The following is a 461,373-nucleotide window of genomic DNA, read 5'->3' on the forward strand; positions in this document are numbered from 1 at the left end:
TATCTTCGACATCATCACCAAATTCGTAATCGACAAGCTCGGATTTTGCATCACCGATATTTTTTACAGTCAATTCATAAGTTAAGACATCTCCAACCTTGACACTTTCTCCATCAATTTTCTTTCCTGTGCTATCAAAGACATGTTTTTCTGCCTCTGCTTTTCCTTTGTAGCCCGGGACAATCGTTTTAACTTCGTTTGATGTGACTGTATTGACATTAGCAGCACCAACTGTTGCAGTATTAGGAATAGTAGTCATAATCGTATCTGATTCCCAAGGAAAGTTTTTTGGTACGACTGCCCTAACTTCCACTGTTATCTGAACAGCATTTGATTCATCATCTTCTGTGTGCATCACTTCACCCGGAATTTGACTATCAATCGAATGAATACTCAAACCCGTTGATGAGAATAACGGACTTTCGCCTGCTACATCTGAAACAAGTGAGCCATTAACTTTTGTTGTATTAGGGACATATTCCAAGTTCTCTGGTAAAACATCTTTCACACGGGTATCAAGCGTTGGAATTGTACCAATATTTTTCACTTTAAATTGATAGGTGAAGGTATCGTTATTCTCTACTTTTGGCGGTGCTGATTTTTCAATCGTTAATTCAGGAGAAATATTTTTAGGTATGACAAGCGAAGCATAATCCCCCTGTGCTTGGTCTTCTTGTCCAATAAATGATTGTTTGTCCTTCGTACGAATCGTTCCTACCCCGGTCTTCAAATCAATAATTGTTTGAATACCAGGATCTGTATACGTTCCACCCGGTTTATAGCCTTTGTTTATCAAACGACCATCTGGCAAGAATGCTAGCGCACCACTACTAAAGGTCCAATCATCACCATTGCTTTTACTTATTGTTTCGGCAGCGGTTATTACTCCTGTATTTTTATCTGCCCGATATAATTTTTGATCCTCTCCGTTAAATGCCCAAAGATAGCCTGCATCATCAATGACAATGTCCGCTAAATTATCTGGATTTGTGGCAACTTGTAAAGGTATAGAATGATCTAGGGTCAAACTATGATCTGGATTAATCGTATAAAACTCAAATACTGTGCCACGCAAGACGATATATTGATTTTCTTTGACATCAATCGTTCCTGCAAGAATGTCAATCACTGGCAGGTCATTTTGTAAAATTGTTGCCTCACCATTCCAATCAATGAACACAAAGTGCTGCACTTTTGCCCCATTAACAACTTGAACAAGTGTAGCAAAAAAACCATCATCATACACGGAAAGAGCATTCAGCCAACCATATAAGGGTTGTCCTCCCACTGTAAGCGTACTACGATACACCTGAGTTGTTGCATCGTTCGCGTCTATCTCATATCCTTCTAAATATGTTAATTTATGGGCATCATCTGCCGGTATTTCAGAAAAATTAACAGAGTAGAATCCATTTGGGATATAAGGAATGGGTGTTCCCACTTTTTGAACTATCTTCGGTATTGGTGTAGCTGATGGTTTTTCTTCTTTTAGTTGAACTTCTTGCGCTTCCTTCTCAATTTCCTGAGCTTTTGATTGATCAGTTTCAGAAGAAGTTTCTTTTGTCTGTGCTTCCCTTGAAATTAAGTTTAAACTTGCACCTGTATCACTTGTAATGCTACCTTGCTTCAAATGTTTGACTGAAAATTTGAAATCTACTCGTTTTTTATCACTCTCCCCCTCATTTTTTATGCTTTGCCAATCAATAGAGCATTCTCCACCTTGGATAATGACTCCTTCTGGAACATTTTCTTCCATTGCAAGCCCATCTGGAAGATAAAGTACTGTTTTTCCTTCTTGCTGAAGTGAAGCAACCGAAAACTCTAAAGTTTCGTTCTGAATCTCCACTTCTTCTATTTTTTTCTCAGTCTTATATTGTGTAAAATAAACTAGCTCCTGATTCACTGCCACAGCATTCACCTGCCCAAACGGTAAAATCACTTGCAGCAACAAGATAATTAGCATAAAATAGGACTTTGCAACGTTCTTCATTTTATTCCCCCCTTTTTACCTTTATTACAGTCATTTCATATACTTTCAATGATAGAAAGTCATGTGCTATCATTTCCCCAAATGACACACTTCAGTTTATTTTGCTTGATGCTTTTTTTATCTAACTTTTTAAAATTAGACAATATCGTCGCTCATCTCTGTTATTCCCTTAAAATACACTTGAAACGACCTTACTCTTTAATAGTAATTTAATAAATAGTAATTTGATATTTTATAAACCTTTTACGTTATTTTTTCAAACTAAAAACATAATCCCACCCCCTTTGGAACAGTCTTTACGAAAAAGTATAACTTAGTAATAAGTAGTAAATCTTTAGAAATTATTTGATTATAACATCATATTTAGTACCTCCCAACTAAAAATTAACACAATTTTATATATTTGTCAAGATGTTATGCTTAAAATAACCAAAGTGTTTTATATTAAAGACATTTGATATTTTATCTGCGAATTTCTCTTGATTGACCGTTGAAATTCCTAAAATAATAACAAAAAAATACCCCGCTACATTTAACAAAGGTATTTAAAGATTATTACCCAAAAAATTTGGGATGAGCATCTATGATATTTTTAATTCATAAAATAACTATCTTTCTAATTCTGCTATTACATCACTAATCCACTCCCCCCGATTGATTCACCGGATCAAACGTCGTCCAAGAAGTCGCCATAAAGATTTTTTCTGCTTGTGTTTTCTTGCTACTTAGATAAGCTCTAGCTTATTTGAGTTCCTTCCTACCTAGTAAGGCTTCATTTTTCATCAAGGTCAGCACTTCAAGAACATTCGTTCAATAAGGGTAGGGATAAAACAATTTACCAATATCATCAGTCATCAGTCATCAGTCCGTCAGTTTCCAAACGATAAATGCCTCTGTGCGCTAAAATGCATTCTAATCCTAAATCAAGTTTTTCCTGTAACTCTATCAATCTGAACTCCATTTTCCGTAAACCTGTAAAAGTATCGATTCTTACTTTTTGATTGAGTAATTGATTGACAATTTCAGAACGATTAAGTAAATCTTGAGTGACTACCTCAGATAAATCTTCTGTGCGCAATCGTTGCTTTAAACTCAATGCTGTATCCATACCAACACGCACCTTCTTTCTATTAGTGTCAAGCTAATATTTCTTTTACATAAGTAAGCAAAGGTATCAACACTTCTTTATCAATGAAATCAACCTTTTGACCATAGGTCTCAAGTATCGCTTTACCCTCAGCAGATATCTCCGAATCAGATTTTTTCTCAACCGTCTTTTTGAGCAATGTCATCAAACTGCGATGGAGGAAACTGAGTTTTGGATAGTCAATCCCGCCACGAAAATGATAAACTTGATCAGGTTGATATGCTTGATTTTGGAATGCTTTCGCCATAATTTCTGCATAATCCATGAGCTTGGGGTCAGCAAGTCCAACTGTGAACACTACAAGATGCTTGAACTTGCTTTTTGAAACCAAGTCTATGCCAAGTAAGCCACCCGCATATAAACCACCTCCATAAATAATCATGTCATATTGACTTAAGTCAGATACAGATACTTTTTTTCTATTCAATAAATCAGCATCAAGTGCTTGGGCGATCCACTCAGCATATTTTTGGGTCGTACCATAATGTGATTGATAGATAACTGCGATATTATTCATTGATCAGTATATCTCCTAACTGAAGAATTTTTACATTGGGGTAATTAAGCAGTATGACAATGGCTTTTTTACTGACGCGATCCATTTTTAAATAAGAAAAATGCGTTCCCGTTGCGCCAGCTTTTTCAATAAACCGACCAACTAAGTCCCAGCCTATGCCCATTGATTTTTTGCTAGAGACATTTGGCGCTAATTTAGCATGCGTTAGGCGAATAAAATCTGATGTTGCACTCAAATGATATTGTGCAAATGTCAACAAATCGCTAGCACTGCTATTTAAGCCACCTGCTGCCAATCCAAGATTATTGACACCAGATTGCCACGCCCAAGGTTCATACTGATGATTCTTTTTATCAAAACAAGCGACAAGAGGAGCATTTACGAAATTTGTCTCGGTCAAGTCATGCTCAGATAACCATTTTAGCATCACTTCAGAATAATTTTCATTTGCCAACCTAGAAATCAGCAACCCGACAACTGTATAACCAAAATTTGAGTAAACATATCTGTATTTTTTCTTGCTATCAAATTTAAAATTAGCAAGTGCTCTAAGTACCGCATCTTCATGCAACGCACAAAAGTAGGGATTCTTCTCTCTTGTACCAGTTGAAAGCCCAATTTTTAAATAGTGCATCCAGCTAAAGGGCATCGCCAGACCAAATCCAGCTGTATGCGTGACCACTTGTCTAATCGTCGGATAGTCTCTATTCGGAAGATGGTTGATGATTTGATTGATAGGTGTATCTATGGGAATACGATGGTTGATTAATAGCTCTGCTAATACAGTGCCGCTCACTACTTTTGATATTGAGCCAATTTGATAACGACAAGTTTCCCCCAAGACTACTTCGCCATTTTCATCGTAAGTTTTTATTTCTGGGATGCCATTTGTGAGCTTACCGACCGTCAGCCTTACCCCTTCGTGACCAGTTACAATTTGCTTTAGTAAGTGTTCTGAGTTCAACTTGTCACCTCTGATTTATCTTTTTAAATTTGTCATGACGCTACTGGTCCAGTATTTAACAGGTAGATTAATATGACATCAATCAGTTATATTTTCTATGTTTTCATTGTATAATTGATTGTGTTTTTTATCCCTTTATTATATACTTAATTTGATAAACTCACAAGGAGATAGTTGAACTGATGAACAATAAAGAGATCTTACGAATCGCAATGAAGCAATCAGCTATTGATTTAAGTTGTGAGCCAGATGATTTTCGGTCAACCCAAAATAAAGTGGTGCTATCATCTGAAAATAATGATGCTCGAAAAGATTTGATACTGCCTTTTTTCTGTCATTTGATTTCATATGGTGATAACATCGTTGCTTCAGTGGCTGCTACCATTGCCGATGTCGTCGAAACTTATATCAATCAATTTGAAGTCGGTCATTGTTTTGAAACACCAAATTTATACGTTCTAAATAAAGCACTCGAAAAGCACGGGATGCAAGTCTGTTTTATGGCGGAATATTTTCTCCCAGACCTTGACTGCTTAAAGCAACTGCCGTGCCAATATGACCTCAAAGTTTTGCAGCCTGATGACTTCTCTTCCTTGTATGTATCTGAGTGGCGCAATGCCTTGTGTAAAAATCGTAAAGAATTAGATGTTTTAGCTGTTGGTGCATTTGATAATGGTAAACTAGTAGGATTAGCAGGATGTTCAGCCGATTGTGAAACCATGTGGCAAATTGGCGTTGATGTCCTGCCAGACTATCGACAACAGGGGATTGCTGCTGCTTTGACAAGCACTTTGGCTCTGGAAATTATAAAGTTAGGAAAAGTGCCTTTTTATTGTTGCGCTTGGTCAAATATTCGCTCAGTAAGAAACGCTATTAAGAGCGGTTTTAGACCAGCATGGGTCGAATTGACGGCGGAAAGCATTGTGTTTATTGATGATTTGAATAAATAAAATAACCTAAATATCAAAAATCCCACCAAGAATTTTTCTCGGTGGAATTTTTGATGGGAACTATTTAGATTTTAACAAATTTATACCATTTTACGACTTCAAAACGTTGTTAAATCGGCGTAAACACTCCAATTCGATTTACTCTGTTATTCCCACTCAACAGTAGCAGGTGGCTTAGCGGTAATATCATAGACGACGCGATTGACGCCTTTGACTTCATTGGTGATACGACGTGAAACCTCAGCAAGGACTTGCCAATCAATCTCAGCGAAATCAGCAGTCATGCCGTCAATAGATGTGATCGCCCGAATAGCGATAACGGTATCATAGCTACGGAAGTCACCTGTTACACCAACTGAGCTAACGCCTGTATCGACAGTGAAGTATTGCCAGATTTTCTCGTTGAGCCCTGCTTTAGCGATTTCTTCACGGAGAATCAAGTCTGAATCACGTACTTTTTCAAGACGTGGTTCTGTAATTTCACCCATGATACGAATGGCAAGACCTGGACCTGGGAAAGGTTGGCGCCATACTAAATCATGTGGCATGCCAAGGACTTCACCAAGCTCGCGAACTTCATCTTTAAAGAGTTTGTTCAAGGGCTCAATCAGTTCAAACTGCATATCCTCAGGCAATCCACCAACATTATGATGGCTCTTAATCGTTTGTGCTGTGTCCGTCCCTGATTCAATGACGTCAGTGTAAAGTGTGCCTTGGGCAAGGAAGTCAACACCGTCAAGTTTTGAGGCTTCATCGTCAAAGACTTCGATAAATTCATTACCGATGATTTTACGTTTTTTCTCAGGATCAGCAACACCGGCTAGTTTGCTCATGAAGCGTGCTTTGCTGTCTACTTTGATGATATTGAGGCCGAATTTGCCGCCTAAATCGTTCATGACTTGTTCTGCTTCGCCTTTACGGAGTAAGCCATGGTCAACAAAGATAGACGTCAGTTGGTCACCAATAGCACGTTGCAAAAGGACACCTACAACTGATGAATCGACACCGCCAGAAAGACCGAGCAAGACTTTTTTATCGCCGACTTTTTCACGAATTTCTTTGATTTGTTGGTCAACGAAACCTGCCATTGACCAGTCGCCTGATGCCTTAGCGATTTTTTTAACGAAGTTTTCAATGATGTCATGACCATATTCGCTGAGAGTTGTTTCAGCATGGAATTGTACACCATAAAGCCCTTTTGCATCATTGGCAATCGCAGCAATCGGTGTTTTTTCGGTATGGGCTGCAACTTTAAAGCCTTCTGGTAGGACTGTGACATTATCAGAATGGCTCATCAAAACGGTTTGTTCAGCGGGTGTGCCTGCAAGCAATTGAGATGTGGCATCGAGGTTGATTTTAGTTGGACCAAATTCCCCATTGCCTGGGTTCGCTTCTACTTTTCCCCCTAGTTTTTGGGTCATGAGCTGCATACCATAACAGATGCCCAGAACGGGAACGCCAAGCTCGAAAACGCCGGGGTCAATATCAAACGCGTCATCCTCATAAACTGAGTTAGGGCCACCTGAAATGATAATGGCTTTAGGATTGTAGGCTTTAATCTCGTCGAGGGTCATTTTATGGCTTTTCAGCTCGGAAAAGACGCCAAATTCACGAATGCGACGGGTAATCAGCTGATTGTACTGGCTACCGTAGTCGAGGACGATGATTTTCTGCATCTCTTGCATATCAGTGGTTGTCAAAGTAGAACTCCTTCTCTTATGTTGGATAAATTAGATTATCTCTATTTTACCAAAAAAATGACATTTGTTAGTCTTCTCTTAATTTTTCTAGTGTCGCTTGGAATAATTTCGGTGGCTCAAGTTCAAATTCTAGCCATTCATGCGTTGTTGGATGTTCAAATCCTAGCATTTGCGCATGTAGAAACTGACCTTGATTCGGTTTGAGCGCATTTTTCGGCCCGTACAAGGGATCGCCTGCGACGGGATGCCCGATATAGGCCATATGCACCCGAATTTGGTGGGTACGACCCGTCTCAAGTGTTAAGCTGACCAAGGTAAAATCACCAAAACGTTCTAACACTTCAAAATGGGTCAAGGCAGGCTTACCACCCGCAATCACAGCTTGCTTTTTCCGATCCTTAGCATTGCGACCTATCGGCGCTTCAATCACACCACGGTCATTCAACAAATTCCCATGGATAATGGCAAGATAACGACGTTTCGAGGTATGTGCTTTGAGTTGTGCGGCTAGAAATTCATGCGCTTGGTCATTTTTAGCAACCATTAACAGACCACTGGTATCCTTATCGATACGGTGGACAATGCCGGGTCTGATGACACCATTGATGCTTGACAAGTTGGTCATGTGGTACATCAAGGCGTTGACGAGTGTACCTGTTTGATGACCTGCTGAGGGATGGACGACCATGCCTTGGGGTTTGTTAATCACGGCGACAGCATCATCTTCATAGACGATATCAAGCGGGATGTTTTCTGCCTCGTAGGACAGCACTTCTGGCTCAGGAATTTCAAAGGACACGATGTCATTTTCTAATACTTTGTACTTGGCTTTTTTGACTTGACCATTGACCAAAACAGCATCTGCTTTAATCAAGTCGTTGGCCTGAGTTCGTGAGACGTCTGAGTTATCTGAGATGGCCTTGTCAAGTCGCAATCCTGCGGACTGGGCTTTAATTTTTATTTCCAATTTATCTTAACCTTCATCTTTTTCTATCAAAATACCAATAAAGAGCACCACGAATCCTACCGACAGCAAAATATCTGCCACATTGAAAATAGGAAAGTTGATAAAGTCGAGCTGAAACATATCAACGACATAGCCTTGGCGCACTCGGTCAATAAAGTTGCCCAAAGCACCTGAAATAATCAGCGTTAGCCCAATAGCATACCAATTTTTTGACAGATTTTTGAGCCAAAACCAGATGGCGACTACCAAGACAAGCACAGTTGTCAAGACAAAGAACCATTGCTGACCTTCTAAAATCGACCAAGCCGCGCCATCATTTTGCAGATGTGTCAGTGATAAAAGACCTTTAAGCATAGGCTTTTGTTCAGATAATTTGATATTTTTGACAGTCGCCATTTTGACCACTTGGTCAAGAATAATACCTAATACAATCACAATTGGTAAACTTATTTTTTTCAACTTCATCGTTCTATTATAACAAAAAAAGCAAGCCTCTGCTTGCTAAATTTTCTGATTACAGCGTTGTCCTCATTTATTTCAAGTTTGCCGATTTAACGCCACCTTCAATCGCCTCATCAAAGATGAAAGAACCATTTGAGGTGCGGTCGAGTAGATTTAAATCTGGTAGATTAATTTCAAACAATTTATCGGTTTGGGATTGGACTTGTAAAATTTGTAAGTCTTGATCCGTTTCAGCAAATAAATCGCCACCGTAGACGTTTTTAACGGTTCCTGAATCAAAAACTTTATGCGGTGATTTTTTAAGCTCCCGGAGTATTTGCAAGCCACGACCCGCACGGCTTTTAGCAGGAATTTCAATGAAATTCACACGTTTCAAAGAGCCACGCTGGGTCAAGACATAGAATGAATCGGTCTCAGCAAAATAGCTTGCGACAACAAAATCACCATCTTTTAAGTTAATGGATTTAACACCAGCTGCTTTTGCCCCCACAACTGGCACATCTTGCGACGGAAATCTCAAGGCGTAGCCGTTGTAAGTGACTAACATCACATCTGCTTGTCGATCAAAGTCTACTGAAACAACTTGATCATCAGCTTGTTTAAATTTGGCATACTGGGCTGATTTAGAGCGGTAAGTGCGCCATGGTTTGAAATCAGTCAGTGCAACTTTTTTGATTAAACCAAATTTCGTTGCGACCATTAATTCGCGCGTTTCCAAGTCGAAATCATCTAAAATTTGGACAAATAGAATTTCTTCCTCTTGAGAAAAATTGTTGACCAAAGAAGAGCTGTGTGTGCCAATATCTTTCCACTTAATATCATCCAGCTCATGAATCGGTCGATAGATGACATTGCCAAAAGTCGTAAATAACAACAAATGCTGAGTCGTCAGCGCTGCTTGATGGAAAATCAGGCAATCATCTTCACGTTTGCCAATTTCTGCCAGTTTAGAGGCTGAAAAACTACGTGGCGTTGTCCGTTTGACATAGCCAGAACGCGTCACGCTGACAATCGTTTCTTCTTTAACGATGAGTGAGGCCGCCTCCACTTCAATCGCGACCACTTCGTCCACTAAGATACTTTTACGGGGTTGCCCAAATTTCTTCTTAACTTCACGAAGTTCACGTTTCATGACATTAAACATTGTTTTTTCATCATTGATGATAGCTGACAAGGTTGTGATGCGTTCTTTGAGCTCCGCCTCTTCATTTTGTAGCGTCACCACATCGGTATTTGTCAAACGATAAAGCTGTAAGGTCACAATAGCCTCAGCCTGTGCTTCACTAAATTCATAGGAAGCCATCAAGTTTTCTCTGGCATCCGCTTTATTATCGCTGGCACGAATGAGGGCAATGACTTCATCCAAAATGCTCAGAACACGAATCAGACCTTCCACGATATGGAGACGTTTTTCAGCTTTGTCTCGATCATAAATCGACCGTGAGCGAATGACATCTCGTTTATGGCTGATATAGCTTGACAAGATTGGGACAATCCCGACTTGACGCGGTGTGGCATTGTCAATCGCCACCATATTGAAGTTGTAATTGACCTGCAAATCGGTATATTTGAGCAGATAATTCAAAATCAGCTCAGCATCGGCATCTTTTCTCAGCTCAATCGCAATTCGCAAGCCATCACGGTCAGATTCATCACGGACTTCCGCAATGCCTGCGACTTTCGCATTGACACGGACATCATCGATTTTCTTGACCAAGGTTGCTTTGTTGAGTTCATAAGGAATTTCAGTGACGACAATTTCCTTTTTCCCGCCCTTGAGCTCTTCAATCTTGGTTTGAGACCGAACGACGACTTTACCTTTACCCGTTTCGTAGGCTTTTTTTATCTCAGACTTGCCTTGAATCATCGCACCCGTCGGAAAGTCTGGGCCTGGTAGAAAATCCATCAGTTTATCAACAGTGGCAGTCGGATGGTCAATCATATAGACTGTGGCATCAATGACTTCACTTAAATTATGCGTCGGAATGTCCGTCGCGTACCCCGCTGAAATTCCTGTTGACCCATTAACCAAAAGATTGGGAAAGCTGGCGGGTAAAACAGTCGGCTCTTTTTCGGTATCATCAAAATTCCAGGCAAAGGGTACGGTGTTTTTGTCGATATCTTGTAGGAGGTAGGCGGAAATTTCAGATAGGCGGGCCTCGGTATAACGCATGGCTGCGGGTGGATCACCATCCATGGAGCCGTTATTACCATGCATTTCGACGAGGACTTGCCCCATCTTCCAGTCCTGAGAGAGGCGAACCATGGCATCATAAATCGAACTATCGCCGTGGGGATGATAGTTACCCATGATATTGCCGACGGACTTGGCAGATTTCCGGTAACCTTTGTCAAAGGTATTGCCATCTTTATTCATCGAATAGAGAATCCGCCGTTGAACGGGTTTTAAGCCATCGCGAATATCAGGCAGCGCCCGCTCCTGAATGATGTATTTTGAATAGCGACCAAATCGGTCGCCCATAATCTCCTCTAGAGAGAGTTTTTGTACATTGCTCATAGTGTCTTCTTTTTCTTTTTATATGATTTCTGAGAATTTTTCGATGTCGTCTTTGGTGCCGACGACATAAAGGACATCGCCCAAACCGATTTTAGTATTGTGTTTACCGATTGTAGCGGTGCCGTCTGCCTTCTTAACAAAGGCGACATTGACATGGTGATCTTGCGTGAGGTTGGCTTGAAAGAGGGTCAGACCGTTAAATTTGATATTTCTGACGACAATCTTCGCAAAGGAATAATCATCCGACAAATCGAGGTATTCCGAAATATCTGGGTGTGCTAAATTATCGGCAACGCGATTCCCAGCATCTTTTTCTGGCTGAATAATCTTATCTGCTCCAATTTTCGTCAAGACTTTGATTTGTACATCGGTCGTGGCTTTAACGACGACGTTTTTAGCGCCTGCCTCAATCACAATCATCGTCGTCAAAATACTGGCTTGCACATTTCTGCCAATGCCAACAACCACACCGTCAAACTTATCAATTTCGACATTTTTAAGCACACGCTCATCCGTCGCATCCGCAATCATGACGTGCGTGGCAATATCTTTATACTCATCAATTTTTTTGGCATCCGTATCAATCGCCACCACTTCGTGACCATTCTTGACGAGACTTTTCACCACACTAGAGCCAAAGCGCCCCAGACCAATCACACAAAAACTTTTCATCTCATCTTCTTTCTTTTAGGCTAGTTCAGTCAAGCCTTAACCGACGACAATTTCTTCTTCTGGATAACGAATCAATTCTTCATCTACTTTAGCATGGCTACTGAGGGCATAAATCACGGTCATAATCCCAATTCGCCCAATAAACATTAGTACCATGATCAAGAGTTTACCAATCGCAGTCAAATCAGGGGTCAAGCCTAAAGATAGGCCAACCGTCGCTAGTGCCGAGATAACTTCGAAAAAGACATATTCAATCCCATTATTTAGTGGCAAATTTTCTGTGATCAGTAAAACAAATGAAAACATAAAGATAATCGCCAGATAAATGAAAATGATTTCGTAGACACGACGAATTGTCCGGCGTGGAATTTGTCTTTCGTGGTAAATCGTTTTGAAACGATTGCTAAAAATGTAGCGGATGTTCATCACTAGCACACCAAACGTCGTCGTCTTGACGCCACCAGCAGTCGAACCCGACGTGCCACCAATAAACATCAGCACCATGGTCAAGACCAGACTGGCATAGCTTGTCGCATTATAGTTACTAAAGGTAAAACCACCAGAACGCGGAGTGATACTCAGGAAAAAATTCTGTGCCAAAAATGTCAGTGGATGACCATTAAAACTTTTGATATTGAGCAGACTGTATAAAACTGTGCCCGCAACGACTAAAATTGCCGTCATTGTCAAAGCCAAGCGAGAATGGAGGGTGATTTTCTTCACCTCCCAAAAACTAATCAAGTCAAACCAGACGATAAAGCCAAAGGAGCCCGATAAAATCAGAAAACTCATAATCATCAGGACATAGGGATTATCTCTAAACTGAAAGAGGGATGTCTCAAATAAGTCAAAGCCAGCGTTAGAATGAGCCGAAACCGCATGGAAAACGCTAAACCAAATCCCTTTTCCCCAGCCAAATTTAGGAATGAAATCCACACTCAGCAACACCGCACCGATAAGTTGTGTCACCAAGGACAGCTTGACAATGGCCTTGACTAACTTATCACCGTTGTTAATACTCGTGAAATTATAGGCATCACGAATCAGCATTTTAGATTTGAATGAGGGATGCTGCCCTGTCATGTTCAACAAAAGCACTAAGAAACTCATAAATCCCAGACCACCTACTTCAACCATGATCAGAATAATCACTTGACCAAAAGTATTCCAGTGGTCGGCAGTATTGACAACGGCCAAGCCCGTCACACAAGTCGCTGAAACAGCCATAAACAAGCTGTCCAAATAAGAGGTTGCTTGCCCATTTTGGTCCGAAATAGGCAAGGCTAGAAAAATCGAGCCAATCAGAATCACAGATAAAAATCCGAAGATAATCATCTGTGGCGGTTTCATTTGTTTGATAAATTGGGGCATAGGCATCTTATTGCATCACTTCACTTTTCTCTTCAAGCGTAAATTCAACATTATTTTCAATCCATTTACGGCGTGGCTCGACTTTATCGCCCATGAGCACCGACACACGCTTTTCAGCCTGCGCCACATCATCCAAAGTCACCTGAATCAAGGTTCTACTGTCAGGATTCATGGTCGTTTCCCAAAGCTGGTCAGCATTCATCTCGCCCAGTCCTTTGTATCGCTGTAAAATCGCGCCTTTCCCAAAATGCTTGCGCACTTCGTTTAATTCACTATCAGTCCAGGCATACTCAAGTTTTTCGGATTTCCCTTTCCCTTGACTCATTTTATAAAGCGGTGGCAGGGCAATGTAGACATGACCATTTTCAACGAGTGGTTTCATGTAGCGATAAAAGAAAGTCAGTAACAAGGTTTGAATATGGGCACCGTCGGTATCGGCATCGGTCATGATGATGATTTTATCGTAGTTAATATCCGAAATATCAAAATCAGCGCCAACTCCCGCACCAATCGTGTAAATCATGGTATTAATTTCTTCATTTTTGAGAATGTCTGCCATTTTGGCTTTCTCAGTATTGATGACCTTACCTCGAAGTGGTAAAATCGCCTGAAACTTACGGTCACGGCCTTGTTTAGCAGAACCGCCAGCGGAATCTCCTTCGACTAAATACAATTCGTTTTTAGCAGGATTTTTACCCTGAGCTGGCGTCAACTTGCCTGATAAAAGCCCCTTATCTTTCTTGCCTTTTTTACCCGTTCTCGCATCATCACGCGCTTTTCGAGCAGCCTCACGCGCATCACGCGCCTTAATCGCTTTGCGGATTAGGTTTTGTGATAATTCCGCATTCTCCATCAGGAAAAAGGCTAATTTATCACTGACGATGTTATCAACGATTGGGCGGGCTTTGGGACTACCTAATTTATCCTTGGTTTGCCCTTCAAACTGGAGATGTTCTTCGGGTACAAGGACAGATAGAATCGCTGTTAAGCCTTCTCGGTAATCAGAGCCCTCTAGGTTCTTATCCTTTTCTTTAAGCAAGCCAACTTTTCTAGCATACTCGTTCATCGATTTGGTAATGGCTTGTTTGAGTCCTGCTTCGTGCGTCCCACCATCTTTTGTTTTAACGTTATTGACGAAACTGAGAATGTTGTCAGAATAGCCGTCATTGTACTGAATGGCCACTTCAACTTGGAAATTCTCAGCTTCCCCTGCAAAATACATGACAGGTGTTAAGGTATCCTTATCTTCATTGAGGTAAGCGACAAAATCTTGCACACCATTTTCATAGTGGAAACTTGCTGATTCAGGTTGACCATCAATCTCATTACGTTCGTCTGTCAAGGTCAATGTGACATTTGGCAAAAGAAAAGCAGATTCATTGAGGCGGTCAAAAATGGTACTGTATTTAAAGTCTGTCGTTGAAAAAATCGTCGCATCTGGCATAAAGTGGACTTTTGTACCCGTTTTAGATTTGGGTGCTTTACCGATTTTTTCGAGCGTTGTAACCGGTTTGCCACCATTTTCAAAACGTTGGCGGTAGACCACACCATCACGCGTGATTTCAACTTCAAGATAACTTGAGAGAGCATTCACGACAGATGAACCAACACCATGAAGACCGCCTGACGTTTTATAGCCACCTTGCCCAAACTTACCACCCGCGTGGAGGACGGTGAAGATAACTTCAACGGTTGGAATCCCAGTTGCGTGCGTCCCAACTGGCATCCCACGACCGCTATCAGAGACGGTCAGTGAGCCGTCTTGATGGATTGTCACCTTAATGTCATCACCGAAACCAGATAAAGCTTCATCAACAGCATTGTCGACAATTTCCCAGACCAAATGGTGGAGACCAATCCCATCGGTTGACCCAATATACATTCCTGGGCGCTTACGAACTGCATCAAGACCCTCCAAAACCTGAATGGCATCATCATTGTAATTATTAATATCTATTGTCAATTTACTTTTCCTTTGGACATACAGTCTAGATTTTTCAAATCAAACGGTGTTCAGACCTTTTAAGTCTATCATCTGAATGATTTGAAAAATGCTCTATACTATAGAATACCTTATTTTCTTGATTTTGGCAAAAAACTTCTGATTTAAGTATACACGACAATTCATTTTGTCAAAAAAACACCTCTTTTGAGATGTTTTCAATTGTTAAATCAACAAATTGTAGTATAAAAAGAACTTAGTCATAAATCAAAGTCTTAATACCTCGGCAAGCCATTTGTCAATAAACAATAATATGGACTATCGGAAGTATAGTTCCACTTTTCTAAAATATATTCAAAAAATATAAGTATAGTTCCTGTTTCTGTAAAGATACTAGAACAAATCTAAAAAGAGATTTTGAGTCTCTTTTTTATGATACAGATTCTAAAGCATATTTCTATTCACGTATTGAATGAAATTTTAAAAAACAACAAGCAAAAAACGCTATCAACCGACAGCGTTTTTTTGATTTAAAATAGATTACTTAATCTTCTCTTCTTCATAATCGCCATTACTACACACGACCTGTTTACCACCACCACGGACTTTCTTCTCAACCAAGAATTGACCACATTTTGGACAATCTCGACCGATGGGTTTATCCCATGAGGTAAATTCACAGTCTGGATAGCGGGCACAGCCGTAAAAAATCCGATTGCGTTTAGACTTACGTTCAATGACTTGACCTTCGTGACAAGTCGGGCAAACAACACCAATTTCCTTGACGATCGCCATGGTATTGCGACAGTCTGGGAAATTACTGCAGGCGTAGAACTTGCCGTATTTGCCAAGTTTAATCACCATCGGATGGCCACAAACATCGCAATCAAAACCGGCAGGCTCATCTTTTATCTGGATTTTTTCAATCTCGGTTTCAGCTTTTTCAAGCTCAACGGCGAAAGGTTGATAGAACTCATCGACGACCTCCACCCATTGGCGCATGCCGTGTTCGACATCATCCAATGACTGCTCCATATCGACTGTAAATTCAGTGTTGACGATATTGGGGAAGAATTCGACGACCATGTTATTGACGATTTCACCGAGTTCTGTCGGTTCAAAGCGCTTAGCTGAGAGTTTGACATAGTAACGGCGCTGAATCGTTTCAAGCGTTGGCGCATAGGTTGACGGGCGACCGACACCGATTTCTTCCAATGTTTTGATTAGCGTGGCTTCACTGAAACGTGCTGGTGGCTGCGTGAAATGCTGCTCAGGCTTGATATTGTCTTTCTTAACAACATCACCCTCAGCCATTTCCGGCAGCATCTTGTTCTTATCCGCATCATTGTAAACCGCCATATAACCGTCAAATTTGACTTGTGAGCCATTTGCCGTAAACATGACCCCATTTTGCGAAAGATTGACTTTCACCGTATCAAAAACAGCAGGCGTCATTTGGCTGGCAACGAAACGATTCCAAATCAGGCGATAGAGCTTGAGCTGATCTTTATCGAGATATTTGGCAATGGTCTCAGGCGTATTTAAAACGTTGGACGGCCGAATGGCCTCATGGGCATCCTGAGCACCCGCGACATTTTTAACTTTACTGCCGTGTTTACTATATTTTTCGCCAAAGGTATCGACGATATAACTGGCTGCTGCCGCTTGTGCAACTGGTGAAATACGTGTCGAGTCGGTCCGCATATAGGTAATCAACCCCTGATGACCGTTAGGACCTAAGGTAATTCCCTCATACAATTGTTGCGCAACAGACATGGTCTTACGCGCTCTGAAATTGATTTTGTTGGCTGAATCTTGTTGGAGAGAAGATGTCGTATAGGGCAGTGGTGCATTGCGACGACGTTCTTTCTTGTCAACTTTATTGACAGTAAATTCGTCTGTCGTCAGGCGTTCCATAACTTCTAAGACATCAGAATTTTTGTGTAGTTTCTTCTTCTTATCGTCAAGACCATAGAAACTACCTGGAAATTTCTTAGTCCCTTTTTTGAAATTGCCTTCAATTGACCAGTATTCTTCTGGAATAAAGGCATTAATTTCATTTTCACGGTCAATGATTAGTTTTAAGGCGATGGATTGGACACGACCTGCCGACAAGCCTTTTTTAATCTTCTTCCAAAGAATTGGCGAGATGGAATAGCCGACTAAACGGTCTAAAATTCGACGGGCTTGTTGGGCATCTACCAAGTCCAAATCAATCGAACGTGGTTCTTTAAAAGCATCTTTGACCGCATCCTTGGTAATCTCATTAAAGACGACACGATTTTTATCCTTAACATCAAGCCCTAAAATATGCGCCAAATGCCAAGCAATCGCTTCTCCCTCTCTATCCGGGTCACTTGCAAGATAGACAGCTTTAGCATTTTTAGCTTCTTTTTTAAGGGAATTAATCAAAGGACCTTTGCCTCGAATATTGATATATTGAGGTTCGTAGTCGTGTTCAATATCAACAGACATGGTTGATTTCTTCAAATCACGGATATGCCCGACAGACGCCACAACTTTGTAATTGCGACCGAGATATTTTTCAATCGTCTTTGCCTTAGCAGGTGATTCGACAATGACCAAATTCTTTTTAATTTTTGTTGCTGCTCTTTTCTTAGTTGTTTTTTTAGCCGTCGTTTTTTTAACGGCTGGTTTCTTTGTTGTCGCTGTTACCATGTGGCTAGCCAACTTTCTATCAGATTACTCCACCTATCATAACGGCTTTTTTTCTGATTGTCAAGACAAATCTGTTTTTCTTATAGGAAAAACGTGATTTTTTTGCTACAAGAAATAGGCCTTTTGAGATAAAATGTAACACTTAGGTATTACTGATTGACCTATTTCTTTTTTAGTGTTACAATGGTGTTACCAAGAAAGGAGCTACCATTATGGCAACTATTACAATTAAAGTCCAAGACAGTGAAAAACAATTTTTCCAAGCGATGGCCAAGTTTGAGGGGTTATCATTGTCCGAAAGCATCAAACGCACAATGCTTGAAAAATACGAGAATGAATATGATTTAAAGCTTGCAGAAACTTCTGTTGCTGAATTTCAAGAATACATCGTAACAGGCAAACCAGTCCAATCTTGGGAAGACTTACAAGCGGAATTGGGGCTTGATGATGACCTATGATTTTGTCCCATCCCCTAAATTTAATCGTCAATTTCGTAAACTAGATAAATTTACCCAAAAACGTATTCAAAACTATATCAATCAGGCCATCTTAAAAGCTGATGACCCACACGACTATGGCAAACAACTTGTCGGCGATTTAGCGGGACTTTGGCGTTATCGCATTGGAGACTATCGGTTAATCGTCATGATTAAAGATAATGAGCTGATGATTCTTGCCTTGCAGATTAGTCATAGACGAGATGTTTATAGATAGAAAAACTATCTATTTCAATCAAAAAACTTTCATGTTCAATAGCGAAGATGAAAGTTTTTTACTTTGATATGATATTAGTTATTACCTGCCAAAAAATCAGCAGCTGCGCCAATCAAATTAGCATCGTTTTGAAACTCACAAACGGCGATTTTCGGCATGATGGTTGCAATTTCGACCTTGTCATAAACGACTTGCAGGGCTGCTTGAAGTTTTGGAATCAGGAAATCTGCCTGAGAAATGCCGCCACCAATCAAAACGATTTCTGGGTCAAGCGCATACTGTAAATTAAAGATAGCACGTGCTAGACTGTCAAATAAGGTGTCAACGCGTTCTTGAGCGTCTTTATCCCCCTTCTCCGCCAAGGCAAAGACTTCTTGTCCATTAAAGTCTGTCCCATGCGTTTCATTGTAATCTTTAGCCATGCGGACAGGGCTAGAGTTCGTTGATAAAGTTTTGTCCTTCATCAACATGAAACCAAATTCACCGCCCATGAGATGGGCACCGTGTCGGATTTTTTTATCGAGGACGACCGCACCACCGATGCCAGTTCCGATGACAAAGAAAAGTAAATCTTGATAGTCTTTTCCTGCACCGTAGGAAACTTCCGCAAGCGCTGCACAATTGGCGTCGTTTTCCACTGAAACTGGTAAACCAAACAGGTCTTCAAAGGCTGTTTTGATTGGAAAATGATGGATATAAGGAATGGCTGATGCGCCATAAATCACACCGTCAGTTTTACTCACAGCACCTGGACAGCTGATGGCAATCCCTGTTAGCTCAACTTGTTTAGAGATTTCATCTTTAATCGCTGTAAAGGTCTGGTAAAACGCCTCTAAGGTTGCAGGTGTGTCCTTCGTCCCTTTGTGTGCTAATTTTCCCTTGTCAAAACTGGCATACTTGATGGTTGTGCCACCGACGTCGATTGTTAAAAGTGCCATTTGTTTATTTCTCCATTTCTGATTCATGTAATTCAAGGCTTGAGCTATCTGCTAAGTCTTTAAAGAAGTAAGCTGATTTTTTAAGTGTTTTAATTTGTCTGCGAATATCGACTGAAATCAAACCGTAGCGATTGCGATAGGAATTGCGCCAGCTGAAACAGTCAATCGGCGTCCACAAATGATAGCCAAAGCAGTTACTGCCTTCGGCAATGGCTTTGTGGACATAATAAAGGTGTTCTTTGATGAATTGAATCCGATAATCATCCTTGATTTGATTGCTTTCAGAATCATAATAACGGTCTTCGCGACTGACGCCCATACCATTTTCAGAGACAAACCAAGGGATATTGCCATAGTTTTCTTGGATATTTTTGGCAATGTCATAGAGCGCTCGTGGATAGATTTCCCAACCTTTATCAACATTCATCCGAACACCACGTTTCTCGTATTCTTCGAAATATTTATTAGGCAACCAATCCACAGCTAGGGAATCAGACGAATATTTCGGCGCACGCGCACGATTGGGGTGATAGAAATTGACACCCAAATAATCAATGGTATTTTCCTTAATAATGGCTAATTCTTCTGGCGTCGACTCCCAAAGGACATTGTCTTTCCTCAAAATGTCAACGAGTTCGGCTGGGAATTCTCCCTTGACAGAAGCATCCATAAAGAGACGATTTTGCCACAAATCAGCAAAATGTGCTGCTCCTTGATCTGCCTCAGACTCACTGGCTGGATAATTAGGGGTCAAATTCAAAATCACACCGATTTTACCCTCAGGATTTTTGTTGTGCTTGCGAAAAGCCGCAATTACTTTTGCCGATGCTAGTTGCAAATTATAAGCCACTTGTACCGCTTTTTTCCCATCAACCAAATCTGGATAATGGAATTGGTAGAGATAACCACCTTCAACGACGACCATGGGTTCGTTGTGCGTGAACCAATCTGTTACACGATCACTGAAAAGCTCAAAACATTTTTCAGCAAATTGGACAAACAAATCAACGACATCTTTCGATTCCCAACCACCATATGTGTGAATCAAGTCAACAGGCACATCAAAATGGTGCAGGTTCATGATTGGTCGAATGCCTTGTTTAATAAATTCATCAATCACATCGTTGTAAAATCTAACCGCATCAGGATTGAGCGTACCCGTTTCCAAATCATCAATCAGACGCGTCCATTGAATAGAAGTTCTGACAGAATTTAGACCTGCTGCTTTCATCAAGGCGATATCGTTTTTATAGTCGTTGTAGAAATTTGACGCTGTATCAGGGCCAATACCATGCCAATATTTATCAGGGGTCATTTCAAACTCATAGTCAAAAATATTAGCGTGGGGTTTGTTAAAACGCCCTTCAGTTTGAGGACCAGATGTTGCGGCACCCCACCAAAAGTTTTGGGGGAAATTTAAAGTTGTCATGTTTAATCTACTTTCTATATAGTTTTATTGTAACAAAATTGCATCGATTTCTACAAGTTCTGCTGTCGAAAATGTGAGATTATCAATTTTAAATCACGCCGATTTCTTTCAGATATTTAATATTTGCTTCACCATCAACTCGCCCGAAAATTGTAAACGGGACGACCTCAATAATTTTGTCTGGATAGGCTTTTTTGGCATCCGCTTCAACATATCTGGTCTGTGGTCCGATAAGTATGGCATCGGCATTAGCACCCTCTGTCTCAATTTCAGCAACAGGATAGGCTGAAACGGTTCCTGAAATCCCTTGTTGATGTAAGGCTTCTTCCGTTTTCAAAGCCCAAAGTGAGGTTGAAAAACCACCTGCACAGAAAATTTTAATGACAAGTGCTTTGCCTGCTGAATTTATCGGATTTACCGCTACTTTTTCAGTCACTTCTTCTGCTATAATCGGCGCACTTTCTGGTACCGTTTGCTTTTTCTTTCCAAATAGACCCATTATTCCACTTCCTTACTTAAGATAAACTCAAAGGGTGACACTGGATAGCCAACTTCGTTAAAAAGGCTCAATTCTGGCGCATTTTGCCAACCATATCGGACGACTTTCGCGTCTGGTTTCAAGTTGATGATGAGCTGGTTTCCCTTAACTTTGGCAGATGTTTCTCTATCATCTATGCTGATAACAACTGGATAGTTTTTTAGTACTACCGTCTCTGCATTTTTGATAGTCAAAATCAGATGTTCTGCACCATGTTCAGAAATAAAGGCGTAAGGTGAGTTATCGTAATATTTGTTGTTGATAATCTCACCAATTCGCTTACCGACTTCTGACTTGTCGGTCGGATGAACGTCATCCTTGTCGCCTGTGTCAGCAGTCACGATGAGATGACTATGAGCATCTGCAAGTGCTATTTCGAGCTGAGCTTGCCGAATACCTGCCCAACTTTTAAGTGGCGTCTCATCAAAAATAGGAAGCTGCACGATATAGAATGGTAAATCTGGACTTTTCAAATCGCGTCGCCAGGTTTTCAGTAAAATCGGGAGTGTTTCCGCATACATATCTGGATAACGGCTATCTTCCTCGCCTTGATACCAAAGCACCGCCTTAAATGTATAGGGGGTAATTCCCTCAAACATGGTATGGTAAACGCCACTTGGTCGCGTGAAAATCTGCGGTGTTGACGGCGGTGGCCATGGACTACCACCAATCACTTCCTTAATTTCGCCCAAGGTCAATTCTGGATGTTCGCGCACCCACTTCTCTCGTAAGGCATAGTAGGTTTCCGCAGTCTCACGGTAGTCACTTGCTAGACGATCAAAATCTGCTGCTGTTTTGCCAAGGAGGGCTGCTTGATAAGGTTCAACCACATATTTTTGTGCCAATGGCGAGGCTTTCAAACTCTCCTCATCAAGCCAAGTTGTGACACTAGTGCCTCCTTTATTACAGGCAACTAGACCAACTGGCACATCTGGATGATTTTTTGCCCATTCAATCGCAGCATAATAACCAACTGCCGATAGCTCAGCAAGGCTTTCACGATTGACAGGTAACCAGCCTTGCCACTTGGCATCATCAGGTTTTGTCACACCATTTTCATCGAGATAGTCAACCTGTGGGACAATGACATAAGAGATATCATATTGACCAAAGTCCTTAGCGTCATGAACTGTTTCAAAATGCTTTTCTTGCGACATTTTGAATTCAATATTGGACTGTCCGCCTAGTAAGAAAACTTCACCGAACTTGACATCTGAGATGATGAGTGTGTCCTCTTTTTCAGTGATCACTTCTAATTCGCCACTGATACCATAGGCATGAGCTGGTAATTCAAACAAGAACTTACCCGTTTCGTCAGCCTGTGTTTGATATTGTTCATCACCAAAAGATAAACTGACAGAAATATTGCTTTGGGTAGTCCCACTAATCAAGACTGGCTCTTCTGCCTGTAAAACAACACCTTTGGTGATTAAAGGATTTAATCTTAACACAATAATTTTCCTTTCTGCGATTTTACTCTGTAAAATCTTGAAACTTGACCTACGCTGGCGCTCCGTCCAAGCGGGGGCATTCGCGAGCTTTGTCCGCTCAAAGACTTTCTGCGATTTTACTCTGTAAAATCTTGAAACTTGACCTACATTGGTGCCTCGTCCAAGCTGGGTCATTCATAATTCCTTATACTGTTTCGCTCATTTGTTGTGCTTCTTCCAATGCAACTTGTTTTTCATAACTCTTCATAAATGGCATAAAGATGATGAAATTAATGGCTAATAAAATCAACCATAAGGCACCTGCTTTCCAATCCATTGTCGATAGAATGGCATAAAGTGGTGCTGGCAAGGTCCAAGGAATAGAGACTGTCGTTTTAGCAATCAAACCAATATCTGTCAAGATATAGGCTGCTGCAACATTGATGAATACACAGATCAAACTAGGCAGCAAAGTCATAACATTCAAAACAGTTGGCACACCAAAGACCAGAGGTTCATTGATATTGAACATGGTTGAGGGAATTGCCATGCGCCCTAGTGACCGTAAACGTTTATGTTGATTGACAAAATTCAGATGTAGGATAATCGCCACATAGCAAATCGCAATCCCGAAGATAAAGGTGAAGTTCCCTGCGACGACATTGGGAACATCAGTGCCATTTTGATAGGCCTCTAGATTGGCAATCAGATTTCCTGTGAAAATCGGTGTCGTCACAAAACTCACCATGTTATCGCCATGAATACCGAAGAACCAGAAAATCACTGTCAATTCACAAATCAGCAGCATTGACGGCAATGAAGACGTTGCTGAAATCAGCGGTTGAAAGATGAAGAAAACGAGTTCAGTCAAGCCGTGATCAATCGTGTTTTTGAATAAGACATCAATCCCGACAAATATCACAGTATTGACCACCAAAGGAATCAAAATTTCAAAGGGTGCTGCAACCATTGGCGGGATGCCTTCCGGCATCTTAATTTTGACATTTTTCTTAATCAAGAAACGGTTGACTTCAACAACTAAGATGCCGATAATAACCGCTGAAAACATAGACGCAGAGCCTAGTTTTGATAATTCAAGAAATTTTGATTCATTGATTACTTCTGGTACTGCTGCGACCAAAAGAAAGACAAAGAGGGCTGTTAAAGCATTGGGAAGGGCGGGCATTTGATGTTTTTGCGCCAAACGATAGGAAACACCGGACACGACATAAACAGAGATGAGTCCGATACTCAAATCAAACGGTAGCGATAACAAGGCATTATTGGCATCGGCAAAATGTTTCCAAGCAATCATAAACTGAAAGAAAATATTAGTCGGGTGCATGGTTGCTAAATCAACAGGTGGATTAGCAATCATTAAGGCAATCCCGCCGACAATCGTGAACGGAATTAAAATTGTCAAGCCATCACGCAACGCTGAGAGATGGGTTTGATTGGAAATTTTGTTGGCAACTGGTACGACTTTTTCTTCCATTAAGTTTTGAAATTTATCAAAAATGCCGTGATGTGTCTTTTCTGACATCTGCAACTCCTCTGTATTCTATTTAATATTTTTATCAATCTAGATGTTGAATCTTGAACTTAAACTACGCCTTAAGTTCAAGCTTTTGTTTCTCTAATTTATCCGCCATTCGAACAAATGGAATATAGAGGAGCGTTGCAACCGTGAGACAAATGGCTTGGACAATCGCGCCTTTGAAAGAACCTGTATATAAAATTCCTGAAATAATCGGCGGCATGGTCCATGGTGCATTCATCGAAATCACATCAATAAAGCCAATTTTAGTAAAGAAGACGCCGATAAAGAAACAAAGTGGCTGTGAAATGACCATGGGAATCAAGTAAACTGGATTTAAAACGAGTGGCAAACCAAAGACAATCGGCTCAGAAATATTGAAGATTGCAGGCATGAGCGCAATTTTAGAAACCTGCTTTGAAGTATCACTTCGACTAACCAGAATAAGTGCAAGAACGGGGGCTAAAGCAATTGTTCCAGCAGAAACCGTTGAAAAATTCATAAACATGGTTGAGTAGAGATGATGCGCTTCACCTGCCATATTTTGCACATCATTAATATTCCAAGTCATGCCAAAGATGGCACCCCAGATAGAGGATGGGTGAATCCCGAACCAGAAGAATAGTAACCATGTAAATTGTGAAATAAAGGCAAAGGCTGGGGTACCTGAAATCATTTCAGCAGGTTTTTGGAGCAATGATAATAAAAGCTCAGGTAATGTTAAATCAAAGAAGCCTGTGCTAATTCCTGTTAAAACACCGAAGAACAATAGTGTCACAGTTCCTGGTAACAAGCTCTCAAAACTAGAGGCAACCATTGGTGGCACTGATTCTGGCAATTTGATTTTAAAATTCGTTCGTAACAGTTTATTGTATAAAAAGACTGCCACACCACCAACCAGAAGGGCTGAAAAGACGCCTTGTGTCCCAAAGAAAGCTGGATTAACCACATTTGCTAAGTCAACGGTTGTATCACCATTGACATAGCTCCAGTTCCATGGTAAACAGATAAAGAAGGCAGCGACTGCATAAAGAATACTCGTCAAATGCTCTGAATTATCTGAAAAGAAATTGCGGGATAGCACAAATGAAAAGACAATGACTAGCATGAGGGCAAAAACACTCAAGGTACCTTGCGAGATGAAATTGATGATGGTTTGAATATTAGAAAGACTTTTTGCAAAGCCACTAGCAAGCCATGCTTTCTCGCTACCTGCAATCAAAGAGCCTATATGTAGCCCAGATTTTGAGAAAATGAGCCCATTAGCTGGATCCAAAAATACTGAATTAATCATGATTGCAAAACCGGCAATCATCGTTGTAACAGATACGAGTACAAAGGAATCCCGCAGTGTTAATAAGAAACGATTTCCTGATATTTTAGCCACAATATCAGAAAATACAGTCGAAAAACTTTTTTTGTCACGCATGATGTAACCTCCGTTAATTTTTAGCAAGATGAAATAATTTTAAAAGTTAAGTTTTTCTAACGATTTGACAGCGCTTTCAAATCATTAGAGATACTCCCTTTAAAATTGTTGTTCTAGTTCAAAGCAAGATTTGGATGTCATTCAATCTTCTTGATAATTATTGACATCAGACCTTAAAATTAAATTCTCCTTTTGGCATTTGAAAATCATGTGAAATTAAGATAAAATATTTTCGAAAATTGTGTTGACATGTCCTTAAGTTCATTTTATCAAAAAAAATTTCAATGTTCAACACTTTTTAGAAATAAATTTTATTAAATTTCTAAAACCAGAAAAAATTTCAAAGAAAAAAAGCAGAGAACTGTTTCTCCACTCTTATGTTTTGCTACTTAGCACGCCTTTGATCCAGCTCATTTTTAACATAATAAGCGATACTTTCGGACAGGACAAAAAATAAAATACGATTATCCACTTGATAAAGTGAACCATTTTCCGAAATCTGCGCTTGGCCATTGGGTAAAATCAGTTCGATAGTGGCAAGTTCAGCTGCTTGACTTTCAGGATTTAGCGTGATTACAACGGTTTTAGCCCCAACTCGATTGGCGTTTTCAATGATTTCACGATAATAGTCATCAATCCCACTCACCGTGTAAATAATCAGCAGATAAGAGGCATCTAACACCTCTTTTAAATAATAAATTTGCGTTTGCGATGTGACTGCTTCAATAAAAAGGCCTTGGGTATAAAGTGAATAGACCAACTGTTCAGCGGGCAAACCTGAGTTCCCAATACCGATAGCCTTGACCTGTGGAGTATCTAAAATCAAGTTCGCCACCTGCCGCAAATCAGAATCATAAGCTCGCTTGCGACTGCGCTCAAGCGACGCCATATAAGTTTCTAAAACCTTGGTAAACAGCGTATCACTTTCTGAAACTTCCTTAGTTGCATCTGCCGTTTCTTCTTGTGCTTCCAAAGCTAAGATAAATTCCTTGAAACCCCGATAGCCTAGCTTTTTCACATAACGAATCATGGCTGCTGGGGACACATTTATCTTGTCCGTCACTTGCTGAATGGTGTGGGTTAAAAATAATTCAGGTTGCTTGATGACTGCTGTTGTGATGATTTTATCCGTTGGTGTCAAACCACTATAATTTAAACTCAAACGTTCTTTATAATTCATGATATATCTTTCTCTTTATATTTATCTAAATCCTAACATTTTAAGCTGTAATTTGCAATCTTCACACCACTCATCATTTCAAAATAATCGCCGCAATCATGGGGCTAACAATCACGTACATAATCCCTGTCACGCCGATAGATAGACCTGCCATGGCGCCTTCAATTTGCCCTAACTGCATGGCTGCACCTGTTCCAATGGCATGCCCCGTGCCTCCCAGCGCCACACCTTTCGCCACCCGATCCTTAATCCCAAATAAATCAAGCAACACAGGCCCGATAACTGAGGTTAAAATCCCAGTCGCCACAACAACAACAAGGGTAATCGTTATCATCCCCCCCATTTTACTGGTAATCCCGATGGCCATGGCGGTGGTGACAGATTTAGGAAAGAGACTAATGGCAAGGAAAAACTTCATGCCAAAGGCTTTGGCGAGGAGTGCTGTTAAGGTCGTATTGACGATAGCACCGATGGCAACACCTGCGATAATGCTGCGCGCATGGAATTTCATGAGTTTAAAAGCTTGGAATAGCGGTATGCCTAAAGCCACAGTTGAGGGTACAATCAAGGTATTGAGGTAAGAGCCGCCGACATAGTAATCCCTATAAGAAATGCCAGTAGCTTTTAGAAAAATAATAATCATGATAACCGCTAATAATAATGGTGTCGTTGCTGGGTTTGTCCATTTTTTATGGATTTGCGCCGCGATAAAATAAGCTAAAATAGACAGGGTCAGACCAAATAATGGATTGGCGACAACTTCTTTCATTTTTTATAATCCCCCTCAAAACGATGTTTGACAAACTGTGTCACAAAGCCAATAACGGCGATATTGACAACAATCGCAAGCACTGTAATCACAATAATCTGCCACCAATACTTGGAAATGGCATCCCAGTGGCTCATGATGCCGACACCTGCTGGCAAAAATAAAATGGTCATATTTTCAATCATGAATTGACCGGCATCATATATTTGACGAAGTCTGATGACTCGAAATTTAAGGGCTAAAAATAATAAAATCATCCCAATAATCGAACCTGGAATCGGAAGATTAAGACCCGTGGATAAAATTTCTCCAATCATCGAAAATAAGAGGATATACATGAACTGAAAATAAATTTTCATTGTAGCAATGCGACCTTTCTGGTAGATAAACTTATTATAGCGTTTTTTTCTGAAAATTACAGGAAAAATCTTGATTTTCTCACAAATAAAAAATCTGACTAGTTTCAGATTTTTTACAATATCTACAAATCAAAGATTGGCAATAATCGCTTGCGTAAAGTCAGCTGTTGTCAACTGTCCGCCTAAATCGCGCGTCGTCTGACCACTTGCGATAGCTTTGGCCAGTGCCGACTTGACAAGCGTCGCAGCTTCTCCCCAGCCCATAAACTCAAGCATCATCACACTTGATAAAATCAAACTTGAGGGATTAGCAAGCCCAAGACCTGCAATATCTGGCGCTGTGCCATGCGTCGCCTCAAAAATCGCGTGGCCCGTGATAAAGTTGATATTGGCACCTGGTGAAATGCCGATGCCGCCAACTTGTGCCGCTAAGGCATCCGAAATATAGTCGCCATTCAGATTAAGCGTAGCGACCACTTGATAGTCTGACGGATTGAGCAAGATTTGTTGCAGGAAATTATCCGCAATGGCATCATCGACATAGATTTTACCGTCAGCTAAAGCTTGATTTTTCGCAGCTTTAGCTGCCTCAATCCCATCTTGCGCCTTAATTTGGTTAAAGGCATCCACCGTGAAAGTCGGATACTCACTTGCGACTTCATAGCCCCATTTCTTAAAGCCACCCTCGGTAAATTTCATGATATTGCCTTTATGAACAAGCGTCAAGCGTGTCTTGCCATTGGCAATTGCATGGTCGAAGGCTGCTCGAACCAAGCGTTTTGTCCCATCTGGCGACACAGGTTTGATGCCAATGGCGGAAGTCTTGTCAAAACGGATTTTATTGATGCCAAAGTCAGCCTTTAAAATCTCAATTAAACGACGGGCGTCTGCACTTTCACTTTCAAACTCAATCCCAGCGTAAATATCCTCTGTATTCTCACGAAAAATCGTCATATTCACATTTTCAGGACGCTTAACAGGCGAGTCAACACCCGTGAAATAAGCCACTGGGCGAACATTGGCAAAGAGATCAAAATTTTGACGCAAGGTCACATTCAAACTACGGAAACCACCGCCAATTGGTGTCATCAAGGGGCCTTTGATGGCAATGAGGTTGTCTGTCAGGCTCGCCAGTGTCGCTTCGGGTAAATAATCCCCCGTTGTCTCAAAAGCTCTTTCACCCGCCAGCAATTCCTGCCAAATAATTTTTTTCTCGCCAGCATAAGTCTTTTCGACTGCTCTATCCACCACTTCAATCATGGCAGGGGAAATATCAATCCCCACACCATCGCCAGTTATATAAGGAATTTCAGGATGATTGGGAACGTTTAACTTCCCGTCAATCATTTCAATCTTTGTCATCTAACACCTTTTTCTTAATTACCATTTGCAAGATACCACCATTTTCATAGTATTCTAAATCAGCTTGCGAGTCAAAACGTAATTTTGCTTGGAATGTTTTGTCGTCTGCCTGAACTGTAATCAGTTGACCGATTTCTGGTTTTTCAGGGAAATCAAAGCTATAGCTTTCAAAACCTGTCAAACCAAGACTATCTGCGGTTTCACCAGCTAAAAATTGCAGTGGAATCAAGCCCATCATGGCGAGATTACTGCGGTGAATCCGCTCAAAACTTTCAGCAATGACGACTTTAACCCCTAAAAGATTCGTCCCTTTAGCTGCCCAGTCACGAGATGACCCCATCCCATAGTCTTTACCAGCTAACACGACAAGCGATGTCCCGTCTGCCTTGTATTTCATGGCTGCATCGTAAATCGGTAGCACGTCTTCACCGTATTTGGTCACGCCACCTTCAATGCCGGGTGTCAATTGATTTTTAATGCGAATATTAGCAAATGTCCCACGTGTCATGACTTTATCATTCCCACGTCGGCTACCATAGGAGTTAAAATCACGCGGTTCAACGCCTGCTGCAGCGAGAAATTCTCCTGCTGGTGATTTCATGGCAATGTTACCAGCAGGGCTGATGTGGTCTGTTGTGACAGAATCGCCAAATTTTGCCAAAACACGTAAATTCGTGAGTGGGGCATGACTAGCATTGTCAGCTAAACTTAAACCGTCAAAATAGGGCGGATTGGCCACATAAGTTGAGTGGTCATCCCAATCATAAGTTTCAGATTTTGATGATGTGATGTCATTCCAGGCGTCATTGGCATCAAAAACATGGGCATAGTAGGTTTCATAGAGCTCACGTGTGACATATTTATCCACTTCTGCCTTAACGGTTTCATAGTCGGGCATAATATCTTTGAGGTAAACAGCCTGACCATCTTGGTCCGCGCCTAGCGGCTCCGTCGTCAAGTCTTTTTTGACATTGCCCGCAATGGCGTAAGCCACAACGAGGGGTGGACTAGCCAAGTAGTTGGCTTTGACAAGAGGGTGGATGCGGCCCTCAAAGTTTCGGTTGCCGGACAGCACCGATGTCACGAGCACGTCTTGGTCGATAATCGCTTCAGATACGTCGTCAGCAAGGGGGCCTGAGTTTCCGATGCAGGTCGTACAGCCATAGCCAACGACATCAAAACCGAGGCTGGCGAGAGGGGCTAGTAAACCGGCATTTTCGAGGTAGGCGGTCACGACTTTGGAGCCAGGCGCCAGTGATGTTTTGACTGTTTGCGGGACGGTCAAGCCTTTCGCCACGGCATTTTTGGCTAAAAGTCCCGCCATCATCATCACATAGGGATTACTGGTGTTGGTACAAGAGGTAATGGCGGCAATCGCGATGTCGCCTTCTTGCATGAGGGTGTCAGCTTTAGGTGGGGTAGTCGCAAGGTCTTTTGAAAAGGTCTTAAATTCAGAGGCCATTTGTCCTAAAGCAATCAAGTCTTGCGGACGTTTAGGGCCGGATAGATAGGTTTCAATCGTTGCCAAGTCAACTTCGATGACTTGGTTGTAAGCCGCTTCTTTTGTGGCATCGTAAAACAAATGATTAGCTTTGGCGTAGGTTTCAACTAGGGTCACTAATTTTTCATCTCGATTAGTATTGGTTAAATAATTCAGCGTTTCATCGTCAATCGGGAAGAAGCCACAGGTTGCCCCGTATTCTGGTGCCATATTGGCAACCGTGGCACGGTCTGCAAGGGTTAAACTAGCAAGACCTGGTCCAAAATACTCAACAAATTTACCCACAACATTTTGGTCGCGGAGAATTTTCGTCATCGTCAAGGCTAAGTCGGTGGCTGTTGCAAGGGGATTAAGCTTGCCGACAAAGCGCACGCCAATCACTTCAGGCATCGGGAAATAAGAGGCTTCGCCCAAAATAGCAGCCTCAGCTTCAATCCCACCGACACCCCAACCCAGAACGCCAAGCCCATTAATCATAGTCGTGTGGCTATCTGTTCCGAAAACCGTATCTGGCAGTAAGACGCCGTCCTTTACACTGACAACGTCTGACAGATATTCGATATTGACTTGGTGAATAATCCCTGTTGCAGGTGGGACAACTCGGAAGTTTTCAAAAGACTCTGTCGCCCATTTGAGAAATTCATAACGCTCGCCGTTGCGTTCAAACTCTCGTTTGGCATTAAATTGTAGCGCTTGCTCTGAACCCGAACAATCCACTTGGAGGGAATGGTCAATGACCAAATCAACAGAGACTTCCGGATTAATCAACTCAGGCTGACCGCCTAATTTTTTAACTGAATCGCGCATGGCAGCGAGATCCACAACTGCTGGTACACCCGTAAAATCTTGCAGGATGACACGGCTAGGCTTGAAAGGAATTTCACCCGAATCTAATGTTTGACCATCATAGCGCTGTAACTTTTCCAAATGTTCTGAGGTAAATTTGACACCATCAAAATTTCGGAGAATGCCCTCTGTTAAAATCCGCAAAGAATAAGGCAGCAACTCAATCTTTTCAATAGCAGCTTGAATATCAAAATAGCTGTAATCAGTCCCATTAACTGTCAACGTTTTCTTATAATTTTTCGATGTCATGCGTTCCTATCCTCTAATTTTATATAGTTTTTCGTCTTTAGTACACTTTCATAAGCCGGTCGGATAATTTTATTCATATTCAGCATTTCTTCCATACGGTGGGCACTCCAACCGACAATCCGCGCGATGGCAAATAAAGGCGTGAAAAGCTCCTCAGGGAGACCTAACATTTTGTAGACAAAGCCACTATAAAAGTCGACATTGGCCGATACGCCCTTATAGATATTCCGTTCTTGAGCGATAACTTGCGGTGCAAGTTGTTCAATTTTTTTATAAAAATCATATTCGTCATGCAAGCCTTTTTCTTCGGCAAGCTCTTGGACGTAAGATTTGAGGACTTCTGCCCGCGGATCAGAAATGGAATAAATGGCATGCCCCATCCCGTAAATCAAGCCCTGTTTATCAAAGGCTTCTTTGTTCAAAATTTTACGTAAATACTCAGAAATTTCTGCTTCATCACATGGATTATCAAGATGATGCCAAATGTCATCCAACATTTTCGAGACTTGGATATTAGCACCACCATGTTTCGCCCCTTTAAGGCTGGATAAAGAAGCGACGACTGAGGCATACGTATCCGTGCCAGAGCTGGTCACAACGTGCGTCGTGAAGGTCGAGTTATTTCCACCGCCATGCTCCATGTGCAAAATCAAAGCTAAATCCAAAACTTTGGCTTCGATGTCTGTAAACTGCTTATCTGGGCGCAAGAGACGCAAAATATTTTGCGCTGTCGTCAAGTTTTCATCTGGATAGTGGATATAGAGACTTTCACCATTTTCGTAATGATTGTAAGCCTGATAGGCATAGATTGCCAGTAATGGAAAATTAGCAATCAAGCAAAGCGATTGGTCTAAGACATTTTCCAGCGTCATGTCACTCGCCTGAGCATCAAAAGTCGCCAAAGTCAAAATACTTCGGCTAATCGAATTCATGATGTCACAAGATGTCGCTTCCAAAATAATGTCCCGCACAAAGTCTTCTGGCAACTGCCGTTTTGCTGCCAGTAACTGGGTAAATGCTGTCAGTTCGTCAGATGTCGGTAGTTCACCAAAAAGGAGCAGGTAGGTAATCTCTTCAAAACCAAATCTGTTTTCCGCTTTGAGATGCGATGAAATATCTTTAATATTGATGGCACGATATTCCAAAATGCCAGGCATGGGATCGCCATTGGCATCAAAAGAGTGGATGGCTGAAATATTCGTCAGACCAGCTAAAACACCTTTACCATTGAGATCACGGAGACCTTTTTTGACATCAAATTTTTGATAAAATTCAAATGGAATAATCGAATTTTTTTTAATCTTTTCTGTATAGTTACTCATAGTAGGAATCAACCTTTCGAATGAATCTTCTGAAAATTTTGATATTGCCTTATTATAATTCATTTTAAACAGTTTGACAAGTTTTTGCCAGCATTTTATTTCGCTTTTTATTATAATTGTTCGTATTTTATTTCTGCTGCTAATCAGGTATCAAAAAACTTCATCAGAGTGTCTGACGAAGTTGATTGGCTAATGCTTTAATTTTTCTGAGGCGATGATTGACGCCTGATTTGCCTAAAGGTATCGCTAATTTTTGCCCTAGCTCAACAATCGTTGCATCGGGATGCGCAATCCTAGCCACTGCAATCTCTCGTAGATTATCCGGTAATTTGTCCTGACTTTGTAAGAATTTAATGTCCTCAATCGCTGATTGGGCTGCGTTGACTGTTTTACCGATATTGGCAGCCTCAAAATTAGTCTGACGATTAGCGGTGTTGCGCATGTCGCGGACGATTTTGGCGTCTTCATACTTAAACCGTGCGGCGTTGGCGCCAATTAGGCTGAGAAAATCGATAATCATCTCAGAATTTGACAAATAAGTCATGACACGCGTTTTTCGAGCGATAAGCTTGCTTTTGATGCCAAAATTTTCTAGTAAATACTGCAAGTCTGACGCATGTTCCTCGTAATAAGAGGCGATTTCCAGATGATACTTACCATTTTCAGGATTGGTCACACTGCCACTGCTCAAGAAAGCGCCACGCAGATAACCGATGGCTTTTTTTTCATCGAATTTAACACTGTCGGGAACGCCATGATCCAGCAAGAGACTGTCAGCTAACTCGAAACGATCTAAAACTTCTGACACCTTATCTTTGACCATCAAAGTATAAACCCGATTTTTAGACAGGGTCGTTTTTTGATGTGTCTTGATTTCGGATTTGATGCCGTATTCATCTGATAAAGTCGCATAAATAAAACGTGCTGTTGTCGCATTTTCAGTCGTGACAGAGAGGCTCAAACCATTTGAAATGCCCAGCACGCCATTCATCCGAATCAGCGCAATGATAACGCCATCTGTAACTCGCAGCTGGGTCAATTCTTTCTTAACATCCGATGAAAAACTCATTGACTGCGACGCTCACTGATGCGCATGATTTCTTCTGTGACGGCATCGCCATTATGAAAGGCACCGCCATCTACTAATTTCAGAAAATTCGCCGAAATCACGCGCACTTCTTCTGCCTGTAAGCCACCAAAATCATGCGTCACTTGAACCAGATATTCATCGAATTTATTGGTATTCATGTAGGCGTCTGGAACGGTCTCAACATTAACCAAAACGGTGTCAATGAAGGGCACGCCAACGTGTTCATGTAAAATTCTAACGTGATCAGCGTCAGTAAAATTCTCTGTTTCGCCACGCTGGGTCATGATATTACAGACATAGACGACTTGCGCTAGCGTTCTCACCAGTGCCTCACGAATTTCAGGAATAACCACATTCGGCAAGATAGACGTGAAAAGACTACCAGGTCCCATGACAATCATATCTGCCGCCATAATGGCATTGACCACATGGCGTGATGCGGTTGGCTGTTCGTCATTACAAGTATTGGTCACATAGACATGGTCGATTGTTCCGGGATAATCTGCAATCCGGCTTTCGCCAACGATTTCTGTTTTATCTTTAAAAACGGCGTGTAAGGTCAGAGCTGATTCGCTTGACGGCAGGATACGACCTTGAACATGGAAAAATTTAGATAAAATTTTAAGGGCATTATAGGTCGAGCCTTGCATCTCAGAAACGCCCGCAATCACGAGATTACCAATCGGGTGACCACTAAGTGGCCCGTCAGTATCTTTAAAACGATACTGAAAAATTTGCCCGTAAACGCTTGGCATATCGCTCATAGCGACTAGGACATTACGCAAATCACCTGGCGGGGCAATGTCTAGCGTGCCTCTGAGTTTACCAGAACTGCCGCCGTCATCAGCCACTGTCACAATCGCCGTCAACTCAACATCTTCTTTTCGTAAAGAGTCTAAAATGACTGGAATGCCTGTTCCGCCGCCGATGACAACAATTTTTTTCTTTCTCATGAGCGGTTCACCGTCTCCTTTCTTCTGTCTTTGTCGCGATGGCTGAGATTGACCAACCAGTCTTTGCTTGCTAATTCATCTGAAATACGTTTGGCAAAGGCGACACTTCGGTGTTGACCGCCCGTACAGCCTATCGCAATCACTAAAACAGATTTACCTTCTTTTTCATAGCCAGGGATAATCGGATTGAGCATGGTCATCAAGTTGGTGTAAAACTCCTCAGATTCTGGCGCATCCATAACATAATGGTAAACAGCATCGTCAAGTCCTGTTTGATTCCGCAATTCTGGGACATAGTGCGGATTGGGTAAAAATCTCACATCAAATACTAGGTCGGCATCCAATGGCAACCCGTATTTGAAACCAAAACTCATGACTTCAATTCTAAACGGTGCTTTGGTATTTTCTGTGGCAAATTGTTGGGTCATTTGCGAGCGTAGATTTCGGGGCGTTAATTCTGTTGTATCAATCACATTTTGGGAGAATGATTTGAGCGGCAATAACAATTCACGTTCACGCATGATGCCGTCCAAGACACGACCGTCTTCTGAAAGCGGGTGACTGCGCCGTGTTTCTTTATAGCGCGCCACCAATTCCTCGTCAGAACTGTCTAAAAAGAGCAGCCTAAAATCGACCTGTGGATTATCTGATAGGTCATTGACAATGTCAGATAAGGCGTCAAAAAAGCTACGGCTCCGCATGTCCACTACCATTGCTACCTTATCAATATCACCACTTTCAGAAGTCGTCAATAAACTGATAAATTTCTCAATCAAATTAGCTGGCATATTGTCAATCGTAAAGTAGCCCATGTCTTCAAAAGACTGAATGGCGACCGTTTTACCGGCACCGCTCATGCCTGTGATAATCACTAAATTAATTTTTTGCATTTGAAAAACTCCTTTTCGTTTTAAGCCATAAAACACACCAAAATGCTAGATAAATCACGCCGAAAATCATGAAACATAGCATGAAATAGGTTTCAGGTAAGATATTAATAATTGGATCCGTTGCGGGATCAAACAGCCAAGTGCTATCTCGGAAAAAGATTTGATGAAAACTAATGAAAATCGACTCAAATCCACCAAATAAAGCGACAACTGCGAGCAAAATCGGTATCAGTAAACAAATTTTTATCCCTTGATAAAACTGGCTATAACGCTTTTTCTTGATAAAGTTGATAGCTGGTACAAGCAAAACCACTGTAACAAGCAAGGCTAATAGAAAAAGTAGCTTAACATCAGCAAAGTGTTTCAGTCCAGCTTGCGAACTCTTAAAATCAGGCATGTCTAAATTTTTAACCATTGGATTGAGTAAGTAGCTCATCAATCGATTAAAATTATAGCTAATCGTTTTTGGACTGAGATAGGTCAGCTCTGGTAATTTAAAGATAGTGATTAAGCTGTGAAATAAAGGAATAGCAGCCAAAATCGTTAAACTGGCACTTACTGCGATTGACCAAATCATCGTGAGCAAAAAGTAAACTTTAGCTTTCATAAGGGTCACTCATATCATCCACTCATCAAGCGTTGCGACAACGTGTGTCGGTGCAATCGGCAAGTTAGGGACTTCTTCTGGTCTTGTAAAGCCAGTCGTCACGAGCAAGGTGTCAAGGTCATTATCAATACCGGCACGAATATCGGTCAGGTAATTATCCCCAACCATCAGCAACTCACGACGGGCAATGCCAATCCGCTCAACTGCTTTGTTCATGATAATGGCGTTTGGTTTACCGATAAAAATCGGTTTGACCCGTGTCGCAACTTCCAGTAATTTATTGAGACTACCCGCACCAGGTAAAAGACCACGTTCTGTTGGAATGTTTAAATCAGGATTGGTCCCGATAAACATGGCACCTTTGGCAATGGCAAGCGTAGCTAAGGTCAATTTTTCATAAGTCAAATCATTATCCAGTCCGACGACTACATAGGCAGGATTTTCAGTATCCCGTTGGTAGCTGGCGTAGATTGCCGACTTCAGACCAGACTCGCCAATCACATAGGCTGTCTTGCCTTTCGCCATATCATCCATATAGGCTAAGGTTGCCAAAGTCGCTGTATAAATCGTTGCCTCAGACGTCGTGATGCCAAATTTTTCTGCTAACCGTGCCTGGACTTGCGCCGGTGTTTTCGTCGTATTATTGGTCACAAATAAATGGGGCATATTCTTTTCTTGTAGGCGTTTGACAAATCGCGTGCCTGCCTCAATCCGGTCTTCGCCAAGATAAATCGTGCCATCTAAATCAATCAAATAACCTTTATAGTTAGTCATCTTATTTTTCTCTCCAAGTCATCTCAGCCTGAGCATGCTTGCCTTCCGATGCAATATCGTGAAAGGACTGCAGTCCCACTAAGTCCACACGTGATGTCACGGTTGCGCCATAAAGCACTTCCTTGCTGTATTTCAAGTGAATTTTCGACGGCACATGGCTGCTCAAAAAATCATAGCCCAAGACATCCGTCATCCAATCAAAATACTTACTATTATTGACATGGTCATTTTGGTCAATGTCATTGAACCGCACATGATAGTCCTTTTCGAGGGTCGTAGCAGACAAAGCCGTGTACTTGTGACCACGGATAATCTTCGCTATTTTCTCAGACTGATAAGGGGCGACAATCTCATTTTCGACATGAACGACCTTTCGGCTCTCAATGTCAATCAAGACAAAAGTTGAATGTATCGTTAGAAGTTCATCCCCATTTTCAGCATAAAAAACAAAATCTCGGTAGCAGAAAAATTTATTATAAGATCTAGCAAAGGTTGCAATCGTCATCACTTCGCTAAATCTCGGCAGACGATGAATGGTTACCTCGTACTCAACGACCACCCAACCGTAGTGATAGGTCTCTTTTAACCAGTCATCACTGACCCCAAGACTATGCGATTGTTCACCAGAAACTTGCAAGGCAATATTGAAAAGGCTCGGCAGTTTCATATTGCCATTGGCATCACTTTCATAATAGGGCACAGTATATTTTTTCGTGTAAGTTAGCATACCTTTATTTTACCAAAAAAACGCCCAAAATGGCGTTTTGTGAGTAGTTTATCTTTAACTATCTTTAAGTGAATTACGCTCAATTTATTTGACCAGTTGCCCATGATTAAAGAGCTTATTATAATCTTCAATATTTGCGACGCGATTAAAGTCTAAGCTACCATTAAACCCGTTCAGCCGACCTTTATCAGTGTACTGATGCAAGTCATAAGGGATGGTCGTATTAGGCGATGCATCCCAATAGCCCGTATTCCCGCCGTAATGCGCCAACCAGACACTGCTAAAAGGTGTCACATCTAATTGATTGGCTGTGACAAACCAATCTTGGGTGTAAATGCCGATATTTTTCGCGCCGAGCTTAGCCAATTCGTCTCGAAAAGCTTCAATCCCCTGATTGAAATTTTGCTTCATCGTCACTTCTTCGACATCTAACCACCAATAAGTAGGTTTATATTTCTCAGCACGTTCATAAAATTTCTTGGCTTCTTGTCGCATTTCTGCGTTAGATGTACCATTGACAAAAGCATAAACCGCAACGGGGACATTGCGCTTTTGAAACTCTTGAATGTGGGTATCCATGGCCTTGTCTTTGCCATTTTGATCCGCCGCATTATTTTTTTTCTTCATACTAATGCCATGCTGCACACGCACAATGACACCATTGATTTGTTGCGACAAGGTATCGTAATCCATCTCTGACGGCAATTGCCAACCAGAAATATCAATGATGGGTTTGTTGAGGTTGATCCCGTGGTCAAGTGAAACCTTGGTCACCGTATCATTTTTAGTAGTATCATCTTTAGCCGTATCATTTTTTGTGATATTTAGCTTAACAAAAAACGTGGCGAGGGCAAGTGACAAAATGATGGCCAGCAAAAAACCTGGCGGTTTTAAATGTTTTCGCATCATATTCATTGTTCCATTATATCAAAATTTTCTACTCATCGTCTAGTATAAACGCCTCAAATACACTATTGCCAAGCATTAGCCCCTGCCGGGTCATGAAAATATAGTCTCCTGATTGTTCAAGCAGTTGCTTTTCTATCAAATTTGCGACGATTTGACCATAAATCACCTCGAAATCTTGATTAAATTTTTCAGAAAACTGTTTGGTATTCACGCCCGATTTCTTCCGTAGCCCCAAAAACAATTCTTCTGCCATTTGCTCTTTCTGCGTGAGCTTTTCTTCGACAGCTTGTTTGTCCGCATGTTCCAGATAATGGTGAATCGGCACATGGTTCTTATAGCGAACACCATTGACATAACCGCTCGCCCCAGCGCCAAAACCATAGTACTCAGCGTTATCCCAGTACATGAGATTATGCGCGCTTTCGTAGCCGGTTTTCCCGAAATTCGAAATCTCATAATGGTCATAGCCCGCAGCCTCAAGGCTATCGATAATGTAGTTATACATCTCGAAATCGGTATCTTCACTCGGCAAATCAAGGCGACCACGACGCATTTTATTCATGAAAATGGTGTGGTTTTCAAGAATCAGTGAATATAAGGCAACATGAGGAAGATTTAAACTCAGAATATGTTTGATGTCTTGTTTAACATCAGCCATGGTCTGACCGGGTAGGGCGTAAATCAGATCGATTGTAATATTGTTAAAGCCTGCTGCTCGAAGTTTTGCCACATTGTCAAAAACATCTTGCGCACTGTGACTGCGACCAATTTTTTTGAGCAGTTTATCATTAAACGTCTGCACGCCTAGCGACACTCGGTTGACCTGATTTTTTTTGAGGACGGCAATTTTCTCATCTGACAAATCGCCAGGATTAGCCTCCACGGTAAATTCTTGGAGTTTGCTTAAATCAAGATGCTGTGTCAAGCCAGATAGCAGTCTGTCAAGTTGCTCAGCAGATAGCGCCGTTGGCGTCCCACCACCGATATAGAGTGTGTTGAGTTCCCTGATATTTTCAGCCGCAACCTCCGCTAAAAGTGCTGTGATATAGGCGTCGACGGGTTGATTTTTGATATAAACCTTGGCAAAATCACAATAGTAACAAATTTGCGTACAAAAGGGAATGTGGACATAGGCTGAGGTGGGTTGGTAAGGCGCTTTTTTCATTGATATTCTTTCATTTCTTCTTGGTATAGAACAAGTCTCAAAGTTCATTATGCGTTTTTTGAGAAAGCATGTCAAGTTTGAGACACTTGTCAGAGTTTTTTGCTCTAGCTCATACAATTTTTGGTTATAGCTCATACAATTTTTTGCTACAGCTCATACAAATTTTTGTTGTAGCTAATACAATTTTTTGCTACTGCTCCTACAAATTTTTGCTACTGCTCCTACAATTTTTTGCTACTGCTCCTACAATTTTTTGCTACTGCTCCTGTAATTATTTTTTACTGCTCCTGTAAAACTTTTTTACTACTCGTGTAAGCTGATGTTGATGTGCGACCGATGGTGACTAGGCTCAAAAAACAAGCCACTTCATCAGTGACTTGCTTGAAAGAGAGAAGCGTTGTTAATCAATTAAGAGAGACAAAGCAGGACGGACAGTGACAGGGTACTGTACATTAGCGTCATTCATGGCACCATTATTGACAGATCCCGCGCTCTGAGCGGAGCGTCCGGGTGAGCGGAGCAAAATGTAACTAGGTTTACTACTGAAATTTAATAGGGATACATTGCTATCTGCTTCGCTATCTGCTTCTGGCACTCCCATATGCCTATGAATATCACCATAACTCAAAGCAAAAGCTTGTTGATTGCCTGACGCATCTAGCGTCGTCGCAAAACGATTGTCTTGATGCCAGTTACTACAAAACCAAGTTATTGGACCATTATTAAAATCAAATGGACCGTTATTAGAATTAAATATAATACCAGTAGAAAATGCCGTATAATCTGGGTTGTCCAAGGCAACTTTTTGCACCCTATCCACTAAAGCAGGATTGCTCGCGATGTTTGTAGCATACCAAGTATCGATGACTTGACCAACACCACCGTTAGTTCGACTAAGGTCATAGCCGTTTGTCCCACTAGTATCAAAGTAATCCACCCCACTACCGTGAAATTTATGTTGACCAATATCTTCAATTTTGATGACAAGCGCCTGCAAACCATTACTTGCGTCATCATCCATATCCTCATCTAGGATTTGGAACCAAGCGTTTGCGAACCAAACCGCATCCCCTGGAGTACCGAGTTTACCATCAGCGTATGAGGCGACAGCAACATCAGTATTCACTAGACCAGCTTCTGTGATGGGCAAGCCCCATTTCGCATAGAGTGTGATATTTTCTGTCATCGGTGTCTCAAAATCAAATGGCGTTGTTAAGTCTGGCTCTGTGTACCAACCTTTGAAGATAAAATCATGTTGGCGCTGGACCATACGGCACGGATGAGACATTAGGGATGGCATCATCTTTTGTTGGAGCAACTGGTTCTGAAACTGTTTGCCCATGATTGACTGTTGCTGAAGCTACCGCTTCGCCACCAGTGCTGTCAAATGTGACTTGATAGGTTTTAGGTGTCGTTTTGCCATAGAAGACTTTATCGCCTGTCGCCCCTTTCGCGATACTTGTGATGACATCACCCGTGTAAGTATCATTGTCATACCAACCTGAGAAATCTTCAGCCTCATATGTTGGCGTTTTTAAATCAGTCGCTTGCTCACCCGCAACGTAACCATATACCAGAGATAAGTTGGTGACTTTGACACCATTGATGTAGTAGGTAATGGTAAAATTATTCGTGACTTCTGAACCACCGTTATCCCCACCTGTATCGCCAGTGTTAGCGTTGTCTTCTTCAAAATCACCTTCGCCCGCTAAGTGGAAAACATAGGTCGTACCCGCTAACTCAACCGCATGGTTGCGCACTTCATCGCGATGATGGTAGGTTTCTGCTGCATAGACCGTTGCTACACCGCCTAAGCCTACCAGTAAAAGTAAAATGGCGAATAGACTTTTAGCACCTTGGAAACGTCTGAAGCCGATGGTTGCAATACTTGCTAATAGGAACAGACCAACGAGGATGACTAGCGGTCTTGCCATATCGCCTGTTGTCGGTAAGGCAGTTGTTGCGTTATTGCCTGTTGTGGGTAGCGGCGTAGTCGCTACTGTACCAGCTGCTTTTCGGCTGACTTGATACGTTTTAGACTCGCCCGCTTTCAAAGTGCCGACCTTAAACGTGACTTTTTTCATGTCCTTATCGTGGAAAATCGTAGGTAAATCAGCTTCAAACGTGACATTGGTGCCCGTTTTCCCACTGATGTTTTTAATCGTCAAGTCGGCAATTTCTGCACCTGACTTGCTCTCTTTGTTTTCGACGACGGTCAGTTCAAAATGCTCTGTACCTCCCGTATCTGCCGCGTGCGCAATACTTGGAAAACTCAGGACGAATACTGTCCCGAGCATCAAGATTAGGGCACTTAATTTTTTAAGTCTTGTTTTCATATTGTCTCCCCTCCTATTATTAACATTTTCTCATTCAAAAACCGTCCCCTGGCTGAGGTAGACTAAAAGTCTATCCCAGCCAGGGGACGGTGATTAACTATCATCAAAAAAATGGCACACTGAACTAAGGCATACTTCTACCGCTGTCTGTCTGTCTGTCTGTCTGTCTGTCTGTCTGTCTGTCTGCTTATCATAGCCCAGCTCCTCTCGACTGTCAAGTTTTTGCTGTAATATTTAAAGTTAAATACTTAACTTCTTTTTATTATTTAAAACCCATTTATCTTACTTTTATTTTACCATAATTTACTGCCTTATCAAACTAAAAAGTCGATAAAAAGCAAAAAACAAGCTTTTTAGCTTGCTCCTTAAAACTCACGTGAAATCTTTTCATCACTATCCATTTGGGCAATCAAGGCTTCTACGCCATCAAATTTGATCATGCCTCGGATTAGTTTTAGAAAATAAACTATCACCCTTTCGCCATAGATTTCATCATGAAAATCAAAAATATTGACTTCAAGTGTTTTGTTTTTCCCACCAAAAGTATCATTATAGCCGATAGATGCCATGCCACGATAGCGCGTGCCAGAAACTTCAATATCCACCACATAAACGCCGATTGCCGGTAAATATTGATAATGTTTCGACTCGACATTAGCTGTCGGAAAACCAATCGTCCGACCTCTAGCCTCGCCATGAACAACTAAGCCTGTGACTTCATAATCATAGCCTAAAAGGCGATTGGCAAGGCTGACATCACCAGCAAGAATGGCTTGACGCACTCTCGTCGATGAAATCTTTTCTCCATCATCTGAGACTTGGGCGATTTGATGGCTTTCATAGCTTGATAGCTGACTTAAATCGCCGTGGTCAGATCCGAATTGATAATCAAAACCGACGACAATCGCTGCCACATTTAATTTTTTGACATATTTTTGGACAAAATCATGGCTGGTCAATTTGGCAAAATGGCTGGTAAAATCAGTCAAATAAAGAAAATCAACCCCATTTGCTTCAAAAAGCGCCAAACGTTGCTCTGGTGAGGTCAGATGCTTGAGCAAGTCTTCGTTAAATTTTTCAAAAACCAGAATAGGACTTTCAGGAAAGGTCAGCACTGAAATACTGGCATTTTTTTCAACCGCCAACTCACGCGCCTTATCAAATAAGGCTTGATGGCCGCGATGCAAGCCGTCAAAATAGCCTAAAACGAGAATGGTTGGCGCTGGATCAAGATTTTTTTCACTAAATTGTTTAACTTTCATTTGATGACCTTCTTAGGTTTATAGAGTTGACCGTTGCGTTGTTCTAAAATCGCAATGAGTTGCCCCTTGTGCATGCCTGCAACAGTCTGATTTTGAGCTGAAATCATAACGAAACGACCAAAACCAATTTCTGAAACTTGCGTCTCTGTCAGCTCGACTTTTTCCAAATCGGAAACACCATATTCGATTGGCAAGAAAGCTTCGTCTAAGCGATTTTCAGATTTGAGTTGCTCAATTTCTGATAGTTTAAAGGCTTTATCAATCGTCAAGCCTGCTGATGCCGTTCGCTGTAAGTAAGACATATGACTGGCAAAGCCGAGTTTTGCCCCCAAATCAACAGCCAGCGTTCTGACATAGGTCCCCTTGCTACAAACAACACGGAAGTCAAATCGCACAAGACCATTTGCCGCATCAAAAATCGGCTCGGACGTTCTCACAAACTCAGCAATCGTGACCGTGCGTTCTGGTCGCTCAACAGTTTCGCCCGCCCGCGCATACTCATAGAGCTTGCGCCCGTTGACTTTGACCGCCGAATACATGGGCGGCATCTGCGTGATTTCCCCGACAAAGTCGGTCATGGCGGCATCGATTTCTGTGGTCGTTGGCATAGCTAAAACGGGAGTGGCTGCGACCACTGCACCACTGGCATCCTCTGTTTCCGTCGAAAAACCTAGGGTCACTTGCCCCTCGTAGACCTTACCAGCCTCGGTCATGTACTCAATCACGCGCGTCGCCTTGCCCACCGCAATCGGTAAAACACCGGTCACGTCAGGATCCAAAGTCCCACCATGACCGATTTTTTTCGTCTGCAAAATCTTGCGCAACTTGAAAACGACATCATGACTGGTCATGCCCGCTTCTTTATAAATATTTAAAATGCCGTTCACTGTCATTTTGTTTCCTTGTTTAGAGTGGCAAATTTCTCTGCCATGGTTGGATTTTTCTTGGTCAATTTCTTGACTGAGACATCTTCTAGCTTATTGTTAGCCAGACGGAGTTGATTTTCACTGGTTAGCAGTGCTTTTTTGACTTCTTCCATGCGTTTGATAGATTTGTCAATCTCATCAATCGCTTTGGCAAAATTTTTGCTGGCTGAATTGTAATTTTTAGCAAAACCAGTTTTAAAAACATCTAAATCCGCTTCAAAGGTCGTGATATCAATGTTTTGTTCTTTAATTAAAGCAATTTCCTGTTTGTAAGCCAGCGAATTCATGGCAGCATTTCGGAGCAAGCCAATCAGTTGGATAAAGAAATTCGGACGAACGACATACATTTTAGGATAGTCATGCGACACATCAACGATGCCTGTATTGAAATAGTCACTATCCGCTTCGAGCATGGTCACTAAAACGGCATATTCACAGTTTTTCTCCTTACGGTCTTTATCCAATTCCTTATAAAAATCACGGTTTTTGTGCTTGGTCGCTGTTTCGTCGCCCTCATTTTTCATCTCAAACATAATCGAGATGATTTCATTGCCAAATTCATCAGTTTCACGATAAATAAAATCGCCCTTACTGCCTGTTCTAGCATCATTATCTTTTTCAAAATAAGCCTTGGGAAACATGGTCGCACGGACTTTATTGAATTCATTTTCAGCAAAATTTTCGAGACTTTCGCCAATCGCTTTGGTCGATTGCTGCGCCTTGAAGTTCTTGTAGAAATCGACTTCATCGTTTTTAGCTTTGAGTAAAATTTCGTACTCATTTTTGATGGCGTTGACATTTAACTCTTGCTCTTTTTCTGCTAAAACTAGCTGATTTTTAACTGCATCACGTTCTCTAGCAAGCTCAGCTAATACTTTTTCTTTTTCCGAAACTGTTTGTTGTAAAGTGAGTTCTTTTTGCGCTTCAAGCGTTGCTAACTGTGATTTAAGGTCTGACAACTCCGTCTGCAAGGCAGATTTGGTCTTTTCTTCGACTAATTTCAGCTCAGCAGACTGGGCATCTGAGATACTTTTCTTCTCTAACTCAGCTTTCTCGAGCTTGTTTTTCAGCTCTGATACTGTAGCTTCAGCTTGAACTGCTAACAGTTCTTTTTCTTTTTCCAGCTGGGCATGGATTTCCTGTTCAAATTCCTGTGTCCGAACCTGTGCTAAGATATCCGCAAAACCTGACGCATCAACTGTAAAGACTTCCCCACAATGCGGGCATTTGATTTGATTCATTTGTTCTCCAATATAAATTTTTTTCAGAAATAACTAGCTGATTATCTAGTCAAAGTATACCCCAAAATTTAAATTAACAAACTAATCAATTTCTCTTCGTTATAAATCGAAATAATCTCAGAAAAATTTGGTAAATAACTTTTTAATTCTACAAAATCTATATAATTTCCAAAATCGCCTAACATATCACTAACTTCTTTAAATAACTCTAGATATGTTGAAGATTTTTCTTCATCAGAAACTTGTAAAGGAAATCTTTCAAGAAGTTTTTCTAAAGTATTTTTATAATCTTCAAAACGTTCTTGATAGTATTCCTTCTCACTATAAATAGCATATATCTTATCATCTAAAAATATGATATTTATTTTTTTAATCAGGGTTCTGATAAATAATTCTATATTTGGAATATCAACACCTAAGACTCCTCTAGCTTTTAAAAATTCAAATAATTCATAAAATAAATTACTGAATTCATGACCAGTATAAATATTATTTATATCCAATTTATAAGAAGACGCTCTATAATGTGTTAATTTTTCAAACATTTCTTTACTAATATCTTCTTTTTTAAAATAACTTTTAGTATTTTCTATATTTATTTTATCTTTGTTGCATGAAGAAATATAAAATCTATCATTAGTAAGGCTATCATCACCGAATATATTTTTTCTATATATTCTATAAGCACCTTGAATTTTCATGATGATCTCTTCAATTATAAAATTATATGTTTCAGATACACTATACCAAAATTCATCATATTTTAAATACTCAGTAAACTCAGGAGCATTCCATATCACCTCAACCACTGACTCATTATTATACCCCAACTTATAATTTCCTTCTACATAAAATAATGTTTGATGAGGAAAATTATTCTGACTGGCTAATGCTAAAATATTATTGAATTTTTCAAATTTATAACCTTTATCATAATCTCCATTTTCAATTAAATGCTCTTCCTTAAATTCAAGCATCTCTTCCCATAACTCTTTTTCAATAGTCATCAATTTTATTTGAGTAGGATTATGGCCTATAGGTTTTAACCCAATCGAATTATATCGTTGTGAAAATTTCATTATTCTTTCAACGTACTTTTCAATAAATACATCAATAACTTTATTTAATTCTTCAAGTTCATTTTCATAAAGATATACGGTAGTATTCCCGAACTCAATATGAAACTCATGATAATCTGGAAGTGGTATACGAATATACTGTCTGTGATTTTTTTCATGTTCAAAACTTATCGATGTTTTTCTACCAAAATAGAACAATCTCAAAATATCTTTATGATTCAACTGAATAGAACTCTTAGATAATTTTTGAAATCTAGCAAAAATTATCTGATATGCCCCAAATCCGTTAGATTTTGGCGTCCAAAAAAATCCTGACAAGCGAACATTTCTATAACTTATGGTGATAGACTCCGCAGTCTCTAAAATTTCTGGTTTTTTACTGTTAGAAAACCAATCTTTTTCTGAAAATGTATTTAGATATTCTAAAGCCTTTACAAATTCACCATTAAATAATTGTTCATCAAAAGAAGACATTGATTTTAAAATATCAGGTGGTAATGCCTCTCCTTTTTTAAAGCTATTTTTTAACGGAACTCTGATACCTAAAGTCTGTTTAGTTTGAATCTTAGATAAGTTATTTCTTATTTGCTCTGTCGGATCTATATAATATATTTCCTCAGTAGTTTTATCAATGATAAATAAAAAAGTTATATACTTTCTTTTAAGCCAGAAACTCAAATTAGACGTTTCCATTGTCTGTATGTATTCCTCTTTAGTTTTATCAATTTTTTTATGCGCCTTAGCTTGTCCAAAAAACATTTTTTCTGTGATTTTTCCAGTCGAATCAGTGAGTGAGCATATACAATCATCTCCAAAGTCAGATTGAACTCTGTTGACTATGGCATACTCCTCAAGTCTTGCTTGTAACAATGACTCTCCTATTGCCCCAGTCTTCTGCGGCTTGCTCCGTTTAGGTGATTTTTCACTTAAAATTAAATTTTCCATTTATAATACTCTACTCTTACTTCTCAACTTTCTCAATCGGTGCCATCTGCGCTAGCAGGCGTTTCAAGCCAACTTCTGGGAAGGCGATTTTCAACTCCATATTTGAGCCAGTGCCTGACACATCTAAGACCGTACCATCGCCCCATTTTTTGTGGTGGGCGGTGTCGCCAATGTGCCAGTCTCCGACTGGTTTAGCAGTCGCGCCTTGTTTTACTGAGACTGAGCCAGTTGAAGATACTGCAGATTTTCTGCCTTTAATCGCATCTGCCAAGCTCATACCTGACCCGAATTGACTTCTTGACGCTGTGTTAGAAGATTTATAAGTCGCATTAAAGCTCGTGTTGGCTTTTCTGGCCTGACCTGTATAAGTCAATAAATCATCGTCGATTTCCTTTAAAAAACGCGAGGGTTGATTATAACTTGACCGGCCAAAGAGCATGCGTGAGTTGGCATTCGTCAAATATAGGACTTCTTCTGCTCGTGTAATCCCGACATAAGCAAGCCTACGTTCTTCCTCTAATTCGTCTTCATCTTCGGCTTGCCGACTGAGTGGAAAGATGCCTTCCTCCATGCCGACGAGGAAAACGACCGGAAACTCTAGACCTTTAGCAGCATGCAAGGTCATGAGGGTGACTTGGGACGTTTCATCATAGCTATCAGTATCCGCGACAAGGCTGAGGTCGTTGAGGAAACGGCTGAGTTTATCAAGACCTGTTTCGCCCTCGACGGCATTTTCTGATTCTTTATCGTCGAAACTTTTGGTAACGGTCAGGAATTCTTCGATATTTTCCAGACGATTTTGCGCCTCAAGACTGGTCGTTTGCATTTCTAGCGCTTTTTTATAAGTGGTTTTATCTAGGACTTTTTCGACTAACTCAGTAATGGTAAACTGGTCGACATCATCGGCGAGATTAAGTAAAACATGCGCCAGATTAAAGAGTTCTGATGCCGCCTTACCTTTGAGGGAACTGAGTGTGACATCGCGCGCCGCCTCTAAGAGCGAAACATTTTGCTGATCCGCAAAATCACGAAGGGTCTCGAGCGCTTTAGGTCCAACACCGCGTTTCGGTTCATTGACGATGCGTTCAAAAGAAAGATTATCACGGACATTGGCAATGACGTTCAGGTAGGCGACAACATCTCTGATTTCTTTACGTGAGTAGAATTTCGTACCGCCGACCATGGTATAGGGAATGTTAGATTTGAGGAGGGCTTCCTCGATGGCACGCGACTGGGCGTTAGTGCGGTACAGCACGGCAAAATCTGAATAGTTCCGACTGTTTTCTTGCAGTTCATAATTAATTTGACCCGCAACAAAATTGGCCTCCTCACGCTCATCACCTGAGCGGTGATAAATGATATTTTCACCATCTGCGTTTTGCGTCCAAAGGTCTTTAGGCCGACGTTTCTTATTGTGATTGATGACTTCGTTGGCGGCTTGGAGAATGGTTTTTGTCGACCGATAATTTTCTTCTAACAAGACGACTTTGGCCTCGGGGTAGTCCTTTTCAAAATCTAAAATATTCTGCATATCAGCGCCACGCCACCCATAAATCGATTGGTCTGCGTCCCCTACGACGCATAAGTTTTTAAACCGTTTCGCGAGGAGCTGCACTAATTGATACTGGGCATGGTTGGTATCTTGGTACTCATCAACATGGATGTATTGGAATTTCCCTTGATAATAGGCGAGAACTTCAGGATTTTTGTCGAAAAGCAAAATCGTGTTCATGATGAGGTCATCAAAGTCCATAGACTCGCTACGTTTGAGTTCGGTTTCATAACGTTTATAGGCCTTGGCGACGATTTCTGAGTACAAATCACTGGCATTTTTGGCATAGCTTTCAGCTGTGACCATGTCATTTTTACTGTTAGAAATCGTGCCTAAAATCGTGCGTTCTGTGAATTGTTTCGGGTCAACATTAAGCTCTTTTAAAATGCGTTTCATCAGGGTGCGTTGTTCACCGGGATCGACAATCGTAAAATTACGGTTGTAGCCAATATGATCCGCATCACGACGGAGAATCCGAACACACATACTGTGAAAGGTTGCAATCAGCGCATCTTGCGCCCGTGGATTGAGATTAATCGCGCGTTCCCGCATTTCCCGCGCGGCTTTATTGGTAAAGGTAATCGCCAAAATATTCCAAGGATTGATCATTTTTTCATCAATCAAATAAGCAATTCTGTGGGTCAAAACGCGTGTTTTGCCAGAACCAGCACCCGCCATAATCAAAAGTGGGCCTTCTGTTGCCTGTACTGCTTCAGCTTGGCGGTCGTTCATACCTTGTAATAATGGATTCATTTTACTCTCTTTTCCTGTTTGACTATCTCTTTAATTATAGCATAAATACGCGGTATTCGAGGTAATGTAGTGGCTTTGAAACATGTCAAAATTCCTCATTCTTAATGTTGATATGTTGTTTAGCATGGCTGAATTTAACTAAAAATGACCTTCCGTTTCTCGAAAGATCATTTTTTATCATTTTAAAAATTAGTAAACTGATTATACTTCATCTCAAAGGATTTGAGCACGCTTTTTTTAGCTGTATCAAAAGGAAATTCCTTGACATAATCAGCAAAAACGATGATACGTCTGACCGCTTCAATATCATCACAAGTCACAAGCGTTAATTCTTTCTTGCCCGGATGGTCATCAATCACTTCGACATGATCCGGTGTCATGACTTGCACATCCCGAATTTTGTACTGGTAAATTTTTTCCTTATCTGTGATGTAAATCACCATATCTTTTTTTGCCCGTTCAAGCGGTGTGAAGAGCAACTCAGGAGCACCCGTGACACCACTGACATGGTGACTTGCCAAGGCGTAATTTCCTTGTCCCATGACAGCATCTTCTTTTAGCGTGCCAGCACCGTACATCAGCTCAACATTACCAATCCCACGAAAAATTGGTAAGTTTATCCCCAAATCAGGAATGGCAATGCCGCCAATCACTGGCAATTTTTGCGCATTTAACTGATTTTTCATGACATCTTCAAAGGAAATCGGATTGACTTTTGAAAAGTCAAAGTCACCAATCCCTTTTTGATTATTTTTCTTCAATATATTTTTATCAATCTTCGTGACCTGATACTTGTTAGCATTCCAAGCCATCAACATGTTTCGAAAACCTTTATTGAAAATGAGTAATAGCCCCAGCATTAACAGCAAAATCAGGAAAATATTGACTAACCAGCGTCTCACTTTTTTCATGTAGTCTTCCTTTCTATATCTTATCAGTCATGCCTTATTTTAAATCAGCGATTTCGCCTAATCGATACTCAGATTTTTTATCGAGTTCAAAGCGATTTTTCAGATTTTGCGTGACATAGACTTTATTATCTTTATCGACAAATACGGCCTCGACATCTTTTTGTTTCGTAACAAATTCATAGCCTTTTTTAGTACCCAAGGCAAAAATCGTGGTGGATAGCGCATCCCCATCCACCCCTTTTTTACTGACAATGGTCACACTCTGAATATCACTGTCAAAAGGATAACCTGTTTTGGGATTTAAGAGATGCGGATAGATTTTGCCATCTGCTTCTAAATAACGTTCATAAATGCCAGAAGTTGACACAGATTCATCTTGCGCCTCTAAGAGCCCAACTTGTGCGGTTACCGCTTGATTAGGGTCTTTAATGCCAATCGTCCAAGGCTCATTTTCCCCCCGATACGACTGACCAATCAAGGACAGACTTGACGACCCTAAATCAACAATCGCCGTTGTCACACCGTGTGCTGTCAGATAATCCGTCATTCGATCAGACACATAGCCTTTGGTAATGGCACCCAAATCAATCTTAGCACCTTTTTGAGTAATATAAACAGTTTGTTTTTGGTCATCAAACTCTACTAAACGATAAGAAACGAGCGGCAAGGCTTGATCAATTTCAGCCTGACTGGGTTTCCTAGCATCGTCAAAGCCGATATGCCAGAGGCTACTGATAGCCCCAATCATCATGTCAAATCCAGTCTGCTTTTCAGAGTAAGCATAAGCTTCTTTAAGCAGTTTGTAAACTGATTTTGAGACCTTGACCGGTTTGATACCGGCTTGATCATTGATGGCATCTAGTTCACTGCCCGATTGGTTGACAGAAGTTTTTTGATCATAATCTTTGGCAATGGCAAGCGCTGCGGCAATATCTTTTTCATGTCCTTTATCGTAGGCTGTGATTTTAACGTAAGTACCCATGGTAAAAGTTTCTTTGACATAGGGTTTTGACCGCAAATCACGCTTGTGTGTCCCGCAGGCTGTCAAAATCAGACTAAGCCCTAAAAGCAGGGCAAGGAAGCCCAGACTTTTTTTATACTTCTTCACTTGTCACTTCCTCAGTACCATTTTCAGCGGTTTCGTCATTAAGCTGCTCAGGTTCTTTTTCGACTAGAGCAAAGGTCACGATGTGGGCTTCTTTGTCCAAACGCATGACTTTCACGCCTTGGGCGCTACGGCCAGTTTGGGAAATGTTGGCAACGTCGGTACGGATGACGACACCTGTATCTGTAATCAGCATGAGGTCTTCGTCGCCATTAACGGTCACGAGACCGGCTAATTTCCCTGTCCGCTCAGTGATGTTCATGACTTTAATCCCTTTACCGCCACGACCTTTAGTTGGATATTGTTCAGCAGCTGTCCGTTTGCCGAGACCATTTTCGCTAATCACGAGGACTTCTTGGCTATTGTCAATGGTACTAGAACCAACGACAAAGTCACCGTCACGGAGATTAACCCCTTTGACACCCGTCGCTGTTCGACCCATGTCACGGAGAATATTTTCTTTGAAACGAACAGAGTAGCCGTTATGTGTACCAATAATCAACTCTTCCTGACCAGTTGTGAGTAACACATTGACCAATTGGTCGTCTTCACGCAGGTTGAGGGCTTTCAAGCCATTAGTTCTGATGTTGGCAAAATGATTAGCATTCGTCCGTTTGACAATCCCACGCAGGGTTGTAAAGAGGAGGAAGCGTTCTTGATCAGATTTTTCAACATTGATAACAGTCTGAATCGTTTCGCCCTCATCCAATTTGAGGAGGTTGACGATTGGCAAGCCTTTGGCCTGACGACCGTACTCTGGAATTTCATAGGCTTTCATGCGATAGACGCGACCACGATTGGTAAAGAATAAGAGATGGTCATGCGTTGAGGTTGACACCATATGTTTGATGAAGTCTTCATCGGAGACGCCAGAGCCTTGAACACCACGACCGCCACGGTTTTGCGCACGGAATTCGTCTTGGTTGAGACGCTTGATATAGCCTTTATTTGACAGGGTAATCAAGACATCTTCTTCTTCGATTAAGTCTTCGTCTTCCACACTGAGGACTTCACCGACCAGCAATTCTGTCCGACGCGCATCCGCGAATTTGCGCTTAATCTCTTCCATTTCTTCCGTGATAATGGCAACAACACGCTCAGGTTTCGCCAGAATATCAATCAAATCAGCAATCAGAGCCAGTAAGTCATCATATTCTTTCTGAATTTTATCGCGTTCCAAACCTGTCAAACGACGCAAGCGCATGTCTAAAATGGCTTGTGATTGACGCTCTGACAGCTCAAAACGTGACATTAATTCAGCTTGGGCAATCGCATCTGTTTCAGACCCTCGAATAATCTTGATAATTTCATCAATATTATCCAGGGCAATTAACAAACCTTCTAAAATATGGGCACGTGCCTCAGCTTTTTCCTTGTCAAACTGAGTCCGACGGGTAATCACTTCTTTTTGGTGGGCGATGTAGTGCGTCAGAATTTCTTTGACTGACAAAATTTTCGGCGCACCATCAACGATGGCCAGCATATTAAAGCTGAAATTGGTCTGAACGCTGGTTAATTTATAGAGGTTATTCAGGATAACATTGGCTGACGCATCACGGCGGACTTCAATAATAAAGCGCACACCGTCACGGTTAGACTCATCACGAACTGCCGTAATGCCCTCAATCCGCTTTTCTTGCGCCAAACGCACGATATGCTCATGAAGTTTGGCTTTATTGACCATGTAAGGAAATTCGGTAATGACAATCCGTTCCTTACCAGATTTGGTGATTTCAATCTCTGACTTGGCACGTAGCGTAATGCTCCCTTTACCCGTTTCATAGGCGCGGTGAATCCCGCTACGTCCCATGACAAGCGCACCCGTTGGAAAGTCAGGACCAGGCATGACTTCCATGATGTCGCGCGTCGTTGCCTCAGGATTTGCCATGAGGAGTTTCACGGCATCAATCGCCTCACCAAGATTATGTGGTGGAATATTGGTCGCCATCCCGACAGCAATCCCTGTCGTTCCATTGACCAAAAGGTTAGGGAAACGCGCAGGGAGGACAACGGGCTCACGCTCTGTGCCGTCATAGTTATCGATAAAATCGACAGTTTTCTTATTAATATCGCGCAACATTTCGAGCGCAATCTTGCTCATCCGTGCTTCCGTATAACGCATGGCAGCGGCGCCGTCGCCGTCCATAGAACCGAAGTTCCCATGACCGTCGACGAGCATATGCCGATAACTCCACCATTGTGCCATCCGAACCATGGATTCATAAATCGCCGAATCGCCATGCGGGTGATATTTACCCATGACATCACCGGTGATACGGGCAGATTTTTTATGCGCTTTATCAGGGGTGACCCCCAGTTCATTCATGCCGTAGAGAATACGACGATGGACTGGTTTGAGACCGTCACGTACATCGGGTAATGCCCGTGCCACAATGACACTCATGGCATAGTCGATGAAACTTGTCTTCATTTCACTCGCCAGATTGACACTGACGACATTTTTGTCTTGCATTAATTTACAGCCTTTCAAATACCAAACATGTATTGTTTCCATTATATCAAAAATATAGGAAAAAAGCTAGGCACAACCTAGCTTTACAGTCTGTTGCTGGTTTTGAAAAAAGCAAATTTTGGTGTCTTTGTCAAGCCTGCTCACTTCGTTGCGACTTAAAATGTTAATTTGTCATCTTTTTTAATCAAAGTCCCAAACCCTTCACTGGTAAACAGTTCAAAAATCAAGGAGTTTTTCAGGCAACCATCTAATAAAACCGCCTCATTCAAGCCGTTTTGCATGGCATATTTAATAGCCTCCAGTTTTGGCATCATACCACCCGAAATCTTACCTGCCGCAATCAAATGATCAATTTCTGCCAGCGTCGTTTCGGGTAAAAATGATGCTTCATCCGGAAAATTTGAATACAAGCCACGCACATCAGACAAGAGAATAAAACGTTCCGCCTGCAATTCTCCCGCAATCCGGCTGGCTGCGGTATCGGCATTGACATTATAAATCTCGCCCGCCGTATCTACTCCTGCTGTCGCAATGACGGGAATGGTTGAGGTCTTAGCAATCCGTTCGATAATTTCAGTATTGATTCTCGTGATTTTTCCGACGAACCCGAGGTCTTCAGACAGTTGCTCAACTTCAATCATCCGCCCATCAATGCCAGAGATGCCAATCGCTTCGCCCCCTAGCCGTTGAATATCCCGAACCAGACTTTTATTGACCATGCCCGACAAGGCTGTCAGCGCAAGCTCAGCGGTCTCCTCATCGGTGTAGCGCAAGCCATTGATGAACTTAGACTCTTTGCCGTACTTGTCCAGCAACTCATTGATGGCAGGCCCACCGCCATGCACGAGAACGACGTTAATCCCCAGCGTTTTCAGGAGCAAAATATCGCTCAGTACCGATTTTTTAATGGCGTCGTCGGTCATAGCATTGCCGCCGTACTTGATGACGACCGTCTGCCCCTGATACTTGAGCATGAAAGGCAGCGCCGCCGTCAGCGTTTCAGGTACATTCATAAGATTCCCTCCAATATCGCCACCCCGTCCGCCAACTGCGCTTTTGTCATGACTAATGGTGGCAGAAGTCTGACAATGTCTTTGCCTGCCGACAAGACGAGGAGACCTTGCGCTCTAGCGTCTGACAAGACCTGTTGCACTTGCGCAACGTCAGTGAGTTGGATCCCGATCATCAGACCCAGATTTCGGATGGCTTTAACGGATGATTTGCCTGCTAATTTTTCGTCAAGTAGCGCTTTGAGAAAATCTGCTTTATCAGTCACGTCAGCTAAAAAAACATCGGAAGTCAGTTCAGTCAAGACAGCCCTAGCACTTGCCATCGCTAAAGGATTCCCACCAAAAGTTGAGCCATGTTTACCCGCACTGAAAAAATCTGCATAGCAATTTTTAACCAACATGGCGCCAACTGGTAAGCCATTGCCCAAACCTTTAGCGGTCGTGAAGATATCAGGTTGCAGTCCGAAATGTTCAAAGGCAAATAATTTGCCAGTCCGACCATTGCCAGTTTGGACTTCATCCACAATCAGCAGAATCCCCTGTTCTTGACAGCTTTTGAGTGCTGCCGAAAATTCTGCTGTGAGTGGGGTCACGCCACCTTCACCTTGCACGACTTCAAAAAGAATGGCACCCGTTTGAGGTGTGACAGAGGCTTTAAGACTGTCGACGTCGTTATAGATGGCTTTTGAAAAACCAGAAACTAAAGGTGCAAAACCGTTTTGAATTTTATCCTGCATGGTCGCTGACATGGCGCCGAAAGTCCGACCGTGAAAGCCGTCTTCAAAGGCTAAAATTTCGTTGCCCGGTTTGATTAAGCGTGCCAGTTTAAGCGCTGCTTCATTGGCTTCTGCGCCAGAGTTGGCGAAAAAAGCCTTGTAGTGACCCGCTTGGTCTAGCAAGTCTGCCACTTCTTCCTGCAAGGGATTATTGTAGAGGTTAGAGAGATGGGCGATTGCATCCACTTGCGCTTTAACAGCAGCTTTCCCCGCTTCAAAAGAATAACCTAAATTCATCACGCCAATCCCACTCGTGAAATCTAAGTATTTTTTGTCCCTCTCATCAAATAAATAAACGGTTTCACCATGCGTAAAGGTCAGGGGAATTCTTGTCCCGTAGTTTTGGAGTAAATGTGTCATAGGCTTTTTCTTTCTTAGGAATGGTAGAGGGCATTGATTTCAACGTATTGATAGGTCAAATCACAGCCCCAAGCTGTACCAGACGCTGTGCCATTGTTAAGTTCAGCATCAATGACAATCACTTTTTCTTTAAGTTTTTCAGAGAGTTCTGCTTGGTCAAAATCAACAGGTGTCGAATGGAGTAAGACCAAATCGCCTTGGATTTCCAACTCAATATCTGGCACATCAAAGGCTGCCACTTGCCCAATCGCTGAAATCACGCGCCCCCAGTTAGGGTCAGCACCAAAAATCGCTGTTTTAACAAGACTAGACCCCACAATCTGTTTAGCAATCATGCGCGCTGACAAGTCATCTGGTGCCCCCGTTACATTAACTTCGATCAGCTTGGTTGCCCCTTCACCATCTGCTGCGATTTTTTTTGCCAACTCTTGACAGACGATAGCTAGAACAGTTTTGAAAGCTTGGTAGTCTTCGGTGTCAGCTAGAATTTCAGGATTACCAGCCTGACCATTTGCCATGACTAGCACCGTATCATTGGTAGACGTATCGCCGTCTACCGTGATTTGGTTGAAAGTCGTCTCAATTATTTCTGACAGCATGTTTTGCAGTAAAGGCTGGGCGATTTTAGCATCGGTTGTGATAAAGCCAAGCATGGTCGCCATATTGGGATGAATCATGCCTGATCCCTTGCAGACGCCTGCGACCGTAACCGTTTTGCCCGCGATCTCAACTTCATAGGTCACTTCTTTTGTGACCAAATCAGTTGTCAAAATCGCCTCAGCAAAACCGTTGGTATGACCATTTTCAGCAGAAAGTTTGGAAATGCCCAGCGCGATTTTGTCCATAGGCAACTGTTTGCCGATGACGCCGGTCGAGCAAACCGCCACGTGACTTGGGTTGAGGTCAAATTTTTCCGCCACCAAACGTTGCGTCGTTTTAGCATTGCTGACGCCCTCATCTCCTGTCACAGCATTGGCAATAGCTGAATTGACAATGATGGCTTGCGCCACGCCACCTGCAACCACTGCTTTATCCAGCTCAATCGGTGCCGCAGCGACCTTATTTGTCGTGAAAACACCCGCAACAGCTGCCGGCACTTCTGATAGGATAAGTCCTAAATCTAGCTTTTGAAATTTCATCTCCGCGTGTGTGGCATCTGCCGTGAACCCCTTAGGTGAGGCGATATTCCCTTTGATTGCTTTAAATTTTGTCATGTTATAAAATCGGCACGAGGTCAAGCCCAGCTTTTTCGTCAAAACCGAAAAAGTGGTTCATATTTTGAATCGCTTGCCCTGCCGCTCCTTTCACGAGGTTGTCGATAACGGTCACGACCGTCAAGGTATTCGTCAGTTCATTATGGCCGAGGCCAATGTCGGTAAAATTTGTACCAACGACACTATGCAAATCAGGCAAGAGACCGTCAGTTAAGACTCTAACGAAGTATTTAGCGTCATAAGTCTGGTGATAAGCCGCCACCACATCTGTGAAAGTAACCCCCTCAGCTAATTTGGCATAGGTTGAAACAAAAATGCCACGATTGACCGGAATCAGAGACGTTGAAAATTGGATTGGTTTCGCATCGGTGTTCCAAGAGACTAATTTGTTAAAGATTTCTGGAATGTGTTGGTGCTGATTGAGTTTGTAAAGACTGACATTTTCGTTAGCAGTAACGTAGTGACTACTGTCGGTCAATTTCTTGCCTGCGCCTGACAAGCCTGATTTGGCATCAATAATGACACTGTCTAGCTGAATCAGATTGGCTTGATATAGCGGTGCTAGGCTTAATAGCGTTGCTGTCGCATAACAGCCAGGATTAGAGATATAAGCTTGCGTCGGTCTATCAAAATCAGCTAAGACATAATCCGCTTTTGATAATAAATTCTTATGGATGGCTGGTTTTTTGTACCATTTTTCATATTGCGCCGGAATTTTCAAACGGAAATCACCTGACAAATCGACGACTGGAAAGTCTGCCGCGATGAAATCTGTCGCTAACTCCGCCGCAATCCCAGCTGGTGTCGCAAAGAAAACCAAATCGGTTGTGGTCATGATTTCATCAGACGAGAAGGTCTTGATGGTCAAGTCTGCATATTTTGGAAAATGAAGCAGTTTTGGAAAAAGGTCTGTGAGTTTAGCACCGATATTTGACGTGCCGTAGACAGTAACAATTTCAGCTTCTGGGTGGCTATGGAGCAGCCTCAGCAGTTCTAATCCTGAGTATCCCGAGATACCAATGATGGCTATTTTTTTCATAAGCGTTATCCTTTAATTGAATATATATACAATAATAATGTATATTTTTTCATTTGTCAAGTTGAAAGTGGGTTATTTTGAAAATTTATGCATTTTCCCATAAATTTTGTATTGATATACAAAAAACGCATCACTGCGATTTTTCAATATTTCAGTAAACCTTACTCATCATCCATACTCAAAACACTCAAGAAGGCTTCTTGCGGCACTTCGACATTACCGATGGCTTTCATGCGTTTCTTACCTTTTTTCTGTTTCTCGAGGAGTTTACGTTTCCGAGAAATATCGCCACCGTAACATTTAGCGAGGACGTTTTTACGTAAGGCTTTAATGTCTGAGCGTGCGACAATTTTTTGACCAATGGCAGCTTGAATTGGGACTTCGAATTGTTGGCGTGGGATGATTTTCTTGAGCTTGTCCACGATAATTTTACCGCGTTCATAGGCAAATTCTTTATGGACAATAAAACTCAAGGCATCGACACGCTCGCCGTTAAGCATAATATCCATCTTAACAAGTGAACTCTTACGGTATTCCGAAATTTCATAGTCAAAGCTGGCATAGCCTTTAGTGCTTGACTTGAGCTTATCAAAAAAGTCAAATACAATTTCTGACAGCGGCATTTGATAAATCACATTAACACGATTTTCATCCAGATAATCCATGGTCACAAAATCACCACGTTTACGCTGGGCTAACTCCATCACGGCACCAACATAGTCTTGAGGCACCATAATTTGAGCCTTGACAAAGGGTTCTTCGATATTATCAACCCGAGTCGGATCAGGAAATTCAGACGGATTAGCCACTTCAAGCATTTCGCCATCGGTTGTATTGATATGATAAACCACGCTCGGGGCAGTCATGATTAGGTCAATGTTGAACTCACGTTCCAAACGTTCCTGAATGACATCCATGTGCAATAAGCCGAGGAAACCACAACGGAAACCAAAGCCGAGGGCTTGCGATGTCTCAGGCTCAAACTGGAGACTGGCGTCATTAAGCTGCAATTTATCCAAGGCTTCACGCAAATCATTGTATTTATTGGACTCAATCGGATAAATCCCCGCAAAAACCATGGGATTCAACTGTTTGTAGCCATGAAGCGGTTCTTCCGCTGGATTTTCAGCCAAGGTAATGGTATCACCGACACGTGTATCAGCGACGGTTTTAATAGCAGCAGCGATATACCCCACATCACCTGTCGCTAGGAACTCACGCCCAACGGTTTTCGGTGTGAAAATGCCAACTTCGGTGACATCAAAAGTTTTGCCATTGCTCATGAGCTGAATTTTGTCACCCGGTTTGACAATGCCGTCCATGACCCGAACTTGGAGAATGACACCGCGATAGGCATCATAAACTGAGTCAAAAATCAAGGCTTTCAAAGGATTGTCGACAGAGCCTTGTGGTGCAGGCACTTTTTCAACGACTTGCTCTAAAATTTCTTCAATCCCAATCCCAGCTTTAGCTGATGCCAAGACCGCTTCAGAGGCATCTAAACCTATCACGTCTTCGATTTCTGCGCGAACACGCTCGGGATCTGCTGCTGGCAAGTCGATTTTATTGATGACTGGCAAGATTTCAAGGTCATTGTCCAAGGCCAAATAAACATTGGCAAGGGTCTGAGCCTCAATCCCTTGCGCCGCATCCACGACTAAAATCGCACCCTCACAGGCTGCAAGGGAACGTGACACTTCATAGGTAAAATCGACGTGTCCGGGTGTGTCAATCAAATGAAAAGTATAGTCTTCCCCATTTTTAGCAGTGTATTTCAACTCAATGGCATTCAGTTTAATGGTAATGCCACGCTCGCGCTCCAGATCCATTGAATCTAAAAGTTGCGCCTGCATTTCACGCGCCGTTACCGTTTTGGTCTGCTCCAAAATACGGTCAGCCAGCGTTGACTTCCCGTGGTCAATATGGGCAATAATCGAGAAATTCCGAATATTTTTCTGCCGTGTTTTAATTTCATTTAAGTCTATCGTCATAAGCTTTATTTTACCATATTTTATGTTAATTAGAAACTGCTTTTCAAGTTACCATTCTCTTAAAATGTAAAAACAGTTTGACTTTTCTCTCTATTTTGATAAAATGTAAAAGAAGTTTGACAAAAAACTTCAAGCGAATATCCGTTCAGAGAAAGCCTTGGAGCGGGCATTGTACTCAATTTAAGCAAATACAGTAAAAATTTTCGGCTATTTTCTGTCACTTCTTCGTTGTCAAGTCTTGACATACACCTGTACGCCTACGCCTTGTCGCCTCGAATTGGCGAAAAATAGCTCAAAAATTTTGTTCACTTTCTTTACTTAACTGAGTATAATTCGCGAATGACCCCGCTTGGACAAAGCGCAGGTCAAGTTTCAAGATTTCATAATATGAAATCGCAGAAAGGAGAAACTTTGAAACAAAACCATATTTTGCAGTTAGATGCCAAGAATGCTTTTACTTATCAATTACCAATCAATCCAATGATTGATTTAGTTGACCAATATCTTTTTGAGGCCAAGCTATTAAATGACTACGATTGCCTATTGATAACTGAATTTGTTGATCAAGAATTACTTTATCGGCATCGACAAGCTATTTTACACTTTTTAAACAGTCAAAAAATTGTCATCTTCTGCGGTCAACTCTTCCGTGATTTTATACCGGGGGCGACACTTTTCATGCCTAAGGCTATCAAGGCTCATCAAGATTACAACCTGTACATCACGCCAGAATCAGAGATTTTTAAATCTGTTAAAGTCGATGAGCTCAACTATCGGCGTGGGGTTGCTGGCTTTAATGCTAGAGGCTACCATCGCCCCGCTGAAACTGCTGAGATACAGTTGACTTTTAAATCTGGAGAAGTCGTGACATATATAGATAGAACAACGACCCCAGGCACGATTTTAATGCACGCTGGTCGCAATTTATTTGGCTATCAAGGAGAAAATAAGTCGACAGACCAAATCAGCCAAAATACGTTGGCTTGGGTCAATCAAGAAATTTTAAAACTGAAAGGGGGGCTAAAATGAGAAAGATTGGTGTTTTGTATGCAGGTGCTTTTTTCCATTTTAGAGCATTCTCAGAAGGCAAATTTGCGCAATTTATTCATCAAATAATTTATCTGCCAGAACTGACACCCCAAGATTTAAAAGACTTAGATATTCTTTGGGTGCCGTCACAGTTGCCCCTGAACTTACTTGACCGTCATCAAGCCACGATCAGAGCCTTTGCGGCAAGCGGTGGCATCGTCGTTGCCATGGGACCTCAACCAAATGATTTGATTCCAAATACGGCATGGATTGACAGAGAAACTAATTTTTGGTGGTGGTTGGATTCTTCACAGTCCAGTGGTTTAAAGCTTGATACGCCTGATTATCCACTCTTTGACTACATCACTTTAGCTGATGCGACTTGGCATCAACATGGTTTCTTTAAACCACTCAATCAGGTGACCAGTCTGATTTCCAAAGAAAATGAAGGCACCATTTTTTATCTTGATAAAACGCCTGAGTTCGGTACATGGCTTGTCACTTGTCTTGATCCTGAGTACCATTTTGGCAGTTATTTCATGCCCGCCACAGAGAAATTTTTAGAAGGTTTCTTGCCTTGGCTGGCTTATGGAGAGATATAAATGACCTATGTTTGGATTAATCCTGTCGTAGAAAAGCTCTATGACCCGAAAGCATTGACACAAGTCCTTGACACGCTAGGCATGACGCGTTTTATCAACCAAGAAAATCATGTCCAAGATGTCAAAAATCACTATCAAGAAGCGGTTAATCAGGCAACAAGTTGTGTCATCGATCAGCGATGTCCCTTAGCAGTTCAGCATGTTCAAAGTCATTATCCCAATCGTTCGCTTACCTACCCTCAAATTCAGCCGATTTTGATTCATGCTGCCTTAGAAGCTAGGAAAAATTGCCCGTCAACCGCCCTCCTTTACATTACAACACCTTGCCAATCCTTAGCCGAATTAGGCGATAGCCTAGCCCTAGACAATACAATCTTCCTAACTTGGCGTGCCTTTGTCCAGAAATTTAAAGTTCAGCTCGCCGCCAAAAAATTAACCGCAAGTCCTATTCCACCCGGTTTCTTTGAGCTTAAAACGGGGCAAAAAATAGCCAATCTTTGCAATAAAAATCAGATTGACTTTTTCTTTCAGCAGCATCAAGAAGAGACAACAACACTCGCTGAAATGCTCTATTGTCAAGACGGCTGTCATAACGGAGATGGGGTCACGGATGTCTAAAAAAATCATACCCTCGCTACTGCTACCAGCTATCCTCTTGCTATTCTGGCAACTTGCCACCATGAACCATTGGGTAAGCGCCTATATCCTGCCTTCCCCTGCGAAAGTACTTGACACGTTTACCCTGATGCTGAAAAATGGTAGCTTACTTGTTGATACCGCCATTAGTATGAAACGGGTCTTGATTGGCTTTAGCCTCTCCTTTGGGCTTGCTTTCATTTTAGGTCTGTTTGCCAGTATCGCCCCTAAAACTCAAGTTTTCTATCACTATCTGATTGAGCTAATGCGGAATATACCGCCGATTAGTCTGATTCCACTTTTGATTTTATGGCTGGGAATTGGTGAGGCGTCAAAAATTATTATTATCATTCTTGCTTCCTTTTTTGCCATGTTTTCCAATATCAAAAAGGGCTTAGGGCAAGGCAATCAGCAGCTTTTAGAAGTTGGCAAAAGTCTAGGCTTGACGACAAGAGAAAATTTCTTTAAGATTCAACTCCCTAATGCTGTCCCTGATATTTTAATCGGGATGCAGATTGGGCTTGGTTATAGTTTTAGAGCCATTATCGGTGCTGAAATGATTGCGTCAAGCAGCGGACTTGGCTATCTGATTTTGGATGCCCAGCAAATGTCGCGCTCAGACAAGGTCATTGTGGGGATTTTAATCCTTGCCTGTATCGGCAGTTTGACCAATCTTTTCCTTACCAAGTTAATCAGGAAATTTACGAAAGGAGCCAACTTTGACGACAGCCATACAGCTTAAACATCTGGCAAAATCTTATCAGCTTGATGACCAGACGAAACATGTCTTAAAAGGTATTGACCTCACATTTCCGACAAATACGATTACTGTGATTTTAGGCATAAGTGGTTGCGGGAAAACAACACTCCTCAGAATTTTAGGCGGACTTGAAAAACAGACCGCTGGTGATATTGTCAAGGACGAGCAGATGAAAATTACGACCATTTTCCAAGAAGCCAGACTGATGCCTTGGCTACCTGTCTGGAAAAATATTGCGTTGGGGCTGAAAAAAGCCGTTTTGTCTGATGTCCAGTACCTCATTGACCTTGTGGGGCTTCAAGGCTATGAGCATGCCTATCCTCATCAGCTTTCTGGCGGCATGAAACAACGCGTCGCCATTGCGAGAGCTTATGCCTACAATCCTGACATGATTTTAATGGATGAACCCTTTGCCGCCTTGGACTACTTTACCAGAGAAAAGATGCAAAAACAGCTGATTCGCATTTATCGACTCAAGAAAAAAAGCATTGTTTTTGTCACACATAGCATTGATGAAGCCATGTTACTGGGGCAACATATTGTCATTCTCAGTCAAGGCAAAGTCAAAAAACAATATGACTTATCACACTTGCCCTATGAACGCGATATTTTACAAGATCATTGGATTCAATTGAAAAAAGATATTTTAACAACAATAGATAACGGAGAAAACGCATGAAATTTAAAACACTACTGACTTTAACCGCAACTTTTATCATCGGTTTAGGCGCTTTATCAGCCTGCACGACTAATAGCAGCAAGACAACAACAAAAGAAGACAAAAAAAGCTATGCCTTCAAGGCAATCAACGTCACTTATGTCAAATCACCATTAAATGTGCCTTCCATGGTTGAAAAAGATCAAAAAATGTTTGCTAAAGCCTACAAACCTTATGGTTTAGACGTTACTTACTCTGATTTAACAACAGGACCCGAGCAAACACAAGCACTGGTTTCAGGAGATGTGCAATTTTTAAACTGTGTCGGCTCAACTTCTGTTATTTTAGCTGCCGCAAATGGTGCGGATATTAAAATCATTTCGGCTTACAACCGCTCCCAAGAAGCCTATCAACTATTCGGCGCTAAGGGTACAAGCATCAAAAGTGCCGCCGATTTGAAAGGTAAAAAAGTTGCAGGGCCTAAAGGCACTGTGCTCCATGAATTACTGCTGACCTATCTTGCGTCAGCCAACCTCACTGAAAAAGATATCGACTTTGTTTCAATGGACATCCCCTCTACACAAGCCGCACTCCTAGCTGGTAAAATTGATGCCGCATTGCTAGCAGGTCCTACCGCCTATACAACTGAAAAAGAAGGCTATCCGATTATCACGACAGGTAAAGACTTGATTGACCCAGTCGCTCTGACAGCAACAAGTACTAAATTCTATAACGAAAATCCTGAATTGGTTAAAGCATTTGTCAAAACACAGCAAGAAATCTTAGAGTATATGGCAAACAATTATGATGAAACCATGGCAATTTCTGCCAAAGAAACTGGTTTAGAGCTTTCAGCCGTTGAATCGATGTATCCAATGTATGATTTCGACAGCACACTCAAAAAATCTGATGTCGCTTCTCTCAAGAAAACACAAGACTTCATGCTTGAAAATAAAATGATTGATCAAAAAATTGACATTGACAAACTTTTCATTTATCCTGTCAACTAAAAAAATAAGCTCTCAAAACTGAAAATGTTTTGAGAGCTATTTTTAGTTTTCGCCAAACCAAAGGGTGATTTCACGGGCTGCAGACTCCGGGCTGTCAGAGCCATGAACGATATTTTCGACAGAATCATCATCAGAACCATGGGCAAAGTCACCCCGAATCGTGCCAGGCAAGGCATCTGTCGGATTTGTCGCACCCATCATTTTGCGCCAAGAGCTAATGATATTTGACCCTCTCAAAACGCCAATGACCACAGGGCCTGATGTCATGTAAGACACAATATCAGGATAAAAAGGTCGGTCAACCAAATCAGCATAGTGCTGATCCAGGACTTCTTTTGTGACCTGACGCATTTCCAATTTTTCAATCGTAAACCCACGATGTTCGATGCGATTAATCACTGACCCGACTAATAACCTGCGAACCCCATCAGGCTTGATGATAAAAAAAGTATTTTCCATTTGAACTCTCCCCTTTTTAAATTAATTATTTTTATTCTCTTCTCTAGCCATATCTTTCAACTTATGAAGAAACCAATACTCAAAAAACAAGACTAGCACAATCAACATCGCCCAACCAATCAAGGCTAAAGCTACAATCAAGAGACTGGTCGCCCCTTTTCTGATATAGATTTTTGTCGGGTGATTATGATTAACATAAACAGGAATTTCCGTTCCGACTTTCCCAAAGTTTTTTAAAAAATTCGCTACTGGCGCAGCCTGATAGGCTTTACCTTCAAAGGTATAGGCGACCATCTTGCCACGCTTAGGCGTTTTAACAACCTGACCAATGACCATGGTTTTGACTTCCTTATGCTCCGTCAAGTAACGTTGAAAAGTCATCCCCCCGACAAATAGCAGCATCAGAGCGAAAAATGCCAAGACCACGCGTGAAATTTTTTGTATTATCTTATTCATCTAATCAAATATCCTATAGAAATCTTCTAATTTCATCTGTTCTTTTTCAGTCGCTGCCAAGTCTTGCACGATTTGACCGTCCTTCATGACAATCAAGCGATTGCCATATTTGAGCGCATCTTCCATATGATGCGTAATCATCAGCGCCGTCAAATCTTTGCTCGTGACTAAATCATCTGTCAACTGCATCAAAGCCACAGACGTCTTCGGATCTAACGCCGCCGTATGCTCATCCAACAAGAGTAAGTCTGGTGGCACAATCGTCGCCATCAAGAGACTCAGCGCCTGTCTTTGCCCACCAGAGAGATTGCCCGTCGGTGTGTCCAGATGCTTCTCCAGACCATTACCGATTTGCTCAGCCAGACTGGCAAAATCAGCCTTATAGGTCGTGATATTGCGCAAACCAAGGCTTCTTCGCTTCCCACGAAGGGCAGCAATCGCGATATTTTCCGCCACGGTCATCCGAGGTGCTGTGCCCATTTTCGGATCTTGAAAGACACGGGAAATCGCAGCAGCACGCTTTTCAGGACTGTGATTGGTCACATCGTTGCCCTTGATAAACACTGAACCTGAAGTCAGCATTAGCGTCCCTGAAATGGCATTAAATAAAGTAGATTTACCAGCCCCATTCCCACCTAAAATGGTAATGAAATCTTTGGCATAAATTTTCAAGGACACATCATCTAAAATGACCTTGCGTTCGTCACCAGTTTCAATGATTTTCGTTGCATGTTTGAGTTCAATAATTGGAATCTTGTCAGTTGGCATTGAGCTTTACCCCCTTGAAAAACTTGGCTTTAAAGGTCGGAATCATCAAGCAAATCGCTAAGACAATGGCACTGAAAAGTTTGAGATAATTGGTATTGAAACCAAGCTTAATCACCGCTAAAATCAAAAATTGGTAGAAAATAGAGCCAATCACAATGGCGAATAAACGTTCAAACAGTGAGACATTGCCAAAGAAAACTTCCCCAATAATGATACTGGCAAGCCCGATGACAATCACTCCAATCCCTTTTGACACGTCTGCATAGCCATCGTTTTGTGAAATCAAAGCACCCGATAGGGCAATGACACCATTGGACACGACTAAGCCTAGGACTTCCATCCGCCCAGTATGAATCCCAAAAGACTGCGCCATCTCGACATTATCACCTGTGGCGATGAAGGCCTGTCCGAGGTTGGTATTGAGAAAATAAAAGATGAGCGCTAGGACAAGAAGAACGGCAGACACGCTAATCCAAGTGCTTTTGAGTTTAGCGGCACCGAGCAAGCCGAGATTGGCTCGCCCCATAACCATGAGCATGATGGAGTTACAAGAGGTCATGACCAAGATGCCTGCTAAAAGCGTCGGAATCTTGCCTTTGGTGTAGAGCAAGCCAGTAATCAGCCCTGCCGCACAGCCTGCCAAAAAGGCGACAAAAGTTGCGACAAAGGGGTTGACGCCCTGGGTAATCAGCGTGACTGCCACGGCCCCGCCCAAGGGAAAGGAGCCTTCTGTCGTCATATCTGGAAAATTAAGAATGCGAAAGGTCATGAAAATCCCCAGACCTAAAATCGCCCATAATAAGCCTTGATTAATCGTTGATACTATCATAGTAAATCTAAAGCGTCATCTTAATTGCGATGGTGCTTTATTTTGTTCCCTTCTCTTCGGCTGCTTTGGCAGCTTTGACGACACTTTCAGGAATGGTAATGCCCAAAGTTTTAGCTGCTTTTTCATTGATAACTGGTTGGGTTGTATCGTAAAATTCGACTGGCAGTTCTGACACTTTTTTGCCTTTTAAGACCTGTCCTGCCATTTTCCCTGTTGCGACACCCAAATCATGTTGGTTAATCGTCACTGCTGCTAAACCGCCTTGTGCCACCATGGTATCAACTGATGGAAAGACGGGAATCTTCGCTGCGTTTGATAATTCGATAACGGTCGGGAAGGCTGAGGCAATCGTATTGTCTACTGGCACGTAAAGCGCATCAACATTTGACAGGGCAACGTTGACAGTTGTTGTGATGTCATTGGTTGATGACACGGCGTATTCTGAAACCTCATAGCCTTGTTTGGTCGCCACTTTTTTGAAATCAGCGACTTGAGATTTTGAGTTATCCTCAGATGAGCTATACAAGATACCGATTTTCTTAACGTTAGGCGTGACTTGTTTAATCAGTTCAATTTCTTTAGCGACTGGAAACTTATCTGACACACCTGTCACATTGCCCTCTGGTTTTTTCACGTTTTTGACCAGTTTGGCACCAACTGGATCAGAGACTGCCCCCATGATAACAGGTACATCTGTCGTCGCATTGGCAAGCCCTTGGGCAGATGGTGTCGCAATCCCAATCAGCACATCATTTTTTTGATCCACCAGTTGCCCCGCCATTGTTGTCACTTTTGACTGATCTGCTTGGGCATTGTAGAAATTAATCTTGGCATCTGCATAGCCTTCATCGGCTAAACCCTCCTTGATGCCACTATAAATTTGATCCAAAGCTGGATGGGTTACGAACTGTAAAACACCGACTGTAACATCTGATGATTTAACTTTATTTTGTTGCTTGAAAAATTTAGGAATCAAGATAGACCCTAAGCCTATTATGACGATAACAACGATTGCAACTAGCATTTTTTTATTTTTCATCTGGTAATCACTCCTTTATAAAAGATGGGGGCATGCTCAATTAGCCGAAAGTTTTTTAAGCTGGTCAATCAAACTTTGATCAAAAGCTGTTTTTGATGTAATCGGATAAATGGCTTGGGGCGTTTCACCCTCGAACTGCACAATATTAATGGCTGATTTATCAATATTGAGCTTATCAAGCGTTTTGTTATGATAGAGTTCTTGAACAATATAGATTGTTTTGGGGAGCCCTAAATTTTGATTTTGATTGATAAACTTGTCAAATTTTTGATTGAGCTTGGTATTTTTCGCATTTAAAATAATCAAGGTCGTTTTGGGTTGCGTTTTAAGCAACTGCTTGATATCGTCGTTTGGCACGGCATGAATTTGGTCCGTTACCGTGACTTTAGGAATAATCTGACCTTCCTCTCGTCTAACGTGGCGATGAATGCTAGGTGTCAGGATAATCAAGAACAGAACAACGACTGTGCACACAATCCAAATTCTATATTTTTTCTTCATGTTTTCATTATAACTGAAAAATGGGCATTTTACAAAAAATTCTGATAAAATAGGAGAAGAAACTATCTGACCTACACGCTTTGCTATTATATCGCCTATTTACTCTGACGTTTAACCTGTTCTGAGGGACGAAAAATATTTCCTTCTTTCAGAACAAGTCCCGCAATATTTTAACTGAGTTTCGGCTCCTTGAGACTAGGAAAAAAGATAAAAGTCCGCACGAACGCCATCCGTTTACGGCTTTTCCTATTTTTCATAGTCTCAATACAGTCGCCTCAACATCTAAAAGGAGTTACCATGTCTTTTGACGGTATTTTTTTACATCACATGACTCAGGAATTATCTGAGCAACTAACAGGTGGTCGCATTCAGAAAATTAATCAGGTTTTCGACCACGAATTGGTGCTGCAAGTGCGCAGCAATCAAAAATCTCATAAATTATTATTATCCGCCCACCCTACTTTTGGCCGTGTCCAGCTCACCGAAACTGTTTTTGAAAGCCCTAAAACGCCTTCGACCTTTACCATGATTTTACGGAAATATCTCAGTGGTGCTTTTATCGAAAAGATTTATCAGATTGACAATGACCGCCAAATTATCTTTGAGATTTCTTCTAAAAATGAAATTGGCGATAGCATGAAAATTGCTCTGATTGCTGAAATTATGGGGAAACACAGTAATCTCATTCTGATGGATCGAGAGTCGAATAAAATTTTGGAATCCATCAAACACGTTGGTTTTTCACAAAATCAATATCGGACGATTCTGCCTGGCTCGACTTATCTCGCACCGCCTAGCGATGGGAAAAGCAATCCTTTTACGGCATCTGATGAAAAATTATTTGACGCTTTACAGACTGGTGAAAATTTACAGCAAATTTTCCAAGGACTGGGCCGGGATAGCGCCACAGCTTTGACAGGTTTGAGTTTGAACAATTTCAAATCGTTTTTAACAACGGTCTCTCCTTCTATCTATCCCAACGATACCTTTTCTGCGATTCGCTTGTCTGACGATGCGCAAGTTTTTGAGACCTTGTCTGTCATGCTCGACCATTATTACCAAAATAAGGCTGAGCGAGATCGGGTGCGCCAAGTCGCAAGTGAGGTAATTCGCAAGGTGGCTGGGGAGCTGGATAAAAATCGTAAGAAACTGAAAAAACAAGAACGGGAGCTGAAAGCGACGGATAGTGCCGAAATTTTCCGCCAAAAAGGCGAGTTGTTGACGACTTTTCTGCATGAAGTGCCTAATAATAAACCGTCGGTTACTTTGGATAACTACTATACCAATGAGTCACTTGAGATTGCGCTCAATCCGGCTTTAACGCCCAATCAAAATGCTCAAAAATATTTCCATAAATATGCTAAGCTCAAGCAAGCTGTCAAATTTTTGGGCGAGCAGATTGCCAATACCAAACAGACGATTACCTATTTAGAGTCCGTTGAAAATGCGCTAGAACAAGCGACTGTGACTGAAATTTCCGATATTAAAGAAGAATTAATTCAGACTGGTTTTATCAAGCAAAAACATCGCAATAATAAGAAACAAAAATTACTACCGCCTGAAAAATATCAAGCATCTGATGGCACGATGATCCTAGTCGGGAAAAATAATTTGCAAAATGAACAAGTCAGCTTTAAATTGTCTCGAAAAGGCGATTTGTGGTTTCATGCCAAAGATATCCCTGGTTCTCATGTGATTATCACAGGCAATCCTGCGCCGTCTGATGAAACGATTACAGAGGCGGCTGAACTGGCAGCCTACTACTCCAAGGCTCGCCTATCCAATCTGGTGCAAGTGGATATGATTGATGTCAAAAAACTCCATAAGCCAACTGGTACACCGCCTGGTTTTGTGACTTATGTGGGGCAAAAAACCTTACGTGTGACAGCTGATGAAGCTAAAATTCGTGAGATGAAATGTGATTAGAATAGAAGCCTATCGTTGATTTAAATCAGCGGTAGGCTTCTATTTTTATGCTGTTCCTGTCTGCTGAGCCTCAGTTTTCTAATTTTTATCAAAATAACACTTTTGATTTAATTGGCACGCATTTTTAGAAAACGATTACAGAAAATTTCTTGAAAAAAATTGAACTTATTACCTGACAAAGTAAGTCTAAAGTGATATAATTTAACTGTTTGAAAAACTTGGAAATACCAAGCATTTGAAAGGAATTCATCTCATTATGACTGATGTAAAATTGCACAAAAAAGTTATCCTCGTAGGCGATGGTGCTGTAGGTTCTTCTTACGCATTCGCCCTTGTTAACCAAGGTATCGCGCAAGAACTTGGTATCGTTGATATCTTTAAAGAAAAAACTGAAGGCGATGCTGAAGATTTGAGCCATGCGCTTGCCTTTACGTCACCTAAAAACATCTACTCAGCAACTTACGCTGATGCGCATGATGCTGACCTTGTTGTCTTGACAGCTGGTGCGCCACAAAAACCAGGTGAAACGCGTCTTGACTTGGTTCAAAAGAACCTCCGTATCAACAAAGATGTTGTGACACAAATCGTTGCTTCAGGTTTCAACGGTATCTTCCTTGTTGCCGCTAACCCAGTTGACGTTTTGACTTACTCAACATGGAAATTCTCTGGTTTCCCTAAAGAACGCGTTATCGGTTCTGGTACATCTCTTGATTCAGCTCGTTTCCGCCAAGCGCTTGCTGAAAGAATTGGTATTGACGCACGTTCAGTCCATGCTTATATCATGGGCGAACACGGCGACTCTGAGTTTGCCGTTTGGTCTCACGCTAACGTTGCCGGTGTTAAACTTGAACAATGGTTGCAAGACAACCGCGACATCGACGAACAAGGTTTAGTTGACTTGTTCATCAACGTTCGTGATGCTGCCTACTCTATCATCAACAAAAAAGGGGCAACTTTCTACGGTATCGCTGCTGCCTTGGCACGTATCACAAAAGCGATTCTTGATGACGAAAATGCAGTCTTGCCGCTTTCAGTTTACCAAGCTGGTCAATATGGTATCGACGACGTCTTTATCGGTCAACCAGCTATCGTTGGGGCACACGGTATCGTTCGTCCAGTCAACATTCCTTTGAATGATGCTGAACAACAAAAAATGGAAGCTTCTGCTAAAGAATTGAAAGCAATCATTGATGAAGCTTTCTCTCAAGAAGAATTCAGCTCTGCAGTTAAATAATTAAATGATGACATCAACTCTTATCTTTCGCTTGTCGAGGGATAAGAGTTTTTTTTCTATATATTCCTTTATATCTCTTTAATCTATAGTGTTTAAATGAGCATTTGTCATCATATCTCTATTCTTTGCAATCTCTTTAAATTTAAACATGACAACCGTTTCCTATATCCCTAATATTTTCATTAATTCCATAATATTTTAACCTATATAGTTTAAAATCAAATAAACATGATATAATATAGCTATATAAAATACAATCACGGAGCTAACATGAGAACAAATACCAAATATATTGACATTTATACCCAGATTAAATACGATATTGAGTCCGGTAAATACCCAATCAATGAGAAATTACCGCAAGGTCGTATCCTTGCTGAGCAATTTAATGTCAGTGAATTAACGATTACCAAAGCCATTAATTTATTGGTGCAAGAGGGTTATATCGTGCGACGTCGAGGTTCTGGCAGTTTCGTCAAGAACTTTAAAAACTCAAGCATTACTAAGTTTTCGCCATTAACTGGGAGTACAGCGCTACATGGGGACAAGGTCACTTCGACAATTATCGGCTTTTCAACTGAAGCCCCTACCCAGTACATTGCAGACAAATTAGGTGTCGATAAAGAAAGTCTGGTTTACAAAATCATCCGCCTGCGGACAATTAAAAAAGTCCCTGCGATCATCGAATATACTTGGATGCCACTTGCGATTATTCCTGGGCTGACAACTAAAGAGCTGGAAACATCCATCTATGGTTATATTTCTAAAAAGCTCAATTTAACCATTAAAAGTGCCCATATTAAAGTCGCTGGTGTTCGACCGAGTGTGCTTGAAAAAGCCTATCTTAAGTTAAAAGATACGGATTTTTTGATGCAAACAGAACAAATTGGCTATTTAGATGATGGTCGAATTTTTGAATTTTCGATTGCTAGTCATATTCCAAGTGAATTTGACTTTGAAACTGTTTTAATCGCTAACGATCATGACTAAAATGACAAATCCCCCGTACAAGCCTTGGCTCATTACGAGGGATTTTTATTTATTTCGCCAACATTCGCTCAAGTGCCTTGAGGCTAGAGATTTGTGTGGCTTTGTCGACTGTGATTTGCTGAAGTGTTGAGCCTTGCTCAATTTCTTCTAGCGTCCATAAGAGATGGGCGAGGCGAATGCGGTTCATGGTGATACATGAAAAGGCTGAGGTGTTAATGGAAATAATCTCATGGTCAGGAAAATCTTGTATCATGCGATTAACCAAATTATTATCTGTCCCAATCGCCCACTTCGTCCCTTCTGGACTTGCTGCGACTTCATCAATGATTTTTTTAGTTGAGCCATAACTGTCTGCTGCCTGCACCACTTCAATCGGACATTCCGGATGGACAATGACTTTCAAATCTGGGATTTGACTGCGTAAGGTTGCAATTTGAGCCACCGTATATTGCTGATGCACACAGCAACGCCCTTGCCAGAGAATGACTTTCAAATCTTGAAGGTCGCCCGTTGCTTCAAGTCTATTTTGCTTAGGGTGCCAAACCGCCATTTGTGCCAATGGTATCCCGAGTTGAAAGGCAGTATTGCGCCCCAAATGTTGGTCGGGCAAGAAAAGGACGCGCTGGTGCTGGTCAAAAACACGTTTTAAAATGCTTTCTGCATTGCTTGAGGTCACGATGACACCACCGTGATTGCCAACAAAAGCTTTGACTGCGGCGGTTGAGTTGATATAAGTCACTGGTATCACAGGTTCAGCATAGGTCGTTTCCAGTACCTGCCAAGCTTCTTCCAACTGCTGCAAGTTCGCCATATCCGCCATGGAACAGCCAGCCATAGCGTCCGGTAAATAAACTTTCTGCTCATCAGTCGTCAGCATATCTGCCGTCTCAGCCATGAAATGCACGCCACAGAAAATAATGTGCTTGGCTGAACGATTAGCTGCCGCTTCTTTTGCCAACTGTAAGGAATCCCCCACATAGTCAGCAAAAGGAATAATTTCATTTTTTTGATAATGATGTGCCAAAATCAATAACTCTTGACCAAATTGGCGTTTTTTCTCATAAATTTTGCGAATCATTTCACCATCAGATAGGTGTAGATAGCGTTCAGGAATAATAGTTGTCTTATCAAATGTCGGTTTAGCGGTCTCAATACGTGGCATGATTTCTCCTCATCTTATTTTGTCTCAACTTGTTTCATTTTTTATCAGTTATGACTGATCAGCTTCTTTCCCATCATGACTATTAAAACTAATATCAAAAGCCACGACTGAGTGTGTGAGTGCACCCAAGGAAAGATAATCAGCCCCTGTGTGCGCATAGTCTGCTAGATTATCCAAGGTGATGCCACCAGAAATCTCAGTCAGGATTGTATCTGGTACCAGTTTCGTCCAAGCAGCCACTTGCTCTGGTGTCCGATTATCCAACATGATAATGTCAGCCTCGGCATCAATCGCCTCATATAACTGGTCTTCAGTTTCGATTTCAACTTCGATTTTGACCATTTGACCGATTTGCTGGCGGATTTTTTCAACTGCTTTTGAGATGCTACCCGCATAAGCGATATGGTTATCCTTGAGCATGACACCATCATAAAGTCCCACTCGATGATTAAAACCACCGCCAATTTTAACCGCTAATTTATCAAAGTAACGCAAGCCCGGCGCAGTTTTACGTGTATCACAAATTTTAATCGTTGGATCGTTTAGGATTTCAATCGCTTTGTGGGTAAGAGTCGCAATACCGCTCATCCGCTGGAGGAGATTTAAAATCACCCGTTCTCCAGTTAGCAGCGTTCGGATGTTGCCCGTTGCTCGCCCAATGATTTCATCTTTTTTAACGCTATCACCATCTGCAACCTCTGCTATAAATGTCGCATCCTGACCGAGTAAATCATAGACTTCTTGCACGACTTCAAGCCCGGCGATAATGCCATCAGATTTGGCAACAAAAACACCGCTGGATTGTTCATTTTGATCAAAAATTAAATCTGCTGATAAATCACCCGTGCCAATATCTTCTATCAAAAAAGCTTTAATTTTTTCCTGTGCTTGTAGATTCATGCGGTTCTTCTTCCTCCGGTAATAGATAGTGGGCACCTAGACTTTCAGGTCTAGCCAGTGCTGCTTTGGCAATCGTTTCCGCTACCAAACATAGGTTAGCTGTCTCGATTTGCTCGCGATCTGTGCAGGTTGGGTCTAAGTGCTGATAATTAAACGTCGATAACCAAGCTAAAAACTGGCGTATGCTCGCGGGTCTCCGAATGATACCTAACGTCTCAGATGTCCGCTTAACCAGGTCAGCTCGGCTTGGCAGAATCATACTAACTGAGTTTTGTCTGACTTTTAATTTTTGATGATTTTGAGAAGCTGACGCTCTATAAGCTAGGATGTCTTCAGCCACACTTTTGGCAAAACTCAAGCCCTCTAGTAGTGAATTACTTGCTAGGCGATTGGCACCATGGACACCTGTAAAGGCGACTTCTCCTACTGCATATAGCCGATTAAGTCCTGTCCGCCCTGAAAAATCTGTTTTGACGCCACCCATCAGAAAGTGCATGCCTGGTTTAATGGGAATGCGTTGACTTGTTGCAAAATCAAGGTTGTTTTGTTGTAAATAACTCGCAATGGCTGGAAATTGTTGTGAAAAATGCACAACGTCAGAAATATCCAGATAAATCTTGTGCCCAGCTTGTATCTGTTCGTTGACAATGCGACTGACCACGTCACGTGGGGCGAGGTCGAGTTGGTTTGAGCGACCCACCATAATCGGGCAATCATGCTCATCAACCAATCTAGCACCAGCCCCTCTGACCGCTTCGGAAATCAAAATCGGCTGCACTTTTTTACCGCCGTCTAAAAGACTGGGGTGAAATTGTAAAAATGCCATATCAGACAACTCGCATCCTGCACGCAGTGCCATGGCTAGACCGTCGCCAGTAATCGTCGCATGATTACTGGTATCTTGAAACAAATGGCCAATCCCGCCACTTGCTAAGACAAAATAGTCTGCAAAAATGGTCTGTTTTTGATGATTTTCGTCTAAATAATCTAACCCAACAACTCGCCCATCCTCTATCACAAAATCTAAAGCAAAAGTATGCGTCAGCCATTTGACTGAGGTCAGCTGATCATGGATAAAACTGGTCAACTGCCGACCTGTCTGATCCCCACCCGCGTGCAAAATTCGCTTATGCGAGTGTGCCCCCTCAAGACCCAAATCGAGCTGTCCTTCAGCAGTTCTGTCAAAACTCATCCCTTGGTCAATCAAATCTTGAATGACTTGTGGCCCTTCATGCACCATCTTCTCAACCGCTTTTGGCTGATTATGAAAGACACCAGCAGACAAGGTATCTGCCACATGCTCTGCTTCACTGTCCGGTTCTTGACCTTTTTCAGCCTGCTGCCCTTTCATGACAGCTGCGATACCACCTTGTGCTAGCATCGAATTACTGTCTTCCCGATTTCCCTTACAGATAATCGTGACAGCCGCTTGCCCTTTCAGATAATACGCAACTGTTGCCCCTGCAATCCCTGAGCCAATAATCACAACTTTTTTCATGCTCTCTTCTTTCAACTACTATCCATTCATTTCCAACATCCTCTTTAAGTTTGTAAATTTACAAACTTAATATATTGTTACTATTCTACCATAAAATGCGTCTGGTGAAATAGAAAACCTTGAAAAAGAGCAAAAAAAGAGCAACTATTCGCTCTTTTAATCTTGAATATTTAAATTTTGAGGAAACGACGCATTGAGATAATCGAACCAAGTGAGCCAATCGCCACACCGACAACGACCATTAAAATAATCAATTGTGGCACAAATGTCGTCGGATTCAGTAAGTAAAGACCTTGTTGCGACAATGTACCTTGTAACCCAACGTAAGCAATCCGGTAAACAATACCGATAAGCACACTCGGTAAAATCGCACCAAGCAAACCAACCCAGGCGCCTTCAAGGAAGAAAGGCCAACGGATATAACCGTTCTTAGCACCAACCAGACGCATGATTTGAATTTCTCTCTGACGAGACAAAATCGTAATCCGAATCGTATTAGAAATCAGGAAGACCGCAACAAACAACAATAGGCCTGCAGCCCCAAGTCCCCAAGTTCTCACGACTTTTGAGAGACCAAAAATTTTCTTAGTATTGGTCCCACCATAATCGGCACGCTCAACACCCTCAATTTTACTGATATTTTTAGAGACTGTTTCTACATTTTCAGGCTTATCCGCCTCAACGATGTAAACGTCATAAAGTGGATTACTATCCCCTTGAAACATTTTCCATGTATTCCCCAGCGATTTCGTAAGTTTATCCAACTCATTTGCCTTGCTCGAATACGTCACTTTCACGACATGTGGCACAGCTTTAATCGCAGTTTCAACTTTATGATAGTCTGGATTTGTCATCATTTTTGATTTATCATTCGGGTCAACAATTTCTTTATCCCCATCGTGCACATTGAGTTTCAAGAAAGTTGAAATCCGGACATTATTTTCCAAATCAGTGGCTAATTTTGTCGTATTGAGGATAACGGCTAGGAAAACGCCGACCAATACGAGGGTAATGGTAACAGATGAGACAGCCGCAACTGTCATCCAACCATTTCTGCGGAGATTTTTAATCGACTGCCACAGGTGTTTAAAAAATGTTCTAATCATCGTAGCCATATTCTCCTTCTAGTTGATCTCGGACAATTCGACCGTTTTCAATGGCAATCACGCGGTGACGTAAGGTATTAACGATTTGTGAATTATGCGTTGCCATCAAGATTGTTGTCCCTTGAATATTGATTTTTTCAAGGAGATTCATAATTTCCCATGAATTTTCAGGATCTAAGTTCCCAGTCGGTTCATCAGCAATCAAGACTTTGGGTGCATTGGCAATTGAGCGGGCAATCGCCACCCGTTGCTGCTCACCACCTGATAATTCATTTGGAAATGACCGGACTTTGTGTTTGAGACCAACGAGGTCTAACACTTCCATGACCCTTTTTTTGATTTCACGTGGACGTTTGCCAATAACTTCCATGGCATAGGCGATATTTTCATAGACTGTTTTATTTTGCAATAATTTATAGTCCTGGAAAACCACACCGATAGAGCGACGGAGCATGGGCACATCGCGTTTTTTAATTTTTTCCAGATTATAGCCAGCGACCCTGCCCTGACCTTTATCCAATTTCACTTCACGGTATAATAATCTGATGAAGGTTGATTTACCAGCGCCTGAAGGGCCTACGACGTAAGCAAATTCTCCGGCTTCAATATCCACTGAGATATTGCGCAGCGCAGTTGTCCCGTTATTATATTTTTTAGTTGCATTACTTAACTTGATAATACTACTCATATTTTTAGTTTCTTTCTGTTTTTTGTCAACATATCTCTATTATAACAAATGACGCAGCTCTAAAACATTACAGGCTTACAACATTTTCCATTTGAGGTAGGCGTCGATAAAGCCGTCCAAATCGCCATCCATGACGTTATCAATCTGGCTTGTCTCATAACCTGAGCGGGTATCTTTGACGAGTTGATATGGCATGAAGACGTAAGAACGAATTTGTGAGCCCCATGAAATATCGGCTTGGTCACCTTTTAATTCATCGACTTCTGCTTGTTTTTTATCGACTTCGAGTTGGTAGAGTTTCGATTTGAGCATCTTCATCGCCAAATCTCGGTTGCCGTATTGGGTTCTATCCATGGTAGATGAGACGACAATGCCTGTCGGTGTATGGGTTAAACGAACACCGGTCGAAACCTTGTTGACATTTTGCCCACCAGCACCACCAGAACGGAAGGTATCCATTTTAATGTCAGCATCGCGGACATCAACTTCAATCGAATCGTCCAACTCGGGCATGACATCTACTGAGGTAAAGGAGGTATGACGGCGGTTTTGCGAGTCAAACGGCGACACGCGCACCAAACGGTGAACCCCTTTTTCAGAACGTAAGAAACCATAAGCATTGTTACCCGTAAATTTCAAGGTTGCTGACTTGAGACCTGCGACATCACCATCCTGATAATCAACGACTTCCACTTTAAAGTTGTGCGCATTCCCCCAGCGTTCGTACATCCGCATGAGCATGCTGCCCCAGTCCTGAGACTCGGTGCCACCCGAACCTGGGTGGATTTCAAGGAGCGCATTCATGTGGTCGTAAGGTTGATTGAGCAGCATTTCAAGCTCATAAGCTTGCATCTTAGCGCCTAGTTTGTCAAGCTCAGTCTCGAGTTCTGCCTGCATGTCTTCGTCAGCATCTTCTTCTAGCATTTCTAGCATGACTTCCTGATCCTCAAGCATGGCTTGCATGTCCATGAAGGTGTCATATTTAGCTTTCAGCTGGTTAGATTGCTCGACAACTTTTTGTGCGGCAATGTTATCATCCCAAAAAGAAGGATCAGACATATCATTGTCAAGAAGCGCAATTTCTTCTTCTAGGCGATCCAAATCGAGGTTATCTCGAAACGATGCCATCTTCTCTTTATTTTGGGCAATTTGATTGCGAATTTCACTCATTTCCATATTTTACTATTTTACCACGTTTTCATCTATTTTTCAAAAATTACTTGTCTTTCGCCTTTGATCTTAGCTTATCTAGCGCCCACTGTGCCGCTTCTTGATGAACAGCATTGCTCGGATTGGCTGCGATTTCTTCTAATAGAGGAATAGCCGTTTTGTCATTAACATTGGCTAGCACGTAAATCGCATTGCGCTGTAGGACGTTTTTGCCTCGCCATGAGCCTGCTATCTCACTGAATTTCGCCTTGAACTCCTGATTCGTCAGCTGGATAAACGGTTGTAGCTCTGGATAAGCCAACTCCGGATTAATCGTCGTCTGAGCCTCATTCGTAATCCCTTTATTATAAGGACAGGCGATTTGACAAATATCACAGCCATAGAGCATGGTCTTCATTTTAACGCGAAATTCTTCATCAAGCGGTCCTTTTGTCTGGGTTTGAAAACTCAGACAACGCTTGGCGTTCATGGTCGAATCACCATTGAGTGCATCCGTCGGGCAAGACGTGATGCAATGGTTGCAGTCGCCACAGCCATAATCAACTGGACTGTCTGGTTCAAGCTCAAGGTTGGTGATGAGTTCGCCTAAGAACATATAGGAGCCAAATTCTTTAGAAATGACGAGCCCATTTTTACCGATGAAACCAATCCCCGCCCGTCTGGCAACGGCAGTATCAACTAAAGCGCCTGTATCGACCATGGCCTTGTGGTCAAAATCATCAGTCAGCTCAGCAATGCGCTCAGATAACCGTGCCATTTTTTCAGTTAAGATGGTATGATAATCGACACCCCAACTTGACGAGGAAAATTTGCCACGTTTATAGGTCGATTTTTCAGGTAATTGCGGGAGTTTATTGGGATAAGCCACAGCGATTGAAATAATCGTTTTAGCATTTTTAAGTAAAAGTTTAGGTTTAATCCGCTCATCTATATTTGGGTGTTCAAACCCAGAGTTTGTCCCGTTTTCCTGAGCCAGTCGTAAAGATTTTTCTAGATAATCAAAATCATCAGCAGTCGTGAAACCAATTTTTGAAATGCCAATTTCCTGAGAAATGGCAATAATCTGTTCTTTCAAATTCGTCATATTTTCATTATACCTTAAACGCTATCTTTATACAGTTATACAGCAAAAATTCATCAGCATGCACTGATGAATTTTTATATCAGCTAACAGTCAAACATTTATTGACGTTTTTTTCTCAAGATCATCATGCCAAATGTTGAAATAAACACAATTGCCCCAAGGATTGCCTCCGCAACACCACTTTTAGCACCCGTATCTGGCAACTCTTTTTTAACAGTTGATACTGCAGGTGTTTGAGCTGGTTGGCTAGGTTGTGACGTGATGGGCTTAGCTTTTGGCTTTTCAACCGCTGTGTAAACAACTGTTTTGACGATATCTTTTGTCTCACCAGTTATCTTGTCAATGGCTGCGATTTCTGCTTGGTCAGCTGTATAGCCTTTAAGTTCAGGCGATGTGACTTTTTTAAAGCTTGTGGCGTTGACTGCTGTCCAGTCGCCATACGTTTTAACGCCCGTCACTTGGTCAGTCGTGACTGTCCGCATGAACCGAAGTGGCATCGCTGTGGCATCTTTCGCAGCTTTACCCCCATTTTTGAATTGGTAATGAATGGTCTCATTCACATTTTTGTACTCAGTTTTAGCTTTATTTTTATGCGCTAAATGGACTTCATAATGTTTCACAATACCATCTTCATCATAAACGACACCAGTTTCAGGATAGGCATCAGAGACTAAGTCATAGCCTTGCGCCTTGAACTGTTTGATTGTATCGGCTGTTTGATAACTATCCGTCGTACCAAAAGCACCTGATAATTCTTGACCAGCTAATGTTTTATCCGCAGTATCATCAATATAAGCCACCTTGGCACTTTCTTGTTTAGCCTGATAGACGACTGTTTTGACGATGTCTTCAGTCTCTCCAGTGATTTGGTCAATGGCTGAAATTTCTGGTTGATCAGCTGTATAGCCTTTGAGTTCAGGAGAGGCAACGCTTGCAAAGCTTGTGTCAGTCACTGATGTCCAGTCGCCATACGTTTTATCGCCTGTGACTTGGTCAACTGTCTCTGTTCTCGTGAATGGGAGCGGTGTTGCAGTATAATCTTCTGCTACTTTATCCCCATTTTTATATTGGTAATGCACGGTTTCATTGACAACTTTAGCGCCTTTTTTAGCGACCATTTGGTGGGTCAAATGGACGTCATAGTGTTTAACCACGCCGTCTTGATCGTAGACAACGCCTGTTGCTGGGTACTGGTCAGAAACCAAATCATAGCCTTTAGCTTGATAGGCTTTAATCGTGTCAGCTGTCCTGTAAGCATCTGTTGCGCTGAATTTACCGACCAAGTGCTTCGTTTCGAGTGATTGATGCCTTGTATCATCAATATAGGTCACACTTGCGGCTTCTTGATTAGGCTTATAAACGACTGTTTTAACGATATCTTTAGTCTCTCCCGTCACTTGGTCAATGGCATCAATTTGACTGTAATCGGGTGTATAGCCAGTTAGAGTTGGTGAGATAACTTTCTCAAATGACGTACCACTGACGGCTGTCCATTCTCCATATGTTCGGTAACTTCTAACTTGATCCGTTACAACAGTGCGTTTAAATGGAATAGGGGTCGCAGTAAAATCTGCCGCAGCTTTTTTCCCATTTTCAAATTGATAATGCACCGTTTCATTGACCGCTTTAGTATCACTAGACGCGACTGAACGATGTGTTAAATGCACCTCATAGTGTTTGGTGATACCATCTTGATCGTAGACGACGCCAGTTGTTGGGTATTGGTCAGAGACTAAGTCATAACCTTCAGCTTTATACTGTTTGATTGTCTCCGCTGTCCGATAGTCATCCGTTGTCCCAAAATCACCTGATAAATCTTTAGTCGCAAGAAGTTGATGATTGGTGTCATCAATATAGCTAACCCTTGCTTTTTCTTGATTAGGGCTATAAACAACCGTTTTGACAATATCTGCAGTATCGCCACTGACGTTCGAGATAACATCAATCTGTGGCCTATCTGGTGTCACACCTTTAAGGCTAGGCGATACCACTGCCGCAAAGTTGTCGTCTCCGACTGCTGTCCAGCTACCATTAATATGGGCGCCTGTTACTTGGTCTGTAATGACGGGACGCGTAAAGTGGATGGGTGTTGCCGTATAGTCCGCTGCTGCTTTCTGACCATTCTTGAACTGATAATGCACCGTTTCATTCACAATTTTAGAGTCGTGATTGACAAGTGTTTTATGAAATAAATGGACGGTATAGTGTTTCACTACGCCATCTTGGTCATAAATCACACCCGCTTTTGGATAATCATCCGTCACCAAACCATAGCCCTTGGCGAGATAATTTTTAATCGTTTCAGCAGTTCGGTAAGGGTCTCTCGTCCCAAAGTCACCTGATAAGTCTTGTGTGGCTAACGTTTTTTGTCTTGTATTATCTATGTACGTGACAGTTGCTGCTTCTTGATTGGGGCTATAAACCACCGTTTTTTCGATGTCAGGCGTCTCTCCCGTTACTTTGTCAATGGCATCAATTTGACTGTGATCGGGTGTAAAACCTTTAATGCTAGGAGATGTGACCTTAGCAAATGTCGCACCATTGTCCGCTGTCCAGTTGCCATAAGTTTTATCGCCTGTCGTTTGATCCGTTGTGACGGTTCGAGTGAATGCAAGCGGTGTTGCGCTGTAGTCGTTTGCAGCTTGTTGACCATTTTTATATTGATAGTGAATGGTTTGATGCACGTCGTTATTTTCTTTAGTCGTTACTTTTTGATGGGTCAAATGCACGTCGTAACTTTGAGCTTGATCAGTAAAAGTCACGCCAGTTGCTGGATACTGATTTGACACGAGTTTGTACCCACTGTTTTGGTAGGTGGTAATCTCATCTGCTGTTGCATAAGCCGCTTTTTCTCCGGTAGCACCAGAGAATTTATTTTGTTTTAAAACTTGACCCGTTGTATCGTCTATATACCTAACTGTCAGAAGACCTTGATTGCGTGTATAAATATAATTGACCGTTTGCGTATTGGCTTGATATGTCCCTGCAGGTGTCACACCAGTGACTGCTTTAAAGGTATAACCTGGAATGTTAGCTTGATTGGTTGCATAAATCGTGTCAATATCGCCATGTGTGGTGACTGGCGTTTTGAGTTGAGTGCCATCTTCGTCTATGTAATTGGCAGTCACTGTGCCTTGAGCAATGGTGTATTGGAAATTCGAAATTTGCAATTGTTGGAGATTATAATTATCACCAGTGGAAGCAGAGATAGAAAATGACATCGATTGGTTATCGCCAATCAAATTGCTGACATTTTGTTGCCAAGTTTGACCATCATAAGTGATCGTCATGACTTTGACTGTCCCGTTATAGGACATTTTAAACGGTTTAAACTGATTATAACTTGGTTGGGCAATGGCCTGCGCGCTCTCCTCAATCGTTTGGGCCACACCACTTGTACCATCTACAAAAGCACCATAAGATTGACCACGTGAAAATTCATCAGGATCTGGATTGAAGGAAGTTTCGCTGTTAGAATTATAGTAAGTATCTAGTTTAAAGCCGAAAGCTCCTTGTACACCACCGATACCCGCTGCACCGCCATCTCGTCCCACGACATCTGTATCGCCTGGGTGAAATAGAAAACCGACACCATCTGCACCACCTCTTCGACTACTTTTATCGCCTAAATTAATCAAACCAGTAAAGGTAAAATCTTGCGACATATCGACTTTTGTCTTTAACGTCACATTACCAGATTGATGTCTTTGATTAGGTGTCAAGATTTGGACTTGATTCGATAGGTCATAATCATATCTCGCTGCTGACCCATTACGCTGGAAATAATTGAGAAAATCAGCACCGGAAACACTGACTGTTCTGCTTGTCGCAGAAGAGGGGGAAAACGTTGGTGATTTTTCCTCTTGAGTATCTGCAACAACATCTGTTGTCATCTCATGTGCCTCAACACCTAAGGTTGCGGCACTTAATACGATCGCAACGCCTGTTTTAATCTTCATTTTTTCCTCCTGTATCGTCTTTTCATAGTACTTTTTAACAGCATCATTTATTTAACAAATGTCATTATACTGCTATAATATTAAAATAGCTAACTTTTTTACCTAATCTCACGTGACATCTGTTGCACAACAAATATTAGAAAATCAAACAGATTTAATTAGAGTTTGGAGTTTTATAACACGATTATTTTAATTTAAAACTATATAAGCCGATTACTACTAGAAATGTGATTTTATAGATAACATTTTATCAAATAAAATGCTAAATCTATCATCAAATCTTAATGCTCCTTCTTACTTTTTAAAATATGTTACACTATAAGCATGACGACGAAAAAGTTAGCACTGCTCTCTGATTTACATTTAGATGTCAATCAATTTGATGCAACATACGAACACATTCTGATTCAAACCTTACGAGAGCAAAACATCACAGATGTCCATCTAGCGGGCGATATGTCTAATGACTTTGAGACCCTATCAAAGCCTTTTTTAGCACGCCTTTCGCAGGATTTTGCTGTTTCTTATAACCTCGGTAACCATGATATGTTGGGCATGGCAGAGTCCGACATCACGGCAGATGACTTTCAACTTCGGGCCATTGGTCAGAGAAAATTACTGAGTTTTGCCGGCTGGTATGACTATTCTTTTTGTCCTGAGATTAATCTCGAGCAACATCTCCGGACTAAAAATACCTTTTGGTTTGACCGAAAAATCATGCGGGATGCTGATGATATCACGATAACCAACCGTATCTTAGCTAAACTTGACACGGTTTTGACTGACATGACACCTGCTGATAAAGCTAGTCTAATCATTGCCATGCATTTTGTGCCTGAACACTCTTTTGTGATGACCCATCCGAAATTTGTTAAATTCAATGCTTTTTTAGGCTCTAATAAATTCCATTCCCTTTTCGTCAAACATGGTATCAGAGATGTTGTCTTTGGTCACAACCATCGGTCCTATGACCAAGTGATTGATGGCGTCCACTATCAAGCTAAGCCACTGGGCTATAAGAGAGAATGGCAGTTGGTCAGCGATTACTTCAAAGCCTATCCAGCCTATCAATCGCTCAACTCCTACAATCTCCATAAGCGTTATAACCTAGTCAAAAAAACAAAAGAATTCGACGCTTATCTCCTCACGCATTTTCCCGAGGAGGTCAAAAAGTCTTTGGTTGTTTTCGAGGTTTAAATCTGACAAATAACGAAAAAAATGGTATAATTTTTGTTGAGAACTTTGAATGTTAGAAAGTTGGTAGGATGATGAAAATCCCCAAAGAAGGCGACTTTATTACGATTCAAAGCTATAAACATGACGGAAGCTTGCATCGTACGTGGCGTGATACGATGGTGCTGAAGACTAACGAGAACTCGATTATTGGTGTGAATGACCATACGCTTGTGACGGAGAGCGACGGCAGACGCTGGGTGACCCGCGAGCCTGCTATCGTTTACTTCCACAAGAAGTTTTGGTTCAACATTATTGCCATGATTCGCGAAAATGGTGTGAGCTACTACTGTAACTTGGCCAGTCCTTACACGCTTGACAATGAAGCCCTGAAATATATCGACTATGACCTTGATGTCAAGGTCTTCGCTGACGGTGAGAAGAAATTGTTGGATGTCGAAGAATATGAGCGTCACAAACGTCAAATGCAGTACCCAGAAGATATTGATTACATCTTAAAAGAAAATGTCAAGATTTTAGTCGACTGGATTAATGCAGGTAAGGGACCATTTTCTAAGGAATACGTTGCCATTTGGTACGACCGTTATCACCAATTAAAATAAGACCTCAGGTAACTGATGTCTTATTTTTTTATATCAAAATATCTCCCGTTTGAACGCAAAAAAAGAACTTTCTTCCATTATCTTGGAAAAAAGTTCTTGATTTACTCCCAGTCAATGCTAGGCAGACAGTTTAGATTTCGGCTGAGTTCTTCTAATCATCAGGACTAGAATCAGACAGACCAAACCAATCAACATCAGACCTCCCGCCGCTTGTAACTCGCCCGTACTGGGCAGCAGTCCCGTCGGCGCTGCCACGCTTTTCTGTTGGACAGTATAGCGTGGTGCACTTGTTTTGGGTAAGTCTGGCGGCGTTACTGGATCTACCATTCCTAATTGACCTGAGACGGTTAATTCACTCTCCATGACATCACCTCCCTAATGATTGAGGTGTCATTGCTTAAAAGTTAACAACATCAAATTTCAAGCTTAAAGTGTAGTTTAATTTCAAAGCTGTTGCTGCTGTTGCTGTACCACTAAAGCCAAATGTCGCTTTGTTAGCATCTGCTACTGCTGTATCAGTCGCAGTGTAATGACCAAGATTATTTGCCAAAGTGATGAGTGCGTTTGTTGGTGTGTTAAGCGCCCCGTTTTCAACTAATTTTGTGCTGGCTGTTGTCACGTTGTTACCTGTCACATCCAAGTTCAAAGCAAAGTCAGCTGGCAATGTTGGGTTTGATGTTCCCGCTTTAAAGCTAGCAACGCTAACTGTGACCGGACGACCTGAGTTGTTTGTCAAGTCGTAAGTTGGTGATTTGATTGCGGCATCAGTTGCTTTGTTATAGAAAATCACGTCAGTTGGCAATGTCACGTTAATCCAGTCTTTGTCGCCTTCAGGAATTGTTGACCCTGGGTCTGTATTATCAGCACCGAGTGTCCCGCTAACCGCGATGTCTGCATCTGTTTTGGCAACAACATCTTGATCAGCTAGAACGGCTTGAGCGCCACCAGCAAGTACAGCAGTTGAAATAAGTAAAGTAGATAGTAATTTTTTCATGGTTTTCCTCCAATTATGAAATATAAAATAGTTATAAGCAACACGCTAACATCTAAACGTTAGCTAACAATAAAATTGACCCCAGCAGCAACCTCGCCCTTTTTAGACTTCGTTTTCGGATCATATAAACTGAAACGAGCGGTTGCTTTATAGGTTCCCTTAGCTAATGATTTCTCTAGCTCGACATCCCTCACCTCCTCTCCTGGCTCAATGGCACCAGACGTATAAATGACATCACCTGTTGCATCGTCCGTGATGACGACATTCACAGGATAGGCATTCGTCTTAGGATTTTTAATATTCAGTTTGCCTTTTTTAGTCTGCTCATCAATCTCTGCTTTCGAGCCGATGACCATGTTAAATTGACTGGCATCGACTTTTTGCTGTGCAGCTTTGGCAATCTCCTTATCAGACATTTTCTTGGCGTCCTTGCCCTCAGGCAAGAAATCACCACTGATAACAGAGACGTTTTCTTTGGGTTTATTCCAAAAGAAATGATAAACGCCATAGCTACACCCGATTAATAAAAGACAAAGCAATGGAATCAGAACTTTTTTTAACTTGTTCTTGTCATGATTCTCGTGGGTCATCTGTAACTCCTTAGGTTAAATATTTGATAGGACACGCCTACACTCCTGACACTATTTCAAGTTGCAAGAGTTTGGAGTGAAGAAACAGCACCTCCAGCGGAAGTAAAAACAAACTGCAATGAGGGGGGAGCATTCTTGTTTTTTGACCTAACATCTTACTGTGATGCTGTCTCGTCACTCCAAACTCCTATCACAAATTAAATAATCGTGAGTTGAGATAGGAATCGGCTAGCTTAAAATGGCGTACTATCAAATTTCAAGTTTAGAATATAGCCTAATTTCCGCATGTCTGTAGTTGTCGCTGAGCCACCAAAAGTGAACGTCGCAATGTTATCACTTGCTACTCCTTTGTCAACTGCCGGATCGACCTCATCATATTGATTGAAACAGTTTGCCAAGGTCATCAACTGATTCGATGATGTCTGCGGTAGACCATTCTCGACTAATTTGGCGCTGGCTGTCGTGACTTTTTTCCCTGTCGGATTGAGACTTAAAGCAAAGTCTGCTGGCATGGCTGGATTCGCCGCATTTGGTGTAAAGCCAGCAAGGCTTACTTTCATCGGCACACCCGAGTTATTTTTAATCGTATAAATCGGAGATTTAATCGTCACATCATCTGTTTTATTGTAAAAGATGGTACTTGTCGGTATCGTCACATTAATCGTCGCATCTAGTTCATAGACAACCGTACTTGTCAAGGTATGACCTGCTGTAGGATGAACATTATTGTAGTGGACACTCGTATTTTCTGTTACGGTAGGCAGATAGCCTGATAGACTAGGCACCTCAGGTGAGTCAAAGGTAATGGTACCATCTGACTCTACACGAGAGTAGCCCGTTTGACCTCCTGGCGCACCTGATAAATACCGAGGTTTGCTAGGATCGAGGGTGATATCACCATTAACCGCATAATTGGCAAAGTTAGTGGTAATCTTATCCCCTGTCATTTGATCCTCAAAATACTCATATTGCGCTGTCTCAGTCAATCTGTAATCCGGAGGTGCTTGACCTTGCCCACCTCTTACAGTATATTTGACGTCATGATGGACGGTTTTACTTTCTGATTTTTTTTGTGAATCATGAACAAATTCAATCAGATATTCCTGGTCAACGCTTGAGTCAAAATCAAATTTTTCAGCATTATCTGTAAAGTTAGTGCTTTTAAGGATATAGCCTTGCTGTCTATAATACTCAACCGTATAGGCTGTATCATAGGGCAGCAATGTCCCCCCTACCCCTTGGATGCCCTCCTCTCTAAGAATTGTTCCCGTCGTCGCATCTTTATAGACGATGTTCGCTGTTTGGATTTCTGCCTGATACGTGATGGTATGACGCTGTGGCACACTATCCGTTGTTGCTTTTAAGTTCGGCGTTTTATCGGTCGCTTCACTCGGAATACCTAGATTTACCTCAGCATCTGTTACGGGCACGTCATCAATGACTGCTCGATAACCTGGAATGGCATACTGTCCACCTAGCTCAGGGAAATCTGTATCAGTCGTTGTACGCTGTGTTTCTGTTTTTTGCGAGCCATCTGGCATATGAATCGTTAGGATCCGTTCTTGAACAGATGGCAAGGCGTAGAGATTGGCCTCTTGTGGCGTGCTATCCGTTGTTGATGTCCCATTTGATGTGTCATCCACTTGGGCAGTCCAGGTCACTTTCGATCCATCTGAACTCGTTGCAGGATTTGAAACATCAGAACCGACAACCGCATCTTTATCAACGATGTAATAACCGGATAAGGCATTGGTCGTCTGATTGATTGTTTCATTTGTTTTAGCCGTCCACTCATCTGTCCCGATATTTTTACCGGTCAACTGATTGATATGTTTAACTGTCCATTGTTGGGTGTCACGTTGGTAGACAACCGCACCAAGTGAAAACGTTGACTCCCCAACATAGGCTGTCGGATTTAAACTTGACAAGTAGGTGTAACCTGAAGGCATGCCTGGCTTATCAAAGTAATAAGGGGCTTCGTCATCTTCATTACCAATCCCTAATCTCCCTCCTCGGGGCATGAGGATTTTTGAATCTAAGGCTAGTTTATTGCCCGCCTCATCTATGAAACGCACCGTTCTATTGGTTGTCAGATAGGTTCCCGTTATACCGGTCACAACAGAACGACTCGTGTATTTAGAATCATTTTTGTTACCATTCCCAACGATACCTAGATAAACTGGTTTGTCTTTCGGAATACGGTACTGAATGGTTGCTGATTTCGTTTTGCTATCGTAGGCACCCACACCCCAATCCGTTGTCGATGAATTATGTTTGTAGGTGACCGATACAATACCAGTAGAGGCTGCATAGTTGATACTCACATCGACGACAACATTTTCCCAACCCGCATAAAGTCCAACATAATCATCATCCATATATTCAGAGGCGCCAAACGCTGACCCACCAGCAGTTATCCGACTGTAAGCCGTACCACTTGATAGGGTTGCAATCCAGCCACCGTCATTATGGAAACCAGAAAACAACATATAATGCCCTTTATAAGCTTGGCTCTCGTCCTTTAATGAACCAGATGACCCCGGCCAGTTCCCAACACCAGTTCCTAATTTGTCAATAATCTCAGAAGATGGAATATCTGAGATATAAAAGCCAGCTGCCGGAATCCGACCATCTGGGACTGTCACACTTCCTGAAATAGAAAAGTCTTTCGACGGGTCTAGTGGTTGGTTGAAGTTGGCGATGGCATTGGCAGCAGGTGCTGCGGGAATGACAAAAGTAGAGCCACTCCAATACGGGTTAATCCCCCCTGTACTCGATATTGTCGCATTATTAGGAAAATCTTTTACGACTGTTGCCGGTACGGTAAAGTCTGAAACAGAGGCATAAAAGTCTGTCGGTAGCACGACACCACGCAACAAAACTGACGCAGTATTTGACATCGCATGTGCAACGGTATCGCCTAGGCCTTCGTGAACATAATTTAAAATTTTTGGTGTGATGCCTGTGCCGACTACTAAGGTCGCTAAAACACCACTCGCATACAGCCATTTTTTGCCCGATTTCCATGACCGATAATTTGTTTGTTTAGTGTCATGTTTAGAATTTTTCACGACTCATATCTCCTTTCTAGTACTTACTCTTTAGTTTTCTGACGATAAGCGTTATGCTAAAATTTTCAGCATATCGTTCATGTCAGATTGACTGCACTTTAAGTTTATAACATTTATCATAAAATGGTGTCTTGTTTTTGTTCGAATAATGAAAAAAAAAAAAAAGTAAGATTTTTTCCGCTTTTCTCTTATATCCTATAAGGTTTTTATAAATATTCTATCTTTTATTTTTCTTGAATGTTTGTTGATTTTGGAGTAAGATATGTAATTACAGATATATTTTAAGGATGAGGGGATATTATGGAAACTTTTTTATTGGATAAAGAATCTAAGTATATTTTAAAAATCATCGGAGAATTGAGCATGTCACCGACAAAATCAATCTCTTTTAAAAAACTCGAAAATCGCATTGGTCTCACGAAAAAGACCATCATCACCTATATCGGCACTTTAGAAGGCTATTGTAAAGAAAATAACATTAACCCCTTTATAATTGATAATCAAAAAATTAGATTATCAGCAAAATCTAATTTTAATGTTTTGGATCTATATTCTTATATGACGCAACATGCGATCAAATATCAAATTATGACACGGGTTCTGTTAGAGCCACAGGTCTCTTCTGTCAAGTTATACCTTGATTTGGCACTGAGTAAGAGTAATTTTTCTGTTCATCTGAAACAGTTAAATAACTTTTTAAAATCCTATCGCTGCCAGATTAATTTTCTTCATAAAACGCCACTTCAAGGAAAAGAAAGACAGATTAGATTTTTGTACTACAATTTGTTTTGGGGCTTACATCCTGATACGATGATCCCTGATTTTCCGGGCCTTGAGACCATCACAGATTTAACACTGGAACTTATCCCACACATTTCCTACCCGACCTTATCAAAAATCAAATTACTTTTCTATGTGACCTACATCAGGAGAAAACATGGTTATTTTATAGACTCAGAAGAAAATTATAGCCTACCAGACTCGCCCTATATCAGTTTTGATGATTTTTTCACAAAGCTAGATTGCCTTAACCTGCTCATGGATTGCCCTGATTTAGAAACCAAACGGCGAGAATGTCGCTACTTATATTTTTTATTTTCTCGTTTCAATTTAGTCACGCTTGAAGAGTGTCAGAACGACGCCTTTGAAATCAATGGGACAGATGCGCCTGAAATTGCCTGTTTTATTGCCAAATTTCAGACAAAATCAAACTTAACCTTTCAAACACATGAGCTCAAATATCTGCATTATAACTTAACGATTTTAAACCGTGAGGCGACTGTTTTCAAAGGTAAAAGTAAAGTGTTTGATTTAAAAAATATGGTGCTGACATTTAATGAAACGAAAGGCAACACAGCTACTTTTATCAAAGAATTTCTGATGGACATCCGTGAGAAGTGCCCACAGATTAACACCTTAATGGAGCGGTTTCCCACGCTATACTACTATTATGCGATGATTATGACAGCGATTGTCGAAAAGCATCATCAACCGATTAAACTGCTCGTGCAAAGTAGTATTTCAACGCTCCACCGAGAATTTCTCATCCAGAAAATCATAAAAGGGGCACCCTTTCCTGTTCAAATTTATACTGCTTCACAACTAAAAGGTGAGAAGCCTGATGGCATCATCTCTAACTGGCTACCTGATAAAAAATATCAGGATATTCCCTTCTTCTCTACTTCTTTATTCTACTCAGATTGGAGTCGAGATGATTTAACTCAGTTTATTTATGATTTATCAGATCAGAAGAATCAACTCAGATAAACGTTAAAAATTATTATGATTAACCAAAAAGACCTCTTTTCCAAATAAAACAGAAGAGAGATCCTATTATGTTGGGCTTTTCACCTTAAACGCAATGTTTAAGATGAGAAGCCCTTAATTTTTGAAGATATTTGAGAAGAAGTATTAAAGCCAGACAGATCAAGCCTAGAATGACAAATCCTGCTAGTTGTGATTCACCCATATTAGGCAAATCCTCTTGCTGCCGAACTGTATAGTTTGGTGTTTCTTGAGGTGGCTTTTGATCACTTGAATGATTTTCGTCTTTTATGCCTAATTGACCTGAGACGATTATTTCATTTTCCATGAAAATCACCTTCATTCATTAAAATGCAACAGAATCAAACTTCAAGCCCAAAGTATAGCTTAATTTCAAAGGCGTTGTAGATGTTGCTGTACCGCCATATGTGAAGGTTGCTTGATTATCAACTGCTGTTGCTACTGTGTCAGATGCCTTGAATTGATTAGCACTATTTGCCAAAGTAATTAACTCAGAAGGAGCCGCTGTAACTGAACCATCTTTAATCAATTCTGTGCTCGGCGTTGTTGCAGGATTGGCAGTGGTTCCTGTCACTTTAAGATTCAAATCAAAATCTGTTGGCAATGCACCATTGTTAGCATCAGCAGTAAAGCTAGCAGCTGTTACTTTTACAGGTCGTCCTGAATGGTTGACAATTGTATAAGTTGGTGCCTTAATCGTCGCATCATTCGTTTTATTATAGAAGATGGTATTAGTTGGTATCGTCACATTAATCCAAGCTGGATCTGTTTCCGGAATCGATGATCCCGGATCAGTATTATCAGCACCTAATGTGCCGTTGACCGTAATATCTCCAGCTGATTGTCCATCGATAGTTTGATCTGCTGAAACAGCTTGAGCGCCTGCAAATACAGCAGTTGAGATTAGTAGTGTTGCAAGTATTTTTTTCATTTTCCCTTTTTCCTTTTTTCTTGTTTGTTTTCCCGTTTCCACCATTATCACGATTGATAGTGAGGTAGCGATAAATTGTTAGTCGACAATAACATTAACCCCAGCAGCAACTTCACCCTTTTTAGCTTTAGTGACTGGATCATATAAGCTAAAATGTGCCGTTGTCTGATAGGTCCCCTTAGATAATTTTTTCTCTAATCTTACATGGCTCACCTCCTCTCCCGGCTCGATTGCACCCGATGTATAGATGATGTCGCCTGTTTGATCTTCAATGATGACAACATTGACTGGATAAGTATTGTTCTTAGGATTTCGGATATGCAGTGTCCCCTCTTGTGTCTGACTAGCAATATCCACTTTTGAGCTAATCATCATGTTGAAATGACTTGCATCAGCCTTTTTTTGTGCAAATTCAGCCAGCTCTTTATCAGACATTTTCTTAGCATCTTTTCCTTTGGGCATGAAATCTCCACTGATGATAGAAATATTTTCTTTTGGTCTATTCCAAAAGAAATGATAGATGCCATAACCACCACATACTAATAAAAGACAGAGCAATAGAATGACTAGTCCTTTTTTCCGCTTCTTTTGATTATCGTCTCCATAGTTCATATCCTATTCCCCCAGTTTTTATCATCTTGTAACTTGTTTGACTTCCACCGCAAGTTTATAACTTACAGCCTTGAGTCCAGCCCCCAATGGTACTGATTGCTTACCATTAACATAAAGTGATGCTTGGTGACTTGTTTCCCAAAACGGATCTAGTTTAATTGGATTGCTAGGTATTGGTTTACCTTCTAGTAAAGGACTCCAAGTCACATCTTCACCACTTGCCGTATTTTCAGCAGTCAATTTTAAGACCAACTTCTCTGTTTCATTATCAAATTGATCGACAAGCGACACATCAGGAGAACATCCCGTATTACTTGCAATCGTTTTCAAATCAACATTAACAGGGACATTACCATGATTAACGGCGACATAATTTTGCAGGTTATTGGATTTACCAAATTCTCCTGCTAAGCTACTCGTAAAATCGATACTATCTGGCAAGGTTACAGCAATCAATGGTTGGACAGCAACGACTTCTTCGACCCAAGGACTATCAAAAATATACCCCGAAGCTGACGCCCGTTGCTCACCTATTTTACTATAAAGATAGTAGGTCTGTGCTAGTAAATTTTGAAAAACATATGTTGATTCTTTTGAAACATCACTTGTGATATTAATGACGGGCGACTCAAGGACACCTTCTGCTGATGTTGCCTTGTCAATACTGTTTTGAGCCTCCCCAAGCGTGACATCATTTCCTGAATACAGCTTATTTTTAGCCAATTTATAAGAGACCCGACCACTGCTAAAACTGCTTGATGCCCCTTTCTTAACCTGTGCGTCAATTTCACTGAGATCTACTCCTACTTTTGGTGTTGCAGCCAGTCCTGTCATTTGTGACGCACGCGCATACACAAGAGAGTAACCATTTTGAATATTTGAAGCAGAAACGTTTTGTGTTCCCGACACATTTGTAACAAAATGCTTTTGACCACTTGTTGTCAGATAGTCAATCGGGTAATTATACCCATCCGTGTCTTTTCTGACAAACTTCGGCGTTATCCCACTGATGACCGACTTATTAGTTGGTGTTGCTTCAAACAAAATATAGTTTGGTGATGTCGCATTAATCGTTGGATAGTTACGACTAGTGCCAGTAAAAGCGTCCTTCTCTGTCCTAAAGCAGCCGATACTATCCTTAGCAAAATTCATCGTGATCGTCCCATTCCCCCATGATCCATCACTCCTCAACTCTGCTTTTGAAGCTGTATAATTTTTCCCCTTAATAAACTTGCAAGTAAACTGACCTTTTTCTTGAACATTAATCGTAACATCGTCATCATTATAGAAAAGATATTCCTTACTTGTCGTAATCTCTAACGTTGCATTTTTACCTATGTTAACCTTCTGCTTGGCACACCAAAACACAGCATCAGAATTTGTTGAATCATTATAAACTGTTGTTTTGCTGTCATCTGCAAAGTTAAGCGTTGTAAAGCCCTCAACAAATTCTCCGCCGTCTACATCACCATCTGTTCTAAAGCTGTTTGTCCCTTTAAATGTCAATGTATTTGACGGATTACTATTCCCCCAAAACGGTTGGCTTCCCTTTACCGTATTATAGTCAATATTTTCTAAAACAAAATTAATATTACTATTTAAGACACGGAGAATGCCGTAATAACTACTGTTTGGATAGGTTGCATTGCCGTATTTCAAATTTTTAAAGGTAATATTGAGATTGTTAGCAGCAGTCACAAAATGTGAAGCATCATAGGACGGCCAGCTACTTGGGGCTTTGTATAGAATATAGTGGTTCGCACCATCTAATACCGTATTTTTGCTAACGGCTATCGTAAGATCCGAATCTGTATAAGCGATATCAGCCGTTAATTGAATATAGAGTGTATTACCAGAAGCGGCGTTCGCCTTCAATGCTGATTTTAAATCGGAAATATTTGATACCTGATACGGATTATTTTCTGTACCATCTCCAGCATATGACGCACGCGCCGTAATGTTTTCTTTCAAATCTTTTTGTATGCCATCAGTCGGTTCTACACTACTTTGGATTGGTGATGCGCGTTCATCTGCTCCTACAATCATGCTAAAAAAACCGATTAGTATGACAGATGTTAACAACATCTGAATCATCTTCTTCATTATTTAAATTCCCCCTTATTATCCCCCTATTTTTCACTCTGCAAATACGATGCGATTATAACCATTCTCTAAACAAGTTTGTAAAACAACTTGTTCCTTATTACCAGCTCCTGTTATGGCTGACCAATGATTTTGACCGTCTTTTGAAATCGCATTAATATCAACATCTAAAAGACGCATGACAGTATAGACCTTGCCTTGCCCCGTCGCATCATAAACCTCAAACTGATGACCAACTAACAGTTGCGTGACGAAGTAAAACACTGTTGGATTGTGTCCGATAAAATGCGTTGATAGATTATCAGACACACTGTTAACGGCTTGACCTCCCCATGTTCCGACATTAGCTGTCGGATCTTGATCAATCCAATCCTGTCCTGTTGCTTGACCTGTATCCTTATAATAATAGTGTACCCCGCCAACAACAATCACTTGCTTCAAAGGTTCAGTCGTAACCTCTACTTGCTCGGCAGATTCTAAAGCGTTTTCAAAAGGTGCTAGATTATCAAGTGGCACATCATCACTTGACCTATTATCGCTTGAAAGCAATGGTTCAGTAGGTTCCTCAGAAGTCGATGGCACAACTTCTTTTGATTCACATGACTGTGATAATTCTGGTGGCCTGGTCTGAAGTTTTTTTATTTTTGAATTTTTGACCTCCTTTACTTTGATACTTGTGATGTTCTCAACCAAAAGTACTGTAAAAATTGATACAACGACTGTATAAAGCATGAGTAAAGTTATTTTTTTCAAAATAATCCCCTCCTTTACCCTTTAAATGTCCATTAACAAACATAGCATGTTTTTTGTTAATGGATACTGATAAGTCATTTAATTTTCATTTGTTCACCTCCCTTAAAATTATTAAGATTTTTTATTGTTACCTTGGTAAATGTTTGAAGGATTCATCGTCCTTCATAATAGTGTTGACAACCTGCTCAAATTTCTTTCTTGATACACTGTAAATTTTAAAACTGCATCTCAATTTATTGGTTATAACATTATAATCTTAAATAACCTATATTCATATTTTATACCAAATCTCCTAAAATATCAAATTTTTTCACTTCTCTATCGTCAGATTATCGATACTCATCTCAGTACTTTTAGAAAAAGTTCATTAATCTTGCTGGCCAAGAAAAAGATGACGCATCTATACCATTTCAATAGCCAGATGAGTATCATAACACCCCTAAACAAGTGTCTTGTTTTTTACATCCAAAAAAACCTTTACCATCTCAATCATAGTAAAGGTTTTTGTATGATACAATCTCAGTTCACCAATTTTAAGAAGTATTAAGCCAGTGACTTAGATGTTGATCTTATTCTGAAAATAAGAACAACAATTAGGCAAAGCAAACCGATAAATAGGACACTGCCTGATGTTTGTAATTCTCCCGTATCAGGTAAAATACCTTGCTGATGGACAGTATAAATCGTTTGATCGCCACTTGTTCTAGGCAACTCTGGTTCTTCAATTGGATCTTGGGTGTCTGTTATCCCTAATTGACCTGAGACGGTTATTTCACTCTCCATGAAATCACCTCCCTGATATTCTAGATTTTATCGCTTAAAAGCCAATAGAATCAAATTTCAGGCTCAACGTATAGTTCAATTTCAGAGCAGTTGTTGCTGTTGCAGAACCGTCATATTTAAAGATTGCTTTGTTTTTCACTGCATAGCCTGCTGGTGCTAAAGGATCATTTTTAGCGTATTGATCAGCGCTATTGGCCAAGGTAATTAATTCATTCGTTGGGGCATTGAGTATACCACCACTAATGAGTGATGTACTTGCTGTCGTCGCAGGATTACCAGTTGCTGGGCCTGTTACCAAAAGATTTAAGTTGTAGTCCCCAGGTAATCCCGTTGGATTAGTTGAATTGGCAGAAAAAGAATTAATACTAACTTTGACTGGACGTCCTGAGTTGTTCACGATTGAATACTCTGGTGAGACAATTGTTGCAACGTCTTTTTTATTGTAAAAAATAGTCTCCGTCGGTACTGTCACATTGATCCATTCTTTGTCAGTTTCAGGAATCGTTGTATCTGGATCTGTATTATCTGCACCCAATGTCCCCTTGACAGCGATATCAGCAGTTGTTTCCCCAGTAATGGTTTGATCAGCGGAAACAGCTGACACACCACCGAATACAACTGTTGAAATCAATAAAGTTGATAGTAATTTTTTCATAATTTTTCTCCCTCGTATCAATAATTTTTAAATAGTTCATCGTTAGTCGACAATGACACTAACGCCAGCAGCAACCTCACCTTTTTTAGCTTTTGTTTTTGGATCGTACAAACTAAAACGAGCAGTTGCCTGATGCGTTCCCTTAGCTAATGTTTTTTCAAGCTGGACATGATTCACCTCCTCTCCCGGTTCAATAGCGCCAGACGTATAAATCACATCTCCGTTTTGATCATCAGTGATGACGACATTGATCGGATAGCGATTGGTCTGGGGATTTTTAATATTTAGCGTCCCTTGTTGGGTTTGAGTATCAATCTTAGCAGTTGAGGCAATCATCATGTTAAACCGACTATCATCTACCTTTTTTTGAGCAGTATCAGCCAATTCTTTGTCAGACATCTTCTTAGCGTCCTTACCATCGGGCAAAAAATCACCACTGATGATGGACACATTTTCTCTAGGCTTAGGCCTAAAGACATGGTAGAGACTATAACCAGTGCCTGATAATAAAAGTAACAACAAGAGGATTAATAGCCCTTTTTTACGTTTCTTTTTCTGTTCTTCTTGTTTTTCCTGTTCAATATTTTGTGTTGCCATCCCTCACTCCTAACCTTTATAATGCTTGGCTAACCGCAATAGTCAAATTATAATTGACCTGATACGGTCCACCATCTAATACTGAAATAGAATGTTCCCCTCTAAGATAGAGGTCAGCCTCGTGATCGCCACTGCTCCAATAAGGCTGCAAAGTATTTGTTTGCCCCGTGATAGGACCTGGTAGCAATCGTTCCCAGATACTATTGTCAGATCCCGACGGGTGCTCAGCAACCAGTTTTAAATGAACTTGTTTTTTCCCTTGACAATCGTCGACAAGCGACACCGCTGATGAACTGCCAGGATTAACGCTTAAAGCCTTCAAATCTAGATTAACTGGTACATTACCATGATTAATCGCAGTATAATTTGCCAAATGGTGGTCTTTCACAATCTCACCTGCTTTTGGTGTCAGAAATTCCAAAGTATCCGGTAAAGTGACCTCGATATATGACGGTACCTCTACTATCTGCTCAATCCAAAGGCTCGACAGAGGGTTGTAACCTGGTATACATGCCACTTCTAGCTTAGTATACAGATAATAGGTTTTGGGGGATAAATCTTGGAACTCATAAATTGAATCTGTTGCGATATTATTTGTTGCCCAGACCTCTCGTATAGAAAAGACACCCTGAGATGGTGTGGCATTAGTAATACTCGTTTGCGCTACCGCTACCGTGATATCATTTCCAGAATAAAGTCGTTTTGTCGCTAACTTATAGCTAACCTTACTAATATTTACTAAACTCTCTGGTGTCCATTGCGTAATTTGCACCCTGATTTGACTGAGATCAGTTCCCACCATCGGATCTGCACTGAGTCCTGTAATTTTTGGTGCCCGCGCATAAACGACTGACTCACCGTTGCCAATATCTGATGCCGTCACACTTTTATTGCCCGTGACATTTGGGGTTATCTCCTTTAAACCACCTTTGAAATACTTGATAGGATAAGCATAGCCGTCTGCATCTTTTCTACTGAATTTAAGGGTTGCCCCGTTGAGCGCTGCCTTGCCTGATGGCGAATCAAACAAGATGTAATTAGGTGAGGTGGCATTAATCGTCGGGCTCTCACCTGAAAAGCCAGCTTTTTCTGTCGTAAAGCGACCGATAGCATCTTTGGCAAACTCCATGGTAATCGTGCCAAGTGCTTTAAAGGCTATATCCAGGGTAGGTTTATTAATACCAGATATGGCTTTGAACTTGAATTGACCTTTTTCTAGCACTTTAAGCGTCAGGTTGCCATCCCAAGAAAGATACTGTTTATTTGTCGTAATATCCACTAAAGCATTTTTGCCAACCGTGATGGTTTGACTAGTCCCTGCGTATAAGAATGCTGACTCGTTATAAGCATCATGGTAAATCGTGGTTTGACTATCTTCAGCAAAATTAATACTCGTGAAGCCTTGCGCAAACTCACCATCGTAGCCACCACTAGAAGTGCCAGCTTTGAAGTTATTTTTTCCTTTGAAAGTTAGCGTATTAACATTCGTATTCGCATAAAACGGCTGACCACCTTTTTGGATGTCATAGTCAATATTTTCAACAACGAAATTAGTGTTGGTATGAGTCACATGTAAAATACCATACCAGTTACTGTTGGGATAGGTCGCATTGCCATACTTAATATTTTTAAATGTAATCGCTAAATTATCAGCACCTGTTATAAAATGATCATAATCATAATTTGTACCACTGTATAAAATGTAATGCCCATCGCCATCTAATACGGTATTTTTGTTGATGGATATTGTCCGATCAGAATAGGCATAAATAATATCTGCCGTTAGTTTAATATAAAGTGCTGATTCTCCAGGCGGTATACTCTGACTTAAAGCACTTTTTAAATCAGCAATCGTTGCAACCAAAAAAGGATCACTTTCTCTGCCTGTCCCACCTGAGATAGCAAGCGGTGTGATAGCCAAAACTTGTTCTGATGTTTGCATATCACCGCTTGTTGTTGCCGATGTGTCATCTGCACAAACAAAATTAGACCGACAAAGAAAAATGATTAAAAATACCATTAATCCTTTTAAAATCTTATTCATTTTTCCCCTCCACTTAATGCTAACTTGACAGTTTTAACCCTTTGCTAGTACATACAAACTTTCACATTTCAACTAAGAAATTGACAGATTTTATATTCATTTATTATTATTATCTATTTTTATATAAATTATAACTTTATACAACCAACATTATATACTTATTTTAAAACATTTTCAAGCTATATTTCCAAAAAAATTATTTTAGAGATATAAAAAAGAGAAACCGTAAAAGATTTCTCTTGACTTAGATGTTTAACGATTTAGACATGAAAGATTAATCTCACCAATCCAATACCTGCCATTCTTCTCTCAAGATACCAAACTTCACAGAATCCCAGTATTGATTTTGCCAAAAACGAACCTTGCGTATTCTGCCTTCTTCCGTCATGCCAATTTTTTGACCCAGTCGAATCATGCCTAAATTTCCAGACCACGTTGTAAACCCGATATGGGGGAGGTCGGTCATTTCAAATAAATGAGTCAGCCAAAGTTTCATGACACGTGTCCCGATGTCTTTACCCCAAACACGTTCCTCGTATAAAACGATGCCAACTTCCAACCACTTTTGTAAGTCACCATCTTCGTAGTAAGCCGAAACCACACCAATCAATTGCGCGTGTTCAAAAATACCATAACGCAACTCATTGTTGAGATAATCACTGGATAATGCCTGAAATTCATCCCATGTATAAACGGAATCTTTGAAATATGGCCCATTCCACTTCATCCATTCTAGATTTTCCTTACCATAAGCTACTTGCCATAAGGGCAAAAGGTCATCGCTATTTAATTTTCTTAAACTAATTTCTTGGTCAATCATCTAGTCTTTCTCATGCTTTTCAGTCAATTCTCTCTAAATTAGGTTTGCGATGTTTCCCAATAATCAACGGTGTCCGCTCAATCAGGACTTCACTGAATTCCAAACCAAACCATCTCGCAGGCGTTACCGTAATCTGACGAATGGCAAATTTAGTTTGCATAATCAGACGTGACCAGTTTGAGAGTTCGCCGGCATGAGAAAGTTCTTCATTGAGCAAGACAAATCTGAAATCACCGACTTCACGGTGCTCAGAGACGGAGTAAGTCTGTACTTGCTTTTTAATTTCACCCGTTGTCATCAGTTCTGCGACAATTTGGCGCAGATAAACATTGACTTCCTGACTGACTCTAAAGCCTAGGTGCAACTTCACAAGCACGACATAATCAGTGCCGAGGGTGTCGATTTCATACTGTTTGGTAAAGGGTTCGTCTGTGACCGAAACATTGACAAACCAATAAACATCTGCACGCTTCGGATTTCTATCCAAGATAGAATATAAAATCGGTGCATCAATTTCATCATCTTCCATGTACTTGGTCAAATAAACGACATTGGTCTGTAAAATCGGCAAAGAATGGTCATGTCGCAGATGTTCCAGCTGAGACAAGTAATTCTTCACAGGTAAATGCTCAACCAAACCATCTGTAATCTGACTGCCCTTGTACCAAATATACATGATGACAATGATAATGAGGGCAATCAGGACAGCGACATAGCCTCCATGCACGAACTTATCCAAACTTGACAGCAAGAAAATGGTCTCGATGCCAGCAAAGAATAGCGGCACAGCAATCGAAAAGAAAGCTTTGGCACGCGTTTTCAGATAAAAATGCAGGAGGAATGTCGTCATGAGCATGGTCACCGTGATTGACAGGCCATAGGCTGCTTCCATTTTAGTCGATGATTGGAAAGTAAGGACAACGATAGACGTCGTGACCCATAGTAAGAAATTGACAACTGGAATATATTGTTGATTACGGCTCTTACCAGGATAAAGGACGTGCAAGCGTGGCAAAATTTTCAAACGCATGGCTTCGCTGACAAGTGTGAAAGAACCTGTAATTAAAGCTTGAGAGGCGATAATCGCAGCCAAAGTCGCAAAAAGAACAGCCATTGGCATCAAAGGATCCGCAATCATTTGGAAAAATGGATTCATTTCTTTAAACTGATGAATGTCAGTCGATAAGAGGTAGGCCACTTGACCAAAATAATTGATAATCAGACTGATTTTGACATAGGGCCAACTCAGATGGATATTGCCTTTACCGACATGACCTAAATCACTGTAAAGAGCTTCCGCCCCTGTTGTCGCCAGAAAGACATTGCCTAGAATAAAGAGCCCCAAATGATTATCAGGACTAAATAATAGCCTGATACCATAGATTGGATTTAAGGCTTTCAAAACGCTTAAATCTTGGAGCAAGTTGGCAAATCCTGAGACCAAAAGGAAGGTAAACCAGAGGAACATGATGGGGCCAAATAATTTACCGACTGTATCCGTTCCAAAACGCTGAAAACTAAAGAGAACGAGCAAAATCACGAGGGTAATCACGACAATGACGTCCTGTGAATAGCCAAAAATCTCTGTAAAAATCGGCAGGGTTCGCAAGCCCTCTATCGCACTGGTAACCGTCACCGCAGGCGTTAAGACCCCATCCGCAAGGAGCGCCGCACCGCCAATAATCGCAGGAATAATCAGAAATTTCCCCATAGGTCGAACGAGCGTGTAAAGTGAAAAGATACCGCCCTCGCCTTTATTATCGGCATTGAGCGCAATCAGGACATATTTGACGGTTGTCAAAAGGGTAATCGTCCAAACAATCAGGGAGACGCTGCCGATTAAAAACTCTTCAGTGATTTTGCCTTGATTGCCCGCAATCAAGCCCTTCATGACATAGAGCGGACTGGTTCCGATATCACCATAGACAATCCCCATGGCAATCAAGAGGCCAGCAGTTGACCACTTCTTATTTAACTTCTTCATTTTAAAATACCTTTCTCAGAAATTTTAGGTACAAAAAAGACCTAAATGTCCTGATCATTTCTGTTGAAATATAGAACACCTAAGTCTTGCTATTTAAGAATAAACCAGTGATGATCATCCACCACAGTGTTGTTGATTTATCCAGTCGAATTCGACCTGCTACTCCCTTAAGTCAATAGAGTTATTCTAACAGGATAGTCCGTTAGTGTCAAGAAATAACACTAGATATATCAAATTATTTTTACTGAGATTACAAGCCAATCCGATCAAAAATGTCATCCACCCGACTGGCATAATAAGTTGGATCAAATAAGTCATCAATTTCAGCTTCTGTCAAGACTGACATGACTTGTTCGTCAGACAAAAGTTGTGGTTTAAAATCGACTTGATTATCCCAGGAGTAAGCGGTTTTTGGCTGAACCAAATCATAAGCCGCCTCACGTGTCATCCCTTTTTCGATGAGTTTGAGCATGACTCGTTGGCTATAAATCAACCCAAAGGTGCTGTTCATGTTACGAATCATATTTTCTGGGAAGACGGTCAGATTTTTAACGATATTACCAAAACGATTGAGCATGTAGTCCATGAGAATCGTCGTATCTGGTGTGATAATCCGTTCAGCTGAGCTATGTGAGATGTCACGTTCATGCCATAAGGCAATATTTTCATAGGCTGTCACGGCATGCCCACGAATCACGCGCGCAAGACCTGTCATGTTTTCAGAACCGATTGGATTACGTTTGTGGGGCATAGCTGAGCTGCCTTTTTGACCTTTGGCAAAGAATTCTTCTACTTCCCGTTGCTCAGATTTCTGCAGACCACGGATTTCAGTCGCCATGCGTTCAATCGATGATGCGATAATCGCTAAAGTACTGAAATACTCTGCGTGCAAATCACGTGGCAACACTTGTGTCGAAATTTCTTGAGCTGTGATCCCAAGTTTATCACAGACATAGCGTTCCACAAATGGCGGAATATTGGCAAAGTTACCGACAGCACCTGAAATCTTACCCGCTTCAACGCCACGCGCAGCGTGCTCAAAACGCTCAATATTGCGTTTCATCTCAGAATACCAAGTCGCCAATTTCAAACCAAAAGTCGTTGGCTCCGCATGGACACCATGTGTCCGCCCCATCATAATCGTAAATTTATGCTCACGCGCCTTATCCGCAATAATCGCCGTAAAGCGGTCAAGGTCTGCACGCAACACATCATTCGCTTGTTTGAAAAGATAGCCATAAGCCGTGTCCACGACATCTGTTGACGTCAAGCCATAATGCACCCACTTGCGTTCCTCGCCCAAACTTTCAGAGACAGCACGTGTGAAAGCGACCACATCATGACGCGTTTCTTGTTCAATCTCAAGAATGCGAGCCACATCAAAGGTTGCCTTGTCACGAATTTTCGCCACATCTTCTTTGGGGATTTCACCGAGTTCTGCCCATGCTTCATCGGCTAAAATCTCAACTTCAAGCCAAGCTTGATATTTGTTCTCTTCAGTCCAAATGGCTGACATTTCAGGGCGGGAATAACGTTCTAACATGATTTAGGTTCCTTTTCTATTACAATCTCTTATAAACTTATCGCACAGTCATCCGTCAAAATCGTCACATGACCCATTTTGCGATTTTCCTTTGCTTCAATTTTACCATACAAATGCAAATGTGCGCTTGGATTTTCTGTCGCAAAATGTTGGGCAGCTGACATATCTTGTCCCAAAACTTGTAGCATGACAGCAGGTGACAATTGCGCTACCTTTGGTAAGGGTTCAGCTAAAATACCACGGATATGCAAATCAAACTGTGAAAAATCACACGCTTCAATCGTCGCGTGGCCAGAATTATGCGGCCGCGGTGCAATTTCATTAACCAAAATATCATGGTGAGTCACAAACATTTCAACGCATAAAGTGCCTGATAATTTCAAAGCCTGAGCAATTTTCAGCGCCATACTTCTCGCTTCTTCTGCTAGATATTTTGAAATTCTCGCAGGCATAATTGTTTTATCTAAAATATTATTGCGATGGAGATTTTCACAAACTGGAAAGACTGAAAACTCAGTCCCATTGCCAGAAATGATGACAGAAATTTCTTTCAAATAATCGACAAATGCTTCACTGACACAGGGTTGCACATCCGCCAAATCACGCGCTGCTTCCCAGTCCACGACATTTTCAACCACAACTTGCCCATGACCGTCATAACCCCCCGTCGCCGTTTTGACGACATGTTTTTTAGATAAATCCAAATCATTTAAGTCAGCCAAGGTATTGATGACTTGATAAGGCGCAACTTTAACACCAGCTTTGGTCAAAAAATCTTTTTCAAAAATTCGGTTTTGGGAAATGCGGAGCAAGTCCAGACCTTGCGGGATTTTATCTTCATAGGGTGCCAAGGCATCAGCTGAAACATTTTCAAACTCATAGGTCAGGACATCTGCTCGCGCGGCTAATTGCGCAATCGCAGCTGTATCATCATATTTGGCGACAATTTGTTCCGCCACAAGTGAGGCAGGACAATGCGGGTCTGGGTCAAGTGTGACGACTTTGTGCCCCATATAAGTCGCAGCAATCGCCATCATTTGACCGAGTTGACCACCACCGATAATGCCAATCGTTTTCATATCAGTCAAGGTCATCACTACTTTCTATCACAGCTTGTTTTTGATCTTCACGGAACTTAGCCAAGCGAGCAGCCAAATCTTCGTCAGAGATTGACAAGGTTTGCAAGGCATATAATCCCGCATTTTGTGCGCCAGACTCACCGATTGACATCGTCGCAACAGGTACACCACCCGGCATTTGCGCAATGGACAAAAGGGAATCTAAGCCGTTCAAGGCACGTGATTTGACTGGCACACCAATGACTGGCAATGTTGTTTTAGCTGCGACCATCCCCGGTAAATGGGCTGCGCCACCAGCCCCTGCGATGATGATTTGGATGCCACGGTCACGTGCTTTTTCCGCAAAGTCAAACATCAAATCTGGTGTTCTGTGGGCAGACACGACCTTTTTTTCATAGGCGACGCCAAATAAATCAAGTACATCTGCTGCTTGTTTCATGGTCGCCCAATCAGACTTACTCCCCATGATGATGGCGATTCTAGGTTGATTAAACATTTGCTTTATCTCCAATATCATTTCTATAAAAAAGTCCTGTTGTATCTTGTGCTTTTAAGTGTTTGTAGAGGATAGCTTGTGCATCAGACACCGTATCCGCTGATGTTTCTAAGAGGTAAACACGACCACCATTTGTCACAAGTTGTCCCGTCGCATCAGCCATCACACCTGCGTAGTAAGTGGTAATGTTCCCCGTCGTTTTCTCAGGAATTTTAACGCCTTTGATATAATCACCTGGGTAGCCTTCAGAAGCGACAACAACACCTAGTGTGACACCGCCATTGACCCAAGTGAAGTCAGGCGTTTTATCGGCTAGTAAATCCCGCATATTGACCGCGAAGTCTGAAGTCAAACGCGGTAAAATGACTTGTGTCTCAGGGTCGCCAAAGCGGGCATTGAACTCAATGACTTTAGGACCGTCAGCTGTCAAAATCAGACCCGCATACAGAATACCGGTGTAAGGACGCCCCTCAGCAATCATGCCGTTGACAACGGGTTTAATAATCGTCTCAACCGCCGTGTCAACAACTGACTGGGGCAAGTGGGGTACCGGCGAATAAGCACCCATGCCACCTGTATTTGGGCCTTTATCGTGGTCGTAGGCACGTTTATGGTCTTGTGCTGTCGGCATCATATAGTATTTGTCGTTTTTAACAAAAGCAAAGAGTGAAAATTCTTCGCCGTCAAGAAATTCTTCGACGATGACCCGTGACTTACCAAATTTATTATTTTCAAGGACATCACGTGTGAAATCCAGAGCTTGAGCGACTGTTTCAGCGACAACTACACCTTTACCGAGCGCTAAACCGTCAGCTTTTATGACAATCGGCGCACCCTTTGATGCAATATAGGTAGCGGCTTGGCTGAACTCACTAAAAGTCTTGTGGCCAGCGGTTGGCACATCGTATTGATTCATGATTTGCTTGGCGAAATCTTTTGACCACTCGAGTTCTGCGGCACGTTTAGTCGGCCCAAATACAGATAAACCCGCCGCCTCAAAGTCGTCCACAATGCCAGCCGCCAAAGCATCATCTGGTCCTACAAAAGTAAAGGTAATGTCGTTTGACTGAGCAAACTCAATCAATTCAGCATGTTGGTTGATATGAATGGCGACTGTTTCAATCCCATCCAAGACCATACCGGCATTACCTGGTGCAGCATAAACCGCTGTCACTTCAGGACTAGCCAGTAATTTTTTAGCAATCGCGTGTTCCCGCCCACCTGAGCCAATAACAAGTAATTTCAAGATTATTTTCCTCTTTATACGTTCTCTAAATACGCTCTCTACACTATTTTGCTTCATTTTACCATGTTTATGAGCCAAAAATAGTTAAAACAGGACAAAAAACCGAAAATCACGTTAAAACGTTCGGTTTTTATTATCTGCTAATTATAAGTCATATTCGCTTAAAATATCACGACCATGCCAAATTAACTTGGCGCCTTCTTGGATGAGATGATGACAGCCATCTGATAACCCATCAACGATATTACCTGGAATAGCAAAAACATCTCTGCCTTCTTCCATAGCTCTTTCACAGGTAATCAAACTGCCCGAACGGCGTTTAGCTTCCGTGACCAAGACACCTCGTGACAAGCCTGCTATAATCCGATTACGCTCTGGGAAATGATATTTCAAGGGCTTTTCGCCAGGGCCATATTCTGTCAAAAGAAGCTGATTTTTCGCAATGTAAGTCTGTAATTGATAATTTTCTCGGGGATAACTGACATCAAGACCTGTGCCAATCACAGCGATTGTCTTACCACCATTCTTCAGGGCGGCAATATGGCTAGCAGTGTCAATCCCACGTGCTAAACCGCTGACAATGACAAACTGATTTTGCAGTTCCTTGATGATTTTTTGGACACTGGCAATGCCTTGTTGACTACAATTACGACTGCCAACAAATCCTAGTTTGGCTTGATGCAACAAACTTAAATCGCCTTGATAAAAGAGCAAAACTGGCGGATTATACATTTCTCGTAAGCGTTCAGGATAGGCACTATCCTGTATTGAAAATGACGGAAATTTCTGAAATTCCTGTCGTAAGACTTTTAAATCAAACGATCGAAATTTTTCCCAGAAAAGGGCTGGCTGTTTCATTCTGGTTTGTCGGACAAAAGCCGGCAAATAAACCAGAGGATTTTTTTCTTGACTGTCTCTGGTTAAGGTTAAAAACTGGTTAATCATCAAATTTGACATCCCAGCTTTTTTTAAACGATAGATATCGAAATTAATCATAAAATAGTCCTTTCAATACCTTATACGAAAAAAAGCTGCGATTGTTCGCAACTTTTTTCTTTTATCAACTTATTTCGATTTAATATAGTTGACACCATTAGCCTTAGGCCCTGTTGATTTGCCTAGGAAGATGGCAAGAACAGCAATTGTCAAGACGTAAGGCGCAATTTGCAAGTAAACACTTGGAATGTTTTGAATGACTGGAATTTGCGTGCCGACAACTGAAAGACTTTGTGACAAGCCAAAGAAAAGACTCGCAAGCATGGCGCCAATCGGGTTCCATTTACCAAAAATCATGGCTGCCATGGCGATAAACCCTTGACCAGCAATGGTCGAGCCGCTAAAATTAACGGAGATTTGTTGGGCAAAAACTGCCCCACCGAAACCACCCAGCACACCTGAAATCATGACACCTGAGTAACGCATCAAATAGACGTTAATCCCAAGCGTATCAGCTGCTTGCGGATGTTCGCCGACTGACCGAAGACGGAGACCAAAACGTGTCTTGAACAAGATAAACCAAGCAATCAAGGACACGACAATGGCAACATAACCAATCAAAGATGTTTGTTTAAAGAAGATCTTGCCAATGACGGGAATCTTGTTTAAAAGGGGGAAATCCCAGTAGCCAAAACTCTGTTGGATGTTATCTGTTTGCCCTTTGCCATAGAACACCTTGACTAGAAAGACAGCAAGTGCTGGCGCCATGAGGTTAATCACTGTCCCCGAAATAATATGGTCAGCCCGAAAATTAATCGTTGCCACAGCATGGAGTAAAGAGAAAATCAGCCCAATGACACCCGCAAAAAGGAGCGCAATCCAAGGTGTTGCTTTGCCAAAGGTATCTGCGAAAGTCAAGTTAAAGACGACAGATGAGAAGGCACCCATAATCATAATGCCTTCAAGACCGACATTGACAATCCCACTACGCTCTGAAAATGTGCCACCTAAACTTGTAAAAATCAGAGGTGTGGCATAAATCAGCATAGAAGAGATTAAAATTTGAAAAATCGTTGTGACTGTCATCAGCGCTCACCTTCCTTCTTCGTCTCTTTTTTAGGTAACTTCGGTAAAATTTTCTCAATGACAAACTTAATCCCAACGAAGAAAATAATACTTGCAATCACGACATTGACAATTTCTGGTGGAATACCTGTCGTATTCATACCTGGTGCGCCAACTTTCAAGATTGAAAAGAGAAAGGCTGCCAATAGAATACCGATAGGAGAATTTTCACCCAACAGGGCAACGGCCATGCCATCGAACCCGATAGATAGACTTGAATATTGAACGAAGAAATTCTGGAATGTGCCTAAACCTTCCACAACACCCCCTAAACCAGCAAGACCACCTGCCATTAACATGGAAATGATAATCGTCCGTTTAGATGAAATACCGGCAGATTCAGACGCATTGGGATTGAGACCAACTGCACGAATTTCAAAACCAAGCGTTGTGCGTTTAAAAATAATCGCAATAATGATAATCGCAATGATTGCAATAAAAATACCGATATTAAGGCGAGAGTTATCCGTAATTGATGATAAAAATGAATTTCTAAACGTTGCGTTGGCACCGACTTGAATCGTCGAATCTTTGGAGGCCATCAATTTTTGATTAAAGCCGTAATGCACCAGATAAGTTGAAACTAACAAAATAATATAGTTCATCATAATCGTGACGATCACTTCACTTGTCCCCAAAAATGCTTTGAGAATACCTGGAATTGCTGCCATCATTGCACCCCAAGCAGCACCAATGATAATCACAAGGGGAATCATAATCACACGTGGCAAATCTGGAAAGCTGAGGGCAAACCAGACAGAAGAAAGCCAACCAGCCAAGGCTTGACCAGACATCCCGATATTAATCATACCAGCTTTCATGGCGACCGCAAAAGAGAGCGCCGTCAAAATCAGTGGCCCCATGCTCCGGAAAATTTCGCCGATGGACTTACTATTACCGAAAGCTTGACTGAGCAAGTCTTCATAACCCCAGAGTGGATTGTAGCCAAAAATCAGCATAATAATCGCACCCAGTAAAAAACCGGCAACAACAGCGATAACTGGTATTAGACCTTTTCGAATTGATAAATTTTTCATGTTTACCCTTTGCCTCCTACCATCATCACACCAAGTGCTTGTTTTGATGTTTCTCGAGGATCAACAATGCCCTGAATTTGACCATCATGAATCACTGCAATCCGGTCTGAGACATTCAATATTTCATCCAGTTCATAGGACACGACTAAGACAGCCTTGCCCTCATCTCTGGCACGAATCAAACGTTTGTGGATATATTCAATCGCCCCAACATCCAAGCCACGCGTCGGTTGACTGACAATCATTAAATCTGGATTGCGATCAATTTCCCGCGCGATAACTGCCTTTTGCTGATTGCCGCCTGAAAGAGATGCAGCTGGGACGAGCTCACTGGCCCCACGAACGTCAAATTCAGTCATTAACTCGCGTGCATGACGGTTGATTGCTTTATAATTCAGCACCCCATGATGGCTCAATGGTGGCTGATAATAGGTTTGTAGACTGATATTTTCAGCCACTGTCATGGCTAGAATCAAACCATCACGATGACGGTCTTCTGGAATATGCGCGACTGACATTTCTGTGATTTGACGAGGTCTGTCATTAGCAACATTTTGACCTTTAATGTCAATTTGCCCGCTTTCGACGTGCTGCAGTCCTGTAATGGCACGGACTAGCTCACTCTGTCCATTCCCATCAATCCCAGCAATCCCGACAATTTCACCCGCATGGACCTGCAAAGACAATGACTTAACAGCTTGGGCGCCACGACTTTCATTGACGACCAAATCTTTAATGTCTAAGACAACTTTGCCAGGATTGGCGGCTTTTTTCTCTGTCACAAAGGATACGCTGTGCCCAACCATCATCTCAGCAAGTTCTTTACTTGAACGTCCGGCAACGTTGACGGTTTGGATTGACTTACCGCGACGAATCACCGTTACGCGGTCTGCGACCGCACGAATTTCATCAAGTTTATGGGTAATCAAAATGATTGATTTTCCTTCTTTGACAAGATTTCGCATAATCTCAAGTAACTCTAAAATTTCAGCGGGTGTCAACACCGCTGTTGGCTCATCAAAAATGAGGATATCCGCACCCCGATAGAGGGTTTTCAAGATTTCAACCCGTTGTTGTTGACCGACATTGATGTCTCTGACTAAGGCATCCGGCTTCACTTCAAGCCCATATCTTTGAGAGAGCTCGAGAATTTCTTTCTCGGCTTTCTTAATGTCTAATTTCCCGCCGTGGACTGTCTCATTGCCCAAAATGATATTTTCAGTGACCGTGAAAGCGTCCACTAACATAAAATGTTGGTGAACCATCCCAATCCCAAGTTTACTCGCTTTCGACGGCGAATCTATTTTTTGTAGCTCACCATTGACCAAAATCTCGCCAGAAGTTGGTTCAAGCAAGCCAGAGAGCATATTCATCAGGGTTGATTTGCCAGCACCATTCTCGCCTAGCAGGGCATGAATTTCACCTTTTTTAACTTGCAAATCAATCTGATCATTCGCAACAAATTCTCCAAAAATTTTAGTGACTTTGCGCATTTCTATAACATGTTGTCCTGTCATAAAAACTCCGTTCTAATATTTTGTCCATTCTATTTTATTATATCATATTTATCGTTGATGTATCCGATTTCATTAAAACTCAAAAAATTCTAGGCATTCCCTAGAATTTTCAAGTTAAAATTCAAGTTAATCAGTTTTAAAGTTATTTAAGACTTGTTAAGCGATAAGTGTTTCAAGACCGACTTTCATCATATCGGTAAAGGTTGTTTCACGCTCCTCAGCGGTTGTATCTTCTTCCAACACCAGACTATCCGAAATCGTCATCAAACTCAGCGCTTGGACTTGGTGTTTAGCAGCCAAATAATAGAGCGCAGCGGCTTCCATTTCAACAGCTTTCACCCCCATGGTACCGAGCTTAATATTTTTGTCAAATAGGTCTGAATAAAATAAATCAGCAGATAAAACATTCCCAACGTGCGTGATGACACCCATGTCTTTGGCGATGTGGTAAGCCGTATCTAGCAAGGCAAAATCAGCGATTTGGGGCAGATCATACTCAGGCCAATCATTTCTGACCATGCGAGAAGTTGTCGCAGCCGCTTGAGCCAGGACTAATTCACGAACGTGGACGTCTTTTGACAGCGAGCCAGCCGTGCCGACACGAATCAATTTCTTAACATCATATGCTGTTATCAATTCATGGGCATAAATGGAGATAGAGGGCATCCCCATCCCAGTCCCCATGACTGACACACGTTCGCCTTTATAGGTACCAGTATAGCCAAACATGTTCCGAATCTCATTGAACAAAACAGGATTTTCTAGGAAGTTCTCAGCGATAAATTTCGCACGCAAAGGATCCCCTGGCAATAAAATTTTATCAGCAATGTCGCCCTTTTGAGCAGCAATATGGATTGACATTAGAGTTCCTCCAAGATTTCCTTGATCAATGTTTTAAAAGTTTCTTTAATCCGTGTTGTCACTTCGACGACTTCTTCATGGTTGAGCTCAGCTTGTTTACCAGCTGCATGGTTCGTAATCGCAGAAATACCAAGGACGCGCAAACCTGAATGGACTGCGATGATTACTTCTGGTACAGTTGACATCCCAACAGCATCCGCACCGATTGTTTCAGCAAAACGAATTTCAGCCGGTGTTTCATAAGTTGGCCCAGTGAAGCCCATATAAACGCCTTCTTGAAGGTCAATGCCTGCACGGGCAGCCACGAGTTTTGCTGTCGCTTGATAAGCCTTATCATAAGCACTCGACATATCTGGGAAGCGAGGGCCGTAAGCGGCCAAGTTTTCACCGATGAGTGGGTTTTGACCTGTAAAGTTAATGTGATCATTAATCAACATCAAGGTACCAGGGCCATGAGTGACCCCACCTGCAGCATTGGTCACGACGATACCTGTCGCATCCAGCTCAGCCATGACGCGCACAGGGAAAGTCACCACATCCAAAGGGTTGCCCTCATAAAAGTGGAAACGCCCTTGAAGTGCGAGTACTTTTTTACCTGAAAGGGTGCCGTAGACCAACTTGCCAGCGTGACCAGCAACGGTCGATTTGCCCCAGTTGGGAATATCCGCATAGTCAATGACCACTGGATTTGAAATCTCATCTGCCAGCTCTCCTAAGCCTGATCCTAAAATCAAGCCAAAGTCAACATTTTCAACACCTTGTTTTTGTAGGAAAACAACAGTTTCCTTTATTTTTGCCATCATAGTCATGATTATTTTAAGTCTCCTAAGAATGATTGTCCGTTTTCAGTCGCAGCGACGCCAAAGTTTTCAGCAACCGTTGCTGAAATATCCGCATAATGCCCAACCTTTAAAACACCTTGACCTGTAAAGGCTTTGCTGTAAGCCAGCAATGGGACATACTCACGCGTGTGGTCTGTGCCAACATAAGTTGGGTCATTGCCATGGTCAGCTGTAATCAGCAACAAATCCTTATCACCCATTGCATCATAGATTTCAGGCAATCTGGCATCAAATTCATTGATGGCATTGCCGTAGCCTGCGACATCACGGCGGTGACCGAAAAGCGCATCAAAGTCAACTAAGTTCGTGAATGAGAAACCAGTTTCAAAATCTGGCAGTTTCAGCGTTTCAATCAAACGATCAACACCCGCCATATTGCTTGCCGTGTGCCCCATATCATGGTTAATGCCAACACCATTGAAGATGTCATTAATTTTCCCAACAGAGTAGACCCCAACGCCTGCTTCATTAAGGCTGTCTAAAACAGTATGACCGAAAGGTGACAGGGCATAGTCGTGACGATTAGGCGTCCGCGTGAAGTTACCCGGTGTGCCAACATAAGGACGGGCAATAATCCGGCCAATCATGTAAGGGTCGTCCAAAGTAATCGAACGGACGTATTCACAGATTTTATAGAGTTCTTCTAAGGGAATAATATCTTCATGCGCTGCGATTTGCAAAACTGGATCGGCTGACGTATAAATAATCAACTCTCCCGTTGCCATTTGGCGCGCACCGAAGTCATCGATGACTGCAGTACCAGAATAAGGGATATTGGCTTCACGGATGATTTTACGACCTGAAAAAGCTTCGATTTTTTCAAGTAAATCTTCAGGGTAGCCTTCAGGGAAGACACGGAAGGGAACTTGAATGTTCAAGCCCATGATTTCCCAGTGACCTGTCATCGTATCTTTACCGCGTGACACTTCTTCAAGTTTTGTCGCATAACCCGTCAACTGGTCTGTGGCAACTTGCTCAACACCAACAAGGGCTTTGTCGCGTGGAATACGACCTAAGCCAAGTTTTGCCATGTTTGGCACGTTGAGCGCAAAGTGCTCTGAAATGTGACCGAGTGTATCTGACTGCGTATCATTGGCATCATGGTTGAAGAATTCAGCTGCATCTGGTGCAGCACCGATTCCAACTGAATCCATCACGACTAAATGAATCCGATTAAATTTTGACATATGAGCCTCTTTTCTAATATCTAAAAAACAGTGCTTGAAAACTAGCACTGTCTCTTATATTGCTAAATCTTATTTTTCAGGGACAGTAATTTTACCTGATTTAATGTCATCGTAAGCTGCATCAACTGCTTTTTTAGCATCAGAAGTCAAGTTATCATCAGCTAGACCAACAGCACCTTCTTTGATCCCATAAACAACGTGTTTCCCGCCTGGGAATTTACCGGCTGCTGTTTCTTTACTGATGTTTTGAACGGCTTCGCCAACACCTTTAGTTGATGAAGCAAGGACGAAGTTGGCTTTTTTACCATCTTTAGAGGTATAATTCCCCTCATCTTTTTGGTCACGGTCAACACCGAGAACCCAAACCTTGTCCGCTTCTTTTTTCTCTTCGTTCAATGATTTGGCTTCAGAGAAGACACCTGCACCAGTTCCGCCAGCTGCTTGATAGATGATATCCGCACCACCAGCATATTGTGTCGCAGCGATTGTTTTACCTTTGGCAGGATCAGCGAATGAACCTGCGTAGTCAACTTGTACTTTGATTGATTTATCAACAGATTTCACACCTGCCTCAAAACCTTTTTCGAAACGTGAAATCACTTCACCTTCCATACCACCGACAAAACCAACGATTTTCGTTTTAGTTGTTTTGGCAGCCGCAACACCTGCAAGGTAAGCTGCTTCTTGGTCTCTAAATGTTGCTGAAGCGACATTTTTTTGACCTTCAATGACATCATCAATCAAAACGTAATTGACTTCAGGATTGTTTTTAGCAGCTTCATCAATCGCATTGTGAAGGGCAAAACCGATACCATAGATCAATTTGTAGCCACCAGATACGGCACTGTCAAGATTTGTCGTATAATCAGATTCACTAGCCGATTGGAAATACGTGTAGCCTTTATCTTTAGATAAATTGTTGGCTTTTCCCCAAGCTTGTAACCCTTCCCAAGATGATTGGTTAAAAGACTTATCGTCGACACCACCCGTGTCTGTAATAATCGCAACTTTTAAGTCAGTTTTAGCTTTAGCTGAACCTGTACTTTTGTCACGACTACCACAAGCGGCAAGAGACAAGGCTGCAACAGCAGCTAAACTAACACCAATTACTTTTTTATTCATTAAAATGAACTCCTTCAAATTTTGGCTGACACATGCGTCAGCTAGGCAACAGTGTGTTTTTTGAAACTCTACTTTAATTTTAACGTAACTCGCGAAAATTGACAACTATTTGTCGCTTTTTTTTGCTAATAAAACTCTAATTATCAGATTTTTAATCCAAATTTTTAAAATGATAAGGTAACAAGTCGCCAACCGTCGTTTTTTTGACCTCACCTGCTTTTGAAAAGAGCCAAACTGGCATCTCATCCGAGCAAAATTCGGTCAAAACTTGCCGGCATGCACCACACGGCGAAATCGGTTCATCAGTCTCGCCATAAATGCCAATCATCTCAAATTCACGGACACCACTTGAAACAGCTTTAAAAATTGCCGTTCGCTCTGCACAATTGGTCAAGCCAAAACTGGCATTTTCGATATTGCAGCCTTGAAAGACCAGACCATTTTTCGCCACTAAGGCAGCACCCACTGGAAAGTGGGAGTAAGGCACATAAGCCACACTTGCTGCTTCTCTTGCCTGTCTAAAAAGCTCAGTATCCATTACCATCAGCAACATTTCCTTTCATAATCTCAACACCATTTGACGTCCCGAGGCGCGTCGCACCTGCTGCAATCATGGCTTCGGCATCCGCAATCGAGCGCACACCACCTGATGCTTTAACGCCCATATCAGGACCAACTGTTTGACGCATGAGCGCAATATCTGCCACCGTTGCGCCAGCTGTTGAGAAGCCAGTAGAGGTTTTAACAAAGTCTGCCCCCGCACGAACAGCGGCTTGACAAGCTTTGACTTTTTCTGAATCTGTCAATAAAGCTGTTTCGATAATGACTTTTGTTGTCACAGTTTTCGATGCGTCGACAACGGCTTGGATGTCTGATTCAACTAAGTCCCAGTCGCCGTCTTTTGCAGCGCCGATATTGATGACCATGTCGACTTCATCTGCCCCATTTTTTATAGCCTCAGCCGCTTCAAAAGCTTTCACCGCAGACGTATTGGCACCCAAAGGAAAACCGATAACCGTGCAGACTTTCACATCTGTCGCCGCTAGTTTTTCAGCCGCAAAACTGACCCAGGTCGGGTTGATACAGACACTCATGAAGTCATATTGAATGGCTTCATCGATGATTTTTTGAACCGTCGCTTTCGGTGTCTCAGCTTTTAAAACGGTATGATCGATGTATTTATTTAAATTCATTTGATAATCTCCACAATTTCTTTAATCTCTATTTTGTCATCTGAAATGCTGATGGCATCTCGTAACACTTGACTTTCCTTGTCGGCATCAAAATCGGCTTTATTATACAAAATCTCGAAAAGCGGCTCGCCGATTTCGACGGGTTCTCCAATTTTCTTGAAAATTCTAAGTCCGGCGTCGAGGTCCAAGGCGTCTGACTTAACGGCACGACCTGCACCTGCTCGCATGGCAAGGAGACCAGCGCTCAGGGCATCAAAACTGGTGATATACCCCGCCTGCGTGCTGACCACCGTTTTGGAAAAGCGCGTGTCATGCTCTGGCGATGTTAGTAATTCATTGACATCACCACCTTGCGCGGTAATCATTTGCTTGAATTTAGCCAAGGCTGCACCATTAGACAGATTTTCTAAAATAGCAGCTAGCGATTTTTCAACGCCAGCTAAACTGAGCATGATTTGTGCCAGTTCAGCGATAAACTGTCTGAGTTCTGGGCTACCACCCCCTTGCAAGACGGACAGGCTTTCTGCAATTTCTAGGCGATTGCCAATGGTCGTGCCTAGCGGTTGCCGCATGTCTGTAATCACAGCGACGGTCTTGCGTCCTACGGCATTGCCCAAATCTACCATGGTTTGCGCAAGTAGGCGGGCATCTGTCATATTTTTCATGAAAGCACCACTGCCAACCGTCACATCAAGCAGAATCGCATCGCTCCCTGCGGCGATTTTTTTCGACATAATCGAGCTGGCAATCAAGGGAATGATGTCGACGGTCGCAGTCACGTCACGTAGAGCGTAAAGCAGTTTGTCGGCTTTGACCAAGTCATCCGACTGACCAATCACCGAAATGCCGATGGCCTTGACTTGCTGGACAAAATCGGCTTGCGTGCGCTCGACTTGGAAACCGTGGATACTTTCGAGCTTGTCAATCGTCCCACCCGTATGCCCCAAGCCACGCCCACTCATCTTGGCAACGGCAACGCCAAAACTGGCAACGAGTGGCGCTAAAATCAGCGTGACTTTATCGCCAACACCACCCGTTGAATGTTTATCGACTTTGATGCCAGGAATTTCAGATAAGTCGATTTGCTCGCCTGTCGCCACCATCGCCATGGTTAAATCTGCGATTTCAGCTTTGGTCATGCCTTGGAAGTAAACCGCCATCGCCCAAGCTGACATTTGATAATCTGGAATCTCCCCTGTTGCATACTGGTCAATCAACCAAGTCGTTTCAGCCTTGGTCAGTGCCAAACCATCTCGTTTTTTCTGAATGATGTCAATCATTCTCATCACGCCACCTCACTTCATTTATCTCTAGCAGTTTCTCGTGAAATCAATCCATTTTGTCTGCTTTTTTTATGACTCGTCAGGCTTTATTTTATCATATTTTTCTGGAAAATGGAGGTGATAACTAGTAATTGATTGTTATAAAATAAAAAAACAAGTCCATGATAAGATAGACTTGCTTGAGTTTTGGTCATCAGACCTTATTGATTGTCAAAACCATTTTCGATTTTAGCTTCGTCATTTTCAACAAAACCAAAATCACTGATTGGGGCATATTTGAACTTCAGTTCGCCTAGGATGTCTTTTTTAGGAATGGCACCGAATTTTCGGCTGTCATCTTGAACATCTCTGGCGTCATTTAAAATCCAGTAGCTGTTTTTGCCCAGTTCATCCACACGAAAATCTGTTGTAAAATCTTCATCATGCGTTTTTATATAAGCGGTTTGATTCTGTTTAATGTAGGGTTCTTTCAGGATTTTCTGATTGACATAGACGATATTATCCATGGCAACGACACTTTGACCGGGCGTGCCAATAATCCGCCCGACATATTTTTTGCCATTATGACGGTAGGCAACTAAATCAAGATTGTCAAGTTGCGTGCGTTTGATGGCAAACACTTGCGTTTTCTTGGGCAGGATAGGCGCCATATTGTTATTATGAATGCGAATTGGCTCCAGAACAAAAAGTCGCAAAACGGTCAACACTGCGACAATGATGACGCCAATCAAAATATTTCGATATAAGTCTCTCTTAACCATTTAACTCAAACTTTCTAAAATAAAAGCGACTGCGTCACACTTATTTCCTTGTGATTTTTTGGGAAATCGGCTTATAAAGCCAGATTATAGCTTTTGATAGCTTCTTCCAAAGCTTCTGGATAGGCTTTGAAAGTCTTGATATGTTTGCCATTGACAAGCACATCAAAGCTATCATCAGCAGTATTTTTAATCTCAGCGACCGTTTTTTTACCAACCGTTAAAAGGACGCCATCTTTACTATCAGAAATTTGAATTTCTGTTTCTTTTTTCTTACTCATGTTCCCCATTATATCTGAAAATGTCGTTTTTTTCAAGTCAGGTGGGTTTTGACTGTTAGGCTTCTCTGTTTTTTACTTCTATTTCTCTCAGCCATGCGTCTGGAGAGGTGGCATCCGGCTAAAATTGCCATCAAAAAAGCCTAAGCGATACGCACTTAGACTTTAATGGATTAGGCATTAAGTTCTGCCAAAATCCCTTTGATTTGTTCTTTAGTATGCACACCTGCAACTTGTTTGACCACTTCGCCATCTTTTTTGAAAAGAAGGGTTGGAATACTCATCACACCAAAAGATTGTGGTGTTGCTGGGTTTTCGTCCACATCCATTTTCACGATTTTGAGTTCGCTTTCGTCCAGTTCTTCTGAAAGTTGGTCAAGAATCGGTGCTTGCATGCGACAAGGTCCACACCATGTCGCCCAGAAATCTACAAGTACGATGCCATCTTTTGTTTCTTCTTGAAAAGTTGCATCTGTTACTTCTACTGCCATTATGATCACCTCTATTTGTTTGATTAGCTCTATTTTACCTTAATTTTTAAGCTTTGTCTTGAAATTTGCATATAAATTGTGTGGCAGCGCAAAACTATTATTCTATATTCTTCAAAGCGTCAATCATATCAATCTTCTTCAGGCTAAAATGCGTGATGATATTGACAATCAGCGTGAACGAAACCGTCAAGGATGTCGCAAAAACAAAACTAATGGTATTGACATGTGAAACAAACATCAAGGTGTCTGTTTCACAGGTGCTGATGATGAAATGACACAGATAAACACCGCTAATCAAGCCGAGAATAATCCCGACGAGGGTGAAAATCGTATTTTCTTTGGTAATATAAGCATCTGTCTCCTGATGATAAAAGCCGAGGACTTTCAGCGTGGCAATCTCACGTTTGCGCTCGCTGATATTAATCGTTGCCAGATTATACATGACGACAAAAGCCAGAATCGCTGAGGAGACAATTAAAATCAAGACGACAAGATTGAGTGAGGTCATGGTGTCATTAATCATGGTTACTGTTGTTTTAGAATTAATGACATTTGCGACTGACGGATGGGTCATAAGCGCAGCATCAAACTTTTGGTCAGCTTGCGCCGATAATTTGTCTTTCAGTTTAATCGCGATGATATTGGTCTCATAAGTACCAAAAATATCTTGAGAAACGCTTTTAGGCAAGTAAACATAATTTTGGATATAATTTTCCACAATCTTGCCGACTTTTATCTGATGTGTCTGGTCTCGATTATCTTTGAAGGTAATCGTATCCTTTTCTTTAACCTTTAATAGCTTGGCGAGTTTTTGGCTGACAATGGCTTGGTTCCCTGTCAAGGGAACGACTTGTTTATCTTGGTTAATGTCGTTTAGGCTGATGACTTGTTTGAAAGTTGTCCTATCATCTGGGACGACGACTGTGACATCATAGGCTTTACCGTGGCTTGACACTTCTTTTGTTGCCATCGATATATTGGCTATGTGGGCGATTTGTTCATCTTGCGATAAAGCATTTAGCAGTGTCTTGTCATCTGTACTTGCTTTTAGGGCCACGAGTTTATCGTATCTGAACACATGGTCATACTGATAATTTACAATATCTGTGATGGCGTCTTTGAGTCCAAATCCTGCGAGTATCAGGGCGGTACAACCTGCAATGCCTAAAATCGTCACGGTCGCTCGTGTTTTATAGCGAAAGAGGTTACGCATGACGATTTTATTTGAAAAACTGAACCTGTTCCACATGATAGGCACGTACTCAAGCAAAATGCGCTTGCCAGCCTTGGGCGCTTTGGGGCGCATCAGAATGCTAGGCGTGTAAATGAGTTCACGGTAAACAGCGATTAGGGCGCCACCACAAATGCAAATCAGCGCAATCGCAAGTCCTGTGAGACAATAGCCAGGCTGGAAAAGCACGATGAATTTCGGTATGGCAAAAAGCGTCGTGTAGATATTCCAGATGAGGCGGGGAATGAGGTTCAGCCCGATGACCATGCCAATCACGCCACCAACCAAGGTTGCGACAAGTGAAAAGAGGACATATTTCAAGGCAATCGCAGCATTTGAAAAGCCTAGAGCTTTTAGCGTGCCAATCTCACTTCGATCTTCTTCCACCATTCGCGCCATGGAGACAAGGCTAATCAAGACTGCAATCACATAAAAGACGACTGGGAAAACACGCCCGACTTTGGCGATACTTTTGGTTGCATCAATGAAATCCTTATAGCCCGCATCATCTTGGCGGTCAGTGATGTACCATTTGGCAGGTGGCAAGCTATCGCGCTTGACCTGTCCCGACGCTAAGGCAGCTGGCGTCAGGTCGTCTGCATAGACAGTTTCAAACCGCTGCTTTTCTTGCGCCCTTTTAATGCGCTCAACTTCTTTTTTAGCTGCTGAAATTTTGTCCAAATAAACCGTCTGGCTTGTCATCTCTTGCTTGGCACCTTTGACCGTCAGCGCAATCGCACTATAGACCTCCTGCTTAAACACGCTGGATTTGACATACATAAAGTAGTCGATTTTACCATCTCCAAGCGTCGTCGTACCCCGATGAACCTTAGAAAAATAAAGCGGACTTTTAACCGTGCCCACGATTTTGAAAGTTGATTGGGTCAACTCTGGATCAGTCATTTTGATTGACTCGCCAATCTTGACCTTATTTTTCGTTAAATAGCCTGCCTCGACGACAATTTCACTGTCTTTTTGGGGCAAACGACCTTTGACTAGCGTGAGTTGATTGCGCTTCTGGGGCAGACCCATGACTTTGGCAATGGCGGTCTCATCATTTTTAGTCGCTGTTTTTTGGGGAACGGCTGGCTCAATGAGCGCATCTTTTGCGTATATCCCTTGAACACTGTCGATGTCCGCTAATTTTTCAAGACTTGCAACATCTGACTTGCTCAACCCCAGCGTAGACTGAATTTGCAAGTCATAAGCCTGGGTTTGATCTAAATAAGTGTCTAAAGTCGACAGCATATCCTGAGAAGTCGAGCTAATGCCCGCATAAAAACCGACACCCAACAGCGCCATACAAAGCAAAGAAATAAAACGTTTAGACGACTGGGTCATCTTACGGCAACTACTGATGATGAGAGATTTATTTTTCATCGGCTTACCACTCTATTGCTTCAACTGCTAGAGGCTGATCATTTTTTTGGATGGCCTCAACGCGACCATTTTTAAATTTGATAACCTTATCAGCGATTTGACCGATGGCACTATTATGCGTGATGATGATGACGGTGATTTTTTCCTGTCGACAGGTGTCCACAAGTAAAGACAGAATTTGTTTGCCCGTATGATAATCTAGCGCACCAGTCGGTTCGTCACATAAGAGCAATTTGGGATTTTTTGCCAGCGCTCGCGCAATGGCGACCCGTTGTTGCTCACCACCTGAGAGTTGGGCTGGAAAATTATTTTGACGCGCAGCTAAGCCGACTTTTTCAAGTGTTTCTGCTGGTGAAAAGGAATCTTTGGTTAATTGAACTGCCATTTCTACATTTTCAAGTGCAGTTAGATTTTGAATTAGGTTATAAAATTGGAAAACAAAACCGATATCATTTCGGCGGTAGTTAATCAGCGCTTTATTTTTCAGCTGTGTGATGTCAACACCATCGACCAAAACTTGACCACTGGTGGCGGTATCCATACCACCCAAGATATTCAGTGCTGTGGTTTTACCAGCACCCGAAGGCCCTAAAATACAGACCAACTCGCCTTGCGCAATCTCAAACTGGGCATGGTCTAGGGCTTGAATACTGATCTCTCCCATTTGGTAAGTTTTTACAATATCGTTAAATGCTATATATGCCATTTTTAACCTCTATCTTCATCTAAACCGTTTTCATTCATATGACTTACTTTAAATTATAGGGCATTATGGCTATTTGTCAACCATTTCAGGCAGGAGGCGTTTTTGAGACAAAAAATAAGACTTGCGTCTTACTTCATTAGACAACCTTGGTCGTCCAGTCTTCACAGTTGATAATGTCGGTTGCGATGTCTTGGTAAAATTCGGGTTCGTGGCTGACCATGAGGATGGTGCCTTTATAGGCCTGAAGGGCGCGTGTGAGCTCGTCTTTAGCATCCACATCCAGGTGATTGGTCGGCTCGTCCATGACCAGGATGTTAGACTCATGGTTCATGATTTTACCGAGGCGAAGTTTAGACTGCTCACCACCAGATAAGACGTAGACGCGACTCTCGATTTGCTTGGTGCCAAGGCCACATCTAGCTAGGGCTGCACGCACTTCGGCTTGATTGAGCGTTGAAAACTCATCCCAGTAGTCGTCCAAAACTGTTTTTTGGCTCGGCGTTTTGTCTTCCTGCGCAAAATAGCCAATGATTTGGAACTCGCCCTGTATGACTTCGCCTGATAAGGGTTGAATTTCCCCCAATAAAGATTTGAGTAAAGTTGATTTTCCGATACCGTTCGAGCCTGTGAAGGCGACTTTCTGACCACGTTCCACTAGCATATTAATCGGGCTAGAAAGCGGTTCTGACGCGTCATAGCCCAAAACTAAATCCTTGGCTTCAAAAATCAACTTGCCAGATGTGCGGCCTAATTTGAAGTCAAAACTCGGCTTGGCCTTTTCCTGAATGGTCTCGACAAAGGTCATCTTGTCCAACTTCTTCTGGCGCGCCTTAGCCTGACCAGATGTTGCGACATTGGCTTTTTTCTTGGCGATGAACTCTTTGAGTTTCGCCGCCTCAGCTTGTTGGGCATCCGCCAGTGAAGCCAGCTGTTTTTTCTTCTCCTCGAAGAGGCGCTCGAAATTGTGGTAATCGCCCACATAACGGTCGATTTTCTGCTGGTTGACATGGTAGACGATATTGATGACGTCGTTCATGAAGTCAACATCGTGAGAAATCAAGACAAAGGCATTTTCATAGGTTTGCAAGTAATTTTTCAGCCAGGTAATGTGTTCTTCGTCGAGGTAGTTGGTCGGCTCGTCTAGGAGCAGAATGTCTGGTTTTTCAAGTAAGAGTTTACCGAGCAGGATTTTAGTGCGTTGACCACCTGAGAGATCCGCCACATCTTTATCGAGTAAGTCACCAAGACCCAAACCACGCGCGATTTCATCAACCTTAGCATCAATCAGATAAAAATCTGAATTGTCTAAAGTATCTTGCAAGTCCGCTGCTTTTTCAAGAGCTGTGGTCATCTCATCATCAGACATGTCACCCATACGTGCATAGATGTCGTTCATCTCGCTTTCAGCGTCCAAGAGATACTGGAAGGCTTCTGATAAGGCTTGACGCGTCGTTTTCCCTTTACCAAGCGCCGCGTGCTGATCCATATAACCGACCCGGTGTTTGCTTGACCAAGTGATTTTGCCTTCGTCTGGCTGCAAGTTGCCAGTAATGATATTCATGAAGGTTGACTTACCCTCACCATTTGCCCCGACAAAGCCGATATGTTCGCCCTTTAATAGGCGAAAATTGACATCATCAAAAATCGCACGATCGCCAAAGCCATGGCTCAGTTTTTGAACGGTTAATATACTCATCTTTGCTTTTGTTTCTCCATCTGTTTCCAAGTTTGCTTTCTCTATTTTAACAGAATTTTTTGGAATGGGGAAGATATGGAGAAATTTTGGGAGATTAATACTGACTTCAGGCTAATTTAAGTATATATAGTTACCGAATTGCTAGTTGGTTATTTATAACTTTAGTGTAAAACAAAAAAGCCCTAAAAATAGGACTTTTTAAAACTACTACATATCAAATACATTGTAGGTGTCATATGTCTTAATTAAACTCGTAATTGCTACTTTTATCAACACATATAACATAACACCTACTATCAACCAACCTATAACAGGTAAAGCTGGGAAAAATAACCATGCTGCAAATATCATGCCAATTATCAAATCGCCGTACGTATTATAAAGTTTAATAGTTGCTAAAATATAGATAGCAATTATTGCAACCAACACTAAAACTCTGAGCCATGCAGCTTGTTTTTTAGACATTGCTTACCTCCTTCCGTGATTTCGAAATATATTATCACGCTTCTTTATTTAACGATAGTTAAGCTAAGTGTAGCTTATCTCTGATGGCATCCGCAAGTGTTTGAGAAAAATTCAGCCCTTCATTAATACCTGCATCATTGAGGTACGAAGGAATTGTTAAAGTTTTCTTGACTGGCGTTTTATCTAGCTCTCGTCTATATCTGTCAGGGTCAATATCAACCAAAGTGACAACATCAGAATCCTCAGCCTTAAAGCTGACTTGTCCTGCCTCCGGCAAAGGATGATCCAATGAGAAAGTACCGATGTAATCTCTTGCCATCACAATGGCATCAGCAAGACTGACACCTTGCGTATAGCCGTCAAGGTCAGGAATATAAACAAGATATTTATAATCAGATTTTTCTTGGTCATCAAAACTGATGACCGTTGGGAATGCGATTGAATGAGACATCAAAAGACCTCCTTTCAGGTCATGGGCTACTTACAGCCCGTTGCGTTTGAGTATAGCTTTTGCAAGCCGTTCGTTAATTTCAGGATGGCGCGGGATTTGTTCTTCCCTTTCGCCGTTAGTCCAGACATCATGATTGCCACCGTGACGTTTGAGCCACCAACCACCTTTTTTAAACTTTTTCTCTACATCTCTTTTCTTCATGCTCTGCCTTTCCTTACCTTATGTCATCATTATATCACGTATTAATCACGTAGTCAAGTGTTTGCACGTAAAAAATGCGTGTAAATATAAAAAACATCACATTTCTGTGATATTTCCTTATAACGCATTAATAAAGTCAGCTAAATCGACAACAGCCTCACGCGCATCCGTTTCGATTTTGCTATCAGCATCCAAAACTTTCACCGCTCGAATCCGTCAGCCCATTAAATTGAAGGCTACTGCATGGTCATAAGCGATTTAAAGAAAGATAAGATTTTCTTTTTAACCTCACCAACCGTTACTTAGCCTTTTGGTCTTCGTCATCATCCCCACATGTGCGGGTAATATTATACCATGCGTAATCGGACAGGGTGTCAGACACTCTACACCGACTTACTAAATTAGCTGTTTTCAGATAACGAATTTGTTATCTGGTTTCAAATAAAAAAGACTAGATTTCTCTAGTTAGTGATGATCACTTTATATTTGCCAAAAAATCCATAAATCTAGCTTCATCTTTAGCAGAAAGATAGCTTACAAAATTTATCACAACATATTCTTCTTCAACCTGTCTAATTTTAAAAGTATCAATCCAGGATGGCTTATCTAAACCTGAATAAGCCCAATCTTTAATTTCAAAATATTTAGATTGATAATATTCAGATTTCGAACTGTATTGACTTGTAATGTTAAAGTAACTAATAATCTGGTCATCAAACTTCAAAACAAAGGCAGGTCTGGTCTTTGAACCAAACTCCCTGCCTTCGTTATACGCTAGATTAGCAATCATAATACTATGCTCTCTAATATCTTTAGTCATCAAAAAAATCCTTTATATCCTCTTTTTTAGATAAATCTAGTTTTTGAATTTGAGAATTTTGGAAAGCTAAATCAGTAATATTTTTTCTAGTCTCTATTCTACCCTCAGTAAACCAATCAGCAGGATAAGGAATAGTAGTCTCACTATTTTTTAAAGACAACGGCACTTCTTGTTCGTATGCTGTTTTAGTAATAAACATTTTAAGAGCAGTTGAAACATCAAGACCTTGGCGCTCGAAAACTTTTTGAGCCATATCTTTTATTTTATCATCAACTCTTGTAGAAATTTGTATAGTAGTCATAACATATCCTCCTTAACTAACTTTATTATATCACAAATTGTGGTTATATGTTAGTAAATGTTTTCAATTTAAATTAAAAATTATCTGCTCTAAACCATCTATAAAAGAAAATGAGTACGGAAAACTCTTATAGATAGTTTACAACAGACATAATGTCTATTGTAATTTTCACAAGAAACAAATAGAAGATCCCCGCATGTGCGGGTAATATTGATATAATTGTCTCAATATAACTCCTTTGCGAGGATCATCCCCGCATGTGCGGGTAATATTGATCGTGATAATAACGACAGTAAGCCTACCCGGGATCATCCCCGCATGTGCGGGTAATATGTTTTTATAACAAACATAGCATTATTAAGACTAGGATCATCCCCGCATGTGCGGGTAATATTCGGACACTTTCATGGCGACGAGAAGTTCATCAGGATCATCCCCGCATGTGCGGGTAATATGACAGAGATTTTAAGCTAGATGACACACTTGTAGGATCATCCCCGCATGTGCGGGTAATATTTATAAACGTTATTTATACAATGTTGCCAATCAGGATCATCCCCGCATGTGCGGGTAATATTTGATATGACCAAAATTTCATTAAAATCAGATAGGATCATCCCCGCATGTGCGGGTAATATTCAAATCCATGATCAACAACGACTGCTGCGCCAGGATCATCCCCGCATGTGCGGGTAATATGTTTCAAACTGCACATAATCGACTTGACGTTGAGGATCATCCCCGCATGTGCGGGTAATATTCTATTAAACTTCCAACAATTACAGAACCAGCAGGATCATCCCCGCATGTGCGGGTAATATTCAAAGCCAGAAACACTATCAAATGAGAAATCGGGATCATCCCCGCATGTGCGGGTAATATCTGATATTTTATCTTCATCAATGACAGATGATAGGATCATCCCCGCATGTGCGGGTAATATTTGAGGATTCTGACTTAAATACTTCTCTATCAAGGATCATCCCCGCATGTGCGGGTAATATTTATACAGAAATCAATTTTTCAACCGCAATGAAGGATCATCCCCGCATGTGCGGGTAATATAGCTCTGGAGAGCTTAAATTTGGCGACCATATAGGATCATCCCCGCATGTGCGGGTAATATAGTATGTATCGAAACAGAAGGCATTGTATCGTGGGATCATCCCCGCATGTGCGGGTAATATGGCTCCCCCCCTTTTTGTGTAGTTGTCAATATAGGATCATCCCCGCATGTGCGGGTAATATGTTGACTACCTCAGTTGGTTTAAGCGAGTGCCAGGATCATCCCCGCATGTGCGGGTAATATAAATACCCAAATAAGAGGATACCACTCCTTTTAGGATCATCCCCGCATGTGCGGGTAATATCCATGACACCAGTTTCGTTTATCATACGTGCCAGGATCATCCCCGCATGTGCGGGTAATATCTGATGTACTCTTTCATAACAGTTCCATCATCAGGATCATCCCCGCATGTGCGGGTAATATGTAACTTTATCAAATTTAAAGTTTGCGTCACCAGGATCATCCCCGCATGTGCGGGTAATATTTGCAGTATATGATCGAAAGGATAAACCAGATAGGATCATCCCCGCATGTGCGGGTAATATTATACTAATCTCTCTTTGTGTCTAACAATAATAGGATCATCCCCGCATGTGCGGGTAATATGGTCAGAGTACAATATTTGGATAGTATCTTGTAGGATCATCCCCGCATGTGCGGGTAATATGGCGATATAGTAAAAGGTTTTCCGATTGTCATAGGATCATCCCCGCATGTGCGGGTAATATACTAATCGATCCCTTACTTTTCAACGTCTTTTTTCAAAAAATTTTGAAATCCATTCACTTTTGTTGCTAATTCAGCCATCAACTTTGAATCCTCTAATGCTCGATGTGGCACATCTTCAAAAATCTCATAAGCTTTTAGTGCTGTTTGAAGTTTATAATTCCCAAGAAACATCTTTTCTTTCTTGACAAATTTCATCAAATCTATAAACTGATGATGATCAAAATTTGAAATATCATATTTCTTATTTGCGCTTTGAATAAAACTCTTGTCAAAATCAACATTATAGCCAACTAGTGGACTATCCCTGACAAATTTGGCAAATTCCTTCATTGCTTTTCCTATTTCCTGACCTTCTTTCAAAAGCAACTCATCAGTTATACCAGTAAGTTCTTCAATATATTTCGGTAACTGTTTTTCATATGATATCAAAATTTGAAACTCTGTTCTCATTTCCCCTTCAACTTTAACAGCACCAATCTCAATAATTTGATCACTCTTTGAATTAAGACCCGTTGTTTCCAAATCAAATACAACATAACTTAATGATGTATTGGTTAAAGAAGGCTTTTGTTTAGCAAACTTCTTAATTTGATGATATTTTGAGGCATTACTATATCCGAACTTCAAATGATTATCATCATGATGTAAATTTGGAGATAATACCAATGGTAAGCCATCGTAATCAATATTTACTCGGTTAGTTTGAAATGTGTCAAAATCATAACCTAGTTCATTTCGACTTGAATAACTCATTGTCACTTGACCACTTACAACACTTTCTGTGACACGCTTCCATAGCTTTTCCCTCACGCGCGAATTAAAATTACCTATATAAACGCCTGTTGAAATTTCTTGCATCCATTTAGTTAAATCTCCACGAAGTTTTGGCGGAGCATTTGTCACAGTAATAACAGTCATTGGCATAATGTATCACCCCTCACTGTAATTGATACCATGTTTAACATGTGCTTCTTTATCATCCCAAAGATTGATAATATCTGCTTCTATTGTTTCCATTTCAGGAATTTCCAGTAGATATTGTAAATCTTTTACAATTTGTTGCATGATTTTACCATCAACGAACGCATCCCTTACACGTCGCCTTGTAATCCCACCAATATCATCTTCTTTATCAAATTCATATGCTACTTCAAAAGCGATTGGAATAGTCGTTTGTGCCTTATAGAGGTCAGCGATGTCATAAACAAAAGACAGATCGTGCCCAACGTGAACAAATCCAAGACCTGGAGAAATTCCCAATGCAACCATAACGCTATAACATACACCGTACAATGCAACATGAGCAGCACTAAGCGCTTGATTAATAACCGTTCCGTCTTCAAAGTTATCAGGATTATAGTCACGACCAGACCATTCTACCTGATATTTTTTCGACTGTTTTCTATAAATACTTCTAATTCTCGCACCTTCTCTACCACGTAGTTGCTGAAGGGTTAGACTTGAAACATCTTCATCTGGAAAACGCATTTGATACATTTTTTTAGCTATGTTAAGTTTTGTACGCGTGTTACTAACTAATTTCGCTTGTTTTTCCAAAAAGCGACTCGAATGTGATAGTGCCCGACCGTGAGCGTACTGACGAACGCCTCGTTCACCTACCCACACTACACTTGTACCCGTATCTCCTATTAATTCCATTGCGCGATGCGTGACATCAGTTCCTGGACCAAACAGTAAGACACTCGTCATAGCAGCTGGAATTCTTACGGTGCCACGTGAATCTAAAACAGTTATCGCAGAATCTTGTTTATTCACTTTTGCATGCTCAATATAAATAAAAGTAACCCGATCGCTAACACGCGGTAGCTCTTGTAGCTCCGTCTTCTTTGCACCAATCTGTTTTTTCATTTAATCACCTATGGGAATAACAGTCATTAATCCAAATCCATATGCTTTTTTCTTACCCAATCCCTTGACTAATAATGTTTTAAATTTATCGATGTCCGTAATTGTAAGATTACCTTCATAAGTTGTTTTACTTAATCTAGGTGTTTTTCCAGATTTGTGCTTAAAATTGACAAATTCATGATTTACTACTGAAAACTCACCTTCCTTAAGCATAAAGCCATTCTTTTTAGATCTCGCAATTAAAAACTGTTCCTGCTGTTCAATTGTCACGTGTGGCATGACACGACCACGTTGACCTGGTATAAATTTAGAAATAACTGGATTTGCAACAAGTCTAAAACGAACTTTTTCTCCAACTTTTAGCTTATCAATAAAAGGCTGATAATTTTTGCTTTGACCTGTTTGATTAACGCCATACTTTTCTAACTTTTCAAGTTCAGGTTTTTCTTCACTAACTAAAAGCAAATATTGCTTTTGATTGATTTTGTCAATACGCCATAGCTTACGTGGAAAATGACCATTTTCGTTAAAAATTTGATTTGGAAAACTGTCCTCTACCCATGCATGATAAGCACCTACATGTGTTAAATCACGCATTTTTTGGCGGTTTTTAGTATCAATTTCTACTCGCGATAAATACATCACAAACCTCCTTCAATAGCTGAAAACACATCATGCGTCGTTGCTATTTCTTTTTTTATCACTGAAATACGGATATGTTTGATAGGCCTAAAACCGTGCTGTCTTTTTTCTTGAGAAAATGAGATGACACGATCTCGTGGCATTAGAATTTCTCCGCTATCTAACAAATTCGCATCTGCATATAGGTCAAGTTGAGAAACATTTTTGTTCTTTTTTTGATACCATTTTGCCGCTTGCCACTCTAAATTTTTCAATACTGTAATTGGTGTTTCATCAACTTCACACATGAAAAAATCACTGTTCAACGGTAAAGAACGTCGCCCCATAAATGGTTGAAAGTAAGGCGATTTCAGCGCTTTAGCAACTTTTTGTATCACTGTTTCTTCTCCACTAATCGCAATAATAAACACAGCATCTTGTAGATAATATCGATGACTTACATAGGTACGATTAGGACTCCCGTCTTTTTTTATGGCATGTGCTGTATGAAAATCACGTAAGAGTTCACCTGGTTGATCGACTCTAACCACAAAATCCAACTGATTAAGCATTTGAATTTCATCATCTTGATTGCGTCGAAAACCAAGACTAGCTGCTATTATACCAATTATGGCACTTTTAGATGGATAACGCTGTGTTTGACGAGTTTCAAAGTGTGAATCAATGCCATATGCCTGTAAGGGACCAGCTAACTTTAATAAGATGGTTGTCATTTTTCAACCTCCCTATTTCAAATTTTCGTCTAAAATTTTACCTAATTGTCCCAATAAAGCATTAAAATCAGTTTGGTTATTTTCTTTTAAACCAATTGATAACGTCGATAACGGTGTATCCACAAATGTTTGAGCATCTTTTAATCCTTTTTCCAGTTGCTCAATTGAACGATTAATATAACCATCATCATTTTTAACTGGCGTTTCAAAAGCAGTTACTAAATTTACGGGTCTATCGCCGCGCAAAGTCACAACAACTGCACTTGGCAGTGTTTGATTGGCAAAGGTATTGACTTTGCCAGTCGGCATTGATTTTACAAATGATTCAACAAATAATATCAAAGCATTTACAGTCGCTTCTTTATTTTCGAGTTGTTTAATTAATTCATGGGCAGCAACATTAGCATAACGATATAGTGTAGATGAATTATATTCAATTATTCCTAAATGACCAGCTCCTGCATTATCTGCAGGAGACAAATCATCAGTCGCAGTAAAATAATCAAACTCCGTTTGGACAGCATGTGTTGAAATAGCGTGTGCTACTTGAGCAGATGCGTCTTCGTTTAGAGATTTATCATCAGCAACCATACGACCAAATAAAGCGATATCAATAGCCGGATTGTTTTTCAAAATAGCATGTAATTCTTTTTTATCAACGATGCCATCAATAGCAGCTTGAGCCAATTTCTCTGCTTGATCTGATCCCATAAAGAAAAGTGCCTTCAAACGATTATCTTTTGATTTTACACCCGCTTTATCCAAAATCTCGCTTGCCAGTTTAATTGCATCATCATCCTTTTTATTCGAATCTTTATCTTGAATTTTATTTGCGATATACTTAATAATATCTAGTGACCGAATACCAACATTCGCATCCGTACCATTTGCATTGAAATAATCTCTCATCGCTTTTTTCCAACTTTGAGAACTCACTCGTGCACGTGTCACACCACCATATTGTGCAGTTTTGGGACTTCCCGTATCATCTCGATTGATATTTGAGGGAGGAACGGCTTGAATTACGTGAATGTCTAAAAATAGGTTATGATTTGTCATGATTTTCTCCTTATTATTTGTTTATTTTTCTTTTTTTATATTTGAATAGTAACTTTGACCCCAACGCAATTTTACCCTATCCTCAGATCCATTTTGATACCAAAACAAATCATCGGCTAATTGTGCGTAAGAAATTTTTGCATTACCTTTTTTCAATAACTTAATCAAGTGTCTGAGATGATTACTTAGTTCTTCAAATGTACTTGATGCAATCATAGCATTAAACCTTCGGTCAATTGCTTTTGAATCATCTTTACTCCGTAAAGATTTTAATGACTGTCCGATGTTGTCCTTGCTATCCGGAAAATTAACACTCTCACTTTTACCTTGCTGATGCAAGGCATAGAATTGTAAACTTGTAAAAATCGCCTTTTCTTCTCTGGTTGGTTCCCCTGTACGACTTAAAAATGCTTCTGGTAATTCAGCAAAGACTTCCGGCCAAACCTCTACTGTTTGAGCTAAATTTTTGCCAATGGACTGACGTAATCGAGCTAAAGTCGCTTTACCCGAATTCGTCTGAGTTGTATTTACTAATCGCATTATAATGCGACCAGTGACATTAAAAACCGTGTCTATCATCTGCTTTCTTCCTCCTTTTCTTTAGGTAGATGCTCATTTAATTTCCAATTAAATCGATTATAAACTGTAAAAATATTTTTTACATGTGCACCATCTTCTATGCCAATAAAATCACGATTCCCAGCTGAATTAACTAATTTCTGTGCTTCCTTTTTAATTATCGTTCGTAATGTAGCACGCCATTCTTTAATTTTTTCTTCTTTACTATCATCAGGTTGGATACTTGAAAGCCAATCTCGAAATGGCATATCAACTTGAAAATAAGCTTCTTGCTTGACGCGATTAGCAAATTCATTCGAATTGAGATTTCTAATCGCTTTAATATCATTAGCAAATGTCCAGAGAACCCCATCCATCACATTTTTTATTTTATCTACTTCATTTGAAATAGAATTTAGCCATCCATCAGTTGCATCCGATATAATATTGCCAAAGCTAACGTTATCAAAAATCTCATTTATTGGATTCCAAGAAGTTGCATTCCCGTCATCTTCCATGCTAACTGCATTAAACTTCTGATGTTTTAATGAGATTTTTTTATCTTCCAAGTAAATCAGCCACTCAATTATCCCAGGTCGTCTTTGAGCTGAATTGTTAGGTGTGAAAGTAATACCAAATGACCGCCAAAACTGCTCATTTAAACTATGCTTTTTAGGCGTAAACGTGTCTTTATTGTCCCCAGTTTTATTAAAACGCCATTCAGTCATTAACTCTAAAAAATTATTTTGGTGATCGATTTCCGGTAACTTTATAATGGAAACACTAAAATCTTGATTTTCTTTAAAATCGTTAGGAATTGTTACTGCACGACTCCAATTAGTATAGAGTGCCGCAAGATTATCAAGCTTTCTCCCTTCTCTAAAACGATATAGCATCTTCTCATTGCTATCTTCTTCCCAAATTGGTTTTTGTACCTGAATATATTGTTCTTCAGGATGAATTAATGCTAAATTTAGCAATAAAGTATCAAATAAATTTTCACCTGATACATATACACCACCTAGATCATAAAGCCAACCTTTGGAAAGTTTTTGATTTTTATCTTGATTAGCAAATTTTACTTTATCTCCCGTCCCTGTAATACCTTGGTATAAAACGAGCCATCTTGCTACTTCACTTTTACTTAACTTGTTTTTTACATCGTCATGTTCTGGCGAAAAAAGAATGATTTTATTTTCGCTTTCAGAAAGTGTTCGTTTGATTGTCTTTCCAGAAATGTGATTAACTTTAGCTTTATTTCCGGGTAACTTCAACGTATCTTCTGTCACTTGATAAAACGGATAATCACTATCAAACAAATAAAATCGATCTCGCCATTTTTCAAGATATTCACCAACGATTTCGGGAAATGCTTTTGCTTCCCATAATTTTCGCCAAGTATCTAGCAAAGCATCTTGATAATCATCACCGTCATCATCTTTATCTACGGTTTTAGTCTGCCTATAGTTATCATCAAGTGCCACCCATTCATATTGCTCACCATCTGCATCAAAGCGTGAAAACACAGTATGCAAAACCGCTAGCAATAAGCGTAATATTGCAAAATCCTGCGTTGGCGTTTCTCCTGCTAAACTTTTATAGTCATGAGCATGCTCAAACAGTTCTTTTAACGAGACTTCCTCGGTGGTTCCTTTATCATCCGTCATCACACTTATCCAAGGTTCGTCTAATAAATTAAATTCAGCCATTCACTTCCTCCTTTTCATAGGTTAATCCAAGTTGTAAATCATAAGTCAATCTATAACCATTGAGTAAAAATTGATTATTTTCATCCAGAATAATCCCCAATGAACCTTTTAACCAAGACTGTATTTGCCAATCAAAAAGTTTCTTTTTATTATATATTTCAAGTTCGGATATGGTCTTATCAATCATCCGAATAGTAGACAAAGCTTGTGGCAAACGAATCGTATTTGTTGCCAGCCTTTTCGCATCAATTGAAAGATCAAGATCATTATCCTCGTCAACTAAAGAAATACCCGTTTTTGTTTTCTTAACTACAATTACTTCAATACTATCTGAAGAATCCCTAACCTGAGCACTGCCTCTTTCTTCTCTATCATCCGGATTAGGATTATTTAACCAACCAATTAAATTACCTTTATTAGGTTTGTTCGGGTTACTAAGTCTAAATGTTTTAGCTCTTTGTTCTTTACAATCTAAGAAGACTTCTTGATCATTCTTTGCTTTTAGATAGTCCTCACCTAAATCTATTTCATCTTTCGCATATGTTTCTTGAACGAGTACCGAAATATCAGAAGGAATGCGAATTTGCTCTGGTAAAAAGTGTTGCGTTCTCATTAACAAATAATCACCATACACTGCTTTTGAGCCAGAATTAAATTCAAATGTTTGACTTGTTCCAAGTACATAAAACTTCGGAATAGTCAGCTTCTCGGGTCGTTTAATCTCATGTCGATGTAAACGCCCAATCCTCTGAATGAGTAAATCCATAGGCGCTAAATCACTAAATAATATATCAAAATCAATATCTAAAGATTGCTCAATCACCTGTGTGCCAATGATTATCTTTTTATCAGGTCTTATGGCATTTTTTCCAATTTTAGACATGAGATTTGTCTCTTTATTAACGCGTTGGGTCGCTATAAAACTCGAATGAAGCAACTCGACATTCTCCAGACCAAATTGATTGCTGATTAAATGATAGAGTTCTTGTGCGCGCCTAACCGTGTTAACAATGATACCCGCAATTCCACCACCAGATAAACAGCCTTCCAATGTGCCTAATAGTTCATTATCGTCTAGTCTATGGATTTCAACTTGATAACCCTCTTGTTTTTCAAATTGGGTGACCTGTTCAATTTTATTACCATCGCTATAAGTAATTAAAGGATAGGCATTTTGTATAGCTAAATTATCTGGTTTAACTGCATCTTTCCATTTTTTACCAGTTCCAAGATAATAATTTTTAACTAATTCTTCCCGACGCTCACCTGGTAAAGTTGCCGATAAAATGACTACTGGCACGCCATAAGCTCCCATCCATCGGATGGCTTGATACAAAAATTGCCCCATGTAGGCATCATAAGCATGCACTTCATCAATCACAACTACTTTTTTACTCAGCCCAAGATGCCGTAAAGCCAAGTGTTTTTGCTTTAAAGCGCTTAATAAAAATTGATCAACTGTCCCGACAATAAAATCATCTAAAATACCCGTTTTTCTACCATGAAACCATTCATTAGTGACAATCGTTCCATTCTCTTCACCATCAATATCAATTCCTTGAGCCTTAGGAATTTTATCAAATTCATCATTAAGCGCTGCCTTGCCATGCAACAGCTCTAAAGATTGATTTTGTTTTGCATCTTCAGTTATATTGGCTAACCACTCTTTTATCCTTGGAAATATACCATTTGAAGTTGCTTGCGTCGGTAATCCAAAAAACATACCCGAACGACCAGTTTTTAGAGCTAGCTGCTCAATCGCGACTAAGGCTGCTTCAGTTTTACCCACTCCCATAGGCGCTTCTAAGATAAAAATACCTGGTTCACTAGCTTGTTGGATTGATTCCGATAATTTTGCTTGCACATCTCTGGGTTCAAATCCAAATCTATCTTTATATAATGTAACAACATCATCAAAATCTTCAGGCTGCCATATACATGTTTTAAACCATTTCTTAAATCCTGTTTGAATCCGTTCTTCTTGACTGATAGCGCTATCATCTTCGTCAATACCAATTAACGGGAAGTACGCCTCATTACTAGCAATCCAGTCAGCCATGATAAGCAAACCTTCTAAAATAACACAAGCACTTTGAGATAATTCGGGTATAGCTCTAGAATCTTTGAAATCAAATTTGGCTAGACCTTCATTAAAGATTTCTTTTTGAAGCACTTTCCATTTTTGGTGAATAGGGTCTGCTTCTTTTTCATTTTGAAAATAATTAGCTTCATAGCTTTCTAGCTGAACACTGACATCATGGCTACTTTCAACTGGTTTGCCATGATGCCCGCCGATAATAGATGAAAAGCTTTGGTTGACACCATAAGATTCAAGTAAAGCTTGTCCCGCTAGAGCATGAACTGATTTAGTCGGATTGGTTAAAGATAGTGTTGAGATACCAATAAAACCTTCTTTTTCCAATTTTTCTAGTAATTGTTTATCTAAGTCATCTGATCTGCTATAACTTTTTTTAGTCTGGAAAGCTGGTGTACACTTGGCCTGATCGTGAAGATAGCCCAATAGTTGTGTCACATTCTTAGCCTTTTCCTCGTCACCAACACTAGAAATGACTAAATTTTTTTGCCCTTTACTTAACCAGTGTTCCCACAACAAACCAATGACTGCTGCCGTATCATTGAGATGTTGAGCAAGTGGTAACCAATATAAGTCACCATCTTTTTCAACCTTCTTTGCCCATAAATGATTCATACAAAGCAAATCCCCTTAATATAATTCTCAAAAAAGCTATTTGATAAACTGTTTAATATACAGATAGACACTAGTTATTTTTACCACAATTATAACATTTTAAATTTAAAAAGTGTTATATAAATACAATTTTTCAAAAAAGTAAAACATTTAATAATTGGTCAAATAAAAAAACACTGATTCCTCAGCATTTTCAATACGCTCTATTTCAAGGTCACAATACTAGCCCCACTCCCCCCAGCATTCTGCGGCGCATAGGTATAAGACTTGACATGACGCGACCGTTGCAGGTACTCTCTTACCATATCCCGAATCACACCCGTCCCAATCCCATGGACAATCGTAATCTGATGAAGATTGGCAAGCAGCGCCTGATCCATATAGTCATCCAACATTTTTTGGGCTTCCTCGTAGCGGACGCCACGCAGATCAAGCTGGGCTTTGATATTAGAAGTAACCGTCTTTTTGACCGTCTTGGTTTTTGTTTTCTTAACGATTTCTTCTGGTTCAATCGGCTCAAACTCGGCTTCTGAGAGCTTGGTTGTAATCAAGCCCATTTGAACTTCCCAGCGACCGTCTTTTGCCAGTCTGACCAGATTGCCACGTTGATTATAGGACAGCACCAAGACTTCAACACCGGGTTTAAGCCCACGTTTGGCCTTGGCTTTTTTGAGGACTTTATTTTTCGATAAGTCGACAATTTCAGGTGCTAACTCGCCTAATTGGTGCTTGGCATCGATGATTTCATGCGGTTTTAAAAGCGATTTTTCCTGTAAATTTTTCAGGATATTGTCCGCCTCTTCAACCGCCACTTTAACAATATCTTGCGCTTCTTGGCGCGCTTTATTGAGCTCTTTTTCGCGGTCGCGGTTAAAGGTCTCGAGTGCCCGCGTTAAATCGTGGTGCAGAAGCTCATTGTCTTTTTCCAGCACCTTAATCTGTCTCGCTGACTCGGTCATCTCTTGATTTTTTTGTTCTAACGAGGCGATCATGACGTTGACATCGTGTTCGTCCTCGGTCAAAAAGCCTGCTGCTTCCGCCAAAATCTGAGTTGGCAAGCCTAACCGCCGCGAAATTTCCAGCGCATTCGAGCGTCCAGGTACACCTTGAACCAAACGATAGGTTGGGCGGAAGTTATCCAAATCGAAGGCCATTGAGGCATTCTCCACACCGTCTGATTCGACCCCATAGGCTTTTAACTCGGGATAATGGGTGGTGGCTAGCGTTTTCGCGTGTTTGCTTTTGAGAAAGTCTAGGATTGAAATCGCTAGGGCTGCGCCCTCTTTAGGGTCGGTTCCTGCACCGAGTTCGTCGAAGAGGACAAGGCTCTTGGCATCCACCTGATCCAAAATCTTAACGATATTGGTCATGTGACTTGAGAAGGTCGACAGGCTTTGGGCAATCGACTGCTCGTCGCCGATGTCAGCGAAGATTTCAGTGAAGATCCCGACTTGACTGCCCAGATCAGCCAGAATCGGCAGGCCAGACTGCGCCATCAACTGTGCGACACCCAGTGTTTTCAGGGTGATCGTTTTACCACCGGTATTGGGGCCAGTGATGACAATCGTTTCAAGTGTCTGGTCGAAAAAGAGGTCATTGGCGACAACGACTTTGGGATCAATCAAGGGGTGTCTTGCGGCATAAAGCTTAATGGCTTTATGGTCAGAAATAAGCGGCACTGTCGCTTTTTGGGCAACCTGATAACGATACTTGGCATTGATGAGATCAATCTGTCCGATTAGCCAAGTATTCTGGCGAATATCGTTAAGATGTGGCTTAATTGCTTCAGCTAGTTCCCGCAAGATACGCGCGACTTCATTTTTCTCTTCAATCTTCTTTTGGGCGATGTCGTTATTGAGCTGGACAACACGATTGGGTTCGATATAAAAAGTCTGACCTGAGGCGCTCATATCATGGACAATCCCGGGTACTTTATTTTTACTATCACTTCTGACAGCCAAAACAGGCCTGCCTTGGCGAATGGTAATAATACTTTCAGTCAAGTTAGCCTGAGATTTGGAGAGGAGTTCAGCCAGAATTTTCTTGACTTCCGCATCACCTTTTTTGATATTTTGGCGCAAGGTATAGAGTTTATCTGATGCGGTATCGGAAAGCGCGCCGGCAGCATCAATGACTTGTAAAATGCCTAAAAGATAAGCAACATCTACAAATTTATCAAGGGTCTGACCTAGAACTGGAAAGCTGACATTAACGGCTTGCTCAAAAAAACGCCGCGTTTCATTGGCTAAACGCAGAACTTTTTTGATTTTCGCAAATTCTTGACTGGCGAGACTGGCATCCAACTCAATTCGGCGGAGAATTTCCGTCAAATCTGCTGTATTGGACAAGGGGACTGGACCATTTTCTTGAACAATCGCACCAAATTCTGACAGTTCGTCAAACCATTTCTGGATGCGCACTTTGTCAGAAATGGGCGATAGATGTGCCATTTCAGTCTGACCTTGTGATGTCGATAAGGACTGCGCAACTTGCGCTTTAATCTGATCAAACTCTAAAATGTCTAGTATTTTTTTATTCATCGTGATTTCTATATTTTAATGTGTGTGATCTGTGTGATAAAGGTTTCTCGTAACCAAGCAGAGAAAAATGGTGTGTGCATTAGCATGAAGCGGGCTAGCCCGCTTGCCGACAAGTGATTTTGCACCATGGGAATGGGCATTGTCGACAAGACCATCAAGACGAGTGACAACACAAGATAAACGCAGCAAACCGCCAAAGCACCTGCTATGACATTACCTGTTTGACCGAGGATGATTTTATTTTCAAGGGCGCCGAGGAAGATACCGATTAGGCGCATAATCCCATAGACTGCAAGAAAAATGACCATAAATGCCAGCACGGCATAAAAAACATGGTCGACTTCAAAGAGCAGTTTTGAAGAATAGAAAGCGAGCTTGCTATCAGAAGTGGCGGAAGCAAATGGCACCCACAACGTTATTTTTTTGCCTAAGGCTTGATAATTTGTGAGGGCGATAAAAATCGCCACCCATGAGCCTAGCGTGTAGAAGCCTTGCAGTGCAAGACCACGCGAGTGCCCAACCATAAAAGCCCAGACTAAAAGCGCTAAAATTAAAATCGTGATAATCATAGCATTATTATACCACAAAAGGCTAGGATATGTGACTTCCCGACATCAGCACCGCATCAAAACAGACCGGGCTAAACTTAAAAAGTTTGAATCACGCAACAGCAATTCAAACTTTTAACGTTAATTATTCAATTTCAAGATCTCCGTTCTGATTGATGATGATTAATTTAGCCTCACTTTGACTGGTTTGGCTTAATTGATGAGGTGTATCAAGCTCTTTATCTCCCCATCTTGTTTTGGCATAAAATGCTGGCAGACGACTGGCTTTGATTGCAATATCGCCATTTTGGTTGGTAATTTTTCCACCATGGGCAATCTCTGTCTGTTTTAGCTGAATATCACCATTGACGCTGGTCGCCCTTAAAGTGTCAAACTCAGAATGTTCAAAGGTCATCTCCCCATTTCCTGCCGTGATTTCTGCTGTTTGACTGGCAATATGGTCAAACTCTAACTCTCCATTGCGACTTTTAACAACGAGAGTGACCAAATCCTGTGTCTTCGGTATGCGAATGATCATTTGGGTGGGGTTGGTGACAAATCCTAAGCCAAAATTTAGGATAGTATGTTCACTCCCGCTATCTTGAACTGTTAATCGACCCTGATCAAAGCTAACTTTACTGCTATTTTTGGACGATAGGCTGTGTGTTGTCACTTCAAATTTGTCACCTTGGATGACTTTAACCGCCGTATCTTTAACATTAATCTCAAGGGCTGTTATTTTTGAAGCATCTGCAGGCAGGTCATGCGTATAGGTCTTGCCCATCATGGTTTGTTGCATCTGATATTGAAAGCCATTTTCCCAAACTAGGCTCCCTGGCTTTTCAAACTGCCAAATCACAAGGGCTGCTAGCGTCCCCAAGATGAGCAAGAGCGCCCCAATCATCATCTTTCTTTTATGCGTCATGCTGTACCCCTTTTCTGCCCACCGTTTTCTTGCCAATCCAACGAATCATCACGAACACACCTTGCTTTAAGCCTTTTACCATTGCCGCAACGGCGGGCCAAAGGAGCATAACACCACCTGCAATCGCGAGCCCAACTGCGATGTAAAATAGACCCCCTAGGACTGACTGGGTCAAGATAATAAGCCCACCGATGATACTGATAATAGCCCCAACGCCAAGCGCCCCAAGGGTTACGATGAGTGAAAAGGCGAGTGTCGCAAAGGTCACAACGATGGCGAAAATGAGCGCGATAACCGTCATCGCAACAGGAATTAAAATCGGCGAAGCCAGCAAGGCTAGAATGATGATTTTAGCCAAACCAAGCGGTGATTTCTGATTTTCTACTGGCACATCACGCGCCTCGTCCATGTAATAATCCGCGACTAAACGACGTGCCAGATTTTTAGGCGTCCCAAACTCCGACACCGCCTGACCATCCGTCAACTGACCATCCTCCAAATACTGCTCATAATAGAGCATGGCATCCCTGATTTCAGCCTCGGGTAAGGCCTTCAAATTAACCGCCAAATCCTGTAAATAACTCATAGCGCTCCTCCTAAAATCTCATTGATGCCTGCCGAAAAGGCTTGCCACTCCTGCTTAATCTCCGCTAAATGCTTTTTGCCCAAGGGTGTGATTTGATAATATCGCCGCATACGTCCCTCAAAGGCTTCATCGTAGGTGATTAAATCACCATTTTTTTGTAGACGGCGCAGAACTGGGTACATGGTGGATTCAGACACATTGACGTGTTTTTGAATCTCTTTGGTCAAGAGATAGCCATACATATCTTGGGTGTCCAGCATCGCAAGCACACTAGCATCCAATAAACCTGTTGGTATTTGAATCGTCATATGATATACCTTTCTATACTATTTATGATATACCATTATACTATATTATAAATAGTATCTTGTCAAGCATTAACATGACTGAAAGTAAAAAAAACAGTTCAAAATCAATTATTTGAACTATTTTTAAGTTGACGACGTGATAAACCGTCATTTTCGAGCTAATCTAATCGAATAGCATAAGGGTACTAGGATAATTAAAACTGAAATGACGATAAAGATTAGGATAACAACCATGGGATACCACATACTGATAATCCCACCTATCAGCAGCAAAATGCCTGAAATCACTAACATGATGCCACCTAAACGGTTGGTTTTTTGCCAATTATCTGAATTACGTCGCGTCGTAGGAAAACGAAAGCCAGCAACATTATTTTGAGAGGTTTTGGGGATAACATTACCTAAGAGGATAAAGATGATCCCCACAATCATCATGGTCATTAAACCAATAGGCATGTGATAACCGAGCGATTCACTCAGGATTAAAGATTGAACCATTAGCGAAAGAATCGGTAATAACCAGTTCATCAGGTTTACCAATTTGACATTTTTTGTGGGCGCAATTTGTAGGCTGAATTGAACGATGAGATTCATCACAGCCATAAAGATGGGAACAAATAATATCCCCATCCATTTTGTACCATAGCCATCAGGCTCACCATCTAATCCCCAATGAATGGGCATTTTTTCTGGTAATTTTGAATAGAGTATTAAGCCTATCAAAATAGGCAGTAAGCCAACCACTGTTGGCCATAATAATTTTTTAAATTTCATTTGTCTCTCCTGTAAAACCTTTCAACCACAACAGGGTTTCTTCAAACACACTGAGATTCAACTCATAATAGATAAAATTTTTATATTTGCTTTCACGAATCAAATCGGCGGTCTTGAGCTGTTTCAAGTGATTTGAAATCGTGGCACCGCTCAAGGCAAATTGGTCACTGATTTCACCAGCGGATAATTGACCTGATTTTAACAGCGTCAAGATGTCTCTGCGAACTGGATTTGAAATCGCCTTGAGGGTCACTTGCAAACTCATTTGAACACTTCCTTTCTATTTCGTTTTAACTCTAAATAGATTATAGCACTATTGAGATAAAAAACAAAATAGGTTGTCAAAAAAAATAGCCAGCCAAGGCTATTTTTAAATTTGTTTAAAAATCCAGAGAACTAAACCAGATAGCATGCCTGTCATCACAAGAATTAAACTTGGAAAAATGCTAAAACTCATGATTTTAAATAGGATACCAAATAGTAAGGGGAAAACGAGAATACCGAGCAGACAAAATCCGACATTATATGAAATCACCTTTTTAGCAATCGGCTCTGGGTACATTTGATTGGGTAACATCATCATCAGCGGATAAAGTGGCGCCATCGCAAGCCCTATCAAAAAGACTGTTGCCATGGTATAAAAACCGGGTGGTAAAAAGAGTGTCAAACTCGTCAACAACAATAGCCCCAAGTGGCTGTAGATAATCGTTTTATCTGCCATAAAGCGCGTGAGTGCGCCTGTCACAAATCGGCCAACCATCAGTCCTAACCAAAATAGTGTCGTATAAAATGCCGCCTGCGCACTCCTGACCTGAAAATTTTCGACATAGTAGGTCGCTAAAAAAATCCCCATGACCGCTTCTAGGGCATAAAAGAAATAAAAGATGGGATTAATCAGATGACTGAGTTTAAATGTCTGATTTGAAACAGAATCAGACTTTTCCTTACCATCAGAGCCAGTATTATCTCGTTCAGCAAAGTGACTGCGATAAGCAAAAATCAGCAGCAAAATCAAAATTTCAAGTATCGCAATAGTGCCAATCGCAAATTGCCAACTTGCAAAACTCGAAAGAAAAAACGTTAAAATCGCAGCGCTCAGACTGACACCGACGCCATAACAACCATGTAGCAGGCTCATGAGTGAGCTGGGTAAATGTTTGGCGGCAAAGTGATTGACCGTCACATCAATCGCACCTTGTCCGATGCCCATAAAGGGTGTGGATAAGAAAAGAACAATCGGATTGGATGTCACGACCATTAAAATTAGGCCGATAATGACACAAACCATACTCATCAAAATGACTTGTGCGACCGTTACATAGTTGGCGATTTTGGTATAGAGCATGCTGGACAAAAAGGAAAAGAGCAGCATCATCGTTGTCAGATAGCTGACTTGACTAGCGCCCATAGCATAGCTCTGGCGCATGCTTGGCCAAGCACTTCCGAGAATAGAATCTGGCAACCCTAGAGAAATATAGATAATAAAATTTAAAACGACCAGTGTCGAAAGTGTGACTTTTTTAGACATCGTAACCTCTGTCAATCTAATGTTTATGAATACCTTTCCTCATTATAACATGAGCCGGCCTTATTCTTCTTTCAAGAAAGATATAAAAAAAGTTGTAGACCTTCGCCTACAACTTCTTCTTACATTATTTGCTAGAACCACGTTTGACAAAGCCGTGTGGTAAAATCACGCGCTTGCCTTCGACCTCTTCTTTGTTCATCATTTTAGTCAAGAGACGCATTGACACAGCACCCAAGTCATAGAGGGGTTGCTCGATAGATGAAAGTGTCGGACGTGTAAATTCTGTGATGACTGAGTTATTGGCTGTAATGATTTCAAACTCTTCTGGTACACTGACACCACTGTTAACCAAGCCATTTAGCAAGCCAACAGCGACTTCATCATCCGTTACGACAGCGGCAGTCGCGCCAGATGCTTTGACCCGTTCCGCCAATTTCAACCCAGCCGTGTAGCTATAAGTCGTTTCGAACACAAGACCTTCTGAGAAAGTCAGTCCAGCCTCAGCCAGACCTGCTTGATAGCCGACCAAACGTTCCTTACCATTAACGGCATTGACCATTGGACCCGCAACCAACGCAATTTTTTGATTGTGCTTGGCAAGCTCTAGCGTCACTTCCTTAGTCGCTTGTGTGTAGTCGATATTCACAGATGGAATTTGATCTTCAGGATCAACCGCACCTGCCAAGACGATTGGTGTACGTGTCCGTGAAAATTCAGCACGGATTTTATCAGACAGATTATGTGCGAGAAAGACCAGACCGTCGACTTGCTTCGCTAGCAACGTGTTGACCACGTTAATTTCCTTACCATTTTCGCCATCCGAGTTCGCGATGACGATATTATATTTATACATGGTCGCGATATCATCAATCCCACGCGCCAAACTCGCAAAATAACTGTTGGCAATGTCGGGTATCACCACGCCAACCGTTGTTGTTTTTTTAGAAGCCAGACCACGAGCCACTGCATTTGGTCGGTAGTCCAAACGTTCGATCACGTCCAACACCTTACGGCGTGTTGTTTCTTTGACATTTTGATTGCCATTGACAACACGGCTGACCGTTGCCATCGAGACGCCTGCTTCACGCGCGACGTCGTATATTGTAATTGTATCGCTTTCCATTTTTACATACTCCTTCTGATGTGTCTCTTTTCATGAAAATAATATTTTCATTTCATTCCTATCTATTCTATCACTTTATGAAAAGGTTTTCAATAACTTTTACAGCTTTTTTTTCAAAAAAAAAGACATTTTTAATTAAAACAGCCGGCATGAAAAGTTGTCTTCTTTATATATGGTAGCTGTCACTTGAAAAACAACTTGCGCTAACAGTATTTCAGAAACTTTTTTCAATCTTTATCAGATTTTTTGAACCGTTATATCATTTTTTCTTGGTAATTTTTATCACAAAGTGGCAAAATAGAGATATGACAAAACTAACACAAATTGCCACCTATCTCGGCAAAGAAAATTGGGATATGACCTTTATCACGAATCCAACGACTGTTCAGTATTTGACAGGTTTTGCGATGGATCCGCATGAACGGATTTTGGGCTTGATGATTTTCCCTGACCAGGAGCCGCTGCTTTTCACACCTGAGCTTGAAGTTGAAAAAGCCAAGACTCATGTTAATTTTGATGTCATCGGTTATGCAGATAGTGAGAATCCTTGGGCTAAAATCAAGGCTCATTTGGCGGGACGCCAAATCAAAACAATCGCAGTCGAGTACGATCATCTGATTCTCAGTAAATCTGACGGTCTCAAATCCGTCTTTGACGGCCTCTCTTTCGCCAATCTGACACCATTCATCAACCGCATGCGCCTGATTAAATCTGACGATGAAATCAAAAAAATGATCGTCGCAGGTGAGTATGCGGATAGATGTTTTGACATCGGTTTTCGGTTTGCGGCGTCTGAGCCGGACCTGACGGAGATGGATGTGGTCGCAAAAATTGAGTTTGAGATGAAGCGTCAGGGCATTTCTGAGATGAGTTTTGAGACCATGGTATTAACTGGTGGGCGAGCGGCTAATCCTCACGGTGTGCCTGAAGCGATAGCCATTCAACAAAATAAACTGCTGCTTTTTGACTTGGGTGTCATGGCTAATGGCTATGCTTCTGACGCCAGTCGGACGATTGCCATCGGTCAACCGAGTGATTTTGACCGGAAAATTTATGAGATAACACGCGAAGCACAGCAAGCAGCTTTTGACTTTGTCAAGCCCGGTGTGACTGCCTTTGAGGTTGATAAGGTGGCGCGCGATGTCATCACGAAAGCTGGCTATGGCGAGTATTTCACACACCGAACTGGCCATGGTATCGGCATGGATGTGCATGAATTTCCTTCTATCGGCGGTAGCGAAGATATTACCATTGAAAAAGGCATGTGCTTCTCGATTGAACCCGGTATTTACATCCCAAATCAAGTCGGCGTACGCATCGAGGACTGTCTCTATGTCACTGAAACTGGCGCTGAAAGTTTCACGCAAACTTCAAAAGACTTGTTAATTTTTTAAAATAACATCAAGCACCCCAAAAAGGTGCTTTTTCTTTCCCCTTTTAGGCAATGGTAGCAACACCGACGTAACTTTATACCATCATAAAATTCACAGCAGATGTCAGTTTTCCTGACATCTGCTCAAAAGTGTTCTTTATTTTCACGCATTTTTATGATAAAATGAAATAGCATATATTTTGAAAGGGAACCTAACATGAAAAAGAATTTATTGATATTACTCACGGTTTTCATCACTTTGTTTTCGGCTACTGCCGTCAAAGCTGAAGAAAAAGTGGTAAAAATAGCCAGTGACTCGACCTATGCACCCTTCGAGTTCCAAGATGCTAATAAAAAATACGTCGGCATTGATGTTGATTTGATGCAAAAAATTTCTGAGATGAATGGTTGGCAACTTGACCAATCCTTCCCAGGTTTCCAAGCAGCGCTCGATCAGCTCAATGCGGGACAGACAGACGGCGTAATCGCTGGGATGTCAATCACAGACGAACGCAAAAAAGTCTTTGATTTTTCTGATTCTTACTATGCGTCATCAGTCGTCATTGCCACCAAACAAGGCAATCAAATCACCGCCTACAAGCAACTCAATGGCAAAACAGTTGGCGTCAAAAATGGCACTGCCTCACAAGATTTTCTGACAAAAAACAAAGCTAAATACGGCTATACGATTAAGACCTACGATGAAGGCGCTCAGTTATACGAAAGTTTAAAAGTTGGCGCTGTTGATGCCATCATGGATGATGAACCTGTCCTCAAATATGCCATCAATCAAGGGCAAAATTTTGAAATCAATATGACCGGCGAAAAAATTGGCGACTACGGTTTTGCGGTCAAAAAAGGCACCCATCCAGAACTCATCAAAGGCTTTAACAAAGCCTTGAAAGAGCTCAAAGCCAATGGTGGCTATGATGCCATTCTTGACAAGTACACCGCAACAACTGCTGATACCGATATTAAACCAGTCAAGTCTGACTATCGCATCGCGTCTGATTCGCTTTTTGCGCCATTTGAATTCCAAAACTCATCTAAAAAATATGTTGGGATTGACGTTGATTTACTACAGGCAATCGCTAAAAGTCAGAAATTCAACATTAGTATGGACTTCGTTGGCTTCCAAACTGCCGTTGACCAAACCCAAGCTGGTCATGCAGATGGCATGATTGCGGGCATGTCAATCACCGATGAACGTAAAAATGTTTTCGATTTCTCTGATCCTTATTTCACGGCTAATGCCACCCTTGCCGTCAAAAGCACGACGACTGACATCAAATCTTACAAGGATTTAAAAGGTAAAACGGTCGGCATCAAAAATGGCACGGCATCTCAAGCCTTTATTGATAAAAATAAAGACAAATATGGTTACAAGGTTAAAGTCTTTGATGCTGCGGATACCATGTACGAAAGTTTAAATACGGGTTCCATTGATGCTTTCATGGACGACGAACCTGTCGTCAAATATGCGATTTTACAAGGCAAGAAATTTGCAACGCCTATCGCGCCTGAAAAAATCGGGGAATATGGCTTTGCCGTTAAAAAAGGGACTAACCCTGAGCTCCTTGCCATGTTCAATGCCGGTCTTGCCAAACTCAAAGCAAACGGCGACTATGACAAAATCGTTGAAAAATATATGGGGAATACCGATTCTGATGATAATAAAGTCGACGAATCAACGATGATTGGGATTATCAAAAACAACTGGCAACAGTTGGCTAAAGGGCTTGGCTACACACTGTCCTTAACGATTGTCTCCTTTGTTTTAGCTTTACTCATCGGTGTCGTCTTCGGTCTCTTTAGCGTTTCGCCTAGCAAGTTCCTGAAAGGCTTTACCCGCGTTTATGTCGATCTTGTTCGTGGTGTCCCACTTATGGTGCTCGCTATCTTCATCTTCTATGGTGTCCCAAACTTAATCGAATCAATTACAGGTCACGCTAGTCCACTTAACGACTATGTCGCAGGTGTCATCGCCCTCACGCTCAACGCTTCAGCCTATATCGCTGAAATCGTCCGTGGTGGTGTCAACTCTGTCCCTATCGGTCAAATGGAGGCCTCACGCTCGCTCGGGATTTCTTATATTAAAACGATGCGTCGCGTCATTCTTCCACAAGCAGTTAAGATTACCATTCCTAGTTTGGTCAACCAATTCATCATCTCACTGAAAGATACAACGATTATCTCAGCCATCGGTTTGATTGAATTGCTCCAAACAGGTAAAATTATCGTGGCACGTAACTTCCAATCCTTTAAAGTTTACGGCTTAATCGCGATGATTTATCTCGTCGTCATTCTCGCATTAACCATCTTTGCACGTCGACTTGAAAGGAATATGAAATAATGGCAAAATTAAAAATTGATGTCACTGATTTGCATAAATCTTTTGGCAATAATGAAGTTTTAAAAGGCATTACCACGCGCTTTAATGAGGGCGATGTCGTCTGTATCATCGGCCCTTCTGGTTCTGGTAAGTCAACTTTTCTGAGAACCTTGAACGGGTTAGAAGAAATTACATCAGGGACAGTCATCGTCGATGGCTATGATTTATCCAATAAAAAAACTGACCTCAACCAAGTCCGCCAAGAAGTCGGCATGGTTTTCCAACAGTTTAACCTTTTCCCAAATATGACGGTGCTAGATAACATTACCTATGCGCCACTTGAACTCAAGAAAATGAGCAAGGATGAAGCGCACACCAAAGCCCTTGACTTGCTTGAAAAAGTTGGCTTATCAGATAAGGCTGATGCCATGCCAGAAAGCCTATCTGGTGGTCAAAAACAACGTGTTGCAATTGCTCGCGCATTGGCCATGGATCCTGATCTCATGCTCTTTGATGAGCCAACCTCAGCGCTCGATCCAGAAATGGTGGGAGATGTCCTTGAAGTTATGCAGGAACTTGCCAAGGAAGGCATGACCATGCTGATTGTCACGCATGAAATGGGCTTTGCCCGTAAGGTTGCCAACCGTGTCATCTTCACCGACGGCGGTGAAATCTTAGAGGACAGCACACCTGACCAAGTCTTTGACAAGCCACAACACCCACGTTTGAAAGACTTTTTGAATAAAGTTTTGAATGTTTAAATTTAAAAAATTTCCTAGTGATTTAAAATGGCTAGGAGATTTTTTAGTTGCGCTCAGTTAAATACAAAAAAATCCTGATGACCAAACATCAGAATTTTTTATCTCGTTTATTTCAACAATTTAGCAGCTGCTTCGTCCACGATAACGATAACGTCATCATGTTTTTGAAGAATTGATGCTGGCATACTTTCAGTGATGTCACCTTCTACCATGGCTTGAATGGCTTCAGATTTGCCTTCGCCCCAAGCCATGAGAACGATTGTTTTAGCTTTCATGATGCTTGCGATACCCATAGACACCGCTTTTTTAGGCACATCTGCTTCGCACTCGAAGTAACGGGCATTAGCATTGATGGTACTTTCAGTCAAGCCGACAACGTGTGTGGTGCTGTCAAATGGTGTCCCTGGTTCATTGAAACCGATATGACCGTTGTGACCGATACCCAAAATTTGGAAATCAATTGGGTGTGCATCGATGATGGCATCGTAGTGTTTGGCTTCAGCTTCCAAGTCTGCTGCTTTACCATCAGGTAAGAAGTTTTCTTTAAATGGTTTTTCATTGAACAAATGTTGGCTCATGAAGTAACGGTAAGATTGTTCATCAGAACCATCAAGGCCGACATATTCATCAAGGTTAATGGATGTTTTATCTGAAAAATCAAGGTCGCTGTTGACGATTTGGTTGTAGAATTCAACGGGTGTTGAACCTGTTGCCAAGCCAAATGTTTGCGCACCTGCTGCGATTTGTTCTTTCAAGATGTCAAGGCCGACTTTAGCCCCTTCAAGTTGATCTTTAACTTTAATGATTTTCATGGTCTTCTCCTATAAGATGTTGAGGCGACTGCTTTGAGACGATGAAAAATAGGAAAAGGCGTAAGCGAACGAAGGTCCTGCGCACTTTTATCTTTTTTCCTAGTCTCAAGGAGCCGAAACTCAGTTAGATAAATTATTTTATTGGTATAGACCAATTATATACCGATTGCCTTAATTTGTCAAGCATTTACATCTTAAAAGTGATATAATTTATTTTATGAATATAGAAGATTTTAATTTTGACTTACCCGAAGCACTGATTGCCCAAACACCTCTTGAAAAGCGCTCTGAAAGTCGCTTGCTCGTCATTGACAAAGCGACACAAACGATGACCGATCAACATTTTTATGACATTATCGACGAGTTAGAGGCCGGTGATACACTGGTACTCAATAATACACGCGTCCTCCCCGCCCGCCTCCATGGGCAAAAGGCCGACACAGGCGGTCATATCGAGCTTCTCCTCCTGAAAAATACCGTCGATGATACTTGGGAAGTGCTTGCGAAACCCGCTAAGAAGCTGAAAAATGGGACTGTCATTTCATTTGGCGATGGTCGTTTGACAGCAAGGGTAGTTGACGATAGCCTAGATCACGGTGGTCGGATTGTGACGTTTAATTACGAGGGGATTTTCCTCGAAGTCCTCGAAAGTCTGGGCGAAATGCCGCTTCCGCCTTATATCCATGAGAAACTCAAGGATCAAGGGCGCTATCAGACCGTTTACGCTAAAGAAAATGGTTCAGCAGCTGCACCAACAGCTGGTCTTCATTTTACCGATGACCTCTTGGCTCAGATCAAGGCAAAAGGCGTGAACATTGCTTGGGTGACTTTACATGTTGGGCTTGGTACTTTTCGTCCTGTCAGCGTTGATAACATTGAAGAACATGAGATGCACAGCGAATTTTATATCCTGCCTGAGGAAACCGCTGATGTTATCACTGCCACAAAAGCTGCGGGGAAACGTGTGATTGCCGTTGGGACGACATCAATTCGAACGCTTGAATCCGTTGCCCAAAAATTTGGTGGCAAAGTGCAAGCCGATAGCGACTGGACGACTATTTTCATCAAACCTGGCTACAAATTCCAAGTTGTTGACGCTTTTTCGACTAATTTCCACTTGCCTAAGTCGACTTTAGTCATGCTCGTTTCTGCTTTTGCTGGTCGTGACTTTGTCCTAGCAGCTTACCAACACGCCATTGATGAACACTATCGCTTCTTTAGCTTTGGTGATGCCATGTTTGTCAAATAAGTCAATTTTTCCACTAACTATAAACACCTCTATCTCAGTTCTGCGATTACGCTAGCTTGGATAGCGGTGTTTTTTTCTATCCTTGCTATCAAGATAGCTCTGATTTGATGTCTGCCTGGGCATTGGCCGACTTGGTCGGCAGCTGGGCTAGGATAATCGCCACAAAAACGAGGGCACAGCCGATGAGTTCCCGACTAGACAAGCGATCGCCGAGGATGACAAAGCCCGCGAGAAGTGAAAAGACAGCTTCTAGACTCATAATCATGGAGGCGACGACGGGTTTAACGTGCTTCTGGGCAATAATCTGCAGTGTATAGCCGATACCTGCTGAGACCAAGCCTGCATATAAGATGGAAACCCTAGCTGAGATAATTCCAGTCAACGCAAGCGGTTCAAAAAAGGGCAACAGGATAAGCGAAATCAGCGCTGCCGCAAAAAACTGGGTCATGGCGAAATAAATCGGCTCGACTTTCGGTAGATAATAGTCGATGAAGAGGATTTGACAAGCAAAGCCAATGGCGCAAAAGAAGACATAGAAATCACCGCTTTGTAGGGTAAAGTTGCCACCTGTCAGACAGAGCAAGTACATGCCGAGAAGGGCAACGCCCACGCTCAGCCAAATGCGTGCGCTGACTTTCTTCTTAAAGCCTAAGCCAATCAAGGGAATGATGATGATGTAAAGTGTGGTGATGAAACCAGCCTTCCCAACGGTCGTGTACTGAATGCCGATTTGCTGGAGGAAACTGGCAACAAATAAGAGGACGCCGCAAAAAGCACCAGCTACTAGCGTCGTTTTTAGCTTTGCCTTGGTCAGCTTTTTATCTGCGAAAAAATAAGCACAAGGTAAGACGGCAAGACCGCCTAAAAAATAGCGGCTAGCACTAAAGGTCAACGGCCCGACATCAGTCGTACCAACCTTTTGGGCGACAAAGGCAATGCCCCAAATGAATGCTGTCAACATTAGCAGCAAACAAGATTCAAGTTGTTTTTTAGTCATGGTACTCAGCTTTCGCTTTCTAGCACATAATCGCGTTTGATTTGGATAAAGGTCTGAATGAGCTGTAAAATTTGGAAAAGTCTAGCCCGCGCTTCAAACTCTTCTCTCGTTTTAGGCAATTCACTCGCCCGATAAGTTTCTAACGTCTCCTTGACTTGTTGCATGAGGGCTTGCCCGTCATTTTCTTTGGCGTAATTTTTGCCAATTGTTTTAAAGAGTTGAGCTAAAGCGGTCAATTGGTCTTTTTGAACAGTGATTTCAATCTGTAATAAAATCTCTGCGATTTCATGGAAAATTTCGACTTGCGTGGCACGCATGGCAAAGTAGTCATAACTTGCCCCCGCCCCATCGCCAAATCGGTTATCCATGTGCGTTCTCGCTAAGGCTAAACTCTCCGAAATATACTGCTCCAAATCTTCTACCTTGTGTAAAAAATGCGCCTGCTCAGATTGTTTGGCCATGATAAAACTCAAGCGCTTGAACAAATCTCGAAAATGGTGCTCCACGCGCTTCTCTCGTTCTGACAATTCTGCCTGAAAATTGGGCATCTTGAGGTTGACGATAAAAGCCAGTGAAATAGCGATAAAATTTAGGAGAAATTCATTGAGCAAAAGCTGTGGTGTGAGTTGCGTGGCAATCAAAAGATGCGTGACGAGAACGGCATTGGGCGCAATCCCTTCTGACATGCCGCAAGCTGCTGAATAAGGGATAAACAGCAACAAGAAAACACCAAATACCCAGACAGAGTGTCCAAAAATCGAAAACAAAATCACTGACAAAACCATAGCAACTAAAAAATTGAGCAGGCGATTTTTGCCACTTTTAAAGGTTGATTTTTTAGTATTACCAACGCTCAAAATCGCAATGATACCAGCCGCTGTGGCGTATTCCAGATGGAGTAAATTGGCGATGATAATGGCTAGACTAGCCGCAATGACTGTCTTAACTGTCCGTGCCCCAATCTTAAAGCCTTTTGGTAAAATCTTCATAGCTTATTATAACACAACCCTTTTCACGACTTGTTCAAATTGCACTCGGCGATGGCTTTCTAGGTCTACAAGTCTCTAGATACTAAAAATGCAGTCCGAACGTGGTGTCAGACTGCATTTCCCAGCTTAATAAAAGGAGACTTTTTCTTTCAACCCGAGGTTATAATCATCCTCATAATCATAAAGCGGGGTCGGATAGATGCCATCAAAATAAGAGGTGCAGATTTGGTCGCCTAGACCGATAGCGGCTTTCAAGCCATCTATCGATAAGAAATGAAGACTATCTGAACCGATGATTTCATTGATTTCTTCAACTGAATGGTTGGCTGCTATCAATTCCTTGCGAGTTTGGATGTCAATGCCATAGAAACACGGATAGGCAAGGGGCGGACTGGCGATGACAACATGGACTTCTGCTGCGCCCGCCTCTTTGAGGAGCTTAACAATCCGTTTAGATGTCGTGCCACGCACGATGGAGTCATCGACCATGACGACACGTTTGCCAGCAACGACACTGCGAACGCCTGAGAGTTTCATTCGCACGCCTTGCTCTCGCAATTCTTGTGTCGGTTGGATAAATGTCCGTTGAATATACTGATTTTTGACCAAGCCCATTTCGTAAGGCAGTCCAGATTCTTCCGCAAAACCTGAGGCGGCTGATAAAGAAGAATTGGGCACACCTACGACAATATCCGCTTCAATCTGTGGATTTTCTTTGGCTAAGAGACGCCCCATATTTTTTCTCGCTGTGTGAATGTTGACACCATTGATATTACTATCAGGACGCGCAAAATAGATAAACTCCATGCTACAAATTTTCATGTCAACATCAGTCGTATAGGTATCGACATGCACGCCTTTATCGTCAATCGTCACGACTTGACCCGGCAGGACATCCTGAACAAAGGTTGCGCCAACGACGTCCAAGGCGCAAGTTTCACTGGCAATGACGTAGGCGCCATGGGTCAGCTGACCGATTGAAAGCGGCCGAAAGCCATTAGGATCAAGGGCGGCGATGATTTTATCGTCTGTCATCAAGAGATAAGCAAAACCACCTTTGACCGTGTTAAGCGCAGATTTGACATTATCCATGAGATTAGTCGAGTAGCCACGGCGAATGAGATGCATGAGAATTTCCGTGTCTGAGTTACTATGGAAAATCGCCCCTTTTGATTCCAGTTCATGTTTTAATGTTCGGGTATTGGTCAGATTGCCATTATGACAAAGGCCAAGCTGACCATCATAGAAATTAAAAAGAAACGGTTGCACATTATCAATCGATGCCGAACCTGCTGTCGCATAGCGGACATGACCAATGGCTGCTTGACCTGTTAATTTCTCGAGATGCTTTTCATCTCTGAAAACTTCTGACAAAAGCCCTAAATCACGGTGACCTTTAAGTTTCCCTTTGTCATTTGACACGATGCCAGCGCCTTCTTGCCCCCGATGTTGCAGGGCGTGTAAGCCAAAATAAGTTAGCCTGGCAGCTTCAGGATGCCCCCAAACACCAAATAGCCCACATTCTTCGTTAAGTGATTTTACGTCGTAAGTCATTTTGCACCATTCTTTAAATTTTTCTGTGATTTCTAGCTGTCTGTTAAGTGACGCAACACGACTTTAGAAACCTCTCATGACCTTTATTTTACACTGATTACACGGCAAAATATAGTAAATTCCTTTGATTTAGGAGAAAACCCTGATTAATCGTTCGGTTTTTACTCATTTTTTTGTTTCGAGTGTTGCAAATGGCACAAAAAAACTAATGCCTAGCATTTGACATTAGTTTTGATTGATTAATCTTCTATTGCATCGGCATGCAATTTACCAGTTTCTTGATAAAGTTTGTACATGGCATCAATCTCAGCTTTAAATTCTTCTAGCATGACTGCTTCATCGACTGTCTTGATGATTTTCCCTTTTTTAAAGAGCATGCCTTTCCCTGCACCGCCTGCAAGACCGATGTCCGCTTCACGCGCTTCACCAGGCCCATTGACCCCACAGCCAAGAATGGCAACCGTAATCGGTGCCTTGATGTTAGCGATATAGGCTTCCAGCTCTTGGGCAATCGGAATTAAATCAATCTCAATCCGACCACAAGTTGGACATGAGACAAGCGTCGCGGCATTGTCAATCAAACCAAATGACTTGATGACTTCACGACCAACCTTAATCTCCTCACGTGGGTCAGCTGACAGAGAAATCCGCATCGTATCACCAATTCCGAGAGACAAGAGTGCGCCCATACCCGCTGCTGATTTAACCGAACCAGAAAATAATGGTCCTGCCTCTGTAATGCCGAGATGAAGGGGGTAATCAAAACGCTCAGCTGCTAATTTATAGGCATCAAGTGCCAATTCAACGTTAGACGCTTTCATCGAGATGATGATGTCATGGAAATCCAATTCTTCTAGGATTTCGACATGTTCAATCGCTGACTCCAACATGCCTTGGGCAGTTGGATAGCCATATTTTTGCAAAAATTTCTTTTCGAGCGAGCCAGCATTGACCCCGATACGAATCGGAATATTGTGCGCCTTACAAGCCTCAACAACCTTGGCTACACGGTCTTTACGCCCGATATTTCCCGGATTAATCCGAATTTTATCGACACCTGACTCGATTGCCTGCAAAGCCAAACGGTAATCAAAATGAATATCAGCGACCAAAGGAATATTAATCTGAGCTTTAATCTCTTTAATCGCAAGCGCTGCCGCCATATCCGGCACAGCCACACGGACTAATTGACAGCCCGCTTCTTCCAGCTGATTAATCTGCTCAACCGTCGCTGCGACATCCTGCGTTTTTGTCGTACACATGGACTGTAAAATCACTTTGTTGCGCCCGCCAATGATGACAGCATTTGGTCCATCACCAACCTTGACAGCGCGGGTCTTTCTTCTATGTGTTAAAGTCAAAATCTGACCTACTTTCTTTCTTAATACACGTTCAAGTATAACATTCTTACCCTATAAATTATATCAAAAAAACGCCGTAATAGTTTACGAACGCTTTAAGTTTTTGTCACAATCTAGTAAGACTTTGCGAAATGCGCAACTCTACCTAAACGACATTAGATGACTGCTAAGATAATAAAATTAAGAATGAACAAGAAGTTGACCACCCAGATGATTGGGCTAACTTCTTTGGCTTTACCTGTCACAACTTTTGTGATGGCGAAGAAAATGAAACCTGCGGCGATACCGTAAGAAATGCTGTAAGCAAATCCCATAAAAATTGACGCAAAGAAAGCTGGAATCGCTTCTTCCAAATCTGTCCAGTTGATGTCTTTAAATGAGCCAAGCATCATCACACCGACAATGATTAAGACAGGTGCTGTTGCGGCACTCGGCACGATTGAGATGAATGGGAGTAAGACTGATGACAAGAGGAAACAGATGGCTGTGACAACAGATGTCAGACCAGTCCGACCACCAGCACCAATACCTGCTGCTGATTCCACATAAGTCGTTGTGTTAGACGTTCCGAAAATCGCACCGATAGAGGTTGCTGTCGCATCCGCAAACAAAGCTTTATCCATTTTAGATGAGAAACCAGACCCTTCTTCGAGTGATTTTTCGTCTTCTGCTGAGAAGATGCCTGAACGACGACCTGTTCCGATAAATGTCCCAATCGTATCAAAAGTATCTGACAATGAGAAAGCTAAAATTGTCATCAAAACCTGTGGAATTTTAGCTGAATCTGTAAACAGTGATCCCATACCTTTCTGGCTAAAAGCAGCACCGAAAGTTTGACCTAATTCTTTAAAAGCTGAACCCAGTGAATTCCCTTTGAAGTCAATCGCACTCAAGTCAACCACACCTGCAAAAATTGCGATAATGGTTGTTGCGACGATTGAAATCAAAATCGCACCTTTGACATTTTTGACAACTAAAATCGCCGTGATAACAATCCCAACTAGGGCAACCAAAACGGCTGGTTGCGTAAAATTGACCAAGGCTGGCACAGCAGATGCCGCACCTTCAATCGTTGCTGTGCCTTTATCTGCACCTTTACCAAGGACTGTATACGTCCCTGGGTCAAGTGTAAATTTCAAAAGACCCGCATTTTTAATCCCGATATAAGCAATGAAAATTCCGATACCGCCACCGATTGCATGTTGAATACTTTCAGGAATGGCTTTGATAATCATTTTACGGATTTTCGTCACCGTAATCAGGATATTAATAATCCCACAAATGAAAACCATGGCAAGCGCTTCTTGCCAAGAGTAACCAAGGCCAAAAACGACTGTAAACGTAAAGAAAGCGTTCAGCCCCATACCGGGCGCTTGTGCGTAGGGCACATTGGCAAAAAGTCCCATAATCAATGTCCCAATGACTGAGGCAATGATTGTCGCTAGGAAAACAGCTTGATAAGGCATGCCTGTTTTCGATAGCATGTCTGGATTGACAAACAAAATATAACTCATGGCAAAAAATGTTGTCAAACCTGCCATAATCTCGCGACTGACTGTTGTGCCGCTCTCTGTAAGTTTAAAAAACTTATCCATAATATCCTTCTTCCATAAATAAATAATAAATGATCAATACTTACCTATTCTAATGGATGAGATACCTACTTTCAAGAGATAGTGACAGAATTAACCGACTTTCCTCATGGAATGTTCGGATTTTTAGAGATATCTTTAAGCATGGGACTGATTTCTGAAAAAGGTTCGTAAAAATTCGCGTTCATTCCGAAAAATGTTATACTAAATATAGAATAGTTAAACCAACACTAGAAAGGCTTGCGTTCAGTTTAAGACAAACACACGCAAAATCAACACATGACAAACAAAAAAATGATTGCGATTGACCTCGATGGGACAACCTTGCAATCCGACGGTGTGTCTATCTCAGATTACACCAAAAATATCTTCCAATCCGTCCGAAAAGAGGGCCATCAAATCGTCATTGCGACAGGACGTCCTTATCGTATGGCAATTCAAATCTACAACGACTTGCACCTCGAAACACCGATGATTAATTTCAATGGAGCCATGACCACCATTCCCGGGCAACACTGGGAGCACGCAGTCTCTAAGCACATCGATAAATCCCTCGTTTTTGACTTGATTAAAAAGCAACAGGCTTTTAAACTGGATTTTCTAGCCGCAGAATTTCGTCGCAAATTCTTTATCAATTCTTTTAAACATGCGAGTCCTAGCCTGTTTGGTATCAGCAACTTTGAACCCTATCATCAGATGCGAATGGAAAAACTGGATGACGATCCCAATGCCATCCTACTTCAGACGCGCTTTGCTGATAAATTGCAGTTAGCGCAGCACATCGACGATTATTTCAGCAATCAGGTCAGCGTTAGCGCTTGGGGCGGTCAAAATGGTATTTTAGAAGTCGTGCCTAAAGGTGTCAGCAAAGCCTCAGCACTTAAACATTTACTCAAACTCAACGGTCAAGACACCTCAGACCTCATTGCCTTTGGCGACGAGCATAACGATATCGAAATGCTCAAACTCGCTGGCACTGGGTATGCCATGGCTAATGCCAGCGACACACTCCTTGCCCATGCTGATCAGCAGATTCCTTACACCAATGACCAAGATGGCGTCGCAAGAACACTCGAAAGTCTATTCCTATAAAAAAAGCAAAATCTGCTTAAGATTTTGCTTTTTTATTGCCAACAAAGGCTAAGAGGACTACTGACACAGCTGATAAAACGAGGAGAATACCTGTTTCTTGGCCAATATGCCCTGTTAACGAAATCACTTGTCTGAACCCTGTGACAGCGTAAGTCATTGGCATCCAAGGATTGATTTTTTGGAAGAAGTGACTGGTCAAAGCAAGGGGATAAGTGCCTGCGCTGGCTGCTAATTGTAGCAAGAGTAAAATTAGCATGAGGAAGGCACCTGGTTTCCCTAACCACGTATTAAAGAGTGTCACGATAAACATAAAGGTAAAGGCAACCAAAAGTGTGAAGCCAAACATGGCCAATTCATGATTGGCAGATAAGCCAAGGACATGGACAGCAAGGTAGACAAGCACCCCCTCTCCTACTGCAATCACACCATTGACAGCCAATTTACCAAGAATGTAATCACGACGATTTTTCGCCTTTTCACCTGATATTGAGCCCGCAATAATCATATTTGTCGCAACAGCACCGACAAAAAGGGCAACAGACATCATGTAAGGTGTCATCCCAACGCCGTTTTTAGGAGAATTATCTTGGTCTGAATGGGTAATATTCAGCGGACTTGCGATTTTTTCAGCATTGGCTTGTTTGGTCTGATTGGCAGCGAGTTCTGTTTTCGCTTCGCCAAGACCTGTCGCTAATGTCCCGGCACCATTTTGCAGTGTACCGATACCAGTCGTTAAAGTATTAGCACCTGTTGCTAGTTGTGTTGACCCATCTGAAATCTGACCAGACCCATCTGATAACTGCGCTGTGCCGCTGAGTAATTGACCTGAATTTTGGTTCAATTGGTTGGCACCAGTCGCAAGTTTGGCAGCACCAGCTGTCAGCTGTGCGTTATTGCTAACTAAGGTTTGCGCACCTGTGTCTAATTGGGCTGTCGCTGCGCTAAATTGTGAGACACCTGATGTTAATTGATCTTTGAGCAAGGCAGTCCCAGCGCTGATTTGTTGCGCAGCTGGTAAAAGTTGTGTCTCCACAGCTGTTTTGGCGGTTGCTAAACCTGACGATAAATCAGTGATGGCTTGACTGGCGCCTGGTAGGGCTTGATCACTTTTGGTAGCAAGTAGTGCAAGCATTGCTTTGCTTGTATCTTGTGCATTTTTCAAGGCTGTCAGTTGTGTTTGTAAATCAGCCGCAGCAGTTGATAGAGCACGCAACTCAGTCGGGTCAACCGTTATTAAACTTTCAAGCGTTTGTTGATCAGCAGGAGTAGCATTTTGATAGGCAACTGTTCCTTGAAGTGTCGTCAGTTTCGTTGCTTGTGCTGTCTGTATATTTTGAAGCGCCGTTCCAATATTGACTAAGTCTTGTGTGAGACTCGCTGGAATGGCTGCATTTTGAACACTTTGATTGTAGGCTTGAATCCCATTATTAAGCGGTACTAATCCTTTTAATAGCTCATCTATTTTTTCTTGTTTTTCAGGAGCTATCGTCATCCCTTTAGACAGCTCACTCACGCCATTGTTCAAGGCTGCAGTGCCGTTGACTAATTGGTCAATATCAGTCAGTTTTTCAGACAACTGAGCCGTTGCGCCATTCAGCTGAGTGCTACCATTCGCAACTTGTGTCGCACCATCAGTGTAGCTAGTAACAGCTTGTGACAGCTCATTAGCACCGTTGGCTAGAGTTGCTACACCTGCTGTGTATTGACCGAGACCGACTTTCAAGGTGTCTGCTCCGTCTTTAAAGGTCAGACTTGATGATGCGAGTTTGTCTAAGTTGGTCGCGATTTGGTTCGCACCCGATTTTAAATCGCCACTCCCATTGACCAACTTATCGCTGCCATCTGCTGCTTGTCTCACACCATCTGACAGCTGTGTCAGATTTTCAAAAATTGTTTGGGTGTAAGTTTTCGTGATATTTTCGGAAACTTTTGCTTTGAGCTTTTCCATGGCGGAATCGCTCATTTTGCTGGCGATAAAGTTATGACCGACTGAGGTTTGATAGTGAATGATAGCATTGGTCGGATTGTTACTCACAAGACTACCCGCATTTTTTGAGAAATCACTGGGAATCGTAATCGTCATATAATACTTGTCATCTTTCAGGCCTTTTTCGGCAGTGGCATCGCTGACAAAGTGGTAATCTAAATCATGACTTTTGCCTAATTCATCAACTAGGTCGTCGCCCAGATTAACCGATTTGCCGTTAATGGTCGCTGACTTATCTTTATTAACGACGGCAACGGGCAAATCTGCGATTTTACCGTAGGGATCCCACATGGAACTGAGGAATATCAGGTTATAGAGTGCCGGTATCGTTGCCAGTGCAACAATAACGACAATGAAAAATTTATTTTTTAAAATTGCCTGCCATTCTTTTTTGATCATGTCTATCTCCTTTAATGAGTTTCGTTTTTTATCTTAATTGGACTTCTAGCTAACTTCTTAGGCAAAAAGACATTTTCCGAACCTGCGCAAGCGCAGGCGTTTCGAAAAATCCTATTTTTCTACAGAAGTTTACGACTAGGTCGTACCGCTTTCAGTATCTTGATTTTTTGGACACCTTGTCTTTCTTTACCTTTTTTATTATAATACTTGTAGATGAGATAGCAAGTATCTAATCCCAAAAAATGGACACTATGTACAAGATTGTTCTAAAAATAGAAAAAAGGGTTTCAATATGACTGATAGACGCATTACCAAAACGCGCTGTGCCATTGAGATGGCGATGAGCGACTTACTCAAAGAAAAAACGTTTGACCAAATCACAACGACAGAATTAGTCAAACGTGCGGGCATCAGTCGCTCCAGCTTTTACACCCATTACCAAGATAAATATGAAATGATCGACCAATATCAACGCGTCTTTTTCGCCAAAATCGAGGCAATTTTTGACGAAAATGGCACGGATATTCACAATGCGATTTTTGAAATTTTCGATTTCCTCTATCAAGATTCGGTCTTATCAGCTTTGCTTTCTGAAAATGGCACTCGGGAGATCCATATCTACCTGCGACAAAAATTTAAAGCCTTGCTCAAAACCGTTATTTCTCCACATTTAGGGCGTCAAACCCTTGATAAAGTTAGGATTGACTATCAAACCACTTATTCAGCTCATGCGATTTTTGGTATGGTGCAGCTCTGGATCAAGCGTGGGAAAAAAGAAAGTCCGCGAGAAATCACGGACACCTTGCTTGCGATTGTTGGACATTTCTAAGTCTTTAAAATAAACCAGCCAGACCAGCAAAGGGATTATCATCAGCGTTAATCTCTTTTTCATTTTGCTTGCCCAGCAGTTTTTCCGCCTCCTGCGTGTCTTTCATCGCTTCATAGACACGCGCCGTCATCCTGGCATCCGCCAAGGCATTATGGGCATTTTTCTCTGCGACATGGAAAAATTCCGCTAAAGATTTTAACTGGAAGTTCTTCATACCATGCAGTTTATTATCCCGCATGGTATCAGCGATTTCATAGACGTCTAAAGCATAAGCATCGGTTAAATCGAGACCATTCGCGAGTAATATCGGCAGGTCAGATTTATTGGCATTATAGCCGATAACGGGCAAGTCGCCAATGAAAGCTTGCAACTCTTTCAAGACGGTTTCTGCTTTAGCCGCTGTCAAAACCTTTTCTTGCGTGATACCTGTCAAGCCGACAACAAAAGAGTTCAGTGGCACATCCGAGTAAACAAAAGCATCGAAATCTGCCGTTTCTGCGCCATTTTCAAACCGAACAGCCGACACCTGAATCAGATGTTCGACATCATCTACCGTGTTAAACTCCAAATCAAATGCGACGTATCTGTCTAAACTTTCCATTTTTACCTGTCTCCTCTTTTGAGCAGTCATCTGCGCTCGTTCAACCTTTTTTCATATTCTACCATAAATCGGAAGAAATTGCGGGAATCAAAAAAGCACCGAAGTGCTTTCAGATTTTACAATTCAACAATCTTACCCGTTTTCAGATAAACAATCCACTCACAGAGATTTTTCGCATAGTCGCTAATCCGTTTCAAGTACATGGTTGTCAACAAGTAATCTTTACCTGTCGTAATCGTTTCTTGATTTTCTTCCATGGCGGCTAGGGTCTTGGTTTGAATTTCCCCGTACATTTGGTCAACTGTATCATCCCAGCTGGCAATTTCCCGCGCACGTTCAGCATCGCCTTGGATATAGGCGTTGAGTGACGCATCAACGATAGATTTCACCCGTTCGCCCATGAGTGAAATATCTGCCTCGACGATATGAATCCGTTCTTCACCTTTGAGGCTAATCGTTGCTTTGGCGATGGAAACGGCGTGGTCCCCCATGCGTTCCAAGTCTGATGAGGCTTTCAAAACGGTGATAATCGTCCGCAAATCATGTGAAACAGGCTGCTGTAAAGCAATCATTTCGAGTGATTTGGTTTCCAACTTTGTTTCTTGATCATTGATTTGTTGGTCTGCCTCTATCACATCCTCTGCCAAATCACGATCGTGACTGACGAAGGCACGGACAGCGCGATTGACCTGAGCGGATACTTGCGTCCCCATCGAATAAAATTGGTTGTGCAGTTTATTGAGTTCTTCTTCAAATTGTGTTCTTAACATATCATTCCTTCCATATTAGGTCTTTCAAACGGTTCCGGCGGCGTATCATATGACGATTATTCAAATTACGCTTAACCAAATTTACCCGTCACATAGTCTGATGTTGACTGTTCTTTTGGATCCAAGAAGATTTTCTTCGTTTTATCATATTCAATCAGCTCACCATTTAGGAAAAAGGCTGTTCGATCAGAAATTCGGCTGGCTTGTTGCATCGAGTGGGTCACGATTAAAATCGTATATTTTTCTTTTAAGTCTAAGAGCATGGTCTCGATTTTACCAGCGGAAATTGGATCGAGTGCTGATGTCGGCTCATCCAGTAAGAGAATGTCAGGATTGACCGCTAGAACGCGCGCGATACACACACGCTGCTGCTGCCCACCTGAGAGACCAAGCGCTGAGCTATGGAGTTTGTCCTTAACCTCATCCCAGATATTGGCAGCTTTAAGCGATTCTTCCACTGCTTCGTCTAAAATCGCCTTGTCCTTCACACCTTTGAGCCGCAAGCCATAAATCACATTTTCATAGATAGAAAAGGGAAAAGGATTGGGCTGTTGGAAAACCATGCCGATTTCCTTACGCAGCTCAACCATGTCTGTTTTCGAACTGTAAATATCGCCATCCTTATACATGATTTTGCCTGTCACCTTAGCTGACGGCACCAAATCATTCATCCGGTTAATCGAGCGCAAAAGCGTCGATTTCCCTGAGCCTGATGGCCCAATCAAGGCAGTAATCTCGCCCGGATAAAAAGCCATATTAATATCAAAGAGTGATTGTTTCTTGCCATAGAAAAGCGATAAATCTTGCACTTGTAAAATAGGTTCTGTCATAATGTTTCCTTAATCTTTTTAGTCAGACGCACTGATCGTATCTCGACATCTTAAAGCCTTCAACCATGCGACCCAACATTTTAACCGAAATGTCCTGATACATAATCCCCAGTAGATTTAAGCTCAGGGCGCGTGAAGATTTTCGAAGTCTTATCATACTCGATGAGGTCGCCTGAATAGAAAAATCCAGTATAATCACTCGCCCGCGCCGCTTGTTGCATATTATGCGTGACGATAATGATCGTATAATTTTCCTTGAGTGCCATCATCGTTTCTTCAAGTTGCATCGTAGAAATCGGGTCTAGCGCTGACGCTGGTTCATCCATCAATAAAATATCTGGCTTAACGGCAATCGCACGGGCGATACACAAACGCTGTTGCTGTCCACCTGAAAGCGCCAAAGCTGATTTATCTAGGTCATCTTTAACTTGATCCCATAACGCTGCTTGTCTAAGAGACGTTTCGACAGCTTCATCTAAGGTTTTCTTATCCTTAATCCCTTGACGTTCAAGCGCAAAGGTGATATTGCGGTAAATTGATTTTGAAAACGGGTTGGGGCGTTGGAAAACCATGCCAATATGCTTGCGCATTTCATAAACGTTGACATTTTGTTTATTCACATCAACGCCTTGATAATTAATCTCGCCTGTGACTTTTGCAATGGCAATCGTATCATTCATCCGGTTGAGACTACGGAGATAAGTTGATTTACCAGAGCCAGAAGGGCCAATCAAAGCCGTAATTTTATTTTTTTCAAACTTCATATCAATTCCCTTGATTGATTCGTTGCTACCGTAGTAGACGTGTAAATCTTTTGTTTCAAGGGCGATTTCACGGCCATCAAGACCAATGATATGACGTTCTTGCCAATCATAAGTTGCCATACTAGTGTTGTTCCTTTCTTCGATTTCACAACGAGAAATCTTGAAACTTGACCTCCGCTTACGCTCCTGCCAAGCAGGGTCATTCGCGAACTTTGTCCGCTCAAAGTCTTTCTTCCTGTTTTACGATGCTGTCAATTTGCTATGAATTTTCTTGCCGATAAATCGAGCGCCGAAATTAAACAAAAGCACAAAGATAATCAGGACTGCACTGGCACCGGCAGAGACGGCTGCACCATCTGGGACAGTGCCTTCACCGTTGACTTTCCAGATGTGGACAGCCAACGTTTCTGCCTGACGGAAAATCGAAATCGGTGAGCTGACTGACATGGGATTCCAGTTTGACCAGTCAAGTGCTGGGGCTGATTGACCTGCTGTATAGATAAGCGCTGCGGCTTCCCCGAAGATACGACCAGATGACAAGACAACGCCTGTGACGATACCTGGCAAGGCTTCTGGTACTATCACGTGTAAAACTGTTTCCCACCGCGACAAGCCCAGAGCTAAGCCCCCCTCACGTTGCGTATGATGCACCGCTTTTAGCGATTCTTCGACATTACGCGTCATCAAAGGCAGGTTAAAGACAGTCAAAGCCAAGGCACCCGAGATAATCGAGAAACCGTAGCCGAACTGAACAACGAAAATCAGGAAACCGAACAAACCAACGACGACTGAAGGGAGTGAACTCAAGATTTCAATCGACGTTCTAACTAAATTAGTTACCCATGAATTTTGGTTGGCATACTCAGATAGATAAATGCCCGCACCAAGTGATAATGGAAATGAAATAATCATCGTAATCACGAGGAGGAAAATACTGTTAAAGAGCTGAATGCCAATCCCACCACCGACTTCATAAGCTTTTGACGGACTTGTCAAGAAATGCCACGAAATGTGTGGCAGGCCACGAACGAGGATATACAGGAGTAACGATGCCAGAATGACAACGATAATACCTGAAATCACATAGAGGACATTCGTTGCCAGTTTATCAACTTTTTTAGGATTCATTATAGGCTTCCTCTCTTCGCAATCGCGCGCATGCCGATATTAAATAATAAAGACATGAGTAATAAAATGAGCGCGAGTGACCATAAAACGTTATTTTGGACAGTGCCCATGATTGTATTGCCGATACCTTGGGTCAAGACAGAAGTCAATGTTGACGCAGGGGATGTCAAACTTGTTGGTAAAATGGCGGCATTACCGACAACCATCTGAATGGCTAAAGCTTCACCAAAAGCTCTCGCCATGCCGAATACGACAGCGGTTAAAATACCAGGTGTTGCTGCACGTAACAGGACACGCCAAATTGTCTGCCACCGTGTCGCACCTAAGCCGAGCGAAGCTTCTTTATAAAAGCTAGGCACAGCTTTCATGGCATCAACGGTCATGGACGTGACGGTCGGTAAAATCATCACAAAGAGGACGAAGATACCAGACAAGAGACCAAAACCAGTCCCACCAAAAACGCCGCGAATGGCAGGTACCACAACGGTCAAGCCGATGAAACCATAGACAACGGACGGAATGCCGACCAATAATTCGATAACCGGTTGCAAGAGTTTCGCACCACGATTAGGTGAAATTTCTGTCATGAAAACCGCTGCACCAATAGCAAATGGTGTCGCCAAAATCGCTGACAAAACGGTCACAATCAGCGATCCTGTAATCATCGGTAGCGCACCAACTAAAGGTTTACCATCAGGGCCAAGCTCTGACGGATTCCAAGTCGTGCCAAACAAGAATTTGAAAGGATTGATTTTGTCGACAAAAAAGGTTGAGAACCCTTTTTGTGCGACAAAGAAGAAAATCATGGCAACGACGAAGACAATCACAGCAATACAACAGAAGGTAATCGTCTTGCCAAACTTCTCGAGTTGGGAATTTTTTGATTTAGAAAGTAATTTTTCTTGAACAGTTTCTTTTTTCATTCGATTTAATTTCTATAATTAAGTGTTGAGACATCTAGATAAGCCATCTCATTTAAGTAGGTTACAGGATTATTTTTGGGTGACATGCCCCTCAGCATCACGTTCAACGTGCATCTGATTCACGGAGATATACCCCATTTTTTGGACAAGATTGCCTTGAACGGCATCAGATAGCATATAATCTAAAAATGCTTTCGTCAGGCTTTGAGGTTGCCCTTTGGTGTACATATGCTCATACGCCCAAATCGGCCAATGGTTATCCGCCACATTAGCCGTTGTTGGATCAAAACCATCAAGTGAAACTTTCGTCACGGATGTATCAATATTTGAAAAAGCAAGATAGCTAATCGCTCCAGGAGTTTGCGCCACGATTGATTTAACCATCCCAGATGAATCCTGTTCCTGAGAATTTTTGGCTTGTTTGCCATCCATAATCCAGCGTTCAAATGTTGAACGTGTGCCAGAACCAGCAGCTCTATTGATTAAGACAATTTTCAAATCCTTACCACCAACTGCTTTCCAGTTCGTGATGTTACCCGTGAAAATTTGACGGAGCTGTTCAGTTGTCAAGGCTTTGATGCCAACTTTTTTATTAACAATCGGTGCAATACCGACAACTGCAACCTTATGATCGACTAATTTTTTAGCATCAATCCCGTCTTTTTCTTCAGCGAATAAATCCGAGTTCCCGATTTGAACAGCACCTGACTGGACTTGTGACAAGCCAGTTCCCGAGCCACCACCTTGGACATTAATAAATTTTCCGGGTTTTTCTTGGGCAAATGTTTCAGCTGCGGACTCAACTAAAGGCTGTAAGGCACTCGATCCTACAGCCGTTATTGATTCACCTTTGTCTATCCACTTGGCACAACCTGATAATGTCGCAAGGACTACCATGGCTGAGGCCAAAAGCACTATCTTTCTCCTCATAACTCCTCCAAATCGTTCAATACTTCTATTTTAACATTTATGCCACGGATAAATGTAAATTTTGTGTAAAAATTTGGGAGAGTAAACTATGTACCACAAATTTGACAGGTCAAATTTGCTTTGTTAATCCATGATTGATTAGTAAGATTGAACGATTTGAAGTGTTAATCTGTGGTTTTACTTGATATTGCCTTCTTGATCGCGAGTGACTTTCATCTCTTCAACAGAAAGGTAACCTAATTTTTCAAGGAGTGTTTTGTTTTTGGTCACAGTAGTGATGAATTTTTCTTGACCATCTGTTGTGTTGCCTTTTTCTGTATACATATGCTCGTAAGACCAGATTTTCCAGTCGTTTGTTGCAACATTTTTTTCAGTTGGCTTCACGCCGTCAAGTTCAAGTGCTTTAACGGTGTCTTTGATATTTGAGAAAGCCACATAGCTAATCGCACCTGGTGTTTGTGAGACCATTTGAACGACTGCACCTGATGAATCTTGTTCGCTTGCTTTGACAACCTTGGCATTATCCAGACCATACTTTTCGAAGTTGAAACGTGTCCCTGAACCTTCTGCACGGTTAATCACTGTAATTGCCTGATCTTGCCCGCCAACTTCTTTCCAGTTGGTCACTTTGCCAGTGAAGATGTCTTTCAGCTGTGCTGATGTCAAGCCGTCAACTTTAATATCTTTATTGACAATCGGTGCAAAGCCAACGACTGCGACTTTATGATCTTTCACTTTTTCTGCTAAACTGGCATCTTTTTCTTCTGCGAAAAGGTCAGAATTCCCAATCTGAATTGCGCCACTTGACACTTGTGACAAGCCTAAACCTGAGCCACCACCTTGAACAGTGATTTGCAAATTAGTGTTCTCTTGTATAAAGCTTTCAACATTGGCTTCGACCAACGGTTGTAAGGCAGTTGAGCCTGCGACCGTGATTTTTTCTGCCTTAGCTGTTGAAGATGAAGATGTGCCAGAAGATTTTTGTCCGCAAGCTGCGAGTGCTAAAAGTGATACGGCTGCTGCTGCGATCAAAACTGATTTTTTCATGATTTTTCCCTTTACAAGACCAACGTCCACTAAAAATCAGAAGCGTTTTTAGTGTTTGTCATTTTTTGATTTATTGTAGGCACCATTGCCTTACAAAATTATTATACCGCTGAACTCTTAAATCTTGTGTAAAAGTTCCGACGATTTTTTGTAAAAAATAGGTAAAAGAATGGTAAAAGGACGCTTTATCCGCGTCCTTTTTAATTAGCTTCACGTCTATTTTTTGGCCAATTCAGGATAGACGGCTTTGGCAAATGCTTCAAATCCAGCAAGGGATTGATAGCTGTAACCAAACATATAGTTATAATTCAAAATATAAACTTTTTTATTTTGAATGGCCCTTAAGTTTGATACCTTGTCATTGCTATAGAGGCTTTTAACCATCTTCTCAGCATTATTTGTCTCGTCCCATTTTGGAATGATAATCATATCTGGATCAGTTTCGATGATTTTTTCGATACTAACTGTTCCTGTTGGGACATCGTAAGCTTGTTTGAGTTTCAGCATTTTAAACAAGCTCACTGAAAAGGTGTCACCCGTTAATGAATAGCCACTGATGTCCCCAGGATCATTGGAATGGATATAGGCAAAAGTCTGCGTTTTCTTGACATCTTTCAGACTGTCTTTCAGCGCTGCTTCACGCGCTTTTAACTCAGTCTTAAACTTGTCTGCAACAGGTTTGACATTAAAAATCTTCCCGAGATTGTCAATATCGCCATAAATGGAGTTAAAGGTGCCACCTTTGATTGAAGTTTTCATGATATACGTCGGGATATGCATCTCATTTAAGGACTCAACTGTCCCAACGCCCCACTCTGATTTTTCAAATAAATTCCCACGACCAAAGACCATGTCAGGGGCAACAGACAAAGCTGTTTCCTGTGGAATATAGGTAGTGCCTAAATTTTTAAGCTTGTTAAACTCTGCTTCAACACTCGCATCTTTCTCGCCAAAGACAGCACCGACCCCAGCGATTGATGTTTCAAGTCCGAGATGCAGTAAAAGTTCTGCCATCGGGCGGGTATTGGCCAACACTTTTTTAGGTGCATGGGTGAACGTTTGCGTGCTTTCAGGCCAAGTTGGCTCTGATTTGGAATCACTGCCAACGCCTTTTTTGTAGTTCTTAATCGTCAGTGGATAAGTCGTTTCACCCGACTGGTTTGATGCTGTTGCTGACTTTTCTACTGGCTTTTGACCACAGGCAGCTAATGCTAAAGCTGACAAGCCTAAAATGGTTGCGATTATAATTTTTTTCATTTTCTTTCCCTTATACTAACGCTATATTATATTGAATAATGAAATCCCAGTTGCTGCGTAATCGGATTTTGATAAATTTGACACTTGACCTGATAAATCTCAGCGATTAACTCCTCTGTCAAGACCGCCTCAGGCGTCCCTTGCGCGATGACTTCCCCATTTTTCAGCGCATAGATGTAATCACAATAAGATGCTGTCAGCTCCAAATCATGCAGGGCAACAAAGGTCGTGATGTCGAGATCTTTAACCGCCGTCAAAATCTCCAACTGATAGCGAATATCCAGATGGTTGGTCGGCTCGTCCAAAATCATGACTTTCGGCTCTTGAGCAATGGTTCTGGCTAGAATCACCCGCTGTTTTTCGCCACCAGACAAGGAGAGGTAACTCCTGTCCTTATCATGCATCAGATTCGTTCTGAGCAGCGCTTCCTGAACGCGTTGAAAATCGTAAAGATTATCAGCTTCCATCATCTTTTTATGCGGTGTTCTGCCTAACAGAACCATCTGCTCGACTGTCAAATCAAAATTCAGTTCATTAAACTGACCAACAACACCTAGATGTTTCGCCACCTTTTTATTCGGCGAGGTCAAAACATCGATGTCATCGATATAAATCGTCCCTTTTTTGGGAGCGATACTCTTATAAATACTTCTTAATAACGTCGATTTGCCTGACCCATTGGCACCAATCAGACCAACCGTTTTTTGAGCTGGTACTTCTAAGGAAACCTGACGCACAATCGACTGATGTGCCACTTCTATCTCAAGATTTTGAATGGATAATTTCATCTTTAGCCCCCAAAACTGTACCCTTTTTTGATGATAATGTAGATAAATAAGGGTGCGCCAATCATCGCTGTGATAATCCCAATCGGGAGTTCCACATTATGGATTAAAATCCGAGAAATTAAGTCCGCCCAAATCATGAATAAAGCACCACAGACAGCTGTCAAGGGGAGCGTCACCTTGTGGTCACTCCCGAACAACCCACGAACAATATGCGGCACGATGAGACCGACAAAGCCAATCATACCTGAATTGGCGACGATGAGCCCTGTTGTCAACGAGGTCATCGCCATGTAGAGTCGGCGATATCTGCTGAGTGACACGCCGAGTGTCACCGCTGCTTCATCCCCCAAAAGCATGACATTTAATAGCCTTGACTGCGTTAAAAAGAAGCCAAAAACGAGTAAAACGGGCACAATCAGCATGCCTAGTTTAGACCAAGTGGCTGATGCCAAACTCCCCATCAGCCAAAACTGAATCGTTTTGATTCCTTCTGAATTGCCAGCCAGATAAACGATGAGGTTCGAAACAGAACCAAATAAGCTACTGATGACTGAGCCTGATAAAATCAGCTTGACACTGGTCATCCGACCACCGATATTTGACAACATCAAGACCGATAAGGTCGCAATCATAGCGCCCGCAAAAGCACCTAAGCCAATGCCAAACTGAGATAAAAACGAACCTGAGCCAAAGCCAATCAAAATAGCAAAAGTTGCCCCTAAAGATGACCCTGATGAAATCCCTAAGATATAAGGATCAGCCAGCGGATTTTGAACGACAGCTTGCATGACCGTGCCACAAAGCGCTAAACCTAAGCCTACAAAAATCGCCAGTAAAATCCTGGGCATCCGGATGAACCAGATAATATTAACAGATGAAACTGGTAAGTCCTTAATCTCGCCAATCGTACCTTGACTCATCTTGTTGACCAAAATACGCCCCACATCCCAAAAGGAAATATCAGCCTGACCATTGCTGACCGAAACGATAACAGATAGAGTAATCATCATCAGAAAAAGTCCAACCCACACAAGCATCGGGGTCTGCCGTTTCCTGTTGCTAGTAAGCATGTGTTCCCCCTTTATATACAAAACGTCAAGCCAACTTCTACTGAAGTTCACGACTAAGTCGCATCGCTTTTTTCGTATTATTATTTTTGTAACTATTTCAGTATAGCCGACTTTCGATAAAATGTAAATACTTTTTTACATTTGGTGTCAGACTATTTTGTCAATTCTAGGTATTTACTAACAAAAAAGAAACTGGGACAAACTGTAAAAAATAGATAAATCGCATGAAATTCGTTTTAAAAACGTTGATTTCATGCGGTTTATCTATTTTATAGTTAGCTAAATTCTGCTAATTTTTGACTTTTATTGGCACATTCTAATTTAAAACATCAGAGTTCAACTTTTTCTCGTGTTCCCCAACCAGTCTGCTTATGCGTAAAATAGCCAATCAGACGAATTGTTCTTAAGACAAAGAAATTCCAAACCATCGCTAAAGGGAAAAGTGCAAAAATCTTAAACTTCTGCTTGACCCCCATATCTTCCCGGTGAATCGCAAAATAAGAAAGCGATAATACCATATTAAGTATCAAAGGGATGACAAGCATAAAGAGTAACGTCAAAAGTGTCCCTTGTGTCACAAAGAAAATGATAATTTGCAAACTCAGAACAGTTGTGATTGCAAATGTCAACCATGTCAAAAGTTGGCGCCAGAAAACAAAACTCGTCAAGTTGAAAAATGCAATTCTCCAAAATCCTCGAATAAAACTTCCTCTCATCCACCGAAGTTGCTGTCTCAATAAATGGCTAAATTTATTTGGGAAGTCTGTATAGCCAACTGATGAAAATTGTGCGACACAGCGCCCTAACATCAAGCCACAAGCAGTTAAAAAACTATCATCGGAAAACTCAATCCGTTGTCCTCTGAATGTCTCACTTGTGAATTTCATTTCTTTTGCAAGATTAAAAACTGCCATCCGATAAAAAGCAATCGGTCCATTATTGACAGGAACACTGCCAAAAAAGCTCGCCGTAGCACGTTCAATCAATTGTTGGTGACCCACAAGTATCAATTCCATTATACCGGTCATCAGGTTATCACTCATATTTCTACCAGCAATAACACCTGCTACTGAATAAACTTGTGCATCTTGAAAAGGAATCACGCCTTCGGCGATAGCATATTTATCAAGTGTTGTATCGGAATCAATCGTAAAGATAATATTTTCTGGACTTTCTTCAAGTTCTAAATAATCATAGGCTTTTATCAAAGAAGCGCGTTTACCACTATTTTCTTGATTAATTAACTTGAAGACAACACCTTTTTGTCGAAAAAGTCTTTCAAATCTCTCAGCTAATTGATTATAGTTAAATAATGTACTCCCATCATTGACCAAAACAACTGAATTCGGTAGCATTTCTTGTTGTAGAAGTGAGTCAAAAGTCTTTTCTAAATTCTCTACTGGTTCATTATAAGCTGGAATCAAAGCATGAACTTTCAGATTGACTTGATTTCCCTCTTTTGAAACATAAGGCGTGTAAAACAAAGAAATTAAAAAATGGAAAATGGCTAAACCACCACAAAGTACAAAGAAAGGAATCAAATTGACTAAAGCATGGCTGCTAGATATTGCAACCCGATGATAAATATAAGCAGTAATAAGTGAGCATGTCAATATAAATAAAAATGCCAAAGTTAAACCATGACGATGAAAATGATGATGCTTTTGACTCGTCGATACTGTACTTCCCCAGTGACCCAAAACATATTTTCGCTTATGAAAATTACAGTGACGCGATTTAGCAATCTGCTTTAATTCAGGTTTAAACCGAAAATGTACAATTAAACTGATAAGCACAACTAAAACTGCTACCAATAATGGCAATTTCCCTGAAAGCATCAAGTCAACAATATTCTCATGGAAAAAGTGATTGATTTCTTGATAAGTCGTATGTCCCAAAATAATAACAGGTAAACTAAATACCGATATAACTACCAAAAACTCCAATACAATCATAAGTGATTTTTTCAAACTTTCTCTCCCCCTAATCTCTCACAAAAACATCGTGCGTATGCACCTTATGTGCGACATCGCACAGACTTTCATCCCAACGATTGGCGACGATAATATCAGCCACTTTTTTAAAGGCTTCTAAACTATGCACAAGTTGATTTTCCTTAAAATGTGGGACGCTCAAAGTTGGTTCGTAAATAACAATTTCAACACCTTTAGATTTTAGTCTCGCCATCACATCCTGAATCGCACTGTACCTAAAATTGTCACTACCATGTTTCATGGTTAAACGGTAAATGCCTACTACCTTAGGATTTTTTGCCATGATATTATCAGCAACAAAGTCTTTTCGAACATCATTGGAGGCAACGATTGCTGAAATCAAGCGTTCCGGTACTTGATGATAGTTTTGTTTCAATTGCTTAGTATCCTTGGGCAGACAGTAACCGCCATAGCCAAAACTTGGATTATTATAGTGAGAACCAATCCGTTCATCCATTCCCATTGCTTCAATGATTTGCTTCGATTTTAGACCATTTATCTGAGCAAAAGTATCCAATTCATTGAAATAAGCGACACGGAGGGCTAGATAGGTATTGGAAAATAACTTGACTGCTTCCGCCTCTGTTTCGCCAGTATAGAGCACAGATACGTCCTTATCCCAAGTATTTCGCAAAAACATATCACCGATTTCTCTTGCGGCATTACTGGTATCGCCAATGACAATCCGAGAAGGATATAAATTATCATACAGTGCTGTTCCTTCGCGCAAAAACTCAGGACAAAAAATAATCGTTTGAACGCTTGGATACTTTTCTTTTAAGTTTGCAACATAGCCGATTGGAATCGTTGATTTGATGATAAATTTGGCATCAGCTTTGAGCTGAATGGCTTTTTCTATCACCGCCTCAATGGTTGACGTATCAAAGTAACCCGTTTCTTCGTCATAATCGGTCGGTGTGGCAATTAATAGATAATCACCCCATAAAACCGTTCGCTCAAAATCTGTCGTATAGACCACATTTGAACGCTTTTCTTTAATAAATGTTTCAATGTAATCATCTACTAAAGGGGAGTGGTCATCATTTAACAAACTAATTTTATGGGCATCAATATCATAGCTAATCACCTCTTCATGCTGCCCTAACAATAATGAATTGGCCAGTCCAACATACCCTAGCCCAAATACTGATATTCGCATTTTTGCTCTCATTCTCCCAGTCTTTTTTCATAATTTCCTCATCTGTTGTTCTATTTCTTTTACATGTATACAAAAATACAGAACATTCATTATTATAATATATTTCAAACAACTTAGTTCCTCTATTTTCACCCTGAATTAAGTAAAAATAAAGAATCTACAAACATTATCTACCCTCTTGACTCTAAAAATATTAGTTTTAATATAATTGTTTGTTTTGGAAATAATAGTTTGTAAATTTTTTACTTGTTCATCTGAGATATCACTATCTTGAGATAAGTTCAAAATAAATTGATTATTTTGAACAATCACATCCTTGTCTAGTTTTTTTCATTTTCTGAATTGGGAATGTCTCCCTTATATTATGCCCCCCTAATACTGAAGCGGACACACTGCTAATAAGAGTAATCACGGTACCTAAAGTAATGAAAATAAGTAAAATATTTACTTGATTACTACAAATGTAAGAGAAAGAAAATGTTTATAGTCAGGAAATAAGTTGATTGGTCTCTTGCCATCGTCATGGCATTTTTTATTTCAAGGTTCTTAAAAACATCCCTCTATCTTACAGCTTCATTTTAACATGTCAAAAACATAAGCTTCAAGTTTTGATACATGACATGGTGTCACTTTTCGATACTTATAAATATTGAATTAATAGGAAGTTTTATCCTAATAATAGGGAAATTGGAGGACATGTTGTCTCTTTTTTAGATAGAAAAAAAGCTTTCATAAACTACTGTAAAGGCTTTCAAAAAGCACTCTGAATTTTAACCTTTTCTAAATTTTTTCCGTACTCTAATGATAGTGTAATCTCTATCATTTAAAAGACAAAAAAACGCATTTGAACTAGTCTTCAAATACGTTTTTCTTCTTGACTCAACGGTTAAAAGCTTTCAATTGCTTCGCAATATCACGATTTTGTTCTTTACGCTTAATCGTTTCACGTTTATCGTAATTCTTCTTACCTTTGGCAAGTCCCATCAAAACTTTGGCAAAACCATCTTTGATGTAGACACGTAAAGGGACAAAACTCATGCCGGCCTGTGAAATTTCAGCTTCAATTTTAGCGATTTGCTTTTTATGCAGTAACAGTTTGCGACTGCGCGTCGGGTCAACATTCCATATATTACCTTCGTCGAAAGGTGAAATGTGAACATTACTCAGCCAAACTTCGCCATTTCGCACACGGGCAAAACCATCTCTAATATTAATCCGAGCTTGTCTGACTGACTTGATTTCTGTGCCGGTCAGCACGATCCCCGCCTCAAATGTTTCGGTAATCTCATAGTCATAATGCGCCTTTTTATTTTGGGCGACCACATTATCCTTGACTTTATCTTTTGCCATTTACACACGACCTCCTATTTTTTTCTAGCAGGTTTGCCGCCTTTTTTATGAAAAGGTTTCTTGTCTTTATCTTTATTTTTCTTCCAGTCGGGGCGTTTATCACGGGAATCACGTCCGCCATGGCTCTCTCTACTGCGCTTTTCAACCGCTTCAACGACGTCTAAATCGCTGTCGACATGTTCAAAGTCGATGTCGCCAGTGACTTTATCAGCTTTCACTAACTTGACTTTAACCGGCTGTCCCATGCGGAACACCTTGCCGGTGCGCTCGCCTTTAAGAGTCAAATCGCGCTCGTTGAAGTTGTAAAAATCATCGCCCAGCGTTGACATGTGGACCAAGCCCTCGATGGTATTTGGGAGCGAGACGAAGAAACCGAAGCGGGTTACAGATGAGATTGTCACGTCGTACTCAGTGTCGACATAACTTGCCATGTACTCTGCTTTTTTCATGGCCTCGACGGCACGTTCCGCATCGATGGCTCGGCGTTCGCGAGACGATGTGAGCTGAGCAATTTCAGGGATAATTGCTTCGAAATGCTCGATAACTTCCGTCGTCGGGTGGCTTTCAGCACGAATCAAGCGATGCACCAGTAAATCTGGGTAACGGCGAATCGGTGATGTGAAATGCGTGTAGTACTCCGCAGCCAGACCGAAATGTCCGAGGTTATCTTCATCATAACGGGCTTGTTGCATGGAGCGTAAGAGCATGGTTGACAGCACCATTTCACCCGGTTGATCCTTGATTTTCAGCATGAAATCTTGCAAGTCTTTTGACTGCATGTTTTCAGGTGTGCCTTTCAAAGGAATACCAAAAACTGAGGCGAAATCAATAAAACGGGTTAATTTATCGGCTTTGGGATGCTCATGCACCCGATAGATAAATGGCAGTTCACGTGTCGCAAAGCTACGCGCAACCGTTTCATTGGCAATCAGCATGAAGGACTCAATCATCATCTCAGCTATCCCACGTTTGCGGACTTGAATCTCGATGGGTTTACCGAGTTTATCAACGATGATTTTCGCTTCTTGGGTTTCAAAGTCGATTGACCCACGACGCGCACGCATGGCTAGCAAAATGGCATGAAGTTTCGCCATTTGTTCAACTGATGCTGCAATCGCCGCAAATTTTTCTAGATATTCTTGATTGCCAGCCAGCATTTCATTGACATCCGAGTAGGTCATGCGTTCCGTTGTTTTAATCACAGACTGAGAAATTTGGTAGTTGACAACATAGCCGTCAGGGTTAATTTCCATGACACATGACTGCGTGAAGCGATTCACACGAGGATTCAGTGAACAGATGCCATTTGACAAGCGTTCAGGCAGCATCGGAACAACGCGGTCTGTCACGTAAGTCGACGTCCCACGGTTGAGAGCTTCACGGTCAAGGGCAGAGCCTTCGGTCACATAGTAGCTGACATCGGCGATATGCACGCCAAGCTCAATGTTACCGTTATCTAGTGCTTTGATATGGACAGCATCGTCAAGGTCTTTGGCATCTGCACCGTCAATGGTAAAGGCGATTTCGTTACGGTAATCGACACGACCGATGATGTCTTTTTCTTCGATTTCATCTGGCACAGCGTTGGCTTCAGCGAGGACGTCTTCTGGGAATGGCGATGGAATCCCCATTGATTCCAAGACTTCTAGGACGTCAATCCCTGTATCCGTTGCTTTACCGATAATCTCAGTGACAAGACCTTGGAGGACTTCTGGAAAATCACGGTCAGGATAATGGGTAACATCGACACGGACAATATCGCCAACTTCTGGGTGCAAGCCTTTTTTAGAAATATTGGTTCTAAAGGGAATTTTCTTATTCTTATTGATAACGTAGCCTAAAAGCGAGCCGCTATTTTTTTTCTCATCTTCATCAAAAGCATAAAACTCACCGACGAGACTTGTCACCGCGCGAGATTTGATGGCAACGACTTTCCCTTCAGCCTCATTGCCTTTGAGGGGATTCGCTGGCGACGTAATTTTGACCTCGACAACATCTTCATTCATGGCAAATTTGGTATTGCCACGTTTGACAAAGACATCAGGTTCATTTTCGCCAATTCTGACGAAACCAAAACCACGTGGGTTGGCAGAGAAAGTGCCTTCTAGGACTTCTGCTTCTGGCTGCGGGAGGGCAAGATTGCCACCAGCTGTTACTTCAATGGCTTTGCTTTCTTCTAATTGGGCAATTGTTTTGATCAAATGCTTATAATCGCTAGCATCATCAGCCATTCCTAGATTGCTGGCTAACATTTTTGGTGAGATTGATTTTGATGGCATATTTGCCAAAAAATCCGTTATTTTTTTACTTAATTTCATATCTTCTTTCTATGTTTTTAAAGATGTGGCCTATCACAACACAAAAAGCCGAGAGTTTATCCCAGCCTTTCTTTCGGGTCACCGATTACTTTACTGCTCAACCCGTCATTATCTGGTAGATAAAACAACTAGTGCAAAACCGACAAGCAGCCAAAGTCCAATCATCACACCAGTAAAGCGTTGCATCACGGCTTCAAAACCACGTGCTTTACGGCGTTCAAACAATTCATCGCCACCACCTGTAAAGGCACTCGCAGCACTGTCTTGTTTAGAGGGTTGAATCATAATTGACACAATCAAAATTGCTGACAATATAAGTAAGACTGCAATTAATATATCGTAAATAACTTTTATCATCTTCTCCGACTTTCTTCTTACAACATTTAGTTATTTCTATATGCTAGAAATAGCCATTATGTAACTATTATAACATAAAAAACATATCTTTGCTCAAAATAAAAAAAGAACTTCTCAATTCTTTTTCATTTTAAGCATTTTCAGTAATATATTTATAAACGCCTTGACCAGCAAGTGCACCTTCACCGACTGCTGTCGTGATTTGACGGAGGTCTTTTTGGCGAACATCTCCGACTGCGAAAATACCTGGCACTTTCGTTTGCATGCCTTGATCCGTAATAATCCAGCCAATCTCATCCGTAATCCCAAGATTTTTGACCGTCTCTGTCATCGGATCAATGCCGATATAGACAAAGAGACCACCAAATGCTTTTTCTGTTAGCTCACCCGTCTTGAGATTTTTAATCCGAACGCCTGTAATCTTCATGTCATTGCCCAAAACTTCCTCAACGGCGGAATCCCAGATAAATGAAATTTTATCATTTGAAAAAGCACGTTCTTGGATGATTTTTTGAGCGCGGAGTTCATCACGACGGTGTAAAATGGTCACAGAGCTACCGAAACGTGTGAGAAAGAGCGCTTCTTCAACAGCTGAATCGCCACCGCCGACAACCAAGATCTCTTGATTACGGAAGAAAGCCCCATCACAAACCGCACAGTAAGAGACACCACGTGCACCATACGCTTCTTCGCCGGGGACATTGAGATGTCGATGTTGCGCTCCTGTCGCAATAATCACGGTTTTAGCCTCGAAAACGTCATCTTCCGTGATAACTTGCTTGATACCGTCAGCATTGACCGTCACATTTTGGACAATGCCGTAAGCATTTTCGACGCCAAGTCCTTCAAGCGGTTCATACATTTTCATCGATAATTCAGGCCCCATGATGGTTTCATAGCCTGGGTAATTTTCAATTTCAGCAGTATTGTTCATTTGGCCACCGGGCGCGCCACGTTCAAGCAGTAATACTTTGAGTTCACTACGTGCTGCATACATCGCTGCGGTCATGCCACCAGGCCCAGCACCGATGACAACTGTATCATATAAAGTCATGTTTCCCTCCCCTTTTTTGATATGCCTTAAATCATTAGCTCAAGAATATCATAGTAATTATATTCTATATTTCTAGCCTTGAATATGCAAGTATATGGCATTATAAAATTGTCAAAATAACCACTCATCTCGACTTCAAGATAATCAAGACTGCCAAAACAGCAAAGCTCAAAATTGGAATGGTTAAAATATCAATCAACAAAACGTCAAAAATTTTATTTTGGCGAACATTGATGGGCTTATCATAATTCCGTGAAATGGTGCCTAACATATAGAGACCACTGACAATTAAGACAAGGACTGCTGAAATAAATAAAGATTTAAGATAAATAGCTAAAATAGCTTGCATTAGAGAAAACTCCCCGTTTCGAAATTTTTAGTGTGACGTGCGAGAAAAGCTTTTGTTCTTGGATGTTTGGGTGCATAAAAAACGTCTTCTGGTCTGCCAGATTCGATGATTTTCCCCTGTTCTAAAAAAATCACCTTGGTCGCCACATAATAGACAAAATCCATCTCATGGCTGACAATAATCATCGTTTGACCTGATTTTGCAGCTTGAATAATGGACGCTTGAACTTCACTGACTAGCTCTGGGTCAAGCGCTGATGTCGGCTCATCTAGGAGCAATAGTTCTGGTTTCATGGCAAGTGCTCTCGCAATACCAACCCGTTGTTTTTGACCACCCGATAAAAATTTCGGATAATAATCGACACGATCTGACAGCCCAACATCGGCTAATGCTTGCGTGGCTTGTGCCAGTGCGGTTGCCTTATCCAGTTTTTTAACTTGAATTAAGCCTTCCATGACATTTTCAAGTGCTGTCCGACGTTCAAATAGATTGAATTGTTGAAAAACCATGGCTGTTTGACGACGCAGACTCAGAATATCAGCTTGACTGATGGTCGCAAAATCGAGATGCAGGTTACCAATATCGACCTGACCTGAATCGGGTGCTTCCAGATAATTAATTGACCGCAAAAATGTCGATTTTCCTGCACCAGATGCCCCAATCAGCGCAATCACATCACCGGGCTCAATGTCTAATGACACATCATCCAAAACGACAGTGTCACCAAATTTTTTAGATAGATTTGAAAGTTTGATGGTCATGCGACATCTCCTCCGCCATTGCCCACCGTGCCTTGATCAAAAGGATTTCCTGTCGGGATGAAACGGCGTTTATTTTTGTGTTTTGCTGTAATCTGTAAGTTGCGTTCCAAAAGTCGAATCAAGTTTTCAAAGACAAGGTTAATCGCCCAATAGACGAGCGCCACAGCGAGATAGCTTTCAAAAACGCGGAAGTTACTGCCGCCGATGATTTTAGCTTCGGCTGTCATCTCAATAACACCCGCAACAAAGGCAAGTGATGTGCCTTTGAGCAAGCCCATGAGCGCATTGCCAAGCGGTGCGACAGCAACAGTCGCTGCTTCAGGCAGGGTCACACGCTTAAAGACTTGAAAATTAGTCATGCCAAGTGATTTGGCTGCCTCAATCTGCCCGACATCAACAGACTCAATCGCTGACCGAATGGTTTCAGAATTATAAGCCGCTTCATTAAAAGCGAAGGTTAAAATGACAAAAAGCATCGGCGAAATATCATTGATATTATAAGCCGTGCCGTAATTGAGGTTAATCGCTTTGAGAATCAAAGGAATACCAGTATAAGTCAATAAAAGTTGCACATAAATCGGCGTCCCGCGAATAAAGCTGACGACGAGCGCCCGAATTTGATCTAAAACGGGGATGCGATTAAGTTTGATTAAGGCTAAGAGCAAACCTAAAACAAGACCTAGCGCCATGGCAATCAAGGTAATAATAAAGGACGTTGGCACGCGACTGATGATTGGGCTAAAAGCACTAACAAAAGCGTCCCAGTTAAAAATCTTGTCAAAAAACATGCGCCAAAACTCAGCGAACGTGTACTGTCCCTTGACTGTAACACTAATCATCAAAATCGCTAAGACAAGAATTGCCAATATCCCGAGGGCTATTTTACTTGCTTTTTTCATGGTGTATCAAAACTTTCTATCGGTTGCTCACCTGATAATGAGGCTGACTGCTGCTAAATTTCAGGTTACTTGTCAGCATCAGCTGACGGCACAAAATCTCCGCCGAAATATTTTTCTGATAACTCCTTGAGTGTACCATTTGCCTGTAGCTTTTTCAAGACCTTGTCAACCTTCGTTTGCAGTTCCTTGCCTTGTGCATCCTTGGTAAATAAGAAATACTCCAAGCCATCGTGAGGATCTGTCGTTTCAGAGGCGATATTGACCACTTTCAAATCGGCCAATCCCTTGTCCTTGATAATCGTTTTAAGCGAAATGGCATCATACAATAGGAAATCGATTTTTCCTGAGTCGACATCTGCTAACCGACTAGCCGTTGGATAACTTCCATCGATATAGTTGAGTTTAACTTGTTGCTTCGGATTGGCTTCATTGTATTTTGACAAAATGTTCGTAAAATTAGCAGACGGCAGGACTTCTGTCGATTTTCCAGCCAAGTCAGCCAAGGTTTTGACTTTGACATCAGATTTCACCGCAACCGCATTATTCGATTTAGACAAAGGTGCTGAGAAGTAATATTTTTCAGCGCGCTCCTCACGCCAACCGATATCATTCGCCGCAAACTGGTAGCGACCTGAATCTACTCCTGCAATCACACTATCAAAATCTGTTATTTCTACCTTGAGTTTATATTCTGGTAATTCCTTGAAAACCGCACGCGCCACTTCAATATCATAGCCAGTCGCTTGATCATTTTCAGAGTAAGTGAAAGGTTTCGTATCTGCATCGGTCGCGACAGTTATCGTCGTGACTTTATCGTTTTTAGAGGCATCAGATGTCGCATTTGACGACGATTTCCCGCAAGCGACTAAAGCCACTGCTGCACCTAAAATTAAACCTGATAGTATCATTTTTTTATATGTTTTCATCAAAAAATCCCCTTTTTTCTATTATCTATCTAAGATATTTTTATTTTATCATACTTCATTTGACATCATCATCATGAAAGATTATGACCGCCATAAAAAAAATAAAACCCCAAGGGATTTTATTTCAATATCAATCTAGGATGCGTTTCAACTAAATCTTCTGCTCTCTCAGCTTACCGATTAGCATGCCGACGCTTAGGAGGGCGATGACAAAGAGTAGCTGAATGCCAAAGCCCTTGTAGAGTTCTAATTTTTGTGTGGCATTAAAAGTTGACTGATAGCCGATTAAGTCGTTGGTGACTTCATACCAGTAAACTGGTAAAAATTGGGTGATTTTTTTGATGGCTGGACTTAGCATAGATAGGGGGACGAAGACGCCACAGAGGAAACTCATCCCCAGTCCAAGGACATTGGTGACGCTGGAGATAATATCTCCCCTTTGAATGAATTTACTCATCAAGAAGGAAAGTGCCAGCGAAACCAAAATCATCAAGCCGACATTGAGCAAATAATAGGGCAGATTAGGGTCTGCCAAAAATGCTTTGCCGCTCATAGTAAGTGGTAGAGCAACCCCACAAATCAACCATAGCCCACTACCGATAACCGCTGCGCCTAGCATGAGCTGTAAATTCATCGCCCGATAGGAAACTGGGGCGCAAAGCATTCTTCTTTTCTTATCTGGGTCTGCATAGATGAGTAAAATCATCCCGAGCGAGTAGCTAATCATGGAAATCAGGATATAGGGCATGTAGCGAAAGAGATAGCTATGAAAAGGCATTTCTCCACCGCTTTTATTTTGGGCAATCAGCGTGACTTGAGACTTTTGGCTATCATAGTGCTGCACTTTTTGCACCGCTTGCGCCACGGTATCGCCACTTTCATGGAGGACTCTAACCCGTCTCAAGAATTGGTCGACTTGGTTCGTCACATAGGCACCATCAAATCCGGGTTTATTAATCAGCGTTAAAGGCGTTTGCTTGTCAAAATATTCTTTTTCAAAGCCTTTGGGGATTTTGATAACGCTATAAACATTGTCATAATAGAGATTTTCCTGAATCTTATCAGGTGTGCTAATATCCAAATCATGTTTAACACTTTGCGTTTTGTTCAGGTAGCTTACCAGACTTTTAGAAAGCGCACTCTGGTCTTGATCTTCTATGGCAATCCGTGTGGTCGTGCTTTTAAAGACTGCTGTTGGCTGATTGTCACCCATGGATAACTGGGTCAAAACTGCCATGGCAATAAAAATGATGAGGTAAAGGCTCACAGACTTGGCATCTCGTTTGAGTAAAAGTAGAAATCCTTTAAATACTGTCATAGCGTTCCCTCCTCAATAAACTAAAGGCGACGGCAATACAGACCACACTCATCACCGCCAAGGTCCACATGTCTCTAGCATAGCGTGCGGGATTATCATAAACACCTAGGCAATAAAAAGCATCTGCCAGAACGGCTGCGGGATTAATCCGATTAAAAATCGGACAATATTTTTCGACAATAATGCCCATATTTTGGAACATCAGACCTGCGAAAAATGACGGCACTAGCGTCAAAGCGACGGCAAATCCCGTTTTCAGAGTCATTGAGGCATGATTAGACGCACCAAGCATGATGCCTATGGAGACACCAATCACACAGCCCATGAACACTGTCGCAACAATTCCAACTAGATTATCGCCCAGACTCATGCCGAATCCCTTGGTGATATAAAGTGTGAGTAACAGGACACTGATAAAATCAACCATGGTGATCGTGATGAAATCAACTAAAATCAGGGCAAGTTTTGGCGTCGGTGAAATACTCCGTCTCGCACCCAAGGCAGACAGATTAGCTTGGGTTTCAAAGCTATTATTACCCCCTAAAAAGACACCAGATAAACAAGCATAAGCAATCAGCGCAAAGAAATATTGCAGGAAACTCGAGGTTGTTTTACCATTAGGCGCCACAGCCTTGACAGCCGGTTTCAAATCGGACATGGCGGAAATGGCGGCAGGTAACTTATCAGGATGTGCTTGAGCCATATCGGAAAGCAGGGCAACATTTTTAGTGTAGCCATCCAAAACCGCCTTTAAAATACTGGTATTCAAATTAGACTTGGTCACCGTCAGACTTAAATCTTGTCCAAGATAAAATAAACCGCTGATTTTGCCATCCGCTAATTTTGCCTTGGCTATTTTTTCGGTTGGATAGACTTTAAGCCTAATCAACTTTTCCTTTTGCATCTCATTTAGGAAAGCTTTTTGCGTCTCAGTCTGAGCCGACTGATGCCGCACGACCATGGCAATCGGAATCTCAGTTGCCATTTCATCATGTTTCGCCAAATCACCAAAAGCCATGAAGAAAAATGTCCCTAAAATCATAGGAAAGGCAAGTGTCCAAAAGAGAATCGAGCGATCTCTCAGCGTCTGTTTCAAACGATAAATCAATAAATGGCGCATATGTTCTCCTTTCTTTTTTGTTTAAAGAGCATTATTGTCCAATCTCACACTCTAAATCTTGTATCAATCTCGAAGTTGCTTACCTGTGATTTCTAAAAAGACATCGTTCAATGTTGGCAGTTCCGACAAGACGCGACCAAATGCCAGCTCCTGTGCTTGCAAATGCGCGAGAATTCGCACCAGATTGTGTTGAGAGCCTGTACAGCGAATCATTAAAGTCCGCCCTTGATAGGTCAACTCTAAGACATGCGGTAGGCTGTGAATCGCTGCTAAATCTGCTTCTTCTAACACAATGTCATCAATGCGAATCGTTTCACCGACCTTGAGCAAGCCTTTCAACTCCTCGCTTGACCCTTGCGCCATTACACGACCATGGTCAATAATGGCAATCCGCGTACAGATTTGCTCAACCTCCTCCATATAGTGAGAGGTGTAAATCACTGTTGACCCTTGACGATTCAGCTCTTGAATACCTTCTAAAATATTATTGCGGCTTTGCGGGTCGACTGCGACCGTCGGCTCATCCAAAATGATCAGTTTGGGTTTGTGGGCAATCCCACAGGCAATATTCAAACGGCGCAAGAGACCCCCCGATAATTTTTTAGGGAAGATTTTGACATAGTCTGCCAGACCTACAAAATCAATCGCCTCTTTGACCAACTTTTGCCGTGTTGCCTTATCTTTCACGTACAGACCACAAAAATAGTCAATATTTTCATAAACGGTCATTTGCTCAAAAACAGCAACATTTTGCATGACAATCCCAATCTCTTGTTTAATATCATAGCTGTCAACCGTCATCGGCTTCCCAAAAATGGTGATGTCACCTTTATCGTATTTTAATAAGGCTAAGAGACAGTTAATGGCTGTTGTTTTGCCTGAGCCGTTGGGACCCAACAAACCAAATATCTCCCCCTCCTGAATGTCCAAATTCAGATGGTCAAGCGCTAAAACATTGCCGTATCGTTTGACTAAATTTTCAATATGAATCATGAGCCTTACCTCCTAAAAAATCATTGGTTGATAGGTTTATTATAGCTAATCTTACCACTCAAAGTAAGTGTTAGATGTCAGTAACTGACGTGACAAATGTCATAAACTTTGAAACAACTAGATTTTAGAGCAGATACAGTGTAAAATAGAGACACTAACAGAAATCAAATGGAGGGATAAACATGCGACGCGTTAACGACCAAGTCGTCTTGATCATTTACGGTCTGGCTTTGGCTTGCACCATCAAAATAGATGCGTCGCTTGTTATTGCGCTGCTCCTTGCCACTAGCTATTCCGCTTTCATGACCCTAACTGAATCAAATCAGCTATGGCGACTTTTGTGCTTCACTGGTCTATTCTTCGCCTTTTCCGTCTTTTATCCCCTGTGTCTGCTCTTTTCACCGCTTGTCGTTTATCATATGATCTCACGCCAAAATAAGCTGGTGCTTGGGGTCAGTTTAGTGCTAGTGCTTGCTTTAGCTTACCATAGCGAGGTCATCCCACTTTTCCCAATCGGTACTTTTCTTGTGATAGGGCTGATTTTCGCAGCCTATGCAGACAATAAAACCCAGCAAATCAACACGCTTGCAACCAGCCTCCAAAAAACGCGAGATGACAGCACAGAGCTGACGCTTTTATTGCAGGAGAAAAACCGCTCCTTGAGAGACAAGCAAGACTATGAGATTTATGCCGCGACGCTCAAAGAACGGAATCGTATCGCACGTGAGATTCATGATAATGTCGGTCATCTCTTATCTCGCGCCATTTTAATCACGGGTGCGATGAAGATGACAACTCAAAATAGCAGTCTCCGTGAGCCCTTTGAGAATCTGGATACTTCCCTTGGTGAGGCCATGGATAGCATTCGGAAAAGTGTCCATGATTTGCATGATGATGCGGTCGACCTTAAAAAAGCGCTTGAAGAACTGGTTGCTGATTTTAGTTTTTGTCCCATTGATTTTTCTTATCATCTGTCGCACACAATGCCGCGTGAGGTCAAATATAATGTCATCGCCATTGTCAAGGAGGCGCTCAATAATGTTATCAAACATAGTAATGCCACGCTTGTTCGCTTAACCATCTCTGAGTCTCAAGCGCTTTACCAACTCATCATCGAAGATAACGGCACGACGATCACGCCAGACACACCAACTCGTTCGCTCAATATCGAAACACGTGGCATTGGTCTGATAAACATGACGGAGCGCGTGAAAAAATTACACGGCACCATCACTTTCTACAGTCAAAATGGTTTTATCATTTATATCAAAATTCCCAAACAGTGACAAAATGAACACAAAAGGAGCCACAACTATGCGTGTCTTAATCATAGACGACGATGCCCTCATTACTAGCGCTTTAAAAATGATTTTAGAGGTCGACCAGATTGAAGTTGTCGGGATTGGCCATGATGGCAAAGAAGCCATCCAACTCTTTGAAACCCTCAAACCCGACATCCTGCTCATGGATATTCGAATGGCTGAAATGACTGGACTTGCTGCTGCTAAAGTCATTCTTGCGCAGTATCCCGATGCTAAAATTTTACTCTTAACCACTTTTTCGGATGATGACTACATCATTCAGGCGCTTAAATATGGCGTCAAAGGTTATCTCATCAAACAAGATTACAGTAGCATTGTCCCCGCGCTCAATGCTGTCAACAATGGTCAAACCGTCTTTGGAACAGAGATTATGGCTAAAATTCCGGGACTCTTACACACCGAACAGCCTGATTCCCAAGTCAAGTTTCATTATGCAGATTACGGTCTGACCGCTAAGGAATATGACTTAATTGGTCTCGTCGCCGACGGTCTCAGTAATAAGGAAATCTCTGATCAAATCTTTCTAAGTGAAGGCACCATCCGCAATTATCTCAGTACCATCCTTGACAAATTAAATTTGCGTGACCGCACACAATTGGCTATTTTTTATCTGAAAACGAAAAATAATGTTTAGCGTAAACAAAAAAACAAACTGCAAATAGTTTTGGAGTTTGTCTTCAGACTGAAAGCAATTACACGGTTTTAATCTAAATATGATTTAATTATTTTTTCGTAATCTTTATTAATCACTGAATTAAAAGCAATATTTATAAATTGTTCTGAGCCGTTATTCAATAACAGAACTGCGTAATAGGATGGAATAAAGGCTCGTTTAGGTTTGAGCTTTTTATATGCTATTGATTTGATGTCATTTTTATCAATTACTTGGTTTTTTTTGCCAGAAAGAACAATTCCATTTTCATAAATAATAATGTTATCAGCTCCTTTGAAAACAAGTAAATATAAGCCGATTAACAAAACAATTGATCCCAAGATGACGACCATCATTTTTTCGTAAATAAAATTAGAACCAACAATCATAAAAAACCCAAGTAATAGAAAAACAATCCCACCTTTTAAACTATCAGTTTTTGATTTAAAGAGTACATTACCTTTATTGTCCATAAAACACCTCCTAAAAAATTATATCATATTTTTAATTAAAAATAAATAACTTATGAATAAGACAATAGCTACATAATAATTTTATTCTAAATATTAAACACCTTTATTTTTGAAAAAAAAGATTGGGATAAAAGGCTTCAAAAATGGATAGACTAAAATGATGCTAACTTTCGATTTTTCACAGGTTCTTGATTTTTTCAATGATAGTAGCACTTTTCTTGCTAATTTCGTATTGTTTTGACAAAAGAATACCAATTTCACACAAAATAGGCTATGAACGTTTCCGTTTAACATCGGAAATGGTTCATAGCCTATTTTTTTAAAGGACTTTTGTCCCAACCTCTTTTTTCAATATTGACTTACTTAACCTCTTCAAACGTAAAACCGCTCCAAGGCTTGATATAATCAAGCAAGAACAATTCATCATCAGAAATGCGACCAACGACATTGATTTGACCTTGGTTTGGCATATCTTTAAGCGCGATTTGTGTTTCACCCTTGTATTGACCAAATGCGACATTGCCGATTAAGATGTCACCGCGTTTGATGTCTTTTGTATCATGCGCAGGAAATTCTTTATCCTTATGCCAAACACGTGTCATTGTTGAGCGCAAGATGTATTCGCTACGGTCGCCACGGTAGCTGTGTTCACTTTCAAATAAAACAATGCGTTCATTGTCTGTGATTGACGCACTTGGCACGATTTTCAAAGCAGGCTCAGCCGCAAAGAAAGCCTCACTCATGGCTTTGATTTCTGCCTCACTGGCATAGGCATTGGCAATGGTGATATCATTAATCCCGCCCAATAATTTCATATGCTTGACTTGTGTCGCAAGATCCAAATCACGGTGGTGCTCAAGGCTGACAAGACCGTCGCTGAAAGGCCATGGGCCAAATGTCGCATCGTGTGAATTGACAAATGCCATGGTATTCAAGTTATATTGGTTAAATTTCTTGGTGCAATAGATAAAATGATCCAACGCCAAACCAGAATAACGCATTGGGTAGAAGTTGTGGCTACCTAATAACAATTCAGGATTTGGCGAATAGCTCATGATGTTATCCACATAGTTTGTCCCTTGGCTCATGTTGATTTCAACCTTGATGCCGTAAGGGTTACGAGTCATTTTAGCCTCTTCAGCGCCTGTAAACCCAAGGTCAAGACGGACACCATCAGCCCCCATCTCATGGAAAAACGATAAATCATCATAAGACACGCCAAGTTGTTCAAAAAGCGCAGGGTTAATGTCGACCATGACTTCCATGCCGAGTGAATTAGCATAATCGACAGGTTTCTTGAACCCTGCCAAGACTTCATCTTTGTCACCATTGATCTCAAGCAGACTTGTAAAGACGCGTTTGAAGCCATATTGATGTGCTAAATCAAGATAAGCCCTATCCTTTTCAAATGTGCTACGTTCAGGATAAATCGAAATGCCAAGTTTTCCCATGTGTTCCCTCCATTTGGCGCCTAGCGCCTTTGTTTAATTATCTTCATCAACTATCATTTAAAACACTCCATCAAAATGAAAACGTTTTATACTGTCATTATAACAAAAAAATTGGTCTATGCCAATTATTTAAGGTATCAAATATTTGATTTAGCCGAATGCTAAATGGCTTGTCTTATTTTTGGGATTGACTGATTTTTAGCCAAAATACCTGAAAAGGAAAAAACCTGTAACGATAAAAACAAGCATCCAAAGGATTGAGATAATCGTTCCAAGTTTGGCAAATTGATGACCTTTCAAGTCATGCGCATCAATATGTTCAAAAGCAGTCAAGCTAAAAATCAGTCCTGGCAGGGCTGTGATTGGAATAATCGCCAAAATAAGACCAGCGACAGCGGCCTTACTAACGGGTTGATTTTGCGTCGATTTTGAATTTCTCATATTAGGTTCATTCTATCAAAATTTAGAACAAATAACAAGATTGCTTGCACATTTTTTCTTACAAGCTATCGCCCTATATTTTTTTAAAAGATGGTACAATAAACTTATGTTCGCATTTATCAAGAAAAATAAATTAGCACTTGTCATCAGTTTTCTTATTCCCCTCCTTATCATCGCCATCAACTTTGCCCTGCTTGGAATTTATTGGGGCAGTGCTAAAACCGTATTGGCGGGCGACGCCTACCACCAATACGTTGCCTTTCATGCGCTTTTTTCAGATATTTTACACCATGGTTCTGGCTTCTTTTATACCTTTACCAGCGGTCTAGGACTGAATTTCTTCAGTTTTTCATCCTACTATTTAGGCAGCTTGCTCATGCCACTGACTTATTTTTTTAATGCCGCAAACATGCCGGATGGTCTCTATCTCCTGACCTTGCTTAAATTTGGCTTGATCGGCTTATCGAGCTTTGTCGCCTTCAAAAATATGTACCGCTCCCTATCAAATTGGCTCATCATCAGCTTATCCAGCGCCTACGCCCTTATGAGTTTCATCGTTAATCAATCCGAAATCATCATGTGGCTCGATGTCTTCATCTGGCTCCCCCTCATCATCTGCGGTCTCCACAGTATGATGGCACACGGCAAACGCCGACTTTACTACGTCAGCCTGACTCTCCTCTTCATCCAAAATTACTATTTTGGCTTCATGATGGCGCTCTTTCTCATCGGCTATTTCTTAGTCAGACTGACCTTTGACGGCTGGTCTTGGCGCAAAACACTAGATTTTGCTATCACATCACTTCTCGCTGCCTGCACCAGCTTGATCATGATTCTCCCCATGTATCTCGATTTAAAGGCCAACGGCGAGAGTTTCACCAAAATCACCGAACTTTTCACAGACAAATCTTGGTACTTCGATATTTTCGCTAAAAACTTCGTTGCCAGCTATGACACGACCCAGTACGGTGCCGTACCAACCATTTATATTGGACTTCTGCCGCTCCTACTCGCCTGTCTCCTCTTTGCGACCACCTCTATCCGCCTGCGCACCAAACTTGCCTACCTCGCGCTCCTCGGCTTCATCACCGCCTCTTTCTACCTGCGCCCCCTCGACCTCTTCTGGCAGGGCATGCACACGCCCAACATGTTCCTCCACCGTTATAGTTTCGTCTTCAGCCTTTTAGTCATCCTAATGGCTGCTGAAACTTTAACACGACTATCTGAGATTAAGCTCCGTTGGCTTGGCATCACTGTCTTTGTCTTAACAGCAGGCTTTACAGCGACAGTTGTCAGTCGCCATTATCCCTATGTTAAAAGCCTTAATCTCTCCTTGACCCTACTATTTGTCCTAGCTTACTTGATTATCCTCATCGCCAAGCGCAAGAAATGGCTACTGCCCAACACTTTCCCGATTTTCATCGCCATTTTCATGATTTTTGAATTAGGCATTAACGGCTACTATCAGCTCAACGGTGTCTCTGAAGAATGGCACTACGCAGCTCGGACTGCCTATGATGAACAGACTAAGAAAATGCTTCCCGCAGCTAAGGCTATCGCATCCGATACCAATTTTTATCGCATGGATGAGACCAAGCCAGATACAGCCAATGATGGCATGAAATACGGCTACAAATCGCTTAGTCAATTTTCCTCTGTGAGAAATCGCAAGTCCTCAGCCACCCTCAATCTCCTCGGTTTTCGCTCCACAGGCACCAATCTTAACCTCCGCTATCCACTCAATACCCTGCTGATGGATGCTATTTTCAATATCCGCTACAACATCAATACGACCCAGCCTGATAAATATGGCTTTAATCCTGCCAATGCGACCGTTCCTAATCTGACCCAAAATTCCTACGCCTTGCCACCCGCTATTTTTGTCGAAAAAGGTTATACCGATGTCAAATTATCAGATAAAAATATCTTGGCCAATCAAACCAAATTCGTCAATCAATTAGCAGGCACACAGGAAACCTTTTTTAAGCAATTTTATGTCGATCAAGAAACAACATCAGCGATGATTACAGGCGGTAAAGGACGTGTCACGCTGACCCAAAAAGGCAGCGAGGATATGTCGCTTTCCTACACGGTAACAGCACCAGCAGGTGGACAAGCTTACCTTAAACTGGCCGATGTGACTTATCAAAACACCGAGGCTGAATATGTCAAAGTCACCATCAATGGTCGCACCACCTTTATCAACACCAATGACACAGGTGCTTTTATCAACCTAGGCTATTTCGAGCAAGCGACACAAGTTGCCATCACGCTGACTTTTCCAGAAAATCGTTATGTTAACTTTGACACGACAGAATTTTGGACCATGCCAGTTAGCACTTATACAGAGACAATTCATAAGCTCAAGACCAATCAAGTCACAGCAAAAGCCATTAAGAATGGACTAGAAGCCACCGTCTCTGCTAACCACAACGGCGATTTATTTCTGACACTCCCATACGACAAAGGCTGGTCTGCCAAAGTCGATGGCAAGCCAGTCAAAATCAAGCAGGCTCAGACTGGTTTCATGACCATTCCGATGACCAAGGGCACGCATACGGTCAAACTCAAGTTTACCCCACAAGGTTTTAAACTTGGTAGTCTTTGCTTTGTCCTAGCTTTATTGACCTTTATCTGCTATAACCGTTACATGAAAAAACACATCAGTCAAGTTGAGCCTGACTGATGTGTTTTTGTTTAACTAATGAGTTTGGCAAGAAAGCCTCCACCATGGACAAGGATATAGGAATAGAGGTATATCGGCAAGGGTTTCGCGACAAACATTGTGAATAGAAAGTATTTCCAAGTCATTTTAGTCTGACTGGAGATTAACACCAAGGCATCGTCTGGTGCGACAGGAAAAAGAATGGCGATAAAAAACAAAATATCGTATTTCTTCTGACCTTTATCGACCCACCCCATGTATTTATTGTAGTGTTTTTCTTTGATAAAGGTTTTAGCTAGAGCAGAGCCATAGACACGCCCCATGTGAAAAAGGATAATCGAGCCGATGACAATCCCAACATAATTATAGAGAAAGCCGACATAAGGGCCAAACATCATGACGCCCGCTGCCGTTGTAATCCCACCAGGAATTATCGGAATGACAACCTGTATAATTTGCAGACCAATGAAGATAAACGGACCAAGGATATAATGCGCCATGACCAACTGCGACAGTGCCTGAGGATCACGTAAAATATCAATACGATAAAGGTAATAACCGCCAATCAAACAACCAATAATCCCAAGAATTGAGATGACATTAAAAATCTTCTGAACGACTTTTAAAACCTTTTCATTCATATCCTTCTTTTCCCATTCTATTTACCTTGTCAGAAAGTCCTTGATACTATATCTCTTCCTTACGACCTTTTAAGTAGGTCATCTGCTCTTTTGTCCAATCGGCTAACTGCTCTTTAAAGGGCTGAAAACCGATTTTATTGGCTGGATTATTAAAGTGAAATCTGCGTTGCACATGATGCGTTTGCGGCTGTTTTTCTAGCGTTCTCAAGCTGAGTGAAATTTTGCCGTTAAATTCATCAACATCAATCACCTGCGCCTGACACACTTGACCGACTTCAATTACATCGTGAATGTCTGCGACATAACCTGATTTGATTTCTGAGATATGAATCAAACCACGCTGTTTCCCAAATTTGACAAAGGCACCGTATTTTTGTAAGCCTGTGATGTCAACTTTGACAATATCCCCAATTTTAATAGATTGATTCGTCATGTGCTTATTTTTTCTCTAAATCAATGCTGATGATTGCAACATCATTTTCTGGTTTGTCTTGGAAACCTGTTGGTTCTTTGGCGATGCGGTCAAGCGTTTCAAAACTTTCAGCATTGGCTAATTGACCGAAAACAGTATGGCGACCATCCAAATGCGGTGTGCCCCCAGCTGTATAGATTTCAGCAATTTCTTCTGGCCAGCCACCTTTGACAAGCGCTGATTTATCATAAGGCAGGTTTTCATTTTGAACGATGAAAAATTGGCTGCCATTTGTGTTAGGTCCAGCATTAGCCATTGACAAAGCGCCACGAATATTGAAAACATTTTCTGAAAATTCATCTTCAAATTTTTCGCCATAGATCGATTCGCCACCCATGCCTGTACCCGTTGGGTCGCCACCCTGAATCATGAAATCACGAATGATACGGTGGAAAATCACACCATTGTAATAACCTTTTTCAGTTAATTCAACGAAGTTTTTGACCGTTTTAGGGGCAACATCATCAAATAATTTAACGGTTAAATCGCCAAGGTTCGTGTGAATTGTCGCAACTGTACCAGCGTAGTTTTCTAAATCTGTTTGTGGATATGTGATTGTCATGTTATTTTTCCTTTCTGCGATTTCACTTCAATATGTGAAATCTTGAAACTTGACCTGAGCATACGCTCAAGCCAAGCAGGGTCATTCGCGACCTATCGTCCGCTCAAAGTCTTTCTGCGATTTCACTTCAATATGTGAAATCTTGACCTGAGCATGCGCTCAAAGTCTTCTTTTTTATCTATATTTCCGTTTATAAGATATTCAGAGCTTTCAAAGCCTTTTCTATCCCGTCGTTTTCAACGGTGTCCGTGATGTAGTCCGCCATTTCCAAAATTTTGGGATGGGAAACTTTCATGGCTACCGAAAGCCCACCGAGGTCAAAAAGTTCGACATCGTTCAGCTCATCACCAAAGTTCATCACGTTAGCGGCACTTAAGCCTAGTTTATCTAAGACTTGGCGCACGCCTTCTGCCTTACTGCCTGTCATCGGGACAATGTCGGATGAATGTGGATGCCAGCGAACCATTCGAACCTTGTCAGCCAGCTTTTCAGGTAAGACAAGCTGATCATCATGCTCTGATAGGGATTCCATCTGATAAATATCGTGTGTCAGATAATAATCTGGATTAACTGGTAATTGACCGTAGATTGGTGCAATCGCTGCTCGCATCGTATCAGACCATGCCGAAGCAACAACTTCATCAGCACCATAGAAGGCATATTCGGATGAAGAAGCCTCTAACCAAGCCACAAGCTCTGAAACGACTGTTGTGGGGAGTGCATGCTGATAAATGATTTGATCCAACTTATCGACAACATAAGCGCCATTGGCTGTGACAAAGAAGTCCGGATTAAGCGCGCGAATTTCAGGGACAACACCAAACAAATTGCGACCTGTGGCAATCCCTGTCAAAATCCCTTTTTCACGGAGAGCAGCAAAGATTTGTGGCATAGATGCTGGCATAAAACCGGTATCTTTCACACGTAGCGTATCATCAATATCAAAAAAAATAATTTGAATCTCTTTTGCTCTATTTAGTAATTTTTCCATAGATCTATTATAGCATTTTCAGGCAATTTTGTGCTTAATGGCGTATATGGCTGCTTGTGTGCGATCTTCTACCTGTAACTTGGACAAAATATTAGACACATGCGTTTTCACGGTTTTTAAGGAGATATAGAGTTCATCAGCAATTTCTTGATTGGACAAACCCTTGGCGATTTCTTTTAACACTTCAGCTTCACGCGCAGTCAACTCTTCATGTAACTCTGGCTGGGCATGTTTTTTTTCATAAATCTTAGTCCGCACGCTGTCCGAAATCACATCCTGACCTTGTGCAATCCTACGAACTGAGGCTGCAATTTCATGGGCTTGAGATGTTTTCAGAATATAACCTTTGACACCTGCTTCCAAGGCTGGAAAAATTTTCTCATCATCCAAAAAGCTGGTTAAAATCAAAATTTTTGCCTCTGGATTTTCAAGTAAAATGGCTTTGGAAGCTTCGATACCATCCATTTCATCCATGACCAAGTCCATCAAAATCACATCTGGGCGATGTTGCTTGGCTTTCTGAACACCATCTAAACCGTTGACTGCCTCTGCCACGACTATCAAGTCGTCCTGCATGTTGAGATAGCTTGAAAGTCCTAGACGTACCATCTGATGATCGTCTACAAGCATGACTGTTATTTTTTCCATTTTCATTCCTAACTTATTTGACCTTGGGAATAACGATTTTAACAACCGTTCCAGCTCCTGGCGCAGAGTTCAACTCCACTGTACCACCCAGAGATAGCGTCCGCTCCCTGATATTTTTCAAACCTTGACTGGCGGTTTTTCCAACCGTTGGATCAAACCCAACCCCATCATCCTTAACTACAAGCACCAAAGTTCCCGCCGTTTGACTAAAAGAAATATAGATATTTTGCGCTTTTGCATGACGGAGCGTATTGGATAACAACTCTTGCGTCATTCGGAAAATGTTGTTCTCGATATTTTTATCGGCTTTGATTTCAGCGACGTTCGCTGAGATTTTCGCTGAAATTTTGGCTTGGAGTTCATCTATGAGCGCATTCAGTCCCTCAGTCAAGGTCTTGTCCGCTAACTCTGATGGACGCAGATGCAACAATAAAGCCCGCATCTCATCTTGTGCCTCATGCAAAATTTTCAGCGTCAAAGTCGCTTGACTGGTAATTTGTTTCGACGTCAGGTTCGGGTTATCAACGACAGAAGATAAAATCATCGTCGCTGCAAATAATTCCTGACTGACTGAATCATGTAGTTCTCGTGAAATCCGAATCCGTTCAGCTTCAACAATCGCCGCCTGCTCAATATTTTGGGTCACAGAGAGGCTTTGCAGCTCCACAGACATCTCCTGCATCCGTTTGGAAAGCGCCTGTAGCATCTCGAGTTCTGGGGTTTCATTATTGAGGATTTTATCAATATCCTGCGTCAAACATGACTGCTGCTCACCATGTTGCAACATAAAAAAGCTAGCATAGATAAGCGTTAAAACTGCCGATACGGTCAATGTCAGCCAAGTCGTTTTGACATCGAGCAAGTTGATATGCAGTAAGCTCAGCAAGGCGACAACAGCCCCCATAGTGATGAGAAACCAGGTGATAAAACTCGCGACAATATTGCGTTTTAAAATCATCCTGACCGCCTAGCCCTTAACCACTTCAACGTTGCCACGACCGACATGGACGGTAATCCGAATACGCTTGTCAGACGTTCCGAACTCATCTGTCATGTATCTAACGTGTTCTGCATTCACTTTCGTGATGTCATCGAAAATCTTGACAACGCCTGAAAGCGCCGTGACATCCAGCATGACCGCCACATCTTCAGGCACGATAATCTTCGTATTCCCTGAAGCTTTTTTAATGGTCAAGTCGTTGCCCGTCGGTTGAAAAGTCGTGCAACCTAAGTCGATAACGTCATTACCAGACAAGCGAGAAACCGCATTTTCAGACTGGTTGTCAAAAATACCACGGCGTTCAAACCCCGCCTCTTCTGACTTGTGAAACCTTGGGTCATTCACAGACGTGTAGGTCGTGCCAGACGATTTCCAAAAAATAATCCCCGCAATCACTGGGAAAAGCAAGGCTAGCCAAGTATAGCCATCTGCCACAAACATAATCAAGGCGATAACGCCAAAGGCAATAGCAATTTGCCGCAAAACTTGCTGGGCTGTCCAAGTCGCAACCCGACTAGAGAGATAGGCAAAGAATAGCCCCAGACCGAGGACAGCCAAAAAGAAGGGGTTTCTAATCAGGGAAATACCTAACAGTACGAGCAATACAAGTTCTATGATGATGAAAAGCTTAAATTTATTCATACTTCCATTTTACCATTTTAAGTGCTAAAAAAATCAGCCATAGGACTGATTTGAGAAGATTTATTTTTTAGAAGCCATATCTTATAAATTGACGGACAGCCAATGCAAGTATCACAATGCCAAGTACTGTATAAACCATTCTTGGATGTTTAAACATTTTTTATCTAGGTCAGTTGTGCGATTGCTGATACCCACATAGAAACACTTCCCAGCTAGTGCAATTTGCAGTATCAACGAGATTTTATCTAACATAATTAATCCTTTTTAACTGAACATCCCCTTTATTCTAAGCGTTTTATATCCTTTATTATACTCTGCTATGACACTGCTGTCAAAAATATAAAGACATATTCAGCACTCAAAAAAGTCCTGCTTGCATCGGCAATGATACAAACAGGACTTTTCATCTGTAAAGTTAGAGACACTTAACGAATGCCCAAAGCAATTCGTGCATAGCGAGACATTTTATCAACACTCCACGCCGGATACCAAACCAGTTTCACTTCTGTTTCAGTGACTTCTGGCACTTCTTTCATGGCATCGTGAATTTGATCTGTCAATAAATCTGCCAGTGGACAACCCATTGTTGTCAGGGTCATTTGAATTTCAGTTCGACCGCTATCTTCAAATTCGATGGCGTAAACTAGACCAAGGTTGATAATATCAACGCCTAGCTCGGGGTCAATCACGCTTTCTAGCGCTGAGAGAATTCTATCTTTAATTTTTTCTACTTCTTCTGGGGTATAATTTGCCATTTTCGGTCACAAACCTTTCCTTACACTTAGTAGCTTTATTCTAACAGAATTTGTTCATTTTGACAAACTTATTTGACTAAATGACCGAACTACTATCAAAAAATGGTACCAGAATTCTGATACCATTTTCATTATGTTTATTGTGTCACCATGACACGCAGGGTTTCATCGATTTTTTCAGCTGTTTTACGGCCTTCACGAATGCCCCAAATCACGAGGGAAGGACCACGTTTGGCATCACCTGATACATAGACTTTTTCGTTATTTGTCGTATTGTCATCGAAGATTTGCGTGATGCCGAAGCCTTGAAAGATAGATTGTTCTGCACCAGTGAAGCCCATGGCAAGAAGGACTAAATCAGCTTTCAAGGTTTCTTCTGTGCCTGCAACTGGCTTGAAGTCTGGACCGACTTGGACTGTATTAATCGCAATTAATTGCCCACGTTCTGCTCCGATAAACTCCGTTGTTGACGTTGCATAGTGGGTCAAATTGAGATTACCAGCGGCAATAGCTTCTTCCTGACCATAACCTTTACGGTCAACCATGGGATATTCAGGCCATGGATTGGCGTCAGTTCGTTGACTCGGTAGCTGAGGTGTAATCTCAAGCTGGGTCACACTGGCAGCGCCGAGACGAATCGCTGTGCCGATACAGTCATTACCTGTATCCCCACCACCGATCACGACAACATTTTGACCTTCAAGAGATTGACGCATTTTTTTGTCGCCATTGGCAAGGACGATTTTTGTAATATCTGTTAGGAAATCAACCGCAAATTTAACGCCATTGAGTTCACGTCCTGGAACTGGTAAGTCACGTGGCACGCTGGCACCTGTCGCCAAAATCACACGATCAAAGTCTGCTTCCAAAACTTCAAATGAGATGTCACGACCAATTTCTGTATTGGCAACAAATTCAATCCCGATTTCTGCCATGATATCAATGCGACGTTGGACGATATCCTTGTCAAGTTTCATGTTCGGAATGCCATACATGAGCAAGCCACCAAAGCGGTCAGAGCGTTCGAAGACTGTCACGTTATGTCCCAGTTGGTTCAATCGCCAAGCTGCCGAAAGTCCCGCAGGGCCAGAGCCAACAACGGCAATTCTAAAGTCAGTCCGTTCTTTTGGACGACCGCTATCTGCTACCCAACCTTGTTCAAAGGCATTATCAATGATGAAGCGCTCATTATCATGAATGGCAACACCATCGCCGTTGAGGTTTTCAGTACAGCCTTTTTCACAGGGTGCCGGGCAGACACGACCGGTCATCTCTGGCAAAGGATTAGTTCGTGACAAACGGTCAAAAGCTTTCTTGAACTCCCCACGATAGACGAGGTCATTCCATTCAGGAATTAAGTTGTCATTCGGACAACCTGAGACAGCGCGACCGCCACCGTAAAATTCGCCAGCGTGACAGAAAGGTATCCCACATCCCATGCAGCGAGCTGCTTGTTCTTGTCGTTCATCAACGTCAAGTGGCACTTGTAATTCTTCAAAGTCCAAGACGCGCTCAGCGACAGGACGGTAAGGGTTATCCTTACGTTTATATTTCATAAAGCCAAATGGATCTGCCATCTTATTTGCCCCCTACTTTAATTAATTCAGCTTTTTCAGCTGCAGGTGTCCGCATGGCTTTCTCAAATGTTGCCATTTCAAGTTCGCTACCAGCCAACCCTGTTCGTGATAAATGGTACTCAATTTCCTTAATTTCATGGAACTCTCTCGGATAAACTTTGACAAATTTATCAACAACATTGTCCCAATCTGCTAGCAAGGCTTTTGCTTTTTCAGACGCCGTATAGGTCGCATGATTTTCAACCATTTCTTTCAAGACGTCGTCGCCACGTGTCTGACCAACTTTGTATAAATCAACCATTTCCATGTTGACCTTATCTGCAAAATCGCCTTTCGCATCATAAACGTAGGCAACACCGCCACTCATACCAGCAGCGAAGTTCTGACCTGTGCTGCCAAGAATCACGGCTACCCCACCGGTCATGTATTCACAACCATGTTCGCCGACGCCTTCGACAACGACTTTCGCACCAGAATTCCGAACGCAGAAACGCTCACCTGCGCGACCACGGAAGTAGGCTTCCCCACGAACCGCACCAAACAGCGAGACATTGCCGACAATCGGTGAGGCTTCGACGTTAAAGCCTGCATCAACTGGTGGTTTGACAATGACACGACCACCTGATAACGATTTAGCGATGTAGTCATTGGCCTCGCCAATCAGAGTAATTTCCATTCCTTGTGTGGCAAAAGAAGCGAAGGACTGACCGGCAATACCCGTGTACTCATATTTGAGCAAGCCTGGTTCAAGTTCATAATTACCATAGCGTTCAGCAATCCAACCAGCCATACGAGCACCCGCTGTTCGTGTGACATTGTTAATCGATTCTTTAACGGTCACACCCGTGCCACTGTCAATCGCAGCTTTAGCAAAACCATCAAGTTCGCGCCACTGGCGTTCTTCGATAAAAGGATCAACGACTTTACGATCAATCGGCATGGTTGTCCCGATAATGCGACTGAAATCAAGCGACTTAGCTTTACCTTTCGCGATAAACTTAGGTTTCAAGACTTCCGCATGACCAATCATGTCATCTACTGAACGGAAACCAAGGTCTGCCATGATTTCACGGAGTTCTTGGGCAAGGAATTTCATGCCGTTGACAACGTGTTCTGGCTTACCAGCGAAATGGGCACGAAGCTCAGGATTTTGCGTTGCCACACCGACTGGACAGGTATTCAATGAACAAACCCGCATCATGACACAGCCCACAGCTACCAAGGCAAGTGAAGCAAATGAATATTCCTCAGCGCCTAGCAGGGCAGCAACTGCAACATCACGGCCTGTCATCAACTTCCCATCCGTTTCAAGGGTCATCCGCTGACGCAAATGATTCATCGTCAAGGTTTGATGGGCTTCAGCAAGTCCCATCTCCCACGGTAAACCAGCATCACGCGCTGAGTTCCGTGGCGAGGCACCCGTTCCGCCATCGTAACCTGAAATCACGACTTTATCTGCACCAGCCTTGACACAACCTGTCGCAATTGTTCCAACACCAGTTGATGAAACAAGTTTCACATTAATTTTCGCATATGGATTGATGGCTTTAAGGTCATAAATCAATTGTGCCAAATCTTCGATTGAGTAAATATCATGATGTGGTGGTGGAGAAATCAAGGTCACACCTGGCGTTGAGCCACGGATTTCCGCCACCCAAGGAAAGGCTTTCCCGCCTGGTAACTGCCCACCCTCGCCTGGTTTCGCACCCTGGGCTAATTTGATTTGTAACTCTTCAGCACTCATCAGGTATTCAGCATTGACACCAAAACGACCTGAGGCAACTTGTTTAATCTTAGAATTGAGGTTCGTGCCGTCTGCTTGTTTGTGGAACCGCGCCCGATTTTCGCCACCCTCACCAGAGTTAGATTTCGCACCAATCGAGTTCATGGCAGCAGCAATCGTTTCATGGGCTTCTTTTGAAAGTGAGCCAAAACTCATGGCACCCACTTTGAAACGCTTGACGATATTTTCAACCGGTTCAACTTCTGACAAAGCAACGGGTGTCCGCTCGCCTTTAAATTCCCAAATATGACGGAGGTTTGACGGTGTTTCGTCAGCCTCCAAATCAAGCTCAGCTGAATACGCCTTATACAAGTCATAATCACCTTGACGCACCGCTTTTTGGAAATTATAAATCGTCAACGGGTTGAAAATATGGTGCTCACCGTCCGCTTTAAACTGGAATGACCCGCCTGATGGCAAAATTTCGTGACTGCGGTGACCATAAGCAAAGTCATAACGCTCTAGGTATTCTGCTTCGATTTGATTCAGTGTCAAACCACCAATCCGCGTCACTGTTCCACGGAAATATTTGTCAACAACGGCATCGGAAAGCCCGACTGCCTCAAAGAGCTGCGCGCCCTTATAGCCTGAAACAGTCGAAATTCCCATCCGGCTCATGACTTTGATAATGCCTTTTTCAGCCGCTTGACGGAATGACTCCGCCTTGTCAGACAAGTTGTAATCTTTCAGGGTTTCATAAGCACCGTAAGGATGGATGGCACTCGCGCCATAACCTACAATCGTCGCAAAATGATGGACTTCATTGACTTCTGCTGTATCGACAACGATTGAGAACTGGCTGCCTTTTCCTTTTTCGACCATGTAGTTATACAAGCCAGATGTCGCAAGTAAAATCGGCATCGGCATGAGACCTTCTTTTTGGTCACGATCACTCAGGATAATGATGCTAGCACCCTTGTCAACTGCTGCTTCGACCACTTTAAACATGTCGACTAAGGCATGTTCCAAACGGTTTGGCGTGTCTTTGGTCACGTCATATAAGGTCGAAATTGTTTGGGCTTGGTGTTTCTTGTCTGAGAGCGCCGCTATTTTTTCAAAGTCTTCAGTCCTTAAAACTGGACTATCCAGTTTGAGCTTGACACAGTTTTCGTCGCTATCCACGCGCAAATCGCCATCACGACCCAGATAGACTTCTGTCCCAACGACAATTTTCTCCCGAATGGCATCAATCGGCGGATTGGTCACTTGGGCAAACTGTTGTTTGAAATAAGTAAAAAGAGATTGATTTTTTTGTGATAAAACCGCGAGTGGGCTGTCATACCCCATGGCGATAACTGGCTCTTGACCATTTTCTGCCATAGGCACGATGACCGTTCTGATGACTTCTTCTGTGTAGCCAAAGAGTTTGTGCATGGTTTGACGGTCGTCTTCTGAGATGTCTTCAAAGGCTGCTTGCGCTGTTAGGTCATTAATATGGAGCAAATTATGCTCTAACCATTTTTCATAAGGAAACTGGGCTGCATAATGTTTTTTGACTTCTTCATTGCGGAGAATTTTACCATTGACTGTATCAACAAGCATCATATTCCCCGGCCCAAGCACGCCTTTTTCGACAACACGACTTGGTTCAAAATCTACGACACCAGATTCTGATGAGCAGACGATGAAATTATCTTTGGTAATGCTGTAACGGCTTGGACGCAGACCATTTCGGTCAAGACGGGCACCTACGGTATCTCCATCTGTAAAGACTAAGGCCGCTGGACCGTCCCACGGTGCCATAAAGGATGAGGTGTACTCATAAAACGATGTTAATTCTGGCGACAAGCCAGCCTCTTTGCCCCAAGCCTCTGGTATCATCATCAAAAGGGCATGTGGCATATCGCGACCGTTGCGGTAGAGGTACTCCATGCAGTTTTCGAGTTTGGCCGAATCGGAGTTTTCTTCATTATAAATCTCGATTTTGTGCGAGGTCATCCAGTTTTCAGCGCCACGCAGGGTGTTGATTTCGCCGTTGTGGGCAAGGAAACGGAAAGGCTGCGCACGATCCCATGATGGGAAGGTATTGGTCGAGAAACGAGAGTGGGTCAGGGCAATGGTCGACTTAAAGGCAGGATCTGACAGGTCAGGGTAGAATGTCCGGACTTGAAAAGCATGGAGCATACCTTTATAAACGATGGTTTTACTTGAAAGTGAGCAGATGAACATCTCAGACGTCGCAAAGGTTTTCTCCAGTTTACGACGGAGACGATAAAGTCTGTCTTCAAAATCGCGACCGCTTTTGCTGTCGCTAGGTTTCGACACGATAAATTGGACAAAAGCTGGCATGATGGCTTGCGCACCGGGACCACAGTTGTCAAAATTAAAAGGCACGTCACGTGTCATTAAAATCTGGTAACCATCAGCTTGCATTTCGTTGCTGATGGATTGACAAAGGGCAGCTTTTTTGTCCGCTGCTTTAGGTAGAAAAAACTGACCCACGGCATAATCGCCTGAGTTTGGTAACGTGATGCTATTTTCTGTTGCAATTTTTGTAAAAAAGTCATGTGGCATGGCAAAAAGTGCGCCCGCACCATCGCCCGTATCAGGTTCTGCTCCTGTCCCGCCACGATGATTCATGCGTTCCAAGATTGTCATCGCATAATCCACCAGCTCATGGGTCGGCTTACCATCTATTTGGGCAATGAAGCCCATCCCGCAGGCGTCAGACTCAAAAGACTGATCCCACAGCGTTTGCTGCCTAGCTTGTAATTTATCCATTCCTTCATCCTCTCGCAGATAATGTCAAACACTCTTTACTTTTCATGAGGTTGTCTGACAAAAGATATAGCATTATTCTACCAAAAAAGATTGAAAATGACAAGTTGAATTTTCAGAAAATTCATTATTTTAGATAGTGCTAACAAATTGGTGAAAAACTGACCTTTTTTGTCCCTTTTGATAAATTGCACTTTCTAAGTGTCCTAGAATCAAAATACCAGATATCAAAAAAACCCTTATCCAATAAGGGTTTCCCACCTCCATCTTAACGACGGATTTCTTTAATACGAGCTGCCTTACCTTGAAGGGCGCGCAAGTAGTAAAGTTTCGCACGACGGACTTTACCGTAGCGTACGACTTCGATTTGTTCCACACGTGGTGTGTGGATTGGGAAGATACGTTCGACACCAACACCGTTTGAAATTTTACGAACTGTATAAGTTTCTGAGATGCCTTGGCCTTTACGCGCAATGACAACACCTTCAAAAAGCTGGATACGTTCACGAGTGCCTTCGACAACTTTAGCGTGAACGCGCACAGTGTCACCAGGACGGAAAGCAGGGATGTCGCTGCGAAGTTGACCTTCGTTGATAGCTTCGATTAATGGATTCATTATTTTTCTCCTCTTCTACTCATCTTAAGACTTACCTCAGTATTCGTGCCCTTGGCACACGCCTCAGCGGATAAGCGGTTTGTATGCGTCCATTACGCACCTATCTATTATACCAGAATACCTTGATTATTCAAGCTTTTTGCTAAATTATTTTATCATCCGCTCACAAATCAAAAATCTTCCCCAGATTTAAGAGATTATCCGGATCAAAACCCCGTTTAAAGACTTTTTAATTGATATCATAATTTTATGATCAATAAAAGACTCTCTTATTTTTCGGTTTTCAAATCATGATAATTAAAAATCTCTATATCTTAAATTATCTTAAATTGATAACGAGATTTTTATTTAATGAGCAAGCTAGCATTGATAAAATTTAAAGATTAGCAATCTTTTATCAATCCTTTTTCTTCCAGCTCAACAATATTGGCTTTCAAAACCTCTGCAGATTGTTGATAAGCGGCTAATTCTGCCTCTGTCAAATCAATTTCGATAATTTGATCAATGCCTTGGCGATTTAAAATGGCAGGTGCACCGATATAAACATCTTCAACGCCATACTCGCCAGTTAAATAGGCTGAAATGGGTAAAATTCGATTATTTTCGCTTAGAATGGTTTCCGTAATCATGACCAGACATGAGGCGATACCGTATGACGTATTCCCCTTATCTGCAAAAATATCCACACCTATTTTTCTAACATAGTCTTCCAATGTTTCAAAAAATTGGTGATGACAGTCATAGGTTGTATATTTTTCGAGCCAAGTCAAAATCGGTATGCTGCCAATCGTCAAATGAGACCAGTTTATAAATCCTGAATTGCCATGTTCTCCAAGTATAAACCCTTTAATATCGTTAGAATTGACATTTAATTTATCTGCTATAACTGCATGTAAACGGGCTGTATCCAGTAGTGTCCCAGTGCCAATGACCTGACGCCTGGGCAAGGCAGAAACACGCTGGACGACTTGGGTCAAGGCATCTACTGGATTACTCACTACAAGTATCACACCAGCAAAACCATTCGCCATGATTTCAGTCGTAATTGAGGTCATCATTCGTACATTCTGCTGAAGAAGCCCTAACCGATCCTTATCCTCGCCAAATTTTGCTTGGGGGGCATTTGCCGTAATCACCACGAGATCAGCATCTCGCACATCGCTGTAATTGGCAATGTAAACTCGCTCACCACTGCATTTAGTAAAGGGTAGCGTATGATTTAAGTCTTCAACATCTGCCGCCACTTTCTTTTGATTGAGATCAATGATGCCAATTGAAGCAGAAACGTTTTCACGTAATAGCGTATAAGCAAAGGTTGACCCAACAGCACCATCTCCAATGATGATGATTTTATCTGCTTTATGTTTAGTTTTTTTCATGACCTCTCCCATTGCTCATAACTCTCTCTCATGCGATTCAGCACTTCCTGTAACATGTTTTTGGTAATCGCAAGATTTAATCGCACAAAGCCTTCACCATCTTGCACAAAATAACTTCCGGGTACTGTGGTCAACCGTGCCTGTGTGAAAAATGCTGTCATGTCTACTTCATCGCTGAAAAGTTCAGAAATATCTAGCCAAGCCAGAAAAGAAGAATCTGCTTCCATTACTTTTATCTTGGGCATATTTTTTTCGACAAAATCATAGAAAATTTCAAAATTACTCTGCATGTATGCGGTCAACTCATCTAGCCATTGTTCCCCATGCTGATAGGCTGAAATCACTGCTGGCACAGCAAAAACATGAGGCGAAGTAATCGCATTTTTCGTGAGTTGCTGGTAGAGGGTTTCTCTAATCTTCTCATTTGGAATCGCAACGTAAGAAACCTTCAAACCGCCTAGATTAAAGGCTTTGTTCGGTGATAAACATAGAATACAGTTTTGCGCAATATCAGCGTGAGCATTAAAAATGCTTGAAAAACTCTCCCGCTCAAACAAAATATCCCGATGAATTTCATCACAAACCAGCAAGACATCATATTTTAAGCAAAGTTCTGCTATTTTTTCTAATTCTACTTTCGACCACACGCGACCTGATGGATTTTGCGGACTGCAAAAGATGAAAACTTTGACAGATTTTGTCTGCATCTGATGCTCGATATTTTCAAAGTCTAAGTCATAGCGATTGTCTTTGCGAATCAATGGGCTACAACAGAGTTGCCGATTGTTATTTTCGATAGCTTCAGCAAATGGTGCGTAAGCTGGTGTGTTAATCAAAACACTCTCATTTTCTTTCGTAAAGGCTTGAACGATATAATGCAGCGTCGAAACCGTCCCAAAGGTCAATCGAATCCAGTCTTTTTCCAATTCAAGATTAAATCGGCGTTTATTCCAAGCAATCACTGCCTCGTAAAAATCATCGGTTACGGATGTATAGCTATACTCGCCCATTTCTGCACGCGCAAGCATCGCTTCTTTTATTTCTGGCAGGCATTCAAAATCAATATCTGCCAAATCTAAAGGAATAGCATCTTGTCCTAGATGGAATTTTTCCTTAATCATTTTCGGACTCCATTTTCGGCAATTTGTCTGTCTCCGATCTCTTACTTTATCAAAATCATACATAGTTTTATCCCTCTAATACTAGCAGCTTCTTACTAGACTTGTTGAGTGGTGTTCCCACATTATCAATCAGCGCCACATCATCCTCAATCCGGACACCGCCTAAATTTGGTACATAAATCCCCGGTTCACAACTCATGACCATGTAATTTTCAAGCATCATCTTGCCTGTTGGATTCAAAATCGGCAAATCGCCACCGCGACCAATCCCATGTCCTAAGCCATGCGAAAAATACTCCCCATACCCTGCCTGCTCAATGATACGACGAGCGGCAGCATCCACTTCTTGTCCAGTCTTACCTACCTTAACATGTTCAATTCCTGCCAATTGCGCAGCGAGAACCGTTTCATAAATCGTTTTCATTTCAGCTGTTGCGCTACCCAGGACAATGGTTCTGGTCATATCTGATTGATAATCGTCTAGGGTGACACCAAAATCAATCATCACAAATTCTCCCGATTGCATGGTTTTACTTGTTGGTCGACCATGTGGATAGGCTGTGCGATTACCACTGGTAATAATGCTATCAAAAGCCATGCTACTCGCCCCTTTGTTCAAACAAAGATAGGTAATCAAAGCGGACAGTTCATATTCTTTCATTCCGACATGAATTTTTGGCAAAATTTCAGTAAAGACCTCGTCTGTCAAAGCACAAGCTGCTTTGATTTTCTCAATTTCACAAGGCAACTTGATACTGCGAATTTCAGCAAGTTCATTTTCCCATAAATTAATGTTCAATGATTGCGTCTTCAATTCATCGTATTCACTAATGGTAAGTGCTGAGCTCTCAACAGCCAATTGTGTGATATGTTTTTCTCGCAAAATTGACACAAGACCAGCAATATAGCTGCCTTTAGGGACAACATTTATCTGGAAACCAGAAGTCGTCTCAATGGCTTCACCCTCATAACGACCATCTAAAATCATCCATGCTGCTTCCTGTGAAATTAATAAATAGACACCGCTACCACTCAAAGCACCAAAATATTTTTTGTTGACATTTGAATGAACTAAAACAGCTTCCAACTTTCTTTTCGCCAAAAGATGTCTAACCTTTTCAATCCCTATTTCGTTCATTTTCTTTCCCTTTCTGTGCTGATGTCTCACCCAAGCGGGGGCATTTGCGAACACGTCCGCTCAAAGTCTTTCTATAAAGGATACCTCTAAAAATGATTTTTAGAGGTATCCTAATGTGCTATGCTATTGACTTTTTAAAAATCCAGTTCTAAACCTGCTAAAATATCCAAATCTTCGTCTGCTACGATATCTTCAATCGCTTTGTTCGTTTTTTCAGATTCTTGACTTAATTCTTCACGTTCCATAATTTTGAAGAATGGCCAGTAAATCGCAACTGCTAAGACGAGTTGAAGCGCGCAAACCAAAATCGTACGCCAGTCTCCATTGGTCAAAAAGCCTTCTAAGAATACCCCAACATAAGGGGGATCAAAAACTGGTTTCTTGAGCCAGCCCCAATGCATGAAGAACATCGGGAGCGTGCCGATAATCGCACCACCGAAAACGTGTGGAATAAACATGACTGGATTTAAAATGATGGGGGCACCAAATAAAATCGGTTCATTGATACCAAAAAGCGCTGGAAATAAAGCAACTTTCCCGATTTTTTTATAGCGAATACTTTTAGAGAGCATACAAGCAATGATACAACCAATACTGATACCACAACCTGTGAAACCAAAGAAGGCGCTACTTGTCCCAGCTGTATAAAAATGAGGTAGGGCTTTGCCCGCTTGAAGTGCTGCAATATTCTCAGCGATAAAAGCCACGCGAATTGGACCAGTAATTGGACTGAAAACAGAGGTGTGAATCCCAAAGAAGAAAATCAGACACATCATAAAGTGGAGTACCAATACTGCCCAAGGATTATCCATGCTCCCTACAAGTGGTGCTAAAACCTTGGTTAAAATCGTTGGTGGTAACTCACCAATTGTCGCCATTAAAACAAATCGAAGCACGATGAACGTCCCACCAACTATCAAAGTAACCGGTATGAGTTCAAATGATCGAGAAACGAAATCAGGAACACCTTCTGGCATGTTGATTGTGATATTTCTTTCCTTACAAAAATGATAAAGTTCAACCGTCAATAAGGCACAAATCATAGAAGTAAATAAGCCTTTTGCACCTAAACTGGCAAGTTGTAGATTACCATCTTCCCCAAAGGTAGCAACCATGAATAAAAAGGCAAAGGTTGAGAGTGTGATACACCCTGGAATGTAAAGTTTATAGTGATTTCCTAGATTATAGGAGATGGCCATACAGGAATATAGACCAATCATGCCGATTGATAGTGTAACAGGCAAGTTGACAATTTCATCGTTGTTCAAAATGAATTGACTAATAGGATTGTTTTCGCCTAACATATTAGGTAGGGCAGGCAAAATTGCGAAGAAACTCCCTAAAATGGTAAAGGGTGTCATTGCAACCATACCAGCCTTAATCGCACTCAAGTGAGGCTGATTATCAACCTTATGTGCAATCGGTAGAAAGATTCGATTCATCATCGCTTCAAATCGAGAGAATAATCCAGCGTTACGAGTCATTTTGTTTACCTCATTTTTCTATTTAAGTCCCTTGTTGCAACTGATGTTTTTTGTGTGTAATTAAAGCTAACTTCATCACGGTTGCCCCATCCATCTGACCATAAACATCTTTGTCAATAACAGCATAAGGGATATTTCGAGGTTTCAAAATTGACGCAATAAACTCAACTTTGTGTGTAATTTGTGGTCCAACCAGCACGACATCCCAGCCATCGACTTGATCTTCTAGGGAATCTGCTGGAATCGCCGTAAAATCAAAATCTTCTATATTCATTTTGGCACTCGCCTGAATGACTTTTTTCATATTTTGCATCAACATATTGGTAGAAAAACCACCTGCACAACATAATAAAATTTTCATTTCTACTTCTCCTCTTTTTGAATTGCTCTATATTTTATAACCTAAATTTACATCTTAAACGACTTTTTATATTAATTTTTTGCATCATTAACCTTTGAATACAGATGGTCAAAGACTTCAACCAATTCTTCAATCAAGTCTCTCGCAAGCTGACTCGTCATATAGTGATCCTGCGCATGTACCATCAGCATCCCCACGACCGATTCACCTTCTTGACTCATCTCCTGTTGAATCCATTGTGTCTGCATATTATGCGCTTCTAAATCCAGATGCCGTGATTCTTTGATTAAGGCTCTTGCCTTATCGAATTCCTTTGTTTTCACACATTTCAAGGCTTCAAAGGCTTTGGCTTTACTTTCACCTGAGCTCGAAATAATTTTGACAATGGCTAATTCATTTTCATTCATTCTATTTTCCCTCTATCATTAAATAAACTTTTGAACACGTTGCAAGACATCTTGATCAAAATTAATCAACATTTCTTGATATAAGGCAACCATTTGTTCAATATCTTTGATATTCACAATCGAATAAGCACAATGACCATAACGAACAGGCACAATATTAACAACTGTTGGTTTACCTTCATTGACCAAATGTGCTTCACCGCCATCTGTTCCCCCTGTTTTGAACATATCTAGTTGAAGCGGAATCGTAGCATTTTTAGCACTTTCTTTCACATAAAGTTGCAGATTTCTATTCGGCAGCAAGGTGCGATCATAGTGTGTTAAGATTGGTCCTTTGCCAATTTGACGCTGATTGGTATCATCACGAACAAATTCTGTGCTAAATGTTGCGACATCTACGACCAAAACAATATCTGGATTCATTTTTTGAACCGCTGTTTTAGCACCGCGAATGCCCACTTCTTCACTACTTGTACCAACCAAATGCAAGGTATAGTCTAAAGTCACACCTTCTAACTGCTTCAACAACTCGCCAATCACAAAACAGCCTAAACGATCATCGAAAGCTTTTCCTGCATAGATATGATCAACCGCAAATTTTTCAAACTCTGTTGCATAGGTCACCATATCGCCAACATCAATCCCTAAATCATAGACTTCCCGTGCTGTTGTCGCACCAATATCACAATAGAGACCCTCCGTCAGACCATCTTGATAAGTCCCATTGATGACACCGCTGATTTTCTCCCCCTTCAAAGTTGTAATGCGGACCTTCTGTAAATGCTGCGCCAAAGGTTTAACACCACCGACAACCATCAAGCGAATCAAACCAAAATCGCTGACACTGCGCACCATAAAACCGACCTCGTCCATATGGGCACAAATCATGATACTTTTATCAGATTTCCCTTTTTTCGTGAAAATAATACTTCCTAAACCATCAGTCTCAACACTTGAATACTTACCTTCAAGCTCCTGTAACATGACATCACGAACTTCCTGCTCGTTACTCGCAATCGCATCAGCGTTGGATAGTTTTTCTAAAAACTCAATGTTCATTTTTAAATCTTCTTTCTATTAATTATTATTTCCAACGATACAGTTGACAAATGCGGCATGATCTTTCGCATTTAAAAGCTCACTATAGCGTTTGGGATCGTTCACAACATCATTAAACCATTCAAAGAACAGGTTCATATAGTTCCTGTCTGCCTGACTGATGGCAATTAGCAGCACCAGACGAACTTCATATTCCCCCCACATGATGGGTTGATCCAGTTGCATCACTGATAGACAGGACTCATTTGCCATCACTTTCAAACTATGTGGCATGGCAAAACCATAGGCAAAAGAGGTGGCTGAAAAAAATTCTCTTTTAAAAACATCTGCCTTAAAGTCTTCTGGCGTGTAACCTTTTTCATAAAGAGCATTTAGCATGAATGACAAGATATTTTCTACTGTCTCAGAACCCGTGACTTTGTTGCGATAAAAGACATCTGGTCGAATCAGCTCAACCACCTTTTGCTCAAACTTACCATGAAGTTTTTGATGATCTAATTGGGTCAGAGCATCAATTACCAGCCCTTCATCAGCGTGTGTGACAAATAGTGTCAATTGAACTGTCGTAATAGGCAAGGGATGTCTTAGTGGCAGTGAGGTCAAAATTAAATCTGGATTCAAGTCGCGAACGAGGCCTTCTTCAAAATAACTTAGATGCGCGATTATCTCGATATCGCCTTGAAATCGTGATTCAAGCTTGGACACAAATTGACTGGCAAGCCCTTTCTCATCGGGATGAATGATGACCGTTCGATATTTGTTAGCATTTCGACTTGTATCATAAGAGGCACCGAGATGAATCGCTAAGAAAGCGATTTCATTTTCAGAGATTGTAAAGTGCATCTTATCTTCAATAATTTCGCCAAGTCTAACTGCCATATCAAAAATCAAAGGATAGTGACGCTTCAATTCTTGCCGATAAGGGTTTTGCACCGTCAGTTGATTTTCTTGACGATTGATTAACCCTCGCATATGACGCTCTAAACCGCTTCTCAGATGTTCATCTTTATAAAAATTGATAACATATTGAGACGCCAGTACGGTCAATATTTCATTGACTAATGCCTTAATGGATTTATCATCACTCTGTTCAACCCTTAATTTCTTAAAATTAGCATTTCGATTTCCTAGTAAGATTGCTAGCAAAACAATTTCTTCTTCTTTCAGCTCAATCGGTAAGCTCTTTGAAATTTGTTGATAAAAGTTTTCAGCAATTTGATACTCGATACTTTCTTGTAATGCACCATCATGATAAGGTAAACTCACAAAATTTCGATTTAACATACGCTCAATGCCAATCCCAATATGCAACATCATCATTGGAATATCAATTTCTCGAACCCGATATTGATAACGACTACAGATCCAATCAAATTGTGCTTTAATGGTCATCAAGTCTAGTTTTGAAAAAAGGGTTGAAATTGTCGTTAGATTCAGGAAATTTCCTTTCGTTTCCTTAGCCAAAAGCGTTTTATACAGATGGCGTTTTTCACCCTCGCTTCCTTTCAAAGAAAGAATATTTTTGGAGCGTGCCAATTTGAGCGACGGATAATCCTGTAAAATTTGACGCACCTTTTTCAAATCATTTTCAAGTGTCGACTCACTAATGAATACCTGCTGCTGAAAGCTAATCAGGTTGATTTCCTTTTTACTCACCAATAGATGTTTCAGCAAAAACAAGGCACGCTCATTAGCATTTTGTGGTAGCGCCATTGATTGTGATGCTTCAACAACTTTTATCGTCTTCTTACGCTTAGATAGACGATAGCCCTCTCTTCGATTGGATTGAATCAAAGTGAAGCCATAAAAGTCATTAATTTTGCCTATATCTGATCGGATCGTTCTATCTGAAACAGACATCAGGTAAGCTAATGCCTTCCCTGTTAGCCAGGAACCATCCTCTCTAAGATAGGCCATTAATTTTTCCTGTCGTGTCGTCAACATACTTGCCTCACCCCTTCCACTACTATTAGTATAAACAAGTTTTTTACTCATTTAAAGCATATTTTCTTCCTAACTGTTAGGAAATAATTACTTTTTATGTATAAAATATCGAACAAAAAAGTATTCAAAATGAAATGAAACCGACGTAAACTGAGGTTTCCGATATGACATTTTTAATAATTTTAGAAATATATTTTACAATCCAAAACCCATTATATTAGAATTAGTAGATAAAAAAATGCTTCTGCCACAAAACAGAAATATCTCTAGTGCTCACAAATCAAAAATTTTTCCCGGATTCAGGATATTTTCTGGATCAAAAGCCCGTTTCAGCGCCTTCATGGCGACCAACTCGCTGGTTCCGATATATTTCTGGAAATAAGTTTTTTTCAGCAGACCAATCCCGTGTTCCGCAGAAGGCTTGCCACCGACCTCAGCGACATAGGCATAGAGCTTATCCAGATAGCGCTCAAGTTTTTCTGCCCATGCCTCATCCGTCAAATCATTTTTGATAATGTTGGCATGGATATTGCCATCGCCTGCATGACCGAAAAAGATAGCAGATAATCCCTCATCTATTGCCATTTGTTTCAACGCGATAATCGTCGGTGCGATTTTATTGACGGGAACGACCACGTCAAGCGGTTCTTGAATACTTTCAAGTTCAACTGAGGAGACGATTGCCCCCCGAAGTTGCCAGACAGCATCGCGTGTCTGCGCATCCGTCAAAATCAGAGAGGCGTCACTCAGACTTGCTAAATAGGTCAGCTCGGTTTCTAGTTGTTCTACCGCATTGCCATCCAAAGTCATAAGTAGGAAAGCTTGCCCAGAAATATCAGGAAAGGCTAACTGCAAGGCACGCTCAGAATAAGCCATGCTGTCTCGCTCGAAAAATTCCAAGGCTGCAGGCACGAGACCTGATGCCAGAATTTCAAAAACTTTAGGCGATAACTGTGTCAAGCTCTCAAAGCCTAGTAAAATATCACGACTGAATTTCGGCTTGGGCTGAATTTTTAAGTCAAGCTCAGTGATGACACCAAGTGTGCCTTCGCTCCCGATAAAAATATCTTTGAGATCATAGCCAGAGCTATCTTTGCGGTTGATAGAGCCGACTTTGAGTTCACGACCATCCGCCAAAATCACGCGCATGGCTCGGATATTATCGCGCGTCACGCCATATTTGACCGCCCGCATACCACCCGCATTGGTCGCAGCGTTCCCACCAATACTGGCTTCTTTGCTACCGGGGTCTGGTGCATAAAAATAGGGTGTCGCTGCTAGAAACTCTGAGATTTCAGCAATGGTCACACCTGCTTCAACGGTTAATGTCATCGTTTCAACATCTAGGTTAATAATCTGATGCATCTTTTCAAGACTCATCAAGACTTGATTGTCATCAGGAAAGGTCGCCCCCGAAAGTCCTGTCTGCCCACCAATCGTGATTAATTTCTGCTGCTTTTTTCTAACTGCTTGTACGATTGCGACGACGTCTGCTTGCGACCTTGGAAAATAAATCGCAGTAGCCTGACCGATTTCTCCTGTCACGCGATTGGTCAAGTAGTTTTCCGAAATCTCCATTACATCCCCTCTACTTTATCAATTTTATCAAGCAAGGCAACAACTTCTGTCAAGCTGTTGACCGTATAATCTGGCGTTGCCAGCTCACTTTGAGCCACTCCCTTACGATTTAACCAGACAGACCGCATACCAACCGCATTCGCGCCCAATATATCAGTAAACAATTGATCACCGACCATGAGACTTGTTGCTTTATCTGCTTTTGCACGAGATAGGGCAAAGTCAAACAGTTCTGGCGATGGCTTCCCCTGACCAAAATCGCCAGAGATGATGATTTTTTTGAAGTATTTTCGTAATTCTGGTGCTTTCTCGAGTTTCAGCTGTTGCAAAGAGGGCGCACCATTGGTCAAAAGCACCAACTCATAGCGTTCATATAAGGCATTCAGCGCGGTATAGGTATCGTCATAAGGCACGGCATTTTCGGTTCTAATCACGACAAACATGAGACTGATTAACTTAGCTAATCGGTGATCCAAAATGCCAACATCTGCCAATGCCATGATCCAGACTTGCTGCCGATAAGCCTTGGCCGACTTAGCCAACTCAGGAAATCGTAAAGTGCCATCTGAAAATTCGCCCCATAAGACTTCAAAAGGACTGATGCCGATTTGTACTGTAAAATCATAGATGGCATAAGTATCCAAAAGCGTCACAGCGCGATTTTTAAGGGCTGTGTCAAAGTCTTCTGCCTTAACGTGTGGATATTTACTGACCAAAAAAGCAGTCGTCCGATCAAGCGCTGATTGAACCGCCTGCTCATCTGACAACAAAGTGTCATCCAAATCTAAAAAAATTGTCTTGACTGTCATCTTTCCTCCGGTAAACTGCTTTAAAGTTCTATCACATCACGCGCGCTACCATCTATATCGACAAAATAGCGCTTCATATTCCCCAAATCATAATAAACATCAACCCGTTCATTTTTCAAAAATGGTAGAGGATTTAAGCCTAGGGGCTGACTTTTGAAAATGTAGTCTGTGCCATTGATTTTGGCTGTGCACGTTAGTTTTGATAGACTACGATTATTGACATTGATCGCCGTCGCCTGAAAATCTATGATCTCAGCACTGACTTTTATGCCTTGTGCTTTCAAGTTCTGATTTTTATTTTTTTGATATTTAGGATACGCGACAAGACACAGTCCTATCAAAAACGTCATCAAACCACTTCCACCAAAAGCAGCTAGAAAAATCAAGCGGAAGTTATGGATTGCTGATGTGCTTTCGGTATAAACACCATTAAGGTCAACACCGTCCATGGGAACAAGTTGCATCACCACCGCCACACTCATAAAAACACAGCCAACAAGTAGTGGAATCAAACCAATCCACCAAGTTTGATAAATAAAACTTTTTCTCTTCATATGTCCTTTTTTCCTCTTAAACAAAAATAACCTCATTGTTACCAATGAGATTATTATATCATAAAACTTGTCCTTTTATCAGAAGCCACCTAGGTCTACTGCCTTATATTCAGGCGCAATGCCTTCTGCTTTTAAGTAGTCAGCCAAAGGCACCAAGTCTTCAGCTTCATAACGCTCCCGATAAGCTGCAATCGCTGCTTTGTCATGGATTTTTTCGTCTAAAACGAGCGCTTCGACTGGGATTGGTCTATCGCCAGAGATTTTCGCATCTATCAAGACTGTCTCACCTTTTGCAACATCCGCTAAGGCTGCATCAAAGACAGATTTTGCGTCCGCGATACTTGTTAATGTATAACCTTTCGCCCCCATACCTGCCGCAATTTTCGCGAAATCAACGCCCATAAACTCGACACCGATGTAGCCAGAATTGGTTTCTTCCTGCTCATCCTTGATAAAGCCGAATTGGTTGTTGCTGAAAACGACATTGATAATCGGCAGTTTGTACTGAACCTCAGTCGCCAAGTCCTGCATGACCATGTTAAAGCCACCGTCGCCCGCTAAATTCCAGACTTGACGATCTGGAAAGTCAAGTTTTGCCGTCAGCGCACCTGGAATGCCAATACCCATGGTTGCAAAAAGATTAGAGGTCCGCCACATTTGTTTAGGATTGAGGTGGAGATGGCGGACTGACGTTTGGGTCACATCGCCGACATCAATGGAGAAGATGGCATCCCCTTCGGCGTGGGTGTTGATTTGATGGTAGACTTGGTAAAGTTGCAAGTCGCCCTCTGTTTTGGTTTCAAGTTTATGAACGTAGTCATTCCAATTTTTAACATTGGCAAGATTGGCACGCCACCAACCCGTTTCTGTTTTTTCTTGGACAAGTTTGGTCAACTCACGAATGGCTTCGCCTGCATCACCTAAAATCGTCACATCATTGTAGTTCCGTTTGCCGAGATTAGCAGGATTGATGTCAATCTGAATGAAATTTTTCACATTTTCAAAAAGATTAGTGACTTCTGCAAAAGGATAGTTATTCCCAACAAAGACGACTGTATCCGCATTTGGAAAGGCTTCATTGGCCGGTTTGTTCGCGACACGATTGGCAGAGCCGAGCAAGGCTTCGAAGTCCGCATCAAATTCGTCAAAATTGATGCCAGTCACTGCAACTGGTGCTTTGATTTTACGAGATAAGTCGACCACATCTTGGCCTGCGCCGCGTGTGCCAATCCCTGCATAAATAATCGTTTTCTCGGACGCATCTAAAATTTTGACAGCAGCTTCGATGTCGCCATAATGGAGGGTAGGATTTGGAAACTTCCGGTGCGCATTCGCGGCAGAGTAGAAAGGTTTGGCTGGAATATCAAAGGTACCAAGATTAACGGGTAATTGCACAACAGCGACACCACTTTTTGCGTAAGCCTGCCGAATAGCTTCATCAATGACATGCGGAATTTGTTCCGCTGTTGTAATCGTCCGATTATAAATCGCAACGTCCGCATAAATCGGATTTTCGTTCATTTCTTGGAAAGTATCCATATTCATCCCAGTCGTCGCAAATTGTCCGACGATGGCTAGGACAGGCACATGATCTTCGCGCGCATCATATAAACCATTGAGCAAGTGCGTACCACCAGGCCCAGCTGAGCCAAAAGCGACACCGATATGACCGGTGTATTTAGCGTGCATGGCAGCTGCCAAAGCGCCCACTTCTTCATGGCGTACTTGGATATAGTCAATCTGATCTTTTTCATGCAATAGCGCATCCATCAAAGAATTGATCGAGCCGCCAGGAATCCCGTAGATGTGTTTCACACCCCATTCTTCCAAGACTTTGACCGCTGCAACACCTGCATTAATTTTATCCATTTTTCCTGCTCCTTTATGTGGGGTAACTCATCTATGACACCAACTAACAACCACTCCTCCAAATAGGGCATCTTACCATTTGGAAGCGCTTAACTCTACTTTCATTATACACTTTAGTTTTTATGAGATAAAGAAAAAAGGTTCGAAAATCGACACCTTTTTCTAATCCTTAATTTTGAATAAAATAGATGACCAGTGCCAAGATTGACCCAAGCAAAGAAATGCTCCAGAAGAAGAAATCAACACGCCATTCTGACCAAGGTTTACCATGTCCTGAAATCCCACCGAGTTCAAAATGGTGATGCACCGGCGTCATCCTAAAAATCCGTTTCCCATGCGTGAGTTTAAAGTAGGTCACTTGCATCATCACACTCACCGTTTCAAAGACATAAACGATACCTATCAAAAGCAAGGTCCACTCAACATTTAAGACGATTGAGATAATCCCTAATAACCCACCAAGCGCCAAACTCCCGACATCTCCCATGAAGATTTTAGCCGGTTTATGGTTAAAGATGAAGAAGCCAAGTAAGCTGCCAATGACAGTAACGATGATCACCAAGACATCAAAACGACTTTGGTGAACGGCAATGATGGCATAAGCCAGAAGAGAAATCACAACTGAAATTGACGCCAAGCCATCAATCCCATCGGTCAGATTAACCGCATTTGAAAAGCCAACTAACCAAAAAACGAGGAAGATAACGAAGAAAACACCAAGATTGAGCCGAAAACCAAAGATATTTAAATAATTAGCTGCCGTTTCATGTGTGTAAACGAGGTAGGCGACAATTCCTGTCGCAATCTGTGCGACCAATTTTTGCCAGCTCGTCAAACCTTGGTTGATTTGTTTGAAAATTTTCAAGAAATCATCCAAGAAACCAACAACGGCATAAATCGCAAAAACAAACCAAATGACGATGAAAGCTGCTGTCAGTTTGCCAAAGATAAAGGCAAACAAGAGCGAAGCAAGCAAACTCACGACGACAAAAACAAAGCCACCCATGGTCGGGGTACCCGCTTTTGCAGCGTGTTGTTTGACATCTTCATGCATTTGTTGCCCACCAATTCTGGCTTTATGGTAAAAGCGGATAAAGGCGGGGATTGTGAGGACTGTGACGATAAAAGCCACAAGTCCAGTAATAAGAGAATTTAATATCATGTTCATTTCCGTTAATTTCTAGAGCATCAGACGCTGCTTAACATGCATACACGCTTATTCAAATTTGCACAAAACAAAAGCCTTGCGATGAAAGGAAGTCTATTCATTTCATCTCTAGTGCAATCATTTTGTCAGTTATTAATTAAGCGTCACTGTTAATTTTTGATCTTTTTTCAATTTTGCATTCATCTGGATACTTTGTTCTGTCACTTTGCCAGTTTCAGAACCTTTATAAGTGACTTGAATCCCAGTCCATTTGGCTAAGGTTTCAACATCATCTTTAGACCAATCATAGATATCTGGCATATTAACATCACCATCTGTCAATAATAAGACACGCGCATTGGCACCAAGTTTTGTGCCAGCTTCAAGTGATTGCTTGATAACCTTTTTGCCACTACCCACAACGACGGGGTGTAAAATCTGTTGACGTAAGTCAACTAGCACATTACCAGAAACTTTACCCTTGTAATCTTTCAAAGTGACTTCAGCTTCCTTGATATTCTCACCGCTCGTTGCTTCTGATACCGCATCAATCGTGGGTTTAAGCTCATAGGCACGCGCCAATAATGGGTTAGCAACATCTGAGATATAGTTTAAAGTCCAATGTTCTGGTAGCTCAACTGTCATATAAAATATATAATCTGGATTTTCTGATGGCACCATGGCAACAGCTGAATAGAGATAGGGTGTCGGTCCCTCGTCATAATAACCACCTGTCGGTTTAGAGACTTGGGCAGTTCCTGTCTTAACTGAGACATCTTTCCCATCGACCTGGAAATATGGATGATGATTCGTCCAGTCATAGGCAGTCCCAAAATCAACATCCGTCCCGACATTCACCATATACTTGAGGACATCATCTGCGGTTGATTTCTCAATCGGTTTGCCTATCACTTCTGGTCGGCTCACGCGCTCTGTTCCCGCGTCAATATTCGCCAGTTTAGAAATAAAATGTGGTTCTAACATCTTGCCACCATTGGCAAAGGCAGTATAACCACGGAGCATTTGCACTTCCGTCACACTAACCCCTTGACCAAATGCTGAATTGACCTGAGACACGACGTTCTTATCGGGGAGTTTACCAAAAAGTTCTCCGCCAACACCCATACGGGTTGGGACACCAATTCTAAAACGTTCTAAGTAGTCATCCCAAACTTTATCCCCCATGGCCATTTGGAGATTTGACATCCCGACATTGGAAGAATGGGAAAAGCCTTGGGCATAGGTCATCGTTCGACCATTTGGGAAGCCATCTTCAACATCCCAGTCAGCGACAGGCGCTTCGCCAGCTATCTTAAAAGGTGTTGACGTATAAATTGCATTCGGATTAAATTTTTTAGTCTCAATCGCTGCTGCTACCGTGAAAAGTTTAAAGGTTGAGCCCGGCTCATACTGCGCTTGATAGAGTAAATTAGACTGTTCAGCTATATTTGCTTTATCTGATTTCTTATCGTCTTTTCGCCCAATAACGGTTTGCGTTGTCGGATTGAATGTCGGACGTTGGGTCGTCGCTAAAATTTCTCCTGTATCTGCTTTGACAAGCGTTGCGACGATATTTTTAGCACCGGCATCTTTCACACCGGTTGTATCCATCAGGTTTTCCAGATAGGCCTGCAATGTCGCATCAAACGTCGTATAAACATCTTCGCCATCTTTTGCTGGCGTAACAGATTTGGCAACACCTTGAAGGGCTTGTCCATTTTTGTCCTTCTCTAGGGTTTCAACACCATTTTTCCCTGATAAAATACCGTCCAATGAGGCTTCTAGCCCAAATTGACCGCCTAGACCTTTGGTATCATCATCACCATCTATCAGACCAGCAAGTCCAATAAAGTTTGAAGCGAAATTACCATTCGGGTAAGAACGTGCCAAATGGGATGTAAAGCCAATCCCAGCAAGTCCTTTTTCTTTAGCCGCCTTTTCAATCTCTTCTTTTTTTGTAAATGAAATGTGCTTGCCCAATGTCCCAAACTCAACTTGACTAGCGCCTTTACGCTGAAGCTGTTCCATGGTATATTTGTCATCTATGTTTAATTTTTCCTTGAAAAGTTGAGCAATCGCTGGAAAATCTTTTGCTGCGGCATAAAGTTTCTTACCCTCAGCCGACACATAAGCCGTATCAAGGATGACATAAATGGCGTAATCGCTAGAATCCATGGCAATCGGTGTCCCATTTCGGTCAAAAATCGTCCCACGTTTGGCATAAATCGTCGTCGTTTCAGAATAATTCGCTTTCGCAAGTGTCGAGAGTTTGACACCATTGCTGGAATCCGTCACGACAAGCCAAGAAAATCTAACGATAAAAACCGTAAACACAAAGATAGCGAGAATTAAGATATCCTGCGCAATCCGTTTACGGTTGGCTTGTGGGCTTAAATGCGTTTTATTGGCATTTTTCGCTACTTTTCTAAAAGGAAAGCTTACAAGTTTTTTTAAAAAATTTATCATTTATTTCGTTGCCTTTATCACGTTATCATTGTTCTGTTTAAGACCATTATCTTTGGCTTGATTCGCAACACGATCATCTGTCATCAACTCATTGATTTGCTGATCATAAGCCTTAAGTTGGTCTTCTTTTGTTGCAACTTCCGCTTGAATTGTCAACGTATTTTGCTCAACTTCAATAATTTTAGTTCGAACGAATACCATCCCAATCGCAAGGATAATGGCTGTCACAGTCACTGAAAGGTAAAAGACTTTTTCAACGTTTGACAATTTCTTAAATTTCCGCCTCAAAAGTTCCGGCGCAATTGAATCCGCAGAAATATTATAACTACCATTTTGGTTAGCTGTTTTAATATCAAAATATTCTTTTGGTTTAGCTGCCATATTTTTACCTTTCTAATTTTACTTGTTGACTAGCTGTCATTAATTTTTTTGTGCGACCCTTAATTTAGCGGAGTGCGCGCGATTATTGTAAGCTAATTCTTCTTCTGACGCCAAAATCGGCTTCCGATTGACCACCGTCAAGAGAGGTTTCATCTCCTCTGGTAGCATGGGTAAGCCACGTGGCACATCAACAGTTGCATATTCTTTGAAAAGAGACTTTGTCAGCTTATCTTCCAAAGAATGGAAGGTAATGACGGATATTCTACCGTCTTTTTTCAGCATGTGGATGGCTGCTTCGATTGATTCCGCAGCAGCACCCAGTTCATCGTTGACTTCAATGCGAATGGCTTGAAAAATCCGTTTCGCAGGATGCCCTTTTTTCTTCAATTCTTTTTGAGGTAGAGCAGACTTGATAATCTCTGCCAGCTGTAAAGTCGTATCAATCGGCGCCATTTCCCGCGCTTTTTCAATCTTACGCGCAATCTGTTTAGAGAATTTTTCTTCACCATACCGACTGAAAATTCGCATCAAATTGTTAAAGGCATAAGTATTGACGACCTCATGCGCAGTCAATGCCTGTGATTGATCCATGCGCATGTCTAATCTAGCTTCTTTTTTATAGGAGAAACCACGCTGGCTGTCATCAAACTGAGGACTCGAGACCCCTAAATCATAGAGAATCCCGTCAAATTCTGTGATGCCATATGCTGCTAACGCTGCCTCAAGATGTCGAAAATTATTCTTGATGAGGGTTACTTTACCAGCTTCAAGTTGTGTTTTTAATTTTACTTTAGCATTTTCATGGGCTGTTTCATCCTGATCAAACGCATACAGGTGCCCAGTTGTGAGTTGGCTCAGCAAATATTCACTATGACCAGCACCACCAAGTGTGGCGTCAATATAAATGCCATCAGGCTTGACTTCAAGCATATCAACGGTTTCATGAAGCAGAACGGTATCGTGCTTAAAAGTTGTCTGGTCTGACATGTGTACTCACTTTCTTAGGTTTAGGGCTGATTTCAATATTCAAGCATCAAAAATAATTGAGACAGGAACGCATCACCTAAACAAATCTTATTATACCAAAAAAATCTAGCAATATCTAGATTTTTACTGAATTGTCATCTTTTAGTCATAAAATCGTGACGATCCACGCTATCTGACAACACTGACCTCTACTCAATTAACCTCTTGTTTGACCATTACCATTAATCAAATATTTGTAGGACGTGAGTGCTTCAAGCCCCATTGGACCTCTGGCGTGTAATTTTTGGGTTGAAATGCCAATTTCAGCCCCTAAGCCAAAGACAAAACCGTCTGTAAATCTCGTTGACGCATTAACATAAACCGCCGCAGAATCAATTTGTGCTTGAAATTGCTCCGCATGTGCTAAATTATCCGTGATAATACTCTCTGAATGTTTGGTGCTGTAACGATTGATGTGTGTGATGGCTTGATCAATGCTTGAGACAACCTTGACTGACATCTCATAGTCTAAGTACTCAGCACCAAAGTCTGCCTCAGTCGCCAGTTCTCCTGTCATCAAAGCTGCTGCTAACGTATCAACCTTAAAGTCAATCTGTTGCACAGCATTAATCGCTGTTTGCAATTTTGGTAAAAATGTAGCAGCGATTTTTTCATGAACGACCAAACTTTCAGCCGCATTGCAGACACTTGGACGTTGTGTTTTAGCATTGATGACAATTTTTATCGCCATCTCCAAATCAGCAAATTCATCCACATAAATGCTGACGTTGCCCGTTCCCGTTTCGATAATCGGCACACGCGACTGCTCTTTAACCGTCTTGATCAGCCCCGCACCACCACGTGGAATCAGCACGTCTAAGTAATCAGTCGCCTGCATCATTTTTCTGGCAACGTCATGACTGGTATCTGTCACGAGCCCTACTGCATCTTCTGTGATGCCCGCATCTCTCAACGCCCTTTTGATGACTTGAACAAGCGCTTGATTGGAATGAATGGCGTCTTTACCACCACGTAAAATGACCGCATTATTGGTCTTGAAACACAGGGCAAAAGCATCCACCCCAACATTTGGTCGGCTCTCAAAAATCATGCCAACCACGCCTAATGGAACACGTTTTTGAAGAATTCTCAAACCGTCAAGATTGGTATAACCACTCATGACTTGGCCTACTGGATCTGGTAGGGCTGCCACTTGTCTGACACCCTCAGCAATATCTGCTATTCGCTCTGGTGTCAAACGCAGACGATCCAGCATAATGGCGTTGATGCCATTGGCTTCGGCATGCGCTAAATCTTTGGCGTTTTCAGCGATAATGGCAGCCGTATTGTCAACAAGGGCTTGCGCCAATGTCTGCAAAAACTGATTTTTTTCAAGGGTCGCATATGTTGCTAATTCAAAGGCAGCCGTTTTAGCCTGTTTGCCAAGTGTCTCAATCATCTGGTTTCCTCCCATTATTTCATTTTTTTACGGAGTTTGTAAGCAAACTCGCTCAAGTTAAATAAAAATCGGTTGACTGGCATATCAAATTCACCGACATAGACTTCAATTTTCGGATTAAAATGTTTTTTAAATTTCAACAGGCCGTCTGTTTCAGACAAGGAGTTTTCCAGACCACCCATATTGAGTGTTTCCGCACCCTTTTCAAAAGCATGTTGGATGGCTTCATACCAAGCCAAATAAGAGGGATAATATTTTTGAAAAGCCGTATCCGTGCCTGCGTATAGCGTTTCCGCAGCCCCACCAAAATTTAAGGTCAAGGTTCCCGCAACAGGGATGACAGCACCATGCGTTGCGACTGTTTTCGTTAAAGCAGCAATATTTTTATCAACAATTTCCAGTTCACTTGTCAAAGCTTTGACACGCTTGTCATTTTTAGCTTTCGTCAGATTATCCGTCAATTTTTCCCGATTTTCTTTGGCTTCCGATAATAATTTACCAAAGTCCATTTTAACGAGGTTGATAAAGGCATCGTCGCCATAGGTTTCAAGCAATTTCGTGTAATACTCAGCGTTTCTCAGACTCACATTTTTGCGTGATTCTGTTTTTTTCATCAGTTCAGAAAACTCAGCGACAAGCTCAGTCCCCCCAATTTCAAAAATAGGCTGTGACTTGCGAGCTTTGCGCAAGAATTGCCGCGTTTTTTTGCTCAATGTTTCCTCAGAAAAATCATCCCGATGAATGACGGCATTATAGCGTGGTTGAATGGTATCTGCCATATCAGTTGTCAAGCCTGACCATTTAACGCCTAAATTTTGCAAGTTTTTTGTCAGCGTTTCTGACTGGTCAGCCAAAATCGCTGGATCAAATTTGATAAATAAGGCGTGTTGTGACTTGCCATATTTTTTCAGCTCTGCCAAAACAAATGCCAATAACTCCGTATCCGAATAATCAAGGACGATTCCTCGCGGTATATAGAGCATTGTCACCCCTAATGGTAACGGCTTAATCAAGACACTCACACTTGATTTGAGTGCCTCATCTTTGTAAAATCCGATGCGTTCATGTCGCCAATTATCTTTAATGTTTGCCCAATTTGACGATTGTAATAAATGCGTCAAATTTGATGCCTTGATAAAGGCATCGTGTTCAGCTGCTGATAGACCTATTTTTACTGTGTACATGTTTCCATTATATCAAAAAAAAGAGCAGTCAGCTTGCTCTTTGGACAATTTCTATCTCTGATTTTATCAAAACCTTATCGCCCCATTATTTTTTTCAAGACAGCTGTCAGCTTGGTCAAGACAGGTTTGAGGGTCATCTCATAATTCCCAGATGATTGCCAAATGTAGCCCTTAAAGTTTTGCTTGAATTTCAAAACACCTTGATCTGGATTGTCAGGCGCATTGACCCCCATGAAATTATAATGCTCAATCTGATGCGAAAAAGCAAATTGCAACATGTCATCTTGAATCAAGAAAGGGGCGGAAAACTCTCTGAACGCATCATACATGCCGCTAAACATATAGAGAATCTCATTGGGCATGATGAAAAATTGTGCTGCTGCCAAGATAACATCTTCGTCACCATAAGTTTCTGCCAATGTTTGAAGTTCTGCTTGGAATTTTTCAAGTCGCGACACCCGTTGATTGAGCGTATCGAGACTTTTTTTCTTATTTTGCGCCTGAGCCTGCTCGATTTCCTGGTAAACACCAGCCAATTCTGACTGGTTAGCTGCTAACTCTGTTTGGAAATTAAGTTTCGCCAACACAAACTTAACACGGTCGCCAAAGGCTTGATAAACCGCCTGATAATAAGACAAGTCTCGCGTTGAAAAATTTCTGCGCTCGCCTGCCTCATCAACCACTTTCTTAAAATCAGCCAATTCATCATAGCTCGCTTCATAGACCTGAATGCCTAATTTTCGGGCTTTTTTAATGGTCTGGAGACCATTTTTCTTATAAGATTTTTCAAGTTGGGCAAGCGTTTCAAACCCCGTCAACTCTTTACTATAATTATAGTTAAAACTTTTCTCAAAATCGCTCAACCGTGCTTCCGAAAAGCCTAAAGTCTCATAAAAACCAGTCAGCTCTTGGTTAAAAGTACCTACTTTTTCCCAGTTATCATCATACTTTTCAATCATTTGATTAGAATGGATGATGAACTTCAAGCCACCGTGTTTTTTGAGTAGAGCTTTGGCACCTGAAATCAGCACTTGATTATCGCTTGCTATGGCAGAAAAGTAAGGATTCCCATGCGCTTCTGCCAGATAGCCAAACCGAACTTTAGCCAGTGTCACCAGCATAGCAGCCACGATTGCGTTATCTGTCTTCACTGCAAAATAAAATGGCTGGTGGCCTAAACTAGCTTGTAAGTCACCAAATGCTTGAGTTTGTTGGAAATGAACATCATCACGTGTCGCCACAAATTCTGCAAATTCAGCTGCTGTGATGACTGCAAATTGACTACTGTCCAAAATAAGTTCCTTTCTTCTTGCCGTTAATGATATCACGAATCTCACGAATTCTAGCACCATTGGTCAGCACCATTTGTTTATCCGTATCAAAAATCAGCTTGGCTGCTTCTAATTTGCTAGTCATGCCACCTGTCCCAAAGCGACTGCCTGCACCACCTGCCGCCTTCATTAATGTCTCTGTAATTTCAGAGACATTGTCAATGAGCTTGGCATCATCGAAAATATTAGGATTTTTGTCATAAAGTCCATCAATATCGGACAGCATAATCAGCAAATCAGCATCTGCCAAGTTCGTTACAATGGCGCCTAATCGGTCATTATCGCCAAACTTGGTCTTATGATCCATTTCATCGACACTGACCGCATCATTTTCATTGATGATGGGAATGATCCCCATGCTCAAAATCGCTTGGAGGGACATGGACGCATTTTGACGGCTTTCAGGATATTCAATCACATCATTGGTCAATAAAAGCTGGGACACTTTTTGCTGATAGCGGGCAAACATATGATTGTACAGACTCATTAATTCCACCTGACCAATCGACGCTAGCGCTTGCTGTTGTGCGATTTCTGACGGTCGTTTGTCCAAACCTAAAACATTAAGCCCAACACCAATCGCGCCTGATGTGACCAAAATAATGTCATAGCCTTCGTTCCTTAGACTCGACAAGGTAAAAGCCAAGTCGTCCATATTTTTCAGATTGATTTGACCATTCGCCAAAATCAGACTTGAGGTGCCAATTTTAACCACGATTCTTTTGACCGTTTTTAGTTTTTCTCGATTCATCTTCTTATTTTTCCAGTAATTTCTTAGCTTGTGCCAGCGCCTCAGGCGTTAAATCATCGCCTGCCAGCATCTTAGCAATTTCGATTTCCCGTTCTGCAAACGTTAATTTTCTGACCGTTGAAGTGGTGCTATCGTCCAGCTGAATTTTCTCGATATGATATTGGGTATCCGCAATCGCCACAACTTGCGGTAAATGCGAGATACACAAGACCTGCCCACTTTGAGAAATCTTGTAGATTTTATTGGCAATCGCTTGGGCAACGCGTCCTGAAACGCCTGTATCGACTTCATCAAAAACAATGGCTGTTTTATTTTCACGTCTGGCAAAGCTTGACTTAATCGCCAGCATAATCCGGCTCATTTCCCCACCCGATGCGGTCTTAGCCAGAGGTTTGAAGCCCTCTCCCGGATTGGTTTGAATGAAAAACTCGACGTGCTGATTTCCATTGACCGAGAACTTGGCGGGTTCAAACTGCACCTTGAAATCGGCTTTCGCCATGTAGAGATCCGCCAACTCGCCCTTGACATCTTTGGCGAGCCTGTCGGCAATGGTTGCTCTAGCCTCAGACAGCGCCTGCGCACTGATCAAGAGTGCCTTTTCAGCCGATTTAAATGCTGCTTCCAGATTTTCTGAGGAGTTCTCGTCACCTGTCAGTGCCTCTAATTCTTTTTGGCAATTTGCCAAATAAGCCAGCACATCTGCCAACTCAGGACCGTATTTTTTCTTGAGGGTCGTCAAAACCGAGATCCGGTCTTCAATCATCGCCAACTCTGACGGATTGAATTCCAAATCATCAATCCGTTTCTCCAAATCTGCCGCAGCATCTTCTAATAAATAGTAGGCATCTGCGATTTTTTCAGACAATTTGGCATAGCTGGCCGCATCAAACTGGCTAGCTGATTCCAACTCATTCATGGCATTTCTGACCATAGACAGACTTGAATAATCAGATGCATCATCATCTAATGAATAATAGGCAGCATTCAAATGCTCCGCGATATGATTAGCATGGGTTAATAATTCGCGTCTGTGATAAATGTCTTCATCTGTCTTGAGGTCAATCTCAGCTGAGGTGATTTCATCAATTTGAAATTTTAAAATATCAATCCGTTGGGCAAATTCTGCTTGATTTTTTTTGAGCGTGACTAATTTTTGGCGTAGCGTTTTATAATCAGAAAATTTCTGGGCGTAGTCTTGCTTGATTTTTAGAAATTTTTTGTCGCCAAACTCATCCAGCATAGCCAAGTGATGGGCTGGGCTCATCAGTTCCTGATGATCATGCTGCCCATGAATATCGACCAAAAAGCTACTGATAGCTTGAAGATTTGACAAGGGTGTCAAGACACCATTAATGCGACAAGATGAACGACCATTAGCAAAAATTTCCCGTCGCAAAATCAGCTCGCCCGTGTTCTCAAAGCCAAGCGCTTCAAGTTGCTGGGCGATTTCAGGGCTATCTTGTTGATAGAAAAACAGGCCTTCTATTTCCGCCTTATCAGCACCATGGCGGACAAATGACGTCTGTGCCCGCGAGCCTAAAAGCAGATTCATGGCATCAATAATAATTGATTTTCCCGCACCTGTTTCACCCGTCAAAATCGACATACCTTGATCAAACTGCATGGCAATCGTGTCGATAATGGCAAAATTTTTGATCGATATTTCCTGTAACATCAATTTCCCTCCATTAAGCTGCCGAGGCTTTCCTGTGCCACCCGTCAATTAATTTGATAACTCTGACGCAATTTTTTCAGCATTGTCATCTGATGTGGCGATTAATAAAATCGTATCATCATCTGATAGGACTGTAAAAACAAGTGGTTCAAAGCGCGTCAACAGGCGATTTTTAAGGAGCATGGCTGAACCCGGACTCGTTCTAATCGCGAGTTGATTGCCCTGTCTTTTTACCGTTTCAACGGCAGATTTAAATAAATCTGTCTCTGTATTGGCACGCTGACTTTCAGGCAGGGCATAGCGATAACCACCTGTTTTAGCAGGTACTTTAACCAAGCGCAATTCCCGCATATCACGTGAAACAGTCGCTTGTGTGACTTCAATGTCTAAAGCCAAAAGGGCAGACACTAAATCGTCCTGCGTCATAATGTCTTGCTCAACCAATAGTTTTTTGATTAACTCAATCCGTTCACTTTTTTTCATCTAATTCTCCATGCGCCTCTGAGACGACTGTCTGAATCTGTGGCGTCACTTGGTCAATCAGGTCTGTTGTTTTAGACAAATGCAATAAAAATTCAATATTCCCATGACCACCTTTAATAGGCGAGCTGGTCAAACCAAGCGTTGAAAAGCCGAGACCATTTGCCATAGTCACAACGGATTCAATCACGATTTCATGAATTTTAGCCTCTTTAATGATACCATTCTTACCGATTTGTTCACGACCTGCCTCAAATTGTGGCTTAATCAGCGCCACAACCTGACCACCCTCAAGTAAAATATCATACAAGGCGGGTAAAATCAAGGCAAGGCTGATAAATGAGACATCAATTGAGGCAAAAGTCGGCAAATCATGACTGAAATCTTCAGGCTTAGCATAGCGAAAATTAAACTGCTCCATGACAATAACACGATTGTCTTGACGAATTTTCCAAGCCAATTGATTGGTGCCAACATCAACAGCATAGACCAATTTAGCCCCGTTTTGGAGCATGACATCGGTAAAGCCACCTGTTGAGGAACCAATATCAATGGCGGTTTGATCTGAAACTGACATCTCAAACGTTTCCAGCGCTCTCGCCAATTTCAGACCACCACGACTAACATAAGGGAGTTTTTCCCCCTTAATCATCAGCTCCAAATCGTCCGACACTTTTTCGCCAGGCTTGTCAAAGCGTTCGCCATTAAGGGCATTGATGACAATACCTGCCATCACACCGCGTTTCGCCTGCTCGCGTGTGTCAAATAGTCCTTGATTGTAGGCTAGGACATCTACTCGTTCTTTAGTCAATTTTTAATCTTTCAATTTGTTTCAAAATACTGTCAGGTCGTAGCTGGCTTGTGCGCGAAAGTTCAGCTAAAATCCCTTCAGCTGCGGCTAGATTAGCGTTTAATTCTGCCTTTGCGCCTGCCAGACCTAATAACTTCACATAGGTTGATTTATCCGCAACTTCATCTTTACCGGGCGTTTTCCCGATTTGGTCAAATGTTGCGGTCACATCTAAAATGTCATCTCTGATTTGAAAGGCTTGACCGACTTTTTCTCCCAGATGGCGGAGTGATGAGATGACCTCATCTGACTGTTGCGCGATAAGGCCTGCGGCAACGAAAGGAAACATCAACATTTTGCCTGTTTTGAGGGCGTGAATTTGTTGCAGCTGCTCAAAAGTCAGGGCTTGCGTCTCTCCATCCATATCGAGAACTTGACCAGCCACCATCCCACGACTACCAGAGGCTAGCGCCAACTCACGCACCAAAGCCACAACGACGCTTGATGGTAAGTCAGCATTTGCCAATAAGAGATAGGGATCTAGCAAGAGGGCATCGCCTGCCAAAATCGCCTGTGCCTCGCCGAAAACCTTGTGGTTAGTCGGTTTGCCACGGCGAAAATCGTCATTATCCATGGCTGGCAAATCGTCGTGAATCAGCGAACTGGTGTGAATTAGCTCGACCGCACCCGCTACCTTGACATGTTCTGCTGTGATAGCCACACCAAAAGCCTGCAAGGTTTCTAACAAAAACAGCGGTCTAATTCGCTTGCCACCCGCCTGAATTGAGTACTGAATACTCTCCGTCAAATGGTCGATGAGATTTTCTGAGCTATAAAAATCGTCAAAAATGCTCGTCAATGCTGTCAATAAAGCTTTATTGTCCATCAAATACTTCTTCTGTGCCATCGTCTGCCATGACTTTTACCAAGGTTGCCTCGGCATTTTTCAAAGTTTTTTGAAGCGTTTTAGACAACTTCATCCCTTTTTGAAATTCTGCGATGGCCTCTTCCAAGGGGACATCACCATTTTCTAAACGCTTGACGATGTCTTCTAATGCTGCTAAATTTTCTTCAAAAGTTACTGCTTTAACCATTTTTCACCTCTACATTGATTTGACCGTCTGAGACTTCTAGACTCAGATAATCACCTGTTTTAACATCTTGGATAGACTTAACGACTTTTTGTTCTGCTGTTCGAGCAATCGCGAAACCACGCTTGATAATTTTTTCTGGATCAATCAAGCTCAAACTATCATAAGCTTTTTCAGCTCGTGTTTTTTGATAGGTCAATAAATTAGTCATATTCATTTTTAAACTTGCCGTTTCACGTGCCAGTTGCCGATTGGCTTCTGCGACTTTTTGGTCAAGTCGTAAACTCGTCAGGCGACTGGTTAACAAGGCTTGGGCTTGCTGATTTTTCTGGTAATGCTGCTGTAAGCGTTGGTTTAACATGCCTGTTAATTGATCCAATTTTTGAAGATAACTATCATATAATCGCTCAGGTTGTCTGAATATCACAGAATTTTCTAGTCTGGTCAGTCTTTCTTGTTGCTGATTTAAACCGCGTTGCACACTCGTACTCAATCGCGTTTCGCTGTTTGTCAAGTACTGTAAAATATCAAGTTTTGTATTGGGTGTCGCGAGTTCTGCTGCAGCTGTCGGTGTCGCGGCACGTCTGTCCGCCACAAAGTCAGCCAAGGTCGTATCCGTTTCATGCCCGACTGAAGAAATCACTGGCATTCTTGATTCAAAAATCGCGCGGACGACGATTTCCTCGTTAAATGCCCAGAGGTCTTCGATAGAGCCACCCCCTCGACCAATAATCAGGACGTCTAAGTCTGCACGTTCGTTGGCTTCGCGAATGCGACGCGCTACTTCCTCTGCTGCACCATTGCCCTGAACCTTGGCAGGAAATAACAAGATTTCTGTCATCGGAAAACGGCGGTTGACGGTGGTGATGATGTCGCGAATGACGGCACCGCTGGGACTTGTGACCACACCGATTTTTCGTGAAAAGGCTGGAATGGCTTGCTTGAAGTCGGGGTTGAAGAGCCCCTCGGCTGTTAATTTTTTCTTGAGTTGCTCGAGCTGAACAGCTAGGGCGCCAATGCCGTCTGGCATCATCTTTTCGATGATAATCGAGTAAGAACCACCCGGTTCATAGAGCTGGACGCGCCCGACGAGATTAACTTTCATGCCTTCTTCCAGCTCGAAGTTGAGTTTAGCAAAAGCGCCTGCCCACATGGTCGCTTGGATTACAGATTTTTCATCTTTGATGGCGAAATACTGGTGCTTAGGACGGCGTCTGAAATTAGAAATTTCGCCTGTCAGAAAAACCCGCTCCAAATAGGGATCACGGTCAAATTTGGCCTTTAAATATTTCGTTAATGTTGACACACTCAAATATTCTGTCATGTTACCATTGTACCAAAAAAACGGGAAATTTTCCCCGTCTGAATTTAGTGCCTATTTGTCTAAAGTCCGTTTCGCTGCTTCATAGGTCTGTTCCATGAGCATGGTAATCGTCATGGGACCAACACCACCTGGGACTGGTGTAATGAGACTGGCAATCGGTGCAACTTCATCAAATTTGACATCGCCAATCAGCTTGCCATTTGCATCACGATTCATACCAACGTCAACGACAACAGCGCCCGATTTGACAAAGTCTGCGCTCACAAAGTTCCCACGACCAATGGCAACGACTAAAATATCCGCTTGTTTGGCTATTGTTGGTAGATTTTTTGTTCTCGAGTGGGCGATGGTTACCGTCGCGTGTTGGTCTAACAACATCTGCGCCATAGGCTTGCCTACAATATTAGAGCGGCCAATCACTAGCGCGTTCTTGCCTGCCACCTCAACGCCGTAAGTCTCCAGCATGACCATGATGCCCGCAGGTGTCGAAGGAATCATAACAGGGTTACCCGACCAGAGGCGCCCCATGTTGGTAGGATGAAAGCCGTCGACGTCCTTATCTGGGTCAATGGCAAGCAGAATTTTTTCTTCTGAAATATGTGCCGGCAAGGGAAGTTGCACCAAAATACCATGCCATTTGGCATCTTGATTGAATTGGGCAATCAGCTCTAAGAGTGCTGCTTCCGTCGTATCCTCTGGCAGGCGAATCACTTCTGAGTTGAAGCCAGCTGCAGTCGCACGACGTTCTTTATTTTTGACATAGACTTGACTGGCTGGGTTTTTGCCCACTAAAATCACGACTAGCCCCGGTGTGACACCGGCAGATTTTAAGTCATCCACTTTTATTTTCAGTTCAATCGCCATTTTATCGGCCAAGGCTTTACCATCGATTAAGGTCATGCTCGTCTCCGTTTTCTTTTTTCATGTCACAGTATAACCTTTATTTTAACAAAAAAACAGCGAAATTGCCGCTGTTTTCCTCTTTTTTAACGCTGGATATGTAAAATGTTCGATATTACTATGTACGCTATTAAATGCTACCTTGCAAGTATAACTCACTTTTTATTCTATCTTCTGCTGTTTGAAAGGCAATTTTTCGAACAGAACGTGGTAAAAATTTTCTGATATCGTCTTCATTATAGCCAACTTGAAGCCTTTTCTCATCGACAATCAAAGGACGTCTCAGCAAACTTGTATTTTTTTCAATCACTTCAACCAAACAACTCATAGACAAGTCATCCAAATCGACATTTAATTTTTTGTATGCCTTGCCCCGTTTAGAAATAATCTCCTCAGTCCCATTCTCTGTTAATGATAGAAGATGCAAAATTTCGCTATCCGTTAACTGGGCTTTTGTTAAATTAATTTCTTCAAATTCTAAATTGTGTTCTTGCAACCACTTCTTAGCCTTATCACAAGACGAACTGTAGGCAACTGTGTATATCTTAATCATAATCCTCTTATCTTTAAATAATATTAAAAATCCTCTACAACTTAAACTAATTTGTTATTTAATTCGTTTATAAAATTATTATATCTTAAATAATCGTCATTGTAAATACCTATTAATCTATTTTAATGTTATTTTTTGTTACAATTATATAACAAAAAAAGCCTATCTTCAACAAGATAAACTTTTTTTGATGGCGATATCGACTTCCGACATCACCTTATCATTGAGATGTCCCGTTTTTTCCCGTAAACGACACTTGTCAATCGTCCTGACCTGTTCACACAGAATAACTGAATCTGAACCAACACCTGCGACTTCTTTACAAATCGAAACGTGTGTTGGTAATGCCTTCTTCGTCTTCTTTGCCGTAATTGCCGCAACAATTGTTGTGGGCGAGAAGGTATTGCCTGCATCGTTTTGAATCACTAATACAGGTCTAACCCCCCCTTGTTCGCTCCCTGTTACAGGCGACAAATCAGCAAAGAAGATATCTCCTCTTAAAATTTCTCTAACCATTTTGATATATCCGTTTTATCCGATCACTTAATAAACAAACTACTTCATAATTAATCGTACCACGATGTGCTGCCACATCATCTACTGTTATTTTTTCATCACCATCTTGGCCAATCAAAGTCACTTTTGTCCCGATGGGCAAGATTTCAGGTAAGGCAATGGTCATTTGATCCATCGAAATCCGACCAATAATCGGGCATCTTTGACCATTCACCAAGACATAGAAGCCAGTCATATCACGTGTCCAACCATCTGCATAGCCGATTGGCACAGTGCCAACGATGGTAGACTGATCTGCGACAAATGCTCCCCCATAACCAACCGTTGCCCCTTTTTCAATGGTCTTGATATGTGTCAATTCTGATTTTAACTCAAGCGCTGGTGTTATTTGATAGGTCATATCAAGCGTGCGACCACTTGGATTTAAGCCATACATGGCGTCTCCTAAGCGTTCAATATCTTGAATCGTATCCTTGTGCCAAATACCTGCGGCAGAATTACTAGAATGGACATATTTTGGACGACGGCTTAGAGCTGAAACAATTGCATTAAACTGCGACCATTGTGCCTCAAATTTTTCTTGTGCTGCTTCATCAGCTGTCGCAAAATGGGTAAAGACGCCATCAAAGACCATGTCATAATTATCCGCAAGTGCGATGATGTCATTAGCCTCTTGCGCCGTTGTCACCCCAATCCGTCCCATACCAGAATCGACCTTGATATGGTATTTCAAGTGTTCAGTCTCCACATCTTCCAGATGCTCGATGACAAGTTTCAGCCAATCCAGAGACGGCACAGTCACCGTCACGCGCAAATTAACCGCGATATGAATATCAGCTGGGACAATCCCACTCAAAACTAAAATCGGTTTAACAATCCCATGACTTCTCAGTTCAATCGCCTCATCAAGGTTAGAGACACAAAAGCCTGACACTAAGTCATTGGCGCTTAGCGCCACATCATTTGCCCCGTGACCATAGCCATTAGCTTTCACAACCGCCCAAATCTCGGTGCTGTTATTGATATATGTTTTGAAATTTTTGATATTCGCCTGCATCGCTGCGAGATTAATAATCGCTTGCGTCGGGCGATGTGTACTTGGTTTCATGTCTTAATCACGACTTTCTAAAATAACGAAAGCAATAGCTTCCAAATGACTATGACTGATGGATAAATGCGCCACGCCTTTATCAGAAAAAGGATGTTGGATGAACTTGGGCGCGCCTAAATCGTCGGGTAAAATGGTCATATCTTGAAAAGAGACATGACCACCGATGCCGGTGCCGTAGGCTTTTGAATAGGCCTCTTTAGCTGCCCAGCGCCCCCCTAAAAATTCGATTTGGCGCTGTCCCGATAAGGTCATAAATGTCGCCAATTCGCTTGCCGTGAGGACACGGTTCGCAAATTTCGGATTTCGATTTAAAGCCTTCTCAATCCGTGAAAGTTCAATATTATCAACACCATTACCATAGATCATAATTTCATTATATCAAAAAAATCCCGTGCTTTGGGATTTATTTGTTTGGCTTCATTTGGTTTATTTCGCTAATTCGTAAATCGCTTCCGCATAGATGGCTGCTGCGCGCAACAAAACATCAACTGGGATAAATTCATTGGCTTGGTGCATGGTGTCAATGTCACCAGGGAACATGGCACCGAAGGCGACGCCGCGTTTAAGCAAACGACCAAAAGTTCCCCCACCGATGATTTGTTCGTGACCTTTAAGCCCTGTTTGTTTTTCATAAACGTCAAGCAAGGTGCTGACCAATTCATCTGCCATTGGCACATAGTGCGGTGTGTGCTCATGGGTAGATTTGCTTACAGTGTCAACACCCTCAAGCGCCACTAAGACTTTAGAAATCGCTTCAGAATCTGTCCCTTGTGGGTAACGGAAATTCAGGGCAATGGTATTGTCTGATGAGGCGTCATCAAAGTTAAAGACACCAGCGTTCATTGACAAAGCACCCATTTTAGGGTCTTCGAAAGCAACGCCTGTTTTATCACCCGCATGGTCTTCAATTAAAATCGTCCCAGCGATTTGAGTGAATGGTGAGACAACGCCGATTTCATTTAAGAACTTGGCAAGGTAAGTGGCACCATTGACCCCTTTTTCTGGCATGGCACCGTGAGCTGAACGACCGTGAAGCACAACCGTTACTTGACCATTTGCTGCTGTTTCCGTTTCAAATCTAAGATTTTTATCTGCATGTGCACTGACAAATGCTTCAAGTTTGGTGTTAAGGTCTGCTAGGTCGCCTGAAATCACCGCTGTTGCTGATTCTGGTACCATGTTTTCACGCAAACCACCTGTAAAACTATGCAGATGAACAGCGCCTGAGTTATCGCCTGTAATATGGAGATATTCTGTGATATTGCCTTTTTCACCATTGATAATCGGGAATTCCGCATCTGGTGAAAAACCGAAATCAGGCTCAGGCAAGCCGACATGCGCAAAGTAGTAGTCCATGTCGCCCCAGCCTGATTCTTCGTCAGTTCCTGCGATAAAGCGGATTTTTTTAGTCAGTGGCACATTTAGCTCTTTTAGTATTTTCAAACCATAATAACACGCCATAGTCGGGCCTTTATCATCTGATGCGCCACGGGCATAAATCTTACCGTCGCGAATTTCAGGCTCATAAGGGTTGCTAGCCCAACCAGTGCCAGCAGGTACAACGTCCATGTGGGCGAAAATGCCAAGCACTTCTGCATCCTCTGGCAAGTCGTCGCCATATGTAAAGTGACCGGCATAGTTGTCCACGTTTTTTGTCGCATAACCGTCACGCTCAGCCAAACTCAAAAATTGTTGAAGTGCTGCAACTGGACCAGGGCCGAACGGCGTTTCTGGTGTGACTTGGCTATCGTCACGTTCAGAATTAATTTTCAAAAGTGAAAATAAATCTGCTAATAAGTCGTCTTTGCGGGCTGCAACCTCTGCTTTAAAATCAATTTGTGTCATTTTCTTCCTAATAACCTTTCTTTATACTCGTCATATTCTTCTGGTGTAATCAAACCTTCCTCCATGGAAAGTTTAGCAGATGACAATTTTTCATACATGGTAGATGTGTCATAGACAACTTTTGGCTCTGCCGTTTTTTCAGGCATGGGCTGTTGCTGCTGGGGTGACATCGGGGCGCTTGTCTGATAGCCCCCATACATCTGATTATTTTTGATGTCACTCACGCCCTCTTGGATGCGCTTGGCAATTCTTCTGACGACACTTTTCGTCCAAAAGACTGAAAAATTATCGCCTAAAGATTCCACGCGGACATGCCCCCAAATGATATGGGTAATCGGCTCGATATTTTTAATATCATTGAGCGGAATCGAAGAGACCTTGTGAAAAAACGGTCGCCAACGGGCATAAACTAAGCGATTTTCATTGGTGATGATATAGGCATAGTAGCCTTGGGTATTGAAAAATTTCGGTTCGGCTTGCGCATGTTCATTTTCCTCGCCCTCATCATCATCGTAATCTGTATGTCGACCGATAAAACTGGAAACAGCGTACTCGTCATCTAACAAACTCTCAGCAACCACCTTAAAATGCAATTTCTGCAACCATGCGCCCCAAAGGTTAAAGCCAAGTTTATTGTCTCGCGCAAAGCGATACATCTCATCTGCCGTCCATAGTTGGGCTTTTTCTGTCATCTGTCACCTCTTTTCATTTTGCTTTACCGTCCTGTCCTATTTTATCAAAAAAGCAAGAGAAAAGACATTTTTACTCGATTTTTTCTTGATTAGGTTTAGCCAAGGTTTCCTTAATTCGCTCAGCGACATCATAGGGAATGCCCGCCTCATGAATTTCTGAAGGCGTTGCCGCCTGAATGTTGGTTAAGGACTTAAACGTGCGCATTAATTTCTGTTTGCGCTTAGGTCCTAGCCCGTCAATGCCGTCCAATTTGCTAGAAAATGAATTTTTCGAGCGAACTTGTCGATGAAAGGTGATGGCAAATCTGTGAACTTCATCTTGAATCCGCTGTAATAAGAAAAATTCCTGACTTTGACGACTCAGTGGCACGACTTCTAACGGTTCGCCAAATAGCAACTCCTGCGTTTGGTGCTTATCATTTTTCGCCAAACCGGCTATTGGAATATCGAGTCCCAGATTATCTAGAATTTCCTTGGCTGCATTAATCTGACCAACACCACCGTCCATGATAATCAAGTCGGGCAAGATACCGTCTTCTTTGATGGCACGACTGTAACGCCGTAAAATAACCTCGCGCATGCTGGCATAATCATCTGGCCCGACAACGGTTTTAATCTTAAACTTGCGATAATCTTTCTTAGAGGGCTTACCGTCCACAAAGACAACCATAGCGCTGACAGGACTTGTTCCCATGATATTGGAGTTATCAAAACTCTCAATCCGACGCGGTGTCGGAATATTCATGAGCGTGCCTAGATTTTCAATCGCACCGTGGGTTTTCTCAATGTTTTTTTCAGCCAGTTCAAATTTCTGCTGAAGACTGACGCGAGCATTCTTCGTCGCCAGATTGACTAATTGTTTCTTCTCACCTCGAGACGGCTGAATGACTTTCGTCTGCGTCAAAGCTTGAACGGATGCCAAATCAATATCCGACGGAATAAAAATCTCCTTGGGAATAAAGTGATCCGTTCCCTTGTAAAATTGACCCACATAGGTCAAAAAATCTTCATCCGCATCGTTATAGTAGGGAAAAAGATTGACATCCCGCTGAATGAGTTTGCCCTGTCGGACAAAGAAAACCTGCACACACATCCAGCCTTTATCTACGGCATAACCAAATACATCTCGGTCTTGCAAATCCTGATTCATGACCCGTTGCTTGGTGCGCAAAGTGCCAATTGCCTTGACCAAATCACGATACTCTGCCGCTTTTTCAAACTCAAACCTCTCTGCTGCCCCATGCATTTTAGCATCCAGTGCCTTGACGATTTTATCCTCGCCACCATTGAGAAATTTAGTAATTTCCTCTAGCATACTGGTGTATTCTGACGGTTTAATATCAAAAACACAGGGTGCCAAACACTGGTGCATATGATAATAAAGACAGACTTGATTGGGCAAAATATGACATTTTCTTAAGGGAAAAATACGATCAAGCAAATGTTTAATTTCATTTGCTGCCCCAACATCTGGATAGGGACCAAAATATTGGGAACCGTCTTTTTTGACCTGCCGCGTGATTAGCAAGCGTGGGTATTTCTCACGGGTAATTTTGATAAATGGGTAAGATTTATCATCCTTGAGCATGATATTATACTTGGGCATATTCTCTTGAATGAGATTAATTTCCAAGAGTAAAGCCTCGATATTAGACTCCGTGACAATAAATTCAAAATCAACGATTTCTGACACCAAAAGTTCTGTCTTGGTATCATGAGACCCACGAAAATAAGACCGCACGCGATTTTTCAGATTCTTCGCCTTGCCGACATAGATAATCGTCCCATTTTTATCTTTATGCAAATAACAGCCAGGATTATCTGGCAGTATCGCTAATTTTGCCTTGATTGTCTCATTCATAGTATCTCTATTATATCAAAAAAACGCCCTTTCGGACGTTTTCGTGAACTTTCTTAAAAGTTGTTGATATCGAAATCATCACCTAAGAAGTCAGCAAGTGAGAAGCCTTCTTGTGTTTCTGGTAATGTGTATTCTGGTTTCGTATTGCGACGTGGTGCACGTGGTTTAGCATCACGACGTTGTCCACCTTGTGCAGCGTTACCTGAATCGTTTGAACGTTCTTTACGTGCAGGCGCTTCAGTCAATGCTTTGATCGACAATGAGATACGTTCTTCAGCTGGTTTCACGTCAAGTACTTTAACTTGAACGGCTTGACCTACTGACAAGACATCTTTCGCGTTTTCAACACGTTCCCAAGAGATTTGAGAAATGTGAACCAAACCTTCAACACCTGGGAAGATTTCAACGAAAGCACCGAAGTCAGTGATACGTTTAACCGTACCATCGAGAACAGAACCAACTGGTGCTTTTTCATCGATGTCATCCCATGGTCCAGGCTGTGTTGCTTTAAGAGAAAGTGAGACACGACCAGCTTCTTCATCAACTTTCAAGACTTTAACTTGAACAGTTTCGCCAACTTTAACTACATCGCTAGGTTTTTTAACGCGTCCATGAGCCAATTCAGTCACGTGAACAAGTCCGTCAACACCACCAAGATTGATGAAAGCACCAAAGTCAGTTGTCCGTGCAACAGTACCTTCAACGATATCCCCTTCGTGCAAGTTAGCAAAGGCTTCAGCACGTTGTGATTTAGATTCTTCTTCAATAACCGCACGACGGCTCAAGATGAAACGTTTTTCAGCAGCGTTGACTTCGATAATTTTAGCGTCGAATTCTTCACCGACAAATTTCTTAGTATCGCGTACAAAGTAAGTGTCAATCATAGATGCTGGGATGAAACCACGAACACCGTTGAAGTCTACGGACAAGCCACCTTTGACGTCTTTTACAACTTTAACAGTGACAACTTCGCCTTCTTTGCCTTCAAGGTCAGCAAAAGCTTTACGTGCAGCAAGACGTTTTTCAGAAAGCAAGTAAACGTTAGCGCCTTCTGATTCTTTACCAACGATTTGCTTGACAACCAAAAGTTCCTTAACTTCACCAGCTTTGACGAAGTCATTTATATCAGCGTCACGTTCGTTAGTGAGTTCACGAAGCGTCAAAACACCTTCAACACCTGTACCAACGATCGCTACTGTAGCTTGATCGCCTTCGACAGTGAGGATTTCACCGCTTACGACGTCACCGACTTTAACGTCACCGACGCTGTTCAATAATTCTTCAAATTCGTTCATTTTTTAAAAAGTTTCCTCCAACAATTTGACTAGTACACATCTTTTACGACAGATACAGTCCTAATATTTATCTTACCATAATTTTTCCTAAAAAGAAAGCGATTTTTGACGAGAAATCGCTTTTTATTTTAGATTTGACTCGCTTTTTGTAAAAATTCAGCCATTTCAGCTGTTTTGCCTTCGTGTAATCCCTTAACAATGTAGGAGCCGACGATGACACCGTCAACCGCTTGGCGGAAATTTTCAACGTGAGCGATGGATGACACGCCAAAGCCAGCTAGGACAGGCGCATCAGAAAGCTCAGCCAATTTCGCCAAGTGTTGATTTAAATCCGCTCGGTAATCGTGGCCTGCTCCTGTCACACCATTGACCGTTACGGCATAGATGAAGCCTTGGGCATCTTTGACTAATTCAGCTTGGCGTTCTGGAGTACTGGTCAGCGTCACAAGTGGTACCAAAGCAATATCAGTATCTACCAAAAACGGCGCAATCATATTTTCATGTTCGCGTGGGACATCTGGCAAAATCAAGCCTTTGACCGGTGTGTTTTTGAGGTCGTTGACAAATTTTTCAATGCCGTATTTATAGATGGGATTAAAATAGGACATGATGACCAAAGGCACATTTGTCTTGATCGTTTTCAAGGTTTCGATGACCTTTGTCAAAGTCGTCCCGTTTTTCAAAGCGCGAATCCCCGCTAATTCAATCACAGGACCGTCAGCCACTGGATCTGAAAAGGGAAGCCCGATTTCAATAGCGCTGGCACCATTTGTCACCAAAAAGTCAAGGGTTTCGGGTAAGCCCGCGATGCCATTTGCGTGGTCGCCTGCCATGATGTAAGGTACGACGAGGGTTTTGTTGGCTGCTTTAAGCATTTCCAAGTGTTGTCGTAAGGTTTTCATCTTAAAATTCTCCTTTTTCAGCACGCGCTTTAATTTGCGCCACATCCTTGTCGCCGCGACCGCTGAGGCAAACGATGATGCTCTCGTCTTTGCCGTAGCGTTTTGCTAATGTCGGCAGTTTGGAAATGGCGTGTGAGCTTTCTAGTGCGGGGATGATGCCTTCCGTGACGCATAGCATTTTGAACCCTGCTAAGGCCTCATCGTCAGTGGCTGAGATGTACTCTGCTCGACCCGTTTCATTCCAGTGGCAGTGCTCAGGACCGAGACCCGGATAGTCCAATCCAGCTGAAATGCTGTAAGCCTCTTGGACTTGACCATTTTCATCTTGGAGCAGACGCATGATATTACCATGAAGAACGCCGTCCGTACCACGATTGATAGAGGCAGCTGTTTTACCGCTATCAAGACCGCGACCCGCAGCCTCAACGCCAATCATGGCAACCGTTTCATCGTTGACAAAGGGATAGAAAAGTCCCGCAGCGTTTGAACCACCACCGACACAGGCGACAACAGCGGCGGGGAGTTTGCCTTCTTTTTCGAGAATTTGCGCCCGCGCTTCTCGTCCAATGATAGCTTGAAAATCTCGCACCATTTCTGGGAATGGAGCAGGGCCGGCAGCTGTACCTAGGATGTAGTGGGTGTCTTCAACACTTTCAACCCAAGCACGGAGGGCAGCATTGACCGCATCTTTGAGGACACTTGAACCATCTGTGACCGACACAACTTCTGCACCTAAAAGCTGCATACGGAAAACGTTTAATTCTTGGCGTTGCACGTCGATAGCGCCCATGTAGATTTTACAGTCCATACCAAAAAGCGCGGCAGCGGTTGCCGTTGCGACACCATGTTGACCGGCACCTGTTTCAGCGATGATTTTATTCTTACCCATTTTTTTGGCAAGCATGACTTGGGCTAGGGCGTTATTAATTTTGTGAGCGCCGGTGTGATTGAGATCTTCTCGTTTGAGGTAAATTTTAGCGCCACCGCATTTTTCAGTCAAATTTTTTGCGAAATAGAGCGGATTTTCACGACCGACATAGTTTTTGAGGAGGTCTGCTAATTCGGCTTGGAAGACTTCATCCGTTTTACTAGCCTCATAGGCAGCTTTGAGTTCTTTAACCGCGTACATCAATGTTTCTGGTACGAAGGTGCCGCCGTAGGTGCCGAAAAAACCGGCTTGGTCTGGGTTTTGGTAGGTCATGGTTACTCCTTAACTTTTGAAATTGATTTATTCATGTTCTTTATGCCCCGATGGATTGGAATAAGATATACCAGATAAATAAATAATACACATATAGTGATAGCCAGTAAAGATTGCCACCACAAGTTTAAAGATATTAATTTTATATTATTAACTCTATTTAAATCAAAATTTATGTCTTTAATATATTCAAACAAGCAATATATTACATATAGAAAAATATCAATTAGCTTTGTAGTAATTATTGCTACTACCATTAAAGCAAATATTATTTCTTTCCTATTTTTTATTATGATCTCCTCCCCTTTTCCCTTAAGAAAAATACGTTTTAAAACTAATGAATTGGCAATCATAGCTTGGCTACGTCTATTTTTACTATCTTCCATTTTTTCCAAATGCAGGGGTTGATCATTCAATACACTATTATTAAATTTATAAATATTGTCAATATGTATACTATTCTCTTTGTTTTTTATTTGAGAATACTCTACTGATAAAATTTCATCATTGTCAATTTTTTTTAGTAACACATATTCTTTTTTATTAAATTTAAAAACCATATAACTCGTATAGTATTTAACAGCTATAGAACGCACTCTAAAATAAACTACAACAAATATTAAAGTTACTATTGAAACAAAAAGGTATAAAGCAACCTTCTGTTCTTTTTTTGCATATTCATAATACTTTTTTAATGTCGGATATTGAATCGCAACTATAGTATTATTCACATATAAATTTACAATTTTATTTTTTGATCGATAAGGTAATTCTATTTTATAATCTTTTACTGATTTTTTTTCTCTTTCCGGAAGCTTTTTGAATTCCTCCTTGTTTAATTCCCTATCTGAAATAGAATATAAAATGTCTTTGCTTAAATCAATATCCTTCTTATTTATATTAATTACGAGTGATGATTTATTAACTTCAGTTGTATAAAGATATCCCTTGTCATTAGGTCTGGTAATAGCATAAACATCAACTATATATAAACAAAATATAAAAAAGATAAATACAAAATTAATTATAATTCGTACAAATTTTTCATAGTTACCTTCTAATATTTTTTCAATATCGTATTTTGAAAAATGGGAATAAACCTTGTAACAAAATAAAGCTACGGTCGAAATAATTGAAAAAACTTTCACGATTGTTCCTAAATTTTCAACAACTTGAGAAACAAAATTTAATTTTTCCACAAACTATTGTCTCCTAACTTTTAGAATAAATTTTTTAATTTTCTCCAAATCCTTCACTCCCTCACTCTCAACCCCACTCGACACATCAACCCCAGTCGGTTTAAAAATAGCAATGGCTTGACCGACGTTCTCGGGATTCAAGCCTCCGGCTACAAAAAATCGATAGCCGTCCAAGGCAGTCAAATCAACCTTGTCCCAATCAAAGGCTTGACCACTGCCACCGGCAAATTGAGCTGGTGGGGCATCTAGTAGAATCGTGTGTGCTTTAAAATCGGCGATAGCATCAGGAATTTTGCCGTCTTTAATCCCAAAAGCCTTGATGACTGGCACACTGACTTGCGCCGCGTAGTCTGCGCTTTCTTGCCCATGGAGTTGCACCATGTCGAGACCGACTTTTGCCACAATTTCCTGAACAACTGCCAAGTCTTCATCGACAAATAAGCCAACTTTTTTGACGGTTTTCGGCACATTTTTCGCCAAATATTTGGCGTATTCTGGCGTGACTTGACGCTTGCTTTCGGCGAACACAAAGCCGATATGCGTCGCCCCAGATGCCACCGCCATATCGACAGCTGCCTGTGTTGACAAGCCACAAATTTTAATCCACATGGCGCTTGACCTGTAACCCTTTCGCTGCTGCTTTCGGATTGCCGTCTTTCATCAAGGCTTCGCCAACGAGGACTGCACGGAAATCGCGGGCGACGATTTCAGCCTCGACAGGTGACTTAATCCCAGACTCTGAGATATAAAAGCGACCGTTTTCTTGTAAGGCGGCCAAGTCCAGACTGTTCTGGAGACTGACTTCGAATGTCTTGAGATTGCGATTATTAATGCCAATCAACTCAGCATTGATCCGATGGGCAATCGCCAGTTCTTCAGCATTGTGCACCTCTACTAAGACTTCTAAACCGAGCGAAATGGCATACTCATACAAGTCTTGCAAATCTTTTTCAGTCAGGCAAGCAACAATCAGCAAGATAATCGTAGCCCCACTATTGACCGCACGCGCAATCTGCTTTTTATCAATGATAAAATCCTTGTTCAGAACAGGCACATCAACATTTTGGGCGACCAAACGCAAATCGTCAATCGAGCCTTTGAAAAAAACAGGGTCTGTTAAAACTGAAATCGCTGAAACGCCTGCCGCTGCATAACTTGTCGCTTGTGCAAGCACATCGACTCCCATATTAATGGCACCAAGCGACGGTGAAGCACGTTTGACTTCGCCAATCACTTGTAACCTTTCAGGATTATCACGTAAACGTTGGACAAAACCCTTGACTTGTCTGACTTTTCTTGGTGTTTCCATGACCATTTGTGTCACTTCGACTTGCTTTTCTGCCAATATTTTTTCGAGAAAATTTTCCATTGCTTATCTTTCCTTTACTGCACGGTAAACTAATCTTTAAGATTAACCTTAAGCGCCAAATGTTCAATCCTAATAAAATCTGCTATCATTTGGCGATAGAGATTTTCGACGAGTTCTATATCAGCACCCTTGTCAGCTGCGAGTTTGGTCACTTTGTCAATCACTTGCTGCATACGTTCTGGTGCTGCTACTTGCGCGGCTGTCTTTTTAAAGGTCGCAGCTTGCTTGACAAACTCACCACGCCTTGCAATCAAAGCAATCAGCGTTTCATCGATTTTATCAATTTCAGCTCGAACCTGAGCCAGACTTCCAACCATCATTTCACCTCCTGCATGTCGACTAACTTAGCTCGTGCGCTACCACTCGCAATCACGTCACGCGCTTTGGCAACGCCTTCCGATATCGAATCCACACAACCATTGGAAAAAAAACCAAGGCCGGCGTTCAAGACCGTCACTTCCAAAAACGGACTTTGCTCGTTATTGAGCACGGATTTGAGAATGGCAGCATTTTCCTTGCCCTCGCCACCGCGAATCTCCTGCAGGGTCACGCGCGGCATGCCAAGGCTCGCATGGTCGAACTCGTGCACCGTAATCTCGCCCGTCTCATCCAGCAGCGCATAGCGATTCACGCCGTCCAGACTCGCCTCATCCATGTTATTTGGTCCACTCACGACCACGGCACGTCGCCGTCCCAATGATTTCAGGACTTCAGCCGTCGTTGTTAGAAGGTCGGGACGAGAGGTACCGAGTAACTGGGTATCGAGATTGACTGGATTGGTGAAAGGACCGATGAGATTGAGCACCGTGCGCACCTCCAGCTCACGCCGAACTGGCATGACATAGCGCATATTGGGGTGCACATGTTGCGCAAAGAGAAAGATAAGCCCCGTCTTGTCAAAAATGTCAGCCAGCTCATCTGGTGTGTGATAAAGATTGATACCGAGCGCTTCCAGCACATCAGCCGAACCAGATTTGGAAGAAATCGAGCGATTGCCGTGCTTAGCCATTTTCACACCACCCGCAGCTAAAACAAAAGCCGCCGTCGTTGAGACATTAAAAGAAAAGGACAAATCGCCACCCGTCCCACAGTTATCCATGGCAGTCGTCACAGTCGTTGGAATATGCAAGGCTTTGTCACGGACAACATCAACAATCCCCGCCATTTCATCAACGGTTTCGCCTTTCATGGCAAGCGCAACAAGAATAGCTGAGAGCTGCGAATCTGTCAGCTCACCATTAAACATAGCATTTGCCATTTGATTGATTTCATACCGTGAGAGATTCTCACGATTCATGAGTTTGACTAGGTTTTCTTTCATTTTATCTTTCCATTCTATTCATTTTAAGTCGTTGACTAATTTGCTAAAAAGTCTTTGAAAATCGTTTGAAATTGTTCATGTTCATCTATCATTAAGTTATGTCCTGCAATATCAGAAATGATTACCTCAACAGGCGTGAACTGTTTCGCAAAAAGTTGCTGTTGCTTGTAACCGACAACATTATCTTGCTTTCCTAAACAAAATACAGTTTGCACATTGAATGTTTTTGCCAATAATTCCTGTTCATTTGCCAAAGTATAGCCTGTTTTTTGAAAATTCTCCAAATATTTCTCTTGTTCCTGAGTGACGGCTGTAAAGACTGAGTTTTGAAACAAAGCATAAGTCTTATCTGTTATAACTGTTGCAAATGCTCTGAATTCAGCTTCACTTTCAGGATTTTCAGCATTTATCTTTTCATCAATCTGAACCACTTTTTCAGGTAAAATTCGATTACTTGATTGAGCTGTCACAACTGGACAAAGTAAAAACAGTTTTATAATCTGATGCTCAAAATGTTCTAGTAATCCCAATGATAAATAACCGCCATAGGAATTGCCACACAAGATGAAGGGTTCATCTGCTACCGTAGCTTTGATAAATCGTGTCAAACGATGAACCATCTCATCAGCATTTCGTGAAATCATGCCTACATTTGACTTTCCCATACCCTCTAAATCAACATAAATGCGACGAAAGCCCGTTAAAGCGTCCCCAATAGTTTCAATATTTTCTGACCAAATGCGATGGTCAACACCAAAACCATGGAGGAAGATGATAGGAATACCTTTTCCAATTTCTTTGTAGTATAAACTATTTTGGTAGTATGGCATGTTACTCCTTTAAAATGTTTAGTGGACTTGTTAATTCTTATTTGAGTGATTTCATAACATGAGACAGTCCATGAGCTTGACTAGGTTTTCTTTCATAATTTATATACTTTCTATGCACTTCAAAATTAGTTCATATTCAAACCATTAGCCGATGCATCTTTATTACCGGTTTGAATATGATAAGATTTATAATCTTTTTTACTTTTAGTTTCGAAATCTATAATTTCCTCATCAGATGTACTTTCTTCAAAATATTCAAGCACTTCAAAGGAAATTTTTTGAAAATTTTTTCCTTGGTGAAAATCTCGTAATTTTTCGCCTATTCTCCTTTGAGAATTATTACTATCTCTTTTGGATTCACTATCTGGGTTAAAGTAATTAATATACTGATTCCATCTACCGTATATACCTTTCATTCCGTAAACAGAACCGACATATTTTTTACCATCTACATCGATAAGATAAACACCTTTTCTATTGATTAGATAATCCAATTTTTTATTGATTTGATCTTTTTTAAAGTCTTTCAATAATTTATCTTTACCTTTTTGTTTAGGCGAAAGCTCACCAGGATTATTAAATATAATTCCTGTCATTTCGTTTCTCCTACTACAAAATTCTCAATCATCTTAAGCCCCTCAGGCGTACCAATACTCTCTGGGTGATACTGCATCCCAAAAATCGGTAGGGTTTTGTGCTGAATTGCCATAATTTCATGGTCGTCAGTTGTTTTTGACAAGACATCAAAATCTGCAGGCATATCAGAAATCACAATCGAATGATAGCGCATGATTTCATGCGTTTTCGGAATGCCCGCCAATAATGGCGTGTCTTGTACCCTTTCAGCCAGTGAAGTTTTGCCGTGCATGATGCGTTGGGCTAAATCTAGTTTGCCGCCGAAAACTTCGGCTATGGCTTGGTGTCCGAGACAGATGCCTAGAATTGGTTTCTTACCAGCAAAGTCACGAATCATCTCTTCCATTCTGCCAGCGTCAGCAGGCCAACCGGGACCAGGGGAAAAGACGATTTTATCTGCCGACTCGGCGACGTCGTAAAGGTCTCGGTCGTCATTTCGCAAAACCTTGACTTCGGCGAATTCTCCGATGTATTGGGCTAAATTATAGGTAAAACTGTCGTAGTTATCAACTAATAAAATCATTACTTTCTCCAATCTTGGTCATGGCTTTGACCTTGTTCAGGGTTTCCTGATACTCGTTTTCTGGGATGCTGTCAAAGACGATGCCTGCGCCTGCTTGTGCGTGTGCCTTGCCGTCTTTGAGCACCATGGTTCTCAGGGCGATGGCGAAATCCATGTCCGAGTTACTTGATAAGTAGCCGATGGCGCCTGCATAGATGCCGCGTTTTGTTTTTTCTAACTCGTAAATGCGTTGCATGGCACGGATTTTCGGTGCGCCTGATACGGTGCCTGCTGGCAAGGTTGATTTGAGGGCGTCTAGACTAGACACGGTGTCCAAGAGCTCGCCCTTAACGACGCTCGTCAGATGCATGACGTAGCGGAAATACTCAACTTCCATGTATTTGGTCACTTTGACCGTACCAACCTTGGAAATTTTGCCAATATCGTTGCGACCGAGGTCGACCAGCATGCGGTGCTCTGCGACTTCTTTTTCATCACCTAATAAATCTTTTGATAAGGCATCATCTTCTGCCTCATCAGTACCACGCGGGCGTGTGCCCGCAATCGGATTGGTCGTGACGACGCCATTTTTAACGGATACAAGGCTCTCAGGACTCGCCCCCATGATTTGATAATCGCCAAAATCTAGAAAATACAGGTAATTTGACGGATTAGTCAGGCGCAGATTCCGATAATAGTCAAAGGGATTACCCGTAATCTGGCTCGTCAAGCGCTGGCTGAGAACGATTTGGAACATATCGCCATTTTTGATGTAGGTCTGCGCCTGCTCAACCATCCCCATAAAATCAGCCTTTGCCGTATTACTTTTGAACGATAAAGGATTGAGTTTGACCGTTTCAAACTCATGTTTATGCGGCCGCGTCAAGTTTGACAGCACCAAATCCATGGCTAATTGCTGATCAAGCGCCGAGCGTTCGCTATAAATATCTGCCTCAACAATGGTAATCTGCTCCTTTTTATGGTCAAAAATCAAATAAGACTCATACAGAAAAAAATGCAAGTCTGGCGTCCCAATCACGTCCTCAGGAATTTGCCCGATATTTTCATAGAGGGAAATGGTGTCATAACTCACAAAACCGATAGCGCCACCCGTAAACGGTAGGCTTGACGCCTCTGTATTTTTAACCGTCAGCTTCCCCAGATAATCGAGTGGATCACCCGTTTTGACCTGCCCATTATCCGTCAGCACCCCATTTTCAAACTTAATTTCATGCACAGGATTGTAGGCAATCATAGAATACCGCGAATTTTCCTTCTCCCGCGGAATAGATTCCAAAATCAGCTTGTGTTGCAACTCCAAGCGTAAATACGCCAAAATCGGTGTGATAATATCTGCATTAATCGTTTTTTTTAAAGTCATAAACTTACGCTTTCTATAGAAAAAGTCCTCGACGAAATTGAACATTTCGTCGAGGACGTTATCACACGCGGTGCCACCTCAATTTGTAGCGAAAAAACCTATCTGAAATAGTCTTTCTCTATATCTCGTCTCCCTCAAGCAAGGGATTGTGCGATATCGGGCACCCACGTGATTCTTATCGTTTCGAATCAAGATTGAACTAAGTCTAAGTTAGCTCACACATCGCAGCCCATTCACGTGATCGAACTCTTGTCTCGCAATCACCGACAAGTCCCTGAAAGTCCTAATATCCCGCTACTTCTTCTGCTATTGTTTTAATTTTACGATTATTCTGACAAGTTGTCAAGCGGAAAAAACTTATTTTTCAAAGTATTTTGAAAAATTACTTCACCCGCAGCAAGCGAATGCCATTCAAGGTCACGATTATCGTTGCGCCCATATCGGCTAAAATCGCCAGCCAAAGCGTCAACCAGCCTGGAATAACCAATAGCAAAGCAATGACTTTCAAAATCAATGAGAAAGTAATATTTTGTTTAATCGTGCGTAGCGTCCTGCGGCTCAGTCTGACAATAAAAGGGAGTTTAGCCAAATCATCACCCATTAACGTGACATCCGCTGTCTCCAAAGCAGTATCCGTCCCTGCCACACCCATCGCGATACCAACATTTGCCAGTGCTAAAGCTGGTGCATCATTTACACCGTCGCCGACCATGGCAACATGTTCAAATCTTCTTTGGAGGGTCTGAATCTCTTGTAATTTATCTGCTGGCATGAGCTCCGCCTTGACCGATGAAACCCCGACTTCTCGACCAATCTGTTCTGCCGTAGCTTGATTATCTCCTGTCAGCATGACCGTTGTCTTGATGCCTAGCGACTGTAGCGCCTCTATAGCTTGACGACTGGTTGGACGAACCGTGTCCCGCATGGCAATCATGGCTAGAACTTGCTCACTTGTCCCAAAACAAATGACTGTTTTACTTTCTTGGTGAAATTTTTGATAGGTATCAGCTGTCTCTGAACTTAGCGAAAATAATTTCGAGCTACCGATAAAATAGGTCACACCTGACATATCACCTTGCACACCACGTCCAGTGAGTGATTTAAAATTCTCAATGGTAATCTTTGTTGCATCAATTCCTCGTTTGTGGCTTTTTGCTAGGATTGCTGAGGCAAGGGGATGTTGGGCATAGCTTTCCAAGGCTGATATTTTTTGAAGGACATCAGCTTCATCGAGTTGATTATCTACCACGACAAAGTCAGTTACTGTCGGCTGACCTTCTGTTAAAGTACCCGTTTTATCAAAGGCAATGGCTTGAAGTTTTCCGATTTCTTCTAAATAAATCCCTCCTTTAACCAAGACACCATGACGCGCAGCGTTGCCGATAGCGGATACAATAGAAACTGGGGTCGAAATCACTAGGGAGCAAGGGCAGCCGACGACTAATACGGACAAGCCTTGGTAGAGCCATCTTTGCCAGTCGCCACCGAAAAATAGGGGTGGCACCACGACGATTAAGGTCGCGAGTAAAATGATAAATGGGGTATAAATTTTCGCAAATTTGTCCACAAAAGCCTGAGCTGGGGCTCGTTCGCCTTGTGCCGCTTCGACGAGCTGGATAATTTTCGCAAGGGTTGTATCTGTTGCACGCTTCGTCACTTGAACTTCAAGGTAGCCAGCCTCGTTTAGCGTTCCCGCAAAAACATCATCTGAGATTTTTTTATCAACAGGCAAGGCTTCCCCTGTAATGGCGGCTTGATTGACTGTTGAATTGCCTTTGATGACGACGCCATCCATGGCAATTTTTTGACCGGGTTTAATCAGCATGACATCACCAATTTGAATATCTTGGACGGCGATGGTTTGTTCAAGTTCATGACGCCGAATCGTTGCCACTTTTGGCGCTACCTTGATCAAACTTGAAATGGACTGACGCGCACGGTCGCTCGCATAGCTTTCCAGCATTTCACTAATGGCAAAAAGGATGACGACGATCGCACCTTCGGCAAAATCGCCAATCAAGGTCGCACCGATAATGGCAATCGTCATCAAGGTTGCCATGGAAAAATCGAGTTTAATGAGGTCTTTGAAGCCTTCTATAAACAGTTCATAGCCACCGATTAAGATGGCGACAATCAACAGAAGAGGTGTCAGAAAACCTGTTCCTCCCAAGGTCAACTGACTAATAAAAGCCAAAGCAATCAAAACTGCCGCAATTAATTGATTCCGATTTTCACGCCAAAAAGAAACCGAATCTTGGCTTTCATTGGCACTCATTTCCTCTTCTGGTGCAACTTTGATATGATCAAAAGCACCTGCTTGTTCAAGTTCAGCAATACTTGCCTGACCGGTAACCGTTAGTTTAGCAGCCCCATAATTCACTTTGGCCTCACGAACACCCTTGAGTGCTTGAACGTTTTTCTCAAACTTTGCTGAACAACTTGTGCAGGACAGTCCAGTCAGCCGATAGCTATTTGTTTCTTGATTAACCATAAGTCACCACCTCTTTTTCTGGTGCCACCGCGTCTAAAACAAGTTGCTCAATGACAGGATTATCAAGCTGATAATAAACCATTTTCCCCACTTTTTCATGGGTCAAAATCGATAATTTGCTTAAAGCACGCAAATGATGCGAAGTCGTCGCAACGCTGGCGCCGATAATTAGGGCAAGATCACAAACACAGAGCTGTTCTTGTTTGGTCAAAGCATATAAAATCTTAAAGCGGCGCTCATCTGACAAGACTTTAAATAACTGGCTGATGGCAAAAGTATTGTGGGCTGCTAATTCTGCCTGCACAGTCTCTACTTTCTCCGAATCAAAACATCGGATATCACAAATCGCTTCACTCATTTTTCCACTCCTATATTCAAACATTGATTTGATTGTTAACACCTCTAGTTTAACATAAAGAAAAAACATATTCAAACGAAAGTTTGAATATGTTTTATTTCATCTGCTCCTTAACCGGACAAGAACAACCGCAATCCTCACAAGCGCCACGCGACTTGATGAATTTATAGAAGGCATAGCCCGCACCTGCGATAGCTAGAGCAAAAATAATTAAAGTTTGGAGATTCATGCAGTCACACTTTCTGAAAGTTGAGGTGCTTGATAAACTGGTTTTCTAAAGACAAAGTAACAAGCAAGCAACAGTGATAAAACGGCTAAAAAAGTTGAGATATTGACTTGACCTGTGGCAATCGTCCTACCAATTTGATAGACGATAAAACTGATGATATAGGCAATCGCACACTGGAAACCAACCGCAATCCCTGTCCATTTTGCCGTTCCCATTTCACGATAGATGGCACCGATTGCTGCAAAACACGGCGCACAGAGTAGGTTAAACAAGAGTAGCGTATAAGCTGACAGCGCTGTAAAATTACTTTGCATAGCAGTATTTAAAGCCGCGCCACCCTTGGCGTGATACAGCACGCCCATGGTCGAAACGAGCGTTTCTTTGGCAAGTAAACCTGTAAAAGTTGAAACCGTCGCCTGCCAAGAGGTCCAGCCTAGCGGTGCAAAAATCGGCATAATCAGTTTGCCAATCCCTGCTAAAATAGATTGCTCCGTGTCCACAACCTGCAAACGGAAATTGAAAGTCGTTAAGAACCACAGCAAGATGGTCATGGCAAGGATAATCGTGCCCGCACGCTTGATAAAGCTCAATCCCTTATCCAAGGCATAACGTAAGACATTTGACCATTTAGGCAGATGGTAGTTTGGCAACTCCATGATAAAGGGGGTAACTGAGCCACCTAATAGTTTGGTCTTTTTCAGCATAATCCCGCTAATGACAATCGTAAAGATACCAACGAAATAAGCACTTGGCGCAATCAAGGAATTATTAGGGAATAGCGAGCCAGCGACCAAGGCGATAATCGGTAACTTAGCGGAACACGGCATGAACGTTGTCACCATAATCGTAATCCGACGGTCTCGTTCATTTTCAATCGTCCGTGACGCCATGACGCCCGGAATCCCACACCCAGTCGCAATCAGCATCGGAATAAAGGATTTACCAGATAGACCAAAGCGCCGGAAAATCCTATCCATGACGAAGGCCACCCGACTCATATAGCCTGAATCTTCCAGAATGCCCAAACAGATAAAGAGGACGAAAATTTGTGGGACGAAACCAAGGACAGCGCCGACACCCGCGATAATCCCATCCAAAATCAAACTCTGCCCAATCGGTGCAATCTTTAAAAAGTCAAGCACATTTTGTGCATATTGCGGCACAATTTCGCCAAATAATTTCTCATTGACAAAATCTGTCCCCATAGTCCCAACCGTTTGGATACTGACATAGTAAACTGCCCACATCACAAAAAGGAAAAACGGTAGCCCAAAACGGCGTGATGTCACAAATTGGTCAATCTTATCTGACACATTTAGCCGAATGCCTTGTGTCCGACTTTCGACCATATCAGCCAAAGTCGTCAGATATTGGTAGCGCTCATTGACAACAATGCTTTGTCGGTCATCCAAAAAAATATCTTCTGCAATCGCAATAATGTCTAAGACTTCCTCAGCTTGTCTTGCTGATAAAGCAAGGCGTTCAAGTATTTTTTCGTCATTTTCAAAGACCTTAATGAGCTCAAAGCGGTTGGTGACGTGCGTGACATCAGAAAGTTCCGTTAAACTCGCCTCAAAGCGTTCATCATAATGGAGTTGGACTTGTGGCGCCCTTGCTTTTTGACTCTGGGTAACCAAGGTATCAAAGCCCTGATTTTTAAGGGCAGAGATATTGACAACGGGGACACCTAGTGAATAAGACAGTTTTTCCGTGTCAATGAAGATGTTCTGTTTTACCAGCAAATCGGTCATGTTGAGGGCGATGACAACGGGTTTTCCAATCTCAATCAACTGGGTTGTCAGATAGAGATTACGCTCAATATTCGTGGCATCCACGAGGTTGATGACAACATCGTAATCATCAGACAGTAGATAATCTCGGGTGACATTTTCTTCTGGCGTGAAAGGCGATAGGGAGTAAATCCCCGGTAAATCCTGAATGATAATTGACTTATCTTTGACGTATTTCCCTGATTTTCGCTCGACGGTCACGCCCGGCCAGTTGCCGACATACTGATTCGAGCCTGTCAATAAATTAAAAGTCGAGGTCTTACCCGAGTTGGGATTGCCGACCAGCGCAAATCGTTTATTTTCAGTCATTTTCTAGTACGCTCACTTCCACTTTTTCCGCCTCATTTTTACGCAGGGTCAGTTCGTATCCTCTGACGTGCAATTCCATCGGGTCGCCCAATGGTGCGACTTTTCTAACAAAGAGACGTGTCCCACGTGTCACCCCCATGTCCAGCAGGCGGCGTTTGATTGCTGCCTCAGCAGGATCTGACGGATGCGCCACGGCAATACTGATGACCATAGCCATCTGACCTGGTTTGACGGATGATAACTTGACTAAGTCACCATGACCAACCATTTTTTTAGATAAGGCGATATTTTCCAAAATGGTATTGTCTAGCGCAACGCGGGAATTGTGAATGAGAATGACGCCATTATGCTTGTCACGATTCATCACGGCAACACGGGCATTTTTGACAAAACCTAAGTTTTGGAGATGCTTTCTACTATCGGGGTCGCCCTTTATTTCTGAAACAAAATAGGTTTGCTTCAGAGGACAGCTGGTTAAAGTTATCATATTTGTCTTTTTGAGTAGCCTTCATTTTAAAAGAGACCACTCAATTCCTTTCAAATTTTAGTCCCTAACAGATTTCAAGATAATGTACAAATGATTTGATTATAAATTTATTATAGCACAAAAAGTAAAAGGTTTTGGACATAAATTGAAAAAAATATTGATATTTTTCAGCAAAAATAAAAAAATCGAGCATTTTACTCGATTTTTGAGTCGCTAATTATTTAGCCAAAGCTTTTTTAGAAGCATCAGCCAAAGCTGCGAAAGCTGCTGCATCATTAACTGCAAGGTCAGCTAACATTTTACGGTTAACTTCGATTTCAGCTAATTTCAAACCGTGCATCAATTTAGAATATGACAATCCATTGATACGTGCAGCTGCATTGATACGTGCAATCCACAATTTACGGAAATCACGTTTCTTTTGACGACGGTCACGGAACGCATAGTTATATGAGTTCATGACCTGTTCTTTGGCAGTACGGAACAAAGTATGTTTTGCACCATAGTAACCTTTCGCAAGTTTCAGTACACGTTTACGACGTTTGCGGCTTACGACGCCACCTTTAACACGAGCCATTTATAGTTCTCCTTATTATATCTTAGTTTAATGTAGTCTATGCTTGATTCAGGTCTCTATTATTTAAGAGAGTAAACCATTTTACGGATACGTTTGTAGTCACCAGTTGATACCATACCAGCTTTACGAAGGTGACGACGTTGTTTTTTAGTTTTCCCGTGGAAACGGTGGCTTGTATAGGCTTTAAAACGTTTCAATCCTCCAGAACCAGTCCGTTTAAAACGTTTTGCTGAAGCGCGGTGTGATTTTTGTTTTGGCATTTCTCAAATCTCCTCTAAAATTTTAGTATTATTTCTTTTTCTCGCCTGGTGCCAATTGCATAAACATTTGACGCCCATCCATTTTGGCACGTTGTTCAACGTGGGCAATGTCTTGGGTTGCGATAACGAAATCGTCCAAGACTTTTTGACCAACTTCTTTATGGGTAATCATCCGACCTTTGAAGCGGATAGAAACCTTAACTTTGTTACCTTTTTCAAGGAATTTAGTTGCTTGACGTAATTTTGTATCAAAGTCATTTTGGTCAATAACTGGAGACAAACGAACTTCTTTGACTGTCACGACAGCCTGATTTTTCTTTTGTTCTTTCAGTTTTTTCTTTTGCTCAAACTTGAATTTTGTAAAATCCATAATTTTGGCAACAGGCGGTGTCGCTTGTGCTGAAATCAACACTAAGTCCATATCTAGATCCATGGCTTGATTCAGCGCATCACGTGTCGGTGTAATCCCGAGTTGGTCACCATCTGCCGAGATCAAACGAACTTCGCTTGCACGAATCGCCTGATTCATTGTAACTCTTTCTCTTGCTATGATTGTTCTCCTTGTCTTAAAGATGTTGAGGCGACTGCCCTAAATCGTAGAAAATTAGGGTTTTGCCGTAAGCAAACAGCGTTTGCGCGGACAAAACATCTATTTTCATAGATTTAAGGAGCCGAAACTCAATTACTGTAAATGTTCTGCTGACTAAACGAGCCAACTTCTTCATTGAAAAACAAAACGGACTTTCCGTAGAAAGCCCGCTATAAATCAACTCTAAATTCAGAGAATAAATTCATTTCCATGCCAAGTAGCTTACGCAATATTGGCGAGAAAGCGGGGGCTTTCTGCTTTTCAACTTCTCTAGTATAGCATAATTTTTGGGATTAAGTCAATAGATTTTGCTTAATTAATTTTATTTTATGATTCCATGCCAAACTGACCAATATCAAAAGTCGTAAAACTGCTTGTTTCACGACTTTTTCATCTATTTAAGTAGTTTATCTACCTGCCAAATAAACCATTAAAATACTAATATCCGCAGGATTGACCCCTGAAATACGGCTGGCTTGACCAATCGTTTCTGGATTAATTTTCTTGAATTTTTGGCGTGCTTCTGTGGCAATGCTGTCCAGGGCATCCCAATCCATATTTTTCGGAATACGTTTGGCTTCCAAACGGTGCATTTTAGCGACTTGATCCATGGCTTTTTTGATATAGCCTTCATATTTGATTTCTGTTTCGATTAATTCAATAATCTTGGCATCCAAAGCTTCTGGGGCTGCCCCGATGAATGATGTCGCAATCTCATAAGTGATTTCTTGGCGCCGCATAAATTCTGCTGCTGTTAAGGCATCTGTCAAGGGTTTAAAACCCAAAGCCTCTATTTTAGTGTTAGTTTCAGCGATTGGTTTGAGTTTATTTTTTTGCAGGCGCGACATCTCATTTTCATATTGATATTTTTTAATCTCAAACACATCCCAACGATAATCAGATACCAGACCAACTTTACGACCAAGTGGCGTCAAGCGCATATCTGCATTATCATGGCGCAAAATCAAGCGATATTCTGCACGACTTGTCAACAAACGATAAGGTTCAATCGTCCCCTTGGTTACCAAATCATCAATCATCACGCCGATATAGGCATCTGACCGTTTCAAAATAAACTCAGGCTTGCCTTGTGCTTTCAGCGCGGCATTAATCCCCGCAATTAACCCTTGTCCTGCTGCCTCTTCATAACCTGATGTGCCATTGGTTTGCCCCGCTGTGAACAGGCCTGAAATTAATTTCGTTTCAAGCGTTGCCCGCAGTTGGTGTGGCAAGACCACATCATACTCAATGGCATAGCCAGACCGCATCATCTCAGCATTTTCCAGACCCGGAATAGAGTGCAACATCTCAAACTGCACATCTTCTGGCATCGACGTTGACAGTCCTTGCACGTAAACTTCTTCCGTATCTCGCCCCTCAGGCTCTAAAAACAGCTGATGACGCGGCTTATCCGCAAAACGCACAATTTTATCCTCAATCGACGGACAATAACGCGGCCCAACGCCTTTAACCATGCCAGAGAACATCGGCGCACGATGCAAATTCTCCTGAATAATCATGTGCGTCGCATTTTTCGTATAAGTCAACCAACACGGAATTTGATCCGTCAAATAATCCGCATCCTGAGATAGGAAACTAAAGTGATTTGGCTTGTCATCTCCTGGTTGAATCTCCGTTTGACTGTAATCAATGGTACTAGACTTGACACGTGGCGGTGTACCCGTTTTAAAACGACCAATCTCGAAGCCCAAGTCACGCAAATTGTCAGCTAGACCGATAGAGGCTAGGGAGTTATTTGGCCCTGACGAATATTTCAGCTCACCGATGATGATTTCACCACGAAGGGCTGTCCCCGTTGTGATAACAACTGATTTCGCCGTATAGACCGTCCCCGTTGATGTTTTAATCCCTGTAATCCGACCATCTTCAACGAGAATTTCATCCACTACCGCTTGACGCAAAGTCAGATTTTCCGTCTGCTCAATCGTTTTTTTCATCTCACGCGCATACAAATCCTTATCCGCCTGTGCGCGCAGCGCCCGAACCGCAGGACCTTTACCAGTATTGAGCATCTTCATCTGGATATAAGTTTTGTCGATGTTGCGCCCCATTTCGCCACCGAGCGCATCGATTTCGCGGACGACAATGCCCTTAGCTGAGCCGCCGACCGACGGGTTACAGGGCATGAAAGCGACCATATTTAAGTTAATCGTGACGAGCAACGTTTGACTGCCCATCCGTGCTGACGCAAGCGCTGCTTCACTTCCTGCGTGACCCGCACCGACGACGATGACATCAAAATTTTCTTGAATTTGCATGTTTACCTCTTTATTTAAAACCCAAAAAGTCAAGCACACGAAAAATAGCTGAGCTATTTTCATGGTACTTGACTACCTTGAATGATGATAGTTCTAGTTTAGCAAAATTGTCCTAAAGGGTCAAGATTTTGACTCAACTCAAGATTTGCCTCGATAGTCTAGCGCCATGCCTTTCAGCATATTGCGTAATATTTGATCACCAGCAGGCTTATAATTCCGGTGATTTTTATTGCGCAAAATTGCAGACAACTCACTCGTTGACACCGTTTTTCCCGACTGCGCCAAAAAATCTTGGAGATGATCCGTCGTATAAGTCATGGCGATTTTAATCTTCTTAATCGTCACATTATTAATCAGCGCATCGCTCGTCATATCAAAAGTCGCAGGTATTTCCTGCCCGTCTTTATCACGTTTCACACCGCGTTGGCTAATGATGAAACCATTTAAGAAACGTTCCAAATTTTCGCGAGATAAGGCTTGATCACGCGCCGTATCAGGTTCTTGTTTCTTTAAAATGCCACGGAGCGCTTCTAGCGTGAGTGTCAGCCCACCCAAGGCAAAAATATCGAGCATGTCGCTATCTTTGATGTCAAACGTATAGCGCAGACGGATTAAAATATCGTTATGATTCATACCTTTGATTATACCAGAAAAACATCTATATTTGTTGTTATAATTGAGGTGTGTCCTCAATCTAAATAAGTCAAAACACCTGTAGAATTGTAGAATAGCGTACTTAAAAACATTAACTTACTAGCTATCTGTATCTATATTAAATTCTAAAATATCCCATTTCGTGTTGATTACTTTAATCATAGCTACAATTGACATTAAGACAAAGATTGCTAATGAAAGTAACAGAGAAGGGAGCCAGATATTAATCCAAACCATGGTTTTATCAAACAATTGAGTTATTCTGACAAACATTAAGCTCAACACAAAATTACACGTCAAAGATATGATTAGGGTTGTAAATGAATAAATTAGAATTTCAAATTCTTTCTTTAAAAAAATATCTAAAGGTCTTAAACCTAAAATAAATAATTGTTTGATTTCAAAGGTTTCTTTTTCTTGCAGTAACATCATCATACATATCGTATTTGCTAATGCAATAAGTATTGGCGCACTTAAAAAGACAACCATATTCGAAGTTCTAGTTCCTGCATCGCCACCATCAGGTAAATCAATCAGTAGTGACGAAAATCCAGAAACAAATATACTGATAATTGTTATCGGGATGTATACTTTTTTGAAAGTATCAAAATGCTCATTAATGCTATAAGTTGCTAAGTTTAACAAAGATAATCTAAATCTATTGGCTATCATATTGAAAATTCTAGAAAAGCATAATAAAATTATTTTGCCACTTACATTTATTAACAATGATATGGCAATTATTTCTAGGAAAATCAATAAAACGCTTATAGCACCGAAAGAACTTATCCCCATTCTCTCTGGTAAAAGTGACAAGAAGTATGTCATGATAGATATATTTAAAAGTAGCATAAAGATCACTTTCAAATAATAAAATTTGTCCCTGTTTTTTATAGTTATATTTTCGATATTTTTTTGAATTTTATAGAATGTTCGCCTTGATCTCGTATAGCCACTATACAAAGTCACTATTGTAATGAGTAACAATGTAATAAGAAAAGATTGGAACGAAAATCCGATCGTCATAAGGGGAAATTGTTGAGTTCCTTGGGCGCTAACAAGAAAATTATAAAAAGTTTGAGCAAAGGGAGTTGCTATAATAGAACCACCTATTGCACCTAATATACTGGCAATAGATAATTCTATACCTGATAAAATAGCAAGATACTCAGGTGTCATGCCCAAAATAATTTGTACATTATTTTGTTGTCGTAAACCATTTAATATTTCTTTAACAGTATTTTTTAAAACGATTGGTACCATAATCCCACCAAATACTATTGGAATAAAAAACAATTGGGTATTGCTTGACATGTCATCATTTACCAAACTACTATTACTAAAGTTAAAAAAATTAGTTAAGCAAATATTAATGACAAAAGCACAAGTCATAAAAACAGGGAGGGAAAAAAGCCATATTTTCCAAGAATATTTAAATTGAAGCCATGCTAGTGAGATCATATTATAAATTCCCCGCTATTTCATGAAGAAGTGAAGCTTCAGTCGGATTCGATAAAATATTTTGTATTTTTCCATCACGTATCACAACTGCCCGGTCAGTTCTTGATGCCATTTCAATATTATGCGTGACCATGATAACTGTTTTGCCTTGGTTGGTTATTTCTCTTAAAATTTCAAATACTTTTTCACTTGAAACTGAATCTAAGGCACCCGTTGGCTCATCTGCAAATATGATTTCGCAATCAGTTGCTAATACTCTGGCTATCGCAACTTTTTGTTTTTCCCCTCCAGAGAGAGAATCAATACTCGCCGTTGATTTTGGTTCAAAATTAATACTCTTAAGTAATTCATCAATTTGATGCTTATCAATTTTTTGATGGCTCAGTCTTAATTGTAAAGCAATATTTTCAAATACTGGCAGAGCAGAAATTAAATTGTATTGTTGAAAAATAAATCCGATTCTCTCCCTTCTTAATCTAGCCAATTTTTTTGCATTTAGCTCGTATATATTTTGAGCTTCTAAAAAGACACCCCACTTGTAGGCGTTGACAAACCAGAAATAATATTTAATAGTGTGCTTTTACCCGATCCAGATGGACCGACTATACTTAAAAACTCACCTTTGTTTACTTCAAGAGAAATATCATCTATTATTCTTATGATATTGTTCGACTTACCTAACGTCATTTCCTTGGTTACATTTTTGATGTTTATAATTGTACTGTTCATAGTTCCCCCTTTGGTTACATCATACAATGCTCGCTCTAACATTTTAGAATACTATCAATTTATTTTGTAGAGCTCTTACAGCCAGTATTATATACTTAACCCCTTTGATGTCAACGCTTACATTATAGCATATTATAACAGTTATTGGTAAAATAAAAAAACGCCCAAAGACGTTTTCTGCATCAAAATTTATTGATATTGCATGACTTGCTCATTTTTATAAGCGTGGTCAATCATTGCACCACCTAGACATTCAACACCGTCATAGAAAACGACAGCTTGTCCCGGTGTAATCGCGCGAACGGGTTCGTCAAAGACGACTGTAACCTTGTCTCCAGTCACTTTCATCGTCACACCTGTATCAGCTTGACGGTAGCGAAACTTCGCCGTGCAGTGCCTTTCAAAAGTAGCTGGCATATCACGTGTAAATGACAAATCGCTGGCATCAAGGCTTGTCGCATACAAGGCGTCATTGTGGAAACCTTGTCCGACATACAGAATATTTTGCGACAAATCTTTGCCGACAACAAACCAAGGTTCATTATCGCCACCGTGTTGCCCTCCGATACCCAGACCGCCACGTTGGCCAATGGTATAGTACATGAGACCAGCGTGTTCACCCATGTCGCGACCGTCAAAAGTCATCATGCGACCTTTTTGGGCTGGCAAATATTGGCTGAGAAATTGTTTGAAATTCTTTTCACCGATGAAACAGACACCCGTTGAATCTTTTTTCTTAGCCGTGGCAAGGCCTGCACGTTCCGCAATTTTACGGACTTCAGGCTTTTCCAAATGTCCCAATGGAAACATCACTTTTTGGAGCTGTGCTTGTGACAATTGGCTGAGGAAATAAGTCTGATCTTTATTGTCATCAGCGCCACGTAACATGTGGACGATACCATTGTCATCACGGGTAACTTGGGCGTAATGCCCTGTCGCCACGTAATCTGCACCGAGGTCTGTCGCGTAATCAAGGAAGGCTTTAAACTTGATTTCCTTGTTACACATGACATCTGGATTGGGCGTCCGACCCGCGCGGTATTCCGCTAGGAAGTACTCGAACACGCGATCCCAGTACTCTTTTTCGAAGTTGACCGTATAGTAGGGAATGCCGATTTGGTCTGCGACTAAAGCCACGTCTTTATAATCTTCCGTCGCCGTACAGACCCCAAAATCATCGGTATCATCCCAGTTTTTCATGAAGATCCCGATCACATCATAGCCTTGCTCCTTGAGCAAAAGCGCTGTGACACTGGAATCCACACCACCACTCATGCCGACAACGACACGAGTTTTTGAATTATCATTTTGCAAAATCATAATCCTCCCATCAAATTTTATTTGGGTAACAGCACCGCTGCCCCACGTTAATCAATCGCTTTGAAGGGCGTCATTAACTACTCTAGTATAGCAGATTTGCTGGTGGATTGCTAGGTAACCGTATTATTTGAACAATGCGTGAAAGATTTTAGTAAGGTTCGTTTTTGACCTTTCAAGAACAGCACTCAGAACTCTGTTAGATGATGCTGGTATTAAACACTAATATCAATCTCACAATGTTTTTTTATTAATATCCACGTACTGTTCTCCCTTAGTAAATTTTCGAACGCAACCGTTCGCTGGAAAATCTGGATAAATAATTTCCCAGAATGTACCGCAACTTCGACATTTACACCACTTATCTGCATACCATTTTAAAGTCTGTGCCATACTTTTTCCAATGTAATATGCCTTTGAAACCTTTACGGTTTTAAATATCCCTTCTTCCAGATTTTCAGCTAGCCAATCATTAATATCATCCAGCATTTTAATCGAGTTTATTTCAGTTCCAACTCTTTCATCGCAATCACATGCTATTTTTCGAAACATAGTGTAGCACCTCACTTATTGAGTAGTTATCAACCATTTTCAGACTTCACTTTGCCACCTTATCTGGTTGATTAGGCTCCCCTGCTTTCGAGTCAATGCTTTGATTAAATTCTGATGCCTTTAAGGCAATCTGATTAAGTTCGGCTGTTTTCGTATTATAGTGGTCAATGTTGATATTGATTTGTGTCTGGCGCGCTGCTAATTCGGCTGCTCTTTGTTCCAAACCATTTCTATCCGCATAAAAATCAGCTTCACTGGCGTAATAATAATTTTGTGCTCTAGCATTAAAGGCTTCAATTTCAGCATTTAAATTCGCAACATCAGTATCATATTGGGGCATGTCGGTATCAATTTGGGCTTTTAGGGCTGTCAACTCGGCTGTTAATTGCGCTGACTTTTGTTCTAATGCTTCAAATTTAGTTTGATAGCTTTCAAATAGGGTCACAATTTTGTCTCTATCTTTAAAATACTTGGCATAGTGCTTTTCAAGTTCTGGTGAGAGATTTCGATATTCTGTGCCTAGATAAGAGTGCAGTTCATTGTCACGCTGACCCAGCTCAAACTTGGCATAGTCAGCCAACATGCTTTCTGTTTTCTCCGTTTTGACTTTGGCATAAGCCGCTTCCAAAAGTTCCGTCAGTTCTTCGCGCTCCCGACTGCTCAAACGATCCCAGACAGCATGCAAAGTTTCATGCGCTGCGGTCACTTCAACGATACCTGACAAATCTCTATTTTGAATATGATAAAGATAGATTTTCCGGTGGTCGTAATACCCTAAAATCGTCCGTGAGTCAGTGCTATCGGGTAGCTTTTCATTAAAACTTTCCGCATCTAACAACTCTGGCTGAGAGGCATCAAACAAGACACGTCCTTTTGGGGTATAGCCAATTTTTTCAGCTATCGCTTTCATTTCTGGCGTTGGCTGATAAGCCTTGGCAGCTTTTTCGTCAGCTTGGGCTTGAAGCTCTGCCTTTGACAGCTTTTCTGTTTTCGACTGATTGCCACGTGCATTGGCATCCGGTGCTTTTCCGGTGCCGCAAGCAACTAAACTTAAACCTAAAATGGCAAGGACAAGGAATCCTTTGATACTTTTCTTTTTCATAACTCTTATTATAGCAAAAAATGCCTTAGAAAACGCTAACAAACCGTTTTTTTAGGGCATTTATGTTAAAATAAACCTATGACAACTTCAACAGCTGAAACCATTTTAAATCTCCTCATCGACCATGAAAATGACTGGGTCTCTGGCCAAGAATTAGCCGCCAAGCTGAATCTTTCGCGTGCGGCGATTTGGAAAGCGATTGCCAAATTAACGGCGGACGGTTTTACGATTGAGAGCCAACGCGGGCCAGGAAAAGGCTATCGCTATATCCCAGATGAAAAAATGAGTGCTGCTGGCATTAGCCACGATTTGCAGCACCCTATCCCTGTCCATGTTTTCGACAGCCTGCCGTCGACCAATGTCACGGCGAAACAGGGGCTAGTCAGTGGCGAGATAGCTGAGCCGACCGTCATCATCGCCAATATTCAAACCAGAGGGACTGGGCATTTCGGTCGGGTTTTCGACTCGCCTGCCCAAACTGGTCTCTATCTCAGTTTTGCCCTGCCGATTCCTCCCAGTCAGCAAGTCGTGCCCCATCTTCTGGCAACCAGTACCGCCGTCGCCGTCGGCAGAACAGTTAAAGAGCTGTTTGCCATTGATTTGGACTACAAATGGATTAACAATATCTATTATCAGGGGCAGAAAGTTGGGGGTATCTTGACCGAGGCCATTGTTAATTTTGAAACCCAGACCTACTCGGCACTCGTCGTCGGCATCGGGCTGAACTTGACCAATAAACAAACCGAACTGGGCTACCTCACCAGTCAGCTCGCGATTTCCCGAAACCAAGTCGCAGCCACTCTGATTGACCATTTCTTAGCGCTTTACGACACCTATCTAGACGGGCATTTCCTTGATGACTATCAGGCGCATTTTAGCGATCTGGACAAAACTGTCCAGATCCAATGCGGTCAGAAAATCATAACTGGCAAGGCTGCTCGCATTGCTAAAGACGGACGATTAATCCTCGAAACGGCAGAGGGTCTGCAAAAATTAACAGCCGGCGAAACCATCTAAAAAGTGCAGCTTGTCTCAACTTGAGAACCGCTGCACTTTTTTGTTTTACTTCCTCATACCTTCAAGGTATAACAAATATTTAATCACCATCTCAGACTGCCACCAGTTGCTACTGAGCGCAAATTCACTCGGGAGTCCGTCCAGCTCCAAGTAATCGCCCAAGCACCCGTCTCAAGCTGGGCTTCTTGAATAAGTTGCACTTCAAAAGCCACTAAATCTTCAATCCCTGCATAGAAAATACTGGCTTGGTTTTTCATAAAATGCGACGGCATACTGACATATTCTTTTTGCCAAAGTGACGTGTCCTTTTCAATACTGTCATGCACATCTCGAATCAACTTTTCTTTAAAGGGTTCATAGTCGAAAAGTGCTGACACATCCATCTCGCGCAAATCCACTAACAAGTTGATATAGCAAGAAATCTCGTGCATCTCTGGCTTGGCTGATGCCATGTAACTTTTAACTGCTTTAGCCACAATCTCCTCAGCTTTTTTGTAAAAGGACTGCTGTTTGTCGCCCACTTTAACATAAAAGGACGCCAAACTTGCAGTTGGATTATAAGAGACAGTTGCTTGATAATCCGCGCCAGCAGACCACCATGGTGCATGAGGGAAATCGTTATTGGATGGGACGACGCCATACCAAAAATCATTGCTAAAATCTTGACCACTTGCGAGATAGTTCAAAATTCCTTTCACAATCGGATTTTGAGGGTCAAAAACAGCCAGCTCGCGTAAAATTTCGGTTCCTACCCAAGTTTGAATAGGCGTTGAATTTGGATGCCACAAATCACCCTCTAAAGCATGACCAAAGCCACCATCTTCGTTTTGATAAACTGCAAGGGTCTTGAGTACAGCCTCCTGACTGCCATTCTCAAAATGATACTGGAAACGTGCTAAATCAAGCGGGCGAGCATTTCTGTAGATAAACTGACGAGCTTTCGAATAGGTATCAGACATCATGAAAACCTCCTCATTAGTTACCCCAAATATATCACATTTTTAGCGAAAATTAGTCTTTGAAAAACAGTATTCCCATTTCAAATCCGCTCATATCGTGATAAAATAGACCTATGACATTAAAAAATTTATTCTTTGACCTAGACGGGACGATTCTGGAAAGCTCTAGAGGGATTATCAACAGTTTTCGCTACACCTTTGATGAAATGAAATATCCTCAGTTATCCGATAACGAGTTAAACACCTTCATCGGGCCACCCCTTGAAACGACTTTTGCAACGCTCGCAAAGGGGGATGACGCCTGGGCCGAAAAAGCCATCGCGACCTATCGCGACTACTACGCTGCCAAAGGTATGCTAGAGGCCGAGCCCTATGACGGCATTTTAGAAATGCTCGATAATCTGCAACGCTTAGATTATAAGCTCTACATCGCGACCTCTAAAAAAGAGGATGTCGCCCAAAAAATGCTGGCAGCACTCGAACTATCGCAGCATTTTAAAGGCATCTTCGGCAACACCCCGCAGTCCCATTCCAAAACCCTTGTCCTTAGGAAATCACTCATCAGTACACAGTCAACGCCTGAAACCTCTGCTATGATTGGGGATCGAGACTATGACATCATTGGCGGATTGGAAAACAAGGTTGCCAAAACAATTGGGGTACTCTGGGGCTTCGGTGATGAAACCGAGCTTGAAAAAGCGGGCAGTGACATCATCATCGCCCATCCGCAACAACTTTTGGAGAAAATCAGATGAGACACCTCAAATTTAAATCTGTTTTTGACATCATCGGTCCCGTCATGATTGGCCCATCCAGCTCACATACCGCCGGTGCCGTTCGCATCGGTAAAATTGTGCACTCGATTTTCGGCGAGCAACCGACCGAAGTTGAGTTCCATCTCTACCAGTCTTTTGCTAAAACCTACCGAGGACATGGGACAGACTTGGCGCTAGTGGCGGGGATTTTGGGGATGGAAACGAACGACCCCAGAATTCCTGACGCCTTAGAAATTGCCGATAAAGCAGGCATAAAAGTCTTTTGGCACATTCACAAAGATGAAAAAGCCGACCATCCCAATACGGCTAAAATTATCATTAAGTCTGAGACCAAGTCCATGTCGATTAAAGGCATTTCCATCGGTGGTGGCAATATCCAAGTGACTGAGTTAAATGGCTTTGACGTTGCCCTGAATATGAACACGCCAACGCTGATTATCGTCCATCAGGACGTCCCGGGCATGATTGCCAAAGTCACGGACAGCCTCTCAAAACACGATATTAACATCGCTCAGATGAATGTCACGCGGGAAAATGCGGGTGAAAAAGCGATTATGATTATCGAGATTGATTCTCGTGATGTTGACCAAGCCCTCGCTGAAATCAAAGCCATTGACAACTTGCATAATGTCAATTTCTTTGCCTAACTTTAAAGGAGTACCATGTTCTATACCATAGCAGCATTAGTCACACAGGCTGAGCAGGAGTTTGAGGGGTCTATCTCTGAGCTGATGATGGCGACCGAAATCGAAACATCTGGTCGGACGCGTGCTGAAATTCTTGCTCTCATGCAGGAAAATCTCAAGGTTATGTTAGCTTCGATTGACAACGGCATGACAGACAAGACATCACGTACTGGCTTGACCGGTGGCGATGCGCTCAAACTTGACACCTATCTCAAATCTGGTCGCACTTTATCAGATACAACCGTCTTGACTGCTGCCAGAAATGCCATGGCGGTCAATGAAAGCAACGCCCAGATGGGGCTGGTTTGTGCCACACCAACTGCGGGTAGCGCAGGTTGCGTGCCCGCTGTCCTCGCGACAGCCATTGACAAGCTCGGATTGAGCCAAGCACAACAGCTGGACTTCTTATTCACCGCTGGCGCGTTCGGTCTCGTCATCGCCAACAACGCCTCTATTTCTGGCGCTGAGGGTGGCTGTCAGGCTGAGGTCGGCTCAGCCGCCGCCATGGCATCAGCCGCCCTCGTCATGGCGGCTGGTGGCACGCCCCATCAAGCCAGTCATGCCTGTGCCTTTGTCATTAAAAATCTCCTCGGTCTCATCTGTGACCCTGTCGCTGGGCTGGTCGAAGTCCCTTGCGTCAAGCGCAACGCCCTGGGTGCCAGTTTCGCCCTCGTCGCAGCCGATATGGCGCTAGCAGGTATCCAGTCAAAAATTCCAACTGATGAAGTGATCCAAGCCATGTATCAAGTCGGCCAAGCCATGCCGAGTGCCTTCCGCGAAACCGCCGAGGGTGGGCTTGCGGCGACACCGACAGGTAAGCGGTTAAAAGCTGAGATATTTGGTTAAATCGAAAATAGATAAAGCTCAGCATGTGTGATGACATGCTGAGCTTTTGAGTTGTTTTAAGACGCTTGAACTTTTTTAAATTTAGCAGTCGCTAGCGCTGTTAAGAGCTTGTCGCCTGCTTTAAACCTAACTTTTGCTGCCTTGATATGTTTAACGCTAAAAGCTGTTTCAGTTGCTGCTCCCTCACTGGCAAGCGTGATGCTGAAACTTCCTAGTCTGCCGAAACGCACAATGTTCCCCGCGACGAGTTCAGATTCGACAAGTTTCGCCGCTTCATTTAAAACTGCTAAAACATCGGTATCACTGACTGTCGTTGAACCGTTAGAGATTTTATCTGCCAAATCTGCCAAGGTCAATTCACCCACTGACTTAGCCAGAGCATAAAACTTTGGCGGTGCCTCAGGATGTTGGAGATTATTTTTAGAGATTAAACGATAATGAATTGCCATAATTGATTTTCCTTTTCTAGATATTGTTGAGTATGACGTTACAGCTCGTGTAAAAATATTTTACTGCTCGTATAAAAACTTTTTACTGCTCGTGTAAAACTTATTTACTGCTTGTGTAAAAACTTTTTACTGCTCGTGTAAAACTTATTTACTGCTTGTGTAAAAACTTTTTACTGCTCGTGTAACTCCTGATGATAGAGCGAAAATCAAAACATCGTCATGTTTTGACACCCACACCTTGCGACTAATGAGCCGCTGATAAACAAGCACGCGCGATTTGTTTATACTTCATGGTAGCATATTTTTTCCGCTAAATTTCCGAGATGTCACAAACGACTTGAAATATGCCACGAATGACCAAAATATTTTTAATTGTGAGTATATGTGTTCTGAAAACACTATTTTAATCAAGCAAAAAAACAAGCCATCAAAGTTGACTTGTCTGCAATCTAAACCTTATCCAATGACAAGGTTTTATCTATTTGTTTAACTTATCTATGACCAGAAACCCGCAAGCGGTTAAGCGCACGGTGTAGTGCAACTTCGGCACGCTTGGCAGCATCGACATCACGTTTGATTTCGGCTTCTTGAAGCTCGCTTTCAGCGCGACGTTTGGCACGTTCGGCACGCGTGACATCAATATCACGATCACGTTCAGCTGAATCGGCAACGATGGTCACCAAATTATCACGAACTTCAGCGATGCCACCATTGACGGAAATCCAGTCGACGTGCTTTTCATCATCAATCCGACGGACTTTCAGCTCATCAATTTTCAATGACGCAATCGTTGGAATCATGTTAGGCAAAAGCCCAAGTTCGCCATCAACAGTTGACAACAAGATAAAATAGGCATGGTGATCGTAACAGATCCCATTAGGCGTGATGACTTGGACTGTCATATAATCCATATCAGACCTCCTTAGTAACCCATTTTCTTAGCTTTGGCGATGACATCTTCGATTGGCCCAACTGAACGGAAGGCATCTTCTGGTAAGTTATCATATTGACCGTCAAGAATGTCTTTAAAACCTTTAACTGTTTCTTCCACTGGGACATAAGACCCCGGTTGACCGGTAAATTGTTCCGCCACGTTGAAGTTTTGTGAGAGGAAGAATTGAATCCGACGTGCGCGACCAACGAGGGTCTTTTCTTCGTCAGACAACTCGTCCATCCCCAGAATAGCAATAATGTCTTGCAATTCACGATAACGTTGGAGGACACGTTGGACTTCTGTCGCCACTTCATAGTGTTCTTGACCCACGATTTCCGGTGTCAAAGCACGTGAGCTTGACGCCAATGGGTCAACGGCTGGATAAATCCCTTGTTGCGTGAGTTTACGCTCAAGGTTGGTCGTTGAGTCCAAATGGGCAAAGGCTGTCGCTGGCGCAGGGTCAGTATAGTCATCGGCTGGCACATAGATGGCTTGGATTGAGGTAACTGACCCTTTTTTAGTCGACGTAATCCGTTCTTGCAATTGCCCCATTTCTGTTGCCAAGGTTGGTTGATACCCAACGGCTGACGGCATCCGACCCAAAAGGGCAGATACTTCAGAACCCGCTTGCGTGAAACGGAAAATATTGTCGATAAACAAGAGCACATCTTGACCTTCAACATCACGGAAGTATTCCGCAATTGTCAAACCAGCCAAGGCAACACGCATCCGCGCACCCGGTGGCTCATTCATTTGACCAAAGACCATGGCCGTTTTTTCGATAACGCCCGATTCTTTCATTTCGCCGTAAAGGTCATTCCCCTCACGCGTCCGTTCCCCAACACCCGTAAACACGGAAATCCCACCATGTTCTTGGGCGATGTTGTGGATCAACTCTTGAATCAAAACGGTTTTACCAACACCGGCACCACCGAAAAGGCCAACTTTACCACCTTTAAGATAAGGGGCAAGCAAGTCGATGACCTTGATGCCCGTGACAAGGATTTCGTTCGAAGTCGACAATTCATCAAAAGCAGGTGCTTTTTGGTGAATGGGGCTACGCTCGGCATCCTCAGGGAATGGTGTTTCCAAGTCGATTGTGTCACCAATCACGTTAAACACCCGACCAAGGGTTTCTTTCCCGACAGGGACGCTGATTGGGCGACCTGTGTCAAGGACTTCAAGGCCACGTTTCAAACCATCAGTAGACTCCATGGCAATGGTGCGGACAACGCCGTCACCAAGCTCAAGCGCTACTTCTAGCACGATTTTAGTTTTAGTCTTATCGCCATTGTCTTTATAAACAATCAGCGCATTATTAATTTCAGGAAGATTTTCTCCACCTGCAAACTCAACGTCTACAACTGGTCCGATTACCTGTGAAATTTTACCAGAGCTCATATTACCTCCTGTTTGCTTAAGATATTCAGGTGACAACTCCTCTGCACCATGACGTGAGTGCCCCAAGTCAGATAGACTAGGGAGACTTACCGTCTGGCGCAAGTTGCCAATCCTCAATTTGTTTTATTCCAAGGCACTCGCGCCGGCAACGATTTCCGTAATTTCTTGGGTAATGGCTGCTTGGCGGGCGCGGTTGTATTGAATGGTCAGATCATTGATGACATTTTTAGCATTATCTGTTGCGGCTTGCATGGCTGCCATACCTGCAGCGTGTTCAGCCGTTTTGGCATCAATAATGCTACCATAAATCATGCTTTCCGCATATTGGGGCAAAAGTTGTGCCAATATGGTCTCACGATCTGGTTCAAGTTCAAATTCTTGATGATGTGATGTGGCTTCATTTTCATCTAAATCGGTAATCGGCAACATCTTTTCGACGCGCACTTGACTGGTCAAAGAATTGACATGGTGATTGTAACAGACGTACAATTCATCGAACAGTTCATTCTGATAGAGACTCACTGATTTATTGACAATTTTGCGCACTTCATCAAAGGTTGGCTGATCAGACAGACCACGAAGTTCGTACGATACGTTAATATCGCGAGCTTTGAAGAAATCAGCCCCCATGCCACCAAGGGCAATGATGACATATTCTTCTTGCTTGTCATGATCATCTGCCAACATTTGCATGACAGCCTTCAAAATCGTTGAATTATAGCCACCGACAAGACCTTTATCTGATGTGATGACGATGTAACCCGTCTTTTTAACGGGTCGCTTAATCAACATCGGATTATTTGACCCCTCAGATAGTTCTGAGCCAATCAAATCAGTCGTCATCGCCCGAACTTTTTGGGCATAGACTTGAAAATTCTTAGCGTTTTGTTCAGATCTTGTCAATTTAGCAGCAGAGACCATTTGCATGGCACCTGTAATCTGACTTGTTTTTTTAGTTGATGCAATTCTGACTTTGATTTCATTTAGCGAAGCTGGCATTAGAGACCCCCTTCATTATTTAAAGGCTGATGATGCTTTGAATTCTTGGATTGCTGCGTCTAGTAAGTCTTCTGCTGGCAAATCTTTCGTCGTAACGATTGTCTCAAGCAAGTCTTTATGATTGGCATCAAAGAAATCAAACAATTGTGTTTCAAAGGCAAGAATATCATCAACTGGCACGGTATCAAGGAAACCATGTGTCAAAGCATAGAGAATCAAGACTTGATATTGAACGGCTAATGGCGCATGCAAAGGTTGTTTCAACACTTCCACGGTTCTGCGACCACGGTTGAGTTTGGCTTGCGTTGCGGCATCCAAGTCTGAACCAAATTGGGTAAAGGCTTCAAGTTCACGGAATGACGCTAAGTCAAGACGAAGCGTTCCGGCAACTTTTTTCATGGCCTTAATTTGCGCGCTCCCCCCAACCCGTGATACCGATGAACCGGCATCAATGGCTGGCCGAATACCTGAATAGAAGAGATCGTTTTCTAAGAAAATTTGACCGTCGGTAATTGAGATAACGTTTGTCGCGATGTAGGCTGAGATGTCCCCTGCTTGCGTTTCGATAAATGGTAGGGCAGTCATCGAACCACCACCTAATTCATCAGAAAGTTTAGCTGCACGTTCTAAAAGACGTGAGTGCAAGTAGAAAACATCCCCCGGATAGGCTTCACGACCTGGTGGCCGGCGGAGCAAGAGTGAGAGTTCACGGTAGGCAACAGCTTGTTTGGATAAGTCATCATAGACGACCAAAACGTGTTTACCGTTATACATGAATTCCTCACCCATGGCTGCACCAGCGTAAGGCGCGATGTAAAGCAAAGGTGAAGGTTGTGAGGCTGATGCGGTCACCACGATGGTGTAGTCAAGCGCACCGTATTTGCGGAGCGTTTCGACTTGCGTCCGGACAGTTGATTCTTTTTGACCAATCGCCACGTAGATACAAATCATGTCTTGACCTTTTTGGTTCAAGATGGCGTCAATCGCAATCGTTGTTTTACCTGTTTGACGGTCACCGATGATTAACTCACGTTGACCACGGCCGATTGGTACCAAGGCATCAATCGCTTTTAAACCTGTTTGAAGGGGTTCTGCAACACTTTTACGTTGCATCACACCCGGTGCTGCTGCTTCAACTGGACGTGTTTTGTCCGTTTTGATGTCACCAAGACCATCGACAGGTATCCCTAAAGGATTGACAACGCGTCCAATCAACGCTTCGCCAACAGGGACTTCCATGATTTTACCTGTCCGTTTAACCGTATCGCCTTCACGGATGTCGCCAAACTCACCGAGAACGATAATCCCGACGTCAGTTGACTCCAAGTTTTGTGCCATACCGTATGAACCATTTGAGAACTCAAGCAATTCACCACTCATGGCATTTTCAAGACCATGGGCACGGGCAATACCGTCACCGACGTATGTTACAACTCCGGTCTCAGCGACCGAAAAATCAGGTGTGAAATTTTCAATTTGTTGTTTAATCAGTGAACTGATTTCATTAGCATTAAAAGCCAAAGATTGTCGCCTCCTTATTAATACATTTGAACTTCAAGCTAACTTCTTAGGAAAATAGATGCTTTGTGAACCTGCGCAAGCGCAGAGCCGTTAAATCCTATTTTTCTACTAAAGTTTGCGACTACGTCGCACCGCTTTCAGTATCATTGTTTTAGATAATAGTTTTCGCAATTTTGTTCAATTGCGATTTAATACTGGCATCGATGATTTTGCCGCGGGCGTTGATAATCACGCCGCCCAAAATGCTGGTATCGATTGTATTTTTGATTGTGACTTCATTGAGGTCAAATTTGCGTTTAATCGTCGTTTCAAGTTTGCTGAGTTGGGCATCAGATAGTGCAATGACACTCGTCACCTCAACATCTGAAATCTTGAACAAGCTATCCGCTTGATGGCGGATTTCCTTAATAATTAAAGGTAACAGTGTCATCCGTTGATTCTTGACTAAGACATCCAAGAAATTCTTGAAAATATCAGAAGACACATTTTGCAAGCTCTCAATGACTTGATGTTTTTTATCATCTGAATAAGCCACATCAGTCAAGAAAGCCTGTAAATCAGTCGACTGAATGACTTGATTAAATGCAGCCACTTCGGCAAGAACTGGCTCTAATTGCTGACTATCCTGTGCGACTTCAAGCAAAGCCTTACTATATTTTTGAGCAATAATGAGAGACATCCTTATTCCCCCAATTTTTCCAAGTACTGATCAATCAAATCTGACTGTGCTGACGCATCAAGTGTTTGACCAATCAATTTCTCAGCAATCTTAACTGAAATATCAGCCACATTGCCTTTGATGCCTGAAATGGCTTCTTTTTTAGACTGTTCGATTTCTTCATTGGCACGTTGTTTGGCACGACGCGCTTCTTCTGCCGCCTCTGCTGCGATCTTAGCTTTATTCGCTTCGGCAGTATCTTTGGCACTGTTGATAATTTTAGTGGCTTCATCACGCGAACCTGCTAATTCAGATTCACGTTGTGCCGCAAATGCTTCAGCCTGTAGTCGCGCATTTTCAGCGTTATCAATATCATCGCTGATTTTTTTAGCACGCGCATCAAGCATTGCTGTCACCATGCCCCAAGCATATTTTTTAATCAAGACAAGCAAGATTAAAAAGGCACCGCTGACGACAATAATATTGCCTAACATGGAACTCGGAGCAGATGCTAACAAAATAAATGGACTCATGACTACTCCTTTCTACTCTTCTTTTGCGATTTTTTCATTGATATACATGGTTGATAGTAAGACGAAAACGTAGGCTTGCAGCGCCCCGATAAAGAGCGAGAACGCCGTCCAAGCCACTTCGAGTAGAATCGCAAGTGGCAAATAGTAAACTTCGATATTACCAACCCGTGTAATCAAGCCAATCACAATTTCACCAGCAAAAATATTACCGAATAAACGCAAGGCTAAACTTAGAAAATTGATAAATTCTTCCATAATGTTCATGGGTAACATGGCAGCAGGCGTTAAGAAGGCGTGTTTGATGTAGCCTTTAAAGCCGAAACGTTTGATACTCGATAATGTTGCAACAAGTGACACCATTAATGATAAAGCCAATGTCACACCAACATCTGCTGTTGGTGATTTCCAGTAAGTTAACTCATTTGACCCTTCAATTTTGGTCATCAGACCAATATTGTTGGCAACAAAGATGAACATGAAGAGAACAAAGACGAAAAGTGAGTAGCGACGTGATTCTGTCGCACCCAAATTGTCTTTAGAGACGCCATTGACAAAATCAATGATGGCTTCCAATACATTTTGTTTGCCTTTTGGTCGTAAAGTCATCCGACGACTCGCCCAGAAGACAAAGCCAAAGATAATCGCACAAGTTAAAACAGTCATGACAAGGACAGCACCATCAAAATAAACCGGTCCAATATGAAAAGACCAAGATTTTTCCACGAATACTCACTTCCTTTCTAATATATGCACGCCATTAATTACCTATATCAGTAAATTAAATGACCGTGCATAAACTGAGAACCGTCTTATTTCAAGACGAATGTCATAGCAAGTGTGATAAAGAAAGTACCTTCAATAAACGCGATACCGACGAACATCAATGAACGCAATTTGCCTTCAAGTTCTGGTTGACGTGATACGGCATTCAAAATACTACTAACGATGAGACCTTCACCGATACCTGCACCGAGTGCTGCGATCCCTAAAGCGAGAATTCCTAATGACATGAATTTGTCCTCCTTAAAATTGGATAAATTTTTTCTTGTAAGTCTACCTTACGTTTTTACTTAACAGTAAAATTCTAGACCTATTTTGCCCAAATGTCAACAAAAAAATCGGTCTACAGACCGATTTTCTGAAAAATAACGAAAAAGTTTTCACTTTTAAGATAAACGTTCTTCTTGATTGTATTTTATAGGAAGAAACTGCAAGACACGATCAATCATTTTTGTCCAATAATACCACTCATGTGTGCCGTCTGATGTTTCATAAATCACATCGAAGTCCTTATTTTTCAAGTCTTCTATCGCAAAATTATTGGCAAGATAGAGAAAATCTTGATGTCCACACCAAGCGTAAAGTTTTGGTTGATTATTCCCAAATGTTTGCGCAAAATCAGTCGCCAGTTTTTGGACAGAATTTATCGAATCGTCAAATTTGTCTAAGTCTCCAAAAACACCCTGCCAATAAGCTAAATCGCCCATTTCTTCTCTTGGGACATTTTCAAAAGAAATCGCACCTGATAAACTCGCCGCATAAGAAAATTTATTAGAGGCAAGCGCGATTTTGAAAGCGCCATAACCACCCATAGATAAACCAGCGATAAAATTCTGCTCACGTTTGGTAGATAGGTTAGGTAGAAAATTATGTAAGACTTGTGGTAATTCATCTACGATGGCATCATAATATCTAGCGCCGTAAGTCGTATTGGTGTACCATGCCAAGTCCGTTGCTGGCATCACGACCGCAAGATTTGTACTTCTGACCAAACGCTCAATGCCAGAACGATTGAGCCAAGAATCTTGATTGCCAGACATGCCATGTAGCAAATAGAGGACAGGAATATCTGTTGTCGGCACATCTTGATCTGGGTTTTGATGCGGTTCAGGATACAACACATTGACCGTGCGCACCATGCCGAGTATTTCTGAGTAGTAGTCGATTTTTAATAGTGCCATGATCTGATTTCTGTACGCTAGTCAGACGTACAGTCCTTTCTATCTCAATCCATTAGATGAGGTTTGCCTCTATTTTATCATTTTACCGTCGAGATGTGCCAAGATTTACCGTTTTTTTCCAATTTAATGGCACCACTTTCATCTGTTCGCAAAGTTTGAACACCATATTTCTGAAAAGTCGTGAGCGTTTCCAGATTTGGATGTCCATAGCGATTGTCCTGACCACAGGAAATCAGCCCAACTTTCGGTCTAATGGCTTTGATAAAAGGTTCAGACGAAGATGTTTTCGAGCCATGATGTCCTGCTTTTAAAACATCCACAACAAGCGACGGATACTGCGCCAACAGCTCTCGCTCACCCGCCTCCTCCAAATCACCGGTAAACAAAAACTTCGTCTCATACAAATTACCATATAAAACAATCGAGTCGTTATTTTTACCATCTCCTTGGGTCAATGGCGATAGCACTTCCAGATAGTGATCAAAAATCTTTAACCGTTGACCGACTTGTGCCACCTGAATTTTAGCCTGCGTCTGCTTTAAAAGTTCGATAAATTTGGCATTACCGAGGCTCCCTTGACTGATTAAAATTTTCTTGACCTTAATTTGATCGATAACCGCAAGTAAATCACCCATATGATCCTCATGTGTATGTGTTATCACCAAGGTATCAATCTGTCCAACACCTCGACTTTTAAGATAGGGAATCAAAGTCTTATCAGCTGTTGCTGAAGTCTTTCGTTTCTGCCATTTTTGTGCTGGTTCAAACTGAATCCGACCACCTGTATCAATGAGAATATTGCGTTGATTAAACCTATCTTGTAAAAAAATACTGTCTCCTTGCCCAATATCCACCATGGTAATGCTTGGTATTGGTGGATATTTCGTCACGAAGAATAAGCTCAGTAAAATGAAAGCTAGACCAATCCTAACCTTTCGATTACGCCACTGGTCAATTAAAAAGCCTGTCACAACTAGCATTGCCAAAAAAACGACCACTGTTGGTTTTCCTAGAACCAGTGGATAATGACACCAGCTATCGGTCAATTTGATGAGGCTTTCCAGCCACTGGAAAACGATATTGACTTCCGTTATCCTAAAGCCTGTTACCATTGCCAGTAAAAAAATGACGGATAGTCCCGGTAAAAAGAGGACATCAAACAGAAAGCTGAAGACAAATGTGAAGAGAATAGATAGGGGCTGGAAGTTGTGGAAGTAAAGGATGAGGAGTGGTAAAACGGACAGGGAGAGGGTCAGACTTTCTGCTAGTAGCTTGTGATATTTGGGCAGACTTTCGAAACGGTCACCAAACATGGAAATGACAAAGGCGAATAGTAAAGATAATGTCCCACCTGTTGTCAGTAAAAATTTAGGCATGAAAATAAATAAAACCAAGAGGGTTAAACTGAAATTATCAAGTTTTTTGATGCCAAAATTCGCCAAGATTTTCTGAATGAGCGCTCTGATGACGGAGACTGAAAAGCCTGTGATACCCGCATAAAAGACTGAAAATGGGAGTTGAAAGAGGTCGACAACATCGCGTCTGAAACCCAGTCTGAGCAGTCCTTTGCGTAAAAAATCAATAAAAAATGAGACTTGCATGCCTGAAAGAGCGAAAAGGTGCATAATGCCTAAACTGGTGTAAATACTGCCCATTTCATCAAAATCTTTGCCAAGATGACCAAAAAGCAAACCTGTCATATAGGCTGACATGGGGCGTGGAAAGTTTTGCTCACAAAACAAAATGGCTTTGCGACGTAAAAGTGGCAAACTCCAGCTTTGTTTAGGTGTGATTTTTGTAATCTGCTCAATCGTTAAGACACGATAAATATTTTGGGTTTTGAGATAGGCTTGATAATCAAACCCATTAAAATTACGCTGCCGACTAGCTTGCTCTAGTTGCCCTGAAATGGACAGGATGACTGGCTGGGCTAATTGCATAAAATACTGCTGTTCTTGCGCTGTTGCTAACTTATAATAGACCTGATAGATTTGCTTGCCTGACTTGCCACGAAAGGAGACTTGATCCCCATTGACTTGGAGGGTGTTAAGGATTGGGGTAATCTGTGTCACTGTTGTCTCACGCGCGAAATCCTTGGTTTCTTGATGTTTCATTCCGAGACAAAGCGTCCCAAAAACTAGTAAAATCATACTGAGCTTGAAACAAATTCTGATACCATTGTGCCAGATTAAAGCTAGTAAGGAAATGATAAGATAACCTAATATCAAATAGGAAAAACGAAAAATAGTATAGTAGACGATGACGCAAAAATAGGCGATGAAAATCGGCGGTAAATCAATCCACTGTAATGCTTTCTTTAAGTTTTTCAATCGTCTTCTCCCCGAAGCCTGAAACCTTGCCCAAATCTTCTGGTGTCTTGAAAGGACCATTTTGCTCGCGATAGTCGATAATATCTTGGGCTCTTTTGGCACCGATACCACTCAAGGTCTGGAGTTCGGTTAAATCAGCTGTGTTGATGTTGACTTTATCTGACGGTGCAGTTGTTGCTCCAGATTGTCCTGTGCTAGCTTTATCTGGTGCTGATGAGGGCAGAGCGGTAACATTTTCACCAACGCTTGCGACATAAATAATCATTTCATCTGTCACTTTTTGAGCTAAATTAATCGACTTCCCATCCGCTTGAGGCGTCAACCCACCTGCCAGAACAATGACATCATTAACCCGTGCATGACTAGCAACTTTGTAGACCCCAGGATTTTTCACTGCACCTTTAATATCGACTAGGATTTGTTTACTCGCCTCGGATTTTTGACTTTCATTAGACTGTTTTGCAGTAGGTTGTTCCGATTTTGGTATCGTTACAGATTGCTCTGGTAAGACAAGCGCATCACTAGCGTCATGTGTTAGGCTTCTCAACCCAAAATAGATAATCAAAATGAGAACTAGCCCGATTCCTATCACGATTTTAAAGTGTTCTTTTACTTGTTTAACCATCATTTTCCAATCCATATCTTCACCTCACTTTTATATACGAAAAAAATCCCCGTTTGTCACGGAGATTTTAGCTTATTTTTTGAGATTTTGGAGAAATTGTTTAAAGATTTTTTCGTCAGAATAACTTAAAACATTCTTGGCATAAATTTGCTCACCAAATTTAGCCACAATAAGCAAGGCAACAGCTTGTAGCGCTAAGGCAATATAAGCATCTGTCAAGGTTGAAAGCTCTGTGGACAAACGACTTGGGACAAGCGTCGTTGAAACGAAAGGAATGAAACTCAAAACTTTGAGCACAATGTTATTGGGAACAGATGCGCCAACAATACCTGCCATATAACCAATCGTTGATAGAATAGCAATCGGCTGAACAGCTTGCTGCACCTGACTTTGGTCATTCACAAGACTTGCGATAATCGCCGTCAAGAATAGATAAGATAGCAAGCCAACCACTAGCATCAGAATAGAGAAAATCAAAAAGTTAAGATCAACACCATTAATCATCTCCAGTACTTTTTTGACCATCTCATTATCTTTCAAGCTAATACTTGCCCCCACGATCAAGACAACATAGAACAAGATATGTGTGAGGATGAGTAAACCAATCCCAATAATTTTACCATAATATTGAACTTTAGCACTGGTTGCCGCTAGTAAGGTTTCCATGATACGACTCGATTTTTCATTGGCAATTTCCTGCGCAATCATATTGGTATAAACCATTAATAGCATGAAAATGACAATCGCAACAACCGTCGAAATTAAATAATTTGCTGCATTTTTACCTTCACCACCGTCAGACTCGCCTTTTTTGCTCAAGGTTTTCATGGTCAAATCAGCAGGAGTTTGAAGACTAAGCAATTCTTCAGAACTTAATTTAAAGTGAGTTGCTTTTTCTGCCAGTTCAATCTGTGACAGGGCTGTTTTGACCGTTGTTTCATTAAATTTCGTCGCGCCATCCGTTGAAGCAACTAAAGTGTATTTGCCATCTGACTTGACTAAGTAACCATCTATTTTCTCATCCAAAATCTTTTGCTTCGCAGTTTTGACATCCGCTACGCCTGATATTTTAGCATCTAAAACTTTGTCTGTTTTGAGTGTTTGGACTAGCGCCGTATTATCTACCACAGCAAGTTTTGGCGTTGTATTACCGCTCGTTTTCGCGATGATAAAGCCGATGGCAAACATCACAATAGGGATCAGCAAAGGGGTTAAGACCGTCAACCAAAAACTCGGTGTTTTGATTTTGGTGCGGTAAACTTGTCCCGCGACTAATTTCAGTTGTTTAAACATTTTCAGCGACCTCCTTGCGGAAAATTTCATCGAGTGTTGGTGGGGCTTGGACAAAAGCTTGCACATAGCCAGATTGTGTCACTTTAGTGAAAATATCATGACCAACGGCTGCGTCATTAACATGAATCATGCGACCGGCACCCTGTTTTTCAATCGTCTCAACACCTGAAATTGCTGACAATTCAGCGTCTGGCACATCGCTTTCGACATAGACTTGCGTGCGACCAAAACTATCCCGAATCCCATAAATATCGCCTTGTAAAACGACTTTTCCTTTTTTGAGCATGGTCACCTGATCACTGAGCAACTCTACTCCACTCATATTATGGCTGGAGAAAATAATCGCTGCACCATTTTCCCTCAGCGCTTTAATTTCAGCCATCAAGAGACTGGTATTGACTGGGTCAAGCCCCGTAAAGGGTTCATCCAAAATCAGAAAGTCAGGGCGGTGGATGAGCGTCGCAATAAACTGTACTTTCTGGGCATTCCCTTTGGAAAGGGTCTGCACTTTATCTGTGATTTTCCCAACAACTTCTAGTTTGGCCATCCATTGCACGAGTGCTTCACGCGCTTCAGCGCGTTTCATGCCATGGAGCTCAGCAAAATACAAGATTTGTTCTTCAATCGTCAATTTTTGATATAGGCCACGTTCTTCAGGTAGAAAGCCAATTTTTTGTTTAATTTCCTGTGTGATGGGCGCACCTTGCCAAGTAATTTGCCCACTATCTGGTTTGATGAAATCCAAAATCATTCGAAAAGTTGTCGTCTTCCCCGCACCATTTTGCCCAATCAGCCCCATAATTTCGCCTGGCTTAACGGTCATGTCTAGCTGTTCAACAGCTAGCTTATCACCAAATTTTTTGGTAAGATGTTGTAATTCTAGCAAATTAAATTCTCCTTATTTTTTATATTACATTCTATCAGAATGGTTTGAGTATTGCAAGCGTTTACTTTACCAGTATATCTGCTATTTCCTAATTCGGTAAGCGACATATGCCACAAATAGTAACAGCAAAATACTAAGATGAGTGACTGAAATCGTCACTGTTTCAGCATTCAAAGAAAATATCATGACAATAACAAGTAGGATGAGGGTAATCGCCCCAATATGGGCCAGAGCTTGCTGATGAACGTGTTTTCGACGTTCATCTGTCACCTCTATTTTCTTAGTCCGTAATACCTCTGGATTTTTAAACTGTTTACGAATGTCTAAAGCATAGCCTAGTAGAGTGATGATAAGTGGTAGTGAAAACCAAAAGATTTTGAAAAATCTTGCTGTCTCTCCATCAGACGATACAATATTAAGGGCTGTAACCAGTATAAGAGCTATGACAATGAATGTCCAACCTAAAAGAGAGACTAGCAAATGTTTCTTAAAATATTCGTCTGTTTGAACATTTTTAGCAAATAAATATTTGAACATCAAGTATCTCCTTCGCTCATAAGCACTTATTTTCTCAATCGATAAAAATAGTAAGCCATTATTAAATAAACAAGTGCCATTAATTGCAACAGACTAAAGGTTATTTTTTCCTTTTCAAGCGAAATAATCACCATGAGCGCGACAATTCCTAGCAGAAATCGACCAATATGTGACCAAATTTCCTGTTCTAGTAATTGCCGACGTTCATCTGTTGTTTTTAGTCTCGCCGCTCGGAGTCGTTTCGGATTGAGCAAAAGACGCAATAACCAGATACCATAGCCTAAAATAGAAATACTACCACCAATCGCACCAGCATAGAAGGTATCTATGTCCTTAACTTGCCGATACATAATGGCTAGATACAAAAGATAGAGCATCGTCGTTAGCGGAAACCAAGTTAAATGATATTTGCCATAGTCACTATCTGTCTTGATATTCTTTTTAAATAAATATTGAAACATTAGTTTCTCATCCTCCATAAACTTATCCATATCAGAAATTGACTATGTGGTCTGATGACAGAACACAAAACTAGTTTCTGATTGTCAGATGCTGTCAATTCATATTTCCCTTGCTTCATTTTCCGTTTCATGCTCTTACACTCCTTCTTCATCCTTACTGAAAAAGATATCCTCAATCGTTGTATTGAAGTATTGCGCTAACTTGTAGGCTAGATTTAAGGATGCCGTGTACTTTTCTTTCTCAAGAGAAATAATCGTTTGTCTTGTCACCTCCATCGCCTCAGCCAGCGCTTCTTGGGAAACGCTATATTGCTTGCGATAGGCTTTGATTTTATTAATAAGACACCTCCTGTACAGTTAGCTTTACGTAAAACAAACTATACGTAAAGTTTACTATACTTTTTGTGACCTGTCAACATTTTAATCGCAAAAAAAGCAGACTCCTAAAAATCTACTTTTCATCCCGTTTCACAACGTTTTAATTATTTAACTTCTTCAAAGTCACCATCGACAACATTGTCATCTTGAGGCGTGTCGCTAGTAGCATCAGCACCTGCTGCCGCTTGTTGTTCAGCCGCGGCTTGTTCGTAAAGTTTAACTGCTAAGGCTTGTGCTTTTTCGTTCAAGGCTTCAAGTTTTGCTTTCATATCATCAAGATTGTCAGCTTCTTGTGCTGCTTTCAACTCATCAAGTGCCGCTTGAGCAGCGTCACGTTCTGTGTCGAAGCCTTTGCCTTCAGTTTCTTTGATTGTTTTTTCAGTTGCAAAGATTGTGGCGTCAACTTCGTTTTTAAGGTCAACTTCTTCTTTACGTTTGGCATCGGCTTCAGCATTGGCTTCAGCATCTTTCATCATTTTATCGATTTCTTCATCAGACAAGCCAGAGTTAGATTGGATGACAATCGTTTGTTCCTTGTTTGTGCCCATATCTTTGGCTTTAACAGACACGATACCATTTTTGTCAATATCGAAGGTTACTTCGATTTGTGGAATACCACGAGGCGCAGCAGGAATGTCTGAAAGTTGGAAACGTCCAAGCGTTTTGTTGTCTGCAGCCATTGGACGTTCGCCTTGAAGGACATGAATATCTACTGCAGGTTGGTTATCAGCCGCAGTTGAGAAGACTTGTGATTTAGATGTTGGGATTGTTGTATTGCGGTCGATGAGTTTTGTGAAGACACCACCCATTGTTTCAATACCAAGTGACAAAGGTGTGACGTCAAGCAAGACAACGTCTTTAACATCACCTGTAATCACGCCACCTTGGATGGCAGCACCCATGGCAACCACTTCATCCGGGTTAACTGATTTATTTGGTTCTTTATTTGTTTCTTTCTTAACAGCTTCAACAACTGCAGGAATACGTGTTGAACCACCAACCAAGATCACTTCGTCGATTTCAGATGCTGACAAACCAGCGTCTGACAAAGCTTTACGGACTGGTGTTTTCGTACGTTCTACTAAGTCAGCAGTCAAATCGTCAAATTTAGCGCGTGTCAAAGTTTCTTCCAAGTGAAGTGGTCCAGCTTCGCCAGCTGTGATAAATGGTAATGAGATTTGTGTCGATGTCACACCTGACAAATCTTTTTTAGCTTTTTCAGCAGCATCTTTCAAACGTTGCAAAGCCATTTTATCTTGTGACAAGTCGATACCGTTAGCAGATTTGAATTGTGCCACCAAGTAGTCAATGATTTTTTGGTCAAAATCATCACCACCAAGGTGATTATCACCTGATGTTGACAAAACTTCGAAAACGCCATCACCAAGTTCAAGAATTGAGACGTCAAATGTTCCACCACCAAGGTCAAAGACAAGGATTTTTTCGTCTTTATCAACTTTATCAAGACCATAAGCGAGTGCTGCTGCTGTGGGTTCGTTGACGATACGTTCTACTTCAAGACCAGCGATTTTACCCGCATCTTTTGTAGCTTGACGTTGGGCATCATTAAAGTAAGCAGGGACTGTAATAACAGCTTTTTCAACTTTTTCACCCAGGTAATCTTCAGCAAAACCTTTGATGTATTGGAGAATCATGGCTGAGATTTCTTGTGGTGTGTAAGATTTGCCACCAGCTTCGACTTTATAGTCAGTCCCCATGTGACGTTTAATAGAGATGATCGTATCTGGGTTTGTCACTGCTTGACGTTTGGCAACTTCACCAACTTGAATTTCGCCATTTTTGAAAGCGACGACTGATGGTGTTGTGCGGTTTCCTTCTGGGTTCGCGATGATTTTAGCTTCGCCACCTTCAAGAACTGAGACTGCTGAGTTGGTTGTACCTAAGTCAATACCGATAATTTTAGACATAATTTTTACCTTCTTTTTTTATTTTTTGTTTTGTGCCAGGCACATTCTTTAAATTTATTGATAGTTTTCTGACATTTCGGTCAAACAAATCTTTATTGATAAACCACAACCATGGCTGGACGTAGGTTGCGTTCGTGGAGTTGGTAGCCTTTTTGGAGGACTTGGGCAATGGTGTCAGCTGGATGTTCATCGTCAGCTGGCGCAGTTTGAACTGACATGTGGAAGTTAGGATCAAATTCGCCTTCTGTTGCCACTTCAACAACGCCTTCTTCTTTAAGGGCATTGAGCAAGCTTTCTTGCGTCATTTCCAAGCCTTTTTTAACATCATCTGTCAAGCCTTCAACAGCAAGTGCACGTTCAAGGTTATCCAAACTTGGCAAAACCTTACGCGCCAAGTCTTGTGAACGATATTTCAAAATTGTTTGACGCTCCTCATTAGCACGGCGTTGATTGTTTTGCATCTCCGCATGCGCTTTGAGATATTTATTTTCCATCTCATCGAGCTTAGCTTGGAGCGCTGCTAACTCATCGATTTCGTCGTCGACAATCTCTTCCAAAACCGTTTCATTCTCAACTTCCTGAGCTAATTCTTTTTCGACATCTTCATGCTGCTTTTTCTTAGACATTGCATCTCCTTTTGCTATTTTTATATCACTTCATAGTGATTACCGTCAAGATAACGGTAGTAATCACTCAGTTTCATGGTTAAAATCTTCGCCACGAGGTCCATGGTTGAGACAACTTTTTGATAGTCCAAATCAACAGGCCCCATCAGTGCTAAAGTCCCCAGACCTCGATAGGGCACAACAAATTGTTGCGTCATGAGGGTGATGTTTTTTGAAATCTGATGATTCTCTGTCAAGCTAGAGTCAAATTTGACACTTCTGATTTCATCATCAGAAACCATATCTCGAATCTCATGAATAATGGCGTCATCATCCATCAGAATCTTGTAGAGTGAAACGATATCATCCGAATACTCTAATAAGTTCTGCCGACCTGCCGAAATCAAGTTTTCCTTGAACAAGTCTGAAAAGACGTGGTCAAAGAGTTGCAAGACATCTGTGGTCACGACAAAATATTTTTGTGCGACCTGCGGAATTTCTGTCAACAAAGAATAGTGAATATCCAAAATTCGCTTGCCGACTAGGCGCTCATCAGAAATAAATTTGAAAGTCGTCAAATCGTCTAAGGTCATCGACCTTGGCAAGGAGAACTGCATCGTTTTGACCAGCCCCGTATCAAGGGTCATCACAGCCATGGCTGAATGACTGTCGAGCTGGACGATGTCAAATTTAGACAGAACCTGATTTTTCAACGAAACATTCAGGATGAAAGCTGAAAAGCCAGTCATATCTGATAAGATTTGCGCTGCCTGCTGATAAAGAACATCCAGCTTATAAAACTCACCGTCGAAACGTTTCATGACTTGGTAAACGTCATTATTGTCTAATTTACCAGGTTTTAGAAAATTTTCAACGAAGTATTTATAACCTGTCACACTTGGCACGCGACCAGATGAGGTATGCTCTTTTTGGATGAAACCGAGCGTCTCTAGCGCCTTCATATCATTTCTGATGGTGGCGCTAGAAGCGTTAATCGAGGTCATCAAAGCCTTAGAACCGACTGCCTTATGGTTTTGCGTATAAAGCGAGATAATCAAGTTTAAAATTTGTTGTTGGCGTTTTGTAATCATGTTGAACACCTCATTGATACTGCTCCAATTCAAAAATGTGATGAAATCAGAACAGAATTAGCACTCGTAGTTACCAAGTGCTAACTACATCTCTATTATATAATTCTCTTGTTTCATTGTCAAGAAAAAAGCACAAAAAATTAGCACTCTTTTGTTTAGAGTGCTAATTTTATATCATTTAGATTAAACCACTAGTTTTAGACGTCAGAAAAACGTTGATAAAGCTGACGGTCATGACGATAAACGTGAACCATTCTGCTGATGTTGCACCATTTGACCAAACGTAGTAAGCAAAGTTACACACCAAGATAAACACGAAAAAGAGCAAGGCGTAAATGGCAAACTTCCAGAATTTAGCTAACAAGACGATGAAGGCAACCAGCAAGACGACATAGATCAAAAACTGAACATTGGTCATCGAAGCTTTTGACTGTAACTTGAAAGCGTCAACTGCTTTGAGTAAGGTGTCATAGACAACCTTGAAAATTTGTAAGTTGGGTAAAATGTTATTAATCATCTGCCAAGCTGAATAAATCAGCAGACCAATACTCGATAAAATGACAAATGATGATGATTTTCCTGAAAACATGGGGAACTGTACTCCTATAACCTTTATATGTTGTTAATACTACCATTCTACCATAATTTTCAGACAGTATCCTAATTAAATCCAATCATTTTTTATCCAGTAATTTGACATAATCTTCCAATGTCAAATGATGTTCGGTCATATATTTGGCATTGGCCACACCGACATAGCGAAAATGCCAGTCTTCATGCTCAACACCCGTACTCGCTGCGCCACCTTCTGGAAAACGTAGGACAAACCCATAGTCTGGAGCAATCGCAGCAACTTGTTCAGCAGTCGTTGATTCATTGAGGCTATCAACATCAGATAAATCAATGGCTAAACCAGTCTGATGTTCAGATTTCGTCGGTGGTTGCGAATAGGTTTGCACGACTTTTTCTGCTGCTTCACGATCGAGCGAGGGATCAGCTGCCATTTCTTGGTCGACGTATTGATTATAAAGGGTTGTTTGGTAATCAACGCTGCGATAGCCTGAAATCAGGTGTTCGGCAGGATTGATGGCTTGTGCTGCTGTCAAAAATCGTTCTGTCGCATCCGCAATTCGCGCATCGACCCAGACATTGCCAATCTGTACGACATCTGGATTTAGTTCATCTTTAGGATTGTCGCGATTGACCAAGACGAGGTCCCAATCTGTGGCTTTACTATCCGGCAAATTTTTGTCTTTTTTAACTTCTGATGTTGCTGTGTCTGATGATGTTTTAGCCTTTTCTGCCGATTTTTGAGACTGACTTGTCGGTGTAGACTTGGTCGGTGTCGCCGTCTCTTTTTTGAGCAGGGCATGGAAGACAAAGACAACTGCACAAATTGCCAAAATAGTCACCACAGCCACACCAACTAGCCGGTCATAGCGTGGTTTTTGACGTGGTCTTCTTCTATGATAAGGTTGTTCATTATTCGGCATTTAAAATCTCCCGTCCTAATTCTCGGTAGCTCATATCCCCAATTTTACCGATGGCAAAATTACCATCTGAGTAGGTTAAGTGGGTGACTGAGCCATTATCTAAACCTTGAAACCTTGGTCGACGACGATCGAGTAATTTGATAAATGTCGCTATCGTCATACCGTGACTCACGATGACGATATTTTCTGCACCATTGGCCTCAGCCTTTTTAGCCGCATCAAAGAAGCCATCAAGGATTCGTTTACTGAGCACTTCCCAAGGCTCTGCCCAACCTGCGGTATCAACTTCTAAAATCCCCTTAGCAATGTCCTCATAGGTTAAATCTTCAGGACTTTTTCCTTTATAGGCATCTGTTCTCGGCAAGACGCCATTGAAAAGTTCGCCGTCATAGCCGCCATCAAGGCTGCCAAAACACCATTCGCGAATGCGCTTATCCATCTCATAAGGGATGCCTTCGTTTTCGGAATACTTCAAAATAAAGTGCATCGTTTGAATCGTCCGACCACTATCTGATGAAAAAGCGTAATCAAATTTAACGTTTTTCGCCGCAAGACCTAAACCAAGCTCTGTGATACCGATTTCGCCATCACGTGTTAGCGGGGTATCCGACCAGCCTTGGGCTCGCCCGATTGTATTAAACATGGTCTTGCCATGTCTGACTAAATAAATATTGACCATAAGGGTTTTAACTCCATCTCTGAAAAGGTTTTCTTCTTTACTATTCTAACAAAAAAAGATAGATTTCTCCATCTTCATCTATCGACCTAGCAGCAGTTTAGTTTTTAAAGCTGTGAATCGGTGCTGGGATATGGCCACCACGTGCGATAAAGGCTGCTGAAGATTCTTTGTGAACGGGCATGACTGGGGCTGTCCCAAGCAAACCACCGAATTCAATCTGCTCGCCGACTTTCCCTTTAGGAATGACGCGAACTGCAGTTGTCTTCATATTAATCACACCAATCGCTGCCTCATCTGCAATCATAGCCGAAATCGTGCTGGCAGGTGTATCTCCCGGCACAGCGATCATGTCCAATCCAACACTACAAATCGCGGTCATGGCTTCAAGTTTTTCAAGATTGAGGACGCCAGCATTGACCGCCGCAATCATCCCCTCATCTTCGGAAACTGGAATGAACGCGCCTGAGAGACCGCCGACTTGGTTACAGGCCATGACGCCGCCTTTTTTGACTTGGTCATTCAGCAAAGCAAGTGCTGCAGTCGTCCCATGCGTCCCGACCATTTCGAGCCCCATTTCTTCTAAAATACGGGCGACAGAATCACCAACGGCAGGGGTTGGCGCGAGGGATAAATCGACGATGCCGAACTCAACGCCTAAACGTTCAGACGCCATTTTCCCGACAAGCTGTCCCATGCGTGTGACTTTGAAAGCCGTTTTCTTAACCACTTCAGCGACGACATCAAAAGACTCACCCCGAACTTTTTCAAGGGCACGTTTCACGACACCGGGACCTGACACGCCAACATTGATGACCACATCAGCCTCACCAACACCGTGGAAAGCGCCAGCCATAAAAGGATTGTCCTCAACAGCATTGGCAAAGACAACGAGTTTCGCACAGCTCATGTCGTCAAGTTTGGCTGCTTCGACAATGATTTCGCCAATGTCACGAACGGCGTCCATGTTAATCCCCGTTTTAGTCGACCCGACATTGACCGAGCTACACACATAATCAGTCGCCGCAAGGGCTTTAGGCAGGGAATCAATCAGGATTTTATCGCCTTTTTGATAGCCTTTTTGGGCAAGTGCCGTGAAACCACCGATGAAGTCGATGCCGATTTCTTTGGCAGCACGATCAAGTGCTAAAGCAAAGGGTGTATAATCTGTCGCATCAGTTGCCGCACCGATAATCGCGATCGGCGTCACGCTGACCCGTTTATTGATAATGGGAATACCGAGTTCATCGCCAATTTCATTCCCAATTTTAACGAGATTTTTTGCCTTGCTTGTAATTTTTTGATAAATCTTTTCACAGGCACGATCAATATCGCTATCAATACAATCTAAAAGAGAAATCCCCATTGTAATCGTCCGGATATCGAGATTTTCCTCTTCAATCATCCGAATTGTTTCAAGAATTTGATTTTGTTTCACTTCATTAAACCTTTCTGCAACCTTTCTGCGACCTTTCTGCGATTTCACTTTGTGAAATCTTAAAACTTGACCTGCGTTTGCGCTCCGTCCAAGCGGGGTCATTCGCGAACTTAGGTCCGCTCAAAGTCTTTCTGCGCTTTCAAACAGTTATGACGGCTGAACATTAAAGTTGGTGCATGGCCTCAAAAATCGCTTCATTCATGATTTTAATGTCAACTTTCAAACTTTCACCTAGGGCTTCAAGGTTAGTCTTCACCTCCATGAAATGCTCCGTTGCTTCAATCTCAACCACCATGTTCATGGTAAAAAAACCATCCATGATTGTCTGTGAAATGTCGATAATATTCACATCAAGTTCTGACAAACGGGTTGACACCCCTGCGACGATACCTGTTCTGTCTTGTCCGATAACTGTTACAATTGCACGCATTAGATTCTCCTTTAATGAGAGATTGAATGACTGTTTTAAGCCGAGGCAAGCTTTTTATCGCTTCAACTTCTCAAAACGCAAACCCTATCTCTATTTTTTGCTATAATGGTTAGTAATAATTATATCACAAAAACGACATAATTTTTAGAAAATTTTGTCTTTTAGGACGAGGAAAAAATGACTTTCAAAACATTTCTAAATTTTACGCGTGTTCAAACCCTACCTGCTGCGCTTTTATCGCCGATTGCCGGTGTGATTTTTGCACTTTATGCTTTTAATAGCTTCCATTTTCTGCCAACGCTGTTATTTTTCATCGGTCTGATTGCCATTAATTTATTTGTTAGTGCTTGGAATAATCTCATGGATTACCAAAAAGCGCTTGATCCAGACTATAAAACCCATGAAAATATCTTATCAACCCGCAATATTGCGCCTAGTCTAGCACTCAAAATTTGCCTTACGCTACTCGCTATTGACCTCATCGTTGGCGTCGCTGTTGTCCTAACGACCAATATCGCCATTTTGCCGATTGGTGCGCTGTGCTTTATCATTGCTATTTTCTACACATTCGGGCCTTTTGCCTTCTCTCGTTTCCCCTTGGGCGAAGTGCTTGCTGGTTTCGCTGAAGGTCTATGCGGCTTCTTCTTCGGCATCTACATCAACGCTTTCGACGCTGATTTCTTCACAGCTCATTTTCAGCAATGGTTGTTGACTTTTAACATCGATTTCGCGACGCTCATCCCCATTGGCCTCGTGGGGATGATGTGCTTCTGTATGAATTTCAACGTCATGTTGGCGGATAATATCTGCGATTTGGGGCAAGATGAAAGAAATGGTCGCCTGACCCTGCCGCATTTTATCGGCATTCATCATGCTTTGAGATTATTTGTCGGCATGTACGGTTTGGCTTGTTTTGTCGTTTTGGCAGGCGTGATGACGGGTGTGCTACCCAAGACAGTGCTGCTCATGAGTTTGGTCTCGCCTTTGGTCATCCGAAATGTCAATCAATTCCTGAAAAAACAGGACAAAAGCCAAACTTTCATCCTGTCTGTTCATAATTTGATGCTTTATAATGGCGCGCTGGCAGTTACGATTGCCTTAGGGCTGATTTGGGGATAGATTTAAAAAAGCATTTGTTTGTGACAGGCTTTTTATTTTGGCTTGAATTTCATTTGTAGATTAAATTTGAGGGAAATTACGATAAAAATCAATTTGTAAGTTAAATTCGATGAAAAAATAGACTAAAATCAATTTGTAAGTTAAATATGTTTAAGAATCATGCTATAATGAACTTATAAATGAAATTGGAGGTAGACAGAATGATTTCTAGACCAAAATACTTAAGTAAAATTATCCCCTTTATCGATACAGAATTAATCAAAGTCATCTCAGGTGTTAGACGCTCTGGTAAATCTTTCTTACTTGAAGCGATTCGTGATCATATTCTCGCCCAAAACCCTAAACATCATATCATTGAGATTAATTTTGAAAAACTAGAATTTGAACCACTTCTCGACTACCACGCTTTAAATGACTATTTAACTGATAAAATAGATGCAACATTACCCAAAAAATCTTACATTTTTTTGGATGAAATTCAAGAAGTAACTGGCTTTGAAAAAGTCATCAATTCATTGCGGGCGACATATCGCGAGCAAGTTGACATTTTCGTAACTGGTAGTAATGCCAAACTACTCTCTAGCGAGCTATCTACCCTGATTGCTGGCAGATACGTTGAGTTCGATGTCTATCCCTTTACTTTTGATGAATATCTAAGTGCTAAAAAACTGCACTATCCCGATGTTTCAAATACAGAAGCCTTCATGACCTACATCAATGACGGTGGTATGCCATTCATCGTGGCTCAAAACCTTCTGCCTGAGCAGCGGGATAACTATTTATCCGATGTTTATAACTCAATTATTTTGAAAGACGTCATTGAGCGCAATCAAATTCGTGATGCTGACTTACTCAAACGAATTTATCGTTTTGCCATTGGCAATGTTGGCAGAATATTTTCTTCGCTTTCTGTTGTCAAATTCCTAAAAAACGAACACATCAACACCTCAGTCGCAACAGTTAATAATTATATTGATGCTGGTGTAGATGCTTATTTCTATATCCCTGTTCGTAAATTTAACATGGAAGGTAAGAAATTACTCAAGACACAAGAAAAAATCTATACTGTTGATCACGGTTTAAGACAAGCAATTTTAGGGCGAAATGAACAGGATATTGAGCTTATTCTTGAGAACATTGTATTGCTTGAACTGAAATCAAGAGGTTACCAAGTGACTGTTGGCAGTTCAAATGCGCTTGAGGTTGATTTTATTGCTGAAAAAGTCGTAAATCATCAGTTGGAGAAACTCTATATTCAAGTCAGCTACCTACTTGCTAGCGCTGAAACTGCTAAGCGTGAATTTGCGTCTTTAGAATCAATCGCTGATAGTTTTCCTAAGTATGTTTTGACGCTTGATTCATTGTTGCGTGGTAATGATAAGGGGATTCAGCATTTGAATTTGGTGGATTGGTTGTTAAAAGATGATCATTAATTTTTGTTCGTCGTTATAAATATGAGTTAAACTGTACTGTTTTGTAAAAGTTTTTTCCAATATAATGTTGCTTATTTTTAAGTAATATTTACTATTTTCGAATCCTCTATGACTCCAAATATTTATTTAAAATATCTCTAATCTGATTATCTTGTTGTTCATTAATATAGAGATTTTTCCCATGAGTAACTTTATCAATTAAATCTAACTCAGATTTGTCAAAATTTTCATCTTTCAATAAAATTTCGTATAACTCTGTAAATAGATTCGGATCATATTTTTGTAACATACCTGAAATTGTATCTTCAAATTTCATATATTCTACTTCAATATCTTTTTTTTCAATCACAATAGAACCAAATCCAAATTTCTCATCAATTAAATCATTATGTTGCAAACTTTCCCAACAAATTTTACGTTTTGCATATTCAGTAACATTGATTACAGGTCGTTTTTCATCAATCAAATGCTCATGAACACTTTTCGTCAAATCTTCAAATAGATATACAAGATTTGGTGTTACTTCTTGATTTTTCCAAATTTTATTAAAATCTATCATTAAATCATGTATTTCTAACCAATAATAAAGATAAGCAATCGTGTAAGCATTTATATTCGCCTTATAGCTATTGTACCAATCAGCATTTTTAACAATCCTATCTACCGTCTTGAATATGATAATATTAGCTATCTGTGTTTTGAAAAAATCATCATTTATTAAATAAGGCTGTTTTTTCCATATATCAATAATCCATTGTGTAAATTCTCTAAAGGCTGTTACACCACCTTTAGAGGCAATATCTGGTCGTTGTTGATAAATATTAAAATATTTGGCAAAATCAGCTTTCTTGAATAATTGAGATTTAGGATTTATTTTCTCAAAATTTTTCTTTTCAGCCTTAGATTTTTTATAAGTTTCCTGAGAATATTGACCTGCTACACGTTCATAATACCAATAAGTACTATATGAATAGCCATCTAGTAATGGTGTTGGAATTTTCCTAGATAGACTTTCAATTTCACGATGGAATGGATGATTACTTGACAAATCAACTTCTGACACCTTATTTTGAGAATTGGCATAATTGGAAATGTTCGCAATTAGCTCATCATAAATTTCATCTTTTAAAATCAAATTAAGTTTCATAGGAACAAATACTTTTGCTAGTTGTAATTCCGCCTTATCATTGATTAGCACATTCGCTAAACTTGCTGTCGTTTGCCCACCATTAACAATTTGTAAATTAGTAATTTGTGTCACTTTTTTATCGGAAATTTTTATGTCTGTACACGTTGCTGTGATACCATTATTATACGCAAAAAACTTATCCGGTTCTTTTAATATCGTCGCACGAATACCTTTATTTACTTTACCACGTGTTTGCAGAAATGAGCGAATATTTCCTTCAATTAAGCGACTACCATATTTATCGTACAGTCTTGCAAGAACTGCACCATTGACTGAACACATAAAAGAACGATATTCAGTCGTTTCATTAGCTTGGATACCTGAAATTTCTTGATTTGAAAAATCTAATATTAGATCAACTTTACCACGTTTTGATTTTAATAATTTTTCCCAAAAAACAATATCGTATATTTGAAAAGATGTCCTAATACCATTTATCTTTGTAGCATATAATGTGTCGAGACTGGCAACTTTTGACTTTTCAGTTAAAATAACAACTTTCAATCCTTCTAAACCGTTAAAATCATTGTGTTTCTCATCTCTATGTATGATTGAATCAGCAAGAGAATATCCCTCACTAGATTCTTCCCCACCTTCTAATACTTCATTAGCCTTTTCAAAGAAATTACTTGCTAATTTAAAGTAACGATCCGCAAGCGTTTTATCTAAGGATTCAATTTCATTATAATTTATTTTTGGAATAACAAAAAGTGTTAAAATGCCATCATTTTCATTATAAACGTAGCCATCAATCTGACAGCGTTGGTTTCGTGATAAAGATTGTTCAAAATGCAGATATTCTGGATTCCCAATAATTTCATCTGCTTCAATCAAATCATCCGTTGTCTGTTTGAAAAATTCCTCAATAAAAGTGACATTTACTAAAACACGATTTTTTTCGATTTCTTCTATAAATTCTTGATAAAAATCATTTATTGCCATACTCGATTATCCTCTAATTCAAACTCAGATATTTCAGAAATTGTTAATTCATATTTATAACTTGGAATAGCTTTTGGTACATTAGCATGGTCAATAAATGGAAAATCATCAGAAATTCTGAAATAACTGACTTCTGAAAATTCATAGTTGAAAACATTATATATTTCCGCATTGTCGTAAGGAAACAGTCCAATTTCAAGTAATTTTTGTTGAAATAGCAGCAAACTTTCATGATTTATAATCTTATTCAAAATATTTTTAATAAGTTGAAACAGATTCAAACTATTTTCATGTAATTCTGACGATTTTGTGACTGTCAAAATCGTTAAATACATCTCTCTTGATAACTGATTATCATTCGAAATTTTTACTGTTTGTGAACTTTGTGTTTTAGTTTTAATTTCAAAAACTTCTTTCTCTAAAATAAAATCTTGATTTGCTTTTTCAGGACCAACCCATGATTTAATCGCATCATCTATACCTATTTTTTCAGATAGAATCTTATCAAGAAAATATAATTCTCCCCAAAAACCACGAATCCATTGTTCATTCAAAATCATACGGGTTTTCTTAAATAGCTCCGTCCAATACTGAAAACGTTTTGACATAATTTCAAGTACTTCTTTTTCAGACACTGCTAATTTGACATGATCAATAATATCTTTGACAAAAACATCAAAAATTTCCTGAGTCACTTCATCTTCGTCAAATAAAGAAATAAACAATCTGAATTCATTTTCTCTTTCAAGAATACGACTAGCAATTTTGATTGTCTTAATTTCAAATTTTGGTTTTTCTTTAAAAATAAAGACTAAAGATTGTGCACCATTACTATCTGTGCCACGAAAAGCTTTTATTGCTCCAATTTCTGGAATTATTTTAAATGAATCTTTCATTCTAAATCCTCTTCCGTTTCATCTGCTGATGAAAACAAGTCTAACTGTTCACCTGTAATCATTTGCTGCTGCATAACTGTATTTAACTTTGTTTTGTATGAAATAGTTTTTTCATCTGCTAATTCCGGCACACCTAAAGCAATAGCCCAGAAGATATTATCTTTATTCTTTTGATAAAATTTTTCTGTTTCAGTATCCGAATTTTTATTTTCTTTGTTAAAAGATAATTTTTCAGGGTAGATAATCACAAGAGGATTTCGTTCGTCTTCCCTAAATTTAGAAAAATAATCTTTTTCACTTTTAAATTCGTGAGATTCTTTTTGTTCTTCTGTTAAAGCAAATTTACCATCACCACTGGAACCCACACGAGAATTAGCAAAAGCGATAACTTCATGCTTAGAATTGTAACGAAAAGCTCGTTTTCTCGGCTTATCAGCTTTTGTATAGGCAATTTTCACATCAAATGTCTTAAAATGCTTCAAGGTTTCCGCTACAACTTGACTATTCAACTTATTAAAATTACCATATAAATAATTAGCTAATAATGCTTTAACCAATTCTTTATCTGCATTTTTCCATAAATGTGTTTCATCAAATCTTTCCTGATATTCAGAAATCCACGTTTCAACAGTTTGACGATTTTGCTTCACTGACTTGACATCTAATTTTGTTGTTTCACGATAATCACCCGAAATTTTGACTGTCACTTCATGATCTCTGGCATTACGCATTTTATTTCCCGCTGTAATTAATAATCTTACTTCATCAGCCTCAGCTTGTTTAATATAAATTCCGAATTCTTTTGGTGTTTGATGTTCATTTGCCATTCTCTTTATTTGTTTTTTCAGATCTTCTGTTGCATCTAAAATTTGGCTATACCACTCAATAGATTGATTAGGCATATACAACTTGATAAGATCATCATAATTCGGACGATAGCCAAACCACCGCCCCATTTGCATTAATGTATCATACATCAATGTATTTCTATAAAGATATGAGGTTGACAAACCTTCTAATGTTAAACCACGAGATAATGCAAAACCTCCAACAGCAATTATCCTAGCACCATTTGGATAATCTTCATAATTAAATGACTTGTTTTTGGCGTTAATCACATCAACTTCAATTGCATCAATTGATTCCGAAAGTTGTTTTTGGACACTTTCAAAACTCTCAGCAATCTTAGGAAATTCTTTTTCAAAAAGTTCAAATAGTTCTACTTTAATCGGTTGTTCAGTTAGAATGTAATTCTTAATCTGAGTTTTTAATCTAAATACTTCTTCTGAAATCAATTCCTTTACTTGTTGCTGAATGTAATTCAAATGACTAACATTGACAAGCATTGAACGATGTTTTTTCTTATCGCCACGTAAATCACGAATCGCATTCTGCAAAAAGAAAATTTTAATTGCTTCTTTCAATGACTCTGGCAATTCCTCAATAATAAAATCTCCTCTTCGTTCCTTAGGAATAACGATTGGAATCTCCGTTTCTGCATCATCATTAGTATTCAAAATATGATGATATTCACCTTTTTCTGGAAAAATAGTTGATGCACCCATATAATTTGAAGGTGTTTTAAGCACCTGTATAAAATCACTCGGAAATAAATCATCTTCTTCTGTATGATCAATAAATACATTGGCAAAAGGTGTTGCAGTAAATCCGACATAGGAAGAACGTTTAAAAAGATTTAGGATAGCACGAATACCTTTATTAATTGTTGTTGGACTATCCGCATCTTTTGTATTAATCGTTGCATTGTCTGCCTCATCATCAATAAAAAGAACTGATTTCTCGATTTTGCCAAATCTTTTTATATCCTGCTTGTTTCCATTTTCAAGCCATAATGCCAAATTTTCCAATGATGTTTTATTTTTTTTAATTACTGCAACAATAGGCACTTGACCTAAATTAACTGGATTGGCATACTTTATAGAAAAATCTTTGTCTTTATTTGTGACAAAATATGATTGCTCCTTATTTCCAAAATCTGCAACTGTCCTTTTTTCAGATTTTTTTACTGAGGAAGAAATACCAGAAAAACCGTATTCTATACGTTCCTGTGTCTGACGACGTAATTTTTCTATTGTTCCAGTTGTTACAACAATCATATTATAGCCAGCATCCGCTGCTTTATTCATTAATGCGATAAAGTTTCCTGTTTTACCAGATTGAACATCACCAATGACCAAACCTTTTTTAGAAAAATCTTCTTTATCAAAAGGATCTCCAACATTATTCATTACCTTATCCATAGATGTTGAGATAGAATTAATAACTTTTAATGAATAGCCCTCAACATTTTCCAAATATTTATGATAAGCATCAAATCGTTCAGTGCCACGTTCAAAACGGCTATCTACAAACCAGTTTGCATTTGGGTTACTAGTAAGAATCGTATCCTCATCAAGGGAAACTGATTTTTTTGTATATATCCGATTAGAGAGTTCAACTAAACTCTTATCATCAAGTTGCCAAATTGCATTATATTGTTTCAAAATATTTTCAACAACCGAATATTCAGGATTATCTTCTCCAACTGAAATTGCTGCAAGTGCAATTTCTTCATATTGAGCTATTTTTTCATAATCAATCATTCAATTCTCCTTCAATTTTTTCTAAAATCGTTTTTTTATTTTGATAAACTTCAGTATTTTTTAGATTTTGCAACAATTTTTGTTTGCTAAATATATCGCTCTGAAAACTCATCAAGGTCATAATTTCTTCATAAACCTCGTCATCAGTACTTGATGAAACTTTTTCAACTTCCCTATCTTTACTTGCCATATCATAACGAATACTATCAAAAGGTATATTGTTTGATACTTGTTTGATAAATATCATCAAAAGTCGAGAATCTTGATCGGAAATATTTTCAAATAACTGTCGCAAAATTGGGTTATTTTGATTAATCTCATAAGAAACTTTTTTATCTTTTTCAAACCTATCAAATATATGAATTAAACCATCATTATTTCTTTTATTGCCACGATGTTTATAAACACGCTCTGATTTACCTATTGTCCTTGTGATAATTTCTTTAAGTTGGGTTTTAATACCTACTGGAATATTTAAGGTTGATTTCTTAACATCAATTTCCCAACTATCATCCATTGAATTTGGTAAATCTATTCGAATTTTTGCTAAATTTGATAGTTCATTAGAACGAGCAACATTAAACCATTTTCCCCATGTGATAAGACGTCTATTTCTATAAATATAAAGTCCTTGATTAATGTTAAATTCATAGTATTTTTCTAAAAATCGTTTCTCTTCTTGTGATAGGCGATTTTGATAAGGGATAATATAAGGTTTAACTGTAATCCGCCTATCAGAAAATCGAATTGATTCTTCTTCCAATGGCTGAGTTGCTTTATTTTTAGTGAAATATGGATCAACTGGTAATAATTGCCTACCGTTAAATTTAATCGCCAGATTTTTTTCTAAATACCGATGAAAAACAAGTGAAACATGTAAATCTGTTTTTGAAAGCAATTCATCAAATTGTCGCTTATCAGAAATCTTGTCAAATTTCTCCCAAATCACCACCGTACCTGATTCAAAATTACTAACTGACTTCTCAATTAATATATTAGAAATATCTTCCCTTGATAATATCTTCAAAGTCCAATCATTAGTTTTTGAAATAATATCTAAATCCCAAACAGCTCCTGACATTTCTCCATTTTCTTCGCAAGAAACAACCGTTAATTTTCGACACTGAGAAAAAGACGCCATTTTCAATCCTAATCCAAATCGTCCCAAGTCGTTTTTATGCCGCTCTTCTAAAATAGATTTAGAGCCATATTTCATAGCTGAAATTAATTCCTCTTCTGACATACCATAACCATTATCAATTATAGCGACATAGCGATTTTCATTTTCAAACAAAACATCAATATATTTCGCGTTTGCCGAAATAGAATTATCAATTATATCAGCTACTGCTGTTTCAAAAGTATAGCCAATGGAGCGTTGACTTTCAATTAAATTAGACGCATCTGGAACTAAAATTATTGTCTTATTCTCCATCAAACAACTCCTTTTTCAAACGAATAATCTCTTTAAATATTTCAATCAGAACATCAACCACAATCGAATTACCAGCCATTTTATACAAATGTGTATTTGAAAAATACTTATCTCTTTTATTAGCTAAAATAAGATTTTCAAATTTTATTTCTGGAAATCCCATTAATAAAAAAGTTTCACGTGATGTTAAATAACGCATTTTTGTAACATTTCCTTGTGGATCTTTGTCTACAATCACACCTGCATTAGGATTACGATCTTGCTTAGTTGTAATTGTATTAGTGAATTCTTCACTTATTTGACCATTTACAACAAGCTGTAAATTTTCAGTTGCTATTCTTTGACGACTTGGTGTGAAATTAGGCTCAGCCAATTTTTCTTCTTCTGGAAATTTACCTAGACGCAAAAATTTAGCTAAATTCTTTTCTTTTGTAGATTTAAACTTATCCGGAATCTTACTAGCTACTTCTTCATGTGAAAATTTGTCTATTCTGACACTCAGCATAAAAGTTCGACTGCGTTTTTGCGGTACACCAAAGTCAATCGCATTTAATCTTTCATAAACACGATTTTCATACCCCATTTTATTTAGTTCTGTTTGCCAAGTTTTAAAATTATCATTATGTTTTGGCGAATTGATCGCATTGACATTTTCCATCAGCAAGAATTTCGGAAGTATCTCCTTCTCATCAAACTTTTCTTGTAATATTCTTTCAACTTCCCAAAGTAAGCCACTCCGTGTTCCAGCACCTTTTTCAATACCTTTACTATCCTTATTTTGAAAAGTACTAGCCTGAGATAAATCTTGACATGGAAAACTGTAAGTTAATAAATCTATATCATCAGGAATATCTTTCCCTTTAACTTTAGTAATATCACAAAGATTACGGTTCCGTTCAATCGCCCCATATAGGCGTTGTAATTTTTCTTCGTTCATTCGACTTAAAGTTTTTTCTTTCATTGGATTTTTTCCATCTGATGAAAGTGTTAAATTAGATAATTTTTCTAAAATTTTTGGTTTTGAATATTTTGACGGCTCTTTATCTCCGTTATGCATTTTGTCATAGGCATAAATCGCATTTATATCCCATTCAATAGTATTTATAATTTCGTGTTCAATTCCTGAATCAAGCAATGCTTGCTTTTGTGCTCCAATTCCTGAAAACGCTTCTATAACTCTTAACATATTTTCTATTTCTTTCCAATCAACATAATTTTTAACATATATTAACAAAAAATTGAATTTTTCAAATATCTTTTTAAATAATTATAACACATTCATTATATACTTTAGCAAAGAATTCCGTAATAAATATATAACCTTGATATACTTTCATAAAAAGTAATACTATAAATAAAATATACAAATTCTATTAAAAATAAAAGAACATGATTTAAATAATCATCGCTCTCTTATAATAACTCATCACTCCCCAACAGGTGAAAACGCCCCAATCAAAGCCTCGGCACATTTCAAGCCATCAATCGCAGCTGAAACAATCCCGCCTGCAAATCCTGCGCCTTCACCACTCGGATAGATGCCTTTGGTTGAGACGGATTGGAAACTCTCTTCATCTCGATTAATCCGCAAGGGCGACGATGAGCGCGATTCGACACCTGTCATTACCGCATCTGCCATGGCAAAGCCATGTAATTTCTTATCTAGTCCAGTCAGCGCCTCTCTCAAAGCCTCTGTGATATAGTCAGGAAACAGCGCTGACAAATCCGTTGGCTTAACACCTAAAGAATAGCTTGGCGTGACACTTGCCATTGCTGTTGACGGTTCGTCCTTGAGAAAGTCCCCAACTAATTGGGCTGGTGCTTGATAGGTGCCGCCACCTAGCTCAAAGGCTTTCTTTTCTAATTCTCGTTGGAAGGCAATCCCTGCCAGCGGATGATCGCTGCCAAAATCTTCTGGAAAGACTTGGACTAAAAGCCCGCTGTTGGCATTGTTTTGGTTCCTTGCGTGTTCACTCATGCCATTGGTCACGAGATGGCATGCCTCAGATGCGGATGCGACGACAAGACCGCCCGGACACATGCAAAAGGTGTAAACACCACGGCCGTTGCTGGCTTTGTAGGTCAAGCGATATTCTGCAGCCCCAAGTCTGGGATGTCCCGCGAACGCCTTATACTGGGCGCGATTGACGACTTCTTGCGGGTGCTCCACACGAACACCAACCGCAAAAGGTTTTGCCGTCATCTTCACGCCATCCGCATAAAGCTCACTAAAGGTATCACGCGCGCTATGCCCAATCGCCAAAATCGCCTGCTCAACCGCAATTTCTTCGCCCGTCGTCAAAATCAAACCTCGTAACTGACCATCTGAAATCTTGAAATTTTTAACCTGCGTCTTAAACCGTACCTCGCCACCTAGCGCAATAATCTCCTGCCGGATATTTTTCACGATATCGCGCAATAAATCCGTTCCGACATGGGGATGCGCCTTGTAGAGAATTTCTTCTGGTGCGCCCGCATTGACAAACTCCGTCAGCACCTTGCGCCCGCGCAAATCTTTGACACGGCTAGTCAATTTTCCATCCGAAAAGGTCCCCGCACCGCCCTCGCCAAACTGGACATTCGACTGAGGATTTAGCTCGCCTTTTGTCCAAAATGCGTCTATGGATTTGACACGGTCATCGACGGCTTCGCCGCGTTCCAGAACGAGTGGCTTGTAGCCCATTTGCGCTAATAAGAGTGCCGCATACATGCCAGCCGGTCCAAAACCGATAACGACTGGTCGATGTGACAGCTTTCGAGTTCCAATTTTTGGATTTTTGTAAGTCAAATCTGGTGAAGGTGCGACATTTTTATACTTGCCGGTCAAAAATTGACTCTCATCTTTGAGTGTCACATCTACGGTATAGATAAAGTTGATTTCGCCACGTTTTCTGGCATCAATCGACTCCTTGTAAATTCTAAAGTCCAAAATGTCAGTCGGGCGAATTTTCAACTTTTTAGCCACTTGATTTTTGACCTTCGATAGCTCGTCATGGATGGAAATTTTGATTTGTGTGATTCTTAGCATAAGTCTCTTTTCGTTACTCGGTTAATTCGAAAGTCATGACCACAGGATTATGATCACTTGATTTAAAGTCATTTTGAATGGTCTGGATGTTTAAAGTCTTGACATTTTCCGTTACCAGAAAACCGTCAATCACGCCCAATGTGGAATGGTCGCCATAAACCGTCCCATTACTGCGGACTGAAGGTTCATTCGTCGGTGCGACAACCCGCATATTTTTTGATAATTTAGCCGTCGGAAATGGTTTCATCCAAGTCAGCTCAGGATGTGCTTTGCCTGATAAAACATGATTATAGTCCCCACCGCAGATGACGTAATCTCCCGCATCCGCGTGTGCTTTCATATTATCAAAAAGCTTGGTCAACTGTGCAGCTTGAATGACTTCATCTTTGATAAAAGCTGACAAATGGACGTTATAGATAAAGAGTTTCTTACCATTTTCCACAGCCACTTCATTGACACTAAAGGCACGGTCAAGGTCGAAAAATTTATTAAAATTCGTCTCTATCGGTAGGCTATAGCGTGTGGCTTGCGTTATCTGACCTTTGGATAACGTCAGCAGACCTGATTTAGCCTTGCCGATCGGCTGAGTGATAGGGTAAAATAAGTAGGCTGAATGATAATTGTTAGCAAAACTACTAGTATAGTTTGGATTTTTTTCAGTGAAAAAGTCAGGTTGATTGACTTTAAAGGAACGGTCTCCCTCGTAGTCCACTTCTTGCAGGTTGATAAAGTCAGGGTTTTCAGTCGTCACAAGACGATTATCCTCTGTCAAATTTGCTAGGACATCTGCCTTTGAGCGCGCACGGACTTCCTGACCACCATCCATAAAGAAAGTGTAGTCAGCAGGATAAGCACCATAGCCAATGTTAAAGGTCATGATTTTATAGGGTTGATTAGCCGAAATTTGTTTTGCGTGTTGCGCCTTTTTAACGGTCAAAGTCTGCTTGTCGGGTAGGCGATTGTATTGCAGATAGACGTAAGCGATGTAGCTGCCGACAATCAAAATCAGCAGAATAAGCAAACCTAAAATAATTTTTATCATCTTTCTCATCTCTTTATTGTATCAAAAAAACGCTGAAATCGCGCTCTTTTAATATTTTCTAAACCGTTGATAGCGAGCTTCAACCAAGGCATCAGTTGTCAATTTCGACAAGCTATCAAGCTCAGTGATTAAAGCAGCTTTCAAGATTGCAATCGTCTTATCTTCTGGAATAATCTTGTCAATCACGCCATTTTTCAGCAAATCTTTAGAAGTAATCTTCAAAAGCTCAGCAGCTTCAGGCGCACGTGATGAATCTTTCCAGAGAATCGTCGCAAAACCTTCTGGCGACAAAATGCTGTACATAGCGTTTTCCAGCATCCAAACACGATCCGCAACTGCCAAAGCCAGCGCCCCACCAGAGCCACCCTCACCATTGATAATGGCAATAATCGGCACTTTGAGGTCACTCATTTCTAGCAAATTGCGCGCAATCGCCTCACCCTGACCGCGTTCTTCAGCGCCAGATCCCGGAAAAGCACCCGCTGTATTGATAAAAGTGATGATTGGACGACCGAATTTTTCAGCCTGTTTCATCAAACGCAAAGCTTTACGATAACCTTCAGGATGCGGTTGACCAAAATTACGGTCAAGATTATCCTGCAAGCCTTTGCCTTTTTGAATGCCGACAATGGTTACAGGACGACCAGCAAGACTGGCGATACCGCCAAGGATAGCCCCGTCATCTCTGAAATTGCGGTCACCGTGAAATTCGATAAAGTCATCGAAAATCTGCGTCGCATAGTCAAGCGTCGTCAAACGGTCTTGACTTCGTGCTAACTGAACGATTTTATTCGCACTATCAGTCATTTTTAATCCTCTCTTTCATGAATTGCTCTACCTTATTTAACTTCTGCTAAATAATATTGAAAAAACTGAGAACAAACATAAGCACCGTTAAACCAAGAAAAACAAAATTTGAAATGCCTTTTTGCCCTTTTGTCAGACTCCAATTCCAAATCAAACCAAAAATAATACCACCAACAAAACAATTCAAAAACGAAATAAGTTGATGATCACGTAATACTGGTTTATCCCGAAATAAAGAGGGGAAAATCCATAGCGCATAGATAACTGAAAAAACTAGCATGGCTAACATTACAGTTAGGTATAACTGCCAGGAAAATAAAGGCATTCTACTAACAACTCTATTTAGGACAACGCCAATGACACTTAGAGGAACGCTTGTTTGCCATACTGCCAAAGCAGGCGCCTTCACTTCTTCAGTCATCTCCATTTCCTTTCGCATGCAGTTTCAAAATTTGACCAATTGTCGTCGCAAGCTCTGTCCGTTTGACAATCTTATCGACAAACCCATGCGCTTGTAAAAATTCTGCCTTTTGGAAATCATCGGGTAAGTTTTCACGCACCGTTTGCTCAATCACACGTCGCCCAGCAAAACCGATTAGCGTTTGCGGCTCAGCTAAAATAATATCTCCCAGCATGGCAAAGGAAGCGGTCACACCTCCTGTCGTTGGATCAGTCAATACCGTTAGGTATAACAAACCTGCATTAGAATGGCGCTTAACGGCTGCAGATATTTTAGCCATTTGCATCAGGCTCATAATCCCCTCCTGCATGCGCGCGCCACCTGAGGCTGTGAAAATGACCACTGGCAAGTTTTCAATCGTCGCATACTCGAACAAGCGGGTAATTTTCTCCCCCACGACCATACCCATCGATGCCATGATGAAGTTAGAATCCATGATGGCAAGGGCTGTTTTTTGCCCTTTAATCGTGGCAGTCCCAGTCAAGACGGCTTCATCCAGTGCTGTCTTAGCTTTCACAGCTGCTAATTTATCCAGATAACCTGGAAAATTCAGCGGGTCAGTCGTTTCAATCCCTGTAAAGCGTTCAGAAAATGTATCGGCATCTGCGACAAGATTCAAACGTTCCTGAGCTGAAATTCGAAAATTATAACAGCAAAACGGACAGACTTTTTCTTGTCCCAAATCCTTGGTGTAAATCATATGTTTACAGCTCGGACATTTGGCGAAGAGTTCGTCTGGCACTTCTGGTGTGCTATTTTGCTCATTCAGACGTGAACGATTAGGATTGATGCGAATGTATTTACTTTTTTTCTTAAATAAAGCCATGGTCTTCTATCAATCCTCTTTTTTTAAGTAATTAGGTAAAAATGTTTCACCCAGAAAGGCTGTGTCGTAGTCCCCTGCGATAACATGACGATCAGAAATCAAATCAAGTTGGAACTCCGCATTGGTCTGAACGCCTTCAACTTCAAGCTCAAAAAGCGCCCGTTGCATCTTCATCAAGGCCTCAAAACGATTCTCCCCATGAACGATGATTTTCGCAATCATACTATCATAGTATGGCGGAATCGTGTAGCCCTGATACATGGCAGAATCCACCCGTAAGCCAACGCCACCAGACGGCAAGTACAAATCTGTAATCTTACCCGGACTTGGCGCAAAATTAAACTTAGGATTTTCAGCGTTAATCCGACATTCAATGGCATGACCTGTGATTTTAATGTCATCTTGGGTAAAGTCAAGTGGTTCGCCTGCAGCAATCCTGATTTGATTTTTGACAATATCAACATGGGTCACAAATTCAGTAACTGGATGTTCCACTTGAATTCGCGTATTCATTTCCATGAAATAGAATTCGCCAGTTGATTCATCTAATAAAAATTCAATCGTGCCGGCATTTTCATAGCCTACATGTTTAGCCGCAGCAACTGCTGCAGCACCAATTTTAGCACGCAAGGTATGGCCAATCGCAATCGACGGTGCCTCTTCAAGCACTTTTTGATTATTGCGTTGTAGCGAACAATCACGCTCCCCCAAATGGACAACATGACCTTGCTCGTCAGCCAAAATCTGCACTTCAATATGGCGGGCAGGATAAATCACACGCTCCATATACATGGCGCCATTGCCAAAAGCAGCTTGGGCTTCGGCTTGGGCAGATGAGAAATTCGGCAGTAATTCTTCTTGCGAATTGACCTTTCGAATGCCTTTACCGCCCCCACCAGCTGATGCTTTAAGCATGACCGGATAACCGATTTTTTGTGCGACTTCAAGAGCTTGCGTGGCATCGTCAACTTCGCCATCAGAACCCGGAATCACTGGCACATTGGCCGCAATCATTTGCGCACGCGCATTGATTTTGTCACCCATGGTATCCATGACTTGGGCAGAGGGACCGATAAATTTGACTCCAACTTCTTCACAGAGATTGGCAAACTTTGAGTTTTCACTCAAAAAGCCAAAGCCGGGGTGAATGGCTTCTGCTTGTAAAGTCACAGCTGCTGAAATAATTTGGTGCATATTGAGGTAGGAATCAGCCGCTTTAGCAGGGCCAATACAAACCGCTTCATCGGCTAACAAAGTATGCAAAGCCTCACGGTCAGCCTCAGAATAAACAGCAACAGTTTGAATGCCTAATTCGCGTGCCGCACGGATAATCCGCACCGCAATTTCACCACGATTGGCGATTAATATTTTTTTAAACATATCATTTCTCTTTTATTAATGCCATGATGGCGATTTAATTCTTTTTAACTTGGTTGGTAAGCTTTACTCTCCAATTGCGAAGGTCAAAGTCCCTTTAGCTGCTAATTTCCCATCAACCGTTGCTTTAGCTTCGACAACCGCAATTGGCCCACGGCGTTTGATGAATTTGGCATTCAAAATCAGTTGATCGCCCGGCACGACTTGTTTCTTGAATTTCACGCCGTCCATGCCTGCATAAAAGACCAATTTACCTTTATTTTCAGGCTTTGACAATTCCAAAACACCCGCAGCTTGCGCCAAGGCTTCCATAATCAGGACACCCGGCATCACTGGATAGTCTGGAAAATGACCATTGAAAAAAGGTTCATTAATTGTCACATTTTTAAGCGCTGTAATTTCGTCCTCAGAATGCTCAATCACGCGATCAACCAACAACATCGGGTAGCGATGCGGCAGTGCCTCTTTAATCTGATTAATATCAATCATTTGATGCGCACCAATTCCTCTCCGTACTCGACCATGGCCTCAGCTTGCACTAAGATTTCGGTCACGACCCCATCGCATGGCGCAGGAATTTCATTCATGACCTTCATCGCTTCAATAATCAGCAATGTCTGACCTTTTTTGACCGTGTCTCCGACAGCGACAAAGTCTGATTTGTCAGGCGCTGGCTTGAGATAAGCCACACCCACGAGTGGGCTCGTCACCACATCGCCTTCGGCAATGGCAGCAGGTGATGCTTCAGGTGATGAAACTGCTACAGGTACAGGCACCTCAGCGCTCTGAGTTGGCATCACTTCTGTTGCAACAAGTGGGGCAGCCGATGAGGCAGTTGATGGTGTTACAGCCCCATTATTCTTAGAAAATGCCAAGGTAAACTCATTGGTTGCGTAAGAAAATTCACGCAAAGATGAGCTATCAAATTGGCTGATTAAATCTTTGACTTCATTAATTTGAATCGACATGAGTTTTATTCACCCTCCCATTTTTTAAGGGCAATGACGGCATTGTGACCACCGAAACCAAGTGAGTTGGAGATAGCATAGTTGATGTCATGTTTTTTCCCTTGACCCAAGACGACGTTGATAACTGAAGTGTTTTCGTCCAGTTCAGTCGTACCAGCGTTGACAGGTGCGTATTGATTGAGGATGGCTTGCAGGGTTGCAACGGCCTCGATACCGCCAGCGCCACCAAGGGCGTGACCTGTCAAAGCTTTCGTTGAGGAAACGAGAACATTTTCATCATCGCCGAAAACCGTGTGAATGGCAAGTGCTTCGCCTTTTTCATTGGCTTGCGTTGATGTGCCGTGCGCGTTGATATAACCGACGTCACTTGGTTGGATACCCGCCTCATCAAGGGCAAGTTGCATGGCTTTAGCCGCACCTGAACCGTCAGGAAGTGGTGTTGTCATATGGTGGGCATCATTGGTTGAACCATAACCCACGATTTCAGCCAAGATATTGGCACCACGCGCTTGGGCGTGTGCCAGACTTTCAAGCACCAAAACACCTGAGCCTTCGCCTAAAACAAAGCCAGAACGGTCTTTATCAAAAGGAATTGACGCACGTTTTGGATCCGTTTCAGTGGTCAAAGCTGTCAAATTAGCAAAACCAGCCACACCAAATTCACAAATTGCTGCTTCAGTCCCACCTGCCAACATGACATCTGCATAGCCATGTTTGATTTCACGGAAGGCTGACCCAATGGCATTTGTACCCGCTGCACAGGCTGTCACTTCTGAACGGCTCACACCATTTGCTTTCACGCGCAAGGCCACATTACCTGTCGCCATGTTGGCAATAGAAAGCGGCACGAAAAGTGGTGCCACGCGTTTAGGACCACGTGTGGCAAGACGTGCGCCTTGTTCCTGAATGACTGGCAAACCACCGATACCAGAGCCGATAATCGCACCAAAACGGTCATGGTTAAGGTCGGTATCTTCTGGATCAATGCCAGCCATAGTCAGGGCTTCAAGCGCTGTATAAACAGCATAGAGACTAAACGTATCCATGCGTTTTTTATCTTTATGCACGAAATATTTATCAAAAGGAAAATCTTTGACCTCGCCAGCAACGCTAATCCCAGTCGCTGTCGCATCAAATTTTTTGATGGTATCAATTCCGCTGTTACCAGCTTCAAGATTTGCCCAAAATGCTTCAGGGGTGTTCCCAATCGGCGATGTAATGCCATAACCTGTAATAACGACACGATTTGTCATGTGACTACTCCTCATTATATGTAGATAAGCGCTCAAGATAAGGCTGCTAAAATCCTGCAAGCCTGACACTAGAGCCTTTTTTAAGTTTGATATTTATTGCATCACCATGCCACCGTCAATGGCAATGGTCTGACCTGTGATGTATTCTTGGGTTGCGACAAACAAAGCAGCCGTCGCGATTTCTTCTGTGCTACCAAAACGTTTCATCGGAATTTGTGCTTTCATGGCGTCTTTCACTTTATCAGATAAAACAGCGGTCATATCACTTTCGATAAACCCTGGTGCAATGGCGTTGACCCGAATATTACGGCTCGCGACTTCGCGCGCAACCGATTTAGTCAGACCAATTAACCCAGCTTTTGAAGCAGCGTAGTTGGCTTGTCCGACATTACCAATCAAACCAACGACAGAGGTCATGTTGATAATCGCCCCTTGACGCGCTTTGGTCATCGGTTTCAAGACAGCCTGTGTCATGTTAAAAGCACCCGTCAGGTTAATTTTCAGCACGCGATCAAAATCATCTGCTGTCATTTTTAACATAAGTTTATCTGCTGTGATACCCGCATTATTAATCAAAACATCCACACTACCAAGCGTTTCAGTTGCTGCTTGAATCATGCGTTTAGCATCCTCAGCATCACTGACATCACCTGAAACACCGACAACTTGCACATCGTAGGGGTCAAACTCGCCAATCAGTTCTGACGTAATCTCAGAACGACCATTGAGGACGATATTCGCCCCATGTGCGGCAAAATGGTGGGCAATGGCAAGACCAATCCCACGTGTTGAGCCGGTGATGAAGACATTTTTATTTGTAATTTCCATGATTTATTTCTCCAAAATTGCCTGTAATGTTGCTAAATCTTCGACATGTGTGGTGCTGACGGTCTTATCGATTTTCTTGACAAAGCCTGATAAAGTCTTACCGGGTCCGATTTCGATAAAGTCTGTCACGCCCATGTTAAGCATCGTTTCAACAGAGTCGTAAAATTTAACAGGTTCCATAACTTGACGCGTCAACAAAGCTTTGATGTCCTCAAATGCCATGACTTCTGCGGTTGTGTTCGAAATCAATGGTTTGGCAAAAGGTTTAAAGGCCACTGTTTCTAGTGCAACTGCTAATTTTTCAGATGCTGGCTCAAGCAAGGCGGTATGGAAAGGCCCTGAAACTTTCAAAGGAATCATCCGTTTCACGCCTGCTGCTGTCAACAGGTCAACCGCTGCATCAACCGCTGCGACTTCGCCACCGATGACGATTTGCCCCGGCGTGTTATAGTTGGCTGGGCTCACAATCCCCTTAGCTGAGGCTTGTTGGCAAGCCGTCTCAATCACGTCAGCCGCTGTATTCATGACAGCAACCATTTTACCCGAACCTGTCGGGGCTGCGTCTGCCATGTACTGACCGCGTTTAGCGATGAGCCTTACTGCGTCGGCGAATGGTAAGCTGCCACTTGCGACGAGTGCTGAATACTCACCCAAGGAAAGACCTGCGACCACATCATAAGCGATATGGTGCGCTTCTAGCAAACGTAAAATGGCGACAGATGTCGTCAAAATCGCTGGCTGTGTGTATTTGGTTTCCCCTAATTTGTCAGCGTCGGCATCAATCAGCTGACGTAAATCGTAGCCAAGCATTTCAGATGCTTCATCATATGTTGCTTTGACACTCTCAAAATTGTCATATAAATCGCGTGCCATACCTAATTTTTGGGCACCTTGTCCCGCAAATAAAAGACCCGTTTTTGTCATGCTTGTCTCCAATAATTCCAGTTTTTAATCCAACCATTTAGCAGCAGCTTTAATTTCTGCTTGGAAGCCGTTATATAAGTCCAAGATGATTTCTTCAGCCGTTTCTTCTTTACGAACGAGACCAGCGATTTGACCTGCCATGACTGAGCCGTTATCAACGTCTCCGTGAATGACTGAGGCTGGTAATTTACCAGCGCCCATTTCTTCAAAGACACTCAAATCAGGATCGACTTGTTTGAAAGCAGCCATTTCTGCTGCATCGAAGTCTTTTGTCAACTGATTTTTAATGGCGCGAACGGCATGACCAAAATGACTAGCCGAAACGACCGTCGAAATATCTTTGGCTTTCAAAACCTTGTCTTTATAGTTTTGGTGGGCATTTGACTCTTTGGCCACGATAAAACGCGTGCCGACTTGGACTGCCTCAGCACCCAACATAAAGCCAGCTGCCATACCTTTACCGTCAGCAATACCACCGGCCGCAATCACAGGCAAATCCACAGCGTCAGAGACTTGACGGACAAGCGTCATCGTCGTTAATTGACCGATATGACCGCCTGCCTCCATGCCCTCAGCGACAATGGCATCAACGCCAATTCGTGACATGGATTTAGCTTGTGCGACACTGGCTACGACAGGAATGACAATCATGCCCGCTGCTTTGAAGCGCTCCATGTATTTTTTAGGCGAGCCTGCGCCAGTCGTCACGACTTTAACCCCTTCTTCAATGACAAGGTCCACAATGTCATCCACAAAAGGCGAGTGCAACATGATGTTCACCGCAAATGGTTTGTCCGTGATTTCGCGGATACGTTGGATATGACCTTTGACCACGTCTTTCGGGGCATTCCCACCACCGATGATGCCAAAGCCACCTGCTTTTGAAACAGCACCAGCTAAGTCACCGTCAGCAATCCAAGCCATACCACCTTGGAAGATTGGATAGTCAATGTTCAATAGTTCAGTAATTTTAGTTTTCATCTTATATTTATTTTTAGTTTTTTAAAATAGTTTGATAATCAAACTATAGGGATAAAAATTTTGAGAACGTATGATACGCTCTCAGAATTTGTATGGGTTATTCAGCGATTTTAGCGTCTACGAATTTGACCAAGTCACCAACAGTGTTAAGACCATCTTCAGTTTCGATTGCGATATCGTATTCATCTTCAATTTCATTGATGATTTGGAAGATGTCAAGTGAATCCGCATCAAGTGATTCAAATGATGTGTCAAGCGTGATTTCGCTTGCATCTTTACCGAGTTCTTCAACGATAATTTCTTGAACTTTTTCAAATACTGCCATGATTAAATCTCCAATTTTTCTATTATATACTATAGGACATGTCCCGCCTGCGCGCGCATTATCCTTGCAATAAGATTACCTAAATTTTAACAACAAGTGTGCCCCATGTCAAGCCACCCCCAAAACCAGTCAAGACCAATTTTTGTGAACCGTCTAATTGAATGGTGCCGGCATCAACCGCTTCTGATAAGAGAATGGGAATGCTGGCGGCACTTGTATTACCATATGCCTGCATATTTTGCAGAAATTTACTACGGTCTGTTTTGATTTTCCGTGCCATTTTATCCAAAATCCTTGAATTGGCTTGATGTAAGAGCAGATAATCAATGTCATCTGGACTTAGCTCAGCTTTTTCAAGACTTTCTAAAATGTTTTTAGGGACATCTCGGACAGCAAAATCAAAAATCGCACGACCATCCATTTTCAAAAATAAATCATCTGATAACTCAGGTGTCGAAAAGGGCGACTTGGGTTGCGTCAGATGGCTGGTCAAACTCATGCCACGCTGACCGTCAGATTTTAGCGTTTCTGCTAAAATCAAGGGTGTTTCTGATATCGCTTGGAGTAAAACACCACCTGCGCCATCACCAAATAACACGCTTGTCGACCGATCTGACCAATCGACAATTTTTGACAAGACTTCAGCACCGATGACAATCCCGTTTCGGTAAGCACCACTCGCAAGCAACTTGTCCGCGACAGATAGGGCGTAAACAAAGCCACTACAAGCTGCAGTTAAATCAAAAGCGAAGGCCTTACTTGCCCCTAATTTGGCCTGAACAAGGCTTGCCGTACTAGGCATATTGCCGTCTGGTGAAACAGTTGCGACGATGATAAAGTCAAGGTCTTCAGCTGCTAATGCCGCTTTTTTAAGCAATTGCAGACCGACATTGGCAGCTAAGTCTGAAGTATTTTCATCTTGAACGATGTGGCGTTGTCGAATCCCTGTTCGGGACGCAATCCAGTCATCAGACGTTGCCATGATGTGACTTAACTCATCATTTGTCACGACTTGCTCTGGTGCATAGTGCGCAGTTGCCGTTACTTTGGCAAAAGTCATTTAATTTCCTCCAAAAATGTGTGAAGATTTTCCAGACCTGTTTGTAAAATTTTCACGTCATCATCTGGTAGGTCTGCAACAAAGCGTTTAACCATTTCGCGGTGAAACTTACGATGCAAGCGATAAAGCAAGCGACCACGGCTAGATAAGGACACATTGACCACACGCCGGTCATGTTCACTCCGATAGCGTTCAATGTAGCCCTTTTTCTCCAGACGGTTGAGTGACACGGTAACCGTGCCGACTGTCAACATCAAGTCTTTGGCGATATCGCTTGGTGTCGTCATGCCCACCTCACCAATACTGTCAATCGTGTGCATCTCCTTAATCGACACATCTGAAAAACGAGATGTCCGTAAGGTTGCTTCCTCAACAATCAAAATATTGTTGAAAATATGAGTGAGATATTTATTTATTTTTGTATAATCTACCATCAACCATAGTCCCTTTCACGAATATCGTTTTGACTGTCAAGTTGTTTGACTATCAAATTATATCAAGATATTTTTTGGCTGTCAAGAAAAATTTTGTTTAAAAAATAGTTTGACAATCAAGTAATTTTTGTTAAAATAAATTATGTGGTTTAGATTATCTAGTTGTCATAACCACTAAAAATATAATCATGATTATATCTACAAGAGGAAGAATAATGAAACTACCAGAACTTAAAATAGGCGACTTGACAGCGAAAATCCCTGTCATTCAAGGTGGTATGGGGATTGGGATTTCCCTCAATAGACTGGCAGGCTCTGTTGCTGCCGAAGGCGGGATTGGTATCTTATCCACTGCCCAAATTGGTTTCCAAGAAGAGAATTTTAAACGCGCTTCTGTCAGAACCAACCTGCAAACCATCAAAAAACAATTGGATAAAGCCCGTAGCTATGCTAAGGGTGGCATTCTCGGTTTCAACGTCATGGTCGCGAGTTTCCGTTATGATGATGTGGTGCGAGCAACGGTCGAAGCTGGTGCTGATGTGATCATTTCTGGCGCTGGTCTACCGATGAACTTGCCTGATTTGGTGGGTGATGCCAAGACAAAGATTGCACCGATTGTCTCATCTGTTAAGGCTGCCAAACTTATTTTACGAAATTGGGCTAAAAAATATAACCGAACGGCTGACTTCGTTGTCATTGAAGGCCCTAAAGCTGGTGGTCACCTCGGCTTTAAAGCGGACCAAATCGAAGAAGCCATCCTGGGCATGGACGATGAAATCGTTAAAATCATTGCACACGTTAAGGAATACGAAGACAAATTTGATATGAAAATCCCTGTGATTTTCGCAGGGGGCGTTTGGGATCGTTCTGATATTGATCACTATCTCAACTTGGGCTGTTCAGGCGTGCAAATGGCGACGCGTTTCATTGGCACAGAGGAGTGTGATGCCCCCGATGACTTTAAAGACCGTTTCCTGAAAGCGACCGAAGATGATATTCATTTGACGACATCCCCTGTTGGCTTACCGGGGCGTGCGATTGATAATCAATTTACTGACACCATTACCAAGGGTGTCGCGGCCTACAAGGCGCAAGAGGCACCGAAAACGCCGATTATTCCGATTGCTGGCTGTTTGAACTGCTTGCAGCATAAGCTGTGCGACCGTAAGACGATTCCTTACTGTATCAGCGAGGCTTTGCTCAATTCTGTCGAGCATAACACGGATATGGGCTTGATTTTCTCTGGGACTAATGGTTACCGGATTAATGAAATCACGACGGTTAAAGCGATTTTTGATGAGATTGCGGTATAAGTTATAAAAATAAAAAATGGCGATTTATTTTCGTCGTTTTTTGTTTTAAAGCAAATATTTTGTTAAACTAGATTTAAAATATATGATTAGAGTGGTATTGGGTGACGATATGCAACTAATAAAAATGCAGTTGGAGCGCTTTGAAAGCTGGAAAATTGCTGCGATTAAGGAATTTGCCAAAGGTAAAGTAGAAAATGGAGAATGGTCCCAGACCGAATCTTATCAGTTATCAGAACAAGAGCTGAACACGATATTACCCGATGGCTATCAAACACCTCAACATTATTTTTATGAAATGATGGTAGACGATCAAATTGTCGGCAATATTTGGGCAACGATAACTGACGAAGTCCCTACCACTGCTTATATTTTAGATATTGGTGTCTACCCAGATTTTCAAGACTTGGGTTACGGCTCAACAGCTTTAAAATTGCTCGCCCTTGAAGCTAAAAAGTTGCAGTGTCAAGCAGTTAAACGACATGTTTTTGGTAAAAACAAAAGAGCGATTCATGTCTATCAAAAAATAGGATTTGAGATGACTGATATTGAAATGGTTATGAAACTTTAAAGTGACCAATTCGACTTCACCTCAACTCATTACTTTTTATTTCATTATTATATATAGGAGAAAATTATGCCAACTTTACAAGCCACTTTCTACGGTCATACTTATGACAATCCTTTTATGAACGCTTCTGGCGTGCATTGTATGACGACGACAGAACTCGATGCGCTCGCAGATTCTGCAGCGGGTTCCTTTGTGACCAAGTCTGCGACGGCAGAGGCGCGCGAAGGCAATCCTGAGCCGCGTTATGTCAATGTTGATCTGGGTAGTATCAATTCTATGGGATTGCCAAATCTAGGCTTAGATTACTATCTTGATGACGCGATTAAGCGTCAAGCCAGCCATCCAGACCAACCTTTTGTGATGAGCGTTGCCTCTTATCAAGGCTTCAATGAATATGTAGCCAATATGCGCAAAATTCAAGAGAGTGACTATACTGGACTGGTTGAATTGAATTTATCTTGCCCTAATGTCCCTGGCAAGCCACAAATGGCCTATGATTTTGAAGATACGGACAAACTCTTAACTGAAATTTTTGCCTTCTATACCAAGCCTTTTGGGGTGAAATTACCACCTTATTTTGACATCATGCACTTTGATAAAATTGCGGCCGTCCTCAATCAATTTGACCTTAAATTTGTCAACTGTATCAATTCTATCGGTAATGGCTTGTATATTGATGAAGCCACTGACACGGTAGTTATTAAACCTAAAGGTGGTTTTGGCGGCATCGGTGGCGAATACGTCAAACCGACTGCCCTTGCCAATGTCCGTGCCCTGAAGCAACGTCTGAACCCAAGTATCGAAATCATCGGGACTGGTGGGATTTTGACTGGGCGTGATGCCTATGAACATTTGCTTTGTGGCGCTTCTATGCTTCAAGTTGGGACACAGCTTGAAAAAGAAGGCCTTGGGGTCTTTGAGCGTTTAACTGCTGAATTGCTGGCAATTTTAGAAGCGAAAGGCTATGCGTCAATTGCTGAGTTTAAGGGTATGCTTGGGACTTTGGACTAAAATGACAGATTGAGATGAAAGTTACAGATTAACATTTCTTAAATTACCGAAATATAGACAGAAAAAACACCAGAATATAACGTTTTTAAAAACGAATATTTTGGTGTTTTTTTCTGTCTGTTCTGATGATATATTTTTCAAACATTATTTCTAGACTGTCGCAATTCTTTTATCTCTTTTCGATATCTCAAAAGGACTTCTTTTAGTTCTGTGATTGTCAAGGTAACAGGTGGTAGAACCACACTTGGGTCATAATCTTCCTCTTCATCATTTATATCAGCGATTGTTACAGTATCGTTCTCATTAACTTCTAAATACCATTCATCACTATTCCAATGGTCATTCTCTGGTTTTTCATTCCAATGGTCTAAATCATAAAGTAATTCTTTTTCTAAACGGTCGTCATACATCTCATTTAAAAATATTGTTAATAGATTTAAATCATCATCATCAAACCACGGCATAGGTGGTGTACCTAGTAATTTGAAATTTAAGTCCATTTTTTATTTCTCCTTATATTTTTATTTAGTAAAGATAACACAATTGCCGCCTTAGCACCAACTGTATCATTATTTTATTATATAAAGTGTTTTATGTCAAAATTTAATCTTTATTCTTTTTTAAATGTATTAAAAAATAAGTTCCTCTTATCTTACTTTCAAGATAAGAGGAACTTATTTTATTTTACATCAAATATGAATCGGCACACCGTCAGCCAGCTCACTTGTGTCCATGATTGCTTCACCAAGTGTTGGATGAGGATGGACAGTCATTGAGATGTCTTCTGTTGTCAGACCATTTTCAATGGCAAGGGCAAACTCACTAATCAAGTCGCTGGCACCGGGTCCAGCGATTTGCGCACCGATGACGACGCGCGTTGCTTTATCACTCAAAATTCGGATAAAGCCTTTCGTCGCATTCATCGTAATCGCACGACCATTGGCTGCAAATGGGAATTTGCTGACCATGAAGTCCAAGTTCTTTTCCTTTGCTGTGTCAATGGTTTCACCCATTGTCGCCAATTCTGGATCACAGTAAGCGACTGCAGGAATTGAAATCGCGCAGTTTCTCATGTCCTCACCAGCGACATTTGCTGCCGCGACTTTGGCTTCATAGCTGGCTTTGTGCGCCAACATTGGACCTTCAACGATATCACCGATGGCATAAATATGCGGTACGCTTGTTTGTTGCTGGTCATTGACAATGATTTGCCCACGATCTGTTAATTTTACATCCGTTGTATTCAGACCAAGTTCATCTGTATTCGGTTTTCTGCCGACTGAAACCAAGCAATAATCTGCCTCGATTTCAACTTCTTGACCGTCGACTTCGTAAATCACTTTGATAGAGTTCTCATCTTGAACCGCTGCTTTAGCTTTGGCATTAGTAATGATGTCGACGCCTTTTTCTTTAAAGTCGTCAACAACAAAGCTATACATTTCTTTGTCAAAACCATTTAAGATATGGGGCAGACCTTCTAAAATCGTGACTTTTGAGCCAAGGTTGGCATAAGCACCTGCTAACTCACTCCCGATGACACCGCCACCGATGACAACAAGGTGTTTTGGCACTTCAGGCAAACTAAGCGCACCCGTGGAATTGACGACACGGCCTTTAAAAGCAAAGCCAGGAATTTCAATCGGCCGGCTACCTGTCGCAATGATACATTTTTCAAATTCCAAGAGATGGCTGTCATCTTCAGAAATGACATTGACCACTTGATTGTCATTGAAACGGGCTTCGCCACGGACAATGTCAATTTTATGTTTTTTCAAAAGCATGGCAACGCCACCTGTTAAGGTATTGACCACTTTTTCATTTTTCCATTTTTGTGTTGCTGCCCAGTCCAAAGTTGCGCCTTTAGACTGCACCCCCATGATGCTATCCATTTGGTGGTTTTGACTATAATAGGCATGACCTGCATTAATCAACGCTTTAGATGGGATACAGCCGATATTGAGACAGACACCACCGATGGCATCCCGTTCAATAATCGTGACTTTTTGACCCAATTCAGCAGCTCGGATAGCTGCGACATAGCCGCCAGGGCCACTTCCGATAACGATTGTTTCAACACTTTTTGCTTGACTTCCTACAACCATTCCATTAAACCTCCATCAGCATATATGCTGGATCATGCAGCATTTTTTTCAAGTCATTCATGGCGCTTTGTGCTAACATCCCATCGATGAGCCGGTGGTCGAATGACAAGGATAATTTCATCATGTTGCCCACGACGATTTCGCCTGCTTCATTGACGATTGGCTCTTTGGCAATGGTGCCCAAGCCTAGGATTGCCGCTTCATTGACATTGATAACGGGTGTAAACCAGTTACCTCTTGCACTACCGATGTTTGAAATGGTAATCGTTGAACCTGAAGCCACGTCTGGTGTTAATTTACCATCGCGTGCACGGACTGCCAATTCTGCAATTTCTTTAGCGATTGCAAGGATTGATTTTTGATCCGCATGTTTAACAACTGGTACAAATAAACCGTTTGGTGTGTCAACTGCAATCCCAACATGGATGCCTTCTGGGTAAACGATTTCTGATTTCGCCATATCTACATGGGCATTCAAATCAGGGAAACGTTTCATCAAGGATGCCAAGGCTTTGGCAACATAGGCCATGTAAGTCAATTTAACATCTTGCTGCAACGCGACCTCTTTAAATGTCGCACGGTGTGCCATCAATTTAGACACTTCGACTTGTTCAAACAAAGTGACGTGTGGGACATTTTGTTTTTGGCTGGTCATGTTCCGCGCAATCGCTTTTCTGATTGGTGTCATTGGCACGCGACCTGCTTTTTCAGCTGGTGCGCTGTCTGGCGCTGCCGTTTCGGCAACCGCTGCTGCTTCAGCAAGAGGTGCTACTTCTGCTGCGACTGGGGCAATAGTTGCACCAGTGCCGTTCAAGGCATGCTTCACATCATCTAAAGTCAAGTTGCCGTGACGACCTGTTGCCGCAACGGTTGTCAAATCAATGTTATTTTGACGAGCAAAACGGCGAACCGTTGGCATGGCGCGGACTTTACCCGCAATCACGGGTGCTGTCTTAACTGCTTCAACTGGCACGACGTCATCTTTAGCAACTGCTGCCTCAATCGCCGCAATCGGTGCTGGTACAGCTGGCGACACTTCTGCTACTGGGGCAGGTGTTGCATCACCTGCACTAGCACCTGAACCGTCCCCGTCAAATTCGATCAACGGTGCGCCAACTTCAACGACTGTTCCCGCTTCAACGAACAATTTTGTAATTTGACCACTGTAAGGTGATAAAATTTCTTGTAGCAATTTATCATTCTGAATTTCTGCTAGGGCATCATCTACCTGAATCGTATCGCCAACTTTGACTAACCAGCTGGCAATCTCCCCTTCGTGCATGCCCTCGCCGACATCTGGCATTCGAAAAATTTCTGTCATTTTACTACTCCCCTAATCTAGTTTATAAACCGCAACGCCTGTCAACGCCTAAGCGATAAATCGCCAAGGCACGTTGCCAATAGCTTTTCCATAAGCCACTAAAGTGGCAACTACAATGCTATAGTGAAAAAGATCAATCACAGAACCGGCGTAAACGCCGAACCGTGTGATTGCCTATTTTCATACGACGCTAAACGCGGTTTAACACCTTTTTTCTTTATTCATAAGATAAAACATTTTTAACTGACGCAATCACGTCATCAACCTGTGGTAACCAGTCATTTTCAGCTGCACCGAATGGATAAACACTATCTGGTGCTGAAACGCGACCGATTGGCGCTTCCAAACTCATGATGAAACGCTCAGAAATTTCCGCCATCACGGCACTGGCAATCCCTGCTTGACGTTGGGCTTCTTGCGCGACCACAACACGACCTGTTTTTTCAACGGATTTCCCGATTGTTTCGATGTCTAACGGGCTCACTGTCCGCAAATCAAGCACCTCGGCATGAATCCCCTCTTTTTCCAGCGTTTCTGCTGCTTTCAAACAAACTGGCACCATGCCACCGTAGGTGATAATGGTGATGTCGTCACCTGCTTTCGCAACAGCTGCTTGATCTAAAGGCGTTGTGTAATAGCCCTCTGGCACTTCGCCTTTGATAGAGCGATAAAGTTTGAGGTTTTCTAGGTAAACGACTGGGTCGTTGGATTCAATCGCTGAAAGCAAGAGACCTTTAGCATCTGCTGGGTTACTTGGCATGACAACACGCAAGCCAGGTGTCTGCGCCATCAACCCCTCCAAGTTATCCGCGTGCATTTCCGGTGTGTGTGTCCCACCACCATAAGGCGCACGGACAACAATTGGAAAATGACGTGTCCCGTGGAAACGGAAACGATTCCGTGCCATTTGACCTGAAAGTGAATCCATGACTTCAAAGATAAAACCGAAAAATTGGATTTCCATAATAGGTCGGAAGTTTTGTGTGGTCAAACCGATAGCCAAACCACCGATGGCACTTTCAGCCAAGGGGGTATCAAAGACGCGTTCGTCTCCATACTTTTGGTTTAAACCATCTGTTGCTCGGAAAACACCACCATTTTTACCGACGTCTTCGCCGAAAATGAGGACATTGTCATCGTGTTCAAGCGCTAAGTCTAACGCTTCTGTAATCGCTGCGATATAAGTTTTGACTGCCATTTATTTGCCCGCCTCTCTGAATTTTTCGATTTGTTCTGCTTGTACAAAACCGGGTTGCTCAAAAGTAGTTGCGATAAATTCTGACACTTTTTGTTTCTGAACATTATCCGCTTGTTTCACAGCGTCATCAATTTCTGCATTCACTTCGTCTTTATAGTCTGACTCAATCGCTTCGCTCCAGAGCTTTTTATTTTCTAGAAAGATACGCATGCGGATGAGTGGTTCAAGTTTTTGCCATTCTTCGATTGATTCTTTTGTCCGATAACGTAAAGGATCATCCCCACTCATGGAATGTGGCTCCAGTCGGTCAGTCAAGGTTTCAATCAGAACAGGACCATTGCCGGCGACTGTCCATTCGCGTGCTTTTTTAGCCGCGAGATAGCAAGCAATGGCATCCATCCCGTCAACGACGATACTTGGCAGCCCTGCACCCCAACCTTTAGAGGCAAGATGGGGTGCTGCTGTTTGCACTTTACGTGGTGTCGAAATGGCATAACCATTATTTTGGATGATGAAGACAGCATTTGCCTTAAAAGCACCAGCAATATTCATCCCTTCGTAGGTATCACCCTGTGATGAGCCACCATCGCCTGTATAAGTATAGGCACACGCATCCAGTTGCCGTTTTTTCATGCCAAGACCGATACCTGCTGCTTCGACGAATTGGGCGCCGATGATGATTTGTGGGAACCAAGTATTAATCCCCTCCATCAAGTTCCCTTCTTGATGGCCACGGCTCCAGAGAAAGGCTTTATAAATCGGGAAACCTTTGTGAATCATTTGGGGAATATCCCGGTAACCTGGCATCAAGTAATCCGCATCGTTAAAGGCGAAACTTGTCGCTGTTTGGCTGGCTTCTTGCCCACGTGTTGGTGCCACAAAACCTAGTCGACCTTGTTTGGCTAATTTGACACTCCGTTCATTTAAGACCAATTGTTTAATCATGCGTTTCATGAGTTCAACCAATTGGTCATCCGATAATTCAGCTGCTTCAAAACCAGCTTCGTCGATGATATTGCCGTCTTTATCCAAGATGCTCAGTTCTTTAAAACTATCATCTTGTACTTGCAATTGTTGTTCGAAATTTAAAATTTCTAATGCTTGACTTGTCATATTTTGCCTCCTTTAAACTATCAATCGTTAATGAGTGACAGCACTTCGTCATTTGAAATCGTACCAAAGTATTGCTTATCTTGATTGGCAACCAAGATTTCTCGAATGGTTGCCTCTTCAAATGGGACACCGATGAGCTGTGGGATCAATCTTTCGATATCTGCCACACCCAAGAAATCACCACCAAAATGAATGTCTTGAATGATACCTTGGACGATGTCTGCTTTCATATCTAAGATACCCCCTGCAAATTTTTCATGCGCATGGTAATTAAAGGCTGGACTTTCGCCGTAGTTCCATTCCCAAGTTGAGAATTTTTCTTTTTCTAAGGTTTTGATTTCATTTAATTGTGCTTCGGTTAATTGAATGGGTTGGTCTTGACCGTTGCGGCTCAGCTCAGCTGTCAGGGCTGCTTGGAAATCTTCAATCGTCAAGTCTGGCGCGTATTGTTTGATACTGCCGACACGGCTTCTGACACTTTTAACCGCTTTCGAGATGAATTTTTCATCGCTCACATTCAAGACACGCACCATGGTCTCAACATCCACATCGAACATGAGTGTGCCGTGATGCATGAGATAACCATCTTGATAACGTTGAGCATTGCCGCTGATTTTTTTGCCATTTAAAACTAAATCATTTCGACCGGTAATCTCGACTGGAATGCCTAATTTGTGTAGGGCATCGACAACCGGTTGGACGAAAACTTTCCAGTCCACATCTTCTGGTCGTGCGACTGGAATAATAAAGGTAAAATTCAAATTTCCCAAATCATGGTAAACAGCACCGCCGCCTGTGACACGACGGATGACTTCAATGTTTTTTTCTTTGACGACGGCTTCGTTGACTTCTTCATAGGTATTTTGATGCTTCCCAACGATGACGGCATTATTATTTTGCCATAAAGAAAAAACAGGCGCCTCAGGTTTTAAATGAGTCAGTAGCCATTCATCCATCGCGATGTTGAATGGTGCCGTCCTGTTTTTGTTTACGAAATATCGCATTAACTAATCCCCTCTCTTTTTTGATTTCAATTGCACACTCAGCATCTTGCCAGATGACCAATTGAAATCGCTTTCCATCTTCTATTATTCATTGTTTTCAGTCATTTTTCAACTAATTTGACTGGAAATTACACAAACTTTTTGTTTATAATAGAGAGACAAGAAAAAATAAGGCGGAAAGCAAATTGAATTTTACCACAAGTGATGGTATAGACCTAATATTTTCAAGCATTGGCGAGGGGACGCCGATTATTTTTATCGCGGGCTATTCGGGTCATGAATACAGTTGGTCGGCTCAGACTGATTTTTTCAGTGAACACGGCTTTCGTTGTCTGCATCTGGATAAACGCGGTCACGGGAAAAATGCTGCAGTACTTTCTGGTCTGCGCATCAGTCGGCTTGCCAAAGACATCAAGGAAATGGTTGATTTGCTACAACTGGCAAGCTATCATCTCATCAGTCATTCCATGGGGTGTGGGGTTGCTTTTGAGTATCTCAGTTTATTTGGCGATAACCATGTTAAGAGCGTGACCTTTATTGATAGCAGTCCCAAGCCTATCAACACCCCCGACTGGCAGCTTGGCATGACTGGCTTGACATGGCAGACACTGACTGAAGCCAATACGACTTTGGCCAATCTTGCCTTGACTCAAAAGAAAATCAACACGGATTTGCTGCGCAAAATGATGCGGGGCAATCAAGCCTTTCATTTCGAGCAAACCGAGCCACTATTGCTCGACCTACTGACGAAAGATTACCGAGATGTGCTCAAACAAACGACATGCCCGATTTTATTTATCTCTGGCGAGCTGTCGCCACTTTTCCCAACGCAATTAATGGCATATTATGTCGAGAACGCCCAACATGCGCAAAGCTTCCTAGCCAAAGGTGCTGGTCATCTCCCCTATGCTGAAAATCCTGATGAAACCAATCAGGTCTTGCAGGCTTTCTTGCGGGAAAATGGTGGCCGTGAGTTTTAAAGTTCACCAACCTACCCTCAACGTATCAAATCATGTGGGCGTGACTACCGACATGATTTTTGTTATCGCTCATACAATTTTGGGTTACAGCTAATAGACTATTTTGCTATAGCTCATACAATTTTTCACTACTGCTAATACAATTATTTTTTACTGCTCGTGTAAAACTTTTTTACTGCTTGTACAAACATCACAGGCAAAAAAGATAGCCTATCCTTTACGGTAAGCTATCTCAGAGAGGTCTGATACATTGTTTTCGTTATTATACAATAATAAACAAATATCAATAAACAACTATCGCTCTTATTTCCCGCCAAATCTTAATCCTGACTTTTAGGCATCAAAAACAGCACCTAATTCCCGAAAGAATCGGCAATCAGGTACTGCTTATTTTTATGGTAATTTTGAAAGTTTCACACGCTAATCTGTAGTATACTATAAGATGCAAGCATTATTAAATCGTGTTGACATTCAAAAGTTGGTGTTGCGCCCTCACAGTTCCAGTGCTCCCCAGCGACTTGCGACTGTTTCAGGTTGGCGTTATGTGTATCTGAAAAGGTATGGGTTACGCTGTAACAACTTTGGCAGGATGGCTCACTTTGATAAGTGTTTGTTTTTTATTTGCTTGGTTTAACATCATTCCTGCCTGCCTTTCCTGACACATTTAAGCTTTGTGATCGCTACCGACAACTTTAATTTTGTCTGCGACTAAAGCATAGACTTCTTTCATCCCAGCTTCGCCGTATTTTTTAGGGTCGATGACTTGCTCATCTGCCAAATTGGCACGCGCCCCCTTAGTATACGCAATCCGTAAGTCCGTCGCATAATTGACCTTACAAATGCCACGTTTGATGGCTTCTCGAACTTGATCATCAGGGACACCAGATGTGCCATGTAAAACAAGCGGGATATCGACGACCTGACGAATTTCGCTCAGACGTACCATATCAATCTTCGGCTCACCTTTGTAAATCCCATGAATTGTGCCGACTGCAATGGCAAGAAAGTCCACATCTGTTTGTGCGACAAATGCTTTTGCTTCGTCTGGTTCTGTATAAGGATTGTTAGAACCACCATCGAGCTTATCTTCTTTACCACCGACTTTACCCAGTTCTGCCTCAACCGGAATGTCATTGGGATGACAAGCCTCAACAACACGACGACTGACTGACACATTTTCATCAAATGGCAAGTGACTACCATCAATCATAATAGAGGTATAGCCGGCGTGTAAGGCTTGCATCGCCAATTCAAAACTTGACCCATGGTCCAAATGAATGGCAACTGGGACTTTCGCCTTATCTGCGATTGCTTTTACATTCGCAAAATACAGTTCTAAGGTCGCGTAGTCAACTGTCCCCGGCGTTGTCTGCAAGATAATTGGCGCATTTAAATCTTCTGCTGCCTTGACCGCCGCCATCGCCATTTCCATATTTTCGATATTGAAAGCACCAACGGCATAATGCCCTGCTTGGGCTTTCAAAATCATTTCTTTACTTGTGACTAACATATTTTTTCCCTTTCTATGATTTCATTGCATGAAATCTTGACACTTGACCTGCGCTGACACTTCGTCCGCTCAAAGTTCCCTCTTCATTCTTTTAGTTCATGACTCAACTTCCGAAACCTTGATTTGCCGGTAAAAGTTGTCATAGTTTGCTAGATTGACATATCCTGTCGTGGCTTCTTGCGCATTTAACATCCCCAGAACCATGGCTTTCTTCACATAATCTGTTAGGGGTTGCTTGTGGTAAATGCCGGAAACTAAGCCGGCAACGGTTGAATCACCAGAACCAACAGGATTTTTAACCTCAATTTTTGGAATATCGACCTTGTAAATTTTTTCGCCAGCCTTGACCAACGCGCCGTCTGAACCCAAAGACACAACAATGACTGGAATCTCACGTAAAAGTTCAGACTGTAAACTGTTTTTCAGTTCTGTCAAATTTGTGATTTCTGAGATGCCTAATAGACTTGCGACTTCCTCAGCGTTTGGCTTAATGAGGTAGGGTTGATGCGCATGTTGCACTGCCGCTAATAGCGATGCTCCAGACGTATCTAGCACGACTGGAATATGCTTGTCATGCGCCATATCCAAGAGCTGATTGTAAAAATCAGTCGGTGCCCCCTTAGGGAGCGAGCCAGAAATGGCTAAGACTGTCGCTTCTTTTAGCAAGTCCTTTAAAATATGGTGAAAGTTTACTAACTCCGCTTCAGATACCGTTGGACCACTTTCCAAAATCTCAGTCTGTTCACCATTGTGTAAAATGGCGATACAGTTTCGAGTTTCCTGTGCGATTTCAGAAAAAGTATAAGCAATGCCTGCTTCAGCTAAGTTACGCTTGATAAATTCGCCTAAAGCACCGCCAAGCAAGCCCGTTGCCCTGAGTGGCTCATCTAATTGGTGCAAGATACGGCTGACATTCAAGCCTTTCCCACCTGCCGTTTTACGCGCTGCCTCACAACGATTGACCGTATCTAGCTTAAAGTCTGCTAAGGGATAGGCAATGTCAATTGATGGATTCATCGTGACTGTGACAATCATCATTAGCCCCCTATCCTTTTTGATAGACAGACACGCCGTCTAAATACGTTTCTTCTAGGTCAAGTTTATCTGATAAGATGATGAAATCTGCTGCTCGTCCTAGACGAATGCTACCGCAAACATGGTCAATGTGACAACTTCTAGCTGGTACTTCTGTTGCCATATAAATCGCATCCGCTACTGTTGCTAAATTCCAATCGACGACATTTTTGACACCTTCAAATAATCGCAAGATGCTGCCAGCTAAACTGCCACCATTTTTCAAACGCGCTGCGCCGTCCTTCACAATCACTGGAAATTCTCCCAGGAAGTAATCGCCATCTGGCATGCCACCTGCCCGCATACAGTCTGTAATCAGGGCGATATTGTCAGGTGTTTTCGCCTGAATCAACGCCTTAGCTGCAACTGGATGCACATGGTGTCCGTCACAAATCAGCTCCGCAACGGTACCAGCTGATGTCATCGCTGCGCCAACCATGCCGGGTTCCCGATGGCTCAAACCACTCATGCCATTATAAGTATGGACGAAGACACTCGCGCCGGCTTCGACAGAAGCTTTGGCTTGCTCATAAGTCGCATCACTGTGCCCCAAGGCAACGCTAACACCTTCATTGACCAGCGCCGCTGTAAATTCGGCTGCCCCCTCTCTTTCTGGTGCAATCGCAATTTTTTTAATCATACCACCAGACAGGTCTTGCCACTTTTTAAAGACAGCCAAATCTGGATCTGTGAAATAACTTGGGTTCTGAGCGCCTTTATGTTTTTCAGTAAAGAACGGTCCTTCAAAGAAAATGCCCTGAATTTTCGCACCTGTTACCTCTTGATGATGTTGCCCAATCGTCTCACAGACATCGTTTAAAATCTCAACCGTTGATGTCAAGGTACTCGGTAAAAAGCTTGTGACACCGCAACTTAGCAGGCCTTGGGAAATCGCCTCAAGACCTGCCACATCATGATCCATGACATCATGACCATGATAACCGTGAATATGTGTATCCACAAGACCCGGCGCTAGCCATTTACCTGAGTAATCAAGGATATCCCCCACTGGTTTTTCTTTGGTATAAGCACCGAAGACACCATCTTCAACTGCTAAATAACCACCCATCTCAACCGAACTTGGCAAGAAGAAACGGTCTGCATGTAGATAATATTTGCTCACTTTACTCCCTCGCTTTTCTGATGATTAATTCTCAAATGAATGAATGGTAACACCCTGCACAACGCGGTTAACAGTGCCAGTTGCTGATGGTGTATCTGGCGTATTCCCGACTTTGATTGAGGTCAATAAAGAAATGATTTGTGCCACGACGATACAAGGAAAGGCAACATAGGCCTCCGGCAGAAGTGGCAAGCCTTTTTCAAATTCAATGGTTTCACCAGCAAAATCTTGTCCGACTTTTGGTTGGGCAATGGCAATCACTGAATTAGCAATCCCATCTTGATCCATTTCGTTTAGCATATCGAGATCATATTGTCTGGCATACGTATCATTATTGACGAAATCAAAGACCAAGGTTTTTTCATTGATAAATGATTTTGGACCGTGACGGAAACCTAAAGACGAGTCAAAGATGGTCGCCACTTGACCAGCTGTTAATTCCAATACTTTTAATTGTGCTTCACGTGTCAAGCCAGCCAAAGCACCTGTCCCCAGATAAATAATCCGATTGAAGTCACGGTTGATAATATCTGCAATGTCACATTCCCGATTGATGATGTCTGCTGCTATGGTAGCCATCGTCTTCACATAAAGTTCTTTGTCAGCTTCGGCTGCTGTATCAAAGACGAGTAAAGCGGTTAACATCATACAACTAAAACTACTTGTCATGGCAAAACCTAAGTCAAGCGATGCTTCTGGTTGTAATAATAACAGATTATTATCATCATTTTCGGCAGCCTTGGCAAGCATACCTGCCTTCGCACACGTGATGGAAATGTGGTAAATATTTTTAACAACTTGATTGGCAATCTCAACAGCTGCAACACTTTCAGGACTATTACCACTTCGAGCAAATGAGACTAGAACTGTCAAATCATCAGGACGTAAATAATCTAACGGACTCCCAACAATATCAGTTGTCGCAACACTTTCATAGGTAAAACCTGTATCACCCTGACGATTTAAGTAAGGTGTGATGGTATCGCCAACATAACAAGAGGTGCCTGCTCCAGTGAAAATCACTCTAACGCTACCTGTCGTTGCTGCTTTAACTTTCGCTAAGAAAGCAGCAATCTCTGATTTTTGAGCCATGAAATTTTCAAAGGCTTCTAACCAGACTTGGGGTTGTTGCTTGATTTCACGCGTTGTATGGCTAGCCCCTAATTTTTCTAGTTCTTCCGTTGAATAGTTAAACATTTTCTTTCCTCCCTTGATATAGGTCATCATAAGTGGCCTGACACGCTCATGTGTACCTTTACTTTCAAATACTTTGATGAGCATCATAGCTAGAATACCAGGCTATGTAGCACATGCCTTGTCTTTTAGACTAGGCATGTGAGTATTGACTATGTGAGTTTGACAATCATAATGATCAAACTTAAAGGTGTTGATTTTTTCTGATTAGGATCTCAGATGGACTGTTTTATACTTGAATTGGTCGCCCCTCGCCACACTCAAGGTATACTCTATAATTTCATTTTTTGAATTATAGGTCGTCCTCACGAGATTTAAGACAGGGGTTCCTTCATGAATACCCAGAAATCCACTGTCATTAAGCCGTGCAATGCCTGCATAAAATTCTTCCTCGGCCAGTTTGACGATTTGACCATAATCTTCAGAAAAAATCTCATAAAGTGGCTTTTTAGCCAACGTTTCTTCTGTCAAGGATAGAAATAGCTTCAAAGGCAGATAAGTTCTTTCCAGCATCATCGGGACACCGTCGGCAAGTCTCAATCGTTTAATTTTGATCAGTTTCTCACCTAAAGAAACATTTAATTTATCTGCAAAATATTTACTGGCTTCAACCACACGGTATAACAAAATTTTTGTTTCTGGGGTTCTCCCTAAAGATTTCATCTGATCTGTAAAACTATAGGCACCTGATAAATTTGCCGTATGATTTTTTAAATCCGAAACAAATGTTCCTTTGCCGTGCCGGCGATAAATGTAATTCATTTGCTCTAATTCTTGCAAAGCCTGTCGAACAGTTGTCCGGCTGACACCATATTGCTCAACCAAGTCTCGCTCTGAGGGCAACATAGAATCGGGTTCAAGTTCGTTTTCTATCTTTCCTTTTAGCAGATCAACTAATTGATCATACAATGGTCGCTTTCTATTTGACCTTACCATATCAATTCCTCCTTGTACGTGGTTATGACCACTAACAAGATTATACTATAATCCGCTTTAAAGATATATAGATATCAACTTATTTGACTTAAATTGTTATAGGACTCGACAGAGCTTCCTTAGAAACAATTGCTGACATTACTGTTAAGGTCAGTATTATTGAGGCCAGATGGATGGCCAGATACCAAGACCAGAACCTAACAAGCCGAGAATGAGCAACAGACCAATACATTTAAGTGGTGTAAAGCTTTTCTTAGCCATCAAGAGATAAAGCAACAGAGTCAATGCCAACGGAATGATTTGTGGCAAAATACCATCCAAGATTTCTTGAATATTGATTTTCACTGGTACTTTATTGTAATCATTGTAAGTGATTTGATAATCGCCAGTGCCTAAATCTTTGACAGATGCCCCTTCTTGGAAAGTCTCTTCATCACCATCGACATAGAGTTTTTCGCCGTATCTTTCAAGACCTTCTTTGCTGACTACCGTCGTAATGGCGGTGGCTTCATTGGTTGTCCCATTTGGAATTTCTAGACCCAATTTTGTTGAACCGTACACACAAGTTAGTGAGCCAACAATGAAAATCCCCAAAATACTTGCGGCACGTGTGAATTCTTTGGCATTCTCCGTCAAAACTGAAATCGCATTTGTGCCCAGCTTGTAGGACCAGTGCATTAAGTACCAACGAATGGCAAATTGTGCAATATTGAAGACAAGTAAGAAGATGAATGGCCCTGCGATGTTGCCATCAATTGCCATGTTTGATGTGATACCAGCTGTGATTGGCACTAACGTGAACCAGAAGAGGGCATCTCCGATACCGCCAAGAGGTCCCATGGCTGCCACACGAACCGCACGGATGGTTGGAATATCTGTTTTATTTTGCTCGAGCGAAAGAATAATCCCCATTACAAAAGTTACCAAGAATGGATGGGTATTAAAGAACTCCAAGTTATGACTCATGGATGCTGCTAAGTCATCTTTGTTATCTTTGTGAATTTTTTTCAGCCCTGGTAAGATACCATATAACCAGCCGGCTGCCTGCATTCTTTCATAGTTGAAAGAAGCTTGCAAGAATAAGGAACGCCAAACCATTTTATTTAATGTTTTTTTATCCAATGGTTCAGAGGGTGTTAAGTTTTGATAATTATCTGGAATGTTATATGCCATCTTCTTCACCTCCAAAATCACTTTGATTAGCTGTTGCTACTTTGAATTTTGCTTGAATTTGATAATCCCAGAAAGCGATTGCAAATCCGATAAATGCTAAGATAATGAGTGCTGGACCTGATAAGCTTGGGGCTGCCATGACGATTGTTGCCAAGCCGAAGCCCATGAAATAGAAGCCCCACATCTCTTTTGAAACCATTACTTTTAAGAGAATGGCAAAGCCGACATAGCGCATCATACCACCAGCAGCACCGAGACCGCCCATCAACCATTTTGGAATGGCATCAACAACTTGTTGACCAAACGTCGCACCGCCGATAAAGAATAATGTCACAACGAGACCAAATGCTGCACCAATTGCTGCCATAGCAAGATAGTTGATTTTGTCGATCCCTTTTGGATTCGCTTCATGTGCATAGCGATCTGCAATTGACATCACTGGTGACATCAAAGAGAAAAGTAACGTCACGGCATATTGACCTAACAGTGAGAATGGAATGGCTGTTGCAACTGCTACAGTTGGTTCCAATTTCAAGGTAATGGCAAGGACTGCTGCCATGATACCGCCAATAACGGCATTCGGTGGTTGAGCGCCTCCAACCGGCATGTTACCGATAGTCATTAACTGATATGTCCCACCGACAATCAGACCAGTTTGTAAGTCACCCAGAATCAAACCAACAACCATACCCGTAACAATCGGTTGATACAAAGATTCTAAGAAACTGAACTGATCGATTGCTGCAATGAATGTGATGAGAAAAATGAGTAAAATTTGTAAAATATTATAATCCATTTTCGTTCCCTCCTATACGATAGGTTTTAGAGTGTGTGATCACACCCCAGTATAGTCAATATAACCAAAAGTTAAAGTTAGAGACTAGCCACAAGATTTGACGATATAGCCGCAGTCTTGTTTTTAGAAAAAACCTTAACTAAACAACTTTTCAGAGTCCTCAGCCGCCGTTGTTGGTACTCGGCGAATTTCAAGTGCTACTCCTTTCTCTTTGAGTTCTCTAAACGCTGCAACATCTGTGTCGTCAACTGCGACCGTTGTTGCAACTTGTCGTTTGCCTTCAGCCATATGCATATTACCAATATTCAATTTTTTGATGGGCACACCCCCTCTTACCAATGTCAAGACATCTTCTGGATTTTCACAAATGATGAAAATCTTTTGGCGAGGTGCTGCCTTATGAATAATCTCAATCGTTTTTTCTAAAGTGAAATAACGTGTTTGGACACCTGCCGGTGCTGCCATATCCATTAAACCTTGACGCGTTTTGTCTCCAGCCACCTTGTCATTAGCGACTAAAATCAAATTGGCACCTAATGTCCCATTCCATTGCGTTGCAACTTGACCATGAATGAGACGATTGTCAATTCTTGTTAATAAAATATTAGGTTCACCCATCTTACTATCCTCCCAGATATATGCTAAATTGATTACACAATAATTTGTGAAATCGCGTAACGTGACACTTCCATAATGGCACCCGATTTAATTTCAATATCGACTGTCTCTTTTCCGACCGTTCTAATTACTCCAAAGATACCATTAGATAATTGCACTTTTTGACCCACAGCTAAGCCAGTATGTAAGTCTGCAAAATATTTCTTTTGCTTCTTCATTTTTGTCAAACTGAACAGGTAATAAATGATAATAAATATGACAATGAAGCCAATCAAGGTGATTGATGAGGCTAAGATTGATTCCCACATCATTAAATTCCTCCCTCTTCGTCGTCGACCGTTTGCATTTCAGACTCTTGTGGTAGCTGCGCATGGACTAAGCCGTTTTTCCCCGCCTCCAATGCCATCGCAATAAAATCAGCTAAGCTCTCAGCACCATATCGTAGCACCATCGATTCTAACAATATTGGCAAGTTAGCACCGGCAATGACTTCAACATCCTCAAACGCTTGTGCTTCAATCATCGCCGTCCGAAATGGTGTCCCACCTAATAAGTCTGAGAAAACGATGACACCTGAGCATTTTTGACGTAGCTCTGACATTGCCTGTCGCATATCTTCAGAAAACGTTTCCAAAGATTTTTCTTCTAAAAAGCACACAGTTTCAAAATTTTCTTGTTGTCCTGCAATCATTTCGAGTGCACCACTCAGTCCTGTTGCAAAAGACCCATGCCCCGTCAATATACATCCAATCATTTCATACTCCTCCTTTTCAAATCATCTAAAATCATTAAACACCCCGAGAAATTTATGGTTCTAAATCTAGTAAAGCGAGTTAATTTCCTTAACTGGTACCTACCACCATACATCTCACTTATATATTATCATGCTTTAATAACCTTGTCAATAGGTTTTAAGAAAAAAATAAAACGTTTTCATTTTTTTGAATCACTAGTGAACTCATTGCCTAAATGACTGGAAATGCGTGACCGATGACAACTGTCATATCTTTGACGCATCCCTAAGTATCAAAAAAACAGCCTCTCGACTGTTTCTTATCCGTTTCGTATCAATAATGCTTACAAATTCGCCCCAACATTTTCAAGCAAGTCAGCAATACCAGCTGGTTTTGTCCCACCAGCCATGGCCATATCTGGTTTACCACCTCCGCGACCATCAATAAATGGCGCGAGTGCTTTAACTAGATTACCTGCTTTAATAGCGCTAGATTGACTGGCAACTAATAGATTAGCTTTTTCGCCAATTTGAGCAACAAGCACCAAAACATCTGAGCTATTTTTTTGTTTCCAAATGTCCGCTAGGTTGCGCAAAGCACCTGCGTCTGTGGCTGTCACTTTGGCTGCGATAAAGCTTGTGCCGTTAGCCGTTTGCACATTTTGGAAGATTTCGCCAGACTGGGCTGAGGCGATTTTAGCTGATAGGCTTTCGACTTCTTTTTGAGCTGATTTGAGTTCAGCTTGCAAGTTTTCAACTTTCGCAACGGTTTGGCTGGCCTGTGGCGATTTGACCAAGGCTTGCACGTCTTTCAAAATCGCTTCTTGTGCTTTGAAGGCTTCAAAGGCTTGTTGACCTGTGACCGCCATGATACGACGTGTGCCAGAACCAATCCCCTCTTCTTTGACAATCTTGAATAGACCAATCTCGCTGGTGTTGGCAACGTGCGTCCCGCCACAAAGCTCAACTGAATAATCGCCAATCGTCACAACACGGACAACCTTACCATATTTTTCGCCGAAGAGCGCCATGGCACCCATTTCTTTAGCGGTCGCCACATCTGTCTCAACGGTCAAGACATCAATGGCGTTCCAGATTTCTTCATTAACTTGACGCTCGATTTCTGCCAATTCATCAACCGTCACAGCGGCGAAATGCGTGAAGTCAAAGCGTAAAAAGTCAACTTCATTGAGCGAACCAGCTTGTGTCGCATGCTCTCCTAAGATATTGTGCAAAGCCGCATGGAGCAAGTGTGTTGCTGTATGATTTTTGATGACACCATTGCGACGTTTTTGATCGATAGCAAGCGTGTAAATTTCGCCTTCAAAGAGTTCAGTCAAAATCTCAACCGTATGCAAAGGCTGACCGTTCGGCGCTTTCTGCACATCCGTCACGTTCGCGACCACCTCACCTGCGGCATCCAAAATCACACCGTGGTCAGCGACCTGACCACCCATTTCCGCGTAAAACGGCGTTTCGGAAAAGACCACTTGGGCTGTACCTTTAGCCGTTTTCACGCGCTGATCGTCTTGAACAATAGCAGTCAGTCTTGAAGCAAGCGTTTTTTCTGTATAAGAGAAAGTTGACGCATCCTCTAGGGCAGTCAGCACCTCAGACTGCTTGTTCATTGAGCCACCTTTAACGACTGCGGCACGCGCACGGTCTTGTTGGGCTTTCATAGCTGCTTCGAAACCAGCATGGTCAATGGTGAAACCAGCATCTTCTGCCAACTCCTCAGTCAATTCCACTGGAAAACCGTAAGTATCGTAGAGCTTGAAGATGTCAGCACCATCAAGCCGTGTTTGGTTTGCCGCTTTCAGTTTGCCGATAACATCGTCAAAGAGTTTGCTACCCGCATCAATCGTCCGTGCAAAAGTTTCCTCCTCACGTTTGACAATTTTTTCGATGAACTCGCGTTTTTCCAGAACTTCTGGATAGTAAGATTGCATGATGTCGCCAACGATTTTAACCAGTTTATACAAGAAAGTATCTGTAATGCCAAGTTTGCGACCGTGCATGACGGCACGACGCAGCAGACGACGCAAGACGTAACCACGGCCTTCGTTACCTGGCAAGGCGCCATCACCAATAGCAAATGAAAGTGAGCGAATATGGTCAGCGATGACTTTAAAGCTCATATTGTCCCCGTAAGGGTCATAAGTTTTACCAGACAATTGCTCAATTTGACGAATAATCGGCATGAACAAATCGGTCTCAAAGTTAGTATGCGCCCCTTGAATGACCGCAACCATCCGCTCAAGCCCCATGCCCGTATCAATATTTTTATGGGGTAATTCTTTGTACTCGCTACGTGGCACGCTTGGATCTGCGTTAAATTGGCTCAGCACAATGTTCCAGATTTCGATATACCGGTCATTTTCGATATCTTCGGCTAATAATTTAATGCCGACATTTTCAGGGTCGAAAGCTTCGCCACGGTCGAAGAAAATCTCAGTATCTGGACCACTTGGCCCAGCACCAATTTCCCAGAAGTTATCTTCGATTGGAATCAAGTGGTCAGGCGACACCCCAACTTCAAGCCAACGGTTATATGAATCTTGGTCGGCTGGATAGTAAGTCATGTAGAGTTTCTCGACTGGAAAGCCATACCACTCAGGACTTGTTAAGAGTTCAAAGCCCCATTCAATCGCCTCTTTACGGAAATAATCCCCGATTGAGAAGTTCCCAAGCATTTCAAACATGGTATGATGACGCGCCGTCTTCCCAACGTTTTCAATATCGTTGGTCCGAATCGCTTTTTGGGCGTTGGTAATCCGCGGATTTTCAGGAATTACTGAACCGTCAAAATATTTTTTAAGGGTGGCAACGCCTGAGTTAATCCAAAGCAAGGTTGGATCATTGACAGGAACCAAGCTAACAGAGGGCTCAATTGTATGTCCTTTAGACTTAAAGAAATCAAGGAACATTTGACGTACTTCTTGTGAGGTCATTTTTTTCATGTGAGGTTTATTTTCTTTCTATTTTTAATTGCTAGAGGAAGCCGATGAGGCTGCAGCTTGCTGTGCTTTAACGTAGTCAATGGCGATGACTAGAGAAATCACAGCATCCGCATACTGGTCATCATAGACATCAATATGATAAGTCGAATTGATTTTAAACCACTCTTGCGAAATTTGTGCCACCGGCACGCCATTATGCCGAAGTTCAAAGTCCATATCCCAGAAATTCCCCTGAACTTCTAGACCAAAATGTTCAATCCGATAACGCGGTTTAAACAAAGTCAACTCTTTGGCAATCCGAAAAACTGAGCCGTCTGCCAAGGTCACATCAAACTTGGGTAAAATCTGAAACATCACTTTCTTGATATGAGAGACCTGTGTCCCATCAGGCTTGCTAATGATAAACTGTTTCGGGATTTTCAGAAAGCTCCCTTGAACATAGTAAGCCAAGTTGCCAGCATTATCCTTGATTTTAAATTTGCCACCGAGTGACCAAAATTTTTGTTTGATTTGATACTGTACCATTTCGCTACCTCCTAAAACATGTGAAGTTTTTAACAATAAATCAAAAAACACTTCATCGTAAGCAAGGGGCGCTCAAACGCGGTACCACCCTCATTCACGATAAAGTATCGTCTCAACTTGTTTGATAGAGCAGGGAACTCTGCTATCAGCACTTCTCAAGTCTGACAGTTCTCACCACTGCTGTCTCTCTGTATCACTTGATTCTTTTATTTTGATTTAGATGATGATGAGCTTGTTACAGCTGCTTCATAAGAAGAAAAGATATTTGAAAACTCTTTTGGTTTCACTTTAACATTGTAGTCTTTCAAATAGTTTGCAATGATACCATTCACAAAGGTCGCATCATTTTGTTTATTTGTTGTGATGATGGCTTTGAGTTCTTTTTTATATGTCTTCCAGTCGGTGCCTTTATCAGCGTTCTTAACCATTTTCACGACATAAAAAGATTTTGTACCCGTTTGTGTATTACTGACTGCAATCGGCTCAGCAGATACTTCACCATCTTTTAACTTGAAGGCTGCCGTTTTAACTTCTGTTGGTATTTTCGCATTAGCCGAGTCGAATTTCATCTCTGCATTCTTCTCTTTAGCAGTTTTATCAAATGCAGCTGCATCATTTTTAGCGTCTTCCACTAATTTTTTAGCCGCATCTTCTGTTGTTTCTGACAAAACATAAGCATCAACTGTTGGATGGTAAGTCTCAAATGCTGCTTTGTATTCCGCATCTGTGAATTTGATTTTGCTTGTCACAACTTCTTTAAGTAAAAGTTGTGAGCGAATAGAAGTTTTATAAGAAGCTTCCGTATAGCCTGCTTGTTGTAAAGCGGCTGCAAAATTTGAACCATATGATGCTTTTTGGGTATCGAATTCTTGATTGACTGCTTTTTCAGAAACTTTCTTACCAAATTCTTTTTCAAAAATTTTATTGAACGTCATGTTTTGGAGCAAGGTCGCTGTTCCTGTTGCGGGATACGATTTCGCCTCTTTATAAAGATCCGACACACGAATCGTGTCACCTTTCATCGTCACGATGTCAGAGTTCGCACCATTTTGACCACACGCTGCAAGTGTCACAGCCGCAAATCCTGTGACTGCGACCAAACCAATTTTTTTAATATTCAAAATATTATTACCTTTCATATTCTGGTGTTCCTGTTTTGTTAAGGCGAAACCTCAACAACCTCCACCATTATACCACAAATTTTGATAGAAACCTTAAATTAACCTAAATCAATCTGCTCAGCATTTTTTCGAATCATCAGCAAACCATCGCCCAATGGGACAAGAGTAGCAGTCAAGTCTGGATGCGTCAGGGTTGCGTCAAATAAGAGATGCAAGCCACGATAAATGCCACGCTGATTACGCTTGACTTCTTCGATAGGTTTCGCCACATCGCCGCCTTGAAAGACATCATCGATCACGACAATACCGCCGACCGATAACCGCTTCAAAATCTCTGGTAAGAAAACGATATATTTCGACTTGGCAGAGTCCATAAAGGCAAAATCGTACCCATCTGGCAGACCAGCTAGCACATCAACAGCATCGCCCTCGATCACTTCGATTTGCTGCTTTTTATCATATTTGGCTACATTTTCACGCGCTAAAGCCGCCATCTCTGGATTGCGCTCAATGGTCGTGATTTTTGCGTCTGGTGAGGCTTGCGCCATCAAGAGTGCAGAAAAGCCAATCGCTGTCCCAACCTCTAGGATTCTCTTCGGTTGGAGTGCCTGTAACAAAAATTGAAAATGAACTACCGTTTCATGCGGGATAACCGGAATATTTTCAGCATGGGCAAAGGCTTCAACCTCTGCTAAAAAGCCAGTTAAAGCTTTCTGCTCGCCCCGCATCAAGGCAACGATTTCAGGCTTGACAACCGGTCTGCGCATATTATGATTGGAATATTCGTTATAACTCTTAACCATGTTTCGCCACCAATGTTTCTAATTCTGTCAATCGTTTTTCAAAAACTGCAAAAGCAGCGTTGAGATAATCGGCTGACGTCATATCAACACCCGCTTTGGCAATCACATCTAAGGGATAATCTGATGCCCCCGCACGCAAGTAAGTCAGATAATTTGCCTTATCTTGTGCTGTCCCATTGACAATCTTATCTGCCAAAGCTGACGCTGCAGCAAAGCCAGTCGCGTATTGGAAAACATAGTAATTATAGTAGAAATGCGGAATTCTAGCCCATTCATACTGGATTTCTGGATTGTCACTCGCCGTTAAACCATAGTATTTTTCATTCAACTCCGCATAAAGTTGGTTTAAGAACTCGCTGGTTAAGACAGTGCCTGCCGCATCCGCCTCATGAATGGCATGCTCAAACTCGGCGAACTGTGTTTGTCTAAACACAGTGCCTCTAAAGCCATCCAAGAAATGGTTGAGCACAGCGAACCGCGTCGCATCATCCTCAACGTCATGGAGCAAGGTTTCTGTGAGGATATTTTCATTCGTTGTCGAGGCAATTTCAGCGAGAAAAATGCTGTAATCTCCGTAGACATAGGGCTGGCTTTCGCGGGTGAAACTACTGTGCATGCTGTGCCCCATCTCGTGAACGAGTGTGAAAAGATTATCTAGGGTATCCTGCCAGTTGAGGAGCATGAAGGCGTTGGTGTCGTAAGAACCACCTGAATAAGCACCTGAACGTTTACCTTTATTTTCTTGAACATCAATCCAATTTTCTTTAAAGCTACGTTTAACTTTATTCAGGTAATCTGGTCCGAAAATGGCGAGGGTATCTTGCGTTTTTTCAACTGCTGCTTCATAGGTAAATTTATAATCTGTCGTGGATAAAGGGGCGTAGACATCATACATTTTCAGGTCATCAATTTTCAGAATGTCCGTGCGAAGTTTGATATAACGATGAAGCAACGGGAGATGATCATTGACCGCTTGAACTAGGGTATCATAAACAGTTTCTGGGATATGGTTGCTAGACAAGGCTGCTTCACGCGCTGAGTGATAATGGCGTGTTTTAGCTGTAAAATTATGAACTTTAACATTAGTTTGCAGGGTCTTGGCATAGGTATGCTGATATTGTTCATAGATACTATAAAGCGCTTGATAGGCTGCTTTTCTGACCTCACGGTTAGACGATTCCATGAAAGAAATATAATTCCCATGTGACAGCTGAACTTTCTGACCTTGCGCATCCCTAATCGTTGGAAAGATAATATCTGCATTATCTAAGATTTCAAAAGTCTCAGCACCTGCACCGAAAATTTCTGATGCCCCTGCTAATAGCGCTTCTTCTGCGCTTGATAAAACGTGCGCTTTTCTGTCAAATAACTGCTCAAAGAAGTGGCCATAGGTCTGTAATTTAGGTAGGTCAATAACAAATTGTGCAAAAATTTCTTGCGAAAGTGTCATAAATTCAGGTTCATAGAAAGCAAAAACTTCACTGAATTTAGCAGAGAGTGCTGTTACTTTCGCTTGATATTCTTGATAACGGCTAACTGTTGTGTCTTGGTCGTGTTTCATTGACGCATAGACATAGAGTTTTTCAACCCGCTGCATGAGTGCCAACTCTGTTTCAGTGACAGCTAATAAATTTTTAGCTGATTCTGTCAACGTACCCGCCAATGCTCTCGCATCTTCTAGCGCAGCTAAAACATCTGCGAGTTCAACCTCAAACACCTCATCTGTCGCGAAAATTGTGGTCAAGTCCCATTGATATTTTTCATCGATTGCTTCACGTTTTTTTACCATTTTAGCTCCTATTTACACCTGTATTTCTTTCTATTTTAGCATAAAATAGTAATAGATACACCCTATTAATCCTTAACAACTTGGGCATAAAATCCCGGCGGATAGACACGATCATGCTGAGGATACGCCAGAAAATGGTGGTAATAGACGTCGATATCTGCTGTAATTTGACAAAAGTCAGGCTTGATAACGCCTTCGAATTGGTGGGTTAAGATATTTAAGCCAATCGGATATAACTTGATGGGGAAATCTTTGATAGTCATCACATTTTGCCCATTTTGATAATACTTTTCTTGAATTTTTAACCATTTAGGGCTTTGATAATAGAGCTGACGCGCGATAAAGTTCGGTATATCTTGTGATAATTGAGGTGTTAATGTTGCTGATGTCGGCGCAAAAGGTGTTCTAAGTACTTGCAGTAAATTGCCCTCATCAAAAGGAAACTCGCGCTTTAAATAATGCAAGCGACCTGTCAAATCTTCATGGCATAAATACTTTAAGCGCAATTTTTCACGCGCCAAGTCCAGTTCCCAATCATAAAACCCAGCATTTTGCGAAAAATAGAGCAACTGTCGTTTGAGTGTCGTCAAATGCTGCCCTAGCCACAAATCCTTTCCCATGAGCCAGAGCACGGTGTAGCCATGTACCCGATAGGTTTCTGTCCGCTCTTTCAAGCGTTGAATAGACAAAGCACTGCACTGAATTTCGATAGCAATCGTCTCATTGACTAATAAGTCAGGCGTCTGCTGTAAGGCTGGTAAAAACTGTTCGATTTGGACACTTTCTGTCTGCTTGAACCAATGATATAAGCGTTTTTTCAAGGTCAAGTGTTGCAGACTTTCATTTTCTGAATAATGCTGACAAGTCGCCAAACTCACATGCGCAAAATGGGGTATTTTGACACGCCCATTTTTCAAACGTACCTGACTTTTACAGGCGGGACAGCGTAAAAACTGCCCTGCCAAGTTAGCAAGGTCAGGACTGGCAAGCTCTAATAAATTGACGATTTTTTCTGTTTCATTCAGTGCAACTAGCATGATAACCTCTCACTTTCTTATACGAAAAAAATCCGTGATTGCTCACAGATTTTTAAAATTAATTGCCTTGACATCTGTTTAACTTACTGCCAAGATTGGTACAGATTTTCCATAATCTTCACACCAGACAAGGTCATATCTGCTGTCATTTTAGGACTAAGGCGTGCTCCTGAAAGAATCAGCTCATTGACATGCTGGACTTCATCAACAAAATCACTCTCAAAGTCAGCATGGAGCTGGCGTTTGAAACCACCATCTAAAAATTGGACCGTTGCCGTTTTAGCCCGCCAAAATTCTGGAATGACGAGCTTACCTTTCGTCCCCTGAATGGTCATGACTTTATCTAAACCAACTTTGGTCGTTAAAAAGATGTTGACTAAGACACCGTTGTCAAGTTTTAACAGCACTTTGGCCTGCGTATCTGATGTACCATTTGCCATATCAGAGATGCCTGAATAATCCGTTATTGTCGCGTCAAAAATATATTGCAAGTAACTGAGGGCATAGGGCAGCATGAAATGCACCGTGCCGCCGCCAGCTTCCAGGTCGTTAAACCAACTAATGTGCTCTATGCTGGCATAGGCTGTCACGCTGTCGACGGCCAGAATGTCTCCGATTTCGTTAGATTGCACGACTTCTTTAACGAGCTGTGTGACAGGCAGGAAAACTGATTTTTGCGCTTCCATCAAAAACAAATTTCTTTCATGCGCAATCTTAAAAAGCGCCTCAGCTTCCGCTAAAGTCAGGGTAAACGGTTTTTCGAGCAAGACATGCTTCCCTGCTAACAAGGCTTGTTTGGCTTCCGGAAAATGACCTTTATTATAAGTCGCGATATAAATCACCTCCAGCTCTGGATCCGCATAAAGCTCAGTGTGGCTTCCGTAAGCTTTAGGAATGTTATGTTGCCTTGCAAATGTTTGTGCCGCTTCCAAGGTACGGCTTGAAACCGCAGCGACTTCCCCATTATCTGTTAGGCGCACACCTTCTATAAATCTGGGGGCAACTTGCGCTGTAGATACAATACCATATTTTACTTTTTTCATGCTTATATTGTATCATAAAAACATAAATATTATTAAAAAAGTTGTATTTTTTATAATTTCAAAAAACATCTGCTTTTGCAGATGCTGAATTAATTATAAATTTTAAATATGCTCAGAAACGAAGCGCAAAGTCTGCAGGCATGGTCGCAAGTGACGACACACTCACTATATCACCCGGTTGTGGTGCATGGATAAACTGGCCGTTTCCGAGATAAATCCCGACATGGTTACCACCGAAGAAAACGAGGAGATCCCCGACCTTAGCGTCATCAACTGAGATTTGCTGACCTACAGCCATCTGATTCCAAGTCATCCGACCGATTTCTTGCCCTAAAGCTTCACGATAGACATAAGAGGTAAAGCCAGAACAGTCAAAACCGTCAGGCGTTGTCCCACCATAAACGTAAGGCACACCTTGATAGCGATTAGCTGTTGCAACGAGTTTTTCTTCACGTGTTTTAACAGGTGCAGGTGGCGGAACGGTTGCTTTTTCAGCTTCATGGACTGTTTTTTTAACGGTTACTTGTTCTTTTTCGACCCTTTTATCATTCGCCAGTCCCATGAAGTAATCTAGGTTAGGTTTTGGTTGGTGTTGCGTTAAGTTATCTTGTAGGTTTAACTGATGCGCTGTTATCTCATCCGCTTTAGCCGATAGGCCAAATCCAGCTGATACGACCACAAAAGCTGTTAAGATGAGTTTGATTTTGTTATTTCTTTTTTTCAACATAAGTAGCATTGTACCACAAAAAAACGCCCCAAAAGGCGTTTTCATCATCTCTTAACTGACTTGTCAAATTGTCACCCACCTGACAAGCCTGTCATTAAATTGTCATGTTTAATCAGAATAAACCCGAAATGTGACCCGCATTGTCCACATCCATATTCAGCGCTGCTGGTTTCTTCGGCAAGCCCGGCATGGTCATAATATCCCCTGTCAATGCGACAATAAAGCCAGCACCAAGCTTGGGAACAAGTTCCCGAATGGTGATATCAAAGCCTTCAGGTGCGCCCAGTAAATTTTGGTCGTCTGAAAAACTATATTGGGTCTTAGCCATACAAATCGGTAGCTTGTCCCAGCCATTGCGTTCAAAGGTCGCGATTTGTGTTTGGGCTTTCTTGGTCAAAGTGACTGAAGCACCACCATAGATTTTGGTCACAATCGTTTCAATTTTTTCAGGAATTGAGGCTTCTAACTCATATAAGTAATGGAAATCAGACGATTTTTCAGTTGCTTTGACAACTTTTTCAGCCAGATCTAAACCGCCAGCCCCCCCTTTGGCCCAGACTTGTGTGAGTGAAAAATCAACATTTTTAGCCGTTAATAATTCCGAAAGAATGGCGATTTCTTCTGCCGTATCGGTCACAAATTCATTAATCGCAACGACTACCGGTAATCCATAGCCTTGGATATTGTCAATATGTCGATTGAGATTTGCAAATCCTGCTCGTAGTGCAGACGTATTTTCCGCTGCTAAATCAGCCTTCGCCACGCCACCATTCATTTTAAGCGCACGAACGGTTGCGACGATGACAACGGCATCTGGATGTTTAGGGAGTTCGCGTGTTTTGATGTCCAGGAATTTCTCGCCGCCGAGGTCAGCGCCAAATCCCGCCTCAGTGACCGTGAAATCAGCTGCTTTCAGAGCGGCTGTCGTCGCAAGCACGCTGTTACAGCCATGGGCGATATTGGCAAATGGCCCGCCATGAACAAAGGCTGGTGTCCCCTCAATCGTTTGCACGAGGTTAGGTTTGAGGGCGTCTTTGAGTAAAACGGTAATCGCCCCTTGAATTTCGAGGTCGCCAACGGTTACAGGCATGCGGTCATAGGTATAAGCCACAACGATTTTAGCCAGCCGTGCTTTGAGGTTCTCAATAGAGGTCGCGAGGCAAAAGACCGCCATGATTTCACTGGCAACGGTAATATCAAAGCCATCTTCACGTGGCACACCGTTCACGGGCGAGCCAAGTCCAGCAATAATCTGACGGAGTTCACGGTCGTTGAGGTCGACCACCCGCTTCCAAATGACACGGCGTGGGTCGATATTCAGGGCGTTGCCTTGGTGGATATGGTTATCTAAAAGCGCAGCGATGGCGTTATTAGCCGTCGTAATCGCATGCAAGTCGCCTGTAAAATGGAGGTTAATATCTTCCATCGGTAAAACTTGGGCATAGCCACCACCTGCAGCCCCACCCTTGATACCCATGACTGGGCCAAGAGACGGTTCACGCAAGGCAATCATGGCTTGGTGCCCGAGTTGTTTGAGTGCATCCCCTAAGCCAATCGTGACGGTTGACTTGCCTTCCCCTGCTGGGGTTGGATTGATGGCTGTCACCAGAATTAATTTACCATTGTCATTTTGTTGCAACTTATCGAGTGCCTCAAAGGTAATCTTAGCTTTATATTTGCCGTATTGTTCAATATCATCACTGGAAATACCAGCTTTTGTCGCAATGTCCGTAATGGCTGTCATAGGTGAAGCTTGAGCGATTTCAATATCAGATTTTACCACGATGCGTCTCCGTTTTCTTCATGATTACTTTACATTATATCAAAAAACACTCAGATTGCCTTTTTTTACTGATTTTTACTTATAATGTCGTCTCCAATGTTCGGCTTTTAGAATATTGCTGAATATCAAAAAAACATCCTATCCTTCTAACAACAGAATGTTTTAATTTGAATCACGTTCTTTCTATCTCTAAAGATGCTTATGATAATTTGTGCTTCATTGAGAAAGCGCCAATCTCTGTTTTTTCTTGCCCAGTTGCATTGACACTGTTCACTTGCATCTTGTAAACTGATGTTTTATCTAACTTACTCATGTCAAATGATAGCTCAAATGCCATCTTATCCCCTTGTGGCTGAGCGATAAAACTTGACGTGTCAACTTTAACACCATCTTTATAGATTTCCAATTCAGGCGCCTCGTCTTTCTTGAAAGCCGCCGTAAATTTGACAGTTGTTTGGAGCACATCACTATCAGCCTTGATATCTTCAATATTTTTCACCTGCATAATCTGAGGCTTAGCCGTATGGACTAACGGCTGATAGATAATATCAAAATGCCAATCTCCGTCATATTGTAGTGTTGTCGGCACTGTGGATGAGCTCCCTGCTTTTGATGGCTCAACTCCAGCTGGCTGATGTTCATCCCAAGCTAACTTTGAAATTTGAAGTGTCAAATTGGTATCATCTGATAGTTGGTCTGAATTGAAAGTAGCGCCAACTGTGCCATAAAAGGTGTTACCTTTAATTCGAAAAGTAGAGGTCATAAGACCTTTCTCAACTAAATTATTGGTCCTGTCATTAGACGAAAAAAGAGAGAATGAAATATCTTGATAGTTTGAACCGTTAGCAAGCTGCTTGTCTAACAAGGCTTTCAATCTGTCATCATCAAGCTTAAATTGATAGTTAAATAGCAATTTCTTTTTGGTAGCGACAAGTTTCGTCAGCTTAATTTCACGACCATTTTGCATACTTATCAAGTCAAGTTTATCTGATATTAATTTCTCTTTAACCCTTGTGATACTTTCAGATCTACTACGCCTAATTCCTTTTTTGAGACAGGTAACAAGTGACGTTTCATACGATACAACCAGTATAATCGCAAGAATGATGGTTAGAATAGTGAGTATTTTATATCTATTATATCTGTTGTCATCTTGCCTGATTTTTTGACTCATGGCTTCCCCTTTTGTTATTTAAACGTTTCTATATCATGCTAAAATTAGCTTAACACATTTGATTTTTCATGTCAAATACGTGAAATATAATAGCGTGTTGCCAATCACACCTATTGTTTTATAACAAGTATAATTCTAACACCATTATTTAAGTTGCATAAGCTATCCCTTATACAATCTACTATCAATTCATTCCCCCTTGTCCCACTTATTTGCTAGAATTACTGCTCGTAACGAATTGAAATAGAGCGCTATCTCGCTCTTTTAGTCATATACATAATAAGGCATCACTCTCTTTTCTTCATCCCATTTTTGTAATTTTTTTGTTTTTAATAAATAGTCCGGCAGCAACGCGATGCCTTGAGCGTTTTCCACACAATTGATGATATTTTCAAATGAATCAAGTTCAATTATTTTTTGCGTATCAGAAAATTCGTTTAGTGTCTTTTCTCTGAAAGGACACGTTTTGTCACAATTAACAAAAAATTGATGATTTTCAGGATGCCCCTTACCATCAGAGGAAAGATAGAAAGCTGACAGGACTTTTTTAGTTTCTTTAAACCCTCTCAAATTAACAATCTTTTGAAAACTATAAATAGCATCATACTTATTTTTAACCGCCTCTATCGGAATATCTCTCATTTTTTTGATGCTCACACTATCCCTACCAATATCAATTGATTGCTCTTGATTAAGGTCATAGTTTAGAAGTAATTCAGAGATCAAAATCGACTTTCCTTGGCTCTCAAATGCTTTTTGCAGTATTTCTAAATTCTGAAGCGTCTCTTTGGCAAAATAATATAATTTATCACCATTCTGAGTTGGCACAATTCCGTTATATTTTCTGATGAAAAGAAGCGTTCCCATCTCACTTTCCAATTTTTTCAATCGAGCAGTTAAATTGGATTGGGCATAGCCTAGATTTACTGCACTTTGATTCAGAGACCCAGTCTCGTAGATACCGATAAAAATATTTAAATCATTAAAATTCATCTTCTCTCCCTCTACCTATCATTTTTTATTATAAGTATATCACGATTTGGTATTATCCAAAATCTGGCTAATCTTTTATAATAAGAGTATCAAACAAAAGGAGAACACTCATGCAAGCAATGCGATATGACATCATTTTACCAACTGATTATGATATGACGATTATTAGGGAACGGGTAAAGAAAACAGGACACCTAATGGATGGCTTCCCAGACCTTTTATTTAAACTTTTCCTGATTTCAGAGAAGAAGAACGGCGAGCACTCTAATAGTTATAGTCCACTTTATGTTTGGAAAAATTCTGACGGGATGTCTCACTTCATCTTTGATGGCTTTTTTGATAATATTTTAACCTCATTTGCTTGGCAACAGATTGAAATTGGTGTGACTTCAACGATTGCCTTAGGTGACGATTTTCTTCAGAGTCAATTTGTAACCGAGGAAGTAGAAGAGATTCCACCTACTGACTCTTTAAAAACGTTTGAGATTCACGAAAAATCAACAGAAAATGAAACTGGAAAATTGGTCATCTATAATCCCGATAAATGGCGAAAAGTGATTTTTACATTTTATCTAACCAAGCCCCAGACTAAGCATAGATGTTTTGAGATTTTACACCTTTCAAGAGGATAATCTTGCGCCAATCTTCCCTCCTACAATCATCGGGAAGAGACAAGACTAGTATCCGTTTCCCCTCCGTGAAATCCAACGCTTATTGCCCAACTCCACGGCTTTCACTTTTGGAAAGCCGTTTTTATACCCTATTTATATTCCTTCAAATTTTAGCCAACAAAAAAACAACCACAGAACCCTGTGGTTGTCATATTCAAGACGTTGAATTATTTAACAGCGTCTTTCAACATAATGATTTTAGTATTTTAACGAGGTCTTTAAAAATCTCACTGTTGTCACGTTTCCTGACTTTTATACCAATGTATTTTTACGCAGTATCTCGGTGTTTCTCGTGTTTTCTGCCATATATAAGCCATATGACCATGGGGCTTTTTTGGAATACAGTAAAACACAGTAGCTACTATAATTTACTGTATGTTAAATTTTTACAAGAAAATCATCATTTTCGGCTTTTCCTGTACTTCGACCAATCGCCACAAAGCGAGTTAGACCACTTGACGATGTATACCGTCCCCAAACGTAGCCATTGGCTACTGTGTACCAGCTATCCAAGTTGACAGTCTGTCCTTTGGTATACGTAGCAACTTTTTCAGCTGAGGTGGTAGGTGCGCTCCGAACATTGAGCACATCCGCAGCCACACGATAAGTACCTGCGAACGTCTGCGATTTCGTCTGACTTGACGTCTTGTCAGTCCCCCCTTGAAATCGCCAAATACCCACTAAGCCGTCCTTGCTGTAAGCTCGGTTTGTCTCTACAACATACATTTTGTTATTATAGTTTTGCTCAAGGCAATGCATGGTAGTCATGGTAGCGTCAAGCACAACGCCTGTATGACCGTAAGGATGCACACTTGCCCAACTCTCCACGAAAATATCACCGCCTTGTGGCACAAAGTCAGCAGTATTGCGAATCCAAAGCCACTTACCGTGAGTAACCGTGTAGGGCATATCAATGGCGTTGCCAGTGAACCGTGTACCGTCTGCGTCCATAGCCACACGATTCGAGAAGTCTACACACTGAGCACCGTATGCGCCATCAACATCCACTGACTTGCCCAAATACTTTTTGGCGATTTCTATAATTTGATTATTTGTCATCTTTCATGCCTCCTTTTTTAAATGCACTTGCAACTAAATCAATCGCAAGTAGCGTGAGTGTGAGCGACGTTGTGATGAGGATGATGAGTTCAATCATCGGTCAAATCTTTCCAGTCGACCTTGCCATCATCGTTTTTGTCATAGATATTTTTGGCGATAATTGTGGCCAGTCCAAGCGCGGCGGTTAGTGCTGCAACAATTGTAGTCGCTTTTTCAAAATCCAAAGAACTTAAAAAGGTGATTAAAATTGGTAAGCCACCAAGTACAAGATTTTTTAGTGCATCATATGTTTTATTGCTCATTTTCTTCTCCTTTTACTGTGCTATCCTTATGCTTGTTAAGTTCAGCATCGAGTTTTTTCTCCAGACTGACAGGAATCGGTACACCTAAACGTTTTAAATTTTTTATAATGCTTGTTCCGTAAGAGAAAATCAAAAACATCTCTAAGCTGTCCAAAACAATTTGATAGCCAAATTTGTTCGAAAAATATTCGCTGATTAAAAGCACAACACAGATTGCGAAATGCTCAACCGCCCCTCGTCTGGCTTTTTTGCTTTCGAAAATACACAGAGCCCAGGCTTTTGCAAACCCCAGAAAGACATCGCATAAGATGACAACTAAGGTTGCTGTTGCTAGCGTACTAATCATTAATCACCTCTTCTACTTCTGTAGGTACCGTCTCTGACGTATAGCTTGAACGTGTCACTTGTGCTTGCTTGTAAACCGCAGAGATGAACGCATTGATATCGCTTTTGACCTCAGCCGATACCTTATTGTCTGTTCCGAAAATAGCTGCCGAAGTATTGCCAGAAATTGAAAAATTAAATTTGCCGTTGGTTTCAATACTTGCTGAAAAATATGCAGCCGTCGCCCCGTTGATAGTTGATGATGAGTTGAGTGTGCCTTGCGATGTAATTTTGTTAAGTGCCATGTTAAATTTCTCCTTCTAGTTTGTCCATGATTAAGTCATAAGTACTAGCATCTTGCCCTGACAGCTTGATATCTAGCTTTTCAAGTTTTCCGACCAGATATTTGACATTATCTTTGAGCTCATCAAGATTAATCTTAACCTCTTCATCTACCAGTTTGTTATGCTCTGCCAAACATTCCTGTAACTTATCTGGTGCGATTTTATAGCTAGTCTCATCTACCTTGATGAGTTCACCATTATCGTCACGTTCTCCATAGACGTCAAAAATGCTTTGTTCATCTTCGGCGTACTCATCATGTTTTGACATAAATTTTGTGACTAACTTTGAGCGAATACGACTGGATTTAGGTGCGAGTTCTAAGTCCGACAAAAAATTGATTACAGATGCAAGTTCCTTGTTTTTAATTGTTAACATTTCCATCTCCTTTTATTTCCTTTATAGTTTCCTGTAAATAATCAATTTGATTATTTAACCTGCCAATTTGATTATTGAGCTCGTCAATCACTATATTTTGCATTCTTTGTACAAGTGAGAAAACTTCAGGTTCTTCAGCTACCAGTTCCATCTTTTCTATTTCAAGAATTCTTGTTTTATTTTCATCAGACATTCCACGTTCCCCCTTGTAAAATGGTTTTTACATCATAAGCAGAATTATTGTAGATCAAATATAAACCGCCACCACCTATCCATATGCCATTCGAGATGTTAGCTGCGCCAAAAAACATACCTGCCTTACCACTTATTGTCATACTTGAAAATATATTAGTGATGCCAGCACCGTCTGACGAAGTTGGATGAATACTATTGACCCATAAAGCACCTGCCACGTGCAAGTCGTTATTGACGTAGAAACTTCCGTTTGTTCCCAAAACTCCTTTGTTCAGAAGTGTATCATTCCAACCATTAAGATTTTGATTTATTGTAGCGTTACCAAATGCACCGTAAAAATCAATTTTACAATCACCAGCTGTGATTTTAATGTATTTACCTCCAGTTGAAGAGTTAAGGCTCGTGCCTGTGATTGTACCACCATTTATCCTATTGGCACTCATTGTTCCTGCTGTTATCATGTCAGCAGTAATTGCACCTGATTTGATTTCGCTTGCTGTAATAGTATTCGCTGCAATTTTATCAGCCGTAATTGACCTAGCTGCAATCCGTGCTGCTGCAAGCGTACCTGTTGTAATATTCGCAGCGTTAAGGTTGATGACATTAACACCACTGGCATTAATCGTACCTGATGTCAATGTGCCAACATTTGCGGATATCGCTGATAAGGTAGATACACTGAGGTGTGTCGCTGTTATTGTTCCAGCTGCAATCCGTGCTGCATTAAGGGTTCCTGTCGTAATCTTTGCAGCATCCAAACTGGCGATTTTTGCACTCGCAATTACGGCATCTGCAATAGTCGTCTGGCCTGTAATCTGCACTTTGTTTCCTGCAATCAAAATGCTTTCTGGTGAAATATTGATTTGGTTAATCAAATCGCCTTTTCCTACTCGTAGATTGATCAAATCTTTTGTCATGAGAAGTGCCGAATACAAGGTCATTTTATTGGCATAATTCTCACGTACACTCGTTAGATAGATGTTTCCTTGAAAGGCATCTGGTGTAAGACTTGTTGAGGCTCTCACGCGCATCTTCACGCAATTTACTGGGACAGTAATGGCACTACTCGAAGATGTATAATTTATTTGGTACATCGAGTTAGCATCAGTTGGGTTGAGCGTAAATGGCGTGACATCGTTATTATAAATACCAGTATAGTTTCCGTTTTTGATAGAAAAGAAAGCTAGATAAACACTGTCTCCACTAATGCCATTTTTTTGAAAATCCGTTAATTCCCATTCGTGAACAAGAATTGAACTAGAGGTTACATTACCAAGCTGAATCCAAGCTCCTCCAGAGAATAACCAAACAGTATTATCGCTTGTATCTTTTCTTCCGGACCAGGTGATTTTCGTTGGTGCCTCTTTTCCTTCAAGGGGGATCTTGTAAATAACTAGATAATCGCCTGAACTTGTATAGGGATTTGTCGTAACTGTACCCGTTATACTCAAGTTTTCAACTGATTTATTTAAAAGATAGTCAGCAATCGTACTATTTAAATAGGTTCCAGCTGTTAATATTTGCACATACTGCTTAGCTATTGGTACGTAATCAACATAAGGCATCCCATAACTGTAAAAGTGATACGTCATCGTAAATGCACTTCCATCAGTAAGTTGGGAGATATATTTCTCACCAGCCGTTACGTTGATGAAATCTGAACGCAAACTGGAGGTTGCTGAAATTTCTGAACCATCACTTGTGTTCAAACTTCCTAGCTGCCATTGTTTGACTTTAAAAGGAACCCCAATACTGTCATGCGTTTCACTAACAGATAACCTCAATGCATCTGTTGTAGCGGTCAATTTGACCACATTACTGATATTTGATAAATTAACGTAGCCATTTGTTATGTCACTTTGTAGAAGATAACAATTCACTTCCGTTGGTGAAATCGTTACTTGAAACCTTAAGCGAACATAGCGAACATTTGTGGGAATCGCAATCGGTGAATTGGCATTATAATTTACGTAATTGTTTAACGTTTTATCCGCTTTATAGTAGAAAATATAAGCTTGTCCATATTGCCCAGTCGCACTTAGCCCCTCAAAGGTTTGTAGGAGATATTTCTTATCTGCAACCACATCTAAGAATCCACTACGAACATAACTCGTACTGGTTGCATCTTGACCATTAGATGTGTTGATTGAGCCTTGTTGCCACTCTGTTTGAACAAAACTTGCACCACCTAAATCATTGATAGCTTTGTTTTGCTTGCTCAGCAACAGGTTGAAACTTTCTGTACTCTGCGTAATCGTGTTTTCAGCAATCGTTACCCTTCCTGTCAAAGTGTCAACAGTCGTTTGGTTAGCTTTGCTTGAAATTTGCCCAGCTTGAATGGCCAGAGTACTTTCAGCAGTCGTTACTCGTGACCCTAAATTGGTTACATTACTTGCACTTAACTCAATAGCTGTTGCATGTTGGCTAACTGTGGTTTGCAAGCTGTCCGTCATTGTTTTCGCTTGAAATGCTGTTATCAACGATTGATTTAACCCATCAGCCAAAACTGGCGTTGACATATTTGTTGAGTTATCCGATAGTGTCATGACAACTCTTGTCCAGTAGTACTTACCACTTGACCAAGTTGGCACAGAAGTTCCCCACGCGCCACCAGATTGGGTAGTATTTGAGGTTGACAGATAGATTTGGTCTTGGACTTTGGTGATAGTCGGTGCATTGGCACCGGGCGTACCATTTTCGCCTTGTTTGGACACTGAGTAACTTGTCGTTGTGGTACCATCTTGTAAAGTAAAGACAGTCCTCGTCCAAAGATACTGACTTGTCGGCACACTCGGGATAGATGTTATCCATGTGCCAGATGGAACCGTTGTCCCACTTAATCCAACTTGATAAGTCACAATAGAACTTTTGACAGATTTTGCATACGCATTTTGTGCCTGTAGTAAAGCATCGTCAATATTAGCGAGCGCACTTTCCGCTTTGCTAACTGCATCGTTAGCTTGTGTTACAGCTGAACTGACATCGCCCTGAACGCTTTCAAGCTGTGACAGAGCATTACTCATAGCTGTGTTATTTTCAGCTAGCGCCACGCCCAGTTCAGTTTTAGTATCATCAAGTTCTTTCTGTAGCTTTTTCTCAAACTCTTCTTGACTTTGTTCGCTGATTACTAGCTCCCAGGTCAAAATACTATTGAGCATTTTAAGCTGCCACATCTCAGTCTTATCACCGTCTTTTTTGAACCATAAGTCGCCCTCGCGGCTCAATGGCGTAATAGATGGCTCATCTTCGCCGTAGTAATTCGTATTTTTGCCATTAGCACTATTCAAGGCGTCTGTTGACTTAGTCAGCGCATCATTAACATCATTTTTTAGACGATTAATCAGTGATGGTGGGTTAGCAATCGTGTCATTACCTGCTTCGGTGCTTGCACTACTCTGACCGCGCAATCCGCCATTAAACGTTAGTTCATAGGTCAGATTAGGTACAAAGTGTTTAGTGCCTTCGATATCATAGACAGAGAGCACGTCTCCCGCTTCGATAGCTGGATTACCACGCCAATTGAGTTCAAAAGGATAAAAAGCAATATTTTTAACCTTTTCAAACATACCATTTAGCAGATTTTGAGTAACCCAAGGATTGGTAACATCTAAGACATTCCCTTTCTTACCGCCTGCTGTGATAACTGCTTGAGTAGAACCGTTGGAAACTTTGGCACTCAGACCATGTACGCTGAATTTCTTACCTTGGATTTCCAAGCCTTTCAAAAAATACTCGTCGGGTCTGATTTCAAAAACACTTGAATTGTTGATACTCTCGTTCCAAGCACTGCCTGAAATTGGCAAACGTCGAATTTCAAGCGCACCATTACGATTGATTTTAATGTAGCCACTAACAAGACCCGCGACAAACCCTAAAACCTCACGGTTAGTGTATTTGCCCGTTAGTTTAGGCAATCGAAATTCGCTGATACCGTCTAATTCATTCAGCAGATTAGCATTTGCAATAGCTACGCCATACTTATTAGCTATCTCAGCCATAATGTTGTAAGCACTGGCTGGATAGTTTAAGCTTGATGAATATGGGTCAGCCATGAATGAGAGAATATCATAAGCTTCAAATTTTGTGCTATGGTCGTTCTTGCTGACCAGCACATTTGGATAGATTTTGAAGTGTCCTAGCGATACATATTCATCATTGAAACCCATCTCAATGACCACATCGTCTAATTGACGGAGTGTTGTGATTATTTTTGGAAACTCCACCGTGACTGAATCAGACACGACAGACCCAATCTGGAAATTTTCCTCTACAATGCTACCTGATTGGACTGTCACGCTTGTCAAATCTTTATTGGTATAAGTTACCCCATTGACAATTACACGCGCCTGTGGCGTTCTGTTGAGCGCCTTGGCTGCCTCTAAAAAGGCAGCTGATGTTGTAATCATAAAATCCTACCTTTCTATGCAATCAAAGCCCAAATCTCTGATGGCGTATGCGTTAAACTCAGGATGCCACGAATAGTGCCCCATTGATCTGTCGCCCGCATAAAATGTCTTGGTCACATCACCATTGGTCAATGGATCAGGATAAGTGACTGTGAAAAAATCACCGTTACTGGCATCCAAAATCACCTTACTTTGCGCTTGAGATAATTGTGGCCACTTGATACTGAGTTTTGTTTTGTTTTTAACGATGATGTCACGTATCATTGTGCCGTTGGCATTTCGACCAGATGTGTCCGCATCAATGTCCGAGTACGTGACGTCAAATGTCTGAGGTGTGGCAACTGCCACGCCATTTATTTTAAAAGTCATTCAGTTACCTTTCTAAATTGATATAAAGCTTTGGCCAGTCTGACGCTCATACTTCTTGATCTCGCTAGCCAATATCTTGATTAGTCGATTGCCACCAATGTTGATGATGATATCTCCGTTGCCGTCTTGTTTAGCACCGCCATTTAAGATGGCATTCAAGATTAGTTTCAGGAGACTTACTGTCTCATCATTGCCGTTATTAAGATTGCCAATTTTGCCTGGTGTACCAATTTTTGATGCGGAAAAGAGATCCGGCATCATCAATTGAGTACCTTCAGCAAAATGTGGAATTTTATCCGCTGCCATGACTTGTGTCCCTTTCGGTAAGTCTACAAGCATGTTCTGAATATTTGGAAACATTTTCCAAGACCCATTTGGCGTTTTGTAGGCCTCGCGCCATAGATTAGATTTAGCATCATTGACGACTGCTAGACCTCCGCCGTGATTTTGGGTGCCTTTTGCATAGAAACTCAATGATGGGATCTCACCTTTCATCAGATCCCCAATGCTCCACCCAGATGGATTTATATGAAATTGCGGAATGTGGATATCTGGAAACTTCAAGTCAATATTGAACAATCCTTTGATGCTTTCAATGATGCCACTGATTGCATTTTTGGCATTTTCGATCGGGTTGGTCATAAACGAGGTAAAACTGTTCCATGTGCTTTGAATGCTACTGCCAATGGAGCCCATGATGCTAGATGAAGTACTTTGAATACCGCTCCAAGCACCAGAAACAGCACCAGAAATGCCGCTCCAAGCGCCTGACGTCTTCTCTTTGATATTTTGCCAGCCAGTCGAAGCTTTTTCTTTGACGTTTTCTATTGCACCTGAGGTTTTCTCTTTTATGGAATCCCAAGCGCCTGAAATGCCGCTCTTGATACCGTCCCAAGCATTTGAAGTGGCCTCTTTAGCTTTGTCCCAACCATCAGAGATAGTTGTCTTAGCAGTCTCAAGCGCAGTACTAACAGTGGACGTGATACCGTCCCAAACGCCAGAGAAGAATTCTGTAATACCATTCCAAATCTCAGATGTCTTATCTGAAATCGCAGTCCAAGCATCAGAGGCAGCTGTTTTGATACCTTCCCAGATTTCCCCGAACCAAGTAGCAAAGCCGTCTATAATCTCTTTCGCACCGTCAATGATTTTGCCCCAATTGAACCAATCAGCAAAACCACTGAGCAACTCCCCAACCACACTTAGGATCTCCCCTAAGAAGCTAAAAGTACCAGATAAGTCTTTGATACCTTGAACAGCTACGCCAACGATTAAGCTAACGACTGGCTCAATGAACTTCCAGACTAATTTCAGTGCGCCACCAACTACCTTCAGCGCACCACCTAACAGATTGAAGATTGCTGGCAAACCTGCTTCAATTAAGACTTTAACGATGGGTTGTACAACTTTTTCGTAAATGCCCATGAGTACTGTTCCAATACCTGACAATACGCCATTAAGGCCACTGACAAGGTTTGAAATCCCCTCTAGCATAGGTTGCCAGTTCAATGTCTTGGCAAAATCAGCAGATGACTTGGCTAATTGAGCGAAGAAACCTATGATAGTCTGCACTGTTTTAAGGATATTTTTCATCAATTTATCGCCTGTGCCGTTTTCTTGCCAAGCTTTCTTGATATTGGTAGTTAGTGCTGTGTAAAAGTTGTTGACATCCTTGACAATATTTAAGATATCAGTCATGATCTGCTTGCCAGTGCCGTCATTCCATGCCTTGCTAAAGGATTTTTTCACTTCATGCAGCAATTCTAAAACAGAATTTAGCGCATCAAATGCCGACTGGATGACACTCACACCAAGTCCGTTATCATTCCACGCATCACGGAAAGCCTGACCAACATCAGAAATGATATCCATGATGTCTGCTAAACCTTGGAATATATTTTCAAAGAGTTTTTGACCAGAACCATTTTCCCAGACTTTCATGAAGTCTCGTCCAATGTCAGAGAAGATACCTGTAAGCGTGCTGAACAGACGTTTTGCAGATGCTATGACCGTGCCACCCATAGTGTCCCAAGCTGCTGCAATCGGTGCCCACAGGCGTTTTGCGATACTCTTGACATCCTCTAAGAGGTCAAGCATCCACTTAGGAGTCGTGTAAGTCCCAGTGGCCTTGTCGAAGTCGATGCCACCGGGTGCGCCACCGCCAGAATCATCATCGGACTTATCGTCTAGACCGATGCGATTAATTTGGTCAAAGCCCATCAGTGAGCGTTTAAGCTCGTCTGCTTTGTCTTTGGCTTTACCAGCTGCAGAACCCGTGTCATTCATGGCTTGCACTTGACCATATAGACCACTCGCACCTTGTTTAGCAGCATCGTATGTTGTACCGAAAACTGTTGCGATGAATGAGGCGAACTGTCCTGTAAAGGTAGCTAATGCACTCATTAAGACATTGATGGCGGGTAAGATAGCTGTATAAATCGGATAAAAAGCCGTGTAAAGATTGGCCTGAACCTGATTAAGACTGGCAGAAAATTGTCCATTAGCTTTTAAAGCACTCCAAACACTGCCAACTAGTGACATGATAGCCTTGCTTAGTAGTTGGTATACAACCAAAGCAGGCAACATTGACCGCAGTGACTGCGCCCATGCTGAGTGACCACGCCCCAGACTATTTTGAGCTTTATTAGCACCGCTGATCTTGCTTTTCAGATTCGCAAAAGAGCTACCGAGTCTACCAATGCCACCTTTGGCCAAGTTAGCACCTCTTTGTAGTACGCCCATAGATTTAGAGCCTATGCCGCCCATCGCAGATATCTTGCTACTGGCAGAGCTTGCCGACCCTTTTAGTTGAGACTGCGCCCGAGAGAGTAACATCGTTCTTTTCGTAGCATTATCAATCGACTTTGCGTTGATGTTTCCACGGAATCGGCTGCCCTCATCAGGCTTGACAATTGCGCCACCTTTTTGCTTCACACGACTGGCCAGATTGCCATTGACATTGCCAATCTGTGCTGACCTGAATGCCTTTAGTTTAGTCTCTGACGCTTCAATCTTGTCATAGTATTTATCCATAGAGTGTGTCGCACGATCCCACGCCTTTGATAGCTGCAAGACTTGTTTCTGCGCCTTAGCTTTACCTTCACGCCCCAGATCACGCGCATCGGCGTTTAATTTTTCAGTTGGGTCGCCTTTGGGGCTCATCTTAGCGTGTGCCATACCGGGATGTTTTTGTAAAAGTTTCAAAGATTTTTCAGCTTGGTTATAGTGGTACTGCGCTTCTTTCACATCTTTCTTGATTTTGTCAATGTTTGTCTTAACCGATTTCTGAGACTTTTTGACGTTCTCGACCATGCCACCCATCGGATTGAGCTTTTTGGCATCGCTATTACTTGCCACGCCTTTTACCATTTGCGCAAACTCTTTTTTCATCTTTTGCATTTGACCAATGGCTTTTTCAATCTTAAAATCAAAAGTCATCTCGATACCGTCAATTTTGATTGTCATGTTCTGTTTCCTCCTTTCGTTTCATTGTTGTGTTGATAGCGTTGAAATACGCCATGAAATTCACTTCATCCTGTGTGATTTTGCTATCTGTTGGAGCTTCTAGCTGCTTAGTGTCGTCCTCAGTATCCAAGGCGTACACCTCACTAAAAGCTGGCATTTTTTGTGGATCGTGGAAAGCGAAAGCGATGAGCTTAGCCAAGCTATAATTCATCGTGGCATCGACTTGGAACTCCTCGCCTTTGGCTGATTGATTAGCTTTGAGTTGTACGACTAGCTCGTCATATGTCAGTCCCCAGTAGTCCTTGGCAGAAACGCCCTGTTGCACGGCTAGTGGGTACATATCATCTAGCAAGTCACTGAACGTGTCATAAACTTTACCCTCTAGTTCAGCTCCACTACCTTGTCGCTGTCCGCGTCGTCCTGTGAATCGTCCGTCGTCTTCCCGAAAAAACCTGAATCACTCAGAAGTTCCACAAGTTTTTCATAGATTTCAATCGTTGTGCCACCTTTACCCAAGTGCGCCTCAACGGCTTTCAGAATTTTAGCTTCTGAGACACCTGACGTCTTACAAGCAGCAGACAGAATAATAATCATCTCTCCAAGTGGTGGGATGTTGACTGATTCATCATCAATTTGAGTACCTAAGACCGCATTAAAGATAGATTTCTTCAGGCGTTTTTCTACTTGCACATAATCTGAGCCCTCAAGGCGTGCATCAAACTCAAGATTAGCGATTTTAATTTGTGTTGTTTTCATGTTTTCTCCTAAAAAAATAGCGTGCGAGAGATTGCACGCTATTCGTTAAATATTTTAAATTAAGCTGCTCCAGTAAAAGTCAACGCACTTGAAACTGTGATAACTAAGTTCCACTTAATAGCACCGTTAACCGCAGCTTCTTGTGAGTTGACAGTCGCTTTTCCTTGAAATGTGAACGAATGCCCTGACGGGAATGACACTTTCCAATGTTTATTGGTTCCTTCAATTGCCTTTAAGGCCGTGATGTTCCCCTTTTGGTCAAACAGTGAGAAGGTCAACTGGTCCTGTGATTTAACACCGTCAATATTGACACGACTACCATTTGACAGATTAGTCACATCAATCTGTTCTGGTGTACCGCCAAGCGCTGGCACTTGATCAATACCTGCAACACTGGTAAAAGGTCCCGTGGCAGTTGCCCCATAACCTAGTGTAGTGCCGATGGTCGAAAAACCTACCTCATCGGCAAATAATTTAAATTGAAATTGATTCATTTCTACTCCTTTTTCTAAATTAAGTATAGACAAGATGTAAAATATTGTCATAAGTTCCTGTAACCTCAACGATTGAGCGCTTGAAGTCAGCTAAATTACTATCTCGTGCAGTCGCTTTAAAACGGACTGCTTGAAACATTTGGACAACTGCTTCCACCTCGTGTGTGATTGAGCCTTTATGACTGTCTCCCAAAATTTCGATGGTGATTGTCCAGTTGGTGTGGATTTCTGTGCCTTGGTCAATGAAGCTAGGTCGGTGCGTTGTCTGATAGACTGCTATTGGCTTAGCTTTGACCTTTTCCTTTGCCGTCACGACGTCGTTGGGAAAGTCCGGAGAGATCTCCGAGAACATACCCAAATCCGTCAGCATGGCCACAATATCCGTTTTTAGATTTCTGATACTCATTGCAGTCCTTTCAGTGCTTGATTGACACTACGCTCCACAATTCCTTCAGCATCTTTCGACACTGTTTGAAATGCTGGATACATCCACGGTCTAGCCGGCTGACCACGGGTCATGAAAAATTCTTTATCGCCAAGCGTGATTTTTGGAATGCCATAGACCGCCTCAAGATCCACGTCTACTTGGTCAACGGGGATAAACCACCGCGTTTGCGTATAGACTGGATGAACCTCTGGCGATATACCGGCATGATGTGCCTCGCCAACTGGACCCGTACCAAATTCCCGATACATCCCAACGTCGGAATCATTCCAATAGCGACCTTGAATGGTGCCATCGGAATCATCTGTTGACTTGTGATTGTACCGATTGATTTCGCCACTGCCGTATTTGACGTTGCCTAGATTATTGACCACCTCCGCATCTACCCGCTCTAGGAGTTCGTTACTGGCATTGGTAAGTCCTGTTTTAAGCGCTAGCTCAATACCAGTAAATGCTTGCATCGCTTGCGCCATGCCCTCGACTTTTATAGTAACCATGTGATCACATCCTTTTGATTAAGACCTTGGTATAATCTGGATATTTATCAATGCTTAAGACTGTGTGACTAGGTTTGGATCGTCCCGTTATGCTAATACCCCACCCCTCATGAGTATCCTCCCGAAAGAAATGAACATCTTCAAGGATTTGCTTAACCTGAGATAAGTCAGTGCCGTACTGCGACACGTCAAACTTGCTATTGACAGGCTGCACAATAGCTTGCAGGATTGCTGTCACTGACCATGACGTGACTTGATTTCCCTCGTCGTCTTTCGAAAAGGTCGGCTTAAATACCCAGACAGGTTGCAAAAACTTTTTAGAAAGCTGCATGTCAAAACCTCACAGCCTTCTGCGTCGGTTGAACCTTGACATATTTCTTGAGGGCTGCTCTGATCTCGTCAGGGATGATCTTACTCGCAAACTTGCGTGTCACATCTCCCTCAGACCTCTCAGTTTCGCCCTCAGTGCCCGCTAAATTATCTAGGGTATTTCTCAACCTAGTTTCATAAACGGTAATCACGGGGTGTTTTTCAAGCAGTTCAGCATATTCTATGTCATCTACTTCCAGAAAATCCATAATAAGGAGTGCTGCATCGCCATAATCAGACATTTTGCCACCCCCTATTTTTTAACGTCTTTTTCGACTTTAGCCTTTTCAGTTTCAACTGGCATAGCTTCATAGAAATTGCCATTCAACTGCCACGGCTCAATCTCAACCACTTCACCCGGCTTTACTTCTTTGCCATTGATGATGTGGTTAAAATCGCCTTTGATTTTAACTTTCATACTGCTCCTTATCTATTATCGTTTAACCAAGAAAATACTAAAGCTAACAGCGCCGACTTAGATGCGCTTGATATATAAGATATCTCTTTTATATCAAGCCACGCTTTAATATCGGGTATAGTATTAGCATCTGTTGGTACATCTTCAGTCTGCGGTACTGTTGCTACTTTAATACTTCTAATTTTAGTATTAATTGGATGACCGTTAGTAATGTCATCTTGATTACCGTCCCAAGTTGATTGATTGTATAGTGTTGGTTGTAATGTAACAACTTCAACACCTGATGGCACTCTCCAATATCCTACAACCTCAATCCAATCTTCATAATCGTTTAAATTAGATGCTTTAACATTCACATTTGCAATAAACGGATATGTGCTCGTACCATCTGCTTTTTTACATCTAAAGCCAACACCAATCTTCAAAGGATGTACTTCATCAATTTGCGAACCGTCAGAATAGGTCACCCCATCAAGTTTTATCTCAAAGCTGCCTTTTACAAGTGTACCTCTAAGTTCATCCGTATTAGCCATAGGATTCTCGAGATAATTAGTGCGAGCGGAAAACACCATGTGACGACCATCCGCATCAGTCTCAATAATACTGCTAGCTAATAAGCTAGTCGCCCAGTTCGTCAAAATGGTTGGCGCCTCATACAAATCAGCGCCACCAGTAAACGCACTAGTCCCAACATTGCCAAAGAAACTCTCAGTGACCGTGTCCCACATGCCGTAGACATTATCAATCAAACGACGAACTGGCACAAGATTTTGAACTAAAACGCCTTCTTTTGTGATACGAAATGCGTAGATAATCCCAACAAATCTACTGCCAACTGTACCGTTATCATTTCTACCAAAAATAGAGATAGGTACTGGTGTTGTAGGTGCAGACGATACTATCGTGCTAACGAGTACATCGTCAATATAAGTCAAATTATTAACCTTGCTTATTGTGTGCCTATCCGTGTCAAGAGATGAGGATATGGTGAAAATTTCCTTATTATCGCCGTAATCACTTCGATATTTTCCATCATTTGCGGACGAAAAGAAACAGAATGCTGAGGATGACACACTTGCTCTTGCACCAAACAAAGCACGGTCACCCTCATTTTTCGTCGATTGAAAGTCCGCAAAAACTTCTATATCTCCGATTTGATTAATGCCCGTGTCGATATAAACACCCGCACTTGAAGCCTCAGATATCAGCCCATCAACCGCCACGTAATCAGATGGAATTACAGACGGTTTGTCGGTCTCGCCGTCGCCCCCTCCACTGGGGGGCGTATTAGGGCGTTGTTTCTACAAATTTGACGATTTTAGTTTCATCGTACAAGTAAGCGCCGTAGTGTTCGTCCGCATTGATTTCAGTTGTTTTCGTGTTGATGTCGCGATCAGCTTCAACTTGGATATCACGTTTCATGACAATGCGCAAAGCTGGTTCGATTTCTTCTGTCTCTGGGTCAGCAGTGATTTTAAAGAGAAAACCAGGTGTTGTAATTTTTGCAGAACGGATAATATCAACACCAAGGATATTTGCAAAAGCACCTTTGATTTGAATGTTTGCAGTCACATCCGCACCTTTATTTGCTGCCAAGAACTCGTCACGTAAAGCTGTGGCATTTGCTGGCGTTGTGATCAAAAGCATGTTTTGATAATCTTCATCAGCAAAAACGTCAATAGCAGCTTGTAATTTAGCCAATTTTAACACGCCTGTACCAGACACGATGTGCTGAGTTGTCTCAGATGCTGCGGCGATTAAATCCGTGTCGATTTTACCAGCGATAGCTTTAGCTAACTGGTCAGTTGCTTCACCAAATGGGTCACCAATTGCAGAGAGACGAGCTTCATCTGTGATTTTCACACCTTTAGCAGCTTTTTTAATGGTCATCTGTTTAGTTGATGATTCCATTTTAGTTGTCGGAATTGCTGCACCTTCGGCCACATCTTCCGCATCACCAATGTATGACCATGATGGGACTGTAATCGTGTTACCGGGTTGACCGACAAGCGTTGTGTCTACTTTAGCAAGTGCGATGAAACGCAATTTGTGTGGGATTTTAGCTGAAATCATATCAGCCATGACTTCGGGTACGACAGTATTTTCTACTTTTGTTGTACCAACATCGAAAAGTTTAAATTTGAATTGTTTGTTCATGATTTCCTCTTTCATTTGTTTTGTTGAGACAAGCTATTGTAGAGCTCGCGATTATTGTTGTAGAGCTCAGTCTTTTGTTCATAGCTCATCTTAGCGAATGATTCTTTTGTAGCCGTTGCAGTACCTTTGGCGCCACCAGCTGGATTGATTGCAGAGTCCGCTAAGCGTTTTTTGACACCATTTTCAATCCCTGAAGCAATCTCTTTTATGACAAATTCTGAAATTGCGTCGATTGATGCCGTCATAGATTCTTGGCTTTCAAAGTTCAAAACGTTGATAAATTCTTTATTCAGCCCTTTTTCAACCAATAATTCTTTGGCTTCAAGTGTCAATTCACGTTTGCTGAGTTCTGCTTCCTTCTGCGCCTGTGCTTGCTGTGCCTTTTGTTGCGCTTCAGCTTCACGGTCTTCTTTGGACAGTTTAGCTTGACGCAGTGCATCAGCTACAGCAGCATCAATCGCTTTCTGGTTGTCAGCTCTGGATTTCTCCAAAGCCTGCGTCACACGGCGGTCTGTTTCCGCTTGGAGGAGTTTTTCGTGCTCCTCTTTTGAGATCCCTCCTTCAGCTCCTCCTGAGTTCGCACCAGTACCTTCTGGTGGTGTTCCTCCACCGTCAGCACCTTCTGCGCCCTCGTCAAAAAGTCTAAATTTGAAACGTTTTTCATCTAGCATAATTTCTCCTATACCCTGCCGTTCACGATCGTGCCCACCAGTTTATTTTTGATTGTGGTAGTTTAACGACCGCCCCCAGTCATGAGTACACAAAAATAGCGGAAAGCTCTCGCCTTTCGCTATTCTCATACTATTATTTTACCTCTGATTTTTGTATTGTGAGTCTGCTAAAAGTCCATTTGCATTATTTATCCAATGGGTGTATAATTAAAGTAAAGAAAGAGCCGCCCAGACCGCCAGCATTCCAATCTTCAACACATGAAGTAGGTCAGGGAGCCTCTTTTTTTTATTTTCTTTTAAATATATCAATAATAGTTTTGTCATTTACAATAATTAACGTATCTAAGTCCTTAATATCTGGAGAATTAAAAATTCTACCCATGCTATTTAGGATTTCTTCTACATCTATTTCATATTTTTCGATGTTGATGATTACTTTTGGGGTTTGTTTCAATGCCCTTTTTATTACTTGCTTGAAGTTCTCGACACTACCTCCATTGTTTTTAGGTTTAGGTGTTTTTAACTCAAATAATTCTCCGTTAAATAAATAATCTGGATTTTTCGTATACTTTGGATTATGAATCTCTGGAAGCAATTCAACGCGTCCGCCAAAATTGTCCACCAATACGTGAGCTACTTTATGTTCAAACTCATCATGGCTAAATGTCACATCACTACCATCAACTGTATAAATCTTCTCATCAATTGTTCTGGACATACTCTCAACAACTTCTGCACCCTCTTTTTTGTTGACCAACCACTCATCTTTCACACTCTCGTAAGGCTTGGGTCTAGGCATTGGCGTTGGCAACGATTGCTGTGGTTCTGGCAAACTAATAGACGCAACTGGTGTTGCTATTTCATCGAAGACCAAGACAACAGTCGACCGACACCATGGATGTAGTGGTGGGAAATTCTCGCCAACTTCAGCAGTTTTCACATCGTACTTTTTCCCGTTGTGGTCCCGACAAATCTGAGATGTCCGACTATCAAGAATCGCCACCAACTTATACTGTCCGTCTGAAAAATTCTCACGCCATCCAAGCAGCTTACCATAGTTATACTGATGATTGGCTTCCGTGCGGATTAGGCGTTCTGCTATTCCTCTGGATACTTGAAATTCATACTCAATGACCTTGCGCATGTCCCGTTCACTCATGCTAGATAATTCTTTCATCGTGAACAGTTTCTCGAGACGTTCGGCTAGTCGGTCAGTATTGCCCCAGATACGTTTGGAATAGTTACTCCCCAACCAATTCTTTTCAATCGCTTGTTTGACTTCCTTTTGCGGTAGTTCTTTCAGGCGATTTTTTACGGACTCGACTTCTTTTTGGTAGGCTTCACTTTTAGTCTTTCCAAGTGCCTGAGATGATTTTGTTAGCTCGTTTAAGTTTCTGGATGCACCATCAGCATTTTGTGCCGCTATGACCTCGCCTTGTCCACTCAGATACGCTTCTTTGACAGTTCCGGTCAATAGCTCCTCTAAGGCACTCCGATGCACAGGAGCCGTTTCCTGAGCCATAATGAAAGCCTTGGTTTTGATGATGTCCAGACGATTGATTCTATGCTTCAAAGCCTCAGCGTTCAGCCGGGCTTGTATCTTAGATTTGACTAGCTTATTAGTCGTCCGGTCACGCATCTTGGCAAGCTCTGCAATCTCATCGGGATTGGCACGTTGCTGCAAAAACTCTGATATCTTATCATTATCCCAACCAGTCCGCTGTCTCATGCGTTTCAGCAGCTTAATATACTCGTCATAGAGAGATTGCTGAGCTCCGTTATAAGCAGCATTGACCACCTTAGACGTATGAGTTGCTGACTTCTGGACAGTAGCTTCCTCTAAGACCGCTCGACGTTCCCAGTAGCCTAAATCATCAATCTTGACCTTTTTCTTCATGCTCAATCGTCACCACCTCTACGCTCTCAGGATTTTGCTCAGCAATCACGGTCAGCGAGTGAGTTAAGCTGCGCAGTAACAACTGACTATCATGCTCAATTTCGTTGACAATGAAGACAGCAAAGCCGATTGATGTCTTTGCTTCGAAGTCCTTGATAGCTATTAAGTTTTCCAAAGCCTCACGCGTCATCTCGACCATGCCCGTGATAGCTGTGCAGATATCTGTCCGTGTATGCCCAATCAGGATAACCTTTTGGATAGTATCAGCCTGATTGTAAATCTCAATCTTCACTTTCGTCATCGTCTGTCTCACTTTCCTTTTTCTCATCTTCAAAACCAGTCGAAGCGCCTAATATCTGCTGATTGACCTCAATACTTTCCGCTTTCTGTTCACGCAGCTGTTCAATAATCTGGCTCGGGTCATCTACATCAGGCAACCAAGAGAGCGAGTGTTGTAGTGGAATAAACTCTTGTGACTGTGAGATGTTGCTGATAATCTCACTCAGATTGGCCGGAATAAACGGGGTCATCTTAATCTCGATGTTCGTGATGTCTACTTCTTTAGCAAGTTTCACTTTGATGATAGCCTGCAGTAGCTCCAAACGCTTGCGAATCCCTTTGATAAAATAGCGCTGCTTCATGCCAAGATTATTGAGTAGACCAAAGATTTTCCACTTCATCGCCTCGCCTGAGATGTTGCCGGCAAAGTCCTTGTCATTGAGATTAGGCGTGTTGCTAATTTCATGTAAATCTTCTTTGATACGATTGGCCAATATCTCGACCTGTGTTTCGTCTAGTGGATTGGTCAAGAACTCTGTGCGACCCGCTGGGTCTGGCACGTCAATTGCCATCTGCTCACCCTTGGCATCGTTAGTGTCATTGATCGCATCGACAATAGAGTAGCCATAAGCCACAAGAATTGCCTGCAAGTGGGCTTCTTTATCGTTTAGTCGGTCAGTTGTGAGCGTGTTATACGCATCAATCAGATCAATGACCGGTTCAAAGTCGCCTTGTTTTTCTTCATTATTTCGGAACTCAATGAGTGGTACTTTGCCATAAGGGTTTTCCTTTACTTCAAGCTCTGTGACTTTCTTCATGTCGAGCTTTTGCACGGTATAGAAAGTCAGAGTAGTAGCCGCATAGATTTCAACTTCATAGCCAGCAGACTTATTATTTAAGTCGAAAGTCTCAAAGTACCGCACACCAAACATGGCTTCTTTGTCAAGCGTGTCGTCCGTGACAACGAATGAACCACGTGGGTCAATCTTTTGCACCATGATTTTGGTCTCATCATCTCCTATTGGTTTCAAGTAGTGTAATTCGTTCGAGTAGCCAAAAACAGACAGGTCTTTCTCAAGCTCGACGTCGTGGCCCTCGATATCGACTTCTTTGAAGACGTCCAGTAGTGGCTCAATCTCGTCTGTACTTGAGTAGCTGACGGCATTTCCGGTGGCGAATGCGACATTCAAATCAGTAATCTTTTTAGCCTCATTGACCACGGTATTCTTGTAGACGTCCTTGTCATACGTTTTAGACTTGATGTCATGATTGCCGTCGTAATAATTATTTAGCCTTTCAAGCCTTTTGAGTTCGGCTTGATGTAATTCAATACAACGTGCGACGACTTCAGCGGTTGGATTATTTGGGTCAGGAACAAACTTCCTTGCGATAGTGATAGACATATTTTCTCCTTGTTAAATTCTTCGTTTGATGATGCCTGCTTTGGCCTTGTAGCCTTTACTTCTATGTTCAATCGCATAGCGTATAGCATCAATGACGTGGTTGTATGAGTCAACAGGTTCATTCGTGTACTCGCCTGTCTTCTTATCTTTCTTCCAGGTATAATTTTCCAACTCCTCAATCAGCTTGACACATCGGTCATCAACGATCAATTCATATTGCAGTAACCACTGGATGCCTTGACGGATACTGTCAGGGCCTTTTTTAGCTGACCTTATTCGACTAATCCCTTTGGTCTTAATCTCGACAATAGATTTTTGCTCAGCTGAATCAGCTGTGATGATCTCTTTCATATATCCTAGGTCTTTGATCATGCTGGCTATCTCATCATTCAGCATCCCTTTTTTCGTGAACTCCTCGAGAATATAAACACGCTTATTCTTTTCGTCAACTTTTACATGAATAAAAGCTGAAGGGTCATTTACATAACCAAAGTCAAGCCCAAAGTCTGATTCAAGCTTTCTTAACTCAGGACTACTTTTATCAAGCCTACGCTTCATGTAAGTCGGGAATACCAACTTATCCAATGTCGCAAACTCACCTAAAGCGTAAATGCGGTAATAAGCTGGGTTACGCTTCTTTAGTTCTTCGATGACTTTTTTGTTGTCCTCATCAAGGAATCTATTATCAGTGTATGTTGAGTGATAGATGGCTGTGCGTTGCAAGTCAACGTTTGATTCCTCGCTGAAAAAGTATTTAAAAACCCAGTTCAATTTCGATACTGGGTTAAACATTAGGAAGATCTGTCTGTCTCTGTGTTTTCTTTCGCGCAAGCGCAGTGTAAGCTGCGTATAGTCTTCCAGAGTAAACTCGGTCGTTTCCTCCATGACCACATCAGAGATGCCTTTGATTGACTTGATTTTCTCGGGATCGTCCATGCCCTTGAAAAGAAACTCAGAGCCGTTAGGTAAAGTAATACGAAAATCCGTATTGTTTACTTTACACTTATCAAGCAAGTTCCAATCACTCAGACAGGCTTTGACATCTTCAAAAATCGAATCCTTGATTGACCGACCGACCTTCCGAGTGAACAAGACTTTTCTAGGGTGCCGCCATGGCTGGCAGGCTTTGAACACAATCTTTTGGACTACGCCATGAGACTTGCCACTTGATGCGCCACCGTAATGGACTTCCGTGAACTTAGAGTAATCCCGCAAACTGTTGTAGTATCTTTTATTAAAGACCCTTGAAGGGAAGTTGAATTCTAGGATGATATTACGTTTCTTCGTTTTCAGCATCCCACTCACCAACCTTGATAACAATATCGCCTGATTGCAAGTCAACTTTATCAGTGAACAACGCATGTCGTTTGCCAAGCAGTTCAGCAGCTTTCAGTCTATCTTTTGCACCAACATCAATTTCAGTAATGCCTTGATTTCCCTCTCCCAAGCCTATCAGCGTTTGTTCAGTCTGATTACCACGCATTACAGAGGTCAGAAACTCTAGGACTTCCTGTGCATCTGCTGTGCGCTCGTTGTGCATTATTTCAAGCTGCTCGTCTATATAAGCTTTGAGCTTAGCATTTGTTAGCAGTCTACTTGCATTAGCTGCTGCAACTGAATCTTTCTTGACGTTCGGATAAGCTATTTTATAGGCCCTCGTTCCGTTCAAATCTTTTAAGTATTCATCTGCGAAAATTCTCTGCTTGTCTGTCATGTTATCACCTCTTTTCTGTACGAAAAAAGCCTAGGAATATTATTCCAAGACTTAATCCGCATTATTTAAACAATCAGGGAGGCCAGACTTGAACTGACCGTATACCGCGGCTGCTTATATCCCCAACATCAGTCTTTCCTGATAGTCAAAAAATCACTTTAGACTCTAGCGGTTGCTTATTAAGGCGATCCCGCACTGGCCTTAATTCGGGAAGCGGGACTCGAACCCACGACCTCTGGCGTATGAGACCAGCAAGCTACCACTGCTCTATTCCCGTTTAATAGCAGGCTAACCTGCTTTGGTATTTGTAGCGTATGGAAAAAGTATGTTTGTAATCAAAAAACCAAAGGAGGAACCACCGGTGCTATCCACAAATACCATACTACAATTTTAGCACCCATTTTCGAAAACTTAGTCTGCTAAAAGTCCATTCTGAACTGCTCTAGGTATTTCCCCATTGTGCCAAATCTCTGCAAATTCGCTCACGGCATTCGGTAGGCCCGTTTCATAGTACCAGGCTTTTTCGTAGTGGACCGCTGTCCAAATCTCCTCGTCTGAGTGCTGCTCAAGATAGCGCATTGTCAAGATGACAGCTGACACAATAGAACACTTTCTGACAGAGTTGTATATTTCATCAACCTGCTCCCGATACTGTTCAGCTTGCTCCTTAGCTGTGAGATAGTGAATGACCCTATCTTCTGAAGCATTGCCCAACTTTTGAGACTTGGGCTCAGAAGACATCGTTGGACTTTTCACCCCAGGCGGCTTGATGGCCAACATGCTTTTTGCACGCCGATCAAGCACGATGTAATCAGACAATACTTCTTTAGCCTTTTCAATAATCTGCTTGCGCTCATCATCTGACCATCGCAGCCTTTCAAATTCTTCTAATTTGCTCAAGTTAGCCCCCTTAAATTAATCTGTTATTTACCAGTAAGTCTGATAAATAGTTCAAATTTTTCTCGCTCTTTTCGTCGTCCAGATCAAATTTGCCTACAGCTGACAGCCTGCGCATCAAGTTTGACACGCCGTGCCTAGAGAAGTCAAACGTTTCAGTGTAAGTCTTGCCGTCCTTTGCTTTGATATACCGGATGACCTTACTGCCCTGAATCCTAATTTTCATTTCTACTCCTCTCGCATTTCTATGTTGAATTCTTTTATGACTAGATTGATAAAATACACAGGTATTTTATCCTTAGTTTCAAATAACTTAGAATCAAAAATTTGTAACTGCATTCCGTTCAGTTCGTCGATTAAACTAAAACCAGCTATATTTCTAAGTGCACTATCTAGCCAATTTAATGCTACCCATTTGCTAGTTGATTCAAATAGAGATACAGAATCGTACTTTGTTGTGCAAACACTGAATTTACTCATTCCACCACCTGTTTTTCTAGCCAATCAATCTTCAGCATGATCCCGTCTTGTACTTGTCTGAGACCTGTCTCGATCTCTTTGTCTTTGGTTTGCATCGCTGCGGTCAAATTATCGACACGCTTTTCAAGTTGCTCCTGTTTTGCTTGGATCGCATCTAGTCGACAATCTGCTTTGTATCCCCAGTAAACGATGCAGGCGCCGATGATGATGGCAGACAGCGCTTCAAATAGCTTTTTCATTCGTCACCTCCTTGATACCCAATTTACCAAGTTCAGTAGTTGTATCAAAATGCCATATCTCAACCGTTTCATCTGTTTCAATTAGTTTGATCTCGGCCATTTTGATTTTGCAGTGCTTGTCATACTTCGCCAAAAATCGTTTGATCTCAGGAAAGGTGTTGAAATACCACTCTTGGCCGTTCCAGATGACACAATCAAAGATACTGAAAGGATATTCAAATGCTACTTTATACTTCCTGCCTTCTTTGATGTCGCTCATTCAATTACCTCAAGTGTTTCTATATCGATCGGACACCAGAATTCCAGTATCGCATACTCATCGTTTAATTCCACAAAGTCGCCAACGATTACACCATCGACATACCAGCCGTGGATATATCCGTCTTCATCCATGAAATCGCTAAATAATTCTTGCGCAATTTCTGGATCTTTTGGTTTTGCTTTAAATTTCATTCGATCACCTATTCCTTAGCCTTGTTAGATCTGCACCAATTCAAGAAATCTTCAAGTGTTGTTCCCTCTTGTTCACAAACTTTTGTCAATTTGCGCATATCCCACGTGCTGTTTGGTTTAAGCGGTGCAAATGTTTTGATATCATAGCCACCTGTTAAACACTCCGCGTCTGCCCGCGTGTAAATTTTCTCATAGTCAATCATTTTTTCTACCTCAACTTCTATCCAATAGGAATTATGGAACTTTTTACCATCATGAATTTGAAATGCTGGACTGCTCCGGTAAGTCTTACCAGTGTTGATGTCCGTTGCTAAATCGCCAGGCATGATGGTGAAATCTCCCGCACCGCGCTTGACGCCTTTTTCTGTCTCTACAAGAGATGGCACAAGCTTTCCATTGTGATATAAATTATTGTCACGGGCTGGCCACATCTTCCTTGCCACTTCTACACTTTCCATGTTGTCACCTCAGTCCTCCGATAATTCCAAATTGTTGTCAATATCATCTTGACGATTTGAGATGATGTAATCTCGTAGATCTTCGAAGTCTTTGAAGTCTATTGGACAAGTGAAGATAAATGATCCACTAATTGAGATTGTCAGCTCCTCGCCTTTTTCTGCGTAGGGTGCCCCTGTATATTCTTGGTCTGTCATTCTTTCACCTCTGCTTTCACAGCTTCCATCAGTGCTTCTTGTACTGTAATTTTCCCCTGCAACACTTGCAGCGCTCGTTCATCTTCTGTATCTTTGGTGATAATATGATGGACGATGACAGACTCAGTCTGACCTTGTCTGTCAAGTCTTGCATTAGCTTGCGCATAATATTCAGCGCTCCAGTTGATGCCATACCAAACAATAATGTGACCGCCAGCTTGTAGATTCAGGCCATGACCACTACTTGCTGGGTGTGCAATCATCAAAGGGATTTCTTTATTATTCCAAGCAGTTATTTTATCTGTTGAAATTTCTTGTGCTTCAGGGTACCAACTCAGTAGTCTTTCACGGTCAAACTTGAACCAGTAGAAAACTAAAATTGGTTGCCCGTTAGCTTCTTCGATGACTCTATCCAAGGCTTCTTTTTTACGGCTGTGAATGTCTAGGACATTTTTGTCCGTATCATAGACAGCCCCTTGCGCCAATTGCAGCAATTTATTACCTAGACTAGCTGCATTAGGTGCCATTATTTCTTGATTGGCAATTTCTAAAATATAGTCCTTTTTAAGCTGCTGATATTGTTTACGTTCACTAGCTGAGAGTTCAACCTCAATCACATTATCAACTCTTTCAGGTAAATTGAGGTGGTCTTTAGCTCGCATACTAACTGCGTTTTTACTAATTTTTCCATAGATTAATTCATCAGCCCCATCTCTTAATGCCCACTTGTAGACGATATGTCCGCTAGCTTGTGCTGGATAGAAATAAGTAGCTCTAAACTTAGTCACAGATGACCCAAGACTTTCGCCACGATCCACAGTATACATTTGTGGCCATAAATCCAAAAGACTATTGGGCGCTGGCGTTCCTGTTAGTCCCACCATCCGTTTTACTCTTGGTCTAATTTTCCGCATCGCCTTAAACCGCTTAGTATTAGTAGCTTTAAATCCTGACAGCTCGTCAATCACGATGGTGTCAAAATCCCACTTATGATTTTCAGTCAACCAGACAAAATTTTCCTTGTTGATGATGTAGATATCGGCATCAGCTTCAAGTGCTGCCAAACGTTGTTTCTGATTGCCAATAATTAAACTGGAAGTCAGATCTTTGAGATGATCCCATTTCACAATTTCTTTTGGCCAGGTATCTTTGGCAACAGTCAAGGGGGCAATAATCAAGCACTTGCCAAGTAGCCCAAAATCGCTTAATTCCTTGATAGCTGTAAGAGATATTAAAGTCTTACCTAGAGACCCATGTCAAGCAATAACGCTGATGACTCATGCGTCAAAATGAAATTAACGCAGTAGTCTTGATAATCATGTAATTTAGCTTCCATGGAGATAATCACCCCTTTTCTGTAAGTCAGCCATCAATTCATCAACTTCATAGAAAGTGCTGACTACGGCTGTACTGATTTTTTGATATTCTAATTCTTTTAGCCAATATCGCTGTAAGGCGTTAGGTTCTTTTCCGGGGCGCTTCAACTCAACAAAAACAGTCTGTCCACCATAGATTATGATCCTGTCAGGCACACCTTTTGTGGAGGGGCTCGTGAATTTGAAAGTGATTCCGCCCAAAGCTTTTACTTTATTGATTAAACGCTTTTCGACGTCATTTTCAAGCTGCATCATTCGTCCTCCGGTATTTTCTCAATAGTATACTTTACTAAGTAGGAATCCCACACCGGGATCACATCTATTTTGCATACTCTCCAGCCTTTTGGCCAACCTTGCTTGAACTCCCTGAGAATACGCCTCAGATCTGGCATACTTTCTGCCAGTTCAGCCTCCACTAAGGTGGTGATTTCATCGCTCATAATTTCCTCCCTTGTTCCAATGTTCCATTTTTTTTTGAAATATTCTTATATACACATTTACACCTATATTTTTAAACTTTTTTATACCTTATTCTATTATTTACCCTATATATAAATAAAAGTGGAACATTGGAACAAACTCCCTTTAAAACCTTTAAACTTGCGTATTAGAAATGTTCCAATTTTGAGTTTTTTTGTTCCAATGTTCCACTTTTAGAACTAGATTCTGAAACTCACTACTTTAAATTACTGATTTAATTTTCAAAACTGGAACAGTAATTGGAACAAAAGTGGAACAGATTTTTTTTACTCGAAATCAGTGATAATAGGTTTGAGTTCTTTAACCACCCATCGAGGGTTTTTAATGCCATTTACTCTTTGCTTAACCTTTTCGTGGCCCAGTTCCACAACCCTGTCATAGAACTTATTACGCCCAAGTGGCTTGTAGTTGCTGGACATCGAATATGATTTGTAGGCACTGAAAAGGTCAGCGGCTTCGGTGTAGCTATCCAATACTGTTTCAGTGGCTTCTTTGATAAACATCGCAACAGTATCATTCCCTTCAAGCCAATCTTGCAGTTCTGCTTTCATGGAATCTGTTTCTGTGAATGTACCGCGTTTAAGCGCCTCTCTGAAATATTGCATCGCCTTGTTAAAAATGCCCGGTGTTTCTTGCAGTATCACTTCCAAAGGGAATTCCTTCATCATGGCTGCTGTAACTTTCACATCCATCTTGATAATCATTGCACGTCTGGCCAAACCACCTGAATGGTCAGTCATTGCTGGCATAGAATTCATGGAGAATGTCAGTTTTGCAAAATTTCTAAACCAAAACTGTTTTTCATTTTTAGGGTTGGCATAAATGGGATCATCGCCTGTTAATTTTTTAAGTAGGCTACCATCTTTTAGGAATTCAGGCTTTGCATCAGCATCAAAATTGGCGGTCTTTCCGAATAATACAGGCATCGCATGTGGTTCTTTTATCAAAGCTTCCAAACTTACCGCACTTGTAGCCTCATCACCAATCATATCTTGCATAATTCTGATCAATGTTGACTTACCAGTCCCACCAGATCCATATAGAAACAAGATCTTTTGAAAATTGTAAATACCATAGAAGAGAAAGCCTATCCACTCATAAATCGTAGCTTTATTCTCACCAACAACCACATCCAGATAACCATCAAATATCGGGCAATCTGCATCGGGATCATATTCTATAGGGTGACAACTCCTTGCGTATAAATCGGGATCAAACCCTGGAGAATATTTCCCGGTGTGAATATCATAGATGCCATTTTTCAGCACAATCAAATTCTGAGGTTTTTCAGGCATCTTGCCTGCCACATGTGACTCAGTTTTAATGTTTTTCATCGTCTCACCTAAATGGTTTCGCCGAGTCAACTTCTTCAATTTCACGCGCCCAGTATAGCTTTCAATGAAGTTTTCACCGTTGCTGCGCCACATCCCACGTTTCCTATCATAATAAGCAAATTCAGTATCATTATAGAAGATGGGGATTTCTTTGGTGATTCTTTTCGCTAGCGTGTTGTAATCAATAATAGGTGATCCATTCTGGCTATACTGCAACCAACTTTGGTCATCTTCATCTATAACTTCCGTATCAACGTATTCATCAAAATCACTTTCAGCCTCACCAAGTGCAATCTTGTCAACCTCAGATTTTATCGTGGGAATCTTATTTACAAACTCAGTCATTGCCTTGTTACTCGGCAGCCGACTGACTGGCGGTCCCTCTTTTGCATCATCATCCAGCTCAACGAATTTGTGAATCCGGACCATGTCCCATGCATTAACCAACTGCTCCCCTGCCGGATCTGTTGAGTGATGGCTGTAAGCAAACTTGTCATCGTACACGACAAGCCCACCACTCGTTGACCCTTCGGCATAGGTCCAGCGGTCTGGCTGTTCCGTAGGTGTATAAACCTCTGGGATAAATTCTGCGACGGCCTCAGAAATCGTGAACTGTCGACAGAATACCCCAATCAAGCCCGGTTTCTCTGTTGGCTCTCCTGCCTTTTTTACATCGCGCGCCAGCAACTTTTTAGCCTTGGGTAGTTCGGGCCAATAGCTGATATCAGTCCAATCGGGATATTCGTTTAAAATCTCATCAGGGTCTAGAAAATCTGCGTCGTTGGTTTCAAAGACGTACTCAGCATCTCTTGAATGGCTTGACCAATACATCAGCCGCTCAGGCTGATAAGTCGTGTCATCAAAATTATCAAGTCCCAGATTATCCGCTATTTTTAGCGCAATCGGCACATACTCGTCTGATGTCACAGGCCGTGACAGCGGGATGATGATGCGGTACCGTGGTTTCTCAGGTCGATGACTGTGCGTACTATAAAGTAAAGCTGCGCAGTCGTACATCATGAGAAAATCTTCCCACAGGTCCTTGCGCGGGCTGTCTGCATCTAGCGTAATCATTGAACGCTGAACGACGTGCCCTTTCTTACGTTGACCATTGGCCAAGTGCCCAGCCACAAATCCACCAACATCTTTTACGTCGCTTTTCTGGGCAGTGGTCATCTTGGTGTACTCTGCCACCGTCTCCTGCGTGACCGTTGGTTCCCTGAGGCGCTTTTGAAAATCCGACCAACTGATGGCCTGGTTTTTCCATGCTTTGGCCCTCGAACTATTTGCCACAGATAGCGATAAATTCATGCTATCTCCTCCTAATCTTTCATATAGAAATCTGACCTAAATCCCGCGGCAGCAAGCGGAAGACCTTCGGCCCACTCCGGATTAACTGCCATCAGCTCATTAATTTCATCAATATTTGTTGCACCCTTCGGTACATCAATGATCACTTCATCGTGCACATGGGCTACTATCTTATAACCAAGTGCTTCAAGTCTCAGCATGGACTCACCTAAGACATCACGGGCGGTTGCTTGTACGATGTTTTCGACTAACTTACCGCCGTAGGTGTCAAGTTTCTGGAAGGTCGAACTTGCCATAATTTTGCCTTCATAGCGAATACGATCACCTTCAAGTGTTGCGTTCGCATAGGCGATTGATCGGCCATTGGGGAGCTCAATCATCAGGAAGTGATCACGCACGTAGAATTTAATGCCGGTACCTCTTAGTGACACCTTAGTACCAAATTCTAGGGCGCGTTTGGCAGCTTTTTCAACTCGCTTCCAAAATCTAACGATATTTGGATTAGCCTTACGCCAAGCATTCACTAGCCCCTGAAGTTCCTCTTCTTTGATACCCATGTTTAGCGCACCCATCGCTTGCAATGCCCCAGTGCCACCTTGATAGCCAAGGGCAAGCGTTGCCACTTTACCACGCTGACGCATGGCCTTATCTACCTTATCTACACCGCCTAAATGGAACATCTGATCAGCCGTGGCCTTGTAGATGTCATGACCCTCACGGAAGGTATCAAGTACCCATTCTTCTCCAGCAAGCCATGCGATCACACGTGCCTCAATTGCTGAGAAGTCACTCACGATGAACTCATGGCCATCACTTGGAATAAGTGCTGAACGGATGAGACTTTTTAATACTTCAGGCACATCGCCCCAGAGGATGTCCAGCGCTTCGCTGTCTTGAGCTTTGACAAAGTCTCTGGCCTGACCCAACTCGTCGGGCTTTAAGCTCCCACGAGGTAGATTCTGGACTTGCAGTAAACGGCCAGCCCATCGACCTGTCCGACTCGCGCCATAAAATTGTAAGATGCCATGAATCCGCCCGTCTTGACAAGTTGCACGCGCTAGCATGTCATATTTTTTGATACTTGAGTTACTTGTCGCCTGACGTAGCAAGAGGGCGTCACGGACAATCTGAGGCGTTTGATTATTGGCAAGGATTTCATCCACTTGCGCTTTCCCAATGGAAGCTACTGCCACACCTTGCGTGCCAAGCCAATTTTTAAGCTGCATCACGCTGTTGGGATTAGCTAGCCCTGTTATCTGTTGCAGCTTGTCTTTTGCCACGACAGATGCCACCCCATCTAGATCAAGTGCTGCGTAGACTAAATCCATATCTACGCCAATGCCACGATCGTTAATACGTTGGTCTAATGCCCAGAGTTCCCACTCACTGCTAGCAATTGGATAGGCTTCAAGTTCATCAGCGATAGACATTTCAGTCCGTACATCTTGTGCCACATAAGACCTAAATAGTTCCCAGTCTTCTGAGTCATAATCATCATTGAACATACCATCTTTTTGAGGGATACAGAACTTGCGAATCAATCGTTTACCTTCTGTATCTTTCTGTTGAGGTACTTTCAAGTATTTGGCCATCTGTTCCAGACTGGCTGGAAGTCCAAGCTCCATCCCCCATATCATAGTATCTCGCCACTGTTCCGGCGGAAGCGGTCTTCCCATAGCCCTCGCGATACAAGTCCGTTCAAAGGCTGCATTGAAGGCAATCTTAGTGACAGACGGATCAGTTAAGGCACGATTAACCTCAAGAGGTACATCCTCACCAGATGTAAAGTCGACCACCTCAACTACTCCACCATCGACAGAGTAAGCAAAGAGCAGAATTGCAAAGTCTTCAGAGTCAACATATTTACGGACGCCGTACTTGATTTCATTGCTGCTTCTAGTTTCAATATCAATATTTAAAGTCTTCACGTAATATCACCTACCTTGCAGCCTATAATTTGTGCCACCCTCCAAGCTGATATTGCCCCATCGTAAAGGTCGTAAACACCTGGGAACCTTTTTCCGCCTTTCCCTTTCAAAGTCCCCCATCCGCAAGAAGGTACAATAGCTAACAATCGCACAAATGCTTCTCGAGTTTTAGGGTGTTTCGCGTTTTGATTCCAATTTGAGTCCCGTAGCATTTTTGCAACATCAAATATTTCAAGGTTGTTATCGTCTAGGTATTTAGCAAAGTTAGTTTTCATCACATTTTCACCTGCCTATAAACTCGACCTGCATGCTTATAACCTTCTTCCCCGCGCTTCTGCATATATTGGTCAAAGACCTCATCGACCTCTAGGAGCGTCTTGACATAGTCACAGCTCTCCAACCATGCTTTTATCTGCATAGGGTCAACTGTGGTGTACTCGCACAGCTTGCTTATCGCAGCGATACACCTATCAGGTGTGACAGTATTATATTCAATAGGTCTCAGCATTATGCCACCTCTCTGTCTTACATCAAATCGTCATCTTCTTCATCAAGTTCGAACTCGTCAAAGTCAGCGTCAGCACTTGAGCGACCACCAAGGAACTCGCCATCTTTGATAATTTGAACATTGTTAAGACCACCACTGATCCCTTTATTGCCGGCAGCGCTGTAACCAAAGAAGTTAATTGATACACGAGCATAAACACCAGAGTAGACACGTTCTGGGTCATCTACTGGCTGTTTAAAGCGGTCAATAATACCTGGTTTGCCAACGCTTGAGCAGTTAATGAAGTAGTGACCTGGTACTTTAGGATTGCCATCATCATCAAGTTCTTCATCACCATCTCGAAGAGGCTCTTTAAGATTGGCAGGGATTTTCCCATTCCATTTCGATTTTCCAGCTTCTTTGGCAGCTTCAATGGCATTTTCAATTTTGCCAAGTGTGGCAGTATCTTCTTTAGGGATCCAGAGCTGTGCGCTGTATTTCATGTCGCCACTTGGTGTTTCCCCTGCTTCAAGCAAGTGAACAAAGCTAAGGCGAACGATTCCTGTGATTACTTTAGTTGTGCTAGGTTTTGTTGTCATGATAATTTCTCCATTTTTTCTATTAGTTGTTTTAAATTCAGACTCCGGAGATCCTCCAGGGTACCAAATACCCATTACTCAAAATCCTTTACAGCTTGGCTGTGACTGGATATTTCAGGGCGTTTGTCAGTCTCAACGACGAGTGTAGGCTTCCCTTCTGGTTTGACAATGATATCATTCAGTAGGTCGCCAAATTGCTTCTTACCAACCATTTTTTCAATGGCGGTAAGTGTTAGCAGTTCGCGAGGTTTAAAGATTTCAGTGAAGCCGGCGTCGGTTAAAAGACTAGCTGCGACATCGGCATTTGTGATTTTACGATTGCTTCTACCAGCAACAAGTTTCCATCCAGGGAAATGCTTGCCCTCGTCTCGAGCCTGCACCAGTGCATATTCCTCAACATCTTCAAGCCACTTCTTAATTTCTTTTGCTTGACTGAGAACGTCTGAGATAGCCTCTGTTTCAAGTTCGTTGCTATCTGCAAAATCATACTTGATTGCGTTCTGTAAATTCTTGTCTGCACGCGCCTTGCAGACAGCCTTAGCCGGACACCACTGGCAAGCTTTATCGCTTGGAGCATAATCACCCTCACCCGCCATAGCAAGCTCAGCACGTGGCTTGACGAAGGTCTCAGCCCAGTCCAACAGCTCCTCCACAGATAACTCATAAGTTGAAGTGTCGTAGAGTCTCGGCTGATGGATGGTCATGCGCACGGTGTCAAAGTCATAGGCCATGTTAAATTCGTAGTAAGTCCCTAGGGCATACAACATCAATTGCGTGTTCTCAACTGCAGACACCGGCACGCCTTTGCCAAATTTCAAATCCACAATATGCAGTATAGAATCAGTCATAATCACGACATCACTTGTCCCGTAGCCATCAGGTACCCAGTCACTAAAATTCACGCGCTGTTCAAGTTCAACTTCCGGATGGTCATAAGTTGCGACGGTTTCGTTAACAAATCCGACATAATCGTCAACAAATTCCTCAAAACTGGTAGAATAGTACTCGTTTTCGGCTTTGAACTTCTTCAACTGTGCATTAAGCTTTCGCTTCGTAATCTTTCCCGTGTCGAATGACAGCTTCAACTCAGCAAGGGCATGTGCGGCTGTCCCTTCTGCCGTGAAAGTTGTGTCTTTTCTCTCCTTGTCGTAAGGGGCCGCAAAGACAACACTTGGGGTACAATGAAGCCACCTTGATGAGCTTGAGGCACTAAGTATTGCGTGTTCTTCTGGTGTTGCCATTACTCACCCCCACTCAATTCGTCAAGACCTTTGTCAAAATCAGCAAATTTTTCGGGTGGCAGTTCGCCAAGTTTAGGGACATCAAATGCCGCAAGCAAGGCTTTAGCCCCATCCCGATTTCCAGATTTGATAATTTTGCCCATTTTCTCGCGCAAGTCATACAAGGTAACACCTTCAGCTTTATCATTAGCCTTGCTAACTTCTTTTTTCACGGCTTTAGGCTTAGGCTTCTCTGATGCCTTTTCATGGATCACATCATCTGGTGGTGTGCCCTCAGCTTTAATGTTAGATGGTTTAGCATTCGCTACTTTTGTTGCTGGTGACTCGCTTGGCCACTCTGTGGCAGATTGGTGGACTGTGTTACTCAGCCACTTAACAGACTCTTGAATTTCTTCGTTAGTGTCCGCATTGATAATGATTTGAACCCGTGGGTAATTTTTATTTTGCATTTTCTTCCTCCAAAGCTTTTTTAGCTGCTTCAATCAGTGATTCCCATCTAAAGTAGACCGTATCACCCGATGGCATTCTGATGATTGGTGCTCTTTGTCCCAATGAAATGCATAACTCATACACTTCGCCCGATTCATCTTTCTCATCGCCAATGTACTCACGCAAAATTAACGCGCCTTTTTCAATTATTCCAGCAGTGACTATGACATCTTTTGTTATTGTTTCGCTATTTTCAGCCATTTTATTCCAACTCCTTTTTCAGATAGTTGATAACTTCACCTGAATTCTCGGCGTCAATAATGGTATTGACAGCAGACATGCTTAGTCTTTTTGGCCTGTATATCAGAGGATATTTATCAAGTGGCATGCGATCTTCTTGGTAGCCAGATAACTTTTGATTTAGCTCGTCAATCTTCTGGAATTGGTTGTTGCGTACAATAGTCAGTTGTTCAATCTCTTTTTCAAGACTTGCAATTAACATGGCTTTGCGTACCAGTTCATTTTGTAGATTTTCGTAATCTGCAAGTTTTAGTATTTTGTATTCAATCATCCGATTCCCTTCTAATCTTCAAATTTAAAATCCGGTTTACATCTGTCGCTTAAACCTCTTGTTTTTTTTAGATAAACAGAAAATGCAACAAAAGCATCATATCTAGTTATCTTGCCACCAACTTCCAACACATACTTAGTAGCCACAGGATCCTTCTCCATTAATACGCGACGGTCTGCAATCTGACGTTTTTTTCTATGCAACAACTTGCCTAATTCTTCATCTGGATAATACATTTTATCCGCTGGAAGTGGTTCTGCCGTTGCAGTCGAAACATAGTGCATTACTTCTTTCATTACTCTCCTCCCATATATGCTATAATTAACTTGTAAATATTTTTACTTAGGGCCAGTCTGCAAACTGGCTTTTTTGTTTTAAAATTAGTATTTATTTTTTCACTCCTTCCATACCCCCACTTTGATAGAAAATTCTTTGATAATAGCCATGTAAATTTCAACAAGCTTTTTATCATCTGCAATGACGTCAACTTTATTAAGTTTCTCGCGTTTAGATTTACTCACACCTTCGCCAGCCATTACATTGCGTTTATTCGTCAAACGAATGCCAAGTTTACAACCAGCACGGCGTTCCAACTCTTGATAAATATCAGATTGAACTTCTTGATAAGCGGTATAGCCACCTTGGGTTTTAGCAATTGCATTAATCAGTTGTCGCGTATCCTTGCGCCAATCCACTGTATTGACTGCAACGATTTCAGAAATACTATCAACTTTTGTTTCAAGCTGTCTCGTTGCCAACTCCTGTTTTGCCAATGATTTGAAAAGACCATTGAACATTTGAAGTTCAGGACTGAGATGAGATGTATCAAATTCACTTCTCATGTTAAAATAGCTATCTACTAACTGATCATAGATTTCCCACGCCTTATCATCTTCAAGAATTTTAAGCAATTTGGCATATCCTCGTTCTGATAAGAGGTAGATATTTTTAGCCATTCTTACTGAATGAACTTCAAGCCCATAATTCTCAGTAAGGTCATTTTGGTTGACCTTAGATTTCAAGTCAATAATATCTAGACCATCTCTGAATCTGTCACTATTCAACTTTATGGCTTGATTAATAGTTTTAACTTCTCGACCATGAATTATTGCAATGTCTTTTACGAGCATTGCTTTTTTACCTTCTCTAAAACCTCCCTCGATTCCTGTGAATTGGATAGAACCAATTGATTGAGTTCCAGTTACTTTAATTTGTGTTGTCATAAGTTTTCCTTTCTAGCGAATTTTGAAATCACTAATGATTTTTAGGATTACACGATTGGCACGGCTAGAAGTATCCTTACCGGTCATCATATCTGAAAAATCACCCGATGAAATACCATACTGAGTAGCCAAATCAATTTGATTTACTCCGCTCTCTTTGATAAACTCAATAATCTTTTCGCGACCAGTGGTTGTTTGTGGCATAATAAGCTCCTTTCTATTTCACTAGCTTATACACTAGCTTAGTAATAAGATGGAAATTAACTTTTTTTATAGTTTATTATTGACAAAAACTAAACTTTATACTAAACTAAAAGCATAGTTAAAAGACCTATTAAATACTTTTAAAAACTTGCGTGGTGGCATTTGTTTTTTAGTTAGTAATTACAGGTTTTATTAAACTAGCAAATAAGCTAGTTTTTCATCTTACAAGAACATTATATTAAACTTTTTGCTAGTTGTCAACACAAAACAAGTAAAAAGTTTAGGTTTGTTTTTTGTATCTTTTTTGGAGGCACAAAAAAATGACGGTTTATGATCGTATTAAACAACTTGCAGAGCAAAGAAAACTAACAATTTCAGAAGTAGAAGATAAACTCGAAATGGGAAGAAACTCATTATACGCTTGGAGAAAAAAAACACCCAACGGCACCAGTTTAGAAAAAGCAGCTGATTATTTTAATACAACAACAGACTATCTATTAGGAAGAACTCAGAACCCATACCGTCCTAGTTCTCCCGAAGAAGATTTTTCAGAATGGCTTGAGGAAGATGAAGAAATTCGTATCATTCAAAGAGCAGCTAAAAATATGAGCAATGAAGATAGAAAAAAAGCGATAGATTTGTGGAAGGTAGCTTTTGATAAAGCTTTTGAAGATGATGACAATAAGTAAACCAAACTTTTTAAATGCTAAAACAGTTGCTTACAAAGTATTAGAGGCTTCAAATGTAACAGTCTTTCCTATTCCAATTTTTGATATTATTAATCAGGTTGAGCAGCTTAGAGTATATTCATATAAAGAAATGTCTGATTTAGTTGGTATATCTGAGACAGAGGTTGCTCAAAAAATGGCACTCTCTGATGAAGGTGCCATCTCCACTTATGGAAAAAATAAAATATTAATTCTATACAACTCAAATGTTTCAGAAAAGATGGTGGAACGCATAAGGTTTACGTTAGCCCATGAGTTAGGTCATCTTTTTCTAGGTCACCCATTTGCTACAAAAAATTCAGTTTTATCAAGAAACAGTATAACAGAAATAGAAAATAGAGTATTCGAAATAGAAGCTGATTTTTTCGCGAAAGAACTTTTAGCTCCTAGCTTTCTCGTGAGCAGGGTCGATCCTTTAAGTGCTGATGTAGTATCCAGAAAATTTGAAATTAGTAATCAATCTAGTACTTACGCCATTGAAAATATTTCAAAGTCAAGAAATAATGGTGGGTGGTGGTTAAATAATTTAAATCCTCCAGCTTGGTTCTCAGATGCACTTCAAAGATTCAATTTTATTGATCGTAAAAATTTCTTTGGCGAAAAAGCAAGAAACCAGTCCCAATATTTAACTTTAGAGCGAATTTTCAAATCCAAGTATTACCACTTCTGCAGTAATTGCAAAAGTCTGGATATTAATTATGAGCATCAATTAAACTATTGTGCAATTTGCGGATCTAATGAATTGGAAGTTGTTACGCACAATAACTATTTTCAATTTCATGAGACAAATGAACAATTAATAGAATTTTATGTTCAAGGAGATAAGAAAGAAAAATCAATGAAATATAAAGCGTTGATATTGGATGATGAAGGACGGCTTACTGAGGAGTGCCCTAATTGTAAAAACGAAAATCTAAACAATAATTTCTGCTCTGTTTGCGGTAATGAGATTATTAACAAATGTACTGGTCTTCACGAAGAAAATGATCCTTTTTCTAGTATCTATAACGTCAAAGAAAAATGTACAGGGACATTAAAAGGAGCTGATAGATATTGCTGTAACTGTGGTGCAATATCAACATTTTTAGAAAATGGATTCTTACCAGCGTGGAACAATATCTCAGAATTGGAGGAACTCCCTTATTAAAATATGGAAAATAATATTGATAACACTTGCCTTGAATGTGGCTATGAATATACAACAGATAAGTATTGTGAAATATGTGGTACTGAACGAATAAATTATTGTTCCGGTACAAACATCAAAGATACTGAGATATACTCTACTACACCTTGTAAGGATCCTCTTTCTTCTGAAGCAAGATATTGTTCAGTATGTGGTGCTAGCTCAACATATTATGAAAGCGGTTTATTGAATCTTTGGGACGCACCTGCTACAATCAAAAAACTGAAATACGCCTCTCCCTATAAGCTACTAACTTCAAGACATTCTTTTCTTGAATCTCTTGAAGATTGGTTAGTTGATTTAGATCAATCAATTGCTGTCAGAATCGAACAATACCTACACTCTGTCATGTACCCCGCTTATAGATTCTTGGATGGACATGTCAATAATGGTGATATGAAGGAACTTACTTATATAGCAACTAAACTTACTACTGTGTTACTACTATCATATCTAGACGGGTATAATACAGATAATGTCTACGACGTTCAAGTATATGAGGAACACGATTACCCTTTAGGGAGTTTAGAAAATCAAATAAAAGTACGAGAAGTGTTATCTGAAGCACTCCAAAAGATAGATAGTATTTATCCCGACCCCACTATTTCAAAAAATAAGATCCTAAAACCCAACTCTTTGGATTTCAGAATTACTGAGTTACAGGTTAATCCAATAATTAAAACAAGTTATTTTAAATATGATCTCAATGATCCAATTGACTTCACTCATCCATACATGACTATAGATCAAATGAAAAAAGCGATTAGGCGAAACTTTCAAGAACCTAGGGATTTTTTCATATATAGTGATTCTGCTGAAGAATTGATAAAGGAATTGGATGAGCAGTTCAATGCTGCTATTTCTAACAGTGGATATGGAGGCGAACTTAGAATGCCGATTCTAGTTTTCCCAATCCCGACAGGTGAAATGTGGGACCCAGTTAAATATGGTTTCATTGTCAAGTATGAAGCTAACGGCGAAACCCATGTTTATTCACCCGTAGCCATTCCGAGTTTAGAACAAAATAGCATATAAGGTATCGTGTAAACTTGATCCACGTTAAAAGCTAAAAAAATAAAAAGATTGAATTTGACAGTTTAAACTAAGATATGATATGCTTATATTAATCTTAATGAACGTTCGCCCTTGCGAACTTAAAATAACTGTCTAACTTACGAGTTGGGCAGTTATTTTAATAATACGGAGAAATATATGACGGATGAACTTAAAACAAATTACGATGAATTAACATTTGAAAATATCAAACACCTTGATGAAAATGGTCAAGAATATTGGTATGCCAGAGAATTGCAACCCGTTTTAGAATATTCTCAATGGCGTCGTTTCGCTGAAACAATTGAACGGGCAAAAGTTGCAAGCAAAAATGCTGGGATCCCCGTAAACTCCAATTTTGCCGACGTTGGCAAAATGGTAAAAGTCGGTATTAGTGAACGTGAAATTGGCGATATAAAACTTTCACGATATGCCTGCTACCTCATTGTCCAAAATGGTGACCCACGAAAAGAAGTCATCGCCCTTGGTCAAAGCTACTTTGCCATCAAAACACGCCAACAAGAATTAGTCGACAATTTCAACAGCCTTGACGAAAACAACAAACGCCTTGCAATTCGTCAAGAAATGAAAGAGCATAATAAATCATTGCTTGAAGCTGCTAAAATGTCTGGCGTCACCAACTATGGTAAATTTCAAAATTTTGGTTATAAAGGTCTATATGGCGGCATGACCAAAAAAGATATCCATGACCGAAAAGAGCTTGAGGATGGTCAAAATATCCTAGACCATATGGGAAGTGCCGAGTTAGCCGCTAACCTTTTCCGTGCCACCCAAACCGATGAAGTCTTACGAAGTAGGCAATTATCTGATGAAGAACTTGCCAACGAAACACACTTTAATGTTGGTAAGACTATCAGAAAAACAATGGAAGAATTAGGGACAACCATGCCTGAAAATCTACCAACGCCAAGCGAAAGCATCAATGAGTTGAAAAAAGCTCAAAAAAATAAGCTGAAAAATCAAACTAATGATGATCAACTTTCTCTTTTTGACGATTAAGTATACTTAAAAAAAGCGCCACCCACTCCCCGACCAAAGTTTGTGAGTAACGCTTATCATCATAATGCACTATTGCTAGTGTTTTTACTATCCCCATTTTACCATAGAAAGCGAGCAGAAATCAAATGTGGTCACAACAAATACCAAACGGCAGATACCAATATTTTGAAAGATACATCGACCCATACACTGAAAAAATGGTGCGGATCAGTGTCACACTAGATGGAAATAGCAGGTCAATGCAAAAGCAAGCTGCGTTATTGTTAAACGAAAAAATCAGTCGTAAGCTAAACGAGTTATCCACAACCGATGCGTTGCTTCTGGATGTCTCAAAAGAATGGTGGGAACAGTACAAAAAGACGCTAAAACAATCTTCAATCAGCTCAATGACTAGCGGGGTAAATTATCTGCTCAATACGATTAACCCGCATACAAAAATTAAAAATGTCAATGTCAAATTCATCCAAAATATTATCAACGATGATAATATCAAACGCTCACAACTCGAAAGAATAAAATCAGTCCTAAACCTCATTTTTGACTATGCCGTAACCCTAGAATATGTCACAGACAATCCAGCAAGGCGCGCGAAACTTCCTAAGCGCGTCAAGACACTTGAAGACCTAGAAAAAGTTAACAACAAATACTTGGAGCAATCCGAGCTTTCTGACATTCTAGCAGAGCTATATAGACGACCAGATACTTACCGTCACGGTTTACTCGCCGAATTCATGAGCCTCAACGGGTGCAGAATGGGCGAGGCAATAGCCTTGAAATATGACAATTACCACAAATCAGATAAGACCATTGATATACATGGTACTTTAGATACGACTGTTGGTTATGCCAAAGGCGACAAGACAACCCCGAAAACAGTTAGTAGTTATCGAACAGTAGAGTTGAGCGATAGGGAAATAGCCATTATAGATGAAATGATAGCCATATCTCAAACAGAAAAAATGATAAATCCCACCTACCACAATATGGGCTTTATTTTCGTTTCTAACAGCGGTATCCCTATTCAGATAAACTCATTCAACCTAACCTTAAAAAGAGCTAATACACGCCTTAAAACGCCGATAAAAAAGAATTTTAGCTCACACATCTTCAGACACAGTCTGGTCAGCTTTCTAGCTGAAAATAATGTGCCATTAAAGGCAATTATGGATAGAGTGGGGCACTCGCATAGCAGCAAAACGACAAGCGAAATATACACCCACGTAACAGAAAACATGAAGTCAAGCATCATAGATATCCTAAACGCCAAATAGGCGTTTTTATATTTTGTGCCATATATGTGCCATATGAATGCCCGAACCAACAAAAAAACAACCACAGAGCCCTGTGGTTGTCATATGCTAGACGTTGAATTATTTAACAGCGTCTTTCAAAGCTTTACCAGCTTTGAATGCAGGAACAGTTGTTGCTGCAATTTTGATTGAGTCTCCAGTTTGTGGGTTGCGACCTTCACGAGCTGCACGTTCGCGAGTTTCGAATGTACCAAAACCGATGAGTTGAACTTTTTCACCTTTTGCAAGGAATTCAGAAACTGAAGCGAAAACAGCGTTTACTGCTTTTTCAGCGTCTTTTTTAGTCAAATCTGCAGATTCTGCAACTTTTGCGATCAATTCTTGTTTGTTAGCCATTTTAAAAATGTCCTCCAATAATTATTTTTACCCTCAGGCAAACTTTATTATAGCAAGTAACGACCATTAAAGCAAGTAAAAACCGCTATTCTAGCGATTTTAAAGGTATTTTTACATAAAAAGCGCTATTTATTTACTTTTGCATCAAGTTAAAGACAAATTTATCGTTTTTCAAGTCAAGTTTGTTAGCCTCTAAAAAAGTATCCTTAGCCAGCGCAATTTGCGGTAAATTGATTAAAACTTCTTGTTTCTCTGATTCAATGGTCACAAATTTAGGTAAATCGTAAGAACCCTTGATATAATTTAGAACAGTCTTAGTCGGTAAACTCAAGGTCCCAATGGAAATGCTACTGACTTTCAGATCAACTAAGCCATCATTTAAGGCATAAGGTTCAAAATAGACATATAAGGGGATATCTTTCCCAAATAGTTGATAAGAGCCCTCAAGGACGGCTTTATCAGACAGATAGAACTTATAGCTCATCTTTTCCCCTTGGAAGTCTCCTAGATATTTGTTAATGACCGTATTCAGTTGCTCTGTATTGGTTGAGATTTCTGCAACTTTATTGACGCCTTTGATGACACTCACCTTGTCCAATACTTTTTGATCACGATGTTTGGTAATTTGAAAGCCAACGACCGCAACGAAAGCGATATTAATCGCTAGTATCAGCAAAAAGAGATATTTCCAGTACTTATTTTTCATTATGATGCTCCTTGTAAGCTTCAGCGACTGCGTCACTCATGATTTGATAGCCGATATTATTGGGATGAAAATGATCTTCCTCAAACAGCGCATTATTCGTTATCGTTTGAACGGTGCCATCGCTAGTCGTCACGCCTTGACTACCATCTACCCCTTGATAAAGCAGGTCGTTAATCGGGACAAAGTACATCTTCTTTTGCTGGGCAATGGTCGCCTGTGTTGCTTGGTTCCAATGGTCGATGATATCTTGCATCTCCGTGATATCGGGGAAATTGAGGTAGAAAGGGTTATAGATGCCCAAGATATAGACCTGCGCATCTGAATTATACTTGCGGATAAAATCAAAGATTTCGGTCAACTGCTTTTGATAGGTTTGTGCTGGCTTATCAAATGAGCTCTCTGTCAGGTTCGTGAGCTGTGTTCTGATGACTTTCATGACATCATTGCCACCCACAGTGATGGTAATCACATCCGCATTTTTAATCGCTGACTGGATTTTCTTCTGATCAGTCATGCGCTTATAAATCTGAGTGGACGTATCGCCAGCCACACCAAAATTTTGCGAGACAACATTGACATCTGAGATCTCATCAATGGATTTGGCTAATAGCGGAACAAAGCCACCTTGATTGGTCTGATCGCCAACGCCTTCTGTCAATGAATCTCCGATTGCCACATAATTCAGACGTTTCTGGGTTAAGGCAGATTTCAACTCCTTGTTAGAAAGTTCTGATCCTACTGGAATAAGTAAAAAGTGGCTAATAATGGTAAAGAGGGCAAAAATTGCCACCACGAAGACGGCAATTTCAATCAACCAACGGCGCAAACGCCCTTTGTATTTGTTTTCTTTCATAGTCTTTCCTATTGCATGTTGCGCAAGAACGATTAGCGGTTAGTTCCCAGCTTATTCAAACTCAATCATCAGTGCCCAAGCACCTGGTCCAGTATGTGTCGCAACCGTTGAGTTAGTGTCTAAAATTGAAATTTGTTTGCCCACAAGAGGTTGAAGCTTATCTCTCATCAACTCAGAAAAAGTTATATTTTCTGCGTGTGAAATGCCAATCTCCTTGATTTTTCGAGTGGCGATTTTCTCTGAAAACTCATCCAACCATTTTTGGAAAGTCTTGTTCCCACGACCTTTTAAAATTGGTACTAATGAGGTATCGACTAGCGCCATGACCACTTTAATATTTAAAATCCCACTGAGCATTCCCGTCACACGGTTCACGCGCCCACCCTTGACCAAATTATCAAGGTTAGAAATCCCGATATAAAGCTCCGTATTCTGTTTAGTTGTTTCGATTGCTGCTAGAATTTCTGCTTTTGTCGCACCAGCTGCTGCCATTTTCGCCGCCTCGATGACTTGGAACTTCAAGCCTTGGTCGATAAAGTCGCTATCGATGACCGTCACATCTGCATTTGAGAGCATGGCACCTTGGCGCGCCGCTTCTACCGTACCAGATAAGGCCTTGGTCAAATGGATACTGATGATTTGGCTACCGTCTTGGGCTAATTTATCGTAAGTTTCCGAGAATACCCCAACTGGTGGTTGAGATGTTTTAGGCAGATTCTTGCTGACCTTCATTTTTGCCATGAATTGGTCTGCGGATAAATCGGTATCCTGATACAGGACACCGTCAATCAAAATCGCTAAGGGCACAATCGTAATCCCGTATTTTTCAATCAGTTCTGGCTCAACTGTAATCGTTGAGTCCGTCACAATTTTTATCGTCATTGTTAAAAAACTCTTTTCTGTCGGAAGCGACTTAAAAATAAAAACAATTATTTTCTAGTAATCTCCAAAAATATGTTATACTTGAGATGAAGTAGTTTTCAAAACTAGATGGTAGAATTTGAACTACTTCCAAGATTATTATATCAAATTTTGAGTAAAATTTCTCAATTTATCACATTGCTTTTTATTCGCATAATATAGAAAAAGGTGTCTTTTGAAAAATTCCAAGGCTTACATCATTACAAATGAAGTTTTTAATGCCGTCACACACGGTATCGGATTTGGCTTTGCGGTCGCAGGATTGGTTTTGCTTATCCTCAAGGGCGTTGCAAACCATTCCGCACTACAAGTCGTCAGTTATACCATTTATGGGTCGACACTCGTACTGCTCTTTCTTTTTTCGACACTCTTTCACAGTCTCATCTTTACCAAAGCGCATCAAGTTTTCCAAGTTTTTGACCATTCTTCGATTTATCTTTTGATTGCGGGGACTTATACGCCTTATTGCTCGATTACGCTCAATGGTTGGCTGGGTTGGACCTTATTTGCCATCGTTTGGGCGTGCGCCATCACAGGTATCGTCCTCAAATCTGTTTTTCTACCTAAATGGGACCACGTGCCACGCCTGTCAACGGTCTTATATGTCATCATGGGCTGGCTCATCGTCTTTGCCTTGAAACCACTCTGGGACGCCTTGCCACACACGGGCGTCTGGCTCCTCTTTATCGGCGGTGTGCTCTACACTTGCGGCGCCTTCTTCTACTCGCTCAAATTTCCCTATGCTCACGTGGTCTGGCATTTATTCGTCATTGCAGCAGCTGTGCTCATGTGGCTCTCGGTTTATAAATTTATCTAAAGATATACGCCCCAGTCATCCGACAAGAGGCGTATTTTTTGCATTAGATTAAGTCAATCATCTATAAATCGCCTTATCCACATATCCCGTCAAGCGTTTCAATAAAATCTCCGACTCGTCGACGTAAATGCCTGTCATTTGTGTGGTTTTTGTGGTTTCATTATACAAAATCACAGGCGAATTGCCCGGAAACTCTCTTAAAATCTGGGCAATACGCGCATTTTTAGTCGTATCTAAAACAGCTAACCAAAGTTTTTTATCCGTCTCCACCACCTTAACCAAGCTTTCAACGATCAACTGCAAGCGGTCATTTCGCTCAGAAACCTTACCCGTCATCAAGTAAAAATCATTGACCGCCAACTCAGCTAAATAATGATGATAGCTTTCAGGAAACATGGTCACATCAAGTTCGTCCTTGGTGTCCGTCACATTTAAGAAAGCCATGGTTGCACCATTCTTCGTTCGATGTGGTTTCAAATGCGTTAGTTGAACCAAAATCGTTGTTTTTTGCCCCGTCGTAAGGGCACTAATCTCAGTAAAATTGCCTTGGCGTGTTCTTGCAATCCGCATCAGGGGATGTTCCGTCACTGCCACCCCCATCAAATCAAACTCCATCTGATATTTTTCAGCATTGCTATAATCATCATAGGCAACATAAGCAAACTTCAAATTAGTCGCCGTTTCGGAAAAAAGATCCGTCTGAAAAACAGAATTAAAGTCCAACAATTTCTTGAGATTTTCAACTAATTTCCGGCGATTGGTGTCAAAATAATCAAATGCCCCAATCTCAATCAAGGGTCTGATGACCGTTTCCTTTCGATAGTTTTCAGGTAATTTCTGAATAAAATCCTGCAACCCTGAAAATTCTCGATGCTCAATAATCCAAAGGGCTAAATCACGTGGGAAACTTTTAATCGCCCGCATGCCTAAGAAAATCTCACCATTAGATAATTTATCATAGTAGGGCATGCGATTAATCGTCGGTTGTGCCAGTTTAAAACCTAGATTTTGTGCATCATTGAGCAGTGCGACACGCTTACTATCCCGCAACATGATTTCATAAAAGACATCTGGATAGTGCGCCTTGAAATAAGTCATTTGAACAGCCAAAGCGCCATAACCAAAGGCATGAGACCGGTTAAAACCGTAGTTAGCAAAGCGTTCAATCAACTCATAAATCTCCGTCGCTTTTTCTGTCGTGTGGCCTTTTTTCAAACTGCCTGCAATAAATTCAGCTTTTAACTGCTCAAATTCACTGCCTTGTTTTTTAGAAATAGCTCGTCGGAGCAAATCCGCCCGACCGAGTGAAAAACCTGCAAAAATCTGGGCAACCTGCATGATTTGTTCCTGATAAATCATAATCCCATAAGTCGGCGCTAAAATGTCAGCAATCGAGGTATCCGGATAAATAACCGTTTCCTCACCATGCCGGCGTCTGATAAATTCTGGAATGAAAGCTGAGGGTCCTGGTCTGAAAATCGAGGTCGCTGCGACCACATCCGCAAATTCTGTCGGTTTTAATTGGCGCAGAAAATTCATCATCTGAGGATTTTCAAACTGGAAAATCCCCAAAGTCTGACCCTTTCTGAAAATTTCAAGCGTCGTATCATCATTGAGGTCAATTTGGCTGATGTCGATATGTTTGTCATATCTTTCTGCCACTAAATCCCGCATGTCATTGATGAAAGTTAGGTTTTTGATACTCAGAAAGTCAAATTTAATCAGACCAATTGCTTCAACATCATGCGCTTCAAACTGGGTAATGGGTAAGGTTTCGCCAGGTGCTAAGGGCAGGTAATCCGTCAAATCGTGGGCAGCTAGGACGACGCCCGAGGCGTGAACCGACTTCTGACGGGGCATGCCTTCTATTTTCTGCGCATAGGAAAAGATTTGCTGTAGACGAGAATCGTTAATGATCTCAGCTCTAAAGCGATTATTTTTCTCATATTCCTGAGCGAGATTATCCGAGCGGCCAATCATACTCGAAACATGTGAAATTTCGACTTCTGTCATGCCAAAAACCTTGGCGACATCCCGAAAACTCTGTTTCATGCCAAAGGTCGAAAAAGTCATAATTTGTGCGACATGGCTACTACCATACCGATTTTTGACATAGGTCAAAATCTCAGCACGCTGATTATCTGGCATGTCAATATCAATATCGGGTAGACTGGCCCGTTCAGGATTGAGGAAACGCTCAAAGAGTAAGTTATTGGCAACGGGATCGACACCTGTAATCTGCAAAGCGTAAGCTACGAGCGAGCCTAGCGCAGAGCCACGCCCCATGCCTGTATAAATTTGTTGCGAGCGCGCATAGCGGATGACATCGGCGACAATCAAAAAATAATCGTCAAAGCCCATATCATGGATAACACTCAATTCATGGTCTAATCTAGCCTGATAGCTGGTTGAGATTAAGTTTCTAGCGGTCAAAAAAGTTTCGGCAGTTTCTCTTAGTTCATCTGCTGCTAATTTTTCAGGATTAAAGCGCGGTAAAGCCAAGGTCTCAAGTGCGAGGTCATAGCTGATTTCTGAAACCAACCGGTCTAGATTTTTCAAGCTTTCCGCATCAAATAAAGCGCGGACTTCACTTTCCGCCCGTAAAGTTTCAAAATGGTTGCTGGTCAAGCTGTCATCATACTTGGTGCCGTTTTTGATATGATGTAAAATCGCCAGTGTCTCTGCATCCGCGGCGTTTAAATACCTCACTGATAAAAAAGGAATGGTCGGCCGCAAAAAGCCTGATGCCATGGGCTGCGCCAAACCGACATAAACATCGTTTTGGGGCAAATGGGCAAGGATGCTGTCAACGGCTGAATCCGCGGGAACGATCAGGGCAACATCGCTCAGATGACTGTGCATGTCTATCAAATCGTTATAGCCGAAGTTTTTCTTACTCGAAATGTTGTAGAGATTTTTTAAACCAGCGTTTGTTTTGGCAATAAAAGTGAAATTAATAGCGAGACCGTCCATCAAAAGCGTCGTTTCGTAACCAATGACCGGCTGAATGCCTGCCGCTTGGGCTTGCATGATGAATTGGTGGGCAGCATGGAGATTATCAATATCCGAAATGCCTAACGTTTGATAGCCGAGCGCTTTGGCTGCTGTGATGTAATCTGTGAGTTTGACCGTCGCGTCCATAAAACTAAAAACGGTTTTCGTATTAAGTTGGGCGTACATGATAACTCCTTATATTAGTGACGTATCATTAGTGAACATTTGAACTGCTATCGTCCACTCTATTTGATGTTTTTCTTGCAAAATTTCCTTATTTCTATTATACTTTATTTTGAGAGAAGAAACATATCAGGACATATCTAAAATTGTCATTTTCTATTTTAGAAGCCCCTTTAGAAAGCAGATGGTAGTATGAAATTCTTCGTTGTTCTATTTTGGTCATTGATTTTAAGTGAACTTGCTGGGTTTGTCATCGGTAAACTGAATGATACCAGTTTCCAACCTAGCCTAGTGGCAAGCATTGCCGTTGTCTTCGCAGTCTTTATCTTTATCCTAGACAAAATCTCAATCCCAAAAGATCCAGAAGCTAAAACGTCTAAATAAACCTTAGGGTTTATTTTTTTTATTTTCAAAAAAAGATGACATTGAACATTCGAAACAGATGAGGTATAATAAAACGAAACCGCTTACATAAGCTCTAATATTGGGAGAGGAAAAAGTATGTTTTATTATATTCAAAAATTCAAATGGCACAATGCTCTTTTATTTGTGTTGATTCTATTTTGGGCGGGCATTAATGTTGTCGGTTCACTTGTTTTAACTTGGCTCTTAGATGCCATTATTGCTGGAGAGTGGCAGACTTTTCTATTTTGGGCTGCCATGGACATTATATGTTGGCTTATTTACAGTTTCTTACAAGCCACTAAAGATACTTTCAAAGAACGGATTATCCAAAATCAAATTAACACAATCCGAGAAGATATTTTAGACGATCTCACGCACAAATCCTACAATCAGGTCAAAGCGAATAGTAAAGAGACCTACAGTTCTTGGTTAGTGAACGATATGACGCTACTGCATGACAATGGTTTTATTCAGTTTTACGGCGCTGTTGAAAGTGTTGTAACCGTTCTTTTAAATGCCTTTGCTATTATTTATTTCCACTGGCTTTTGCTGGTCGTTTCTATTTTTATGACAGCCTTTGTTTATTTCGCACCGCAATTTTTTGAAAAAAGAATTGCCAAAGCCACACAAGATGTCTCAGATTTCTCCAATCAAGCTCTGGGCAAAACAACCGATTTCTTCAACGGTTTCGAAGTTTTCTATCACAATAACCAAGGTAATTATTTCAAAACACAAATTTTAGATAGTTTTAAAGCCTTAATCAATCCCAAAGTAACATTAGCTAAACTATCTGCGACTGCCAATTCCATTTCGATGATGGCAAGTATCATTGCGCAAGTTGTGATGTTTATCGTGACAGGTTACTTAATCATCCATGGTGAAGTCACGACAGGGGTTATCTTCTCCATCGCCAATCTAACCAGTTGTTTATTTAATTATACACGAGGTGCTGCCTACAATATTGTCACGTTCAAAGGAACTTTCAAGTTAATGGAAAAATATCATAGTCATCAAGCAACCCCTGAGGAGATGACAATGCCAGTAAAAGATTTTACAACAGCAATCAAAACTAAAAATTTAGTCATGCCATTTGAAAATGGTCATAGACTTACTTTTCCAGATTTTGTTATCAAGAAAGGCGAAAAAGTTGCTATCGTTGGAGATTCAGGTTCTGGCAAATCAACTTTGGTTCATTTACTCATGGGCAATATGCAAAACTATGAGGGTGATATTTTCATTGAGCAAGCCAATTACCGTGACGTCACAATTCAAAGTTTACAAGATATCATTGCACTCATCAGGCAAGAATCTTATGTCTTTCATGAAACTTTAGCTGACAATCTGAAAATTGGTCGTGATATTCCAAACCAACTTTTTGATCAGACCTTAAAGACAAGTCTGGCAGACGATTTTTCTAAAGATAGATTAGATACTATCTTTGATGATAATTTTTCTGGTGGTCAAAAGGCACGGCTTGCCATTGCCCGTGAATTAATGGGTGATAAGCCAATCTTAATCATGGATGAAAGTACTGCCAACCTCGACAAGCAAACTGCCATTCAGATTGAACAAAACATCCTAAGTGATCCCACATTAACTGTCATCATGATCACCCATCACCTCTACGATGAAAGTCGTGATTTGTTAGACCAAATCATTCAACTTTAAACAATCAAAAAAATGCTAGAACATCTGTTCTGGCATTTTTTGGCTTATTTACTTTCAGCGTTTTCAACAGATGCTTTGACAAAGGCTGTATAAAGACCTTCTGATCTGTTTGGACGGCTTGACAATTCTGGGTGATATTGACAGGCCACGAAGAATTTATTTTCTGGTATTTCAACAATTTCAACCAAACGGTTATCAGGTGACACGCCTGAGAAGACGAGTCCTGCTTTTTCAAACTGTTCACGGTAGGCGTTGTTAAATTCATAACGGTGACGGTGACGGCGTTGGATGACTTCTTGATTGTCATAGGCTGCTGCGGTCACTGAATGTGCTTTTAATTTCGCAGGGTAAAGTCCCAAACGCAAGGTGCCCCCCATGTCTTCAACATCGATTTGATCACGCATGAGGTCGATAATCGGGAATTTCGTCTCAGGATTCAACTCAGTTGAGTTGGCACCCTCAAGTCCGAGGACATTGCGACCGAACTCGACACAGGTCAACTGCATGCCCAGACAAACGCCAAGCATCGGCACATCATGTTCCCGCGCATACTGAATCGCCGCAATCTTGCCCTCAGTGCCACGGGGACCAAAGCCACCCGGCACGATAATCCCGTCAGCGTCGCCCAAAAGCTCAGCAGCATTTTCAGGGGTCACATCGTTTGACTGAACCCAGTTCAGGTCAATGTCGGTATCCGCAGGGTAGCCGGCATGTTTCAAGGCCTCAACGACAGAAATATAAGCATCTGGCAGCTCGACATACTTCCCAACCAAGGTAATCTTAGTCGATTTTTTGAGGTTCATAACGTGATGAATCATTTCTGTCCACTCGGTCATATCCGCTTTTGGCAAATCAAGTTTGAGATGATCGACAACGATTTGATCCATGTTTTGGGCTTGCAAGTTAAGCGGGATTTGGTACAAATGTTCCACGTCAAGCGACTCAATCACAGCCTCTGGCGCAACGTCTGTAAACTGGGCAATTTTATTTTTGATGCCTTGTTCAGCCGGCGTTTCTGTCCGAATGACGATCATATTGGGCTGAATCCCCAAACCACGCAATTCTTTAACAGAGTGTTGGGTTGGTTTCGTTTTCATCTCAGCTGACGCTTTCAAATACGGTAACAAGGTTGTATGAATATAGTAGACATTGTCCGCACCCACATCAGATTTCATCTGACGCAAGGCTTCAAGAAATGGCAATGACTCAATATCCCCAACGGTGCCACCGACCTCAGTGATAATCACATCTGAATCAGTCGTCGCTGCCGCACGTTTAATCTTTTCTTTCAAAGCATCTGTAATGTGCGGAATAACCTGAACGGTCGCACCCAAATATTCGCCTTTACGCTCTTTACGCAACACTTCTGAGTAAATTTTACCCGTCGTCACGTTAGAGTATTTGTTGAGGTTGACATCCATGAAACGCTCATAGTGACCCAAATCAAGGTCAGTTTCCGCACCATCATCTGTCACGTAAACTTCCCCATGCTGGTAAGGACTCATCGTCCCTGGGTCAATATTGATGTAGGGATCAAATTTTTGAATCGTGACTTTAAGCCCTCGATTTTTCAAAAGACGCCCAAGACTTGACGCCACAATCCCTTTACCAATCCCTGAAACCACACCACCTGTGACGAAAATATACTTTGTCATTTACCTATTATCTCCTTATTTTTTCATCTCAACACTTGAACAACTGGGAAAATAAATATAAAAAGCTCCCAATATTGGGAGCTATCTGTCTGACCGCCTGAGCGGTGCCCGATAATTATTATAGCAAAATTTTTGTGGACTTGTCAAATCGACTTATTTCATCAAATTTGCCAATGTTTCTTTGTAAACTTGTAAAGCAGCCTGTCTATCTGCTTTCAGCGTTGGAAATTGTTTTTTAATCTGACTTGCTGTGATGAAGAAAAAGACAATCGCCGTCACCACCGTTGCCACAAACAAGAGTTCGATGAGTAATAATGGTAAAAGTTCCCCATTGTCTAAATGAAGCAATAGGATTGCCATCGGAATGGATAAAACATTATAGAGATAGACCATAATCGGCGCAATATAAGAACGATTTCCCAGCTTGAGTTTCGCATTAAAGCGGTGAACCTGAATCGTCGCAACCAATATCACAATACTGTAAAAACTCATGCCATAACCAAGCAAACCAATAATAAAGATGACAATCATTGCAATCGGAATCGCTAAATTCCCAGTCCATGTCGCATAGGGCAGTGATTGTTCTTGCAAGAGCGCCTTAGCTCGTTTTTTTTCGTCTTTCATTCAAACTCCTATTGTTTTAGTTAGCACTAGTATTTGCCTTGTAACCTCATTAAAAATACTCTCGCAAGATGACATCTTGCATGACAAACTCAGTAAATTCACCAATCATCATCGTGACGGCTTGACCTGAGCCAAATGTTAGATTGTTTTCTGGCAATAGGGTGTCGATAATCGTAAACTGCTTGTCTATATTAACTGGAAATCGCTTCAAGAAAGCTTTCAAATTGACAATTCGCGCCATCATATAGGGTAACAGGCTGATTTTAGCACGATTCGGCTCACGCATATCTTGTTCTAAAGTCACATTTGATGGTGCCGTGTAGACAAACTGTTCAAAGGCACCGGCGTGGCTGGCAATAAAACGATAGGCTGCGTTTTTGGCTTGGTCATCAAGGGTTATCAATTCGTGAATGATAAAATCCATACCATCAAAATCATAAATGACATAACCTCTAGGCTCAGACTGATTATACATGACTGCAAAATAAGGCTGTTTCTTATCATCAAAATAGTAAGACCATTCAAAATCACCCCGAACCAAGCTGCCATTCCCGATTGATTGGGCGTGAATGCTTGCTAGGTCTGACTGAGCTGTCGCAAAATCTAAACGTTTGACTGTTAAGTCAGTTTTGGCACCCGCTGGAAAGTCAGCTGCACGAATCTCATAGTGTTTTTGATTGAAGACATAACGATAACCAAATTGACTGTAAAAGCCATAAGAAAAAGGGGCGAGATAAGAAAAAATGGTTTCATTTTGATAATTCTCTTGTAAAATCTCAGTCATGAGCTGACTGGCTGCACCATTGCCACGGCACTCAGGGTAACTTGCCACATAGCCAATCCCCGACATTGGGACAGTCTGACCTTGAAAATTTACCTGAAAATGCGTATCAATAATCATGCTGGTCAAATCACCATTTTCAGTATGGGTATGCAGGGTCGACTGCTCTAATAATTTGTAAAAGGCACGGTCGCCGCCGGTTGGATTTTTATGAAAAGCATATTTCGCTAGGTCTAAGCAAGCTGTTTCAATCGTCATTTTATTCCTCACTTTGCCTGTCTAAAGGCATCAACAGCATCATAGCTGGCACGTGGCCCACCAATCAGCTTAGGGCGACTTTTGAGCGCGGTCACGTGCGCGCCACCTAATTCACGCCTGATTGGGCGAAATGGAATTTGCACATGCTTGACGTGCATCCCAATGGCTGTATCCCCAATATCAAGCCCCGCCTGTGCTGTGATAAATTCGACTTCGACGGGATCATGAAATAAAGCATAGGCTGCAACTTGACCGCTACCACCAGCATGGAGCTGCGGGATAACAGAAACAATTTCCAAGTCTTTGAGCTCTGCTAAGTCACGTTCGACTAACAAAGCCCGATTGAGATGTTCACAGCCTTGAACGGCTAAATGCACACCGATTGCCGCCAATTTATCATAAATCGTTTTGACAATGACTTGTCCAATTTCAGCTGATGACTGATGGCCGATTACCCCGCCATTGACTTCACTTGATGATAAACCTAGAACAAAAATCTGACCTTTTTTGAGGTCTGCTTGCTTGATGACATCATCAATCAAAATTTCTGTTTGTACTTGCAATTTCTCTAAATTCATTGATTTCCCTCACTGTTTAAACGTTGAAATACCCCGTATTCATTTGAGTTAAGGATAGCTTGATAAACAAATGCTTTACTGTATTCAACTGCTTCTAACACCGATTTCCCACGCGCCAGATTACTTGCAATCGCTGAAGCAAAGGTACAGCCTGCACCATTATTATTGCGCGCCACGATCGGTTGGACAAACTCGTGAAATGCTTGACCATCATAATAAATGTCTCTCGCAAAATGTTTATCCAGCCGACTACCACCTTTAATCACCGTATGCTGACTGCCCAGATTTGCCAAAATGACCGCTGCCGCTTTCATATCTGACAAAGTTGTAATGGTCATCCCAGACAACATCTCAGCCTCTCGCAAATTGGGCGTGATAACCGTGACATAGGGCAAAAACGCTAGCAGTTTCGCCGTCATTTGAGAGATTTCATCATCTTTATTTTCTTTAAATACCAACACTGGGTCGAAAATGACAGAGACATCTTGATGGCGCTGAATAAAACGCAAGGTTAAATCGGCAATCTCTAGTGATGGTAACAGACCTATCTTAATCGCATCGAAAGCAACACCTTCTAGACTGTCTAATTGCCGCTTAAAAATATCAAGATTCGTCGGAAAAATATCAAAGCCAGTCCCATTTTCAGCCGCTGTCACAATCGATGTCACGGCAACAAACCCATAAATGCCATACTGAGAATAGGTCGCTAAATCTGCCTGAAAACCGCCACCAGATAGAATATCCGAACCTGAAATCGCCAAGATTTTAGGCATTGGCTTCATCATCGTCGTCATAACGTACCTCCATCAGACACAGCCCCTGCGCAGGGGCTGTCGGCCCTGCTAACTCACGATTTTGCGCCGCTAAAATGTCAGAAACCCGTTCAACTGGCCATTTACCTGCACCAATTTTCACCAGCGTTCCGACCATATTTCTGACCTGCTTATATAAGAAACCATTGCCAGAAAAAATGAAGAGCATTTCATCTGTCCCATGTCTCACGACATCTGCCTGTGTAATCGTCCGAACCTTGTCCTCGACCGTCGCGCCAGAGGCTGTAAAGCCTGTGAAATCATGGGTCCCAACCAACAACTGGGCTGCCAGCACCATGTTGTCAAAAGCGATGATTTTCGGAAAATGGTAGCTGAAACGGCGGGTTAAGGGATTATTGGCACGAGAGGTGGTCAGGCGATACTGATAGGTTTTGCTGTGGGGGTTGAAGCGCGAATGAAAATCATCTGCAACCTGCTCAAGCGCTAAAACGTCAATATCATCCGGCGTTTGCGTGTCCAGGGCAAAACGCAATTTTTCAGCGTCACGCGCTTGGGGCAAATCAAAATGAATCATCTGAGCTAGCGCGTGAACGCCACTATCTGTCCGACCTGAGCCGTGAAGTTTGACTGGTTGACCTGAATTGAGTTTCGCCAAAACACGCTCTAGCTCCTCTTGAACAGTTCGACCATTATTTTGAATCTGAAAACCGGCAAAATCTGTGCCGTCGTATGCAATCTTTGCTTTATATCGTGTCATGCTAATATTATACTCAATTTAGAAGTCAATAGCAAAAAAGATTCTTTCGAATCTTTTTCAGGTAGCTTAGTCGTTCGACAAGGCTTCAATCGGGTTCAATCTCGCAGCTTTTCCTGCTGGCATGAGACTTGCAAACAAGGCGATGACGATAGCGATAATCACGCTACCAATCACAGCACCACTTGAAATTTGGATGATATGGAATTTATCAAGTAAGTCGCTGACGCCTGAGTTGACCGCAACTTCTCCCATAAAGGCGACCATAATCCCCAAAATAGCAGAGGCAAGCCCCAAAATTACCGTCTCGATCACAAAGAGTAAGCGAATATCCCCTTTTCTTGCCCCTAAAGCACGCAGAATACCAATCTCCTTCGTCCGTTCCGCAACTGACATATAAGTCGTTGCGATAATCATCATCAGACTCACCAGAAGTGAAATGCCGGCAACCAAGGCAAGAACGATAGTCACAATGGAGGTGATATTATTAATCGGTTTCAAAACAGTACCGAGCGAGAAGGTCACGAAGTCTTTCTTCCCATCTGTTTTCAGGTTTTGAATTTTCTTAACCACTGAGTCAACATTGTGGCTGTCATCAACCGTTGGCACGATAAAATTAGGCTCGGTTACGATACCATTTGCGGCAAAGGCTTTTTGCAGTGTCTTAAAGTGCATCGTCAGCGGACTTTGCGCAGGATTACCCTTGGTAATGCCTGATACTTTGACATCTTGGGTAATGGTGACAGGTGCACCGTTTTTGTTAATCATTTGATACTCAAGATGTAAGGTTTGACCGACAATTTTTTTCCAATTTTTTTTATCCCATTTTTTAGCAAAGGTATCTGGCACAACGACTTCACCTTCGCTTGGTTTTTGACCCACTAAGATTGAACTATCTGTATTCACACCTGTCCAAGTTTGAATTTCCGTAAAAGGTTCTTTTGTCTTATCAAGACTAACTGTCAAGTCAGCTGGGGTCACATCAAAGGCTTTTTCAACTTTTTTAACGTGATCTAATTTTTTAACTTTATCGACCAAGGTATCAGAAATCGCTGTTTTCGCCGAGTTTTGTGTCATTAGGCGCGTCGTTTCCATATAGGCTTCGTCATTTTTCTTATTCTCATCTGCAGTCACGCGCTTCATGACCATAGGGACATTAGGATTAGCCAAATCAGTGACCATTTTATTCATATAGCCTTTGGCGCCATTCCCTAACCCAAGGAAGAACATAACAGAAAAGAGACCGATGGCAACGCCAATCATAATCATCAGATTTTGTTTCCAATTATGTAGGAAATGCTGCCAAGCCATTCGCGATTTTGCGCCAAATGATAAGGATTTTGTCTTAAACTCACGCGCTTTTTCAATCGTTTCGTATGATGGCTTAATTCGCTCATCTGATGTCACTTGACCATCAGCCAGATGCACGATTCTCGTCCCATGATTCGCCACATCCTGCGAGTGCGTCACAACAATCACTGTCTTGCCACTTTTGGCAATGGTCGATAAAATCTCCAAGACATCGTTGGTATTTTGCGAGTCGAGCGCGCCTGTTGGCTCATCCGCAATAATAATGTCAGGGTCATTCGCCAGCGCCCGTGCAATGGCAACACGTTGCTTTTGACCACCCGATAATTGATTGGGATTTTTCTTCTTATGTTCCAGTAGCCCAACTTGTTTCAAAAGCGCCTCAGCTTTAACAAGTTGTTCCTTGTGCGATAAATTCGTCATTTTAAGTGAAATCATAACATTATCTAAAACACTCAGATAGCTAACCAGATTGAAGGATTGGAAGATAAAGCCTACTGTATCACGGCGATATTCATCCATGGATTTTTCTTTTTTATCTGCTTGCTTGGTGCCATTGACGATGACTTCACCATCATACTTGCGGTCAAGACCGCCGATGATGTTCATCAAAGTTGATTTTCCGCCGCCAGATTCCCCGAGAATTGAGACGAAGTCCCCTTTGCCAAAGCTGAGATTCAAACCTTTTAAGACTGGAAATTCTTCTTTTCCAAGAAAATAAGACTTCTTAATATTTTTTAATTCTAAGATTGTCATAGTGATGACCTTTCTATTGATACCGTAAAATATTTGTTCAATCTTAAGTATAAAGTTTTTTCAGACTATTTTCATGGGGCTTAAGACTTATTTTCACAATAAACTAGCACATCATACAAAAAAAGTTGCCCGACAGCAACTTCAAAACAAGGCACGCAAGATCGCCATCGCAACAACACCTGTCACGACCGCCAACATCAAAGATTTGTGACAGTAGCCAACCAACATGGCAGGCAGCATGGCGAGACATTTCATACCGTCAAGACTCGGTAGCGCATTTTTGTGCAAAATCAATAACTCAGAAACCAGTAAACTAGTCATCATCGAAAGCGATAAGTAGTTCAAAAAGCGTTTAAAGAAAGCTGGAAATTGAATCAGCTTAGCCAGCGGGAAAGGTAAAATTCTGGGTACCCAAGTGACGATAACGCCCGATAATAAAGCAAGATAAAAATACATCAGATGACCTCTGCCTTTCTAGTCTCTTTAGGTGTCGACATCACAGCACCAATCAAAGCACCGATAATCGTCGCAATCAAGACAGCCACATAGCTAGAGGTGACAATCCCCGCTAGACCATAAATCACGGCTGAACTTACCAAGACAGTCAGCACAATCTTAAGGCGCTCCGTTTTAACCATAGCATCTAGGGTCAAGACCAGTAAACCAATAAACATAGCGACTAGGGCATAATCAATGCCAAGTTTTTCAGGATTCGCAATGAGATTACCTACTGCCGCGCCTAAAATCGTAGACAGTATCCAAGTCAGATAACTCATCATATTTACCCCATGCATCCAAGATGTTGTGATCGGGGTGTTTGTCGCATCTTCCAAAACCATGAGCCCAAAGGATTCATCGGTCATCAAGCTACCCATGCCGATACCGGATTTGAGGGACTGATGCGGAAAGATTTGCGTGGCGGTCAGGCTTTGGAGGAACATGCGAAAATTGACGAGGAAGATAGTCAGGCTAATGATGGCAATCGGCGCATGCACTACCAGCATAGCAATCATGATGAACTGGCCGGAACCGGCGTAGAGTAAAATGGATAGACAGGCGACTTGCCATGGACTAAAACCCTGAGCGACGGCGACGATGCCAAATGCCGCACCGATACTGATGTAGCCTAGGCTAACGGGAATGGCCGCTCTCATTCCATCCCTAAACTTATAACTTTTTGACATGTTCGACTCCTGAAGTGTAATAGGTTTATTATAGCAGAAAATCAGGTGTTTTTTTCTGGTTTTTGTTAGAGATTGAAAAACAGAGATTCTTCCTTGATTTTGTGATACTTTTTAGGGTGAAAAAAACAGCCCTATTGACTGTCTTTTTGATATTTGTCTACTCGGATTAGGTTTCGCAAGCGAAACGAGAAGTTCACAGAACTGCTCAAACACTACGCGGTTCTCAAATCCTTGTAGGCAAACAAATGACGCTTCGCTGAAAGCCTTTGGCTTTCGACTTCGATTACATTTGTTTGTTATAGTATTCAACGACGAGTGCTTCGTTGATTTCTGGGTTGATTTCGTCGCGTTCTGGTAAACGTGCGAATGTCCCTTCAAGTTTGTCAGCGTCGAATGTGATGAAGCTTGGACGGCCAAGTGTTGCTTCAACGGCTTCAAGGATTGCTGGTACTTTGATTGATTTTTCGCGAACTGAGATTACATCACCAACATTTACGCGGTATGATGGGATGTCAACACGTGAACCGTTAACCAAGATATGACCGTGGTTGACGAATTGACGTGCTTGACGACGAGTTGTTGCTAAACCAAGACGGTAAACAACGTTGTCAAGACGACGTTCAAGAAGGACCATGAAGTTGAAACCAAGTGTGCCTTCTTTTGCTTTAGTTGCTTGAACAAACAAGTTACGGAATTGACGTTCAGAAACGCCGTAAGTGAAACGGAGTTTTTGTTTTTCAGCCAATTGCAAACCGTACTCAGAAAGTTTTGAGCGGTTGTTTGGACCGTGTTGACCTGGTACGTAGTTACGACGTGCGATTTCTTTCCCAGTACCTGTCAATGATACGCCGAGACGACGTGATTGTTTCCATGATGGACCTGTGTAACGTGACATATGAATGTCTCCTTCAAAAATTTGATTTGAAGAGCATGTTTTGCAAGTTTCCGGTTCGTGCATTTCCAGTTCGCCTCACAGCTTTGGTTACTTTGTAACACTGGAAATGTTGACGATGCCCTAGCTCGCGGCTGCATAACTCAACTCTACAAGTATATCAGGAAAATGCTAGTCTGTCAAGGAAAAAATCATAATACCCGCAGCAACAGCAACATTTAAAGACTCTGCCTGACCGGGCATATGAATATGTGCTAAAATATCAGCGGTAACTGATGTTTCTGGTGTGATACCCGCCCCTTCATTCCCCATGATGAGGGCAAACTTGTCAGGTTGACTGAGAGTTCGATAGTCTACCGATGTCTCTGATAGGGTGGTCGCAATCACTATCGTTCCCTGAGTTTTCAAGCGTTGATATAAATCCTGCGCCTCATTTTCCTGAAAAATCGGCAGATGAAAGTGTGAGCCTTGCATGGTGCGCAGGACTTTTGGCGAGTAGATGTCGGCGCTACCCGCTGTCAAAATGACACCGTCAAAACCCGCAGCATCAGCCGTTCTAATCATCGTGCCGACATTGCCCGGATCCTGAACATTTTCCAAAATCAGGAGTTTGTTTAGTTGTTCAGGTTTTAGAGCTGATGGTTCAAGACTCACTTCCGCGATAATGCCTTGCGGTGTTTCAGCGTCTGATAAGAACTTCATGACGTCGTCTGAGACGAGTGTCGCATTCGGTATGTCCGCAAATTTTTCCGTTACAAAAATCTGTTTGAAATCCGCCCCAGATGCCAAAGCCTCTTCATATAAATGCTGCCCTTCAATTAGGTAAGAATTCGTCCGATTTTTCTTTTTATAAAGTTTCTTCGCGTGCTTGACGCGTGTGTTATCTTTTGATGTGATCATTTCCATAGGTCTATTTTAACATAATGGTGACTGCCTTAGTTCCTTTTGCCGCAAATAAGACAAAAAGGAAGCGCTACCAATACTTGCCACAATTCTACCCATTTCTGATATAATGGAGTTAAAGATAGTCAATTTAATTCGCGAATAGCTCTACTGAAACGGGGTAGCAGAACTGTTCAAGTTCCAAGAACTCACGAAGTGAAAGCTTAGAAAGGGAATAAAGATGAACAAAGTCAAGTTAAATGCGACGGGTCGTGTGCAAGGTGTGGGCTTTCGTTATACGACGTTCCAGTTAGCCAAACGCCTGAATATCAAGGGGACGGTCAAAAATGAGTGCGACGGCTCAGTCACAATTTTTGCCCAATCCGACGACAAGCTCAGCCTGCAAAAATTTATCAGTGACGTCCGAAAATCGCCGTCACCTTATGGTCATGTGGCTTATTTGGATGTGAAACTTGATAATTCACCAGACTTTGATGATTTCAAAATGATTAATTAAGGAGATTAGCATGACGATTATCAAAATTGCCAATTTTGGCCTTGCTTTTTTATTGGAAATGGGTGCGCTTGTTATTTTAGGTTATTGGGGCTTTCATCTCCAAGCGGATAGGATTGTGCGTATCGTCGTTGCCATCTTGGCACCGCTCGTCATGAGTGTTGTCTGGGGGATTTGGTGTGCGCCGACATCAAGTTATCGACTAGACGGTATCCAGCTCCTTCTAATAAAATGTCTCATCTTTGGCAGTGTGACTTGTTGCCTTTTTAACATGAAACAGACCACATTTGCGGTTGGCTTTGGACTTTTGGTTATGCTCCACTTAGGTCTCAGTCTTTATTTTAAAACACTTTAATGACTTCAAAATAACCAATTAAGATAAAAATACCTTGGATGGTCAGGTTTCATTTCCTGATTAGCCAAGGTATTTTTGATGACTTTACAAATAGCGATCCATCATCGTATTCGCGACAAAAGGTTTGTTCATGGTGTAGATATGTACGCCATCGACGCCACGAGCTAGGAGGTCGTCGATTTGCTTGCAGGCGTAGTCCATGCCCGCTTTTTGCAGGTCTTCTGGCGAATCCTTGTATTTGTTGATGATTTTAATCAAGCGTGTCGGTAGGCTAGCCCCGAAGAAAATCATGCGTTCCACTTGAGATTTTTGCAGGACTGGCATAATACCTGCGGCAATCGGTGCTTCAATCCCTGAATTTTTAATATAATCATTAAGCCTTAAAAATTTGGCATTGTCAAAAAAGAGCTGACTGATAAAAAAATTAGCGCCTGCATCATATTTGCGTTTGACATGCTCGATATTCTCAACATCCAGTGGACTATCGACATGGCCTTCTGGATAAATGGCGGCAGCGATGTCAAAATCGCCCGCTTTTTTAATGTCCGTGATGAGTTCGTGCGCATAATGATAACTATCCGGACAGCCTGTTACATCTGTGTTTTTCGGCAGATCCCCACGCAAGGCTAAAATATTTTGGACGTTTTTAGCCTTAATCTCAGCCAAAATTTCTGTGATTTGCTCCGGATTATTATGAATCGACGTCAAATGGTGCATGGTTTCGATGCCATAGGCTTTTTTGATTTTTTCAGCAATCTCTAGCGTCTTATTTTCCTGACCGACATTGCCCATGGCGCCATAAGTTACACTAATATAATCTGGTTTGTGGGTCAAGCCAGCCACGGTTTGATAAATGGTTTCAATCCCCGCATCAGTTTTGGGCGGGAAGATTTCTAGAGAAATGACAGATTTCTTCTGGATATTTTTTGCTCGATAGATGTCAGTTATTTTCATAAGACTATTCTAACAAACTTTACCTGAATTGGAAATTTGTTAAAAATAGCGATTGGTTATAGTTTCAAGTTATAGCAAAACAACTTCTCTGATACCCTGAACTGAGTTACAGCAGAAAATCTTATCTGCTCGGGTTAAGTCTTCTCGGTATAGGACTTGCTCACGACACTTACCAGCATCTAATAAATATTGGCGATAAATTCCCGGCAATAACCCACTTGATAAAGGCGGCGTCAACCACTCGCCATTGATTTCAAGAATTAGATTAGCACGCGACATTTCCGTTAGCTCACCACGTTCATTGACAAAAATTTCATCTTTGGCTTGAAAATAAGGTCGGTAGGTTGTTTTATGCGCAAGAAAATTGGCATGACTGTCAATGGTCATGGGGGATAAAGCAACGGTGTTGAAAGCTTTAATCGGTCGATAAGAGGTCTCAAACTTACCGTCACGACTGAGGACCAAGCGTAGCATACCATCTTGTTCGGGTTGGAAATTCAAAATATCAGGATTGAACCTAAACCCATAGTAAGCAGCCGATTTTTGCAGTCGCTCGAAGTGCTCAGCCTTAAAAGTCAGCTGACCATTTTCAACTTGAATCGTCTCAATCAGCTGAATATCATCTTGTAAGAAAGCCGTTTTCGTCTGGGTCTCCAACCATTCATCGGCGGTATCCGAATCCCAAACAATGGCGCCACCCACCCGATATTTAAACGCATCAGCACCCGTCTGGCGTTGCAAGATGCGAATGGGCACGCTAAAGGTCAGCTTCTCTGGACTTAAAAAGCCAATGGCACCACAGTAAATGTCACGACTGCCCTGCTCCAGACGCTCAATAATGGCCATGGTTGAGATTTTCGGCGCGCCTGTCACAGAACCATTAGGGAATAGGGCTTGAAAAATCATCAACAAATCGGTGTCTGGTTTCAAGTCTGCCTCGATTTGCGAGGTCATCTGATGAACGGTGGCGTGTGTTTCCACTTCAAATAACTTGGTGACTTTGACGCTCCCGTTCTCCGCAATTCTGCCCAAATCATTACGCATGAGATCGACAATCATGACATTTTCAGCGCGATTTTTTTCATCTGTTTTAAGAAAGGCAATGCGTTCAGCATCTTCTGCTGCTGACTGTCCCCGCTTGACCGTGCCTTTCATCGGCCGCGTCGTGATATGCTGCTCCTCAATTTCAAAGAAAAGTTCAGGCGAAAAGCTGAGTAGGGTGTCGTACTCATTTTTGATAAAGGTATTATAAGGCGTCCGTTGCTTAGTTAAGAGGTGTTCGTAGAGCGCTAAGTCATCGCCAGTATAAGGCACTTGATAGTCATAAGTATAGTTGACTTCGTAGGTGTTGCCAACTCGTTGCTCTTGTTTAATCTCAGCAATGGCGTCTGCGTAATCTGAAAAGGTCAGCTGCGCTTGGGCGGTGAGGCTGAGCTCTGGCGCATTTTTCGGGAGGTAGGGCGTGAAGCCATCAAAAACTTGAAAGTAGAGGAGGGGGCTTTCAGACTTGATTGGCTTGCCTAGGAAAACGTCCTTAGCTTCATAACGGATATAGCCAACCAGATAATGTGTCTGCTGCCATTTTTCAATTTCAGTCAAGGCTGCAATCACACTCGCCTTGTCAAAAGCTATCAGCGTAGCTATAGGGTGCTCAAATTTTTTATCATCATAGATCATCATCGTTCTTTTATTATAGCAAAAAACTGGCTTTCACCAGTTAAATAAATGAACGATTTTCATGTTCCAGCGCACTTCTTTCGCGTAGAAAATGTTGCCACCATTTTTATAGAGCTTGCCTTTATTGAACAAAAGCGAATTCAGCGTAATGTGATAATATTCCTCGGCTGTCGTATTGCCCAAACTCGGGGCAACGACATCTTTAGAATAAGCCTCCGCCAAAGTTAAAGTGTTCTTACCGCCATTTTTGGCGATATAGTCAACATAGGCTTTGCCAAAATTATAGGCTTGGACGCCCGTCCAGACGTCGACGCCTTTTTCATGGGCATATTCCAGCATTTCGGTTAGATTGGTAATGCCTTGATGAATGCTGTCCTCTTCGGTCTCAATCGTATCATGGGTCGACTCAGTCGACTGCATGACATCGGTGCGTTTCCCCTTGGTTTCGGTGTAGATAATCGACAGGACTAACTCGCGATTGCCTGAGACACCATGTTTTTCTAAAGTCTGCGTGACAAAGTCATCGTATTTCATGACGTTCTTGACGTTTTCATGCGTGCGGTAGACCCAAAAACCAACTCCCACAAGGATAATCAGGAGGAATAGATTTCTAATTTTTTTTAGCAATATGTCCTCCTTTCCACCTCGTCTTTAGCGAGTAGAGCTTACCATTTGTTCTTGATTTCCTCGATATTTTTGATGATAATCGAGTAAGTCCCGTCATCATTTTGGATAAATTCGACCGTCTCAGCATCTTCATACAGACTTTGAGGAACAATCATCTCAATCCCATTTGACAAGGACAGTTTTTGATTGGATAGTTTTTTCTCAATTTTTTCCATCGGCATCTGCTCAAACCGGATTTTGTCAGGGATTTCTGCCTTGACTTGATCCTTAAAGGCCAAACGCGCCGTCAGATTATCTGCAAATAACTGGTCTGCTAGTGCTTCTGGATTGAGATTTTCCTGTTTTTCGACGGCATGAAAAACCGCATTTTGCACCTTTTGCGAAAAGGCAAACTCATCATCGTCGTAAGACTTGGCGACAGACTCTGCCGTCTTTTTAATCGTTTTAATCGCTTTATTGACTGAAATCTCAGGCTTTTCAGCTAGCAGATTCTCTGAAAAATAGTTGTAGTTTTTACCGTTGTATTTAATCCGTTTTTCCAGCAAATGGTAGCTGAATGTGTTGCGATTGATGGCAATGGCTTCATCAGCAGCTGAACCAGCCCCGGGCAATGACGATTCGGTTTTACGAATCTTGATTTGTCCGGTTACCGTATCAAAGTCATGCGAAAAAGAATCCCGCAGCGACAACCTGATAAAAGCAAAATGTGGCTGGGTGTCTAATTCGTAGGCAACAAAAAGCAAGTCATTTTGCTTTTGCTTCTCTGACAAGATAAACTCTTCTCGCCAGAAATTCGCAACGGCAATCGTTGAGGGGATAAAATCATCTGTCATTAGTGATAAAAAGTGATTTTCTTCTGATAAAACGCCACGTTTGGCATCATCAGAATAGATTTTTTCTACTTTTTTCGTCACATAGTCAAGCATGACGGGTGTCAACTCCATGAGATTTTCCGAGAAAGTAATCTCTGGTTGACCGGGGTCAAAAGCGTGCAAAATCGCTTTTTTGATATAGATGTCCATTGTCATTATTTTTCGTAAAGTGGGAATGCGTCAGTCAAGGCAATCACTTCTGATTTGATTTGTGCAAGCACGGCTTGGTCATCCTTGTTTTGGAACGCACGAATGATAAATGCTGCAACTTTCCTTGCTTCTCCTTCTTTGAAACCACGTGATGTCACAGCAGCTGAACCAATCCGGACACCTGATGTTTTAAACGGGCTCAAAGTTTCATATGGCACTGCATTTTTGTTCAAAGTAATCGACACGGTATCCAAGAGATTTTGTGCTTCTTTACCGTTGATGCCAAAATCAGTGACTTTAAGCATGAACATGTGATTATCTGTTCCGCCAGAAACGACGTGTAAGCCAGCATTTTCAAAGGTTTCAGCCATAACTTTAGCGTTTTTGATGACTTGCGCTTGATAGTCCTTGTAGCTAGGGTCTAACGCCTCTTTAAAAGCAACAGCTTTCGCTGCCACAACGTGCATCAAAGGACCACCTTGAATCCCTGGGAAGATGGCAGAGTTAATTTTCTTCGCCAAAACTTCGTCATTTGTTAAAATGAGTCCACCACGCGGGCCACGGAGCGTTTTGTGGGTCGTAGAGGTTGTAATATCAGCATAGGGTACTGGGTTAGGGTGCAGACCAGCTGCCACCAAACCAGCGATGTGTGCCATATCCACCATGAATTTCGCACCAACAGCATCAGCGATGTCACGGAATTTTGCAAAATCAATCGTCCGTGAATAGCTAGAGGCACCCGCAACAATCAACTTAGGTTGTGCTGCTTTAGCTTGCGATAAAATTTGGTCGTAATCCAATAATTCTGTTTCTTTATCAACATTGTAGCCGATAAAGTTATACGTTTTACCTGAAAAATTGACTGGTGAGCCGTGTGTCAAATGACCACCAGCTGCCAAATCAAGCCCCATGACGGTGTCACCGGGTTCGATTAAAGCCAAGTAAGCTGCAGCATTGGCTTGTGAGCCTGAGTGCGCTTGAACATTGGCAAATTTTGCACCAAAAAGTGCTTTAGCACGGTCAATGGCTAAGTTTTCAGCAATATCGACGCATTCAGTCCCACCATAGTAACGATTACCAGGGTAGCCTTCAGCATATTTATTGGTCAAAAGCGAGCCTTGAGCGGCCATCACAGCTTTTGAAACGACATTTTCAGAGGCGATGAGTTCAATATTTTGTTGTTGACGTTTTTCCTCTGCATGGATGGCATCCCAGAGTTCTGAATCAAAAGCTTCGTAGTTTGGCTGGTCAAATATCATCCTTTATCTCCTCGATAATTTCTCTTAAAGTTAGCGCACCTTGGCGCAAGATTATGGGCGTCTTACCTGTCAAATCTACAATCGTCGAATCAATGCCCGAAATACTCTCATCAGCTACTACAACAGCTGCAATCTGACCGTCCAAATCTTTCAACACGTCTTGTGCCGTTTTGGGGCTTGGATTACCAGTCAGATTAGCAGAAGGACCCACTAGGGGGCCTGTTTGACGTAAAATTGCAAGCGTCGTTTGATTGGCTGGGACACGAAAGCCGACTGTTTTCATACCGTTATTGACAAGACTAGGGACTGTTTCATTGGCCTCTAAAATCATCGTTAGGCTGCCAGGCATAAATTTATTATACAACTTTTCTAGGTATTTTGGTTGATTTTGAGAGAAAAGTTTCAGTTGCTCAAAACTTGAAATGTTCAGATTAAGGGCGTGGTCAAAGGCTCTATGCTTGACATGATAGATGTTTTTGACCACCTCATCATCTAATGCGAGACCAAATAAGCCATAGACCGTTTCAGTCGGCAAAGCGACTAATTGGCCTGATTTGATTAAATCGACGGCACGTGTGACAGCCTCTGGTGCTTGTGGCGAAAGTAATTCAGTCAATGACGATCATCCTATCCTTTCCGGCTAAATCTTGTAACACTCTGACCCGTTTTTCAGGAAAATGGTGCTGAAAAAGTTGGCTCACAGCTTGGCCTTGTAAATGCCCAATTTCCAAGTAAATTTTGCCATTGTCTGTTAAATAAGATACGGCATTTTTGGCTAGCTTTTGATAAATGGCAAGCCCATTATCCTCAGCAAATAGGGCAAGGTGTGGCTCATAGTCCAGGACATTTTTAGCCATATCCACCTTTTCAAAATCTGCGATATAAGGGGGATTTGAAACTATCATATCATAGTTTTCTGAAATGTTACTGAAAACGTCTGATAATGTAAAATTGACATTTTTTATCGCATTTTTCGTCGCATTTTGCTGTGTCAAGTCTAGTGCATCTGATGAAATATCGCTGGCTAGGACATGCCAAGTCGGCTGCGCTTTTGCGAGTGACAGGGCAATCGCACCTGTCCCCGTCCCAATATCTAGGACTTTCAAATCATCTGACGCATTTTCCGCCAAAATCAAGGCGACGAGTTCTTCTGTTTCGGGTCGCGGAATCAAGGCACGCGCATCGACATCGAGGGTTAACCCGTAAAACTCAGTTTCCCCGACGATATACTGGGCTGGCTCATCCTTTGATAATCTGTCAACTATCTCTGCGAGATAGGCTTGGTCAGCGTCAGAAATTGCCGTGTTGAGCAATAGGATAAAGTCGGTATAGCTCAGTTTTCGCCCATAACGAAAAACATAGCGCAACTCCTCTGGCCGCGCCAATTGTTTTTCATATTTTCGAAAGGCTTGTAAGTAAGTCATAAATTCTCTTTCAAAGCTGCTTGAAGTTTAAGCTGTAGGGTCGTCTGTGGTAGTGCTTCATAAGCATCATCTGACAGATATGTCCATGTGTCAAGATTATCTGCAACCTGAACAAGCATGACTTGCCATTTTTGATGGGTGAAGATGTGTGTAACTGGCGTGATATTCAGTTGCTTGGCATCTTTGAATTGCTCAAAAACACCGTCATAAATCGCATCCCATGAGTCAAATTCTACCAAAGGATAGGTCCAAAAGTTAGCAAGCAGACCGGTTTTAGGGCGCTGTTGATAAGCCAAGAGACCGTCTTTCTCAGAGATAATCGCCGCATAAAACTTCTGGACTTGCTTGACCTTTTTGGACTTGACCGGAAAAGTCAATTCTGTACCATCTTGATAACTGAGATTAAAGCGGGCAAAAGGCGACTCTGCAAACGTCTCTGTCTTAGCACTCATCAAAGAAGTCCCCAAGTCCATGACAGCCTGATTAAAATCACCCGGGCGCTCAGGATCGACAATCGGTAAAATGATGCCGTAAAAAATTTTCCGAGTTTTAGGCTGGGCAATGTCCGCATCGATTTTCAGCAGTCTTGCAAAGACACGAAACATATTACCATCAAGCGTTGGCACGACTTCATCAAAACTGATACTGGCAATCGCTGCTGCTGTATAAGGGCCAATCCCCGCTAAGGTTTGTAGGGCTTGACTCGTTGACGGAAACTGACCGTCGAAGTCTGCCATGACTTGTTGGGCAGCTTTTTGCATATTTCTCACGCGAGAATAATAGCCTAAGCCTGACCAGAGTTTGAGCAGAACTTCTTCATCTGCTTCAGCCAAATCTTGCACCCTTGGTAATTCTGCCAGAAAACGCTCATAGTAAGGGATGACTGTTTCGACCTGAGTTTGTTGCAGCATAATCTCGCTGACCCAGATGTGATACGGTTCCTTGTCTATCCGCCAAGGGAGGTGTGTCCGTCCGCTTTCATCGTACCAAGTTAGCAAAGTTTGACGAAAGTCTGCAATCATGTCCTCGGATAAATGACCATCAGCGTCATACCAGCTCGTCATTGTTTCAATGCCTCAAGTTTTTGCGTTTGGTCGAAGAGAATCAGGGCATCCACGACTTCGTCTAACTTGCCTGACAAGATGGTGTCAAGTTTTTGCAGGGTCAGACCAATCCGGTGGTCGGTCACGCGATTTTGCGGGAAGTTGTAGGTACGAATCCGCTCAGAACGATCACCTGTCCCGACGGTCGACTTGCGAAACTCATCGTTTTTATCCTGCTCGATTTGCGCGAAGTAATCGTAAACACGAGCATTGATGATTTTCATGGCCTTATCACGATTTTTCTGCTGATTGCGTTCTTCCTGCATTTCAACCTTGATCCCCGTCGGCTCATGGACGATCCGAACGGCTGTTGCGACCTTATTGACGTTCTGCCCGCCGGCACCAGAAGCGTGATAGATGTCGATGCGCAGATCTTTGGGGTCAATGTCGATGTCGAAATCTTCGATTTCGGGCATGACAAGCACCGTTGCTGTTGAGGTATGGACACGCCCCTGAGTCTCTGTTTTTGGCACACGTTGGACACGGTGCGCGCCACTTTCATATTTGAGTTTCGAGTAGACGCTATTGCCTGAAATCATGACTGAGACTTCTTTGATGCCACCGATTTCGGTCACATTGGACTCCAAAATCTCAAATTTCCAACCTTGATTTTCAGAATATTTTTGATACATAGATAGTAAATCGCCCGCAAAAAGCGCAGCTTCATCACCACCAGCAGCACCCCGAATTTCGAGGATAATATTTTTATCGTCATTCGGATCTTTTGGCAATAATAAAATTTTGATGTCTTCTTCTAAAGTTGCTTTTTCAGCTTTCAGTGCTTTGAGCTCTTCTTTGAACATCTCAGCTTCGTCAGCGTCAAGGCTTGAGTCTGACAACATCTCTTCGGCATCTGAAATCCCCGTCGTTACGTCGACATAGCGCTCGTAGGCTGCAACGGTTTCACGCAGAGACGCTTCTTCTTTTGACAAGACCATAAATCGCTTGGTATCACTAACGACTTCTGGGTCGCTCAGCAAACCGCCTAATTCTTCGTAGCGGTCAGCCATAATTTGTAATTGGTCAAACATATGATTTTTTTACTTCCTTATTTTCTATATTTTTCTTGTCAATGGTAGTAGGTATTTGAGCAAGCTTAGCTAACTTCTATCAACAGCAAAGGCAAAATGCGGCATCTCAATTCCTCTATAGGTTTTGATAAATTTAGTCCGGACAGTCATGCCATTACGAATGGCGACGTTCATGGAGGCGATATTGTTATCCCGAATGATTGAATAAACGCGACTAACACCTAAAACGTCAAATGCGTAAGTTTTACAAGCCTGTGCTGCCTCTATGGCATAGCCCTGATGCCAATAATCTCGGTCAAATAAATAGCCTATTTCTGTGACCGTCTCATTGTCGACTTGCTGGAGAGTTAGACCACATTGACCGATGACTTGGTCGTTTTCTTTTAAAACGACTGCCCACAAACTGAAGCCACGCGTTTGGTACTGGGTCATCAGATTATCAAACCACTGCGCCACTGCTTCATCAGAAAAGGCACCATTATAGGCAAACATAGCGACATCATCTTGGAGAATTTTAGCAATCACTGGGTAATCTTCTTGCGTGATTTCACGTAGGTAAAGGCGTTCGGTTTCAGTTATCATGCGCTGTCTTCCTATTTTTTACTGAATTTTAAAGTTCTGGCTTAAACCAATGTTTCCGGCAAACGGGTAGGTAGCTTTCATTGCCACCGATTTGAATTTGACTGCCTTCGTAGACAGGCTGATTATTTTCTGTGCGCAAAACCATGGTCGCTTTCTTGCTACAAAACCAGCAAATCGTTTTGATTTCTTCGATTTTGTCAGCTAGTAATAAGAGATATTTACTGCCCTCAAATAATTCATTTTGAAAATCATTTTTCAGGCCAAAAGCCATGACTGGCACGTTGAGTTCATCTACGACTTGAGCAAAATCATAGATATTTTTTTTGCTGAGAAATTGCGCTTCATCTATTAAAATGCAGTAGGGTTTTTCTGGCAATTTCGCAACGTAATCAAAAACATCTAAGGCTGCATCAATCGGCACAGCCTGTTCGCGCATGCCAATCCGCGAGCTGACGACGCCAATCTCATCACGGTTATCAAGGGCGCTCGTCATAATCACGACAGGTTTTCCCTGCTCCTCGTAGTTATGTGCAACCTTGAGAATTTCGATTGATTTGCCGCTGTTCATTGTGCCGTACTTGAAATATAATTGTGCCATAAAATTTTCACTCTTTCACTAGTCTTCCTCACTATTCCCCAAACCCTTATAAATATTGGCTTTAGGCTGATAATAAGAATGTTTAACTTCCTCATACTTCCCCGTATTTCCCTCGTTTTGTATACTTTTTGGTGCTAATTTTTACGTTCTATGGTGCTAATTTGGTGCTAAATTAAATAACAATATTATTCAGTTTTAGATTCATTTCTTGGCGTGATTCCGGTAATACGTGCGTGTAAATATTATTCGTAATACGTGAATCACTATGTCCAACTCTCTCCATCAATGCTTTTTGTGGCACACCTAGTGCTGCCATCTGAGTGATGTGGCTATGACGGAGCATATGCGCTGAAAATATAGATGAATCTTTTCCAAATAAGTTAGCTCTAGCCCCTTCCATTTTCATGTAAAGATTAATTGCTTGATTGGAAATTTGAAACCCATTTGATTTAACAAAGACAAAATTTGAATTTAGATTCCGTTTTCGAAGTCTATCCAGTATTTCTAAACATCGTTGATTCAAAAAAACATATCGTATTGACTGAGCATTCTTTGTCGGCCCTAATTTTCTTAGATTTGCATTCCAACTGTATTCTATATACATCGTTGCGTTTAACACGTCAACGTGAGACCATTGGAGGGCCATTGCCTCACCAATCCTCAATCCTGTCAAAAATAAAAATTCAACACAGTCAGCAAATAAAAGTTGTTCATCGTCATAAGCATTTTTTCTCATGCTATTCAAAAGAAGACGCATCTCATTTAGCGTAAAGAATTTTTGATTTCGCTTTGCAATACTTTCAAGAGTTTTCTTATCTTTGGGCAAGATAACTCTATCCATGATATTAAACTCAGTAATACCCATTTGGTACGCATATTCAAAAACTTTACTAATTCGCAATTTTAAAGTATGACGCGTTTTATTCGAGTATTCTTTTGAAAATAGATATTCTTGCATCTCCAGTGTTTCTATATCTGAAATAATTCGTTCACCAAAGGTTGCAATAAAGTCTTTTAAACCATAAGTTTCATTTAGGAAAGTTGTTTCAGCTAATTCCGCTTTACGAATTTTAGAAGATTCCGCATAAACTTCATTAACTGTTACTTTTTTTAGTTTTGAAGAAGATTTGTTTTTTCCGAGTTTCTCCTTAATTTTTAATTCAAGCGTATTTTGAGCAATTTTTTTTGATTCTCGACTTGTTGAGTTCATGGTGCAAGAAACTTGTCGCCATTTCCCGTCAACACCTTGATATTTATCAAAAAATTTATACTTTCCGCTTGATAGTTTTATCTTATACATATATCTCTACCTTTCGTCAAAAAAAAATAGAGAGTAAACTGATACTCTCTATTATATCATGTTAATATCTCTTTTTCAGCGATTCAGAGCAAAATTTGAGATACCTTTCATACCCTATTATCGAAATATAGACCCGTCCGTGACTTGGTTGCAAAATACAATCTTTGAAATTAGGATCACGTCTCATTTTCGTTAAATCGTTTGAGAGTGTTCCCAATGAAACACCAAAAAACTCACAAATTTCTTGCTTATTGCCGTATTTTTTAACAGAATTATTTTCTTCATTTATAGCCATATTTTACCCTACTTTATTTTATCTATATTGGTTAATACCTTTCGTCATCTTCCTCTTTAAAAGTTGCCACAGAGTTTGTATAAACCTTTTTGTAGTACTCCGTGACCTTTGCCCCGCAATTAAGACAGTTTGATAGATATTGATCAAATTTATCATAGTCACCAAAACTATCATAATATTCCAAGTCGGTGCTTAAACATCTAGGGCACTGACCTTTTGAAGTTCTTACAATACTTGTCATGTTTACCACTCCTATCCGAAAAATGTACGAATTGTTTCTTTCGCAATTTCCATAAATTCATCCAAATTTTCATCTAAATACTCCATATACTCATCCAATGCAAACTCTCTGATGCAGATTTCCGAATGTAAAATATTTTCAACATAATTTTCAATAGAGATAAATTCTGAACCATCATACCAACTTGTATCTACATTGATAGATTCGCCTGAAGGAATGTTATTCCAGTAATCATAAGCCGCCTTCAAACCATAAGCATCCACATAGTTTTGAACATTATGCTCAAATTCTTCCGCGTATGCTTCACCGTCCGATATATAGTCCAGAAAACTTCTATCTATTAAATTATTAACTGTTGCTACAAGGTGACGTTTAAATCTACTTATTTCTTCTTGACTTAATTTTGATATCAAAAATCTTCCTCAAAATCTTTCAAAAGCACTCTAAAGAGACTTTCAAAAATCGGTACAGGAATACTATTGCCGGCCTGTTTATAAAGCTGAGTTTTACTTGACACTTTAGCTGCTACTTCAAAATCATCTGTGGAATACCCTTGTAACAACCAACACTCTTTTTCAGTCAGTACCCTATATTTTCCATTACCTAAATCAATCACTCCGCTATTAGGGACACGATCTTGACTTGTTGTAATCGTATAAACCTTGTCATCAATAATTTTCAAGTAACCTTTGAATTTCTTTTTATCCGAAGGTGACCCGATTCGATCAAGCATACTTGGCGCTTTAATCGTGTATTTTTCATCTACATCTTTTTCTATGAAATTTGAGAGTGGACGCATAGGTAATCGTCCCACTGAGTTGAAATCAAACGCCTCACCATTTAGTATAGAGATCGTAAAAACACGCTCACGTTGTTGTGGCAGTCCAAAATCCAGTGCATTTAAAACCGCATAAGAATTGGTATAACCCAAACTCTCCATCTCTCGTAAGTACTTGTTGAAATTCTCATTCATACTTTTAAATAGGACAGCTTTGACGTTTTCCCAGATCACAATTTTAGGCTGCCATTTACCGAAATTCTCAATAATTTTCAGCGTTTCCCACATTAAACTTGATCTGGTCCCACTCCCCGCATCCGCACCTAGATGCCTTCCGGCAATTGAAATATCTTGACAAGGTGAACCATGTATCAAAATGTCAGGTTTCAACTCCCAATCAATGACCGACTGTGTTTTATATTTTAAGTCTGAGGCAAAAATAGCATTATAAGATGCAACTGCTTTCGCATCAATTTCGACATAATCTATTGATTTAATATCAGTGCCAAGATTGCGTAGCGCAACTCTCGGACTACCAATCCCACCAAAAAGTTCTAAAATTTTTATTGTCATATTATCTGCTTTCTTTTTGCATTATTTATCCAATATATTCTACCCAACATCCATCTAAGAATTTACCTTGTGATGATAATGCTATATCTCTGCCAAGAGATTTATAATCAATATACGATTCAATGGTATTCCCTAGATAAGTTCGGGGAAATTCTACGTCGAGATCTTCAATGTAAGCCTGCCCCAAATCATACTCATTTTCAATATCTGAATTGATCATAAAATTTTCACAGTTCTCAATCAAATCTAGTACTGAACCGCTAAAATAATCAAGTAGTTCACTCATGTTATTCCAGACGACATCTGGAATTTCTGTTTCTTCAATCAACTCCGCAATCTCATTTAATGTACCAATATCGTCATATTCACTAATCTTAAACGGGGCTTCATAATCATGAATCGCCCATTCTTCATACCTCTCATTCAATCCAATTTTCTTGCGAATTTCAGACATTTCAGTTGGCAATGTAAACCATGCCCCTTGAAGAATCCCCTCGTTATATTTTCCAAGATTTGAAACCCAAATATTTATTTCTTGGCTCATTCATTACTCCTTATTAATTCTCAGTATTCAAACATTACTTATTAAAGGTCAATAAATAATCTCCTGATAAATTATCAACTGATCCCAACGGCGATTGCCCAAAAGACTGTTGAACAAGTAAACCTTGAATCTGTTGACCCGCAGCGACACCAACTGTCCGCGTCTCCCCCACCGAATAGCTTTGGATATCGACTACTTCCGAACCCACGTTTGTGACTTGTGGCACACCACCTGTGATTCTAATTGTTGCTGTGCCATTATTATGGACTGTCACAATTAGCTGTCCCGTTTGAATCCCTTCAGCCTGACGACCATAGCTAGAAATAGATAAAATATCCTTAAAATAATAATCAAAAGTGGTCACATTACCATCCTGACTATTAAATGTGAGTGAGGTAACCTCATTTGCGGATGGTAAGCCGTCGTGATATAACGGACTACCAGTTGTGCCACAGCGATTAACAACCTCTGCACTAACACTTATAATTGGTGGACTTGTGGTGACAACATTTTCAACAGTTGTATCTTTGTCGATAACGGTGGAGGCAGGCTCTGATTGAGAAGTTCCCTCGGTTTTTGAGTTCGAAGTTCCACCCATTTCAATCGTTTTCTGGCTTTCAGTTTCAGATGCGACAACTTGCTTTTTCGTTAGTTGGGACCATTTCAACACTGTCTTTCCATCACTTTGACTTTGAAATTTTTTAGTATTTTCTCCCCCTCTAATCTGTGCTAGGATCAAGAAACCAACACCAAACAAAAACACAACACTACTCACAAAATATCGTTGAGTAATTGTTGTGCTACTAATTCTCTTAATCATACTAATCATTATTTGCTTAATATTTTTCATTTCTCACCTCTTTCAAGTTCCTCCAAATAGCGTTCCTTGATATTTTCCAATGCCAACTCAATTTCTTCTTGATGATCCAATACTGCATGATTCGCAATCATTAGACTATCTAAATTATATTTTCCCAATTGACTACTCTCGATTAATGTTAAATCCTCTTCGTATAGAAAAGTATCAATCCCCACCATATTTGAGTAAATATTCCCAACGTTGACGACAATAAAAGGGCGCTTTTTAATCGCTACCCCAATCGTCACATTTTCTATTTTTTTGACTCGATATTCACGCTCAATCTCAAAGGAGGTCGCAACGAGTGTATTAAATTCATCTGCCATTTTACCTCACTTCACTAATACTTATAACCTTGTACTTCTAATGATTTAAGCAATTTACTTTCTTCTGCCTGTAAATAGTCAACACACGCATTGAATTTAGATACAAAATTTTTAACGAAAGTGCTAGTATAATCAATATCACCTAAAGACTCTTTTTCTACCACTTCATAAACACAATCATAAATCGTTATTTCATCTACGGAACAACCTAATAATCCCCAATATCCTAAAGCACCATCGTTATCGCTATGTTCAAAAGCAACACCCAACAATCCAATATCATAATCACTTGCTAAGGAAAACAGTTTTTCTGCGACCTCCTCTTGAAGTTTTTCGGGTACGTCCATTTCATCCATGGTGTCATAAGTCCATAAATAGGAATCTTCATTTAGCTGATCGTAAATCAGACTTGCTATTTTTTTAATGTCATTTTCTAGTGTCATCGTTATCTCCTCACTTACCTTCCACAAACCAAAAATTTTTAGCCTCATCAGCCGAAAATACGCGATAAGAAACAGTCAACCGTGCAACACCTGTAACGTTCATTTCTGAAATCAGTATGCTACCATCATCTTTAACCGCCTCCACAAAGGCTACGTGCCCATAAGCAACATCTGCACCTGCTTGCCCTGGTAAAAAACTAAGCGCTGTATGTGCTTTGGGTTCATGCGAAACCGTGTATCCCGATTTACCTGACCATGCGCTGCCATTCCCCATATAAGGGTCAAATTTTACGCCTAGTTGATAAGCCCGATTATAAACGTACCAAGTACACTGCCCCTCAGGATAAGCACTTGAACCCTCATAGGCTTGGCCATTATAAGGTGTATCAATCTCCCAACCACTAGGGATTTTCGTTGACATGACACCACTAACAGTTTCGCCACTTTCAAAACCAACATAATCTTTCAACAAGTCATACCATTTTTGAGCATTGTCTTGAAGCTCATCAGCCTTTGTCTGACCGTCACTTAAAGCAACACATTCATAATAGAGTGACCAATCTAAACTGGCTTGTTTAGGGTCTTCTGACACGCTAACAAGGTCTTTAGTTTTCCTGTATGCTCCGTTTAACTCGCTAGACACAAGTTTCAACTCAACTTCCATTGACAAGGTTCTAGATTCAGCTTGCGCCCACCTATTACCGTTAATGTTGTTTGACCAACCCGACCATTGGAAAATTCCCGCAACACCACCCGAATCATTCACCGCCTCAGGATCAAATCCTGACTCACGTTCTGCGACAGCTAATGCACCTGATGTGCCTTGAAGTGTGAAACGTTCCTTAGACAATAAATGACTAGCAATATCTATGATATTTTGAGCCTTTTCCTCTGAGACATTGGCTTTAGTTGCGAGGTCTTTTGCGGTAAGATTTAAGCCTCCTGCGCTGCTTGAAAAGCCCTCACTATCGCCACTAGCACTGCCACCCACAATCATGACAAAAAAAGGAAGAACGCTAAGAAAGCAAGGAATAGGATCGCTAACCTTCTTTTGATTTTTTTCATAACACCTTACCAGCCTTGCTCTTGATTTTATTTTTTCGCTCAACCTCAATACCGCTTAGTAATTTATCCTGTGTTGGTTTAGATTTTTTCTTATCTTTGAGACCTGTACTGCCCTTTTTCGTTACTTTTCGTGGTTGGTAGCTTTCAGATAGTGGTTTACTCTGTTTGGCTGCTCTAGCCCGATCTCGTAATTTTGCACCCTGAGCTTTCTGTTTGTAGCGCTCTTGAACTTTTTGATAGTTCTCACGTGGTTGCCTTTTAGTCGTCCCCTTCTCACGAATAATCCCTTTTTTCACTTGTTCCTGACGATTCTTTTCTTGACGTTCTTTTTGACGCTGTGCCATAAAGTCAGCCTTTCTCTGGTTTTTCAGGATTTCCTCTTTTATATCAGGATTTTTCAGCAATTCATCACGATGATTAGCGTAAACTTCTTTAAGCGCTTGTTTGCGCTTATCTTTATTTTTCAAGCTATCTTTATTTTTTCGATCTTTGGCATTAAAAGCCATCTCATCTTTATTACCACCAGTTTCGACAAAATCTTTCGCCTTGTAAAAACCGGCTTTTGTTTTTTGACCCGCTTTTTTAGCAACTTGATAACTATTTTTAGCGCCTGCACCAGTTCGCTTAAACATCTTACTTGCTTGTTCTCGCTTAGCCGTTGACTTTCCTTTAAAACCGCGATTACCGGACTTAGGTTTAAGACTTCTCGCAACACCCCGTACACTCGCCTGACCTTTTTTAAGAAAGCTAAAAATATGGTGTCGCATTATATAGATGATCGTCCAGATGACAATTTGCACAACAACTGTCAAGAAATAACCCAAGTTCATACTATTTGTACCGGATTCAATTCGACCATTGACATAAAGTAGTATTTGAGTCCCCAGTAAACCGGCTGATCCGAGTGCTGTAAAGACACCAAGGGTTTTTAGAAAATTACTCAAAACGTGTGAAAACTTAGGGATCAAAACAAGGATCAAGATAATCACCAAAAATGCTAACAAAAGGATCACAAAGTAATTCATCGCATAGCTCATAATCAAGATTCCCTCAATTAAGACAGTCAGTACAATTCCTTTAAATGCTGCTGCAATCGCCACAAGAAATTTACCACCAACTGAGACAAAGCTCAACCGACTTTCAGCCTCGTTTTTTTTCTTGAACTCCTCAACTTTAGATGGCTTGCCTTTAGTTGCTAGTAACTCCGTGTTGAGAATATCTTGGTTTCCCTTGATACTCCCAGTTTTGAAATTCATCTCCTCAAAAGGTTTCTTGATGACGGCATCAAACATTCCTGCTTTCAAAGTTTCTACTGAATTTGCGGTCAGATTATTTTTCTCGTCCACCGTAATTTGTGAGCCATTGACTGACAAGTTGTTGATGACTTTAGAGGTAAATTCATCTGTCACCTTTTTTACGGTAGCTATGCCGCCTGCCATGACTGTCGTAGGCTGTCCGTCTAATGTGATATTAGCGTAGAGAATCGCGCCTGCAAAGAAAGGCATGAGGTACTTCCCCGCACTCATGAGCGCACGTCCCGTACTACCAGTTTTGATAAACTTTTTAAAGAAGATAAAACTGGTAAAGAAGATTAAATAAGGATAAGCGATATCTAGCACCTTATCAAAGACATCTTTGGAAGTTGTCACAACACCATTAACTTGTCCCATTGCAGATTGACTACTGATCAAGGTCAGCGTCTTAGCCACAATAAAATAAAGTAATTTTGGGATAAAAAAATCGCTTGGACGATCGCATTGATAATTTTGGGGAAAATATCCTTTGTGCTAAAAAAACCGTCCTCAATATACATATAGGATGTATAGACTGACAAGTCACTAATATCATCAGCCTTTATGGCTTTGGCGTACATGATTTGTGCCTCCGCATAGGCTTTGGCATTATCAATCGCATCAGCCAGTTGTCGCTTATAATTTTCTAGCTGACCTTGTAGTCTATCTCTTGCCGTCCCTTTAGGTAATTTATTGATCTCAGCTTGCACGATTTCAATTTGCCCTCTCAGCTGATCTTCACTAGGATTATCCGCAGTCGCTACTTGATTAAAGAGATTACCCAAGACAGTCATTTGAGTTTCTGCCATCTCAGACTCTTTTTCATGCGCAGCCACCTCTTTCATCACTTCTTCATAGGTCGCTATTCGGGTATCATGATGATCACCTGAGATATTATACTTGTACGCATAATAACCTTTTTCTTTATCAATCAGTTCCCAGCGATTTAAGCCTGTATCAATGGATTGAGGATAATCTTGTGCCAAAGCGATCATAGAAAACGAGAAAGAAATAGCGAGTACGATGATAATCTTTGCGATTATTTTTTTCATATCTATCCATCCTTTCTAAGCTACTGCTTTCATATCCGTTTCGACTGTATCAAACAGAACATTAATCTCAGGAAAAAGACCGTCAACCGTTATCCGTTCACATCTGCCAAAGGTATCTCTAAAAATACACTGCCCCATTGTCATGCTTTCAAACCATGAGATTGTTTCATCAGTAACTGGTATTTTCAGGCGATTAAGGACTTTTTCAGCTTCGGTATCTGAATTAAAGGCAAAGATTGTTCCAAAGCCTGTCCCGTCATCTTCATCTGCTGTGTCATCGACTGATTGTGTAATCAAGACAAGAAAATTATTCTCTGAACGTCCGACACGTTTAATGCGTTTGATAATGCCACGACCAACTGCTGTCGCATTGAAAAACCATGCTTCATCAAGAAAAATAATTGTCTCTTGTTTTCTGTTTTCACTACCAAATTTGTGGCAATAATGTCCCAAAGCATACATGACAACCAAGGATTTTATTTGACTATCACTCAGTTCATCTTTTTCATCAGTAGGTAAATCAAGCCCTGTCACTTCAAGCACAGTAATGCGACTATCCGTATCGACTGCCTGATTTTGACCGTCTGAAAAACAAAGTGACAAAATAGAATTTTGTACCATTTTTACTAAGAGATTAGCTGAAACTCTGACCGCTTTTGAGCGATGTTTTTCAAGGTCTCTGAAAACTGTGAGCATCCCTACTTTTTCGCCACGCTCACGTAAGGCAAGGTGTTTGTCAAGCGAGTCCAGAAAAGCACTGTGAAACTCCTCTTTATTTCTCAAACTATAAATTTCATTAGTCATCGAAATTGCCAAGTCTTTGGCTTCAACACCTTTGAGGAAAACAATAGGATCAAGCGCACCCCAGTTTGAACGATTATTTTTATCCAACGTGACAAAATTAATTGACCTAATGTAATCCTGAATTTCAGGATAGATGCCTTTTGTTTCATACTCTTTTAGAACTTTAAGATACTGCCGGCGCATTTCAGCTTTAGGGTCAATATAGAGTGTTTTAGCCTTCAAAAGGCTTGAATATAAAAAGAGATACTTAGTCAGAAATGATTTTCCGCCACCAATATCTCCTGTAATCGCAATGTGTGGATTACTTGTCACTTTCCCCGCTACATCCAATTTATTTGCCTGAAATGGATTGACATAGGCAAAATTGATGCTTGATTCAATCGCCTTTTTAAAATCGCCATACCAAGACCCTTTATTAGCATCAATCCGCCCAATATAAAAACCAACATCTTGCCCGACTTTCTGTCCCGTAAAAAAGAGATTTTCCACAAATCCGTCTAACGTTGTAATCTGGATGAAATTTTTATCCGAGTCATCCAAAGTTTGCGTGAGTCTATTTTTATAAAATAAATAGAGCTGATCAGCCCGAGCCTTGACAAGCTCAATCCCATTTTTAGAGCAGGCATCCATGACAATTCGCATTTTTTCGACCAAGGCATCATAATTTTGATCTGCAAAAACAAGCGTTTGTAAGTAGCCCAACAAGATTTCATCGTCATTTGATCTGACAAGCAAATCTTCAACTAATGCCTTAGAGCGCTCTTTTTTATTTTGATCTACCCCACCTGCCGCATCGCCGTCCGCAATCGCCTTATTATGACGCAATCGCGCACGGTTAGCCTTGGCAGGTACCGAAAAAGTCCCCTTCTTTGATGAAAAGATAGCCTTAGTAAGTGTTTCAATCGGAAAATTAAAGCCTTGAATATCTTCTAGTAGATGCAAATAACTGACATTTTCAGGGATATAAGCAACCGGTAACATCGCCAAGTACGATTTTTCTAAGCCATTGTGCAAGGTCAAGATATTGAAATTTTCCCATGTCAAGCTAGTATCATCTAAATTTTCAAGCGTGTTACGTGTCGCACTGACTTCAAAAGCCCGATCAAAGTCAATCCCTCGTAGATACTGCAAGCGATTAATAAAAATCGTTTCTTGTGTGTTGAGAGGTTTTGCCATTAAAAGACTGAGCTTTTTCTCTAAGTCATTCGCATAGACTTCATAAGCTAAATACCAATCTTTTTGATAGGTAACTTTCCCCACTAAAGGCTCATAGACTTTCTTAGTCAAGTAGTTGATGCTGGTTTTAAACATCTCTTTTTTATCAAAAGAAATATGGCTTGATTTTAGTGGGATGGTCAGATACCAATGATACTCAAAAATCCGATCAACAGATTCATGAATTCGGGTGTAAGACTCATCTAAAATATACCAGGCTAGATCTTCCGTATCTTCCGAAAAATCCTGAGATAATTTCAGATACATGGTATCTAACGCGACATCAAGCGGTATCATTGAAATATCAAAATTCTTATACTCTCTTATCCCTGATAAAACACTGGCAGTTAGTGCCTTAAAACCATCCTTTTCGTTTCTATCAATACTATTGATAATCGCTTTTGGCACTTCAAACATCGCATAAACATCGCCATTATCTTTCAAGACCAAATTATCATGGATGTCCGATATATCATTTTTGAAATTCGTTTTTAAATTCATTTTCCCTCATTTCATATAGAATGCCTTTATTTAAGAAAAAGCGGTGTCGCTTTATGCCAAAGGTCAAGTAAAAACTAAGCCACCCCCGGATAAAAGCTGGAAAATATTTCCCGTCAATTTTCCAATCTGCTAATTTTTGTCCCAATTTATAGGCAATCAATAAAGCGGCCGCAAAGAACCAACCTGTCGGAAGAAATTTTAACAGCCTATACCAGATAATTGTTTCAATAAGCAGTACAACAGCGGCATAAGCCACAAACGAATATTTGATCGGGCTTAACAGAGGATAACCAAAGATTGTATGAAAAGTGTTTTGTTCCTCCAGGGCTTTCTTATAGGCATAGAGATGTTTATTTTTTATCGTTTCTGCCATAGCTTTAACCCCCTAAAACAGTTTCAAAAACTCGTTGCAAGAATCCCATGACAACCTTAGCAATAGTTTTGAGAATATCTGGAAAATAGACGATACCTACCAAAAGTAGGTTACCTGCAATAATACTTACAATTTTGCCCCAGTCCTGCTTACCGATCCCCTTAGTCACAATATAGTAACCCGAAAAGATAACAGCTGCGGGCACCAGACCTTTTTCTGCTAAATCTTTAAACACACCATTCATATTGAGTTACCCCCTATCTTTTTTTGAATCACTCGCTTTAATACCATGATAGAGCTTGCTCACAAAAAGCATATCTTCTTTTTTGGTAAGCTCCAGCGTGAAGTCCTCACTGTGCGTCATCGCAAAATTATCTTCAAACGTCACTTGTATCTCAGCAGTTAATTTTGTCTCGCTTTGATTAAGCGTATAATACGAATAATCTAATGACTTAAACTTGTAGCCTGTAATACCTCGAATCCCCTTACTCATAGTTGCTAGGGTATTGTCATCACTTGTATAAGCCGTGAAAAAAGCAGATACAAAGTTATTGGCTTTCGTCTGCCATGCCTCATCGTAAATACTGGTCATTTCGTCCAACTTATTCTGCTTGATTTTATTTGCTTGTAAACTCTCAGTTTGCGTCACAAAGGGCAAGTCACTGACATAGTATTTTCCAGATTTTTCACCAAAAGGGATATTAAAAATAGTTGACACTTCATGCCAACTATCTCCTTCACTTGTCTTAACACGATAAGTCACCGCGTATGATCCGACCTTATCTTTAATTTCAAGCAAGGTTGAACTCACTAATTCATAAGCCCCTTTATTTGTTTGTGGATTTTTGACATCTAGCAACTCACCACCATAGAAAGGGATTAAAGCATCTTGATTTGAATTATCCAATCCTTTGTTAAAGTATGCCCCCACAAAATTTGACAGAAACAAATTGATTTTGTTATTCGTGTCTAAACCCGAATCAGCTTTTAGCGCTGTAACAGACTGTGGATTGGCTTGCTTGAAATTTCTTAGACCAGTTGAAAATAAAGCAAAAGCTGACAAAGCAACTAAACCAATCACCGTACCATAAACAATCATATTTGCCTTACGTTGACTGCATTGTTTGGGTAATTTAACCGCTTTTTTTCAACTTTCTGCCGTGTTTTCGACTGTTTTTCTAGCTTTCTTTGTGTCTTTTGATAGCGTTTGACTTCTTTTTTAGTCATGCCGTCATAGTTTTCAGACTGTCTTTGACAAGAACTTTCTGAGGCCAATACATCCGAAACATTTTCAAATTGATTAACTTTTTTCCTCGACTTTTTCTTTTTAGGCTCTGGTGGGATCAAATAATTTTCAATGGCACTAATTTGCGCCTGATCAAGTGATGAATTAGCTGCTTTAGCCTCAAACCCTAGTATATTTGAAATCGCTAAAATCTCTTTAGATGTCCTATCGAGATTTCTTGCGACTTCATAAATTCTTGTCTTTGACATTTGATTCCTCTTTTCTGACATTAAGTGATTTGTCCTCTAATTCATCAATGACTGCGTTAGCAACTGATAAGTGCTCATATTGACCAATCACCTCATTGGTATAACGATCAATAACTAAAAATACTGACATTATTTTCCTTTCCATGCCTTACTGTACTTGACTTTCTGTACCATCTGGATTGACAATAATAATGTCATATCCTGCGTACTGCGCTTTTAGTGCTTCAATATCAGATGACAAATCTGATGTCTCCGTTGATATTTCTCCAAGTGGTACAGCTATTTCTGGTACAAAATCATAAGTACACTCGGGCACTGTTTCAATTGGTGGTGGCGTTGTCGTTGAGGGAGTTTGTGGCGCTGAAACAGGTGCTGCTTTACTTTCAGCAACTACCTGTTTTTCACTAGAACTCTTTTCACTTGTGACTGCTTTGGAAGATTCCGAAACTGACTTAAACTCAAATGAGTTAGCATTTTCTTTTTTGATTGTTTCTTCTGAGCGATCGCCACCAATTAAAAAATAAGCACCAAACCCAATGATACTTACCGCAACGACTGCAAAAATCGCAAATAAGATTTTTAAAAATTTATTCACGGTACACCTCACCTTCTTTTTGTTTTATTGGGCTTCACACCCCATCTGCACGTTCCTCTAGTCGTGGTTTAGTTGATTAACTATTTCTTGATTTTATCTTTATCGCCTCTTAGAGCTTTAAAGATGACCTTGTGCTTTATGATTGTAACGATTACCACAATCAAGCCACCAATAGCAGTTGCGAGAAGTGCTTTCCCCTCGCCAGTTTTAGGTAGGAAAATTTTAATAACTTGATTGACTGGCTTAGGTTTCTTACCATACCATTTGTCTTTATCCCCAACAGTCTTAACACTAATTGTGCCTTTAGCTGATACTGTGATTTCATCACTATGCACCTCACCTGCCGTGATAGATTCAAGTGTACCTGTTCCAACAATATAGCCACCAACTGGCAATTCAAGTAGTTTGCCATCAAGTTCAAGTGCGCCATCTTTATTAGTTGTAAGCGCCTTACCATTGTAAGTCCACTTGATCTCTTTGACATCATGATTACCGTCAAGCGTTTTATCCGTCAACTTGATATGAGTCAGACTTTCAGTTCCGTTGTTTGTCACACGAAAATTGATTGTTTGAGCTTTGTCGCCTAATTCAACCGCTGTCTGTTCAGTATCAGAATCGCCCTTACCTAAGTTATCAGGCTTATCAAGATGATTGCCTATGCCACCCTTAGAGATAGCTTCACTTGATTTCTCGACATCAACTAATGGTTTAGGTTTAAAGCCATGCCATTCATCATCATCTCCAACCTTTTCATTTGATTTGACACCGACACCTGACACGGTAATCTTATCAGCGTGAGTTTCGCCACCGATTAATTTTTCAATCGTGCCAGTTGCTTCAATCGTTTCGCCAACTTTCAGGACAAAGACCTTGCCATCAAGTAGGAAAATGCCAGACTTATCAACCGTAAGCACCTTGCCTTTGTAAGTCCACTTAATATCTTTCACTTGTTTTGTACCAGTGATTGTTTTATCCAGAGCTTTCAAGTTCGTTAAATCATCCTCGCCGTTGTTGGTAGCCTTGAAAAAGATTTTAGTGCTATCGCCACTAATTTCAAAAGCTGTCTCTTTGGTGTCATGATCGCCTAGACTGATATTATTAGGCTTATCTTTGCCGTTTCCGTTACCACCTTTGGTAATCTCAGCATTTGCTTTCTCAATGTCAATGGACGGCTTAGGCTTGTGTCCGTGCCATTCGTCATCATCTCCGACTTCACGTTTAGATTCCAGACCAAGCGCCACAACCTCTACAATATCCGCATGGTCTTCCCCACCAACTAATTTTTCAAGCGTACCAGTTCCCTCAATCGTTTCGCCAACTTTCAGGACAAGAGCTTGACCGTCAAGAAAAAGCACTCCGAACTTATCAATCGTAAGTGCTTTACCTTTATACGTGAACTGAATAGCTTTCACTTGCTTTGTACCAGTGATTGTTTTATCAATAACCTTGAGATTGGTTAAATCATCTTCACCATTATTGGTAATTTTGAAGAAAATTTTAGTGCTATCGCCAGTTACTTCAAAAGCAGTTTCTTTAGTGTCATGATCATGTTCGCCTAAATTATTGACACTATCTTCATAGTTACCAATGCCGTTTTTAGTAATCTCGCCATTAGTTTTTTCAATGTCGATTGACGGCACAGGGGGTGCACCTTTATCTGTTAACGTTATTTTGGATAAACTGATAAACGGCACACCGTCTGATACAACACCAGCAAGGCTGCCTGAGATGTTGTCATTTTTATCTGTCGTCTGATTATCGCTTTGACTAAAGACACGCTTAGAAAATGGTTTTGACCCGTCAGGTTGATAGCTTGCCGTAATCGTGATGATGTCAGTTTTAGGATCAGTAATCATGCGAATGTAGATTGGTCTAATTGGCTGATAACCGTTAGGAAGGGTTGCCATGTCCTCAGTTATCACATAATCGCCATAGACAAGTTCAGCACTAGCATAGCCGTCCTCGTCTCCCTTGATCCCCGTCGTTATTGTTTGAGCAGCAGCATCTGTCCCTGCAAGTGGCGCAATATTAAATTTCACACCATTAAATCCAGATTCCGCAGATTCCCCAGCAATTTCAACGAGTTTTTGGATGATGAGTTTAGCCTTGATTACTTGTTCTTTCGAGTGGGTATCAGACGTGATCACATTAGCCGTTTGATCATCTTGTTTTTTGATTTCAAACGGTATTTCTGAGCTGTCTAAGGCGTAACCAATAGGCGCATTTAATTCTTTCCAAACATATTTTCCAAGAGGTAAATTACCAATGTAGACGGTTAGTTTCGTATCATCAACACCGACCACGATATTATCACCATGCTTGACAACTCTGCCGTTAATAACTGATTCGGTAACTTTTTCGCCTGAGATAAGTTTGGCTTTAGGCATCGCTGACCATTTGACCGGTTCACCTTTTTTATGAGGGCTAGAGCCGTCGGAATCATCCCCGTAGAATAAACCATATTCAGCTGTTTTCATTTCAGCTTTCCCTTGAGCTTTTTCACCCGTGGCTTTATCAGACTTCCAAAGTTTATTTTCGCCCTTAACCTCCTGATTTGTGCCCTGAGCTGTACCGTAGACAATCTCAGTTTGATTATCTTGCCAAGTCAAGGTCACTTCAATTGGTTTGAAAGTGTTGACAAAGCCAGCGCTTGCCTTAGTTTCATCTAGCTTATACTTGCCCAGAGGTAGATTTTTAAAGACGAGTTTTCCGGCTTTGTCCGTCTTAGCCGTGTAGACTTTCCCGTCAGTTAGGCTTGTCAATCTCAGTTCATTATCTACCAAGGTATAGTTTGCATTCCACATCTCGTCACCGGACTCGGCCCCTCTTTTCGTGACCGTAATCTCACCCATGACCGGCTTATTTTCAACTTTGACGACTGGTGCAGCATCTCCTTTTTTACCAACAACGACTGTCACCTTGTAAGTTTTAGGGTTGTGCGTTTGACCCGTCACAGATGTCACGGAACTTGCCCGCTCTTTAAGCGTATATTCACCAGGTTTTAATTTGGGACTTTCAACCGCGCTACCATTTACAGGGATTGCAATATCTCCGACATCTTTACCATCTTTATCATAGATGTCAAAAACAAGTGGTAAAAAGCTATACAAATTATTAGGCATTGCATCATCGTACCCTAAAAGAGACTTATCCAACTTAAACGTTCCGTCCAGGACAACTTTGATATCCGTTCTACCAAAAATCCCCAAAGCAATTGTGGATTTTTGATTTTCTCCGTCATACTTAACAACATTGGTTGTATTAGTTGAGACCTTAATCAAACTTTTAGCACCAAGTATTTTGCCATCCGTTTCATTTGTTGTGGTACTCGGCCCAACTAACACACCATTATCTAGTGTAATTTGTGTATTTGATGATAAGATGATTCCTTGAAGTCCTAACGTATCATAACTAACGCGTTGAGAAGAATCAATATCCGAATAGCGAGTGGCTTGTAGCACGCTATCAATCTCCGCACCCGTATTATGATTGATTAGCGTATAGCTAAAAGTAACTTGATCAAGTTGCGCAACACCAGATGTATTCCACCAACCTACACCTCCTGATCCTGTGCCACCTCCTGATCCCGTTTCCCCCTCACCGGGACCACCAGTCGCCCCTTCAAAGGGTGCACCAACATCAATTTGAAGTGTCCCGTCACTTGCTTGCCCCTGGAGCGCAACCATGAGTCCTGTTTTGGGAAGTGCTGTATTACTCGCATTGTCAATCGGATTGTAAGAGTTTAAAGTCAGCTTCACATCAATTGGGATAATATTATCTGACATATCCTTGACAGACCCCATATTCTTAATCAAGATACTTTGACCTTCATCCATTCTGAGCGCTTGTGCACCCGCAAATCCATCTTGTCGCATAAAATAGCCAATACCAGTCGTTGGAACACTGCGAGTCCCATCAATTGTTGTATTAGACTGCCAAGCAAGGTTGTTTGCGACATACTTTACAGAGTTGGCTTTGTCACCAACAACTGCCCGAACAACATCTGAAAATTTTTCAGATGACATATCATTATTGGGCGTTTTGACAACGGGTTTACCATTAGCTGTCCCAATCGTTACCGCACCAGTGTCACTGAGTTCATCTGCCTTAACGACAACGACTTGAAATAGTTGCGTAAGTGGGGAGGTTTGACTCACCGCTATCCCACCACCAACTAATATCGCAAGGGCACTTGACGTATAGAGCCATTTTTTCCCTGATTTCCATTTTTTATTCACAATTTGCCTCTTTCTAGTTTCGTAAACAAAATAAAAAGCGTTCAGTCGAGCGCTTATTTTTGAGCAATAAATAAGACAAGCATTTTATCTCTTGTCTTATTATGATTATCTTTACTTATTATTTTGCATAAACATTGAGTGATTCATCGCCACCCATAACTGAGTGCCCTTTTTCAAGTGCCCCTTGCTCAGCTGGTGTTGTATTGCCCCACTGATTACCTGGACTTGGTGCTTGTTGTGCAGGCGGCGTGGGAGTTGATTGACTTGGCGAGTTAGGGACTTCAGATTGTCCTGAATAGTTGTCATTAGGTTGCATATCTGGTTGGACTTGTTGTTGCGGTTCACTGACAGCTTGAGCTGCTTGTTCCGCTTGAGCTTTGGCATCATTTTCTGCCTGCACTTTAGCTGCTAATTCTGCTTGAACCTTATCCCTGGCTTGCTTGTCTGCCGCATCTTTTTGTGCCTTTTCCTGAGCAGCCTGGTCAGCCTTATCCTTTGATGCTTTATCCGCTTTTAAATGCTTATCCAGTTTCGCCTTTTTATCAGATTCTAGCTTTTCTTGTTTATTTTTAGCTTCACTTACAACATTTTGATGATGAACAACTGTAGCTGTACCAAAACCAATCAAGATAAGGAAAACGCCACCTATAATCAAGCGCTGCCTGAGTGTTGTTGCTTTAATTTTTTCTAAAAGGTTATTCATTTTTTATATCCTCTTTTCAATTCTCCTCATGACTATCTCACACTTTTATTATCCCATATCAAGCCGCATACTACAATGATTATCATTATAGTATCTAACTTTATCAACCATAGATACTTGATATAGCTTACTATTATATCAATAGGATAAGTTGCTTAATTTACTAAATTATCATCAAAAATATGTTATTCCCAAAACATCCACCCGTTTTGCTTAATGATTAAGCACCCAAAATATCAGCTAAAGTTTTAGCCTCCATCCGAGCACCTTTCATCGCCTTATTATAAGCATAGACAACCCCATCAATCTTTTTAAGAGAGCCGTTTAAAGCCTCTTTAAAGAGCACATTGATGTCCGTTTCTTCTACTCGTTTCAGCCTATTTTCCAAAGTTTTATTACTAGAATTGACTTCTTTAATTTGTCCCGCTTCTAATTGCGTCAAAATTTCATTTGCCAATCCTCTAATTTCTACTTCTGATGCACTGATTTCTTTTTTTGCCATTAACGACACCTCATATTTTCTAAAGTTTTAGATTACCCCAAACCCAAAAGAAATAGTGTATTTTTGATGATTGTTAGTCCATTAAAATCGTTGGATTGAATTGTTTTTTCAGTTCAAGCTCCTCCAACATAGCGTATTGTGTCCTCACATTTTCAAGTCTTTTCTCCATGACCTCCGTGATCTCCCCTGATTCCAAGATGTCCTCCAGAAAATTTCGATTAACAATCCGATCATATTCTTTCACAAGTGCCAATGAATTTGAGACCTGATAGTAGAGCCAACGAACAGTACGCATGATGTCATAAGGTTCTGCCTGAGTCGTCAATTTCAAATAATCCACATTGCCAAATAGTCGCTGCCACTTCTCGTCAGGTATATAAGACCCCCACTTTTCGTCAATCCCCTGATAAACGGATAAGCGTTGATTGATTAACCCCCGAACCATATCCCCTAGATCATACCCTTCGATAAATTTCATGACGAGCGCCTGAGCTGTATCGTGTGAATAGCGTACTTCATACCGATTCCAGATACCGAAAATTTCCAGTGATTCCTCAACCGTGATTTTTTCTTTTTTCGCAAGTTCAAAACGCTTTTCATAAAAATTGAAATAGAGTGACGACTGCCTCGAACCGAAATAGACAGATACCCCTTTATCATCTGGCGCGTCAAAATTTTCATTATTGATGATGCCACCACCGACGTGCTCCCAACTTCTAAATTGTTTTGTTTTGATTAGACCGCTATTCATTTTTTCAATGATACTCGGAATCTGAAAATGTTTACTTCCATTGCCATAGCCTTGGTATAAGTCATCTAAAGCTATATCAATTCTGGTAATATTGGTGTCCTCATGAAATACCATCGAACGTTCTAACCATGACTGCCAAGTTAAGCCTGTATTTTCAAAATATAGCTCCATTTCACGGCAGCCCTGACCTGATAACTGTAAGGTTAAATTGTAGTTACCACGCGCCTCCGCATCGTAATAGTATAAAATCCAGATATTACCAAAGCGCAAAGATGAATTATAACCGTACAAACCAGATGCCACACTGACAAAATTGGTGTAGGAAATGAACAAGATAGTTTCGACAAAGTATTCTATATCTCGAATATTCTTGAAGGTCATGCGCAGATAGTCAATCATCATCCGCAAAGGGTTTTCAGAGTTATTATTGATCAACCCTAGCCTCATTTTGATTTCTCGAAATTTATCGGATGTTAATCTGTTTCTACCGGTTTCAAGTTTCTTAACCTGATCTAAGCTAAGTCCTGTTTTTTCGGATAACTCTTTTTGAGTCATCTGCAATGATTTCCTAAATTCTTTCAGTCTGTAACCGTCCATTAATTTTACTCCATTGATTCAGGTGCCAAAAAAATTGGACAAAAGTGCCAATTTTGAACACCCCTTTAACCCTTCCCCCGTCTAGCATGAGAGGTAATAAAACTGGCGTTTTTTGAAAATGTTACCCCCCTATTAGAATACGGGGTAACATGAGCATCGGAAAGGTTAGTATCCGGCACGGAGACGCAGGCTCCGCTTCGCTACGCCTGCTTGCCTACTACTAACTTTCCGATAGCTCATTAATCATCTTCGACTGACTGAATAAACTGCTCAATCGCTTTAGATAAAGTCACCCCTTCAGAACGTTTATAGGCTAAAACGGATGCAAAAAAGTCTTTATCCTGATCATCATAGCTATAGCGCCCTTTAATGCCCTTGTCAAAATAGATACCGCTGTCAGCTAATAATTGAGTCGCCCTTTGCACTACAGTAGGACTTGTCCCCAATGCTTTTGCGAGCTGCTCCCTAGAAAACGTTTGATCATCTGATACTTCAGGTATTTTAGACCTATTTTTTATCTCAGCCTGGATAATCTGATCATAGTCAGCTATTTCAAGTTTAGGTAATTTTGCATACTCCTCAAAAAAATCGAATCCCCGATCAAACGACACATACGGTGAGTAAAATTCCTCAATGACTTCACCAAAATTTCCGGTATAGCCTCGACCTCGAACTGCCTGACCATTAATTTCCTTGATTGTTTTAAATTCCTTTTGACTCGCTTCCTCACCAAATGCAATAGAATAGCCCGTGCTAGATAAAACACCCACCGTGATCCGTTTCATCAGCTGATCACGGATATTAGACGGTACGGCATCCACACCTGCTTTTTGTAAAGACAAAATTAAAAAGACTCCAGCTTGGCGTCCTTTTTGGGCAATTTGTTGTAGCGCGTTAAGATACTCCGCAGCTAAACGACTGCCACGCATCCCCTCTAATTCACTTGTCATCGCACCAACTTCATCAATAATCACGAAAGTTGGTTTCATACCATAGTCAGAGTAATCAAGCCCCATTTTGTTTTGGGGACTTTGACGCATATAATCATAACGCTGATTCATAATTTTCCAGGCATGGATCACGCATTTGACAATATCAGAGACTTCAAAATAAACTTGACCATTGAATACCTCGTACCTTTCCAAATTTGCGAGGTCAGCGCGTTTGGGATCACAGATATAGAGATTACCAATTTTTGCCAAAGCTAAAATCAAGATAAACAGTAAGACTGATTTCCCTCCGCCAGTCCCACCGGATATTAACAGATGCGGCTCTTTCCTAAAATCCCAATAAACGGTTTCCATTAAGCGTAAACCCTGAGCTGTCATCTCAACTTTATCGACTGAAATTCGTCCAAGATATTTTTGGAAGGCTATCGTATAGATGATATAGCCGTCTAATATCTGCCGATCCATTAAGTCACCCGAAAAAGTCGTCTCCAATTGCGGCCCAATTTGTAAAAACTTTTGTTCACTTTTTGTGCCTCGCAACTCAAACGAAACTTCAACCGTGTGTTTATTTTGTCGCAAGTACGCTCGCTCAAACTTGATTTTCTCTGCCTTATTTTCTCTTTTTACCGTATTGTAAAATTTGGAATAAAACATTTTTCGTCTCAAAAAATACAATGAGCGTAGTCTTGTGAAAAAGACAACGTGCCTTTCAAGCTCAATCTCGATTTTAAGAGCAACTAATAATAGGATAATCAAAATGCCTAGTGCAAGCGGCACACGTACTAGCACATTTTCTTGAAAATAAGCTAACACTTCACCATCATGAAAGTAAACATAGCTACCTAGCCCAAGCAAAATCGGTGAAAACAAGACAAAAGTGACAATGAGTCTCTGATGCTTATACCAATCTCTGACCCTGAATCCTCTATACTTCCAAAAAAAGCGAAGAATTTTTTTCATATCAGCCACCTATTCTATTTTTTCGGCATCTTATCATCTTTTTTAGGCACTTCTGCCTTAACAGCTCCGGCCTTTGAAATACCTGCCGCAAAAAGTTTATAGCCATTGTTACTACGGTTACCGCCTTGTGGGATCGCATAATAAGCTACTCGAATCCCTTCAAGTACAACTTCATCATTAAAGGCAATGCCTAACGCTTCAAAGTCAGCAGGTGTCACACCAACAATGGTAAATTTAATCACCTCGGATTGCACGCTACTGCGTAAGTCAACGTCAATTCCTAAAATCTCCCCAGTTGAGGCTTGCGGGTAGCTGCCGTCAGCGTTCCGTGGTTGTGTCAAATCATCTTCAAAGGCAAACAAAGGTTTTGCCTCACGTAATGTCAACTTCCCAAAAAGTTGATCCAATTGCAAAGCGGCCGTAATATCACGGTAGTCTTTACCCATTATTTTTTGTTTGTCAAATTTAAGTCCAATAGCCATTATTTTTTACCTCCAAATACTTTAATATCAGTCGCAAATACGTTCAAAGCCGGCGCAATTTGATTGCCATGAATAAAATCAGGATAGAAAATTGGATTAACCAACTCAGTTTGCGCGCCTTCCGGCACCGCATCCGTCAAAGTTTTAGTGATGACATCGAAAGAGCCGTGCGCAGCATTAGCAACATGGTGACGTTGATAAGCGCCTTGTTGTCCCATAACTGTACGCGGCCCATTCTCGAATCCATCATAAATCAGATTTTCAAGGAAATCCGTTTTCATTAGAAATGTGTTTTGTTTCATACCTAGTATTCTCCTTTAAGAATAAAATTTTTATTTTCTACCACTTGGATAGAATAGTTTCATGACATTTCGGTCAGTTTTGCCTAAAACAGATAATTTTTAACTTTATCTGAGTAACGTTTTTTCAACTCATACGGTACGTAAAAACTAGAGTTGTAGTCCGTTTCCCGATAGTGCCAAATCTGATGCAGTGTCCGCTGCCTTAACTGATTTAAAGCACGCTCATCCGTCATATTTTGATGATAGAGATATTTAAAATTCGAAAATACTTCCTCCAAATTTCTCTCAACTTCCTCTAAATACGGCAGTTTGTTTCCTTGACTCATTTGCCTCCTCCTTTCATTTTAGGCAAAAGAAAAACAACTAGCTTTTGCTAATCGTTCTCTTTCATCTATTATTGCTAGTTTAACGACATAGTGGTCAATCAAGGTAAAAAGAAAAGCGACCAGAATTTTCTAATCGCTTGCTTTATTTATTTGTCATACTGCTCTTTACCTTTTTATCACATTACCATTATAGCACTACCTATAGTCTCATGCCGTCCCAATTAGTCTCGTTTGTTTTCAACTTTTGTTGGGACTTTTAAATTTGCTAAAGCAGACGCATGAACACGGTGCGCAGCACTTCTTGACCTATTTAATTGATCATAAATATCATCTCAACTTTTTCCGCTGATATACCTTGCACGCAGCACCATCCGTTCCTCTAAATTTTCTAATTCATCAATTGCCTTGATAATTGTAGTTTTCAAATCTATAAATTTATCAATTTCTTGGTTAATTTTTGTTTCTAGCTCATTGATTTTGAGGATATAGTTGACAAACGCTGCCTCATTATTTTTGTTACCACCCGTAATGCGTTCACCGAATTGAGTACCTGATAACGATTGAGACAATGCCCTCAATTCCTCAACTTCACTCAATAATTGTTCAATATAACGATTCATGTTTTCAATCTGTTTCAAATACTCTTTTGTTGTCTTAGTCATCAGTCAGTCTCCTATGCTTAATTTTACTTTAATCCTTTTAGCCATAGCGGTTAACTTGTGCACTTCAATTAATCGCTGTTCAAAATAAGTATCATTTATTCCCTTATAGTCTCATATTACTTCACGCTTGACTAACTTAACAGGACATCGGATGTCCTATTTTCAATACAAATTAAGCAAAAAAAAAAGCTAATTAAAAGAATCGTCTCTCTTAATCTAGTCTTTACTCACTTTTGACCTCAGACATCCAATGTTCCAATAAAATTAAATAACTGCCTCAATCCCTCTGTTTTTTCTACCTAATAATTTAAGGTTTTGATCTGCCAACATCTCATTACACTCATAAATAGAATGTGTATAATAGCTATGTAACAAAAAATAGTACATGGTATGTTGCGCTGTCATCATGAGGGATTTTCCAGAGGCTTTTAAAAGATAATCACTCAGCATTGGTTCTAATTGCATCCCGATGCACAGCTGCACCACACTTTCTATTGAGACATTATCAGGCTCATTATATCTCAATCGTTGAATGGTTTTCTCGCTGATTTCGGAGGCTTCTGCTAATGCTTCAATCGTCATCTCTGACCATTCTATCAAACGATCAAGCGCCCCTGAAAACGTCATCGGTAAACTTTGCGCCACTTTCAAAACCTCAGCGTGATAATCAGAAAGTTTTTCAGCCTGATTTTGAGTGTCACAATCTGAAAAATGAGCTTCAAAAATTATATTGGATGCCTTGTCTCGATTTAGAAAACACAAAAAATGATAGTTTTCATCATATTGATTATCGGCACTGATTTTCAAATCAAATATCAAACAACACTCGTCCAAATGTAGACGGGCATACTCTGTCAGTTGATTATCTTCAATATACTTAGGATCGTTTAAGCAAAAATGCGACTCAATATAAAGATAATCACCTGTCTGCAATCTTTCTTTAAAATCTGGTGACACCACACTTTCCGTTAAAGCATCTGTCAAACCTATACAAAACGTCTGATTTTCACCAATCGCATCTTTCGTGTAAGTATAAGGTCTGATATATTTTCCGTCAATATAGATAAAAACATTGCGCGCCTCATAATAACCAGTATCAATCATACGAATTTTCGCAGCTAATCGTGATACCTCAAAAAAATCGGCAAGTTCATCAATCACCGGTTCTAAGACATCCACAAGCTTAGAAGATTTCAACTCTATCTTATATTTTTCAATTACCTCCTGAGCCTTGAGTTGAAACATGATAAATGGCATTTGAATCCTAGGCGCTAATTTATTTGCCTGCCACTCTATCCACTTTATTGTTTCTTTTTGTTTACCTTCCACACTTCCCTTAACAGTACAGACGATTTTTTTAGCATCATTATCATACAAATTTTCTAATTTAACTGCTTTTCTATGTTTATCCCAATGCACACATTCATGAACAATTGTATTATTTACTGATCCTAAATTCCGCAAAAAATAAACTCTAGGGTCAACAAAAATCGTTCCTCTTTTGACCTCTTCCACCACCATTTCATCCTTTTTAGAATCATAGAATTCATCTTTGGTATCTTGAAAGTAAATTTTTCCAAAAACAGAACAATCTTTAGAAATATCTCTTTGCTTAACATTCAAAGACATTCTACTTGCTAGCTCATAAGGATTGACAGGCATTGGTTTTTCCATTGCCTCAGGATAGTATTTTAATACAAAATCGTTAGCAACTTGATCAACCTCATCTGTACAAATATAAGGAATGAGCTCGTCTGACAACGGATTTTTATAATCTGATTTTCTATCGTAAATTTTTATACTTAGGATTTGAAAATCATCTAAATCACAGTTCAAATCTCCGAAACAACCTATTTTAAACCATTGATGAAAAATTTTCTTATCATCACATTTTTCGCTTGATCTTTTGTCTAAAATTTCAGCATCCACTACAATATCAAAGAAAATCTGCATGTTAGGCTGATCATCTACATATACGAATATAACGTCTATTTTTGATACGGTTGCTTCCTCACATTGATCAAAGGAATGCAATTTTAGCTGCAAGCTCAATTCGTCCGAAAAAATATCAATATATCTATTTACGATTTCTAACAACTCATTATGAAATCGATTTGTTATATACTCTTTAAATGAACGATTTTTTATCATGAATAGTCCTCCAATAATACATTATTCCATTGAAAATTTTTGAGTAAAACTTTTTTAAGAAAATAAAAGAACCACTAACGCATTTATTGTCAGTAATGTTCTTTATCCTTTTTAAAAGCTATATCTTTAATATAATAGAGGTCTATTTCCCGAACATTAATAAAAAAATGATACGTCTAAAATTCAAATCAATTTTATTAACTGTTCAACTAAAGAATTTATAAACCAACAATTATATACAAAAACATGGCAAGAGCAGCAAAAATAATTTGAGTTTTTTTGAACTTTTTCATAACAATTCCCTCCATTCCAAATTTTTTATATTTCTTAGTTTCATTATAATACAAAGAAATTATCTCTGTATATTTCAAAAGCTTTTGCTTTTATAAACTATCTAAACTTATCCATTTTATTTTTATTATTAATATAAGTTATTACTTACATAAAAATCCATGATTAGTTTTTAATATAAAAGTTTTATATAGTAAATTCAAATAATATATATTTAGAATAGTAGTCTCAGAAAATGAACATATATGAATAATCCGTGCAATACTATTAATTCTTTATATTAATTTTAAGCATTTCAATGATTAATTCCTATTTAAAATAGAAATTAATTTCACAATATTTTGATCAACATAAAATCAAACAGTATTATTCGCTTTTCTAATATAATTTAAAATAAATTCTTAAAAAATATATCTATACTATTCGTATTTTTTATTATATAATAAAAGCAAACGGTTGCATACATCTACGTGAAATATTTTAATCTATAAAATTAGTATTTCTTCAAGATTCATCAATTGATCCCCGCAAGTCTTACAGATAGGAATTTATTTTAGATATGGTTACTGAACAAAATAGCAAAATTGATCCCACCCTCGGAACAGTGTTAAAACTTCTTAGAAAATCAAAGGGTCTTACAATAAAAGAAGCAGCAGGAAATAGTTTCTCCTGTCCACATCTTTCCAATTTTGAAAATGGTAAAACTGAATTTTCTGCTCGATTTTTACTAGAAGAATTAAAAAATATCAACGTAAGTATTACTGAATTTCAGGCTTTCTATGATAACTATATCCATTCTAAAGAATATAATCTAATTTCTAATAGTGAAATAACAGATGCTTATATGTCCCATAATTTAGCTAAGCTCCATGTCATATTAAAAGAACTCGATAGTAAGCATAACAATAATAGAAATATAAAAAAGTATCATTTGGAGGTTGTTCGGATAAAATCACTGATTTCAATAATTGATCCAATTTTTAAAGTTCCCCTTGACGATATTAAAATGCTTAAAGACTATCTTATAAAGTTAAATGAATGGGGAAAATATGATATTGAGCTCTTAGGGCAGTGTTGTTTAATTTTTGATTTGGGTACTATTTCTATTTTAACTCAAAATATGTTGAATCCTGGACAAACAACAATCAAAATTGAAGGCAATAAACACGCTCTTATTCAGACCTCTATAAATATTATTAATCTATTCATTTCAAAAAAACAGTTTAATCTAGCACGTAATCTCATCAATCACCTAGAAACTAATGATATTCATGAGTACTATATGTATGAAAAATTGACACTCATCTATAACACCGCTAGTTATAATTATCATAAAGGTGACAAGTATGCACTTGAAACGATGAAAAAGTGTCAGCAAATTTTTGAATTCTGTCAATGTTTTAAAACTGCTAATCTGGTAGCTGAAGAAATTTCCTCTCTTCTTAAAACACAATAGATAAAGAAACGTTATTAAATTAGTAGATACTTGTATTATTAGATCCTTTATATACTATTTATTAATATGAATATAAAGATTAATCTTTAATCTGCTACTACATATAATTTTAAGACCCCGCACTCTCATACACTGTTATTCCTTTTCGCCATATTAATAAAGAAATTGCAAATAAAACAAGTGATATAATGATTAGTCCCCCAATATTAAATGCCAAATTTCGTCCACTTAAGAAAAAATCTGCTGGATAGAATGCGGTAAAAGAAAATGGAATTATAAAACTTATTATAAAACGAATTGCTCTATTATAAATACTTACAGGATACTTACCGAAATCATTTAACATATAAAATATATAGATGACACTTCCTGCTTGCTTACTCCAAAAAGCCATACTAGAAGTTGCTATCTTAAGGCTTGTGTATATTAAAGTAGCAAATGGAATTGCGATGATAAAGAAAAAAATCGTTGAAACTGTCCAATAAACTGACCCTGACGTTTTTATGAGTAATAAGACACCGACTAGTAATTCTCCTACGGCATCTATTTTAAAAACTTCTAGTAGTACATGTAGTAACGGATTGAGAGGACGAGTCATATACTTATCAAATTCTCCTGTCCAAACTAATCTTTGTCCTACATTCCATAAATTATCAAAAAACAAATGATCAAGTCCTTTAGGTATAAGTGAAAATCCGTAAATAAAGGCAATTTGTGATAAACTCCAACTATTTAATGAAGGGATTTGAGAAAAAATTAAACTAAGGAATAAAATATTCAATCCTTGTGTCAAAAATACTCCTAAAACTCCTACAATAAAGTCAACCTTATATTCAATTTGTTGTTTTAAATATTGTTTAATAAATATTTTTTCTAGTATCAAAATTCTTCTCACATTACCCCCCTTGAACCGTTATTTTTTCACTAACTATTCTCCAAATTATTTTAGATAGGGTATAAAAAATCACTAGCCAAAATATTTGGAGAAAAATAGCGTTAAACAACTGTAAATTATCATACTTCCCTAAGTAAATTAGTACAGGAGTATATATTAAAGACGCAAAAGGGAAATATTGTAAAATGTTATATAATTCAGAAGGAAAAAAAACAAGTGGAATTAATGTGCCTGACATAAACGCTACAATTGATGTCTTCATAATATTTGCTCCCCAAAGGTTTTTTAAAACAAACGCTGTAAAACCAAAACATAAATCGAAATAAAAATTTAGAAGATAAGCAAGTAAAACACTTAAACTAAAAAATAACAAATTAAATATATCGAAAGGAACTACAGTCGAAATAAAAATCTGAAATATTATGAGCCCACCTAAAATAGGTACCGTTAATATTCCAACTTGAACTATCTTTTTCCCCACCTCTTCAAATAAATATGTTGCCATAAAACTTACTGGTTTTAATAAACGCATAACGATTGATCCATCCTTTATTTCTTGACCAATCGTTGGACTACTACCTGTATTAATTACAATTCCTGTAAAAAAACTTAAAAATACATAAATACTCATTTCTTGGATTGTAAAACCACCAATTGAAGAGTGTTTTGAAGAATTAAATATGGCTGACCAAAGAAAATAAGTTACTATAGCTCCCATAATATCGCCAACACGATAGAGTAAGAAATCTAATCTATAGGCAAAACTTCGTTTTATACCAGCGTTAATAAACGGTTGATATTTTTTCAAATTATTGAACATTTATTATCTCCTTTCTGAAAAAGCGACGAACAATTTCTTCAATATCCGCATTTTTTACCGTTATATCGGTCACTGATACATGACTTAAAGTATATTTCAAAAGATCTTGAATAGCAATTTTTGATGCATCGAATTTAATTTTTACTATAGTTCCCTTTTGTTCAAACTCTATTTCTTCAAATTTATGACAATAGTCTAGTTTTTTTATATCATTTTTACTAACAAGATCAAAAGTAACTTCATGGATTTTTCCAAATTTTTGTTTTAGTTGACTTACTGAACCATCAAAAATTTTTTGTCCCTTATCAATCATAAAAATACGATTGCAAAGTTGCTCAATATCATTCAAATCATGTGTGGTTAACAAAATTGTTGTCTGCTCTTCTTGATTAATATGAGTAATTGCACGACGAATGTTATCTTTTACTGCAACATCAAGGCCAATTGTTGGTTCATCAAGAAATAATACTTTAGGATTATGCAATAAACTTGCTGCTATATCAGCTCTCATTCTCTGTCCTAATGATAGGGTGCGAACAGGATCTTTAATAAAATCATTTAATTCTAATACCTCATTAAGAAAATCCATTCGTTTACGAAATTCAAAATTCGGAATTTCATATATTTCTTTAAGAACAGAATACGTCTCTTGCAAAGCTAAATCCCACCATAATTGTGTTCTTTGCCCAAAAACTACTCCAATTTCCTTAACATATTTTACCCTATATTTTTGAGGATCCCTTCCATTAATTTGACAAATACCCGAAGTAGGCGATAAAATTCCTGTCAATATTTTTATCGTAGTAGATTTTCCTGCTCCATTTGCACCAATAAAACCCATTATTTCACCTTTAGGGATTTCAAACGATAAATCTTTTACCGCTTCAAAAAACTCAATTTGAGGATTAAATAATGATTTACATGCTCCTATTACTCCTGGTTGCTTTATACATTTCTTAAAAGTCTTATTTAAATTTTCTACATGTATCATTACGCTATTTCACTCCTAACATCTTTTCCAAGTATGTATCCATCTTTAAGTATAGCGATAGTTCTTGTTTGAAATATTTTTCAATTTTTTTTTCCAAAATCTTTATTTTTTTTATATCATAACTTTTTTTATTTATTTCTATATTTAATCTGTTAGTTAACCTTTCAAAATTCTTTATACAGCTCTCAATTTCAACTCTAAATATATCCAATTCTGGTAACATCAAACTAATATCAGATAAATAATCTCTTAAAAAAAACCTACTAAATTTTGATTCGTTTAAACTCAAAGATATTTGCGATATTTTGCTCCAATTATTTTCTAGTAATGCATTTCTTGAAAGATCAATTAACATTATATTTGCTAATTCCCCAAAATAAAACTCTTCTTCATTTTCAGTAATTTTTTTACCCACTACTAAATTCTCGATATTTTTTTTCAATACTAACAAACTAAACTCTAAAATATCAACTTTATTTTGTAGTATTTCTATTTCATAATAAGAATATGGATTAAGAATTAAAACATTTTTCATGTCTTTTAGAAACTTGAACGCACCATCTCCTTCCCAAGCTCTTTCAAAATCTTCTAATTTTATCCATCTATCCTCTATTTTAGGAGTCGTATCATACACTCTTATTGACGATTCATTTATATCAGTCACAGAAATGTAATGAATACCAAATTTTTCATATTCTTTAAAATAATCCATATTCATGAAATCTTTTGAGTATGGTAAATAAAAGCAAGAAACTGCTAACATCACCTCCTCATCTTTATTCAATTTTTCCTTGATATAATCAATTCCTTTTAAAAAATTTTCAAAATTTTGAATAGAGCGTACAATACCCAGAGTTTGAAAGATAGAAAAAGAAGATAGCTTTCTCGAATAGCTTACATTTGAATGAATGCTTCCATCTTTTCTTATTACTACATTAGGAATCGCCGTTCCTCCATCCAATGAAAGTAAACTTGTATAAATAGAAAAATTTCTTTTACTCAATATCCTAGTTGTAAGAGGG

At 41.3% G+C, this 461,373-nt stretch carries 449 protein-coding genes, 1 tRNA gene, 2 pseudogenes and 1 CRISPR repeat array (1 of these 453 only partly in view); of the genes and pseudogenes, 46 read left to right on the forward strand and 406 right to left on the reverse strand.

Annotation, left to right across the window (positions count from 1 at the left end; translation table 11 throughout):
- The 4 genes from RsY01_RS00005 to RsY01_RS00020 all read right to left on the reverse strand — a co-directional run.
- Positions 1-1,990, reverse strand: a 1,990-nt coding sequence (locus tag RsY01_RS00005; protein ID WP_133063180.1) for a DUF11 domain-containing protein, incomplete at its 3' end; no start/stop codon positions are given.
- An 847-nt stretch (positions 1,991-2,837) separates the two neighbouring features.
- Positions 2,838-3,098, reverse strand: coding sequence for a hypothetical protein (locus RsY01_RS00010; protein WP_094783519.1), 261 nt, complete (start codon positions 3,096-3,098; stop codon positions 2,838-2,840).
- A gap of 28 nt (positions 3,099-3,126) precedes the next feature.
- Positions 3,127-3,654 (reverse strand): flavodoxin domain-containing protein, encoded by a 528-nt coding sequence (locus tag RsY01_RS00015; RefSeq protein WP_094783520.1) that lies wholly within the window; start codon positions 3,652-3,654, stop codon positions 3,127-3,129.
- Positions 3,647-4,618, reverse strand: a complete 972-nt coding sequence (locus RsY01_RS00020; protein ID WP_157905752.1) for a serine hydrolase domain-containing protein — start codon at positions 4,616-4,618, stop codon at positions 3,647-3,649. Before RsY01_RS00020 ends, RsY01_RS00015 begins: the two co-directional genes overlap by 8 nt.
- A 182-nt stretch (positions 4,619-4,800) precedes the next feature.
- Here RsY01_RS00020 and RsY01_RS00025 point away from each other — a divergent pair, with 182 nt between their 5' ends.
- The gene (locus RsY01_RS00025) at positions 4,801-5,568 is read left to right on the forward strand and encodes a GNAT family N-acetyltransferase (RefSeq protein WP_094783522.1); all 768 of its coding nucleotides are present in this window, start codon (positions 4,801-4,803) and stop codon (positions 5,566-5,568) included.
- A 146-nt stretch (positions 5,569-5,714) separates the two neighbouring features.
- On the opposite strand, the gene guaA is transcribed toward RsY01_RS00025, so the two are convergent.
- From guaA to topA, 8 genes are all read right to left on the reverse strand, one after another.
- Positions 5,715-7,253, reverse strand: coding sequence for a glutamine-hydrolyzing GMP synthase (guaA, locus tag RsY01_RS00030; RefSeq protein ID WP_094784206.1), 1,539 nt, complete (start codon positions 7,251-7,253; stop codon positions 5,715-5,717).
- A gap of 82 nt (positions 7,254-7,335) precedes the next feature.
- On the reverse strand, positions 7,336-8,235 hold the full coding sequence (locus RsY01_RS00035) for an RluA family pseudouridine synthase (protein WP_094783523.1): 900 nt from the start codon (positions 8,233-8,235) through the stop codon (positions 7,336-7,338).
- A 6-nt stretch (positions 8,236-8,241) separates the two neighbouring features.
- A complete protein-coding gene (gene lspA, locus RsY01_RS00040) occupies positions 8,242-8,694 on the reverse strand; it encodes a signal peptidase II (protein WP_094784207.1) in 453 nt (150 codons plus the stop codon).
- A gap of 73 nt (positions 8,695-8,767) precedes the next feature.
- Positions 8,768-11,215: a DNA topoisomerase IV subunit A gene (parC, locus tag RsY01_RS00045; protein ID WP_094783524.1), complete on the reverse strand. Its 2,448-nt coding sequence runs from the start codon at positions 11,213-11,215 to the stop codon at positions 8,768-8,770.
- Between the two features lie 18 nt (positions 11,216-11,233).
- Positions 11,234-11,887 carry a potassium channel family protein gene (locus tag RsY01_RS00050; RefSeq protein ID WP_094783525.1) on the reverse strand — a complete coding sequence of 218 codons (654 nt, stop codon included), beginning with the start codon at positions 11,885-11,887 and terminating at the stop codon, positions 11,234-11,236.
- 36 nt (positions 11,888-11,923) lie between these two features.
- Positions 11,924-13,258, reverse strand: coding sequence for a TrkH family potassium uptake protein (locus RsY01_RS00055; RefSeq protein ID WP_157905753.1), 1,335 nt, complete (start codon positions 13,256-13,258; stop codon positions 11,924-11,926).
- A gap of 7 nt (positions 13,259-13,265) precedes the next feature.
- The gene (gene parE, locus RsY01_RS00060; RefSeq protein ID WP_094783527.1) at positions 13,266-15,221 is read right to left on the reverse strand and encodes a DNA topoisomerase IV subunit B; all 1,956 of its coding nucleotides are present in this window, start codon (positions 15,219-15,221) and stop codon (positions 13,266-13,268) included.
- A 519-nt stretch (positions 15,222-15,740) separates the two neighbouring features.
- Positions 15,741-17,879: a type I DNA topoisomerase gene (topA, locus tag RsY01_RS00065; protein ID WP_094783528.1), complete on the reverse strand. Its 2,139-nt coding sequence runs from the start codon at positions 17,877-17,879 to the stop codon at positions 15,741-15,743.
- A 212-nt stretch (positions 17,880-18,091) separates the two neighbouring features.
- Here topA and relB point away from each other — a divergent pair, with 212 nt between their 5' ends.
- Together relB and RsY01_RS00075 are read left to right on the forward strand one after the other, a co-directional pair.
- Positions 18,092-18,337, forward strand: a complete 246-nt coding sequence (relB, locus tag RsY01_RS00070) for a type II toxin-antitoxin system RelB family antitoxin (protein ID WP_094783529.1) — start codon at positions 18,092-18,094, stop codon at positions 18,335-18,337.
- Positions 18,327-18,593, forward strand: a complete 267-nt coding sequence (locus RsY01_RS00075; RefSeq protein WP_094783530.1) for a type II toxin-antitoxin system RelE family toxin — start codon at positions 18,327-18,329, stop codon at positions 18,591-18,593. Before relB ends, RsY01_RS00075 begins: the two co-directional genes overlap by 11 nt.
- 74 nt (positions 18,594-18,667) lie before the next feature.
- On the opposite strand, the gene RsY01_RS00080 is transcribed toward RsY01_RS00075, so the two are convergent.
- From RsY01_RS00080 to lepA, 35 genes are all read right to left on the reverse strand, one after another.
- On the reverse strand, positions 18,668-19,531 hold the full coding sequence (locus RsY01_RS00080; RefSeq protein ID WP_094783531.1) for an ROK family protein: 864 nt from the start codon (positions 19,529-19,531) through the stop codon (positions 18,668-18,670).
- Positions 19,532-19,535: 4 nt separating this feature from the next.
- Entirely contained in the window at positions 19,536-20,960 is a 1,425-nt protein-coding gene (locus tag RsY01_RS00085; protein ID WP_094783532.1) for a glycoside hydrolase family 1 protein, read from the reverse strand.
- Positions 20,961-21,048: 88 nt separating this feature from the next.
- Entirely contained in the window at positions 21,049-21,459 is a 411-nt protein-coding gene (locus tag RsY01_RS00090) for a PTS sugar transporter subunit IIB (protein WP_094783533.1), read from the reverse strand.
- The gene (locus tag RsY01_RS00095; protein WP_094783534.1) at positions 21,459-23,123 is read right to left on the reverse strand and encodes a sialate O-acetylesterase; all 1,665 of its coding nucleotides are present in this window, start codon (positions 23,121-23,123) and stop codon (positions 21,459-21,461) included. Before RsY01_RS00095 ends, RsY01_RS00090 begins: the two co-directional genes overlap by 1 nt.
- A gap of 10 nt (positions 23,124-23,133) precedes the next feature.
- Positions 23,134-24,471 carry a PTS sugar transporter subunit IIC gene (locus RsY01_RS00100; RefSeq protein WP_094783535.1) on the reverse strand — a complete coding sequence of 446 codons (1,338 nt, stop codon included), beginning with the start codon at positions 24,469-24,471 and terminating at the stop codon, positions 23,134-23,136.
- A gap of 64 nt (positions 24,472-24,535) precedes the next feature.
- Entirely contained in the window at positions 24,536-25,894 is a 1,359-nt protein-coding gene (locus RsY01_RS00105; protein WP_094783536.1) for a PTS sugar transporter subunit IIC, read from the reverse strand.
- Between the two features lie 385 nt (positions 25,895-26,279).
- A complete protein-coding gene (locus tag RsY01_RS00110; protein WP_094783537.1) occupies positions 26,280-27,074 on the reverse strand; it encodes a MurR/RpiR family transcriptional regulator in 795 nt (264 codons plus the stop codon).
- 73 nt (positions 27,075-27,147) lie between these two features.
- Complete coding sequence (locus RsY01_RS00115) at positions 27,148-27,843, reverse strand: LrgB family protein (RefSeq protein WP_094783538.1); 696 nt, start codon at positions 27,841-27,843, stop codon at positions 27,148-27,150.
- Positions 27,840-28,202, reverse strand: coding sequence for a CidA/LrgA family protein (locus RsY01_RS00120; protein WP_094783539.1), 363 nt, complete (start codon positions 28,200-28,202; stop codon positions 27,840-27,842). Before RsY01_RS00120 ends, RsY01_RS00115 begins: the two co-directional genes overlap by 4 nt.
- Before the next feature lie 129 nt (positions 28,203-28,331).
- Positions 28,332-29,564, reverse strand: a complete 1,233-nt coding sequence (icd, locus tag RsY01_RS00125) for an NADP-dependent isocitrate dehydrogenase (protein ID WP_094783540.1) — start codon at positions 29,562-29,564, stop codon at positions 28,332-28,334.
- Positions 29,551-32,160, reverse strand: coding sequence for an aconitate hydratase AcnA (gene acnA / locus RsY01_RS00130; protein ID WP_094783541.1), 2,610 nt, complete (start codon positions 32,158-32,160; stop codon positions 29,551-29,553). The genes icd and acnA overlap by 14 nt, the downstream gene beginning before the upstream one ends.
- Positions 32,157-33,482: a citrate/2-methylcitrate synthase gene (locus tag RsY01_RS00135; protein ID WP_094783542.1), complete on the reverse strand. Its 1,326-nt coding sequence runs from the start codon at positions 33,480-33,482 to the stop codon at positions 32,157-32,159. The genes acnA and RsY01_RS00135 overlap by 4 nt, the downstream gene beginning before the upstream one ends.
- 163 nt (positions 33,483-33,645) lie before the next feature.
- Positions 33,646-34,551, reverse strand: a complete 906-nt coding sequence (gene whiA, locus RsY01_RS00140; RefSeq protein WP_094783543.1) for a DNA-binding protein WhiA — start codon at positions 34,549-34,551, stop codon at positions 33,646-33,648.
- Positions 34,548-35,525, reverse strand: coding sequence for a YvcK family protein (locus RsY01_RS00145; protein ID WP_094783544.1), 978 nt, complete (start codon positions 35,523-35,525; stop codon positions 34,548-34,550). Before RsY01_RS00145 ends, whiA begins: the two co-directional genes overlap by 4 nt.
- Positions 35,522-36,415, reverse strand: coding sequence for an RNase adapter RapZ (rapZ, locus tag RsY01_RS00150; RefSeq protein ID WP_094783545.1), 894 nt, complete (start codon positions 36,413-36,415; stop codon positions 35,522-35,524). Before rapZ ends, RsY01_RS00145 begins: the two co-directional genes overlap by 4 nt.
- Complete coding sequence (locus tag RsY01_RS00155) at positions 36,402-37,022, reverse strand: TIGR01906 family membrane protein (RefSeq protein ID WP_094783546.1); 621 nt, start codon at positions 37,020-37,022, stop codon at positions 36,402-36,404. The genes rapZ and RsY01_RS00155 overlap by 14 nt, the downstream gene beginning before the upstream one ends.
- A gap of 9 nt (positions 37,023-37,031) precedes the next feature.
- A complete protein-coding gene (locus RsY01_RS00160) occupies positions 37,032-37,796 on the reverse strand; it encodes a TIGR01457 family HAD-type hydrolase (RefSeq protein ID WP_094783547.1) in 765 nt (254 codons plus the stop codon).
- A gap of 1 nt (position 37,797) precedes the next feature.
- Positions 37,798-38,523 (reverse strand): acyl-ACP thioesterase domain-containing protein, encoded by a 726-nt coding sequence (locus RsY01_RS00165; RefSeq protein WP_094783548.1) that lies wholly within the window; start codon positions 38,521-38,523, stop codon positions 37,798-37,800.
- 84 nt (positions 38,524-38,607) lie between these two features.
- Complete coding sequence (locus RsY01_RS00170; RefSeq protein ID WP_238594923.1) at positions 38,608-39,429, reverse strand: glycoside hydrolase family 25 protein; 822 nt, start codon at positions 39,427-39,429, stop codon at positions 38,608-38,610.
- Between the two features lie 31 nt (positions 39,430-39,460).
- A complete protein-coding gene (hemW, locus tag RsY01_RS00175) occupies positions 39,461-40,597 on the reverse strand; it encodes a radical SAM family heme chaperone HemW (protein ID WP_094783550.1) in 1,137 nt (378 codons plus the stop codon).
- Positions 40,598-40,997: 400 nt separating this feature from the next.
- Positions 40,998-41,885, reverse strand: a complete 888-nt coding sequence (locus RsY01_RS00180; RefSeq protein WP_167373203.1) for an InlB B-repeat-containing protein — start codon at positions 41,883-41,885, stop codon at positions 40,998-41,000.
- Entirely contained in the window at positions 41,848-42,933 is a 1,086-nt protein-coding gene (locus tag RsY01_RS00185; RefSeq protein WP_094783552.1) for an InlB B-repeat-containing protein, read from the reverse strand. The genes RsY01_RS00180 and RsY01_RS00185 overlap by 38 nt, the downstream gene beginning before the upstream one ends.
- Positions 42,934-43,298: 365 nt before the next feature.
- Positions 43,299-44,195: a bifunctional riboflavin kinase/FAD synthetase gene (locus RsY01_RS00190; protein ID WP_094783553.1), complete on the reverse strand. Its 897-nt coding sequence runs from the start codon at positions 44,193-44,195 to the stop codon at positions 43,299-43,301.
- Positions 44,192-45,088, reverse strand: a complete 897-nt coding sequence (gene truB / locus RsY01_RS00195) for a tRNA pseudouridine(55) synthase TruB (protein WP_094783554.1) — start codon at positions 45,086-45,088, stop codon at positions 44,192-44,194. Before truB ends, RsY01_RS00190 begins: the two co-directional genes overlap by 4 nt.
- On the reverse strand, positions 45,085-46,362 hold the full coding sequence (locus tag RsY01_RS00200; protein WP_094783555.1) for a DUF2130 domain-containing protein: 1,278 nt from the start codon (positions 46,360-46,362) through the stop codon (positions 45,085-45,087). Before RsY01_RS00200 ends, truB begins: the two co-directional genes overlap by 4 nt.
- Positions 46,363-46,430: 68 nt before the next feature.
- On the reverse strand, positions 46,431-48,386 hold the full coding sequence (locus RsY01_RS00205; RefSeq protein WP_094783556.1) for a DUF4365 domain-containing protein: 1,956 nt from the start codon (positions 48,384-48,386) through the stop codon (positions 46,431-46,433).
- A 16-nt stretch (positions 48,387-48,402) separates the two neighbouring features.
- Complete coding sequence (pcrA, locus tag RsY01_RS00210) at positions 48,403-50,691, reverse strand: DNA helicase PcrA (protein ID WP_094783557.1); 2,289 nt, start codon at positions 50,689-50,691, stop codon at positions 48,403-48,405.
- A gap of 182 nt (positions 50,692-50,873) precedes the next feature.
- Complete coding sequence (locus RsY01_RS00215) at positions 50,874-51,629, reverse strand: class A sortase (protein ID WP_432205764.1); 756 nt, start codon at positions 51,627-51,629, stop codon at positions 50,874-50,876.
- Positions 51,630-51,636: 7 nt separating this feature from the next.
- Positions 51,637-52,710 carry an FAD:protein FMN transferase gene (locus tag RsY01_RS00220; RefSeq protein ID WP_094783559.1) on the reverse strand — a complete coding sequence of 358 codons (1,074 nt, stop codon included), beginning with the start codon at positions 52,708-52,710 and terminating at the stop codon, positions 51,637-51,639.
- Positions 52,697-55,180, reverse strand: coding sequence for a DNA gyrase subunit A (gyrA, locus tag RsY01_RS00225; RefSeq protein WP_094783560.1), 2,484 nt, complete (start codon positions 55,178-55,180; stop codon positions 52,697-52,699). The genes RsY01_RS00220 and gyrA overlap by 14 nt, the downstream gene beginning before the upstream one ends.
- A gap of 155 nt (positions 55,181-55,335) precedes the next feature.
- Positions 55,336-56,193, reverse strand: a complete 858-nt coding sequence (gene argB / locus RsY01_RS00230) for an acetylglutamate kinase (RefSeq protein WP_094783561.1) — start codon at positions 56,191-56,193, stop codon at positions 55,336-55,338.
- Positions 56,190-57,326 (reverse strand): acetylornithine transaminase, encoded by a 1,137-nt coding sequence (gene argD / locus RsY01_RS00235; protein WP_094783562.1) that lies wholly within the window; start codon positions 57,324-57,326, stop codon positions 56,190-56,192. The genes argB and argD overlap by 4 nt, the downstream gene beginning before the upstream one ends.
- Before the next feature lie 14 nt (positions 57,327-57,340).
- On the reverse strand, positions 57,341-58,540 hold the full coding sequence (argJ, locus tag RsY01_RS00240; RefSeq protein ID WP_094783563.1) for a bifunctional glutamate N-acetyltransferase/amino-acid acetyltransferase ArgJ: 1,200 nt from the start codon (positions 58,538-58,540) through the stop codon (positions 57,341-57,343).
- A gap of 1 nt (position 58,541) precedes the next feature.
- Positions 58,542-59,579, reverse strand: coding sequence for an N-acetyl-gamma-glutamyl-phosphate reductase (gene argC / locus RsY01_RS00245; RefSeq protein ID WP_094783564.1), 1,038 nt, complete (start codon positions 59,577-59,579; stop codon positions 58,542-58,544).
- Between the two features lie 161 nt (positions 59,580-59,740).
- The gene (lepA, locus tag RsY01_RS00250; RefSeq protein ID WP_432205759.1) at positions 59,741-61,570 is read right to left on the reverse strand and encodes a translation elongation factor 4; all 1,830 of its coding nucleotides are present in this window, start codon (positions 61,568-61,570) and stop codon (positions 59,741-59,743) included.
- Between the two features lie 411 nt (positions 61,571-61,981).
- Here lepA and RsY01_RS00255 point away from each other — a divergent pair, with 411 nt between their 5' ends.
- Genes RsY01_RS00255 through RsY01_RS00280 form a run of 6 tightly spaced genes read left to right on the forward strand, consistent with a single transcriptional unit; the run spans position 61,982 to position 66,265 of the window.
- Positions 61,982-62,599: a hypothetical protein gene (locus tag RsY01_RS00255; protein WP_094783565.1), complete on the forward strand. Its 618-nt coding sequence runs from the start codon at positions 61,982-61,984 to the stop codon at positions 62,597-62,599.
- Entirely contained in the window at positions 62,596-63,201 is a 606-nt protein-coding gene (locus RsY01_RS00260; RefSeq protein ID WP_094783566.1) for a hypothetical protein, read from the forward strand. The genes RsY01_RS00255 and RsY01_RS00260 overlap by 4 nt, the downstream gene beginning before the upstream one ends.
- Positions 63,202-63,819, forward strand: a complete 618-nt coding sequence (locus RsY01_RS00265) for a hypothetical protein (protein WP_094783567.1) — start codon at positions 63,202-63,204, stop codon at positions 63,817-63,819.
- The gene (locus RsY01_RS00270; RefSeq protein WP_202971650.1) at positions 63,812-64,579 is read left to right on the forward strand and encodes an ABC transporter permease; all 768 of its coding nucleotides are present in this window, start codon (positions 63,812-63,814) and stop codon (positions 64,577-64,579) included. The genes RsY01_RS00265 and RsY01_RS00270 overlap by 8 nt, the downstream gene beginning before the upstream one ends.
- Positions 64,557-65,276: an ABC transporter ATP-binding protein gene (locus RsY01_RS00275; protein WP_094783569.1), complete on the forward strand. Its 720-nt coding sequence runs from the start codon at positions 64,557-64,559 to the stop codon at positions 65,274-65,276. The genes RsY01_RS00270 and RsY01_RS00275 overlap by 23 nt, the downstream gene beginning before the upstream one ends.
- Entirely contained in the window at positions 65,273-66,265 is a 993-nt protein-coding gene (locus RsY01_RS00280; RefSeq protein WP_094783570.1) for an ABC transporter substrate-binding protein, read from the forward strand. The genes RsY01_RS00275 and RsY01_RS00280 overlap by 4 nt, the downstream gene beginning before the upstream one ends.
- A gap of 42 nt (positions 66,266-66,307) precedes the next feature.
- On the opposite strand, the gene ndk is transcribed toward RsY01_RS00280, so the two are convergent.
- The 6 genes from ndk to RsY01_RS00310 are packed head-to-tail and all read right to left on the reverse strand — an operon-like array spanning position 66,308 to position 70,317.
- Positions 66,308-66,724 carry a nucleoside-diphosphate kinase gene (ndk, locus tag RsY01_RS00285; RefSeq protein WP_094783571.1) on the reverse strand — a complete coding sequence of 139 codons (417 nt, stop codon included), beginning with the start codon at positions 66,722-66,724 and terminating at the stop codon, positions 66,308-66,310.
- A 21-nt stretch (positions 66,725-66,745) separates the two neighbouring features.
- The gene (locus RsY01_RS00290) at positions 66,746-67,180 is read right to left on the reverse strand and encodes a hypothetical protein (protein WP_094783572.1); all 435 of its coding nucleotides are present in this window, start codon (positions 67,178-67,180) and stop codon (positions 66,746-66,748) included.
- Positions 67,181-67,948, reverse strand: a complete 768-nt coding sequence (locus RsY01_RS00295; protein ID WP_094783573.1) for an ABC transporter ATP-binding protein — start codon at positions 67,946-67,948, stop codon at positions 67,181-67,183.
- Entirely contained in the window at positions 67,938-68,777 is an 840-nt protein-coding gene (locus tag RsY01_RS00300; protein ID WP_094783574.1) for an ABC transporter permease, read from the reverse strand. The genes RsY01_RS00295 and RsY01_RS00300 overlap by 11 nt, the downstream gene beginning before the upstream one ends.
- Positions 68,778-68,814: 37 nt before the next feature.
- Positions 68,815-69,816: a tryptophan ABC transporter substrate-binding protein gene (gene trpX, locus RsY01_RS00305; protein ID WP_094783575.1), complete on the reverse strand. Its 1,002-nt coding sequence runs from the start codon at positions 69,814-69,816 to the stop codon at positions 68,815-68,817.
- Positions 69,817-69,852: 36 nt separating this feature from the next.
- The gene (locus RsY01_RS00310; RefSeq protein WP_094783576.1) at positions 69,853-70,317 is read right to left on the reverse strand and encodes a hypothetical protein; all 465 of its coding nucleotides are present in this window, start codon (positions 70,315-70,317) and stop codon (positions 69,853-69,855) included.
- 297 nt (positions 70,318-70,614) lie between these two features.
- Here RsY01_RS00310 and RsY01_RS00315 point away from each other — a divergent pair, with 297 nt between their 5' ends.
- The 3 genes from RsY01_RS00315 to RsY01_RS00325 all read left to right on the forward strand — a co-directional run bounded on the left by RsY01_RS00315 (position 70,615) and on the right by RsY01_RS00325 (position 74,467).
- Positions 70,615-72,243 (forward strand): Rqc2 family fibronectin-binding protein, encoded by a 1,629-nt coding sequence (locus RsY01_RS00315; RefSeq protein WP_094783577.1) that lies wholly within the window; start codon positions 70,615-70,617, stop codon positions 72,241-72,243.
- Positions 72,244-72,499: 256 nt separating this feature from the next.
- Complete coding sequence (locus tag RsY01_RS00320; RefSeq protein WP_094783578.1) at positions 72,500-73,477, forward strand: L-lactate dehydrogenase; 978 nt, start codon at positions 72,500-72,502, stop codon at positions 73,475-73,477.
- A 270-nt stretch (positions 73,478-73,747) separates the two neighbouring features.
- Positions 73,748-74,467 carry a GntR family transcriptional regulator gene (locus RsY01_RS00325; RefSeq protein WP_094783579.1) on the forward strand — a complete coding sequence of 240 codons (720 nt, stop codon included), beginning with the start codon at positions 73,748-73,750 and terminating at the stop codon, positions 74,465-74,467.
- A gap of 49 nt (positions 74,468-74,516) precedes the next feature.
- Here RsY01_RS00325 and nadA read toward each other — a convergent pair whose 3' ends face one another.
- The 8 genes from nadA to RsY01_RS00365 all read right to left on the reverse strand — a co-directional run bounded on the left by nadA (position 74,517) and on the right by RsY01_RS00365 (position 86,034).
- Positions 74,517-75,629 (reverse strand): quinolinate synthase NadA, encoded by a 1,113-nt coding sequence (gene nadA / locus RsY01_RS00330; RefSeq protein ID WP_094783580.1) that lies wholly within the window; start codon positions 75,627-75,629, stop codon positions 74,517-74,519.
- Between the two features lie 48 nt (positions 75,630-75,677).
- Positions 75,678-76,529, reverse strand: coding sequence for a carboxylating nicotinate-nucleotide diphosphorylase (gene nadC, locus RsY01_RS00335; RefSeq protein ID WP_094783581.1), 852 nt, complete (start codon positions 76,527-76,529; stop codon positions 75,678-75,680).
- Positions 76,501-78,027, reverse strand: a complete 1,527-nt coding sequence (nadB, locus tag RsY01_RS00340) for an L-aspartate oxidase (RefSeq protein WP_094783582.1) — start codon at positions 78,025-78,027, stop codon at positions 76,501-76,503. Before nadB ends, nadC begins: the two co-directional genes overlap by 29 nt.
- Positions 78,028-78,197: 170 nt before the next feature.
- Positions 78,198-79,133: a permease-like cell division protein FtsX gene (gene ftsX, locus RsY01_RS00345; protein ID WP_094784209.1), complete on the reverse strand. Its 936-nt coding sequence runs from the start codon at positions 79,131-79,133 to the stop codon at positions 78,198-78,200.
- Entirely contained in the window at positions 79,126-79,821 is a 696-nt protein-coding gene (gene ftsE / locus RsY01_RS00350) for a cell division ATP-binding protein FtsE (RefSeq protein WP_094783583.1), read from the reverse strand. The genes ftsX and ftsE overlap by 8 nt, the downstream gene beginning before the upstream one ends.
- 75 nt (positions 79,822-79,896) lie before the next feature.
- Positions 79,897-80,997, reverse strand: a complete 1,101-nt coding sequence (prfB, locus tag RsY01_RS00355) for a peptide chain release factor 2 (protein WP_094783584.1) — start codon at positions 80,995-80,997, stop codon at positions 79,897-79,899.
- 40 nt (positions 80,998-81,037) lie between these two features.
- Positions 81,038-82,075: a tRNA epoxyqueuosine(34) reductase QueG gene (gene queG, locus RsY01_RS00360; RefSeq protein ID WP_094783585.1), complete on the reverse strand. Its 1,038-nt coding sequence runs from the start codon at positions 82,073-82,075 to the stop codon at positions 81,038-81,040.
- Between the two features lie 98 nt (positions 82,076-82,173).
- Positions 82,174-86,034, reverse strand: a complete 3,861-nt coding sequence (locus RsY01_RS00365) for a mucin-binding protein (protein WP_094783586.1) — start codon at positions 86,032-86,034, stop codon at positions 82,174-82,176.
- A gap of 324 nt (positions 86,035-86,358) precedes the next feature.
- On the opposite strand from RsY01_RS00365, the gene RsY01_RS00370 reads away from it, so the two are divergent.
- Together RsY01_RS00370 and ntdP are read left to right on the forward strand one after the other, a co-directional pair.
- Positions 86,359-87,231, forward strand: a complete 873-nt coding sequence (locus RsY01_RS00370) for a metallophosphoesterase (RefSeq protein ID WP_094783587.1) — start codon at positions 86,359-86,361, stop codon at positions 87,229-87,231.
- Positions 87,232-87,302: 71 nt separating this feature from the next.
- Positions 87,303-87,830 (forward strand): nucleoside tri-diphosphate phosphatase, encoded by a 528-nt coding sequence (gene ntdP, locus RsY01_RS00375; RefSeq protein ID WP_094784210.1) that lies wholly within the window; start codon positions 87,303-87,305, stop codon positions 87,828-87,830.
- Between the two features lie 117 nt (positions 87,831-87,947).
- Here ntdP and RsY01_RS00380 read toward each other — a convergent pair whose 3' ends face one another.
- The 4 genes from RsY01_RS00380 to RsY01_RS00395 all read right to left on the reverse strand — a co-directional run bounded on the left by RsY01_RS00380 (position 87,948) and on the right by RsY01_RS00395 (position 92,485).
- Entirely contained in the window at positions 87,948-88,193 is a 246-nt protein-coding gene (locus RsY01_RS00380; RefSeq protein WP_094783588.1) for a hypothetical protein, read from the reverse strand.
- Between the two features lie 34 nt (positions 88,194-88,227).
- Entirely contained in the window at positions 88,228-88,824 is a 597-nt protein-coding gene (locus tag RsY01_RS00385) for a hypothetical protein (protein ID WP_094783589.1), read from the reverse strand.
- 59 nt (positions 88,825-88,883) lie between these two features.
- Entirely contained in the window at positions 88,884-89,414 is a 531-nt protein-coding gene (locus RsY01_RS00390) for a hypothetical protein (RefSeq protein ID WP_094783590.1), read from the reverse strand.
- 233 nt (positions 89,415-89,647) lie between these two features.
- Positions 89,648-92,485, reverse strand: a complete 2,838-nt coding sequence (locus RsY01_RS00395; RefSeq protein ID WP_094783591.1) for a mucin-binding protein — start codon at positions 92,483-92,485, stop codon at positions 89,648-89,650.
- A gap of 300 nt (positions 92,486-92,785) precedes the next feature.
- Between RsY01_RS00395 and RsY01_RS00400 the strand changes: the two genes are divergently transcribed.
- Positions 92,786-94,252 (forward strand): AcpB/EbpR/MafR family transcriptional regulator, encoded by a 1,467-nt coding sequence (locus tag RsY01_RS00400; RefSeq protein ID WP_094783592.1) that lies wholly within the window; start codon positions 92,786-92,788, stop codon positions 94,250-94,252.
- 85 nt (positions 94,253-94,337) lie between these two features.
- On the opposite strand, the gene RsY01_RS00405 is transcribed toward RsY01_RS00400, so the two are convergent.
- The 54 genes from RsY01_RS00405 to ccpA all read right to left on the reverse strand — a co-directional run bounded on the left by RsY01_RS00405 (position 94,338) and on the right by ccpA (position 149,187).
- Positions 94,338-94,577 (reverse strand): hypothetical protein, encoded by a 240-nt coding sequence (locus RsY01_RS00405; RefSeq protein WP_094783593.1) that lies wholly within the window; start codon positions 94,575-94,577, stop codon positions 94,338-94,340.
- A gap of 18 nt (positions 94,578-94,595) precedes the next feature.
- On the reverse strand, positions 94,596-95,201 hold the full coding sequence (locus tag RsY01_RS00410; protein ID WP_094783594.1) for a hypothetical protein: 606 nt from the start codon (positions 95,199-95,201) through the stop codon (positions 94,596-94,598).
- 78 nt (positions 95,202-95,279) lie between these two features.
- Positions 95,280-95,813, reverse strand: a complete 534-nt coding sequence (locus tag RsY01_RS00415; protein ID WP_094783595.1) for a hypothetical protein — start codon at positions 95,811-95,813, stop codon at positions 95,280-95,282.
- 21 nt (positions 95,814-95,834) lie between these two features.
- Entirely contained in the window at positions 95,835-97,916 is a 2,082-nt protein-coding gene (locus tag RsY01_RS00420) for a hypothetical protein (protein ID WP_133063181.1), read from the reverse strand.
- Between the two features lie 33 nt (positions 97,917-97,949).
- A complete protein-coding gene (locus tag RsY01_RS00425; protein ID WP_094783597.1) occupies positions 97,950-98,669 on the reverse strand; it encodes a sortase domain-containing protein in 720 nt (239 codons plus the stop codon).
- Positions 98,670-99,212: 543 nt separating this feature from the next.
- Positions 99,213-99,452 (reverse strand): hypothetical protein, encoded by a 240-nt coding sequence (locus tag RsY01_RS00430; RefSeq protein WP_094783598.1) that lies wholly within the window; start codon positions 99,450-99,452, stop codon positions 99,213-99,215.
- 34 nt (positions 99,453-99,486) lie between these two features.
- Entirely contained in the window at positions 99,487-100,107 is a 621-nt protein-coding gene (locus RsY01_RS00435; protein WP_094783599.1) for a hypothetical protein, read from the reverse strand.
- 42 nt (positions 100,108-100,149) lie between these two features.
- Positions 100,150-100,704, reverse strand: a complete 555-nt coding sequence (locus RsY01_RS00440; protein ID WP_094783600.1) for a hypothetical protein — start codon at positions 100,702-100,704, stop codon at positions 100,150-100,152.
- 16 nt (positions 100,705-100,720) lie between these two features.
- Positions 100,721-102,748, reverse strand: coding sequence for a hypothetical protein (locus RsY01_RS00445; protein WP_094783601.1), 2,028 nt, complete (start codon positions 102,746-102,748; stop codon positions 100,721-100,723).
- Positions 102,749-103,028: 280 nt separating this feature from the next.
- Positions 103,029-103,568 carry a GNAT family N-acetyltransferase gene (locus RsY01_RS00450; RefSeq protein WP_094783602.1) on the reverse strand — a complete coding sequence of 180 codons (540 nt, stop codon included), beginning with the start codon at positions 103,566-103,568 and terminating at the stop codon, positions 103,029-103,031.
- Positions 103,569-103,587: 19 nt separating this feature from the next.
- Positions 103,588-105,552, reverse strand: a complete 1,965-nt coding sequence (locus RsY01_RS00455) for a KUP/HAK/KT family potassium transporter (protein WP_094783603.1) — start codon at positions 105,550-105,552, stop codon at positions 103,588-103,590.
- Between the two features lie 250 nt (positions 105,553-105,802).
- The gene (purB, locus tag RsY01_RS00460) at positions 105,803-107,095 is read right to left on the reverse strand and encodes an adenylosuccinate lyase (RefSeq protein WP_094783604.1); all 1,293 of its coding nucleotides are present in this window, start codon (positions 107,093-107,095) and stop codon (positions 105,803-105,805) included.
- Between the two features lie 29 nt (positions 107,096-107,124).
- Entirely contained in the window at positions 107,125-108,183 is a 1,059-nt protein-coding gene (gene purK, locus RsY01_RS00465; protein WP_094784211.1) for a 5-(carboxyamino)imidazole ribonucleotide synthase, read from the reverse strand.
- Positions 108,176-108,670 (reverse strand): 5-(carboxyamino)imidazole ribonucleotide mutase, encoded by a 495-nt coding sequence (gene purE / locus RsY01_RS00470; RefSeq protein ID WP_094783605.1) that lies wholly within the window; start codon positions 108,668-108,670, stop codon positions 108,176-108,178. The genes purK and purE overlap by 8 nt, the downstream gene beginning before the upstream one ends.
- Positions 108,663-109,916: a phosphoribosylamine--glycine ligase gene (purD, locus tag RsY01_RS00475; protein ID WP_094783606.1), complete on the reverse strand. Its 1,254-nt coding sequence runs from the start codon at positions 109,914-109,916 to the stop codon at positions 108,663-108,665. Before purD ends, purE begins: the two co-directional genes overlap by 8 nt.
- A 144-nt stretch (positions 109,917-110,060) precedes the next feature.
- Positions 110,061-110,912 (reverse strand): DNA-processing protein DprA, encoded by an 852-nt coding sequence (dprA, locus tag RsY01_RS00480; RefSeq protein WP_094783607.1) that lies wholly within the window; start codon positions 110,910-110,912, stop codon positions 110,061-110,063.
- A gap of 69 nt (positions 110,913-110,981) precedes the next feature.
- On the reverse strand, positions 110,982-111,938 hold the full coding sequence (locus tag RsY01_RS00485) for an ABC transporter permease (RefSeq protein WP_094783608.1): 957 nt from the start codon (positions 111,936-111,938) through the stop codon (positions 110,982-110,984).
- Entirely contained in the window at positions 111,938-113,014 is a 1,077-nt protein-coding gene (locus RsY01_RS00490) for an ABC transporter permease (RefSeq protein WP_094783609.1), read from the reverse strand. The genes RsY01_RS00485 and RsY01_RS00490 overlap by 1 nt, the downstream gene beginning before the upstream one ends.
- Positions 113,015-113,016: 2 nt before the next feature.
- On the reverse strand, positions 113,017-114,531 hold the full coding sequence (locus RsY01_RS00495; RefSeq protein WP_094783610.1) for an ABC transporter ATP-binding protein: 1,515 nt from the start codon (positions 114,529-114,531) through the stop codon (positions 113,017-113,019).
- Positions 114,532-114,687: 156 nt separating this feature from the next.
- Complete coding sequence (gene deoD / locus RsY01_RS00500) at positions 114,688-115,392, reverse strand: purine-nucleoside phosphorylase (RefSeq protein ID WP_094783611.1); 705 nt, start codon at positions 115,390-115,392, stop codon at positions 114,688-114,690.
- Positions 115,392-116,201, reverse strand: coding sequence for a purine-nucleoside phosphorylase (locus RsY01_RS00505; RefSeq protein WP_094783612.1), 810 nt, complete (start codon positions 116,199-116,201; stop codon positions 115,392-115,394). The genes deoD and RsY01_RS00505 overlap by 1 nt, the downstream gene beginning before the upstream one ends.
- Positions 116,202-116,203: 2 nt before the next feature.
- Complete coding sequence (locus RsY01_RS00510) at positions 116,204-117,421, reverse strand: phosphopentomutase (RefSeq protein ID WP_094783613.1); 1,218 nt, start codon at positions 117,419-117,421, stop codon at positions 116,204-116,206.
- A gap of 69 nt (positions 117,422-117,490) precedes the next feature.
- Positions 117,491-118,543, reverse strand: coding sequence for a BMP family lipoprotein (locus RsY01_RS00515; RefSeq protein ID WP_094783614.1), 1,053 nt, complete (start codon positions 118,541-118,543; stop codon positions 117,491-117,493).
- Positions 118,544-118,694: 151 nt separating this feature from the next.
- A complete protein-coding gene (locus tag RsY01_RS00520; RefSeq protein ID WP_094783615.1) occupies positions 118,695-119,087 on the reverse strand; it encodes a cytidine deaminase in 393 nt (130 codons plus the stop codon).
- A complete protein-coding gene (gene deoC, locus RsY01_RS00525) occupies positions 119,071-119,736 on the reverse strand; it encodes a deoxyribose-phosphate aldolase (RefSeq protein ID WP_094783616.1) in 666 nt (221 codons plus the stop codon). Before deoC ends, RsY01_RS00520 begins: the two co-directional genes overlap by 17 nt.
- Positions 119,733-121,022: a pyrimidine-nucleoside phosphorylase gene (locus RsY01_RS00530; protein ID WP_094783617.1), complete on the reverse strand. Its 1,290-nt coding sequence runs from the start codon at positions 121,020-121,022 to the stop codon at positions 119,733-119,735. Before RsY01_RS00530 ends, deoC begins: the two co-directional genes overlap by 4 nt.
- Positions 121,023-121,219: 197 nt before the next feature.
- Positions 121,220-121,780, reverse strand: a complete 561-nt coding sequence (gene lepB, locus RsY01_RS00535) for a signal peptidase I (RefSeq protein WP_094783618.1) — start codon at positions 121,778-121,780, stop codon at positions 121,220-121,222.
- Positions 121,781-121,851: 71 nt separating this feature from the next.
- Positions 121,852-122,058: a DUF2969 family protein gene (locus tag RsY01_RS00540; RefSeq protein WP_238594924.1), complete on the reverse strand. Its 207-nt coding sequence runs from the start codon at positions 122,056-122,058 to the stop codon at positions 121,852-121,854.
- A 170-nt stretch (positions 122,059-122,228) separates the two neighbouring features.
- The gene (gene trxA, locus RsY01_RS00545) at positions 122,229-122,546 is read right to left on the reverse strand and encodes a thioredoxin (protein ID WP_094783619.1); all 318 of its coding nucleotides are present in this window, start codon (positions 122,544-122,546) and stop codon (positions 122,229-122,231) included.
- 97 nt (positions 122,547-122,643) lie between these two features.
- On the reverse strand, positions 122,644-125,157 hold the full coding sequence (locus RsY01_RS00550; RefSeq protein ID WP_094783620.1) for an ABC transporter permease: 2,514 nt from the start codon (positions 125,155-125,157) through the stop codon (positions 122,644-122,646).
- A gap of 4 nt (positions 125,158-125,161) precedes the next feature.
- Positions 125,162-125,863, reverse strand: coding sequence for an ABC transporter ATP-binding protein (locus RsY01_RS00555; protein WP_094783621.1), 702 nt, complete (start codon positions 125,861-125,863; stop codon positions 125,162-125,164).
- A gap of 136 nt (positions 125,864-125,999) precedes the next feature.
- A complete protein-coding gene (locus RsY01_RS00560; protein WP_094784213.1) occupies positions 126,000-127,559 on the reverse strand; it encodes an ABC-F family ATP-binding cassette domain-containing protein in 1,560 nt (519 codons plus the stop codon).
- A 207-nt stretch (positions 127,560-127,766) separates the two neighbouring features.
- Positions 127,767-128,024, reverse strand: a complete 258-nt coding sequence (locus tag RsY01_RS00565; protein WP_094783622.1) for a hypothetical protein — start codon at positions 128,022-128,024, stop codon at positions 127,767-127,769.
- A gap of 58 nt (positions 128,025-128,082) precedes the next feature.
- Positions 128,083-128,475 (reverse strand): type II toxin-antitoxin system HicB family antitoxin, encoded by a 393-nt coding sequence (locus tag RsY01_RS00570; protein ID WP_094783623.1) that lies wholly within the window; start codon positions 128,473-128,475, stop codon positions 128,083-128,085.
- Positions 128,476-128,505: 30 nt separating this feature from the next.
- A complete protein-coding gene (locus RsY01_RS00575) occupies positions 128,506-128,676 on the reverse strand; it encodes a type II toxin-antitoxin system HicA family toxin (protein WP_094783624.1) in 171 nt (56 codons plus the stop codon).
- 475 nt (positions 128,677-129,151) lie between these two features.
- Entirely contained in the window at positions 129,152-129,496 is a 345-nt protein-coding gene (locus RsY01_RS00580; RefSeq protein WP_094783625.1) for a putative type II toxin-antitoxin system PemK/MazF family toxin, read from the reverse strand.
- Entirely contained in the window at positions 129,489-129,797 is a 309-nt protein-coding gene (locus tag RsY01_RS00585; RefSeq protein ID WP_094783626.1) for a type II toxin-antitoxin system RelB/DinJ family antitoxin, read from the reverse strand. The genes RsY01_RS00580 and RsY01_RS00585 overlap by 8 nt, the downstream gene beginning before the upstream one ends.
- A 182-nt stretch (positions 129,798-129,979) precedes the next feature.
- Positions 129,980-131,594: a CRISPR direct-repeat array (repeat unit 29 nt; unit sequence AGGATCATCCCCGCATGTGCGGGTAATAT).
- 13 nt (positions 131,595-131,607) lie between these two features.
- Positions 131,608-132,519, reverse strand: coding sequence for a type I-E CRISPR-associated endoribonuclease Cas2e (gene cas2e / locus RsY01_RS00590; RefSeq protein ID WP_094783627.1), 912 nt, complete (start codon positions 132,517-132,519; stop codon positions 131,608-131,610).
- Positions 132,520-132,525: 6 nt separating this feature from the next.
- A complete protein-coding gene (gene cas1e / locus RsY01_RS00595; RefSeq protein WP_094783628.1) occupies positions 132,526-133,464 on the reverse strand; it encodes a type I-E CRISPR-associated endonuclease Cas1e in 939 nt (312 codons plus the stop codon).
- On the reverse strand, positions 133,465-134,106 hold the full coding sequence (gene cas6e / locus RsY01_RS00600) for a type I-E CRISPR-associated protein Cas6/Cse3/CasE (RefSeq protein ID WP_094783629.1): 642 nt from the start codon (positions 134,104-134,106) through the stop codon (positions 133,465-133,467).
- Positions 134,106-134,819 (reverse strand): type I-E CRISPR-associated protein Cas5/CasD, encoded by a 714-nt coding sequence (gene cas5e, locus RsY01_RS00605; protein WP_094783630.1) that lies wholly within the window; start codon positions 134,817-134,819, stop codon positions 134,106-134,108. Before cas5e ends, cas6e begins: the two co-directional genes overlap by 1 nt.
- 12 nt (positions 134,820-134,831) lie before the next feature.
- Positions 134,832-135,878 carry a type I-E CRISPR-associated protein Cas7/Cse4/CasC gene (gene cas7e / locus RsY01_RS00610; RefSeq protein ID WP_094783631.1) on the reverse strand — a complete coding sequence of 349 codons (1,047 nt, stop codon included), beginning with the start codon at positions 135,876-135,878 and terminating at the stop codon, positions 134,832-134,834.
- A gap of 21 nt (positions 135,879-135,899) precedes the next feature.
- A complete protein-coding gene (gene casB / locus RsY01_RS00615) occupies positions 135,900-136,457 on the reverse strand; it encodes a type I-E CRISPR-associated protein Cse2/CasB (RefSeq protein WP_238594925.1) in 558 nt (185 codons plus the stop codon).
- Positions 136,454-138,145, reverse strand: coding sequence for a type I-E CRISPR-associated protein Cse1/CasA (locus tag RsY01_RS00620; protein WP_094783632.1), 1,692 nt, complete (start codon positions 138,143-138,145; stop codon positions 136,454-136,456). The genes casB and RsY01_RS00620 overlap by 4 nt, the downstream gene beginning before the upstream one ends.
- Complete coding sequence (locus RsY01_RS00625) at positions 138,138-140,855, reverse strand: CRISPR-associated helicase/endonuclease Cas3 (protein ID WP_094783633.1); 2,718 nt, start codon at positions 140,853-140,855, stop codon at positions 138,138-138,140. The genes RsY01_RS00620 and RsY01_RS00625 overlap by 8 nt, the downstream gene beginning before the upstream one ends.
- A 203-nt stretch (positions 140,856-141,058) precedes the next feature.
- Positions 141,059-143,395, reverse strand: coding sequence for an endonuclease MutS2 (locus RsY01_RS00630; RefSeq protein WP_094783634.1), 2,337 nt, complete (start codon positions 143,393-143,395; stop codon positions 141,059-141,061).
- Positions 143,396-143,403: 8 nt separating this feature from the next.
- On the reverse strand, positions 143,404-143,964 hold the full coding sequence (locus RsY01_RS00635) for a CvpA family protein (protein ID WP_094783635.1): 561 nt from the start codon (positions 143,962-143,964) through the stop codon (positions 143,404-143,406).
- 124 nt (positions 143,965-144,088) lie between these two features.
- The gene (locus RsY01_RS00640; RefSeq protein WP_094783636.1) at positions 144,089-144,868 is read right to left on the reverse strand and encodes a DUF4097 family beta strand repeat-containing protein; all 780 of its coding nucleotides are present in this window, start codon (positions 144,866-144,868) and stop codon (positions 144,089-144,091) included.
- Positions 144,858-145,454: a DUF1700 domain-containing protein gene (locus tag RsY01_RS00645; protein WP_094783637.1), complete on the reverse strand. Its 597-nt coding sequence runs from the start codon at positions 145,452-145,454 to the stop codon at positions 144,858-144,860. Before RsY01_RS00645 ends, RsY01_RS00640 begins: the two co-directional genes overlap by 11 nt.
- Positions 145,451-145,762, reverse strand: coding sequence for a PadR family transcriptional regulator (locus RsY01_RS00650; protein ID WP_094783638.1), 312 nt, complete (start codon positions 145,760-145,762; stop codon positions 145,451-145,453). Before RsY01_RS00650 ends, RsY01_RS00645 begins: the two co-directional genes overlap by 4 nt.
- A gap of 147 nt (positions 145,763-145,909) precedes the next feature.
- Positions 145,910-146,536, reverse strand: a complete 627-nt coding sequence (locus RsY01_RS00655; protein WP_094783639.1) for a DUF1648 domain-containing protein — start codon at positions 146,534-146,536, stop codon at positions 145,910-145,912.
- A complete protein-coding gene (locus tag RsY01_RS00660) occupies positions 146,526-146,801 on the reverse strand; it encodes an autorepressor SdpR family transcription factor (protein WP_094783640.1) in 276 nt (91 codons plus the stop codon). The genes RsY01_RS00655 and RsY01_RS00660 overlap by 11 nt, the downstream gene beginning before the upstream one ends.
- Before the next feature lie 105 nt (positions 146,802-146,906).
- Positions 146,907-148,064 carry an MFS transporter gene (locus RsY01_RS00665; RefSeq protein WP_094783641.1) on the reverse strand — a complete coding sequence of 386 codons (1,158 nt, stop codon included), beginning with the start codon at positions 148,062-148,064 and terminating at the stop codon, positions 146,907-146,909.
- Between the two features lie 124 nt (positions 148,065-148,188).
- Positions 148,189-149,187 (reverse strand): catabolite control protein A, encoded by a 999-nt coding sequence (ccpA, locus tag RsY01_RS00670; RefSeq protein WP_094783642.1) that lies wholly within the window; start codon positions 149,185-149,187, stop codon positions 148,189-148,191.
- A 305-nt stretch (positions 149,188-149,492) separates the two neighbouring features.
- Between ccpA and RsY01_RS00675 the strand changes: the two genes are divergently transcribed.
- From RsY01_RS00675 to RsY01_RS00685, 3 genes are all read left to right on the forward strand, one after another.
- A complete protein-coding gene (locus tag RsY01_RS00675) occupies positions 149,493-150,581 on the forward strand; it encodes a M24 family metallopeptidase (RefSeq protein ID WP_094783643.1) in 1,089 nt (362 codons plus the stop codon).
- A 195-nt stretch (positions 150,582-150,776) separates the two neighbouring features.
- On the forward strand, positions 150,777-152,912 hold the full coding sequence (locus RsY01_RS00680) for an ABC transporter substrate-binding protein/permease (RefSeq protein WP_094783644.1): 2,136 nt from the start codon (positions 150,777-150,779) through the stop codon (positions 152,910-152,912).
- Positions 152,912-153,652 (forward strand): amino acid ABC transporter ATP-binding protein, encoded by a 741-nt coding sequence (locus RsY01_RS00685; RefSeq protein WP_094783645.1) that lies wholly within the window; start codon positions 152,912-152,914, stop codon positions 153,650-153,652. Before RsY01_RS00680 ends, RsY01_RS00685 begins: the two co-directional genes overlap by 1 nt.
- Positions 153,653-153,759: 107 nt before the next feature.
- On the opposite strand, the gene RsY01_RS00690 is transcribed toward RsY01_RS00685, so the two are convergent.
- Entirely contained in the window at positions 153,760-154,464 is a 705-nt protein-coding gene (locus tag RsY01_RS00690) for a glucosamine-6-phosphate deaminase (RefSeq protein ID WP_094783646.1), read from the reverse strand.
- 217 nt (positions 154,465-154,681) lie between these two features.
- Here RsY01_RS00690 and queA point away from each other — a divergent pair, with 217 nt between their 5' ends.
- Complete coding sequence (gene queA / locus RsY01_RS00695) at positions 154,682-155,713, forward strand: tRNA preQ1(34) S-adenosylmethionine ribosyltransferase-isomerase QueA (protein ID WP_094783647.1); 1,032 nt, start codon at positions 154,682-154,684, stop codon at positions 155,711-155,713.
- 88 nt (positions 155,714-155,801) lie between these two features.
- Here queA and RsY01_RS00700 read toward each other — a convergent pair whose 3' ends face one another.
- The 5 genes from RsY01_RS00700 to RsY01_RS00720 form a co-directional block, all read right to left on the reverse strand.
- Positions 155,802-156,710: a DMT family transporter gene (locus RsY01_RS00700; protein ID WP_094783648.1), complete on the reverse strand. Its 909-nt coding sequence runs from the start codon at positions 156,708-156,710 to the stop codon at positions 155,802-155,804.
- 5 nt (positions 156,711-156,715) lie between these two features.
- Positions 156,716-157,699 (reverse strand): aromatic acid exporter family protein, encoded by a 984-nt coding sequence (locus tag RsY01_RS00705; RefSeq protein WP_094783649.1) that lies wholly within the window; start codon positions 157,697-157,699, stop codon positions 156,716-156,718.
- Positions 157,700-157,825: 126 nt separating this feature from the next.
- Positions 157,826-159,253, reverse strand: coding sequence for an amidophosphoribosyltransferase (purF, locus tag RsY01_RS00710; protein ID WP_094783650.1), 1,428 nt, complete (start codon positions 159,251-159,253; stop codon positions 157,826-157,828).
- A 239-nt stretch (positions 159,254-159,492) separates the two neighbouring features.
- Positions 159,493-160,614, reverse strand: coding sequence for a flavodoxin-dependent (E)-4-hydroxy-3-methylbut-2-enyl-diphosphate synthase (gene ispG, locus RsY01_RS00715; protein ID WP_432205760.1), 1,122 nt, complete (start codon positions 160,612-160,614; stop codon positions 159,493-159,495).
- Between the two features lie 155 nt (positions 160,615-160,769).
- The gene (locus RsY01_RS00720; RefSeq protein ID WP_094783652.1) at positions 160,770-162,209 is read right to left on the reverse strand and encodes an NCS2 family permease; all 1,440 of its coding nucleotides are present in this window, start codon (positions 162,207-162,209) and stop codon (positions 160,770-160,772) included.
- 276 nt (positions 162,210-162,485) lie between these two features.
- Between RsY01_RS00720 and RsY01_RS00725 the strand changes: the two genes are divergently transcribed.
- Positions 162,486-163,298: an HAD family hydrolase gene (locus RsY01_RS00725; RefSeq protein WP_094783653.1), complete on the forward strand. Its 813-nt coding sequence runs from the start codon at positions 162,486-162,488 to the stop codon at positions 163,296-163,298.
- Positions 163,299-163,314: 16 nt separating this feature from the next.
- On the opposite strand, the gene RsY01_RS00730 is transcribed toward RsY01_RS00725, so the two are convergent.
- Entirely contained in the window at positions 163,315-165,684 is a 2,370-nt protein-coding gene (locus RsY01_RS00730; RefSeq protein WP_094783654.1) for a YhgE/Pip family protein, read from the reverse strand.
- Between the two features lie 292 nt (positions 165,685-165,976).
- Between RsY01_RS00730 and RsY01_RS00735 the strand changes: the two genes are divergently transcribed.
- Entirely contained in the window at positions 165,977-166,513 is a 537-nt protein-coding gene (locus RsY01_RS00735; protein ID WP_238594926.1) for a TetR/AcrR family transcriptional regulator, read from the forward strand.
- 4 nt (positions 166,514-166,517) lie between these two features.
- Here RsY01_RS00735 and RsY01_RS00740 read toward each other — a convergent pair whose 3' ends face one another.
- The 24 genes from RsY01_RS00740 to RsY01_RS00855 all read right to left on the reverse strand — a co-directional run bounded on the left by RsY01_RS00740 (position 166,518) and on the right by RsY01_RS00855 (position 191,219).
- Positions 166,518-167,114 carry a 3'-5' exonuclease gene (locus RsY01_RS00740; protein WP_094783655.1) on the reverse strand — a complete coding sequence of 199 codons (597 nt, stop codon included), beginning with the start codon at positions 167,112-167,114 and terminating at the stop codon, positions 166,518-166,520.
- Positions 167,115-167,230: 116 nt separating this feature from the next.
- A complete protein-coding gene (gene phoU / locus RsY01_RS00745) occupies positions 167,231-167,884 on the reverse strand; it encodes a phosphate signaling complex protein PhoU (protein ID WP_094783656.1) in 654 nt (217 codons plus the stop codon).
- A 71-nt stretch (positions 167,885-167,955) separates the two neighbouring features.
- A complete protein-coding gene (gene pstB, locus RsY01_RS00750) occupies positions 167,956-168,714 on the reverse strand; it encodes a phosphate ABC transporter ATP-binding protein PstB (RefSeq protein ID WP_167373205.1) in 759 nt (252 codons plus the stop codon).
- 80 nt (positions 168,715-168,794) lie between these two features.
- Positions 168,795-169,598, reverse strand: a complete 804-nt coding sequence (gene pstB / locus RsY01_RS00755) for a phosphate ABC transporter ATP-binding protein PstB (RefSeq protein ID WP_094783658.1) — start codon at positions 169,596-169,598, stop codon at positions 168,795-168,797.
- Positions 169,599-169,718: 120 nt separating this feature from the next.
- Positions 169,719-170,606: a phosphate ABC transporter permease PstA gene (gene pstA / locus RsY01_RS00760; protein ID WP_094783659.1), complete on the reverse strand. Its 888-nt coding sequence runs from the start codon at positions 170,604-170,606 to the stop codon at positions 169,719-169,721.
- Positions 170,606-171,529 carry a phosphate ABC transporter permease subunit PstC gene (gene pstC, locus RsY01_RS00765; RefSeq protein ID WP_094783660.1) on the reverse strand — a complete coding sequence of 308 codons (924 nt, stop codon included), beginning with the start codon at positions 171,527-171,529 and terminating at the stop codon, positions 170,606-170,608. The genes pstA and pstC overlap by 1 nt, the downstream gene beginning before the upstream one ends.
- 69 nt (positions 171,530-171,598) lie before the next feature.
- Positions 171,599-172,459, reverse strand: a complete 861-nt coding sequence (locus RsY01_RS00770) for a phosphate ABC transporter substrate-binding protein PstS family protein (RefSeq protein ID WP_094783661.1) — start codon at positions 172,457-172,459, stop codon at positions 171,599-171,601.
- Positions 172,460-172,636: 177 nt separating this feature from the next.
- Positions 172,637-173,506 carry a phosphate ABC transporter substrate-binding protein gene (locus RsY01_RS00775; RefSeq protein WP_094783662.1) on the reverse strand — a complete coding sequence of 290 codons (870 nt, stop codon included), beginning with the start codon at positions 173,504-173,506 and terminating at the stop codon, positions 172,637-172,639.
- Between the two features lie 216 nt (positions 173,507-173,722).
- Positions 173,723-174,763: an ABC transporter substrate-binding protein gene (locus tag RsY01_RS00780; RefSeq protein WP_094783663.1), complete on the reverse strand. Its 1,041-nt coding sequence runs from the start codon at positions 174,761-174,763 to the stop codon at positions 173,723-173,725.
- A gap of 26 nt (positions 174,764-174,789) precedes the next feature.
- Positions 174,790-175,551: an ABC transporter ATP-binding protein gene (locus RsY01_RS00785; RefSeq protein ID WP_094783664.1), complete on the reverse strand. Its 762-nt coding sequence runs from the start codon at positions 175,549-175,551 to the stop codon at positions 174,790-174,792.
- A 2-nt stretch (positions 175,552-175,553) separates the two neighbouring features.
- The gene (locus RsY01_RS00790; protein WP_432205761.1) at positions 175,554-176,561 is read right to left on the reverse strand and encodes a FecCD family ABC transporter permease; all 1,008 of its coding nucleotides are present in this window, start codon (positions 176,559-176,561) and stop codon (positions 175,554-175,556) included.
- A 389-nt stretch (positions 176,562-176,950) separates the two neighbouring features.
- Complete coding sequence (locus RsY01_RS00795; protein ID WP_094783666.1) at positions 176,951-178,591, reverse strand: glycosyltransferase; 1,641 nt, start codon at positions 178,589-178,591, stop codon at positions 176,951-176,953.
- A gap of 13 nt (positions 178,592-178,604) precedes the next feature.
- Positions 178,605-179,774, reverse strand: coding sequence for a nucleotide sugar dehydrogenase (locus tag RsY01_RS00800; protein WP_094783667.1), 1,170 nt, complete (start codon positions 179,772-179,774; stop codon positions 178,605-178,607).
- Positions 179,775-180,653: 879 nt separating this feature from the next.
- Complete coding sequence (gene smpB, locus RsY01_RS00805) at positions 180,654-181,124, reverse strand: SsrA-binding protein SmpB (protein WP_061774454.1); 471 nt, start codon at positions 181,122-181,124, stop codon at positions 180,654-180,656.
- Between the two features lie 14 nt (positions 181,125-181,138).
- The gene (gene rnr, locus RsY01_RS00810) at positions 181,139-183,442 is read right to left on the reverse strand and encodes a ribonuclease R (RefSeq protein WP_094783668.1); all 2,304 of its coding nucleotides are present in this window, start codon (positions 183,440-183,442) and stop codon (positions 181,139-181,141) included.
- 108 nt (positions 183,443-183,550) lie between these two features.
- Positions 183,551-183,799, reverse strand: a complete 249-nt coding sequence (gene secG / locus RsY01_RS00815; protein ID WP_094783669.1) for a preprotein translocase subunit SecG — start codon at positions 183,797-183,799, stop codon at positions 183,551-183,553.
- Positions 183,800-183,929: 130 nt separating this feature from the next.
- A complete protein-coding gene (gene trxB / locus RsY01_RS00820) occupies positions 183,930-184,853 on the reverse strand; it encodes a thioredoxin-disulfide reductase (RefSeq protein WP_094783670.1) in 924 nt (307 codons plus the stop codon).
- A gap of 124 nt (positions 184,854-184,977) precedes the next feature.
- Positions 184,978-185,202 (reverse strand): DUF4059 family protein, encoded by a 225-nt coding sequence (locus tag RsY01_RS00825; protein WP_094783671.1) that lies wholly within the window; start codon positions 185,200-185,202, stop codon positions 184,978-184,980.
- Positions 185,202-185,963: an amino acid ABC transporter ATP-binding protein gene (locus RsY01_RS00830; RefSeq protein WP_094783672.1), complete on the reverse strand. Its 762-nt coding sequence runs from the start codon at positions 185,961-185,963 to the stop codon at positions 185,202-185,204. The genes RsY01_RS00825 and RsY01_RS00830 overlap by 1 nt, the downstream gene beginning before the upstream one ends.
- Entirely contained in the window at positions 185,960-186,802 is an 843-nt protein-coding gene (locus RsY01_RS00835) for an amino acid ABC transporter permease (RefSeq protein ID WP_238594938.1), read from the reverse strand. The genes RsY01_RS00830 and RsY01_RS00835 overlap by 4 nt, the downstream gene beginning before the upstream one ends.
- A 125-nt stretch (positions 186,803-186,927) precedes the next feature.
- The gene (locus RsY01_RS00840; protein ID WP_094783674.1) at positions 186,928-187,788 is read right to left on the reverse strand and encodes a transporter substrate-binding domain-containing protein; all 861 of its coding nucleotides are present in this window, start codon (positions 187,786-187,788) and stop codon (positions 186,928-186,930) included.
- Between the two features lie 151 nt (positions 187,789-187,939).
- Positions 187,940-189,106: an ABC transporter permease gene (locus RsY01_RS00845; protein WP_094783675.1), complete on the reverse strand. Its 1,167-nt coding sequence runs from the start codon at positions 189,104-189,106 to the stop codon at positions 187,940-187,942.
- Positions 189,093-190,226, reverse strand: coding sequence for an ABC transporter permease (locus RsY01_RS00850; protein WP_094783676.1), 1,134 nt, complete (start codon positions 190,224-190,226; stop codon positions 189,093-189,095). The genes RsY01_RS00845 and RsY01_RS00850 overlap by 14 nt, the downstream gene beginning before the upstream one ends.
- Positions 190,227-190,289: 63 nt before the next feature.
- Complete coding sequence (locus RsY01_RS00855; protein ID WP_094783677.1) at positions 190,290-191,219, reverse strand: ABC transporter ATP-binding protein; 930 nt, start codon at positions 191,217-191,219, stop codon at positions 190,290-190,292.
- Between the two features lie 182 nt (positions 191,220-191,401).
- Here RsY01_RS00855 and RsY01_RS00860 point away from each other — a divergent pair, with 182 nt between their 5' ends.
- A complete protein-coding gene (locus tag RsY01_RS00860) occupies positions 191,402-192,505 on the forward strand; it encodes a sensor histidine kinase (RefSeq protein ID WP_202971651.1) in 1,104 nt (367 codons plus the stop codon).
- 28 nt (positions 192,506-192,533) lie between these two features.
- Positions 192,534-193,175 (forward strand): response regulator, encoded by a 642-nt coding sequence (locus RsY01_RS00865; protein WP_094783678.1) that lies wholly within the window; start codon positions 192,534-192,536, stop codon positions 193,173-193,175.
- A 68-nt stretch (positions 193,176-193,243) separates the two neighbouring features.
- On the opposite strand, the gene RsY01_RS00870 is transcribed toward RsY01_RS00865, so the two are convergent.
- The 3 genes from RsY01_RS00870 to RsY01_RS00880 all read right to left on the reverse strand — a co-directional run bounded on the left by RsY01_RS00870 (position 193,244) and on the right by RsY01_RS00880 (position 195,558).
- The gene (locus RsY01_RS00870) at positions 193,244-193,666 is read right to left on the reverse strand and encodes a hypothetical protein (protein ID WP_094783679.1); all 423 of its coding nucleotides are present in this window, start codon (positions 193,664-193,666) and stop codon (positions 193,244-193,246) included.
- A 359-nt stretch (positions 193,667-194,025) separates the two neighbouring features.
- Complete coding sequence (locus tag RsY01_RS00875; protein WP_094783680.1) at positions 194,026-195,117, reverse strand: DUF871 domain-containing protein; 1,092 nt, start codon at positions 195,115-195,117, stop codon at positions 194,026-194,028.
- 198 nt (positions 195,118-195,315) lie between these two features.
- Positions 195,316-195,558 carry a hypothetical protein gene (locus tag RsY01_RS00880; protein ID WP_094783681.1) on the reverse strand — a complete coding sequence of 81 codons (243 nt, stop codon included), beginning with the start codon at positions 195,556-195,558 and terminating at the stop codon, positions 195,316-195,318.
- A 106-nt stretch (positions 195,559-195,664) separates the two neighbouring features.
- On the opposite strand from RsY01_RS00880, the gene RsY01_RS00885 reads away from it, so the two are divergent.
- The gene (locus tag RsY01_RS00885; protein WP_094783682.1) at positions 195,665-198,244 is read left to right on the forward strand and encodes a YfhO family protein; all 2,580 of its coding nucleotides are present in this window, start codon (positions 195,665-195,667) and stop codon (positions 198,242-198,244) included.
- A gap of 11 nt (positions 198,245-198,255) precedes the next feature.
- Here RsY01_RS00885 and RsY01_RS00890 read toward each other — a convergent pair whose 3' ends face one another.
- The 72 genes and pseudogenes from RsY01_RS00890 to RsY01_RS01240 all read right to left on the reverse strand — a co-directional run bounded on the left by RsY01_RS00890 (position 198,256) and on the right by RsY01_RS01240 (position 272,674).
- Positions 198,256-198,864 (reverse strand): TVP38/TMEM64 family protein, encoded by a 609-nt coding sequence (locus RsY01_RS00890; protein ID WP_094783683.1) that lies wholly within the window; start codon positions 198,862-198,864, stop codon positions 198,256-198,258.
- Between the two features lie 46 nt (positions 198,865-198,910).
- Positions 198,911-199,297: a CvfD/Ygs/GSP13 family RNA-binding post-transcriptional regulator gene (locus tag RsY01_RS00895; RefSeq protein ID WP_094783684.1), complete on the reverse strand. Its 387-nt coding sequence runs from the start codon at positions 199,295-199,297 to the stop codon at positions 198,911-198,913.
- Between the two features lie 4 nt (positions 199,298-199,301).
- Complete coding sequence (locus RsY01_RS00900) at positions 199,302-199,892, reverse strand: peptidylprolyl isomerase (RefSeq protein ID WP_094784217.1); 591 nt, start codon at positions 199,890-199,892, stop codon at positions 199,302-199,304.
- Positions 199,893-200,088: 196 nt separating this feature from the next.
- The gene (locus tag RsY01_RS00905) at positions 200,089-200,889 is read right to left on the reverse strand and encodes a Cof-type HAD-IIB family hydrolase (protein WP_094783685.1); all 801 of its coding nucleotides are present in this window, start codon (positions 200,887-200,889) and stop codon (positions 200,089-200,091) included.
- An 18-nt stretch (positions 200,890-200,907) separates the two neighbouring features.
- Complete coding sequence (locus RsY01_RS00910) at positions 200,908-201,537, reverse strand: response regulator (RefSeq protein WP_094783686.1); 630 nt, start codon at positions 201,535-201,537, stop codon at positions 200,908-200,910.
- Between the two features lie 13 nt (positions 201,538-201,550).
- A complete protein-coding gene (locus RsY01_RS00915; RefSeq protein ID WP_094783687.1) occupies positions 201,551-202,495 on the reverse strand; it encodes a sensor histidine kinase in 945 nt (314 codons plus the stop codon).
- A gap of 9 nt (positions 202,496-202,504) precedes the next feature.
- Positions 202,505-203,179 carry a cell wall-active antibiotics response protein LiaF gene (gene liaF / locus RsY01_RS00920; RefSeq protein WP_094783688.1) on the reverse strand — a complete coding sequence of 225 codons (675 nt, stop codon included), beginning with the start codon at positions 203,177-203,179 and terminating at the stop codon, positions 202,505-202,507.
- 425 nt (positions 203,180-203,604) lie between these two features.
- On the reverse strand, positions 203,605-203,934 hold the full coding sequence (locus RsY01_RS00925) for a metal-sulfur cluster assembly factor (RefSeq protein WP_003136980.1): 330 nt from the start codon (positions 203,932-203,934) through the stop codon (positions 203,605-203,607).
- Positions 203,935-204,071: 137 nt separating this feature from the next.
- Positions 204,072-205,511: a glutamate synthase subunit beta gene (locus RsY01_RS00930; protein ID WP_094783689.1), complete on the reverse strand. Its 1,440-nt coding sequence runs from the start codon at positions 205,509-205,511 to the stop codon at positions 204,072-204,074.
- A gap of 1 nt (position 205,512) precedes the next feature.
- Entirely contained in the window at positions 205,513-210,015 is a 4,503-nt protein-coding gene (gene gltB, locus RsY01_RS00935) for a glutamate synthase large subunit (protein WP_094783690.1), read from the reverse strand.
- Between the two features lie 265 nt (positions 210,016-210,280).
- Entirely contained in the window at positions 210,281-210,628 is a 348-nt protein-coding gene (rplS, locus tag RsY01_RS00940) for a 50S ribosomal protein L19 (RefSeq protein ID WP_094783691.1), read from the reverse strand.
- Positions 210,629-211,011: 383 nt separating this feature from the next.
- A complete protein-coding gene (locus RsY01_RS00945) occupies positions 211,012-212,007 on the reverse strand; it encodes an L-lactate dehydrogenase (protein WP_157905754.1) in 996 nt (331 codons plus the stop codon).
- Positions 212,004-213,191: a MalY/PatB family protein gene (locus tag RsY01_RS00950; protein ID WP_094783693.1), complete on the reverse strand. Its 1,188-nt coding sequence runs from the start codon at positions 213,189-213,191 to the stop codon at positions 212,004-212,006. Before RsY01_RS00950 ends, RsY01_RS00945 begins: the two co-directional genes overlap by 4 nt.
- 4 nt (positions 213,192-213,195) lie before the next feature.
- Complete coding sequence (locus tag RsY01_RS00955; RefSeq protein ID WP_094783694.1) at positions 213,196-214,266, reverse strand: aminopeptidase P family protein; 1,071 nt, start codon at positions 214,264-214,266, stop codon at positions 213,196-213,198.
- A gap of 134 nt (positions 214,267-214,400) precedes the next feature.
- A complete protein-coding gene (locus RsY01_RS00960; RefSeq protein WP_094783695.1) occupies positions 214,401-215,750 on the reverse strand; it encodes a PTS sugar transporter subunit IIC in 1,350 nt (449 codons plus the stop codon).
- A gap of 22 nt (positions 215,751-215,772) precedes the next feature.
- Positions 215,773-216,111 (reverse strand): PTS sugar transporter subunit IIB, encoded by a 339-nt coding sequence (locus RsY01_RS00965; RefSeq protein ID WP_094783696.1) that lies wholly within the window; start codon positions 216,109-216,111, stop codon positions 215,773-215,775.
- A gap of 71 nt (positions 216,112-216,182) precedes the next feature.
- Positions 216,183-216,518 carry a PTS lactose/cellobiose transporter subunit IIA gene (locus tag RsY01_RS00970; RefSeq protein ID WP_094783697.1) on the reverse strand — a complete coding sequence of 112 codons (336 nt, stop codon included), beginning with the start codon at positions 216,516-216,518 and terminating at the stop codon, positions 216,183-216,185.
- A gap of 18 nt (positions 216,519-216,536) precedes the next feature.
- Entirely contained in the window at positions 216,537-217,577 is a 1,041-nt protein-coding gene (ypdE, locus tag RsY01_RS00975) for an aminopeptidase (RefSeq protein WP_094783698.1), read from the reverse strand.
- Between the two features lie 18 nt (positions 217,578-217,595).
- Positions 217,596-219,572: a BglG family transcription antiterminator gene (locus RsY01_RS00980; RefSeq protein ID WP_094783699.1), complete on the reverse strand. Its 1,977-nt coding sequence runs from the start codon at positions 219,570-219,572 to the stop codon at positions 217,596-217,598.
- 222 nt (positions 219,573-219,794) lie between these two features.
- On the reverse strand, positions 219,795-221,099 hold the full coding sequence (locus RsY01_RS00985) for an FAD-binding oxidoreductase (RefSeq protein ID WP_094783700.1): 1,305 nt from the start codon (positions 221,097-221,099) through the stop codon (positions 219,795-219,797).
- Complete coding sequence (locus RsY01_RS00990) at positions 221,099-221,908, reverse strand: HAD family hydrolase (protein WP_094783701.1); 810 nt, start codon at positions 221,906-221,908, stop codon at positions 221,099-221,101. Before RsY01_RS00990 ends, RsY01_RS00985 begins: the two co-directional genes overlap by 1 nt.
- 20 nt (positions 221,909-221,928) lie before the next feature.
- Positions 221,929-222,462 (reverse strand): hypothetical protein, encoded by a 534-nt coding sequence (locus RsY01_RS00995; protein ID WP_094783702.1) that lies wholly within the window; start codon positions 222,460-222,462, stop codon positions 221,929-221,931.
- A 78-nt stretch (positions 222,463-222,540) separates the two neighbouring features.
- On the reverse strand, positions 222,541-224,331 hold the full coding sequence (gene spxB, locus RsY01_RS01000) for a pyruvate oxidase (protein WP_094783703.1): 1,791 nt from the start codon (positions 224,329-224,331) through the stop codon (positions 222,541-222,543).
- Positions 224,332-224,500: 169 nt separating this feature from the next.
- On the reverse strand, positions 224,501-225,490 hold the full coding sequence (gene mraY / locus RsY01_RS01005; protein WP_167373216.1) for a phospho-N-acetylmuramoyl-pentapeptide-transferase: 990 nt from the start codon (positions 225,488-225,490) through the stop codon (positions 224,501-224,503).
- A 141-nt stretch (positions 225,491-225,631) separates the two neighbouring features.
- The gene (locus RsY01_RS01010) at positions 225,632-227,944 is read right to left on the reverse strand and encodes a penicillin-binding transpeptidase domain-containing protein (RefSeq protein WP_094783705.1); all 2,313 of its coding nucleotides are present in this window, start codon (positions 227,942-227,944) and stop codon (positions 225,632-225,634) included.
- Positions 227,945-228,325, reverse strand: coding sequence for a cell division protein FtsL (locus tag RsY01_RS01015; RefSeq protein ID WP_094783706.1), 381 nt, complete (start codon positions 228,323-228,325; stop codon positions 227,945-227,947). It lies immediately after the preceding gene.
- A 39-nt stretch (positions 228,326-228,364) separates the two neighbouring features.
- Positions 228,365-229,312 carry a 16S rRNA (cytosine(1402)-N(4))-methyltransferase RsmH gene (gene rsmH / locus RsY01_RS01020; protein ID WP_094783707.1) on the reverse strand — a complete coding sequence of 316 codons (948 nt, stop codon included), beginning with the start codon at positions 229,310-229,312 and terminating at the stop codon, positions 228,365-228,367.
- Positions 229,313-229,508: 196 nt separating this feature from the next.
- Complete coding sequence (locus tag RsY01_RS01025; RefSeq protein ID WP_094783708.1) at positions 229,509-230,750, reverse strand: glutamate-5-semialdehyde dehydrogenase; 1,242 nt, start codon at positions 230,748-230,750, stop codon at positions 229,509-229,511.
- A gap of 14 nt (positions 230,751-230,764) precedes the next feature.
- The gene (locus RsY01_RS01030; protein ID WP_094783709.1) at positions 230,765-231,934 is read right to left on the reverse strand and encodes a peptidoglycan bridge formation glycyltransferase FemA/FemB family protein; all 1,170 of its coding nucleotides are present in this window, start codon (positions 231,932-231,934) and stop codon (positions 230,765-230,767) included.
- Between the two features lie 74 nt (positions 231,935-232,008).
- Positions 232,009-233,226 (reverse strand): peptidoglycan bridge formation glycyltransferase FemA/FemB family protein, encoded by a 1,218-nt coding sequence (locus RsY01_RS01035; RefSeq protein WP_157905755.1) that lies wholly within the window; start codon positions 233,224-233,226, stop codon positions 232,009-232,011.
- The gene (proB, locus tag RsY01_RS01040) at positions 233,216-234,016 is read right to left on the reverse strand and encodes a glutamate 5-kinase (RefSeq protein ID WP_094783711.1); all 801 of its coding nucleotides are present in this window, start codon (positions 234,014-234,016) and stop codon (positions 233,216-233,218) included. Before proB ends, RsY01_RS01035 begins: the two co-directional genes overlap by 11 nt.
- Positions 234,017-234,020: 4 nt before the next feature.
- Positions 234,021-235,691 (reverse strand): DNA repair protein RecN, encoded by a 1,671-nt coding sequence (recN, locus tag RsY01_RS01045; protein ID WP_094783712.1) that lies wholly within the window; start codon positions 235,689-235,691, stop codon positions 234,021-234,023.
- Between the two features lie 48 nt (positions 235,692-235,739).
- Complete coding sequence (locus tag RsY01_RS01050; RefSeq protein WP_094783713.1) at positions 235,740-236,174, reverse strand: arginine repressor; 435 nt, start codon at positions 236,172-236,174, stop codon at positions 235,740-235,742.
- Positions 236,161-236,982: a TlyA family RNA methyltransferase gene (locus tag RsY01_RS01055; protein WP_094783714.1), complete on the reverse strand. Its 822-nt coding sequence runs from the start codon at positions 236,980-236,982 to the stop codon at positions 236,161-236,163. The genes RsY01_RS01050 and RsY01_RS01055 overlap by 14 nt, the downstream gene beginning before the upstream one ends.
- A complete protein-coding gene (locus RsY01_RS01060) occupies positions 236,975-237,847 on the reverse strand; it encodes a polyprenyl synthetase family protein (RefSeq protein WP_094783715.1) in 873 nt (290 codons plus the stop codon). The genes RsY01_RS01055 and RsY01_RS01060 overlap by 8 nt, the downstream gene beginning before the upstream one ends.
- Positions 237,837-238,055, reverse strand: coding sequence for an exodeoxyribonuclease VII small subunit (locus tag RsY01_RS01065; RefSeq protein WP_094783716.1), 219 nt, complete (start codon positions 238,053-238,055; stop codon positions 237,837-237,839). The genes RsY01_RS01060 and RsY01_RS01065 overlap by 11 nt, the downstream gene beginning before the upstream one ends.
- A complete protein-coding gene (xseA, locus tag RsY01_RS01070) occupies positions 238,048-239,376 on the reverse strand; it encodes an exodeoxyribonuclease VII large subunit (RefSeq protein ID WP_094783717.1) in 1,329 nt (442 codons plus the stop codon). The genes RsY01_RS01065 and xseA overlap by 8 nt, the downstream gene beginning before the upstream one ends.
- Before the next feature lie 51 nt (positions 239,377-239,427).
- Positions 239,428-240,276 (reverse strand): bifunctional methylenetetrahydrofolate dehydrogenase/methenyltetrahydrofolate cyclohydrolase, encoded by an 849-nt coding sequence (locus RsY01_RS01075; RefSeq protein WP_094783718.1) that lies wholly within the window; start codon positions 240,274-240,276, stop codon positions 239,428-239,430.
- Positions 240,277-240,406: 130 nt separating this feature from the next.
- Positions 240,407-240,829 (reverse strand): Spx/MgsR family RNA polymerase-binding regulatory protein, encoded by a 423-nt coding sequence (locus RsY01_RS01080; protein WP_094783719.1) that lies wholly within the window; start codon positions 240,827-240,829, stop codon positions 240,407-240,409.
- A 168-nt stretch (positions 240,830-240,997) separates the two neighbouring features.
- Positions 240,998-241,345, reverse strand: coding sequence for a type II toxin-antitoxin system PemK/MazF family toxin (locus RsY01_RS01085; RefSeq protein ID WP_094783720.1), 348 nt, complete (start codon positions 241,343-241,345; stop codon positions 240,998-241,000).
- Positions 241,338-242,453, reverse strand: a complete 1,116-nt coding sequence (gene alr / locus RsY01_RS01090; protein WP_094783721.1) for an alanine racemase — start codon at positions 242,451-242,453, stop codon at positions 241,338-241,340. The genes RsY01_RS01085 and alr overlap by 8 nt, the downstream gene beginning before the upstream one ends.
- A 3-nt stretch (positions 242,454-242,456) precedes the next feature.
- A complete protein-coding gene (acpS, locus tag RsY01_RS01095; protein ID WP_094783722.1) occupies positions 242,457-242,822 on the reverse strand; it encodes a holo-ACP synthase in 366 nt (121 codons plus the stop codon).
- Between the two features lie 60 nt (positions 242,823-242,882).
- On the reverse strand, positions 242,883-244,301 hold the full coding sequence (pepV, locus tag RsY01_RS01100) for a dipeptidase PepV (RefSeq protein WP_094783723.1): 1,419 nt from the start codon (positions 244,299-244,301) through the stop codon (positions 242,883-242,885).
- The gene (locus RsY01_RS01105; RefSeq protein ID WP_094783724.1) at positions 244,298-244,993 is read right to left on the reverse strand and encodes a hypothetical protein; all 696 of its coding nucleotides are present in this window, start codon (positions 244,991-244,993) and stop codon (positions 244,298-244,300) included. The genes pepV and RsY01_RS01105 overlap by 4 nt, the downstream gene beginning before the upstream one ends.
- A 70-nt stretch (positions 244,994-245,063) precedes the next feature.
- Positions 245,064-246,854: an excinuclease ABC subunit UvrC gene (uvrC, locus tag RsY01_RS01110; protein WP_094783725.1), complete on the reverse strand. Its 1,791-nt coding sequence runs from the start codon at positions 246,852-246,854 to the stop codon at positions 245,064-245,066.
- A gap of 53 nt (positions 246,855-246,907) precedes the next feature.
- A complete protein-coding gene (rpsA, locus tag RsY01_RS01115; RefSeq protein WP_094783726.1) occupies positions 246,908-248,149 on the reverse strand; it encodes a 30S ribosomal protein S1 in 1,242 nt (413 codons plus the stop codon).
- A 128-nt stretch (positions 248,150-248,277) separates the two neighbouring features.
- Positions 248,278-249,051 (reverse strand): tryptophan synthase subunit alpha, encoded by a 774-nt coding sequence (gene trpA, locus RsY01_RS01120; RefSeq protein ID WP_094783727.1) that lies wholly within the window; start codon positions 249,049-249,051, stop codon positions 248,278-248,280.
- A gap of 1 nt (position 249,052) precedes the next feature.
- Positions 249,053-250,252, reverse strand: a complete 1,200-nt coding sequence (gene trpB, locus RsY01_RS01125; protein WP_094783728.1) for a tryptophan synthase subunit beta — start codon at positions 250,250-250,252, stop codon at positions 249,053-249,055.
- Between the two features lie 2 nt (positions 250,253-250,254).
- Positions 250,255-251,451, reverse strand: coding sequence for a hypothetical protein (locus RsY01_RS01130; protein ID WP_094783729.1), 1,197 nt, complete (start codon positions 251,449-251,451; stop codon positions 250,255-250,257).
- A 3-nt stretch (positions 251,452-251,454) separates the two neighbouring features.
- Positions 251,455-252,060 (reverse strand): phosphoribosylanthranilate isomerase, encoded by a 606-nt coding sequence (locus RsY01_RS01135; protein ID WP_094783730.1) that lies wholly within the window; start codon positions 252,058-252,060, stop codon positions 251,455-251,457.
- A complete protein-coding gene (gene trpC, locus RsY01_RS01140; protein WP_094783731.1) occupies positions 252,050-252,820 on the reverse strand; it encodes an indole-3-glycerol phosphate synthase TrpC in 771 nt (256 codons plus the stop codon). The genes RsY01_RS01135 and trpC overlap by 11 nt, the downstream gene beginning before the upstream one ends.
- Positions 252,821-252,849: 29 nt before the next feature.
- Positions 252,850-253,140 carry a chorismate mutase gene (locus RsY01_RS01145; RefSeq protein ID WP_094783732.1) on the reverse strand — a complete coding sequence of 97 codons (291 nt, stop codon included), beginning with the start codon at positions 253,138-253,140 and terminating at the stop codon, positions 252,850-252,852.
- Positions 253,137-254,141, reverse strand: coding sequence for an anthranilate phosphoribosyltransferase (trpD, locus tag RsY01_RS01150; RefSeq protein WP_094783733.1), 1,005 nt, complete (start codon positions 254,139-254,141; stop codon positions 253,137-253,139). Before trpD ends, RsY01_RS01145 begins: the two co-directional genes overlap by 4 nt.
- Before the next feature lie 35 nt (positions 254,142-254,176).
- Complete coding sequence (locus RsY01_RS01155) at positions 254,177-254,971, reverse strand: alpha/beta fold hydrolase (RefSeq protein ID WP_094783734.1); 795 nt, start codon at positions 254,969-254,971, stop codon at positions 254,177-254,179.
- Positions 254,972-255,096: 125 nt separating this feature from the next.
- Positions 255,097-255,567 carry a GIY-YIG nuclease family protein gene (locus RsY01_RS01160; RefSeq protein WP_094783735.1) on the reverse strand — a complete coding sequence of 157 codons (471 nt, stop codon included), beginning with the start codon at positions 255,565-255,567 and terminating at the stop codon, positions 255,097-255,099.
- Positions 255,564-256,130 carry an aminodeoxychorismate/anthranilate synthase component II gene (locus RsY01_RS01165; protein WP_094783736.1) on the reverse strand — a complete coding sequence of 189 codons (567 nt, stop codon included), beginning with the start codon at positions 256,128-256,130 and terminating at the stop codon, positions 255,564-255,566. The genes RsY01_RS01160 and RsY01_RS01165 overlap by 4 nt, the downstream gene beginning before the upstream one ends.
- Positions 256,114-257,490, reverse strand: a complete 1,377-nt coding sequence (gene trpE, locus RsY01_RS01170; RefSeq protein WP_094783737.1) for an anthranilate synthase component I — start codon at positions 257,488-257,490, stop codon at positions 256,114-256,116. The genes RsY01_RS01165 and trpE overlap by 17 nt, the downstream gene beginning before the upstream one ends.
- Before the next feature lie 382 nt (positions 257,491-257,872).
- Positions 257,873-259,981, reverse strand: a complete 2,109-nt coding sequence (locus RsY01_RS01175; protein ID WP_094783738.1) for a heavy metal translocating P-type ATPase — start codon at positions 259,979-259,981, stop codon at positions 257,873-257,875.
- A complete protein-coding gene (locus RsY01_RS01180; protein ID WP_094783739.1) occupies positions 259,974-260,339 on the reverse strand; it encodes an ArsR/SmtB family transcription factor in 366 nt (121 codons plus the stop codon). Before RsY01_RS01180 ends, RsY01_RS01175 begins: the two co-directional genes overlap by 8 nt.
- Before the next feature lie 94 nt (positions 260,340-260,433).
- The gene (locus RsY01_RS11160; protein ID WP_096761348.1) at positions 260,434-260,568 is read right to left on the reverse strand and encodes a FeoB-associated Cys-rich membrane protein; all 135 of its coding nucleotides are present in this window, start codon (positions 260,566-260,568) and stop codon (positions 260,434-260,436) included.
- The gene (gene feoB, locus RsY01_RS01185; RefSeq protein WP_094783740.1) at positions 260,565-262,667 is read right to left on the reverse strand and encodes a ferrous iron transport protein B; all 2,103 of its coding nucleotides are present in this window, start codon (positions 262,665-262,667) and stop codon (positions 260,565-260,567) included. The genes RsY01_RS11160 and feoB overlap by 4 nt, the downstream gene beginning before the upstream one ends.
- On the reverse strand, positions 262,660-263,154 hold the full coding sequence (locus tag RsY01_RS01190; protein ID WP_094783741.1) for a FeoA family protein: 495 nt from the start codon (positions 263,152-263,154) through the stop codon (positions 262,660-262,662). Before RsY01_RS01190 ends, feoB begins: the two co-directional genes overlap by 8 nt.
- A gap of 217 nt (positions 263,155-263,371) precedes the next feature.
- The gene (gene rplT / locus RsY01_RS01195) at positions 263,372-263,731 is read right to left on the reverse strand and encodes a 50S ribosomal protein L20 (protein WP_061773999.1); all 360 of its coding nucleotides are present in this window, start codon (positions 263,729-263,731) and stop codon (positions 263,372-263,374) included.
- A gap of 59 nt (positions 263,732-263,790) precedes the next feature.
- Complete coding sequence (gene rpmI / locus RsY01_RS01200) at positions 263,791-263,991, reverse strand: 50S ribosomal protein L35 (RefSeq protein ID WP_003140675.1); 201 nt, start codon at positions 263,989-263,991, stop codon at positions 263,791-263,793.
- Positions 263,992-264,019: 28 nt separating this feature from the next.
- On the reverse strand, positions 264,020-264,520 hold the full coding sequence (gene infC / locus RsY01_RS01205) for a translation initiation factor IF-3 (RefSeq protein WP_107490433.1): 501 nt from the start codon (positions 264,518-264,520) through the stop codon (positions 264,020-264,022).
- 467 nt (positions 264,521-264,987) lie between these two features.
- On the reverse strand, positions 264,988-266,859 hold the full coding sequence (gene mnmG, locus RsY01_RS01210; RefSeq protein ID WP_094783743.1) for a tRNA uridine-5-carboxymethylaminomethyl(34) synthesis enzyme MnmG: 1,872 nt from the start codon (positions 266,857-266,859) through the stop codon (positions 264,988-264,990).
- Positions 266,860-266,997: 138 nt separating this feature from the next.
- A complete protein-coding gene (locus RsY01_RS01215; RefSeq protein ID WP_094783744.1) occupies positions 266,998-267,492 on the reverse strand; it encodes a YehS family protein in 495 nt (164 codons plus the stop codon).
- A 120-nt stretch (positions 267,493-267,612) separates the two neighbouring features.
- Positions 267,613-268,974, reverse strand: coding sequence for an ABC transporter permease (locus RsY01_RS01220; protein ID WP_094783745.1), 1,362 nt, complete (start codon positions 268,972-268,974; stop codon positions 267,613-267,615).
- 1 nt (position 268,975) lies between these two features.
- Positions 268,976-269,703: pseudogene (locus RsY01_RS01225) on the reverse strand (ABC transporter ATP-binding protein).
- Between the two features lie 189 nt (positions 269,704-269,892).
- Positions 269,893-271,023, reverse strand: a complete 1,131-nt coding sequence (gene mnmA, locus RsY01_RS01230) for a tRNA 2-thiouridine(34) synthase MnmA (protein WP_094783746.1) — start codon at positions 271,021-271,023, stop codon at positions 269,893-269,895.
- Positions 271,024-271,254: 231 nt separating this feature from the next.
- Positions 271,255-271,572 (reverse strand): hypothetical protein, encoded by a 318-nt coding sequence (locus tag RsY01_RS01235; RefSeq protein ID WP_094783747.1) that lies wholly within the window; start codon positions 271,570-271,572, stop codon positions 271,255-271,257.
- A 46-nt stretch (positions 271,573-271,618) separates the two neighbouring features.
- Positions 271,619-272,674 carry a hypothetical protein gene (locus tag RsY01_RS01240; RefSeq protein WP_094783748.1) on the reverse strand — a complete coding sequence of 352 codons (1,056 nt, stop codon included), beginning with the start codon at positions 272,672-272,674 and terminating at the stop codon, positions 271,619-271,621.
- A gap of 78 nt (positions 272,675-272,752) precedes the next feature.
- On the opposite strand from RsY01_RS01240, the gene RsY01_RS01245 reads away from it, so the two are divergent.
- Positions 272,753-273,691 (forward strand): biotin--[acetyl-CoA-carboxylase] ligase, encoded by a 939-nt coding sequence (locus RsY01_RS01245; protein ID WP_094783749.1) that lies wholly within the window; start codon positions 272,753-272,755, stop codon positions 273,689-273,691.
- A gap of 83 nt (positions 273,692-273,774) precedes the next feature.
- Here RsY01_RS01245 and RsY01_RS01250 read toward each other — a convergent pair whose 3' ends face one another.
- Positions 273,775-274,650, reverse strand: coding sequence for a hypothetical protein (locus tag RsY01_RS01250; RefSeq protein WP_133063182.1), 876 nt, complete (start codon positions 274,648-274,650; stop codon positions 273,775-273,777).
- Between the two features lie 113 nt (positions 274,651-274,763).
- On the opposite strand from RsY01_RS01250, the gene RsY01_RS01255 reads away from it, so the two are divergent.
- The 3 genes from RsY01_RS01255 to sdaAA are packed head-to-tail and all read left to right on the forward strand — an operon-like array spanning position 274,764 to position 276,958.
- Positions 274,764-275,405 (forward strand): HAD hydrolase-like protein, encoded by a 642-nt coding sequence (locus tag RsY01_RS01255; protein ID WP_094783751.1) that lies wholly within the window; start codon positions 274,764-274,766, stop codon positions 275,403-275,405.
- A complete protein-coding gene (sdaAB, locus tag RsY01_RS01260; protein WP_094783752.1) occupies positions 275,402-276,073 on the forward strand; it encodes an L-serine ammonia-lyase, iron-sulfur-dependent subunit beta in 672 nt (223 codons plus the stop codon). Before RsY01_RS01255 ends, sdaAB begins: the two co-directional genes overlap by 4 nt.
- Before the next feature lie 15 nt (positions 276,074-276,088).
- Entirely contained in the window at positions 276,089-276,958 is an 870-nt protein-coding gene (gene sdaAA, locus RsY01_RS01265) for an L-serine ammonia-lyase, iron-sulfur-dependent, subunit alpha (RefSeq protein WP_094783753.1), read from the forward strand.
- A gap of 56 nt (positions 276,959-277,014) precedes the next feature.
- Here the strand turns inward: sdaAA and RsY01_RS01270 are convergent, their stop codons facing one another.
- The 25 genes from RsY01_RS01270 to RsY01_RS01390 all read right to left on the reverse strand — a co-directional run bounded on the left by RsY01_RS01270 (position 277,015) and on the right by RsY01_RS01390 (position 299,585).
- Positions 277,015-277,407 carry an HU family DNA-binding protein gene (locus tag RsY01_RS01270; RefSeq protein WP_094783754.1) on the reverse strand — a complete coding sequence of 131 codons (393 nt, stop codon included), beginning with the start codon at positions 277,405-277,407 and terminating at the stop codon, positions 277,015-277,017.
- 491 nt (positions 277,408-277,898) lie between these two features.
- Positions 277,899-278,318 (reverse strand): F0F1 ATP synthase subunit epsilon, encoded by a 420-nt coding sequence (locus RsY01_RS01275; protein WP_094783755.1) that lies wholly within the window; start codon positions 278,316-278,318, stop codon positions 277,899-277,901.
- A gap of 11 nt (positions 278,319-278,329) precedes the next feature.
- The gene (atpD, locus tag RsY01_RS01280; protein WP_094783756.1) at positions 278,330-279,742 is read right to left on the reverse strand and encodes a F0F1 ATP synthase subunit beta; all 1,413 of its coding nucleotides are present in this window, start codon (positions 279,740-279,742) and stop codon (positions 278,330-278,332) included.
- Between the two features lie 123 nt (positions 279,743-279,865).
- Positions 279,866-280,741 carry a F0F1 ATP synthase subunit gamma gene (locus tag RsY01_RS01285; RefSeq protein ID WP_094783757.1) on the reverse strand — a complete coding sequence of 292 codons (876 nt, stop codon included), beginning with the start codon at positions 280,739-280,741 and terminating at the stop codon, positions 279,866-279,868.
- Between the two features lie 15 nt (positions 280,742-280,756).
- Complete coding sequence (gene atpA, locus RsY01_RS01290) at positions 280,757-282,262, reverse strand: F0F1 ATP synthase subunit alpha (protein ID WP_094783758.1); 1,506 nt, start codon at positions 282,260-282,262, stop codon at positions 280,757-280,759.
- A gap of 151 nt (positions 282,263-282,413) precedes the next feature.
- Entirely contained in the window at positions 282,414-282,941 is a 528-nt protein-coding gene (locus RsY01_RS01295; RefSeq protein ID WP_094783759.1) for a F0F1 ATP synthase subunit delta, read from the reverse strand.
- Positions 282,942-282,943: 2 nt separating this feature from the next.
- Positions 282,944-283,453: a F0F1 ATP synthase subunit B gene (atpF, locus tag RsY01_RS01300; RefSeq protein WP_094783760.1), complete on the reverse strand. Its 510-nt coding sequence runs from the start codon at positions 283,451-283,453 to the stop codon at positions 282,944-282,946.
- Between the two features lie 12 nt (positions 283,454-283,465).
- Complete coding sequence (gene atpB, locus RsY01_RS01305) at positions 283,466-284,176, reverse strand: F0F1 ATP synthase subunit A (RefSeq protein WP_094783761.1); 711 nt, start codon at positions 284,174-284,176, stop codon at positions 283,466-283,468.
- An 86-nt stretch (positions 284,177-284,262) separates the two neighbouring features.
- Entirely contained in the window at positions 284,263-284,463 is a 201-nt protein-coding gene (locus RsY01_RS01310; protein ID WP_003140734.1) for a F0F1 ATP synthase subunit C, read from the reverse strand.
- Between the two features lie 156 nt (positions 284,464-284,619).
- Positions 284,620-285,414: an alpha/beta hydrolase gene (locus tag RsY01_RS01315; protein ID WP_094783762.1), complete on the reverse strand. Its 795-nt coding sequence runs from the start codon at positions 285,412-285,414 to the stop codon at positions 284,620-284,622.
- Between the two features lie 77 nt (positions 285,415-285,491).
- Positions 285,492-287,744 (reverse strand): DNA internalization-related competence protein ComEC/Rec2, encoded by a 2,253-nt coding sequence (locus RsY01_RS01320; RefSeq protein ID WP_238594927.1) that lies wholly within the window; start codon positions 287,742-287,744, stop codon positions 285,492-285,494.
- Positions 287,710-288,384 (reverse strand): helix-hairpin-helix domain-containing protein, encoded by a 675-nt coding sequence (locus tag RsY01_RS01325; RefSeq protein WP_238594928.1) that lies wholly within the window; start codon positions 288,382-288,384, stop codon positions 287,710-287,712. The genes RsY01_RS01320 and RsY01_RS01325 overlap by 35 nt, the downstream gene beginning before the upstream one ends.
- Positions 288,385-288,441: 57 nt before the next feature.
- Positions 288,442-289,662, reverse strand: coding sequence for an ABC transporter permease (locus tag RsY01_RS01330; protein WP_157905756.1), 1,221 nt, complete (start codon positions 289,660-289,662; stop codon positions 288,442-288,444).
- The gene (locus tag RsY01_RS01335) at positions 289,655-290,548 is read right to left on the reverse strand and encodes an ABC transporter ATP-binding protein (protein WP_094783765.1); all 894 of its coding nucleotides are present in this window, start codon (positions 290,546-290,548) and stop codon (positions 289,655-289,657) included. Before RsY01_RS01335 ends, RsY01_RS01330 begins: the two co-directional genes overlap by 8 nt.
- A gap of 81 nt (positions 290,549-290,629) precedes the next feature.
- Positions 290,630-291,085, reverse strand: a complete 456-nt coding sequence (locus tag RsY01_RS01340; RefSeq protein ID WP_094783766.1) for a hypothetical protein — start codon at positions 291,083-291,085, stop codon at positions 290,630-290,632.
- 26 nt (positions 291,086-291,111) lie between these two features.
- A complete protein-coding gene (locus tag RsY01_RS01345; RefSeq protein ID WP_094783767.1) occupies positions 291,112-291,546 on the reverse strand; it encodes a hypothetical protein in 435 nt (144 codons plus the stop codon).
- 135 nt (positions 291,547-291,681) lie between these two features.
- Positions 291,682-291,885, reverse strand: coding sequence for a helix-turn-helix transcriptional regulator (locus RsY01_RS01350; RefSeq protein WP_238594939.1), 204 nt, complete (start codon positions 291,883-291,885; stop codon positions 291,682-291,684).
- A gap of 143 nt (positions 291,886-292,028) precedes the next feature.
- Positions 292,029-293,852: a molecular chaperone DnaK gene (gene dnaK, locus RsY01_RS01355; RefSeq protein ID WP_094783769.1), complete on the reverse strand. Its 1,824-nt coding sequence runs from the start codon at positions 293,850-293,852 to the stop codon at positions 292,029-292,031.
- Positions 293,853-293,944: 92 nt separating this feature from the next.
- Positions 293,945-294,478, reverse strand: a complete 534-nt coding sequence (gene grpE / locus RsY01_RS01360; RefSeq protein WP_094783770.1) for a nucleotide exchange factor GrpE — start codon at positions 294,476-294,478, stop codon at positions 293,945-293,947.
- A gap of 20 nt (positions 294,479-294,498) precedes the next feature.
- Positions 294,499-295,548, reverse strand: a complete 1,050-nt coding sequence (hrcA, locus tag RsY01_RS01365) for a heat-inducible transcriptional repressor HrcA (protein WP_094783771.1) — start codon at positions 295,546-295,548, stop codon at positions 294,499-294,501.
- 178 nt (positions 295,549-295,726) lie between these two features.
- A complete protein-coding gene (locus RsY01_RS01370; RefSeq protein ID WP_094783772.1) occupies positions 295,727-296,137 on the reverse strand; it encodes a hypothetical protein in 411 nt (136 codons plus the stop codon).
- Positions 296,138-296,222: 85 nt separating this feature from the next.
- On the reverse strand, positions 296,223-297,041 hold the full coding sequence (locus tag RsY01_RS01375) for a M15 family metallopeptidase (protein ID WP_167373206.1): 819 nt from the start codon (positions 297,039-297,041) through the stop codon (positions 296,223-296,225).
- Positions 297,031-297,720 carry a histidine phosphatase family protein gene (locus tag RsY01_RS01380; protein ID WP_094783773.1) on the reverse strand — a complete coding sequence of 230 codons (690 nt, stop codon included), beginning with the start codon at positions 297,718-297,720 and terminating at the stop codon, positions 297,031-297,033. Before RsY01_RS01380 ends, RsY01_RS01375 begins: the two co-directional genes overlap by 11 nt.
- A 97-nt stretch (positions 297,721-297,817) precedes the next feature.
- The gene (locus RsY01_RS01385; protein WP_094784220.1) at positions 297,818-299,155 is read right to left on the reverse strand and encodes a PFL family protein; all 1,338 of its coding nucleotides are present in this window, start codon (positions 299,153-299,155) and stop codon (positions 297,818-297,820) included.
- Between the two features lie 163 nt (positions 299,156-299,318).
- Positions 299,319-299,585 carry an ACT domain-containing protein gene (locus tag RsY01_RS01390; RefSeq protein WP_094783774.1) on the reverse strand — a complete coding sequence of 89 codons (267 nt, stop codon included), beginning with the start codon at positions 299,583-299,585 and terminating at the stop codon, positions 299,319-299,321.
- Between the two features lie 177 nt (positions 299,586-299,762).
- Here RsY01_RS01390 and RsY01_RS01395 point away from each other — a divergent pair, with 177 nt between their 5' ends.
- Positions 299,763-300,704: a UbiA family prenyltransferase gene (locus tag RsY01_RS01395; protein WP_094783775.1), complete on the forward strand. Its 942-nt coding sequence runs from the start codon at positions 299,763-299,765 to the stop codon at positions 300,702-300,704.
- A 200-nt stretch (positions 300,705-300,904) separates the two neighbouring features.
- Positions 300,905-302,137: an ATP-binding protein gene (locus tag RsY01_RS01400; RefSeq protein ID WP_094783776.1), complete on the forward strand. Its 1,233-nt coding sequence runs from the start codon at positions 300,905-300,907 to the stop codon at positions 302,135-302,137.
- Between the two features lie 106 nt (positions 302,138-302,243).
- On the opposite strand, the gene RsY01_RS01405 is transcribed toward RsY01_RS01400, so the two are convergent.
- The 20 genes from RsY01_RS01405 to fabT form a co-directional block, all read right to left on the reverse strand.
- A complete protein-coding gene (locus tag RsY01_RS01405; RefSeq protein WP_094783777.1) occupies positions 302,244-304,268 on the reverse strand; it encodes an AIPR family protein in 2,025 nt (674 codons plus the stop codon).
- Positions 304,259-305,164 (reverse strand): PD-(D/E)XK motif protein, encoded by a 906-nt coding sequence (locus RsY01_RS01410; protein ID WP_094783778.1) that lies wholly within the window; start codon positions 305,162-305,164, stop codon positions 304,259-304,261. The genes RsY01_RS01405 and RsY01_RS01410 overlap by 10 nt, the downstream gene beginning before the upstream one ends.
- The gene (locus RsY01_RS01415) at positions 305,161-307,767 is read right to left on the reverse strand and encodes a Z1 domain-containing protein (protein ID WP_094783779.1); all 2,607 of its coding nucleotides are present in this window, start codon (positions 307,765-307,767) and stop codon (positions 305,161-305,163) included. Before RsY01_RS01415 ends, RsY01_RS01410 begins: the two co-directional genes overlap by 4 nt.
- On the reverse strand, positions 307,760-309,202 hold the full coding sequence (locus RsY01_RS01420; protein ID WP_094783780.1) for an ATP-binding protein: 1,443 nt from the start codon (positions 309,200-309,202) through the stop codon (positions 307,760-307,762). Before RsY01_RS01420 ends, RsY01_RS01415 begins: the two co-directional genes overlap by 8 nt.
- Positions 309,192-310,388: a DNA (cytosine-5-)-methyltransferase gene (gene dcm, locus RsY01_RS01425; RefSeq protein ID WP_094783781.1), complete on the reverse strand. Its 1,197-nt coding sequence runs from the start codon at positions 310,386-310,388 to the stop codon at positions 309,192-309,194. Before dcm ends, RsY01_RS01420 begins: the two co-directional genes overlap by 11 nt.
- A 240-nt stretch (positions 310,389-310,628) precedes the next feature.
- Positions 310,629-312,230 carry an NAD(P)/FAD-dependent oxidoreductase gene (locus tag RsY01_RS01430; RefSeq protein WP_094783782.1) on the reverse strand — a complete coding sequence of 534 codons (1,602 nt, stop codon included), beginning with the start codon at positions 312,228-312,230 and terminating at the stop codon, positions 310,629-310,631.
- Positions 312,231-312,243: 13 nt separating this feature from the next.
- On the reverse strand, positions 312,244-313,272 hold the full coding sequence (locus RsY01_RS01435; protein ID WP_094783783.1) for an endonuclease/exonuclease/phosphatase family protein: 1,029 nt from the start codon (positions 313,270-313,272) through the stop codon (positions 312,244-312,246).
- Between the two features lie 48 nt (positions 313,273-313,320).
- Positions 313,321-314,079, reverse strand: coding sequence for an acetyl-CoA carboxylase carboxyl transferase subunit alpha (locus tag RsY01_RS01440; protein ID WP_094783784.1), 759 nt, complete (start codon positions 314,077-314,079; stop codon positions 313,321-313,323).
- A 46-nt stretch (positions 314,080-314,125) separates the two neighbouring features.
- Positions 314,126-314,500 carry a hypothetical protein gene (locus RsY01_RS01445; protein ID WP_094783785.1) on the reverse strand — a complete coding sequence of 125 codons (375 nt, stop codon included), beginning with the start codon at positions 314,498-314,500 and terminating at the stop codon, positions 314,126-314,128.
- Positions 314,493-315,365: an acetyl-CoA carboxylase, carboxyltransferase subunit beta gene (gene accD, locus RsY01_RS01450; protein ID WP_094783786.1), complete on the reverse strand. Its 873-nt coding sequence runs from the start codon at positions 315,363-315,365 to the stop codon at positions 314,493-314,495. Before accD ends, RsY01_RS01445 begins: the two co-directional genes overlap by 8 nt.
- A 9-nt stretch (positions 315,366-315,374) precedes the next feature.
- Positions 315,375-316,745 (reverse strand): acetyl-CoA carboxylase biotin carboxylase subunit, encoded by a 1,371-nt coding sequence (gene accC / locus RsY01_RS01455; RefSeq protein ID WP_094783787.1) that lies wholly within the window; start codon positions 316,743-316,745, stop codon positions 315,375-315,377.
- 63 nt (positions 316,746-316,808) lie between these two features.
- Entirely contained in the window at positions 316,809-317,231 is a 423-nt protein-coding gene (fabZ, locus tag RsY01_RS01460) for a 3-hydroxyacyl-ACP dehydratase FabZ (protein WP_094783788.1), read from the reverse strand.
- Positions 317,228-317,704: an acetyl-CoA carboxylase biotin carboxyl carrier protein gene (accB, locus tag RsY01_RS01465; RefSeq protein WP_167373218.1), complete on the reverse strand. Its 477-nt coding sequence runs from the start codon at positions 317,702-317,704 to the stop codon at positions 317,228-317,230. Before accB ends, fabZ begins: the two co-directional genes overlap by 4 nt.
- Before the next feature lie 11 nt (positions 317,705-317,715).
- A complete protein-coding gene (gene fabF, locus RsY01_RS01470; protein ID WP_094783790.1) occupies positions 317,716-318,963 on the reverse strand; it encodes a beta-ketoacyl-ACP synthase II in 1,248 nt (415 codons plus the stop codon).
- A 93-nt stretch (positions 318,964-319,056) separates the two neighbouring features.
- Entirely contained in the window at positions 319,057-319,791 is a 735-nt protein-coding gene (gene fabG / locus RsY01_RS01475; RefSeq protein WP_094783791.1) for a 3-oxoacyl-[acyl-carrier-protein] reductase, read from the reverse strand.
- A gap of 3 nt (positions 319,792-319,794) precedes the next feature.
- Positions 319,795-320,715, reverse strand: coding sequence for an ACP S-malonyltransferase (fabD, locus tag RsY01_RS01480; RefSeq protein WP_094783792.1), 921 nt, complete (start codon positions 320,713-320,715; stop codon positions 319,795-319,797).
- Positions 320,716-320,739: 24 nt separating this feature from the next.
- Positions 320,740-321,696, reverse strand: a complete 957-nt coding sequence (gene fabK / locus RsY01_RS01485; protein ID WP_094783793.1) for an enoyl-[acyl-carrier-protein] reductase FabK — start codon at positions 321,694-321,696, stop codon at positions 320,740-320,742.
- A gap of 97 nt (positions 321,697-321,793) precedes the next feature.
- Positions 321,794-322,021, reverse strand: a complete 228-nt coding sequence (locus RsY01_RS01490; RefSeq protein ID WP_094783794.1) for an acyl carrier protein — start codon at positions 322,019-322,021, stop codon at positions 321,794-321,796.
- Positions 322,022-322,100: 79 nt separating this feature from the next.
- Positions 322,101-323,081 carry a beta-ketoacyl-ACP synthase III gene (locus RsY01_RS01495; protein ID WP_094783795.1) on the reverse strand — a complete coding sequence of 327 codons (981 nt, stop codon included), beginning with the start codon at positions 323,079-323,081 and terminating at the stop codon, positions 322,101-322,103.
- Positions 323,078-323,515, reverse strand: coding sequence for a fatty acid biosynthesis transcriptional regulator FabT (fabT, locus tag RsY01_RS01500; RefSeq protein WP_094783796.1), 438 nt, complete (start codon positions 323,513-323,515; stop codon positions 323,078-323,080). Before fabT ends, RsY01_RS01495 begins: the two co-directional genes overlap by 4 nt.
- Positions 323,516-323,730: 215 nt before the next feature.
- Between fabT and RsY01_RS01505 the strand changes: the two genes are divergently transcribed.
- From RsY01_RS01505 to RsY01_RS01515, 3 genes are all read left to right on the forward strand, one after another.
- Positions 323,731-324,828 (forward strand): NAD(P)H-dependent flavin oxidoreductase, encoded by a 1,098-nt coding sequence (locus tag RsY01_RS01505; protein ID WP_094783797.1) that lies wholly within the window; start codon positions 323,731-323,733, stop codon positions 324,826-324,828.
- A 109-nt stretch (positions 324,829-324,937) separates the two neighbouring features.
- Positions 324,938-325,396 carry a GNAT family N-acetyltransferase gene (locus RsY01_RS01510; protein WP_157905757.1) on the forward strand — a complete coding sequence of 153 codons (459 nt, stop codon included), beginning with the start codon at positions 324,938-324,940 and terminating at the stop codon, positions 325,394-325,396.
- Between the two features lie 66 nt (positions 325,397-325,462).
- Entirely contained in the window at positions 325,463-326,407 is a 945-nt protein-coding gene (locus RsY01_RS01515; protein ID WP_094783799.1) for a dihydroorotate oxidase, read from the forward strand.
- Between the two features lie 137 nt (positions 326,408-326,544).
- Here the strand turns inward: RsY01_RS01515 and RsY01_RS01520 are convergent, their stop codons facing one another.
- The 6 genes from RsY01_RS01520 to lplA form a co-directional block, all read right to left on the reverse strand.
- Complete coding sequence (locus RsY01_RS01520; RefSeq protein ID WP_094783800.1) at positions 326,545-326,907, reverse strand: hypothetical protein; 363 nt, start codon at positions 326,905-326,907, stop codon at positions 326,545-326,547.
- 189 nt (positions 326,908-327,096) lie between these two features.
- A complete protein-coding gene (gene lpdA / locus RsY01_RS01525) occupies positions 327,097-328,509 on the reverse strand; it encodes a dihydrolipoyl dehydrogenase (protein ID WP_094783801.1) in 1,413 nt (470 codons plus the stop codon).
- A 4-nt stretch (positions 328,510-328,513) separates the two neighbouring features.
- Positions 328,514-329,830, reverse strand: a complete 1,317-nt coding sequence (locus RsY01_RS01530) for a dihydrolipoamide acetyltransferase family protein (protein WP_094783802.1) — start codon at positions 329,828-329,830, stop codon at positions 328,514-328,516.
- 217 nt (positions 329,831-330,047) lie between these two features.
- The gene (locus tag RsY01_RS01535; RefSeq protein ID WP_094783803.1) at positions 330,048-331,028 is read right to left on the reverse strand and encodes an alpha-ketoacid dehydrogenase subunit beta; all 981 of its coding nucleotides are present in this window, start codon (positions 331,026-331,028) and stop codon (positions 330,048-330,050) included.
- Positions 331,029-332,141 (reverse strand): thiamine pyrophosphate-dependent enzyme, encoded by a 1,113-nt coding sequence (locus RsY01_RS01540; RefSeq protein ID WP_094783804.1) that lies wholly within the window; start codon positions 332,139-332,141, stop codon positions 331,029-331,031.
- Positions 332,142-332,161: 20 nt separating this feature from the next.
- A complete protein-coding gene (gene lplA / locus RsY01_RS01545) occupies positions 332,162-333,145 on the reverse strand; it encodes a lipoate--protein ligase (protein WP_094783805.1) in 984 nt (327 codons plus the stop codon).
- 185 nt (positions 333,146-333,330) lie between these two features.
- On the opposite strand from lplA, the gene RsY01_RS01550 reads away from it, so the two are divergent.
- The gene (locus tag RsY01_RS01550; protein WP_094783806.1) at positions 333,331-334,125 is read left to right on the forward strand and encodes an alpha/beta fold hydrolase; all 795 of its coding nucleotides are present in this window, start codon (positions 333,331-333,333) and stop codon (positions 334,123-334,125) included.
- 664 nt (positions 334,126-334,789) lie between these two features.
- Here RsY01_RS01550 and RsY01_RS01555 read toward each other — a convergent pair.
- The 21 genes from RsY01_RS01555 to RsY01_RS01655 all read right to left on the reverse strand — a co-directional run bounded on the left by RsY01_RS01555 (position 334,790) and on the right by RsY01_RS01655 (position 357,237).
- Entirely contained in the window at positions 334,790-335,635 is an 846-nt protein-coding gene (locus RsY01_RS01555) for a class II fructose-bisphosphate aldolase (protein ID WP_094783807.1), read from the reverse strand.
- A 96-nt stretch (positions 335,636-335,731) separates the two neighbouring features.
- Positions 335,732-336,670, reverse strand: coding sequence for a hexose kinase (locus RsY01_RS01560; protein ID WP_094783808.1), 939 nt, complete (start codon positions 336,668-336,670; stop codon positions 335,732-335,734).
- A gap of 10 nt (positions 336,671-336,680) precedes the next feature.
- Positions 336,681-337,778, reverse strand: a complete 1,098-nt coding sequence (gene nagA / locus RsY01_RS01565) for an N-acetylglucosamine-6-phosphate deacetylase (protein ID WP_094784221.1) — start codon at positions 337,776-337,778, stop codon at positions 336,681-336,683.
- A 78-nt stretch (positions 337,779-337,856) separates the two neighbouring features.
- Entirely contained in the window at positions 337,857-339,029 is a 1,173-nt protein-coding gene (locus RsY01_RS01570; RefSeq protein ID WP_094783809.1) for an SIS domain-containing protein, read from the reverse strand.
- Between the two features lie 204 nt (positions 339,030-339,233).
- Complete coding sequence (locus RsY01_RS01575; RefSeq protein WP_094783810.1) at positions 339,234-339,962, reverse strand: GntR family transcriptional regulator; 729 nt, start codon at positions 339,960-339,962, stop codon at positions 339,234-339,236.
- A 156-nt stretch (positions 339,963-340,118) separates the two neighbouring features.
- Positions 340,119-341,135 carry a PTS system mannose/fructose/sorbose family transporter subunit IID gene (locus RsY01_RS01580; protein WP_094783811.1) on the reverse strand — a complete coding sequence of 339 codons (1,017 nt, stop codon included), beginning with the start codon at positions 341,133-341,135 and terminating at the stop codon, positions 340,119-340,121.
- The gene (locus tag RsY01_RS01585) at positions 341,125-341,931 is read right to left on the reverse strand and encodes a PTS mannose/fructose/sorbose/N-acetylgalactosamine transporter subunit IIC (RefSeq protein ID WP_094783812.1); all 807 of its coding nucleotides are present in this window, start codon (positions 341,929-341,931) and stop codon (positions 341,125-341,127) included. Before RsY01_RS01585 ends, RsY01_RS01580 begins: the two co-directional genes overlap by 11 nt.
- Before the next feature lie 135 nt (positions 341,932-342,066).
- On the reverse strand, positions 342,067-342,549 hold the full coding sequence (gene agaV / locus RsY01_RS01590; RefSeq protein ID WP_094783813.1) for a PTS N-acetylgalactosamine transporter subunit IIB: 483 nt from the start codon (positions 342,547-342,549) through the stop codon (positions 342,067-342,069).
- 32 nt (positions 342,550-342,581) lie between these two features.
- Positions 342,582-342,860, reverse strand: coding sequence for a preprotein translocase subunit YajC (yajC, locus tag RsY01_RS01595; protein WP_238594929.1), 279 nt, complete (start codon positions 342,858-342,860; stop codon positions 342,582-342,584).
- Positions 342,860-343,303, reverse strand: coding sequence for a PTS galactosamine/N-acetylgalactosamine transporter subunit IIA (gene agaF / locus RsY01_RS01600; RefSeq protein WP_094783814.1), 444 nt, complete (start codon positions 343,301-343,303; stop codon positions 342,860-342,862). The genes yajC and agaF overlap by 1 nt, the downstream gene beginning before the upstream one ends.
- A 323-nt stretch (positions 343,304-343,626) precedes the next feature.
- Positions 343,627-346,242: an alanine--tRNA ligase gene (gene alaS, locus RsY01_RS01605; protein ID WP_094783815.1), complete on the reverse strand. Its 2,616-nt coding sequence runs from the start codon at positions 346,240-346,242 to the stop codon at positions 343,627-343,629.
- A gap of 24 nt (positions 346,243-346,266) precedes the next feature.
- A complete protein-coding gene (locus RsY01_RS01610) occupies positions 346,267-346,767 on the reverse strand; it encodes an LURP-one-related/scramblase family protein (protein WP_094783816.1) in 501 nt (166 codons plus the stop codon).
- Positions 346,768-346,973: 206 nt separating this feature from the next.
- Positions 346,974-347,906: a peptidylprolyl isomerase PrsA gene (locus tag RsY01_RS01615; RefSeq protein WP_094783817.1), complete on the reverse strand. Its 933-nt coding sequence runs from the start codon at positions 347,904-347,906 to the stop codon at positions 346,974-346,976.
- Positions 347,907-347,986: 80 nt separating this feature from the next.
- Positions 347,987-348,691 (reverse strand): O-methyltransferase, encoded by a 705-nt coding sequence (locus RsY01_RS01620; protein WP_094783818.1) that lies wholly within the window; start codon positions 348,689-348,691, stop codon positions 347,987-347,989.
- Entirely contained in the window at positions 348,684-350,480 is a 1,797-nt protein-coding gene (gene pepF / locus RsY01_RS01625; protein ID WP_094783819.1) for an oligoendopeptidase F, read from the reverse strand. The genes RsY01_RS01620 and pepF overlap by 8 nt, the downstream gene beginning before the upstream one ends.
- Positions 350,481-350,545: 65 nt before the next feature.
- Complete coding sequence (locus tag RsY01_RS01630; protein ID WP_094783820.1) at positions 350,546-351,517, reverse strand: competence protein CoiA; 972 nt, start codon at positions 351,515-351,517, stop codon at positions 350,546-350,548.
- 83 nt (positions 351,518-351,600) lie between these two features.
- On the reverse strand, positions 351,601-352,560 hold the full coding sequence (locus tag RsY01_RS01635) for a Gfo/Idh/MocA family protein (protein ID WP_094783821.1): 960 nt from the start codon (positions 352,558-352,560) through the stop codon (positions 351,601-351,603).
- Positions 352,561-352,672: 112 nt separating this feature from the next.
- Entirely contained in the window at positions 352,673-353,287 is a 615-nt protein-coding gene (locus tag RsY01_RS01640) for a C40 family peptidase (protein WP_238594930.1), read from the reverse strand.
- Positions 353,288-353,399: 112 nt separating this feature from the next.
- Positions 353,400-355,070 carry a formate--tetrahydrofolate ligase gene (locus tag RsY01_RS01645; RefSeq protein ID WP_094783823.1) on the reverse strand — a complete coding sequence of 557 codons (1,671 nt, stop codon included), beginning with the start codon at positions 355,068-355,070 and terminating at the stop codon, positions 353,400-353,402.
- Between the two features lie 199 nt (positions 355,071-355,269).
- A complete protein-coding gene (locus RsY01_RS01650; RefSeq protein ID WP_133063183.1) occupies positions 355,270-356,244 on the reverse strand; it encodes a hypothetical protein in 975 nt (324 codons plus the stop codon).
- Positions 356,245-356,508: 264 nt separating this feature from the next.
- The gene (locus RsY01_RS01655) at positions 356,509-357,237 is read right to left on the reverse strand and encodes a LysR family transcriptional regulator (RefSeq protein ID WP_094783825.1); all 729 of its coding nucleotides are present in this window, start codon (positions 357,235-357,237) and stop codon (positions 356,509-356,511) included.
- 110 nt (positions 357,238-357,347) lie between these two features.
- Here RsY01_RS01655 and RsY01_RS01660 point away from each other — a divergent pair, with 110 nt between their 5' ends.
- Positions 357,348-357,869, forward strand: coding sequence for a DUF4865 family protein (locus tag RsY01_RS01660; RefSeq protein WP_094783826.1), 522 nt, complete (start codon positions 357,348-357,350; stop codon positions 357,867-357,869).
- Between the two features lie 417 nt (positions 357,870-358,286).
- Here the strand turns inward: RsY01_RS01660 and RsY01_RS01665 are convergent, their stop codons facing one another.
- The 48 genes and pseudogenes from RsY01_RS01665 to RsY01_RS01900 all read right to left on the reverse strand — a co-directional run bounded on the left by RsY01_RS01665 (position 358,287) and on the right by RsY01_RS01900 (position 393,753).
- On the reverse strand, positions 358,287-358,967 hold the full coding sequence (locus RsY01_RS01665) for a CHAP domain-containing protein (RefSeq protein ID WP_094783827.1): 681 nt from the start codon (positions 358,965-358,967) through the stop codon (positions 358,287-358,289).
- A gap of 89 nt (positions 358,968-359,056) precedes the next feature.
- Complete coding sequence (locus RsY01_RS01670; RefSeq protein ID WP_094783828.1) at positions 359,057-359,269, reverse strand: hypothetical protein; 213 nt, start codon at positions 359,267-359,269, stop codon at positions 359,057-359,059.
- Positions 359,259-359,615 carry a phage holin family protein gene (locus RsY01_RS01675; protein ID WP_094783829.1) on the reverse strand — a complete coding sequence of 119 codons (357 nt, stop codon included), beginning with the start codon at positions 359,613-359,615 and terminating at the stop codon, positions 359,259-359,261. Before RsY01_RS01675 ends, RsY01_RS01670 begins: the two co-directional genes overlap by 11 nt.
- Complete coding sequence (locus RsY01_RS01680; RefSeq protein ID WP_094783830.1) at positions 359,608-359,898, reverse strand: hypothetical protein; 291 nt, start codon at positions 359,896-359,898, stop codon at positions 359,608-359,610. The genes RsY01_RS01675 and RsY01_RS01680 overlap by 8 nt, the downstream gene beginning before the upstream one ends.
- A gap of 1 nt (position 359,899) precedes the next feature.
- Positions 359,900-360,313: a DUF1617 family protein gene (locus RsY01_RS01685; protein WP_157905759.1), complete on the reverse strand. Its 414-nt coding sequence runs from the start codon at positions 360,311-360,313 to the stop codon at positions 359,900-359,902.
- A complete protein-coding gene (locus tag RsY01_RS01690) occupies positions 360,300-360,506 on the reverse strand; it encodes a hypothetical protein (protein ID WP_094783832.1) in 207 nt (68 codons plus the stop codon). The genes RsY01_RS01685 and RsY01_RS01690 overlap by 14 nt, the downstream gene beginning before the upstream one ends.
- The gene (locus RsY01_RS10865) at positions 360,499-364,914 is read right to left on the reverse strand and encodes an autotransporter outer membrane beta-barrel domain-containing protein (protein WP_094783833.1); all 4,416 of its coding nucleotides are present in this window, start codon (positions 364,912-364,914) and stop codon (positions 360,499-360,501) included. The genes RsY01_RS01690 and RsY01_RS10865 overlap by 8 nt, the downstream gene beginning before the upstream one ends.
- 6 nt (positions 364,915-364,920) lie before the next feature.
- Positions 364,921-365,283, reverse strand: coding sequence for a DUF6711 family protein (locus RsY01_RS01700; RefSeq protein ID WP_094783834.1), 363 nt, complete (start codon positions 365,281-365,283; stop codon positions 364,921-364,923).
- Between the two features lie 12 nt (positions 365,284-365,295).
- On the reverse strand, positions 365,296-368,748 hold the full coding sequence (locus RsY01_RS01705; protein ID WP_094783835.1) for a phage tail protein: 3,453 nt from the start codon (positions 368,746-368,748) through the stop codon (positions 365,296-365,298).
- Positions 368,732-369,088, reverse strand: a complete 357-nt coding sequence (locus RsY01_RS01710) for a hypothetical protein (RefSeq protein WP_094783836.1) — start codon at positions 369,086-369,088, stop codon at positions 368,732-368,734. The genes RsY01_RS01705 and RsY01_RS01710 overlap by 17 nt, the downstream gene beginning before the upstream one ends.
- Before the next feature lie 41 nt (positions 369,089-369,129).
- Entirely contained in the window at positions 369,130-369,504 is a 375-nt protein-coding gene (locus tag RsY01_RS01715; protein ID WP_094783837.1) for a DUF6096 family protein, read from the reverse strand.
- A gap of 59 nt (positions 369,505-369,563) precedes the next feature.
- Positions 369,564-369,998: a phage tail tube protein gene (locus RsY01_RS01720; protein ID WP_157905760.1), complete on the reverse strand. Its 435-nt coding sequence runs from the start codon at positions 369,996-369,998 to the stop codon at positions 369,564-369,566.
- Positions 369,999-370,017: 19 nt separating this feature from the next.
- Positions 370,018-370,404, reverse strand: a complete 387-nt coding sequence (locus tag RsY01_RS01725; RefSeq protein WP_094783839.1) for a hypothetical protein — start codon at positions 370,402-370,404, stop codon at positions 370,018-370,020.
- Positions 370,401-370,940, reverse strand: coding sequence for a hypothetical protein (locus tag RsY01_RS01730; protein WP_094783840.1), 540 nt, complete (start codon positions 370,938-370,940; stop codon positions 370,401-370,403). The genes RsY01_RS01725 and RsY01_RS01730 overlap by 4 nt, the downstream gene beginning before the upstream one ends.
- A gap of 4 nt (positions 370,941-370,944) precedes the next feature.
- Positions 370,945-371,271 (reverse strand): hypothetical protein, encoded by a 327-nt coding sequence (locus tag RsY01_RS01735; RefSeq protein WP_094783841.1) that lies wholly within the window; start codon positions 371,269-371,271, stop codon positions 370,945-370,947.
- A gap of 1 nt (position 371,272) precedes the next feature.
- Positions 371,273-371,551 (reverse strand): hypothetical protein, encoded by a 279-nt coding sequence (locus RsY01_RS01740; RefSeq protein WP_094783842.1) that lies wholly within the window; start codon positions 371,549-371,551, stop codon positions 371,273-371,275.
- Between the two features lie 11 nt (positions 371,552-371,562).
- A complete protein-coding gene (locus RsY01_RS10870; protein ID WP_157905761.1) occupies positions 371,563-371,727 on the reverse strand; it encodes a hypothetical protein in 165 nt (54 codons plus the stop codon).
- An 8-nt stretch (positions 371,728-371,735) separates the two neighbouring features.
- Entirely contained in the window at positions 371,736-372,950 is a 1,215-nt protein-coding gene (locus RsY01_RS01745) for a hypothetical protein (RefSeq protein ID WP_094783843.1), read from the reverse strand.
- Positions 372,951-373,014: 64 nt separating this feature from the next.
- Positions 373,015-373,884, reverse strand: coding sequence for a N4-gp56 family major capsid protein (locus tag RsY01_RS01750; RefSeq protein ID WP_094783844.1), 870 nt, complete (start codon positions 373,882-373,884; stop codon positions 373,015-373,017).
- An 11-nt stretch (positions 373,885-373,895) separates the two neighbouring features.
- Positions 373,896-374,555, reverse strand: a complete 660-nt coding sequence (locus RsY01_RS01755) for a capsid assembly scaffolding protein Gp46 family protein (protein WP_094783845.1) — start codon at positions 374,553-374,555, stop codon at positions 373,896-373,898.
- A gap of 286 nt (positions 374,556-374,841) precedes the next feature.
- The gene (locus RsY01_RS01760; RefSeq protein WP_094783846.1) at positions 374,842-376,452 is read right to left on the reverse strand and encodes a minor capsid protein; all 1,611 of its coding nucleotides are present in this window, start codon (positions 376,450-376,452) and stop codon (positions 374,842-374,844) included.
- Positions 376,430-376,753 (reverse strand): ribosomal-processing cysteine protease Prp, encoded by a 324-nt coding sequence (locus RsY01_RS01765; RefSeq protein WP_157905762.1) that lies wholly within the window; start codon positions 376,751-376,753, stop codon positions 376,430-376,432. Before RsY01_RS01765 ends, RsY01_RS01760 begins: the two co-directional genes overlap by 23 nt.
- The gene (locus RsY01_RS01770; RefSeq protein ID WP_094783848.1) at positions 376,734-378,134 is read right to left on the reverse strand and encodes a phage portal protein; all 1,401 of its coding nucleotides are present in this window, start codon (positions 378,132-378,134) and stop codon (positions 376,734-376,736) included. Before RsY01_RS01770 ends, RsY01_RS01765 begins: the two co-directional genes overlap by 20 nt.
- Before the next feature lie 12 nt (positions 378,135-378,146).
- Positions 378,147-379,430: a PBSX family phage terminase large subunit gene (locus RsY01_RS01775; protein ID WP_094783849.1), complete on the reverse strand. Its 1,284-nt coding sequence runs from the start codon at positions 379,428-379,430 to the stop codon at positions 378,147-378,149.
- Positions 379,408-379,848 carry a terminase small subunit gene (locus RsY01_RS01780; protein WP_094783850.1) on the reverse strand — a complete coding sequence of 147 codons (441 nt, stop codon included), beginning with the start codon at positions 379,846-379,848 and terminating at the stop codon, positions 379,408-379,410. Before RsY01_RS01780 ends, RsY01_RS01775 begins: the two co-directional genes overlap by 23 nt.
- Before the next feature lie 205 nt (positions 379,849-380,053).
- A tRNA-Met gene (locus RsY01_RS01785) sits at positions 380,054-380,125 on the reverse strand.
- 134 nt (positions 380,126-380,259) lie between these two features.
- Complete coding sequence (locus RsY01_RS01790; RefSeq protein WP_094783851.1) at positions 380,260-380,748, reverse strand: ArpU family phage packaging/lysis transcriptional regulator; 489 nt, start codon at positions 380,746-380,748, stop codon at positions 380,260-380,262.
- A gap of 10 nt (positions 380,749-380,758) precedes the next feature.
- Positions 380,759-380,971 carry a hypothetical protein gene (locus RsY01_RS01795; protein WP_094783852.1) on the reverse strand — a complete coding sequence of 71 codons (213 nt, stop codon included), beginning with the start codon at positions 380,969-380,971 and terminating at the stop codon, positions 380,759-380,761.
- A gap of 2 nt (positions 380,972-380,973) precedes the next feature.
- Entirely contained in the window at positions 380,974-381,249 is a 276-nt protein-coding gene (locus RsY01_RS01800; RefSeq protein WP_167373207.1) for a hypothetical protein, read from the reverse strand.
- Positions 381,222-381,464, reverse strand: coding sequence for a hypothetical protein (locus tag RsY01_RS01805; protein ID WP_094783854.1), 243 nt, complete (start codon positions 381,462-381,464; stop codon positions 381,222-381,224). The genes RsY01_RS01800 and RsY01_RS01805 overlap by 28 nt, the downstream gene beginning before the upstream one ends.
- The gene (locus tag RsY01_RS01810) at positions 381,448-381,723 is read right to left on the reverse strand and encodes a hypothetical protein (RefSeq protein WP_094783855.1); all 276 of its coding nucleotides are present in this window, start codon (positions 381,721-381,723) and stop codon (positions 381,448-381,450) included. The genes RsY01_RS01805 and RsY01_RS01810 overlap by 17 nt, the downstream gene beginning before the upstream one ends.
- Entirely contained in the window at positions 381,720-381,917 is a 198-nt protein-coding gene (locus RsY01_RS01815; protein WP_094783856.1) for a hypothetical protein, read from the reverse strand. Before RsY01_RS01815 ends, RsY01_RS01810 begins: the two co-directional genes overlap by 4 nt.
- 8 nt (positions 381,918-381,925) lie before the next feature.
- Positions 381,926-382,375, reverse strand: coding sequence for a hypothetical protein (locus RsY01_RS01820; RefSeq protein WP_133063184.1), 450 nt, complete (start codon positions 382,373-382,375; stop codon positions 381,926-381,928).
- 9 nt (positions 382,376-382,384) lie between these two features.
- Positions 382,385-382,570 carry a hypothetical protein gene (locus tag RsY01_RS01825; protein WP_094783858.1) on the reverse strand — a complete coding sequence of 62 codons (186 nt, stop codon included), beginning with the start codon at positions 382,568-382,570 and terminating at the stop codon, positions 382,385-382,387.
- Positions 382,567-383,906: pseudogene (locus tag RsY01_RS01830) on the reverse strand (SNF2-related protein). The gene RsY01_RS01825 and the pseudogene RsY01_RS01830 overlap by 4 nt, the downstream one beginning before the upstream one ends.
- Positions 383,896-384,201, reverse strand: a complete 306-nt coding sequence (locus RsY01_RS01835; protein ID WP_094783859.1) for a VRR-NUC domain-containing protein — start codon at positions 384,199-384,201, stop codon at positions 383,896-383,898. Before RsY01_RS01835 ends, RsY01_RS01830 begins: the two are co-directional and overlap by 11 nt.
- Positions 384,198-384,386, reverse strand: a complete 189-nt coding sequence (locus RsY01_RS01840; protein WP_094783860.1) for a hypothetical protein — start codon at positions 384,384-384,386, stop codon at positions 384,198-384,200. Before RsY01_RS01840 ends, RsY01_RS01835 begins: the two co-directional genes overlap by 4 nt.
- 306 nt (positions 384,387-384,692) lie before the next feature.
- Positions 384,693-387,071, reverse strand: coding sequence for a DNA primase family protein (locus tag RsY01_RS01845; RefSeq protein WP_094783861.1), 2,379 nt, complete (start codon positions 387,069-387,071; stop codon positions 384,693-384,695).
- 11 nt (positions 387,072-387,082) lie between these two features.
- Complete coding sequence (locus RsY01_RS01850) at positions 387,083-388,999, reverse strand: DNA polymerase (protein WP_094783862.1); 1,917 nt, start codon at positions 388,997-388,999, stop codon at positions 387,083-387,085.
- Positions 388,996-389,274 (reverse strand): hypothetical protein, encoded by a 279-nt coding sequence (locus tag RsY01_RS01855; RefSeq protein WP_094783863.1) that lies wholly within the window; start codon positions 389,272-389,274, stop codon positions 388,996-388,998. Before RsY01_RS01855 ends, RsY01_RS01850 begins: the two co-directional genes overlap by 4 nt.
- Positions 389,275-389,524: 250 nt before the next feature.
- Positions 389,525-390,085, reverse strand: a complete 561-nt coding sequence (locus tag RsY01_RS01865; protein WP_094783865.1) for a DUF2815 family protein — start codon at positions 390,083-390,085, stop codon at positions 389,525-389,527.
- Between the two features lie 74 nt (positions 390,086-390,159).
- A complete protein-coding gene (locus RsY01_RS01870) occupies positions 390,160-391,326 on the reverse strand; it encodes a DUF2800 domain-containing protein (protein ID WP_094783866.1) in 1,167 nt (388 codons plus the stop codon).
- Positions 391,326-391,775, reverse strand: coding sequence for a hypothetical protein (locus RsY01_RS01875; RefSeq protein ID WP_094783867.1), 450 nt, complete (start codon positions 391,773-391,775; stop codon positions 391,326-391,328). The genes RsY01_RS01870 and RsY01_RS01875 overlap by 1 nt, the downstream gene beginning before the upstream one ends.
- The gene (locus tag RsY01_RS01880; protein ID WP_094783868.1) at positions 391,765-392,016 is read right to left on the reverse strand and encodes a hypothetical protein; all 252 of its coding nucleotides are present in this window, start codon (positions 392,014-392,016) and stop codon (positions 391,765-391,767) included. The genes RsY01_RS01875 and RsY01_RS01880 overlap by 11 nt, the downstream gene beginning before the upstream one ends.
- Position 392,017: 1 nt before the next feature.
- Positions 392,018-392,326: a hypothetical protein gene (locus RsY01_RS01885; RefSeq protein WP_094783869.1), complete on the reverse strand. Its 309-nt coding sequence runs from the start codon at positions 392,324-392,326 to the stop codon at positions 392,018-392,020.
- A gap of 11 nt (positions 392,327-392,337) precedes the next feature.
- A complete protein-coding gene (locus RsY01_RS01890; protein WP_094783870.1) occupies positions 392,338-392,622 on the reverse strand; it encodes a hypothetical protein in 285 nt (94 codons plus the stop codon).
- Between the two features lie 99 nt (positions 392,623-392,721).
- Positions 392,722-393,549, reverse strand: a complete 828-nt coding sequence (locus RsY01_RS11070) for an ORF6N domain-containing protein (RefSeq protein ID WP_238594931.1) — start codon at positions 393,547-393,549, stop codon at positions 392,722-392,724.
- 12 nt (positions 393,550-393,561) lie between these two features.
- Positions 393,562-393,753 carry a hypothetical protein gene (locus RsY01_RS01900; RefSeq protein ID WP_094783871.1) on the reverse strand — a complete coding sequence of 64 codons (192 nt, stop codon included), beginning with the start codon at positions 393,751-393,753 and terminating at the stop codon, positions 393,562-393,564.
- Between the two features lie 320 nt (positions 393,754-394,073).
- Here RsY01_RS01900 and RsY01_RS01905 point away from each other — a divergent pair, with 320 nt between their 5' ends.
- The 5 genes from RsY01_RS01905 (at position 394,074) to RsY01_RS01925 (ending at position 399,011) form a co-directional block, all read left to right on the forward strand.
- Positions 394,074-394,442: a helix-turn-helix domain-containing protein gene (locus tag RsY01_RS01905; protein ID WP_094783872.1), complete on the forward strand. Its 369-nt coding sequence runs from the start codon at positions 394,074-394,076 to the stop codon at positions 394,440-394,442.
- Positions 394,429-395,628, forward strand: coding sequence for an ImmA/IrrE family metallo-endopeptidase (locus tag RsY01_RS01910; RefSeq protein WP_167373208.1), 1,200 nt, complete (start codon positions 394,429-394,431; stop codon positions 395,626-395,628). Before RsY01_RS01905 ends, RsY01_RS01910 begins: the two co-directional genes overlap by 14 nt.
- 3 nt (positions 395,629-395,631) lie before the next feature.
- On the forward strand, positions 395,632-396,702 hold the full coding sequence (locus RsY01_RS01915; RefSeq protein ID WP_094783874.1) for a zinc ribbon domain-containing protein: 1,071 nt from the start codon (positions 395,632-395,634) through the stop codon (positions 396,700-396,702).
- A gap of 177 nt (positions 396,703-396,879) precedes the next feature.
- The gene (gene dinD, locus RsY01_RS01920; RefSeq protein WP_094783875.1) at positions 396,880-397,740 is read left to right on the forward strand and encodes a DNA damage-inducible protein D; all 861 of its coding nucleotides are present in this window, start codon (positions 396,880-396,882) and stop codon (positions 397,738-397,740) included.
- A gap of 125 nt (positions 397,741-397,865) precedes the next feature.
- Positions 397,866-399,011 carry a tyrosine-type recombinase/integrase gene (locus RsY01_RS01925; protein WP_094783876.1) on the forward strand — a complete coding sequence of 382 codons (1,146 nt, stop codon included), beginning with the start codon at positions 397,866-397,868 and terminating at the stop codon, positions 399,009-399,011.
- A 99-nt stretch (positions 399,012-399,110) separates the two neighbouring features.
- Here the strand turns inward: RsY01_RS01925 and RsY01_RS01930 are convergent, their stop codons facing one another.
- The 4 genes from RsY01_RS01930 to RsY01_RS01945 all read right to left on the reverse strand — a co-directional run bounded on the left by RsY01_RS01930 (position 399,111) and on the right by RsY01_RS01945 (position 401,827).
- A complete protein-coding gene (locus tag RsY01_RS01930; RefSeq protein ID WP_003139300.1) occupies positions 399,111-399,386 on the reverse strand; it encodes an HU family DNA-binding protein in 276 nt (91 codons plus the stop codon).
- 133 nt (positions 399,387-399,519) lie between these two features.
- On the reverse strand, positions 399,520-400,092 hold the full coding sequence (locus RsY01_RS01935) for a YpmS family protein (RefSeq protein WP_094783877.1): 573 nt from the start codon (positions 400,090-400,092) through the stop codon (positions 399,520-399,522).
- Positions 400,082-400,945 (reverse strand): SGNH/GDSL hydrolase family protein, encoded by an 864-nt coding sequence (locus RsY01_RS01940; protein ID WP_094783878.1) that lies wholly within the window; start codon positions 400,943-400,945, stop codon positions 400,082-400,084. Before RsY01_RS01940 ends, RsY01_RS01935 begins: the two co-directional genes overlap by 11 nt.
- Before the next feature lie 51 nt (positions 400,946-400,996).
- Positions 400,997-401,827 (reverse strand): DegV family protein, encoded by an 831-nt coding sequence (locus RsY01_RS01945; RefSeq protein ID WP_094783879.1) that lies wholly within the window; start codon positions 401,825-401,827, stop codon positions 400,997-400,999.
- 214 nt (positions 401,828-402,041) lie between these two features.
- On the opposite strand from RsY01_RS01945, the gene trhA reads away from it, so the two are divergent.
- On the forward strand, positions 402,042-402,683 hold the full coding sequence (trhA, locus tag RsY01_RS01950) for a PAQR family membrane homeostasis protein TrhA (protein ID WP_094783880.1): 642 nt from the start codon (positions 402,042-402,044) through the stop codon (positions 402,681-402,683).
- A 57-nt stretch (positions 402,684-402,740) separates the two neighbouring features.
- Here the strand turns inward: trhA and RsY01_RS01955 are convergent, their stop codons facing one another.
- Positions 402,741-405,863 carry a DNA polymerase III subunit alpha gene (locus RsY01_RS01955; RefSeq protein WP_094783881.1) on the reverse strand — a complete coding sequence of 1,041 codons (3,123 nt, stop codon included), beginning with the start codon at positions 405,861-405,863 and terminating at the stop codon, positions 402,741-402,743.
- 189 nt (positions 405,864-406,052) lie between these two features.
- Between RsY01_RS01955 and RsY01_RS01960 the strand changes: the two genes are divergently transcribed.
- Entirely contained in the window at positions 406,053-406,244 is a 192-nt protein-coding gene (locus RsY01_RS01960; protein ID WP_094783882.1) for a YjzD family protein, read from the forward strand.
- A 117-nt stretch (positions 406,245-406,361) separates the two neighbouring features.
- Positions 406,362-407,933 (forward strand): ATP-binding cassette domain-containing protein, encoded by a 1,572-nt coding sequence (locus RsY01_RS01965; protein ID WP_094783883.1) that lies wholly within the window; start codon positions 406,362-406,364, stop codon positions 407,931-407,933.
- Between the two features lie 44 nt (positions 407,934-407,977).
- Here the strand turns inward: RsY01_RS01965 and pyrG are convergent, their stop codons facing one another.
- From pyrG to RsY01_RS02020, 11 genes are all read right to left on the reverse strand, one after another.
- The gene (pyrG, locus tag RsY01_RS01970) at positions 407,978-409,588 is read right to left on the reverse strand and encodes a CTP synthase (RefSeq protein ID WP_094783884.1); all 1,611 of its coding nucleotides are present in this window, start codon (positions 409,586-409,588) and stop codon (positions 407,978-407,980) included.
- 153 nt (positions 409,589-409,741) lie between these two features.
- A complete protein-coding gene (locus RsY01_RS01975; RefSeq protein WP_094783885.1) occupies positions 409,742-410,212 on the reverse strand; it encodes a hypothetical protein in 471 nt (156 codons plus the stop codon).
- Between the two features lie 49 nt (positions 410,213-410,261).
- Entirely contained in the window at positions 410,262-411,251 is a 990-nt protein-coding gene (locus RsY01_RS01980; RefSeq protein ID WP_094783886.1) for a GNAT family N-acetyltransferase, read from the reverse strand.
- 8 nt (positions 411,252-411,259) lie between these two features.
- Positions 411,260-411,829: a TIGR01440 family protein gene (locus RsY01_RS01985; protein ID WP_094783887.1), complete on the reverse strand. Its 570-nt coding sequence runs from the start codon at positions 411,827-411,829 to the stop codon at positions 411,260-411,262.
- Complete coding sequence (locus RsY01_RS01990) at positions 411,826-412,623, reverse strand: bifunctional hydroxymethylpyrimidine kinase/phosphomethylpyrimidine kinase (RefSeq protein ID WP_094783888.1); 798 nt, start codon at positions 412,621-412,623, stop codon at positions 411,826-411,828. Before RsY01_RS01990 ends, RsY01_RS01985 begins: the two co-directional genes overlap by 4 nt.
- Positions 412,595-413,359: a tRNA pseudouridine(38-40) synthase TruA gene (truA, locus tag RsY01_RS01995; protein WP_094783889.1), complete on the reverse strand. Its 765-nt coding sequence runs from the start codon at positions 413,357-413,359 to the stop codon at positions 412,595-412,597. Before truA ends, RsY01_RS01990 begins: the two co-directional genes overlap by 29 nt.
- Before the next feature lie 66 nt (positions 413,360-413,425).
- Positions 413,426-415,420: an ABC transporter ATP-binding protein/permease gene (locus RsY01_RS02000; RefSeq protein ID WP_094783890.1), complete on the reverse strand. Its 1,995-nt coding sequence runs from the start codon at positions 415,418-415,420 to the stop codon at positions 413,426-413,428.
- A gap of 141 nt (positions 415,421-415,561) precedes the next feature.
- Positions 415,562-415,876 carry an AzlD domain-containing protein gene (locus RsY01_RS02005; protein ID WP_094783891.1) on the reverse strand — a complete coding sequence of 105 codons (315 nt, stop codon included), beginning with the start codon at positions 415,874-415,876 and terminating at the stop codon, positions 415,562-415,564.
- Positions 415,876-416,604, reverse strand: coding sequence for an AzlC family ABC transporter permease (locus tag RsY01_RS02010; protein WP_094783892.1), 729 nt, complete (start codon positions 416,602-416,604; stop codon positions 415,876-415,878). Before RsY01_RS02010 ends, RsY01_RS02005 begins: the two co-directional genes overlap by 1 nt.
- A gap of 283 nt (positions 416,605-416,887) precedes the next feature.
- The gene (gene rpsD, locus RsY01_RS02015) at positions 416,888-417,499 is read right to left on the reverse strand and encodes a 30S ribosomal protein S4 (protein ID WP_094783893.1); all 612 of its coding nucleotides are present in this window, start codon (positions 417,497-417,499) and stop codon (positions 416,888-416,890) included.
- Between the two features lie 168 nt (positions 417,500-417,667).
- Positions 417,668-418,402 (reverse strand): TrmH family RNA methyltransferase, encoded by a 735-nt coding sequence (locus RsY01_RS02020; RefSeq protein ID WP_094783894.1) that lies wholly within the window; start codon positions 418,400-418,402, stop codon positions 417,668-417,670.
- A gap of 217 nt (positions 418,403-418,619) precedes the next feature.
- Here RsY01_RS02020 and RsY01_RS02025 point away from each other — a divergent pair, with 217 nt between their 5' ends.
- Both RsY01_RS02025 and RsY01_RS02030 read left to right on the forward strand, forming a co-directional pair.
- The gene (locus RsY01_RS02025) at positions 418,620-418,895 is read left to right on the forward strand and encodes an acylphosphatase (protein ID WP_094783895.1); all 276 of its coding nucleotides are present in this window, start codon (positions 418,620-418,622) and stop codon (positions 418,893-418,895) included.
- 10 nt (positions 418,896-418,905) lie between these two features.
- Positions 418,906-419,247, forward strand: a complete 342-nt coding sequence (locus tag RsY01_RS02030; RefSeq protein ID WP_094783896.1) for a YrdB family protein — start codon at positions 418,906-418,908, stop codon at positions 419,245-419,247.
- 84 nt (positions 419,248-419,331) lie between these two features.
- Here the strand turns inward: RsY01_RS02030 and RsY01_RS02035 are convergent, their stop codons facing one another.
- The 40 genes from RsY01_RS02035 to RsY01_RS02225 form a co-directional block, all read right to left on the reverse strand.
- Positions 419,332-420,201: a methylenetetrahydrofolate reductase gene (locus RsY01_RS02035; RefSeq protein WP_094783897.1), complete on the reverse strand. Its 870-nt coding sequence runs from the start codon at positions 420,199-420,201 to the stop codon at positions 419,332-419,334.
- Positions 420,202-420,270: 69 nt separating this feature from the next.
- Positions 420,271-421,881, reverse strand: coding sequence for an aminodeoxychorismate synthase component I (gene pabB / locus RsY01_RS02040; protein WP_094783898.1), 1,611 nt, complete (start codon positions 421,879-421,881; stop codon positions 420,271-420,273).
- Positions 421,882-421,911: 30 nt separating this feature from the next.
- Positions 421,912-422,505 carry a lysozyme family protein gene (locus RsY01_RS02045; RefSeq protein ID WP_167373209.1) on the reverse strand — a complete coding sequence of 198 codons (594 nt, stop codon included), beginning with the start codon at positions 422,503-422,505 and terminating at the stop codon, positions 421,912-421,914.
- Between the two features lie 38 nt (positions 422,506-422,543).
- Complete coding sequence (locus RsY01_RS02050; RefSeq protein WP_094784225.1) at positions 422,544-423,527, reverse strand: nucleoid-associated protein; 984 nt, start codon at positions 423,525-423,527, stop codon at positions 422,544-422,546.
- A 5-nt stretch (positions 423,528-423,532) separates the two neighbouring features.
- Positions 423,533-424,786 carry a serine hydroxymethyltransferase gene (gene glyA, locus RsY01_RS02055; protein ID WP_094783899.1) on the reverse strand — a complete coding sequence of 418 codons (1,254 nt, stop codon included), beginning with the start codon at positions 424,784-424,786 and terminating at the stop codon, positions 423,533-423,535.
- On the reverse strand, positions 424,776-425,402 hold the full coding sequence (locus RsY01_RS02060) for an L-threonylcarbamoyladenylate synthase (protein WP_094783900.1): 627 nt from the start codon (positions 425,400-425,402) through the stop codon (positions 424,776-424,778). Before RsY01_RS02060 ends, glyA begins: the two co-directional genes overlap by 11 nt.
- On the reverse strand, positions 425,395-426,210 hold the full coding sequence (gene prmC / locus RsY01_RS02065) for a peptide chain release factor N(5)-glutamine methyltransferase (protein WP_094783901.1): 816 nt from the start codon (positions 426,208-426,210) through the stop codon (positions 425,395-425,397). Before prmC ends, RsY01_RS02060 begins: the two co-directional genes overlap by 8 nt.
- Entirely contained in the window at positions 426,207-427,274 is a 1,068-nt protein-coding gene (mutY, locus tag RsY01_RS02070; RefSeq protein WP_094783902.1) for an A/G-specific adenine glycosylase, read from the reverse strand. Before mutY ends, prmC begins: the two co-directional genes overlap by 4 nt.
- Positions 427,271-428,344, reverse strand: coding sequence for a peptide chain release factor 1 (gene prfA / locus RsY01_RS02075; protein WP_094783903.1), 1,074 nt, complete (start codon positions 428,342-428,344; stop codon positions 427,271-427,273). The genes mutY and prfA overlap by 4 nt, the downstream gene beginning before the upstream one ends.
- Positions 428,345-428,413: 69 nt before the next feature.
- Positions 428,414-428,926, reverse strand: coding sequence for a GNAT family N-acetyltransferase (locus RsY01_RS02080; RefSeq protein ID WP_094783904.1), 513 nt, complete (start codon positions 428,924-428,926; stop codon positions 428,414-428,416).
- A gap of 28 nt (positions 428,927-428,954) precedes the next feature.
- The gene (locus RsY01_RS02085; RefSeq protein WP_094783905.1) at positions 428,955-429,524 is read right to left on the reverse strand and encodes a thymidine kinase; all 570 of its coding nucleotides are present in this window, start codon (positions 429,522-429,524) and stop codon (positions 428,955-428,957) included.
- Positions 429,525-429,696: 172 nt separating this feature from the next.
- Positions 429,697-430,824, reverse strand: a complete 1,128-nt coding sequence (locus RsY01_RS02090) for a tyrosine-type recombinase/integrase (protein ID WP_094783906.1) — start codon at positions 430,822-430,824, stop codon at positions 429,697-429,699.
- Positions 430,825-430,885: 61 nt separating this feature from the next.
- Entirely contained in the window at positions 430,886-431,119 is a 234-nt protein-coding gene (locus tag RsY01_RS10990; protein WP_094783907.1) for a DNA-binding protein, read from the reverse strand.
- Positions 431,120-431,150: 31 nt separating this feature from the next.
- Complete coding sequence (locus RsY01_RS02100) at positions 431,151-431,360, reverse strand: hypothetical protein (protein ID WP_040525582.1); 210 nt, start codon at positions 431,358-431,360, stop codon at positions 431,151-431,153.
- A gap of 11 nt (positions 431,361-431,371) precedes the next feature.
- On the reverse strand, positions 431,372-431,773 hold the full coding sequence (locus RsY01_RS02105; RefSeq protein ID WP_094783908.1) for a hypothetical protein: 402 nt from the start codon (positions 431,771-431,773) through the stop codon (positions 431,372-431,374).
- The gene (locus RsY01_RS02110) at positions 431,770-432,711 is read right to left on the reverse strand and encodes a DNA cytosine methyltransferase (protein ID WP_094783909.1); all 942 of its coding nucleotides are present in this window, start codon (positions 432,709-432,711) and stop codon (positions 431,770-431,772) included. Before RsY01_RS02110 ends, RsY01_RS02105 begins: the two co-directional genes overlap by 4 nt.
- Before the next feature lie 25 nt (positions 432,712-432,736).
- Complete coding sequence (locus tag RsY01_RS02115; protein WP_094783910.1) at positions 432,737-433,255, reverse strand: antirestriction protein ArdA; 519 nt, start codon at positions 433,253-433,255, stop codon at positions 432,737-432,739.
- A gap of 34 nt (positions 433,256-433,289) precedes the next feature.
- Positions 433,290-433,922, reverse strand: a complete 633-nt coding sequence (locus RsY01_RS02120; protein ID WP_133063185.1) for a hypothetical protein — start codon at positions 433,920-433,922, stop codon at positions 433,290-433,292.
- Between the two features lie 179 nt (positions 433,923-434,101).
- Entirely contained in the window at positions 434,102-434,440 is a 339-nt protein-coding gene (locus RsY01_RS02125; protein WP_094783912.1) for a hypothetical protein, read from the reverse strand.
- Between the two features lie 14 nt (positions 434,441-434,454).
- Positions 434,455-434,883 (reverse strand): hypothetical protein, encoded by a 429-nt coding sequence (locus RsY01_RS02130; protein ID WP_094783913.1) that lies wholly within the window; start codon positions 434,881-434,883, stop codon positions 434,455-434,457.
- 10 nt (positions 434,884-434,893) lie between these two features.
- Complete coding sequence (locus RsY01_RS02135; protein WP_238594932.1) at positions 434,894-435,880, reverse strand: phage tail tip lysozyme; 987 nt, start codon at positions 435,878-435,880, stop codon at positions 434,894-434,896.
- A 64-nt stretch (positions 435,881-435,944) separates the two neighbouring features.
- Entirely contained in the window at positions 435,945-437,618 is a 1,674-nt protein-coding gene (locus RsY01_RS02140) for a hypothetical protein (protein ID WP_094783914.1), read from the reverse strand.
- Positions 437,619-437,641: 23 nt separating this feature from the next.
- Entirely contained in the window at positions 437,642-438,292 is a 651-nt protein-coding gene (locus tag RsY01_RS02145; protein WP_094783915.1) for a nucleotide exchange factor GrpE, read from the reverse strand.
- 15 nt (positions 438,293-438,307) lie between these two features.
- Positions 438,308-440,812, reverse strand: a complete 2,505-nt coding sequence (locus tag RsY01_RS02150; protein WP_094783916.1) for an ATP-binding protein — start codon at positions 440,810-440,812, stop codon at positions 438,308-438,310.
- Complete coding sequence (locus tag RsY01_RS02155) at positions 440,784-441,185, reverse strand: hypothetical protein (RefSeq protein ID WP_094783917.1); 402 nt, start codon at positions 441,183-441,185, stop codon at positions 440,784-440,786. Before RsY01_RS02155 ends, RsY01_RS02150 begins: the two co-directional genes overlap by 29 nt.
- Positions 441,186-441,189: 4 nt before the next feature.
- Entirely contained in the window at positions 441,190-441,429 is a 240-nt protein-coding gene (locus RsY01_RS02160) for a hypothetical protein (RefSeq protein WP_094783918.1), read from the reverse strand.
- A gap of 6 nt (positions 441,430-441,435) precedes the next feature.
- Positions 441,436-442,284, reverse strand: coding sequence for a conjugal transfer protein (locus RsY01_RS02165; protein ID WP_094783919.1), 849 nt, complete (start codon positions 442,282-442,284; stop codon positions 441,436-441,438).
- A complete protein-coding gene (locus RsY01_RS02170) occupies positions 442,281-442,679 on the reverse strand; it encodes a translation initiation factor IF-2 N-terminal domain-containing protein (protein WP_157905766.1) in 399 nt (132 codons plus the stop codon). Before RsY01_RS02170 ends, RsY01_RS02165 begins: the two co-directional genes overlap by 4 nt.
- The gene (locus RsY01_RS10880) at positions 442,657-442,809 is read right to left on the reverse strand and encodes a hypothetical protein (protein ID WP_157905767.1); all 153 of its coding nucleotides are present in this window, start codon (positions 442,807-442,809) and stop codon (positions 442,657-442,659) included. Before RsY01_RS10880 ends, RsY01_RS02170 begins: the two co-directional genes overlap by 23 nt.
- An 18-nt stretch (positions 442,810-442,827) precedes the next feature.
- On the reverse strand, positions 442,828-443,274 hold the full coding sequence (locus RsY01_RS02175; protein ID WP_094783921.1) for a hypothetical protein: 447 nt from the start codon (positions 443,272-443,274) through the stop codon (positions 442,828-442,830).
- 80 nt (positions 443,275-443,354) lie between these two features.
- Entirely contained in the window at positions 443,355-447,512 is a 4,158-nt protein-coding gene (locus RsY01_RS02180) for an MSCRAMM family protein (RefSeq protein ID WP_094783922.1), read from the reverse strand.
- Positions 447,513-447,630: 118 nt separating this feature from the next.
- Positions 447,631-448,215, reverse strand: coding sequence for a hypothetical protein (locus tag RsY01_RS02185; RefSeq protein WP_094783923.1), 585 nt, complete (start codon positions 448,213-448,215; stop codon positions 447,631-447,633).
- Between the two features lie 220 nt (positions 448,216-448,435).
- Positions 448,436-448,717: a hypothetical protein gene (locus tag RsY01_RS02190; RefSeq protein ID WP_094783924.1), complete on the reverse strand. Its 282-nt coding sequence runs from the start codon at positions 448,715-448,717 to the stop codon at positions 448,436-448,438.
- 73 nt (positions 448,718-448,790) lie between these two features.
- Complete coding sequence (locus RsY01_RS02195) at positions 448,791-450,065, reverse strand: replication initiation factor domain-containing protein (RefSeq protein ID WP_094783925.1); 1,275 nt, start codon at positions 450,063-450,065, stop codon at positions 448,791-448,793.
- Positions 450,066-450,304: 239 nt separating this feature from the next.
- A complete protein-coding gene (locus tag RsY01_RS02200; RefSeq protein ID WP_094783926.1) occupies positions 450,305-451,975 on the reverse strand; it encodes an FtsK/SpoIIIE domain-containing protein in 1,671 nt (556 codons plus the stop codon).
- Between the two features lie 14 nt (positions 451,976-451,989).
- The gene (locus tag RsY01_RS02205) at positions 451,990-452,457 is read right to left on the reverse strand and encodes a hypothetical protein (protein ID WP_094783927.1); all 468 of its coding nucleotides are present in this window, start codon (positions 452,455-452,457) and stop codon (positions 451,990-451,992) included.
- Positions 452,457-452,759: a hypothetical protein gene (locus RsY01_RS02210; protein WP_094783928.1), complete on the reverse strand. Its 303-nt coding sequence runs from the start codon at positions 452,757-452,759 to the stop codon at positions 452,457-452,459. Before RsY01_RS02210 ends, RsY01_RS02205 begins: the two co-directional genes overlap by 1 nt.
- Before the next feature lie 83 nt (positions 452,760-452,842).
- The gene (locus tag RsY01_RS02215) at positions 452,843-453,085 is read right to left on the reverse strand and encodes a hypothetical protein (protein WP_094783929.1); all 243 of its coding nucleotides are present in this window, start codon (positions 453,083-453,085) and stop codon (positions 452,843-452,845) included.
- 332 nt (positions 453,086-453,417) lie between these two features.
- Complete coding sequence (locus tag RsY01_RS02220; RefSeq protein WP_094783930.1) at positions 453,418-453,747, reverse strand: hypothetical protein; 330 nt, start codon at positions 453,745-453,747, stop codon at positions 453,418-453,420.
- A gap of 264 nt (positions 453,748-454,011) precedes the next feature.
- The gene (locus RsY01_RS02225) at positions 454,012-455,898 is read right to left on the reverse strand and encodes a helix-turn-helix domain-containing protein (protein WP_094783931.1); all 1,887 of its coding nucleotides are present in this window, start codon (positions 455,896-455,898) and stop codon (positions 454,012-454,014) included.
- An 850-nt stretch (positions 455,899-456,748) separates the two neighbouring features.
- On the opposite strand from RsY01_RS02225, the gene RsY01_RS02230 reads away from it, so the two are divergent.
- Positions 456,749-457,645 carry an Rgg/GadR/MutR family transcriptional regulator gene (locus tag RsY01_RS02230; RefSeq protein ID WP_094783932.1) on the forward strand — a complete coding sequence of 299 codons (897 nt, stop codon included), beginning with the start codon at positions 456,749-456,751 and terminating at the stop codon, positions 457,643-457,645.
- 109 nt (positions 457,646-457,754) lie between these two features.
- Here RsY01_RS02230 and RsY01_RS02235 read toward each other — a convergent pair whose 3' ends face one another.
- The 4 genes in view from RsY01_RS02235 to RsY01_RS02250 are tightly spaced (at most 4 nt apart) and all read right to left on the reverse strand, a layout consistent with a single transcriptional unit that may run on beyond the window.
- On the reverse strand, positions 457,755-458,540 hold the full coding sequence (locus RsY01_RS02235; protein WP_094783933.1) for an ABC transporter permease: 786 nt from the start codon (positions 458,538-458,540) through the stop codon (positions 457,755-457,757).
- A gap of 1 nt (position 458,541) precedes the next feature.
- Entirely contained in the window at positions 458,542-459,360 is an 819-nt protein-coding gene (locus tag RsY01_RS02240; protein WP_094783934.1) for an ABC transporter permease, read from the reverse strand.
- Entirely contained in the window at positions 459,350-460,351 is a 1,002-nt protein-coding gene (locus RsY01_RS02245) for an ABC transporter ATP-binding protein (RefSeq protein ID WP_094783935.1), read from the reverse strand. The genes RsY01_RS02240 and RsY01_RS02245 overlap by 11 nt, the downstream gene beginning before the upstream one ends.
- 4 nt (positions 460,352-460,355) lie before the next feature.
- Positions 460,356-461,373, reverse strand: the 3' portion of a protein-coding gene (locus RsY01_RS02250; RefSeq protein ID WP_094783936.1) for a cysteine peptidase family C39 domain-containing protein. 68 nt of this gene lie beyond the right edge of the window; 1,018 of the gene's 1,086 nt are visible here — the last part of the coding sequence; the start codon falls outside the window, past its right edge; its stop codon occupies positions 460,356-460,358.

The sequence above is a fragment of the Pseudolactococcus reticulitermitis genome (genome assembly GCF_002260845.1).
Taxonomy (GTDB): Bacteria; Bacillota; Bacilli; order Lactobacillales; family Streptococcaceae; genus Pseudolactococcus; species Pseudolactococcus reticulitermitis.

What these genes read in the sequence shown, in the direction of transcription:
- RsY01_RS11070 (WP_238594931.1), bottom strand. Translation starts at nt 393,549, where the DNA reads ATGACAACACAAATTAAAGTAACTGGAACTCAATCAATTGGTTCTATC.
- argC (WP_094783564.1), bottom strand. Translation starts at nt 59,579, where the DNA reads ATGAAAAAAATAGCCATCATTGGTATCTCGGGATACTCAGGATTAGAA.
- acpS (WP_094783722.1), bottom strand. Translation starts at nt 242,822, where the DNA reads ATGATCTATGGTAATGGTGTTGATAATATTGAACTTTCACGGATTGAG.
- fabK (WP_094783793.1), bottom strand. Translation starts at nt 321,696, where the DNA reads ATGAAAACTAAAATTACTGAACTATTGAACATTGACTATCCAATCTTC.
- RsY01_RS01915 (WP_094783874.1), top strand. Translation starts at nt 395,632, where the DNA reads ATGGAAAATAATATTGATAACACTTGCCTTGAATGTGGCTATGAATAT.
- RsY01_RS01610 (WP_094783816.1), bottom strand. Translation starts at nt 346,767, where the DNA reads ATGGTACAGTATCAAATCAAACAAAAATTTTGGTCACTCGGTGGCAAA.
- RsY01_RS01415 (WP_094783779.1), bottom strand. Translation starts at nt 307,767, where the DNA reads ATGATTGATTATGAAAAAATAGCTCAATATGAAGAAATTGCACTTGCA.
- RsY01_RS00840 (WP_094783674.1), bottom strand. Translation starts at nt 187,788, where the DNA reads ATGAAAACATATAAAAAAATGATACTATCAGGTTTAATTTTAGGTGCA.
- ftsX (WP_094784209.1), bottom strand. Translation starts at nt 79,133, where the DNA reads ATGATTAGAACATTTTTTAAACACCTGTGGCAGTCGATTAAAAATCTC.
- RsY01_RS00865 (WP_094783678.1), top strand. Translation starts at nt 192,534, where the DNA reads ATGCGTGTCTTAATCATAGACGACGATGCCCTCATTACTAGCGCTTTA.
- RsY01_RS00260 (WP_094783566.1), top strand. Translation starts at nt 62,596, where the DNA reads ATGAGAAAGATTGGTGTTTTGTATGCAGGTGCTTTTTTCCATTTTAGA.
- RsY01_RS01440 (WP_094783784.1), bottom strand. Translation starts at nt 314,079, where the DNA reads ATGACTGATAGTGCGAATAAAATCGTTCAGTTAGCACGAAGTCAAGAC.
- RsY01_RS00105 (WP_094783536.1), bottom strand. Translation starts at nt 25,894, where the DNA reads ATGCGTGACAAAAAAAGTTTTTCGACTGTATTTTCTGATATTGTGGCT.
- RsY01_RS00965 (WP_094783696.1), bottom strand. Translation starts at nt 216,111, where the DNA reads ATGAAAATTTTATTATGTTGTGCAGGTGGTTTTTCTACCAATATGTTG.
- RsY01_RS00960 (WP_094783695.1), bottom strand. Translation starts at nt 215,750, where the DNA reads ATGACTCGTAACGCTGGATTATTCTCTCGATTTGAAGCGATGATGAAT.
- RsY01_RS02050 (WP_094784225.1), bottom strand. Translation starts at nt 423,527, where the DNA reads ATGGACATCTATATCAAAAAAGCGATTTTGCACGCTTTTGACCCCGGT.
- RsY01_RS01780 (WP_094783850.1), bottom strand. Translation starts at nt 379,848, where the DNA reads ATGACAGACAAGCAGAGAATTTTCGCAGATGAATACTTAAAAGATTTG.
- RsY01_RS02025 (WP_094783895.1), top strand. Translation starts at nt 418,620, where the DNA reads ATGAACAAAGTCAAGTTAAATGCGACGGGTCGTGTGCAAGGTGTGGGC.
- RsY01_RS01030 (WP_094783709.1), bottom strand. Translation starts at nt 231,934, where the DNA reads ATGTACACAGTAAAAATAGGTCTATCAGCAGCTGAACACGATGCCTTT.
- hrcA (WP_094783771.1), bottom strand. Translation starts at nt 295,548, where the DNA reads ATGATTACAAAACGCCAACAACAAATTTTAAACTTGATTATCTCGCTT.
- RsY01_RS01235 (WP_094783747.1), bottom strand. Translation starts at nt 271,572, where the DNA reads ATGTTTCGAAAAATAGCATGTGATTGCGATGAAAGAGTTGGAACTGAA.
- RsY01_RS01910 (WP_167373208.1), top strand. Translation starts at nt 394,429, where the DNA reads ATGACAATAAGTAAACCAAACTTTTTAAATGCTAAAACAGTTGCTTAC.
- RsY01_RS01835 (WP_094783859.1), bottom strand. Translation starts at nt 384,201, where the DNA reads ATGATGCAGCTTGAAAATGACGTCGAAAAGCGTTTAATCAATAAAGTA.
- smpB (WP_061774454.1), bottom strand. Translation starts at nt 181,124, where the DNA reads ATGGCAAAAGATAAAGTCAAGGATAATGTGGTCGCCCAAAATAAAAAG.
- RsY01_RS01255 (WP_094783751.1), top strand. Translation starts at nt 274,764, where the DNA reads ATGACATTAAAAAATTTATTCTTTGACCTAGACGGGACGATTCTGGAA.
- icd (WP_094783540.1), bottom strand. Translation starts at nt 29,564, where the DNA reads ATGACAAAGATTGAAATGATTGACGGGAAGTTAAACGTTCCCAATCAT.
- RsY01_RS00405 (WP_094783593.1), bottom strand. Translation starts at nt 94,577, where the DNA reads ATGGAAAATGAAATAATCGTCTCAGGTCAATTAGGCATAAAAGACGAA.
- RsY01_RS00700 (WP_094783648.1), bottom strand. Translation starts at nt 156,710, where the DNA reads ATGACTAAAAAACAACTTGAATCTTGTTTGCTGCTAATGTTGACAGCA.
- alaS (WP_094783815.1), bottom strand. Translation starts at nt 346,242, where the DNA reads ATGAAAAAAATGACCTCACAAGAAGTACGTCAAATGTTCCTTGATTTC.
- accC (WP_094783787.1), bottom strand. Translation starts at nt 316,745, where the DNA reads ATGTTTAAAAAAATATTAATCGCCAATCGTGGTGAAATTGCGGTGCGG.
- RsY01_RS10870 (WP_157905761.1), bottom strand. Translation starts at nt 371,727, where the DNA reads ATGAAAGTTAAAATCAAAGGCGATTTTAACCACATCATCAATGGCAAA.
- RsY01_RS00110 (WP_094783537.1), bottom strand. Translation starts at nt 27,074, where the DNA reads ATGAATTATAAAGAACGTTTGAGTTTAAATTATAGTGGTTTGACACCA.
- RsY01_RS01870 (WP_094783866.1), bottom strand. Translation starts at nt 391,326, where the DNA reads ATGGCAACACCAGAAGAACACGCAATACTTAGTGCCTCAAGCTCATCA.
- RsY01_RS02220 (WP_094783930.1), bottom strand. Translation starts at nt 453,747, where the DNA reads ATGACTAAGACAACAAAAGAGTATTTGAAACAGATTGAAAACATGAAT.
- pstB (WP_094783658.1), bottom strand. Translation starts at nt 169,598, where the DNA reads ATGGCAACTTATGATTGGCAAGAACGTCATATCATTGGTCTTGATGGC.
- RsY01_RS00625 (WP_094783633.1), bottom strand. Translation starts at nt 140,855, where the DNA reads ATGAATCATTTATGGGCAAAGAAGGTTGAAAAAGATGGTGACTTATAT.
- RsY01_RS00385 (WP_094783589.1), bottom strand. Translation starts at nt 88,824, where the DNA reads ATGAAAAAATTACTATCTACTTTACTTATTTCAACTGCTGTACTTGCT.
- argJ (WP_094783563.1), bottom strand. Translation starts at nt 58,540, where the DNA reads ATGACAAAATTTAAAGCAATCAAAGGGAATATCGCCTCACCTAAGGGG.
- RsY01_RS00705 (WP_094783649.1), bottom strand. Translation starts at nt 157,699, where the DNA reads ATGAAGATTTTACCAAAAGGCTTTAAGATTGGGGCACGGACAGTTAAG.
- RsY01_RS01875 (WP_094783867.1), bottom strand. Translation starts at nt 391,775, where the DNA reads ATGCAAAATAAAAATTACCCACGGGTTCAAATCATTATCAATGCGGAC.
- RsY01_RS01180 (WP_094783739.1), bottom strand. Translation starts at nt 260,339, where the DNA reads ATGAGTGAAGCGATTTGTGATATCCGATGTTTTGATTCGGAGAAAGTA.
- RsY01_RS00585 (WP_094783626.1), bottom strand. Translation starts at nt 129,797, where the DNA reads ATGACTACTATACAAATTTCTACAAGAGTTGATGATAAAATAAAAGAT.
- RsY01_RS00725 (WP_094783653.1), top strand. Translation starts at nt 162,486, where the DNA reads ATGACAAACAAAAAAATGATTGCGATTGACCTCGATGGGACAACCTTG.
- RsY01_RS02145 (WP_094783915.1), bottom strand. Translation starts at nt 438,292, where the DNA reads ATGAAAAAAATAATCGCAAAGATTATCATCGTACTCGCTATTTCTTTC.
- trpB (WP_094783728.1), bottom strand. Translation starts at nt 250,252, where the DNA reads ATGACCTACCAAAACCCAGACCAAGCCGGTTTTTTCGGCACCTACGGC.
- RsY01_RS00550 (WP_094783620.1), bottom strand. Translation starts at nt 125,157, where the DNA reads ATGAAAAATAAATCTCTCATCATCAGTAGTTGCCGTAAGATGACCCAG.
- RsY01_RS00410 (WP_094783594.1), bottom strand. Translation starts at nt 95,201, where the DNA reads ATGAAAAAAATACTTGCAACACTACTAATCTCAACTGCTGTATTTGCA.
- RsY01_RS00630 (WP_094783634.1), bottom strand. Translation starts at nt 143,395, where the DNA reads ATGAATAAAAAAATACTAGACATTTTAGAGTTTGATCAGATTAAAGCG.
- RsY01_RS00800 (WP_094783667.1), bottom strand. Translation starts at nt 179,774, where the DNA reads ATGCGAATATCAGTATTTGGGCTAGGGTATGTTGGACTGGCCAATTCA.
- RsY01_RS00905 (WP_094783685.1), bottom strand. Translation starts at nt 200,889, where the DNA reads ATGGAAAAATTACTAAATAGAGCAAAAGAGATTCAAATTATTTTTTTT.
- RsY01_RS01980 (WP_094783886.1), bottom strand. Translation starts at nt 411,251, where the DNA reads ATGACGATTGAAACAGCTTGCTTAGACCTAGCGAAATATGCTTTTCAT.
- RsY01_RS01735 (WP_094783841.1), bottom strand. Translation starts at nt 371,271, where the DNA reads ATGCAGCTTTCTAAAAAGTTTTTGCAACCTGTCTGGGTATTTAAGCCG.
- purB (WP_094783604.1), bottom strand. Translation starts at nt 107,095, where the DNA reads ATGTTAGAACGTTATTCCCGCCCTGAAATGTCAGCCATTTGGACTGAA.
- RsY01_RS01435 (WP_094783783.1), bottom strand. Translation starts at nt 313,272, where the DNA reads ATGATAAAAATTATTTTAGGTTTGCTTATTCTGCTGATTTTGATTGTC.
- rpmI (WP_003140675.1), bottom strand. Translation starts at nt 263,991, where the DNA reads ATGCCAAAACAAAAATCACACCGCGCTTCAGCAAAACGTTTTAAACGG.
- RsY01_RS01885 (WP_094783869.1), bottom strand. Translation starts at nt 392,326, where the DNA reads ATGATTGAATACAAAATACTAAAACTTGCAGATTACGAAAATCTACAA.
- truB (WP_094783554.1), bottom strand. Translation starts at nt 45,088, where the DNA reads ATGACAGTGAACGGCATTTTAAATATTTATAAAGAAGCGGGCATGACC.
- RsY01_RS01340 (WP_094783766.1), bottom strand. Translation starts at nt 291,085, where the DNA reads ATGTTCAAATATTTATTTGCTAAAAATGTTCAAACAGACGAATATTTT.
- RsY01_RS00885 (WP_094783682.1), top strand. Translation starts at nt 195,665, where the DNA reads ATGTTCGCATTTATCAAGAAAAATAAATTAGCACTTGTCATCAGTTTT.
- RsY01_RS01400 (WP_094783776.1), top strand. Translation starts at nt 300,905, where the DNA reads ATGATTTCTAGACCAAAATACTTAAGTAAAATTATCCCCTTTATCGAT.
- RsY01_RS00095 (WP_094783534.1), bottom strand. Translation starts at nt 23,123, where the DNA reads ATGACCCAGCTTGGACGAGGCACCAATGTAGGTCAAGTTTCAAGATTT.
- RsY01_RS01805 (WP_094783854.1), bottom strand. Translation starts at nt 381,464, where the DNA reads ATGAAAAAGCTATTTGAAGCGCTGTCTGCCATCATCATCGGCGCCTGC.
- RsY01_RS01395 (WP_094783775.1), top strand. Translation starts at nt 299,763, where the DNA reads ATGACTTTCAAAACATTTCTAAATTTTACGCGTGTTCAAACCCTACCT.
- RsY01_RS01505 (WP_094783797.1), top strand. Translation starts at nt 323,731, where the DNA reads ATGAAACTACCAGAACTTAAAATAGGCGACTTGACAGCGAAAATCCCT.
- RsY01_RS00310 (WP_094783576.1), bottom strand. Translation starts at nt 70,317, where the DNA reads ATGAAGAAAAAATATAGAATTTGGATTGTGTGCACAGTCGTTGTTCTG.
- RsY01_RS01585 (WP_094783812.1), bottom strand. Translation starts at nt 341,931, where the DNA reads ATGGATTATAATATTTTACAAATTTTACTCATTTTTCTCATCACATTC.
- RsY01_RS00880 (WP_094783681.1), bottom strand. Translation starts at nt 195,558, where the DNA reads ATGAGAAATTCAAAATCGACGCAAAATCAACCCGTTAGTAAGGCCGCT.
- RsY01_RS00200 (WP_094783555.1), bottom strand. Translation starts at nt 46,362, where the DNA reads ATGAATCAAATCAAATGCCCGCATTGTGGGGAAGTCTTTACAGTTGAT.
- RsY01_RS00830 (WP_094783672.1), bottom strand. Translation starts at nt 185,963, where the DNA reads ATGACCATCAAACTTTCAAATCTATCTAAAAAATTTGGTGACACTGTC.
- RsY01_RS01080 (WP_094783719.1), bottom strand. Translation starts at nt 240,829, where the DNA reads ATGATTAAGATATACACAGTTGCCTACAGTTCGTCTTGTGATAAGGCT.
- RsY01_RS00160 (WP_094783547.1), bottom strand. Translation starts at nt 37,796, where the DNA reads ATGACTAACTATAAAGGTTATTTGATTGATTTAGATGGCACGATTTAT.
- RsY01_RS00080 (WP_094783531.1), bottom strand. Translation starts at nt 19,531, where the DNA reads ATGGCACTTTTAACAATCGACGTCGGTGGCACAACCATCAAGTATGCC.
- RsY01_RS00785 (WP_094783664.1), bottom strand. Translation starts at nt 175,551, where the DNA reads ATGAAATTATCCATTCAAAATCTTGAGATAGAAGTGGCACATCAGTCG.
- acnA (WP_094783541.1), bottom strand. Translation starts at nt 32,160, where the DNA reads ATGACATCGAAAAATTATAAGAAAACGTTGACAGTTAATGGGACTGAT.
- RsY01_RS00890 (WP_094783683.1), bottom strand. Translation starts at nt 198,864, where the DNA reads ATGAATGAAAAGGTTTTAAAAGTCGTTCAGAAGATTTTTAATGTCATC.
- parC (WP_094783524.1), bottom strand. Translation starts at nt 11,215, where the DNA reads ATGAGCAATGTACAAAAACTCTCTCTAGAGGAGATTATGGGCGACCGA.
- RsY01_RS00165 (WP_094783548.1), bottom strand. Translation starts at nt 38,523, where the DNA reads ATGCTAACTTACACGAAAAAATATACTGTGCCCTATTATGAAAGTGAT.
- fabF (WP_094783790.1), bottom strand. Translation starts at nt 318,963, where the DNA reads ATGACAAATCGTGTCGTTATTACAGGTTATGGCATTACATCGCCGATT.
- mnmA (WP_094783746.1), bottom strand. Translation starts at nt 271,023, where the DNA reads ATGATTTTGCAAAATGATAATTCAAAAACTCGTGTCGTTGTCGGCATG.
- RsY01_RS00835 (WP_238594938.1), bottom strand. Translation starts at nt 186,802, where the DNA reads ATGATTAGTGTTACAGTCAAGGGACAGTACACGTTCGCTGAGTTTTGG.
- RsY01_RS00415 (WP_094783595.1), bottom strand. Translation starts at nt 95,813, where the DNA reads ATGAACTATGGAGACGATAATCAAAAGAAGCGGAAAAAAGGACTAGTC.
- RsY01_RS02090 (WP_094783906.1), bottom strand. Translation starts at nt 430,824, where the DNA reads ATGTATAAGATAAAACTATCAAGCGGAAAGTATAAATTTTTTGATAAA.
- RsY01_RS01865 (WP_094783865.1), bottom strand. Translation starts at nt 390,085, where the DNA reads ATGACAACAAAACCTAGCACAACTAAAGTAATCACAGGAATCGTTCGC.
- RsY01_RS00170 (WP_238594923.1), bottom strand. Translation starts at nt 39,429, where the DNA reads ATGCGAAAACATTTAAAACCGCCAGGTTTTTTGCTGGCCATCATTTTG.
- trxB (WP_094783670.1), bottom strand. Translation starts at nt 184,853, where the DNA reads ATGACTTTATATGATACAGTTGTCATCGGTGCTGGGCCTGGTGGCATG.
- RsY01_RS01770 (WP_094783848.1), bottom strand. Translation starts at nt 378,134, where the DNA reads ATGTCTATCACTATCGCAAGGAAGTTTGTTCCTGACCCAAATAATCCA.
- nadB (WP_094783582.1), bottom strand. Translation starts at nt 78,027, where the DNA reads ATGAAAAAAGTTGTGATTATTGGCTCAGGGATTGCAGGGGCAACAGTT.
- RsY01_RS01710 (WP_094783836.1), bottom strand. Translation starts at nt 369,088, where the DNA reads ATGTACCCACTAGCCGTGCAACAGGGCGTTTCTGCCAAGGACTACTGG.
- prfB (WP_094783584.1), bottom strand. Translation starts at nt 80,997, where the DNA reads ATGGAAATGAGTGAAATTCGCAATCAAATTGCCCAAAATAAAGAGAAG.
- RsY01_RS02085 (WP_094783905.1), bottom strand. Translation starts at nt 429,524, where the DNA reads ATGGCACAATTATATTTCAAGTACGGCACAATGAACAGCGGCAAATCA.
- RsY01_RS01960 (WP_094783882.1), top strand. Translation starts at nt 406,053, where the DNA reads ATGAAATTCTTCGTTGTTCTATTTTGGTCATTGATTTTAAGTGAACTT.
- RsY01_RS01755 (WP_094783845.1), bottom strand. Translation starts at nt 374,555, where the DNA reads ATGCTAGATGAAAAACGTTTCAAATTTAGACTTTTTGACGAGGGCGCA.
- RsY01_RS10880 (WP_157905767.1), bottom strand. Translation starts at nt 442,809, where the DNA reads ATGTCAGTATTTTTAGTTATTGATCGTTATACCAATGAGGTGATTGGT.
- RsY01_RS01630 (WP_094783820.1), bottom strand. Translation starts at nt 351,517, where the DNA reads ATGCTAGTTGCACTGAATGAAACAGAAAAAATCGTCAATTTATTAGAG.
- RsY01_RS00450 (WP_094783602.1), bottom strand. Translation starts at nt 103,568, where the DNA reads ATGATTGACCAAGAAATTAGTTTAAGAAAATTAAATAGCGATGACCTT.
- rpsA (WP_094783726.1), bottom strand. Translation starts at nt 248,149, where the DNA reads ATGAACGAATTTGAAGAATTATTGAACAGCGTCGGTGACGTTAAAGTC.
- RsY01_RS00270 (WP_202971650.1), top strand. Translation starts at nt 63,812, where the DNA reads ATGTCTAAAAAAATCATACCCTCGCTACTGCTACCAGCTATCCTCTTG.
- cas2e (WP_094783627.1), bottom strand. Translation starts at nt 132,519, where the DNA reads ATGCCAATGACTGTTATTACTGTGACAAATGCTCCGCCAAAACTTCGT.
- RsY01_RS00980 (WP_094783699.1), bottom strand. Translation starts at nt 219,572, where the DNA reads ATGAGTAAAAAACTTGTTTATACTAATAGTAGTGGAAGGGGTGAGGCA.
- sdaAB (WP_094783752.1), top strand. Translation starts at nt 275,402, where the DNA reads ATGAGACACCTCAAATTTAAATCTGTTTTTGACATCATCGGTCCCGTC.
- RsY01_RS01165 (WP_094783736.1), bottom strand. Translation starts at nt 256,130, where the DNA reads ATGATTTTATTAGTTGATAACTACGACAGTTTTACCTATAATTTAGCC.
- RsY01_RS01010 (WP_094783705.1), bottom strand. Translation starts at nt 227,944, where the DNA reads ATGATAAATTTTTTAAAAAAACTTGTAAGCTTTCCTTTTAGAAAAGTA.
- RsY01_RS00925 (WP_003136980.1), bottom strand. Translation starts at nt 203,934, where the DNA reads ATGGCAAATTATACCCCAGAAGAAGTAGAAAAAATTAAAGATAGAATT.
- RsY01_RS00495 (WP_094783610.1), bottom strand. Translation starts at nt 114,531, where the DNA reads ATGACAGGACAACATGTTATAGAAATGCGCAAAGTCACTAAAATTTTT.
- lplA (WP_094783805.1), bottom strand. Translation starts at nt 333,145, where the DNA reads ATGCGATATTTCGTAAACAAAAACAGGACGGCACCATTCAACATCGCG.
- RsY01_RS02115 (WP_094783910.1), bottom strand. Translation starts at nt 433,255, where the DNA reads ATGAGCCAAGAAATAAATATTTGGGTTTCAAATCTTGGAAAATATAAC.
- agaV (WP_094783813.1), bottom strand. Translation starts at nt 342,549, where the DNA reads ATGGGTGAACCTAATATTTTATTAACAAGAATTGACAATCGTCTCATT.
- RsY01_RS00120 (WP_094783539.1), bottom strand. Translation starts at nt 28,202, where the DNA reads ATGAAAATTTATTTTCAGTTCATGTATATCCTCTTATTTTCGATGATT.
- pstB (WP_167373205.1), bottom strand. Translation starts at nt 168,714, where the DNA reads ATGACAGAACCTATTTTACAAGTGCAAGATTTATCGCTTTTCTATGGC.
- casB (WP_238594925.1), bottom strand. Translation starts at nt 136,457, where the DNA reads ATGATAGACACGGTTTTTAATGTCACTGGTCGCATTATAATGCGATTA.
- secG (WP_094783669.1), bottom strand. Translation starts at nt 183,799, where the DNA reads ATGATAAAAGTTATTTACGATATATTAATTGCAGTCTTACTTATATTG.
- RsY01_RS01890 (WP_094783870.1), bottom strand. Translation starts at nt 392,622, where the DNA reads ATGAAAGAAGTAATGCACTATGTTTCGACTGCAACGGCAGAACCACTT.
- RsY01_RS00910 (WP_094783686.1), bottom strand. Translation starts at nt 201,537, where the DNA reads ATGGAAAAAATAACAGTCATGCTTGTAGACGATCATCAGATGGTACGT.
- RsY01_RS02230 (WP_094783932.1), top strand. Translation starts at nt 456,749, where the DNA reads ATGGTTACTGAACAAAATAGCAAAATTGATCCCACCCTCGGAACAGTG.
- RsY01_RS01700 (WP_094783834.1), bottom strand. Translation starts at nt 365,283, where the DNA reads ATGACTTTTAAAATAAATGGCGTGGCAGTTGCCACACCTCAGACATTT.
- truA (WP_094783889.1), bottom strand. Translation starts at nt 413,359, where the DNA reads ATGACACGATATAAAGCAAAGATTGCATACGACGGCACAGATTTTGCC.
- argD (WP_094783562.1), bottom strand. Translation starts at nt 57,326, where the DNA reads ATGACACATTTACTCCAAAACTACGGGACAAGAATTCCCCTGACCTTT.
- RsY01_RS00640 (WP_094783636.1), bottom strand. Translation starts at nt 144,868, where the DNA reads ATGACGCATAAAAGAAAGATGATGATTGGGGCGCTCTTGCTCATCTTG.
- purE (WP_094783605.1), bottom strand. Translation starts at nt 108,670, where the DNA reads ATGTTTAATCAACCTAGAATCGCCATCATCATGGGGAGTAAGTCTGAT.
- RsY01_RS02160 (WP_094783918.1), bottom strand. Translation starts at nt 441,429, where the DNA reads ATGAATGGTGTGTTTAAAGATTTAGCAGAAAAAGGTCTGGTGCCCGCA.
- RsY01_RS01515 (WP_094783799.1), top strand. Translation starts at nt 325,463, where the DNA reads ATGCCAACTTTACAAGCCACTTTCTACGGTCATACTTATGACAATCCT.
- infC (WP_107490433.1), bottom strand. Translation starts at nt 264,520, where the DNA reads ATGAATCAGGCGATTCGTGCAAGCGAAGTTCGTTTGATCTCGGCAGAT.
- RsY01_RS01345 (WP_094783767.1), bottom strand. Translation starts at nt 291,546, where the DNA reads ATGTTTCAATATTTATTTAAAAAGAATATCAAGACAGATAGTGACTAT.
- RsY01_RS01740 (WP_094783842.1), bottom strand. Translation starts at nt 371,551, where the DNA reads ATGTCTGATTATGGCGATGCAGCACTCCTTATTATGGATTTTCTGGAA.
- deoD (WP_094783611.1), bottom strand. Translation starts at nt 115,392, where the DNA reads ATGTCAATCCATATTGCTGCTCAAAAGGGCGACATTGCTGATAAAATT.
- glyA (WP_094783899.1), bottom strand. Translation starts at nt 424,786, where the DNA reads ATGATATTTGACCAGCCAAACTACGAAGCTTTTGATTCAGAACTCTGG.
- RsY01_RS01575 (WP_094783810.1), bottom strand. Translation starts at nt 339,962, where the DNA reads ATGGTAAGGTCAAATAGAAAGCGACCATTGTATGATCAATTAGTTGAT.
- RsY01_RS01275 (WP_094783755.1), bottom strand. Translation starts at nt 278,318, where the DNA reads ATGGATTATATGACAGTCCAAGTCATCACGCCTAATGGGATCTGTTAC.
- trxA (WP_094783619.1), bottom strand. Translation starts at nt 122,546, where the DNA reads ATGGCAGTAGAAGTAACAGATGCAACTTTTCAAGAAGAAACAAAAGAT.
- atpF (WP_094783760.1), bottom strand. Translation starts at nt 283,453, where the DNA reads ATGAGTCCATTTATTTTGTTAGCATCTGCTCCGAGTTCCATGTTAGGC.
- RsY01_RS01405 (WP_094783777.1), bottom strand. Translation starts at nt 304,268, where the DNA reads ATGGCAATAAATGATTTTTATCAAGAATTTATAGAAGAAATCGAAAAA.
- RsY01_RS00770 (WP_094783661.1), bottom strand. Translation starts at nt 172,459, where the DNA reads ATGAGGAGAAAGATAGTGCTTTTGGCCTCAGCCATGGTAGTCCTTGCG.
- RsY01_RS01375 (WP_167373206.1), bottom strand. Translation starts at nt 297,041, where the DNA reads ATGCCGAATAATGAACAACCTTATCATAGAAGAAGACCACGTCAAAAA.
- RsY01_RS01535 (WP_094783803.1), bottom strand. Translation starts at nt 331,028, where the DNA reads ATGGCAGTCAAAACTTATATCGCAGCGATTACAGAAGCGTTAGACTTA.
- RsY01_RS01730 (WP_094783840.1), bottom strand. Translation starts at nt 370,940, where the DNA reads ATGGTTACTATAAAAGTCGAGGGCATGGCGCAAGCGATGCAAGCATTT.
- RsY01_RS00185 (WP_094783552.1), bottom strand. Translation starts at nt 42,933, where the DNA reads ATGAAAACAAGACTTAAAAAATTAAGTGCCCTAATCTTGATGCTCGGG.
- RsY01_RS01935 (WP_094783877.1), bottom strand. Translation starts at nt 400,092, where the DNA reads ATGAAAAATAAGTACTGGAAATATCTCTTTTTGCTGATACTAGCGATT.
- phoU (WP_094783656.1), bottom strand. Translation starts at nt 167,884, where the DNA reads ATGTTAAGAACACAATTTGAAGAAGAACTCAATAAACTGCACAACCAA.
- RsY01_RS02190 (WP_094783924.1), bottom strand. Translation starts at nt 448,717, where the DNA reads ATGGCAAAAAAAGAAATCAGTGCATCAGAAGTAGAAATTAGAGGATTG.
- RsY01_RS01965 (WP_094783883.1), top strand. Translation starts at nt 406,362, where the DNA reads ATGTTTTATTATATTCAAAAATTCAAATGGCACAATGCTCTTTTATTT.
- RsY01_RS00870 (WP_094783679.1), bottom strand. Translation starts at nt 193,666, where the DNA reads ATGGACAATAAAGGTAATGTACTCTTTAAATCAAAAACTGATAGTTTA.
- RsY01_RS00740 (WP_094783655.1), bottom strand. Translation starts at nt 167,114, where the DNA reads ATGGAAAGTTTAGACAGATACGTCGCATTTGATTTGGAGTTTAACACG.
- RsY01_RS02150 (WP_094783916.1), bottom strand. Translation starts at nt 440,812, where the DNA reads ATGAATTTAAAAACGAATTTCAAAAATGATATATCGGACATCCATGAT.
- purF (WP_094783650.1), bottom strand. Translation starts at nt 159,253, where the DNA reads ATGACTTACGACGTAAAATCACTTAACGAAGAATGTGGGCTATTTGGT.
- RsY01_RS00420 (WP_133063181.1), bottom strand. Translation starts at nt 97,916, where the DNA reads ATGAAGAAGATGATTCAGATGTTGTTAACATCTGTCATACTAATCGGT.
- RsY01_RS00690 (WP_094783646.1), bottom strand. Translation starts at nt 154,464, where the DNA reads ATGAAAATCATTAAAGTTAAAGATCAACTTGAAGGGGCTAAAGTCGGC.
- RsY01_RS00720 (WP_094783652.1), bottom strand. Translation starts at nt 162,209, where the DNA reads ATGGATAAGTTTTTTAAACTTACAGAGAGCGGCACAACAGTCAGTCGC.
- RsY01_RS01540 (WP_094783804.1), bottom strand. Translation starts at nt 332,141, where the DNA reads ATGACAAGTCAAGCATTAGAAATTTTAAATTTCGAACAACAATTGCAA.
- ndk (WP_094783571.1), bottom strand. Translation starts at nt 66,724, where the DNA reads ATGGAAAATACTTTTTTTATCATCAAGCCTGATGGGGTTCGCAGGTTA.
- RsY01_RS01705 (WP_094783835.1), bottom strand. Translation starts at nt 368,748, where the DNA reads ATGACAATCAAAATTGACGGTATCGAGATGACTTTTGATTTTAAGATT.
- rplS (WP_094783691.1), bottom strand. Translation starts at nt 210,628, where the DNA reads ATGAATCCATTAATCGAAGCTATCAACGAAGGTCAACTTCGCAGCGAC.
- RsY01_RS00190 (WP_094783553.1), bottom strand. Translation starts at nt 44,195, where the DNA reads ATGAAAGTTAAACAATTTAGTGAAAAAAATCTTGATCCAGCGCCAACC.
- RsY01_RS01620 (WP_094783818.1), bottom strand. Translation starts at nt 348,691, where the DNA reads ATGGTTAAGAGTTATAACGAATATTCCAATCATAATATGCGCAGACCG.
- RsY01_RS01690 (WP_094783832.1), bottom strand. Translation starts at nt 360,506, where the DNA reads ATGTCTGATGAAAATAAAACAAGAATTCTTGAAATAGAAAAGATGGAA.
- mutY (WP_094783902.1), bottom strand. Translation starts at nt 427,274, where the DNA reads ATGACGAGCTGGTATGACGCTGATGGTCATTTATCCGAGGACATGATT.
- RsY01_RS02135 (WP_238594932.1), bottom strand. Translation starts at nt 435,880, where the DNA reads ATGATTGTGGGTGGCAGTGCTAGTGGCGATAGTGAGGGCTTTTCAAGC.
- RsY01_RS00100 (WP_094783535.1), bottom strand. Translation starts at nt 24,471, where the DNA reads ATGTCAGAAAAGACACATCACGGCATTTTTGATAAATTTCAAAACTTA.
- RsY01_RS01655 (WP_094783825.1), bottom strand. Translation starts at nt 357,237, where the DNA reads ATGAATTTTAATGATTTAAATATTTTTATCGGTATCTACGAGACTGGG.
- RsY01_RS02125 (WP_094783912.1), bottom strand. Translation starts at nt 434,440, where the DNA reads ATGGCAGATGAATTTAATACACTCGTTGCGACCTCCTTTGAGATTGAG.
- RsY01_RS10990 (WP_094783907.1), bottom strand. Translation starts at nt 431,119, where the DNA reads ATGGCTATAAATGAAGAAAATAATTCTGTTAAAAAATACGGCAATAAG.
- cas5e (WP_094783630.1), bottom strand. Translation starts at nt 134,819, where the DNA reads ATGACAACCATCTTATTAAAGTTAGCTGGTCCCTTACAGGCATATGGC.
- RsY01_RS00575 (WP_094783624.1), bottom strand. Translation starts at nt 128,676, where the DNA reads ATGAAGAAAAGAGATGTAGAGAAAAAGTTTAAAAAAGGTGGTTGGTGG.
- RsY01_RS00145 (WP_094783544.1), bottom strand. Translation starts at nt 35,525, where the DNA reads ATGAGAAAGAAAAAAATTGTTGTCATCGGCGGCGGAACAGGCATTCCA.
- atpD (WP_094783756.1), bottom strand. Translation starts at nt 279,742, where the DNA reads ATGAGCTCTGGTAAAATTTCACAGGTAATCGGACCAGTTGTAGACGTT.
- RsY01_RS00945 (WP_157905754.1), bottom strand. Translation starts at nt 212,007, where the DNA reads ATGAAAAAAACTAAACATAAAGCAGATAAAATCATCATCATTGGAGAT.
- RsY01_RS00515 (WP_094783614.1), bottom strand. Translation starts at nt 118,543, where the DNA reads ATGAATAAAAAAGTAATTGGTGTTAGTTTAGCTGCTGTTGCAGCCTTG.
- RsY01_RS02005 (WP_094783891.1), bottom strand. Translation starts at nt 415,876, where the DNA reads ATGTATTTTTATCTTGCTTTATTATCGGGCGTTATCGTCACTTGGGTA.
- RsY01_RS02035 (WP_094783897.1), bottom strand. Translation starts at nt 420,201, where the DNA reads ATGAAAATAACTGACATCTATCGAGCAAAAAATATCCAGAAGAAATCT.
- RsY01_RS01240 (WP_094783748.1), bottom strand. Translation starts at nt 272,674, where the DNA reads ATGAAAAAGAAAAGTATCAAAGGATTCCTTGTCCTTGCCATTTTAGGT.
- RsY01_RS02210 (WP_094783928.1), bottom strand. Translation starts at nt 452,759, where the DNA reads ATGAAACAAAACACATTTCTAATGAAAACGGATTTCCTTGAAAATCTG.
- RsY01_RS00530 (WP_094783617.1), bottom strand. Translation starts at nt 121,022, where the DNA reads ATGAGAATGATTGACATCATTCAGAAAAAACGAGATGGTTTGGCACTG.
- RsY01_RS01060 (WP_094783715.1), bottom strand. Translation starts at nt 237,847, where the DNA reads ATGGACAATAAAGCTTTATTGACAGCATTGACGAGCATTTTTGACGAT.
- RsY01_RS01905 (WP_094783872.1), top strand. Translation starts at nt 394,074, where the DNA reads ATGACGGTTTATGATCGTATTAAACAACTTGCAGAGCAAAGAAAACTA.
- RsY01_RS02020 (WP_094783894.1), bottom strand. Translation starts at nt 418,402, where the DNA reads ATGGAAATGATCACATCAAAAGATAACACACGCGTCAAGCACGCGAAG.
- RsY01_RS00520 (WP_094783615.1), bottom strand. Translation starts at nt 119,087, where the DNA reads ATGGTAATGGATACTGAGCTTTTTAGACAGGCAAGAGAAGCAGCAAGT.
- RsY01_RS01640 (WP_238594930.1), bottom strand. Translation starts at nt 353,287, where the DNA reads ATGTTGAAAAAAAGAAATAACAAAATCAAACTCATCTTAACAGCTTTT.
- deoC (WP_094783616.1), bottom strand. Translation starts at nt 119,736, where the DNA reads ATGAATTTAAATAAATACATCGATCATACCGTTTTAAAAGCTGAGACA.
- trpD (WP_094783733.1), bottom strand. Translation starts at nt 254,141, where the DNA reads ATGAAAGAAAACCTAGTCAAACTCATGAATCGTGAGAATCTCTCACGG.
- RsY01_RS01015 (WP_094783706.1), bottom strand. Translation starts at nt 228,325, where the DNA reads ATGGCAGCTAAACCAAAAGAATATTTTGATATTAAAACAGCTAACCAA.
- RsY01_RS00180 (WP_167373203.1), bottom strand. Translation starts at nt 41,885, where the DNA reads ATGTCTCATCCGTGCCGTATGGTCCAGCGCCAACATGATTTTATCTTC.
- RsY01_RS01880 (WP_094783868.1), bottom strand. Translation starts at nt 392,016, where the DNA reads ATGGCTGAAAATAGCGAAACAATAACAAAAGATGTCATAGTCACTGCT.
- spxB (WP_094783703.1), bottom strand. Translation starts at nt 224,331, where the DNA reads ATGGATAAAATTAATGCAGGTGTTGCAGCGGTCAAAGTCTTGGAAGAA.
- RsY01_RS00915 (WP_094783687.1), bottom strand. Translation starts at nt 202,495, where the DNA reads ATGATTTTAAAACGCAATATTGTCGCGAGTTTTATCACCTGGTTTCTC.
- RsY01_RS00390 (WP_094783590.1), bottom strand. Translation starts at nt 89,414, where the DNA reads ATGACCCACGAGAATCATGACAAGAACAAGTTAAAAAAAGTTCTGATT.
- RsY01_RS01760 (WP_094783846.1), bottom strand. Translation starts at nt 376,452, where the DNA reads ATGAAGAAAAAGGTCAAGATTGATGATTTAGGCTACTGGGAACGTCGA.
- RsY01_RS00845 (WP_094783675.1), bottom strand. Translation starts at nt 189,106, where the DNA reads ATGACAGTATTTAAAGGATTTCTACTTTTACTCAAACGAGATGCCAAG.
- RsY01_RS02130 (WP_094783913.1), bottom strand. Translation starts at nt 434,883, where the DNA reads ATGACACTAGAAAATGACATTAAAAAAATAGCAAGTCTGATTTACGAT.
- topA (WP_094783528.1), bottom strand. Translation starts at nt 17,879, where the DNA reads ATGGTAACAGCGACAACAAAGAAACCAGCCGTTAAAAAAACGACGGCT.
- RsY01_RS01430 (WP_094783782.1), bottom strand. Translation starts at nt 312,230, where the DNA reads ATGCTAAGAATCACACAAATCAAAATTTCCATCCATGACGAGCTATCG.
- RsY01_RS01775 (WP_094783849.1), bottom strand. Translation starts at nt 379,430, where the DNA reads ATGCTGAAAACGAAGAAACGTAATATCATCCTAGAATTCAACTTCCCT.
- dprA (WP_094783607.1), bottom strand. Translation starts at nt 110,912, where the DNA reads ATGATTAATTTCGATATCTATCGTTTAAAAAAAGCTGGGATGTCAAAT.
- RsY01_RS00050 (WP_094783525.1), bottom strand. Translation starts at nt 11,887, where the DNA reads ATGAAAAGTTTTTGTGTGATTGGTCTGGGGCGCTTTGGCTCTAGTGTG.
- RsY01_RS00950 (WP_094783693.1), bottom strand. Translation starts at nt 213,191, where the DNA reads ATGTATGATTTTGATAAAGTAAGAGATCGGAGACAGACAAATTGCCGA.
- prmC (WP_094783901.1), bottom strand. Translation starts at nt 426,210, where the DNA reads ATGACTTACTTACAAGCCTTTCGAAAATATGAAAAACAATTGGCGCGG.
- RsY01_RS00365 (WP_094783586.1), bottom strand. Translation starts at nt 86,034, where the DNA reads ATGAAGATTAAAACAGGCGTTGCGATCGTATTAAGTGCCGCAACCTTA.
- RsY01_RS01855 (WP_094783863.1), bottom strand. Translation starts at nt 389,274, where the DNA reads ATGAAAACTAACTTTGCTAAATACCTAGACGATAACAACCTTGAAATA.
- RsY01_RS01955 (WP_094783881.1), bottom strand. Translation starts at nt 405,863, where the DNA reads ATGTACGCCCAACTTAATACGAAAACCGTTTTTAGTTTTATGGACGCG.
- RsY01_RS00860 (WP_202971651.1), top strand. Translation starts at nt 191,402, where the DNA reads ATGCGACGCGTTAACGACCAAGTCGTCTTGATCATTTACGGTCTGGCT.
- RsY01_RS00440 (WP_094783600.1), bottom strand. Translation starts at nt 100,704, where the DNA reads ATGGCAACACAAAATATTGAACAGGAAAAACAAGAAGAACAGAAAAAG.
- whiA (WP_094783543.1), bottom strand. Translation starts at nt 34,551, where the DNA reads ATGAGTTTTTCATCGGATGTTAAGAAAGAATTGACCCAGCTGCGAGTT.
- RsY01_RS02170 (WP_157905766.1), bottom strand. Translation starts at nt 442,679, where the DNA reads ATGTCAAAGACAAGAATTTATGAAGTCGCAAGAAATCTCGATAGGACA.
- mnmG (WP_094783743.1), bottom strand. Translation starts at nt 266,859, where the DNA reads ATGCAAATTCAAGAAAATTTTGATGTCATCGTCGTCGGTGCGGGTCAC.
- ntdP (WP_094784210.1), top strand. Translation starts at nt 87,303, where the DNA reads ATGAAAATCCCCAAAGAAGGCGACTTTATTACGATTCAAAGCTATAAA.
- RsY01_RS01410 (WP_094783778.1), bottom strand. Translation starts at nt 305,164, where the DNA reads ATGAAAGATTCATTTAAAATAATTCCAGAAATTGGAGCAATAAAAGCT.
- RsY01_RS01220 (WP_094783745.1), bottom strand. Translation starts at nt 268,974, where the DNA reads ATGATCTCACTAGCATGGCTTCAATTTAAATATTCTTGGAAAATATGG.
- RsY01_RS00435 (WP_094783599.1), bottom strand. Translation starts at nt 100,107, where the DNA reads ATGAAAAAATTACTATCAACTTTATTGATTTCAACAGTTGTATTCGGT.
- gyrA (WP_094783560.1), bottom strand. Translation starts at nt 55,180, where the DNA reads ATGCAAGACAAAAATGTCGTCAGTGTCAATCTGGCGAGTGAAATGAAG.
- RsY01_RS00665 (WP_094783641.1), bottom strand. Translation starts at nt 148,064, where the DNA reads ATGTCTAAAAAAGTCACACTTTCGACACTGGTCGTTTTAAATTTTATT.
- RsY01_RS00455 (WP_094783603.1), bottom strand. Translation starts at nt 105,552, where the DNA reads ATGAAGAAGTTAAATAAGAAGTGGTCAACTGCTGGCCTCTTGATTGCC.
- RsY01_RS01215 (WP_094783744.1), bottom strand. Translation starts at nt 267,492, where the DNA reads ATGAATCATAACGATATTTTAATCCGTCTGCGCTATACGTTTGACATC.
- RsY01_RS01925 (WP_094783876.1), top strand. Translation starts at nt 397,866, where the DNA reads ATGTGGTCACAACAAATACCAAACGGCAGATACCAATATTTTGAAAGA.
- RsY01_RS01285 (WP_094783757.1), bottom strand. Translation starts at nt 280,741, where the DNA reads ATGCCAGCTTCGCTAAATGAAATCAAAGTCAGAATTGCATCAACTAAA.
- RsY01_RS01145 (WP_094783732.1), bottom strand. Translation starts at nt 253,140, where the DNA reads ATGATGGTTGGAAGTCTGGCTCAGGTTCGAGCTGAAATTGATAAAATC.
- lpdA (WP_094783801.1), bottom strand. Translation starts at nt 328,509, where the DNA reads ATGGTTGTAGGAAGTCAAGCAAAAAGTGTTGAAACAATCGTTATCGGA.
- lepB (WP_094783618.1), bottom strand. Translation starts at nt 121,780, where the DNA reads ATGGTTAAGAGAGACTTATATCGAAATATTTTGATTGGCGTCATCATT.
- RsY01_RS01840 (WP_094783860.1), bottom strand. Translation starts at nt 384,386, where the DNA reads ATGAGCGATGAAATCACCACCTTAGTGGAGGCTGAACTGGCAGAAAGT.
- xseA (WP_094783717.1), bottom strand. Translation starts at nt 239,376, where the DNA reads ATGACAGAATATTTGAGTGTGTCAACATTAACGAAATATTTAAAGGCC.
- RsY01_RS00290 (WP_094783572.1), bottom strand. Translation starts at nt 67,180, where the DNA reads ATGAATAAGATAATACAAAAAATTTCACGCGTGGTCTTGGCATTTTTC.
- RsY01_RS02140 (WP_094783914.1), bottom strand. Translation starts at nt 437,618, where the DNA reads ATGGGACAAGTTAATGGTGTTGTGACAACTTCCAAAGATGTCTTTGAT.
- RsY01_RS02245 (WP_094783935.1), bottom strand. Translation starts at nt 460,351, where the DNA reads ATGATACATGTAGAAAATTTAAATAAGACTTTTAAGAAATGTATAAAG.
- dcm (WP_094783781.1), bottom strand. Translation starts at nt 310,388, where the DNA reads ATGTTAAGAGTTATAGAAGCGTTTTCAGGAATTGGAGCACAAAAGCAA.
- queG (WP_094783585.1), bottom strand. Translation starts at nt 82,075, where the DNA reads ATGACGAATTTGAAAGAACAGATTATTGCCATTTCTCAGGAAATTGGC.
- RsY01_RS01720 (WP_157905760.1), bottom strand. Translation starts at nt 369,998, where the DNA reads ATGAATCAATTTCAATTTAAATTATTTGCCGATGAGGTAGGTTTTTCG.
- RsY01_RS01715 (WP_094783837.1), bottom strand. Translation starts at nt 369,504, where the DNA reads ATGAAAACAACACAAATTAAAATCGCTAATCTTGAGTTTGATGCACGC.
- RsY01_RS01175 (WP_094783738.1), bottom strand. Translation starts at nt 259,981, where the DNA reads ATGGTTAATCAAGAAACAAATAGCTATCGGCTGACTGGACTGTCCTGC.
- agaF (WP_094783814.1), bottom strand. Translation starts at nt 343,303, where the DNA reads ATGATTGGATGTATATTGACGGGGCATGGGTCTTTTGCAACAGGACTG.
- RsY01_RS01815 (WP_094783856.1), bottom strand. Translation starts at nt 381,917, where the DNA reads ATGAAATTTAAAGCAAAACCAAAAGATCCAGAAATTGCGCAAGAATTA.
- RsY01_RS00685 (WP_094783645.1), top strand. Translation starts at nt 152,912, where the DNA reads ATGGCAAAATTAAAAATTGATGTCACTGATTTGCATAAATCTTTTGGC.
- RsY01_RS00115 (WP_094783538.1), bottom strand. Translation starts at nt 27,843, where the DNA reads ATGAAAGAAGTTGTCGCCAATCCATTATTTGGTCTGACCCTGTCTATT.
- yajC (WP_238594929.1), bottom strand. Translation starts at nt 342,860, where the DNA reads ATGATGTGGGAATCAATCTTAGCCTCATCAATCACCTTGATTGGCTTC.
- RsY01_RS00320 (WP_094783578.1), top strand. Translation starts at nt 72,500, where the DNA reads ATGACTGATGTAAAATTGCACAAAAAAGTTATCCTCGTAGGCGATGGT.
- RsY01_RS01330 (WP_157905756.1), bottom strand. Translation starts at nt 289,662, where the DNA reads ATGTTTAAACAACTGAAATTAGTCGCGGGACAAGTTTACCGCACCAAA.
- RsY01_RS01085 (WP_094783720.1), bottom strand. Translation starts at nt 241,345, where the DNA reads ATGGTTAGAGAAATTTTAAGAGGAGATATCTTCTTTGCTGATTTGTCG.
- cas1e (WP_094783628.1), bottom strand. Translation starts at nt 133,464, where the DNA reads ATGAAAAAACAGATTGGTGCAAAGAAGACGGAGCTACAAGAGCTACCG.
- RsY01_RS01945 (WP_094783879.1), bottom strand. Translation starts at nt 401,827, where the DNA reads ATGACGATAAAAATTGTGACGGACTCAACGATTACAGTTGAGCCAGAA.
- RsY01_RS00655 (WP_094783639.1), bottom strand. Translation starts at nt 146,536, where the DNA reads ATGAAATTTAAAAAATTATTATGGCCAACAGTGGTTGGCTTACTGCCT.
- RsY01_RS00735 (WP_238594926.1), top strand. Translation starts at nt 165,977, where the DNA reads ATGACTGATAGACGCATTACCAAAACGCGCTGTGCCATTGAGATGGCG.
- RsY01_RS02200 (WP_094783926.1), bottom strand. Translation starts at nt 451,975, where the DNA reads ATGAAAAAAATTCTTCGCTTTTTTTGGAAGTATAGAGGATTCAGGGTC.
- RsY01_RS00380 (WP_094783588.1), bottom strand. Translation starts at nt 88,193, where the DNA reads ATGGAGAGTGAATTAACCGTCTCAGGTCAATTAGGAATGGTAGATCCA.
- RsY01_RS00875 (WP_094783680.1), bottom strand. Translation starts at nt 195,117, where the DNA reads ATGGGAAAACTTGGCATTTCGATTTATCCTGAACGTAGCACATTTGAA.
- RsY01_RS00660 (WP_094783640.1), bottom strand. Translation starts at nt 146,801, where the DNA reads ATGAGTTTGCAAGTGACCCTCAAGGCGATTTCAAATCCAGTTCGCAGA.
- RsY01_RS00675 (WP_094783643.1), top strand. Translation starts at nt 149,493, where the DNA reads ATGACAAAACTAACACAAATTGCCACCTATCTCGGCAAAGAAAATTGG.
- fabD (WP_094783792.1), bottom strand. Translation starts at nt 320,715, where the DNA reads ATGACAAAAACGGGTCTTTTATTTGCGGGACAAGGTGCCCAAAAATTA.
- RsY01_RS01520 (WP_094783800.1), bottom strand. Translation starts at nt 326,907, where the DNA reads ATGGACTTAAATTTCAAATTACTAGGTACACCACCTATGCCGTGGTTT.
- proB (WP_094783711.1), bottom strand. Translation starts at nt 234,016, where the DNA reads ATGAATCGAGAAAAACTAAAAACGGTCAAAAGAATCGTGGTTAAAATT.
- RsY01_RS00540 (WP_238594924.1), bottom strand. Translation starts at nt 122,058, where the DNA reads ATGAGTAAGAAAAAAGAAACAGAAATTCAAATTTCTGATAGTAAAGAT.
- ypdE (WP_094783698.1), bottom strand. Translation starts at nt 217,577, where the DNA reads ATGAACATTGAGTTTTTAGAAAAACTATCCAACGCTGATGCGATTGCG.
- RsY01_RS01560 (WP_094783808.1), bottom strand. Translation starts at nt 336,670, where the DNA reads ATGATTGTCACAGTCACGATGAATCCATCAATTGACATTGCCTATCCC.
- RsY01_RS00650 (WP_094783638.1), bottom strand. Translation starts at nt 145,762, where the DNA reads ATGACGATTCAAATACCAACAGGTTTATTGGATGCTAGTGTGCTTGCG.
- RsY01_RS00510 (WP_094783613.1), bottom strand. Translation starts at nt 117,421, where the DNA reads ATGTCAAAATTTAATCGGATTCATTTAGTCGTGATGGATTCAGTTGGA.
- RsY01_RS02240 (WP_094783934.1), bottom strand. Translation starts at nt 459,360, where the DNA reads ATGTTCAATAATTTGAAAAAATATCAACCGTTTATTAACGCTGGTATA.
- RsY01_RS02195 (WP_094783925.1), bottom strand. Translation starts at nt 450,065, where the DNA reads ATGGACGGTTACAGACTGAAAGAATTTAGGAAATCATTGCAGATGACT.
- RsY01_RS00555 (WP_094783621.1), bottom strand. Translation starts at nt 125,863, where the DNA reads ATGGCATATATAGCATTTAACGATATTGTAAAAACTTACCAAATGGGA.
- RsY01_RS02155 (WP_094783917.1), bottom strand. Translation starts at nt 441,185, where the DNA reads ATGGCAGAAACGATAAAAAATAAACATCTCTATGCCTATAAGAAAGCC.
- RsY01_RS00505 (WP_094783612.1), bottom strand. Translation starts at nt 116,201, where the DNA reads ATGACTATGATGGCAAAAATAAAGGAAACTGTTGTTTTCCTACAAAAA.
- RsY01_RS01680 (WP_094783830.1), bottom strand. Translation starts at nt 359,898, where the DNA reads ATGGCACTTAACAAAATTACATCGCAAGGCACACTCAACTCATCATCA.
- RsY01_RS01675 (WP_094783829.1), bottom strand. Translation starts at nt 359,615, where the DNA reads ATGATTAGTACGCTAGCAACAGCAACCTTAGTTGTCATCTTATGCGAT.
- RsY01_RS00445 (WP_094783601.1), bottom strand. Translation starts at nt 102,748, where the DNA reads ATGAATAAGATTTTAAAAGGATTAATGGTATTTTTAATCATTTTTCTT.
- RsY01_RS00850 (WP_094783676.1), bottom strand. Translation starts at nt 190,226, where the DNA reads ATGCGCCATTTATTGATTTATCGTTTGAAACAGACGCTGAGAGATCGC.
- RsY01_RS00780 (WP_094783663.1), bottom strand. Translation starts at nt 174,763, where the DNA reads ATGAAAAAAATTATAATCGCAACCATTTTAGGCTTGTCAGCTTTAGCA.
- RsY01_RS00300 (WP_094783574.1), bottom strand. Translation starts at nt 68,777, where the DNA reads ATGATAGTATCAACGATTAATCAAGGCTTATTATGGGCGATTTTAGGT.
- RsY01_RS00075 (WP_094783530.1), top strand. Translation starts at nt 18,327, where the DNA reads ATGACCTATGATTTTGTCCCATCCCCTAAATTTAATCGTCAATTTCGT.
- RsY01_RS01635 (WP_094783821.1), bottom strand. Translation starts at nt 352,560, where the DNA reads ATGAAAAAAGTAAAATATGGTATTGTATCTACAGCGCAAGTTGCCCCC.
- RsY01_RS01940 (WP_094783878.1), bottom strand. Translation starts at nt 400,945, where the DNA reads ATGAAAGAAAACAAATACAAAGGGCGTTTGCGCCGTTGGTTGATTGAA.
- RsY01_RS01025 (WP_094783708.1), bottom strand. Translation starts at nt 230,750, where the DNA reads ATGATTGAGACACTTGGCAAACAGGCTAAAACGGCTGCCTTTGAATTA.
- RsY01_RS01495 (WP_094783795.1), bottom strand. Translation starts at nt 323,081, where the DNA reads ATGACTTTTGCCAAAGTAACGGCAACTGCGCACTATGCACCAGAGCAA.
- RsY01_RS01660 (WP_094783826.1), top strand. Translation starts at nt 357,348, where the DNA reads ATGCAAGCAATGCGATATGACATCATTTTACCAACTGATTATGATATG.
- RsY01_RS01665 (WP_094783827.1), bottom strand. Translation starts at nt 358,967, where the DNA reads ATGACAAATAATCAAATTATAGAAATCGCCAAAAAGTATTTGGGCAAG.
- RsY01_RS01155 (WP_094783734.1), bottom strand. Translation starts at nt 254,971, where the DNA reads ATGCCATACTACCAAAATAGTTTATACTACAAAGAAATTGGAAAAGGT.
- gltB (WP_094783690.1), bottom strand. Translation starts at nt 210,015, where the DNA reads ATGGATAAATTACAAGCTAGGCAGCAAACGCTGTGGGATCAGTCTTTT.
- RsY01_RS01845 (WP_094783861.1), bottom strand. Translation starts at nt 387,071, where the DNA reads ATGAATTTATCGCTATCTGTGGCAAATAGTTCGAGGGCCAAAGCATGG.
- RsY01_RS00265 (WP_094783567.1), top strand. Translation starts at nt 63,202, where the DNA reads ATGACCTATGTTTGGATTAATCCTGTCGTAGAAAAGCTCTATGACCCG.
- RsY01_RS01670 (WP_094783828.1), bottom strand. Translation starts at nt 359,269, where the DNA reads ATGAGCAATAAAACATATGATGCACTAAAAAATCTTGTACTTGGTGGC.
- relB (WP_094783529.1), top strand. Translation starts at nt 18,092, where the DNA reads ATGGCAACTATTACAATTAAAGTCCAAGACAGTGAAAAACAATTTTTC.
- cas7e (WP_094783631.1), bottom strand. Translation starts at nt 135,878, where the DNA reads ATGACAAATCATAACCTATTTTTAGACATTCACGTAATTCAAGCCGTT.
- RsY01_RS00775 (WP_094783662.1), bottom strand. Translation starts at nt 173,506, where the DNA reads ATGAAAAAATCAGTTTTGATCGCAGCAGCAGCCGTATCACTTTTAGCA.
- RsY01_RS00855 (WP_094783677.1), bottom strand. Translation starts at nt 191,219, where the DNA reads ATGATTCATATTGAAAATTTAGTCAAACGATACGGCAATGTTTTAGCG.
- RsY01_RS00970 (WP_094783697.1), bottom strand. Translation starts at nt 216,518, where the DNA reads ATGAATGAAAATGAATTAGCCATTGTCAAAATTATTTCGAGCTCAGGT.
- RsY01_RS01510 (WP_157905757.1), top strand. Translation starts at nt 324,938, where the DNA reads ATGCAACTAATAAAAATGCAGTTGGAGCGCTTTGAAAGCTGGAAAATT.
- RsY01_RS00205 (WP_094783556.1), bottom strand. Translation starts at nt 48,386, where the DNA reads ATGGAAAATTTAATTTTAAGTGAAAAATCACCTAAACGGAGCAAGCCG.
- RsY01_RS02215 (WP_094783929.1), bottom strand. Translation starts at nt 453,085, where the DNA reads ATGAGTCAAGGAAACAAACTGCCGTATTTAGAGGAAGTTGAGAGAAAT.
- RsY01_RS01325 (WP_238594928.1), bottom strand. Translation starts at nt 288,384, where the DNA reads ATGGATTGGAAAATGATGGTTAAACAAGTAAAAGAACACTTTAAAATC.
- RsY01_RS01725 (WP_094783839.1), bottom strand. Translation starts at nt 370,404, where the DNA reads ATGAGTATCAGAAATCTAAAAACGGATATTGTGGCCATGCTGACGGAT.
- nagA (WP_094784221.1), bottom strand. Translation starts at nt 337,778, where the DNA reads ATGGGTGGTTATTTAGCAGTTGAAGATGGTGTCTTCGGTGCTTATACC.
- RsY01_RS01370 (WP_094783772.1), bottom strand. Translation starts at nt 296,137, where the DNA reads ATGTTTTCAGGAAAATCATCATCATTTGTCATTTTATCGAGTATTGGT.
- fabG (WP_094783791.1), bottom strand. Translation starts at nt 319,791, where the DNA reads ATGGAAATTACAAATAAAAATGTCTTCATCACCGGCTCAACACGTGGG.
- RsY01_RS00135 (WP_094783542.1), bottom strand. Translation starts at nt 33,482, where the DNA reads ATGAGTAACTATACAGAAAAGATTAAAAAAAATTCGATTATTCCATTT.
- RsY01_RS00620 (WP_094783632.1), bottom strand. Translation starts at nt 138,145, where the DNA reads ATGGCTGAATTTAATTTATTAGACGAACCTTGGATAAGTGTGATGACG.
- RsY01_RS00825 (WP_094783671.1), bottom strand. Translation starts at nt 185,202, where the DNA reads ATGCAAGCTATTTTAGCTATTTATCTTAAATCTTTATTTATTTCAGCA.
- RsY01_RS01390 (WP_094783774.1), bottom strand. Translation starts at nt 299,585, where the DNA reads ATGCGTGCAATTGTAACAGTTATCGGACAAGACAGAACAGGTATCGTC.
- RsY01_RS02080 (WP_094783904.1), bottom strand. Translation starts at nt 428,926, where the DNA reads ATGATAACTGAAACCGAACGCCTTTACCTACGTGAAATCACGCAAGAA.
- RsY01_RS02185 (WP_094783923.1), bottom strand. Translation starts at nt 448,215, where the DNA reads ATGAATAACCTTTTAGAAAAAATTAAAGCAACAACACTCAGGCAGCGC.
- rplT (WP_061773999.1), bottom strand. Translation starts at nt 263,731, where the DNA reads ATGGCTCGTGTTAAAGGTGGCGTCGTAAGCCGCAAACGTCGTAAACGT.
- RsY01_RS01570 (WP_094783809.1), bottom strand. Translation starts at nt 339,029, where the DNA reads ATGTTTAACTATTCAACGGAAGAACTAGAAAAATTAGGGGCTAGCCAT.
- RsY01_RS00560 (WP_094784213.1), bottom strand. Translation starts at nt 127,559, where the DNA reads ATGAGTATATTAACCGTTCAAAAACTGAGCCATGGCTTTGGCGATCGT.
- ccpA (WP_094783642.1), bottom strand. Translation starts at nt 149,187, where the DNA reads ATGGAAAGCGATACAATTACAATATACGACGTCGCGCGTGAAGCAGGC.
- RsY01_RS00400 (WP_094783592.1), top strand. Translation starts at nt 92,786, where the DNA reads ATGGAAACTTTTTTATTGGATAAAGAATCTAAGTATATTTTAAAAATC.
- RsY01_RS00295 (WP_094783573.1), bottom strand. Translation starts at nt 67,948, where the DNA reads ATGCCAACTGACAAGATTCCAATTATTGAACTCAAACATGCAACGAAA.
- RsY01_RS00635 (WP_094783635.1), bottom strand. Translation starts at nt 143,964, where the DNA reads ATGATTATCACGATTTTAATTTTAGCGCTTTTAGTCTGGGCTTTTATG.
- fabT (WP_094783796.1), bottom strand. Translation starts at nt 323,515, where the DNA reads ATGGTAGATTATACAAAAATAAATAAATATCTCACTCATATTTTCAAC.
- nadC (WP_094783581.1), bottom strand. Translation starts at nt 76,529, where the DNA reads ATGAATCTACAAGCACAGGAAAAAATTAAAGCTTTTTTGATAGAAGAT.
- RsY01_RS01820 (WP_133063184.1), bottom strand. Translation starts at nt 382,375, where the DNA reads ATGGAAAGTGTAGAAGTGGCAAGGAAGATGTGGCCAGCCCGTGACAAT.
- RsY01_RS02000 (WP_094783890.1), bottom strand. Translation starts at nt 415,420, where the DNA reads ATGACAATCTTAGAATTAAAAAATATTAAGAAGTCTTATTTTCTTGGA.
- RsY01_RS01050 (WP_094783713.1), bottom strand. Translation starts at nt 236,174, where the DNA reads ATGAAAAAAAGTGAACGGATTGAGTTAATCAAAAAACTATTGGTTGAG.
- RsY01_RS01490 (WP_094783794.1), bottom strand. Translation starts at nt 322,021, where the DNA reads ATGGCAGTATTTGAAAAAGTTCAAGAAATTATCGTTGAAGAACTCGGT.
- RsY01_RS01380 (WP_094783773.1), bottom strand. Translation starts at nt 297,720, where the DNA reads ATGGTCAATATTTATTTAGTCAGACATGGCAAGACCATGTTTAATACA.
- RsY01_RS01530 (WP_094783802.1), bottom strand. Translation starts at nt 329,830, where the DNA reads ATGACAGAAATTTTTCGAATGCCAGATGTCGGCGAGGGCATGCACGAA.
- argB (WP_094783561.1), bottom strand. Translation starts at nt 56,193, where the DNA reads ATGAATGTACCTGAAACGCTGACGGCGGCGCTGCCTTTCATGCTCAAG.
- RsY01_RS01315 (WP_094783762.1), bottom strand. Translation starts at nt 285,414, where the DNA reads ATGGCACTATTAAAAATCGACTACTACTCAGAAATACTCGGCATGGTG.
- RsY01_RS01615 (WP_094783817.1), bottom strand. Translation starts at nt 347,906, where the DNA reads ATGAAAGGTAATAATATTTTGAATATTAAAAAAATTGGTTTGGTCGCA.
- RsY01_RS01160 (WP_094783735.1), bottom strand. Translation starts at nt 255,567, where the DNA reads ATGACAGGAATTATATTTAATAATCCTGGTGAGCTTTCGCCTAAACAA.
- prfA (WP_094783903.1), bottom strand. Translation starts at nt 428,344, where the DNA reads ATGTTTGACCAATTACAAATTATGGCTGACCGCTACGAAGAATTAGGC.
- RsY01_RS01900 (WP_094783871.1), bottom strand. Translation starts at nt 393,753, where the DNA reads ATGCCACAAACAACCACTGGTCGCGAAAAGATTATTGAGTTTATCAAA.
- RsY01_RS01795 (WP_094783852.1), bottom strand. Translation starts at nt 380,971, where the DNA reads ATGAAAATTAGGATTCAGGGCAGTAAGGTCATCCGGTATATCAAAGCA.
- trpA (WP_094783727.1), bottom strand. Translation starts at nt 249,051, where the DNA reads ATGAAAACCTTACGACAACACTTGGAAATGCTTAAAGCAGCCAACAAA.
- RsY01_RS00790 (WP_432205761.1), bottom strand. Translation starts at nt 176,561, where the DNA reads ATGATGATTACTCTATCTGTTATCGTTTCGGTCAGCAATGGTCAGGCT.
- RsY01_RS00485 (WP_094783608.1), bottom strand. Translation starts at nt 111,938, where the DNA reads ATGACAGTCACAACGATTTTTCAAATTTTAATCTCTTCTATGCTGATT.
- cas6e (WP_094783629.1), bottom strand. Translation starts at nt 134,106, where the DNA reads ATGTATTTATCGCGAGTAGAAATTGATACTAAAAACCGCCAAAAAATG.
- RsY01_RS00280 (WP_094783570.1), top strand. Translation starts at nt 65,273, where the DNA reads ATGAAATTTAAAACACTACTGACTTTAACCGCAACTTTTATCATCGGT.
- RsY01_RS00430 (WP_094783598.1), bottom strand. Translation starts at nt 99,452, where the DNA reads ATGGAGAGTGAAATAACCGTCTCAGGTCAATTAGGGATAACAGACACC.
- RsY01_RS01985 (WP_094783887.1), bottom strand. Translation starts at nt 411,829, where the DNA reads ATGAATTTAGAGAAATTGCAAGTACAAACAGAAATTTTGATTGATGAT.
- RsY01_RS00930 (WP_094783689.1), bottom strand. Translation starts at nt 205,511, where the DNA reads ATGGCAGATCCATTTGGCTTTATGAAATATAAACGTAAGGATAACCCT.
- RsY01_RS02110 (WP_094783909.1), bottom strand. Translation starts at nt 432,711, where the DNA reads ATGACAATAAAAATTTTAGAACTTTTTGGTGGGATTGGTAGTCCGAGA.
- RsY01_RS00645 (WP_094783637.1), bottom strand. Translation starts at nt 145,454, where the DNA reads ATGAGTTATTTACAGGATTTGGCGGTTAATTTGAAGGCCTTACCCGAG.
- pyrG (WP_094783884.1), bottom strand. Translation starts at nt 409,588, where the DNA reads ATGACAAAGTATATTTTCGTCACAGGTGGTGTGGTTTCAGGGATTGGT.
- trpC (WP_094783731.1), bottom strand. Translation starts at nt 252,820, where the DNA reads ATGGAAAATTTTCTCGAAAAAATATTGGCAGAAAAGCAAGTCGAAGTG.
- RsY01_RS01975 (WP_094783885.1), bottom strand. Translation starts at nt 410,212, where the DNA reads ATGAAAGACGAAAAAAAACGAGCTAAGGCGCTCTTGCAAGAACAATCA.
- RsY01_RS01765 (WP_157905762.1), bottom strand. Translation starts at nt 376,753, where the DNA reads ATGACGAAAGTGAAGATTGAGATTTACAATCAGGCTGATACTATCCAA.
- rsmH (WP_094783707.1), bottom strand. Translation starts at nt 229,312, where the DNA reads ATGTCAGACCAGACAACTTTTAAGCACGATACCGTTCTGCTTCATGAA.
- pepF (WP_094783819.1), bottom strand. Translation starts at nt 350,480, where the DNA reads ATGGTAAAAAAACGTGAAGCAATCGATGAAAAATATCAATGGGACTTG.
- RsY01_RS00985 (WP_094783700.1), bottom strand. Translation starts at nt 221,099, where the DNA reads ATGGAGATTTCGGAAAACTACTTGACCAATCGCGTGACAGGAGAAATC.
- feoB (WP_094783740.1), bottom strand. Translation starts at nt 262,667, where the DNA reads ATGACTGAAAATAAACGATTTGCGCTGGTCGGCAATCCCAACTCGGGT.
- rapZ (WP_094783545.1), bottom strand. Translation starts at nt 36,415, where the DNA reads ATGCAAAAAATTAATTTAGTGATTATCACAGGCATGAGCGGTGCCGGT.
- RsY01_RS01420 (WP_094783780.1), bottom strand. Translation starts at nt 309,202, where the DNA reads ATGGAGAATAAGACAATAATTTTAGTTCCAGATGCGTCTAATTTAATT.
- RsY01_RS02165 (WP_094783919.1), bottom strand. Translation starts at nt 442,284, where the DNA reads ATGATTGTTTATGGTACGGTGATTGGTTTAGTTGCTTTGTCAGCTTTT.
- RsY01_RS00155 (WP_094783546.1), bottom strand. Translation starts at nt 37,022, where the DNA reads ATGAAAGCTAAAGTTTACTTTTTGCTCACGATGATTTGGTCAATCGCA.
- RsY01_RS02030 (WP_094783896.1), top strand. Translation starts at nt 418,906, where the DNA reads ATGACGATTATCAAAATTGCCAATTTTGGCCTTGCTTTTTTATTGGAA.
- RsY01_RS01810 (WP_094783855.1), bottom strand. Translation starts at nt 381,723, where the DNA reads ATGAGCGACATCAAAGAAGGCAGGAAGTATAAAGTAGCATTTGAATAT.
- RsY01_RS01065 (WP_094783716.1), bottom strand. Translation starts at nt 238,055, where the DNA reads ATGGTTAAAGCAGTAACTTTTGAAGAAAATTTAGCAGCATTAGAAGAC.
- RsY01_RS01555 (WP_094783807.1), bottom strand. Translation starts at nt 335,635, where the DNA reads ATGTTAGTCACAAGTAAAGAAATGATTTTGAAAGCCCAAGCAGGGCAT.
- RsY01_RS02100 (WP_040525582.1), bottom strand. Translation starts at nt 431,360, where the DNA reads ATGACAAGTATTGTAAGAACTTCAAAAGGTCAGTGCCCTAGATGTTTA.
- pepV (WP_094783723.1), bottom strand. Translation starts at nt 244,301, where the DNA reads ATGACACAAATTGATTTTAAAGCAGAGGTTGCAGCCCGCAAAGACGAC.
- pstA (WP_094783659.1), bottom strand. Translation starts at nt 170,606, where the DNA reads ATGAATCCTAAAAAAGTTGATAAACTGGCAACGAATGTCCTCTATGTG.
- RsY01_RS00015 (WP_094783520.1), bottom strand. Translation starts at nt 3,654, where the DNA reads ATGAATAATATCGCAGTTATCTATCAATCACATTATGGTACGACCCAA.
- lepA (WP_432205759.1), bottom strand. Translation starts at nt 61,570, where the DNA reads ATGACGATAGACTTAAATGAAATTAAAACACGGCAGAAAAATATTCGG.
- RsY01_RS01990 (WP_094783888.1), bottom strand. Translation starts at nt 412,623, where the DNA reads ATGACGACGATGATGAAGCCAATGCCTAAAATCTTGGCGATTTCAGGT.
- pabB (WP_094783898.1), bottom strand. Translation starts at nt 421,881, where the DNA reads ATGATGATCTATGATGATAAAAAATTTGAGCACCCTATAGCTACGCTG.
- RsY01_RS00325 (WP_094783579.1), top strand. Translation starts at nt 73,748, where the DNA reads ATGAGAACAAATACCAAATATATTGACATTTATACCCAGATTAAATAC.
- RsY01_RS01750 (WP_094783844.1), bottom strand. Translation starts at nt 373,884, where the DNA reads ATGAACAAACAATTCAAATTTAAACTTTTCGATGTTGGTACAACAAAA.
- RsY01_RS01135 (WP_094783730.1), bottom strand. Translation starts at nt 252,060, where the DNA reads ATGTGGATTAAAATTTGTGGCTTGTCAACACAGGCAGCTGTCGATATG.
- liaF (WP_094783688.1), bottom strand. Translation starts at nt 203,179, where the DNA reads ATGAATAAATTTAAGCTTTTCATCATCATAGAACTTGTATTGCTCGTA.
- RsY01_RS01270 (WP_094783754.1), bottom strand. Translation starts at nt 277,407, where the DNA reads ATGGCAATTCATTATCGTTTAATCTCTAAAAATAATCTCCAACATCCT.
- RsY01_RS00895 (WP_094783684.1), bottom strand. Translation starts at nt 199,297, where the DNA reads ATGACGAATCAATCTATTAAAATTGGGGATATTGTCAAAGTTGACATC.
- trpX (WP_094783575.1), bottom strand. Translation starts at nt 69,816, where the DNA reads ATGAAAAATAAAAAAATGCTAGTTGCAATCGTTGTTATCGTCATAATA.
- RsY01_RS01250 (WP_133063182.1), bottom strand. Translation starts at nt 274,650, where the DNA reads ATGTCTGATACCTATTCGAAAGCTCGTCAGTTTATCTACAGAAATGCT.
- RsY01_RS10865 (WP_094783833.1), bottom strand. Translation starts at nt 364,914, where the DNA reads ATGATTACAACATCAGCTGCCTTTTTAGAGGCAGCCAAGGCGCTCAAC.
- sdaAA (WP_094783753.1), top strand. Translation starts at nt 276,089, where the DNA reads ATGTTCTATACCATAGCAGCATTAGTCACACAGGCTGAGCAGGAGTTT.
- accD (WP_094783786.1), bottom strand. Translation starts at nt 315,365, where the DNA reads ATGGCTTTATTTAAGAAAAAAAGTAAATACATTCGCATCAATCCTAAT.
- RsY01_RS00085 (WP_094783532.1), bottom strand. Translation starts at nt 20,960, where the DNA reads ATGACAACTTTAAATTTCCCCCAAAACTTTTGGTGGGGTGCCGCAACA.
- RsY01_RS01445 (WP_094783785.1), bottom strand. Translation starts at nt 314,500, where the DNA reads ATGACTGAAGAAGTGAAGGCGCCTGCTTTGGCAGTATGGCAAACAAGC.
- RsY01_RS00315 (WP_094783577.1), top strand. Translation starts at nt 70,615, where the DNA reads ATGTCTTTTGACGGTATTTTTTTACATCACATGACTCAGGAATTATCT.
- RsY01_RS01075 (WP_094783718.1), bottom strand. Translation starts at nt 240,276, where the DNA reads ATGACCTTAATCGATGGTAAAGCCTTGGCCGATAAAATGGCGATTGAA.
- RsY01_RS00370 (WP_094783587.1), top strand. Translation starts at nt 86,359, where the DNA reads ATGACGACGAAAAAGTTAGCACTGCTCTCTGATTTACATTTAGATGTC.
- RsY01_RS00990 (WP_094783701.1), bottom strand. Translation starts at nt 221,908, where the DNA reads ATGACAGTCAAGACAATTTTTTTAGATTTGGATGACACTTTGTTGTCA.
- pstC (WP_094783660.1), bottom strand. Translation starts at nt 171,529, where the DNA reads ATGAAAAAAGAAACTGTTCAAGAAAAATTACTTTCTAAATCAAAAAAT.
- pcrA (WP_094783557.1), bottom strand. Translation starts at nt 50,691, where the DNA reads ATGAATCCATTATTACAAGGTATGAACGACCGCCAAGCTGAAGCAGTA.
- RsY01_RS00565 (WP_094783622.1), bottom strand. Translation starts at nt 128,024, where the DNA reads ATGTCTAAAAAACAAGCTGCATGGCTCAGAGTTTTAGTGTTGGTTGCA.
- recN (WP_094783712.1), bottom strand. Translation starts at nt 235,691, where the DNA reads ATGTTACAGGAAATATCGATCAAAAATTTTGCCATTATCGACACGATT.
- RsY01_RS00730 (WP_094783654.1), bottom strand. Translation starts at nt 165,684, where the DNA reads ATGATCAAAAAAGAATGGCAGGCAATTTTAAAAAATAAATTTTTCATT.
- RsY01_RS01295 (WP_094783759.1), bottom strand. Translation starts at nt 282,941, where the DNA reads ATGTCTCTCATTATTGCTCAAAAATATAGTAAGGCTTTGCTTGAAGTC.
- RsY01_RS00680 (WP_094783644.1), top strand. Translation starts at nt 150,777, where the DNA reads ATGAAAAAGAATTTATTGATATTACTCACGGTTTTCATCACTTTGTTT.
- uvrC (WP_094783725.1), bottom strand. Translation starts at nt 246,854, where the DNA reads ATGAATGAGACAATCAAGGCAAAATTAGCGATACTGCCAGATAATCCT.
- RsY01_RS02225 (WP_094783931.1), bottom strand. Translation starts at nt 455,898, where the DNA reads ATGATAAAAAATCGTTCATTTAAAGAGTATATAACAAATCGATTTCAT.
- RsY01_RS01580 (WP_094783811.1), bottom strand. Translation starts at nt 341,135, where the DNA reads ATGGCATATAACATTCCAGATAATTATCAAAACTTAACACCCTCTGAA.
- trpE (WP_094783737.1), bottom strand. Translation starts at nt 257,490, where the DNA reads ATGACTTTAAAAAAAACGATTAATGCAGATATTATCACACCGATTTTG.
- dinD (WP_094783875.1), top strand. Translation starts at nt 396,880, where the DNA reads ATGACGGATGAACTTAAAACAAATTACGATGAATTAACATTTGAAAAT.
- guaA (WP_094784206.1), bottom strand. Translation starts at nt 7,253, where the DNA reads ATGCAAGAGATGCAGAAAATCATCGTCCTCGACTACGGTAGCCAGTAC.
- RsY01_RS01685 (WP_157905759.1), bottom strand. Translation starts at nt 360,313, where the DNA reads ATGTTAACAATTAAAAACAAGGAACTTGCATCTGTAATCAATTTTTTG.
- RsY01_RS01930 (WP_003139300.1), bottom strand. Translation starts at nt 399,386, where the DNA reads ATGGCTAACAAACAAGAATTGATCGCAAAAGTTGCAGAATCTGCAGAT.
- RsY01_RS00580 (WP_094783625.1), bottom strand. Translation starts at nt 129,496, where the DNA reads ATGACTAAAGATATTAGAGAGCATAGTATTATGATTGCTAATCTAGCG.
- RsY01_RS01105 (WP_094783724.1), bottom strand. Translation starts at nt 244,993, where the DNA reads ATGACAGAAAAAGCCCAACTATGGACGGCAGATGAGATGTATCGCTTT.
- hemW (WP_094783550.1), bottom strand. Translation starts at nt 40,597, where the DNA reads ATGAAAAAAGCGCCTTACCAACCCACCTCAGCCTATGTCCACATTCCC.
- RsY01_RS01190 (WP_094783741.1), bottom strand. Translation starts at nt 263,154, where the DNA reads ATGATAACTTTAACCAGCTGTCCTCTGAAGCAAACCTATTTTGTTTCA.
- grpE (WP_094783770.1), bottom strand. Translation starts at nt 294,478, where the DNA reads ATGTCTAAGAAAAAGCAGCATGAAGATGTCGAAAAAGAATTAGCTCAG.
- rnr (WP_094783668.1), bottom strand. Translation starts at nt 183,442, where the DNA reads ATGAAATTAAGTAAAAAAATAACGGATTTTTTGGCAAATATGCCATCA.
- RsY01_RS01245 (WP_094783749.1), top strand. Translation starts at nt 272,753, where the DNA reads ATGACAACTTCAACAGCTGAAACCATTTTAAATCTCCTCATCGACCAT.
- ftsE (WP_094783583.1), bottom strand. Translation starts at nt 79,821, where the DNA reads ATGAGTAGTATTATCAAGTTAAGTAATGCAACTAAAAAATATAATAAC.
- RsY01_RS02010 (WP_094783892.1), bottom strand. Translation starts at nt 416,604, where the DNA reads ATGTCAAAAAGTTATAAGTTTAGGGATGGAATGAGAGCGGCCATTCCC.
- fabZ (WP_094783788.1), bottom strand. Translation starts at nt 317,231, where the DNA reads ATGATTGATATTAATCAGATTAAAGAGGCACTGCCGCATCGCTACCCG.
- RsY01_RS11160 (WP_096761348.1), bottom strand. Translation starts at nt 260,568, where the DNA reads ATGAATCTCCAAACTTTAATTATTTTTGCTCTAGCTATCGCAGGTGCG.
- RsY01_RS00025 (WP_094783522.1), top strand. Translation starts at nt 4,801, where the DNA reads ATGAACAATAAAGAGATCTTACGAATCGCAATGAAGCAATCAGCTATT.
- RsY01_RS01825 (WP_094783858.1), bottom strand. Translation starts at nt 382,570, where the DNA reads ATGACAGACCAAGAATATACAGGGGCACCCTACGCAGAAAAAGGCGAG.
- nadA (WP_094783580.1), bottom strand. Translation starts at nt 75,629, where the DNA reads ATGCCACGTATTGAGACCGCTAAACCGACATTTGATAAGACAACTATT.
- RsY01_RS00955 (WP_094783694.1), bottom strand. Translation starts at nt 214,266, where the DNA reads ATGAACGAAATAGGGATTGAAAAGGTTAGACATCTTTTGGCGAAAAGA.
- RsY01_RS01650 (WP_133063183.1), bottom strand. Translation starts at nt 356,244, where the DNA reads ATGAGTCAAAAAATCAGGCAAGATGACAACAGATATAATAGATATAAA.
- dnaK (WP_094783769.1), bottom strand. Translation starts at nt 293,852, where the DNA reads ATGTCTAAAATTATCGGTATTGACTTAGGTACAACCAACTCAGCAGTC.
- RsY01_RS02205 (WP_094783927.1), bottom strand. Translation starts at nt 452,457, where the DNA reads ATGGCTATTGGACTTAAATTTGACAAACAAAAAATAATGGGTAAAGAC.
- RsY01_RS00010 (WP_094783519.1), bottom strand. Translation starts at nt 3,098, where the DNA reads ATGGATACAGCATTGAGTTTAAAGCAACGATTGCGCACAGAAGATTTA.
- RsY01_RS00055 (WP_157905753.1), bottom strand. Translation starts at nt 13,258, where the DNA reads ATGCCCCAATTTATCAAACAAATGAAACCGCCACAGATGATTATCTTC.
- rpsD (WP_094783893.1), bottom strand. Translation starts at nt 417,499, where the DNA reads ATGTCACGTTACACAGGTCCATCATGGAAACAATCACGTCGTCTCGGC.
- RsY01_RS01310 (WP_003140734.1), bottom strand. Translation starts at nt 284,463, where the DNA reads ATGTCATTAGGAATTCTCGCTTTAGGGATCGCAGCACTCGGTGCAGGT.
- RsY01_RS00490 (WP_094783609.1), bottom strand. Translation starts at nt 113,014, where the DNA reads ATGAAAAATTTATCAATTCGAAAAGGTCTAATACCAGTTATCGCTGTT.
- queA (WP_094783647.1), top strand. Translation starts at nt 154,682, where the DNA reads ATGAATATAGAAGATTTTAATTTTGACTTACCCGAAGCACTGATTGCC.
- RsY01_RS00570 (WP_094783623.1), bottom strand. Translation starts at nt 128,475, where the DNA reads ATGTCTCATTCAATCGCATTCCCAACGGTCATCAGTTTTGATGACCAA.
- RsY01_RS00090 (WP_094783533.1), bottom strand. Translation starts at nt 21,459, where the DNA reads ATGGGTCTATTTGGAAAGAAAAAGCAAACGGTACCAGAAAGTGCGCCG.
- alr (WP_094783721.1), bottom strand. Translation starts at nt 242,453, where the DNA reads ATGAAACCAAGTACACATCGCCCGACGCAAGCGATTATTAATCTCGCA.
- RsY01_RS00995 (WP_094783702.1), bottom strand. Translation starts at nt 222,462, where the DNA reads ATGAAGAGAAAAAGTTTTATTTATCAAACTTGGTGGATTGGTTTGATT.